Raw genomic sequence first — 370,497 nt, forward strand, 5'->3', positions numbered from 1 at the left:
GACGGCACCGGCACGCCGCTCAAGGATGCGCTGATCGAGATCTGGCAGGCGGACGCGGATGGGTTTTACAATTCGCCTGCCGAACTGCGCGGTGCCGCCGATCCGAACTTTTCCGGCTGGGGCCGTTGCCCGACCGACATGGAGACCGGTGTCTGCGCCTTCAAGACGGTCAAGCCAGGCCGGGTGCCTTTCCCAGATGGCCGCCCGATGGCGCCGCATATCACGCTGTGGATCGTCGCGCGCGGCATCAATCTCGGGCTGCATACGAGGCTCTATTTCTCCGACGAGGAAAAAGCCAATGCCGGGGATCCGATCCTGGCGCGCATCGAACACCGCGTCCGCCTGCCGACCCTGATCGCCGAACGGAAGGGCGATACCTACGTCTTCGATATCCATCTCCAGGGGGAGAAGGAAACAGTCTTCTTCGACAGCTAGGCGACCCGTGACATGACCGTATCGCCCTTCGACCATCCGCTGCTTTCCGCGCTTCTCGGCGACGAGGAGGCGGCCAGGCATTTTTCCGTCGAGGCGGAAATCGAGGCGATGCTGGCGTTCGAACGCGCGCTGGCGCAAGCCGAGGCCGAAAGCGGGATTATCACCCAGGACGCGGCGGCAGCGATCGTGGCGGCGCTGGCTTCGTTCCGGCCGGACACGGCCTTGCTGCGGTCTGCCGCCGCCAAGGATGGCGTCATTGTGCCGGAACTGGTGCGCCAGCTCAGGATGGCGGTTGGCGACCCGCATGCCGAGAAACTGCATTTCGGCGCCACAAGCCAGGATGTCATCGATACCGGCCTTGTGCTTCGGCTGAAGTCCGTGGTCGAGCATCTTGGCCTGCTCCTGACCGAGACGGTGTTGCGCCTCGCCTCACTCGAGGAGCGTTTCGGGGACAGGGCGCTGACGGGCATGACGCGCATGCAGAAGGCGATCCCGATCACCGTGGCCGACCGCATCGCGGCGTGGCGGGCGCCGCTTCAGCGGCACCAGGAAAGGCTGTCGGAACAGTCCAGGCGCCTGCTGGTCGTGCAATTCGGCGGAGCTGCCGGCACGCTGGAAAAGCTTGGCGACAAGGGGCCAGCGGTGCGCGCTGCGCTTGCCGAAAAACTTGATCTTGCCGATGCGCCGCAATGGCATAGCCAGCGCGACGCGCTCGCCGATTTTGCCGGCTGGCTGTCGCTGCTGACCGGCAGCCTCGGCAAGTTCGGCCAGGACATCGCGCTGATGGCGCAGGGTGGCACCGACATCGCGCTGTCGGGTGGGGGCGGCTCGTCGGCCATGCCGCACAAGCAGAACCCGGTTAAGGCCGAGGCGCTGGTGGCACTCGCCCGCTTCAACGCCACGCAGCTTTCCGGCATGCATCAGGTGCTGGTGCACGAGCAGGAGCGTTCGGGCGCGGCCTGGACGCTGGAATGGCTGCTGCTGCCGCAGATGGCGGTCGCAACCGCCGCATCGCTGCGGCTTGCCGCCGGCCTGGCCGGGCAGATCGAAAGTCTAGGCCACTGATGCGCACCCAGGTCGTCATCGTCGGCTCGGGACCCTCCGGTCTGCTGCTTGGGCAGCTTCTGGCCGGCATCGGCGTCGAGACGGTCATTCTGGAACGCTCGAGCCGGGCGCATGTGCTTGGCCGTGTGCGGGCAGGGGTGCTCGAACAGGGTACCGTCGAACTGCTCGGAGAGGCCGGAGCGGCGGCGCGGCTGCATGACGAAGGCCTGCCGCATTCCGGCATCTCGCTGGCGTTCGACGGGCGTCTGCACCGCATCGACCTCGCGGCGCTCACCGGCGGCCAGCATGTCACCGTCTACGGCCAGACCGAGGTGACGCACGATCTGATGGACAAGCGCGAAGAGGCAGGGCTCGTCACCGTCTATGAAGCCTTGAATGTCGCACTGCATGACTTTGACGGTGACGCGCCTTTCGTCACCTACGAGAAGGACGGCATCACTCACCGCATCGACTGCGATTTCATTGCCGGATGCGACGGCTATCACGGTGTCAGCCGCAAATCGGTGCCGGAGCGCGCTCTGAAAACCTTCGAGCGGCAGTATCCGTTTGGCTGGCTCGGCGTGCTGGCCGAAGTGCCGCCGGCCGATCAGGAACTGATCTATGCCAATCACGAGCGGGGTTTTGCGCTGTGCTCGATGCGCTCGACACACCGCAGCCGCTACTATGTACAGTGCCCGCAGGACGATCGTGTCGAGGACTGGTCCGATGATCGCTTCTGGGACGAGTTGCGCCGCCGCTTGCCGGAGCAGACGGCGGCGGGCGTCACGACAGGGCCATCCTTCGAGAAGTCGATCGCGCCGCTGCGCTCCTTCGTTGCCGAGCCAATGCGCTTTGGCTGGCTTTTCCTGGTCGGCGACGCCGCCCACATCGTGCCGCCGACTGGCGCCAAGGGCCTCAACCTCGCCGCCAGTGATGTGCGCTATCTCTTCAACGGGTTTCGGGAGTTCTATGAGGCCAAATCTCAAGCAGGTCTCGACGCCTATTCCGGCAAGGCACTGGCGCGGGTCTGGAAAGCGGTGCGCTTTTCCTGGTGGATGACGACCATGCTGCACCACTTTCCAGACACCGGCGAATTCGGCCAGCGCATCCAGGAGGCGGAACTCGACTATCTCGTGCATTCGCGCGCGGCATCGACCGCGCTCGCCGAGAACTATGTCGGCCTTCCATATTGAGGGCGGCTCGCCCTTGATGCCGGGCGGCATCGAACCGCCGGTATTCGCGTCGCATGATCCCGCGTGACGTTGCACGTCATCTATAGCCCCTGTCGCGAGCGCATGCTGGAAGCGCAGAAGAAGCACCTGCCGACGTTCCAGGCGGTTCCGATTGCCACCGTCCGAGCAGGTTGCGCTCGACGTTCTCAGATGCGCCAGCACAACCGCCCCGCCAATGTCTTCGTCGCCGGCTTCATCGGCTCGCCGAAGATGAACATGCTGCCGGTGCGGGTTCTCTCGGCCGGTGGAGAGGGCGTTGCCGTTGCCTTGCCGGGCGGGTCCAGCCTGGTCGTGCCGGTGAAGACTGGAACGCTCACTGCGAACGCCGAGCTGCTGCTTGGCATCCGGCCGGAACATATCCGCATCGCTGATGCCGGCCAGTTCAAGGGTGAGGCCGTGCTGGCCGAACGGCTCGGCGGCCTGACCATCCTGCACGCCGACATTGGCGAGAAGGCAAGGCTTGTCGTGCAGACCGAAGGCACCGACACCACCCCGCTGCACAGCCCCATCGCCATGCAGGTCGATCCGTCCCACTGCCATCTCTTCGCCGCTGATGGCAAGGCGCTGGCGCCACTCGGCAAAGCCCGTGCCGCCTGACATCGTCAGCGCATGAAAAATGGCCGGAGGTATCGCTGCCTCCGGCCATTGCTTTCGCGTGCCGATCACTCGGCGGGAACGATATCCGCCGGCAGGCCGTCATCGGCTGTTCCGGCCAATGCGCTCGCCAGCTTCGCCTGATCGAGTTCGCCTTCCCAGCGCGCCACGACCAGCGTGGCCACGGCGTTGCCGACGAAGTTTGTCAGCGCCCGGCACTCCGACATGAAACGGTCGACGCCGAGGATCAGCGCCATGCCGGCGACCGGCACCGAGGGCACGACAGAAAGCGTCGCGGCAAGGGTAATGAAGCCGGCCCCGGTGATGCCGGCGGCGCCCTTCGAGGACAGCATCGCCACCAGAAGCAGCAGGATCTGGTCGCCGAAGGACAGGTGGATGTTCGTTGCCTGCGCGATGAACAGCGCCGCCAGCGTCATGTAGATGTTGGTGCCGTCGAGGTTGAAGGAATAGCCGGTCGGGATGACCAGCCCAACCACCGAGCGCTTGGCGCCGGCCTTTTCCATCTTCTCCATCAGCGAGGGGAGGGCTGCTTCCGACGAGGACGTGCCCAGCACCAGCAGCAGCTCTTCCTTGATGTAGCGGATGAGCGACAGGATGGAGAAGCCGTTATAGCGGCAGACCGCGCCCAGCACGACGAACACGAAAAGGAATGACGTCGCGTAGAAGGTGCCGACCAGCATGGCGAGATTGATGACCGAGCCGATGCCGTATTTGCCGATGGTGAAGGCCATGGCGCCGAAAGCACCGATGGGGGCGGCCTTCATCAGCACGCTGACCAGCTTGAACATCGGCGCCATCAGCGCCTGCAGGAAATTGAGCACCGGCGCGCCCCTGTCGCCGACCAGGGCCAGCGCAATGCCGAACAGCACCGAGAAGAACAGCACCTGCAGGATGTCGCCATCGGCGAAGGCGCCGACGATCGTGCCCGGAATGATGTTCATCAGGAAGCCGGTGACCGACTGGTCATGCGCCTTGGCGGCATAGGTGTTCACGGTCGAGGCGTCGAGCGTCGCCGGGTCGATGTTGAAGCCGGCGCCCGGCTGCACGACATTGGCCACGACAAGGCCGATGATCAGCGCCAGCGTCGAGAAGGTGAGGAAGTAGAGCATCGCCTTGCCGGCGACGCGGCCGACCTTCTGCAGGTCGCTCATGCCGGCGATGCCGGTCGCAACCGTCAGGAAGATGACCGGGGCGATGATCATCTTGACCAGCTTGATGAAGGCGTCGCCGAGCGGCTTCATGCTCTCGCCGATCGACGGATAGTAGTGGCCGAGCAGGATGCCGACGGTGATCGCCACCAGCACCTGCACGTAGAGTTGGGCATAGAGGGGCTTGCGCTGCGCGGCAGGCGCGGCCGATTGGTCTGCGATGTGCATCGAACTCTCCCTGGCCGGATGGACGGCAAATGCACCGCCCTGCGTGACTTCTCCCATCGCGGCGTTCCGGTCGCCCGCCGCTAGCCAGGACTTTTGCAAGCGGCGTGCCAGATCGGGGAAAGACTGGAATCCCGGGATTCCGGGCGTTGTTCAGCGTCGTTCGGCTGGTACGTGTGCGGATTTCCGCACAGGGATCGTTTGCCTGGGCGGAATTTCGCATTAGAGTGCGGACAGGGCCGTGAGGAAAAGGAAAAGGAGCAGGCAGACGCCGCCAGCAGACACCAATAGTGGCTATCCAGGCCTTGCCGGCGACGCGGTGGCGCGGCTGCGCGATGGCCGCTGGCTTGCCGCCGTCATCGCCCTCGCGATCCTTGCCGGCGCGATCGCCGTTGCCGGACGCATCGCCGCCGGCCAGGCGGCCGACAATCTGCGGGACGGCGCGCTCGCCGCCCTGCCGCTGGCGGCGGGCACCCTGACCGGCGAGATCGAAAAGCAGCGCCTGGTGCCGCTCGTGCTGGCGCGCGACGACGCGGTGCGCGACGCCTTGCGCCGGGCCGGAAAAACGGCAGAGACCGCTCTCAACGAAAAGCTGAAAGCCATTGCCGGCGATGCCTCGGCGTCCGCCATCTACGTCATCGATACGGCGGGCATCGCGATCGCCGCCAGCAATGCCGGCGAGCCGACGAGCTTTGTCGGCATCGACTACAATTTTCGGCACTATTTCCAGGAGGCGATGGCGAAGGGCGCGGCCAGCCAGTACGGCCTCGGCACGATCAGCGGTCGGCCGGGGCTCTACCTTGCCAGCCGCGTCGACGATGGCGGCAAGCCGCTTGGCGTCGCGGTGCTGAAGGTCGAGCTGGACGGCGTTGAAGCCAATTGGCGCTCCAGCGGGTTCCTCGTTTTCGTCACCGACGAACGCGGCGTCGTGCTTGCCACCAGCCAGCCCGAATGGCGGTTTCATGCACTGGCGCCGCTGTCCGCCGAAGACGCCGCCGCCGCCCACGAGCAGCTGCAACTGGCCGATGCGGCCTTCGACCCGCTGCCGATACGGCGCGGCGCTGGTGACGGCCTCGCGACGATCGGCAGCCCTGGCAAACCGCGTCAATTCGTCGAGGTGGTGCAGGGTTTGGCCGGTGCGGTCCCTGGCTGGCGTCTCTGGCTGCTGACGCCGGCCGACGCCGCGCTCTCGGCCGCCGCCAACACGGCGCGCCTGACGACATTGCTGGGGCTGCTGCTGACCGGCTTGCTTGCCTACGTGCTCACCCGCCGCCGACGCACACGCCGGTTGCGGCAGGAAGCGCTGGCGCGGATGAATGCCGAGCTGGAAAGCCGGGTCTCCACGCGAACGGCCGAGCTGACGCGCTCCAACACCGCCCTTGCCGGCGAAATCGCCGAACGTGAGAGCGCCGAAGCCAAGGTGCGCCGGCTGCGTGACGATCTCGCCCAGGCCAACCGGCTTTCGATCCTCGGTCAGATCGCGGCCGGCGTGGCGCATGAGATCAACCAGCCGCTCGCCGCGATCCGCACCTATGCCGAGAATGCCGGCCGGTTCCTCGACAGCGGGAAAAGCGAGCCGGCGAGCGGCAATCTGACGTCGATCGTTTCGATGACCGAGCGCATCGGCGCGATCACCGGCACCTTGCGCACCTTTGCCCGCCGGCCGGGCACCGCTGCCTCGCCTTTGCCGGTGCGCGAGGCGATCGACGGGGCGCTGTCGCTGCTGTCCGGCCGCATCCGCGATTCCGGTGTCACCATCGTCAAGCCGCGTGGCAACGCGTCACCGATGGTGATGGCAAGCCGCATCCGGCTGGAGCAGATCCTGGTCAACCTGCTGCAGAACGCACTGGACGCGATGAAGGACCAGCCCGACCCCCGCATCGAGATCGAGCTCGCCGAGCAGGACGACAGGATTCTGATCTCGGTGCGCGACAACGGTCCAGGTCTCGGGCCGGAAGCGGCCGCCAATCTGTTCATGCCGTTTCAGACCACCAAGGAGAAGGGGCTTGGGCTCGGACTGGTGATCTCGCAGGAGATCGCCCAAGAACTGGGCGGCACGCTGCGGCTCGACCCCGGCTGCGCGGCGGGCGCGTCCTTCACCATCGATTTGAGGCGGATTGAATGACCGAGAGATCAGGGCTGGTGGCGCTCGTCGAAGACGATGCCGACCTGCTGCACGCCACCACGCAATTGCTCGAACTTGCCGGCTTCACGGTGGTTGCCCTTGATGCCGCCGAGGCGGCACTTGGTGTCGTCGACAGGGATTTCAACGGCGTGGTCGTCAGCGACATCCGCATGCCCGGCATGAACGGGTTGCAGCTGTTCGACCGCATCAAGGCGATAGACCCTGACATACCCGTGATCCTGGTCACCGGACATGGCGATGTCGATCTTGCGGTGGCCGCGCTCAAGGATGGCGTTTATGATTTCATCCCAAAACCCTATGCCGGTGACCGCCTCGTCGAGGCACTGAGACGGGCGAGCGAGAAGCGGCGGCTGGTGATGGAGAACCGGCGGCTGCGCGAGGCCGCGGCGCTCGCCGCCGACGGCCTGCCGCTGATCGGCGAAGCGCCCGCCATCCGGCGCCTTCGCGAGACATTGCGCCAGATCGCCGACATGGATGTCGACGTGCTGGTGGAAGGGGAGACCGGAACCGGCAAGGAGGTGGTGGCGGACCTCCTGCACAGATGGGGCCGGCGGCGCGCGAAGCCCTTCGTGGCGCTGAATTGCGGCGCCCTGCCGGAGACCGTCATCGAAAGCGAGTTGTTCGGCCATGAAGCCGGCGCGTTCACCGGCGCGCAGCGGCGGCGGATCGGCCGCGTCGAGCATTCCAGCGGCGGCACGCTGTTCCTCGACGAAATCGAATCCATGCCGCCGGCCCTGCAGGTCAAGCTGCTGCGGGTGCTGGAGACACGCAGCCTCACCCCACTCGGTTCGAACGAGACCCGGCGCCTCGATCTCAGGGTCGTCGCGGCGACCAAGGTCGATCTCGGCCGGCCCGACCAACGTGGCGATTTCCGCGAGGATCTTTATTTCCGCCTCAACGTGGTGACGCTGCGCATCCCGCCACTGCGCGAGCGGCGCGGCGACATACCGATGCTGTTCGGGCATTTCCTCGGCAAGGCGGCGGAACGCTTCGGCCGCCCGGTCGCAGCGATGAACGAGGCGGTAAGCGATCATCTCCAGTCGCATGACTGGCCGGGCAATGTGCGGGAGCTCGCGCATTTCGCCGACCGTGTCGCGCTTGGTCTCGGACCTGACGACGAGGCGAGGGCAGCACCCGCGCGGTTGCCGGAATCCTCGGCGGCCTTGCCCGAACGGGTCGGGCAATACGAGGCACAGCTCATCCGCGATGCTTTGCGCGACCATGGCGGTGACGTGCGCGGCGCCATCGACGCCCTCGGCGTGCCGCGCAAGACGTTCTACGACAAGCTCAAACGCTACGGCATCGCCGCTGCCGATTTTCGCAATGGCGGTGATCCGGACGCTCAATCTGTCCGAGAGCGGATATAGATATTGCGCGAGGGCATTGCGCTTCGTAACGCTTCATTCCTTGCCCAGCTGTGTATTCCGGAAAGAGCCATGAACACGACACTCGAAACAACGGCAAACCCGTTGCCGGAAGACCTCGCCTTTCTCGGCGAGCGCCTGACGGCGTTCAATGACGGCGATGTCGGCGCGTCGGAAAGGAAGGCGCTGGCCGTGTTCGTGCGCGACGAGCATGGCGCGGTCGTTGCCGGCATCTCCGGCTACACGGCCTGGGGCTGGCTCTACGTGCAATGGCTGTGGGTCGATGAAAGGCTGCGCGGCCAGCACATGGCCGGCAGGATGCTGGATGCTGCCGAGCAGGAAGCTGTGGCGCGCGGCTGCCGGAACGCCTGGATCGACACCTTCAGTCCCAACGCCTCCAGGGTCTACCAGCGCCAGGGCTATCAACCCTTCGGGACGCTGGCCGACTTTCCGATCGGCCGAAGCCGCATCTTCCTGCAGAAGAAACTTCAGCCTGCCTGATCAGCCGGCCAGACGCCCGCCGCGCATCGGCTGCGGGGCGCCGGTCGTGCTCGGGAAACTGATCGGCAGCCCGCGCAGCACGCGCACCGCCAGGAAGGCAAAACATTCGGCTTCCACCGCGTCGCCGCTCCAGCCGAGCTTCTCGGCCAGCACCACTTCGACACCGGCGCGGCTGGCGAGCATCGCCATCATCGTCGGGTTGTGACGGCCGCCGCCGCTGACCACCAATTTTTTCGGCCGGCTTGGCAAAAGGTCAAGCGCCTTGCCGACGGCGGCGGCGGTGAAGGCGGTGAGCAGCGCAGCGCCATCCTCGGCGCCCAGGCCGTCGGCCATCGCGGCGCCGAAGTCGAAACGGTCGAGCGATTTCGGATAGGGTTTGGTCAGATAGGGGTGCTGCAGCAGCTTGGCCAGCCTGGCCTCATCGACCGTTCCCGCGCGGCCAAGCGCGCCGTCGCGATCCATTTCGCCGAGCCCCTTCGACTTGATGAAATCGTTGAGCGGCGCGTTGGCGGGGCCGGTGTCGAAGGCAACGACATTGTCGGCGCCGTCCCACCAGGTGATGTTGGCAACGCCGCCGAGATTGAGCACCGCTACCTCGCCGATGGCGCCGGCGCTGCGCATCAGCGCGGTGTGATAGGCCGCGGCCAAAGGCGCGCCTTGCCCGCCGGCGCGCATGTCGGCCGAGCGAAAGTCGTAAGCGACCTTGGTACCCAGGATGGAATGCATCAGCTCGCCATCGCCGAGCTGCCGTGTCTGCCCGAGCCGCCCGACCTGCGGCGCGCGATGCAGCACCGTCTGGCCGTGAAAGCCGACGACGCCGATATCGGCCATCGTCATGCCATAGCCCTCCACCAATTCCTTCACAGCCGCCGACTGGGCACGCGTCAGCGCTTCCTCGGCCCTGCGGAAGATCGCCGGTTCGGGCCCGGTGAAATTCCAGGCCCGGGCCTCCTTCAGCGTGTCTTCCAGCAGGGAACGGATCGACGCGGGATAAGGCATCAGCCGGTAAGTGCCGAAATCGTCGATTCTTTCGCCGTCGGTCTTGATCAAAGCGACGTCGATGTTGCCGTCCAGCACGGTGCCGGTCATCAGGCCTACGGCCCAGATTGGTTCCATGATCGCTTCCTTAGTCGATGTTAATGAGATCGCCGACCGCTTGCCGAAGCTGGACGATTCCGCTGTCGAAATGACGTGTCGGATGGATCCGGTTGGTGAGCAAGGTCCAGGCCTTGCCCTTGTCGAAGTCGATCCACAGTCCGGTGCCGGTAAAGCCGGTGTGGCCGATCGTTCCCGGGCTGCACAATGCGCCACCCGACCAGCCCTCATAAGGAAATTCCCAGCCATGTGTGCGGGTGGCGGACACGGATGTTCGCATCAGCGCGATCGAGTGCTCGGATACGCCATCGCCATCCAGCAGCCCTTGCGCGAAATCGAGCACCGAATCTGCCGTGCCGAACAGGCCGGCATGCCCCGCGCCCTGCAGCGCCGAACAATTGTCGTCGTGCACCTCGCCTGAGAGCACGCGATGGCGCCAGGTGCAGTCTTCGGTCGCGGCGGCGGCGTCCGGCTCTGTTGACCAGGCAAAGCCCGGGCCGGGTTCCAGGTCACGGATCGTTTTGCCCGACAGCCGCTCCAGCGCGAAGCCGAGCACGATGAAATTGATATCGGAATAGACCGGGTCGTGAGCCTGCCATTCGCGCTGCAGGATGAAGGCGCGCAGCAGGTCGGGGTCGCGCCCATAAGTGTAGATCGGCTCGACGGCTGGAAAGGCCGTCTGGTGGCCGAGGCACTGCCGGAACGTCACCGTCCTCTCCCAGGCTCCCGCATCGTACTGGCGCAGATCAGGCAGGACGGAGATCAGCGGCGCATCGAGATCGATGACACCGCTCTCCGCCAGCGCCAGGATGCGCGGCGTCGTGAAGATGACCTTGGTCAGGGATGCGAGGTCGAACCATGTTTCGACGGTCATCGGCCGCTGCTTCGGCACGAGCTGCGCAGCGCCGATCGCCCTGGCGATGCGTTCGCCATTTCTGTCGACGATGCCAAGCACGCCGCCGGGAATGCGCTTGGTGACTACCGCGTCCGCTAGCGGTTGGAACGCGTGGTCGAAGAGATGGGCAAGGTTGGTCAACCCCGCCTCCTATTCGCAAGCTGGCGCTCCGTCCCACCCCCCTCTGTCCTGCCGGACATCTCCCCCGCAAGGGGGGAGATCAGATGTCGCCATCGCTTTCGCCAATCGCCTGCATTGTAAGGTGTGCGGGAGGCTAGAACTGCCAATCTCCCTCCTTGCGGGGGAGATGGCCGGCAGGCCAGAGGGGGGTGCTGTCCTGCAAACATGTCTAAGTTTCCACCCTCACCATATGATCTTCGCCCAACAGCTCCCACTTCGCCGGCGCCGGCTCAAACCCCTGCGGGCGCACCAGCGAGGGCACCTGGCGCGTGTCAATTTCAAAATGCTCGCGTCGTCGGTCGATGGTCGGAACGGCGGCGATCAGTTTCTTGGTATAGGAATGTTTCGGCTTCGACAGCACCGAGGTCGCGTCGCCGATCTCGACGATCTGGCCGGCATAGATGACGGCGATCCGGTGGGCGATCCGCTCGACCACCGCCATGTCGTGCGAGATGAACAGATAGGCGAGCCCAAACTCGCGCTGCAGGTCGACCAGCAGCTCCAGCACCTTGGCCTGCACCGAGACATCGAGCGCCGACACCGCTTCATCGAGAACCACGACGGACGGGTTGAGCATCAGCGCACGGGCGATGCACAGCCTCTGCCGCTGGCCCCCGGAAAATTCGTGGGGATAGCGTTGCAGGCTGTCTTTCGGCAGGCCTACGCGTTCGAGCAGGCTCGCCATCCTGGCGCGCGTCTTGGCATCCACGCGACCACCGGTGGCGATCACCGGTTCGGCCAGGATGCTTTCGATGGTCAGTCTCGGGTTGAGCGAGGCGTAGGGGTTCTGGAACACCATCTGCACCGGCTTGGCGCTGCGCTCGACCGAGGGCGTTCGCGTGCTGACCGAGAAGCTGCCACGTGTCGACCGCACCAGGCCCAGGACCGCCTTGGCTGTGGTGGATTTGCCCGAACCGCTTTCGCCGACGATGGCCAGCGTCTCACCCGGCATCAGGTCGAAGTCGACACCATCGACGGCGTGCACCGCGCCGGTGGCGCGGCTGAAGAAATTGCTCTTGAGCGGAAACCGCACCACCAGGCCGTCGACCTTCAAGGCCGGTTCCGTGCCTGCATCCTTGTCGCGCTGCCCGTCCGCGCGCGTCGCGCGGCCGTTGGCGAAATGCGGCACGGCGTGCAGCAAATGCTGCGTGTAGGGATGCCGCGGATTGTCGAGGATCTGGTTCAGCTCGCCCTGTTCGACGGCCTGTCCGTTCTGCATCACCATCATCTTGTCGGCGATGCCGGCGACCAGGCCGATATCATGGGTGATGAAGATCATCGACATGGCGCTTTCGCGCTTCAGTTCGGCCAGCAGCGCCATGATCTGCGCCTGCACGGTGACGTCGAGCGCGGTCGTCGGCTCATCCGCGATTAGCAGGCGTGGATTGCAGGCCAGCGCAATGGCGATCATCACCCTTTGCAGCATGCCGCCCGACAGCTGGTTGGGCGTGTATTTCAACCGCCGCGCCGCATCGGGAATGCGCACGCGGTCGAGCGCATCCCTGGCTGCCGCCGTGGCTTGCCGGCCGGTCAGGCCGCGATGCAGCCGGAACGATTCCTCGATCTGCGAACCGATCGTCAGCACCGGATTGAGCGAGGTCATCGGTTCCTGGAAGATCATGCCGATCTCGGCGCCGCGAATGCCGGTCAGTTGCGGTTCGGTCGCGCTCATCAGGTCGAAGATGGTGCCGTCGGCCCGCTTCAGTTGCATCGAGCCGCTGGTGATGCGGCCGCCGCCGAAATCGATGAGCCGGTTGATCGACAGCGCGGTGACGGATTTGCCGGAACCGCTTTCGCCGACAATGGCCAGTGTCTCGCCGTCGGCGAGGTCGAAACTGACGCCGCGCACCACCTCGTTGGCCTGCGGATTGCGGCCGAAGCCGACGCGAAGGTCGCGGATAGACAGAAGCGGGGTCATGCCGGCGCCCTTCGCATCTTCGGGTCGAATATATCGCGCAAGGCATCACCAAGCAGGTTGAAGCCGAGGATGCTGATCATGATCGTCAGGCCCGGGAAGATCATCAGCCAGGGCGCGGTTTCCATCAGGTTGCGGCTGTCGCTCAGCATCAAGCCGAGCGAGGCGGCGGGCGGCTGGGTGCCGAGACCCAGGAAGCTCAAGCTAGCCTCGGTGAGCAGCGCCCAAGCCAGCGCCAGCGTCACCTGCACGGTCAATGGGGCCACCAGATTGAGCAGCAGGTGGCGCGTGACGATATAGCTCGAACTGCTGCCGAAGGTGCGCGCGGCATCGACGAATTCGCGGGCCTTGAGCGAAAGGGCAGGGCCGCGCACGACGCGCGTGAAGATCGGCGTGTAGACGATGCCGATGGCGACGACGCTCGTCCATGTGCCGGGTCCTGCAACGGTGACGATGAGCAGCGCCAGCAGGATCGCTGGGAAGGCGAGCAGCACATCCATGATCCGCATCAGCACCCCGTCCCAGCGCCGGCCGAGCCAGGCGGCTGCCAGTCCGAGCACGGTTCCGGCAAGGGCCGCGAAGGCGACCGAGAAAAAGGCGACCGTGAAGGATTGTCCGATGCCAGCCATCAGGCGGCTGGCCACATCGCGCCCGAACAGGTCGGTGCCCATCCAGTAGGCGGCGCTGGGCGCGTGCAGCCGGTCGATGCGGTATTGCGTGATCGGATTGTGCGGCGTCAGCCCTAGCAGCCCGAGGATCGCGACCACGAGATAGCCGCCGACGATGATGCCGCCGATGCGGCCGCTGCCATGGGCAAAAATGGCGCGCATGATACGCATCATTGTTCGCCCAGCCGGATGCGCGGATCGAGCGCGACATAGGCGAGGTCGACCAGGAGATTGACGATCATGAAGTTGAGGGCGATGAACAGCACGCTTCCCTGCACCAGCGCGTAGTCGCGCTGCAGGATGGCATCGAGCACCATGCGTCCGAGACCGGGCAGGGCATAGATCTGCTCGACGATCACAGCGCCGCCCAGGAGATAGCCGAACTCAATGCCGCTCAGCGTCACGACCGGGATCAGCGCGTTGGGGAGCGCATGCCGCCAGATGACGCTGCGCGCCGGCGCGCCCTTGCTGCGCGCGGTGCGCACATAGTCGTCGCTCAACACGTCGAGCATCGCCGAGCGCGATATGCGCGTGACTGACGCCGCGAAAGCGAAGCCGAGCGTGATTGCCGGCAGGATCAGCTGGCTGAGATTGCGCAGCGGATCCTGCCGGAGCGGCGCGAATTCGCCCATCATCGGCAACACGCCGAAGCCGGCCGACAGCGTGTAGATGATCAAGAGGCCAAGCACGAAGCTCGGCGTCGACTGGCCGATCATGGCGACGATGCGCACCCCGAGATCGGAAGGCTTCTCATTGTGCGTGGCGGCGTAGATCCCGGCCGGCATGCCGACGGCTAGCGCGATGATCATCGACAGGAGGGCCAGCTCCAGCGTCAGCGGGAAACGCTCGAGGATGGCGTCGAGGACCGGCCTGCCATAGGTGACGGAGATGCCGAAATTGCCGTGCAGGATCCCGCCGATCCAGCGCCAGTACTGGACGAACCAGGGCTGGTCGATGCCGAAATAGGCGGCAAGCGAGTCCCGCTGCGCCGGCGTCAGCAGGCCGGCTTCGGTACCCAGCATCGCCGTGATCGAATCGCCCGGTACCATTCGGATCGCGACGAAGACCAGGATAGATACGCCAAGCAGGACGAGAGGAAACGCCGCCAGTCGTCGCATCAGATAGTTCACGCGAAGAAGTCCTCTCGTCTAGAGCATGATGCCGAAAAGTGTGAAGCGGTCTTCGGACGACATCATGCTCTATCTTTTGATCTAGAGGCGGATTCAGATTTCAGGTCGATTCGACCTGAAATCATCCGACTCTAGGGGCCTGCGGCGGCTACTGCTGGATGGTAACCTTGCTCAGGCTGAACAGCGTGCCCGTCGGCGTCGGCACGAACCCGGAGATGTTCTTTTGCTGGGCGGTGTAGCTATACGATGTATAGAGCCAGATCCATGGCGACACTTCGGCGAGGTGCTTTTCGAACTCGGCGAAGATCGCCTTGCGTTTCGCCGGATTGGTCTCGGCGCGGCCCTTTTGCATCAGGCTGTCGAGCGTGTCGTCGATGTAGTTCGCCACCTTCTGCAGATTGCCCGTCTTGGTCCAGTAGCGGTTGTACATTGTATAGGGGTCGGCACGGCCGCCATTGAGCGCGATCGCCATGTCGAAATCGCCCTTCAGCCAGGCGTCGACATAGACATTGAGCTCCATCATCTTGATGTCCAGCTTGACGCCGATTTCGGCCAGTTGCGACTGGATGACCTGGGCTTCCGCCGCGGCCGTCGGCGGCTCGCCGGTGGCACCGATCACGGTCGCCGAAAATCCGTTGGCAAGGCCGGCCTCGGCCATCAGCTTCTTGGCCCTTTCGACATCGCGCTTGTAGCAGAACAACTGGCTGGGATCGGTCGCCAGCGCCGGGATGGTCAGCGGTCCGGTGACCTTGCCCTCGCCGAGCGAAGCGGTGTCCAGCACCTCCTGCCGGTCGATGGCGCAGGAGATCGCCTGGCGCACCTTGAGCTCCGTCATCGGCTTGCGCGACGGGTTGAGCTGCAGAACGTGATAGGCCAGCACCGGCACGCGGTTGAGCTGCAGGCTGGGTTCCTTTGGCACCAGCGTGGCGACGAGCGGATCGTTGAGCAGCGCGAAGTCGACCTGCTTGGTGCGCATGGCGGCCAGTATCGCCGCCTCGTCGGGCAGCACGCTGATCTCGATACCGTCGACGCCGGTCGCGCCGCCAGCCCACTCCTTGTTGGCGCTCAGCACTTCCTTGGCGTTGGGATCCCATTTGTCGAGCTTGAAGGGACCCGAGCCGACCGCCTTGGTGCCGATCGAGCCGGCCTTGATTTCAGCCGCCGGAACGATGGCCGCGTTGACGTCGCTCATCGCCGTCAGGATCGGCACGTCGGGCTGCGACAAATGGAAGACGACGGTCGTCGCGTCAGGTGTATCAATGCTGGCGATCGACAGGAAATTCGCACGGGCGGCCGCACCCGTCTTCTCGTCGAGGATGCGCTCGAAGGAGGCCTTGACATCGGCGGAGGTGACCGCTGTGCCGTCCTGGAATTTCGCCTTGGGGTCGAGCTTGAAGGTCAGTTCCTTGCCATCCTTGGAGAATTCCCAGGACGTGGCGATGGCGGGGACGATTTGCAGGCTGGCGTCGACCCGCACCAGCGGCTCATAGATCAGTTCCAGGAGCCGCAGCGACGAAAAGGCCGTCTGCTTGTGCGGGTCAAGCCCGGTGGCGTCCTGCGACCACGCCATATGCAGCGTCGCCGCCTGCGCCGAAACCGTCGCGATGCCGAGCATCGCCGCCACGGCGAAGCCCGACAGCAATGTTCTTGTGAAGTGCCTTACCATTTTTTCGTCTCCCATTATGGTTTTGAACTCGATGCCTTGCAGTTTCCGCCGAGTGCTTCCAAGAGACACATGCTTTGGAGTATCGGCCCAGTCTATGCGGCTTCACGCCGTCTTGTCTCATGCGCCATCATGCCGTCATGTCGGTGATTGCTTTTCGCAGGAATCCCCCAGCCTTGCCGAGCGCCGCCCGCGCCTCCTCGACGCCCATGCCGGTGATCGTCACCAGGATGGCCAGCTTGACGTCGTTTCCGGTCTGGTCGAGAGCGTGCCGTGCCTGAGGCGCAGTGCAGCCGGTCGTCTGCATGACCATCCTGATTGCCCTGGCCACCAGCTTCTTGTTGGAAGGGTTGAGGTCGACCATCAGGTTCTGGAAACTCTTGCCGATGCGGATCATCGAGGCGGTGGTCAGCATGTTGAGCACCAGCTTCTGCGCGGTCCCCGATTTCAGCCGTGTCGAGCCGGTAAGCACTTCAGGACCGACGACCGGCGAGATGGCGATGTCGGCGATGCCGGCAATGGTCGATGCCGGATTGCACGAAAGGGCGACCGTGGTAGCGCCCATCTGCTTGGCATAGTTCAGCCCGCCGATGACGTAGGGTGTGCGCCCGCTGACCGCGATGCCGACCACCACGTCGTCCGGTGCGAGCTCGATCTCCCGCAGCGCCTGTGCGCCCATCTTCGGATCGTCCTCGGCGCCTTCGATCGACCGCACCAGCGCGTCGGAACCACCGGCGATGAGGCCGACAACCATGCCTTCCGGCACGCGGAAGGTCGGCGGGCATTCCGAAGCATCGAGAACCCCGAGCCGCCCGCTGGTGCCGGCACCGATGTAGATCAGCCGCGCGCCCTTCTGGAAGGCAAGCACGATGCGGTCGACCGCGGCCGCGATTTCCGGCAGCACCTTTTCGACAGCCGACGGGACAACCCTGTCCTCGTCATTGATCTTGCGCAGGACGTCCAGGGTAGGCAGCAGGTCGATGTCGACAGTCCTCGGGTTCCGGCCTTCGGAAACCAGCCGGTCCAGCTCGGACATCAACCCTTGTTCAGTCATCTCGGTGCTTTCAAATCGCCGCGCGGCCGGGCGTCGAATATGGATCTTCGGCCGGTGCCGGTGCACACGGATGAATCAATCCGCCAATCGCCATTCAGTCTCTGTTGTTAACTTTTTAGAATTCGATATTCGCACCGTCAACAGATTTTTGGAATATTTTATTCCTCACCCTACTAAGCCTACCGTGTGCAGAGTGACCGCTTGGCAAGAATGATCGCGCCGGATACGGCGTCGCCGTCAGCGGGCTTGAGGCGGCGCCGGACATCGGGAGAGAGCCAGGGTTCGAGCGGGCTGGCGAGGCCGCCCAGCAAGGTCACGCGCGGCGCGCCTTTCTCGAACAGCACCCGCACCAGCGTGTCGATCTGCTCGGCGGCCCCTTGCACGATGCGCCGTCCGACAGGATCGCCTTGGTCGGCGTGGCGCATCACCATCGGCGCCAGCGCCGCGTAATCGGTGGCGCTGGCGCGGTCCATCCAGGCGACGGCTTCCATCGGGTCACCCTCGAAGCGCTGCATCACTTCCGCCAGCAGCGCCGTCCGCTCGTGCCGGCCGTCATGCGCGCGCAACGCCAGTTGCACGGCCTTCAGCCCAAGGTCGGCACCGCTGCCCTCGTCGGAGATCGGAAATCCGTAGCCGCCGGCGCGCAGGTCGCGGCCTTCGACAAAGCCGAGGCCGATCGAACCGGTGCCGGCAATCACGATGGCGCCGTCGAGGCCGGAATGCGCGCCAAGGCAGGCGCCGACGCCGTCGCTGACGAAATCGATGCTGGCAAAGGGATGCGCGATCGCCCGCAACGCCTCCAGCGCACCCTTGCGGCCGATGCCGGCAAGGCCGATGCCGGCGCGGATCCGGGCGGTTTCGGCCGGGCCGAATCCTGTCTCCTCGATCGCCGCGCCGAACGCCTTTGCAACGGAGGCCCAGGCCGCGTCGATGCCGAGCCGCGTTGTCGCCGGGCCGGACAGACCCTGTCCCAGCACGATGCCCTCTCTATTCTCGATGCGGGCCCGGCAGCCGGTGCCGCCGCCGTCGACGCCGAGGAAATAAATCGCGCCGCTCATGCGCCCAGCCGCTCTATGTCGGCGCCGCACAGACGCAGCTTGCGGTCCAGTTGTTCATAGCCGCGGTCGAGATGATAGACGCGGTTGATCGTTGTCTCGCCCTCGGCGATCAGCGCCGCCAGCACCAGCGACACCGAAGCGCGCAGGTCGGTGGCCATCACCTGCGCGCCGTGCAGTTTCGCGCCGCCGCGCACCAGCGCCGTCGTGCCCTGCAGCTTGATGTTGGCGCCGAGCCGCATCAGTTCAGGAACATGCATGAAGCGGTTCTCGAAGATGGTTTCGCGCAGCAGCGACGCGCCGTCCGCGCAACACATCAGCGCCATGAACTGCGCCTGCAGGTCGGTTGGAAAACCCGGATAAGGTTCCGTCGTGAGGTCGGCGGCCCTGAGCGGCCGCTCGCGCGACACGATGAGCCCGCGATCGCCGGGCCAGACGCTCACGCCCGTGGCCTCCAGCAATTGCACGACAGAGGCCATGTGCTCCAGCCGGGCATGGGTGAGTTCCAACTGCCCGCCGGTGATCGCCGCGGCGATGGCATAGGTGCCGGCCTCGATGCGGTCCGGGATAATGTCATGCCTGGCGGCATGCCAGCCTTTGTCGCCCGCGATCAGGATGCGGTGCGTGCCGGCGCCTTCGATGCGCGCGCCCATGGCGTTGAGGCAGGCCGCGAGATCGGCCACCTCCGGTTCACGTGCCGCGTTAAGGATCTCGGTTTCGCCCTTGGCTGTGGTCGCGGCCATCATGGCGGTTTCCGTTGCCCCGACCGATGGCGAGCTCAAGACGATGCGCGTGCCGGTCAGCCCGTTCGGCGCTGAAGCGACGATCAAGCCGTTCTCGATGGCGATCCGGGCGCCGAGTGCCGCGAGCGCGGCGACATGCATGTCGACCGGCCGCGCGCCGATCGCGCAGCCGCCCGGCAGCGAAACCCGGGCATGGCCGAAACGGGCAAGCAGCGGCGCCAGCACCAGCACCGTCGCCCGCATCTTCCGCACCGTGTCGTAGGACGTCTCCTTGGAAACCGCGGCACTGGTGTCGATCGTCGCGGCATGCGGCGACCGCGTCACCTCGGCACCGTGAAGCCGCACCACGCGGAGCATGTTCTCGACGTCGGTCACTTCCGGCAGGTTGGTCAGTTCGAGCGGGTAGGGGCTGAGCAGGGCGGCCGCGATCTGCGGCAAAGCGGCATTCTTGGCGCCGGAGATCGTCACCGCGCCTTGTAGTCTTTGTCCGCCGATGATCCGCAGTCTGTCCATGGCTGATACCTTGTATGGCGAATCCGGGCGGCGGTCCGGCCCGCTCTCGGGAGCCGATCTCGAATCCCGAGCTTTCGCAGGTCCAGTCGAAGAATTAATTCTGCGTTCTTGGCTGTCAATCGGAATTGGAATAATTTATTCCTCTGACGTCAAGCACCGGAGCACTGAATCAAAGGGATGGAGCATGATGTGGTCCAAAAAACCGCTTCACACTTTTCGACATCATGCTCTAGAGGGTCCATGTCCGTTCTGAAGAAGATCAATGCGAAGCTCGACGGCATGGCGCCTGGCGATCGTGAGATCGGCCAGTACATCGTCGACAATCCCGACCAGATGCTGCGGCTGTCGACGGCCGCCCTCGCGGCCGAGATCGGCCGCAGCCAGTCAAGTGTGGTCAAGTTCAGCCAGAAGCTCGGCTATGCCAGCTACCAGGAGCTCAAGCTCGCCGTCAGCGAGGCCAAGGCGCGGGACTGGCAGGTGCCGGCCGGCGTCATCCACGGTTCCATCGAGGTCGGCGACGGTTTTCCTGTTATCCTGAAGAAGCTGATCGGCAGCAAGCTTCTGTCGATGCAGCAGACCGTCGCCGCCAACAGCGAGCGCATCATCTCCCGGACGCTGGAACTGCTGGATGGCGCGCGCCGCATCCACCTGGTCGGCGTCGGCGCCTCCTCGCTGGTGGCGCGCGATTTCTCCTACAAGCTGATGAAGCTCGGCCGCAATGTCGTGTACGACAGCGACAGCCACATCCAGATGGCCAATGTCTCGACGCTTGGGGAGGGCGACGTGCTGTTCGCGCTGTCCTATTCCGGCGCCAGCATCGAAACCTTGCGCATCGCCGAGCTTGCCCGCAAGCGCGGCACGATGGTGATCGCCGTCACCGGCCTCCAGGACAATCCGCTGAGCCGCGTCGCCGACATCCGCCTTTACACCATCGCCGATGAAGAGCGTGCGCGCTCTTCCTCCATCACCGCGCGCGACGCGCAGCTGACGCTGACGGACCTGCTGTTCATCCTGCTGCTGCAGAGGCAGCCGGACGCCAACGACTATGTCCACAACAGCGAAGCGGCGGTCTCGGTGCTGAAGGCCGAGCGATCGCCGTAAGGCCCTCAGACGCTTTCGAGATAGGTCTCGATCTCGAAGTCGCTGACATTGAGGGCGAACGTGTTCAACTCCTGACGTTTGCAGGCGATGAAGGAGTCGCGCAGGATCGCCGGGAAAATTTCCGCCACATGCGCCCCGCCTTCGAAGGCCGCGATCGCGGAGGCCCAGTCCGGCGGCAACTTCGCCGGTGGAAGGCCTTGGCCATCGCTTCCGGTCGGCTCGCCTGGCGACATCTGCCTTTCGATGCCGATCAGCGCCGCGCCCAGTATGGCGGCAAGGACGAGATAGGGATTGGCGTCCGCGCCCGACACGCGGTGCTCGATGCGCCGCGCTCCGGTCGGGCCGCCGGGAATGCGGATTGCGACCATGCGGTTCTCGTAGCCCCAGGCGACCGCGGTCGGCGCATAGGATCGCGGGCGCAGCCTGCGGTAGGAATTGAAGTGCGGCGCGAATACCAATGTGCTCTCGGCCATCGCCGCCAGCAGCCCGCCGACGGCGTGGCGCATGATGTCGGAGCCTTGGTCGGTGCCGTCGTCGAACACATTGCGCCCTTCGGCGTCGATCAGGCTGAAATGGACATGGAAGCCGTTGCCGGCCCGATCGCCATAGGGCTTGGCCATGAAGCAGGCGGCAAAACCGTGCTTGCGCGCAATGCCCTTCACCGTGCGCTTGAACAACACCGCGTCGTCGGCCGCCCGCAGGGCATCGGCGACATGGTTGAGGTTGATTTCGAACTGGCCGACGCCGTTTTCGGCGATCGCGGTGTCGACGGGAATGCCTTGCGCCCGGCAGGCTTCGTAGACGTCGTGGATGAAGGACTCGAAATCGTCGATCTCATCGATCGACAGCGCGGCGTCGGAATCGAGCCGGCGCCCGGTGACCGGCGAAACCGGCCCGACAGGCCGCTGCGACTGCGGATCGACGAGATAGAATTCGAGTTCCGTCGCCGCGACCGGGGTCAGGCCGAGCGCCTTGTAGCGGTCGAGGATGCGGGCCAGCGCCCGCCGGGGATCGCCGAGATAGGGCGCGCCACTTTCGTCGGCGAGCCAGAGCGGGACCAGCGCGGTCGGATGCGCCGTCCAGTCCACCGGCAGGATGCCGCGTCCCGTCCAGTGGCAAAGTCCGTCGGCATCGCCGGTCGAGAACACCAGCGTGTTGCCTTCGATGTCCTCGCCCCAGATGTCGAGGCCGATCAGCGAGTAGGGCATGCGCAGCTTGCCTTCCAGCGCCTTCCGGGCCTGCTCCACAGGGATGCGTTTCCCCCGCATGACGCCGTTGAGATCGCACACCGCCGCCCTCAGGCTCTGGATGTCGTTCCTGCTTTCAAGCCAGCTCAGGACGTCCGCAATTGCATCGCTCAATTTCCAACCTCTGGTTTTCGAAGGTGCCCAAGCCTGGCCGGCTGCGCTATCCCTGATAAAAATGCTAGTGAGTTTTCGGAAAGCGTATCCGGCTGAGGCCGGATGATTTTCCTTATTTTTTCAATTCACTAGCTGGGGATGTCGGGAGGCATTTCAAAACCAATTTCGCGATCTGCGATCGCAACATAGAGGCAAGAAGGCCGAAAGCCAAGGGACATTCGACGTGCTTGATCGGCCGCGGCAGCCACGCCTAGGCTTTGGATCGCCGGGTAATCCTAGCTTCCAGCGTCCGGAAATCTGGCCTGCTGGAGGATATGCGCGGCGCCCTCCTCGATGTCGCGAACGATGGCCGCACGGGCTCGCGGGCCATCCTGCGCCTCGATCGCGGCGACGACTTCCTCGTGATAGTCGATGTCGAGGATGGAGGAGAGATCGTCCTCGAACCCCATGGCGAGATTCCGGAGGAAGGGGCCAACCTGCATCCAGACGGTCTCGATCAGGAAGATCATCTGTTCGTTGCCGCAATGGCGATAGATCGAGAATTTGAAGGCGTAGTTCTTCCTGAGATAGTCGTCGATATCGCCTTCGCGCGCCGCCAGGGTCAATTCCATGCTGTGGCGCCGGATTGCCCGCAAATTGTTGCCGTTGATGCGTTTTGTCGCGAGTTCGGTCGCCGAGCCTTCGAGGATCGTGCGCACGACGGTCAATTGCGAGAACCGGTCGGCGGAGATCGCCGGCACCTCGACACTGCCGTTCGGCATCGGGCTCAGCGCCCGCAGCGCCTGCAGCCGCATGAAGGCGCTGCGCACCGGCATGTCGCTGGTGCCGAGTTCCTTGGCGAGCTTGCGCGAGGTGAGCTTCTGCCCGGGCGTGAACTGGCCCGACATCAGGGCCCGCACAAGCTCCAGATAGACCTTCTCATGCAACGGGACGGTGTCGACGGCGGTCAACCCGAATTGTGTTCTGTCGGCCATGGGCGGGGGGCGCTACTTCATTCGTTCTGAAATCTACCCCGACGACATCTGCCGTGGACAGTCCCGATCGGGCCGGGCACGGCGAAAGCGCCGAACCCAGCGGTTTGTCGCCACATGATAGACGCTTCAATCGCTGCGCGGCAAGCCAACTCGTTTCTCTGCCGGCACGGCCGTGCCCAACGTGCTCTACAACAAGATCCATGGCCCGGATGTGTTTCGCTATCTCGCCGAAGAATATCTGCCGGCGGCCTACCTGCTTGACCCGATCTATCATTTCCATCTGAGGAACGGGCGACCAGCCAGGTTCCGGAGCGCAAGGCGTCCTGAAAAGCAATCGGATCGCATGCGTTCGCCAGGGACCGGACAGCCTGCCGCGCATGGTCGGCCCCTTCATCACAAATCTTGACCTTTCGCGCTCTTGCACGTCCGGCCGCTCTCTGGCTTTTTGGGGCACCCATCCGAACGGACTGATTCGCGTCATGCCGCTCGATCGCAATGTCTTACAGGCAGTCTGCGGGTGGGTCGTGAAGCGCGCGCAATTGGCGAAGGAGAAGCAGCATGGCCGAGTTCAAGAAGCCGGAAATCTCCGAGATGAGGCCCAAGATCACCGTCATCGGCGTTGGCGGTGGCGGCGGCAATGCCATCAACAACATGATCGCCGAACAGCTTCAGGGAACCGAGTTCATCGCCGCCAACACCGATGCCCAGGCACTGACCATGTCGAAGGCGACGCGGCTGATCCAGCTTGGCGCGCATGTCACCGAAGGCTTGGGCGCCGGCTCGCTGCCCGAGATCGGCCGCGCCGCCGCCGAGGAATCGCTCGACGAGATCATGGACCATCTGGCCGGCACGCATATGTGTTTCGTCACCGCCGGCATGGGCGGCGGCACCGGCACCGGTGCTGCGCCGATCATCGCCCAGGCGGCGCGCAAGGCCGGCATCCTGACCGTGGGCGTCGTCACCAAGCCCTTTACCTTCGAGGGCAGGCGCCGCATGCAGATGGCCGAGGAGGGCATCGAGCGGCTGCGCGAAAGCGCCGACACGGTGATCGTGATCCCGAACCAGAACCTGTTCCGCATCGCCGATGCCAAGACCACCTTCGCCGATGCCTTCGTCATCGCCGACCGGGTGCTCTATTCCGGCGTCAGCTGCATCACCGATCTCATCGTCAAGGAAGGCCTGATCAATCTCGACTTCGCCGACGTCAAGTCGGTCATGCGCGGCATGGGCCGCGCCATGATGGGAACCGGCGAGGCATCCGGCGACAACCGGGCGATGAAGGCGGCCGAAGCCGCGATCGCCAATCCGCTGCTTGACGAGATGTCGATGAAGGGCGCGAAAGGCGTCCTGGTGTCGATATCGGGCGGCAGGGACATGACCCTGTTCGAGGTCGACGAGGCCGCCACCCGCATCCGCGAGGAGGTCTACGAAGACGCCGACATCATCGTCGGCGCGATCTTCGACAAGAGCATGGAAGGCCGCTTCAGGGTTTCGGTGGTGGCGACCGGCCTCGACCGTTCGCTCGGCGAGGGCGATGCCGACGCCGGCATCGCGCATAACCACTCCGTACCGCCTGCCGCGCGGATTTTGCAGTAGGATCTGTTTCCTTCGAATGACTGGCATCGGGGCGTCCGCTTGCGGAGCAACACGGTCAGGCGGCACTCGCTTGCACTCCGTACCGGAACGTTCCGCTAGCTAGGTGCCTGGCGGCGGGACGCAAATCATCGCATGCGGCACACCTGACCTTCGCAAAGCAGCTTGTCCGCCACAACCGGTACGGACGCGAACCTCTATCTCGGCGGTCATTGGGCGGTCTTCTATTCGACGAAATCGACGACGCGTGGCGATCCGGCGAAATAGTCCTTCATCTCGTCATAGTTTACGAGCGAATCGCGTTGCCCACCGACGCGCTGGCGTTTAAAGCGGCTTTCCGGCACATGAGGACGAAGCTCAAGAAAATCGAGTAAAGCGGGGAAATCGGTGGCGATCCGCTCATAGGTAATGTGGATCGACGGGAAGCCTCTCGCCAGTCTATCCAGGGCCGAGTTCTGCGCATCCCAAATGTGGAAATATGTCTCGGATTCCTTCGGGTCGCCCTTGACTTTCGTTACTTTGAACTTCCCGGCCTCTGAGGTCCACTTGCCGTTGGCTGAGGCGATCATTGAAATGTACTGATCGAGCATGTTTTCTCGAGACAATCGGATGATCTTGTAATTGAGATGGCTAAAACTGGTTATAACGTTGGGATGCCGCTCGATAGAGCCTAATGCTATTTTGAAACCGACTGCTGTTTCCGGCATGCTGTTTGTTAGCTGTTCCAGATATTCAGCCACTGTTTTGCAGCGGCTATTATAGAAAGCGATCGGCCGTCGCTTGACCATGTCTCTGAGCCGGCTCACCTTGGGTGCGAAAAGCTCGCCCTCGCACTTGGCGTCAGGGTGACTGTCTATTAGACCCTGCAAATAGCTTGAGCCTTGCCGGCCGATAAACAGAATAGCAAAACGGGTTTTTTCCATACCTGACGTGAATACAGAACAATTTTCCGTGATCAAGTGCGGCAAGCGAGATATCCCCTATTCCAAGGCGCTAAACGTGCTGAAGCAAAATTTCGAACGCTGGCGTCAGCACGATGATCTTCACAAGGCTCCAAGCCAGGATCATGCCGACACCGACAACCCGGCGATCCAAATCTGTGATGACGACACCGCTTTTGCGATTTCGCGCTACAATCCAGACGTAGGCGCAAAAAGCGGCAAGGCCGATCGCGCCCTCAGATATGATTTGAGATCAGCCGGGCGGAAGTGATAGTTCGCCTGCTTGGATCGCCAACCATAAACAGCACTCTGGGACGAAGGCTGCGACCGTCCCATATCGCGACAGCGCAGCGCGACCGGTTCCCGCACCCTCTCCTCGGATCGAATAAGATCGAATAAGATTGCGGGTGCGAACGAGAATGTCGTCAAAATCGAGAACAGCAACATTGCGCTTGAACTTCTCGAATGCGCCGACCAACTCGTCGTTCTGGTCGGAGAACTGGCAAGCAGGTGTCAGCAATCGACCCATTGAACCGGCGAAGAGCTTCGCGCAACGTTCGTAGTGCTCATTGCCGGCGGCAGAGAGCTGCGGGCATCGACGTTGCCTGCGGATCGGGACCAAAGGCCAATGCGGCCCTTGTAGCGGGAAATGAGGTGTCCGCCCGAAGGGCGAAGTGTGTCACTCCGCGGATGGACGAGCAGGCATCCGGGCCGTCTGGAGGCGGCGTCCCCTCAAAGCCTGTGTAACCGCTATGATCTACCGATCATCACCAAAACCTTATAAAATAAGTCGCTACGCAATCTCTGAAAGTACACCGACGGCCCAAGAGCAAACTTGAAGCGTGCCCAAATGCTATCCCGATGATGAAGGTATTTCGATATAGTACGACGTTTTTCTGGAACCAGGGCGTCACCTGCTTGCTCGAACAAGGACTGCGCTTGACCAAAGAAGTTCTGGTGCCGGCCTTTTAGCCGACCTACACGCAATTTCCATCTTGCTGATAAGTTCGGCTTCCCGCCAATCGCATTGGCCCCATGCTGGCGGTACCTAATAAACGCCCGATGGTCGAAAATGACGTTTCCGAAAGCAGCAATCACGAGATAAATCCAGGCATCGTGCAGCACAGCTCGATTAAATGACAGCTGGCAAAGACGTTCAAAAGCGCCCCTGTTAAACATGCATGTGGCGCCCGAAGCCCTCGATTCAACCAAAGCATTCTGGAAACTAAGTGGTCGACGAACCTTCGTGCCCCAACCCAGGTGATTCAAATTCCGGTCCACAAACTCAAGCTGTCCACAGTACAATGCAGGCGAGTCCTGCGGGAGAGTGCAGAGCAGCAAATATGCTTCATAGAGTTTCCTTGGCTGCCAAACGTCGTCGGCATCGCTAAATGCAAAGTAATCGGCGTCAAACCCCCAAAGGCGCAACATGGATAGAAAGCTACGGGTTACCCCTAAATTTTCACCCTCAATTACGTGAACGTTGAGATGATCCTTTTTGAACGAATTCAACAATTCAGGCGTTTTGTCGGTCGAGCCGTCATCTCGGATGTAAATTGAGACCGAAACTCTCTCCTGAGATAATATACTCAGGATTTGCTCTTCCAGAAACGTAGCTCCGTTGAACACGGACATCAGGACTGCGATCTTTGGGTAAGCTAGTGAGGTCATGGGTCTTGAACAAGCCAATTCAGACTAATATTGATTATATTCAAAACGACTACGCTGAAGGCCGTTTTTTAAGCCGTAGGGTCGTTTGAATCCGGCGCTGAAGAGTTTGCTAGCGGAGTAGACCTTGTTACCCAGATTGGTTTGTCGATCTCGGACAAGTCTAGTCAAATACGGCACCCAAATGGGCGCCCTAATCATCGGCTTCCGGCCGGTTAGCAGTCGAACGACGTCCTCGACGCTGCTACCTGCCTCATCGTCGCTGGACATGATGTAAGTACTTACACCGACGTCGTCCGATTTCAGCAGAAATAAGATCGCCGCAACCACATCGTCCATGTAAACGAGATGCGATGCCTCTCGCGCTCGGAGGCAGAGTTTCAACATACTCATGGTCAGCCAAGGCGCAAGATTCTGCTCGTCAAAGATATTGGTAGGCCTCAATATGGCACCATCAAGCGTCGAAGACAGGAGGATCCTTTCCGCCTTCAATTTTGTTTCCTCGTACCTGTTCATTGGACGGCAATCGTCGTCCTCATCGATGAATTGCTGAGTGGACCGACCGATTACGCCGACGCTGCTGACATGGATGAAACGGCGCACCCCCTGTTGTGTGGCAGCATCTACCAGATTTTGGGTTGCAAGCACATTCCCAGTTTCCATCAGATATGGATCGTTCTTTTCGCCAGCGCAGTGAATGATATGGGTTACCCCGAAGATGGCTCGCTGAACAAACGCAGCATCCGCCAGATCGCCGACTAAGGTCTCTGCTTCACCGCACGAAGAGCTCTGTCTCCTGGAGACCAACACTATTGGCCTTTGCCTACAGATAAGTGCTGAAGCCACACGTTTGCCCAGTGCTCCGCGCCCCCCAGTTATCAGAATTTTCATTCTCAAGACACCCCGATTAAGTCACTACGTCGTTGCGCAATGCGAATGTTGCCATCGCGGCGTAAAACACCGGCAGGTAGACAACGAGACCATCTTTTTCTTTTAGGCGGAAACCCAGCCAACTCTTGGAATGCCACGACTGGAGCGAGGCTACAGAGCAGAAAGAAACTCGGAGGAATCTACCGACTGTGGACAGGGTGCCCATTGCGAGTAGCGGTGGCAAAAGCAGCATGCCGAGCGCGAGCATGATGCCGGTCCAGATGTCACCAACAAGAATAATGATTAGAAAACAAATAAGCCACCCATCAAGGCTTCTTTCCTGCTTCATCGACTTTTTTGCATAGCGAATCGGACTTCTAACGCAAGTCACCGAGTGCCGCAACGGGCCGCCACGACCGAAGCGCAAAAGTATTAGATTTATCTAAATGACGTAACAAGTCCATCCCCCCTCAAAGCCGTCTGTTACATACTACTTGCAGGATAGCGCTGCAACTGGGCTTAATTGGCTAACGCCGCTTGTATATTCGGGATAGCCTCAACGGGGACAGCAAAACAAGTCCCGTAAATGACATCCGAAATTCGCGCCGCGCGTAGCCGACAGGGCTGTTGACGCCGGCGTTCGAAATTTTAGTTGCAGCGCTCTATGCGCTCGCCCGAAGCAGAAACACTCATGATGACAGAGCGGATGCAGGCGCCACCTACAAGCGCCCAGGCGACGAGGAAGATGAAGTACCAGGCCACTCGCATCCACAACGAGTCGAACAGCACAGCTGAGAATATCGCAACTGCAACAGCGGCATGGGGGAGCGCGGAACGCCATTTCACCTCAACGACCCATGCCGCGGCCCAGAACAACAAGGCTGTATCGATTATCACCCTGACCAGCCAAGCCACGGCAGCGCCAGTCGCGCTGAAGTAGTACGTTGCCAGCCACAGGACCAGGATAAAAGGAGCCGCCTCCGCGAGGTGAATAAAAGCCGTCACTCTGGCACGCCCTGCGCTTTGGACCAACGTGAACGGAATTTTGGCAAGGCAGTTGATGAACATGCCAATCGCGAAAATGCTCAGAAGCAAGGCCGATTGGTCTGCGAACGCAGCGTTGATCCACACCGTCAGGATTTCATGGGAGAAGATCGCAAGCGCTGCGCACACAGGGAGAAGCGCAAGGTAAAGAATGCTCACGCTGGCGCTGAAGAGCTTGTCAGACTGCGCCGAGTGCGCGCCAATCTGCCCAGCGAACGTCGGGAAAAGCACCGCCGAAAGGGCGCCTGGGACGATCCCCAACATCGTTGCTAGTTGATAAGGCGTCGCGTAGTAGGCGACGGCACTGGCGGAAACGAGTCCGCCAATGATGAAGCGGTCTGCATATCCCATCAGCGGGCTGACGATGTTGCTGACAGTAAGCCAGCCACCGTTGATAAACAGTGGGCGAAGAAGCGTTCTGTCGAACGCAAGGGTCCTGGTCTCGCCTGGTAAGGCCTGCACAGCAACAATGGCATGTGCCAACAGGGCGGCATACCTTCCTGCCGTCAACGCCCATGCGATATAATCGAGCCTGGGGCCGGCAATCCAAATGGCAGCCAGCGGTCCAACAAAGGTGAAGACGCCAAGAGGTATGCGGATCAGGTTAAGCATGCCGAAGCGGTGACGGGCCTCTATCAAACCCCGGAAGCCAGAGGTAAGCGTTATTGCCGGTAGGGCGCAGGCCATAGCCATTGTCGCTGCAACGACCTCATCGGCATCAGGCACGGTGGCAAGCAGATCGACAACGGGGCGAGCGAAGGCGGCGAGAACCATGCCCCCCAGGACACCGATGCCGGCCATGATCCAGAGGGCGGTCGATGTCGCTCGAGCAGTCGCCGCCGCGTCGCCGCGGCTCTCCGATATCGAGACCTGTAGTGTCAGGGTTCGACCGAGTCCTAGATCGAGCAGGCCAAGGTAGCTAACGACGGCCCATATGAGCGTCAAGATACCGAACTTCTCAATTCCGAGTTGCTGAATCAGCGCCGGAATCGTGAATACGGCAACGATGAGCGGGGCACCCATCCCGGCCAGATTGAACGCAGTGTTTCGTATGAGCACAATGACGCCTATCAAAGTGAGTGTTGCCGGAAGGCCTTGGCACACCAGCATCGATAAGCCAACGGTCTGCCCCCGATAAATACATTATTCTTCGCCTTTCTTGCTCGCCACGCACGGCGCCAACGAATTGATTTTCTGCAAAGTTGCCTTCCTTAAATAACCGGGTGGCGATACAGGCGGTGGGGTGGCGTCTGCAACCATAGACTTTACCGACTATCTCAGCTCGTATACTCCGCTCGGTCATGAGCTCTGAGATTGAGATTCGCCGTCCTACCCGGTTGTGGCTGGCCGGCATTTTCGTGGCTGCGATCTTCATGGGAAGCGTGGGGCTCCTGCATATCACCCTGCCGATCTGCGTGCTTTTGCTGCCGTTTTTCTTCCTGGATCGCCAGCAACTTAGCCTGCGTATTCCGGCGGCTGCTGTGCCGCTTCTTTGCATCGGCGCTATCATCGTGGTTCAGTTCGCCCTCAACTTCAGCAACCCGGCTTTCAACCCGAGATCGGATACAGCGTTGTGGCTTCCTTCGGTGTTTGCAGGGGTCACCATTATCGCCATGCGGAATGCTGGGATGCCCGACAGCCGAGCGCTGAACGCCCTGGTTCTTGGCGGGATCCTGACATCCGCAGTCATGGTACTGATGATATTATTTGCGCCCAAAGACATGTTCCTGCTGGAGCAGCAAAACATGCATGTGGTCGAGAAAAAGTACGAGGCCGAAAAGGCGCAGGAGCCGGTTCCTCCCGCCACCGACCCAACAACAACGCCTATGACGCAGCCCTCTTCACCAGCAGCATCTTCGCTCGCCTCGGCCCCAGCAACCGAGGAAGCCTTCGTGCCGAACGAGGCAGCGGGTCGAGACAGCGCATTCTATGATCTGAAAAACAGGGCCAAGAACGCCTTGGGGACATCGAATTACATCGCCGTCTTTTTGATATTCTTGTTTGCGGTGACGCTCTTTACGGGTCCGCTTTGGGTGGCTGTCGTTTTTGGCGTTCTGACGCTGGTCACGCTGTCTCGATTCGGGATTGCTTTCATGGTCCCTATCGTGGCGATCTACTTGCTGCGCCGGAAGACAGGGGCCGTCCGAACTGCGACGGTGGTGGCAATGCTGGTGAGTGTCGGTGGGGCGGTTGGTCTGTATTTTCTGGACGGCAGCAGTCTGCTGAACATATCGGGGGTGGCCTCGCTGGTGACGCGGTTCGCTTTATGGGAGTCAGGCTTTGGTGCTGCCGCCCTGCACCCGATCATCGGCGCTCCGCGCTCCGTCGTCCTCGTCCAACTGGGCTACAGCATCACGTGGAACCCGCACAATTCGGTGCTCTGGATCGTCACGCACTTCGGGCTGCTCGGGCTGGCAGCGTATTGCGCCTATGTCTGGATCGTCATGCGGGAGATTGCAAAGGCGGCTGCAACATCCCGGCTCTGGACAGGGGTTTTCGTTGGCGTTGCCATGATCCTCTCTTGGAGCTTGGTCGAGAACATCGTGTTGACGCCAGCCTTTGAAATACTGTTTGCCGCGCTCTACGCGCTTGCTCTGAACAGAAACAGAGAAGCCGCCGGCTAGGCAATTCGGGTATATCTGTAGACTTTAACGGCTCGCTTCGGCGGCGCCTTTTTCTTACCCACAACCCAAGAAACATCCCATGGACCGCAACCAGGCGGGCGCAACTCGGCAGTTGACGGTCCCAGCGGCGCCTAGCTAGGGCGGTGGCGTTTCACCTGGATGGCAGCGTGGGAATCGAGTTCCCGGTAGCGCGGAAGTGAGACCGCAACGCTTCCGTCATTCAGGGCGACTTCTCGCCGATCAGCTCAAATCGCTCGATCTCGCAGTGCCGGCCGACCACCGCCAGGATTTCCGTTGACGTTTCCGCCGCCTCGGGTTGCTTCCACTCGAGGTTGAAGGAGTACACGAAACGGCCGCGGCCGGAGTCATGCTCCATCGTGGAAAGACGTGCGTCGTAGCCAAGCGGCCGCACCATTTCCCGAAGGTCGGGCGGTGAGGATTTCGCCGAGGAGACCGACAGGATCGCATGATGGTCGCGCGGAATCTTGAGGTCGATCCATTTCAACGCCTGGAGCGTTACCATCGTCAGCAGCGTTGCGATCGCGCCAAGGCCGAACTGGCCGCCGCCAAACGCAAGCCCGATCACGGTCATGATCCACATGCTGGCGGCGGTGGTGACGCCGGTCACAAGATCGCCGCGCCGAAGGATGGCGCCGCCGCCAATGAAGCCGACACCGGTCAGCACGCCAAGCGGAAAACGCAGGACATCCATGCGGGCGAAGGAGTCCGCCCCTTTGCCCATCGTATCAAGCAGCATGTTGGCTTGGATCATGGCAACCGCGGCCGCAAGGCCGACCAGGATGGTCGTGCGAAGCCCGGCGGTGTGGCCGCGCGCTTCCCTGTTCAGGCCAATGAGGAAACCTGCCAGCAGCACAAACAGGAGGCGCGCGACGAGATCGGGCCAAGTCGGATGAACCGGCATATCGCAGCAAAGCGGCTCGAACATTGTTTTCGTGCTCCGCCCTTGTCCCCCAGGCCTTCAGCACCGCCCGGCGCTGGCGATTTCTTATGGCGCAATGCGTCGCACCCTCGAGTCGAGACGGGGCACGCCGGTCATCGGACGGCCAAAGCCAGCACCAATCCCAGCACAACGATGCCGATCAGGCCGGCGACGAAGATGATGCGGTGAGTGCGCGTGCGCAGGATGATTTCGCCCTGCCTTGCGTCCTGTCCGGAAAAGACGGGTCCTTCCCTGCCGCGATCCTTGCTCATGACGTGCTCCTTCCTTGCCGCGCGCGCCGCGACGCTGAAGTGTCGATGTTAAAAACCTTTTTTGACGCTCGAAGTTCCAGCCGAACTGCCGCCGTAGGTGCCACGTGGGCTTCATCACGTCGGCGGCCTGGCCCAGTGCGAGGTCGCCAAGCGGCTGGGGATCCTGCAGAATGCGATCGACGCCGCCGGTATGGTCATACCGCTCGAGATCACCGATTGCCCTGGCGCCCTGCACGGCGGGCCTCGCAGGATCCCGGCAAGTGCGTGAAAAACGAAGAGCGGTTCGGCGCGTCAAACGCTGAACCGCTCCAGCAGCCGGCCGTTCAGCCGAATTTCGGATCGAGGCTACCCGACTTGTAGCGCTTGGCCATGTCCGACAGCGGGATCGGCTTGATCTTGGGCGCATTGCCGGCGGTGCCGAACTGCTCGAAGCGCTCCTTGCAGAGCTTCCTCATCGCCGCCATGGCCGGCATCAGGTACTTGCGCGGGTCGAACTCGCTGGGGTTCTCGGTCAGCACCTTGCGGATCGCGCCGGTCAGCGCCATGCGGTTGTCGGTGTCGATGTTGATCTTGCGCACGCCGTGCTTGATGCCGCGCTGGATCTCTTCCACCGGCACGCCCCAGGTCGGCTTCATCTGGCCGCCATATTTGTTGATGATCTCCTGCAGGTCTTCCGGCACCGAGGACGAGCCGTGCATGACCAGATGCATGTTGGGCAGGCGGCGGTGGATTTCCTCGATGACGTTCATCGCCAGCACAGCACCGTCGGGCTTGCGCGAGAATTTGTAGGCGCCATGGCTGGTGCCCATGGCGACCGCCAGCGCATCGACATGGGTGTCGCGCACGAACTGTTCGGCCTGCACCGGATCGGTCAGCAACTGGTCGTGGCTGATCGCGCCCTCGACGCCATGGCCGTCCTCCTGCTCGCCGCCGCCGCTCTCCAGCGAACCGAGCACGCCGATTTCGCCTTCCACCGAAACGCCGCCCCAATGCGCCATGTCGACGACGCGGCGCGTGATGCCGGAATTGTAGGCGTAGTCGGCGGGCGACTTGCCGTCTTCCTTGAGCGAGCCGTCCATCATCACCGAGGTGAAGCCGTACTGGATCGCCGTGACGCAGGTGGCTTCGTTGTTGCCATGGTCGAGATGCATGCAGACCGGGATGTCGGGATGGATCTCGACCAGCGCGTCGATCAGCTTGGCCAGCACGACGTCATTGGCATAGGCGCGCGCGCCGCGGCTCGCCTGCAGGATGACGGGCGACTTGGTCTCTTCCGCCGCCTCCATTATGGCGAGGCCCTGCTCCATGTTGTTCATGTTGAAGGCCGGCACGCCATAGCCGTATTCGGCGGCGTGATCGAGCAATTGTCTCAGTGTGATGCGAGCCAACGAATAGTCTCCCGTATCTGTTTTCAAGCCTTTGGTTGCGGGCTGTCCGCGCATCGTCCAGCCCGCCGATGTTTCTGGCCGGATTTCCGCGCGACCGCAACCGCCCCGGACCATCCCAGCCGCAAATGTTGTTACAGCGCAGCGATAAAGGCCGGCTCCCTTTGACCGCCCCGCCTGACGGATGGAAGGCGGTGTCGGCGTGGGGTGAAAGAGGCTTCGGGCCGGGACGACCAGTGCTGAGTGTGCGCGGCAGTGCCGGCTTATTTCTGTCTGCCAAGCCTGGCCGCGAGGGAACGCCGCACGTCGGCTTCCGCCCCGTCCAGCAGGTCGATCAGAACTTTGCTGGTGGCTGCCGGATCACGCTTTTCGATGTTCTCCACAATCTGCCGGTGCAGGCTGAGCGAGTGGCGCTGGCCGGCCGGATTGTCGTCCGAAAGCCGGAAGCTGATCACCAGTGCGGTCTCGATCAAGGCGGCGAGCGAACCGATCAGCTCGTTGCCCGATATGTGCAGGATCGTCTGGTGGAATGCCAGATCCGGTACTGCGAAGCGTTCGCCGTCATCGCTAGCCTGTTCCATCTGTTCGAGGATTGCCCGCAATTCAGCGATCTGCTCCGGGCTGGCGCGCTCCGCCGCCAGGGCGCCGGGATGGGCGGCGCGGCCTTGCGTCAGACCAATTGCAAAGCGTCAGAACGGTTCAGCGTTGGTAATCGCTGACCCGCTCAACTCCTGCCGCGTCCGAGCATCGGATAGGGCGGTGGCGAGGCGAGGACATTGCCGATTGCGACGGCATCGGAAGTTTCTTGCCCCGTAGCCGGGCGAGGGGCGGCTCATGGCCTGAGCCGCCGCCGTCATGCCACGATCTTTTCCCGAGCGGCGAGGATCTGCACGCAGGCCTTCGCCGCTTCCTTTCCCTTGACGGTGAAGTGTTCGAAGAAGAAGCGGTGATGCTCGGCGCTGTCGTGGTAGTTGTGCGGCGTCAGCACCGCCGAAAGCACCGGCACGCCGGTGGACAACTGCACGTTCATCATGCCGTCGATGACGGCGCCGGCGACGAACTCATGCCGGTAGATACCACCATTGACGACGAATGCCGTGCCAAGGATCGCGGCATAGCGGCCGGTCGCCGCCAGGGTCTTGGCATGCAGCGGGATCTCATAGGCGCCGGGCACGTCGAAGACTTCGACGGCAAAGCGCCCATCGCCGAGCGCGGCAAGTTCCGCCTCGAAGGCGGTGACGCACTGGTCGACAATATCGGCGTGCCAGCGCGCCCTGACAACGGCGATGCGTGTTTCATAGTCTTTGTGGGAATGCTGATTCATGGGTCCATCCTTCCGCTTCGAACCAGAATCAGGACGCACGATACGAAAGCCGGCCGCCTGGGCGGTCCGTTTTCCGTTTCGTTCTCTTTCATCCGGACTGTGACCGTCGGCTCCGGAATCACACCGGATCTGCTGACCTTTCCAACTCTGTTGGAAAGCGCTCGCGGGCTTGGGTCTCGTGCATGGCCCCGAAAACCGACAACGGTTTTCGGAAAGGAACCATGCGAGGTGAGAGTCCTTACCGCCGGTGGGGACTTTCACCCCGCCCTGAGAACATTAACGTGCTTTGTATGAAAGGGCGGGGGTGCCGCTGTCAACCGTGCGAACGCCGGTGGCCCATCACGTCTATTTGGCCAGTCTGGCGCCATGCCGCCGCGGAAGCCGCAACCAGCATCAGCAGCGCCGCGACCATCGCGCAGACGGCAAAGCCGAAATTGGAATAGAGTGGACCGAAACCGGTGGTGCCGATAAAGACCGCCAGGTAGGTCACCGCGCTGTTCAGGCCCATGATCGTGCCGCGCCGCGAGGGATCGAGTGCCGACAGGCGGGTCACCAGGACGTTCAGTCCGAAGTGGTTGGCAAGTCCCCAGATCGCGACCATGGCCAGGGTCAGGCCGAAACTGTTGCTCGTTACGGCGATAACAACGTAGACGGCCGCGACGAGCAGATAGGCGAACGGCATGACGCGGCGGGCACCCAGGCGATCGATCACGCCGTCGAGGAGAGCGGCCGCGCCGAAGCCGATACCATAGGCGAGCGCGGCCCACCCATTGGCGCTCACCGGCTTGCCCAGCCCGCTGTGCAGGTGATCGCCGAGATAGCCGTAGACGCCGTAGAAGGCGGTCATGAAGGCCGCGCAGGCGATGAGCAGCGGCACGATGCCGGGAATGCTCAACGCCGCCAGCGGCGTTGGTGCCGGGCCAGCCTTCCTGGCGTCGCTCAGCGACGTCATCGCAAGGCTTGCCAGCGCGAGGATCGCGAGCAGCGCGACGGCGGCAAAAACGGCACGCCAATGCACGAGATCGGCAAGCACGGCCGACAAGGAGACCCCGGCCACCATGCTGAGCGTCCATCCGGTCAGCACGACACCGATGGTCCCGCTTTCGCGGCCAGGTGGCGCGATGGCCGCGGAGCTGGAATAAATGGCCGGCATGGCGACGCCGGCGGCGATGCCGGCGAGCAGTTGGGCCGCGACCAGCATCAGCACCGTCGGTGCCGCCGCGCTGGCCACAAGGGCTATCGCCAGCAGCAGCAATGCCCCCTGCAGCATCCGGCGGGCACCGAGCCGGTCGATATAGCGTGCCAGGAACAGGGCGCTTGCCGAGGTTCCGAGGCCAAACGCTGCCGCCGCCACCATGACAGCAGGGACGCTGGTTCCGAACGACACCGCGACAGCAGGGGCTATCGGCCCAAGAACCAGCGAGTTCGAGCCGATCACCGCGATGCACCCGGTCAACAGATAAGCGAGAGCCGGGATGGGCGGCCGGACGTTTGCGGTTAGAGCTGCTGCTTGATTGCTGTTCGACATATCACCATAATGGCCGTATTTCATTCAGCTGCAATCGGGAATTCTCTCCATGGATGAAGAAACAAATGGCATTCCGCAGAACAGGCCAACGGCCCGGGATATCGATGCAATCGACCGAAAAATATTAGGCGTGCTGGTCGACGATGCGACCGTCAGCTATGCCGAACTCGGCGATCGCGTCGGCCTTTCGCCTCCGGCTGCCCACGAGCGCGTCAAGCGGCTTCGGCGCAGCGGCGCCATCCGCAACACAGCCGCCATCATCGATCCCAATGCGGTAAGGAAGCCGCTGCTCGCTTTCGTCCATATCGACACCAGGGGTTGGGGCAAGACCCCCGAGCTGATGGCGGTCTCCGAATATCCCGAGGTCGAGGAGATCCACACGGTCGCCGGGGATACATGCGTGCTCCTCAAGGTCCGCACCGAGGACACGCGGGCGCTCGAAGGACTTCTGTCGCGCCTTTACGATACGCCGGGCGTCACCTCGACGCGCAGCTATGTGGTGCTGTCGACCTATCTCGAACGACGGGTACAGCCCGGCATCACGGCACAATGGCCAATGCCGCGGCACCTGGTCAGGCCACTTTACTAAGTTGCCGACCGATCATCCCGCTCGGGGAACATCGCCTTCAGGCCATCGCGCGAGGCCTGGGCGACGCCGCGTTCGGTGATCAGTCCGGTGACCAGCCGCGCCGGTGTCACGTCGAAGGCAGGGTTCGCCGCGGGCGTCGCCTCCGGGGAGACGCGCACCTGGGCGATTTCGCCGCCGGCGGTCTTGCCCCAGACCAGCGAAACCTCGTCGGCCGAGCGCTGCTCGATCGGGATCTCCTTGAGCCCGTCATGCACCGTCCAGTCGATGGTGGGCGACGGCAGCGCGACATAGAACGGCACGTCATTGTCGGCGGCGGCCAGTGCTTTCAGATAAGTGCCGATCTTGTTGCAGACATCGCCGTCGGCGGTGGTGCGGTCGGTGCCGACGATGACCATGTCGATCTCGCCACGCTGCATCAGGTGACCACCGGCATTGTCAACGATGAGCGTGTGCGGCACGCCGTGGCCTGCCATCTCCCAGGCGGTCAGCTGGGCGCCCTGGTTGCGCGGCCGCGTCTCGTCGACATAGACGTGGACGGGAATGCCCGCCTCGGTCGCCAGGTAGATCGGCGCGGTGGCAGTGCCATAGTCGACGGTCGCCAGCCAGCCGGCATTGCAGTGGGTCAGGATATTGACTGTCTCGCCGGGCTGCTTGCGCGCGGCGATCGCCTTGATGATGGCAAGTCCGTTTTCGCCGATGGCGCGGTTCAGCCCGACGTCCTCGTCGGCGATCTCGCTGGCGCGCCGATAGGCGGCCGCGGCACGTTGTTCTGTTGGCAGCGGGCGGAGGAAGCGCCGCATCTCGTCGAGCGCCCAGCGCAGATTGATCGCCGTCGGGCGCGTCTCGTGCAGCGTCTCCCACACGGCGTCGAGCGCCGCGTCGGATGGATCATCCGTCATCTGCATGGCAACGCCATAGGCGGCGGTGACGCCGATCAGCGGCGCGCCGCGCACCCACATGTCGCGGATGGCGGTGGCGATGCCGGAAACGGTACCGATCGTCTCGATGCGGAAATCATGCGGCAGCCAGCGCTGGTCGATGATATCGACCGAACGCCCGTCATCGCTCAGCCAGATTGTCCGGTAGTGGCGGTCGCCGACGTTCAAATTCCGCTCTCCTGTTCGATCAGCGCGGCCAAATGGTTGACCTCGTCGATGCTGTGGATCTGGCGCCGGTTGACGGCGATGTGACGGCCGAATTTCAGCGCCTTGGCTTCACAACTGGCGCGCAGGTCTTCATCGGCAATGGTTTCGAAATCGGCATTGTGGGCGAGGCCGAGGATGCGCCGGTGCACCTCGATGCCGGCAAAGCCGAGCAGGTCCGTCCAGATCTGGTGCAGCACATGGTCGAGCGCCTGCTCGGCGCCGAGCCTGTCGCCCTGATCCTCGAACAGGCTCTTCTGGTAGAGCATGCCGGTGCGCTCGGTGCGCCACAGATGCGAGAATTCGGCGCGGAACACCGCCCATGTCTCGACGATGACATCGAGCAGGTAGGCGCGCATGGCATCGCGCTTGCCCTGTTGCTCATGCCCACGCTGTGAGAAGAACGACATCCAGAAATTTGCGAGCAGCATGCCGACATCGAAGGCCATCGGGCCGTAGAAGGCGAACTCCGGATCGATCATCCGGGTTTCCGTGTCGGTGACCATGATCGAGCCGGAATGCAGGTCGCCATGCAGCAGCGTCTCGGCATTGGCGGCGAAAATATGCTTCAGCCGCTGCGCCTCGACCTTGAGGTCGCGGTCGGCGCGCAGTTCGGCAACCACGGCGTCGAGTTGCGGGCTGGTATGCCTGTTCATCTTCGCATCGAAATAGGGGTCCGAGAACACCAGGTTCTCGGTGATGTCACAAAGTTCGACATTGTCGGCGAACAGCGCCAGATCGGCCTTGCGATCCCTGGCTGTCATCGACAGATCGGAGCCGCGAAACAGCGTGCGGGCCATGAACACGCCGATGTCCCTGGCGATGTTCGGCAACTGCCGGCCTTCGATCAGTGCCCGCCGCAGAATGATGTGCGGCGACAGATATTCCATGATGATCAGCGCCTGGGCTTCATCGAAATGATGGATTGCCGGCACCGAGCCCGGCGCGCGCGCCTCCTGCCGGGTCAGCGCGTGATATTCGAAGAAGGAACGCTTCAGCGGCAGCGGCCAGCTGTCGCCGACCAGGCGGACATAAGGCAGGGCCTGCTTGACCACGGCGGTACCACTGGCGCCCTCGACGACGAAGACGAGGTTCAGATTGCCGTCGCCGACTTCGCGCACCTTCCATTGTGTCGCGTCCTTGCCGATTTTCGCGCACAGCGCCTCGTTCGTGCCGAGGCGCGTCGAAAGCATCTCCACAGACAATGCTTCGAACGGCAATTTTCCAGTCATTCTTCTCCCTCCCGCTTATTTGCTCCCATCATAGGGGAGCCTTGGCGGCGGGGCCAAGCTAGGAAGCTGTCTGGCAATTGTCAATCGTGTTGACAATTGCCGACATTGACCATAGCGTCACGGTCAGGGAGGAACGCATGATCGGCAATGCCGTGTTCCGCGTGGAGGGACTGAGGAAATCCTTTGGCCGCAACGAGGTGCTTGGCGGCATCTCGCTCGAGCTGCATTCCGGCGAGGTCACCGTGCTGATGGGCGCCAATGGCGCCGGCAAATCCACCCTCGTCAAGATCATCAGCGGCGTCTACGAGCGTGGCGGTGGCACCATGACGCTTGCCGGGCAGGATTTCGCGCCGAACACGCCGGCGGAAGCAATCCGCGCCGGCGTCGTTACCGTCCACCAGAACATCAATGACGGCGTGGTCGCCGACCTCGATGTCGCCACCAACCTGACCCTGGACAGGCTGAGCGGCAAAGGCGCGCCGACCCTGTTCAATCCCGCCCGCGTGCGCCGCGAGGCCAAGGCGGTCGCCGACCGCATGGGTTTGGCCATCGATCTCAAGGCCCGCGTCAATGATCTGTCGCTGGCCGATCGCCAGATGGTGGCGATTGCCCGCGCGCTTGCGCATCAGCCGAAAGTGCTGATCCTCGACGAACCGACCTCATCGCTCTCAAGTGCTGAAGCCGACCGGCTGTTCGCGCTGGTCGACCGGCTGCGCGAGCAGGGCGTGGCGATCCTCTATATCTCGCATCGCATGTCGGACATCAGGCGGCTCGCCGATCGCATCGTCTCGATGCGCGACGGCGTCATTTCAGGGGTCTTCGACACCAAACCGCTCGATTATGAAGGCGCGGTCAACGCCATGCTCGGCCGCAAGATCCATCTCGACCGGATCATTGCCAGGAGTTCCGCCAAGGCGGTGCTGACCGTCGCAGGCCTTCGCATCGGGCAGGGCGCCAGGCCGATTTCGCTGACGCTTGGCGATGGCGAGGTGGTCGCCATCACCGGCCTCGTCGGCGTCGGCAAGACAGCCCTCGCCGAAACGCTGTTCGGTGTGCGCCGGCCGCTCGCCGGCACCATGACGATGAACGGCAAGCCTTATGCGCCGCGCTCGGCGGGCGACGCGATCGCCGCCGGTGTGTTCCTCGTTGCCAAGGACCGCGCCACCAGCGGCATCATCGGCGGCTTCAACATCGAGCGTAATGTCAGCCTGCCCTTCCTCAGGCGCATGGCGACTTTCAGCGTGCTCAAGCGTCGCCTCGAACGCACCGTCGCGCGCCGGCAGATCGAGGAACTGGGCATTGTCTGCCGCTCCGAGAAGGACGAGATGTCGGCATTGTCCGGCGGCAACCAGCAGAAGGTGATGGTCGCCCGCTGGATGGCGCAGGATGCCGCGCTGTTCATCCTCGACGAACCCTTTCAGGGCGTCGATATCTCGGCCAGGCGCGATATCGCCGCCAAGCTGAGAGCAAGCGCCAATGGCCGCGCGACGCTTCTGTTCGTCACCGAACTCGACGAGGCGCTGGAGACGGCGGACCGCATCCTGGTGATGTCGGAACACACGATCGTCGGCCAACACCGCAACGTCGATGTCGACCTCGACCGCCTGTTGGCCGAGGTCGCCGGCGGACAGCTGCACAGTGCCGCCTGAGCGTAGCGTCGATGGAATTGGAATGGAGTGAGTATGGGGTCGGATCGGGTAAACAGGGCAGCGGCGCCGGGATGCGCCGAATGACGCTTCGTGACTATGCCATCCGCTATGGTTTCATCGTCCTGCTGGTCGGGCTCGTCGCCTATTTCGCGATTGCCGCCGACGGGTTCGTCTCGCCGCAAAGCGCCGTCTTCATCTTTCAGTCGGTCGCCATCACCGGTGTGTTGGCGCTCGGCGTCACCGCCACGCTGGTCGTCGGCGGTTTCGATCTCTCGATCGGCTCGGTCGCCACCTCGGCCATGATGGCGGCCGCCTATGTCATGGTCGTGCTGGAACAGAACGCGGTCGTGGCGGTCATCGCCTGCCTGCTGATCGGCGCCATCGTCGGGCTCATCAATGGCTGGCTTATCGTCTATATGCGCGTGCCCGATCTCCTGGCGACGCTCGGCATGATGTTCCTGTTGGTCGGCCTGCAGCGCATCCCGACCGAGGGCCGCTCGATCGCCACCGGCATGACCATGCCGGATGGTTCTGTCGCCAACGGCAAGTTCGGCGACGCCTTCCTGGCGCTTGGCCGCCACCGATTCGATTTCTTCATCCCGAACCTCATTCCGGTGTCGGTGGTCGTGCTGTTGGTCCTCGCGCTGCTGATCTGGTTCTTCCTCGAATACACCCGTTTCGGCCGCATGATGTACGCCGTCGGCTCCAATGAGCGCGCCGCCGAACTCGCCGGTGCGCCTGTCAAGGCATACAAGATCTGGGCCTACGTTATTTCGGGTGTTTTTGCCTCGATCGGCGGCATTTTGCTCGCCGCACGGCTTGGACGCGGTGACATCGCCTCGGGTAATAATCTTCTGCTCGATGCGGTGGCTGCGGCGCTGATCGGCTACGCGGTGCTTGGCGCCGCCAAGCCGAACGCCTTCGGCACCGCCATCGGCGCGCTGTTCGTCGGCATCCTGCTGCAAGGCCTGACCATGATGAACGCTCCCTACTATACGCAGGATTTCGTCAAGGGCGTGGTTCTGGTCGTCGCCCTTGTCTTCACCTTTGCGCTTTCGGGCAGGGGCGGGAGGTAGTTTCGGCCGGACGGTATTTTGGGTTCAACAAAAGTGGAGGAAACAAGGTGAACATCACAAGAAGACTTCTGGGGAAGGTGGCGCTCGGACTGGCCGGCGCAACCATGCTGATGCAGGTCCCGGCTTTTGCCGCGGATAAGCCGGCGCCGTTCGACAAGCCCGGCGTCAAGATCGCGCTGGTCCGCTATCTCTCGACCGGCGATTTCTTCCAGGCCTATCTCTCCGGCGTCGAGGCGCAATCCAAGGCGCTCGGCATCGACCTGCGCGTGCTCGACAGCCGCCAGGACGCCGCCCTCCAGTCGGACATGGTCGACCAGGCGATCGCGCTCGGCGTGCAGGGCATCATCATCCAGCACGGCCTGACGGAATCGATGAAGGACGCCGCCCAGCGCGCGGTCGACGCCGGCATCAAGGTGGTGGCCTTCGACGTCAATGTCGAAAACCCCAAGATCCCGCAGATCGAACAGTCGGACAAGGATCTTGCCCGCCTCGCGCTCGAACAGGCGGTCAAGGACAATGGCGAAAGCTGGAACGCCGGCTATGTCTATGTCGCCGGTATTGCGCCGCTCGACCGCCGCAACGAGACCTGGGTCGACGTGAAGAAGAAATATGCGGGGATCAAGGAAGTCGCCATGTTCGGCACGCTCGACAACCCGATCGCCAACTCCGTCGCCAACCAGGCGCGTTCGGTGCTGTCGGCTCACCCCGACATCAAGGTGATGTTCGCTCCGTACGACGAATTCGCCAAGGGCGTGAAGATCGCCGTCGACGAGGCGGGGCTGAACAAGGGCATCAAGATCTACTCGGCCGATATCTCGACCTCCGACATATCAGCGATGCGCGAGCCCGACAGCGCCTGGGCCGCCACCGCCGCCACCAACCCGGCCGTCGTCGGCCAGGTCTCCGTGCGCGCGCTGGCGCAGCTCCTCGCCGGCGAAGACCCCGGCCACAACGTCATCGTGCCGCCAACGCTGATCACCCAGAAGGAGCTGATCGACAAGGACATCAAGAACATGGAAGACCTGTCGGCCAAACTGCCGCAGTTTGCCCATGCCGACGTCGCCATGCCGGCCTGGATGCCGAACCCGAACGCGAAGTAAAGCTCGTCAACACACAAAGGAAAAGGGCGGCCCGTAAGCCGCCCTTTTTTATTGTCAATTGGAGGTGTTTACCGCAGCGCCGCCGCGATGTTGCCGCCGTCGACGGTCGTCACGTCGGCGGTCGTGCGTTCGGCCAGCACATGATGCAGGAAGGCCTGCGCCACGTCCTGCGCCGTCACTTCCTGCCCGAGCAGGTTGCCGGACATGTATTCCTTCTCCGACACGCCGCGCGCGCCCGAGCGGCTGGCGATCATGGCGTCGGTCAAAAGGCCGGAGCGGATGCGGTCGGCATTCACCGCGTTGGAACGGATGCCGTAAGCGCCGTAATCGAGCGCATACTGCCTGGACAAGAAGAGCGTCGCCGCCTTCGGCACGCCATAGGCGCCGAACTTCGGGCCTGGATTGACCGCCTGCTTGGAGGTGTTGAACAAAAGCGCTCCGCCCGTACCCTGTTCCAGCATGATGCGCACGGCGTTCTGCGCCACCGACTGATGGGCGAAGAAGTTGAGCTCGAAACTCTTGCGCAGCAGCGCATCGTCGAGTTCGCCGATGCGGCCTTCCCAGGCGGCGCCGGCATTGGACACCAGTATGTCGACGCCGCCGAAGACGGCAACCGCCTTGTCGAAGGCGGCACGCACCTGTGCCGGGTCGGTTATGTCGGCGCCGACACCGATCGAATTGTTGCCGGCTTTCTTGGCTGCATCGGCGGCCTTTTCGGCATCGAGATCGACGACCACGGCATGAGCGCCATTGTCGGCGAACAGTTTGGCTGTCGCTGCGCCGATCGCGCCGGCACCGCCGGTGATCAGCACCACCTGGCCGGTCAGCGGCTTTGGCTTGTTGGAAGCAAGCTTGGCCTGTTCGAGCGACCAGTATTCGAGCGGGAAAAGGTCGGCCTTGGAGAGGGGATGGAAATGCCCGACCGCTTCGGCGCCACGCACCGCCTCGATCCACATCTCGCCGACGTCGGAAGCGATCCTTGCATCCTTCAACGTGCGGCCATGGCCGAACATGCCGAGGCCCGGCACCAGCGTCAGGCGCGGCATGGGGTCGAGCATGGTCCGCTTGACGTCGTCGAGCGCGTCGTTTGTCTCGAAGTAGGCGCGATAGTCCTTGGCGAAGGCGTCGACATGGTTCTTGATCACGCCCTTGTAGTCGCTGATCTTTTCAGCGTCGGGCGCCGGCACCGCCATCGGCCCGGTCTTGATGCGGATCGACAGATCCGGGGTCGAAACACCGCGTCCGGCATAATCGGCGATCTTGGATGAGTTGATGAAATCGACGATCGCGTCCGAAGTGCGGAAATCGCTGATCATGCGGTCGAAGCGGCCTTCGCCGCGCGCCACCGCGACAGCGCCGCGCAGCATCGGCGCGATCGAGCCCGGCGTCGCGAGCCTTGCCGGCAGCGCTGCCTTCGCGGCCTTCGGCTTGGCGTGCTTGGCGACATAATCCTCGGCGACGTTCACGTAGTGGATCATCCGGTCGTAGGCCTGTTTGGCGTCGTCGCCGAAGGTGAAGATGCCATGCTTGTCGAGGATCAGGCCCTCGACATCGGGGTCGGCGTCAAACACGTCTGCCGCCGCCTTGGCGAGGTCGAAGCCCGGCATGATATAGGGCACGTAGCCCATCTTCTCCCCGAACACCGTCTTCACCAAGGGCTTGCTGTCTTCCTGGTCAACAATGGCCAGGATGGCGGTCGAATGGGTGTGGTCGACGAATTTGTGCGGCAGGAAGGCATGCAGCAGCGTCTCCACCGACGGGTTGGGCGAGGAGGGGTCAATGAGGTTTGCCCGCTGCAGGGCCACCATGTCCTCGTCGGAGAGCCTGTCCAGCGCGCGCGCCTTGAGCAGGGCGCCCATCTTGACCGCCGGCAGGCCTTGCGGCTCGATGACCGCCATGTCCCAGCCGCTGCCCTTGACACACAGCACGTCCCATTCATCGCCGACGAGGTCGGTCGCCTTGATCTTGCAGGAGGTGTTGCCGCCGCCATGCAGGACCAGCTGTGGCACGCCGCCGAGCAGCCGCGTCGTGTAGACGCGCAAGGCGAGGTCGCGGCCGACGCCCTTCTTCGCATAGTCGGCGACAAGTTTCTCGGCCGCGTCGTCGTTCCACAGGTTCTTCATGTTCGCTTCGTCCAGTTGCTGTCTTTGGATGGTGAAACAGGAATGCCGCGACGCCTTGATGACAGTGTGCCGGCGGCAAATGTGCCTTTTCTTCAGGGTGCTTTTTTGGGCGCCGCTCCGGCATGATCGAGCAGCCGCTGCGCCATATGCGCGCCGACCACCAGATGCGTGCAAAGTCCGCCGGCGATCGCCGCCAGCAGCGGTTCGAACTTGCTGTCCTCCTGCACCACCATCAGACGCCTGGCGATGGCGCGCAGCGATGCAAGCTCGGCGGAGATAACCCGGCGGTTATAGCTGCAGTCGAGCACCTTGCCCTCGGCATCGATGATCTGCCCGGCAATGACACCGGCGGCACCCCGGCTGCGCAACTCCGCCATTTCGCCCGATGTCAGCGCGCCGCATTTGACCAGGTGGCTGTCGGCATCGACCGCGCCGACCGAGTAGAGCGCCAGATCGCAGTCGCTGATATCGGACAGCTGCTCGCGGATCACCGGCTCGGCCCGCAGCGCCCGCGCCAGCTCTTCCGTCGACAGCACCAGCGGTGCGTAGAAATTGAGGCCCTTGGCGTTGAGCCGGCGCGCGATCTCCATCGTGCACTGGTCCGGCCGGTAGGAATAGGGTGCGCCGAGATTGCCGCAGAGCTGCACCACCGTCACATCCTGCAGGTCGGCATAGGACATGATGTCGGCGATCGTGTAGATCGTGCGGCCCCAGGCGACACCGATGCGGTCGCCCTTCTTGACCAGTTCGAGGAACACGCTCGCCGCCAGCACGGCGATGTCGGTGGAGGGGTCCGGGACATGGCTGTTTTCCGGCGCGATCCAGACCGCGTCGAGGCCCAGCGCGTCCTCGAGCCTGCGCGCCATCACGTCGTCGGTGAAAAGCTGGGTCGAGGTCGAGATGTTGACGATGCCGGTCTCGCGTGCCTTGCGCAGATACATCGCCACCGAGGCGCGGGAAATGTTAAGCTGGCTCGCCACCTGGTCCTGGCGTAGGCCGTGCGCATAGTACAGCCAGGCGGCCTTGTGGATGAGCTGTTCTGCCGGTCGGATCGCCATGCCGTCTCCTTGTCTGACATTAGTCACGGCTCTCGACAAAAGTCAAATTAGGATGTGCGGGCATCATCGCCTCTCGGCAGACGCTTAATCGGATCGCCGTTCTACAAAGCTGGTATAGCTTGGCATTTTCGATCATCCGGGGGGATAGCCTGACGAGAGGCCTGAGGTTAGAAAGCTTGAAAAAGGGACTTTGGGGAGGAACGGGATGGGAAATCCCTACGAACAGGATCTCGACCGGAATGCGGCCAACCATCAGCCGCTGACCCCGCTCACCTATCTCGAGCGGGCGGCAAAGACCTATCCTGATCACATCGCCATCATCCATGGCAAGCAGCGCATCACCTATCGCGATTTCTGGCGCCGCTCGCTAAAGCTTGCCTCGACGCTGCAAAAGCATGGCATCGGCAACGGCGACACGGTCAGCGTCATGCTGTCCAATACGCCGCCAATGCTGGAAGCGCATTTCGGCGTGCCGATGACCAGAGCGGTGCTGCACTCGCTCAACACCCGCCTCGATGCCGCGGTCATCGCCTTCCAGCTCGACCACGCCGAGACCAAGCTGCTCATCGTCGATCGCGAATTCTCCGGCGTCGTCCGGCAAGCGCTCGACCTGGCCAGGGTCAAGCCGCTGGTCATCGACTACGACGATCCCGACTACGCCGCTGATGCGCCCTACCCGAAAGGCGAGCGGATCGGCGCTTTGGACTATGAGGCGTTTGTCGCCGGTGGCGACGAGGATTTCGCCTGGTCGATGCCCGACGACGAATGGGACGCCATCTCGCTCAACTATACTTCGGGCACGACAGGCAATCCGAAGGGCGTCGTCTACCACCATCGCGGTGCGGCGCTGATGGCCTACACCAACACCATCCATGCCGGCATGGCCAAGCACGCCGTCTATCTGTGGACGCTGCCGATGTTCCATTGCAACGGCTGGTGCTTCCCCTGGACGCTCGCCGTCCAGGCCGGCACGCATGTCTGCCTGCGCTGGGTGCGGCCGAAGCCGATCTACGACGCCATTGCCGACCATGGCGTCACCCATTTGTGCGGCGCGCCGATCGTGATGTCGGTGCTGATCAATGCCAGGGATGAGGACAAGCGCGAGTTCCCACAGACGGTGACCTTCAACACGGCCGCCGCACCGCCGCCGGAAGCCGTGTTGTCCGGCATGGCCGATGCAGGATTCGCCGTCACGCATCTTTACGGCCTGACCGAGACCTATGGCCCGGCCGTGGTCAATGAATGGCACAGTGACTGGGACGCGCTCGACAAGGGGGCGAGGGCGGGCAAGAAGGCGAGACAGGGCGTGCGCTACGCAGCACTCGAGGGGCTGACCGTGATGGACCCCGAGACAATGAGGACGACGCCGGCCGACGGTGAAACCATCGGCGAGGTCATGTTTCGCGGCAACATCGTCATGAAGGGCTATCTGAAAAACCGCAAGGCGAGCGACGAAGCCTTCGCCGGCGGCTGGTTTCATTCCGGCGATCTCGGCGTCATGCATCCCGACGGCTACATCCAGCTCAAGGACCGCTCCAAGGACATCATCATCTCGGGTGGCGAGAACATCTCCTCGATCGAGGTCGAGGATGCGCTCTACAAACATCCATCGGTTGCCTCCTGCGGCGTGGTGGCGCGCCCTGACGACAAATGGGGCGAGGTGCCCGTGGCCTATATCGAACTGAAGCCCGGCAAGACCGCGACCGAGGCCGAGATCATCGAGCATTGCCGCACGCTGCTCGCCCGCTTCAAAGTGCCGAAAGCGGTTATTTTCGCCGAAATTCCCAAGACCTCGACCGGCAAGATCCAGAAATTCCGGCTGCGGGAAATGGCGAAGGTGGCGTGAGCGCACCGTCATTTTTGCTAGCGACGTCGCGGAAACCCTAGGATCCATGCCGCGACCTGGCGGCCGTGCTCCAACGGTCGTGAATGACTGCTGCGGGCAACAGTTCGCCTTTTGATGTAACATATTGATCCGCCTCATTCTTTGACTGACGTCACGGAATGGATCCTAGGGTCTGCGCTGCGTCGCTACGCTCCTTACTTCGCCCTAGGATGACGAATTCATGGGGGCTGATCGCCAATCGCGAGCGCCGGTTGTCGCACCCGCCCTCTGTCACCATCTGTCACCAATCGTACGCGTACGCCGATTTCGCGTTGACAGAAGGCCTCTTTCGATTTACGACTGATGAAAATTGAAATTCGTCACTAATAAATCGAAAGCGAAGATGTCCGAAGCTGCCAACATCGTGGCCGATGCCGCCAGACAGGAGAATGTCACCCGTATTCTCGATTGCGCCGAGCGCCTGTTCCGCCACTACGGCTATGGCAAGACCAATGTTGCCGACATCGCCCGCGAGCTCGGCATGTCGCCCGCCAACATCTATCGTTTCTTTGCCTCCAAGGTCGAGATCCACCAGGCCGTCTGCGGCCGCATGCTCGGTGCCAGCTACAAGATGGCGTACGAGATTTCACGCCTGCCGATCAGCGCCGAGGAGCGGCTGCGGCGCTACGTGCACGCGCAGTACAAGATGACGATGGAGGTGATGCTCGACGACCATAAGGTCCATGAGATGGTCATCGTCGCCCTCGAACGCGATTGGGGCGTCATCGACAAGCATATTGACAGCATCCACGACCTTTTCGCGGAAGTGATCCGCGAGGGCATCGAGGCCGGTGAGTTCGCCGAGCAGGATCCGGTGATCGCGTCACGCTGCTTCGGGGCCGCCACCGTCATCCTATGCCATCCGCAGATGGTGGCGCAGTGCCTCGCCAAGACCAACCGCGCGATGCCGGACGACCTTATCGATTACGCGATCAAGGCCCTGAAGAAATAGCCGCCGCCCGCCGGGCGCCGGTCGACAGTTCATCTCCAGTTCGGGAGTGCCAAGGTGTCTTTGTCCAATTCCATCCTCCGCAAATTGCCGGTCGCCGGCTTGATTGTCGCGGCGCTCGGGCTTGCCGGCTGCAGCCAGGAGAAAACCGAAGTCAAGGATATCATCCGCCCGGTCAAGGTCGTCGAGATCGCCCAGGCGCATGACATCCGCACGTTGTCTTATTCGGGGTCGGTGCGGGCTCGCACCGAAAGCGCCCTGGCTTTCCGCGTCAACGGCAAGATCACGGAGCGCCTTGTCGACATTGGGCAGCGTGTGGCGCCCGGCGACGTGCTCGCCCGCATCGATCCCTCCGATTACGACCTTTCGGTCAAGAGTGCGCAAGCCGCCCTCGATGCCGCCGAGCGGCAGGTCGAGACCGTCGAGCTTGCGCGCAAGCGGGCCGAACAGCTCTTTGCCAAGAATTTTGCCCCGAAATCGCAGCTTGAACAGGCGACGCTGACCTATGACCAGGCCGTCGCCACGCGCGACTCCGCCCGCTCGTCGCTTGACCAGGCCAAGAACCAGGTCGGCTATACCGATCTCAAGGCCGACAGGGACGGCATCGTCACTGCGGTCAACGCAGATGTCGGCCAGGTGGTCGGCTCCGGCACGCCGGTGGTCACGGTCGCGGTCGACGGCGAAAAGGAAGTGCTGATCGCGGTGCCGGAAATGGAAATCGCCGAGTTCAAGCCGGGCAAGATCGTCAGGGCCGGCTTCTGGTCCGACAGTGCACTGGCGCTCGACGGCAAAGTCCGCGAGGTTGCCGGCAGCGCCGATCCGCAGTCGCGCACCTTTGCCGTCCGCGTCAGCCTGCCTAACGACCCGCGCGTGCTGCTCGGCATGACCGCCAATATCGAGGCGTCGGCGGCCAACGAGAAGCAGCTCGTGTCGATCCCGCTGAGCGCGCTGGCGCAGAAGGATAGCCAGTCGATCGTCTGGACCGTCGACCGTGGCGCCGACACCGTCCATGCCCGTCCGGTCAAGGTCGCCGAGTTCGCCGCCGGCGGCGTGCGTGTCGCCGAAGGGTTGAAGCCTGGCGATATCGTGGTCGCCGCCGGCACGCAGTTCATGACCGAGAATCTGAAGGTGAAGCTCGCCGGCGCCATGGCGCAGCAATCCGCCTCCGCCGAGAGTGATGACGCCAGCCGGCTGCGCTGACGGCAGACAGATCGGCCGCGCGTTCCCGCGGCCGCAGGTTTCCGGGCGGCGCACGCCCCGAAGGTCGAGACGTCAAGGCCGATGTACCCCCCGCATCGATCCTCGCGTCCCACCGCGATGAGTGTCTCTCCGCTCGAAGAGTCGCGCCGCCCGGAAGCCATCGTTTCGCGCGCCGCGCTTCGTCGAAGCATCAGGCGCCGGCAAACAAGCAAAGTGGATCAGCACCGATGACGACCTCCACTGAAGAAAAGCGGCCATTCAACCTTTCGCGCTGGGCCATCGGCCATCCCTCCATCGCGCGGTTCCTGTTCGGCCTTATCATCATCGCCGGCGCGCTCGGCCTGATGCGCATGGGCCAGAAGGAGGACCCCGACTTCACCTTCCGGGTCATGGTCGTGCAGGCGATCTGGCCGGGCTCATCGATCCACGAGATGGAGGACCAGGTCGTCAACAAGATCGAGCGCAAGCTGCAGGAGACCCCGCATCTCGACTTCGTGCGCTCCTTCACCCGCGCCGGCAGCGCCATCATCACGGTGCAGATCAAGGGCGACACCAATGCCGCCGAGGTGACGGACGCCTTCTACCAGGTGCGCAAAAAGATCGGCGACATTGCAGGCGACCTGCCGCAGGGCCTGCTCGGCCCCTATTTCAACGACGAGTTCGGCGACACCTTCATCACGCTGCATTCGATCAGCGGCGACGGCTTCTCCTATCCCGAGCTCAAGAAATTCGCCATCCAGGCGCGCGACATGCTTCTGACGACGCCCGGCGTCGAGAAGGGGGTGATCATCGGCGATCAGCCGGAAAAACTCTATATCGACGTCTCATCCAAGGCGCTCGCCGAACGCGGCCTGACGCTGACTGACCTCCAGAACGCGATCAAGGGCCAGAACAATGTCGATCCGGCCGGCTCCGTGGACACCGGCGTCAATTCGGTACGCATCTCCGTCGAAGGCGACGTCACCAAGGCCGCCGACATCAGGGAATTGCGCCTGCGCGCCGGTGGTCAGGTCACCCGGCTCGGCGATATCGCCACTGTGACGTCAGGGCTCGAAGATCCCTTCCAGCGCAAATACCGCTTCAACGGCCACGACAGCGTGCAGCTTGGCGTGGTGATGGCGAAGGGCTTCAAGGTCACCGATGTCGGCAAGGATGTCGAGGCGACCTACAAGCGCTTCGAGGCGGCGCTGCCTTATGGCGTCTCTGTCGACCAGATTTCCGATCAGCCCGAGGTCGTCAGGGATGCCGTCAGCGAGTTCATGCACGCGCTCGGCGAAGCGCTGCTGATCGTGCTCGTCGTCTCGTTCCTGTCGATCGGCTGGCGCTCCGGTCTGGTCATCGCCATTGCCATTCCGCTGGTTCTGGCCGCCACCTTCGCCATCATGTACGAGCTTGGCATCGACCTGCAGCGCATTTCTCTGGGCGCGCTGATCATCGCGCTCGGCCTGCTCGTCGACGACGCCATGATCGTCGTCGAGATGATGGAACGCAAGCTGGAGGAGGGGCTGGTCAAGATCGAGGCGGCGAGCTTCGCCTATACCTCGACCGCCTTCCCGATGCTGACCGGTACGCTGATCACCACCGCCGGCTTCATCCCCGTCGGCTTCGCCGCCTCGACCGCAGGTGAGTATGTGCGTACCCTGTTCTATGTCGTCGGCATCGCGCTGATTGTGTCATGGTTCGTCGCGATCTATTTCACGCCATGGCTGGGCAACATGATCCTGAAGCAGCGCAAGCATGCCGGCAGCCATCATGATGTCTTCGACACGCGCTTCTATCGCCGGCTGCGCGCTACGGTCGGTTGGGCCGTGCGCCATCGCATCATCGTGCTGGTCATGACGCTGGTGACTTTCGGCACCAGTCTGTGGGCGTTCCAGTTCATCCCGCAGAATTTCTTCCCGCAATCTTCGCGGCCGGAGATTCTCGTCGATCTCTGGCTGCCGGAAGGCACCTCGATCAAGGAGGTCGAGGCGCAAGCCAAGGCGCTCGAAACCAAGATGATGGATGACAAGGACAAGCGCTTCATCGCGACCTATATCGGCGAGGGCGCGCCGCGCTTCTTCCTGCCGCTCGATCAGCAGCTGCGCAATCCCAACTTTGCCCAGATGCTGGTGATGGCCAATGACGAACCGGCGCGCGAGCGGCTGGTCATCAAGCTGCGCCGCGTGCTCGCGGAGGATTTCCCGTCGATCCGCGCCAAGGTCGACCGCCTGTTCCTCGGACCGCCGACCGGATGGCCGATGCAGATGCGCGTCATGGGTCCGGATCGCCAGGAGGTGCGCCGCATCGCCGACCAGGTGAAGGCGAAGTTCCGCGAGGATCCGCTGCTTGGCGCGGTCCATGACGATTGGCTCGAACCCGTTCCGGCGATGAAGCTGGTCATCGACCAGGATCGTGCCCGTGCGCTCGGCGTCACCTCGCAGCGCATCCGCCAGATGCTGCAGGCAACGATGTCCGGCGCGCCGCTCGACGACTTCCGCAACGGCGAGGAGACGGTCTCGATCGTCGCCCGCGAACCGGATGCCAGCCGCAGCCTGCTGTCCTCGGTCGATTCGGTCTATATCCCGACCGATTTCGGCGGCTTCGTACCGCTGTCGCAGGTGGCCAAGGTGGTGCCGGTGCTGGAGCAAGGCATCGAGTGGCGCCGCGACCGCCTGCCGACCATCAGCGTGCGTGCCACGCTGCCCGACGGCGTGCAGTCCAACGATGTCGTGGCCAAGATGTACAAGGACATGCAGGGCCTGCGCGACGGGCTGGCGCCTGGTTACAAGATCGAGATTCAGGGCGGCGCCGAGGATTCGGCCGAAAGCCAGGCTTCCATCGCCGCCAAGGCACCGGTCATGCTGGCCATCATCGTTGTTCTCCTGATGATCCAGCTGCAGAATTTCGGCAAGGCGATGCTGGTTCTGGCGACCGGTCCGCTCGGCATCATCGGCGCGGCCGCCGCGCTGTTGATCAGCGGCGCGCCGTTCGGCTTCGTCGCCATCCTCGGCGTCATCGCGCTGCTCGGCATCATCATGCGCAACTCGATCATCCTGGTCGACCAGATCGATCAGGATATCGCCACCGGCATGGACCGTTCCGAGGCCATCATCGGCTCGGCGGTTCGCCGCTTCCGGCCGATCGTGCTGACGGCGATGACGGCGGTGCTGGCGCTGATCCCGATCTCTCGCGCGGTGTTCTGGGGGCCGCTGGCCTACGCCATGATGGGCGGCATTCTCGTCGCCACCGTGCTCACCATCCTGGTGCTGCCAGCCGGCTACGCGCTGTTCTTCGGCCGCGAGCCGAAGAAGGCCAAGACCGATGAACAGGCGTCCGAATCCGAGTTGCCTGCCGAAAGGCCGCGACTGGCACTGGCCGCCGAATAAATCGCACCGGCCGGGCCGTGCGGTCCGGCTGGCACGTTCGCTTCCATCCATCCCGGCTTTCGCAGGGATGGATTGGAGATCGATGGGAGATGTGGGCCGGACACCGACAGGCGCCCGGTCAATTGCGCCGGTCAGATGACGAACACCCAGTTGGCGATGAGCATCACCGCCACGCCGGCGACCAGTGTCAGATAGGGCAGCATGCCCGCCTTTTTGACCGAGAGATCGGCTCCCGCCATGCCGAGGTCCGCCAGCATGTGATCGGGGAACTTGCCCTTGTCCTGGATGTAATGGCGGAAGCAGAACACCGGGATGATCAGCGCCGCGGTGATCAGCCCGGCCCATAGCGCCAGGGGATTCCAGACCTTGGCACCCGCGCCCATGAAGATCGCGTTGACGTAGGCGAAGATCGCCCCGATCCCCAGAAGCCAGGTCGGCGCCTTCCAGGGGCGCGCGATATGGCCGTTGTCGATGCGATGGATCCAGCCGGCGTTGAGGTTGAGGAAGTTGAAGATGATGTAGCCGCAATTCGACACGGCGAGGATGAAGAAGAAACTCGTCGCGTCGGCCGAGGCGATGGCCAGCACGATCAGGTTGAAGCAAAGGTCGGTCCACATGGCGCGAGTCGGCGCGCCGTGCTCGTTGACATGGCTGAGGTAGCGCGGCAGCCAACCGTCGACCGAGCCCTGGTAGAGCGTGCGCGAGGAGCCGGCCATCGCCGTCATGATGCACAGCACCAGCGCCAGGATCATCAGCATCACCAGCAGGCTATGGATAAGCTGACCGCCGCCGACCATGCCGGCCAGCGCATCCGCCACGCCGGAGCCGTCGACGATCGGCGTCGCCAGCATGCCGTTCAGGCCGAGCACGCCCTGGAAGGTGAAGGGCACCAGGATGAACAAAAGCATGCAGAGCAGGCCGGAATAGAAGATGGCCTTGAAGGTGTCGGTGCCGGGGTTCTTGAACTCCGAAGTATAGCAGACGGCGGTCTCGAAACCGTAGGTCGACCATGCGGCGATGAACATACCGCCAAGTGCCAGCGTCCAGCCGGCGATGTTCCAGGAGCCGGGCTCGGGCGCGTAGGCGGCCGCGAGCGGAACCAGCGGCGAGAAATTCGCCCAGTCGATCTGTCCCGTGAAGATCGGCACGACGCCGACGATCAGCATCGGGACGATGACGAGCAGCCCGATATACTTCTGCACGCTGGCCGTGCCGAGAATACCGCGATGCTGGATCGAGAAGATGATCAGCATCAGCACGGCGCCGATGAAGAAGGTGGCGTTGAAGGTGAAGGAAACCGGACCCAGCGTGTGGCTGAAAAGCGTCCAGTTGCGGATCGCCGGCGTTGCGGCTGCGGTGACCGCCGTGATGGCGTCGGCCGGAGCGGTTCCGGCGTGCGCGGCGATATAGGCCACGACTTCCGCCGATGTCTCGGTGAAGATCGGCACCGGCGCCAGCGCGTTGAGGATATAGGCGGCGGCGATCGAGCAGCCGAGCGACAGCACCGGCGACCAGGCGAACCAGTTGCACCACACCGAGAGCGGCGCGATGAACTTGGAGTAGCGCAGCCAGGCCGTCGCGCCGTAGATCGAGGCGCCGCCCGACTTGTTGGGGAACAGGCCGGCGATCTCGGCATAGGTGAAGGACTGGAGGAAACCCATGATCATGGACACCGTCCATATCAGGAAGGCCAGCTTTCCCGTCGTGCCGGCAATGCCGCCGATCGAGAATAGGACCAGTGCCGGAACGCCGCTCGCCACCCAGAAGGCGCCGCGCCAGTCGATATGCCTGAGCAGCTTGCTTTCGGCAGGCTGCTCCAGGGCAGTGCTTATCGTGCTCATGTCGGTGAATTCCCCTTTTGATGTTCCCCGCCGGCGATGCTTCGGCTTTGCGAAGCTTGCTCCCCGGCCAATGATCGGTACGATCCCGGTGTTTCCACTCAGTCGTATTTTTTTCTTAAGAGTGAAGATTGACCCGGCGCGCTTTCACGTCAAGCGATTTGTCACGTCGTGCACATCACGCTTGCGAGCGCAGCCCGCAATGCGGCTTGCGGGCATCACCGGCAAGCCAAATCCATGTGTCGGAGCGCAGCGATCAGGAGCGTGGTTTGGTCTTCTGCGGATCGTAATGGGCGAAGGCGACGACCCGCGCGGGTAGCCGCTTGGCATGGCCGTCGAGCTTGCCGATTTCGACCTCCGTGCCGACGGCCGCGTGTTTGACGTCGAGCCTCGCCAACGCGATGTTCTTGTTCAGCACCGGCGAGCGCATGCCTGAAGTTACGACGCCGATCTGGGCACGGCCGACATGGATGCAATCGCCGTGGCCGACAGCGACATTGCTGTCGATGTCGAGCCCCACCAGTTTGTTTTGCGGGTTCTCCTTGCGCCGGATCAGGGCCTCGCGGCCAATGAAATCGTCAGTCTTGGTCTTCAGCGGCACGGTGAAGCCGATGCCGGCCTCGAATGGATCGGTCTGGTCGGAGAATTCGTAATCGGCAAAGATGAGCCCGGCCTCGATACGCACCATGTCGAGCGCCTGCAGCCCCATCGGCTTCAGTCCGTGCGGTTGGCCGGCTTCCCAGATGGCACCAAATACTTTTTCGGCGTCGCGCGGATGGCACCAGATCTCGTAACCGAGTTCGCCAGTGTAGCCGGTGCGCGAGACGACGACCGGAATGCCATTGCCGCCGCCGATGCGTGCCACCGCGAACCGGAACCACTCCAGCTCCTCGATCGACGGCTGCAGCGGCGACGTCCATATCACTTGCTTGAGGATGTCGCGGCTCTTCGGGCCCTGTATGGCGACATTGTGCATCTGGTCGGTGGAGGAGCGCACCAGCACGTTGAGCCCAAGCTTTTTCGCCGTATCGCGCAGCCATTCGCCGGACAGATCGTCGCCGCCGACCCAGCGGAAATTATCCTTGCCGAGCCGCAGCAGCGTGCCGTCGTCGATCATGCCGCCATGCTCGTAGCACATGGCGGAGTAGACGACCTGGCCGACGCCAAGTTTCTTGACGTCTCGGGTCAGCGTGTACTGCAGCAAAGCTTCCGAGTCTGGTCCTGTGACCTCGAACTTGCGCAACGGCGACAGGTCCATGATCACGGCATCCTGACGGCAGGCCCAGTATTCGGCGATCGGTCCCTCCTTGGCGAAGGAATTGGCCAACCAGTAGCCCCGGTACTCGACGAAGTCGCGGGTGTGCTTGGCAAAGCTCGAATGAAAGGCTGTCTCGCGGGTCATTTTCGGTTCCGAATCGGGCGTCATGCGTCTGGCGATTGCTCGCGAGAATTTGTGCTGGCCGGAATAGGTCCGCACATGGATGTCGGTCAGATCCCAGCCATTGGCCGGCGTCGTGTCGTCTGGGCAGGCCGAGGACACGCAGACGATGTCGGTCAGCGCGCGCAGCAACACATAGTCGCCGGCGCGCGACCACGGCTCGTCCGAGACCATAACGCCATGCGCGTCGATGGCCGTGTTAAAGAAGAAGTTGATCGCCATCCAGCCGGCGCGGGGATTGACGCCCTTGTCGGAGAGCGCGCCGTTGAAATTCTCCGAGCAGTTGGTGTGGCCGGGATAGCCGATGTCATCGTAATATTTGGCAGCACAGGCGAGCGCGAACGCATCATGCCGGCCGCATGTGTCCTGGACAACCTCGACCAGCGGCTCCATGTCCTGGTCGTAGTATTTCGAATGCAGGCCAGGCATTGGATAGCTGGAGCCCATCAGCGTGCGTGTCGTCGTCACATCGAGCGGATGGTCGAGACCCTTGTCCAGCTTGCGCGCCGAGAAGCATTGAAAGTCTGTGCATTGGCGACCGTCGACATCGATGATCTGCAGATAATCGCCGGCCTTGACGAAATAGGATTCGGCTGTTGCCGAGTGGACGCGCAGGTCGAGCACCGGATCGGCGAGTGGGTCGGCAAGCTGGGATTTTGCTTTCAGGCGGACCGTGGCGCGCCGCACGATGACCGTAAGCGGCGTCGCCGTGTCATGGCCATCGACCAGCATCGGCCCGCCGGGGGCGGCGACCAGCAAAGCGCCGTCGCGGGCGACGGCAAATGCCTGTTCCGTGCCGGCAGGCGTCGAGCCGCCAAAAACGCGCACCGCCTTGGGTTGGTCGAGTTGCACTTGCCGGCGTTCCAGGCCGCGGCGAACTGAAGCAAGACTGTCGTCGCCTTCCGCCAGCAACGCCTTGATGCCGGCGGCGTTGCTGTTCGACTTCTCGCCGAGAATTCCGGGGTCGGTGACGCCGCTGTGGTCCCACGCCAGCAATTCGCAAGCCTGGCCGCCTTCGACATTGCGCACCGTGATCGTATCGCCGGCCTCGACGTCGATCAGCACCGCGCCATTGCCCTGGATCGTATAGCGCTCCATGCCTGGCGGCAGCGCGATCTGGCCGGGCCGCAGGATGAGGCTCGGCCTGGGCGGTCCGGCTGCGACGGCAGGGTAAGGCGACTGGCTCATTTCAGCCTTGCGAGAAGCAAGTTTGCCTGTGCGTGAAATTATTTTAGCAGGGAGAATAGCAGGGCGGTTGGGTTTGGCAAGGCGGAGGTGGCTTTTTAGGAGCGGTAGGTCAGGTCGAATTTCGCCGGCCAGCTCTATTCCTGGGCGTCGGCGCTGCCCCTCATCTGGCTGCCGCCATCTTCTCCCCGTAAACGGGGCGAAGGACGCTTTCATTGGCGGTTTCGCCCATCTCCAACGTTGCAAAAAACGGCGCCGGCGTGGGGTCAGCTTCTTTCTCCCCGGGGAGAAATGCCCGGCAGGGCAATGAGGGGCGGCGCCAAGATCTACAGCGGCGCCAAGATCTACAATTGTCGAGCTAAAATTCCTCCGAATGCCCAATCTCGATTCCATACTCGGCAACCGAGTCGAGCATCGTCTGCCACAGGCTCTCGGCAAATGTCGCGAACACCAGAACGTTGAACACCGCCTGGCCATCAGTCCGATCATTACCGCGCCACAGCGTGACGCTGGTGTGATCCATCGAGGTCGCGGCGGCCGCACCGATCGGGAACGCCTCGGCGTGCAGATCGATCGACGACAGCTTGGCCAGCATCATGCGCGCCTTGGCACCGGAAATGCTGATCAGCACCCGCGCGTGCGACTGGTCCGACAGCGAGGCGGCGCCGGAAAACACTGGCGCCAGCGCGTCCATCCCATGCTTGCCGCCCTTCGACAGGACAAAGATCTGGTCCGGTCCCGACCAGATCAGCGTGGCATCCGCCGTCTGTACCGCCTTGGGCGCTTCTGGAGCAGCGACACCGAAATGGCCGTTGGCGGCTGTCGCCATCTCGGCCGCCTTGCCGCGCCGCGTCATCACCTGGACGAGGTCGAAATTGCGGATCTCGGTCAGCGACACACCGGCATCATCGTGTGCGCCATACGGCCCAGCGACGAGCGCGCGTTCGAGAGGGCTGCGGATCTCCCAGGAAAACTCAGCCACGCTGGCGCCCTCCATCCGGATCGTAGAAGACGGGGTTGCAGAGTTCGACATCATAGTCCTCACCGCGCAGCGGATCATGCGCGTGCACGATCTCGCCGATGCGCTCACGGCCGCGCTCGACGAGTGCGAGCCCGATCCACTGGTCTGATGTCGGCGAGAAGCAGACCGAGGTGACATAGCCCTGGTCATTATCAGGCCCGGGCGTCTGCCCCTTCGGGATGATGTGCGCGCCGGAGCGCAGCCGGCTCGCCTTGTCGGTCGGCTTGACGCCGACCACGACCTGCCGGTCCGGCGCGACCAGCGCCTCGCGGCCGGCCATGACGCGGCCGATGAAATCCTTCTTGGTCGACATCATCTTGCCGAGGCCGAGGTCGGCGGCCGTCGTCGTGCCGCTAAGCTCGGGTCCGGCGACATGGCCTTTCTCGATCCGCATCACGCCGAGCGCTTCGGTGCCGTAAGGCGTCACGCCGAAAGGCTTGCCGGCCAGCATCAGATTGCGCGCCATGGCTTCGCCGTAGCGCGCCGGCACGGAAATCTCGAACGCCATCTCGCCGGAGAACGAGATGCGGAACAGCCGCGCCTTGATGCCGCCGCGCAACGCCACTTCGCGCGCGCCCATGAACGGGAAGCCCTCATTGGAGAGATCTTCGGCGGGATCGACGATCTCTTTCAGCAGGTCGCGGGTCTTGGGTCCGGCAATGGAAAATTGCGCCCACTGATCGGAGACCGAGGTCAACTGCACGTCGAGTTCCGGAAACAGCACCTGCCGGCAGAATTCCAGATGCTGCATCACCAGCCCGGCCTTGGCGGTGGTGGTGGTCAGGAAATAATGGTCCTCGGCCAGCCGCGAGGTCGTGCCGTCGTCATGGACCAGACCATCCTCGCGCAGCATTAGTCCGTAGCGTGCCTTGCCGACCGCGAGATTGGAGAAGGTATTGATATAGACTCGGTCGAGGAAGGCGCCGGCATCCGGGCCATGCACGTCGATCTTGCCGAGCGTCGAGACATCGCAGAAGCCGACGCCTGAGCGCACCGCCTTGACCTCTCGGGTCACCGATTCCAGCCAGTCTTTCTCGCCGGCGCGCGGATACCATTGTGCGCGCTTCCATAGGCCGGTGTCGACGAAGACCGCGCCCTGTTCGGCCGCCCAGTGATGCGACGGCGTCAGCCGCGTCGCATGGAAGGTCTCGTCGCGGTGATGGCCGGCAAAGGCTCCGATGGCGACCGGCACGTAAGGCGGCCGGTAGATCGTCGTGCCGGTTTCGGGAATGGAGCGGCCGCTCACCGCCGCCATGATGGCGAGGCCGGCGACATTCGAGGTCTTGCCCTGGTCGGTCGCCATGCCCAGCGTGGTGTAGCGTTTCAGGTGCTCGACCGATTCAAAGCCCTCGCGCTGCGCAAGCTCAATGTCGGAGGCGGTGACATCATGCTGCTGGTCGACGAAGGCCTTGCCCTTGCCGGCGACATGCCAGAGCGGGGTCAGCGAAAAAGCTTCGTCGTCGGCGACCGGCATCGGGCCGGAACCGCCGCCGCGTCCAGCATCGTGCGCCGCGGCAGTGCCCGCTGCAAACCCTTCGCGCAAGCAGGCGCCAAGGCCGAAGGAACCGGTGGCGGCGCCAGCGGCGACCACGCCGGGAGGAGCGCCGTCGGGCACGAAGGCGGCGATGTCTTCGCGCCATTTCGGCCAGCCTCGATGATAGGAGGTCAACCCGACTGCGGGGTTCCAGCCACCGGAAACGGCGAGACCGTCGGCCTCGACCTCGGCGCGCGCACCGCCGGTGAGGGAGACCGCGATTTTGCGGACGCCGTCCTTGCCGCCGTCGACACCGCTGACGGAGCCGTGCAGCACCGGGAATCCGCCCTTGGCTGCCAGCGAACGATGGGCCGGGGACACGTCAGGCCGTGCGTCGATCACCGCCGCGATTTGCAATCCCGCGCCGAGGGCGGTCTCGACCGTGCGCCAGCCGTCCTCATTGTTGGTGAACAGCGCGACCCGTTTTGCAGGCGTCGCCGCGAAGCGCGCAACATAGCTGCGCATCGCGGAGGCCATCATTACGCCTGGCGTGTCGTTGCCGGCAAAGACGATCGGCCGTTCGATGGCGCCGGCCGCGACCACACAGCGCTTGGCCACGATCCGCCACAGCCGCTGGCGCACCTGATGCTCGGGCGGTGAGGGGAGATGGTCGTTGACCCGTTCGATGGCGCCATAGGTGCCGCCGTCATAGACACCGAACAGCGTCGTGCGGGTCATGATGCGGACATCGGGCATCGTTGCGAGTTCAGCCAGCGTTCGCGACAGCCACTCTGCCGCCGGCAGTCCGTCGATCGTGCCCCCATCCGAGAGCAGGCGGCCGCCGAGCGCGAAATCCTCTTCGCACAGGATGACGCGCGCACCCGTGCGCCCAGCAGCAAGCGCCGCCGCGAGGCCCGTTGGACCGGAGCCGGCGATCACCACGTCGCAATGCGCCCAGGCTTTGTCGTAGTGGTCCGGATCGGCGATACCCGCGGCAAGGCCGAGGCCGGCGGCGCGGCGGATCGCCGGCTCGTAGACCGCCTCCCAGAACTTCGCCGGCCACATGAAGGTCTTATAGTAGAAGCCGGCGACGAAGATCGGCGCGAACAACTGGTTGACCGACATGACATCGAAACGCAGCGACGGCCAGCGGTTCTGGCTGGCGGCCTCGAGCCCTTCATAGAGTTCGGCGGTCGTGGCCTTGGTGTTCGGCTCGCGCCTTGCGCCGGTGCGCAATTCGACCAGCGCGTTGGGCTCTTCGGAACCCGCGGTCAGGATGCCGCGCGGGCGGTGGTATTTGAACGAGCGACCGACCAGCTTGACGCCGTTGGCTATCAACGCCGAGGCGAGAGTATCGCCCCGGTAGCCGGAGAAAGTCTTGCCGTCGAAGCGGAAGTTAAGCGCTGCCGAGCGGTCGATGAGACCGCCCGATGTGAGGCGATGGGATTGGCTGGAACTCACCATGCCCGGCCCTCACGCAAAAAGGTCGCGCCGCCCCTCATCCGCCTGCCGGCACCTTCTCCCCGTATAAGGACGGGGAGAAGGGAGACGGCCGCAACGCTGGCGCCCTTCTTGCAATGCAGGCTATTGGCGAAATCATCGAAGACAGCGCCCCTCTCCCCGTCCCTATACGGGGAGAGGATGCCGGCAGGCAGGTGAGGGGCAGCGCTGAGGTGGGAGAAAATATTCATTTCACAACCTGCCTCGCACCGGCACCAGCCGCCGGCTCAACCGAAGAAATCTCATGCGTCAGCGTGTTGCGGGTGACCTTCAGCCACGCCCGGCAGCCGCCACCGTGATACCAGTTCTCGCTCATCACGCCGGCGATGTTCTCGCGCAGATAGACGTAGTCGTAGACAGCGTCGTCGCCGGCGTCCGCCGCCGGACGTTGTGGCTTGGCGTCGCCCAGATAGGTGAACTCGCCGAGTTCGCGTTCGCCGCAGAAGGGACAGACAATGCGCATGGTTCCTGACCGTCCTCAGTGAAGGTTCGGTTGGGCGCCCTGGCCCTTTTCGTCGATCATGGCGCCGGTGCGGAACCGGTCGAGGCGGAAGCGCGCGGCTTCCTTGTGCGACTCGTCGCGGGCCAGAAGATGGGCGAAGACGAAGCCCGATCCCGGCGTTGCCTTGAAGCCGCCGTAGCACCAGCCGGCGTTGAGGTAGAGGCCATCCACCGGTGTCTTGTCGATGATCGGCGACCCGTCCATCGACATGTCCATGATGCCGCCCCACTGGCGCAGCAGGCGCACGCGGCCGATCATCGGGATCAGCGCCATGCCGCCTTCGCAGACATCCTCCATCACGGGCATGTTGCCGCGCTGGGCGTAGGAATTGTAGCCGTCGATATCGCCGCCGAAGACGAGGCCGCCCTTGTCCGACTGGCTGACATAGAAATGGCCGGCGCCGAAGGTCATGACATTGGGGATCAGCGGCTTGATCGCTTCGGAGACGAAGGCCTGCAGCACATGGCTTTCGATCGGCAGCCGCAGGCCAGCCATCGCCGCGACGCGCGACGAAGAACCGGCCACCGCCATGCCGACCTTGCCGGCGCCTATCCTGCCGCGCGAGGTCTCGACGCCCGTTACCTTGCCGTTGGCGTCGCGCACGAAACCAGTGACTTCGCAATTCTGGATGATATCGACGCCAAGTTCGCTCGCGGCGTGGGCATAGCCCCAGACCACGGCGTCATGCCGGGCCGTGCCGCCGCGCCGCTGCAGCAGCCCGCCCTGCACGGGAAAGCGCGCATTGTCGAAGTTCAGGAACGGCATCATCTTCTTGACCGCGGCGAGGTCGAGCAGTTCGGCATCGATGCCGTTGATGCGCATCGTGTTGCCGCGCCGCGCATAGGCGTCGCGCTGGGCGTCAGAATGGTAGAGGTTGATGACGCCGCGCTGGCTGACCATGGCGTTGTAGTTGAGGTCCTGCTCCATCCGCTCCCACAGCTTCATCGACAATTCATAGAAGCCGGTATTGCCGGGCAGGCCGTAGTTGGAGCGGATGATGGTGGTGTTGCGGCCGGCATTGCCGGAGCCGATCCAGCCCTTTTCGAGCACGGCGACATTCTTGATGCCGTACTCGCTGGCGAGGAACCAGGCGGTGGCCAAGCCATGGCCGCCGCCGCCGATGATCACCACGTCGTAGCGATCCTTCGGCGTGGCGTCGCGCCAGGTGCGCTGCCAGTTCTTGTGGCCCGAAAGGGCGGCCCGGGCGAGCGAGAAGATCGAGTATTTCATCAGGTCATTCCGAGGCCGCTCGCACCGCTGGACGGTTATATGTCCAGCGTGTGGTCGCGCTCCCATTGCGTGAAGTGCGAAGCATAGGAATTCCATTCCTGGTGCTTCAGCTTTAGATAAGCCGACGAGAATTCCTCACCCAGCGCCGCCTTGAGCGATTTGTCCTTGTCGAACTCGCGCAGGGCATCGAGCAGGTTGAGCGGCAGCTTCGGCGCGCCCTTCACGGTATGGCCGTTCTGGTACATGTCGTTGTCGTAACGCCTGCCCGGATCGGCCTTGGAGCGGATGCCGTCGAGGCCGGCGGCGATGATGACAGCCTGCAGAAGGTAAGGATTGGCGGCCCCATCCGGCAGGCGCAACTCGAAGCGGCCTGGGCCGGGCACACGCACCATGTGGGTGCGGTTGTTGCCGGTCCAGGTCACCGTGTTCGGCGCCCAGGTCGCGCCGGAAATAGTACGCGGCGCGTTGATGCGCTTGTAGGAATTCACCGTCGGGTTGGTGATCGCGGCGAGCGCCGAGGCATGCTTCATGATGCCGCCGAGAAAGTTCCTGCCCTTGGCCGACAGGCCGAGTTCCATCGAATTGTCGGCGAAGACATTGGTTTTGCCGGATTTGTCCCACACCGAGATGTGAGCGTGACAGCCATTGCCGGTCAGGCCCTGGAAGGGCTTGGGCATGAAAGTAGCGCGAAGGCCATGCTTTTCCGCGATCGACTTGACCATGAACTTGAAGAAGGAATGCTTGTCGGCGGTCGGCAGCGCATCGTCGAACGCCCAGTTCATCTCGAACTGGCCGTTGGCGTCCTCGTGGTCGTTCTGGTAGGCGCCCCAGCCGAGCGCCAGCATATGGTCGCAGATCTCGGCGATGACGTCGTAGCGGCGCATCACCGCCTGCTGGTCGTAGCAGGGCTTTGAGGCGGTATCGTATTCGTCGGAAATGGTTTTGCCATCGGGCGAGATCAGGAAGAACTCGGCCTCGACGCCGGTCTTCACATGCATGCCGTCGCTGGCGGCTTCGGCGATCAGCCGCTTCAGTGTGTTGCGCGGCGCCTGGTCGACATCCTTGTCGTCCATGATGCAGTTGGCGGCGACCCAAGCGACTTCAGGCTTCCACGGCAGCTGGATGACTGAGTCCGGGTCCGGCACCGCCAGCATGTCGGGATGCGCGGGGGTCAGATCAAGCCAGGTGGCAAATCCGGCAAAGCCGGCGCCATCCTTCTGCATATCGGCAATCGCCTGCGCCGGCACCAGCTTGGCACGTTGCCCGCTGAACAGGTCGGTATAGGAAATCATGAAGTATTTGACGCCGTTCTCCTTGGCGAATGCGGCGAGATCGTTCCCCATTATGTAGTTTCCTCGCTTATGTGGTCTGGGTAATCTTTGTCAGAAACCGTTCTTTCCCGGTATCCAGTTGGTGCCGGCCAGCGGGACGCCGGCCATGGCGGCCGCCTCGATCGTCAGTGCGACGAGGTCCTCGGGTTCGAGATTATGCAGGCTGTTCTTGCCGCACGCGCGGGCAATTGTCTGAGCCTCCAGTGTCATGACTTTCAGGTAATTGGCCAGCCGCCGTCCCGCCGCGACCGGGTCGACCCGCTTCATCAGTTCGGGATCCTGCGTGGTGATGCCGGCGGGGTCGCGGCCCTCGTGCCAGTCGTCATAGGCGCCGGCCGTGGTGCCGAGGTCGTTATACTCCGCCTCCCAGCGGGGGTCGTTGTCGCCAAGCGCGACCAGGGCTGCCGTTCCGATCGAGACCGCGTCGACGCCAAGTGCGAGCGCCTTGGCGACATCGGCGCCGTTGCGGATGCCGCCTGAGATGATCAGCTGCACCTTGCGGTGCATGCCGAGATCCTGCAGCGCCTGCACCGCCGGCCTGATGCAGGCGAGCGTCGGCTGGCCGACATTCTCGATGAACACTTCCTGCGTGGCCGCCGTGCCGCCCTGCATGCCGTCGACGACGACGACATCGGCGCCGGCCTTCACCGCGAGCGCTGTATCATAATAGGGGCGGGCGCCGCCGACCTTGACGTAGATCGGCTTTTCCCAATCGGTGATCTCGCGCAGTTCGAGGATCTTGATCTCGAGATCGTCCGGCCCGGTCCAGTCGGGGTGGCGCGAGGCCGAGCGCTGGTCGATGCCTTTCGGCAGCGTGCGCATCTCGGCGACACGGTCGGAAATCTTCTGGCCGAGCAGCATGCCGCCGCCGCCGGGCTTGGCGCCCTGGCCGACGACGACTTCGATGGCGTCGGCGCGGCGCAGGTCGCGCAGGTTCATGCCGTATCGCGACGGCAAATATTGATAGACCAGTTGCTCGGAATGGCCGCGCTCTTCCTCGGTCATGCCGCCATCGCCGGTCGTGGTCGAAGTGCCCGAAAGCGTCGCGCCGCGACCGAGTGCTTCCTTGGCGGGGCCCGAGAGCGAGCCAAAGCTCATGCCGGCGATGGTGATCGGGATCTTCAATTCGATCGGCTTCTTGGCGTAGCGCGAGCCGAGCACGACCGATGTGTCGCAGCGCTCGCGATAGCCTTCCAGCGGATAGCGCGAGATCGAGGCGCCGAGGAACAACAGGTCATCGAAATGCGGCAGCTTGCGCTTGGCGCCGGCGCCACGGATGTCGTAGATGCCGGTCGCCGCGGCGCGGCGGATTTCGGAAAGTGTGTAATCGTCGAAGGTCGCGGATTTGCGGGGCGTCGTCGGCGGGTTGCGATAGGTCATGCTGCCTCAATACGCGTCGGCGTTGTCGATGTTGAAATTGTAGAGGGTGCGCGCCGATCCATAGCGCTTGAACTCCGACGGCTTGACCCCGGTGACGCCGGCACGGTCGAGCAGGCCTTGCAGCAATTCCAGATGCTCGGGCCGCATCTCCTTGGCGATGCAGTCGGCGCCGAGGCTGTCGACCTTGCCGCGCACGAAGAGCCGCGCCTCATAAATGGAATCGCCCAGCGCGTCGCCTGCGTCGCCCAGCACCACCAGGTTCCCGGACTGCGCCATGAAGGCCGACATGTGGCCGATATTGCCGTGGACGACAATGTCGATGCCTTTCATCGAGATGCCGCAGCGCGACGACGCATTGCCCTCGATGACCAGCAGGCCGCCCTTGCCGGTGGCGCCGGCATACTGGCTGGCGTCGCCTTTCACTGTTATCGAGCCCGACATCATGTTCTCGCCGACACCGGGTCCCGCCGAGCCATGCACGGTGATGGTGCCGCCGGAATTCATCCCGCCGCAATAATAGCCGACGCTGCCGCGCACATCGATGCTGACAGGCTGGTCGACGCCGACGGCGACCGAATGGTTGCCCTTCGGGTTGAGCACTTCCCACGCCGTTTCGTTCGAGCCGGGGGCCAGACCGTGCAGCGCCTGGTTCAATTCGCGCAGCGACATGGCGTCGAGGTCGAAGACGCGCGCATGGGCTTGATCGCGCGTTGCCTTGGAGGTTGCCGTCATGAACTCAATGCTCCCAGAAATAGACGGTTGCGGGCTCCGGCTCCCAGACCCTCGCATTGTCTATGCCGGGCAGTTTGGTCAGCGCGCGATATTCCGAGCCGAAGGCGACGTACTGGTCGGTCTCGGCCATGACGGCGGGCTTGCAGGCGATCGGGTCGCGCACGACGCCAAAGCCGTTCTTGGTGCCGACGACGAAGGTGAAGAAGCCGTCGAGGTCCGACAGCGTGCCTTCCAGCGCCTCGCCGAGATTCTTGCCATGCGCCATCTGGGAGGAAAGGTAGGCGGCCGCGACCTCGGTGTCGTTTTCGGTCTCGAAGCTCATGCCTTCGCGGATCAACTCGCGGCGGACATTGTTGTGGTTGGACAGCGAACCATTGTGCACCAGGCACTGGTCGGCGCCGGTCGAGAACGGATGCGCGCCCATCGTCGTCACCGCCGATTCGGTCGCCATGCGGGTGTGGCCGATGCCATGCGTGCCGGTCATCTTGCGGACATCGAAGCGATCGACGACCGCTTCGGGCAGGCCGACCTCCTTGTAAATCTCGACCACATCACCGGCGCCCATGATGCGGATGTCAGGGCGCAGCGCCTGGATGGCCTCGCGGGCCTCGTCGATCTTGTCGGGACGGGTCCTGACGACGGCGTGGGTCGACTTCACCGCGATGCTCACCGGCACGCCGAGCGCCTTGGCAAGCTGGGTATCGAGGTCGCGAAAATCGCGGTCTGGTTTCGCCGATTGGATGGTGATCTTGGCTTCGTTGCCGGATGGGGCGCCATAGATGGCGATGCCCGCGCTGTCCGGGCCGCGATCGCTAAGCGATACCAGCATTTCCGACAGCATCGCCCCGAGCTTGGGCTCCAACGATTTGTCCTTCAGAAACAGCCCGACGATTCCACACATGTCAGCCTCCGACCTTTGTTCTCTGGAGATGTACCGAATGAGTTCCGGGAATTCAATGGGATGAAAAAAATATTCCTGTAGTTATATATCTGCCTGCGCACCGCCACCGGCTGTATTGCCCTGGTGACGTTCGCTGTGGACCCATTTGGCGGTACGGATGCGGGCGCTCTTATAGGCGTCGAGTATCGACAGCGCATAGATCAGGAGACCACCCGCATGGCGGCCGACGAAGCTGGCGTCCGGCGGCGCGATCTTCATCGTTACCCACGCCAGGATCACCATGAAGAAGATGAACTGCAGGCCGCGCACCGGCACACCGAGAATGACGTGTCCGCTTGCCGGCAGGATGATTGCCGCGCCGAGAACCAGATACGGGTTCGGTGGAGCGGGCGCGTTGGTTGTGCTGGTCATGCGGCCTGCCTTTCAGCATGGTTGATGGCGTCGCGAAGCGCCGAAATCGAAGTGAGCAACCTTTCGACCAGTGCCGGATCGAGTATTGCACCGCCGAAATCGGCCTGCCGGAACACGCCGTAGCGGGCGCGCTGCGCCTCGGCCAGGAGCCAGACGATCCGTATCCCCTTGGGTGTGATGAGCAGCTCCTTGGCGCGTCCGTCGGAAAAGGGGTCGAGATGGCTGGCAATCAGGCCCTGCGGAAAGCGTGCGCCCCTGCCGTCTGTCCGCAGCACTGCCTCTGCCGGAAATCCCGGGGCCTTCGGCAGCGTGTGTTCCAGGTGGTCGAAATTGGAGAACGTCGTCGGCGACCCCGGCCGCATCATCATGTCGAAAGTGGCGGCGATCGCGATCTTTTCGAGGATCGAGATCGATAACCAGCGTGCCGGCAGTTTTCGCGTAGCCAGCGTATCGACGATGGTCCGCACCTGGACGCGCCGGCCGTTCCATGAGCCTTCCCAGGTGACGATTCCGGCGGTGCCGTCCGAGACATTGGCTGCATCCGAAATGACGGAACGAAGGTTGGCTTGTTCGACCGCGAGTGCGGCCGAAGCCCTGTTGCGGCTGGCGCGCACCAACCACATCAGGTGAAGGGCGAAAGCCAGGGCAATCGCCCCGGCGAGCAGTGCTGACGTCACCTCGGACACCTTATCATGCCATGCCCGCCCGGGGTCCGGACGGGCCTTCTTCCATCAATACCCCTGCGGCTTCGGCCACGGCATGGAGAACTGATCGCCGCGACGGACGAACTTGTAGCGGTAGAAATGAAACCATACCGAGATCAGGAAGTAGAACGCGACCATGGCGATCAACTGCGAACCGAAGCCGAGGAAGATGGCGAAGTAGGTGACCACGCACAGGCAGAACAGCACGATGGCCGGCAGCGGATGGAAAGGATGCGTGTAGCCACGGCGGATGGTACCCAGCGGCCACTTCTTGCGGAACATCATGATGTTGATGCTCATGAACGTGTATTGCAGCACGCCAGACAGGATCGAGAAGGTGATCGCCTGATTGAGGTCGGCGATGAAAGCGAAGGCGAGCGCGATCGGCAGCAGGAACAGGATCGAGCGGTAGGGTGTGCGATATCTAGGATGCACGGCCGAGAACCAGCTCGGCAGGTAGCGGTCGCGGCCAAGCGAGAACCAGGCGCGCGCGGCGTCATTGATGCAGCCATTGGCGGACGCGATGGCGGCAAGCAGCGTCGCGACGAACAGGAGGTTTTCGAGCAGCGGACTGCCGGTCAGCTTGCCCGCGTCCCAAAGCGGATAGGGCGTGATACCGAGATATTCCCATGGCATTAGCGAGGCGCAGACATACCAGGTCATCGCGGCCGCGATCAGAAGCGTGATCATGCCCGCCATGGTGCCGTAGGGCAGCGAGCGTGCCGGCGAGCGCACTTCCTCGGCGGCCTGCGTGGTGCCCTCGATGCCGAGGTAATACCAGATGCCGAACTGGAAGGCTGCGATGACGCCGATCCAGCCGTAGGGCAGCGCATTGCCAGGAGTGACCAGTTCGTTGAGCTTCAGCACCGCGCCTTGCGTCCATGGGCTGACCGAGAAGAACAGGATGACGATCGAGACATAGGCGATCGCGGTGATGACGAAGTTGACGTTGAGCGTCATCAGAACGCCGCGATAGTTGAGCCACGCCAGCACCACGATGGTGGCGGCGATGAAGGAATTGTGGGTGAGCCCATCGATCCCCGCCTTGGCGACGATCGTGTCGCCGAGCAGGATGGCGTCGGACACTTCGAGCATCGTGTAGGCGAAAACCAGGAACAGCGCGACGTTGAAGGCCATCAGCGGCCCGACGATGTGTTTGGCCTGGGCGTATTGGCCGCCCGCGGCGGCGACGGTCGACGTGACCTCGGAATCGATCATGGCGACGGAAGTGTAGAGCAGGCCCACGACCCAGCACACGATAAGGGCCGCCAGCGTACCGCCCTTGTCGGCGGAGAAGTTCCAGCCCGTGAATTCGCCGACCAGGACGATGCCGACTCCGAGCGCCCAGACATGGGCCGGGCCGAGCACCCTGAGCAGCGAAACCCTGTCGCCGCCATTTACCGCTGTTCCTGCCGTTTCAACCGCGACCGTCATCGTTCAATCCCCACTCAGATCCGGTGTTTTTCGGAAACGGCCTCAAGCTCGCCTTCGCGCGATGAGGTCAGAACGTCCTCGCTATAGGTCGTGTCGACCTTGAACCAGTCGAAGAGCATCCACAGGGCGAGCACGATCGAGATGCCCCAGCATGCATAAGAGAGTGCTATCCACATGATGCTTCCCCGGTCTACTTGTCTTCGAATTTTTCGTTGATGACGTCGCGATATTCCCGGTCGGATGCGCGGAACAGGAACACGAAATAGCCGATCAGCACGATCGCCATGATGATGAGCGTTGGCCAGTCGATCACATAGTGGAATCGGTTCTGGATGACGTCATGCGCCGTTTCCGGCGTGTAGCCCAGCTTTTCCCAGATCGAGGCCATGGTTGGATTCTGGCCGAGGGCTTCCCACGTCTTGGCGTCGAGTGCGTCGATGGATTTGGCCGCGCCGGCGAGGCCGAGCTTCAGCGGCAGCCATAGCGCCACGAATATGGCCACCACCACGACGACGATATCGAAGATCTGCCCGGTCTTGCTCTGCTCCGGCGGCGTATAGCGGGACATGGCTCCTACCTCTCAGGACTTGCGGTTGCGGAACGCGTCCGCGTTCTTGATGTCGAGCCCGTAGATGAACTCCTTGTCTTCCTTGTAGTGCCTGACCATCGCCAGAATGGCGGCCGTGTTGAAGATCAGCACGGCGGCGGCGGCAACTGCCACGACGGCCTTGATGCCGCTATGTGGGATGTAGGGCCATGTCATGGAAAGGACGAACAAGATCGTCGCCCACAGGCAGATGATCAGGAGCGCGGATCCACGCAAATCGGAACGGTACAGCGCCTCGATGCGCTGCTGCAGGTCTGACATCGGTTTTCCCCTTTTTCCGGCGTCCGGTTCCGAAGTTGCCGCTCGCCGCTCTCTTTCAAGAGAGTGAAATTTTTTTCACAAAATCAGGCCGATTTCCGCAATTGTCAAGATGAATTTACGCAGAGTTAACCGTTTGGCCCGGGCAATGAATTTTGCCTGACAATGAAATTATTTGCTTCAGGGGATTGCGGGCCTCCCTCGTTTGCGGTCAATATTCGCGCAAGGCCCCGGCCGCTGTGCAAAGGGGCAGGGAACATCAACGACTATCGGACGGAGGACGATCGGATGACGGCATCCTGGAGATTTTCGACCCTGGCGGATCGCCATCGCGCGCTGGGTTCGAAGCTCGAAGACTGGAGCGGCATGGGCACCGCCTGGACCTACGAGAAGGACGCCGACGAGGAATACATCGCCATCCGCACCAAGGCCGGGCTGATGGATGTTTCCGGCCTGAAGAAAGTCCATATCACCGGGCCGCACGCCTCGCACCTCATCGATCTCGCCACCACGCGCGATGTCGAAAAAATCTATCCCGGCAAGTCTGCCTATGCCTGCATGTTGAACGAGGCGGGAAAGTTCACCGACGACTGCATCCTCTACCGCACCGGGCCGAATGCCTGGATGGTCGTGCACGGCTCTGGCACCGGCCATGAGGAGTTGCAGCGGGCCGCCATGGGGCGTGACGTGTCGCTGCGCTTCGACGACAATCTGCACGACCTGTCGCTGCAGGGGCCGACAGCGGTCGACTATCTGGCCAAGCATGTGCCCGGCATTCGCGACCTCAACTATTTTCACCACATGCAGACGCAGCTGTTCGGGTTCCCGGTCATGATTTCGCGCACCGGCTACACCGGCGAGCGCGGCTACGAGATATTCTGCCGTGGCCAGGATGCCGGCACGATCTGGGACAGGATTCTTGAAGATGGTAAGAGCGCCGGCATCATTCCATGCCGCTTCACCACGCTCGACATGCTGCGCGTCGAGAGCTACCTGCTGTTCTACCCCTACGACAATTCGCAGAAGTACCCGTTCGAGAATGAAGGCCCCGGCGACACGCTGTGGGAACTCGGTCTCGACTTCACCGTCAGCCCCGGCAAGACAGGTTTCCGTGGCGCCGAGGAACACTATCGCCTAAAAGGCAAGGAGCGCTTCAAGATCTACGGCGTGCTGCTCGATGGCAAGGAGCCCGCCGACGAAGGTGCGCCGGTCTATCGCGACGGCAAGAAGGTCGGCGTGGTGACCTGCGCCATGTATTCGCCGCTGGTCGAGAAATCGATGGGCATCGCCCGGCTCGACGTCGACTGCGCGGTGAAGGACACCAAGCTCGAAATCCGCAACAGGAGCGGTTCGATCAAGGCGACCGCGCAGCCCTTGCCGTTCGACGATCCCAAGAAGGCCAAGCGCACGGCGAAAGGCTGAGGCATAATCACCAGCGAGGGGTTCGAGGCACGAAGACTTAAATGGCAGCCAAAAGCATCATCAGCCGGCCGGTCTACGGAACGCTCTCTCCGCAGCCCGGCAAGCACCATCTTTTCATCGCCGATGCCGAGGGCGCGCTCGCTATATCCGAGATGGCCGCACGAGCTCCCGCTGGCTTTTTCGACGGTGCCGAGATCGTCTTCATCCCCGGTCCTGACGGCAGACACATCGCCGCCCTCGAAGTCTTGCAGCCTGCCCAGTTTCACCAGGCGCCGTCTTTCGCCAGCCTGCTGCCGAGGCTGAAGCAGACACTGAGCAATGCCCATATGGGCCTGCGCCTCTATCTCAGCGGCACCGAAGGGCTGATCGGCCAGGCCATGCAGGTGGCGCTCGAAGCCGGTATCGATCACACTTCCATGCAGACCGAACATCGCGGCTCGCTGGCGCGCCGCATGCAGTGCGTGCACTGCAAGGGCATCACCGAGAATGTGACGACGCAGCCGGCCACCTGCTCGCATTGCGGCCTGCTGCTTCTGGTGCGCGATCACTATTCCCGGCGCCTTGCCGCCTTCCAGGGCGTGTGCATCAATGCCGAGGATCGCGGCGAAATTCCTCCGATGGAGGAGGCCTTCCCATGAGCACCGGCACTACCAAGCTCGATGTGGTGGTCAGCGATGTCGTTCCGGTCAACGACCTCGTTACCCGCTTCCATTTCCGCCGGCGTGACGGCGAACTGTTGCCAACCTTCTCCGGCGGCGCCCATGTCGTGGTCGAAATGCGCGATGGTGAGCGTACCAGGCTCAATCCCTATTCGCTAATGGGCTCGCCGCTCGACACGCGCGAATACACGATCAGCGTGCGCCGCGACGATGTCGGCCGCGGCGGCTCGCTGTTCATGCACAGGAGCGTCAAGCCGGGCCTGGAGATGGTGATCAGCTATCCGGTCAATCTGTTCTCGCTCGACCTCAGGGCGAAGAAGCACCTGATGCTGGCCGGCGGCATCGGCATCACGCCCTTCATGGCGCAGACCGCGCAGCTGGCGGGGGAGGGCGGCAATTTCGAGCTGCACTACACCTGCCGCACCGCCTCGCTCGGCACCTACGCCGATGTGCTGAGGGAACGTTATGATCGCCGTGTGCGGCTCTACCATGACGACCGCGACGAGCGCATCGATCTCGACCGTCTGTTGTCGACGCAGCCGCTCGGCACGCATCTCTATGTCTGCGGTCCCGCCGGCATGATCAACTGGGTGCGCGACCGCGCGGCCGCCCTGGGCTGGCCTTCGGAGGCCGTGCATTTCGAGCATTTCGCGGCACCCCAGCCGGGTCTGCCCTTCGATGTGACGCTTGCCGTCAGCGGCGAGACGATCCGCGTCGGTTCGCAGCAGAGCCTGCTCGAGGCGATCGAGGCGGCCGGCGTCGATCCGCCCTATCTCTGCCGTGGCGGTGTCTGCGGCCAGTGCGAAACCAATGTCATTTCGTATGACGGCAAGTTTATCCACAACGACCATTGGCTGAGCGAGGAAGACCACCGCTCCGGCTGCAAGATCATGCCGTGCGTGTCGCGCTTCGAGGGCAAATCGCTGGTCTTGGAAAGATAGGAGGCGAGCTTGGGAATCACCTTTCGCAAGGAAACATTCCGCGACGATTTCACCTTCAGGAACAGCCCGGAACACATCAGGCGGTTCCCGTTTCCGTTCCACGAAGACGCCTACATGTACGCGGTCAACATCGAGCCGCATGTCGTCGGCCCGAAGGGCAGCGTGCTGGAGAACCTGATCGACGTCGACGAACATTACGTCGCCGAGATGCAAGACCGCGCATTGGTGCTGGCCGAGGACCCGCTGCGCTGCCAGTCGCTGCCGCACATGACGCTGGCTGGCTGGGATCTGCTGGAACTCCTGATGGAGCAGCAGGCGCTCGGCTATCCCGAGCATTTCACGCTGATGCGCGACGGTGACCGCTGGCGCTGGATCAACAGGCCGCTCGGCATCGACGACACCTTCACCTTCGGCGACACCTCGACGCTGCCTTACGGCCCAATGGAGTACATCACCCGGCAGAGCCAGGGCGATTTCTGCATCCTTGACCAGCGCGACGGCAATCTGTGGATGGATGCCGGCATGGTCACCACCCAGGCCGACTGGTCGCTCGATTTCGACATCGGCATGAACTTCTTCGAATGGCACGCGCCGGTGCCGCTGGCGCATGAGAAGGGGATTTTCACGCGCGCGCTGAAATTCCTCACCAACATCCAGCAGGGCAAGCCGGCGCGGCGCCTCAACTGGACGATGACCGTCAATCCGCGTCTCGACACCAGCCCGGAGAATTACCACAAATGGGGGCCGGACCGGGCGACGGTCACGCCCGAGAATGTCGGCGACAAGGTGCATCTGCGCGTCGAATTGCAGAGCTTCTGGCGGCTGCCGCGCTCCAACGGCATCGTCTTCCCGATCCGCTGCTACCTGATCAAGATGGATGAGCTGGTGGCGCAACCGAAATGGGCACGGCGCCTGCACCGCGTCATCCGCGACCTGCCCGAGGAACTCGCCATCTACAAGGGCCTGACGCGCTATCGACCGACCCTGGTCGAATGGCTGTCGAAGCTCGATGACGGCAGCCCGACGAGCCCGGGGTTTGGGCCGGACTGAGCAATGCTCGCGAAACTACCGATCTCCCCCCTTGTGGGGGAGATGCCCGGCAGGGCAGAGGGGGGCGTGAAGGAACGCAGGCCTTGCCCACTTGGCGAAAGGCAAACAACCTCCTCAGGTAGCAGCTACGATCGATTGATAAGTCGGCGGGACAGCGCCCCCTCTGCCCTGCCGGCCATCTCCCCCACGAGGGGGGAGATCAGCCAATCATCCCGCACTATTCTGCGGGTAACAAATAATCGACAGATAGCGCATCGGCAGCTGCGTCAGCTGCTCGGGCCCGTGCGGCGCGTCGGCGTCGAAGAACAGGCTATCGCCGGGCTTCATCGGATAAAGATTGCTGCCGTGCCGGTAAACGACCTCGCCTTCGAGCATGTAGAGGAATTCCATGCCTTCGTGCTGAAAGGTCGGGAACACGTCCGAATCTTCGGTCAGCGTGATCAGGTATGGTTCGACGACCACGCCGCTGGTGTTGGAGCCGATATGGCCGAGCAGATTGTACTGGTGGCCGGCGCGTGTGCCGCGCCGCTCGACATCCAGCCCTTCCCCGGCCTTGACGAAGACGGCGCTGCGCTCTTCCTCGAAGCGGCGGAAGAAGGCCGTGACGGGAACGCCCAGCGCTCGCGACAGCGCCTGCAAGGTGGTCAGCGACGGCGAGGTGATGCCGTTCTCGATCTTGGACAGCATGCCGAGCGAAATGTCTGTGGCGACAGCGAGGTCGGCCACAGTGATGCCGAGCTTCTTGCGGAATGCGCGTACCTCGCGGCCGATCGCGACCTCCAGCACTTTTTCGCGCTTGTCGCGAATGGCATGCGGATTCTGCGTCAGCGGCGCGCGAATGGCCTTTCCTTCCGCCAAGGCCTTCAGCTGCGGCTTCGGCTTGGCGGTCGTGGAACCAGGACCAATGTTGGAAGCGGAAATTTTCTTCGCCATGTCTCCCGACCCCCAGGATTTATTTCACTCAAGGTGAACATGTCAGGTGCCGATACAGGAGCGCAACCGCGACGGCAAGCCATCTTATGTCACATGCGCCGGTCCCATGATCGCGGCCGCCGCGGTTTTTTCCGCCAGGAATTCATTGCGCGCGAACGCCGTTCCCGCAGTTGGCTGTTGACAGCACCAAAGGGCCAATTACTGTCCTGTCAGTGAAATTTGTTTCGCTGGGGAAATCAAAAAAGGAGGCCCGGAATGAACACTCGCGTTGCCGTCATCGGAGCCGGACCGTCCGGTCTGGCACAGCTCAGGGCCTTCAAGTCGGCGGCCGACAAGGGCGCCGAGATTCCCGAAATCGTCTGCTTCGAAAAGCAGTCCGACTGGGGCGGCCTGTGGAACTACACCTGGCGCACCGGCCTCGACGAACATGGCGATCCGGTGCATGGCTCGATGTACCGCTACCTCTGGTCGAACGGGCCGAAGGAATGCCTGGAATTCGCCGACTACACTTTCGAGGAGCATTTCGGCCGGCCGATCGGCTCCTATCCGCCGCGCGCCGTGCTGTGGGACTACATAAAAGGCCGGGTCGAGAAGTCGGGCCTGCGCCAATGGGTGCGCTTCAACAGCCCGGTGCGCATGGTGACCTTTTCGGACGAGACGAAGAAATTCACCGTCACCGCGCATGACCGCACCAACGACGTCACCTATTCGGAAGAGTTCGACAATGTCGTCGTCGCCTCCGGGCATTTCTCGGTGCCCAACGTTCCATATTTCGAGGGTTTTTCGACCTTCAACGGCCGCATTCTCCACAGCCACGATTTCCGCGACGCCATGGAGTTCAAGGGCAAGGACATCCTGATCATCGGCCGCTCCTATTCGGCCGAGGACATCGGTTCGCAATGCTACAAATACGGCGCCAAGTCGATCACCTCCAGCTACCGCTCCAAGCCTATGGGCTTCAAATGGCCGGACAATTGGAAGGAAGTGCCGCTGCTGCAGAAGGTCGTCGGCAAGACGGCCCATTTCAAGGACGGCTCGACCAAGGATGTCGACGCCATCATCCTGTGCACCGGCTACCTGCATTCCTTCCCGTTCCTGACAGACGACCTCAAGCTCAAGACCGCCAACCGCATGTGGCCGCTGGATCTCTATGAGGGCGTCGTCTGGGAGAAGAATCCGAAGCTCTTCTATATCGGCATGCAGGATCAGTTCTACACCTTCAACATGTTCGATGCACAGGCCTGGTATGCACGCGATGTCATCATGGGCCGCATCAAGCTGCCCTCCGCCAAGGCGATGGCCGAGCATGGCGCCAAGTGGCGGGCACGTGAGGAGACGCTGGAAGACGCCGAGCAGATGATCTGGTTCCAGGGCGACTACACCAAGGAATTGATGGACCAGACCGATTATCCTGGCTTCGACGTCGAGGCGGTCAACCAGACCTTCATGGAGTGGGAGCATCATAAGGCGGAAGACATTATGAGCTTCCGCGACCACGCCTATCGCTCGCTGATGACCGGCACCATGGCGCCGCTGCATCATACGCCGTGGCTGCATGCGCTCGACGATTCGATGGAGAGCTATCTCGAGGTGAAGGGCGTGGCGGCGGAGTAGCCGCGGCGCATCTGCCTATCCCAGCCTTGCCCTGGCCTTCGCCGTCCAGGCGCTGAACAGCCGGTCGGCGACAATACCGATGAAGGCGATGGCCAGGCCAGCGACGATGCCGCGGCCGGAATCGGCCTTCGACAGCGCGATGAACACTTCCTGGCCAAGGTCGCGTGTGCCGACCATGGCGCAGATGATGATCATTGCCAGCGCCATCAGGATGGTCTGGTTGACGCCGAGCATGATCTCAGGGAGCGCCAGCGGCAATTGCACGCGAAAGAAGGTCTGGCGCGGCGTGCAGCCGGAAACCTTCGCCGCCTCGATCAGCGCCGGCGGCACCTGCCGGATGCCGTGATTGGTGTAGCGGATGGCCGGCACCACGGCAAAGGCGACCGTGGCGATCATCGCGGTGACGTCGCCGACCCGAAACAGCATCACCACCGGAATGATGAAGCAGAAGGACGGCAGCACCTGCAGCGTGTCGATGATGGGTGTGACGATCTTCTCGAAACGGTCGTTGCGCGATGCCATCAGCCCGATCGGGATGCCGATCAGGCAGGCGATGAAGGCCGAGATACCGCAGAGATAGACCGTCGCCATGGTCTTTTCCCAAAGTCCGGTGGCGGCGCAGAAGGCGGTGAGTGCCGCGACGAGCGCCGCCAGGCGCAAGCCTGAGAGCTGATAGCCGGCAAGGCCGAGCAGGAACACGGCACCCAGCCACGGAAAGCCTTCGCAGAAGGCGCGCACTGGGTTCAGCACGTTGAGGATGAGCGCGACGCGGAACGCCTCGATCGTGTCGAAGAAGTTGATCGTCACCCAGTTCACCGCCGCTTTCCACAGCGGCGCTGTTGTGAATGTGATCGCCTTCGGCACTGCCGCGAAGGCCGGCACCAACAGGCTGAGCAGGGTCGTCACGATGAGGATGGCGACGGCCAGCGTCAGATTGGGGTGGCGTCGCCAGAAGCTCGCACTCACGTCCGGATGGTCGTTGCCCCTTGCCTGCTTGTGGGCGATGGCCTGGCTCAGCCGGTCGAGCGCGATGGCGAGCGCGACAATGGCAAGACCCGCTTCCATCGCCTCGCCGACCTTCAGCGCGCGCAGCGCCAGAAGCACATCGTAACCCAGGCCACCGGCGCCGATCATCGACGCGATGATCACCATGTTGAGCGCCAGCATGATCACCTGGTTGACGCCGACCATCAGCGTCGGCCGCGCCGAGGGCAGCAGCACCCGCCACAGTTTCTGCCGCGCCGTGCAGCCGGCCATGTCGCTGAATTCGCCGATCTCAAGCGGCACGCGCGACAGTCCCAGCATCGTGGCACGCACCATCGGCGGCGTGGCGAAGATAGCGGTGGCGATCATCGCCGACACCGGGCTGTTGCCGAACAGAAGCAGCATCGGGATGAGATAGGCGAAGGTCGGGATCGTCTGCATCAGGTCGAGGGCAGGGGAGACCACCAGCCTTTCCGCCCACGGCTTGCGCCAGGCCCAGATGCCGGCGAACAGCCCGGTGACGATGCAGAACGGCACCGCGATGGAAATCAGCGCCAGCGTCAGCATGGCGCTGGTCCATTGGCCGAACAGCGCGATGTAGAGGAAGCAGCCACCGACCAGCAGGCTCAGTTTCCGGCCTCCCACGGCATGGCCGGCGAGGAAGGCGGCGGCGCACACGCCGACCCATGACAGGCGTGGCAGGACATAGGCGTCCGCGCCATGACCGATCTTGAAATTCTTGGCCAAGAGATCGAGCGCGAAATCGAGCGGCACGCCGAGCACCGCTGTGATCGAACGGGTCAGCCAGGAAAGGTTCGACTTGATCCAGCCCATCAGCGCGCTGACCCACTCGGGGATGGGGACGACGGCGCTGGCGGGATAGTTGACGGCCCAAGGAATGGTGTCTTGCAGCAGGAACATCATGAGCACGGCGGTGAGTGCGAGCGCCCAGATGACGAGCCACCGCTGAACCGGCTGTCTCACCTTGCTGGCGCTTGCCGTTACCGTCATGTGCCGGCTGCCGCGCGCCCGATGCCGGCCAACAGATCGATGACGGCTTGCGGCGTCACTTCGCCGATCGGCTTGCCGGTGCCGTTGACCACCGCGAACGGCTTGCCGGCTGAAACGATGTCGGCCGAGAAACTGGCGATCTTGGCATCCGGCGCGACCACGCCGCCATGCTCCGAGCCTTCGCAGGCGCGCATCAGGCTGCGTGCAGAGATCACCTTGGCGCGGTCGACGTCGCGGGTGAATTCGGCGACATAGTCGGTCGCCGGGTTGACCACGAGCTCTTCCGGCGTGCCGATCTGGATGACCTCGCCATCCTTCATGATGGCGATGCGGTCGGCGAGCCTTATCGCCTCGTCGAAATCATGGGTGATGAAGACGATGGTCTTGTGCAGCATGGTCTGCAGCCGCATCAACTCGTCCTGCATCTCGCGGCGGATCAGCGGATCGAGCGCGGAGAACGGCTCGTCGAGGAACCATATCTCGGGCTTGGTGGCAAGGCTGCGGGCGATGCCGACGCGCTGCTGCTGGCCGCCGGAGAGTTCACGGGGGTAGAAATGCTCGCGGCCACGCAGGCCGACAAGTTCGATGACTTCGCGGGCGCGCGCCTCGCGCGTCGTCCGATCCTGGCCCTGGATGCTGAGAGGAAAGGCGATGTTGTCCAGCACGTTGAGATGCGGCAGCAGGGCAAAATTCTGGAACACCATGCCCATGCGATGGCGCCGCAACTCGATGAGTGCGGCGTCGGAGATTTTCAGCAGGTCCTTGCCTTCGAACTCGACCTTGCCATGGCTCGGCTCGACCAGCCTGGACATGCAGCGCACCAGCGTCGACTTGCCGGAGCCGGACAGCCCCATGATGATGAAGATCTCGCCCTGGCGGATTTCGAGGTCCACGGCGCGCACCGCCCCGACCAGCCCGGCCGCGGCCACGTCCGCCATGCTGGCCTTGCCGTCGCGCTCGCGGATGAAATTGGCCGCGTTCGCCCCGAACAGCTTCCAGACATTGCGGCAGGCAAGTTTTACCGGGCGGTCATCCGTGCCCGGTTGCGGCGACCCCTGTTCAGTCCTGTCCGTCATCCAATGGTCCTTGGGGAACATCAACAACTGAGACCCGGCCGATCAACGGCCGGGTCTCACTTCCAGTCGGAACAGTCACTGCGCCCAGGCTTTCCAATCTGCCTCATGGGCGGCGATCCAGGCGGCGGCAACGTCCTCCGGCGTCTTGCCGTCGAGGTCGATCTCGCCGCTCATCTTGTTGAGCTCGTCGGTATCGATCGTGTAGGCCTTGGCCACCTTGTAGGCGACCGGCCACTTGTCTTTCATGCCGTTCCAGGAATATTTCCAGATTTCGCCATGCGGCTTGCCGCAATCGTATTTTGCATCGGGGTTCACGCCCCATTTCGGGTCGTTGTAGCATTCGGGCGTGTATTCGGGGAATTGCACCCACTCGCCCTTGTATTTGGCCGGCGCCCAGTGCGGCGAGTAGATCCACAGCATGATTGGCGCCTTGCGCTGATAGGCCGACTCGAGCTCGGCGAACATCGCGGCATCGGTGCCGGCATGGATCACGGTGAAGGGCAGCTTCAGCGCGGCAACGCGCTCGTCGTCAAAGCCTTCCCATGTGACCGGACCTCCGAGATAGCGTCCCTTCGGTGCCGTCTCGGCGGTCGAGAACGATGCCGCGCATGTGGCGTCGAGCAACGCATGCCAGTCCGGCAAGGTCGGGCACTTTTCCTTCATATATTCGGGGAACCACCACTCCTCCTTGGCCTTCGGCCCGAGCTTGCCGAGCCGCTCGGTCTGGCCGGTGGCGTCGGACGCCTTCATGGCCTCGCCGGCGGTCGTATCCCAGAATTCCAGGCCGACATCGAGGTCGCCATTGGTGAGGCCGGTGGTCAGGCTGGAGAGGTAGTCGGCGGTCGGATACTCGACCGTGTAACCGAGCTTTTCGAGGATGCCACCGAGGATCTTGGCGTTGAGATTGACGCTGGTCCAGTCGAACAGTGCGATCTTGATCGGGTCGTTGGATTCCGGTGCGGCGGCATTGGCGATCGGACTGATGACACTTGCCGCGGCAAGTGTCAGGGCTCCCATCGGGAATTTCGAAATCAAACCACGAAATGGCATTGCTTGTTCTCCTTCAAGCTGTGTCGGTTATGGTCGTTCCCTTCTTGCGTCTTTTCTTGATTGTTCTGAAAAAAGCCGGTCGTTGCGCAAGGCCTCTGCCGCCATGCCGCAGCCAAGGCCGGCGCAGGCGCGATGATGCTCGATTTTGGTGGTGACGGATACTGCCGAGGCGGCCAGTCTCATGGCCGATGCGTCGCTGCGGGAGCGATCATCCGCGGGTCGATTGCCAGTCCTGCGGCGCCCTGCGAGGTGCGAGCCATCACGGTCCCATGATCTCGGCTGTTGGCCCGGCGAGCCCCATCTCGCAAGGCCGTTTCATGGGATGAAATTATATATACCAACGTTCATGCGGCGCAACGACTAACGCTTCGCTCGCGGCGGAATTTCAGACTGCAGGCGAAGTTGTGCGGATTCGCTCAGAAATAACCGTTCGAGGCAGCGGTGGCTTCCTTCGGAACTTCGACGCCGTCGACCAGGATCTTGTCGACCAGTTCGTGGTGGAAGCAGACCAGCCCTTTGATACGCTCCGCCTCGTGCACCGGCTCCGGATAATACCAGACAAGGTTCTCGTGCCGCTTCTTGGCTGTCGTCACGTGGTAGTAATTGGAGATACCCTTGTAGGGGCAGCGCGAAATGTAGCGGCTGGGTGCGAACATATCGAGCCGCGTATCCGAGATCGGCAGATAGTGGCGCACGGGATGGCCGGTCTCGAACAAAAACACCCCACGGCGGGAATCGGCGACCAGCTCGCCATCGAGGATGACCTGCACCCGCCGCGACGAGGGCAGGCAGTCGACCCTGCGGAACGGGTCGCGGGCATGGACGAAAATCTCCTCGTCCTCCTCATACCAGTGCGTCATCTTGGGCCAATAGAAGGACATGTAGTCCGTCGGCAGCGGGGACCCCTTGACCGGATCGAGATAGCGCCAGGCGGCATCCTCGACCAGTGTGATGCCGGTGTTCAGGGAGTAGTGCGTGGCGACGCCCTTGAACGGGCTCTCGGTCGTCGTCGTGCTTGGCAGCAGGAACTCCTCGCGCACGTCGCTCATCGGGAAATAATAGACGGGCAGGTGGTCGGATTCGTAGAGCACCAGCGCCTTGGTCGTGTCGGCGACAATCATCGAACCCACTTGCACGCGCAGCCGCTTCTGCATCGGCATGGTGAAGGCGACGTAGCCCGGCTCGAACTCATACTGCATGATGTTGTCGAGCAGGGGGAAATGCGGCCCGCGGCCGCGCAAATGAGGCTTGCGAATGGTAGTCTCCCGTTTCTTTTCTTTTGTCATCGAGCGTTGGCCAAAAGTGAGATGAGCTTCGGATTGAGCTGTTGTATCGGAGAGGGTTTCCGGGCGGCGGGTTTCTCCTGCATCAAACTGCTGGAACGATGGCCCCCACCGCTCTTCGCAACCCTGCTGCCGGATAGCCTCACCGCCCGAAAAGCGGAGTTTCACAGCCGAGCCTCTAACCCAGGGACACACGATCGAGCAGCAGCCCGGCGGCGATCGGCGGCAGGCCGCTGACATTCTTGCGCACCGGCACCAGCAGATCCGGGAAATAGCTGAAGATGACCGGCGTCTCGTCGAGCAGCAGTTTCTGGATGTCGGACGCGGCCGCGCGCTGCGCGCCGATGTCGAGCGCTTTCAGATAGGACGTGACCATGCCGTCATAGGCGGGGTTCTTGAAATGCGCCGCATTCCATGGGCCGTCGCTGACCAGCGGGCTCTTCAGGAAGACATTCGGCACGCTGCGATGCGCGTAGTCGGTGATGCCGAGCGGGCTGTCCAGCCAGTCCGACTGGCCGAACACCGCCTTGCCGTAATATTTGTCCTGGTCCTCGATATTGAGCGCGATGCGCGCGCCGATCTCCTTGGCGAAGTTCTGGAACAGCTGCGCGTAGCCTGGAATGTCGGAATAGCGCAGCGTCGTCAGGGTGATGTCGAAGCCGCTGGCCAGCCCCGCCGCCTCGAGCAGTTGCTTGGCCTTAGCGATATCCTGCGTGCGTTGTGGCACCGACTTGTCGGTAGCGGGGAAGGCCGGCGCGAACGGGCTGTCATTGCCGGTCGCGGCCATGCCGCGGCAGAGGCCGTCGACCAGCTTGGAGCGATCAATGCACAGCGCCAGCGCCTGGCGCACACGCTTGTTGGTGAACGGCGCCATGTCGCAACGCATGTGGAGCTGGCGGTGCGCGGTCGAGGCGACGCGCAGCACCGTGATGTCGGGGCTGTTCAGCACCACCTGGCTGACATCGAGTGGGACGGCGTCGAGGATGTCGACCTCGCCGGCCTGCAGTGCCAGGATGCGTGGCTGCACGTCGCCGTAGAACTTGAACTCAAGGCGATCAGGCAGGGCCTTCTCGCCCCAATAGTCGGGGTTGCGCACGAAGGTCGCGCCGACCTTCGGCGTATAGCTTTCCAGCCGGAACGGTCCAGTGCCTTCAAAGGTCTTTTCGTAGTCGCCCTTGTAGCTCGCCGGCAGGATGACGGCGTTGTAGTTGTCGATCGACACCGAATAGGGAAAGCTGCCGTTGGGCGCGTCGAGATGGAAGGCGACGGTGTGGTCGTCGACCTTTTGTGTGCCGCCCTTCGACAGCAGGCCCTTGAACACCGACAGCGCGTTGGAAGCGCCATTCGGATCGGCCAGCCGGTCGAAGGTCGCGACGACGTCGTCGGCCTTGAAGTCCTCGCCATTGTGGAATTTCACGCCCTTGCGCAGCTTGAAGGTCCACACGCTACCATCCTCGTTCGGCGACCAGCTTTCCGCTAGCACCGGTTTCAGGGTGAGGTCGGGCTGGGTGACGCAGAGAAACTCGGCGGTCTGGAAAACCAACTGGTAGCTGCCGCTATCATAGTAGGTGACGGGATCGATGGCGCCGCCGGGCGTGGCGACGCCGGCGCGCACAGTGCCGCCCGGCTTCCCCTCGGCGCGGGCTTGCTGCGTGCCGAAACCGGCTGCGGCGACAAGGCTGCCCAGGAACGGCAGGGAAAGGCCAAGCACGCTGCCGTGGCGCAGGAAACCGCGCCGGTCGAGCCTGCCGGCCAGCAATTCGTCGACAGCGGAATTTTCGATTGCGGTGAGGCTTCTGCGAGCGGCGTCGATCATCCTGAAATGCCTTGGCATGGCTGCATTCCTCGCTTGCCCTTGGGGGGTTGGCCATTTAGGTCATTGTTGACCGCGACCGGAAAGCGATATTTTTTGATGGGGTCCATCGAAATTTTCGATGCAGGAGTGATTCATGGATACCGAGAACCTGCGCAGCTTCCTGGAGGTCGCCGAACATGGCAGCTTCACCGTCGCGGCCAACCGGCTCAACCTCGCCCAATCCACCGTTAGCGCGCGGATCAGGGGGCTGGAAGAGCAGTTGGGGCGCCGGCTTTTCGTCAGGGATCGCGATGGTGTGACACTCACGCCGGCCGGTCGGCAATTCCTGCCGCATGCCTCCTCCATCACCCGCACCTGGGAGCAGTCGAGGCAGGACATCGCCGTTCCCGATGGCTATGAGAGCCTGCTGCGGCTGACGGCTCCCGCCTATCTGTGGGAGCGCATCACCTCGCCATGGGTCGAGTGGATGCGCGCCGAGCGGCCAAATGTGGCGCTGCGGCTCGAAGGCAGTTTTCCGGATCTGGCGATCGACCAGTTGGCGGAAGGCTTGCTCGACATCTGTATCCTCTATCTGCCGCGCCCGCATCCCGGCATCGTCTACGAGACGCTCGCCGTCGATCAGGTCGTGCTCGTCCAGCACACGGGTCAGACGAAGCCATGGACCGAAAACTACATTCTGATGGACTGGGGGCTCGAATTCCGCATCGAGCATGACCGTGCCTTCGCCGGCATGGTCAAGCCGGCGATTTCGGCCGGGCTGGTCTTCATCGGGCTGCAGCATGTCCTGTCGCAGCAGGCGGCGGCCTATCTCCCGCTCAGCGCTGTCAGCGGCCATATCGAGCGCGGCGAGATGCGGCGCATCGACAACACGCCGGTGTTCCAGCGGCCGATCTATCTTGCCTATCCCTCGAACCCGGTTTCCTCGGATGTCCTGGATGTCGCGCTCACCGGGTTGCGCACGCTGGCCGGGGACTGGCACAGCGATCAGGGTTTTTCGGAAGGCGATCGTTCGCTGGGCATGGCCGAACGGATGTGACCGGCCGGCATGGCGAGCAGGAAATGCCGCTATGCCGCTTCGATGACGACACCCTTCTGCAACCTCGCCAGCTCCGGATAGGGGATATGGCAACGGATGGAATGTCCAGGTTGCGCCTCGGCGAGCGGCGGTTCCTGCTGTTCGCAGATCGGACCGATCTTGCGCGGGCAACGCGTGTGGAAGACGCAGCCGGAGGGCGGGTTGACGGCACTGGGAATCTCGCCGTCGAGCCGAATGCGCGCCGTCTCGGTCTGGTCGAGCTTTGGCACGGCCGAGAGCAGTGCTTCGGTATAGGGATGATGCGGGCCGGAGAACACGGCTTCCGATGGCCCGAGCTCCATGATGCGGCCGAGATAGAGCACGGCGATCTTGTCGGAGAGATAACGAACCACGCCAAGGTCGTGCGAGATGAAGATGTAGCTGACGTCTTCCTTCGATTGCAGATCGGCGAGCAGGTTGAGGATCGCCGCCTGCACGGAGACGTCGAGTGCCGATGTTGGCTCGTCGCAGACGACGATGCGCGGATCGCCGGCGAAGGCGCGGGCGATTGCGACGCGCTGCTTCAATCCGCCCGACAGCTGGCGCGGCTTGACGGCCAGATGTCGGTCGGTCAGCCGCACCGACCGGACCAGATCGTCGAGACGCGTCTCCAGCGGCTTGCCGGAGAGACCGGCCAGCCGCTTCAACGCCCGCCCAAGGATGTGGCGGATCGAATGCGAACGGTTGAGTGCTGAATCCGGATTCTGGAAGACGATCTGCATCGCCTTGACCTGGTCGTCGCCGCGGTTCTCCAGCTTCGGCGCCAGCGCCTTGCCCTCGAGTTCTATGAGGCCGCCATCATCGGGTGGTACCAGGCCGAGCAGCAGCCTGGCGAAGGTGGTCTTGCCTGAACCGGATTCGCCGACCAGCCCCAGTGTCTCGCCGGGCCTGAGATCAAGCGAGACGTCCTTGACGGCGCGCAAGGGATGGCCATGGCTGGCATAGGTCTTGTTCACTCCCGCCACCCGCAACACAGGTTGGGCCGCAGGCTTTGGCGCGGGCGCCACATCGCTGGGTGTGGCGCGCGGCAGGGCTTGCGCCTTGTCGTGATAGTGGCAGCGCGACAAGCGCTTGCCGCGCTCGTCACTCAGATCATAGAGGGGCGGCAATTCGGTGCGGCAGCGCTCGGTCGCCAACGCACAGCGGTCGGCGAAGGCACAGCCGGTGATGGTGGCGCCAATGCCGGGCAGGAAGCCGGGGATGGTGTCGAGCCGGCCCTGGTCCTTGCGCTGGCCACCGCGCGGCAGGCAGCGCAGCAGGGCTACGGTATAGGGATGGCGGGGATCGTTGAAGACGACCTCCGTCGGTCCTTCCTCGACCAGCATGCCGGCATAGAGGACGCCGACGCGGTCGCACATATTGGAGACGACGGCGAGATTGTGGCTGATGAACAGGATCGAGGCCGAGAGTTCCTGCCGCAGTTGCGCGATGAGGTCGAGCACCTCGGCCTCGACCGTGGCATCGAGCCCGGTGGTCGGCTCGTCGAGGATCAGCATGGAGGGATCGTTGGCCAGCGCCATGGCGATCGCCACGCGCTGCTGCATGCCGCCCGACAACTGGTGCGGATAGCGCTGCATGACGCTTGGCGGATCGGAGATGCGCACCCGGTTGAGCATGGCGATCGCCCGATCGGTGGCGGCCTGTCCGGTTATGCCGCCAAGCTCGAAAATCTCGGTCAGTTGCCGGCCGATACGGATCGACGGGTTCAATGCCTTGCCCGGATCCTGATAGACCATGGACACGCTTTCGGCGCGGGCCCGCCGCAGCGCCTCGGCATCGAGCTTCATCAGATCCTTGCCGTCGAGCGAGATCGCGCCGCCGGTGATCGAACCGTTCCTGGGCAGATAGCGGACCACGGTGAGCGCGACGGTGGATTTGCCGCAGCCGGATTCACCGACCAGCCCATAGGCCTCGCCCAGGCCGATGGTGAGGCTCAGATTGCGCAGCACCGCGCGGTTGCGGCTAGCGACACGGTAGGCGACCGAGAGATCCTCGAGTTCGAGCGCGTTTTTTGCTTTTGCGTCCTGTGCCTTGACGGGTTCAGTCATTGAAGGCTCCATGAACGCCGTCGGCGGCCAGATTGACGCCGATCACCAGCGAGGCGATGGCCAGCGCATCGAACAGCACCGTCCACCAGAAGCCGCCGCCGATCATGCCGTAGTTGCTTGAGATGGACAGCCCCCAGTCGGGTGAGGGCGGCTGGATGCCGAAGCCCATGAAGGAGAGCGTGGCGACCGCGAAGATGGCATAGCCCAGCCGAACCGTGGTCTCGACCAGGATCGGTGGGATGACGTTGGGCAGGATCTCGACGAACATCGTGTGGAAGGCGCTCTCGTGCCGGAGCTGTGCTGCGGCGACATAGTCGAGTTCGCGTTCGGCCAGCACCGCAGAGCGCACGGTGCGCGCGATGATCGGCGCGAAGCTCAGGCCGATGACGATGATGACGGTGGTCTTGGAGGTGCCCAGTGCCACGATGGCGAGCAGCGCAACGATAACCACGGGGATGGCCATGAAGGCTTCGAGGATGCGGCTGACGACATCGTCGACGATGCCGCGGAAGTAACCAGTGAGCAGGCCAAGCGCGGTGCCGGCGACAGTCGCCAGCAAGGTGGCGAGCGGTGCGACGGTCAGGATATCGCGCGAGCCGACAATGACGCGCGAGAAGACGTCGCGGCCGATCTGGTCGGTGCCGAACCAGTGCTCGGCCGAAGGCGGCGTCAGCGCGTTGATGATGTCGTCGGCAAGCGGATCATAGGGCGCGAAATGTTCGCCAAACAGCGCGCAGGCAACCCAGAACAGGACGATGGCCAGACCGGTCAGAAAGGTGCCGGAACGCATGAGCGAGGACAGGACCTCCGCCGCCGGGCTGCGCCGGCGCGTGTCGTCTTGTCGTACGGGAGAGGTGGTCTGGACGGCGCTCATTGGTCTGTCCCCAGCCGGATGCGTGGATTGAGCACGGAATAGAGGAAGTCGGCGATCAAGGTCGCCACGGCATAGACGATGCCAATGGTGAGGATGCCCGATTCCAGCATTGGAAAGTCCTTGCCGCGCGCGGCGGTGAAGATCAGCGAGCCGATGCCCTGGTAGCGGAACAGCGTCTCGATCACGACGAGACCGCCGATGAGATAGCCGGTCTGGGTGGCAATGACGGTGATGGTGGGCAAGAGCGCATTGCGCAGCACATGGCGCCAGATCACCGTGCGCCACGGCAGCCCTTTCAGCACGGCGGTCCGCGTGTAATCGGAATCGAGCGCCTCGATCATGCCCGAGCGCGCCATGCGCGCGATATAGCCGAACAGCACCAGGAACAGCGGCAGTGCGGGCAGGATGAGGTAATAGAGCTGGGTGAAGAAGCCGGCGTCCTTGGGCCATGCCGCCGAGATTGGCAGCCAGCGCAGCCACACACCGAAGATCAGGATCAGGATGATGCCGGTGACGAACTCCGGCAGCACGGTCACCGACAGGCCGCCAAGGCTGATGATGCGGTCGAGCGGCCGATTGAGGTTGAGCGCCGCAATGACGCCGCCCAGGATGCCGATCGGCACCACCAGCACGAAGGCGACCGCGGCCAGCTTCATCGAATTGCCGAGCGCGTTGATGACGAACGGCGCCACCGGCGAGCGAAAGATGTAGGAGGTGCCCATGTCGCCCCGGACGAAGTTCCAGATCCAGGTCGCGTATTGGGTGAGGAGCGGGCGATCGACGCCGAGGGAGTGGTTGAGCGCGTCCACGGCCCGCTGGTCGGCGAACGGGCCCAATATCGCGCGTCCGACATTGCCGGGCAGAACCTGGCCGCCCAGAAACACCATGATGCTGAGCAAAAACAATGTGATCAGCGACAGCGACACACGCCGGGCGAAGAAGGAGAGAATGGCATCGGCTCCTTATGAACGAGGTATCGGCCCGGCCATGCCCGGGAGGTTCAGTGAACTTACTGTGACAGGCGGATCGAAGGCTGTCACCGCCGGAATGACCCCGGCAAACAGCGACACCTCGACCAGCGTCGAATTGCAGGTCGGTGACTGAGCAAGGCGCGACGTCCCCCGGTCTGGTGTCAGCACGTTCGGGTTGCCATGCTTTTCCAGGCTGTGCGGCTGTCCTGGCTCGGCAGGGTCGAACCATGCGCCGGTCGGCAGCTGGACCACGCCAGGGATCAAGCCGTCCGTCAGCACGGCGCCCGCCAGGCACGACCCGCGATCGTTGGAAACAAGGACGACCGCCCCGTCCTGTATGCCGCGCGCCGCGGCATCGGCCGGATTGATCCACAGCGGTGCGCGATCCGACACCTTTCCCGCGCGGCTGACCGAGCCGTGATCGTACTGGCTGTGGAGCTTGTCCGCAGGCTGCGGCGACAGGAGATGCAGGGGGAACCGCTCCGCAAGGTCGCTGCCCAGCCATTCCCTGGGCTCTCGCCACACCGCGTGGCCGGGACAGTCGTCATAGCCGAAGCCATCGATCGTCGAGGAAAACAGCTCGATGCGGCCTGACGGGGTCGCAAGACGGTGGCGCTCGGGGTCCGAGCGGAACGAGCCCAGTAATGTCTGCGAGGTGACGCGACGGGTGAGATCGGCGTGACCCTCATGCCAGAAGCGTTCGAAAGGCGGCATGTCGACGCCGATGGAGCCCGCATTCTCCCTGGCCTGGTCATAGAGCAGGCGAAGCCATTCCTCTGTGTCCCGCCCCTCCGTGAAGGCCTCGCGCACGCCAAGCCGCGCTGCCAGCTCGGCAAAGATCCGGTAGTCGTCGCGCGCCTCCTGCACCGGATCGATGGCCTGTTTCATGGCGACGACGAGATTTTCACGGTTCGAGAAAGCGAGGTCATTCCTCTCCAGCGGCGTGGTGACCGGCAGCACGATGTCGGCATGGCGTGCTGTTGCCGTCCAGAACGGCTCGTGGACGATGATCGTCTCAGGCCGTTGCCATGCCTCGACGAGACGGTTCAGGTCCTGATGGTGGTGGAACGGGTTGCCGCCGGCCCAGTAGACGAGCGTGATGTCGGGATAGGACATCGCAGCGCCATTGAATTCGAACGATCCGCCTGGATTAAGCAGCATGTCGGCCATGCGGGCGACGGGAATGAAGTCAGGCACGCGGTTCTTGCCTTGTGGCACGGACGGCCACCGAAATCCCATCTCCGGTCTGCCGGCGCCATTTGTCGACGAATAACCGAAGCCAAATCCGCCGCCCGGCAACCCGACCTGGCCAAGCAGTGCGGCAAGCGTAATCGCGGCCCAGTAAGGTTGTTCGCCATGGTCGGCCCGCTGCAGCGACCAGCTAACCATCAACATCGTGCGCTTGGCGGCCATCTCCCTGGCCAGGGCGACGATCCGGTCCTCGGCCACGCCGCTCAGGGCGGCAGCCCATGCCGCGTCCTTCGGTTGCCCGTCGCTTTCCCCGAGGATGTAGGCGCGAACGATCTCGAAACCGGTGCAGTAGCGCGCCAGAAACCCCTCGTTATGAAGGCGTTCGCTGACGAGGACGTGGCACAAGGCCAGCATCAGCGCCGTGTCGCTGTTCGGCCGAAGCGGCAGCCATTCGGTGTCGACACCGCGCGGCGCGTCGTCGCGCACCGGCGAAACATTGACGAGGCGGGCGCCATTGCCGACGGCTTTGCGCAGGGCGGCCGCAGCCTCGTGGCGTGCCGAGCCGCCGCCCTGTATCTGCGTATTGCGCCAGGGCAAGCCGCCAAAGGCGATGATCAGCTCGCTATGCCGTTCGATCCCATCCCAGGTGGAATGATTGCCCGTCAGGCCATCGGTCCCGCCAAGCACATGCGGCAGGATGATCTCGGCCGCGCCATAGGAATAGCTCAGCACCGAACTGGTATAACCGCCGATCGTGTTAAGGAAGCGGTGCACCTGGCTCTGGGCGTGGTGGAATCTTCCCGCGCTCGCCCACCCATAGGATCCCGCATAGATTGCACTGTTTCCACGCTCGACGCGAACCCGGTCCAGTTCGGCGGCCACGATGTCCAGTGCCGTTTCCCACGACACTTCGACAAAGGGCTCGCTGCCCCGCCGGCCATTGGCGGTGGACCTGTTTCCCTCGAGCCAGCCGCGCCTCACGGCGGGACGTGCCACGCGCAGATCCCCCTGTACCGTGCCGAGCATGGACTTGCCGATCGGCGATGGATCGGGGTCGCCGCTCCATGGCTCGACGCCAACGAGCCTGCCGTTCTCGGCACGGATTTCGTAGGTCCCCCAATGCATGGTGGTGAGCAGCGTCTCGGACTCCATCGGGCCGGTCAATGATCAATCGTCCCGCAGGCGAGGGTTCCGCGTCAGGCCGGCGTGCAACGCCTTGCCTCGGCCTGGCCGCGAAAGCGCCAGCCCCCGATGGGGACTGGCAGTTGCGGGATGGGCTTGTCTCCTCGCGCTTAGGCCTTCGACGCCTTTTCGAGGAACAACTGCGACATGGCGGTCGGCTGCACGCCGGCCACACCCTTCGCCGTTGCCGTCAGGTAGTCGTAGAAATAGCCGAAGATGACAGGCGTTTCCTCGAGCAGCAGCTTCTGGATCTTGCCCGCCGTCGCCTTCTGCGCTTCGAGGTCGAGCGCGGCGATATAGCTGGTCGCCAGCGTGTCATAGTCCTTGTTCTTGAAATGCGCGGCGTTCCAGGTGCCGTCGCTCTTCAAGGGAGCCGCGAGATAGACGTTCGGCACGCCGCGATGGCCATAGTCGGTGATGCCCATCACCGAATCCAGCCAGTTCGATTTGCCGAACACCGCGTCTCCATAGTAGGCGCTCTGGTCGAGGATGTTGAGTTCGAGCTCGATGCCGATCTCCTTGACCCAGTTCTGGATGAGCTGGGCATATTCCGGGATTTCGAGGTAACGCTCGGTGGTCAGCGTTATCTTGAAGCCCTTGCCGGCACCGGCGGCTTCCATCAACTGCTTGGCCTGCGCGATGTCCTGCTCGCGCTGTGGCACGCTCGCATCGGTCGAAGGGTAGACCGCGGCGAACGGACTGTCATTGCCCGCCACGGCGCGCCCCTTCATCAGACCTGCGACCAGCTTTTTGCGGTCGATGCTGAGCGCGATGGCGCGGCGCACGCGCGCATCCTTTAGCGGGCCGTCGTCGCAGCGCAGATGCAGTTGCTGATGCGCTGAAGACTTCAGACTGATGATGTCGACACTCGGATCGTTGAGCAGGGCGACGCCAGCCAGCACCGGCATCTGGTTGATGATGTCGACCTGGCCGCCTTGCAGCGCCAGGATCATCGGCTGCACATCGGTGAAGAAGGTGAATTCCGTGCGATCCGGCAGCGCCTTCTCGCCCCAATAGTCGTCGTTGCGGACGAAGGACGCACCGACTTTCGGTGTGTACTTCTCAACCTTGAACGGCCCGGTGCCGTCGAAGCTCTTCTCATAATCGCCCTTGTAGCTCGCCGGGATGATGACGGCGTTGTAGTTGTCGGACGACAGCATGTAGGGGAAGTTGCCGTTGGGCGCGTCGAGGTGGAATTCCACCGTGTAATCGTCGACCTTCTTGCTGGCGCCCTTCGACAGGATGCCGGTGAACACCGACAGAGCGTTGGACGAATTGGCTGGATCGGCGAGGCGGTCGATGCTGGCCAGCACGTCCTCGGCCTTCATCTCGCCGCCTGAGTGGAACTTCACGCCCTTGCGCAGCTTGAAGGTCCACACCGAGCCGTTGTCGTTCGGCTTCCAGCTTTCGGCCAGTGCCGGCTTGAGCACGAGATCGGGACCGTCGACGCAGAGGAATTCAGCAACCTGCTGCATGACCAGCAGGCCGCCGGCATCCGCGATGGTGACAGGGTCGATGGCGGCTGCCGGCACGCTGCTGGCGACGCGGATTGTGGCGCCGGCTGCGCCAGCGGCGCGGGCGAGCGACGGCATGCCGCCCAGGCCGGCCGCCGTGGTTATGCCGCCAAGCAGCGGCAGCGACAGGCCGAGCAGGCTGCCATGCCGGATGAAGTCGCGGCGGCTGACACGGCCATCGACGAGGCCATCGATCAGATGGTTTTCGAGCGGCGTGCGGTTACGGCGGATGAGATCGAGAATGCGGTAATCCTTGTTCATGGGTTCTAAGCCCTTTCCCCAGTTGTTGTGGTTGGCGAAGCATTCCAGTTGACGAGTTCCGTGGAGTTCTCCTGTCCAGGCATTCATCACTATCGGTCGACGGACTGTAGCATGGGGTTCTGTCTGGTCCATCCGCCCCTTGGGTCGGAAAGGTCAGATTTTCTTGATGCATTTTCTGTCGGCCGGGCGACCGGATTGAAGCGTAGCCGCCTTTTTCTCGATATTCCTCCTTCCTTTCAGCGTCCTTCTAGTTCAGCGGCAATCTGCGGTAAGTGCCGGGCTTTTCCGGGTCATGATATTTATTGCATGGCCCGTTCTCGACGAAGTCGCGATGGCAGGCGGCAAGCTTCTCGCGCGACAGCGTGACGCCGAGGCCATGTCCTTCCGGCACCGCCACCACATTGTTTTTCGGCGCAAATGGCCCTTCCTCAATAATGTCCATCGGCTGCATGCGAAACAGCGACTGGTTGGGCTCCCGGATCCAGCCGAGCGCGGCGCACAGATGCAGATAACAGGCGTTGCCGATGCCCGTGTCGCCGCTGTAGCACCAGTAGTCGATACCGGCGTGCTCGCAGGCGCCGACGAAGCGCAGCATGCGGCCGATGCCACCATGCGCCGTCGGGTTGCCGACGAAGGCGTCCGGAACCTTGAGGTCCATGGCGCGCGCAACGTCGATGTTGTGGGTCGAGAACGGGATCGAGCAATGGCGGCGCAGTTCGCGCATTTCCTCGATCGTGGCCACCGGATCCTCCCAGTTGCGCACGCCGAGATCCTCCAGCGGCCGCGCCAGTCGCCGCGCGGTGCTGAGCGAATAGGCCTGATTGGAATCGATGCGGATCATCACGTCGTCGCCGAGCTTGCGGCGGATCAACTCGACCATCTTCAGTGAGATTTTCGGATCGTCGGTCGAGAATTTGCCCTCGAGGAAGGTCGTGCCATGCGTCTCGTGCAATTCGACGCAATAGTCAGCGACCTCTTCCGGCGTCGTCTCGCCTTTCTTATTCGGGCCGTCGCCGCGCAGCGAGAAATAGTCGGTGAACGGGATGTCCTTGCGCACCGCGCCGCCGAGCAGTTGATAGAGTGGCTGGTTCCATGCCTTGCCGCGCAGGTCCCACAACGCCATCTCGACGGCGCCGAAGGCCATGATGCGGGCGCGATCATTGATCGACTGAACGCCGGCCCAGAAGGGCAGGCAGACATGCTCCGCACCGGCGATGTCGAAGGCGTCGCGGCCGACGAGCCGTTGGGCAAGCACGTCATTGACGATGGCCGCCGCGGCCGGCGTCGGCGCCTCGCCGAGGCCGACAAGCGCGTCCTCCGTCTCGACCTCGACAATGGTCGGCGAGAAGCCGTCGAGTTCGCCGAAGACCCAGACGTAAGGGACTTCCAGCCGGTAGTTGATCGGCGTTGCCCTGATGCGCCTGATCTTCATCTCAGCGGCCGATCTCGAAGAAGGGCTTGCCGAGCAGGTCGGGAACGACGTCGATGCCGAGGCCTGGTCCGTCCGGAATGCCCATGCGGCTGCCTGTGACCGGCGGCATGTTCGATGCGGTGCGCACCGTCACCCATTCGTGGAAGGCGATGGCATGCAGCCGGCGCTCCTCCGGCGTCGACAGCGACAGGTGCGCCATCGCCGCTGTATCGATCTCGGCGCCGCCAGTGTCCTCGACCGTGATCGTGAAGCCGAGGTCGACGGCAATGTCGCGGATCAATCGGGTCTTGGTGATGCCGCCCAGCCGCGAAATCTTCAGCGTCAATCCGTCGGCCGCGCCCCGGCGATAGATTTCCAGCATCTCCTCCAGCGAGGTGACGGATTCGTCGAGCACCATCGGCTTGTCGAGCATGCGGCGCACCGACATGTTCTCGTCGATCGTCGTGCAGGGCTGCTCGAACGTGTAGTCGATTGCGCGCGTCGCGTCGGCGAACTGGCGCGCCTGATAGGGCGTCCAGCCGGCATTGGCGTCGCAGAAGATCACAGTGCCTTTCGGGACCGAAGCGGCGACGGCCGTGACGCGCTCGACATCTTCATGGACATTGCCGCCGACCTTGACCTGCAGCCGGTGGAAGCCGTCCTTGACGATCCGCTTGGCCAGCGCCGCCATTTGATCGACCGTGCCATGGGTGACGACCTTGTAGAGTTCGGCCGTGTCGCTTTCCTTGCCGCCGAGCAGCGTGACCAGCGGCACGTCGGCGGCGCGCGCGGCAAGATCCCAGCAGGCCATGTCGAGCGCCGACTTGATGTAGGGATGGCCCTTGAACACAGTGTCCATCAGCCGGCCGATGCTGGCCAGCCCACGCGGATCTTGCCCGATGAGATGTGGCACGATTTCCGGCACGCCCGCGCGTGTTCCCGCTGGAAACGCCGCCGAGTAGAAATTGCCGAGCGGCGCCATCTCGCCCCATCCGGTCAAACCGCTGTCCGAGGTGACGGCGACGATCACCGCGTCGAAAGCATCGGCGACGCGTCCCTTCGACATACGGTAGGGTCCGTCCACGAAGGGCTGCACGACATGATAGGCTTTGATGGTTTCGATCTGCACTTTGGTATCCGTTTTCAGCGATGATGAGAAGGATCAGGCGCCCTTCGACGGGCGCCGTTCGAGGCCGCGCGCATAGGTAAGAAGCTCTTCGAAATCGAGGTCGATGTGCTCGCGGGCGTGACGCTGGGCGGCGCGCATGTCATCGCCCTTGAGCAGCCGCACATAGGTCTCATGGACGTCCGCGGCCGGCACGGCTTCCTTGCGCGCCTGCTGGTGCAGGGCGAAATACATCTGCAACCGGCTGGTCAGCCGCTGCCATGTTTCCAGGAGCACCGAATTGTCGGCCCATTCGTGGATCAGGCCGTGCAGCTGCAGCGCGGTTTCGATCTGCCTTGTGGTGTCGCGGTCGCGCGTTGCCTGCTTGACCGCCTCGTGGCGCCGGTCGAGCTCATCGAAAAAGCGCTGGTCACGCAGCTTCCAGGTCCGCTCAATGGCGAACTCGTCCAGCACCTTGTTGAGAGAATAGGCATCGTCGATGTCCTTGGCGGTGACGTCGATGACGAAGGTTCCGGCGTAGGGAATGCTGGTCAGGATGCCTTCCTGCACCAGTTCGCGCATTGCCTCGCGTAACGGCGCACGGCTGACCCGCATCTGTTCGGAAATACGGAGCTCGTTGAGCTTCTGGCCTGGTTCGAGCTGGCCGGTCAGGATCGCACGCCGCAGCAGAGCCACGATTTCGGCCCGGCGCGTCGTGTCGGCAATTGGGCTGAACTCCGTCTTCACCATTCGGCCCACTCCAGCGAGAAAGAAGGCTAGACAATCAGATTGTCGACAATCTGACAAGGCGTCATTTTCGTTTTTACCCGACACTCCGGCCCGATGCGGTTCGGGGCAACTCAGGCCGCGCGGCCGTAGAAGCCGACCCGCTCCTCGGCACTGAACATCACCCCCGGCCTTTCATAGTAGGAGAACACCGCGATCATGCGTTCGCGTTCGCCTTCGACCGTGGTCACGCGGTGCGCGGTATTCTTGCCGCGAAAGACGTTGAGCGTACCCGGCTTCATGCGCAGGATCTTGGCTTCAGGATCGCGGCCTTCGAGCAGCTTGGCGACGCCTTCGTAGTTCGGGTCGTCATCCGATCTGAGATCGGTGCGGTATTCGAGGTCGCCGCCGCGTTGCGCCTGCTGCAGCAGAAGCGTTGTGGTGAACTCCGAGCGGTCGAAATGCCAGTTCAGCGCCTCGCCGGCGCGGTAGGCCATGACATTGGCGCGGGCCAGCGGATCCTGCATGACATGCAGCCTCTCCTTGCCCATCGTTGCGGCCAGGAACCGCACCAGCGGCTCATACTCATAGATCGTCATCACCGTGCTGCCGGGGATCTGGTCGGCGCAGACGGTGTGGCTGATGGTTTCGACCTTGCGCAGCGCGGGATGATCGGGCGCGAGTTCGGGGATATCGGGCTTGAAGTAGATGTTGTGCATGCGCTTGTGGACGTGGGATTGCGTGTCCATCACCGGCTTGATTTCCCGCACCGCCTGTTCGGCAACGCCGGGCCTCAAGAAACCTTCCAGGTTGAACATGCCATCGGCTTCAAGGGCGGCGATGGACTGTTCGACAAGACGGTTCCATTCGGGACTGCCTTCGTGGTCGAGCGGATAAAGGTCGAGATCGAGAATGTCTTTCATGGCGGATGCTCCATCGGTCGGGCACAGGAGACGGCAAAAAATTCTTTCCCTCAACGCCGAAAATTATTAGGAATGGCCAAGAAAAACTTACGGAGCCTGGCTTGGACCGCCTGCCGCCACTGAATGCGATCAGGACCTTCGAGGTCGCGGCCCGCGCCGGCAACTTCACTCTGGCGGCGAGTGAGCTTGGCGTGTCCTCGGCGGCGGTCAGCCAGCAGATACGCAACCTCGAAACCTGGTTCGGCAAGCAATTGTTCGTGCGCACGGGAAATCGCATCACGCTGACCGATGCCGGCCATGCCATCTATCCGCAGACCGCGCGTGCGCTGGGCGACATTGCCGCCATCGGCCAGCGCATGCTGGAAGGCGGCTTGAGGACACGGCTTGTGGTCAGCGTGCCGTACTCGCTGGCCGAGCTGTGGTTGGCGCCGAGACTGGCAGCACTTCTTGAAGCTTTCCCGCACATGGCGATCGACGTGCGGGCGGAAGACGATCCGGTCGACCTGACGCGCCAGGGTGTCGATCTGCGGATCTCCTATGGCGACTACCACTATCCCGGCCTGCGGATGGTCCGTCTTGTCCATGACGATGTGCTGCCGGTCTGCGCGCCAGGGTTCTGGCACCGGCATGGCAATGGCGACAGAGGTCTGTCGGATCTGCATGAGAGCCTGTTCATCCACACCAATTGGGGTCCGAACTATGCCTCGCACCCGACCTGGGCGGATTGGTTCGCGGCATGCGGCGGCAACCGCTCGCCAGACCCGTCGCATGGCCGTCGCGTCGGCCTGTCCAGCCTGGCGATCGCCTCGGCACGCTTGGGCCTCGGCATTGCCCTTGGCCAGCGGGTGATGGCGCAGGCCGATCTGAAGGCAGGGCGCCTGATCGCGCCGTCACCGGTCTCGGTGCGCCTCGGTCATCCCTATTGCGCCTTCATGCCGCCAGCCAAGGCCGACCGCGCCGATGTGGCCGCTCTTGTCGGCCTGCTCGTGAAAACGGCGCCCACGACCTGAGAAAAGGTCGAGGACGCCGCGCGGAAACCGGGCCTGCGGGGGAGTCAGGTAGCCGGTTTCTGTGGCAGTGGCGAGATCGGCATTCCGGGTCCGATCTTCTGCAGATTGCCCGTGATCACCTGGTCGCCTTCGGCGACGCCGCTCAAAATGGCGATCTGGTCGCCGCTGGTCGGTCCGAGCGAAACCAGCCGCTGGTCGACCGTGTTGCCCTTGCCGACGACATAGAGATATTTGCCGAGCTGGCTCGAGCCGAGCGCGACCTGAGGCACCATCAGCGCATCGGGCTGCTGTTTGACGTGCAGCCGCACGCGCACATATTGGCCCGGCAGCAAGGTGAACTTCGCATTGCCGATGGTGGCGCGGGCCGTAATCGTGCCGGTTGAGTGGTCGACGGTGTTGTCGATGAAGGTCAGCTGCCCTTTCTGGCTGGCTTCCGTGGCACCGGGCAGCAAAACTTCGACTTCGATCGGCCCCGATGCCCGGGCTTCCTCGATCTGCGCCAGGTCCGTCTCGCTCGGATTGAAGGTGACGTAGATCGGGTCGAGCTGCACCAACGTGTTCAGCACCGTGCCGGCGACGCTGACCAGCGTTCCGACCGAGGCCTGGTTGCGGCCCAGGCGGCCAGTGAACGGCGCATGGATTTCGGAGTAGCTCAAATTGAGCTCAGCCGTGCGCACGGCCGCCTGGTTGAGCGCCAGCGACGCCTGTGCCTCGCGCAAGGTGCTGGTGCGCTGGTCGAAGCTGTCCTTGGCCAGATAACCGCTCTTGGCCAGTTCGGAGCCGCGGCCGAGGTTGGACCGCGCATAGTCGAGCGTCGCCGTGTCGCGCTGCACCTGGGCTTTCGCCTGGTCGAGCGCGGCCTGGAAGTCGTCGGGCGAGATCTTGTAGAGCAGATCGCCCTGCCGCACATCGGCGCCGTCTTGCGCCGTCTGTTCTTGCAGATAGCCCGGCACTCTGGCCTGCAAGGTGATGCTGCGGATCGGCTCGATGCGGGCGGCGTAGTCGAGATAGATCGGGATCGTCTTCTTGACGACGCTCGCCACCGGCACGGGCATGACAAAGGCTGCCGGGGCCGGCGTCGCCGCTCCAGCCGTGCCGGCGCTCAGCCTGAGATTGCCCATGTCGAGCAGGTGGACGCTCGCCACCGAGATCGCGCCCAGCGCGACAGCCGTTCCCAACGCGATTTTCCATTTACGCATGATCAGTCTCCAATCTTATTCGGCCGCTTGCGCCAGGGGAGGGAAGGCGGGTTCGGCGGTTGGTTCAGTGTGCGCGGCAGCAGGCTCATCACCGCCACGGCGTTCGCGGAATTGTTCGATGACCGCGTAGAAGACCGGCACGAAAACCAGCGACAGGATGGTCGCGGCGACCATGCCGCCAAACACGGTGGTGCCGATCGATTGGCGGCTTGCCGCGCCCGCACCCGTGGCGAACATCAGCGGCAGCACGCCCAGGATGAAGGCGAAGGCGGTCATCAGGATCGGCCGCAACCTGAGCCGTGCGGCCTCCATCGACGCCTCGACGATGCTCAAACCTTCCTCACGCCGCCGTCTTGCGAATTCGACGATCAGGATCGCGTTCTTGGCCGCCAGGCCGATCAGCATGACGAAGCCGATCTGCGAGTAGACGTCGATCTGCATGCCGCGCGCCCAAAGTGCGGCGAACGCGCCGAACAGAGCGAGCGGCACCGCCAGCAGCACCATGAACGGCATCGCCCAGCTCTCATATTGAGCCGCCAGGATCAGGAAGACGAAGACGATGGCGAGCCCGAAGACGACGGACGCGATCGATCCCGCCTTGAGTTCCTGGAAGGTGATGCCGGTCCATTCGAAACCGAAATCCCTGGGCAGTGCGGTGGCCGCCGCCCGTTCCATGGCAGCGACAGCTTGACCCGACGAGAAGCCGGGCGCGGCGCCGCCATTGATCGTGGCCGAGGCGTTGTTGTTGTAGTGCGGCACGGTCTCCGGACCGACGAACGGCACCAGCTTGCCCAGCGTGCTGAGCGGCACCATACCGCCGGAAGCATTGCGCACATAGAGCCGCGAAATGTCCGCCGCACCCGCGCGAGCATCCTTGTCGGCCTGGATGGTCACCCGGAAGGTGCGGCCAAACAGGTTGAAGTCGTTCACGTAGAGGGAGCCGAGGTAGATCTGCAGCGTGTTGAAGACGTCGGGCAGGTTGAGGCCGAGCAGCTTCGCCTTGGCTCGATCGAGGTCGTAGTTGAACTGCGGCGTCGAGGTCGAGAACGGCGAGAACAGCTGCTGCGGATTGATCTCGGGCTGCTTGCGCGCCTCGGCGATCACGGCCTGCGTTGCGTCGTTGAGCGCATTGCTGCCGCGGCCGGTGAGGTCCTCCACGACGAACTCGAAACCGCCGGTCGTGCCGATACCCGGGATGGACGGCGGATCGAAGGAGAGCGCGAAGGCTTCCGGTATCTGCAGCAGCTTCATGCGCACGTCGGCGACGAGTTTCGAGGCGCTCTGGTCGGGGCCGCGCTCCTCCCATGGCTTCAGGATGGCGAATTCGACAGCCGAATTCGACTGCGCGGCACTGGTCAGGAAGTTCAGGCCGCTGATCGAGCCGACAATGTCGACGCCGGGCGTTGCTTGCAGGATGTCGCGTGCCTTCTGCGCCACCGCGTCGGTGCGTTCCAGCGAGGCGCCGTCCGGCAGTTGGATGACGACGAAGAAGTAGCCCTGGTCCTCGACCGGAAGGAAGGTCGAGGGCAGGCGCTGCAAGACGAAATAGGTGGCGACCAGCCCCGCCGCGAACAGGCCGAGCATGATCCAGCGCAAGCGGACGAGGAGGCGCACGCCATGGGCGTAGGCATGCGACAGCCTGTCGAAGCCGGTGTTGAACCAGCGGAACAGCACGAACTGCGTGCCATGGCGATGGCGCAGGAAAGCGGCACTGAGCGCCGGGCTCAGCGTCAGCGAATTGAAGGCGGAAATGCCGACCGAAATCGCCACCGTCAATGCGAACTGGTTGTAGAGCCGTCCCGAGACGCCGGGAATGAAGGCGACGGGTATGAACACCGCCATCAGCACGGCGGTGGTGGCGATGATCGGCCCGGTGACTTCGGCCATGGCGGCCTTGGTTGCCGCCAGTGGTCTCAGTCCGGCCTCGAGCTGTCGTTCGACATTCTCGACCACCACGATGGCGTCGTCGACGACAAGGCCGATCGCCAGCACCATGCCGAGCAGGGAAAGCATGTTGAGAGAGAAGCCCAGCATCTCCATGACGACGAGCGTCGCCACCAGCGACACCGGAATGGCGATGGTCGGGATGATGGTCGTGCGCCAGCTCTGCAGGAAGATGAACACCACGGCGACGACCAGCACCAGCGCTTCGCCGAGCGTGATCAGCACGTCATGCATCGACGCCGAGACGAAGCGCGTCGTGTCGTAGTGCATGGCGTAGGAGACGCCCTTCGGGAATCGGGTCGATAGCTCCTGCATCTTGTCCTTGACGCGCTGCTGAAGGTCGAGCGCGTTGGAACCGGGCATCTGGTAGACGGCGAGCACCACCGTCGGGTCCTTGCCGAAGAAGGCCGAGGACGAGTATTGCAGCGCGCCGAGTTCGATGCGTGCGACGTCGCGTAGCCTCACCAGCGAACCGCTGGTCGTATTGGCGCGCACCACGATGTCGCCGAATTCCTTCGGGTCGCTGAGGCGGCCGACGGCGTTGACCTGCATCTCGAAGGCGGTGCCGGCCGGGGCGGGTGACTGGCCGATCTTGCCGGCCGCCACCTGCACGTTCTGCTCGGAAATGGCGTTCTGCACGTCGACGGCGGTGATGCCGAGATTGGCGAGCTTGTCCGGATCGAGCCAGACGCGCATCGAATAGCGCCGCTCGCCGAAGATCTGCACGTCGCCGACGCCGGGCAAGCGCTTCAGCGGATCGACGACCTGCAGATAGGCAAGGTTCGAAAGCGCCACCGGATCGACGGAATTGTCGGGCGATGTGAGGTTGACGATCAGCACGAAGTTCGGGTTCTGCTTCTTGATCGTCACGCCGCCCTGGTTGACGATCGCCGGCAGCGACGAAGCCGCCTGCGAGACGCGGTTCTGGACGTCGACGGCGGCAGTGCTCAAGGAATAGCCGACATCGAAGGTGATGGTGATGGTCGAGGAGCCGTCGTTGGAGCTCGTCGACGACATGTAGGTCATGCCTTGCACGCCGTTGATCTGCTGCTCCAGCGGCGTCGTCACCGTATCGGCGACCACTTGCGCGCTGGCGCCAGGATAGTGGGCGCTGACCACGACCTGGGGCGGGGTGATGTCGGGAAACTGCGAGACCGGCAGCAGGAAATAACAAATCGTCCCGGCGAGCACCATGATGATGGCGATCGCGGAGGCGAAGATCGGACGGTGGATGAAGAAATTTACCACGACACACACACCTCGCCTGCTGCTCTTGCCCTGCCGAATGCACGGGCAACGGTGGACAGCCGCTGGCGGCGCCTGGTGTCATTCCGCGTGCGGAGCAGCGGTTCGTCGCGGTTCTGCGCATCGGCGAGCGACCGCAGCATCGTTTCGAGGGCGTGCGGGTCGACGCCATCGGCTTTCATGACCAGCCGGATCATCGGATCCCGGACGGCTTCATCTATGGTAAGATCGCGGCGCTGTGACATTGGCCGGCTCCTTGTCTGTCGATTCGCAGCCCATGCTCGCGAACCGTTTTTCATCTCTTCACCGGCCGAGGCCGCATGATTGGCAATCTTTTCGTCTCTCTCGATCTGGTACGACCAGGTCACGACCTTGTTATTGACGGCGGACGATATAGGTGTTACCAGTAAGTAACATGCTGGAAGTTACAGACCGGTAACACCCTAGTCAAGAGGTGGCCGAGGGTTTTTTGGAAACGAAAGGAGATCATGATGACAGACGGCGTCGTGGAGCGCTCTCGTCCCCGGGATCGGATCCTGGAGACGGCACGCGACATGTTCCACAAGCACGGCATCAAGGGCGTCGGCGTCGACGCCATCACCGAAGCCGCCGGCACGAACAAGATGACGCTCTATCGTCACTTCGAATCCAAGGACGATCTCATCGTCGAATGCCTGCGCGCCAATGCGGCCAAGGTCGGCGCGATGTGGGAAACATTCGAAGCGGAGCATCCGGGCGACAAACTCGCGCAGCTTCACGCCTGGGTTTCCAAGGCGGCCGCCATGCTCAATACCGACGGCCGTGGCTGCGACATGGCCAATGCCGCCGCTGAGCTGACCGAGCCAGACCATCCGGCAAGGCGCGTGATCAAGGAACTCAAGGAAGCCCAGCGCGAACGCCTGGTCGGACTCTGCCGCGATGCCGGCATCGGCCAGGCCGAGCTTCTCGCCGATACGCTGTCGCTGCTGTTCGAGGGCGCGCGTGTCAGCGTGCAGACCGTGGGCACCGAAGGCCCCAGCACGCAATTCGTGCGCATGGCGGAAGGCCTGATCGTTTCCTTCCGGGGCGCTGCGGCCGGCTGAAATTCGTCGCGGCTATCAGTCATTCCCCGCCGCACCAGCGGGCGGTGCGTGGCGCCTTTGTTGGCCGGCTGCTACCGCACTACCCGCCGGCTGAACGAAAAAAGCCCGCTGCCGGGAGGAGGTGGCAGCGGGCTCGATTTCGAATGTGGCGCGGGAGGAGGTGCGCCCCATTCAGCGTCGGCATCGCATCTGGGAGGAGTAGATGGCCGACAACCAGAAGCTACGAATTGCCCAATGATTCGGCAATCACGAATAGTGCATAGCAGCTGTGCAGATTTGCTGTGCCGCCCGTGGCATTCGGGTGCGACCTCACTGCACCGGCACGTTTTCCCTGAAAATCAGCCGCGGCTCGATAAATTTCCGGGTCAGATAGGGTGCCGATGACGCAATGGAGCCGAGCAGGCGGATGATCGACTGTTCCGCGATCAGCCTGGCATTCTGGTCGATGACGACATCGACAAGGTCGTCGACGAGGTAGCCGCGCGTCTCCTTGGTCAGGTCGTGGCAGATGAACACCGGCTTGCGATTGGGCCGCGCCTCCCGGATGGCTTTCGCAACACCGGAGCGTCCAGCCCCGACGCAATAGATGCCGAGCAGTTCCGGTTCGTTGCGCAGCGCCTTCATGGTCTCGGCGTAGCTGGCATCCGGCTCGTCATTGATCTCGACGGCGCTGCTGATGGTCAGGTTGGGAAACTCCTCGCCAAGCACCGAGCGGAAACCCATTTCGCGTTCTTCATGGCCACGATAGGAGCGTGAGCCGACGACCATCGCCAGCTGACCCTCGCGGCCGCCGAGGAAACGCCCCATCAACAGTGCCGCGGTTCGCCCCGCCACCCGGTTGTCGATGCCGACATAGGCCGAGCGGGGGGCGGCCGGAATGTCCGACACCAGCGTCACCAGGCGGATGCCGGCTTCGACGATGTCGCCCAGGATGTTGCGGGTTCGTGGATGGTCGATGGCGATGACACCGACGCCATTGGCCCTCAGCGACAGGTTTTCCACGGCTGTCTGCAATGCGTTCGGCGAGATGCCGGCGAGGTTGTGGATCCGGCAGGACGCGACCAGCGGCAGGCGCGACGCATAGTTCTCGATGTGCCTTGCCAGATCCTGCATGAAGGCGTTGCTGCCGATCGGCAGGAAGAATTCGAGGTTTGCGGGCTTGGAGGGAAGCGTCACCTGATCGGCGACCGGCAAATAGCCGAGTTGCTTGGCGGCCTCCATGACGCGCTGCCTGTTGGCGGCGCTCACGCCGGGCCGATTGTTAAGCACCCTGTCGACCGTCGCCGTCGAGAGCCCGCAGTTCCTGGCGATATCGGAGACGGTGGCCTTCATGCCGCAACCCTATGCGTCGACGCGTTGGCGCGCCAGACGGGTGATGTGAGAAGCGATGCGATCTGAGCAACGGATGATTGCCCATCATCATCCGCATTCGCATTCGACGGTTTTCGACAGGACGGCTTCCGCCGTCCTCAGTGCGCCGGTTTGCCGTCGGCGATGGCGTCCCGGATTTCCTTGTCCGACATGCCGGTGATGATCCGTTCGACTTCCGCGACACTGGTCTTCTTCGGATCGATGTCGTCCGCCACCACCTTGCCCCGGCGCATGACGACGATGCGGTCGACCACCTGGAAGACATGGTGGATGTTGTGCGCGATGAAGATGCAGGAATGACCAGAATCGCGTGCGCTGCGCACGAAGCTCAGCACGCCCTGCGTTTCGGCCACGCCAAGGTTGTTGGTCGGCTCGTCGAGGATGATGAGGTCGCTGTCGAAATGCATTGCGCGCGCGATCGCCACCGCTTGCCGCTCGCCGCCGGAGAGCGAGCCGATCGGCGTCGTCGGTGGAATGTTCTTCGAAATGCCGACCTGCTTGAGCAGGTCGCGGGCGACCGTGTTCATCGCCTCCTGGTCCATGCGGTTGAGGAAGCGCGGCGGCCTGATCGGTTCGCGTCCCAGGAACAGGTTGCGGGCGATCGACAGTTGCGTGACCAGTGCGGAGTCTTGGTAGATGGTCTCGATGCCGTTGGCGATCGCGTCGCTGGTGCTGCGCAGGTTCACCTTCTTGCCGCGGATGAAGATGTCGCCGCTGGTCAGCGGCACGGCGCCCGACAGAACCTTGATCAGCGTCGACTTGCCGGCGCCGTTGTCGCCGAGCAGACCGACGATTTCTCGTTCGTTGACATGAAAATTGGCATCCACCAGCGCCTGCACGCGGCCGTAGGACTTGCGGATGTTCTGCATGCGGATGAGCGGTTCAGCCATGGTTCAAGTCCCTGCCTGATGCCGGCGTTCCAGCCATGAGTGGAGTGCCATCATGCCAAGGATGATCGCGCCGATGAAGATGTTGTAGGCAAGGCCGGGTACACCGATCAGCACGATGCCGTTGCGCATCACGCGCAGGATCAGGATGCCGAGCACCGTGCCGATGATGGTGCCGCGCCCGCCGGTCAGCGCCGTGCCGCCGATGACCACCATGGCGATCACCTCGAGTTCGTAGCCGGTGCCGCTGTTGGGGTTGGCGGCGGATGTGCGCAGCGAGGAGATGACGCCGGCAAGCGAGGCCATGACCGACGACAGGATGAACAGGCCGACCTTGACGCGGTTGACATTGACGCCGCGAGCGCGCGCTGCGTTGGGATTGCCGCCCGCCGCCTGGATCCAGTTGCCGGTCCGGCTTTGCGTCAGCACATAGCCGAGCGCGATCGCCGCGGCGATGAACCAGAACAGTGACATGTAGATGCGGAACGGACCGATGAAGAAGTCGCCGACCAGCGCTTCCGCCAGCCAGCTGCCCTCGGCGCTCCAGGTCCGCTGCGGAAAGCCGTCGGTGATAAAAAGGGCGCTGCCGCGCACCACCAGAAGCATGCCGAGCGTCACCAGGAAGGACGGGATCTTGAGCTGCGTGACGAACCAGCCATTGACCAGCCCGATCAGGGCGGCGACCACCAGCGCGACGACGAAGCCCATCTCCAGCGAGGTCACGCCGCCATTGAACAGCGTCCACATCAGCACCGGCGAGAAGCCGAACAGCGATCCGACGGACAGGTCGAATTCGCCTGACGTCATCAGCAATGTCATCGCCAGCGCGATCAGGCCGAGTTCGACGGTGAAGGCCAGCGTGTTGGAGATGTTTTGCGGCGACAGGAAATCGGGGTTGATGCTCCAGAAAACGGCGATTTCGACGACCAGCAGGACGAAGGGTCCGAATTCCGGCCGCGCGATCAGGCGTTGGATGAGCGAATGATTTTCCACTGGGAACCCGCGACATGGTTGGAACGGGCCGCGACCCCCCACCGCATAGGCGGGCCAGTCGCGGCGCAAGAAGGCATCTGGCGCCATGCCGGAACGGCGCGGCGCCAGGATCGCGGTTATTTGCCGGACAGGATCTTGTCGTAGACCCCGGCGGTGTCTTTCTCATAGAGCGCGCCGGTGATGACGTTGAAGCCTGGAGGAATGCCGCTGGCGGCCATGTTGGCCAGCGACAGCGCGACATAGCTGGTCGCCTGCGGGTCTTGCCACTGGCCGGCATTGACGTAGCCGTTCAGCACTTCCTGGGTGGTGTCGAGAGAATTGCCCCAGCCCACGACCGGGATTTCGCCGGGCTTGATGCCGACCTGGTCGAAGACCCGCTTGATCGAGCCGGTGACGAGGTCGCCGAGGCCGATGATGGCCTTCACCTTGCCCTTATGGGCGGTGAGATAGTCGACCATGCGGTTGATCACTTCGGCCTGGTCGAGCGTCGCCTCGGTGACTTCATAGGTGACGCCGAGTGGGCCGAAGACGCTCTTGATACCTTCTTCCTCCTGGACGCCATAGGTGGCGCCGGGGATCTCGACCGGCATCCAGACGAAGTCGCCCTTCTTCACCAGCCCCTTGTCGACCAGATACTGCGCCCAATGCTTGCCGAAGGTGACGTTGTCGCCGCCGACATAGGCATTGAAATTGGCCTTGGGATCGGGCGTGTTGAAGTTGATGATCGGGATGTTGGCGGTACGGGCTTCCTTGACGATCTCAACCAGGCTGCCCGGATCTGGGCTGGTGGTGACGATGCCGTCGGCCTTGGCCGAGATCGCGGCGCGAACCGCTTCCTGCTGGGAGGCAACGTCGCCATTGTGGAACGAGGTGTTGACGGTGTTGCCGGTGTCCTTTGCCCATTGCTTGGCGCCGGCAAGGAAGTAGGTCCAGACCGGATCGGCCGGGCCGCCATGTGAAATCCAGTAGAACGTCTTGGCCTGGGCGGCTGCCGGTAGAACCGTCAGCGCGACCAGCAGGCCGTAGAGCACAAGTCTTAGTCTCGTCAGCATTTGATTTCCTCCCGGTTGAAGATGATCCGTCCCTTGTTCCGGCTTCAGCCGGATTGCGTCTTTTGCCAGCGCCGCTCGGATGCCCAAGAGCATTCCCTTTTTCGGCGGATGGCAAGCCTCCATCTGCAGATGTAGTTGGCGGCTGACCGGGCGCCATCAACGGCCCCATCAGATTGCATCAGTTGGGGTGATTTTTCCGGGCAGCGGGATGATTGGCGTCGAGGCTCAGCCGAGCAACCGTCCTGACCGTCCGGCAGGCCGGTTGCGCCACAGCTAGATGAGACCGGCCTTGGCGAGGTCGCGCATCAGATGGCTGGCGCCGTAGGTCCAGTGCGGGCAATCGGGCGACAGCCGCACCCGGTTGACCAGCGCGCCGAATTTTTCCGACGAGATGGTGACGATGTCGCCGACCTTGTGGGTAAAGCCCTTGCCCTTTTCGCCGCGATCCTTCGAGGGCACGAACATGGTGCCGAGATAAAGCGCCAGCCCATCCGGATATTGGTGATGCGGACCCATGGCAGCGGCGACCAGTTCTTCGGGCGAGCGGCTGATCTCGGCCATCGAGCTTGCGCCCTCCAGCGAGAACCCATCCTCGCCCTCGACCTTCAGGCGCACGACGGCGCGCTTCACGTCGTCGATCGAGAATGCGTCGTCGAACAGGCGGATGAAAGGACCGAGGGAAGCCGACGCATTGTTGTCCTTGGCCTTGCCGAGCAGCAGCGCCGAACGCCCCTCGACGTCACGCAGATTGACATCGTTGCCGATGGTGGCGCCGACGATCCTGCCGCTGCTGGCGGCGATCATGGCGATCTCCGGCTCCGGATTGTTCCAGGTCGACACCGGGTGAAGGCCCACATCGGCGCCGAAGCCGACCGAAGCCATCGGCTGGCACTTGGTGAAGATTTCCGCATCCGGGCCGATGCCCACTTCCAGATATTGCGACCAGGCGCCGCGCGAAATCAGCTTGGCCTTGATCTCCATCGCTTCGGGCGAACCGGGCTTGAGCTTCGAAAGGTCATGGCCGATCAGCCCGGCAATGTCGGCGCGGATGGCGTCGGCCTTTTCCGCCGAGCCGCGCGCCTGCTCCTCGATCACCCGTTCGAGCAGGCTGACGACAAAAGTCACGCCCGATGCCTTGATGGCCTGCAGGTCGACCGGGGACAGGAGGTATGGCTTTGCCGGATCACGCGTGGCCTCGAAACTGTTGGCCGCGATGTCGTCGAGGGAGCCGATCGGCTTGCCCTCGGCCGAGCGCACATGCCTTGCCGGATCGGCCATCTCGCAGACGTCGCGCACGGTCGGCGCCGCGCTCGACGTGATGTCGAAGACGATGCCGTCACGCACCGTGATCACCAGGGGATACAAGGCATCGCTGCTCCTGGCGCGGCCGACAAAAAGGCCCTCGGTCGGCAGATGCGTCGGGTTCGTCATGCGTGCGGTCCTCTGATCATCGAATGCGGGCTTGCCGGGTCGGCGCGGCACTTTCCCCGGATTCCGCCCAAAGGTCTATCCCATTCGACGGCGATTCAGACCGCCGTCTCGTCCATGAAATTCCGGCTTTCCGACAAGCGGGTCTGCGGCGGTCATTATCAAAACCCGACTGGTTCATTTCAAGAGTGTGAAACCTCCGGGTGTTTCATGTGGCCCGTTCAAACCTTGTCGAAACGGTTTCAGCAGATGCCAGTCACAACCCACCCGCGGGATTTCGCTTGACAGTTTCACGAATATGAAAAACTCTTCGGTAATTTCAAGATTTGGGTGAGCCGGTCGATGTCGACCCTAGTTGCGGCACAGGTGTCCGAGGCCCGGTCTTCGTCGGGCTTCCGGTTCGCCATGCTGCTGCCGGGCGCGCTGGTCACTTTCCTGCTGATCCTGTTTGCGCTTGGCCTCGTGCTTTTCCTTGCCTTCCGCGGCAATGACGGTTCGCTGCTGGGCAGCGGCTTCGGCCTGGCGAATTTCGCCACGGTGGTTTCGGATCCGCTCTACTGGACGGTGACGCTGCGCTCGTTGGTCATCGCCGGGCTGGTGACCCTGGCCACGGTCGTCACCGCCTATCCCGTCGCCTACTACCTTGCGTTCTACGCCGGGCGGCGGCGTGGCCTGCTCCTGTTCCTGGTGACACTGCCGTTCTGGACCAGCTACCTGCTGCGCGTCTTCGCCTGGAAGATCGTGCTCGCCTATAACGGCGTCCTGAACTCGGCGCTGATCGAAAGCGGTATCTGGTCACAGCCGACCTTGGCGTTTCTCAATACGCCAGCGGCTGTGGTCGTCACGCTGGCCCACGCTTATGCGCCGTTCGCCATCCTGCCGATCTATGTGGCGCTGGAGACCATTCCGAAATCGCTGATCGAGGCCGCTTCAGACCTTGGCGCGCGGCCGTTCACGTCCTTTCGCCGGGTCGTGCTGCCGAACTCGATGCCGGGCGTCCTGGCCGCGGCCCTGGTCGTCTTCGTGCCGACGGTCGGCGACTATGTCACCCCGGCGATGGTCGGCGGACCGGCCAGCACCATGATCGGCACACTGATCCAGTCGCAGTTCGGCAAGGCCAACGACTGGCCGTTCGGCGCGGCCCTTTCGGTCTGCGTCATGCTGGTCATCCTGGTCGTGGTGCTGGTCGCACGCGGCGCCGACCGCAGGTTTGGCAGCCGCACATGAGAGTGGAACGCCTCGGCACGCAACGAAATGGCCGCTGGCTAGGCCTCTATGTGCTCGCCTACCTCGTGTTTCTCTATCTCCCGGTTCTGCTGATTCCGCTGTTTTCCTTCAATGATTCCATCCAGGCGGCGTTTCCGCTGCAGGGCTTCACGCTGCAGTGGTACGCGACCCTCTATGGCAATTCCGCTCTGTCGGGCGCGCTCCTGAACAGTCTCGTCATCGGCGCCATCGCGGCCTCCGGCGCCACGCTGTGCGGCATTACCGTGTCCTATATGGACCTCTACGGCCGCTCGCCATTGGCCGCCACCATCAGCGCCATCGCACGGCTGCCGATCCTCATTCCAGGCGTCATCGTCGGCATATCGCTGTTGATCCTGATCAACCTCGTTGGCGTTGGACCGTCGCGTGTCGCCATCGTGCTCGGCCATATACTGGTGGCGCTGCCAACCACCGTGGTCGTCATGCGCAGCCGCTTCGCCGCCATCCCCAGGACGGTTCGCGAGGCGGCGCTCGACCTTGGCGCCTCCGACTGGACGACGTTCCGGCGCGTCATGCTGCCGCTCAGCCTGCCCGCCGTGCTGTCGGCCTTCATGCTCGCCTTCCTGATCTCCTTCGACGAATTCATCGTCGTCTTCTTCCTTGCCGGCACCGAGCCGACCCTGCCGCTCTACATCTGGAGCCAACTGCGCTTTCCCCGCTCGCTGCCCACCGTCATGGCGCTGGGGACGATGATCCTGGCCGTGTCCTTCATCATCGCCGGCACAGCCGAGATCCTGCGCCATCGCGGGCTTGGCGCGGTGCGCCGGATATCCGCCAATTCAGCCTGATCACAACAACGCCAACCACAACAAAGAAGAGGAGAACGAAAATGGCATTCCACCTGAAATCGATAGCCGGACACAAGGCCCGGGCCGGCCTTGCCGCACTGGCGCTCGCACTGTCGTCGACCGTGGCGTTGGCCGCCGAGAAGCTGCAATACTTCACCTGGTCAGGGTACGAGCTGCCCGATTTCAACAAGAGCTTCCTCGCCGCGCATCCCGATGGCTTCGAGGCCTCCATCTTCGGTGACGATGACGATGCCTTCACCAAGGTCAAGGCAGGCTTCCGCCCCGACATAGCGCATCCCTGCTACGACAAGGTGGCGCGCTGGAACAAGGAAGGCCTGCTGCAGCCGATCGACACCAAGCGCATCAAGAACTGGGATTCGGTCTTCCCCGTGTTCAAGAACCTGCCCGATTTGCAGGCGGGCGACGGCAAGGTCTGGATGGTGCCGTGGGACTGGGGCAACACCTCGATCCTCTACCGCACCGATCTGGTGAAGAACCCCGAAGCGAGCTGGAAACTTCTGTGGGACAAGCAGTATGCCGGCCGCATGGCGACCATCGACGCCGTCCACGACACGCCCATCGTCGCGGCACTGCTTGCCGGCGTGAACCCCTTCGACATGACTGCGGACCAAATGGACAAGGTCGCCGAGAAGCTGCGCGAACAGCGCCCGCTGCTGTCGAGCTACACCACCGATATGACTTCGGTCGAGCAGGCGCTGGCCAGTGGCCAGCTGGTCGCCGCCATGACCTGGAACGCATCGGCCACTTCGCTGAAGAAGCAGGGCGTGCCGGTCGAGTTCATGAGGCCGAAGGAAGGGATGCTGACCTGGGCCTGCGGTTTCGTCATGCTCAAGGACGCCAAGAACGTCGATCTCGCCTATGACTTCATCAACAGCCGGCTGGACGCCGAGTCGGGCAAATTCCTGATCCAGTCCTATGGCTATGGCAGCTCGCTCTCGACTGCCTTCGCCGGTGTGCCGAAGGACGAATTGGAAAAGCTCCAGCTGCCGTCCGACCCTGAAGTAATGCTGAAGAGCACGATCTTCACCGGCCCGATGAAGCAGAATGACGATGTCGCCAAGATGTTCGAGAAGGTGAAGGCCGGCGGGTGACGCTGGCCAGCCTTGTTGGAGGCGATTGGATTACTGAAGCTTGCGCCGCCCCTCATCCGCCTGCCCCTTCTCCCCGTAATAGAGACGGGGAGAAGGGGACTGGCCGCAACGTCGGCGACCCCCTCTCCCCGTTTTTTCACGGGGAGAGGGTAAGGGTGAGGGGCAGCGCAAACGTGCGAACGACAATGCTGCGTTGCTCGATAAGGATGCGGCAAACGAGGACCGATGCATGGACATGCTGGACGAACAGGCCGAGAAACCCAAGGACGATGCCGACGTTCGCGTCGGTCGGCGGGTGCGGGCCCTGCGGCTCGAGCGCCGCCTTTCGCTGGCGGAGCTTGCCGCCAGGGCGGGCGTGTCGATCGGCGCGCTCAGCCAGATCGAGCGCGGCATGTCTTCGCTGCGCGTCAAGGTGATCTGGCCGCTCGCCGCGGCTCTGGACATCGAGCCGTCGGCGCTGATCGCCGACGGCGACGATGCCGCCAACGATCTCTACTGCGTGCGTGCCAACTGCCGCCGCGCCATCCCGGTGAAGTCGGAGGGCATCGCCAAGGCGCTGCTGTCGCCGCCGGGCGCGACGCTGACCGGCATGCTGGTAACGGTGGAAGCCGGCGGCGGCACCGCGGAAGCCTATGCGCATGTAGGCCATGAGTTTGGCTACGTATTGGCCGGCGAGGTCGAACTGGTGGTGGATTCGACAAAATACGTGCTGAAGACCGGCGACAGTTTTGCCTTCAAGAGCACGCTGTTGCACGCTTTCCGCAATCCTGGCGGCGAGGAATGCCGGATCCTCTGGGTCAACACCACGAAACCGTCCGAGGTTCGCGATGGCGCCTGATCCGCTCGTCCGCCTGCAGGCGGTATCGAAGATTTTTCCCGGCGGTATCGTCGGGCTCGACGCCGTCGATCTCGACATCATCAGCGGCGAGTTCATCACCCTGCTCGGACCATCGGGCTGCGGCAAGACCACCAGCCTGCGCGTCATTGCGGGCTTCGAAAGCCCGTCGAGCGGCGCGGTGCTGCTCGACGGCCGCGACATCACCGAGCTTCGACCTTACGACCGGCCGGTCAATACCGTGTTCCAGGACTACGCGCTGTTCCCGCACATGAACGTCGCCGAAAATGTCGGCTTCGGTCTGTCGCTGCGCAAATTGTCCGGAGCCGAACAGGCAAAACGCGTCGGTGAAGCCCTCGACATGGTCGGCCTCGCCGACAAGCTTCGTGCCCGCGTTTCCGAACTCTCCGGCGGCCAACGCCAGCGCGTCGCGCTCGCCCGCGCCATCGTCTGCGAACCGCGCGTGCTCTTGCTCGACGAACCGCTGTCGGCGCTTGACGCGCATCTGCGCGAACAGATGCAGGTCGAGTTGAAGCGGCTGCAGTCGCGGCTTGGCACCACCTTCGTCATGGTCACCCATGACCAGACCGAAGCGCTGTCGATCTCCGACCGCATCGTCGTCATGAACAAGGGCCGCATCGAACAGATCGCGCCACCGGCGGTACTGTACGACCGGCCCGCCACGACGTTCGTGGCGAGCTTCATCGGCACCATGAATCTCCTGCAGTCGCATTTCGTCGGCCGCGAGGGCGATCGCCTGCGTTTCGCCGCCGGCGCCCTGGCGGTGGAGGCAACTTCTGAAACTGGGAAGTCACCCGGGCAAGGCGAAGTGCGGACCATCGGCGTGCGCCCGGAGGACTTGCTGGCAACGACCGAGGCCGCGCCGGGCACGGCGCCGGCGCGCGTCAACAGCGTCGTCTTTCATGGCCGCACGCTGCGGCTGCATGCCGAACTCGACCAAGGCGCACCTATTGTCATCGATGCGCCGCGCCAGGCTGAGGGTTTCCAGTTCAGCGTCGGCGACGTGGCGCATATCAGCCTGCGCCGTGGCGCCAACTGCCCTATGCTGCCCAGCTGACCTGCTCCATCGGCGGCTACGGCAGTCGGGCAACGGCCGCGAATACGCCGACTGGGGTCCATGACTTTCTCGAGGTCAAGGGCATCGGATGCGGGGTGGGCTTCGAAGCAATCCACGCTTGACTCAAAGAGATGTACCTGTTTTGTTCTAACGCCGGAGCAAAACGGGAGCGTTCCTTGGCGAGCGTACGCGTATGTACCAAGGCGAGTTCGATTTCGGAATTCCAGAGCCGCCATGGCGGCCTAAGCGGCCGGAGCGCGTCTTCTACGGCTTGTTTCTGCAGCAGAAGGACTATTCGCGGTTTGCGGATTGTCAAAGCCAGCTGTGCGGCCAATGTGAGATAACCGCCTCACGTCTGCTGTATCACCGGTTTCACGTCAGCCTGCAACATGTCGGTGATTACAAAAGGCTGCCAGAGAAAATCATCTTCGCAGCGGCCCGATCGGGGCGACGCATCGCGATGTCTGAGTTTGATGTCACCTTTCGCCAATTCAGGAGCTTTCCCGGTCGCCCGGCGACGAGGAGCCGCCCGGCCAAGCATCCTTTCGTGCTTCTCGCCGATGACGGACCGGTTTGCGAATTGAGCAGGAAGCTCGGTGCTGAAATGTCGCGCGAAGGACTCAAAGCTTCAGACGGTTTCGTTCCACATTTGACGCTGGCCTATGACCAGAAACTTATTCCGCAACAGCCTATCGGCCCAATCAGCTTTGTCGCCCGGGAGTTCGTTCTTGTGCACAGCTTGCGCGGACTGAAGAAGTACGTTTTCCCGGACTGTTGGCCGCTCAGTGCGATGTGATGCGCCGATCGCTCGCCCTCAAACCGTCGTCACAGAGCCCCGCTATGTCTATCGTCCTGACAAAGCTTGTCAGCTGTCGTGCGGGCAAAGCTGGCGGACTGGCGAGCGCTTCCCTACTTCGAGTGCGTCGGAACAGGAGGAAGACAAATGACCGTCGCGGAAATTGCCAAGGATTTCACCGAACTGCTCAGGCGGGGCGACAACGAAAGTGCCGCTCAGAAGTACAATGCCGACGAAATCGTGAGCTATGAAGCCATGGAGGGCCCTCTGGCCGTCTGCAACGGCAAGGAAGCCGTGAAACAGAAGGGCCAGTGGTGGCAAGAGAACAACGAAGTGCACGGCGGCTCCGTCGAAGGCCCGTATGTCAACGGCGACCAGTTCGCGGTGCGCTTCACGTTTGACATAACGCCCAAGGCTACGGGCGAGCGCGTCACCATGGATGAGGTTGGCCTGTACACAGTCAAGAACGGCAAGATTACCGAAGAGCGCTTCTACTATTGAGGCAATGCCGCCGGCTTTCCGGAGTCTGCTTTCTTCGCTGCAGGCGAAAAACGAGCATGGCGGCCGGGGCAATGCCCTGGCCGTTCATGCGAGGTTCAAATCATCTTCACATGGGATGCGGGGCGCTGGCAAAGCGGGAAGGGCGGTTTTAGGGTGCGGGACGGATTCGACAATCAGCCAGGGAAGCGCGCTTTTGACGATCACCATGTATGGCATCACCAACTGTGACACGATCAAGAAGGCGCGCGTCTGGCTGGAGAGCCATGACGTGCCTTATCGTTTCCATGATTATCGGGCCGACGGGATCGAAGCGGGCAGGCTGAATGGCTGGGTCGGCAAGGTCGGCTGGGAAAAGCTCCTCAACAAGGGCAGCACCACGTTCCGCGAACTGCCGGAGACAGACAAGCAATCGCTCGACGAAAAGCAGGCCAAGGCGCTGATGCTGGCCAGACCGACGATGATCAAGCGCCCGGTGCTGGAAATTGGTGACAGTGTTCTCGTGGGGTTCAAGCCGGATGTCTATGAGCAGGCGGTTGGTGCAAAGTAGATAGGCGGCGATCCTTCGCGCCCCCCTCTGTCCTGCCGGACATCTCCCCCACAAGGAGGGAGATTGGCAGCTCCGCTGTCCGACCTTCGTCTTCAACGTTGAAAATTGGCGAAAGCCGTCGCGACATCGATCTCCCCCCTTGTGGGGGAGATGTCCGGCAGGACAGAGGGGGCGCTGTCCCGCCAGCTTTCGAAAAAAACCGCTTCAATCCCCGCGCAAGTACCCCGCCAGCGCCACTGCATTGTTGTGCGCCTCGTCATGCGCTCCGTAGAGCAACGTCACCCGGCCTTTATCAAGCAGAGTGCGCAGCACCGTCACCGCATCGTCATTGCTATCCAGCTCGGCTCGATACCGCCGCTGAAACTCTTCCCAACGCGCCGGCTCATGGCCGAACCATGTGCGCAACTCGTCGCTCGGTGCGATGTCCTTCAGCCATAGCGTCAGCGCGGCGTCCTGCTTGCTGACACCACGCGGCCAGATGCGGTCGACCAGGACGCGTTGGCCATCGCCGGGTTCCGGCGTTTCATAGACGCGCTTTAGCTTGATATCGAAGGCCATCACCCCTCTGCGGCTCGCTCAGGCCCACTCACCTTTGCGCATCACCGGCACGCGGCTGCCATCCTTGTTGACGCCGTCGATGTCGATCTTGTCCGAACCGATCATCCAGTCGATGTGGATGAAGCTCTTGTTGCCGCCGCGCGCCGCGATCTCGTCCTGGCTGAGCGAGGCGCCATTGACGAAGCATTTCGAATAGCACTGACCGAGCGCGATGTGGCAGGCGGCGTTCTCGTCGAACAGCGTGTTGAAGAACAGCAGGCCGCTGGCCGAGATTGGGGAGGAATGCGGCACCAGTGCCACTTCGCCGAGGCGGCGTGCGCCTTCGTCGGTGTCGAGCACTTTCTTCAAGACATCCTCGCCCTTCGACGCCTTGGCCTCGACGATCCTGCCTTCTTTGAAACGCACCGAGATCTCGTCGATCAGCGTGCCCTGGTAGGACAGCGGCTTCGTGGAGGAAACATGGCCTTCGACGCACCTTGCATGCGGCGTGGTGAAGACTTCCTCGGTCGGGATGTTGGGGTTGCAGGTGATGCCGTTCTTGGCCGTCGAGGCGCCGCCTATCCATTCATGGCCGTCCGCCAGCCCGACCGTCAGGTCGGTGCCCGGGCCGGTGAAATGCAGGGCGTGGAAGTTGTGGCCGTTGAGCCATTCTGTGCGGCCGCGCAGCGCTGCGTTGTGCGCCTTCCAGTTGCCGATCGGATCCTCGACATCGACGCGCGAGGCGGCGAAGATGGCGTCGGCAAGCTTCGCCACGGCGACGTCGTCGGCGTCATCCGGGAAGACTTGCCTGGCCCAGGCCAGATCGGGATAAGCGATAATGTTCCAGTTGATATCGAAGCCGGTGATCTTTTCCAGCGCCGGCTGGTAGGCCACCGAATTGGCCTTGTTGGCGCGCGCCACCTTGGCCGGGTCCTGCGCCGACAACAGCGAGGGATCCTCGCCGCGCACGGCAAGCCGGGCCGCATTGTTGGAGAAGGCCTCCGCCATGCCCTCATACAGCCAGCCGGCGGCGCGGTCGAAGCCGGCGTCGGCGCCGAAGCGGTAGCGCGCCAGCGTTATCTCGTCATCGTTGAAGATCGGCGTCACCAATCCGGCGCCGGCCTTGTAGGCATGCTCGACGATGCGCCTGGTCAGCGGCAGCGCCGCGATCGACGAGGTCAGCACCAGATCCTGTCCGGGCTGCAATTGCAGGCCTACCTTGATGGCGACTTCCGCCAGCCTGTCGAGCTTTACCGGATCGATCGTTGCGGAAACGCCGCGCGAGTGTGTGGTCATGATCCTGCCTGTCGTAGTGGGATGTCTCGTTCAACATAGACCGGTGCCACGCCGCTTTCCACCGCGTTCGTGCCAGCAGGTCCTGCAGTCGCCGATCCGAACTGCGCCATCGTCGCCTCGATCTCTTCCTTGATCCAGACCTTGAAGTCCCGGACCTTGCGGCTTTCGGTCTTGGCTGACGAGGTGACCAGCCAATAGCCGAGCCCGCTCTGGGCGCGGACCCCGAACGGCGCCACCAGCCGCCCGTCGGCCAGTGCATCGGCCGTCAGCAACTGCCAGCCCAGCATCACGCCGTGGCCGGCGATCGCCGATTCCAGACACAGCATCGGATCGGTGAAGCGCGCGCCTTTCTGGAAGGTGACGGGCGGAACGCCGGCGGCGGCGAACCAGCTTTCCCAGTTGATCATCGCCCGTTCGTCGGTGATGGCGCAGGTCAGCGCCAAATCTTCGATCGATTGCAATTTGGCAGCGATCGATGGCGCGCAGACCGGGAAGACCTCCTGCGCCAAAAGCAGTTCCGTTCGCCCGCCCGGCCATTTGCCGTCGCCAAGTCGGATGGCAACGTCGATGTCCGAGTGATCGAGATCGGTGAGCCGCACCGAGGCGTCGATGCGCAGCAGCACGTCGGGATGCCGGGCGAAGTGGCGCGACAGCCGCGGCAGCAGCCATTTCGAGGCGAAGGCCGGTGCCACCGAAACCACCAGCGTGCATTGGGTCGCTTCGTCCGCCATCGCCACCGCGTAGGCAAGCTCGCGAAACGCCGCGCCGAGGCGGGTGGCGAACATGGCGCCGAATTCGGTCAGGACCAGACCGCTCGCCGTACGCTCGAACAGCGCCTGGCCGAGTTGCTTTTCGGTGCGGCTTATCTGCTGGCTGACGGCACTGCCGGAAACGTTGAGCTCGCCGGCGGCCGCCGCCAGCGATCCGAGACGGGCGACGGTTTCGACGGCGCGAAGGCCATTGAGATGGACGCGGTTGAGCATGGCCATTTGAGTTTTTCTAAACCGATCCGACCGGAATCTCAATTGAAAGAGAGACCGAAACGACAGACCTTGTTGAGGGGAGACAGACCCGCGGAGCCGGAAATGCTGAGGATGCTGTCGTCGCTGAAGGTGATGTTCGCCGCGAATGCGTCGCATGAGCCACTCTGCGACGGCGATACGCAGAGGTGGGTGACCGATCCGCTGTCGCATCCGGTGCTGAACGCCATGTCGCAGCGTGAACTCGCTGACGTGCCGTTCAGGGTGACGGCGCGGCGGACCGTGCATGAGACCGCTTCATTTCACGTCGATTTCGGTGGACGCTGCTGAGCGGATGCCACGCGTTCGGGATCAAGCAAAAGTCGAGCGCAGCATGGCGCGCTGAGGCCCCGCTGGCCCAATGAAAGGCGGATTGTTTCGGCGGTCGCTGCATTTATTGTGCGCTGCAATGAAATCGGCCAACTCCACAGCGCTGCGCTTCGCCTTCGCCGGCATGATTGCCATGGCCGTCGCCATGGGCATCGGCCGTTTCGTTTACACGCCGATCCTGCCCGGCATGATGGAAGAACTGCATCTGTCGCCGGCCAATGCCGGGTGGATCGCTTCCGCCAATTACCTCGGCTACCTTGTCGGCGCGCTTGCCGCGGCTGGCGGCTGGGCGCATGGGCGCGAGCGTTTGCTGATGCTGACAGGTCTTGGCGCCAGCACCGTGCTTGCCGCGTTGATGGGGCTGACCGACACAATGGTCGCCTTTCTCGTCATCCGTTTTCTGGCGGGTCTCGCCAGCGCCTTTGTCATGGTGTTCATGGCCAGCATCGTTTTCAGCCATATTGCCGCCGCCAGTCGTGGCGACCTGCAGGCCTGGCATTTTGGCGGCGTCGGCCTTGGTATCGCGATATCGGCGGCGATGATGGCGGTGCTGGTCACTGGGCATGCCGGCTGGGCGGCCGGCTGGCTATGGTCGGCGGCCATTTCGGCATGCGGTTTCGTGGTCGTCGCGCTCCTGGCAAACGAGGGCCCGCTCGCCAATGGCGAAACGAGCCGCGAGCCGGCACTGCCGAAAGACCGGTCGCTGATGAAGGTCATCGTCGCCTACGGCCTGTTTGGGTTTGGCTATGTGGTGACCGCGACATTCCTGGTCGCCATCGTCCGGCAAGGTGGCGGCAGCCGCGTTTTCGAGGCCATGGTATGGATGGTCGCCGGCCTCGCCGGCTTTCCCTCGACCTGGCTCTGGCAGAAGATCGCCACGCGGATCGGGCTCTATGGCGCCTATGCGCTGGCGTGCTTCATCGAGGTGATTGGCGTCACCGCCAGCGTGGCGCTTGGCGGATATTCGGGGCCACTGCTTGGCGGCCTGCTGCTCGGCGGCACCTTCATTACCATCACCGCGCTCGGCCTGCAGGCAGCGCGGCAGCAGGCGCCAAGGGCGCCCCGGCGCATCTTTGCCTTGATGACGGCGTCGTTCGGCCTTGGCCAGATCATCGGCCCCATCGCCGCCGGGTTTCTGGCCCAGATGTCAGGCGATTTCTTTCTCGCTTCGATCGTCGCCGCGGCCATGCTGATCGTTTCCGGCGTCATCACCTGGTCGGCCGCGCCAAAATCGGGTAGTGTCTCAGTTTGAATTTCCAAGCAGGTACTCAAACTCCCATTCGCCTAAGCGGGAAAGCTGGAAGGCGATATCGTTCCACGTCTCGCCCTCAACCGCACAACGTTCGCTCAGGAAACTCTCCAGCTCTACATGATCGAACCTAGGCATGAAGATTACGCCGCCGCCTGAAAAGACCTTTTCTGTCTGGGACCGCAGAAACCTATTTGTCGAGCAAACCGTTGCCGTGAACGCGTCTGACCCTTCCTTGCCTGCTTCGCCAGCGTAGAAGTCTATTTCAACCAAGAAGTCAGCGGGATCGTCTGGAAGCCAAGTGGCCGGGTCTTCCCCCAATATGGCGGAGTTTGTAAAACGGTAGCCTCTGTACTCGGCCTTCATGAGACAGGCACCTTGAGTTTCTTGTACGGTCCGCGCTTGCCCGGTTTCGGCGCGACGGCGTCCATCATTCCGCAGAGATCGTCCATCGACCACAACGTTGCCGACACGCCAGCGGCCATTGCCGGCGACATTTTCAGCGTCTTGTGAACGCGGATGAAGTTGTACCACGTGTACAGCGCGACCATATGGACGTGGTTATCGAACTTCTTCGAAAACGCGTTGGTCAAGCGAGTGAAGCGGCGCATCTGCATCCGCATGGTGAGGTTCTGGCGCTCGACGTGCGACGTGCTGACGTGCGCCAGGTCGGGCTGGCCTTCGATGCGGGTCTTCTTCGCGCCAGTGCATACGGCGGGGCTGTAGCGGCGTTCCTGTGGCACCGCCTTGCCTTCCGGCTCGCCATACAATTCAGCTACCGTTGACTGGCGGCAAGGACAACAAAAACCCTACTTAGACCAACGCTTCGCAGCCGCCTTCTTGGCGATCTCTGCGCGCCGCTCTGGCGTCATGTTCTCAGCGCGCTTCTTTCCGCCCCTCGCGCCGAGCGCCTTGGCGGCAGGGTCTTTGCCGTCTTCAACGATTTCGTCGGCTTCCTCGCCTGTTGCAATGCGCATGACGCGGACGGCGTTGCCGATCACGTCGGCGGGCCGCTTCTGGCCTTTAGGTCCGGTTGGCATTCTCTAGTTCTCCGCGTGGCTAAAGACGACAGCGCCGTTGTCCTTGCGAACTTCAACGCATACGACGCCATCGTCACCCCTTCGGGTCTGGAACATGGCGATTGCATGATCTTTGGCCGTCTTCTCAGCGTCAAAGGTCACCTTGTCGATGACGCCCCGTCTTCCATACCAGATGACAGTGTAGGCCACTGAAGCTCCCATGCTTTCCGCTAAGCATATGGGGCTTACCGCTTTAATGCCAAACCTAAAAGCGGTATCGCGGGATTTCAAACTGAGACACTACCCAAAATCGCCATGATTTGTGGTCTTGCTCTGTGCCGGGTATCGGGCAGGCATTTTCTTTCCCCCTAATGTGTGACTTTATGCCCGCCGTCATCAGCTGATTTGCGCATCGATCGAGGAATTCGCCCCAGTGTTCGTATCCTTCTTCCCGCAGCCGAAGCTCTTCTTTTCTTCGGCTGCCGTCTGGAGCCTTGCGGCGATCCTGTTCTGGTTTTTTGGTGGTGAGCAACTGGGAGCTGTGTTTGGCCTGCCGCCAGCCGCTGCGGGGACACCACCAATCATCGGCATCGCCGTTCTGGTGTCGAAGCCGTTCCTCTGGTTCTATATTTATTTCGTGGCATGCGTGGCCATCTTCTACGCGTTCTGGACCTGGTACTCGCCGCATCCATGGCAGAATTGGTCGATCCTGATGACCGCGGTCATCCTGTTCTTCATCTATTTCAATGTGCAGGTCAGCGTCGCCGTCAACGCCTGGTACGGCCCTTTCTTCGACTATGTGCAAGGGCTGATGTCGGGGACGGGAAAGTCGACCAATGGCGAGTTCTACACCGGACTGGCCGACTTTTCGTGGCTTGCGCTGGTGGGCATGAACGTGCAGGTCGTCAATGCCTTCATCGTCAGCCACTGGATCTTCCGCTGGCGCACGGCGATGAACAACTATTTCATCGAGAACTGGACCAGACTGCGCCATATCGAGGGCGCCTCGCAGCGCATCCAGGAAGACACGATGCGGTTCTCGCAGATCATGGAAGATCTCGGTTCCAGCTTCGTCCAGTCGATCATGACCTTGATCGCCTTCCTGCCGGTTATGATCCAGTTGCAGGCCCACATCAGCGAATTGCCGATCGTCGGCGCGATCCCGCAGCCGCTGGTCGTCGCGGCCCTTGCCTGGTGTCTGTTCGGAACGATCTCGGTGATGATTGCCGGCCTGAAGCTTCCGGGGCTGCAGTTCCGCAACCAGCGTGTCGAGGCTGCTTACCGCAAGGAGCTTGTTTACGGCGAGGATCACGCCGATCGTGCGCAACCCGCCACCACGGCCGAGCTGTTCGCCAATGTCCGACACAACTATTTCAGGCTCTATTTCCATTACATCTATTTCAACGTCGTCCGGTACACCTACTTGCAGGCCGACAACATTTTCTCTCTGCTGATCCTGGGTCCGTCGCTGGTCGCGCACAAGATAACGTTCGGCGCGCTGAACCAGATCTCGAATGCGTTCGGCAAGGTGACGGGCTCGCTGCAGTTCCTGCTCACCTCCTGGTCGACCATCGTCGAGCTGCAGTCGGTCCACAAGCGCCTGCGCGCCTTCGAGGCGACGCTGGAAGGCGCGCCGCTGCCAGACATCGACCAGCGCTATCTCGCAAGACAGGGCGCCGAGGACCCGGCTTGAAAAAGCTTGGATATTGATGCGAAGCGTTGGCGGTTCAGCCGCCAACCGAGGCCTTTTTTCGGCCTCCGCCCTGCCGCTCGACATAGTCGCGGAAGCTGATGCACTCGACATCGGACTTGACGCAGACCTCGCCTGCAAAGCGCTCCAGCGCATTCCAATAGGCGCCGTCATTCATCAGCGTGAAGTGGAAGCCGAGCTCAAACGGAATGCGCTTGCCCTGGTATTGCGCGTCGAAGGCCGCACGGAAAGCGTCATAGGTCCGGTTGGCGAACTCGTTCGCCTGGCTTGGCCGTTCGAAGCCGCCCGAGTGGCGGACATAGAGGTTGTAGTCCATGGCGATCACTGGCCGCGATTTCGGCCCTTCCGGGATCTGCGGCAGTGAAAAGCGGGTGATGCCGCCGACGGTCGGTGGCCGGGCAGGGCCCTGTGAGACGCCGCTGGCATCGAACTGGTAGCCGGCGGCGGGCAACGCTTCGTAAAGCGCCTTGCTGGTCGACAGATAGGGGGCACGGAAGCCAACCACCGCATGCCGCGCGAAGTTTTGCCAGCCTCCCGGTTCGGGCGTGATGCCGTTGATCGTGTAGGCGTTCTCGAGAATATGCTCGAACGAGGCGAACTCTTTCAGCCAGTCGGCTTTGCTCCAGTCCTTGCCATCGAAATGGCCACAGGCGTGGCTGGCGATGTCATGGCCCTCACGGGCGGCAAGGCCGATCTGTTCGAGCCGCTCGGCCACTTCCTGCCTGGAGGCGGCAAAGCCGATGTTGGATTTGCCGGCCGACTTGCCTGGTGCGGTGTATTCCTTGCGCGTCTCTGGCGACAGCAGGAAGACGCACGACAGAAAATAGGTGAAGTGCGCGCCTGTGCGTTGCGCCAGCGCCCGGCTGCGCTTCCACTGCGAGATGTCGCGGGCGCTGTCGAAGGAGATGATGACGACTTGCTTCGGTTTTGCCGGCATCGGTGGCGCGGGAGGATCGGCCAGAGCCCCGCCGACAGTGGCGAGCGAGAACGCGACAACGCGACACAAACAAGACATAGGCAAATTTACAGGCTCCGGTCGGTCAGAAAGCCGGCTATCGCCCAAATGTGGCGCGGGTGCGATTGGCCTTTTCGTCCGTTTGCCCTGGCAATAGGCGATTTTCCGGTCGAACCCCTTCCATGCCGACAAAATTTCGCTAAAACGCGGGCTCATGAACCGCCCCGGCCCGGGGCAGGAATGGTTTGATTGATGTCCGACGACAGTTTTATCCGTGAAGTCAACGACGAGATCCGTCGCGAACAGGCACAGGCGCTGTGGGACCGTTTCGGCCCGGCCTTGCTTGCCGTTGCGGTGCTCGTGGTGCTCGGCACCGCCGCCTTCGTCGGCTATCGCTATTGGGACGAGACACGCGCCAACCGATCCGGCGACGCCTTCTCGCAGGCCTTGAAGCTTGCGAACGACGGCAAGAACGACGAGGCACTGGCTGCGCTCGATCAGTTGGAGAAAGATGGCTACGGCGCCTATCCGCTGCTTGCCCGCATGCGCGCCGCGACCGTCAAGGCGAACAAGGGCCACGTCGATGCCGCCGTCAAGGATTTCGACGAGGTCGCGGCCGACACCGCCATCCCCCAGGGCATTCGCGACATGGCGCGGCTGAGGGCAGCACTTCTGCTTGTCGATCACGGCTCTTTCGCCGATGTCTCCAGCCGCGTCGAGGCGCTGACATCGGACACCAACACGCTGCGTCATACCGCGCGCGAGGCGCTCGGCCTTGCCGCCTGGAAGGAAGGCAAGACCCAGGATGCGTTGAAGCTATTCGACCAGATCGCCGCCGATGACGGCGCCCCGCGCAACACGCGCGAACGGGCGACCTTGATGTCCGAGCTGATCCGCGGCTCGGGCAACGCGTCGTGATTTCGGATGACGTTCAAGGTAGCCATCATCGGCCGGCCTAACGTCGGCAAATCGACTCTTTTCAATCGGCTGGTCGGAAAGAAGCTGGCGCTTGTCGACGACACGCCGGGCGTGACACGCGATCGCCGTGTCCATGCCGCCAAGCTTTATGACCTGCATTTCGACGTCATCGACACCGCCGGTTTCGAGGACGCCGGCGCCTCGACCTTGCCCGGACGCATGCGCGCGCAGACCGAGATCGCCATCCGCGAGGCCGACCTGATCTTCTTCACCATCGACGCCAAATCCGGCCTGCTGCCGGACGACAGGACCTTTGCCGAGATCGTGCGCAAATCCGGCAAGCCGGTCGTGCTGGTTGCCAACAAGGCCGAGGCGAAAGGCGCGCAGGGCGGCATGCTGGAAGCCTGGGAACTCGGCCTCGGCGAGCCGATCCCGGTCTCGGCCGAACACGGCCAGGGCATGCCCGATCTCCGTGACGCGGTGATCGCCGCGCTCGGCGAGGAGCGCGCCTTCGGCGAGGACGATGAGGATGACGAAGAGGTCGCCGCCAGCGAAGTGCTGATCGGCGAGGACATCGCCGATCCAGACGCCGAGGATGCGCCTGCCTATGACGACACCAAGCCGATGCGCATCGCCGTCGTCGGGCGTCCGAACGCCGGCAAGTCGACGCTGATCAACGCGCTGATCGGCGAGGAGCGGCTGCTGACCGGGCCGGAAGCCGGCATCACCCGCGATTCCATCTCCGTCGATTGGGACTGGCGCGGGCGGCGGATAAAACTGTTCGATACGGCAGGCATGCGCCGCAAGGCCAGGATTCACGAAAAGCTGGAAGTGATGTCGGTGCAGGATGGCTTGCGCGCCATCCGTTTCGCCGAGATCGTCATCATCGTACTGGACGCCACCATCCCTTTCGAGAAACAGGATCTGCAGATCGCCGACCTGATCATCCGCGAGGGCCGGGCGCCGGTGATCGCCTTCAACAAATGGGACTTGATCGACAAGCCCCAGGAACTGCTGGCGGAACTGCGCGAGAAGACCGAGCGGCTGCTGCCGCAGGTGCGCGGCATTCAGGCTGTGCCGGTTTCGGCCGAGACTGGACGCGGCCTCGACAAGCTGATGGATGCGGTGCTGAAGACGCACAAGGTGTGGAACAGCCGCGTCTCGACTGGCAAGCTCAACCGCTGGCTGGAAGCCATCCTGGCGCATCACCCGCCGCCCGCCGTTGCCGGGCGCCGGCTGAAGGTCAAATATGTCACCCAGGCCAAGACACGGCCGCCGGGCTTCGTGGTCCAGTGTTCGCGGCCGGATGCGATGCCGCAATCCTACGTGCGCTATCTCTCCAACAGCCTGCGCGAAGCTTTCGATATGCCCGGCGTGCCGATCCGCATGGCGCTGCGCACCTCGGACAATCCGTTCGCCGGCCGGGCCAAGAAGCGCGGCTGAACCTCGGCGCCGATCAGGCCACGGCCCGCAGGCCGGCATCGCTGGCCCTCGTGCTTTCCGGCAATGCCTGTCGCGCCGCTTCCATCAATATGTCCGCGAGCCGAGCCGCCACCGGCTCGATTTCGGCGTCCCGGCGATGCAGAAACAACGTCATTTTCGGCAGCGCCGGCAGGCCCGCGATTTCCGGCATCATCGCCTTGATGCTGGCCGGCAAGCCGATGTCGGTGACGGATCGTCAGTCCCAGCCCTGCGGCCACTGCCGCCAGATGCCGCCAAGGCTCGGGCTTGAGAAGGCCATGCGCCAGGGCAGCCCGGCGCGGCCGAGCGTTTCGGTCGCCACCGTCCGCAGAAGGCAGGGCGCCTCAAAAGCGACCAGCGGCAGGGGCTCGCCGTCTCGCAGGCCGTTCTCGATGCGTCTTGCCGGGGCCGATTCAGCGCATTTGAACATCGGCGACGTGCTGGCTGTAAGGCAGTGTGTCGCCGTTGTGCCAGGCGAGTGCGATGTCGAGGCTGCCTGACATCACCCTCTCGGCAAGTTCATGGCTGCGCGCGATCCTGGCTTCGATCTTGACCTTGGGGTGGGCTCGGGCAAAGCGGCCGAGCACGTCGGGCAGCACCGCTTCGCCGAAATCCTCCTGCAGGCCTATATCAGGCCAAAGCGGCAACGGGTGCTGCTGAGAGGGGGCGCGCCCGTTTGGACATAGGAAACCGTCGCTTCGCCCAATCGATACAGGGTCTCTCGACAGTTCGATGGAGAAGCACCGAGAACAAGAAGCTAATCATCGCCGCGGCAATCGTGGCCACGAGAGGGCCGTACTCTTTGTCGACTTCGAAATTGTCGGCCAGGTTACGAATGACGATCTGATGAATCATATAAAAGGCGAAACTGACCTCTCCGCAGAAAACGAGAGGGCGGCAAGAGAGGACACGCGCCACCATGCCGGATTGGTGGCCAAAAATATAGATCGCAATCGCGAACAACGGATACATCCCATATGCTCGATAGGCGTCGTGGGCCATGTCGGACGAATGGTCGGCGAAGAATTGTACGATAATGGCATGCACGCGCATGTAGCCCACAAGGCAAACGATCGCGCCGATCTGACAGAACGCCACCCACGCATCAGGGATGCGCCTGCGCTTGAACAGCTGGTAGGCTGCCATCCCTGAAAGGAACTCCACCATTCGCAAGGGCGGAAAGAATTGCGCGAACGATTCGTCCGTTATGTAGAGGTCCAGCCACCATTGTTCGGAAGGAAGAGGAAACACCGGCCGCGGCAAAACAACGGTAAATGCAAGCAGACCGAGGGCCGCAAGTGTCCAGCCGCTAATCAACAGCATCATAAAGCGCGGCCTCAAGCTCAGGATGAATGGCAGCGCAAGATAGAAAAATAGCTCGACTGATATCGACCATGAGACACCGTTATACGCATAGGCAGTCCCGTAGGTCGGGACCCAGGCATTCTGGAGGGTGGTCACCAAATATGCGGTAACGAGGCTCATGCGATTCCAAAGCGACGCTGCGGCGAGGAAGGCACATAGAATGTGAAGCGGCCAAAGTCGAAAAAACCTTTGGAAGATAAAGTTTCTGACGTCACGCGGGGTCTGGAATTCGCCGTCGAAACTGTACGACAAGACGAATCCCGACAGGACGAAGAAAAACGAAACGCCGAGATTGAGATTCGTGCTCAAGATCGACTGAGGCGAATCAATTCCGAATGTCGTCAGATGGTGGAAGAATATCGATAGAGCCGCGAAGGCTCGCAAAGCCGTCAAACTGTGAAGCTGCGGACGCTTGATCGCTCCCGCCAGTTCGAGACCGTTCGCAACGATAGTTCCCACGGATCGCTCCCCGCCAACTCTGCTTTGCAGAGCAGCTATCCCAAACCGGCTCCATCTGGCGGTTGGTAGTATGGATATCTGGTTAAGGCAGGCTCTGTCATAACGCTTGTCGTCGACACCCGCCGCAAAACCGCCCGACTTCGAAACCACGACCTTGAGCCGACTGAGAAAACCCGATCAATCCCGTTAACGTCCCATCAAGGTTAATGCATCATTTTGCTCTCCAGTGGGGTCAGTAGCGTTCCTGGAGAGAGTTCCGTGCATCGACGTATGTTGAAGCGGCTTGTTGCCGCCGCCGGTGAGAAACGCAGCTTCGTATCCCCGCTCATCATCGGTCTCGGCATCTGGATAGGCTTCCCGACCGTCGCCGCCTACCAGGATATGACGAGCCTGGTGTCCGGCCTTGAGGCACCGACCGCGCGCTGGAATTCCTATGTCGAAAAATCCGTTGCCGGCTCGGTTCATGCCGCCGAGATGCCGTTCGTCGATTCTGATAAAACCGCGTCGCTCTCCGGTTCCGGCGTGCGCCTTCCCGGCGTCGGCTCCGTCTCGTTCCGGGGCAAGGGCGGCAAGGTCAGCGCGACGCCAGACGAGGACCGCGTCGTGCGAGCCGACAAGAAGGGCCGCATCGTCCAGGTGTCTCCCGTTGCACCGCCGAAGAACTTCAACGCCGGGTCGATCTTCCAGCGGACCTCCTCCCTGATGCGGCCGACCATGGACAGCGGCCTGAAGATGGCGTTCGCCAAGCCGCAGATCAAAGGCAAGGAAATCCAGATCGCCTCGGAATTCCATGCGCGTGAGGACAAGAAGCCGGATCCGGGCGTGCCGGCCATGCTTGCCGCCCTGGTCAACAACTCCCATCCGGATGTGCTGGCGACCGCCTATGCGCAATCCGCGCCGGACTACGCCAAGGCCTCGCCCTTCGAAGCCCTGCTTCAGGACGAACAGCCCAACAGCGGCCGCTTCATTCCGCCGATGGCCAAGGGTGACCATTGGTGGATCCAGAACCCGCTTCCAGCCAGCGTCTTCTCCAAGCCCGAGCAGAAATGCCTGGCCAATGGCATCTATTTCGAGGCGCGCGGCGAATCCGTGCGCGGTCAGGCCGCTGTCGCCCAGGTCATCCTCAACCGCGTCCGCAACCCCGCCTATCCCAATTCGATCTGCGGCGTCGTCTACCAGAACGACAGCTGGTTCAACCGTTGCCAGTTTTCCTTCGCCTGCGACGGCAGGAAGAAGCGCATCGACAATCCTGTCGCCTACAAGACCGCGCAGGACATCGCCATGGCCGTCACCGCCGGCAAGATCTTCATCCCGGAGGTCGGATCATCGACGCATTACTACGCCCAGTACGTCCATCCGGGCTGGGCGCACACGATGCAGAAGATGACCAAGATCGGCCTGCATATCTTCTATCGCACCTATGGCGGCGGCTGGAGCTGAGGCCCCGGCAGTCGCCGATCTTTTCATGCGCTTGTGCAGCTGATTGGGGAGCCGTTGCAGGGGGGATTCGTGCAACGCATCCCCATTCTCGTGGCGGGCACGATGTCGCACCTCTCTAATAGATTGATTTTGTTGCCTAAAATACATGACAATGAACTTCCGCCCGTGGCTTGACGGGCGCAAACCCTCTAACTATGTTGCCGGCGACTTAGAAGCGGACGGACGGTGACGGTCTGACCGGGCAGGGGGGGTACGATGGCCGATAAAAGCGGGCCAGACGGATCCGGAGAAACCGGCCGCGGCAAGCAGCATGAAGCCGGCATCCGCGATGACGATCTTGAGCGACGTCGGCGTGAACTTGAAGCATCGCTTGCGACAAGGCTGCCGAACCGGCGCGAGGGGAAAGACGACGCGAAAGCGGGCAGTGCGGCCGGTTATGGCCAGGCGGTCAAACTCTCCAGTGAATTTATCGCTGGCGTGGTGGTGGGCGCCGGCATCGGCTGGATCATCGACCGTATGGCGGGGACATCGCCGTGGGGTCTGATCGTTTTCCTGCTGCTGGGTTTTGGCGCCGGCGTGCTCAATGTCATGCGTTCAGCGGGCGTTGTGGCGGAATTCGGACAGGGCGACAAATCGCGCTCTGACCGGGACGACAGCAAATAGCCGCTCTCGCGGCAATGGTAATTTGGCCGCACGCGGCATTGACGGGGTTAGAACGTGGCAGCTGACAAGGTCGATCCGATCCACCAGTTCCATATCATCAAGCTGATTCCGATTAATATCGGCGGCTACGACCTGTCCTTCACCAATTCGGCGCTGTTCATGGTCGCGACCGTGTTCGTGGCGGCGGCGTTCTTGTTCCTGACGACGTCGAGCAGGAGCCTGGTCCCCGGCCGACTGCAGTCGGTCTCCGAAATGGCCTATGAATTCGTCGGCAACATGTTGCGCGATGCCGCCGGCACGCAGGGCATGAAGTTCTTCCCGTTCGTATTCTCGCTGTTCATGTTCGTGCTGGTCGCCAATCTGCTCGGCCTGTTCCCCTATTTCTTCACCGTTACCAGCCATATCATCGTGACCTTCGGCCTGGCCATCCTGGTGATTGGCACCGTCATCGTCTACGGCTTCATGAAGCATGGCCTTGGCTTCCTGAAGCTGTTCGTGCCGAAGGGCGTGCCCCTCGTGATGATGGTGCTTGTTGTTCCGATCGAGGTGATTTCCTTCGTATCGCGCCCGGTCAGCCTCTCGGTTCGTCTGTTCGCGAACATGCTGGCCGGTCACATCACGCTGAAAGTGTTTTCGGGATTTGTCGTCAGCCTGAGCGCGCTGGGTGCGCTCGGCGTTGCGGGTTCGATCTTGCCGCTGGCCATGGCGGTGGCGTTGACGGCGCTGGAACTGCTCGTGGCGCTCTTGCAGGCCTATGTCTTTGCGGTGCTGACCTGCATGTATCTGAACGACGCCCTGCATCCTTCGCACTAATTCGAGTTTCCGGCATGGCTGCCGGATGGAATCGCAACGGAATTTAGATCCAAAGGAGTTGAACAAATGGACGTGGAAGCAGCAAAGTACATCGGCGCCGGCATCGCTTGCTTGGGCATGGGTGGCGCGGGTATTGGCCTGGGCAACATCTTCGGCAGCTATCTCTCGGGCGCGCTGCGCAATCCGTCGGCAGCCGATGGCCAGTTCGGCCGTCTGATCTTCGGTTTTGCCGTGACCGAAGCTCTGGGCATTTTCTCCCTTCTCATCGCGCTTCTGGCCCTGTTCAAGTAAGCCTTGCGCCCATCTGGCCCGACGCCACGGCGTTCGGGGCTTGAATTTCGGGGATAGTCCATGTTCGTGACATCTGCCTTTGCGCAAGAGTCCGCGCCTGCCACCACGGAAGGCGACACGCATTCCGGTACCGGCGTGCCTGCGGAAGCACACGGCGCGTTCCCGCCATTCGATCCTGCGACGTTCCCGTCGCAGCTTCTGTGGCTGGCGATCACGTTCGGGCTGTTCTACCTCTTCCTGAAGAGGGTGGTGATGCCGCGTGTTGGCGGCATCATCGACGTCCGCAACGACCGCATCAGTCAGGATCTCGACCATGCGGCCAGGTTGAAGGGCGAGGCCGACGCTGCCGTCGCTGCTTACGAGCAGGAACTGGCGGAAGCCAAGAAGAACGCCAACTCGATCGGTCAGCAGGCCAATGATGCGGCCAAGGCGGAAGCCGAGACCGCTCGCAAGAAGATCGAGGCCGCCCTCGATGAGAAGCTTGGCGAGGCCGAGGCGCGTATTTCTTCCATCAAGGCCAACGCCATGAAGGAAGTCGGCACCATTGCCGAGGACACCGCTTCGGCAATTGTCGAGGCACTTGTCGGCGGCAAGGCCAGCAAGGCCGAGATCGCGGCCGCGGTCAAATCCGTGGCCCGGTGAGGAGCGCATCATGGACGCTACATCTCTCGCAACGCTTTGGGCCACGATCGCCCTCGTCATTTTCGTGGCCATTGCCATCTACATCAAGGTGCCCGGGCTGATCGCCAAGGCACTTGATGCGCGCGCCGCCAGGATCAGCAGCGAGCTCGACGAGGCACGCAAGCTGCGTGACGAGGCCCAGCAATTGCTCGGCCAGTACCAGAAGAAGCGCAAGGAAGCCGAGCAGGAGGCTGCCGCCATCGTCGCGGCCGCCAAGCGCGAAGCCGAACTGCTCGCCGCCGAGGCGCACAAGAAGACCGAGGACTATGTCGCCCGGCGCACTGCGCTGGCCGAACAGAAGATCGGTCAGGCCGAGCGTGAGGCGATCGGCGAAGTGCGTGCCAGCGCCGTCGACATCGCCGTCGAGGCCGCCCGTGCGCTGCTCGCCGCCAAGGTCGACATCAAGGCCGGGGCCGACCTGTTCAAGGCCTCGCTCGCGGATGTGAAGGCCAAGCTGAACTGAGCGGTTCTTGAACCGCAGACATGAAGCCGCCCGGGCAACCTGGCGGCTTTTTTGTTGTGCGCGGATAATCTCCCCCGTTCCGACCGCGAGATCGACTGCGAGGAGGCAATGGAGTCGCCGCCTTCGAAGGTTTCGGCGAGCGTCCTACTGTGGTTGGCTAATATCGCGCGGCGGGTGCCCGGTGACTCGGCTGAACACCCGCGAGAAGGCGGCCGCGCTGTCGTAGCCGACCTGTGCTGCGACGGTCTTGACAGGTTTGCCCTTACCAAGAAGCTGGCGCGCGATCGTGATGCGCCAGACCGTCAGGTATTCAATCGGTGGCCGACCGATCAGCTTCCGAAAATGCTCGGCGAAACGCGTGCGTGACATGCCTGCGACTTCGGCGAGCTCCTCGAGCTTCCAGTGCTTCTTCGGCGCTTCGTGTATGGCCGTCAGCGCTTTGACGAGACGTGGGTCGGCGAGCCCGGCGAGAACGCCGGTTGAGACAACGCCGCATTCGATGACGTGTCGCACGATCAGGATCAGGAGATACTCGAAGAGCCGGTCGAGCGCCGTCTGGCGGCCACCGCCTTCCGCGAACGCTTCGCCGACCAGCAGGTCACAAACCGGCCGCAGCGCCGGATGCTCTGCGAGCGGCAGGACCACGCAGTCTGGCAGGCCAAGTGCAATGGGATTGCCCTCCGCACCCCCGAGTTCGACGGTTGCGCAGACGAGGTCGGCCCCGCGCATGGAATCAACCGCGAAGTCATGGGTCCGCCCACGCGGAAAAAACAGCAGGGTTGGCTCAAGGAATTCGAGATCGGCCTCTCCGCTTCGGCTGACCCTGAGCTCGCCAGCCTTGAGCATGTGCAGATGACCCACACCAGTGAATTGCAGCGCTTGGCAGAGCGTCCCGGTGAAGAACGTCTGAGCGGTTGGCGTGACATGGGTAAAGAGGGCGGCCAACGGGTCCATTGGAACGATCAGCAAAGTTATTGGCACCGAAGAGTACCTGGAGTGCTGCATATAGGAGTGGCGTGCAATCAACACAAGGAACTCTGACATGCCCCGTATCGCTCCTATCGACACTGCCCATGCCGACGCTGCCGTCCAGACCACGCTGGCGGGAGTCAAAGCCAAAATCGGCATGGTGCCGAATCTTTTTTCCACCTTCGCCCAATCGCCCGCCGTGCTGAACGGCTACCTCGCTTTGTCCGATGCCCTTGGCAAGGGTGTGCTCACGGCGAAGCAACGCGAGATCATTTCGCTCGCTGTCGGGCAGGCGAATGAATGCTCTTATTGTCTCTCAGCCCATACGCTGATGGGCAAGGGCGCAGGCTTGTCCCCGGAAGGTATTCGCAAAGCCCGCGAGGGCAGCGCTGAAACCGCGCTGGACACGGCCGTTGTCTCATTGGCGCGTCGTCTCATCGACGTGCGGGGGCAGGTCCTGGATGGGGATCTTGTCGCAGCGCGTTCGGCCGGTCTCGGCGATGCGCACATCGTCGAGATCGTCGCAAATGTCGCCATCAATGTGTTGACCAACTACACCAACAACGTCGCGTTGACGGAGATCGATTTCCCCAAGGTCGACGTCGAACTGCGCTCTGCCGCCTGACCCGATGGGCGCGGCGCACAACCGGTCCGGCGCCGCGCCCGTTTGCCCCAAAACCTTCAAACGCAATCGGAGAGTGTCATGAATTTTCGTTTCGTCACAAAGACCGTCCATGCCTTCCTCGACTATCCCGTTGCGCTGAGCCTGGCGGCCACGCCGTTCCTGCTCGGACTTGGCCGCGGCAATCAGCCGGCGCTCTGGGTGTCGGTCGCAGCCGGCGTGGCCGCGTTCATCCTGACCCTGTTCACCGATCACAGGACCGGTGTGTTCCGTGTGCTGCCATATTGGCTGCATTTGGCGGTTGACCGTCTCGTCGGAATTGTCTTCGTCGCAGTGCCCTTCGCGCTCGGCCTCCAGGGTCTGGACGCCTTCTACTACTGGGCAAACGGCGCTGCGGTTCTCCTGGTCACCCTCCTATTCAACGCTCCCAAGGGTGAGAATCGCGCGATGGGGACGGTGCACACCTGAAAGCTGGTGGGAAATCACTGGACAGCGGCCGAGTTGTCTTGGGCCGTTGCTGCTGTGACAAGGTCGGCGCTAAGCCTAAGCCTTGGCGGTACATCCTATGAAATCGCGACCCCTGCCGGTCAGCGCCGGTCGATCCCGTTATTGGCTAAGCGAAACCAGAAGCAGCCATTCGGCTGTGCGTTATGCGGGAAGTGACCGATAGCGGACTAAGTGTTTAATCCAACCCAGCGAGGACCTCTTCTTCAATGACCTCGGCACCGCCCAGCCTGAATGGCGCGAACGATACGCGGTGAAGTCGCGCGACCGGGCCATGCGCCTCGATCGCCGTGCGATGCCGGGCCGTGGCGTAGCCCATATGGACCTCGAACCCGTATCGTTCGTGGTGGTGGCCGCAGCCGCACATCATGCGGTCGCGCATCACCTTGGCAACGATGGAAGCGGCCGCGATCGACTGCGAGCGCTGATCGCCCTTGATCAGCGCGCGCCCGTCGCACGGCAGTCCCGGCGGCACGTCGCGTCCGTCGGCGAGCGCGAGCTTGGGTTTTACCGGCAGGCCGACCAGGGCACGGCGCATCGCTTCCAGGCTCGCCTTGAGGATGTTGCTGTTGTCGATGCCTTCAGCGCTGATCGACGCCATCGAAACCCCAAGCGCCGAACCGATGATACGCAGGAAAAGCGCTTCGCGCTGCAAATGGCTCAGCCGTTTGGAATCATCTAGCCCTTCGGGGATATTGACGGGATCGAGCACCACCGCGGCGGCGACGACCGGCCCGGCCAGCGGGCCACGGCCGGCCTCATCCATCCCCGCGACCGGCCACAGGCCGTCGGCCATCGCCTTCGTCTCGAAGGAGAAATCGGGCTTCTCGACGATTTCGAAGAGAAGCGGAGAATCGGAACGCGCGCGAGCCATGTTGCGGCGAGGTTCGCATCGGCTCCGATTCTCCGCAAGTCCCTCCGGGTCGGGTGGGGCGCCGGACCGGGAGGGCACCGTCTGCAGGCCGGGGCAGGCCGGACGGGATTTTTTGCTTGGCAGCAATGAAACTGCCGCAGCGCTTTGGGATCTTCAGAGCAGCATCAACTGCTCCTGGTCCTTTCCGGCAGCGACGAATTGGTCGGTCCGCAGGGTGCGCCGTTCGGCGTTGAGTCCGAGTCGTTTGGCGGTGATCTCGAAGCGGCGGCCGATCTGCCAGGCATAGGGTCCGGCGCCCTTCATGCGCTTGCCCCATTCCGAATCATAGTCCTTGCCGTCACGCATCGAGCGGATCAGCGACATCACGTGGCGATAGCGGTCGGGATAGTGGCGCAGCAGCCAGTCCTTGAAGATCGGGCTGACTTCCAGCGGCAGGCGCAGCACGACATAGCCCGCCTCGCGCGCGCCGGCGGCACGCGCCGAATCGAGGATCCGTTCCATTTCCTGGTCGGTAAGACCGGGGATGATCGGCGCCACCATCACCGAAGTTGGAATGCCGGCATCCGAAAGCTGCCTGATCGCTTCTAGCCGCTTGGACGGCGTTGACGCCCGCGGCTCCATGGTCCTGGCCAGCATGCGATCCATTGTCGTCACCGACAGCGCCACCTTGGCGAGCCCACGTTCGGCCATGCGCGACAAGATATCGATGTCGCGCGTCACCAGAGCGGACTTGGTGACGATGCCGACCGGATGGCCGCGCGCTTCCAGCACTTCGAGGATCTCGCGCATGATCCGGTACTGCTTCTCGATCGGCTGGTAGGGGTCGGTGTTGGTGCCGATGGCGATGGTGCGCGGCTGGTAGCCATCCTTAGACAGTTCCTTGTCGAGCAAGCGTGCCGCATCCGGCTTGGCGAACAGCTTGGATTCGAAATCCAGGCCAGGCGACAGGCCCATGAACGCGTGTGTCGGTCGCGCGAAGCAATAGACGCAGCCATGCTCGCAGCCGCGATAAGGGTTGATTGACCGGTCGAAGGAGATATCGGGCGATTCATTGCGGGTGATGATGGTGCGCGGTTTTTCCACCTGCACCTCGGTCTTGAACGGGGGCAGTTCCTCCAGGGAACTCCAGCCATCATCGAAAACATGCCGGCTGACAGGTTCGAACCGGCCGGACGGATTGATGCCCGCCGACCGGCCGCGGTTGCGGTCCGGACGGATGCGCATGCCGCTCTGCTCGATCATCGCATTGGCCATCTCGGCTCTTCCTGCCCCAAAGGCGGCAATGTCGGCACGCATGATCGGTTCCATCTTTGCCCGCTCCCAAGGAGTGTCCATGTTGTGTCGAATCGCTCTGCTCATGAAATTATTCCTATTTCGCCTATGAGAACAAAGCAAGAACTTTCTATGTTGCGTTGCAAAACTGGCGCTGTGCGCGGGTTTCCGCTATTCGGCTGACATGCTCAGTGTTCTCATCGAAACCCGCAATGACGAGGAGGCTCTTGCCCGCACGCTCGGCTCGTTGATTGGCGGGGCGGTCGAGGGCGTGGTGCGCGAGGTCGTCGTCTGCGACACAGGTTCCACCGACCAGACGCATTATGTCGCCGAGCACGCCGGTTGCCAGTATGTGGCGAGCGGCGGCATCGCCGCCGGCATCCGGCAGGCCAAGGGTGATTGGCTGTTGCTGCTGGAACCGGGCTCACGGCTGGTGGAGGGCTGGATCGAGGCGGTCGTCGTCCACACGGCCAGGCAAACCATGGCGGCGCGCTTCTCACGCGCGCGGGGCAGCCGCGCGCCGTTCCTGGCCCGCGTCTTTTCGGGAAACCGGGCGCTCGCCGAAGGGCTGGTGATCAGCAAGCGTCAGGCCGCGTCCCTGTCGAAGAACGCCGGCAGCGCCGCGGCTCTTGCGCGCGGCCTGGCGACAAAGAAACTCGACGCCGAGATCTGGGTCGCCCCGGCCAAGCAGGAACACCGCTCTTCGAAGTGATATTTTGCAACGGCTGTTTCGCATTGCAGAAAATGTGACGCGGGTTAGCGGAGGCGCCGCTGCCGTTCCGTTTTTGGAAATGGCGCTTGGAAAGCCATTCAGCCTTTGGTTTTCATGGAGCGGCTTTTCCGCGCCGCAGATGCTCGTCCAGGCGCGGCATGATCTCGACGAAGTTGCAGGGCATGTGCCGATAGTCGAGTTGCGCCTTGAGGATGCCGTCCCAGGCGTCCTTGCAGGCGCCGGGCGAGCCCGGCAGCACGAAGACGAAGGTGGCGTTGACGACGCCGCCGGTCGCCCGGCTCTGGATCGTCGAGGTGCCGATCTTGTCGTAGGAGATGCGGTGGAACACTTCCGAAAAGCCGTCCATACGCTTTTCGAAGATCGGCTCCAGCGCCTCCGGCGTCACGTCTCGGCCGGTGAAGCCGGTGCCGCCGGTGGTGATGACGACGTCGATCCCCGTGTCCTTCGACCAGCCAAGCACCTTGTCACGGATTTTGTCACGGTCGTCGGTAACGATATCGCGGGCGGCCAGGATGTGGCCGGCCTCGGTGATGCGGTCTGCCAGCGTCTGGCCGGATTTGTCGTCGGCGAGGCCGCGCGTGTCCGAAACGGTCAGCACCGCGATGCGCACGGGAATGAAAGAACGGCCCTCGTCAGTCGTGGCCATCTCACTCAGCCTCCGATGTCATGCTGCGCGTTGCCGCGACGAACCAGTCGGGCTGGCGGCTTCGGATCTCGGCGGCCGCGCGCTTGGCGACATTGCCGGTCTCGAACAGGCCGAAACATGTCGCGCCCGATCCGGACATGCGCGAAAATCCTGATCCGGCCTTGTTCAGCCATGAAAGCGCCCTGCCTATGGCGGGCTGCATGGCAACGGCCGCCGGCTCGAGATCGTTGCGGGTGACCTCCAGCCAATTGCGCAGGCTGTGAAAATCGATGCTGCGCGGCAACGGCGGCAATGGCTCGTTGTCGCGATGGGAAAGCGCCGCGAAGACGTCCGCCGTCGGGAGCGGCACTCCAGGATTGACCAGCACCAGTCCCAGCGCTGAAAAGTCCGGCACCATCGACAGTTCGTCACCAATGCCGCGCGCCACCAGCGGCTTTGCCGCCAGGCACATCGGTATGTCGGCGCCAAGCGAGAGGCCGATCCGCGCCAGTTCGGCGCCATCGATGTCCAGGCTCCATGTCCGTGCCAGCCCGCGCAGGGCCGCCGCCGCGTCGCTCGATCCGCCGCCGACGCCGGAGGCGACCGGCAGGTTTTTCTCGAGCCTGATGACGACGGGCGGGGTTCTTTCGGATGCAGCCGATTTCCGCAAGGCATCGCGCGCCTTGAGTACGAGGTTGCTGTCGTCCAGGGGAACTGCCGGCGCATAACGGCCGGACACGATGAAATCGTCGCTGTCGGCGAGCGCGATCTCGACCCGGTCGCCAAAACGCGTGAACACTGCCAGGCTTTCTATCAGGTGATAACCGTCGGGGCGCCTGCCGGTGATATGCAGCGCCAGATTGATTTTGGCATGCGCATGCCAGGTGCGCGAACCGATGTCGGTGTCCACGGCGTCAGTCGTATGGGGGATGATGTTCAGTCCTTGGCCAGCCGGTATTCGCCGGTCTTCGGATCCTTGACCAGCGTTCCCATCGCGCCGTTGGCCGCCTGCTTTTCGGTGCGCCGCACCTTGGCCGTCACGCGTTCGGCTTCCCTGACGAAAGTGCGGTAGCCGAAATAGGCGGCGACGCCAACGACGGTGAAGAAAATGATCTGCGGCATGTCAAAACTCCTCCCACGCTGGGCCGGCGAATGCGACCGGTCGGGTCGGTTATGCATGTTGTCCAAAAGTGTGTTCGGTTTCGGGAAGACAACAATGCATTAGACTTCAAGCCTTCATGCTAGACGGTTTTACCGGCTTTTCAAAGCCCGAAGCGAGCCCACAATGCGCGCTCTTCCGCCGCATCGATGACGCCGCTGGCGGCCGCGGCGGCGATGTCAGGCGCCGAAAAGCCCTTGCTTGAGCCGAACAGGCCGAAGCGGCCGAGGAAACCATGCGGCGCCGACACCAGTCTGAGTTGCGTCTTCGTCCCGAACCGGGTCTTCAGCACCGTGCGCATGTCGCCGAGCGCGTCGACGAGGCCAAGCTCAAGACCCCTTTTGCCGGTCCAGAACAGGCCGGTGAACAGGTCCGGATCGTCCTTCAGCCTGGTACCGCGCCGCTCCTTGACGAGATCGATGAACGTGCCGTGCACCTCGAGTTGCAGTGCCTTCAGCCGCTCGACGTCTTCCTTCTTCTCGGGCTTGAACGGATCGAGCACCGCCTTGTTCTGGCCGGCGGTGTAGACACGGCGCTCGACGCCGATCTTCTTCATCAGCTCCGGAAAGCCGAACGAGGCCGAGACGACCCCGATGGAGCCGACGATGGAGGACGGATCGGCGAAGATCTCGTCGCCGGCGACCGCGATCATATAGCCGCCCGAGGCCGCGACGTCCTCGACGAAGACCAGCACCTTCTTGTTCTTTTCGTTCGCCAGGTCGCGAATGCGCTTGAAGATCAGCCGCGACTGCACTGGCGAGCCGCCGGGCGAATTGATCGAGATGGCGACTGCCGGCGCGTCGAACGAAAAGGCCTTCTCGATGAGCCCAGCGGTGGAGGCCAGCGACAGGCTCGGCCGGAACGGACCGCCACCGGCCATGATGGTGCCATGCAGCCGGATGACCGGAATGGTGACGACGGTGGAGCGCCAGGATTTCGGCAGCAGTCGGTTGAAAAGACGTTTCACGAGAGGACGGTCTCCGGTCGATGGTTGCAGGCATGTAGGGATTTCCCGGCCAACGGCAATGTGGCGGCCAGGAATAGCTCAATCTCCAAACAGCGAGGCGAGACCATTGGTGATCATTTCGCTGCGCTCGTCAGGGCCGTTGCCCGACTGCGCGTGAAGCATCAGCGGCGGGCGGATGGCGAGTTTTCCGCGCGCGCCAAGCGATGCGCGCACGACGATGCGGATCGCAGTCGCGTCGGGGCGAGGGTGCACGGCCAGCATCTCGGCGTCGCCGAAACGGCCGGCGATCGCATCGAGAATGGCGCCGAGCTGTTCGGGTCGCGCGATGACGGCAAGCCCGCCGCGCGGCCTGACCACCGCCGCCGCGCTGCGGATCCAGCTTTCGAACAAGCCGTCTTCCATGACATGGGCTTCCTTCCGCAGGCGCTCTGGCGTGGCGCGGTCCCGTGCGGCGTTGAAGGGCGGGTTCATTATGACGAAGTCGAAATCATTGTCGGCGAGGCCGGCGGCGGCCCGGGCGCGGCCCGACACCGTGACATCGGCGACAAGCACGGCTGCGCGATCGCTGAGATGCGCATTGCCGGGATGGGCAAGCGTGGCTGAGGCGAATGCCGCCATTTCCGGCGCACGTTCGACAAGCACGGCCGCCGCCGCACCCGGGCAGCGCGACAGCACCGCGAGGCCGGCGGCTCCGGCGCCGGCGCCGAAATCGGCGAGGCGTCCGCCAAAGGCGGACGGCACGGAGGCCGCCAGCATCATCGCATCCATGCCGGCGCGGTGGCCGCCATGCTTGGGCTGCACGAGCCAGAACCGGCCGCGATGGAAGGCGTCGACCGTATGGGCCGGTGTGTCCGGGGCGAGGGCGGCTGGCGCGGCCGACATCTATTTTCCGCGAATCTCGTTGGCGATGCCGGCGTCCCTCAGGATGCGCCGCGCGGCGTCGGCCTGCTCGGCGTCGACCATGACGCGCCGCGGCAGGATGCCCAGAGAACCGTCCAGCACGCTCATGTTCTGGTCGGCGACGAAGCAGCCGATGCCGGCATCGCGCATCAGCGATTCGACAAAGGAGATGATGACGGCGTCGTTGGTGCGGATGAGCTCTATCATCGGGTGAAACTCTCAGTTTGCGGCGCTGATGTAAACGGGGACGTGGATTCCCGGCATTTCCAGCACCCTGACTTACCTCTGAGCGACGGCATGGTCGCGGCCCCACCCTATCGACCGCTTGCTGTCCAACCTCGCATCCTCGGCAGAGCCTCGCGCCCTGCGGTACCGGTTGACACGCTGTCATCGCCGCCGCGCCAATTCGCCACTTGCCGTGGCCATGTCCGCCGCCCTAGAGTCATACTGGGACCAAGGGTGCCGTCGCACGCGTTATACCAAGGCGGGAGAGTTGTCGTGGGTGTCGTTCTCAACATGGAAAATGGGAAGCGGGAACCCGCCTCCATCAAGGATCTGATCGATCTAACGGCGGGCGATATGGGGCGCGTCAACGAATTGATCCTGTCCAAGGCCGGCTCCGACGTCGAGATGATCCCGGAGGTCGCCAACCACCTGATCTCGTCCGGCGGCAAGCGGCTGCGGCCGATGCTGACGCTGGCCGCCGCGCAGATGTTCGGCTATGCCGGCGAAGGCCACGTCAAGCTCGCCACCTCGGTCGAGTTCATGCACACGGCCACGCTTCTGCACGACGACGTCGTCGACGAGAGCGGCATGCGGCGCGGCAAGAAGACCGCCCGCATGATCTGGGGTAACCAGGCGAGCGTTCTGGTCGGCGACTTCCTGCTCGGCCAGGCCTTCCGCATGATGGTCGATGTCGGCTCGCTCGAAGCGCTCGACATCCTGTCGAGCGCCGCCTCGATCATAGCCGAGGGCGAGGTCATGCAGTTGGCGGCGGCCAAGAATCTAGAGACGACCGAGGACGAGCACTTCGCCGTGATCAAGGCCAAGACCGCCGCGCTGTTTTCGGCCGCTGCCGAGGTTGGACCGGTCATTGCCCTGGCGACCCGCAATGATCGCGCCGCACTTCGCTCCTACGGCATGAATCTCGGGCTCGCCTTCCAGCTCATCGACGACGCGCTGGACTATGGCGGCACCAGCAAGGACCTGGGCAAGAATGTCGGCGACGATTTCCGCGAGGGCAAGGTGACCTTGCCGGTCATTCTCGCCTACCGGCGCGGCACCAAGGCCGAGCGCACCTTCTGGAAACGCGCCATCGAGGACAATGTCGTCGATGACGCCGGCCTGGAAAAGGCGATCGGCCTGATGACCCGACACGGCGCCATCGCCGATACGATCGGGCGCGCCCGCCATTTCGGCGAGATCGCCCGCGACGCGCTGGCGCCGCTGGAAGAGACGCCGCAGAAATCGGCGCTGATCGACGTCATCGATTTCTGCATCAGCCGGGTGAACTGAGCGGCGTTTCTCCGGAGTTCCCCGGCATTGTGTTGGGAAAATGTCGGCAACAACGGTCTCGCCGTCTCGACAAGCTGCCATGTCGCAAATTATCTATAAAACATGGCAAAGGGCACGGACGACACCATAGCGGTGCGCATCAGCAAGGCGCTCGCGGACCGCATCATCTCGGGCGCGATCGAGCCTGGTGCCCGGCTGCGCCAGGATCATGTCGCCGAGGAATTCCACACCAGCCATGTTCCGGTACGCGAGGCCTTTCGCCGCCTGGAGGCGCAGGGGCTCGCCGTCAGCGAGCCGCGCCGCGGGGTGCGCGTCGCCGCCTTTGATCTCGGCGAGGTCAAGGAGGTCGCTGAAATGCGGGCAGCACTCGAAGTGCTGGCGCTGCGCCATGCCGCGCCGCATCTGACGTCGGCCATTCTCGATCTCGCCGAGGAAGCCACCAAGGCCGGTGACAAATCCCGCGACGTCAGGTCATGGGAGGAAGCCAACCGCGCCTTTCATCGGCTGATCCTGGCGCCATGCGCCATGCCGCGGCTGCTCGCCACCATCGACGACCTGCACGCCGCGAGCGCCCGCTTCCTGTTCGCGGCATGGCGATCGGAGTGGGAGACGCGCACCGACCAGGACCACCGGGCAATACTGACCGCCTTGCGGCAGGGAAACACCGAATCGGCCGCTGCGACGCTGGGGCGGCATGTCCAATGGATTGGCCGCAAGCCGGTCAGGACGGCCTCGGGAGCGACGCGCGAAGCTTTCGCGATCGTGGGTTGATGCATGTCGCCCGCAAGGGGCCTCGGTTTTTGGCCGAGCGACATCCATAAAACAAGGACCTGAAGCGCGTCGTGACGTGCTTCAGACAGTCTTTGCCGTGGAGAGGCTTGCTATCTCCGGAGAAATGTGGATTCGACAATAGATCAAAAGTCGAAATTATCTATAATTTCCATCGGTCGAAGGAATCCCCATGACAGACATCGCATTCACGTCCCGTAAGCCATTCTTCAGCCCACTCCGGCTCCAGGACCGCTCCCTTGGCTGGCAGGCCGGCGCCGTGGTGCTCGGCACGCTGTTCCTGGCGCTGTCCTCCTACATCGAGGTGCCGATGGTGCCTGTCCCCGTGACCATGCAGACCTTCGCCGTGACGCTCATCGGCGCGCTCTATGGCTGGCGGCTTGGCGCGCTCACCATAGCGGCATGGCTGGTCGAAGGCGCGGCCGGCTTTCCCGTCCTGGCCGGAGGCGCTGCCGGTTTGCAGCATTTCGTCGGGCCGACCGGCGGCTATCTCTTCGCGTTCCCGGTCACCGGCGCGCTGGTCGGCTGGCTGGCCGAGCGTGGCTGGAACGGCAATAGGGTGGTGCTTGCCTTCGCCGCCATGCTGCTCGGCAACCTTGTCTGCCTTGCGCTCGGCACGGCCTGGCTTGCCGTCATGATCGGTGCCGGGAAGGCCATCACTTTCGGCTTCCTGCCGTTCATCGTCGGCGGGTTGTTGAAGTCGGCGCTCGGTGCGGCGACGCTCATGGCGCTTCGCGGCGGCAAGGCGAAGCCGGTCAATCCGTGAAGATCGGGCCATGAAGATCGGGCCATGACGATCAGGCCATGACAATCAGGCTGCGCGCCCATCACCTCCTTTGCCTGCTCACCTATGTAGGCAAGGGATACAGCCCCGCCTTCACCGCCAATTACGACGGGATCGCGGAGCGCCTGAGCTGGGGCGAGGACATCCTCCTCGTTTCCGGTCCAGACGATATCTGCGCTCCATTGCTTGACGAGCCTGAACCGCACTGCCTGGGCGACAGCGCGGCCGCACGCGACCAGCTGGCCGCGCAGGACGTGGAGGAACTGCTGGCCCGGTCAATCCATGCCGGCATCCGCCTCGATCTCGATGCCACCATGCTGATACGGATGCGGCAGGCATTTTCGACCGGTCTCGTGCGCACGGCGTGCGGCGGCTGCGAATGGAGCGGGCTGTGCGGCACCATCGCCGCCGGCGGTTATCCCGATACGCGGCTGCAGCGGCCCGTTGACGCGCAAGATTGTCCCTTCTAGCCATGGTTTGTTAATCGGGTGACCCGATTGTGAATTTCATGTGGATTGAAGCGCGACCCCAAAAAGGCCATGCTTTGCCTGGAAAGATCGAGTCTACGTCGATCCCGCTGACGCGGAGATGGCGCCTGGCTGAAAGGGATATGATGCAGCAAGGACGTGCGCGCTGGCTGACAAGGCTGGCAATTGTGACCGGCATGGCGATTTCGGCTTTGCCGGCCTATGCCAAGCAATCCACTGAACCGGTCAAGATCTCGTCGTTCTCCGGCGCCTATCTGGCTGCCAGGATCGCCGAAGGCGACAACGACCTCGATAGCGCCATCGCCTACTACAAGCAGGCTCTGGCCTTTAACCCGGGCGACACCGGCCTGCAGCAAAGCCTGATGCTGTCGCTGGTCGCGCAAGGACGCTTCGACGAATCCCTGGTCTATGCCGACAAGCTCAAGGAAGTGCCCGATGTCGAGCGCTTCTCGCGCCTGGCGCTGGCCGTCGATTCCTTCCACAAGAAGGATTTCACCAAAGCGCAGTACTGGCTCAAGCTATCGCTGGAATCCGATCTGGACCGGCTGATTTCAGGCGTTATGTCCGGTTGGGCGCAGCAAGGCGCCGGTGAGACCGCCGACGCGATGGCATCGATCGACAAGCTGCAGGGACCGGACTGGTTCGGCCTGTTCAAGTCCTTCCACCGCGCACTGATCGCCGACGCCTCCAACATGCCCGAAAAGGCCGAGGCGATCTATACCGCGACGTTGCAGGATACCGCCGCCGGCGGTGCGGCTCCCGAAACCTGGATGCGCAATGCGCAGGCCTATGCCTCGTTCCTGGCCCGCAAGGGCGACAAGGCCAAGGCGATCTCGGTGCTCAACCAGGCCGAGGCGTTTTCGCCGGGCAAGCTGGAAATCGTCGCCTTGCGTGACAGGATTGCCAAGGGCGACAAGATTGCGCCCTTCGTTTCCGGCCCGTCCGACGGTGCCTCCGAGATCCTGCTCGATCTCGCCACCGCGCTCAATCGTGGCGGCGGCGAGCCGTTCGTTCGTCTCTACCTGCAATATGCTCTCGCCTTGAAGCCCGACAGCGATGCGGCGCTTGTGCAGCTTGCCGCGGTCGCCGAGCAATTGAAGGACGGCGAGGGCGCCATCGCGCTTTATCGGCGGATCCCCGATTCTTCGCCGCTGAAGGAGCTTTCGGACCTGCAACTCGGCCTCAACCTTGCCGATCTCGGCCGCCATGACGAGGCGATCACGCATCTCAAGGCATTCGTCGATGCCCATCCCACCGACATGCGCGCCTATCTGGCGCTTGGCGGGGTCTATTCCTCGAAGGATGATTTCCGCTCGGCCGCCAATCTCTACGACAAGGCTGTCGAGGTGCTGAAGACGCCGACGGCGGCCAACTGGAACATCTTCTACCAGCGCGGCATCGCCTATGAGCGCCTGAAGGAATGGCCGAAGGCCGAGCCAAATTTCCGCAAGGCGCTGGAGTTGCAGCCGGATCAGCCGCAGGTGCTCAACTATCTCGGCTATTCCTGGGTCGACATGAATACGAACCTGAAGGAAGGCCTGGCGATGATCCAGAAGGCCGTCGATCTCAGGCCGAGCGACGGTTATATCGTGGATTCGCTGGGCTGGGCCTATTTCCGGCTCGGCAGGTTCGATGACGCGGTGCGCGAGATGGAGCGCGCCGTATCGCTGAAGCCGGAAGATCCGGTGCTGAATGACCATCTCGGTGACGCTTACTGGCGCGTCGGCCGCAAGCTGGAAGCCACCTTCCAGTGGAACCAGGCCCGAGCCCTGAAGCCCGATCCCGATGTGCTGGCCGCCCTGCAGCAGAAGTTGATGAAGGGCTTGCCGCCGATCGAGTCCAACACGGCGCAGGAAACCCCGAAGGTCAAGCCTGAGCCGGTGCCCGCCCCGAAGGGCTGAGATCGTCTTTTTGAATGCGGACGGGGCTCTTTTCAGGGCCCCGTTTTCGTTTGGAAAGGTGTTGATACGCTGCTGTCTCAGAACAGCTTGCGATAGACGATAAAGCCGGAGCGTTCGCCGACCTTGTCATAGAGCTTCATTGCCGTGTGGTTGGTTTCGTGCGTCAGCCAGTATACCCGGCCCGAACCGGCGGCTTGGGCGCGCTCATAGACGCCTTCGATCAGGGCGCGGCCGATGCCCTTTCCACGCCAGGTCTCCGAGGTGAAAAGGTCTTGCAGATAACAGTTCGGCGCGATCGCCGTCGTGCTGCGGTGGAAAAGATAGTGCACGAGGCCGAGAAGTCGTCCGTCGCCTTCGGCAACCAGGGCATGGACCGGCTCATAGGCATCGAAGAAGCGCGACCATGTCATCGACGTGATCTCGCTTGCCAGCGCCGTCTCGCCCGAACGGCCATAAAAGGCGTTGTAGCCATCCCACAGCGGCAGCCATCGGTCGAAATCCCGCCGTGTGACAGGGCGGACGATGACGGGACTGGGCATGGCTGAACCTGTGTCGCTGTTGTGAGGGATCGAACAGACCTCAGGCTCTCCGAGCCGGCAATGGGCCAGCCCCTGCAAAACCTTCAACATCATGCGGTACACCCATAGCAGCCTGCGTCCGACACGCCTTGCTTGACGCTTCGCCGCCATGCCTCTAGGACGGGCCGGCAAGAGCATGATCCCAAAAAGCGGGTACCGGTTTTTGGAAAAGATCATGCTCGAACAAATAGATAGAGCCCCGTCCCGATGGAACAGGCTCTAGCCGTTGCTGTCGAGGCCACCGTGACGATTGAAATCCCCGCCCACATGCACCCCAGCCGTTCGTTCCAGGGGCTGATCCTGACCCTGCACAACTACTGGGCCGCTTATGGTTGCGTCATCCTCCAGCCTTACGACATGGAAGTGGGCGCCGGCACGTTTCATCCGGCAACGACGCTGCGCGCGCTTGGCCCCCGGCGCTGGAACGCGGCCTATGTCCAGCCCTCGCGCCGTCCCAAGGATGGCCGCTATGGCGAGAACCCGAACCGGCTGCAGCATTATTATCAGTATCAGGTGATCCTGAAGCCGAACCCGCCGAACCTGCAGGAACTCTATCTCGGCTCGCTGGCGGCGATCGGCGTTGACCCGCTGCTGCACGACATCCGCTTCGTCGAGGACGACTGGGAAAGCCCGACACTGGGCGCCTGGGGGCTCGGCTGGGAATGCTGGTGCGACGGCATGGAAGTGTCGCAGTTCACCTATTTCCAGCAGGTCTGCGGCATCGAATGTGCGCCGGTGGCGGGCGAACTGACCTACGGGCTCGAGCGCCTGGCCATGTATGTGCAGGGTGTAGACAATGTCTACGATCTCAACTTCAACGGCCGTGAAGGCGCCGACAAGGTGACCTATGGCGACGTCTTCCTGCAAGCCGAGCAGGAATATTCCCGCCACAATTTCGAATACGCCAATACGGCGATGCTGCTCAGGCATTTCGAGGATGCCGAGGACGAGTGCAAGGCGCTGCTCGATGCCGGCGCCCCGGCCTCGAACGACAATCTGCCGATGCACAGGATGGTCTTCCCCGCCTACGACCAGTGCATCAAGGCCAGCCACGTCTTCAACCTGCTCGATGCGCGTGGCGTGATCTCGGTCACCGAGCGGCAGAGCTACATCCTGCGGGTGCGCAACCTGGCGAAGGCCTGCGGCGAGGCATTTTTGAGGACGCAGGCAGGTGGGTTGGCGGCTTAGCCAACTGCTTTCGGGAATACGGCGGAGATCCTGATCGGCGCCGCGTTCTGACCGCTTGCGCTGTCGATCGTCCGCAATGCTTGCCGCACGCCCGGCATCGAGAAAGCGCCATGGACCTGCGCGCCGAAACAGGCGCTGAGCGCGAGGATCTGCAGAAGTCTGGATGCCGTTTTCATGGTCGTTCAGCCAATAGTTTCCTGCCTGAGCGTGGGTCGCTTCAGCGCTGCGTTCGGTTCATGGAAATCTTTGATCCAAGGACGGGTCGAACCACCTTGCTCCGACAGTGCGGTCAAAATTTCTGGAGAGGGTGACAGCGGGCAGCCGAGTTGCTATGCGCTCTTTACCTCCCCCTGGATGGGGGAGGTCGCCGCGAAGCGGCGGGTGGGGGTGACAGCGCGACTTCCCATGCCAAAACTCGATCGGTTCAAGCTGCTCAACGGCTTCGTGCGGCAATGACCGACGAGGAACGCATCCTGTGGCGAAATCTATGGCGCATTCCAGTCGAAGGCACCCATTTCCGAAGACAGGCGTCGGTCGGTATCTACTTCCCCGATTTCATCTCACACCAGCTGAAGCTGATCGTCGAAGTGGACGGCGCCCACCACAGCTTCGATGATCAGCAGCGCCATGACGAGCATCGAACAAAATGGTTCGAGAGTCAGGGTTATCGCGTCATCCGCTTCTGGAACCACGAAATCAAAAACGAACTGGATTCCGTGCTCGATACGATTTATGCGGCGGTGGAAGAACGAAAATCACACCTTGGCCCGCGAGACGCCGAAGGCGCTTGAGGCTGAGACGCCGCCACCCCACCCCGGCGCTAACGCGCCGACCCTCTCCATCAAGGGGAGGGTGAGGAGCCACCCCGATGCCCGACCTGCTTCTAGAACTTCGTTCCGAGGAAATTCCTGCCCAGCCGCGCGCCCGCAGCGCCGAAGGCGCGAGGATGCGCAAACAGGAAGACGGCATGCGGGTGGAGAGACTGTGATGCCGGATCTTTTGCTCGAACTTCGTTCCGAGGAAATCCCGGCCCGCATGCAGCGCAAGGCGGCGGGCGACCTGAGGAAAATGCTGACCGACGGTCTGGTCGAGGCGGGCCTGATCTATGAGGCGGCGCGCGAGTATTGGACCCCGCGGCGGCTGACCCTCGACATCCGTGGCCTCACCGCGCGCTCGAAAGATATTCAAGAGGAGATCAAGGGGCCGTCGACCACGGCGCCTGAACAGGCGGTGCAGGGATTCCTGCGCAAGGCCGGGCTGGCTTCGATCGCCGACGCGGATGTCCATTCCGACCCGAAGAAGGGCGATTTCTATGTCGCCCACATTTCGAAGCCCGGCAGGGCGGCCGAAGAGATCATCGCCGAACTGGTGCCGGGCATTATCCGCGGTTTCCCCTGGCCGAAATCAATGCGGTGGGGCCCGGCCTCGGCCAAGCCCGGCTCGCTGCGTTGGGTGCGACCGCTGCAATCCATCCTGTGCACCTTCGGCCCGGAGACCGAGGAACCGGTCGTGGTCGATTTCGAAATCGACGGCATCCGCTCCGGCAATGTCACCTACGGCCATCGCTTCCTCGCGCCGGGCCAAATCACCGTGCGTCGCTTCGATGACTATGTGAGCAAGCTGGAAGCCGCGAAGGTCGTTCTCGATGCCGACTGGCGCAAGGAGATCATCCTCGCCGACGCCCGCAATCTCGCCTTCGCCAACGGGCTCGACCTTGTCGAGGACGAAGGCTTGCTTGAAGAGGTGTCCGGGCTGGTCGAATGGCCCGTCGTGCTGATGGGCGAGTTCGAGGAGGCTTTCCTGGCCATTCCGGCCGAGGTGATCCGGCTGACTATCCGCGCCAACCAGAAATGCTTTGTGACGCGGCCGCAAGGCGCCGGCGATGCGCTATTCAACCGCTTCATCCTCACCGCCAACATCGAGGCCAAGGACGGTGGCAAGGAGATTGCCCACGGCAACGGCAAGGTGGTGCGCGCCCGTCTCTCGGACGCGCTCTATTTCTGGACGACCGACCAGGGCGATCTGCCTGATCTCGGCGAGCTCGACGCATCGGCGAAGAAGTTCGGCCTCGACCTGAAAAAGCCGCTCGACCAGCGCATGGCCCGGCTCGACCATCTCGGCGTCACCTTCCACGCCAAGCTCGGCACGCAGGGCGAACGGGTGGGACGCATCATGCGGCTGGCGGAAGAACTGGCGCCGATGGTGGCGAAGTCGATCCCCCCCCTTGAGGGGGAGATGGCCGGCAGGCCAGAGGGGGTCGCTTCGCATGAAGCGCCAGCGTCCTCTGTCGGCGATAAGGCGTCGCTCCCCGTCGGACCGACCTCCTCTGTCGCCTTCGGCGACATCTCGCCCTCGAGGGGGGAGATGTCCGCGCTCGCACGCCGCGCTGCCGTCCTGGCCAAAGCCGATCTCACCACCGAAGTGGTTGGCGAATTCCCCGAACTGCAGGGCGCCATGGGCCGCAAATACGCGCTGCTACAAGGCGAGCATCCATCCGTGGCTGCTGCCATCGAGGAACATTACAAGCCGCAAGGTCCGTCTGATTATGTGCCGAGCGATCCGGTGTCGGTGGCTGTCGCGCTGGCCGACAAGCTGGATACGTTGGTCGGCTTCTGGGCCATCGATGAAAAGCCGACGGGGTCGAAGGACCCCTATGCCTTGCGTCGCGCTGCACTGGGCGTGGTCAGGATTTTGGTCGAAAACCGAATTCAATTGCGGCTGGCTTCCCTTTTCGCGAGCGCTGGCGCACGTTATTCAGGAAGTGGGGCAGATCAGATAAGCGACCTCCTCGCCTTCTTCCACGATCGCCTGAAGGTTTATCTTCGCGACCAGGGCGCCCGCCACGACCTCATCGACGCGGTGATCACCCCGCAGTCCGACGACCTCCTGCAGATCGTCCGCCGCGTCGAAGCGTTGGGTTCGTTCCTCGACAGCGAGGACGGCAGGAATCTGCTCGCCGGCACCAAGCGTGCGGCCAACATCCTGGCCGCCGAGGAGAAGAAGAAAACGCTCGTAGCCGAAACCGTTGAGCCGGCCCTGTTCAGGGAAGAGGCCGAGAAATCGCTGTTTGCGGCGGTGAATCAAGCTGAGAGGCAAGCCGGCGAAGCGATTCAAAATGAAGATTTTTCGGCTGCCATGCTGGCGCTTAGCGCGTTACGCGAACCCGTTGATTCATTCTTCGAGCATGTTCTCGTGAATGATGAGGATCAGGCGGTGCGCGCCAACCGCCTGGCGCTGCTCGCTCGCATCCGCGAGGCCACCGGCAAAGTCGCGGATTTCTCGAAAATCGCTGGTTAAGAGCCCGGAAAATATCTTCCGGCCGGCCGTTCGAGCCGGCTTACAGTCATATGACGATGATCTCTCCGTGGCAAAAGGGACATGTTCCCAACCCAACGGAGGCTTCCATGAATTCCGATCACGACATCGAAGTGACAGAAGAAACCTCGGCTCCCGCCGAGGCGCTTGAATCCGCTTCCGAAACCGATCGCGCCGCCGCCGCTGCGATCGAAGCCGCCGATCATTCTGACGAGGACGGCGACGAGGAAGATGGCGACGACGAAGAGTCTGACGACGCCGAAGCCGCCACACCGTCGGGTGACGACGAAGAAGAGGACGAGGACGAAGACGACACCGAGGGCGCGGTGAAGGCCGAAGGCGGCGACGACGAGAGCGAAGAAGAATCCGAAGACCGCGAGTCGGAAGACGACGACAAGGAAGAAGCCGCCTGAGATTCCAGTACGGCCTGTCGGGAAGAAAGGGCGGCGCATCGGCGTCGTCCTTTTGTCTCCCAAACGCCGGTTTGATCAGTTTTCCAGGATGCTGACGCGCACGCTGTTTTCGTAGACGTCGACCTGGACCAGCGGTTCGCCATCGACGATGGCGCGCTTGGTCGAGGAACTCATCGCGCCGGGACGCTCCAGCATGCGCTGCAGATCCGCGCGTTGATCGTTGGTCCTGAACCAGGCGTCACTCTCATCGCCGCTGTCGCGACGATGGAATTTGTGCCAGTTGGCGCGGTCCTGCCGCACCATCTGCGCCGCCTCATCCAATGCATAGCCGTCGCTTGCCTGATGATCGCGATCGGAGATGCGCGCCACATAGGATCCGAGCATCTCATCCGCATGGGCCGCGCCGGCGCTCAGCAGTGACGCGAACAAAAGCCCTGCCGCGGTGATGGTTCTGGACTTTCTCATGATCAACCCCCTTTGAAACGAAGAAATCCCGCCCGCCAGACCCGCCTGGCCAAAGCGCAATCGGCAGCGGGCGCCGAAGCGTCACCAAGCTGTCAACGTCTCGGCACGTCCGCTGGCCGGTGGCGGCTACTTGACCTTGCCGACCCTCGAGGCGGGTGGCGTCGGTGCGGCCGCCGGTGCGATTGGCTTCTTCTGCGTGCCCGATGCCGGAGCGGCCGAGGCGGTTGCCTTGGCAGGCGTGGGCGCAGGAGTGGCCGCAGCCGGTGCTTTGCCCTGTGCGGGCGTCGAGAACGCACTGCCGACGACCCCGCCACGAATGATCATCGGACTCTGCATGAAACCGCGCGGCGCTTCGGGCTCGTTGGGAATCGCGGCCACCTTCTCATAGGTGACGTCGGGCTCGCCGAGCGCAACGACGGACACCACATCGCTCGCCTTGGTGTCGGTCGCCTTCAGGTTAAGGATGGACGGCGTCGAAGTCGGCGCGCCGGGAAAAACCAGTGAGGAGGCCTGAGCCTCGCAGCTCAACGCCGCCAGGGTGATCCCCAGCAGGATACGCATAGACACGATGGATCGCTCCCTTTGCCCCAGTAGCCGCGATGATAGCGCGCCGGGATTGATGCCGGCTTTCGTGGAAACATAGCATTTTAGGAATTGATAATTCGCCAAGACCCATTCTTGCCTGACAGCCGGCTTGCCCAACACCCGCCATCGTACTACGCACCCTCCAACTGTGAGGTGACGAGAGTGGCTGAAATACTTGCCGCCGGCGAAGCGTTGGAGCGGGCGCTGGCTTTGCTTCAGGGCGGCGATGTCGTCGCCATCCCGACCGAAACCGTCTACGGGCTCGCCGGCGACGCCACCAATGGCATCGGCGTGGCGCGCATCTTCGAGGCCAAGGGGCGGCCGCGTTTCAATCCGCTGATCGCCCATGTCGCCGACATGGCGATGGCCGAGCGCATCGCCGTATTCGATCCGCTGTCCAGGAAATTGGCGCTTGCCTTCTGGCCGGGCCCGCTGACCCTGGTGCTGCCGCAGCGGCCTGGCAATGGCATTCATCCGCTGGTCACGGCCGGGCTCGATACGATCGCCTTGCGCATGCCGAGGGGCTTTGGCGGCGATCTCATCGCAAAACTCGGCCGGCCGCTCGCCGCACCCAGCGCCAATTCATCCGGCAAGATCAGCGCCACGACTGCGCAAGCAGTGGCGGCGGACCTCGGCGCACGCATCAAGCTGGTGGTCGATGGCGGCGCGACGCCAGTGGGGTTGGAATCGACCATCGTCAAGCCCGAAGACGGGAGATTGCGACTACTTCGTCCCGGCGGCATTGCCGCCGGGGAGATCGAGACGGAGATCGGCATGGAGCTGTTGCGTGGTGGTGCGGCCGGCGTCGAGGCACCGGGCATGCTTGCCTCGCACTATGCGCCGGGTGCGGCTGTTAGGCTCAATGCCGGCAAAGTTGGCAAGGACGAAGCGTTGCTTGCCTTCGGTCGCCAACGGGCAGAAGGCTGGCACCATGCCGCCGCATTCCGAAACCTCTCCGAAACGGCTGACCTGCGCGAAGCAGCGAGCAATCTTTTCGCCTACATGCAGGACCTCGACCGCAGCGGCGCATGCATCATCGCGGTCGAGAAGGTGCCCTTCGATGGGCTCGGTGAAGCCATCAACGACCGGCTGTCTCGTGCCGCCGCCCCTCGTGACAACACAGAGCCCACACCATAATTTTCCCACATGACCGAAACCGCAAAGACACTTGATCCCGCTCTCATCGATCGCTTCGCGGCGATCGTCGGTGCCAAATATGCGCTGCGCGACCAGCAGGACATCGCGCCTTATCTCATCGAGCGGCGCGGGCTCTGGCATGGCGCGACGGCGCTTGTGCTGCGGCCGGGCAGCGTCGACGAGGTCAGCCGGATCATGCGGCTGGCGACCGAGACAGGAACGCCCATCGTGCCGCAAAGCGGCAACACCGGGCTGGTCGGCGCCCAGGTGCCGGACAGCTCCGGCCGCGAGGTCATCCTGTCGCTATCGCGGTTGAACCGCATCCGCGAGATCGATGTCCTGTCCAACACCGTGACGGTCGAGGCCGGTGTCATCCTGCAGACATTGCAGGAGGCGGCGGATGCCGCCGACAGGCTGTTTCCGCTGTCGCTAGCCGCGCAGGGCTCCTGCCAGATCGGCGGCAACCTCTCTTCCAATGCCGGCGGTACCGGCGTGCTTGCCTATGGCAATGCGCGCGAACTCTGCCTCGGCGTCGAGGTGGTGCTGCCGACCGGCGAGGTGTTCGACGATTTGCGCAAGCTCAAGAAGGACAACACCGGCTACGACCTGAAGAACCTGTTCGTCGGCGCCGAAGGCACGCTCGGTGTCATCACCGCCGCCGTGCTTAAACTGTTTCCCAAGCCGAAGGGACGCGAGGTCGCGTTCGTCGGCCTGTCGTCGCCGCAAGCAGCGCTTTCCCTGTTCAGCCTGGCCATGGACCGCGCCGGGGCCGCGCTCACCGCTTTCGAACTGATCGGCAAGCGGCCATACGACTTCACGCTGGCGCATGCACAGGGTGTGACGCGGCCGCTGATGGAGGATTGGCCCTGGTATGTGCTGATGCAGATTTCATCGGGCCGTTCGTCGGAAGATTCGCGGGCGCTGATCGAGGATGTGCTCTCGGCGGGCCTCGATCAGGACTTCGTCGGTGATGCCGTCATCGCGGCGAGCCTTGGGCAAGGCGACGCCTTCTGGAATTTCCGCGAGCTGCTGCCTGAAGCGCAGAAGCCGGAAGGCGCCTCGATCAAGCACGACATCTCCGTGCCGATCGCATCCATCCCGCGCTTCATCGAGGAGGCCGCCGGCGCGGTGGCGTCGGTGAGTGCCGGTGCCCGCGTCGTCTGCTTCGGCCATATGGGCGACGGCAATCTCCACTATAACATCTCGCGGCCCATCGATGGCGACGACGAGGCGTTTCTCGCCCTCTACCATCCCATGAACAAGACAGTGCATGACGTCGTGCGCAGCCTGCACGGTTCGATCTCGGCCGAGCACGGCATCGGCCAGTTGAAGCGCGACGAACTGATCGCCACCGCGCCGCCGGTGGCGATCGATCTGATGCGCCGGGTAAAGGCGGCCTTCGATCCGGCCGGTATCATGAATCCCGGTAAGGTTATCTGATCCTTTCAACATCTTGTGGTCGGTGGTATTCCGATAACCATCCCTGAGATCAGCAAAATTTAACCGACTTTCTTAAGCGCGGCGGTAAGGAGCCCACGCTACTGTTTCCCCATAACGAGGCCGGGAAAACTGGCCCGGAGAGAACCGGACACCGGCTCTCAGGAGACAGACAGGAAGGCACTCTATGAACACTGGACTGAAGCCAGTCTGGGCGGGACGCAACATGCGCCTCGACCCATTCCGACTGCCGCAGGTGGTCAGCTACGCGACGCGCGATGACTATGGCGACGTGACGTTCACCATCGACCATCGTGGCGCCGTGATCCGCCGCATGCTCGAGATGAGCGGCGTGCCGGCGATCATCGCTCTGCCTGCCAACGCGTTCCGCGGCGTGGCCGCCCGCGCGATGGAGGATCCGGATGGCAATGTCACGGTGACCCTGGAACTCCTGCACAACGATCCGATGTTGTCGGTGCCGCTGCTGGTGGCCGACGACCTCGACGATGTCGCGGCCGACTGGCGCGCCTGGGCCGATGCCTACCGCCTGCCGATGCTCTTGATCGAATCGGACGGCGTGGCCCGCACCCTGGAAGAATCGCTCGGCGCCGCCATCAAGACGCTGCCGCCGCAGGATCGCCGCAAGGGTCGCGTTTCCAACACGCGCCGCCCGCGCTTCCTCGCCCGCCGCAGGGCGGGCGACCTTGGCCTCAGGCTGGTCATCGATGGCCAGGAGATCATTTCTCGGGAGTGACTTCGCTTCGCACAGTTGGCGAAACCATCAATGACAGCCTCCTTCTCCCCGTCACTATACGGGGAGAAGTGCCCGGCAGGGCGATGAGGGGCAGCGCTGACCTGGCGTTTGTCCAACTCAGAACCTGATCCGACGGACGCCTTATATCGCTGTTACAAATTCATTTTGCCTCCAAGGTTGGCGCTGCCCTCATCCGGCTGCCGCCACCTTCCCCCGTATAGTGACGGAAGAAGGCCGCTAGACCAGCGGCTTGAGCGTCACCCACAGCGCGCCGCCGATCAGGCCGAGGAAGATCAGCCACCCGACCTGGTTGTTCGACCGGAACAGCCGCAGGCACTGGTCCGGATCGTTGATGTCCAGAACCGCGATCTGCCGGGCCATATGGGCGCCGGCGGCGATCAACCCGGCCAGCGCCACGACCGGTGCCTGCGCCGACGCGAAGGCGATGGCGAAGCAGATCAGCGTGCCGCCGTAGAGTCCCGCCAGCCACGCCTTGGTGTTGTCGCCGAACAGCCGTGCCGTCGAACGCACGCCGACAATGGCGTCGTCTTCCTTGTCCTGGTGCGCATAGATCGTGTCGTAGCCGATCACCCACAGGATCGAGCCGATATAGAGCATGATGGCGGGTCCATCGAGATCGCCAAACTCGACCGCCCATCCCATCAGCGCGCCCCAGGAAAAGGCAAGGCCGAGAAACAATTGCGGCCAGTTGGTTATCCGCTTCATGAATGGATAGACGGCGACGATGGCCAACGAACAGACGCCGAGCAGGATGGCGAAGCTGTTGAACTGGACGAGCACGGCAAGGCCGACCAGGGCCTGCAGCACGAGAAACAGCCAGGCCCGCCGGCGGGTGGTCTGGCCCGATGGTAACGGGCGCGAACGGGTGCGTTCGACCTGGTTGTCGATACCCTCGTCGACGATGTCGTTATAGGTGCAGCCGGCGCCGCGCATCGCGATGGCGCCGACCAGGAACAGCACGAGATACAATGGCGCGGGCAGCAGCGAGAGCAGCGGGTCGCCAGGCCGCGGATAGGCGCTGGCCGCCAGCGCCGCCGACCACCAGCACGGCCATAAGAGCAGCTGCCAGCCGATCGGCCTGTCCCATCGCGCAAGCTGCGCATAGGGCCAAACTTGGCGCGGCAGCACCCGGTAGACCCAATGGCCGTTCGGTGCATCGGCGACACGGCCCTGGGCCGCTTTCGACTGGATAGGTTCCATGTCCATGGAGTGGCAGCAGCCGCGGAAACCGTCAAGCGGCAACCTGACCGCGGCACGGCGCCGGGCGCTGTCGCTGCGCTGGGTCGGCGACGATGCCCATTATGTCGAGCGGCCGGGCCGCATGTCGCCGCCCTATTATGGCCACGGCATGCAGCCAGGCCAAAAACTGCGCGAGGACTGGTTTCCGGTCGTCTTTCCCGGCTGAAGCGAGCGCCAGAAGATCGGCGGCGTTGCCCGCCACCGGTTGTCGGCGGGGGTAACGTTCCCGTGCGCAAATCCCGGCAAAGCGCCCGGATGCCTTGACCCGTCGTCCAGAGAGCAATAGCGGGTTCTCTTGGAACAGTCGGTATCAAGAGGTGGCCATGAACGTTCTTCTTCTCGGCTCCGGCGGCCGCGAACATGCGCTCGCCTGGAAGATTGCCGCGTCGCCTCTGCTGGCCAAGCTCTATGCGGCCCCCGGCAATCCGGGCATCGGCAGTGAGGCCGAACTGGTGAAGCTGGACATTGCGGACCACGCCGCCATTGCCGCTTTCTGCAAGGACAAGAACATCGACCTTGTCGTGGTCGGGCCGGAAGGGCCGCTTGTCGCCGGCATCGCGGACGATCTGCGCGCCGAAAATATCCGCGTCTTCGGGCCTTCGAAGGCCGCCGCACGGCTGGAAGGCTCGAAGGGTTTTACCAAGGATCTCTGCGCCCGATATAACATCCCGACCGCCTCCTATGGCCGTTTCAGCGATCTCGCCTCCGCCAAGGCCTATGTCGAAAAGACTGGCGCGCCGATCGTCATCAAGGCCGACGGGCTGGCCGCCGGCAAGGGGGTCACTGTCGCCATGACGCTGGACGAGGCGCGGGCGGCCCTCGATGCCTGTTTCGAGGGCTCCTTCGGCGCAGCCGGCGCCGAGGTGGTGATCGAGGAATTCATGACCGGCGAGGAAGCGAGCTTCTTCTGCCTTTGCGACGGCACCACCGCGTTGCCCTTCGGCACCGCGCAGGATCACAAGCGCGTCGGCGATGGCGACGTCGGACCCAACACCGGCGGCATGGGCGCCTATTCGCCGGCCCTGGTGATGACGCCGGAGATGGTGGAGCGCACCATGCGCGAAATCATCGAACCGACCATGCGCGGCATGGCGGAACTCGGCGCGCCCTTCACCGGCATTCTCTTCGCCGGCCTGATGATCACGGATAACGGGCCGAAGCTGATCGAATACAACACCCGCTTCGGCGATCCGGAATGCCAGGTGCTGATGATGCGGCTGAAGGACGATCTGCTGGTGCTGCTCAACGCCGCGACCGACGGCCAGCTTGCGCATATGTCGGTGCGCTGGCGCGACGAGGCGGCGCTCACCGTGGTGATGGCGGCGAGAGGCTATCCCGGCACGCCGGAAAAAGGCTCCGTCATCCGCGGTGTCGAGGACGCCGCGGGCGAAGGTGTCCAGATATTCCATGCCGGTACGGCCATCAACGGCGGTGCGCTGGTTGCCAATGGCGGCCGCGTCCTCAATGTCGCGGCGACCGGCGCCACGGTCGGTGAGGCGCAGACGCGAGCCTATGCCGCGCTCGACCGGATCGACTGGCCGGACGGATTCTGCCGCCGCGACATCGGCTGGCAGGCGGTGGCGCGCGAGCGGGCGGGTTGACGTCCAGATGACAGCTTACTGCTGGCCGTGAGTGAGCTCGGTCGAAGCGGTGCTGACCGGGTCGGCGGCGGCAAACGCGGCGTCTAATTGCGCGGGTGAGCGCTGTCCGATCCGCTTCCAGGTGACATATTCGACGATGCCGAAGCCTGGCCGTCGCGGCACCGTCTTCACGACAGGCAGGCGGAACCCGTCGCGGAATTTTGACCAGCGCGAGCCGAGCACCGCGACCATTTCCTCCAATGTCGGCGGCGTCGCCACATCGGCATAAATGATGGTGGCCTTGCCGGCCAACGCCGCTTCCCTCGAGAGCGGCACCGGTACGCTGGCAAGATAGTCGGACGGCACGTCGATCAGCCCGCCGAAGGGCCACTGCTGGCGCAATGTGACGGCATCCGTCGGCACGACGTTGACGTCGATGTCGTCGGGCGTGCCGGCAACTCTGTAGGGGCAACGGAAGCGGCCGCAATTGGCCTGCGCCGAGAACTGCCAGAGCGCGTAGCCCCGCCAGTTGCCCATCGGAAAATGCACGTCGATGTCAGGCTTGTAGCGCGCGTACCAGAGCGGCAGCCGCGACAGGAGCCGGTATTTGTAGCGGTTGTCGGCGATGAACTGGGCGGTCTTGCCGTTGGTGTAGAGCACCGGGAATCGTCCAACGCGCCGATGCACCTGGCGCACGAATTCCTCGGCATCGTCGAGCGACATCCATTGCGAGGGATCGTTGCCTTCGAGGTCGAGAGCCATGAGATCGTCGGGCGCAGGATCGGCGAAATCGAGGAAATTGTTGGCCTGCTCGACCGGATTGCCGGGGCGGGCGAGGTGATAGGCACCCCATTTCAGTCCGAGCGCCTTGGCGACGACCCTGCGCGTCTGGAACAGTTCGCGTGTCACCGCGTGGCGTTTCCACAACGCTTTGCACAGCTTCACCTCGGTATCGCCGCCGGAGCAGAAATAGGGCGGCGGCATGCCGTCGGAAGCCTTGTTGATGAAGGCGACGATGCGCTTGTCGGTGGCAAGTTGTGCCCAGTCGATGGAATTGTATTCGTAGGCGTCGACGACCAGCGCGCGGTCGGCATTCTTCCACGGCTCGGAGAAGTCCGAGGCCTTGGCCGCCATCGACAGCGCCACGGTCGCCGCGAAAGCCAGAGGCATCAGTGCGTGTCGCCAGAAAATATACAGAGGTTTTAGAGAAGCGGCATGCCCAGGGAAAAAGGGTTTGACGAGCGTTGGCACAGCGCTCTTTGAATGGCGATGGAAACGCCTTGGCAATTTCAAAACAGGGAATCCCCGTTGATCAAAGGCAAATCCTGAACCGTCATGGTTAAGGAATGCTTCTCGATGCTGGGAACACCCCGTACCAGATTAGAACACACCGCCAATACCAATTCCGCCACTGATGTCGGGAGGGGGGGCGGCGGGACGCGACGATGGCGAACGCGAGGGCGTGGAGGTCTTTCGGCTCGCCGCTCCCTTTTTGCGCAGCGGAGCGGCGTCCGACGCGACCTTCGCCGGCTTGACCTTCACGATGACCGGATCTTTGCAGACACGGCCGGAGTGCAAGAAGAGATCGCCCAGAAGTTCAACCGTTGGCTCGGTCGCCGACGCGGCCCGCTTGGTGTTCCTGTAGTAATTGTTGAGAGCTTGGACCGACTGCTTGCCCCAGTCCCCATCGACTGTCATGCGATAGCAGCCCAAGCGGCGCAATTCCGTCTGGATGTTGCGTGCGAGGTCGGTCGCTTTCGCAGGGCCCGGCTCACCTGCCGATGTGCCGACGATCAACGTTTCAAGACCGGAAACCACGCTTTGCCGGGCTCCTTCAAGGCTGGCAAGCTGCGTACCTGCCGGTTCCGGCGAAGCGCCGGGCGGGACTGAAATTTCGGCCGATCGCAATGTTTGTCCCACGATAAGCACGGCGGTCTGTAGGTCGTTGGAAGCAAGCTCGACCTGCAGTTTTTTCTTGGCGGCCGGATCCGAGAGAATGCGAGACAGGCTGGCGCTCAACTGAGCCGGGTCGAGCTCTTGTTGCTCGGTGAAATAGAACTGCTCACGAAGGTTCGACTGGTCCCATGGAACCTGACGACCTGCGGTGAGTGCCTCGGTCTCGTTGCGAACGCGGATCATCATATCCGAGATGCTGAGCCCGGGAATCTCCACGTTCCTCAACAGGGCTGTGGTAAAGGGGCTGTTGTCCCCCGAGCCATCGGCCGTGATGTTGCCTGGCTGGGTCGCGAAGGCAACAAACGTGTTTTCGCCCACTTCGACCTGGGCAAGGCCATCCATGATGCTGGCGCCTTTGCCGACCGGGTTGTTCCGGCAAGCGTCAAGAAAAATAAATGTCTGCCTCTCCCGGTTGGAAAATTTTGCGATCACGTCGTTTAGCCTGATCGCGCCCGCGGTCAGTTTTTCCAGGGTTACGGGATCGGGTGTATCGACAGGCAGGAGATAGTTCTCTCCCTGCAACTGAACGCCGTGACCGGCGTAGAAGATCACCACAGCGCTGGCGGTTGCGAGTTTGCTGTCGGCCCTGTCAAAGAGCTTGGCAAACCCGTCCGACGAAAGATCGAGCCCCGTCAGCACGTCGAAATTCAGCCTTTTCAGACTTTCGGAGAGTTGTGTGGCGTCGTTTACCGCATTGGTCAAATGTTGAAGGCGGGTGCTTCGGTAATGCGAATTGCCAATGACGATGGCAAGCCGCTTGCTTGGCTTTGACGCAAGCACTTCCTCGACCGCGGCTTGGGCACCCATCGAGCCGAAAAACACGACCAGCAGAACCGCAGCAAAGTGCCGGAAGAAACTGTAGGTCATGTCACGGGCTCGTTTCAGCTGCGACAACGTTCGCGCCGTCGAAGTGTCCGTCCGGCTGATGCGCCGTCCCCTCGGACGGCGGAAACCCATATCTCCGAAGACCACTGAATTTTACACCACAAACCGCCTCAAAGAAAGGGCGAGGGTCTCGCGACCGCGTTTGATCGGCCGAGCGGGGCGGCGCGAACCATCGTCTTACACGTGCTTCAAAAGGCTCGCTTGGCAAGCACCCCAGCCGCCCGGCATGCGGAAGCCGATTCGATGCGAAACCATATCTTCCCAGGGCATAACCTGTCATAATCGTCATAGTGCGATCGCAGTATGCTGAGCGCGCACGCTGAAGCCGGATGGATATTTTGAATATCGTCGGCGAATTGCATCCCTGATTATTATTGTCTTACTTGTAATAAAGAGGGGAAATGACAATGATAGCAAGGAAATGGTATTTTGACCCGGTCAACGCGATTGCGCTCTCGATCGGTGCTATGTTCGTCCTCCTGCCTTCGAAGGCAGCCGCCTGCATTTTCGTTGGTGAGGGAACTGTTCTGTCAGGGCAGTGCTATCTCAACGGCATAGCCAACGGCGCGGTTGTCGACACGTCCCTCGATGCGCTTCTGGGTGTTGTCGATGACGCAATCGAGTCAGATGTCGGCCTTGCGAACGGGCCCCCGCAAGCTCTGTCGACGCCGTTCGGCGTCTTCGCTTCCGGCCAGTTGGCGCACACGGAGCACGACGGCTTCACGATTTCACGGGGACCGATCGTGACCACCGGACCGGACTTCGACGTTGACGAATTTTCCGCTGCGGTCAGCGTGGACTTCAACGCTGCAAAGCATTTCGGTTTCGACAATGAGCACGGACTAAACTTGGGTCTGTTTGGCGGTTATGCATCGGCCAAGGTAGACGCCAATGCGCTCGGTTTCTTTCCTCCTAACGGCGAAGCCACCAACAGAAGCGGTATGTTCGGCGGTTATGGACTCTATCGTCGCGGCACCAGCTATATGCTTGTGGCTGCATCGGCGTTCCTCGGCAACACCGATGTCGAAAGCACAGGCCTCGGCTCCGGCGCGTATGACACACAAGGCTACGCCGTAACGGGGTCGATCGGCCACATCTTCAACTTGACCGATCGGGTGCGCTTCGATCTGCGTGGTGGATTGCTTGGTGTTAGTTTCACCGGCGACGAATACACGGACAGTTCTGGCGTTTCGTACGGAAAAAGCCGCCTGTCATTTGGCGCAATCAAGTTCGAACCTGGAGTTTATGCCGATTATCAACTCGGGAACGGTATGGTGATCAGCCCTTACGTGCGAGCCGATCTGCAGCAGCGCTTCGGCTATTCAAACACCGCGAGCGTATCCGGTATCGAGAGTAATTTCGAAGATGCGGACTTCTCGGCGGCGGTGTCGGCAGGCTTCAATCTGAAAATGTCCCAATCGACCACCGTCAGCAGTGAGATTCGGGGCAAGTGGTCCCAAGACAGTTCGACCGTCAGTGGCAAGCTGGGCGTAAAGATCGCCTTCTGAACATAGACGACTGGATGGTCATTTCCGTGGCCGGCAACGCAAGATGCTTGGCGGACGATTATCTGGCTAGCGCCGGATGCCCGGCGGAAATTCAATCGGTCGGGCGCGGGCTCCTGCTGCAGCGTGCGTTCGGCGGCGCGCTTGTGGTGGTGGGCCAACGAGCGTTGCGGCGAGCACAATATGCCGCGATCCGACCCGTAGGCCGCACCATGTTCCCGCCTGCCCTCATGGTACCAGACCCGGTGCGCGATAGGGCAGGCCGCATTCGATGCAGCGGTAAGCGTCGGGTCTGGCGAGCATGAGATGTTCCGGTCGGCTGGTTCTGGTCTCGCCGGTCGACTTGATCCGGCTTCGACGGAATTTAGGCCAGCGCGATTGCAAAATCCGCGTGACAAAGTTTGACGTTTACGTAAAAAGAAGATGGGAGACCGCCCAAAGGCGGATGGTTTTGCGGCGGTACTGGCTCTAGGGTCGGCGAGGCCGATGCATCAGGAGGATCGAGCGGCATGTATCGGGCACCGGTCGAGGACATCGCGTTCACGCTGAAGCACGTGGCCGGCATGAAGCCAGCGCTCGATGCCGGCACGTTCGGCGATCTCGGCGAGGATCTGGTCGATGCCGTTCTTGGCGAGGCCGGCCGTTTCGCCACCGAGGAGGTGGCACCCCTCTACAAGATCGGCGACGAACAAGGTGCCGTGCTGAAGGACGCTGCCGTCACGATGCCGCCGGGCTGGAAGGAACTCTATCGCCGTTGGATCGACGGCGGCTGGAACGCGCTGTCCGGACCTGAGGAATATGGCGGACAGGCGCTGCCGACCATGCTCGGTGTCGCCGCGCTCGAAATGTGGAATTCCGCCGCCATGGCCTTTGGCATCGGCCCGACGCTGACCATGGGCGCCGTCGAAGCGCTGGACAAGCATGCCTCCGAAGAGCTCAAGGCGAAATATCTCGCAAAGCTCGTCTCCGGCGAATGGATGGGCACGATGAACCTGACCGAGCCGCAGGCCGGCTCGGACCTCAACGCGCTCCGCGCTCGCGCCGAGCCCGCCGGCGACGGCACCTACCGCATCTTCGGCCAGAAGATCTTCATCACCTATGGCGAGCACGACTTCACCGACAACATCATCCATCTGGTGCTGGCGCGGTTGCCGGATGCTCCCGCCGGCACGCGCGGCATCTCGCTGTTCCTGGTGCCGAAATTCCTGATCGAAGAGGATGGCTCGCTCGGTGCCCGCAACGACGTCTTCTGTTCCGGCCTCGAGCACAAGCTCGGCATCCATGCTTCGCCGACCTGCACCATGATCTATGGCGATGGTTTCCAGGGCGCCAAACCTGGCGCCATCGGCTGGCTGATCGGCGAGGAGAATAAGGGCCTGGCCTGCATGTTCACCATGATGAACAATGCGCGTCTGGCCGTCGGCATGCAGGGCGTAGCCGTCGCGGAAGCCGCCACGCAGAAGGCGATCGCCTATGCCAATGAGCGCCGCCAGGGCAAGGCATCAGATTATGCCGGGTCCGGCAAGGCGCCGATCGTCCATCACCCCGACGTGCAGCGCAACCTCTTGACGATGCGGGCGCTGACCCAGGTCGCGCGCGCCATCAGCTATTCCTGCGCGCACGCCATCGACCGCGCCCGCGTCGCCGAGGGCGAGGCTGCCGCCAACTGGCGCGACCGCGCCAATCTACTGACGCCCCTTGCGAAAGCCTTTTCGACCGATGTCGGCGTCGAGGTCGCCTCGCTTGGTGTCCAGGTGCATGGCGGCATGGGCTTCATCGAGGAGACGGGCGCGGCAGCGCTCTATCGCGATGCGCGCATCGCGCCGATCTACGAAGGCACCAACGGCATCCAGGCAATCGACCTCGTGTCGCGAAAACTGCCGCTCGGCGGGGGCGAACATGTGCATTTCTACATCGGCGAGCTGAAAGCAGTCGCCGATGCGGTCCGCACCTCCAACATCGAGGGCTTTGGCCGCACCGCGGACAATCTCGACCGGGCGCTTGCCGATCTCGACGAGGCGACGCGCTTCCTGCAGGAACTGTTGGCCAACGGCTCAACTGACGCGGCGCTTGCCGGCGCCACGCCCTATCTCAGGCTGATCTCATTCGCCGCCGGCGGCGCCTATCTGGCGCAAGGCGGGCTTGCCGACCGTGGCCGCATCGCCCTTTGCCGCTTCTTTGCCGAAAACCTGCTTGGCGAAACGCGCGCCTTGAAGGAGCGCGTCATCAATGGTGCCGAAAGCCTGGCCGCTGCCGGCAAGTCGCTGATATCGACCTGAAACATTCCAACGCTCGAAGGGACTATCGTGACAGACCATATCCTCGTTGAGCGCCAGGGCGCCGTCCAGATCATCCGCATGAACCGCCCGGACAAGAAGAACGCGCTGACGCGCGCCATGTATGCGAAAATGTCGGCGGCTCTTGCCGAAGGCGACGTCGATCCGGCGATCCGCGTCCATGTCTTTCTCGGTGTGCCCGGCGCTTTCTCTTCCGGCAACGACCTTGCCGATTTCATGATTGTCGCCACAGGCGGCGACGGCGGCACGGAAGTCTGGGATTTCCTGATGGCGCTGGCCAGGGTCGAGAAGCCCATCGTTTCCGGTGTCGACGGCATCGCGGTTGGCATCGGCACCACGATCAACCTGCATTGCGACCTGACCTTCGCCACGTCGCGCACCCTGTTCAGGACGCCCTTCGTCGATCTCGGCCTAGTGCCCGAGGCTGGGTCCAGCCTGTTGGCGCCGCGCATCCTGGGGCAGCAAGGCGCTTTCGCCCTGCTCGGCCTCGGCGAGGGTTTTTCGGCCGAGCGGGCGAAGGCTGCCGGGTTGATCTACGATGTGGTCGAGGAGAGCGCCCTGGAGGCCTCGGCCCTGGCTGCCGCTCGCCAGATCGCCGCCAAGCCGCCGCAGGCGCTGAAGATCGCGCGTGACCTGATGCGCGGCTCGCGCGACGACCTCGTCGCCCGCATCGGCGTGGAAAGCGCGCATTTTCGCGAGCGGCTGAAGTCCGATGAGGCGCGCGAGGCGCTCACCGCGTTCATGACCAGAAAGAAGGGTTGAGAGCCCTTTTCAGGGATAAAGCCGCGTCTTATCCCAACCACCCTTGGCGTTGCGCGAAAAGACCATCCGGTCATGCAGCCTGAACGGCTTGTCCTGCCAGAACTCGATGGTCTTCGGCACGATGCGGAAGCCCGACCAGTGCTTCGGGCGGGGGATCTCGCCGATGGCGTAACGGGCCGTGTATTCGGCGACGGCTTTCTCCAAGGCGAAGCGGCTTTCCAGCGGCCGCGACTGTTTCGAGGCCCAGGCGCCGATGCGGCTGCCGCGCGGCCGCGTCGCGTAATAGGCGTCGGCCTCGGCATCGGTGACGATCTCCACCGGACCGCGCACGCGCACCTGGCGGCGCAGCGATTTCCAATGGAAACACATCGCCGCCTTCATGCTGCCCAGAATTTCCTGGCCCTTGGCGCTTTCGAAATTCGTGTAGAACACAAAGCCGCTTTCATCGAACCCCTTGAGCAGCACCATCCGCACATCCGGCATGCCCTCGGTATCGACGGTTGCCAGCGCTACGCCGTTGGCATCGTTGACTTCGCTTTTCGTGGCGTCCTCCAGCCATGCGGCAAAGAGGCGAAACGGCTCGGCCGCATCGGTAAAGTCACTGGTTGTTAACTCTGTGTCACTCATAGTTTTTCTCAAATTGTCACTAAGCCGGGGAGGTTGCCGATTGTCGCGTATCGCGCAAGCTTTTGACAGCAGGCAATGGGGCGTTATCGCTTCGGCCAGCGCGAAAGCCGCGATCGTCTCAATCGCCCTGCCGCTTGCCGGCTGTGGCGCGGGTGGCTTCAGCCTGGAGAAAGCCGAGGTCGACCGCTCGATCCTGACCAGCGGCACATCGACTTTGGCCAAGCCGGCCGATTCGGATCGCGACTCCGACCAGACGACGATCGGCAATGCGGTGTCTTCCGCCGACATCGTACAGCTCGGCGGCCAGGCCGTGCCATGGGCGAATGCCGGCACCGGGTCGCGCGGCTCCATCATTGAGCTGGCGGAATTGAAGGACAGGGGCCAGACCTGCCGTCGCTTCAAGGCTTCGCGCGAAAGCTTTGATGGCGTTGCCATGTTCGAGGGCGAACTCTGCCTCGCCGGCGCCGGCGGCTGGCGCATGCAGGGCTTCAAGGCGCTCTGATTTTCCGCCTTTGGTGTGACAGTCCGCTACTGGAATTTCTTCCTATGCAAGCGCATATAGGGGGCAAGTATGGACTCACTCCTTCCCCAGGGCAGAAAGCATGCGCGACCCGTATGAGGTGCTGGGCGTTGCAAAGAACGCATCGGCCAAGGACATAAAATCGGCGTACCGGAAACTCGCCAAGAAACATCATCCGGACCAGAATCCGAATGATCCCAAGGCAAAGGACCGTTTTGCCGCGGCCAATCAGGCCTATGAGATCGTCGGCGACGAGAAGACACGCGCCGCTTTCGATCGCGGCGAGATCGATGCCGACGGCAAGCCGCGCTTCCAGGGCTTTGAAGGCGCCGCAGGTGGCGGCGACCCCTTTGCCGGGTTCCGTCGCCAGCAGCAGGGGCCCGGCGGTTCGCGATTCGAGTTCCGCTCCGGGCGGCCAGGCGGTGATCCGTTCGACGGCAACAGCGACATCTTCAGCCAGATTTTCGGCGACGCCTTTTCGGGCGCGCGCGGCGCCGGCATGGGCGACCGCCGCCAGCCGGCCACCGCTGCCGATCTGAACGTCACGCTCGACATCACCATCGAGGAAGCGGCGAACGCCGAAAAGGTGACGGCGATGTTCCCGGATGGCCGCAAGGTGGCGGTCAAACTGCCGGTCTTCGTCGAGGATGGCCAGACCATCCGGTTGAAGGGGCAAGGCGAGCAGGGGCCGGGCCAGCCCGGCGACGCGCTGGTCAAGATCCATATCCGCCGGCATCCGCGTTACCGTATCGAGGGCCGCGACCTGCATGCCGATCTGCCGGTGTCGCTGGCGGATGCGGTGCTGGGCGCCAAGGTGCCGGTCGAGACGCCAACAGGCAGGCTCGCGGTCAACGTTCCCGCCTGGTCGAGTTCGGACAAGGTGCTGCGCCTCAAGGGCAGGGGCCTGCCGGAAAAAGCCGGCGGTCACGGCGATCTCTACGCCCATGTGCGCATCATGCTGCCGGAGGGTGGTGACAGCGCTCTGGAAGCGATGCTGCGTGGCCAAAAAGGCTGATCGCGACTTTTGTCCCCCGAACTGTCCTGTTTGAGCGCTTGAAGGGGCCCTGTGCCTGTGCGATAGGGCTCTCCACAAAGCAGATACTCTTGCGGAGAGCACGCACATGGCGGGTGGACAGGGCCTGATGGCCGGCAAGCGCGGCCTGATTCTGGGCGTCGCGAACAACAGGTCGATCGCTTTCGGCATCGCCAAGGCATGCGCCGACCATGGCGCCGAGATCGCGCTGACCTATCAGGGCGAGGCGTTCAAAAAGCGTGTCGAACCGTTGGCGGCGGAACTGGGCGCCTATGTCGCCGGCCATTGCGATGTCACCGATCCGGCGAGCCTCGACGAGGTCTTCGCCAATGTCGCCAAGCATTGGGGCAAGCTCGACTTCCTCGTCCATGCGATCGCATTTTCCGACAAGGACGAACTGACCGGCCGCTATGTCGAGACGACGCGCGACAACTTCCTGCGCACCATGGACATTTCGGTGTTTTCCTTCACCACCATCGCCAAGCGCGCCGAGGCGCTGATGACCGAGGGCGGTTCACTGCTGACGCTCACCTATTATGGCGCCGAGAAGGTGATGCCGCACTACAATGTCATGGGTGTTGCCAAGGCCGCGCTCGAGGCCAGCGTGCGTTACCTTGCCGTCGATCTCGGCGCCAAGAAGATCCGCGTCAACGCAATCTCGGCCGGCCCGATCAAGACGCTGGCCGCATCCGGCATCGGCGACTTCCGCTACATCCTGAAGTGGAACGAATACAATTCACCACTGAAGCAGACGGTCACGCAGGAAGAGGTCGGCGATTCCGGCGTCTATTTCCTGTCCGACCTGTCGCGTGGCGTGACCGGCGAAGTGCATCACGTCGATTCCGGCTATCACGTGGTCGGCATGAAGGCGGTCGACGCGCCTGATATTTCGACGGTCAAGGAATAGCTTTCCCGCCAATCCTCCGCCTAGGCCCAGGCCTCACCTCCGGAAGACCTGATGTACCCGCTGGTTTACATCGTGCGCCACGGCCAGACCGCGTGGAATGCCGAGGCCCGGCTTCAGGGTCAGGCCGACACCGATCTCAATGAGCTCGGCCGCCAACAGGCCACCGGAAACGGGAATCGGTTGGCCGGCCTCGTCCACAAGCCGGAGGATTTCGATTTCATCGCCAGCCCGATGAGGCGGACGCGCGAAACGATGGAGCGCATCCGCGTCGCGATGAAGCTCGATCCGCTCGCCTATCGAACCGATCCCGATCTCGTTGAAGTCAATTTCGGCGATTGGCAGGGGTTCACCTTTGCCGAGCTCGAGACACGCTATCCCCGTGCGAAGAAGACTCGCGCTTTGGATAAATGGAACTTCCAGCCGCCCGGCGAAGGTGCCGAGAGCTACCAGATGCTGCTTGAACGGGTGAAGCCCCGATTCGACGCGCTCGACCACAACACGATCTGCGTGACGCATGGCGGCGTCATGCGGACCTTGTTTCGCTTCGTGCTTGAGATGCCCGAGGACGAGGCCGCGAACCTGGAGATACCGCACGATCGCGTGCTCCGGCTGCAGGGTGAATGCCTGGAGTGGCTGTAGCTGTCCTGGCTATGATGGTTATTCATCCGAGGTTGAGCGCGGTCGCCCGGATGAACGTATCATTCGAGGTAGGTCACCACACCCGTTTCAAGATCGTAGATCGCCGCGACGATCTTCAGCTTCCCGGTCCCGGTGAGACCGGCCAAGAGCTTGCTTGAAACGGCAAGGCGCCTCGCGGTCCGCCTTGCGCTCTCCTTAGCCGTGTTGTCGACAAAATCGCCCGCCTCGCTCCGCACCGCGATTGCCGCCGGCAAGATCGGCTCGATCATCGGACCGATCGCGCCCGGATAAGTGGCGTTCTTGGTGACCACGTCGCAAGCCGCCTTGACCGCACCGCAGCTTGTGTGCGCGAGGACGACGATCAACGGCGAACCGAGTACCTCCGCGCCATATTCGACCGTGCCGAGCGTCGCGGTGTCGACGAGGTTGCCAGCATTCCGGGCGACGAACAGTTCTCCAACGCCGTGGCCGCCGAAAATCAGCTCCGGCGGAACGCGACTGTCGGCGCAACTGATGACCGTGGCCCAAGGCGCCTGGTGTGTAGCGACAGCATTCCGCTGCGCGGCAAGGTCAATCGAACAGAGTTCCGGATGGCTGACATAGCGTTCGTTGCCGGACTTCAACGCGGCCAACGCTTCATCGGGAGGCAGAGGCGTCGCAGTGCCCTCGGCCGCGCGCGCCGGCCAGACCGCTCCGCCAAAACCGGTCGCGACGAGCCCCGCGCCGACCTTGAGGAAATCCCTCCGGCGGATCCCTTCGCCCTCGCAGTCGCTGCACATTGTCCTGCTCCCGCCGCCGATCCAGCCGATGGCTGGATCCGTGAGCTGAGACTGCTACCAACGAGTTGCATTAGCAAGTGCTAACTCTCGTCCGGTCCATCCGGGAGCTCGATTCCGAGCCTGTCGAAATGGATCTGGCCGTGCGAAGCCGGAGGCTCCTATTCGGTGTCCGGCAATTCCATGTCGGTGACGACGTTTTCGCCATTGGTCACGTCATAGGCAATGACGACGTCCATGCCCGGCTTCAGCGAGTCGAGATCGGTCTCGGCGTTCAGCTTGTAGGATTTGCCGTCATCCAGCGTCAGGGTCAGCGCGTCCTTGTCGATCTTCTTGATCAGGCCTTCGGTCTGCCCGGCGAAAGCGGCGGTGGAAAGCAGCAGTATGGCGGCAACAGCGCCAATCAGGGTACGCATCATCGTCCTCTTTGGTCATTGCGCCGGCACGGTGGCGGCGGATCCTCAACGGCGAATGGAGCAGAGCAGAAACCAACCGAATGTGTCAAAACTAAATCCGCCAGATCACAGTTTGACCCCTGTGGAAAACGCCAATAGAAGGCAGACTTCAGTCGGCTTCGATGCCGGGCAGGGCACTTTTCCATGTCTCACAATACGTTCGGCCATCTTTTCCGCGTCACCACCTGGGGCGAAAGCCATGGCGCAGCGCTCGGCTGCGTGGTGGATGGCTGTCCGCCGGGTATCCGCTTCACGCGCCACGAAATCCAGGCCGAACTCGACAAGCGCCGGCCCGGCCAGTCGCGTTTCGTCACCCAGCGCCGTGAGCCCGACGAAGTGAAGGTGCTGTCCGGTTTCGTGCTCGACGAGGACGGCGAGACGATGATCACCACCGGCACGCCGGTTTCGATGCTGATCGAAAATGTCGACCAGCGCTCGAAGGACTATGGCGAGATTGCCCGCCAATACCGGCCGGGCCATGCCGACTACACCTATGACGTCAAATACGGCATACGCGACTATCGCGGCGGCGGCCGTTCCTCGGCCCGCGAGACCGCGGCGCGCGTGGCGGCCGGCGCGCTCGCGCGTAAGGTGGTGCCGGGCATGGTGGTGCGCGGCGCGCTGGTGTCGATGGGCGAAAAGTCGATCGATCGCGCCAACTGGAACTGGAATTTTATTGGCGACCCGGAAAATCCGTTCTTCACCCCCGATCCAGCCTCTATTCCCATTTTCACGCAGTATCTCGACGGCATCCGCAAATCGGGTTCCTCGGTCGGCGCGGTGATCGAGATCGTCGCCGATGGCGTCCCCCCAGGGCTCGGCGCGCCGATCTACGCCAAGCTCGACCAGGACATTGCCTCCGGGCTGATGTCGATCAACGCCGTCAAGGGCGTCGAGATCGGCAACGGCTTCGAGGCCGCGCGCATCACCGGTGAACAGAATGCCGACGAGATGCGCATGGGCAACGATGGCAAGCCGGTCTTCCTGTCCAACAATGCCGGTGGTATCCTCGGCGGCATCTCTACCGGCCAGGCGATCGTCGCCCGCTTTGCCGTCAAGCCGACCTCGTCGATCCTAACGCCGCGAAAGTCTATCGACAAAGACGGCAACGACGTCGAGGTGATGACCAAGGGCCGGCACGATCCCTGCGTCGGTATTCGCGCCGTGCCGATCGGCGAGGCCATGGTTGCCTGCGCCATAGCCGATCATTATCTGCGCCATCGAGGACAGACAGGGCAGGGAATAGACAGTAGCAGTAGGCAGTAGGCAGCCTGCCTGCCCAACATATTTTCCTTTTCCCTACTGCCTTACTGCCCTATTCCCTACTGCCCTGCGAACGAAGCGAGCGCTCCATGCCTTACGACCAGAAGAAGATCGTCGAAGCCATCCGTGCCTTTGAACGCGGCGAGATCGTCGTCGTCATGGACGATGACGGGCGCGAGAACGAGGGCGACCTGATTGTTGCCGCCGTCCACTGCACGCCCGAGAAAATGGCCTTCATCGTGCGCAACACGTCGGGCATTGTCTGCACGCCGATGCCGCGCGAGGAAGCCAAGCGGCTTAACCTTGCGCCGATGGTGGCCGACAATGATTCAGCCCACACCACCGCCTTCACCGTCAGCGTCGATTTCAAGCACGGCACGACAACAGGCATTTCGGCCGACGACCGCACGCTGACCGTGCGCAACCTCGCCAACGGCAATGTCGGCGCCTCCGACTTCGTCCGTCCCGGCCACATCTTCCCGCTGATCGCGCGCGAAGGCGGCGTGCTGATGCGTTCGGGCCATACCGAGGCGGCGGTCGATCTGTGCAAACTCGCCGGCCTGCCGCCGATCGGTGTCATTTCGGAACTGGTCAATGACGACGGCACCGTCAAGCGCGGCCCACAGGTCGCGGCCTTCGCCGAGGAGCATGGCCTCCAGCAGGTTTCGGTCGCCGATCTCATCGCCTACCGGCAACGCAAGGAAACGCTGGTCGAACGCGTGGCTTGCTCGGAGATCGACACGCTCGGCGGCAAGGCGCAGGTCTTCACCTATACGTTGCCCTGGGACACGATGCATCATGTCGCGGTGGTCTTCGGCGATATCCGCGACGGCGAGGACGTTCCGGTCAGGCTGCATTCCGAAGACGTGGTGACCGACGTCTTCGGCACCAGCCATCGGCTCGACGGCATCATGAAGGCGATGGGCGAGCGTAAGCGCGGTGTCATCGTCTATCTGCGCGAAGGCTCGGTCGGTGTCGCCCATCAGGAGCGCAAGCGCCCTGCATCAGGTGACCGCGAGGATCACGAAGAGGCGCGCCGGCGCGAAAACGAATGGCGCGAAATCGGCCTCGGTGCGCAGATCCTGAAGGATCTCGGCATTTCCTCGATCAACCTGATCGCCTCGCGCGAGCGCCATTATGTTGGTTTGGAGGGTTTTGGCATCCATATCGCCAAGACCGAGATTTTGTAGTCCACCGAGGGATCGACGCGGCGGAAAGGTCCTGCTGGCAGGTCGCCTGCGTTGGCGATTGACTGAAGCGTCCGCTTGCCTCGTCATCCTATGGCGAAGCAAGGAGCGAAGCGACGCGGCTCAGACCATAGGATCCATGCCGCGACTTCGACGCGTTGCCACGGTCCAGAATTCTGCTCCGCTGTGATCTTCGATCAAGATTACGGCATGGATCCTCGGGTCTGCGCTCCGCTTCGCGTCGCTCCGCCCGTGGATGACGACGTCGCGGAAGCCTCGGCCAATTCCGAACGTTTGCGAACGAGCGGCTGCTCGCTTCTTCTCGTCGCCCCCCGGTTGACAATCTTCGGGGTGAGCGCATCCTCCCAGCCCTCTCTGAGGGGAGATTCGGGGCATGTGGGATTTCGATATCGGCAGGTCGGTGTCCATCATGATGCGGACCTGGCCTTTCATTGTTTTTCGCATGATCGTCTATTTCGGCATCACTCTGGCCTATATCCTGGCGACTGGCACGGGCGCCTCCGTCGGCTATGGCGTCGGCCATATCTCCACCGATCCCGACGGGCCGTTGTCCTTTGCCCTATGGGGCGGCGTCGTCGGCTTTGGCGCCGTCTCGATCGCCGTCTACTGGATCCGCGAATACATTCTCTACGTCGTCAAGGCCGGCCATATCGCCGTCATGGTCCATCTGATCGACGGCCGTGACGTTCCCGACGGTAAGAACCAGATCGTGTACGCAAAGGAGGTCGTGACCGAGCGTTTCGCCGAGGCTAACGTCCTTTTCGTCGTCGACCAGCTGGTCAAGGGCGCTATCCGCGCCATTACCGGCCTGCTTGGCGGCGTAGCCGCTTTCCTGCCCATTCCAGGCCTGAGCGGCCTTGTGTCTTTCATCAACACGGTAATCCGCCTGTCGCTCACCTATGTCGACGAGATCATCCTCGGCTACAATATCCGCATCAACTCGTCCTCGCCGTTCGAAACCGCACGCCAAGGCGTGGTGCTCTACGCCCAGAACGGCAAGATCATGGTCAAGAACGCCGTCTGGCTGGCGATCATCATGTGGGGCGTGTCGTTTGTCATCTTCCTGCTGATGCTGGCCCCGGCCGGCGCCATTCTTTTCCTCATGCCCGGGCAGCTTGCCGGCTGGGCCTTCGTGCTCGCCATCGTCTTTGCCTGGGCCTTCAAGGCAACCTTCATCGAGCCCTTCGCCATCGCCTGCCTGATGCAGGTCTATTTCAAGACCATTGCCGGCCAGCTGCCTGATCCAGCCTGGGACGCTCGGCTGGCCGAGGCATCGTCGAAGTTCAGGAACCTCAAGGACAAGGCGCTCTCCTCCTTCGGTGGTTCGCGCTGGGACACGGCCGGCGCGACACGCTGATCGGCCGGGCTGGCGGGCGTGCCGGCGACGGTATAGAGGCGCGACACCGCTGATTTGAGCGGCGCCTCGCCCTGGCCGCAAAACGTCTCGCTCATGATCAATTCGGGCAGCGGCAATCGCCGGCCCCAGCCATGTGTCTCGAGGTCCGGCTTGGGCGCGAACTCGGAAACACGGCCGACGCAGAGGTAGGCGACCGGCGTCACGTGCTCGGGAATGGCCAACAGCCGCTTCAGCGCCTCAGGCTCGATGATGCTGACCCAGCCGACGCCGATGCCTTCGGCCCGTGCCGCCAGCCAGAAATTCTGCACGGCGCAGACCGTGCTGTAGAGATCCATCTCCGGATTGTGCCAGCGCCCCAGCGGCGAACCTTTCGAGCGCTGGCGGTCGCAGGTGATGCAGATGTTGAGCGCGCTTTCGCAGATGCCTTCCAGCTTGAGCTTGCGGTAGAGCGCTTGTCGCTCTTCCTCGATTGCTGGCAGTTCCTGTTCACGCGCGGCCAGGAACAGGTCACGTACCTTCTCCCGGCGCCCGGCACCGCGAATGACGATGAAGTTCCACGGCTGCATGAACCCGACCGATGGCGCGTGATGGGCTGCAAGCAGCAGCCGAGCCAGCACCTCGTCGTCGATGGTCTCGGGAGTAAAATGGCTGCGAACATCGCGCCTGGTGAACATGGCTCGGTAGACGGCGTCGCGCGCCATCTGGTCAAATCCATCGCCCACAGGAGCGGTCATGGCTTCCAGCATCGCTTGTCCCCTTGCGACTTCAAATCAATGCCGCCCGCCTGACCATGCGGGTGACGATGCCTGCCAGGCCGGTCTTCTGGCTCGGGATCAACCCGCGTCCGGTGCCTTCCCGTCATCGACAGTGGCATTTACCGGCGCGGTCCCCCTTACAGCGTTGGGCACGCCACGGAATTCAACCGTGTTCCCGATTCTCCCGCCAGAGCATTTGCAGCCAAGTGGATTTCACTTGGCGTCGCATAATGCGACTGAGAACAAACAGGCCGGCGGGCACCAGGCAGTGGTGGCGACCTTACGCCGAAGCCCCGGCCGCGCCAATCCCCGCAGCGACGCGAATGGACGCAGACGTGATTTTCCCCAGCGATCAAGCCGCAACGCATAGCCATTGCCGTGTCGGGGCACTAGATAGGGACGATGGCCACCCGTCTCTACACGCACCCTATCTTCCTTGAACACATCACGCCGCCCGGCCACCCCGAACGGCCGGACCGCTTGCGCGCTATCGAGCGCGTGCTCGACGGCGAAGCCTTTGCCGCGCTTGATCGCGTCAAGGCGCCGGAAGGAGATGAAGCCACTATTCTCTACGCGCATCCGGCCGATTTCGTCGCGCGTGTGCGCGCCGCCATCCCCGAAGAGGGCATCGCCCGCGTCGATGCCGACACCACCGCCAGCCCGAAGAGCTGGCAGGCGGTGATCACCGCGATCGGTGCCGCCAACGCGGCCGTCGACGACGTCTTCACTGGCCGGGCCGACAATGCCTTCGTCGCCGCGCGGCCGCCCGGCCACCATGCCGAGAAAACCACCGCCATGGGCTTTTGCTTCTTCAATACGGCGGCGATCGCGGCGCGCTATGCGCAGAAGAAGCATGGCGCCGAGCGCGTCGCCGTCGTCGACTGGGACGTGCATCACGGCAACGGCACGCAGGATATTTTCTGGGACGATCCGTCGGTGCTCTATTGCTCGACGCATCAGATGCCGCTCTATCCCGGCACCGGTGCGAAGAACGAAACCGGGGCCGGCAACATCGTCAACGCGCCTCTGGCGCCGCAGACCGGCAGCGAGGTGTTTCGCGATGCCTTCCTGTCGCGGATACTGCCGGCGCTCGACAAATTCGCACCCGATCTGATCATCATTTCGGCCGGCTTCGACGCGCACCACCGCGATCCGCTGGCCGAGATCAATCTGACCGAGGATGATTTCGACTGGGCGACGGGCCAACTGATGCAACGCGCCGCGCGTCACGGCGACAACCGGCTCGTCAGCCTGCTTGAGGGCGGCTACGATCTGCAGGGATTGGCATTTTCGGTCGCGGCCCATGTCGCGCGGCTGATGAAAGGATGAATGATGGCTGGTGAGACCAACGAAGACGTCAAGGCGATGAGCTTCGAACAGGCACTCGATGCGCTGGAGAAGATCGTCGATGACCTGGAGCGTGGCGACGTGCCGCTCGATCAGTCAATCCGGATCTATGAACGCGGTGAGGCCCTGAAGGCGCATTGCGACCGGTTGCTGAAGGCTGCGGAGGACAAGGTCGAGAAGATCAGGCTGTCGCGCGATGGAAAGCCGGTCGGAACGGAGCCGCTCGACGCGGACTGAGGCACGGTCGCGATGACGGTCTTGCCTCGCCGGTTTTTGGACACGATCATGATTGAGGATCAAGCTCGTCCCGATTGGAACGGCTCCAGGACAAGAGGAGAAACGGAAGCGATGTGCAGAAACATCAAGACCCTGTTCAATTTTGACCCGCCGGCAACCAACGATGAAGTTCGCGACGCGGCACTTCAGTTTGTCCGCAAGCTGAGCGGGACGACGCGGCCTTCGAAGCAGAACCAGCATGCGTTCGACCATGCGGTGGAGGCCATCGCGGCATCGGCGCGGGAACTGCTCGATTCTCTCGAAACAAACCAGCATCCGCGCAACCGCGAAGAGGTGGCGGCCAAACTTCGGGCAAAGGCGGCGCTCCGTTTTGCCTGATGCGGCCAAGGCGGTCTGGACCGCTGACAAGGAGAGTTCATGAGCTTCTTCCCGGGGAAGGACCCTGAAGCCGGCGATGCCTTTGCCAGCGATCAGATCGAACTGATGGTCATCCCGAACGTCAAGGACATTGGCGGCTTCGAGGTGCGCCGAGCCTTGCCAACCGCCAAGAGGCGTCTGGTCGGCCCATTCATCTTCTTCGACCGCATGGGGCCGGCGATCCTGCGCGCGGGCCAGGCGCTCGATGTCCGTCCCCATCCCCATATCGGCCTGTCGACGGTCACCTATCTGTTTGACGGCAAGATCCGGCATCGCGATTCGCTGGGCACCGAAATGGTCATCCAGCCCGGCGACGTGAACCTGATGACCGCCGGCCGCGGCATCGTGCATTCCGAGCGCACGCCAGAGGAATTGCGCGGCGCGCCAATGTCGATTTCGGGCCTGCAGACATGGCTTGCCTTGCCAGACGACAAGGAGGAAGTGGCGCCGGTGTTCGAGAACACGGCTGTCTTGCGCCTTCCCGAGATCGATGCCGAAGGCGTCAGCGGCCGCGTTGTCATCGGTGATTTCCAGGGACTGCGCTCCCCTGTTAGGGCCGATTCCGAAACGCTCTACGCCGACCTGCGCCTGGCGCGGGGCGCCAGCGTGAAAATCCCGCCCGACGCGGAAGAACGCGCCATCTATACGCTGGAAGGCGAGGTTTCGATTTCGGGCGATGTGTTTCCGGCGGAGCGGCTGCTGGTGTTCCGGCCTGGTGACGAGATCATCGTATCGTCGCAAACCGGTGCGCATTTCATGCTTTTCGGCGGCGCCTCGCTTGGCTCGAAGCGCTACATCTGGTGGAATTTCGTCTCCTCGTCCAAGGAGCGCATCGAACAGGCCAAGCAGGAATGGAAGACAGGCCGCTTCGATATCGTTCCAGGAGATGACAAGGAATTCATCCCGCTGCCTGAAGGCTAGATCTCAGCCCGATCCGCGTCACCGACACGCATTTACTTTCGCCGGCTGGCAGCCTATCCCGCCGATGAACAGAAAGCCTGAGCACCCGTGAACGCAACGCCGCATACGCCGCTTCTTGACAAGGTCCGCATCCCGGCGGATTTGCGCGCGCTGGACGAGAGCGATCTGCCGCAACTGGCGTCCGAGCTTCGCGCCGAACTCGTCGATGCCGTATCCCACACCGGCGGCCATCTCGGCGCCGGCCTTGGGGTGGTCGAACTGACCGTGGCGTTGCATTATGTCTTCAACACGCCGGATGACCGGCTGATCTGGGATGTCGGCCACCAGGCCTACCCGCACAAGATCCTGACCGGCCGCCGCGACCGCATCCGCACCCTGCGCCAGGAAGGCGGCCTGTCCGGCTTCACCCGACGCGCCGAAAGCGAATACGATCCCTTCGGCGCGGCCCATTCCTCGACATCGATCTCGGCCGGCCTCGGCATGGCCGCCGCCCGCGACCTCGCCGGTGGCCGCAACAACGTCATCGCCGTCATCGGCGACGGCGCCATGTCGGCCGGCATGGCCTATGAGGCGATGAACAATGCCGGCGCGCTCGATGCCCGCCTTATCGTCATCCTCAACGACAACGACATGTCGATCGCGCCGCCGACCGGCGCCATGAGTGCCTATCTGGCGCGGCTCGCCTCGGGCAAGGCCTATGTCGGCCTGCGCGATTTCGGCAAGAAGCTGACCTCTTATCTGGGCAAGCGCGTCGATCGCGCCATCACCAGGGCGGTCGAGCATGCGCGCGGCTATGTCACCGGCGGCACGCTGTTCGAGGAACTCGGCTTCTATCACATCGGCCCGATCGACGGTCACAATCTCGAGCATCTGATCCCGGTGCTGAAGAACGTCCGCGACAATGGCGAAGGCCCGGTGCTGATCCATGTCGTGACCCAGAAGGGCAAGGGCTACGCACCCGCGGAAGCCGCCGCCGATAAGTATCATGGCGTCAACAAGTTCGACGTCATCACCGGCGCGCAGACCAAGGCGCCTGCCAACGCGCCGGCCTACACCAAAGTGTTCGCCGAAAGCCTGATCCAGGAAGCGCGCGAGGATGACCGCGTCGTCGCCGTCACCGCAGCTATGCCGACCGGCACCGGCCTTGACCTGTTCGGCGAAGTGTTCCCGTCCAGGACGTTCGATGTCGGCATCGCAGAGCAGCATGCAGTGACCTTCGCGGCCGGTCTCGCAACCGAAGGCTACAAACCGTTCGCGGCCATCTATTCGACCTTCCTGCAGCGCGCCTATGATCAGGTGGTCCACGACGTCGCGATCCAGAAACTACCGGTGCGTTTCCCGATCGACCGCGCCGGCTTCGTCGGCGCCGATGGCGCCACCCATTGCGGCGCTTTCGACATCACCTTCCTGGCAAGCCTGCCGGGCTTTGTCGTGATGGCGGCCGCCGACGAAGCGGAGTTGCGCCACATGGTGCGAACCGCTTCCAGCTACGATGATGGCCCGATCGCCTTCCGCTATCCGCGCGGCAACGGTGTCGGCGTCGACATGCCGGAACGCGGCTCGGTTCTCGAACTTGGCAAAGGCCGCATCGTCAGGGAAGGCACCAAGGTGGCGCTGCTGTCGTTCGGCACGCGCTTGCAGGATTGCCTTGCCGCTGCCGAGGAACTCGGCGCGGCCGGGCTTTCCACCACCGTTGCTGATGCCCGCTTCGCCAAGCCGCTCGATGAGGATCTGATCCGGCGGCTAGCCCGCTCGCATGAGGTTCTGGTGACGGTGGAGGAGGGCGCCATCGGCGGTTTCGCCAGCCATGTGCTGCAGTTCCTCGCCCATGAAGGGCTGTTGGAAAGCGGCCTGAAGGTGCGCCCGCTGGTGCTGCCCGACGCGTTCACCGACCATGCCAAACCGGAAAAGATGTATGCCGATGCCGGCCTCGACACCGCCGGCATCGTGCGCACCGTATTCATGGCGCTCGGGCATACGGTGCGCGCCCAGCGCGCCTGAATCAAAACCTGAAGCACTTGAATCGGTTTGCCGGCTTGATTTCGTAACGCCTTGTTAACGCTGCCGTTTGGCGTTTTGTTTACCGTGTCACTTGGCCGTTTTTCAACGGCGCCCTGCTAGATCGACGTCAGGCAGGGAGATAGTTGGAATGAAGACGCTTCTGTGTGGCACGGCCCTTCTGGGCATCGTGGTCGCGCCGGCCGTCGCCGAGACGCGCTATGACCGTAATCTGGAAAAAGCGGCGCTGGGCATTGTCGCCGGCAAGATGGGCGATATCCGCGGCGGCTTCTCCTACAAGCAGGTGCCGCAGCTTGTGGTGCTGCCGGAGCCTGCAATCGCCGTTGCGACCGGGCATGCTCGTGAGCAGGCTTCGGGGAAACAGGACGACGGCTTGTCTCCAGCCGTCGAGCGCCAGGTTTCGCGCACCATTTTCTAGAGCAATTCCAGGAAAAGTGTGAAGCGGTTTTCCATCCGGAATTGCGTGAAGACAAAGCCTAGAACCACATATCGCGAACACAACGGCTGTCACGCGGCAGGTCTTCGTAAGTGTCGAGGCCATCGAAATGGTCGATCGGCAACTCGGCGACAGTTTCCGGCGGCGCCAGCCGGACGTTGACGGCAATGCGTGTTCGGCCCGAGGCATCGGCGCGCAAGCCGCGCCACGCAAGCACACAGGCGCAGGTCGGGCAGAACAGGATTTCAAGCGACGGCGTGTCTTTTCCCGCCCGCGTATAGCTGGCCATCGGTCCCGCAACGCGAATGCGTTCGTCGACATAGTCATAGGCCCAAAGCGTGCCATAGCGGCGGCAAAGCGTGCAGTTGCAGGCTGTCACCGGGCCGGGATCGCCTTCCAGCGTCCAGCGGGTTGCGCCACAGTGGCAGGTTCCGATCAGCATTTTTCCTCCCGCCGTTCGGCATCACCATCGACCGTCATTTTGCCGGACCTCACGCGGTGCACGCAAGTCGCGAGGCTCGATTCGGTCGCCGCTCTTTCGTTGTCGTGCCCAATGTCCTTGCCTTCGCGACCGGCTTTCGTCAGAGAAGGCCGATGAATTCGCCTTTGCCAGCCAGCACACGCCAGCGGCTCGACGACCTGCTCGTCCAGCGCGGCCTGTTTGCCAGCCGCTCTCGCGCCCGCGACGCGGTCGAGCGGGGCACGGTGACGGTTGACGGCGCCATTGCCCGCAAGCCTGGCCAGGCCGTTCAGCCGCAATGCGTCATATCGGTCGATGATCCGGCCCAGGGCTATGTCTCACGGGCGGCGCTTAAGTTGATCGCCGGGCTCGACCATTTTGACCTCGACCCGGCCAGCCGGGAGGCGCTCGACATTGGCGCCGCGACCGGCGGTTTCACCCAGGTGCTGCTCGAACTCGGCGCGTCCCATGTCACGGCAATCGATGTCGGTCACGGCCAGATGCATCCCGACATCGCCGGGGATCCGCGCGTGACGGTGATCGAGGGGCTGAACGCCCGCGACCTGACGGTCGCGGATCTTGCTGGCCGTGTTCCGGATTTCATTGTTTCAGACGTTAGTTTCATCTCGCTGAAACTGGCGCTGCCGCCGGCGCTTGCCATTGCGAAGTCCGGTGCCGCCGCGATCCTTCTGGTCAAGCCGCAATTCGAGGCGGGTCGCGAGGCGATCGGCAAGGGCGGCCTGTTGAAAGACCCCTTCGATGCCGCCCGTGTCGCCGGCCTGTTACAGGATTGGCTCGACTCCATTCCAGGTTGGCACTCGCTCGGCCTGCATCCATCGCCGATCGAAGGTGGCGACGGCAATCGCGAATTCCTGCTCGGTGGGATCAAGGATCGATGAGCGCGCGCTTCACAATCAGGAAACTGGGCGCCCAGGGCGACGGCATCGCCGAGACCGAAAGCGGCGATCTCTTCATCCCGTTCACGCTGCCCGGCGAGGTCGTCACCGCCGCGCGTGAAAGAGACCGCGCCTCGCTGATGGCGGTGCTGGAAGCCTCGCCGTTGCGCATCGACCCCGCCTGCCGCCATTTCACCGAATGCGGCGGCTGCGCCCTCCAGCATTTCGAGGCCGAGGCCTATCGCCAGTGGAAACGCGAGAAGGTAGTGCACGCCCTGAAAGGCAAGGGCATCGAGTGCGGCATAGGCGAACTGGTCGCCTGCGCGCCGCACACGCGCCGCCGCGTTGTGCTTGCCGCCCGGCGCGCCGAAACAGGCATGCTGCTCGGCTTCAATCGTCACCTGTCGCCGGAAATCATCCCCATATCGGAATGCCCGATCTCGCTGCCCGGGATCGTCGCGGCGCTCGGACAGTTGAGGGCGCTGGCGGAATTGATATGCGCCACCACGAAATCGTTCCGGATGGCGGTTACCGTGACGGCTTCGGGCCTCGATGTCGCGGCACACGAATCCGGCAAGCTCGGCGAACACCAGCGCCGTATCGCCTCCAATTTTGTCATCGCACAAGGCTTCGCCAGATTGTCCGTCGATGACGAGATCATCATCGAACCAAGGAAGCCTGTCGTCATGTTCGGCGGTGTCGCCGTCGCCCTGCCGCCAGGCGCCTTCTTGCAGGCGACCGAGGCTGCCGAACGGACCATGGCCGAGATCGTCGGCGGACATCTGAAGCGTGCCAAGAAGGTCGCCGATCTCTTCGCCGGTTGCGGCAGCTTTGCCTTGCGGTTGGCGGCGAAGTCGGAGGTGCACGCGGTGGAAGGCGATGCGGCCGCACTCTCGGCGCTCGACCGGGCATCACGCTTCGCGACCGGCATCAAGCGGGTGACGGGCGAACGCCGCGATCTCTTCCGGCGCCCGCTGACGTTCAAGGAGTTGAACGCCTTCGACGGTCTTGTCTTCGACCCGCCCCGGGCCGGTGCCGAGGATCAGTCGAAGCAGATCGCCCGCTCGGATGTTCCGTTCGTTGCCGCGGTTTCCTGCAATCCGGTGACGCTGGCTCGCGACCTGCGCATCCTTATCGACGGCGGCTACACGCCGACAAGCGTGACGCCGATCGACCAGTTCCTATGGTCGCCGCATGTCGAGGCCGTCGCCTTGCTGGAAAAGCCCAGGAAGCGCCGGTAGGCGGGCCTCGGTTCGGCTGCCGCGCGGACAGAACGCGATCACTTTTCCTTGAAGTCGCCGGTTGGGCTGCGCTCGATCCCAACCTGCCGGGATCGCGCCGCAAAGCCGCCTCTTTGCCCCCATTTAGTCCAGATTCGCTGGAGGAGGGGAAGGGCCTCGACAGCTTCGGTTGCTCTTACCCATGGTGGCCTGAAATGCGGATGCTCCAGAAATTCCTCAGTTCATTCGTCCTCGTGCTTGTCGTCGCCGCCTCGGCGACGGGCGCGCTCGCGCAACAGCAAAAACGCCTCGCTTTCGTCATCGGCAATGCCGCCTATTCGTCCGGCGCACTGGTGACATCCGCCAACAACGCCGGACTGATCGCGCAGACCTTGCAGGCTGCCGGTTTCGACGTGGTCGGCGCGCGTGATGTGGATCAGGAATCGCTGCGCGGCGCACTGCGCGACTTCCTTGGCAAGGTCTCCGCCGCCGGACCCGACGCGGTCGTCTTCGTCTACCTCGCTGGCCAAGGTGTGCAGTTCGAAGGCGAGAACTACTTCTTGCCGGTCGATGCCCAGATCGCCAATCCAGCCGACGTCCCACTCCAGGCGATGCGGCTCTCCGACGTCACCAAGTCGCTGGCTGGACTGCCGACGAAGGTCAACATCGTTGTGCTCGACGCGGCGCGGCCGAATGCATTCCCGCAGATGAACCAGCCGCTGGCCGGCGGTCTCGCGCTGGTCGATCCCGACCCGAACATGCTTATCGCCTTCAACGCCGCGCCGGGAACCGTCGCGCCAGAAGGCAAGGGCCCGTACGGCGCCTATGCCCAGGCGCTGGCCGAGATGATGCGCGAGGGCGGCCTACCGCTCAGCGACGTGTTCGACCGCACGCGCCTGCGCGTCAACGAAGTAACGCAAGGGGCCGAAGTGCCGTGGAACGCCTCGAAGATCAGCGCGCCCTTCGTCTTCTTCGATCGTGCCCCGGATGCGCCCGCGCCGAAGGTTTCCGAGGCCGAATCCCAGGCCAACCGGACCAGGCAAATCCGCGACTTCGATGCCCACGACGCCTACGTGGCCGCGCTCGATCGCGACACCCTGCGCGGTTATGAGGATTTCGTCGGCGCCTATCCACACGATCCGATGGCCAAGCGCGTGCGCGCCATCATCGCGGCGCGGCGCGAGGCGATTACTTGGCGCGAAACCTGGCTACGGGACACGCCGGAAGCCTACTGGTCCTATCTCCGGCGCTACCCGCATGGCCCGCATGCCTGGGACGCCCGCCGCCGGCTCGAGCATTTCGAGGCGGCCCTGGAGCCGCCGGAGGATTTCACCGTCTACGCCTATGACGTGCCGCCGCCGCCGGAGGAGGAAATCGTCTACGTCGACCGTCCCATACTCTATTTCGACGACCCCGATTTCGATTTCGATCCGCCGCCGCCGGTCGCCGTGATCTTCCTGCCCCCGCCACCGCCGGATTTCGTCGTGCTGCCGCCGCCGCCGCCGCCCATCGGCATCTTCGTCCTGCCGACGCCGGTCTTCGTGCCCGTGCCGGCCTGGGTGAACCCACCGAGGGACATCTACCCGCCGCCGAACGACGTCATTTTCAACAACATCCACAACACCTCGATCATCAACAACACGACGATCAACGAGAACAACAATCAGGGCCGCGGCCTCACCACCGGCCAGAAGCTGACCGCCGGCGCCGTGGGCTTGGGTGCGGCCGCGCTGGCGACCAAGGTCGCGCTGCCGGCTGTCCTGCAGAAGAAGGAAGCCACGCTCGCCAAGCAGAACCCCGGCGGCCTGCCAGTGAAGCCAGGGCGGGGTAGCCGGCAGCCGGGCGGTTCCACGCCGCTGTCGAAGACATTGCCTGCCGACAGGCTGACAGGTCATGCCTTGCCCGGCGCCGACGGCAAGACGCTCCCGCTCGTCAATGGCAAGCCGGTGCTGAATGGACAGAATCTGCCCAACCCGAACCTGCCAAACAACAAATCCAGGAAGCTCTTGAACAAGCAGGCCACGGCAGGTGGAAACGCCGTGACCGGCAACGCTGTGGTGAATGGACAGAACCTGCCCAACAACCCGAACCTGCCCAACAGCAAGTCCAGGAAGCTCTTGAACAAGCAGGGCACGGCGGGTGGAAACGCCGTAGCCGGCAACCCTGCGGTTGATGGGCAAAACCGGGCCAATGGGCAGGGCCAAAACAGTACTGGCCAGAACGAAACAGGCAAGAATGGCAAGTTCCGCAGGGCCCCGGGTGCCAATGGCACGCCTGTGGCGAATGGGACGAACAACCCCTCGGCGCTCAAGGGCCAGAATTCAGGCCAGACCTCGCCCAACGGCAAGTTCAGGAAGCTTCACAATCAGGGCGGTGGCCAGACGAATGGCCAAGCCAATGGGCAAGGCAATGGGGCTCAGGGCAATGGCAGCGGTCCCAAATTCCACAGGCCGCCCGCCAACGGAAGCGGTGGTGGCAACGTCCAGCAGAAATTCAAGGTCAATGGCAATCCGCAGCTGAAAGTGCAGGGTCAACCCAGGGCGCAGAGGCCGGAGTTCCACGCCCAGCCGAAGCAGCAGATGCAAGAGATGCGCCGGCAGCCGCAAGCGCAGCCAAGACCGCCGAAGCAGCAGATGCAAGAGGTGCACCGGCAGCCGCAGGCGCAGCCAAGGCCGCAGCAGCCGCCAGCTGTCAAGAAGCCGTCTTGCGGGCACCCTAATGAGCCTGCTTGCAAGCAATAGTGCATATCGTCCAGAGGGGCCCGGCTTGGGTCGCGACAGGCATAAGACAAGGCTCGAAACGCCTCGCTGGTCGCGTTGTGTGAGATGACACGGGCTGTGCCGGGCTGGCAGCAAACATGGCCAGGCCGCGGCGGCAACACGCGAACAGATCACATCTGCGTGGTTGCCCGCTGCCAAGATTGCGCAATGCCCCGGCTCGCTGTTACCCAATCAGTGCAGGGGGTAAAAAAGGAGTGAGCATAATGAGGATTGCAAGCGTTCTGACGTCTGTCGCCCTGGCAGGGTTCATTGCGACGGGAGCCGCCGCGGCGGCGACGAAAGCGGCGACCACGACGGCGCCGGCCACCACTACGACGGCGCCCATGAAGAAGGCTGCGCCTGCCATGACGCCGCAGCAAACGGCGATTTCGAAGCAATGTTCCGCGCTTGCGGATACCAAGAAGCTGCACGGCAAGGCGCGCGCGAAGTTCCGGGCCGACTGCAAGAAGAACGGCGGCAAAGCCAGCTGATCTTCGGCTGTCCGCGGCGTGTTATGCTGCCAGCTGCCCTGCTTGGAGAGGCTGGCAGCAATTCTGGAGGTGAAGCGGTTCTCTGTCCTGGACCACTTCAAACCTGAACCACTTCAAAAGCCGCAGAAGAGGCGATAGTACCGGAACAACCCCGGGCCTCAAACCCGGGTGCCGCCCACCGTCATCTGGTTCATGCGCAGATGCGGCTGACCGACGCCGACCGGCACCCCCTGGCCAGCCTTGCCGCACATGCCGATGCCATTGTCGAGCTTCATGTCGTTGCCGACCATCGAAACGCGATGCATGGCATCGGGCCCGTTGCCGATCAGCATCGCGCCCTTGATCGGCTGCGTCACCTTGCCGTTCTCGATCATGTAGGCCTCGGTGCAGCCGAACACGAACTTGCCCGATGTGATGTCGACCTGACCGCCGCCGAAGGAGACGGCGTAGATGCCGTTCTTGACCGAAGCGATGATCTCGTCCGGCTCCATGTCGCCTGCCGTCATGTAGGTGTTGGTCATGCGCGGCATCGGCTGATGCGCATAGCCTTCGCGCCGGCCGTTGCCGGTGGCCTTCATGCCCATCAGCCGTGCGTTCTGCCGGTCCTGCATGTAGCCGACCAGCTTGCCGTCCTCGATCAGCACGTTGCGGGCCGACGGCGTGCCTTCGTCGTCGACGGTGAGCGAACCGCGCCGCTCGGGGATGGTGCCGTCGTCGACGACGGTGACGCCTTTGGCGGCGACCTGCTGTCCCATCAGGTCGGCGAAGGCCGAGGTTTTCTTGCGATTGAAATCGCCTTCCAGCCCGTGCCCGACAGCCTCATGCAGCATGACGCCCGGCCAGCCGCTGGACAGCACGATGTCGAACGTGCCGGCCGGGGCAGGAACCGCCGCGAGATTGACCAGAGCCTGCCGGAGCGCCTCCCTGGCGGCATGCTTCCAACTGTCCTCGATCAGGAAATCGCCAAAGGCCTTGCGCCCACCCATGCCGTAGGAGCCGCTTTCCTGGCGGTCGCCATCTCCGACCACGACGGAGACGTTGATACGGACCAGAGGCCTGATATCGCGAACCATCTGGCCGTCGGCGCGCACGATCTCGACATGCTGCCAGGACGCGGCGAGCGAGGCGGTCACCTGGCGCACGCGCGGATCCTCCGCGCGCAGCCAGGCATCGATTTCCTGCAGCAGCTTCGCCTTGGCCTCGAAGGAGGGCGAGGGGATCGGGTTCTCGTCGCCATAGAGATGGCGGTTGGTGCGGGCGGGCGCGGCGGCAAGTGTCCCGGAATAGCCACCCTTGACGGTCGAGACGGCATTGGCCGCGCGCAGCAGCGAGGCCTCGGACAGGTCGCTCGAATGGGCATAGCCGCTGGCTTCGCCGGCGACGGCGCGAAGACCAAACCCCTGATCCGTATTGAAGTTGGCGGTCTTGAGCCGGCCATTGTCGAACATCAGCGCTTCGCTTTCGCTGTATTCGAGGAAAAGCTCGCCGTCGTCGGCGCCATTGATGGTGTCGGCGACGATCTGCTTGATGCGATCATCTGAAATGTCGAATTGGCCGATCAGGCTGTTCATGGCGTCCATCCGTGGAAAGAATTGTTTCCACGATGTAGGCGCGAAGATGCGCCTGCACAATCTGCAATGAAGATCGGGCTCGACGAATGGCAGCGGCCAGCCGACACAAGTCCGGCTTCGGTGCGGCAAAATCGCGTCAGGACCGGGCTTTGCGCCAGGGGCGGAATCAGGGCAGCGCCGCGAAGCCTTCGGCAAAACCCTTCAGGTCGACGGGAATGCCGATGCCTTCTTCCGGCGTCTGGAAGACGATGAACGTTGCCGACGTGCCGGTCTTCAGCGTGTCGAGCAGCGGCTTTTCGAGGATGACCTCGGCATAGCATCCATCCTGGAAACAGCGCACGAAATAGGCGCGGCCAATGTCCTTGCCGTCGACATTGAGGCCGAGCCCGTTGGGCAACAGCACGCCGAGCGGCGCCAGCACGCGCAGAATCTCGGCCTTGTTGTCGGCGGTGCGCAGCACGACGACCGACAGCCCCATCTCCGGACGGTCCTCGGCAACGACGTTCTGCATCATCACGCATTGTTCCGAGGTGGCGCCGGCGGGCGTGTCGCAGATGATCGACCAGGCGCCATGCGTCGAGCGCACCGTGCCGCTCGGCTGGGCGGCATTGGCCTGACCGGCCACGAACAGACCGGCCGCGGACAGGGCGGCAACAAGCATGGCCTTGACCAAAGGGCTCGAAAGCCCCGGTCTCGTATGCCCCAGTCTTGTGTGCCCCAGTCTTGTGTGCCCCAGTCTTGGGTGCCCAAGTCTTGAAAGCCAAGAGTTCATGACGGCTCCATTGCGAATCACGGCACTTTAAGCCGCGCCAATGCCAAGTAAAGGACGAGACCGCGGCCGAACTGTCCTGATACAGGCAATAGAGCGCTTTTTCCTGCCAAATTCGCCTGAATTACGACGCTTCGCGCGCCCGGCCGGCATGAGGCAGCGGCCTGCCGGACATACGCGATTCGCCGCCATTGCCGCCGCCCCGGAAGAGCCGTGCCGGCTTGCGCGCAAAAATGCCGCACAGTTTCCTCCGCTCCTTTCTTGCGGAGGGAAAAAGAGTATGGTTTGAACCACCTTGAGACTGTCCGGGATTCCCGTCCCGGCATTGTTCGTTATTCTTGCGGGCACAGCCGTGAGAGACTGGGAGACGAAGAGGGCGATGAGAAAATTCCTAGCAAGCACCGGTGCTGCTGCCACGTTCCTCGCCTGCGGATCCGCTCATGCGGACCAGCCCAAGGCGTGGGAGACGGGCTTCCAAGCGCCTGCGACCGACATGATGCGGCAGATCGAGTGGTTTGGAAACTACACGATGTGGTTCATCATCCCGATCACCGTCCTGGTGCTGTTCCTCCTTATCTATTGCATCGTGAAATTCCGCGCGAGCGTGAACCCGATTCCGTCCAAGACCAGCCATAACACGCTGATCGAGGTCATCTGGACCGTCGGCCCCGTCGTGGTCCTGCTTTGTCTCGCCATTCCCTCGTTTCAGCTTCTGACCGCGCAGTATACGCCGCCGGAGGAGGCCAAGCTGACCGTGAAGGCGACCGGCAACCAGTGGAACTGGGACTACGAATATCAGACCGACAACACGCTCGCCTTCAATTCGGCCATCCTCCAGGACGGCGACCGCGCCAAAGCCGGCAAGGAAGACCGCACGGTCTATCCGCGTCTGCTCGCCGTCGATAATGAACTGGTGGTGCCGGTCAACACGATGACCCGCGTGCTCGTCACCGCGACCGACGTGATCCATTCCTTTGCCATGCCTTCCTTCGGCATCAAGATCGACGCCATTCCCGGTCGCACCAACGAGACCTGGTTCAAGGCGGAGAAGGAAGGCCTCTATTATGGCCAGTGCTCGCAGCTCTGCGGCAAGGATCACGCCTTCATGCCGATCGCCATTCGCGTCGTCTCGGACGCGCAGTTCAAGACCTGGCTGGCTGCGGCCAAGACCGATCTGCCCGGCGCCAACAAGACGCTGATGGCCGAGGTCGATGGCCACAACAAGGTAGCGGCCGCCGGCAATTGATGCCGCGGCCAGGAAAGATCAGGGAACGGAGCGGAACATGGCAGACGCTGCAGCTCACGACGGGCACGACCACAAGCCTTATCACGGTTGGGTGCGCTGGGTTTATTCGACCAACCACAAGGACATCGGTACGCTCTACCTGATCTTCGCGATCATAGCCGGCATCATCGGTGGCGCACTGTCGGTTGCCATCCGCATGGAACTGCAGGAGCCGGGCATCCAGATCTTCAGCGGTCTTGCGCAGATGGTCTACGGCATGAACGGTGATGCGGCGATCGATGGCGGCAAGAGCATGTACAACGCCTTTGCCACCGCGCATGCGCTGATCATGATCTTCTTCATGGTCATGCCGGCGCTGATCGGCGGTTTCGCCAACTGGATGGTGCCGATCATGATCGGTGCTCCCGACATGGCGTTCCCGCGCATGAACAACATCTCTTTCTGGCTGCTGCCGCCTGCCTTCATCCTGCTGCTCACCTCGATGTTCATGCCGAGCGCGCCGGGCGCCTACGGCGTCGGCGGCGGCTGGACGCTCTATCCGCCGCTTTCGACCTCGGGCCAGCCTGGACCGGCGATGGATCTGGCGATCCTGTCGATCCACATCGCCGGCGCGTCCTCGATTCTCGGTGCCATCAACTTCATCACCACCATCTTCAATATGCGCGCTCCCGGCATGACGCTGCACAAGATGCCGCTGTTTGCATGGTCGGTGCTGGTCACTGCCTTCCTGCTCCTGCTGTCCCTGCCGGTTCTGGCCGGCGGCATCACCATGCTGCTCACCGACCGCAATTTCGGCACCACCTTCTTCGCTCCCGATGGTGGCGGCGATCCGATCCTGTTCCAGCACCTGTTCTGGTTCTTCGGCCATCCGGAAGTGTACATCCTGATCCTGCCGGGCTTCGGCATCATCAGCCATATCGTGTCGACCTTCTCGAGAAAGCCGGTGTTCGGTTATCTCGGCATGGCTTACGCCATGGTCGCGATCGGCGCCGTCGGCTTCATCGTCTGGGCGCACCACATGTACACGACCGGTCTGTCGCTCGACACGCAGCGCTACTTCGTCTTCGCCACCATGGTCATCGCGGTGCCGACGGGCGTGAAGATCTTCTCCTGGATCGCGACGATGTGGGGTGGGTCGATCTCGTTCAAGCCGCCGATGCTGTGGGCGCTGGGCTTCATCTTCCTGTTCACCATCGGTGGCGTCACCGGCGTGCAGCTGGCCAATGCCGGCCTCGACCGCTCGCTGCATGACACCTATTTCGTCATCGCCCACTTCCACTATGTGCTGTCGCTGGGCGCGGTGTTCGCCATCTTCGCCGGCTGGTATTACTGGTTCCCGAAGATGACCGGCTATATGTACTCGCCTGTCATCGCCAACACCCATTTCTGGGTGATGTTCGTGGGCGTGAACCTGGTCTTCTTCCCGCAACACTTCCTTGGCCTGGCCGGCATGCCGCGCCGCACCATCGACTATCCGGACGCGTTTGCGGGCTGGAACATGGTGTCGTCCTACGGTTCGTACATTTCGGCCGTCGGTGTCGCGATCTTCCTCTATGGCGTGTTCGAAGCCTTCCAGAAGAAGCGGATCGCCGGTGCCAACCCATGGGGTGAGGGTGCCACCACGCTCGAATGGCAGCTGCCTTCGCCGCCGCCGTTCCACCAGTGGGAGCAGCTGCCGAAGATCAAGTAAAGCGGCAGCCCCGGAATCGAAACCGCCGGTTCGCCGGCGGTTTTGGCCAAACGGATGGAATTGAGTACCCATGGCCCTAGTCGACGAAACCAGCATTGACGAAGCAGGCTTCCGCATGTCGGAAGCCACGGCGGGCGATTTCTTCGCCCTGCTGAAGCCGCGCGTCATGTCGCTGGTGGTGTTCACCGCCTTTGTCGGGTTGGTCGCGGCGCCCGTGACCATCAACCCGCTGCTTGCGGTGATCGCCATCCTGTCGATCGCCATCGGCGCAGGCGCGTCCGGCGCGCTCAACATGTGGTACGACGCCGACATCGACGCGGTGATGACCAGGACGGCCAGCCGTCCGGTGCCGTCCGGCCGCATCCAGCCGCATGAGGCGCTGAGCTTCGGCCTGGTGCTGTCGGTGCTCTCTGTGATGACGCTCGGCGTGCTGGTCAACTGGCTGTCGGCGGCGCTGCTGGCCTTCACCATCTTCTTCTATGCCGTCGTCTACACAATGTGGCTGAAGCGCTGGACGCCGCAGAATATCGTCATCGGCGGCGCGGCCGGTGCGATCCCGCCGGTCATCGGCTGGGCCGCCGTGACCGGGTCGGTCAGCCTCGAAAGCATCATCCTGTTCCTGATCATCTTCCTGTGGACGCCGCCGCATTTCTGGGCGCTCGCGCTGTTCAAGTCCGAGGACTATGGGCGCGCCGGCATCCCGATGATGCCGAACGTCGCCGGTCATGCGTCGACCCGTCGTCAGATTTTCGCCTACGCAGTGGTGCTGGCCCCGGTCGGCGTGCTGCCCTGGCTGCTCGGCTATACAACACCGATCTATGGCGTGGCCGCGCTGCTGCTGGGCGCAGGCTTTGTCTGGTATGCCTGGAAAGTGCTTGGCATGCCCGACAGCGATCGCGCGATGAAGCCGGCCAAGGCGTTGTTCGCCTACTCGCTGCTCTATCTCTTCGCCATTTTCGCCGTCTATCTCGCCGACAGCGTCATCGGGCGTGTACTCGCGGCTGGTGGAGCATGAGCATGGCCGAAGACAAGCTCGAAACGGTCACCTTGACCGAGAGTCAGAAAAAGGCTCAGCGCAGCCGTTCCATCGCCATCGGCGTGGCGCTCGCGGCGCTGGTCGTCATTTTCTACATCGCGACGATCGTGAAGTTCGGCCACAATTTGTCGGGCACGATGTGATGAGCATCGAGTTGCCCAAAAAAACCGCCGGGAAAAACAGCAACCGCATTGTCGCGGCTGTCTGCCTCGCCTTCTTCACCGGCATGATCGGCATGGCCTATGCGGCCGTGCCCCTCTACAAGATGTTCTGCCAGGCGACCGGTTATGGCGGCACGACGCAACGGGTCGAGAAACAGTATGCCGGCCGTGTACTCGACCGCGAGATCACAGTCCGCTTCGACGCCAATATTGCCGGCGTGCCTTGGGAGTTCCAGCCGGTCCAGCGCTCAATGACGATGAAGATCGGCGAGACGGTCCAGGCGCATTATCAAGCGACCAACAAGTTCGATCGCCCCGTCACCGGCCGCGCCACCTTCAACGTGCAGCCGGAACTGGCGGGCCCCTATTTCAACAAGGTCGAGTGCTTCTGCTTCACCGATACGTCACTGAAGCCAGGCGAGACGCTTGACATGCCGGTCGTGTTCTACGTGGACCCTGATATCGTGAATGTGCCGGAACTGAAGGACATTAAGACGATCACTCTGTCCTACACGATGTTCCCGGTCGAGAAGAACAAGCCGGTCGCCTCCTCGGAGCCGGTCAAGGGAAATAGCAAGACAATTTCAAATACCGAAGGAAATCTCGGGGGTTGATATGGCAGACGCGCACGCAAAACCAAACCACGACTACCATCTCGTCGACCCGAGCCCGTGGCCTTTCCTGGGATCTGTTGGGGCGCTGGTCACCGCTTTCGGCGGTGTCTGCCTCATGGAGTACCTGAAGGGCGGCTCCTTCCCGATCTTCGGCGCCAACATCGCCAATCCCTGGCTGTTCTTCATCGGCATCGTGATAGTGCTCTACACCATGTTCGCCTGGTGGTCGGACACGATCAAGGAAGCGCATGAGGGACATCACACGCGGGTCGTGTCGCTGCACCTGCGCTATGGCATGATCATGTTCATCGCCTCGGAGGTGATGTTCTTCGTCGCCTGGTTCTGGGCCTATTTCGATGCCAGCCTTTTTGCCGGTGAGGCGCAGAACTACGCGCGCCACACCTTCACCGGTGGCGTCTGGCCGCCGAAGGGCATGGAAGTTCTCGATCCCTTCCATCTGCCGCTCTACAACACCGTCATCCTGCTCCTGTCGGGCACAACGGTCACCTGGGCGCACCATTCGCTGCTTCACGGCGACCGCAAGGGGTTGATCAACGGTCTGGTGCTGACCGTCGGCCTCGGCATGCTCTTCACCATGGTGCAGGCCTACGAGTACATGCACGCTCCGTTCGGCTTCAAGGATTCCATCTACGGCGCCACCTTCTTCATGGCGACCGGCTTCCATGGGTTCCATGTCATCATCGGCACCATTTTCCTGCTGGTCTGCCTGATCCGGGCAATGAGGGGCGACTTCACCCCCAAGCAGCATTTCGGCTTCGAAGCGGCCGCCTGGTACTGGCACTTCGTCGACGTGGTCTGGCTGTTCCTGTTCGCCTCGATCTACGTCTGGGGATCGGTCGGCGCGGTGATCGAAGGCCACTGATCTAGGCCTGAGGATTTAGATTTCGGGAAGGCGGCCGCGGCGACGTGGCCGCCTTCTCCTTTTCGGCGCAATGTTTCGGCTGGTGGGAGTGGCTGCTTCAATTGGTCGACTGGACCGACGGCTGCATTGCCGTTAGGGATTCCGACATGGACGAAATCTGGGCGATGGTGGCCGATGGGACACCAATCGAGATCGAGAAGTAACCATGGGTGACGATAAGGCGATCTGGCCTCCGATCGATCCGATTTCGGCCGGCCTGCACGGCCGCTGTCCCCGCTGCGGCGAAGGGCGGCTGTTTTCGGGCTTTCTCACCGTCGTCAAACGGTGCGCCAATTGCGGCCTCGACTATTCCTATGCTGACGCCGGCGACGGGCCTGCGGTCTTCGTCATCCTGATCATCGGCTTCATCATCGTCGGCCTGGCGCTTTGGGTGGAAGTGACGCTGAGCCCGCCGCTCTGGCTACATCTGCTTGTCTGGATCCCACTAGCCCTGGTGCTGTGCCTGACAGCGCTCCGATTGATCAAGGGCGTCCTGCTCACTCTGCAATATGCCAACAAGGCGGCCGAAGGCCGGCTGGACCGCGGCGAATGAGCGAGGCATCCGTCAAAGTCGGTGGCCGTTCGCGGCCGCGATCGGTATTGCTGCTAGGTCTTGGCCTGGTGCTGCTCTTGATTCTGCTGGCGCTCGGCACCTGGCAGGTGCAGCGCCTGCACTGGAAGGAAGGCCTTCTGCAGACCATCGACCAGCGGACCCACTCGGCGCCGCTGCCGCTGGCCGAGGTCGAGAAGGAATTCGCCTCGACCGGCGACGTCGACTACACGCCGGTGACGGTTTCCGGCACTTTCCTGCATTCCGGCGAACGGCATTTCTACACGACCTGGGAAGGCGAGGCCGGCTTCAACGTCTACACCCCGCTCGCCCTCGACGATGGCCGCTTCGTCCTGGTCAATCGCGGCTTCGTACCCTACGACATCAAGGACGCCGCCAAGCGCGCCCAGGGACAGGTGACGGGCAGGGTCACCATCACCGGGCTCGCCCGCAATCCGCTGCCGGGAAAGCCCTCGATGATGCTTCCCGACAATGACGTGGCGAAGAACATTTTTTACTGGAAGGATCGGAACGTGATGGCGGCGACCGCCGGCCTGCTGGCCGGGTTCAAGCTGGTGCCGATCTTCATCGATGCCGACAAGACGCCGAATCCCGGCGGCCTGCCGATCGGCGGCGTTACCATCATCGATCTGCCGAACAGCCATCTGCAATATGCTGTCACCTGGTATGGGCTTGCTGCCGCGCTCGCCGTCGTGCTCGTCCTGCGGCTTCGCCGACCCGCGAAAGAGGACTGAACGCGAGCGACGCCCCTTTCTGCCGATGCTCTTGACAGGGCAGGGGTAGGCACCTCATTTCGGCGCTGACGAACCGGTCAGGATTTTATGCTTCAGACAATCGCCAAACCTCCTCTGACGATCCGGCTCTGCCAGCCGCGCGGTTTCTGCGCCGGCGTCGACCGCGCCATCCAGATTGTCGTGCTGGCGCTGAAGAAATATGGCGCGCCGGTCTATGTCCGCCACGAGATCGTGCACAACCGCTATGTCGTCGAGGGGCTGCAGAGCCTTGGCGCCGTCTTCATCGAGGAGCTTTCCGAGATCCCGGCCGAACACCGGCAGTCGCCGGTCGTCTTCTCCGCGCATGGCGTGCCGAAATCGGTGCCGGCGGATGCCCAGGCGCGCAATCTGTTCTATCTCGACGCCACCTGTCCGCTGGTCTCGAAAGTGCACAAGCAGGCGATGCGCCATCAGCGGCTTGGCCGCCACGTGCTGTTGATCGGCCATGCCGGACATCCCGAGGTGATCGGCACCATGGGACAGTTGCCGGAGGGCGCGGTAACGCTGATCGAGACCGAGGCCGATGCCGCCGGGCTTGAGCCCGCCGATCCGCACGCGCTCGGCTTCGTCACCCAGACCACCCTGTCGGTCGAGGACACCGCCGGCATCATCCGCGCCCTGCAGGACCGTTTTCCAGACCTGCAGGCGCCGGCGGCGGAATCGATCTGCTATGCCACCACCAACCGCCAGGAGGCGGTGAAGGAAACAGCGGCCGGCGCCGATCTCTATCTGATCGTCGGCGCCCCCAATTCCTCCAATTCGCGTCGCCTTGTCGAAGTGGCGGAGCGTGCCGGCGCTTCGATGTCGCTTCTCGTGCAGCGCGCCGCCGAAATTCCGTGGAATGACATCGGCAACATTTCGACGCTCGGCCTGTCGGCAGGGGCATCGGCGCCGGAGATCATCGTCGACGAGATCATCGACGCGTTCCGCCAGCGTTTCGATGTCACGATCGACTTGGCCATCACGGCCACAGAAACAGAGGATTTTCCGGTCATGCGGGTATTGCGCGATGTCGAACTGACGCCGGCCGACATGGCCTTCGTCAACGGGGCCGCGTAAGGCACATGGCGGTCTATACCGACGTTGCGGAGGGCGAACTCGGCGCTTTCCTGAAGCGCTACCCGGTCGGCGATCTCCTGTCCTACAAGGGCATCGCCGAAGGTACGGAAAACTCCAACTTCCTGCTGCACACCTCCAGCGGTTCCTACATCCTGACGCTCTACGAGAAACGCGTCGAGAAGGCGGATCTGCCGTTCTTCCTTGGGCTGATGGGTCACCTCGCCAACAAGGGGGTGTCCTGTCCGCTGCCGGTGACCGCGCATGACGGCAGCGTCATCGGCACGCTGGCCGGCCGTCCGGCCGTCATCATCACGTTCCTGGAAGGGCTTTCGCTGCGCCGGCCGATGGCAACGCACTGCGCCGAAGTCGGCAAGGCGCTGGCCGCCCTGCACCTTGCCGGTGCTGATTTTCCGATGACCCGCCCCAACGCTCTCGCCATAGACGGCTGGCGCAAGCTGTGGGACGCGTCCCGCGACCGGGCCGACGAAGTCGAGCCGGGACTGGCGGCCGAGGTCGATGCCGACTTCGCCGATTTCGAGCGCAACTGGCCGAGAGACCTCCCTAAAGGCATCATCCATGCCGATCTTTTCCCCGATAATGTCTTTTTCCTGGGCGAAAAGCTCTCCGGCCTCATCGACTTCTATTTCGCCTGCGACGACCTTTACGCCTATGACGTCGCCACCTGCCTCAACGCCTGGTGCTTCGAGAAGGACTTTTCCTTCAATCTCACCAAGGGCAAGGCACTGCTCGAGAGCTACCAGAGCGTGCGGCCCCTGAGCGCCGAGGAGAAGGCGGCGCTGCCGATGCTGGCACGCGGTTCGGCGCTGCGCTTCATGCTGACCCGCCTCTATGACTGGCTGACCGTTCCAGACGGCGGGCTGGTGATGAAGCGCGATCCGACGGAATATATCCGCAGGATGCGGTTCCATCGGGCGATCAAATCTCCTTCGGAATATGGATTGGCATGAGCAAACAGGTTGAGATCTTCACCGACGGCGCCTGCTCGGGCAATCCTGGCCCCGGCGGCTGGGGCGCCATCCTGCGCTTCAACGGCACCACCAAGGAGCTCTCCGGCGGCGAGGCCGAGACGACCAACAACCGCATGGAATTGCTGGCGGCCATCTCTGCCCTGAACGCGCTCAAGGAGCCTTGCACCGTCGAGCTTCATACCGACAGCAAATATGTCATGGACGGCATTTCCAAGTGGATCCATGGCTGGAAGAAGAACGGCTGGAGGACCGCCGACAAGAAACCGGTCAAGAACGGTGAGCTGTGGCAGGCGCTGGACGAAGCCAACAGACGCCACAAGGTCACCTGGAACTGGGTCAGGGGCCATGCCGGCCACGCCGAGAACGAGCGCGCCGACGAATTGGCAAGGGAAGGCATGGCGCCGTTCAAGAAGGGCTCCTTCAAGCCAGCGGTTTCAGCGCCAAAGCCGGATGTCCAGGCAAAACAGCCGCCGACGACGAAGGCACGTCGCTCGACGCAGAGTTACTGAGTTCCAGCCTTGGGGCTTCCGATCGACGGGAAGCCCTCTGCCACGCCGACCCTTGCTGCTTGCGCTGAGCGGCAAGCAGATAAGCCGCGACAGGGATCAGCCGCCTGGCGGCGGCAACCACTTCGCCTTCGATATCGCCACGCCTCGCGTTCTCCACGGGTGGTGGCCGATCGACAGGTTGGAGCAGTTCTAAGTCCTCAGCGGATCAGCAGCGCGGTGCCCCAAAGTCCAAGAGCGAACACCGTGTGCGAGACCAGGTTGAGCGCCCGGATCTGCATCGGGTTGGGCCGCTTCGATGCTGCCCATCCGGCGCCCATGCCGGGCGCCAGCAGGAACCAGCCGGCGCCGACGGTGACGACGCCAAGAATGAAGGCTGGCAGAAAAGTCGGCGCGGTAAGCCAGCCTGCTCCAGCCACGACGACCAGGATGATGCCGTAGACAATGCCGACGAAGTAGTGAAAGGCCCAGCCCAGTGCCACTTCATGTGCATAGGGCGCCGCATCGCCGATATCGTCGTGAAAGACCTTGTCGCCGAGGTGCCGGACCCAGCGGCCGACCGGTCCCCAGTTCGGCCGTGGCTGGCCGAACGCCTTGTGGAGGAAGAGCGCCCAGAGATCCATCAGCACGGTGGCGCCGATGCCGATCGCGACAGCGCGCCAGAAGATGTCAAACATCGTTGGGATCCCTGAAAACCGGCAGTTCTGGAGCGCAAGCGGTTGTCGGGCGAGGAGCGGCCATTGCGGCCTCGCCCGATGCGACCCTTGAAGCTCAGAGCTGTCCGAGAATATGAGCCGCTCCGGATTCGTCGACGCCCGGCTTGGTCTCGACATTGAGCGCGGTGACCTTGCCGTCGTCGATGATCATCGAAAACCGCTTCGAGCGCAGCCCCATGCCGCCGGCCGAAAGGTCGTTGTCGAGGCCGACCGCCTTGGCGAAATCGCCATTGCCGTCGGCGAGGAACAGGATCTTGCCTTCACCGCCGGTGAAGCGCGCCCAGGCGCCCATGACATGGACGTCGTTGACCGAAACGACGGCGATCGTGTCGACGCCACGCGCCAGGATGGCGTCATGGTTTTCGAGATAGCCGGGCAAATGGTTGTTGCTGCAGGTCGGCGTGAAGGCTCCGGGAACGCCGAACAAGACCACCTTTTTTCCCGGAAAAATCTCGGCCGAGGTGATCGCCCTGGCGCCGTCGGCGGTCATCGTCTTGAAGGTCGCTTCGGGCAGCTTGTCGCCGACGGAAATGGTCATGAGTTCCTCGCTTGGGGATGGGAAGGGATGCGTGCTTGCGTAGCGAACTCAGCGGCTTCCTGCAACCGCAGCATCAAGGGAAAGGTAGCAGTCCTTCGACGGCCCCCGCGGAACTCGTCAGCGTATAGTGCAGGCCGCCATCCGTCGGCGTCGTCGACGGGCGGTCGAGGATCGGAACGGTGAAGATCAGCTTGCCGTCCTTTTCCCGGCGGGAAGGAGCGCCGAACATGTAATTCCGCTCGCCGGCGACGAAGAAATCCGCCGCCGCGGGGTCACCGGGAAAGCTCGCCTCGACAACCAGCGTCTCGTGATCGCCCGGCAGCACATTGATGCCGAACTCAGGCTTTGCCGGCGCCGGCAAAGCCGCGAAACTCGCCTTCACCAATGCCGCGTCGTCCGCATTGTCCGGATCGGAAGCCGGGTCGACGGTCAGCTTTGTCTGCACCGGGATACAGATCGTTTCACAAATGCCGAGAAAGATGTCGGCGTCGATGACGGCCGGTTGGCTCGGCGTCGCCAGCGTGAATGTGACAGGCAGTGAGACCGGATAGTTGTAGCCGGCCCATTTGCCATAACCGTCGTCGTGGCGTTGGGGTGCCGGAAACGCAAGTGTGGCATCGGCAATGTTGGTGCTGGCCGAGATATCGAGCTGCGGTGGCACGCCGGCGTCGCCCGGGTCGCGCCAGTATGTCTTCCAGCCGGGCTTGAGCGCTATGTCGAGAACGCCCTGGATACGGCCGGCATCGTCCGGCTTGCCGCTCGTCACCAGCCGCACCTTGCCGCCTTCGCTGTTGTACCAGCCGGACGAGGAGGCGGAGGCGGGGACTACGGTCGCCGAACCGATGGCGGCGCCGAGCAGCAGGATTTTCAAGCTTTGCATGGCAATGATTTGATCGTCCGTTCGTGGCCGCGCAATGATTTCATGGCCCTGCCGATATCATATTTGCGTGACCTTCGCGGGCAAGCAACTGCTGGCTTGGCAACATGAGCTTTGGTCGAATCCGGCGCTGCGCATCTTTTCGGCGCCCGGGAAACACGTTACCCTCCTTGTCATGGATTTGTTACGCCACAAGAAGACAACCGCTGGCCGCGGTTTTCTCGATGATCAATTCCTGATTGCCATGCCCGGCATGAAGGACGATCGTTTCACGCGCTCTGTCATCTACATCTGCGCGCACAGCGATGAAGGCGCGATGGGCCTGATCATCAACCAGACCCAGCAGATGCTGTTCCCGGACCTTCTGGTGCAACTCGGCATCATGAACGAGCAGGAGGCGATCCGCCTGCCGGCGCAAGCGCGCGATTTCGTCGTCCGCAATGGCGGCCCTGTCGATCGCAGCCGGGGCTTCGTGCTGCATTCCGGCGACTATCGCGTGGAATCGTCGCTGACCGTTTCCGACGACATCTGCCTGACCGCGACGGTCGACATATTGCGCGCCATCTCGTCCGGCCGCGGGCCCCGTCACGCGCTGATGGCGCTGGGTTATTCGGGCTGGGGCGCCGGCCAGCTGGAAACCGAGATCGCCGAGAATGGCTGGCTGACCTGCCCGGCCAGTCCCGAGCTGCTGTTCGACGCCGACATCGAGCGCAAATACGATCGGATACTCGCCTCGATCGGCATCGATCTCGCCCATCTCAGCCTCGCTGCCGGACACGCCTGAGCTTCTTCTCACGCCTGCGTCAACGGATACTGCTCTTTCAGCGTCCTCAGCACCTGGTCGCCGGGCATCGGCGCGCCGAACATGAAGCTCTGCACATATTCGCAGCCCATCTGGCGCAGTTCCAGCACATCGCGCTCGTCGGCGATACCCTCGGCAACCACCGAAAGACCGAGCTCATGCGCCATGTTGACCATGGACTTGAGCAGCACGGCGCGCTTGGGCGTGTTGTCGTCGACAAAACTCTTGTCGATCTTGATCGTATCGAAAGGGAAACGCGTGAGGTAGGCGAGCGAGGAATAGCCGGTGCCGAAATCGTCCAGCGACAGGCCGATGCCGAGCTGCTTCAGCTTGGTCAGCACGTGGGCGGTCTGCTCGGGATTGTCCATTACCAGGGATTCGGTGAGCTCGAGCCGGAAGCAGCGCGGCTTCAGATTGGCCCGCGCGATGACGGAGCGGACATCGCTGACCAGGTCGCGGCGGATGAGCTGGCGGCTGGACAGGTTGACCGAAACCGACAGCGGCGCATCGCCGATCTGCTTTTGCCATCCGGCGAGATCCTCGGCGGCCTGCTGCATGGCGAACAGCCCAAGCTGCACGATTAGCCCGCAGCTTTCGGCGACCGGAATGAAATCGGCAGGCGGGATCATGCCGCGACGCGGATGGTCCCAGCGCAGCAACGCTTCGAAGCCGGCAACGCTGCCGTCTTCTAGGCGCACGATCGGCTGGTAGGCAAGCGTGAATTCGCGCCGTTCGATGGCGCGCCGCAAATCGGATTCAAACTGCAGCCGGTCGGTGCCGACGGTTCGGAAAGCCGGGCGGAACGGCTCGATCCTGTCGCCGCCGAAGCGCTTGGCCTGGTGCATGGCAAGCTCGGCGTCCTTGACCATGTCCTCGGCCGAGCTCTGGGCCGATGTCCAGGTGATCAGGCCGATCGAGGCGGTCAGCACGATCTCGCGCTTGGCAAAGGTGATCGGGTTGTTGATCGCATGCTTGATGGCATCCGCCACGCCGGCGATGCGGGCAGGGTCCTGCTCGGACAGCAGCATCAGCGCGAACTGGTCGCCGGCAAAGCGCGACAGCGAATCCTTCGGTTTCAGGAGCCGGTGCAGGCGCCGCGCTATGGTGAGCAGGATGGTGTCGCCGGCCGAGATGCCGAGCCCGTCATTGACCTGCTTGAAGCGGTCGATGTCGATGACGAACACGGTCGGACGCACCTTCTCTTCGGTGCGAGCGATCGAGATGATCGCCTCCAGCCGGTTCATGAACAATTCGCGGTTGGGCAGGCCGGTTAGATTGTCGTGCACGGCGTCGTGCAGCAGCCGCTCCTCGGACTTCTTCTGCTCGGTGACGTCGACCATGGTGCCGACGCAGCGGATGACCTCGCCGTCCGACCCGATCACCGGGCGGGCGCGCAAGGCAAACCAGTGATAGTGCCCGTCGGCGCCGCGCAGGCGGAAATTCTGTGCCACCCGGCCACGGCGGTGCTCCAGCACCACGTCGAGCGTCGTGCGGAACGTGTCGCGGTCATCGGCATGCAGCACCGGCAGCCAGTTGCGCGCCGCACCACCCAGGCTGTTGGGCGCCAGCCCGAGCTGGATGCTGACATCAGGCTTGGTGACGACGCGGTCGCGCAGCACGTCCCAATCCCACACTGTGTCGCCTGATCCCGCGACCGCCAGCGCCTGGCGTTCAAGATCGGAGAACAGGCCCTGGTGCAGGGCGCCGCCGGCAAAGGCGTGCTGCATGACGGTGAAGCCAATCAACAGGATGATGAGGATCAAGCCACCGCCGAGCGCCGGCTGGGCGATGTCGTTGTCCAGCATACCGGTGATCGCCATCCACGATCCACATAGCCACAACAGCACCATGACCCAACTGGGCACCAGCATGATGGCGCGGTCATAGCCGCGTATGCCGAGGAAGATGATCAGGCCCAGCCCTGTCAGCGCGGTGGCCGCGAAGGACAATCTGGCGATGCCGGCGGCGACCGCCGGGTCGACAATGGCGACGCCGGCGATCAGCAGCAGCCCCAGTATCCAGACCAGCGCGCCATAGCTGAAGTGGCCGTGCCATCGGTTGAGGTTGAGATAGGCGAACAGGAACACCACGAAGGTGCCCGCCAGCGCCACCTCCGTTCCCGCTCGCCACATCTGCTCATTGCCGGGCGAGATTTCGATGATCTTGTTGAGGAAACCGAAATCGACGCAGATATAGGCAAGCACCGCCCAGGCGAGCGCCGCCGTCGCTGGGAACATCGAGGTGCCCTTGACCACGAACAGGATGGTCAGGAACAGCGCCAGAAGGCCGGCAATGCCGATGACAATGCCGCGAAACAGCGTGTAGGAATTGACTGAGTCCTTGTAGGACTCCGGGTCCCACAGATAGACTTGGGGCAGCTTCGGCGAGGCGAGTTCGGCGATAAAGGTGATCACCGTTCCGGGATTCAGCGTTACCCGGAACACGTCGGCGTCGGGGCTGGTCTGGCGGTCTAGCGCGAAGCCTTCGCTGGGCGTGATGGCGGCGATGCGTGTCGAGCCGAGATCAGGCCAGAAGATGCCGGAATTCACCAGCCGGAAATGCGGCGCGACGATCAGCCGGTCAAGCTGCTGGTCGGTGGTGTTGGCGAGCGCGAAGACCGCCCAGTCGCCGGTCGAACGGGCATCGTTGGCCTCGACCTCGATGCGCCGCACGATGCCGTCCGGCCCGGGCGCGGTCGACACCTGGAAGTTCTCACCCTGGTTGCGGTAGATCTCGACAGCGCCTGAGAGGTCGAGCGCGACATCGTCGCGGGCAATCTTGATCGGTTCGACGGCAAAGGCCGACGAAGCCGCGCACAGCGTCAGGATTGCCGCGAGGACAAAGGCGAAGAGCGGCCCGTTTCGCAGGAAATTCGTCAAAAATCAGTCCTTCGTTCCAGCGCCCGGCGGATCGTCAGCGATCCGGGCGTAGAGGTAGTGGTCCTGCCAGGTGCCGTTGATCCTGAGATAGGATCGCAGAAGTCCTTCGCGCCGGAATCCGGCTTTTTCAAGCACGCGGATCGACCTGATATTGTCGGGAATACAGGCGGCTTCGATCCGGTGCAACCTCAGCGTATCGAAGGAGAAGCGGGCCACCACCTTGACCGCGTCGGTCATCAGGCCGCGGCCGCCGAAACGCTCGCCGATCCAGTAGCCGACATGGCCGCTTTGCGAGACACCGTGGCGTATGTTGCCGAGCGTGATGCCGCCCGCCAGCTTGCCGCTCGATTTCTCGAAGATGAAGAAGGCGATCGCGGTGCCCTGCGCATAGTCTTCGCGGTAGCGGCTGATGCGCAGGCGCCACGCCGTGCGGTCGAGCTCGTCAGGCGTCCAGCGTGGCTCCCACGGCTCCAGGAAGGTACGGCTTTCGCCGCGCAGCATCGACCATTCACGGTAGTCATTGGTGAATGGCACGCGCAATGTGACGAGATTGCCCTTTAGTGCCGGCAGGTCACGGCGAAAGAAAGGGAGCGCGAACACGGCGCTTGTGCGGACTTAGACGGCGAGCCTGCGGGCCGTGGTCTGCGTACCTGGAAGCGAATCGAGGATCGCCTCGTATGGTGCCAGCGTACCCACGGGCCCGACAGCGGTAAGCGTCGGCTTGGTCGAGAACATGCGCGCCGACAGGTCGGTCAACCTTTCGACCGTCAGTGCCGACAGCCGCTCCATCAGTTCTTCCTTGGCGATCGGGCGGCCGAACAAAAGCAGTTGGCGCGCGATCTGCGAGGCGCGGCTGGCCGGGCTTTCGGCGGACATGATCAGTCCGGCGCGATATTGCGCGCGCGCCCGGTCGAGTTCTTCCTGCAGGATGCTTTCGCCGGCCTTCTGCAGTTCGTCGATGATGACAGGCACCAGTTCGGCGATGTCGCTCTGGCCTGTCGCGGCATGGACGCCGAAAATGCCTGTGTCGGAAAAGCCCCAGTGGAAGGCATAGACGGAGTAACACAGGCCGCGCTTCTCGCGAACCTCCTGGAACAGGCGCGATGACATGCCGCCGCCGAGGATCATCGACAGCACCTGCGAGGCGTAGAAGTCGCGCACATGATAGGCGCGGCCCTCGAAGCCCAGCACGATCTGTGCGTCCATCAGGTCGCGGTCCTCGCGGAAGTCGCCGCCGACATACTGCGCGTATTGCGGGATGGTGCTGTCGGCCTTGCTGCGGAAGCCGCCGAGCTGCTTTTCGACCTCGCGCACGAATTTGTCATGCTTGATGTCGCCGGCAGCCACGATCACCATCCGCTCGGCGCCATATTGGCGCTCGATGAAATCGTGCAACTGCTTGGAGGTGAAGGATTTCACCGTTTCCGGCGTGCCCAGGATTGAGCGGCCGATGGTCTGGTGGCGAAAGGCTGTCTCAGTGAAACGGTCGAAGACGATATCGTCGGGCGTATCGTGTGCGGCGCCGATCTCCTGCAGGATGACATGCTGCTCGCGTTCGAGCTCCTGCGGGTCGAATTCGGATTCCTGCAGGATGTCGGCAAGGATGTCGACGGCCAGCGGCACATCGCCGGACAGCACCCTTGCGTAGTAGGAGGTGGTCTCGACGCTGGTGGCGGCGTTGATCTCGCCGCCGACGTCCTCGATTTCCGAGGCGATTTCGAAGGCGCTTCGCCGCTTCGTGCCCTTGAACGCCATGTGCTCGAGCAGATGGGCCATGCCATGCTCTTCGTCACGCTCATTGCGGGCGCCGGACTTGACCCAGGCACCAAGGGCAACCGATTCGATACTTGGAAGGGTTTCGGTGGCGACTGTCAGGCCGTTCGACAGACGGCTTACCTCAACACCCATATGGCTCTTACTCCCTAACGCGCCGCTCGCGCACGGCGGCCGACGTAATCTTCCACCATTTTCAAGTCGGATGGAAGTACCGTGTATTTTTCCTCAAATGTCATCAATCCGCCAAGCCAAGCGGGCAGGGCGGGCGAGACCCCGCTGGCGGCCTCGACGGCGGCAGGGAACTTTGCCGGGTGAGCGGTGCCCAGCACCACCATTGGCGTGGCACCTGCAGCCTTGCCCGACGCCACATGCACCGCTGCCGCCGTGTGCGGATCAAGCAGATAGTCGCTGCCCGCCAGCGTCGAGCGGATAGTGGCGGCGACCTCGTCCATTTCAGCGCGGCCGGCGTCGAATTCGGACCGCATCCTGGCGATTTCCGCCGCTTCGATGGTGAAGGCGCCCGATTGCTTGAGGCCTGCCATATAGCGCCGCACGGTCGCCGCGTCGCGGTTGGAGGCCTCGAACAACAGGCGTTCGAAATTCGACGATACCTGGATGTCCATCGACGGCGAGGTGGTGGCGAAGACGCCTTTGGTGCGGTATTCGCCGGTCGCGAAGGTGCGGGCGAGTATGTCGTTGTCGTTGGTGGCGATGACCAGCCGTTCGATCGGCAGGCCCATCTTCTTGGCGGCGTAGCCGGCGAAGATGTCGCCGAAATTGCCGGTCGGCACCGTGAACGATATCGGCCTATCCGGTGCGCCGAGAGACAGCGCCGAGGAGAAATAATAGACGATCTGGGCCATGATGCGCGCCCAGTTGATCGAATTGACCCCCGAAAGCGCCACCCGATCCCGGAAGGGGTGATCGTTGAACATGTCCTTGAGCAGGCCCTGGCAATCGTCGAAATTGCCCTCGATTGCCAGCGCGTGGACGTTTTCAGCCTTGGACGTCGTCATCTGCCGCTGCTGCACGGGCGAAACCCGGCCATGCGGGAAAAGGATGAAGATGTCAGTGCGGCTGCGTCCGGCAAAGGCGTCGATTGCCGCGCCGCCGGTATCGCCCGAAGTGGCGCCGACGATGGTGGCATGCCGGCCGCGTTCGGCAAGCACGTGGTCCATCAGCCGGGCGAGCAGCTGCATCGCCACGTCCTTGAACGCCAGCGTCGGTCCATGGAAGAGTTCGAGGACAAACGTGTTGGGCCCGGTCTGGACCAACGGACAGACAGCCTCGTGGCGGAAGGTGGCGTAGGCTTCGCGGACCAGGCGTTCGAAGACCGGCGCCGGGATGTCGCCGCCAAGGAAGGGCGACAGCACGCGGATGGCGAGGTCTGGATAGGCAAGGCCGCGCATGGCGCGGATCTCGGATGGCGAAAACTGGGGCCACTCGCGCGGTACGTAAAGCCCGCCATCGCGCGCCAGTCCCGCCAGCACCGCGTCAGAAAATCCAAGCGCGGGCGCTTCCCCGCGGGTACTCACATATTGCATGTCACAGATCCGTTGCCGCTTGGCTTTTCCGTTCACCACAAGGTGGTTAATTTCTGTGCTGGCTCAGTCGCATTTTTGCCGCGCGGTTGATATACGTCACCAGCTTTGCGAGAGGGAAGAGCAGTTTCATGGCGTTTCATACATTCGGCGGTCGCTTTGTGGCGGGTCTTGCGTTCACCGGCTTTATGCTCGCCGCCGCCGGTTGCCAATCAAGCGACAACGGCATCCTGAACCTTGGCTTCGGCAAGAAGGATCCGACAGCGCCACCGCCGCCGCAGGATCCCAAAATCCTGACCAGCCAATTGAACGCCTATTGCCCGAAGGTCACGCTGCGTGACGGAACGGCCTTCTTCAACACCTACGTCAAGGATGTGCAGAAGCCCAAGCCGAGGCTCAAGAAGACCGGTGATGCCGCGCAGGATGCCGCGGCCCAAGCCGCGGCTGACGCAGCAGCCGCCACACCGCCCGACGATTCGGCGAGGATCATTTACCAGGCGTCGATCAGCGACGTGACCCGCGATTGCAGCCGTGCCGACGGGCAACTGACTATGAAGATCGCGGTCGCCGGCAAGGTGGTTCCAGGACCGAAATTCGCGCCCGGCACCATCACCATGCCGATCCGCACCGCCGTGATGCACGGCACCGACGTGCTTTATTCGCAGATTCATCAGTATCAGGTCCAGGTGACCGATCCCTCGGTCGCCACCCAGTTCGTCTTTACCGATTCCAATATCGTGGTGCCCGCACCGACGGCGCCGGACTATCAGGCCTATGCCGGCTACGACGAAACCGCGCCGAAGGCGACGACGGACAAGCCGAAGAAGACCCACAGGAAGAAGGCCGCGGCGATAAACTAGACGTTGCTCAAGCGTCGGCCGACCATTCCGACAGCGCCGCGATCACGCTTTTCAGTTCCGCCCAGCGGCGGATGACCGTCTCGGCGCCGGCCTCCGTCAGCGCGTCGGCATGGCCGGGATAGGTGTGGCTGGCGCCGGTGAAGCCGATCACCCGCATGCCGGCCGTCCTGGCACCGGTGACGCCGTGCACGGAGTCCTCGATGACGAAGGTGTTGGCCGGCTTGGCGTTGAGTTTTTCAGCGGCGAACAGGAACACGTCCGGAGCCGGCTTGGTTTTGCCGGTGGGCGTTTCCAGCGCCGAGAAGATACGGCCGGCGAAAAACGGCAGCAGATGCACTTTCTCCAGCATGAAATCGATCCGCTCCGAGCGGGAGTTGGAGCAGATGCAGCGTTGCGCCGTGACGGAGGCGACCGCTTCGCGCACGCCTTCAATGGCACGCACGTCGCTGCGCAGTTTCCTGTCGACCAGGTCCTCTGCACGATCGATCAGCGACACCTGGAACGGGATCTTGGACTTCTCCTCTATCCGGATAAGGATGTCCTTGAACGTCAGGCCCGCATAGGTCTCGGCAATCTCTTCCGCCGAGATTTCGTATCCGGCCAGGGTTATCAACTCAGCCTCGACCCGTGCGGCGATGATTTCGGAATCGACGAGAACGCCGTCGCAATCGAAGATGACAAGGTCTGGCTGGGGCATGGTGATCCGGAACAAGGAGGAGGAGGAATGGCCGCTCAGGGCTCAAGCGGCGCGGCATACACCAATGGGCCGGCCTTCGCAAACCTGACCGGCCATCCGGCGGGCCTTCACCGAATATTTACGCTGATCGGTAACCATAACGGGGAGTAAACAGTAACACGTGCCTTGGGTGTAAGAATGTCTGCCGTGCGTCTTCTCGACGAGCTTTCCCATGCTCCCCAGCAGTCCGAATGGCTGGACACGATCCTCAAGGGCGACTGCGTCGCAGCCCTCGACCGGCTGCCCGAAAAATCCGTTGACGTCATCTTCGCCGATCCGCCCTACAATCTGCAGCTCGACGGCGACCTGCACCGGCCCGACCAATCCAAAGTCGATGCGGTCGACGACGCCTGGGACCAGTTCGAGAGCTTCGAGGCCTACGACGCCTTCACCCGCGCCTGGCTGCTGGCGGCGCGCCGCGTGCTAAAGCCGAACGGCACCATCTGGGTCATCGGCTCCTATCACAACATCTTCCGCGTCGGCGCCAAGATGCAGGATCTGGGCTTCTGGATCCTCAACGACGTGGTCTGGCGCAAGACCAACCCGATGCCGAATTTCCGTGGCCGCCGCTTCCAGAACGCGCATGAGACCATGATCTGGGCCTCGCGCGACCAGAAGGGCAAGGGCTATACCTTCAACTACGAGGCGCTGAAGGCGTCCAACGACGATGTCCAGATGCGCTCCGACTGGTTGTTCCCGATCTGCACCGGCGCCGAGCGCTTGAAGAACGACAATGGCGACAAGCTGCACCCGACGCAGAAGCCGGAGGCCCTGCTCGCCCGCATCATGATGGCCTCGACCAAGCCCGGTGACATCGTGCTCGATCCCTTCTTCGGCTCCGGCACGACAGGTGCCGTGGCCAAGCGCCTCGGCCGTCATTTCGTCGGCATCGAGCGCGAACAGGCCTATATCGACGCCGCCAATGAACGCATCGACGCGGTGCGACCGCTGGAAGGAGCCGATCTCACGCTTCTCACCGGCAAGCGCGCCGAGCCGCGCGTGGCCTTCGTCAGCCTGATCGACACCGGGCTGATGACGCCAGGCGTAACACTCTACGACGCCAAGAAGCGCTGGGCGGCCAAGGTGCGCGCCGACGGCACGGTGGCGATCGGCGACAGCGCCGGCTCGATCCACAAGATCGGCGCCGAGGTGCAGGGCCTGGACGCCTGCAACGGCTGGACCTTCTGGCACTACGAGCGCAGCGGCGGTCTCACCCCGATCGACGAACTGCGCCGCATCGCCCGTCTTGGCATGGAGCGGGCAGGGGGCTGACCCCCGCCGCGCTTCCGCGATGATTCAAAATCGGAACGGATCGCTGGAAGCGATTCAGATCACGCCTTTATTCCGTGGCGTTCAAGATCTGCTTGAAGCGTCTTGGCATCGGTGAACAGCACGGCTTGCCAGCCGGCCGCCCTGGCGCCGTCGACATTCTTCTGGCTGTCGTCGATGAACAGCGTCGCGGACGGTTCGAGGCCGAACGCAGCAACGTGATGGTCGTAAATATCACGATCCGGCTTGATCTTGCCGATCTCGCCGGAGATCGTCACACCACGTGGACGATCGAGGAAATCGAAGCGTTTGCGGGCTTCGGCCAAGGTGTCGGCGGCGAAGTTGGTCAGCATGGTCACGTCATGGCCGCTCTCGATCAGGCCGAGCATGATGGCGACGCTGTCGTCATAGGCATGCGGCACCATGTCGTGCCAATGCCTTCGGAAATTGCGGATGTTTTCCGCGTGATCGGGATGCTCGGCGATCAGCAGCGCCTCGGCCTCTTCCCAGGTCCGGCCGCGATCCTGCTCGACGTTCCAGTCATGCGTGCAGACATTGTCGAAGAACCATTTCCGCTCCGTCTCGTCGGGGATCAGCCGGCTGAACGGAATGCTGGGATCGTAGTGGAGCAACACTTTGCCGATGTCGAAAACGATGTGGCGGACTTCAGTCATGGGGCCTCGTTGCACTCAATGGTGACGGCTTTTTCGTCGCGCCGGGTATCGCAGCCTCGATTGCCTTTTTCATGACAGTCGGCAGGGCCTCGCCGGAAATCTCTCGGCCAGGCGACCAGAAATGCCCTTCCGGGGCATCACCTTTGATGTGGGCATGAAAGACGTCGAGTTCGAGAGCGAAATGGGTGAAGACATGTGTAATTGTTCCGGCCCGCCGCCATTCGCCGGGAAAGGGCGCCGCCGCCGGCGTGGTGGCTCCATCCACCCGTGCCGTCCAGGCGCTGGTCGGCACCTCGGTCATGCCGCCGAGCAAACCTTTCTCCGGCCGTTTGCGCAGGAGAATGGCGCCGTCCTCGCGCACGGCGACGAAAGCGGCGCCGCGCCGCAACGGCTTGTCTGCCTTCGGCAGGCGAACCGGGAAATGTTCAGGGTCGCCCGACAGGATCGCGGTGCAATCCTCGCGCAGTGGGCACAGCATGCAGCGCGGCCGGCGCGGCGTGCAGATCGTGGCGCCGAGATCCATCATCGCCTGGGCGAAGTCGCCCGGCCTTGCTGGCGGCGCCATTCGCTCGACATGGGCGCGTATCTCGGCCTTGGCCTCGCTGAGCGGCATTGTGATCGAAAACAGCCGGGAGATGACACGCTCGATATTGCCGTCCACGACAGCCGCAGGGCGGTCGAAGGCGATTGCCGTGATGGCCGCCGAGGTGTAGGCGCCGATGCCGGGCAGGTCTCTCAAAGCGGCCTCGGTGTCGGGGAACCGGCCGCCACGAGCCGCCACCAGATCGGCGCAGGCCTTGAGGTTGCGCGCGCGGGAGTAGTAGCCGAGCCCCGCCCAGGCCTTCATCACGTCCTCGATCGGTGCCTCGGCCAGCGCCTCGACGTCAGGCCATTTCTCGACAAAGGCGCGGAAAAAGGATTTCACCGCCTCGACGGTGGTCTGCTGCAGCATGACTTCGGACAGCCAGATGCGGTAGGGGTCGGGCCGCACGCCTCGGGCATGGTCGCGCGGCGAAACCCGCCAAGGCAGTTCGCGATGATGCACGTCGTACCAGGCGAGCAGGCGCGACGCGGTATCGCCTGGCGTTGCCCCATCGGTCTGGGCCTTGCGGGTCTGATCTGCTGGTGCCATTGATCTTGTGTTGGCCTGGCCGATATCGGGTGAGGTCGTGGCTGGAGAACGCACATGGCAGGGAAAAGGCCCTTCGGCAATCCCGTTCCGGTGAGCGATCTTGCCACCGAGATCCTCGATCCGGTGCTGCGCAAGCGGGCAGGCATCTCGATTGGTCTCGTCCAGTCCTGGGAAGAGATCGCCGGCCCGCGCCTTGCCAGCCGCTCGCGGCCCGAGAAAATCCAGTGGCCGCGCCGCCTGCATGAAGATGATCCGTTCGAGCCGGCCGTGCTGGTCATCGCCTGCGAGGGCATGGCGGCGCTCCACCTGCAGCATGAGACGGGTGAGATCATCAACAGGGTCAACGCTTTTCTCGGCTTCAATGCCATTGGCCGCATCAGGATCGTACAGAAGCCTGTAATATCAGGCAAAGTCCGGTCAAAACCTGCCCTCAGGCCGCTGACCGAGGCCGAAAAAATGAAACTGTCCGATACTGTCGGGCTGATTGAAGATGACGGGCTGCGCGCCTCCCTGGAAAGGCTGGGTGCGACAATTCTTGGCGGGAGGAAAGTCTAGTTCCCACTGGAAAGAGTCACAGGTTTGTCGTTAATCTCGCGCATTCGTGATCACCCTTGTCAGGTTTCGCGATTGGATTGGGGACAGGGATGCCTTAATTCGCGCCAACTCTCGCTTTTTCGTGCTTTTGCATTGCAAAATCCAACCCTTGTCAGGTGATTCGTATGAGCCGTTCCTCGTTTGGCCCAAGCTTGTCTCGCAGAAACGTCCTGTCTTCGCTGGCCGCCATTCCGGCGGTCGCCCTGCTCGCCGCCTGCAGCGACTCCGGCGAACAAGCCAAGGCCGCGGATGTAAAGCCCGCCGATCCGGCCACTCCCGCGAAGCCTGCCACGCCGGCGGCGGTTCAGGTGCCGGAAGCACAGGGCACCGTCGACATGGCCGAATTGCTGAAGCCGGGCGCACTGCCCGACAAGCAGCTTGGCAAGGACGATGCGAAGGTCACCATCGTCGAATACGCTTCGATGACCTGCCCGCATTGCGCGCATTTCGCCGAAACGACCTTCCCGGAGCTGAAGACGAAGTATATCGACACCGGCAAGGCCCGCTATATCCTGCGCGAATTCCCCTTCGATCCGAGCGCGGAAGCCGGTTTCATGCTGGCGCGCTGCGCCAAGGACAACTATTTCCCGATGGTCGACGTGCTGTTCAAGCAGCAGGCCAACTGGGTTGGCGTGTCGAACACAAAGGATGCGCTGCTGCAAATCTCGAAGCTTGCCGGTTTTACACAGGAGTCCTTCGAGGCCTGCTTGACGGACCAGAAACTTCTGGACGATGTGAGATCGGTCCAGAAGCGTGGCGCCAATGAATTCAAGGTCGACTCGACACCGACCTTCTTCATCAACGGTAAGACCTACAAGGGGGCGATGTCGATTGAGGAAATGTCGGCCATCATCGACCCTCTGCTCTGACATCGGCTCAGCGCTGAGGCGGCGGCGTTTCGGCGCGGCCCGCCTTTATGAGGCGCGTGAATGAAGTTTTCGCGCCTTCGCCTGCTCGGTTTCAAGTCCTTCGTCGAACCCGGCGAGTTCGTGATCGAACGCGGCCTGACGGGTATTGTCGGGCCGAACGGTTGCGGCAAGTCGAACCTCGTCGAGGCGTTGCGCTGGGTGATGGGCGAAAGCTCCTACAAGAACATGCGCGCGTCCGGCATGGACGACGTGATCTTTTCCGGTTCGGGCACGCGGCCCGCACGCAACACCGCCGAAGTCACGCTGTTCCTCGACAACAGCGATCGCTCGGCGCCGGCCGCCTTCAACGATGCCGACGAGTTGCAGGTGTCACGCCGCATCGAACGCGAGGCAGGCTCCCTTTACCGGATCAACGGCAAGGAAGCGCGCGCCAAGGACGTGCAGCTTCTGTTTGCCGACCAGTCGACCGGCGCGCGCTCGCCGTCAATGGTCGGGCAGGGCCGTATCGGCGAATTGATCCAGGCCAAGCCGCAGGCGCGTCGCGCACTTCTCGAAGAGGCCGCCGGCATTTCCGGCCTGCATACCCGCCGTCACGAGGCGGAATTGCGGCTGAAGGCTGCGGAACAGAATCTCGAACGCCTGGACGATGTCGTCGGCGAACTGGAAAGCCAGATCGAGAGCCTGAAACGCCAGGCGCGCCAGGCTTCCCGCTTCAAGAACCTGTCGGCCGATATCCGCAAGGCCGAAGCGACGCTGCTGCATCTGCGCTGGACATTGGCCAAGACCCAGGAAGGCGAGGCGCGCTCGGCGCTGGCGAACGCCACGGCACTTGTCGGCGACCGCGCCGCCGCGCAGATGAACGCCGCCAAGGAACAAGGCATCAGCGCACATCGTCTGCCTGAGCTGCGCGACGCGGAGGCCGCCGCTGCCGCCGCCTTCCAGCGCTTGTCGATCGCCAGGTCGCAGATCGAGGAGGAAGCCGGCCGCATCCGCGCCCGCCAGACGGAGATCGAGCGCCGGTTGCAGCAGCTCGATGGCGACATCGCCCGCGAGGAGCGGATGGTGCGCGACAATGCCGATGTTCTCGAACGCCTGCGCACCGAAGAAGCCACGCTGAATTCCGAAAACGCCGGCGCCGCCGAGCGCGAGGCCACCACCCGCGCGGCATTCGAACAGGCGGCATCGACGCTTGCACGAAGCGAAGCCACGCTTGCCGCGCTGACCGCTGAACGGGCCGAGGCCGCCGCTTCGCGCCATCAGATCGAACGGACGCTGCGCGAAACCGCCGAGCGTCGCGACCGCTTTGCCCGCCAACTCGCCGAGGTGGACCGCGAATTGTCGGACATCCTCTCGAAGATAGCCGGCCTGCCGGATCCTGCCGAGAAGCGGATACTGGTCGAACAGGCCGTCGCGCTGCTTGAAGAATCCGAGGCCGCGGTGGCGCAGGCCGAGCAGTCGGTCATCGATGCCCGTGCCGCCGAAAGTGCCGCTCGCCCACCGTTGCAGGACGCAAGGGCGGAACTGGCGCGGATCGAGACCGAAGCCCGGACGCTGGCCAAGATTCTGAACGCGGCCAGCGGCGATCTCTTTCCTTCGGTGCTGGAGCAGATCAGCGTCGAGCGCGGCTTCGAGACGGCGCTGGGTGCGGCCCTTGGCGAAGACCTGGACGTGCCGCTCGACCGCAGCGCGCCGGCGCATTGGGGCGAAAGTCAGATCCAGCCTGGCGACGCTGCCCTGCCGGAAGGGACCAGAAGCCTCGCCAGCGTGGTTCGCGCCCCGGCGCAGCTTGCCCGCCGCCTGGCGCAGATCGGCATCGTCGAGGCCGCCGATGGCCGCCGGCTGCAGGCGCTGCTCGCGCCCGGCCAGAGACTGGTCAGCCGCGAAGGTGCGCTCTGGCGCTGGGACGGCCTCACCGCCAGCGCCGATGCGCCGACGGCCGCGGCGCAAAGGCTGGCGCAGAAGAACCGGCTTGCCGAACTCGATGCCGAGGCGGTGCAGGCGACGCTCACCCTGCGTCAGGCCGAGGAGGCGCTGGCGCAGGCTGAACAGGCGCTTCGCCAGGCAAGCGAGGCCGAGCGCAACATGCGTCAGGCCGGGCGCGACGCCCAGCACCGACTGGACGCCGCCCGCAATGCGCTGGTCCAAGCCGAGAAAGCCGGCGGCGAACTATCGAGCCGTCGCGCCGCTCTGGACGAGGCGCGTGCCCGCATCGTCGACAGCCATGAGGAGACCTCGGCGGCGTTCGTCGAGGCCGAAATGCTGCTGCAGGACGCGCCCGATCTTGGCGACCTGCAATTGCAGCTCGAACAGTCCTCGGCCAATGTCTCCCGCGACCGTGCCACGCTTGCCGACGCGCGCGCCGTCCATGAAGGCTTGCGGCGCGAAGCCGAGGCACGCACGCGCCGGCTCGATGCCATCGGCGCCGAACGCAGCAACTGGTTGGTGCGCGCCGAGAACGCCTCGACGCAGATCGCCTCACTCGGCGAACGCAAGGCCGAGGCCGAGGCCGAGCGCGAGCGATTGGCCGATGCACCAGACGAGATCGACGCCAAGCGGCGCGCCTTGCTGTCGCAGCTCACCGAGGCCGAGACCTTGCGCAAGGCTGCTGCCGACCGGCTGCAGGAAGCCGAGAACAGACAGGCCGAACTGGACAAGGCGGCCACATCAGCCATCCAGTCGCTGGCCGAGGCACGCGAGACCCGTGCCCGCGCCGAGGAGCGGCTGACGGCGGCCGACGAGCGCCGACTGGAGGTCGAGGCGCGCATCCAGGAAACGCTGAACACGCCGCCGCATCTCGTCATTCGCCATACCGGGCTGGAAGTCGACGATCCGATGCCTGAAATGGCCGACATTGAACGCCAGCTCGATCGGTTGAAGATCGAGCGCGAACGGCTCGGCGCCGTCAATTTGCGCGCCGAGGAAGAGCAGAAGGAGCTTTCCGACCGGCTGGAGACCATAGTTTCGGAGCGCGAGGACATCATCGAGGCGATCCGCAAGCTCAGACAAGCGATCCAGAGCCTCAACCGCGAGGGCCGCGAGCGGCTTCTCGCCGCTTTCGATGTGGTCAACAGCCACTTCCAGCGGCTGTTCTCGCATTTGTTCGGCGGCGGCACGGCGGAATTGCAGCTGATCGAATCCGAGGATCCGCTAGAGGCGGGGCTGGAAATCCTTGCCCGCCCGCCCGGCAAGAAGCCGCAGACCATGACGCTGCTGTCGGGCGGCGAGCAGGCGCTGACGGCGATGTCGCTGATTTTCGCCGTGTTCCTGACCAACCCGGCGCCGATCTGCGTGCTCGATGAAGTCGACGCGCCGCTCGACGACCACAATGTCGAACGCTTCTGCAATCTCATGGATGAGATGGCCAAGACCACCGAGACTCGCTTCGTCATCATCACCCACAATCCGATCACCATGGCACGCATGGACCGGCTGTTTGGTGTGACCATGGCCGAGCAGGGTGTCAGCCAGCTCGTTTCGGTGGACCTGCAGGCCGCTGAAGCCATGCGCGAGGCGAACTGAGCCGCCGGCCATAGGTCTTGCGCGACGTGCCGGCTGGCCGGTCGGGGGCGCGGCTTGGTTCAGACATAGGTCTTCGGCTCGACAAGATTCTTCATCTGGCGAAGGTAGAAACAATAGAAGCCGAATGCCGCGGCGAACCACATGAAGGCCTCGCCCATGGCCAGCCGATTGTTCGAATTGCTGAGGATGGTGATGGCGAAGAAGACCAGCGTCGAGATGTAGCACGACCATGCGGCAGGAGCGATGAGCTTGGCCCGCATGGCCAGCAGGACCTGCCTGGACGACCACATGTAGAGAAAGGCATAGAACGCCAGCCCGACCAACCCATAGCGCACCGCTATCTCCAGATAGCCGTTGTGGAAGACGTTGAAGATGTCGGGATGATAGGTCCTGTTTTGCCATTCGGTGAGCCAGCTGGAACTGGCTCCGAAGATCGGGTGGCGTTTCAAGATCTCGATCGCGTCGGCCCACAGCATCAGCCGTTCCTTGGCCGCGGCCGGCACCGTATCGCTCGCGATGGCGTGGTCGAAGGCCGATAGCATGCCATGGCTCAAAACATCAGATACCAGGGTCCTGATGAAGACCATGGTATCGCCGGCGGTGGACCAGAAGATGTCGTATGTGGCGACAACGCCGGCGGCCACGATCGCCAGCACTCCGCCCGCTATCATCAGCTCGCGGCGATGGCCTCGTGCCAGGGTCATAAGCGCCAGCAGGAGCAGGACGGGCGCGAGCGCAAGCCAGACGCCCTTCGACCGCAACGCAATGATGTTGGCCAGGGCAAATACCAGGACAGCCGCCGACAGCGCCCAGTGCAGGCTCCTGGCAGTGGTGGTCAGATCCGTTCTTTGCGCCGTGTATGCCATGAACTGCAGCGTGCAGAGGAAGAGGAAACCGGCCGCCACAGACGCGTGAATGGAATTGTTGAAAAGCCGCGGTTCCGGTCTGATGCCGTGAAGGATCTCCGAATAGCCGGTACCCGCCGCCAGGGAGACGAGACTGAGGATCATGAACCAGAGGACGAGCCGCGCTGGCTGCCTGACGAACAGCAAGAGAGAGAAGCCGGTCGTCGCATAAAACGCCGGAAACAGGTAGATGCCTTCGGCGCTGCCCAACTGGCCGGTGCCGAAATAGACGATCGCCATCCGGATGAAGACATAGGCCGACCAGCCCAGGCATAGACAGCCGACCCATCCGATCAGCGGTTTGCCGTAGGTCCACAGGTCCATCCTGAGCCAACGGGCGGCTGCAACAGCGACGAGCGCCAGCCCTGCATAGCGATAGGTATCGGCCTCGCGCCAGGCCGAGGAGACCAAGGCGAGAATGGCGAGTGCCGCAAGTACCAGAATGAGGTTGTTGCGCGGCCAGTCGTCCCTGGCGTAGTCCGGGATCTCGCGCGCCAGGGGCGGTCGCAGCAGCGTGTGATGCAGGCGGCACAGCTGGTCCTTGGCCCGGAACACCGCGGCGCCCCAGCGGTGCGGCCAGGGAAACCGCGCGAATTTGTAGCTGCCGGAAGGGCCGGCTATGCCTGAGATAGCGCTGCTGGCGCCGAAGCCAAGCACGTTTTGGCGGACCGAATAGACTTTCAGGCCAGTATCCCAAAACCGTTCGAGTGCGACGTCCCACGGCACTTTCATCACCGCTAGCGCCGACAACAGGCCCTGGGCACCCTCCCGGGTCACCAGATAGGCGGCGGCCGAACCTTGCGGGCCATGCAGTGCCCGGCCGATCTCATCGCCTTCCGTCGTCACTACGGCGCGCATGAACAGGCTCATACGATGGTTAGTCAGCTTGATGACGTCGAAATCCGGCACCGCGGCGATGACGGCCTCGATGCGTCGTCTGGTGTCTTCGCCGAAGAGCACGTCGTCCTCGATGATCAGGCCGTAGGCACTGCCGCTTGCCAGGAGCGCTTCCAGCGCATGGATATGGCTGCGGTAACAGCCATACTCGCCGGGCAGGATGTCACGTCCGCTCAGTTTGCGCGCGGTTGGAAGATCGATCTCCGTCCAATCCTTTTCAGCCAAGACGCGGCCATCGACGGCGGCAATGCGCTGCAAGGTCAGGCCGGACGTTTCGGCGCTGGCGAGCAATTCGCGCCAGCGGCCGGTCTCGCGACCGAGGTTGATGGCGAAGATAGGAAGGTTCATTAAAATTTCGGCCGATCTTGTATGGAAAGAGGGAGATGTTCAAGGCGATACTGCTCAGACCATGTGCAAAGTAGCGCCCGATTTGCCGCGATTGCGTTGGTTCTACTGGATTTATGGCGTCGTGGAATTGTTAGCCAATCAGCTCAAGGGAAGATCGTGAAGATGCTCTGGGGTCCCCCTGCGTCCGGAACGGATCTTGATCGTCTGGCTGGGGCGCCAGGATTCGAACCTGGGAATGTCGGTACCAAAAACCGATGCCTTACCACTTGGCGACGCCCCAATAGCCATCAGAGTCGCTTGTGCGGCGCGTTATTAGCAGAGCAGCCGAAAAGCACAATGCTTATGAGCAATCGCGGGAACACTCAATCGACCAGCAGCGCGGTTGGCGCTAGGTGATCCACAAAACGGACTATTCGGACCACACGGCCAACTCATTGCCGGCCGGATCGACGAAATGAAAACGTCGGCCACCCGGAAACGGGAAGATCGGCTTGACGATCGTGCCGCCAGCGCTTTCGACAGCGCCGAGGGTTTCCTCCAGATTCTCGCTGTAGAGCACGGGCAGCGGCTTTGCCGATGCTTCCGCGGCATCGGCCTGAAAACCGCCGTCGAGGCCTTCGGCAAAGGCTGAGTAGGTCGGCCCGTAGTCGGTGAACGACCAGGCAAAGGCGGCACTGTAGAAAGCCTTCACCCGGTCCAGCGTGCCGCCGGTCGCCGGCATTTCCAGATAGTCGAGTTTTCCATTCTGTTTCATGAGGTACCTCTCGTTCCCTTTATGTTCTAGACGTCGAACCGTAAGGTGGCAAGTCTTTTTGCCGCATGCCTCGGAAGGGCTTTTCTTAATCGATTGTAGCGGCCAGCCGGCTTTTCCGGCGCTTGCCTTTCGCACTGCAGCATCATATCGCTCCAAAGTCGGACACGGGCGGAACTTTCCGTTTCGCCAATCTTTCCAATCTCCTGCAACCGGAGAGCAAAGCATGACCAAATGGGTTTTCACCTTTGGCGATGGTGCGGCGGAAGGCCGTGCCGGCGACAAGAATCTGCTGGGCGGCAAGGGCGCCAATCTGGCCGAGATGTGCAGCCTGGGCCTGCCGGTGCCGCCGGGCTTCACCATTACCACCGAGGTCTGCAACGCTTATTATGCGAACGGCCGCATCTATCCCGCGGGACTGGAAGCCAATGTCGCGGTCGCGCTCGATCATATCGGCCGGCTGACCGGCCGCCGCTTCGGCGATCCGTCAAAGCTGTTGCTGGTGTCGGTGCGCTCCGGGGCCCGCGCCTCGATGCCAGGCATGATGGACACCGTTCTCAATCTCGGCCTGAACGACGAGACGGTCGAGGCGCTGGCCACCGATTCCGGCGATGCGCGCTTCGCCTATGACAGCTACCGCCGCTTCATCCAGATGTATTCCGATGTCGTCATGGGCCTCGATCACGAGGTGTTCGAGGAGATACTGGAAGACCAGAAGGCTAGCCTCGGCCACGAGCTCGACACCGAACTGACGGCCATCGAATGGCAAGGCGTGATCGCGCTCTACAAGGCCAAGGTCGAGGAAGAACTCGGCAGGCCGTTCCCGCAGGACCCGCACGAACAGCTCTGGGGCGCCATTGGTGCTGTGTTTTCAAGCTGGATGAACAACCGCGCCATCACCTACCGGCGCCTGCACGACATCCCCGAAAGCTGGGGTACGGCGGTCAACGTCCAGGCCATGGTGTTCGGCAATATGGGCGAAACCTCCGCCACCGGTGTCGCCTTCACCCGCAATCCCTCGACCGGCGAGAAGCAGCTCTATGGCGAGTTCCTGGTGAACGCGCAGGGCGAGGATGTCGTCGCCGGCATCCGCACGCCGCAGAATATCACCGAGGCGGCCCGCATTGCCGCAGGCTCCGACAAGCCGTCGCTGCAGAAGCTGATGCCGGACGCCTTCCAGTCCTTCGTCACCATCTCCGACAGTCTGGAAAGGCACTACCGCGACATGCAGGACCTCGAATTCACCATCGAGCGCGGCAAGTTGTGGATGCTGCAGACCCGCTCCGGCAAGCGTACCGCCAAGGCCGCGCTCCGGATCGCTGTCGAGATGGCGAGGGACGGTCTGATCACGAAGGAGGAGGCCGTCGCGCGCATCGATCCTGCCTCGCTCGACCAGTTGCTGCACCCCACCATTGACCCGAAGGCCGCGCGCGATGTGATCGGCGTTGGCCTGCCGGCGTCGCCCGGAGCCGCCACCGGCGAGATCGTCTTTTCCTCCGGCGATGCCGAGGACCTCAAGACACAAGGGCGCAAGGCGATCCTGGTGCGCATCGAGACCAGTCCCGAAGATATCCACGGCATGCATGCCGCCGAGGGCATCCTGACCACGCGTGGCGGCATGACCAGCCATGCGGCGGTCGTGGCGCGCGGCATGGGCAAGCCCTGCGTCTCCGGAGCCGGCTCGCTCCGCGTCGACTACAAGGCCGGCACGCTGCTCTCGATGGGGCAGACCTTCCGCAAGGGCGATGTCATCACCATCGACGGCGGCAACGGCCAGGTGCTCAAGGGCGCCGTGGCGATGCTGCAGCCGGAATTGTCCGGTGATTTCGCCGCCATCATGGAATGGGCGGACGCGGCACGGCGCATGAAGGTGCGCACCAACGCCGAAACGCCGCTCGATGCCCGCATGGCCCGCTCCTTCGGCGCCGAGGGCATCGGGCTTTGCCGCACCGAACACATGTTCTTCGACGGCGCCCGCATCGTCGCCATGCGCGAGATGATCCTCGCCGACACCGAGAAGGACCGGCGCGCGGCCCTTGCCAAGCTTCTGCCCATGCAGCGCTCGGATTTCCTGGAGTTGTTCGAGATCATGGCCGGCCTGCCGGTGACGATCCGCTTGCTTGACCCGCCGCTGCACGAATTCCTGCCCAAGACCGAGGCCGAAATCGCCGAGGTCGCGTCCGTCATGAACGTATCGCCAGACAAGCTCCGGCAGCGCACCGAGGCCCTGCACGAATTCAACCCGATGCTCGGCCATCGCGGCTGCCGGCTGGCCGTCTCCTATCCCGAGATCGCCGAGATGCAGGCGCGCGCCATTTTCGAGGCGGCCGTCGAGGCCGGCAAGAAGGCCGGCGCGCTGGTGGTGCCTGAGATCATGGTGCCGCTGGTCGGCCTTGTGAAGGAACTCGATTACGTGAAGGCGCGCATCGATGCGGTCGCCAAAAGCGTCATGGACGAGAGCGGCGTCAAGATCGATTATCTCACGGGCACGATGATCGAACTGCCGCGCGCCGCGATCCGTGCCCATGTCATCGCCGAATCGGCCGAGTTCTTCTCCTTCGGCACCAACGACCTCACCCAGACCACCTTCGGCATCTCGCGCGACGATGCGGCTTCATTCCTGGAGACCTACCGCCAGAAGGGCATTATCGAGCAGGATCCGTTCGTCTCGCTCGATATCGACGGCGTCGGCGAACTGGTGCGCATGGCCGCGCAAAAGGGCAGGGCGACCCGGCCTCAGATCAAGCTCGGCATCTGCGGCGAACATGGCGGCGATCCAGCGTCGATCCGTTTCTGCGAGGAGGTTGGGCTCGACTACGTGTCGTGCTCGCCCTATCGCGTGCCGATCGCCAGGCTGGCGGCCGCGCAGGCTGCGGTGCAGGTGGCGAAGAAGGGGCGTGGCTAAGCCGGTCAGGCTCTATCAAAGCTTACGGTTTTGTATTAAAACTCACGCGAACGTGCTGACGGCATCGCGTAATCTCGACATTGTTCCTGCCCAATTTGCAGGCGGCCCGCCAATTGTCTTCGGAATCAGATGTTGCAGATCTCGCCCGTGCCGTTCCGCTCGATCCTGATCATTCAAACGAAGTTCATAGGTGACATCGTTCTTGCCTCGGCGCTGGCAAGGAACCTGCAACTCGAATTCCCGGATGCAAGGATCGTCTTCCTCTGTGAAGCGCAATTCGAGAACTTCGTGGTTGCGCATGGCATCGCCTCCGAGGTGGTCGCATTCAGGCGGTCCCGCATGCGCGGCACCACTCTGGAGCGCGTAAAGGAGCTTTACGCCACGGTGCGGGCGCTGCGTGGCTTCCGCTTCGACCTGACGATCGACCTGACCGATTCAAAAACCTCACGCATCATCAGTGGGCTCGTCACCGCAAAGACGCGCGTCGGCTATAATCCATCCGAAAGGCCGCTGCGGCTGCTGGAGAGGCAGCCTGCCAATGTGCTTGCCAAACCGTACGGGTTTGGCGGCCAGCATTTTGTCTATCGCTATCTTTCGCCGCTTGAAGCACTTGGGGTCGATCTGCGCGTGACCGTGCCAAGCATCCAGCCGCTGCCGTTCGAGACCGTGAAAGCCCTGACGCTTCTGGGCAAGCATCATCTTCACCCGAACGCCTTTGTCGCCGTCCATGCCGGCGCCAGTTTCAAGGGCCGGCAATGGCAGCCGGAACGGTTTGCCGAGGCGATCGACGAAATTGCAACCGACACCGGATTGGGCGTCGTCCTGGTGGGAGGGCCGGATGAACGCGAGACCGCCGCGCAGGTCCTGGCCAAGACAGCGACGCCGGTCGTCGATCTTGTCGGCACATTGTCGCTCGAGAGCCTGATGGCGGTCCTGAAACAGGCCCGGCTGTTTCTCGGCAATGAGAGCGGCCCGATGCATATGGCTGCTGCCGCGGGCACGCCGGTTGTCGGGCTGTTCGGCCTGACGCATCCTTCGCGCTGGGGACCTGTCGGTGTGCCCAGCATAGCGCTTCGGCCGCCGATGCCATGCGACTGCGTGGCCAAGGACTTGTGCCGCCGGACCGACCCCAGCAAAGCGTGTTGTGTCTGGCGCCTGGAGGTCAAGCCTGTCGTCGAAGCGGCCCGCGAGGTTCTCGCGCGCACCGAGATGAAGCGCGAAGGCGCTGTCTGAGCGGCTGTTTTCGGTGGGTTCGTTCACCAGGCTGGCGGTCAAATTGCCGCGCCAGGCATTTTTCTGCTACCCATCGTCCCGATTTCCGCCTTCATGCGGGTCTTGGGATACCGGCTTGAAATCGCCAGTCAGGAATTCGGTGTGATGCGTCAGCTGCAAGGACATCTCTGCACGATCGCCATGTCGTTGGCGGTCATATCCAGCGGCCATGCAACGCCGCTGGTCGAGCCCACGCTGCACATCAAGCCCGCGGTTAGCGGAGCGGGCCACGTCGCGCTCACGCTCGATGCCTGCGGCGGACAGACCGACACGCGGATTCTCTCGGCGCTGGTGGAAAACAAGATACCAGCCACCATTTTTGTCACCGGTATCTGGCTGAAGCGCAACGCTGCGGCCGTCGCCATCATGCGGGCACATCCGGACCTTTTCGAATTGGAAAATCACGGCGGGCGCCATATTCCGGCGGTCGACACGCCGCAGAAAATCTATGGCATACGCAGCGCCGGCAGCCCTGACGCGGTGCTCGCCGAGGTCGAATCGGGTGCCGCTGCTCTTGTCAGGACGGGTGAGCCGGCGCCGAAATGGTTCCGTGGCGCAACCGCCGAATACAGCCCCTCGGCCATCGCGATGATCCGCAAGCTCGGCTTCAAGATTGCCGGCTTCTCGATCAATGGCGATGGCGGCTCGCTGCTCGGCGCCAAGGAAGCCGCCAAGCGCATCGCCGCGGCCAAGGACGGCGACGTCATCATCGCCCACATCAACCAGCCGACCCACGCCGCCGGCGAGGGCGTGGTGCAGGGCCTCCTGGCCCTCAAGGACAGGGGCATGATCTTCGTGCGCCTCGACGATGCCGATGGCACAGGCGATCACGGCACCACCGACTGATTGCGCGTTGATATTAAGGTGATGCCGGCCTGCAAATGGCTGATGCGAAGTACTCAGCCCGGCTTGGCTTCGATGCTGACCTTGCTGGCGTAGAACGCGCCGTGGTCGCGGATATCGGTCATTTCGTCGAAAGGTTTCCGATAGGCCCACATCGCGTCCTTGCCCGCCTCGCCAGCCGGCAGCACGCTCCAATAGCTGGCATCGCCCTTGTAGGGGCAATGGGTCGAGTGTTCCGTGCCGCCCAATTTGTCGAAATCGATGTCGGCGAACGGAATGTAGAAGGCGGCCGGATAAGGCGCCTCGGTCAGCACCTTGGCCTTCGATGATGAAGCGATAACCGTATCGCCGACGCGCACCGTGACAGTGCCGACATAGGACTCGATGGTGATGATCTTGTCGGGATTGCGCTGGAAGCCGGGTGCCGGGTTGGCGATCTTGTCCATGCTGGTTCCTCCTTGCCTGGCCTTAAGGTGTGGCGGACACAGCTGTTGCGCAAGGCCCCTTGGCATCGAACATGGCAGCCGCCAGCAGCCTAGGCGCGGCACACCAGCGCTGTCCGCTAAGGCTCAGGCGGCGGTTTTGAAGGCATCCAGCAGGCCGGCATAGGCGGCCGCGATGCCCGCCACTGGATTGCTGCTTCTCGAAACGGTCTCGACTTTCAGCGAGCCGCCGCCGGTCGGCAAGGTGAGCAGCAGGAACTGGCGATTGCCGCCGTCGCCGACGGATGCCGCCGCCACGTGCTGGCCTTCCCCTTCGTTCTGGACGCACATCTTGAACAGCAGCGTGCCGCCGACCGCTTCGAGCGCGCCGCCGACAACTTCAACAAATTCTTCTTCGGAAACAGTCTTTTCGTCTGGCACCAAATCGGCCAGGCTTTCCGCAAGTGTGCTCTCCAGGGCCTTGTCGTCAAGCTGCGCGTCCATGCGAACCTCTTTCAGCCGCCAATCGCACCCCTTTGCCCGTTAACGAAACTTAACGCGGACGATGGCCGGATTGTGGCGGATTTACTCGTGATTTCGTCCAATACGACGCCGTTTCCAACACGACGATTTTGACCCTCCTGCCATCTCGTCGGCATGAGCATTCAGGAGCCGAAGGCCCAAAACCCGTCAAAATTCAACCGGTTGCCGATTTTGCACGGGCTCAGAAAGTCGTCCGCCATGCAAGCGAGTGACTGGACAATCCTCCGGTTCGCTTCACAATGAACCAAAGCTACAATGCAAAAAACCTAGGGGAGGAACGAGATGCTGGGGCTGATGCAGGAATGGCCACTGCTGTGCCACAAGCTGATCGATAATGCTGAACGGCAGCATGGCGTGCGCGAGATCGTGTCGCGTTCGATCGAGGGGCCGATCGTGCGCACCACCTATGCCGACATCCATCGTCGTTCTCTTAAGGTGGCCCAGCGGCTGGAACGCGACGGTTATCGGTTGGGCGACCGCATCGCCACGCTGGCCTGGAACACCGCTCGCCATATCGAGGCCTGGTACGGCATCATGGGCATCGGCGCGATCTATCACACGCTCAATCCGCGCCTGTTTCCCGAGCAGATCGTCTGGATCATGAACCATGCCGAGGACAAGGCTGTCTTCGTCGACCTCACCTTCATACCGTTGCTCGAGAAGATCGTCGGCGCCATCAAATCGCTGAAAAAGGTGATCGTGCTCACCGATAATGCGCACCTGCCGAAAACCGCGTTGCCCAATGTCGTCGCTTACGAGGAGTGGCTCAACGAGGTCGATGGCGATTTCGCCTGGAAAACCTTCGACGAAGGTACTGCCGCGGGCATGTGCTACACATCTGGCACGACAGGCGATCCCAAGGGCGTTGTCTATAGTCACCGTTCGAACGTGCTGCACGCCATGATCGCGGCCATGCCCGATGCGATGGGCCTGTCGGCACGCGATACGATTCTGCCGGTGGTGCCGATGTTCCACGCCAATGCCTGGGGTCTCGGCCAGAGCGGGCCGATGATCGGCGCCAAGCTGGTCATGCCTGGCTGCAAGATGGACGGCGCCTCGATCTACGAATTGCTCGACACCGAGAAAGTGACCTTCAGCGCTGCCGTGCCGACGGTCTGGATGATGCTGCTGCAATATCTGGAAGAAACCGGCAGGAAGCTGCCTCATCTGAACAAGGTCGTCATCGGCGGCTCGTCCTGCCCGCGCGCGATCATGACGAAATTCCAGGACAATTTCGGTGTCCAGGTCATCCATGCCTGGGGCATGACCGAGATGTCGCCGCTCGGCACGCTGTGCACCTTGAAGCCCGAATATGTCGGCCTTGAGGGAGAAGCGCGGCTCGACATCCAGGGCAAGCAGGGCTATCCGCCCTTTGGCGTCGAAATGAAGGTGACCGACGACGAGAACAACCCGCTACCCTGGGATGGCAAGACCTTTGGTCGGTTGAAGGTGCGCGGTCCGGCTGTTGCCCGCGCCTATTATGGCGGCGCGGGCACGGAGCAATTCGACGAGGACGGCTGGTTCGATACGGGAGATGTCGCTCATATCGATGCCGGCGGCTATATGCAGATCACCGATCGCGCCAAGGACGTCATCAAGTCCGGCGGCGAATGGATCTCGACCATCGAACTCGAGAATCTGGCCGTCGGCCATCCGGACGTGGCGGAAGCGGCGGCCATCGGTGTTCATCATTCGAAATGGGGCGAGCGGCCCCTGCTGGTCGTCGTCGCCAAGCCGGGCAAGGAACCGACCAAGGCTGACATTCTCGGCTTCATGGATGGCAAGCTGGCCAAATGGTGGATGCCCGATGATGTCGCTTTCGTCGGCGAAATACCGCATACCGCCACCGGCAAGATCCAGAAGATCACCTTGCGCCAGCAGTTCAGGGATTACCGCTTGCCGACGGATTGAGGGGATGTTGCGTGTTTCGGCTTCAAGCCGTCGCAAAAAGGCACCAAACCTCCGTCCGGGTAGGGACAGCGCAGAGAACAATGGTTAGCATTCTGGAACGGCAAACGTCGAAGGCTGCCGGCTGGTCGCGGCGCACGGGCGCATTTTCAGCGGTGCTTTTGCTGACCGACTTCGTCGGCCATCGCTTCGGTCTCGTCGAGACGCCCGTATTCCTGTGGGTGCTGGGCATTGTCGCGCTGCTGGCGGCGCTGGCGCTGCTTTTTGCCGGGCTGGCCTTTTCCAGGCTATGGAATTTCGGCGACCGTGGCGGCCGCGATCTGACCGTTGGCGCCTTGCTGGCCCTGCTGGTGCTTACCCCGTATGGCGTCGCTGCCTACTGGGCGACGATCTATCCGCCGCTGAGGGACATCTCGACCGATTTCGACGATCCGCCCGCGCTCGATGTCACTGACCGCACGAAGGACATGAATGTGCTGTCTCCGTCCACGCCGGGCGAGCAGACGTTGCAGACCGACAGCTATCCACTGGTCAGCGCACGCAGCTATGACCTTCCGTTCGAGACCGTCGTCAATGCCGTCGAAACCGTGCTCGACCGGCGCGGCTGGGACCTTTCGCAACCCTATCCCGACCTCGCTGGGCAGAGAGAAGTGACCATTACCGCCGTCGCCTCGAGCTTCGCGCTCGGCCTCCCGGCTGATGTGGCGATCCGCGTGACCGATAACGGCGATATGATCATCGTCGACATGCGGTCGGCTTCGCGCTACGGCCGCCATGACCTTGGCGACAATGCCGCGCGCATCACCGAGTTCCTGGCGGAACTGGACCAGGAAGTCGCCGGACAGGTCGGGGCGGCGCCAGCCGAATAGTCATTTCCCAGCTGAACTGGCCAGCGAGAAACCGGTGAGGAGAGGCCGGGCCAGGTGCACCTATCGAGCTGGCGTGAAAATGCCGTCGATGGCGGGGGCGGCGTCTGTCGAGATCATGCCGCGCGCCACCAGATCCTCGAGATGGGCAAGCACGGACAGGCCGGCCGCACCGTGCAGCCGGGGATCGGTGTCCCGGTAGATCGCCTTGACCATGTCGGGAACCGTCCGGTCGCCGGCCCTGACCCGCTCCAGTATGGCCCGCTCGCGCATCTTGCGATGCGTCTTCAGTCCGCGCATGAAACTGCGCGGCGCCGTCACCGGCCCGCCATGGCCGGGCAGCAGCAGGTGGTCGTCGCGCCTGATTAGCTTGTCCAGCGATGCCATGTAGTCTGCCATTGCCCCGTCCGGTGGCGCGACGATGGACGTCGCCCATCCCATGACATGATCGGCCGAAAACAGGATTCCGGTTCCTTCCAGCGAGAACGCCGCGTGATTGGCGGTGTGGCCGGGGGTGAGAACCGTCCGGATCGCCCAGCCGTCGCCGGCGACGATCGCATCGTCCGGCAGCGGGATGTCGGGAAGGAAGGCCATGTCGGCGCTGGCATCGAGCGCATTGGTCTCGCCAATGTGCAACGGCCTTGCTGGCCGGTGCGGTCCCTCAGCGAGCACCGTGGCGCCGGTGCGCTCTTTCAGCCGGGCCGCCAGCGGAGAATGGTCGCGATGCGTGTGGCTGACGAAGATATGGCTGACCGGCCTGCCGGCGATCACGTCGAGCAGGGTCTGAAGATGCGCATCGTCATCGGGACCCGGATCGATCACCCCCAGCGTCTCGCGCCCCACGATATAGCTGTTGGTGCCATAAAAGGTGAAGGGGCTCGGGTTTCGGGCCGTGACGCGCTGCACGTCAGGCGCCACGTTCGCGCCCTGGCCGTAGTTGGGATCGAAGCTGGTATCGAATTTGAGGGCCATGTCGCCACATTGTTCCTGGAATGGCAAAAGCGATTGCCGCATAGCACGCAAGCCAATATAGGAAAACGCAAGAGCGCGATTGTTGGATCGCGGCAAATCGGATTGGGGAAATGACCATGGCAACTGCAACGACGATGCGCCCGCTTGTTTCTCTGGCCTTGCCGCAGGAAGGCGCGGCGCGGCTGGCAACGCAGTTTTTCCTGGCGATCGCCGGAACGCTGCTGCTGACCCTGTCGGCCAAGACCAAGGTCATGCTGGGGCCTGTCGATATGTCGATGCAGACACTCGCCGTCTTCCTGATCGCCGCCGCCTTCGGCATGCGCCTAGGCGTCGCCACTCTCCTGCTCTACATGGCGGAAGGCGCGATGGGCTTCCCGGTCTTCCAGAGCACGCCGGAGAAAGGCATCGGCATTGCCTACATGCTCGGCTCCACCGGCGGCTATCTCGCTGGCTTCGTGGTCATGGCGGCGATTGTCGGCTGGGCCGCCGATCGCGGCTGGGACCGTCACCCGATCAAACTTTTCAACGCGATGCTGGTTGCCGAGGTGGTGATGATGGCGATGGGCTTTGCCTGGCTGGCGCTGCTCATCGGTCCGGAAAAATCCTGGCAGTTCGGCGTCGTGCCGTTCATCGTCGGCGACCTGATCAAGGTTGCGCTTGCGGCAAGCCTGGTGCCGGCCGCCTGGTCGCTGCTCAAGCGCTCCTGAGTTTAGCAAGAAGCTTGGGGTTGCATAGACGTAAGGGGGTCAAGTCCCGAGGACGGGCGGTTCGGAAGAAGGTTCTGGTCACAGGGTTGCGGGCTTCATAGGCTATCACGTCGCCAGGCTGCTCCTGGAACTCGGCGACGAGGCTGTCGGCCGACAGCATCAACCTTGCTACGATCCGGTTTCTTCACCGCGTATGGCCCTTGGGGCGTCCCGACATGGTGCCGTTCCAGTTCACGAGGAGCATCCAGGAGTGGCACCAGGCGTATTTTGGTAACGACTCTACGATATATGCGAGCACTGGCAGCTGCTTTTCAGGGTTCGTATGGCTACCGTCGCTGCCGGGGGATCTTGGCATGTCAAGGAGGGCTTCTTGAAAGGAATTATCCTTGCGGGAGGCAGTGGAACACGCCTTTATCCGCTGACGTTAGCTGTCTCGAAACAAATCCTTCCAGTATACGACAAGCCGATGATCTATTATCCGCTGAGCGTGCTGATGCTCGCGGAAATTCGTGAAATTCTGGTCATCTCGACGCCGCGGGATTTGCCCGTTTTCCGAGATTTACTCGGTGACGGATCGGAGTTTGGCCTGGATATCTCCTATGCTGAGCAGCCGCATCCCAATGGACTAGCGGAAGCGTTCATCATTGGCCGCGAGTTCATCGGCAAGGACAGTGTGTCGATGATCCTGGGCGACAACATCTATTTTGGCGACGGGCTGTCGCAGCTTTGCCGCGCCGCCGCTTCTCGCGACACGGGCGCTTCGGTGTTCGCCTACCGTGTGGATGATCCTGAACGGTATGGTGTCGTCTCCTTCGACAAGGCCACCGGAACGGCGCGCACGATCGAGGAAAAGCCGCAAAAGCCGAAATCCAACTGGGCCGTCACCGGGCTTTATTTTTACGACAACACTGTCGTCGACATCGCTTCGGCCATTCGGCCTTCGGCCCGCGGCGAGCTTGAGATCACGGCGGTCAACAACGCCTATCTCGATCGCGGCTTGCTGCATGTGCATCGACTGGGGCGCGGCTATGCCTGGCTCGACACCGGGACCCATGACAGTCTGAACGACGCTTCTTCCTTCGTACGCACGATCGAGCATCGCCAAGGCATCAAGGTCGCATGCCCGGAGGAGATCGCCTTCGAGCAGGGCTGGCTGACGGCCGAGCAGGTGCTGCAACGCGCCACCCGGTTGGGAAAGAATGAATATGCCGCCTATCTGCGCCGGCGTGTCGTCGAACTGTCGGAGGGCTGAGCGTTGCAGATCAGCTCCCTCGGCATCGAAGGCGTGCTGGAGATCATTCCAAAGCAGCATGGCGATGCGCGCGGTTTCTTTATGGAAACCTATAATGCCGACCGATTTGCGCAGGCTGGACTAAAACTGCATTTCGTGCAGGACAACCATTCCTACTCCGCCGCGGCGGGCGTCTTGCGCGGGCTCCATTATCAGCTCGCGCCCCGGACCCAGGATAAGTTGCTGCGTGTCATACGCGGTCGGATTCTGGACATTTGTGTCGACATTCGCCGAAGTTCGAAGACCTTTGGCGAATGGATCTCCCTGGAAGTGTCGGCCGAAAGGGGCAACCAGATCCTGGTGCCCAAGGGCTTCGCGCATGGCTTTGTGACGCTCGTGCCCGACACCGAGGTTCTGTATAAGGTGACCGACACCTACTCGCCGGAGCATGACCGGTCGATCCGTTTCGACGATCCCGCCATCGGCATCGAATGGCCCTCGTTACCTGGCGGTTTCCAGCTGTCGGACAAGGACCTCAAGGCGCCGCCGCTGGCCGCGGCGGAGGTGTTTGATTGATGAGCGTTGCCAAAGAGAATGCAGCCAGGAAGAGTGTGGCCCAAAGAGGGTGCTGCATGGGGATAGTTGTATGAACTTTCTGGTGACAGGCGGCGCCGGTTTCATCGGCTCGGCGGTATGCCGGCATCTGTGCGCCAATCCGGTCTACCGGGTGACCAATCTCGACAAGCTGACCTACGCCGGCAATCTGACCTCGCTGCGGCCGATCGAGAATGCCCATAATTACAGCTTCGCTCATGCCGATATCTGCGACGAGAGGGCGGTGCTCGACATAATGCGCCGTGATGACGTCGATATCGTCATGAACCTGGCGGCCGAAAGCCATGTCGACCGCTCGATCGACGGGCCTGGCGCCTTCATCGAGACCAATATCGTCGGTACCTACAAGATGCTCAATGCCGCGCTCGAATACTGGCGCGGCCTTTCCGACGACAGGAAAAGCCGCTTCCGCTTCCATCATGTCTCGACCGACGAGGTGTTCGGCGACCTGCCTTTCGATGGCGGCATGTTCGTCGAGGAGACACCTTATGCGCCGTCCTCGCCCTATTCCGCCTCGAAGGCGGCCTCCGACCATCTGGTGCGGGCATGGCACGAGACCTACGGCCTGCCAGTCGTGCTCTCCAACTGTTCTAACAATTACGGCCCCTACCATTTTCCCGAGAAGCTTATTCCGCTCGTCATCCTCAATGCCCTCGACGAGAAGCCGCTGCCGGTCTATGGCGCCGGTGCCAATGTGCGCGACTGGCTGTTCGTCGAGGATCACGCGCGGGCCCTGGAACTCATCGCTACGAAAGGGCTTGCCGGCGAGAGCTACAATGTCGGCGGCAATTCGGAACGCACGAACCTCTCCGTCGTCCAGACGATCTGCGATCTGCTCGACATCAGGCGTCCCAGGGCCGAGGGCCGGCGCTATCGCGAACTGATCTCCTTCGTCACCGACCGTCCTGGCCATGACCGCCGCTACGCCATCGATGCCTCCAAGATCGGCCGCGAGCTCGGCTGGGCGCCCAGGGAAAACTTCGACAGCGGCCTGGCTCGAACCGTGGACTGGTTCCTCGACAATAGATGGTGGTGGGGACCGATCCGCGAGCAACGCTATGCCGGCGAAAGATTGGGCGAAGCCCGCAAGGTGGGCACGTGAGGCTCGTTGTCACCGGACGCGACGGCCAGGTCGCGGCAAGCCTTCTGGAGGCCGGCCATGGAAATGCCGGCGTGGAGATCGTCGCCATCGGCCGTCCCGAACTCGACCTGACAAGACCCCAGACCGTCATCGACGCCATAGCGGTTGCGAAGCCGGATATCGTGGTGTCGGCCGCTGCGTACACGGCCGTGGATCAGGCCGAGGACGAGCCAGATCTGGCCTTTGCGGTCAACGCGACCGGTGCCGGTAAGGTGGCTGGAGCGGCAGCGCGGCTCGGCGTTCCCGTCATCCATCTTTCGACCGATTATGTCTTCGACGGCAGTGCTCCCGACGCCTATGTCGAGGCCGACGCGACGGCGCCGCTCGGTGTCTATGGTGCTTCCAAGCTCGCCGGCGAGCAGGCGGTGGCCGCCGCCGGTCCGCGCCATATGATCCTGCGCACCGCCTGGGTCTACAGCCCGTTCGGCAGGAATTTCGTGAAAACCATGCTGCGGCTGGCCGCCGACCGCGACGAGATTTCCGTGGTGGCCGATCAATGGGGAAATCCCACCTGCGCCCTCGATATCGCCGACGCGATCCTGCATGCGGCGGCCACGCTGCGGCGCGACAAGAGCTTCACCGCGTTCGGCATCTATCATCTGGCCGGCTCGGGCGAGATCAGCTGGAGCGGTTTTGCCCGTCATATCCTGGACACAAGCCGAAAGCTTGGTGGACCCTATGCACGGGTGCGCGACATTGCCGCCAAGGACTATCCGACCAAGGCACGCCGCCCCGCCAATTCACGGCTGTCCAGCGCGAAGTTCGCTTCCACCTTCGGGTGGAACGCACCTGACTGGCGACAGTCGACGGAAGCCGTGGTCGGTCAGCTCCTAAGCGGGAAGGCCCGGCCGGATGACCGGGCGTCTTTGAGTACCGCCCACATCCGCTGAGCCCACAATTCGAAGCCGAGCTTTATCGTGACACTCAGCGTCGACGGCTGTCGAGTTGGTGATAGAGATCGGCATACGCCCTTCCCATCCTGTCCGCCGTAAAAAGGCTGATATAGCGATCTCGGGCGGCTCGCCCCCATTTCGCTGCTTCAGCCGGCGAATCGACGAACCGCTCCATCGCTTCGCCAGTCGTTCTGGATCGGAAGGCGGAACGACCAGCCCGGTCTCGCCAGCCTTGTTCACATAACTTGTTCCCGTCCCGACTTCGCACGAAATCATCGGCTTGCCGCACATGGCTGCCTCGGCCAGCGATAGGCCGTAGGCTTCCGACCTCTGGTTTGAAGGAAAAATGAATCCAAGGCAGTTGTGGAGGAGCGCCATTCCTGCTGGTGGTCAGCCAGCGACACATTCGCGTTCTCGTGATGCAGGAAAAACTACATCCGTCCGTAAGCGTCGTCGAACCTGACGATATCGTCCTCGCCGAGATAGTCGCCGCTTTGCACCTCAATGATCACCAGGTCAATTCTGCCCGGATTTTCCAGCCGATGTTTGTGGCCGGAGGGAATGTAGGTCGACTCGTTGGTGGCCAGGAACAATTCCTGATCGCCGTTGACTATTTTCGCGGAGCCGCTGACCACCACCCAGTGCTCCGAGCGATGATAGTGCATCTGCAGGCTCAGACGCCGGCCAGGCTTCACCTCGATCCGCTTGATCTTGAAGCGCTCGCCTTCCTCCAGAACCGTATAGGTACCCCACGGGCGGTGAACCGTGCTGTGAAGCAAATGCGCTTGGTGACCAGAAGCCTTGAGGCCCTCGAACAGCTTCTTGACGTCCTGGACGCGGTCGCGGGACGCCACAAGCAGCGCGTCAGGGGAATCCACGATCACCAGATCGCTGACGCCGACCGTGCCGATGACGCGCTTGTCCGAACTCACATAGCTGCCGGTCGTGTCGACCATGTGGACGTCGCCGCGTATCCTGTTCCCGCTTTCGTCGGGAGCGATCAAATCGGCCATTGCGTTCCAGGATCCGATGTCGTTCCAATCCATGTCGCAGGGAATCACGGCAAGATTGCTCGTTTTCTCCATGACCGCGCGATCGATCGAGATCCGCGGGGCGGAGCCAAAATACTCCGGCGCGAGTTCGATTTTGGCAAAGCCTTCGCCTTCGCTGAAGCGGCCGTTCTCATAACTGTCGGAAACAGCCTGGATCACGGCGGGGCAATGCGAAGCCATTTCGTCGAGCATGGTCTGCGCGCTGAAGCAGAAGATGCCGCCATTCCAGAAGAAGCGTTTGGATGCGACATAGGCCTTGGCCGTCTCGAGATCCGGTTTTTCAACGAAACGGACGACTTTCTCGCCATCCGCCTCGATGTAGCCGAATGCCGTGTCCGGTCTGGTCGGGCTGATGCCCAATGTCGCGATCCGCCCGAGTTTTGCATGTTCGATGGCCCGGCCCATGACGCTCAGAAAGGCAGGCAGGTTGCCGATCATGTGATCCGCTGGGAAGACGCATAGAATCGCATCGGGACCGTGCGTTGCCTTGGCATGGATGACAGCGGCCGCCACGGCGGCGGCCGTATCCCGGCCTTCGGGCTCAAGCAGAAACGTGCGTGGCAGTATCACCGCATCCAGTTCGTCGAAACCGTCCTTCGTCAGAAAGAGGTGTTCCCCGGACGTGACCACAACGAGTTCCACGACACCTTTCATCGAAGCGGCTCGCAACACGGTGTGCTGAATAAGAGAATGCCCGTCTGCCACTTTGAGGAAAGGCTTGGGGTGCGATTGCCTCGATGCGGGCCATAGCCGCGATCCGGCTCCACCACTGATGATGACGGGAACCACTTTCATGACACGGCCTCTGTTTCGTTTGTCGATGTGATTGCCCGCGCCCTCTCAAGCGTCAGCGCCACGATCGCTGTTGCCCTTTCATGATTTGCAGCCTCCGAGTAGCAGCGGAGCTCCGGCGCGTTGCCGGACGGCCGCAGATGGATGATCTCGCCGGTCTGCATTCGTGCTCTGAGGCCGTCAGTCTCGTCGACCTCGGCAACAGTCCCGAAGGGCGCGAGAAATCGCTGTAGTTGATCCCGATCGGCGAGCTGAAGCATCAAGCCGCGCGAACTGTCCACCGGGAAGTTCTCGAGGCGTTCGCTGGCGCATGCCGGAAGCTTCCAGAACTCGCGCTGATGCGACAGCGTATTTCCTGTCGATGCGACCAGGCCAAGGACGGCGAGGATAGGGAGCAACGAATCGCGTGTCGGCAACGCCGTCAAAGTTTTTCCATGCAGGATACAATCCGACCCCAGGAGAACGCCGCCATTGGCCTCGAAGCCGATGACGATACGGCCGGCACGGTATGACGCTTCCATGGCTTCGATGACGAAGGGGGATCCGACCCTGGTTCTCACGACCTCGAAACCGAAGGCGTTCGAAATGCCCGAATTGGAGGTCACCGGCGTCACGACAATGTCTGCCCGCAAGAACAAAGCAGTGGCGAGGCCGATCAGGTCGCCGCGAAAGAGATCGCCGTTCTCGTCGGTGATGAGCGGACGATCGGCATCGGCATCCGTCGAAACGATGGCGTCGAGTTTGAATTCTCGAGCCCAGCCTTTGAATTTTGCCAGTGTGGCGGCGCTCACGGCTTCGGTGTCGACAGGAACGAACGTATCGGATTTCCCGACGGGCGTCACACTGGCGCCCAGGGATTGGAGAATCTCGACCAGCAGATCCGCCGCGACCGAACTGTGCTGATAAACACCAACCCTCATGCCTGAAAGGGAGCCAGCCTCCAATATGTCTTCGGCGCGCCTGCGATAGGCGGCGATCGCCTGATCGTGGTGTGCCGGAAAAGCCGTTCCCATTGGAGGCGGCGGGCAATAGGAATCCGACCGTTCAGCAGCATAATGTGCCATGGCGGCCTCGTCGGCCTTGCTGATCTCGCCATGCGGACTGTAGAATTTGATGCCGTTGCGATCCGCTGGAATGTGCGAACCCGTCACCATCAACGCCGCCAGCCCATGTTGCCGGCCACACAGTGCCAAAGCTGGTGTTGGAATGGCGCCGCAATCGATGGGTTGCAGTCCGCTTGCCGCCAGGGCCGCCATGCAGTTGGTGGCGATAGTGGGGCTGCTGTCGCGCAGGTCGCGACCTACCAGCACCCTGGCCTTCGGCTGTATTCCGCCGGCGGTCAGGCGCCATGCGAAAGCCTCGGTATAAAGTCCGCTCGGTTTGCCGACCAGTTCCGAAGCCAAGCCTCGAAGGCCACTCGATCCAAATTTCATCACTTCGCTTTGGCTGGTGAGAGGGAAGGCTGTCATATTGCAGTAGGCTCCTCTGTCAACCACAAAGCGCGTAGTGGTTTCTGGGCACCTTTAAAATAGTGCATCGGCAACGGTTCGAATATTGGCTGGAGGCTGCATTAAGCCGAACGAATGTGCATAAACAAGCCACAATTGCCTATGGCGATGGTGGCCTTCAGTCTTGCGGCCAGTCTGCAGAATTACCTTGGATCGCCCGTCAAATGTTTATAAGCGAGAACTACTTTTGCGAATGCTGTTGAACGACGTCTTGATCGGCGAACCGGGTCCAATCGAATGACCTATAAAAAAATCTCTGGCGATGACCTCAAGTCCACGCTATGCGATGGGGCGGCGGGGGCCGAAGACTTGGCTAAGAACAGGTGGCTGATGACGGATGGTATTCGATCTGGCTCCGCTTTGGTGTCAAAGTCTTCGCGCAGGTTATTCCGAAAGCGGCTGGGCATGAGACTTAACCCATTGCAGATAGTGAGTGTTTGAAAATCTGGTCGGCGCCGACGCATCGTGGCAGGCCAGGGTCTCGTGGCTTGGCCGCCTGCTCAAGGGTGAGGTTGCCGGCTCTATTCCGCTTTCGTCCTGGGGCGCATCTGAACATCCAACAGTTCACGGCGCGCTTGGTCGAGAAGCGAGCCCGTGCTACGTCGGCCGAATTGACCGGCTTCGTCCGCGGTGTTGTCGGACGGAGCTTTGTCAGGGAGCATGATCGGTCGTTCATGAAGACAGCCAAGAAAATCTTCGATCTTGCCGGTGCGGCGTTGCTGCTGGTGGCCACATCTCCTGTTCTATTGCTTGCTGTCGTTGCCGTTCGGGCATCGTCACCGGGGCCGGTGATTTTTTCCCAAACGCGGATAGGCCGCGACGGTGCGCCTTTTCGCTGTCACAAGTTGAGGACGATGTATCTCGGCACGCTGTCCTTGCCTTCGCATGAGGCGCCTGTGAGCGCCGTAACATCGGTCGGAAAGGTCCTTCGGAAGTTCAAGCTCGATGAGTTGCCGCAGTTCTGGAACGTTCTGAAGGGCGAGATGAGCCTGGTCGGGCCGCGTCCCTGCCTGCCGACCCAAACGGAATTGATCGAGTGCCGCCGGCGCTTGGGCGTTCTTGCGGCACGTCCAGGCATAACCGGTCTGGCACAGATCAGGGGCATCGACATGTCCACCCCGCAGCTCCTTGCCGAAACCGACGCAACCTATCTCCGGACGGCGTCGCTCTGGCTCGATCTGCGAATCCTGCTTGGAACGCTCTATCGCGGTTGAACAGACCACGATCCCAAAAAGTGGACGCCGGTTTTTGGAAAAGATCGTAGTCAGGCAAAAAGACCACGCTCCCAAAAGCGGGCGCCGGTTTGGATCAGGGATTAAAGAAGTCGGGATTTTTCCAACCGCGCTATTGCTGCCAACCGCTCTAGCGTGTGGGTTTCCGGCAGCCAGCCTTCTGATACGAGCAGGGAAGGGTCGCATATCTGGGTCGCGGTCATGCTATCCCATAACGGGCGCTTGCGTGCGAGGATCGCGGCTGCCCGGAGCGGTCCGGCCGGCACGGCCATCAGGCGCGTCGGCCTTCCGAAGCCGCTGCGAAAGGCGCCGACGATGGCCGCGACCGAAACAGGCGGCACATCGCTGGCGACATAGAGCGGGCGAAGCGGCTCCGGACGGTTCAGCAGATGCCATACGGCTCCCGCCGCCGACAGCGATGACAGCAGTGAGCGTTTCCCGGTCAGCGCGCCTGTCGGCAGCGGCAGGGCCGTATCGGCCAGGCGCATCAGCGTCGCCAGATTTCCTCTCATGCCGGCTCCGTAGACCGGAGGCAGCCGCAACACGGCGGCATCGGAACGGCCGTGCGAGGCATAGGCGTCCAGAACGTTGATCTCCGCTTCGCGCTTCGAGCGCCCGTAGGCGCATTGCGGATCGGGCATCGTGTCCTCGTTGATCGTTGCGCCGACGCGTGCGCCAATCACGGCCCGGATCGAGGAGAGAAGGATGAAGCGTCCGCTTGCCTGCGTGGCGGCGGCATGCGCCAACCGGCCGCTCAATTCCGCATTGGCTGCCTTGAAATCGGCTTCGGTGGTATTGCCGTCATCATTGTTCAGGCCCGCGCAGTGGACGACATCCGTAACATCCCGGGTCAACGCCAGGAAGGCCGCGGCCGGCGCATCGAAACCCGGCATCAGCATCGCGTCGGACCCTGGATCAAGTCCCTGCGGGTGGCGCGAGGCGAGGCGAAGCTCGACGCCGGCCTCACGAAGCTGATGGACCACCTGGCGGCCGATGAAGCCTGTCGCGCCCGTGACCAGGACTTTCATCGACTTGCCCGGAACGGCCATTGGGCGGCGGATGGAGGCGCCTGCTTTTCCATCGCTGGCGGAGGGATTTGGTTTTCAGTCAGGGGCGGGCGTGTCTGCTCTTCCGCCAATGGGGCCTGGCGTCCGCAAGCAAGGTAGGTTCCCGACAACAGGAAGACCATCAGCGCCATCATCGCTCGGTCGACATTGAAGCGTCTTTTCTTCAAGGCGATCAACAGGACGGACCATAGGCCGCCGCCATTGAACACAAAGCTCACTACCAATCCCAGAACCGGTGGAAAAAAGAAACAGAGGCTGGAAAAGTAAATATTGATCCGCGAAGGCGTGAGGTGCTGTCTCACAGACGAAAGCCGGTTCAAGTCTTGGGCTCGCTATTCTCGAGTAGATTCATGCGGTACATCCCGTTTAGTGAATCGAGCGTACTCCTCGAAATTGCCCGTGCATCGTGACGCATCTTGCCCGCTTGCGGAGGTTGTATAGCGGCTGAACCGTCTTTTCGATAGGGCGTTGCGGCTGGTTGTCATCGAAAATCGGCGGCCTTCGCTCCTCGATCGGGAAAGGCCTTCCAGGACCGTCGTTGCCACGCTCTCCCAAGTAATATTTTTCCTGCATTTCCCCGGATGGAGGCATTGCGAACGGAAATTTCCGGGTTCCGGCGAAAGCGTGGAAAATTCATTCTCGAACTGACCGTTGCCGGGCTCGTCTTGCATTGTTCTGCCGCGCGCCGATCTGCTAGAACGCCCGCACGAAACACTTTGTCCAGAAGCGAAGCTTGAACCGGGCGCAAAAAGGCTCGATGGTTCGGCGCAAGGTCTTCTGTCGCAAGGCATGAGAGAACGCTCACAGTCTATGACCATAGCGCTTACGCATCTGCAGCGGCTTGAAGCCGAGTCCATCCATATATTCCGCGAAGTTGCGGCCGCCTTCGCCAAGCCGGTCATGCTTTATTCGGTCGGCAAGGATTCATCCGTGCTGATGCATCTGGCGATGAAGGCGTTTTATCCCGCCAAGCCACCATTCCCCTTTCTTCACGTCGATACCACCTGGAAATTCCGCGAAATGATCGCCTTTCGCGATCAGATGGCGCAGAAGCTGGGCTTCGACCTGCTGGTCCATGTCAACGAAGACGGCGTGCGCGACAACATAAATCCGTTCGATCATGGTTCGAACACCCATACCCATGTCATGAAGACGGTGGCGCTGCGCCAGGCGCTCGACAAATACGGTTTCGATGCCGCCTTCGGCGGTGCCCGCCGCGACGAGGAAAAGTCGCGCGCCAAGGAGCGCATCTTCTCGTTCCGCAATGCCCAGCATGTCTGGGATCCGAAGAACCAGCGGCCCGAAATGTGGAAGATATTCAACACCCGCATCGCCTCGGGTGAATCGATCCGCGTCTTTCCGCTGTCGAACTGGACCGAGCTCGATATCTGGCAGTACATCCTGCAGGAGAACATCCCGATCGTGCCGCTCTATTTCGCCAAGCAACGGCCGGTGGTGGAACGCGACGGCATGCTGATCCTCAAGGACGACGAGCGCATGAAACTGCGTCCCGGCGAGGTCGTGGAGGACCGGCTCGTGCGTTTCCGCACTTTGGGCTGCTATCCGTTGACCGGCGCCATCGAATCCGATGCCGACACGCTCGAAGCCATCGTTGGCGAGATGCTGACCGCACGCACTTCCGAACGCCAGGGTCGCCTGATCGACCGTGATGAGGCGGGTTCCATGGAAAAGAAGAAGCGCGAGGGGTATTTCTGACCATGCGCCACATCATGGCCAAGAGCCTCGCCCCCACCGACAGCGTTCGCGATTACCTGGCGGCGCAAGAAAAGAAGTCGCTGCTGCGCTTCCTCACCTGCGGTTCGGTCGATGACGGCAAGTCGACGCTGATCGGTCGCCTTTTGTCTGATACCAAGCAGATTTTCGAGGATCAGCTCGCCGCGCTCGAGCGCGATTCGCGCAAGCATGGCACCACCGGCGACGACATCGACTTCGCGCTGCTGGTCGATGGTCTCGAGGCTGAACGCGAGCAAGGCATCACCATCGACGTCGCCTATCGTTTCTTTGCCACGCCCAGGCGCAAGTTCATCGTCGCAGACACGCCCGGCCACGAACAATATACGCGCAACATGGCGACAGGCGCTTCGACCGCCGACCTGGCGATCGTGCTGATCGATGCGCGACAAGGGGTGTTGCGCCAGACCAGGCGCCATTCGATCATCGCCTCGTTGCTCGGCATCCGCCACATCGTGCTTGCCGTCAACAAGATCGATCTCGTCGATTTCGACCAGTTGGTCTTCGACCGGATCGTCGAAGACTACCGGCAGTTCTCACGCGATCTCGGCTTCCAGACCATCGTGCCGATCCCGATGTCGGCTCGCTACGGGGACAATGTCAGCAGCCGCTCTGAAAACATGAAATGGTATTCCGGCCCGACGCTGATCGAGCACCTCGAGACCGTCTCGGTCGAGGAGGCGACCGTCGAGTTGCCGTTCCGTTTCCCGGTCCAGTACGTCAATCGCCCGAATCTCGACTTCCGTGGCTTTGCCGGCACGATTGCTTCAGGTTCGGTCTCGCAGGGCGATGAGATCGTCGTCGCTAAATCCGGCAAATCCTCGCATGTCAAGCGCATCGTCGCTCATGGCGGCGATCTCAAACACGCAGTCGCCGGTCAAGCCATCACGCTTGTTCTTGACGACGAGGTCGAGGTTTCCAGAGGCAACATGCTGGTTTCGCCGGCAGCCCGGCCACAGGTCGCCGATCAGTTCGCCGCCAACATCGTCTGGTTTGACGAGCATGCGCTGTTGCCGGGCCGCTCCTACATCCTGCGCACCGAAACCGACCAGACCAGCGCCACTGTCACCGACCTGAAATACCGCATCAACGTCAACGACTTCGCCCATGAGGCGGCCAAGTCGCTTGAGATGAATGAAGTCGGCATCTGCAACATCTCGGCGCGGGCGCCGATCGCCTTCGATCCTTTCGCCGAGAACCGCACCACCGGCGCCTTCATCCTGATCGATCGCATCAGCAACGCCACCGTCGGTGCCGGCATGATCGTGCACTCGCTGCGCCGTGCTGAAAACATCCACTGGCAATCGCTCGATGTCGGCAAGCGTGTGCGTGCCGACATGAAGAACCAGCGGCCTGCTGTGTTCTGGTTCACCGGGCTTTCGGGCTCCGGCAAGTCGACCATCGCCAACCTGTTCGAGAAGAAGCTGTTCGCCACCGGCCGGCACACCTATATCCTGGATGGCGACAATGTCCGTCACGGTCTCAACCGCGATCTCGGCTTTACCGATGCCGACCGCGTCGAGAACATCCGCCGCGTCGCCGAAGTGGCCAGGCTGATGGCTGATGCCGGATTGATCGTCATTGTCTCCTTCATTTCGCCGTTCAGCGCCGAGCGGCGAATGGCGCGCGAGCTGATGGCCGATGGCGAGTTCATCGAAGTGTTTGTCGACACACCCTTCGAGGAATGCGCCAGGCGGGATCCAAAGGGCCTCTACGCCCGTGCGCTGAATGGCGAGATCAAGAATTTCACCGGTGTCGATTCGCCATACGAGGCGCCGGAAAAACCGGAAATCCATCTGAAGACGCTCGGCAAATCGGCGGAAGAGATGGTAGATGCCCTGGAACACTGGCTGAATGAGCGTGACATTGCCGAAGATCAATACGACAACGGCGGCGGCATCTGACGACAGGTCGATGCTCGAAATCTTCGAGCATCTGGCGCTGGCGGCTGGACGCGAGGTCATGCGTGTGTTTCACGCCGGTTGCGCGGTGGACCGGAAATCGGACTCCTCGCCGGTGACCGAGGCCGATCGCGAAAGCGAGAAGATCATTCTCGCCGGCCTGCGCGCCGCATTCCCCGACATTCCGTGCGTGGCTGAAGAGGAAGCGGCCGCCGGCGTCATGCCTGCCGATCTTGGCAAGGCCTTCTTCCTCATCGATCCGCTCGACGGCACCAAGGAATTCGTCAATCGCCGCACCGACTTCACCGTCAACATCGCGCTTGTCCGTCGTGGCGTGCCGGAAGTCGGCGTCGTCTTCGCCCCCTGCAGCGGCCGTTTCTTTTCCGGCCGGCCGGGCAGGGCGGAAGCTCTCGAAATCGATGGCGACTTCCAGATCGTCGCTCGCCGGCCGATTTCGGTGAGAACGGCCGCGACGCCGCTGGCGGTGGTGGCCAGCCGCTCCCACAACACGCCGGAAACCGAAGCCTATATTCGCGACCTCGGTGCCGCCGAGATCGTTTCGGTCGGATCTTCCTTGAAATTCTGCCTTCTCGCCAGTGCCGAGGCGGATGTCTATCCGCGTTTCGGCCGCACCATGGAATGGGACACCGCTGCAGGCGACGCCGTGCTTCGCGCGGCGGGCGGCACGACGTGCACACTGGACGGCAAGCCTCTGGCCTATGGCAAACGCGATCAGGTCGACGACGAGGATTTCGCCAATCCGCATTTCATCGCCAGCGGCAGGGCAGGGACCAGCCCCGCCTGTGACTAACGGTTACTCGGCCGCGGCCTGCGCCGAGTTCGAACCGATATAGTTGCGGATCGTCTCTATGATTCGGTCCTGGTCGGCTTCGCTCAAATAGGGGTGCATCGGCAGGCACAGGATACGCTTCGGCAATTCCTCCGAAACGGCAAGACCCGTCGGCGTGCGCGGATAGTCGCGATAGGCGACCTGCTCATGCAGCGGCTTGACGTAGTAGATGACCGACGGGATGCCCTTTTCGCTCAGATGCGCCTTCAGCCCGTCGCGCTTCGGGGTTTCGATGGCGTACTGCGCCCACGCCGAGCGGCTGCCGTCGAGATTGCGGGCGGCGGTGACAATGTCGCCGAGGCCTTCGGCATAGCGATTTGCCACAATTTGGCGCGCGACCATTTCATCTTCCAGAATGGCCAGCTTCTCGATAAGGATCGCCGCCTGCAGCGTGTCGAGGCGAGAATTGATACCGACACGGACGTTGTCATATTGCGTCTCGCCCTTGCCGTGGAAGGCAAAGGAACGCAGCTTGTCGGCCAGTGCGTCGTCGTTGGTGAACATCGCGCCGCCGTCGCCATAGCAGCCAAGCGGCTTGGCTGGATAGAAGCTGGTCGAGCCGACATGTCCGAAGGCACCGCACATCTTGCCGTCAAGCGACCCGCCCATCGACTGGGCGGCGTCCTCGATCACCATCAAGCCTTCGCGGTTGGCGATGGCCATTATGGCTTCGTAGTCGGCGGCTAGGCCGAACAGGTCAACCGGGATGATCGCCTTCGGTTTCAGCCGGCCTTCCTTCTTGATCATCGCGATCGCGGCTTCGAGGCTGGCGATGTCGATGTTGTAGGTCTTGGCGTCAACGTCGACGAACACAGGCTCCGCCTTGGCCAGCGCCACCACTTCAGCCGTGGCGGCGAAAGTGAAGCTCGGCACGAATACGGCATCGCCCGGACCGATGCCAGCGGCAAACAGCGGCAGCAGCAGCGCGTCGGTGCCGTTGGCGCAGGCCACGACATGCTTGGTGCCAACATAGGCGGCAAGCTTCTTCTCGAATTCCGCGACCTGGGGGCCGAGAATGTAGCGGCCGTCCTCGACGACATGGTCGATCGCGGCTTTCAGCCGGTCGCGGATTCGTTCGCGTTGCGCGCCAAGATCGATGAACTGCATGTCGGCCTCAAAGCTGCCAATAAACCGGCCTGCTGGTAACAGACTTGGCGCGGCTGAAAAAGCCGGCCGAGGGCAGGGCGAATTGCGCCAGTGTCGCAGCTCGTTACCGCCTTTTGCCGGCGCATAGCGCCCAAAAGCCGGAAATCCGGCCTTCAGGGCGCATTTGGGGCGTTCTCTGTCGCGCTTTTCCAGCCCATGGAAACATAAAGTGATCGGCTGGGGCGCGTATCAGCCGATCTCGTGCCGCCAGGGTGGATTGGCGCCGGCGCGCGACACCGTCACCGCCGCCGCCTTGGCGCCGAGCGACAGTGCCTTGCGGATGGTCTCCTGTGTAAGCTCGCCTATGGCCGCCTTCGTCAGCAGGCCTTGTTCATGCAGGGAGGCAAGGATGCCTGCGTTGAACGTGTCGCCGGCGCCGACCGTATCGACCACCGTGACCTTCTCCGGCATCACGGTGACGGCATGATCCTTGGTGTAGCCGACGGCGCCTTCGCTGCCATGCGTGACGACGATGAGCTTCGGTCCGCGATCGAGCCAGTTGCGCACGACGTCTTCACGCGAACCGGCTTCGCCGAACCAATGGAGGTCTTCGTCCGAGAGCTTTACGATGTCGGCCATCGCCATCATGGCGCGGATACGTCTGAGGTGCTTGGCCTTGTCCGGGATGAAATTAGGCCGGATGTTGGGATCGAGCATCATGACGCGATGGCCATGCTCGCGCTTCATGAATTCCTCATAGGCGGATCCAGCAGGCTCCGAGATCAGGCTGATGGCGCCGAACAGCATCGCCTCGATCTCGGACCCGAGCTGCGGCAGGTCGTCGATGGTCAGCATGCGCCCGGCGGTGTTCTCGTCATAGAAGGTGTAGGTCGCCTGGCCATTGTTCAGTTTTACGAAGGCCAGCGTCGTCGGTCTCGGCGACGTGTGGGCATAGGTGGAACTGACCTTGCTCGCTCCCAGCGCGTCCCGGAATTGGCCGCCGAAAAGATCCGATGACAGGCCAGAGAAGAAGCCGGCCGGCGCACCGAGCCGGCCAAGCGCGATCGCAGTGTTGAACACCGCACCGCCGACATAGGGAGCAAAGGCCGGCTCCCCTTCCGTCGTGGTGCGCGGCAGCATGTCGATCAGGGCTTCGCCGCAGCAGAGGATCATGGCTTCTTGGTCTCCGGCGGATAGATCACGCCCTTACGGATGATGATGTTGGCGTAAAGTCGCGGCTCGCTTGTCGCGACGATAGCGTGCGCCGATTTGACCCGTGCATAGAAGTCGGCGCCGGCCAGCGCAACCACCTTGCGGCCCGGCACGCGTTTGGCACAGATCGCCTCCATCTCATGATGGACGGGGTCGGCGAGTGACGGATCGCCCTTCACCGAGGCGCGAAACAACGCCTCCGGGACGACGTCGTCGACCGGCAGGATGCTCAGGATCGCGTCGAGCATCGGAATGAGGGGATGACCGTCGGCCCGGACGAGGCGTCTTGCCTGCTCCTCGGCCGGATAGTTTCCATCGACCAGGGCGATCTCGTCGCCATGCCCCATGGCGCGCAGGGTCGCCAGGAGTTCCGGACCGAGTAGCGCCGGTATTCCGATCAGCATTCAGGCGCTCCTGGAAATCGTGGTCGAACCGACGAGGAAACGCTCCGAAAGCGGCAGGCTGGCACCACCAAGGGCCCGAGCGTGGATGCCGACTGTTCCCTCGCGGACGGCTGGAAGCCTCAATCCTTCGCCGTCAACAGTGCCGATGGCTTCGATGACGGCATCGACCAGCCGCCGCCGTACGGTGAGCGGCATCCAGCCGTCGATCACCGCCGCCTCGAAATCGATGACGGAAGAGGCCGCCACGATGGCGTAGGCCAGCGCCCGCGAGGCGCTGGCGATCCAATCGTCGAGCTCGACGCCGATCTCGCCCCAGTCTTCCGGAGACGTCCACAGATGTGAAGCTTCGACACCGCGGGCGTTGAGCGCCTTTTCCAGCATGGTGATCGATGCGATGTCGATCAACTGGGTTGGCTTGCCCTCGGGGCCTGGCACCGGCATGGAGCCCAGCGCGCCGGCATTGCCGGTAGGGCCACCATAGAGGCGTCCATTCAGCACGATGCCGCCGCCGGCAAAGGCGCCGATATAGAAATAGACGAAGTCGCGGGCGGCTCCTGCCTGGCCGAAGACGAGTTCGGCGCCACAAGCCGAGGTGGCGTCGTTTTGAAGGTAGACGGGAAATTCGCACTGCAACTGGATCTCGGCCCTGATGTCGCGGTGGCGCCATTCATCCATCACGTCCCGGGGCGCGTTGGCCCTATCGGCCCAGTTCCACAATTCGAACGGCATGGCGATGCCGAGCCCGGCAATGCGCTTGTTCTGAGCCGGGCTGAGTTCTGCGCGCATCTTTTCCATGCCCGAGGTGACGAATTCCACTGTCTCGCGCGGCGCCGGGTAGCGGTAGGAGTGCTGCAACATCGAACGGACATTGCCGAGGAAATCAATCAGCACGAGTTCGGCGCTGCGCCGGCCGATCTTCAGGCCTATGAAATACGCACCTTCCGGATTGAGCGCCATCGGAATGGACGGTTGGCCGATCTTGCCGCGCAACGGCGCCTGACGCACGAGAAGATTGTCGTCTTCAAGTTCCCGCATGATGACTGAAACGGTCTGAGCCGAAAGTCCGGTCATACGGGCGATGTCGGATTTGGCGAGGCTGCCATGCTGGCGCACCAGCGAAAGCACGAGCCGCTCATTGTGGTCCCGCATCCCGCTCTGATTGGTGCCTCGGTGAAGCCGACTCTCGGCTGCCTCGGGCGAACCGTGCCTCGCACTGCCGGTCTCCACCCTGGTCCTCCCGTTAATTCCCCTCGGGGCTTTGGGCCAGAATGAGCGGTCAAGGCAAGTGTGTCAATAATAAATAAGAGTGATTTAATTATTGACAGCCAGCGCGGTCTGGTGTCTGCTAAAGCCGGCATCCACGCTGGGATGGTTTGTTTGGATGCTTGTATGGATGCCGGTTGGCCGGCACCCGAAATGGTTCCACTGGGAGGACAATCGTGACCGACAAAAGAGTATTGAAAGCAACAGTTTTTGCCGCCGCCGCGCTCGGCGTGATGGCGTTTGCACCGGCCGCGTTCGCTGCCAATGTCAGCGCTTGCCTGATCACCAAGACCGACACCAATCCCTTCTTTGTCAAGATGAAGGAAGGCGCCACGGCGAAGGCCAAGGAAATCGGCGTCGATCTCAAAGCCTATGCCGGCAAGGCCGAAGGCGACAATGAAGGCCAGGTCGCGGCGATCGAATCCTGCATCGCCGATGGCGCCAAGGGTATTCTGATCACCGCCACCGACACGGCCGCTATCGTGCCGGCGGTCAAGAAGGCGCGAGACGCCGGACTTCTCGTGATCGCGCTGGACACGCAGCTTGAGCCCGCCGATGCCGCGGATGCGACGTTTGCAACCGACAATTTCAAAGCCGGCGAACTCATCGGCTCATGGGCAAAAGCGACTTTGGGCGATAAGGCCAAGGATGCCCATATCGCCTATATGGACCTGATTGCCAGCCAGCCATCGGTCGACGTGCAGCGTGACCAGGGCTTCATGAAGGGCTTCGGTATCGACGTCAACGATCCCAAGAAGATCGGTGACGAAAAGGATCCGCGCAATGTCTGCCACGATCTATCTGGCGGCAATGAGGATGGCGGCCATACCGCCATGGAGAACTGCCTGCAGAAAGACCCGAACATCAACGTCGTCTATACCATCAATGAACCCGCCGCCGCGGGCGCCTACCAGGCGTTGAAGGCGGTTGGCAAGGAGAAGGACGTGTTGATCGTTTCGATCGACGGCGGCTGCCCGGGCGTCAAGAATGTGGCGGAAGGTATTATCGGCGCCACCTCCCAGCAATATCCCTTGCTGATGGCCTCGCTTGGCATCGAGGCGATCAAGGCTTTCGCCGACACCGGCAAGAAGCCTGAACCGTCGCCCGGCTTGAACTTCTACAATACCGGTGTGACGCTGATCACCGACAAGCCCGCTGCCGGCGTCGATTCCATCGACACCAAGGCAGGTCTCGCCAAGTGCTGGGGTTGATTTGATCGCCTGATCGGCTCATTTTCGAAAAGACCATAAGAAAAAATAGTGTGGGGCGGCTCCTGCCGCTCCACACATAAGGCGGGGAGGCCGAGTTGAGCATCGAGACAACCAAAGTCAGCGGACCACAGGAGTTCGAAAAGGCGTTGGCCGCAAGCGACGGCAGCGTCGCTTCCTTCGACACGCATTCGCGCACCCCGCTGGAAAGCATCCAGCACAGGCTCCACAAAAGCCCGGCAATGGTGCCCCTGATCATCCTCGTGCTTTCGGTGATCCTGTTCGGCGTCGTTGTCGGTGGCCGCTTCTTCTCCCCCTTCACGCTGACGCTGATCCTGCAGCAGGTGGCGATAACCGGTATGGTCGGCATCGCCCAGACGTTGGTGGTGCTGACCGCCGGCATCGACCTGTCGGTTGGTGCCATCATGGTCCTGAGTTCTGTCGTCATGGGCCAGTTTGCCATGCACTACGGTGTCCCGGCACCCGTGGCCGTCGCCGTCGGGCTGCTTGTCGGCGCGCTTTGCGGCCTGGTCAATGGCGTCCTCATTGCCAGGGTGAAACTGCCGCCCTTCATCGTGACGCTCGGCACCTGGTCGATCTACGCTGCCATCAACTTCATCTATTCGGGCAACGAGACCATCCGCAGCCAGGACCTCGAGGCAACGGCGCCATTGCTGCAATTCTTCGGCAACTCGTTCAAGGTCGGCGGCGCCGTCTTCACCTACGGCGTGCTTCTGATGCTGATCATGGCGGCGATCGCCTGGTACGTGCTCAACCAGACTGCCTGGGGCCGGCATGTCTACGCGGTGGGTGACGACCCGGAGGCAGCCGAACTGTCGGGTGTCCGTGTCGACCGGATGCTGCTCGTGGTCTACACGCTGACGGGCATCATTTGCGCCATTGCCGGCTGGGCGCTGATCGGGCGCATCGGCTCGGTCTCGCCTCAGGCCGGCCAGTTCGAGAACATCAATTCGATCACGGCGGTGGTGATCGGCGGTACCTCGCTGTTTGGCGGACGCGGCTCCATCCTCGGCACCATCTTCGGTGCTCTGATCGTCGGCGTGTTCGCACTGGGATTGCGGTTGTGGGGAACGGATCCCCAATGGACGCAATTGTCGGTCGGCGCCCTTATCATCGTCGCGGTCGGCATCGACCAATGGATCAGGAAGATCTCGGCATGACCCAGGCTCAGGAACCCATCCTCACCGCGCGCGGCCTGACCAAGCGTTACGGTCGCGTCACTGCCCTCGACAGCGCCGACTTCGATCTCTACCCCGGAGAAATCCTCGCCGTGATCGGCGACAACGGCGCCGGGAAGTCGTCTCTCATCAAGGCCATTTCCGGTGCGGTGACGCCGGATGAGGGAGAGATCCGGCTCGAGGGCAAACCGATTGCCTTCAAGTCGCCGATGGAAGCCCGCGAAGCGGGTATCGAAACCGTCTACCAGAACCTGGCTCTGTCGCCGGCACTGTCCATTGCCGACAACATGTTTCTTGGCCGCGAAATCCGCAAGCCGGGTTTCCTTGGCCGATGGCTTCGCATGCTCGACCGTCCGGTGATGGAAAAGCGCGCGCGCGACAAACTGACCGAACTCGGTCTGATGACGATCCAGAACATCAGCCAGGCGGTGGAGACGCTGTCTGGTGGCCAACGTCAGGGCGTTGCCGTGGCACGCGCCGCCGCCTTCGGCTCGAAAATGGTCATCATGGACGAGCCGACCGCGGCGCTCGGTGTCAAGGAGAGCCGCCGCGTGCTCGAACTGATCCTCGACGTCAAGAAACGCGGCCTTCCGATCGTGCTCATTTCACACAATATGCCGCATGTCTTCGAGGTCGCCGACCGTATCCACATCCATCGGCTGGGCCGTCGCCTGGCCGTCATCGACCCCAAACAATACACGATGTCCGATGCGGTAGCCTTCATGACCGGGGCCAAGGCACCGCCGGAGGTCCTGGCGGCCTGATCTTGCCAATTGCCGCAGGGGCATTCAACCCGGCAATGTTTAAATCGATTGAAGACATGCTGCAATGCACTAAGATAGGCTGGGAGAAACTGTGAAAGCCGGTATGATCAGGCCAACTGAACGAGAGGCGATATGACATCCGCCATGACGATCGAAGCCCCCGCTCTCGACAATCCCGATCCCAGAACGCTCGCCGAAGAAGTCTTGATGTCCCTCAAATACAGGGTCGGCAAGGACACCACAGTCGCGACCCAGTACGACTGGCTGACCGCCTCGATCAAGGTCGTGCGCGACCGCATCGTCGACCACTGGATGCAGGCGACGAAAGAGGCCTACGACCAGCGGGAAAAGCGCGTCTACTACCTATCGCTGGAGTTCCTCATCGGCCGCCTGATGCGCGACGCCTTTTCCAATCTCGGCCTGATGGAGAACATGCGCGAGGCACTGACCTCGCTCGGCGTCGACCTCGACGTCATTGCGGCGTTGGAGCCGGATGCGGCGCTCGGCAATGGCGGCCTTGGTCGGCTCGCCGCCTGCTTCATGGAAAGCATGGCGACCGTCGACATTCCCGCGCATGGCTACGGCATTCGCTACGCCAACGGCATGTTCCGCCAGGAGATTCACGATGGCTGGCAAGTCGAGCTGCCCGAGACCTGGCTCGACCACGGCAACCCCTGGGAATTCGAGCGGCGCGAGCGCTCTTTCGAGGTCGGCTTCGGCGGTTCGGTGGAATCCATCACCACCAAGGACGGCCGGCTCGAACGCCATGTCTGGAAGCCGACCGAGCACGTGCTCGCCGTCGCCTACGACACGCCCGTGGTCGGCTGGCGGGGAAACCGCGTCAACACGCTGCGGCTGTGGTCGGGCATGCCGGTCGATCCGATCCTGCTCGACAAGTTCAATGCCGGCGATCACATCGGCGCGCTTGCCGAAAGCAATAAGGCCGACGCTTTGTCGCGCGTGCTCTATCCCGCCGATTCCCACATGGCCGGTCAGGAGCTCAGGCTGCGGCAGGAGTATTTCTTCTCGACCGCCTCGCTGCAGGACATCGTGCAGCGGCACCTCAGCCAGTATGGCGACCTGAAATCACTGCCCGACAAGGCGGCGATCCACCTCAACGACACCCACCCGGCGATCGCGGTGCCTGAGCTGATGCGGCTCCTGATGGATGTTCACGGCATGGACTTCGACCTTGCCTGGGACATCACCAAGCGCACCTTCGGCTACACCAACCACACGCTGCTGCCGGAGGCGCTGGAGAGCTGGCCGGTGCCGCTGTTCGAGCGGCTTTTGCCGCGCCACATGCAGATCGTTTATGCCATCAACGCCGAGGTGTTGCTCGAAGCCCGCGCGACCAACCAATTTTCGGGCGAGCAGATCAGCCGCATCTCGCTGATCCAGGAGAATGGCGACCGCCGCGTGCGCATGGGCAACCTGGCCTTTGTCGGCTCGCACTCGATCAACGGCGTCTCGGCGCTGCATACCGAGTTGATGAAGGAAACGGTCTTCGCCGATCTCCACAGGCTCTACCCTGATCGCATCAACAACAAGACCAACGGCATCACGCCGCGGCGCTGGTTGATCCAGTGCAATCCCGGGCTGACATCGCTCGCCCGCGAGACGATCGGTGACCGTTTTCTCGACGACATAGACGCCATCAAAGGGCTCGAGGCCTTTGCTGACGACAGCGCGTTTCGCGACAAATTCGCCGCCGTCAAGCGGCAGAACAAGGTGCGGCTGGCCAATCTCGTCGCCGACCGGCTCGGCATCAAGGTCGATCCCTCGGCACTGTTCGACATCCAGGTCAAGCGCATCCACGAATACAAGCGCCAGCTTCTGAACATCCTCGAGGCGATCGCGCTCTTCGACCAGATCCGCTCGCATCCCGAGCGCGACTGGATGCCGCGCGTGAAATTCTTCGGCGGCAAGGCCGCGCCCAGCTATCACAACGCCAAGCTGATCATCAAACTCGCCAACGACGTCGCCAGGGTCATCAATCGCGATCCGGCCGTTCGTGGTTTGCTGAAGGTGGTGTTCGTGCCGAACTACAATGTCAGCCTGGCCGAGATCATGATGCCGGCGGCCGACCTGTCCGAGCAGATTTCGACCGCGGGCATGGAAGCGTCGGGCACTGGCAACATGAAGTTCGCGCTCAACGGCGCGCTGACCATCGGTACGCTCGATGGCGCCAATGTCGAGATCAAGGAGTGCGTCGGCGACGACAACATCTTCATCTTCGGCCTCACCACGGCAGAGGTCGCCGAGCGGCGTAACAATGGCTACGACCCTCGCGGCATCATCGAGGCTTCCTCCGAACTGGCGCAGGCGGTCGCGGCCGTCTCGTCGGGTGTCTTCTCGCCCGATGATCCCACTCGCTACCGCGATCTCATCAACGGTCTCTACGACAGCGACTGGTTCATGGTCGCCGCGGATTTCGACGCCTATGCCGCTTGCCAGCGCGACGTCGATGCGGTCTGGCGCAACAGCCCCGATTGGAACGCCCGGGCAATCCGTAACGTCGCGCGCGTGGGCTGGTTCTCATCCGATCGCACCATCCGTCAATACGCGAAAGAAATCTGGAACGTGCCTGTCTGATGTGATTGCATGAGACCGCGAACAATGTGGTCCCGGGATGTGAGTTGAGTGCCAGACTCACGTCACCGAAAGACAAAAACATGGTGCCCTGGGAGGGACACTGCCTGATGAGGAAGCCGAGCGCGACCGCGGCGACAAGCGGGCCGGACGGACTGGCGCCAGCCAGCGATGTTGCGGCGATTGTCGCCGGCACGCACGGAGATCCGTTTGCGGTCCTTGGTGTCCATGAGATCGGCAAGGGCCTGTTTGCCCGCTGCTTCGTCCCGCATGCAGAACTCGTCACCGCCTACACGCTGACCGGCATCAAGGCAGGCGAATTGTCCAGGCGAGACGATGCCGGCTTCTTCGAGGGCAAGCTGTCGATCAAGAAGCGACAGCCGCTGCGCTATCACGCCAGGAACGCCGGCGGCGACTGGTGGCTGGCCGATCCCTATTCGTTCGGCCCGGTGCTGGGGCCGATGGACGACTATTATATCGCCGAGGGGTCGCATCTCAGGCTGTTCGACAAGCTTGGCGCGCATATCATCGAGCATGAGGGCGCCACCGGGGTGCACTTCGCCGTCTGGGCTCCAAACGCCCGGCGCGTGTCGGTGGTCGGCGATTTCAACGACTGGGACGGCCGCCGGCATTCGATGCGCGACCGTCGTGACACCGGCATCTGGGAGGTGTTCATTCCCGATATCGGCGCCGGCCGACCCTACAAATACGAGATCATCGGCCCCGATGGTATCAGGCTGCCGCTCAAGGCCGACCCGTTTGCCTTCAAGTCCGAACTGCGCCCGGCGACGGCGTCGGTGACCGCGGTGCCGCCGTCGCATTCATGGGGTGACGAGGCGCATCGCACGTTCTGGCGCAATGCCGATCCCCGACGCGAGGCCATCTCGATCTATGAGGTCCATGCCGGCTCCTGGCAGCTTCGCGACGACGGGACGTTCCTGTCATGGGATGAATTGGCCGACCGGCTGATCCCCTATGTGGTCGAGACCGGCTTCACCCATATCGAGTTCATGCCGATCTCCGAACATCCCTATGATCCCTCCTGGGGCTATCAGACGACTGGCCTCTATGCGCCGTCGGCGCGTTTTGGCGATCCGGACGGCTTTGCCCGCTTCGTCGATGGCGCCCACCGCGCCGGCGTCGGCGTGATCCTCGACTGGGTGCCGGCGCATTTCCCCGTCGACGAGCACGGCCTGGTCCATTTCGACGGCACCGCCCTCTATGAGCATGCCGATCCGCGCAAGGGCTTTCATCCCGACTGGAACACCGCGATCTACAATTTCGGCCGCCGCGAGGTGATGTCGTTCCTGGTCAACAACGCGCTGTTCTGGGCCGAAAAATACCATGTCGACGGCCTGCGCGTCGATGCGGTCGCCTCGATGCTCTACCTCGACTATTCGCGCAAGCAGGGCGAATGGATCCCCAACGAGAAGGGCGGCCGCGAGAACCTGGAGGCGGTCAGCTTCCTGCAGAAGATGAACAAGGAGCTCTACGGCCACCATCCCGGCGTCATGACCATCGCCGAGGAATCGACCTCATGGCCGAAGGTCTCGGCGCCGGTCCATGAAGGCGGGCTGGGCTTCGGCTTCAAGTGGAACATGGGCTTCATGCACGACACGCTGGAGTATTTTTCCAAGGAGCCGATTTTCCGCAAGCACCACCACAACGACCTGACCTTCGGCCTGGTCTATGCCTTCTCGGAAAACTTCGTGCTGCCGCTCTCGCATGACGAGGTCGTGCATGGCAAAGGCACGCTCTTGGGCAAGATGGCCGGTGACGACTGGCAGAAATTCGCGACCTTGCGCGCCTACTATGGTTTCATGTGGGGCTATCCCGGCAAGAAGCTCTTGTTCATGGGTCAGGAATTCGCGCAGCGCCGTGAATGGAGCGAGGCGCGCGCGCTCGACTGGAACCTGCTGGATTTCCGCCCGCATCGCGGCGTCTGGCAGACCGTGCGCGATCTCAACTATCTCTACCGTTCACGGCCGGCACTGCATGGCCGGGACTGCGAGCCGGAGGGCTTTTCCTGGCTGATCGTCGACGACAGCCAGAATTCGGTTTTTGCCTGGGCACGCAACGCGCCTGACGGCAACCCGGTGGCTGTCATCTCCAACTTCACGCCGGTGCCGCGTGACAATTATCGCGTGCCGCTGCCGAAGGCCGGCAAGTGGCGCGAGATCATCAACACCGACGCTTCCGAATATGGCGGCTCCGGCATGGGCAATGGCGGCATGGTCGAGGCAAGGGCGGAGGGCAAGAGCATCTCGGCAACGATGCTTTTGCCGCCGCTTTCGACGATCATGCTCGAATATGTTCCAGACTGAGTAAACGGGGAGGGTGAAACATGGCAGAAACGAAACGGACCCAGCCGCTGGCTCGCGACGCGATGGCCTACGTGTTGGCTGGCGGGCGCGGCAGCCGTCTCAAGGAACTGACCGACCGGCGCGCCAAGCCGGCGGTCTATTTCGGCGGCAAGACGCGCATCATCGATTTCGCGCTCTCCAACGCGCTCAACTCCGGCATTCGCCGGCTGGGTGTGGCCACGCAGTACAAGGCGCATTCGCTGATCCGCCATCTGCAGCGGGGCTGGAACTTCCTGCGGCCCGAACGAAACGAGAGTTTCGACATCCTGCCGGCGAGCCAGCGCGTGTCGGAAACGCAATGGTATGAGGGCACGGCTGACGCCGTCTACCAGAACATCGACATCATCGAGGCCTACGGGCCGGAATACATGGTCATTCTCGCCGGCGACCACATCTACAAGATGGACTATGAGATGATGCTGCGCCAGCACGTCGACGCCAATGCCGACGTCACCGTCGGCTGCCTCGAAGTGCCGCGTATGGAAGCGACCGGTTTCGGGGTCATGCATGTCGACGCCAAGGACACGATCATCTCCTTCATCGAGAAGCCGGCCGATCCGCCGGGCATTCCCGACAAGCCGGACTATGCGCTGGCCTCGATGGGCATCTACGTGTTCAAGACCAAGTTCCTGATGGAACAGCTGCGCCGCGACGCCGCCGAGCCCGGCTCCAGCCGCGACTTCGGCAAGGACATCATTCCCTATATCGTTGAGCACGGTAAGGCGATCGCGCACCGCTTCACCAAGTCCTGCGTGCGGTCGACCGCCGAGAACGAAGCCTATTGGCGCGATGTGGGAACGGTCGACGCCTATTGGGAAGCCAATATCGATCTGACCGACGTGACGCCGGAACTCGACCTCTACGATCGCGACTGGCCGATCTGGACCTATGCCGAGTTGAAGCCGCCAGCAAAATTCGTCCATGACGAGGATGGCAGGCGCGGTTCGGCCGTGTCGTCGCTGGTCTCGGGCGATTGCATCGTCTCCGGCGCGTCGCTGAAGAAAAGCCTGATCTTCACCGGCGCGCGCATCAACTCCTATTCGACGTTGGAAGAGGTCGTCATGCTGCCCGACGTTCATGTCGGCCGGAACGCAAAGTTGAAGCGCGTCGTCATCGACCACGGTGTAAGGATACCGGAGGGGCTGGTGGTCGGCGAGGATCCCGTGCTCGACGCCAAGCGCTTCCGCGTCTCGGAAAAGGGTATCTGCCTGATCACGCAGGACATGATCAACAAACTGGGGCTCTAGAGCAATTCCAGGAAAAGTGTGAAACGGTTTTCCGCCCGGAATTGCTTGGAAACCCGGAATTTGCTTGGAAACGAAGAGTTGGACAGGATCGGAAAGACGCATGCAGGTTCTGTCGGTCACGCCCGAGATCTTTCCGCTGATCAAGACCGGCGGGCTTGCCGACGTGACCGGCGCGCTGCCCCTGGCGCTGGCGGCCAAGGGCGTGACCATGCGCACGCTCATTCCAGGCTTTCCCGTGGTGATGGAAGCCTTCAAGAAACGTAAGGCCGTTTACCAGTATCCGCTGCTGCAGGGCGGCAAGGCTTCGGTCCATGCCGTCCAACTCGCGGGGCTCGATCTTTTCGTGCTCGACGCGCCGCACCTGTTCGACCGTCCCGGCGGTCCTTACGGCAACGCCTCGGGTGCGGACTGGCCGGACAATTGGCGGCGCTTCGCGGCGCTGAGCCAGGCCGGCGCCGATATCGCTGGCGGCGCCATCTCCGGCTACCTGCCCGACATCGTCCATGCCCATGACTGGCAGTCGGCGATGACGCTTGCCTATATGCGCTACGGCAAGGCGGTCGGCACGCCGTCGATGATGACCGTGCACAATCTCGCCTTCCAGGGGCAGTTCGGCGCCGGCATTTTCGGGGAACTTGGCCTGCCGGCAGCGGCGATGGCGCTTGACGGCGTCGAATATTATGGCGGCGTCGGCTTCCTCAAGGCCGGCCTGCAGGCCGCTTGGGCGATCACCACGGTGAGCCCGACCTATGCGCAGGAGATCCGCTCGCCGGAGTTCGGCATGGGCCTTGATGGCCTGATCAACATGCGCTCCAGCGATCTCTACGGCATCGTCAACGGCATCGACACCGCGATCTGGAACCCGGAAACCGACAAGCATCTGGTATCGGATTATACGGCTGGAACGCTCGAGGCGCGGGCGCCCAACAGGGCGGCCGTCGAGGAGCGGTTTGGCCTTGATCGCGATGACAGCCCGATCGTCTGCGTCGTCAGCCGCCTGACCTGGCAGAAGGGCATGGACATATTGGCGACGGTGGTCGACGGTATCGTCGCGACCGGCGCGCGGTTGGCCGTACTGGGCTCCGGCGATGCCGGCCTTGAAGGTGCGCTGCTCGCCGCCGCGGCGCGCCACCGCGGCCGCATCGGCGTGGTCGTCGGCTATGACGAGGGGCTGTCGCACATCATGCAGGGCGGCTGCGATGCCATCATCATTCCATCACGCTTCGAGCCCTGCGGACTGACGCAGCTCTACGGTCTGCGCTATGGCTGTGTGCCCGTGGTCGCCCGCACCGGCGGCCTCGCCGACACCATCATCGATGCCAATGAGGCAGCGATGGCGGCCGGCGTGGCGACCGGGTTCCAGTTTGCTCCCAACAATGGCGGCGCTATGCTGCACGCCATCCGCCGCCTGGCGGACGCCCACGCCAATCCCGCGGCGTTCGAAACCATCCAGCGCCAGGGCATGAAGAGCGATGTGTCGTGGGATCGAAGCGCGGAAAAATATGTCGAACTCTATCGCCTGTTGCTTTCGAAAAGGGTTGCCTGAAGCATGATACGGACCGTCCCCACCAAACCCTATTCCGATCAGAAGCCCGGCACGTCGGGCCTGCGCAAGAAGGTGCCTGTGTTCCAGCAGGAGCACTATGCCGAGAATTTCATCCAGTCGATCTTCGACGCGCTAGACGGCTTCAAGGGCAAGACCCTGGTGATCGGCGGCGATGGCCGCTACTACAACCGCGAGGTCATCCAGAAGGCCATAGCCATGGCCGCCGCCAACGGCTTCGGCAAGGTGATGGTCGGGCAGGGCGGCATATTGTCGACGCCGGCCGCCTCGCATGTCATCCGCAAATACAAGACCTTCGGCGGCATTATCCTGTCGGCCAGCCACAATCCCGGCGGCCCGCATGAGGATTTCGGCATCAAGTACAATGCCGGCAATGGCGGCCCGGCCCCGGAAAAGCTGACCGACGCCATCTTCGAAAAGACCAAGGCGATTTCGAGCTTCAAGATCGCCGACATCGATCCGATCGACATCGATACGATCGGCACGGTCAAGGCCGCCGGCATGACGGTCGAGATCATCGATCCCGTCGCCGACTATGCCGAGTTGATGGAAAGCCTGTTCGACTTCGACGCGCTGCGCAAACTGTTCAAGTCGGGCTTCCGCATGCGCTTCGACGCCATGCATGCGGTGACCGGCCCCTATGCCAAGGAGATCCTCGAACACAGGCTCGGCGCGCCCAACGGCACCTGCCGCAACTTCAAGCCGCTTCCGGATTTCGGCGGCCACCACCCGGACCCGAACCTCGTCCATGCCAAGCATCTCTATGATGAGATGATGGGACCGGACGCGCCCGATTTCGGCGCCGCTTCCGATGGCGACGGCGACCGTAACCTGATCATCGGTAAGGGCATTTTCGTCACCCCGTCCGATTCGGTGGCGATGCTGGCCGCCAACGCCCGCCTGGCGCCGGGCTATAAGGACGGGCTGAAGGGCATCGCCCGTTCGATGCCGACCAGTGGCGCGGCCGATCGCGTCGCCCACAAGCTCGGCATCGGCATCTATGAGACGCCGACCGGTTGGAAGTTCTTTGGCAATCTGCTCGATGCCGGCATGGCGACGATCTGCGGCGAGGAGAGTGCCGGGACCGGCTCCAACCATGTCCGTGAAAAGGACGGCCTATGGGCGGTGCTTCTGTGGCTCAACATCCTTGCCGCGCGCGGCGAGGGCTGCAAGCAGATCGTCACCGAGCACTGGGCGACCTATGGGCGCAACTACTATTCGCGCCACGATTATGAGGAGGTCGAGAGCGACCGGGCCAACGCGCTGGTCGACGAACTGCGCGCCAAGCTCGCTTCGCTGCCCGGCACCAGCGTGCGTGGCCTGAAGATCGCCAATGCCGACGACTTCGCCTATCACGACCCGGTCGATGGCTCGACCAGCGAGCACCAGGGCATCAGGGTGCTGTTCGAAGGCGGCTCCCGCGTCGTCTTCCGGCTTTCCGGAACCGGTACCTCGGGCGCGACGATCCGGGTTTATATCGAGCGCTACGAGCCGGACAGGGCCAGGCACGATCTCGACACGCAAGAAGCGCTCGCCGACCTCATCGCCGCGGCCGACGACATCGCCGGGATCAAGAGCCACACCGGCCGCAACAAGCCGAGCGTGATTACTTGAGGGTGGCGGCGGCGCTCATAGCTCTCGCAAGGCGCCAGGTGAGACAATGACGGGCGTAGGGCGCTATACCCCCCTCTGGCCTGCCGGCCATCTCCCCCTCAAGGGGGGAGATTGGCAGTTTCAGCGTCTCGTTCCTCATGCTGCGTTGGCCGTTGCTGAAATCAGTACGGCAGTGCGATCTCCCCCCTTGAGGGGGAGATGCCCGGCAGGGCAGAGGGGGGTGTCTCGCGCTAACCTGAGCTATATTTTCCAGTGACCCAACTTGGCGCCAGCGTCACCCGCGACGGCATCCGCTTCGCCGCATGGTCCTCATCGGCCCGCCGCCTCTGGGTTTCGATCTTTGACGACCGGGGAAACCGTGAACTCGACCGGCTGGAACTGAAGCCGGAAGACGAGGGGGCCCATGCGCTCTTTGTCTCTGGCGTTGCCGCGGGCACGCGCTACGGCTTCCGTGCCGATGGCGACTATGCGCCAGAGCGGGGGCTTTGGTTCGACCCTGACAAGCTGCTGACCGATCCCTACGCTCTCGAAATCGACCGGCCTTATGCCTATCACTGGCGGCTTGCCGCGCGGCGCAATGAGGGCGCCGACACCGCGCCGCTGATGCCCAAGACCGTGGCGAAGGCCTTGCCCACGGCTATGCCCATCCTGCCGCCGCTGTTTCGTCCGGGTGGCCTGATCTACGAAGTGCCGGTGCGCGCCTTCACCAAGCTGCACCCTGAGGTGCCGGAGGCGCAGCGCGGCACCGTCGCGGCGCTCGCCCACCCGGCTGTCATCGAACATCTGCAAAGGCTTGGCGTCTCAGCCGTCGAACTGATGCCGGTGACGGCGTCGATCGATGAGCGGCATCTGCCGCCGCTGGGCCTCAGCAACGCCTGGGGCTACAACCCCGTGACCTTCATGGCGCTTGACCCGCGCCTGGCGCCCGGCGGCCTTGCGGAATTGCGCGGCACCGTCGCGGCGCTGCGTCAGGCCGGCATCGGCACCATTCTCGATCTTGTCTTCAACCATACGGGTGAAAGCGACCGGCTGGGTCCGACGCTGTCGCTGCGCGGGCTCGACAATCAGGCCTACTACCGGCATCAGCCGGATGGCAGGCTGGTCAACGACACCGGCACCGGCAACACGGTCGCGTGCGATCGTCCGGTGGTGCGGGAAATGGTGCTCGACACGCTCCGCCATTTCGTCCGCCAGGCCGGCGTCGATGGTTTTCGCTTCGACCTGGCGCCGGTGCTGGGGCGCGTCGACGGCGCGTTCGATCCCGCATCGCCGTTGCTCGGGGCGATCGCCGGAGATCCCGTCCTGGCCGATCGCGTGCTGGTCGCCGAACCCTGGGACATCGGTCCCGACGGCTACCAGCTCGGCAATTTTCCGGCGCGCTATCTGGAATGGAACGATCGTTATCGCGACGATGTCAGGCACTTTTGGCGTGGCGATGCCGGTGCGGTTGGACCGCTGGCGACGCGGCTTGCCGGCTCGTCCGATATTTTTGGCAGGACCGGCCAGCCAACCGGCCGCGCGGTCAATTTCATCGCCGCCCATGACGGCATGACACTGGCCGACATCGTCGCCTATGAGCGAAAGCACAACGCAGCCAATGGCGAGCAGAACCGCGACGGCCACAACGACAACCTGTCCTGGAACAATGGCGCCGAGGGCGAGACCGACAATGCGGCGATCACCAGGGCGCGCTTCGACGACAAGTGCGCGCTGCTTGCCACGCTTTTTGCCTCGCGCGGCACCATCATGCTCACCGCCGGCGACGAATTCGGCCGCACCCAGAAGGGCAACAACAATGCCTACGCGCAGGACAACGCCATCACCTGGCTCGACTGGGCAGGCCACGACCAGGCGTTGGAACAATACATCTCGGCGCTCGCAGCGCTGCGCCGAACTGTCCCGGCGTTGTCGGACACGCATTTCCTGACAGGAGAGCCGGCCGGTGCTCCAGGCGTTCCCGACGTCGCCTGGCTGACCGAAACCGGCGTGGCGCTTGCCGAGGCGGATTGGAGCGATCCCGCCCGGCATCGCCTCGTCATGCTGCTGGGCGATCCCGAGGGCGGCCGCTTTGCCGTCATGATCAACGGCGACCGTCGCCAATGCGTCTTCACCTTGCCTGCGCGCGACGGGTTCCAATGGCTGCCGGCGATGGAAACGCAGACGATCGACCTCGCGCGGCCGCTGCCGGGCCGCGGCGTCGGTTTCATGATTGAGCGTCGGACCGTAATGGGCCGCGCCGGGAAGGGTTCGTGATGGCCGACAACAATGCCGGGCAGGGGGCCGAATGGTGGCGGGGCTGCGTCATCTATCAGGTTTATCCGCGCTCCTTCCAGGACACGACCGGTGACGGCAGCGGCGATCTCAGGGGCATCACGGCGAGGCTTGCCCATATCGCCTCGCTCGGTGTCGATGCCGTCTGGCTATCACCCTTCTTCAAGTCGCCGATGGCCGACATGGGCTATGACGTATCGGACTATCGCGACGTCGATCCGATGTTCGGCACGCTGGACGATTTCGATGCGCTGGTTGCCGAGGCGCACCGGTTGGGCCTGAAGATCATCATCGATCAGGTGCTGTCGCACTCATCCGACAGGCACGAATGGTTTGTCGAAAGCCGAGCCAGCCGCGACAATCCCAAGGCAGACTGGTACGTCTGGGCCGATACGAAACCCGATGGCAACGCGCCCAACAACTGGCTGTCCGTCTTCGGCGGGCCGGCCTGGGAGTGGGATTCGACCCGCCGGCAATATTACATGCACAATTTCCTCGCCTCGCAGCCCGACCTGAATTTCCACAATCCGGATGTCCAGGATGCGCTGCTGGACACGGTGCGCTTCTGGCTGGAGCGTGGCGTCGACGGCTTCCGGCTGGATACGGTCAACTACTATGTCCATGACCGCTGGCTGCGCAGCAACCCGCCTCTGGCGTCGAGCGTCGCCGGCACCAATGGCGAGACCAACACCTATCTCTATCAGGAGCATCTGTTCGACAAGTCGCAGCCGGAAAACCTTGCCTTCCTGAGGCGCTTCAGGGCGCTGCTCGACGAGTATCAGGACCGCGCCGCTGTCGGTGAAATCGGCGATGAAGGACGCTCGCTGCAGACGCTGGCCGCCTACACGTCCGGCGGCGGCAAGCTGCAGATGTGCTACACTTTCGACCTGCTCGGTCCGCAGTTTTCGGCCGCGCATGTGCGCGGCAGTGTCGAGGCTTTTGAAAGCGCGGTGGCCGATGGCTGGGTCTGCTGGGCGTTCTCGAACCATGATGTGGTGCGCCATGTCAGCCGCTGGACGCGACCGGACGGCGATTCCGACACGGTGGCCAGGTTCTCGATCCTGTTGCTGTGCAGCCTGCGCGGTTCGATCTGCCTCTACCAGGGAGAGGAACTCGGGCTCGATGAGGCGGAGCTTGCCTATGAGGATCTGCGCGATCCCGTTGGCATCCGCTTCTGGCCCGGTGCGAAGGGCAGGGATGGTTGTCGCACGCCGATGGTCTGGGAGGCTGGCGCCGACAATGCTGGTTTCTCCACTGGCAAGCCCTGGTTGCCGGTGCCGGCAAGCCATCGCGCCCGTGCGGTCGATGTGCAGAACGGCGAGGAGCAATCGGTGCTGTCCGCCTACCGGTCAGCGCTCGCCTTGCGCAAGCGGCATCCGGCGCTGGTCGGCGGTTCGATCCGCTTTCTTGACGCCGAGGGCGACGTGCTCGCCTTCATCCGCGAAGGCGGCGAGGAGAGATTGCTCTGTGTCTTCAATTTCGCCGGGGAGCCGGCGAATTGGCCGGTGCCGTCGGATATTGGAACTGTTGCGGCTGTCTTGGGCGGCACCACTAACGTTGACGACAACGCGCTCGCGCTGCCGGCGCTCGGTTGCTTCCTCGGTCGGCTCGACTGATTGCGGTTCGACCGCCCTTCAAGCGACCTGCTTGGCTGCGAAAGCTCTATTGAACGAGCACCGCCCGCCCGCAGGTCGCTCCGGTGACGCGCACGTCGGCCTGGCCGACACCGACACCCAGTGCCGAAAGCACATTGTAGAGCAGGTCGTCGACCGGCGCCGTTACGGTGTTGAGCAGGCCCACCACCGCAGGTTTGACCGTTCCGATCAGTGCGGTCGCATCGATCCCGAGACCAAGCAGATTGGCGGAAAGCGACAGGTTGTTGACCAGTGAGGTGGTGAGCGACTGCGAGATGTTGCGCGTCGAAACGGTCTTGATCGTCTTGTTGGCGATGTCGGTCGCGTTGAAGGTCAGGGTCTGCGGGCTGTTGTTGGTGATCGCGGTCGCGGCCGACCCCATCACCTGGATCAGCGGGATCAACAGCAGCTTCACATCGGCGATGTCCGCATCCGTGAAGGTCTGCGGATGGCTGAAGTCGGCAAAACCAGAGGGGTTGTTGCTGTTGGCCAGGTTCAACTGGGCAATGCCAGGGTGTGCGGCGATGGAGACGTTGATGCTGGAAGGCCCTGTCGGACAGGTGATATCGGTCAGCTTGGCTTCGGCATAGGCGACTTCCACATTGAGCGGCAGATTGACGGCGACCAGGTTGATGCCGCCGGCGAGGCCGGGCGTGCCGATACCGACGGAGGCCGTGAGTTTGATGCGCGTCTGGGCGGTCCGCACGATAGTGCCGATGCCGCCGACCGCGAGCCAGGGCGAGGATTGCGCCGGCTCTCCAATGGCAATGCTGAGCTTGGTGGAGAGCAGCCCCGGTATGGTGGCGCCGAGATCGACCGCGGCCTGGTTGGTGCCGTTCGCGAGTACGGCCGCGGCGGTCAGCATTCCCATGGCGCTTGCGTCGATCCCAAGGCCGGACGGCTGTTGCCCGAGGCCGAGGCTGCCGACGGAACCAAGGTCGACAAGGCTGCTGAGCGGGATCTTGACGGTACCGGTCGATTTGGAGGCGATGATCTGCAACGCGACCTTGGCGGTATTGCCGAGGCCAGGAACATTGGCCATGGCGGTGGCGATCTGGCCGACGGTCGCTTTCGAGGCCAGGACGTCGGAGTAGGTGCCGGCCGTGATGTTCAGTTGTGTGGCGAGCGCACTGACGAAGGAAAGCACGCTGACATCGGCCGAAATCAGCCCATTATAGTCCATGACGCTGAGCGAGATGTTGCCGCCGAGAAGTCCGCTCAAAAGAGCGTTGAGGATGCCGCCGTTGACGCTGAGCAGTCGGGATCCGACCGAGAATGTCGCCTGCGGCGTCATGCTGGCGGTGGCTTGGGTGCCGATGACCGGAGTGGGCAAAAGCGAGCTGGCGAAGTAGCGGGCGGGGATTTTCGTCAACGTGACGCGCACTGCATTATAGGGTGTCACGCCGGCCTGGAAGCGCTGGCCGACATTGGCGGTTGACGAGGCATATCGGCCTTGCGTGACCGTCACCACTGTCTTATCGACAGCCGGGGGAATGGTCTGGCCCGAAGCTTGAACGACGATACCTGGCATGCCGTTGTCGGTGAGCGTGGTGACGACCGCCGTGTTGACATTGTTGATGTTCGAGGCGGCGGTGATCGCCGCCAGGTCGACCATCGCCTGGGCTTGCCGGCGCTCGGTGTAGATTGAGGCCTCATCGATGGCCACCGCGGCCAGCGCCAGCGCGACCGGTGCGCTCAATGCCGTCATGACGGCGAAGTTCGCCTTCTTGTCGGCAAGCATATGCTGGGAAAGCCGCACCACCTTCGTGCGCCGACGCAACGGCATTCAGATACCCCCAACTCTGATCGTTGACTGGCGCGTGATCGTGGTCCCCGGCATGGCTATGCCCGGGAAGAGATTCCAGATCGGCAGGTTGCGTGCATCGTACTGGATGGACACCACGAACTGGCTCCCGTCGGCGGTGCTGTCATTGGCCTGGTAGGTCAGCTTGCTGGCATCGACGAAGGGATAGCCGCCGGCGTTGTTTGTCAGGAAGCTGGCCACGAGCGTCTGCCGCTCGGTCTGGTTCAACCCGGCGATGGCCGTCCGGGCGGCGTCGGCCGCGATCTGCTGGATTGAGTTGGCGGCCCCGAAATAGATGCCGTATGCAACCATCCCGAGCAGGAGAAGGATAAAGAGCGGTGATAGCACAGCGAACTCGACTGCCGAGGTCCCCGAAGCATCTGTTCGGAACTCGCGCCATCTGACCCTGGAAATAAGCTTCTCAACCATGGTGCCGAGCATGCCAAATTTCGCATGCAGAAAGCGAAAACTCAGGGTACAACCGGCGGCTGCGCACGATTGAAAAAGCCATTTCTAATTTAGAGGTTGCTTCTGTGATTGCGGGGATTGACTTAGGGTCAATCAGTACTCGGTTGAAAAGAGCTTACCTCCTGTCTAGTCTCCTGCCACCAGCTGCCGGAGGGAACCGGCGGCACGCTCAAAGGAGCCAGGCATCGGTTCCGGGGCGTCAACACACGAAAAGGCGCGCGACGGCAGCGCCGATTGGGAGAACTTCATGCTGAAAAACATGCTGAAGGCGACAGTTTTCGCCACGACCATGGCAGTGACCGCCGGCACGTTCTACACGCCGGCATTCGCCGAAATTGTCTACAACCGAGGCACCGCTGCCGAATCCGAATCCGTCGACCCGCACAAGACCTCGACGGTCTACGAAGCCAATGTCTTGCGCGACCTGTTCCAGGGCCTCGTCATGCAGGATGAGAAGGCCAATGTCATCCCAGGCGCCGCCGAGAGCTGGACGGTATCGGATGACGGCACCGTCTACACCTTCAAGCTGCGCAAGGACGGCATGTGGTCGGATGGCAGCCCGGTGACTGCCGAGGACTTCGTCTATGCCTTCCGCAGGCTGGAGGATCCGGCCACCGGCGCCGAATATGCTTCCATGCTCTATCCCATCAAGAATGCCGAGGAGGTCAACACCAAGAAGGGCAAGCCTGAGGATATGGGCGCCAAGGCGATTGACGCAAATACGCTGGAAGTGACGCTGAAGGCGCCGACGCCCTACTTCCTGGAGATGCTGACCCACCAGGCGACCTATCCGGTCAGCAAGGCCTCCATCGAAAAGCTCGGCGCCGACTGGATCAAGCCGGGCAAGCTGGTGTCGAACGGCGCCTACACGCTGGCGGAATGGGTCCCTAACGACCACATGAAGCTGGTCAAGAATCCGAAATTCTGGGACGCGGGCAGCGTCAAGATCGACGTCGTCAACTACATTCCGACCGAAGACCGTTCTTCGGCGATGAAGCGCTTCGAGGCTGGCGAACTCGACAGCTACGACGATCTGCCGACCGAACAGCTCGCCGACCTGAAAACCAAGTTCGGCGACCAGATCCATGTCGGGCCGTATCTCGGCACCTACTATTATGCGATCAAGACCGACAAGGCGCCGTGGAACAACCCCGAGCTGCGCAACGCCATCTCGATGGCGATCGACCGTGACTTCATCGCCGAAAAGGTCTGGCAGAATTCGATGCTGCCCGGCTATTCGATGGTGCCTCCCGGCATTGAGGGCTACACGCCGGCAATGGCCAAATATGCCGACATGCCGCAGATCGATCGTGAGGACGCGGCCAAGAAAATCCTCGAGAAGCTCGGCTATACGCCCGAACATCCGCTGAAGATGGAGATCCGCTACAACACCTCGGAGAACCACAAGAACACTGCCGTCGCCATTCAGGAGCAGTTGAAGCCCCTCGGCGTCGACGTCACCTTGCTCAACACCGACACCAAGACCCACTATTCCTTCCTGGAGCAGAAGGGCGACTATGACGTGGCGCGCGCCGCCTGGATCGCCGACTACAAGGATCCGGAAACCTTCCTCGGCATCTCGCGCAAGGCGAGCGGCAACAACTATTCGAGCTACAACAGCCCGCAATACGAGGCTGCCATGGACAAGGCAGCCGCTGCCGGCGGCAAGCCTGAAGAACGCATGAAGGATCTCGCTGAAGCCGAGCGCATCCTCGTCGACGACGTCGGCCAGATTCCGCTGCTCTACTATAGCTACCACGACATCGTTTCCACGAAGCTGCACGGCTTTGTCGACAATGTGATGGACGTTCACCCGTCCCGCTTCATCAGCAAGGACTGACCTCCCAGGCCAAACCCGCCGCGCCCTTGAGTGGCGCGGCGGTGCTGGTTTGCCATCGCATCGGCCCGGGAACCGGAATCGCTTTTCGGAAAGTTCGGTGCGTAGATTTGAAAGCCGGAGTACAATCGTCCCGTTGGACGGATGTGTTCCGGATCAAGCGGGGCACCGATGCTGCGATATGTATTCCGGCGGCTCTTGACCGCCATTCCGACGCTGTTCGTTATCGTGACGATGGCGTTCTTTCTGATGCGGGTTGCGCCGGGCGGGCCATTCAACCAGGAGCGGGGACTGAGCCCCGAGATCAGGGCTAACCTTGAAGCCCAGTATGGTCTCAACGACCCGCTCTGGCTGCAATATGCGCATTATCTCGGCAATCTGCTGCGCGGTAATTTCGGCCCGAGCTACAACATGCCGGACTTCACCGTCACCGAATTGTTTGCCAAGGGCCTGCCCATTTCCGTCCAGCTCGGTGCCTCGGCGCTGATCCTGGCGCTGCTGCTCGGCAGCCTGCTCGGCACCATTGCCGCGCTCAACCAGAACAAGCTTGGCGACTATGCGGTGATTGCGTTGGCGACAGCCGGCAGCACCATTCCGACCTTCGTCATCGCGCCGGTGATCCAGCTCCTGTTCGGGCTGACCTGGAAGCTGTTGCCGATCGGCGGTTGGGGCGATGGCGCCTTCATCAACAAGGTCGGCCCGGTGCTGACGCTTGCCTTGCCGCAGATTGCCATCGTTGCCCGCCTCATGCGGGGTTCGATGATTGAATCGCTGCGGTCCCACCATATCCGAACCGCCCGCGCGCTCGGCCTTTCCGACTGGTCGGTGGTGGTCAAGCACGCGCTGCGCGGTGCCATCCTGCCGATCGTCTCCTTCACCGGGCCGGCGGCGGCAGCGCTGCTGACCGGCTCGGTCATTGTCGAGACCATCTTCTCCATTCCCGGCGTCGGCCGTTATTTCGTCGATGCCGCGCTCAACCGCGACTACACGCTGGTGATGGGGACGGTGGTGGTGATCGCCATCTTCACCATCGTCTTCAACCTGATCGTCGATGTCATGTACGCGGTCGTCGACCCAAGGGTGCGCTATGACTGACATCGCAGCCACAGCTCCCGTCGTGGTCGGCCGCTCGCTCTGGGGCGATGCCTGGGCGCGCCTGAAGGCCAATCGCGCCGCCATGTTCAGCCTCTACTACCTCGTTTTTATCGCCGCCATCAGCGTGTTCGGCCCCTGGTTCGTGCCGCACCAGTATACGACCATCTATGCCGACTATGTGCGCACGCCGCCGAGTCTTACGGCCTACCCGAAGGCCGATATGATCGAGACGGCCCTCAACGACGCGATCAAGCGCATGCGGGTCGACATCAAGGAATGGAAGCAGGATGGGGAGCGCGTCACGGTCACCGTCACCTCCACCAAACCCATCGATGATCGCAACATCCGCTACCTCGACCGCTCCGATGCCTTCGACGACACCAAGATCGAGAGCAAGTCGCCCGACGGCCTCGAAGTGGTGATGAGCACGTCGGTGAAGCAGCAATATTTTCTGTTCGGCACCGACAATACCGGCCGCGATCTTCTCTCGCGCACACTGATGGCCGGCCGCATATCGCTGGCCATCGGCCTGCTTGCTGGTGTCGTGGCGGTGGTGATCGGGGTGGTCTACGGCGCCACGGCCGGCTTTGCAGGGGGCAAGGTCGACGAGGTCATGATGCGCATCGTCGACGTGCTCTATTCCTTGCCGTTCATTTTCTTCGTCATCATGCTGGTGGTGTTCTTCGGCCGCAATTTCGTGCTGATGTTCCTGGCGGTCGGTGCGGTGCTGTGGCTCGATATGGCACGCATCGTGCGTGGCCAGGCATTGTCGATCCGACGTCAGGAATATGTCCAGGCGGCGGAGGCGATGGGCGTCGGCCACCGCGGCATCCTGCTACGCCATGTCATCCCCAATCTGCTTGGTCCGGTGGTGATCTACATGACGCTGCTGGTGCCACAGGTCATTATCCTGGAAAGCTTCCTGTCATTCCTCGGCCTTGGCATCCAGGAGCCGATGACCAGCTGGGGCGTGCTGATCTCGGTCGGTGCCAAGAACATCGGCACCGCCAACTGGCTGCTCCTGTTCCCCGCCTTCTTCCTCGTCTCGACGCTGTTCGCCCTGAATTTCGTCGGCGACGGTCTGCGCGATGCGCTCGACCCAAGGGATCGATAAAGATGGGGATCGCTGAGATGACCGCTCCTGAAACGATCCTCAGCGTCAAGGACCTGCGCGTCCGCTTTCGCACGCTGGATGGCGCCGTCGAGGCGGTGAAGGGCATCAACATTCATGTCAACGCGGGTGAGACCGTTGCCGTGGTCGGCGAATCCGGCTCCGGGAAAAGTCAGACCATGATGGCGGCGATGAGCTTGCTGGCCTCCAATGGCGAGGCGTCAGGCAGTGTCGACTATCGCGGCCGCAACCTGCTGACACTGAGCAAATCCGAGCTGAATAAGGTCAGGGGCCGCAAGATCAGCATGATCTTCCAGGAGCCGATGACCTCGCTCGATCCGCTCTATTCGATCGGCAACCAGTTGATCGAGCCGATCCGGCGGCATCGGGGCCTGAATGCCGCCGAGGCGCATGAGGAGGCGCTGAAGCTGCTGCGGCTGGTGCATATTCCGGATCCCGAGCGGCGGATGAAATCCTATCCGCACGAAATGTCCGGTGGTCAGCGCCAGCGCGTGATGATCGCCATGGCGCTCGCCAACGACCCCGACATATTGATCGCCGACGAGCCGACGACGGCCCTCGACGTGACCATCCAGGCACAGATACTGATGCTTCTGGCCGAGTTGCAGCGCAAGCTTGGCATGGCGATCGTCTTCATCACCCATGACCTTGGCATCGTCCGGCGCTTCGCCGACCGGGTCTATGTCATGCGCCAGGGCGAGGTTGTCGAGGAAGGCGAGGCGGAGGCGATCTTCGTCAACCCGCAGCATGCCTATACCAAGATGCTGCTGGCGGCCGAACCGACAGGCACCAAGGCGCCTCCGCCCGCCAATGCGCCGGTGGTCCTTGAAGGCAGGAATGTCGAAGTCACATTCAAGATCGGCGGCGGGTTTCTGGCTGGTGAACCGCTGATGCTGCGTGCGGTCGATCACATTTCGATCCGGCTGCAGCGCAACCAGACCATCGGCATCGTCGGAGAATCCGGCTCGGGCAAGTCGACGCTCGGCCGCGCCTTGCTGCGGCTGCTGCCGAGCAATGGTTTGATCCGTTTTGGCGATCGCGACATTTCCACCGCCGACCGGCAGGCAATGCGGCCGCTGCGGCGTCAGATGCAACTCGTCTTCCAGGATCCATTCGGCTCGCTATCGCCGCGCATGACGGTCGGCCAGGTCGTTACCGAAGGGCTTCTGGTGCATGAGCCGAACCTTTCGGGCAAACAGCGCGACCAGCGCGCGGTCGAGGCCTTGCGCGAGGTCGGCCTCGATCCGAACGCCCGCAACCGCTACCCGCATGAATTCTCTGGCGGGCAGCGGCAGCGCATCGCCATTGCCCGCGCCATGATCCTGAAGCCCAAAATGGTCGTACTGGATGAACCGACCTCGGCGCTCGATCGCTCGGTGCAGAAACAGATCGTCGAACTATTGCGCAAGCTGCAGGCGGACCATGAACTATCCTACCTGTTCATCAGCCACGATCTCGCCGTGGTGCGCGCCATGGCCGACTACATCATCGTCATGAAGCAAGGCAAGATCGTCGAAGAAGGGCCGACCGAGGCGATCTTCGGCAATCCGCAAGCGCCCTACACGCAGACGCTGATGAACGCCGCGATTGATGTCACACGGTTCCGGTTGAGTGCGTGAAACGTCGCGTCAGGTGAAGGCAATCATCACGGCTGTGCGCTCAGCCAACTGACCTATGGCACCTGCGCGCCCGCGCAGCGACAATGGCATCATGTTGCTGCTTCAGCCGTTCGATCCTGGCCGTCTCGCGGTTAGCGATCGCAGTCTTCACGCGCGAGCCACCCAAAAGCCAGCGTGGGACACTGCTGTTGGCGACCTTGCCGCGCGTGATCGCGGTTTGCGAGATCGCGCTGGCGGTGCTTCCCAGCGCGCTGTTGAGTTCGGTGCAGCTCATGCTGTCGTATTTCGCTGGGTTGCCGGTCCCGCCGATCGACGAGCAGCCAGTAGCAAGAAGCACCGCAACCAAAACAGTCGGTGCCGATGCTGCCGTTGAAGCCAAGTTCATGTCCGCATCCGGCTCGCCGTCTTACCGGCCCCTCATATCCATCGAACTACCTAGGGCCGATGCCCATTTCGTCAAAGCTCTGCGCCCCGCCGGGCATGGTTGCCGTCCGCTCCGGCCGTGATATGTGAACCCGTCGACCCACGGTGGCTATCGGGCCGATGCATCAATTTTTTTGGAGATTCTCATGCCGCCTCGGCGACGAAGCCGTCCAACGGCGCGCAACCACCGAGCACGGCCTGGGCGATGTCGGTCTCGGTTTCATCGACATGCGCCGTCACCAAAACAATCCCCTCGGCTGCGCTCCGATCATCCGGTTTTTTGGCAGTCGGGACGAATGCTCCTAGCAGCGCGCCAGCGCCACCGCCGCAGAGCACGCCTATTATTGCCGTTGCAGATAGTCCGGCCGGAAGCGAACTGACGCCGTAGACGGCGACAGCACTCAGGCAAGCCAGCACCCCGGCGACAGCGCCAAGGATGGCGGCCGGCGTCCTTAGGATGCCGATCTCGTCGTGGTAGGGGCCGATAATGGCAACGCGTACGCAAGGAATGCCCGCCGCCACAAGATCGCCGGCGACCCGTGCCGCTTCGGCATGGGAATCAAAAAGCCTGCTGATTGTCCGCATGGTTTCAGGGCGTTCCCTTGTCGGCCAGCGTGTCGGTAACGAAAGAAGCCGCGATCAGATCGTCGCCATCGATCCGGCCGTGACCGTCCTCGATCACGGCTGCGACCTTCTGGAAGGTCCTCATTTCACCCTCGGTAATCCGGGCCTCCCGCATCCTGTTTCTGAGCCCGGCCACGCGCATTCCCAAGGCATGGGATCTTGCAGTCTCACGGTTCGACATGTTCATCCAATTCCGCTCTTCTGATCGTGTGATCGTGTCCGCGCCCACCAACGAACTGGGACGGAGTGCAAATGTTCCCGGGGCCGGGCTTCGGTCGGTTGGGAGCAGGACCTAAGTCTGACCGCAAAACCCTATGGCCCCGTCAGGCGCACCGCCCGGAACAGCCACCGGTTGCCCTCGTTGTCCGCTGCAGAATCGTCGGAGGAAGCTGACCAGAAAAGTGTTGGCGCGTTGGTTGCTCGCACCGGTCTTCGCAATGGCCATCACCGCCATGGTGATTGGCATAGTCCTCGGCTGACCGTCCAGGCACAGCTCCGCACCCGAGGGCGACGAAAGCTGACGAAATGCGACAGAAGTGCTGCCATTGCCGCTTGCAGGAATGAAGTGTGGCGGCTATAAGCCCGCGGTCTGGTCACGGAGTGTAGCGCAGTCTGGTAGCGCACCTCGTTCGGGACGAGGGGGTCGCAGGTTCAAATCCTGCCACTCCGACCAGAAAAAACAATATGTTAGCGCATCCCGACTGTGGCGCCCACCTTATTTCCCTGGCGAAAACAAGGGCTAAGAGGTCTTGCTTCGCCGCCCACCCAAAGTCGCCTCGGCTTTTGCGAGAAGGACAAAGGCGGCGTAGCACCGCTCAATACGGGCTCGCCACATCTCCCATTTCGACATAGACAGCCTTCAACTGCGAATAAAGCGCCAGTGCCGCCAGCGAGTTCTCGCGGCCGATGCCGGACTGCTTGAAGCCGCCGAAAGGAATTTCCACCGGCGTCAGATTGTAGGCATTGATCCAGCAGGTGCCGGCCTGAAGCTCGGCGATGACGCGATGGGCGCGCGGCAGGTCGCGCGTGAACACGCCCGCGGCGAGGCCGAATTCGGTGTCGTTGGCACGGTCGATCACCTCGTCCTCGCCATCGAATTTCAGCACGCTCATCACAGGCCCGAAGATTTCCTCGCGCGCGATGCGCATCGTGTCGGTGACACCCGTAAATACCGTCGGCTCGACAAAGAAGCCGCCCTGGAAACCTTGCAAGGAAGGCACGTTGCCGCCGCAGGCGAGTGTTGCGCCGTCCTGCTTGCCGGCCTCGATATAGCCAACCACCTTCTCATGCTGCGCCCTGGATACCAGCGGACCCATCTGGGTCTCGGGGTCGAGCGGATCGCCGATACGAATCTTCTTCGTCCGCTCGACCAATCGTTCGACGAAGCGGTCATGAATGCCGCTTTGCACGAAGACTCGCGTGCCGTTGGAGCAGATCTGGCCGGTCGAATAGAAATTGCCGAGCATGGCGCCGCCGATGGCGTTCTCGATGTCGGCGTCGTCGAAGACGATCAGCGGCGACTTCCCCCCAAGCTCCATCGTCGCGTGCTTCATCTTCGAACCGGCTGATGACAACACCTTTCGGCCGGTCGGCACCGAGCCCGTCACCGAGACCTTGGCGACGACATCGTGGCCGACGAGCCCGGCGCCGACGTCGCCATAGCCCTGCACCACATTGAACAGCCCATCGGGCAGGCCGGCCTCGCTGTAGATCTCGGCCAGCGCCAACGCCGAAAGAGGGGTGTTCTCCGACGGCTTGAACACCATGGCGTTGCCCATGGCCAGCGCCGGCGCCGATTTCCAGCCGGCGATCTGGATCGGGTAATTCCAGGCGCCGATGCCGACGCAGACGCCGAGCGCCTCGCGCCGCGTATAGGCAAAGGGACCGCCAAGATCGACGGCCTCACCATTATAGGCGGCGACCGCGCCGCCGAAATATTCAAGGCAGTCCGCCGCCGAAGGCGCGTCCGCCACCAGCGTCTCCTGGATCGCCTTGCCGGTGTCGAGTGTCTCGATGCGAGCAAGATCGGCGTTGCGGGCGCGAAGAATGTCGGCGGCGCGGCGCAGGATGCGGCCGCGCTCGACCGGCTTCAGCCGCGCCCAGGCCGGCTGTGCGGCCCGTGCGGCCTCGATCGCGAGTTCCAGCACGTTCGGCGTCGCCGAACGCAGCATCGCGATGGTCTCGCCCGTTGCCGGATAGATGACCGGCAACGGCGCGCCCTGCTCGTCGTCGATATAGCGTCCGTTGACATAGTGCGATGCCGTGGGCTGGGCGCGCATGGGAGTCTCCACATTGTCTTCGCCGCAGCGCCGCGCGTCCTCCTGGACGCGCAAAGGACGCTGCAGCACCTTATTTCTGCGCATGAACTTTCCAGAAATCGAATCCGATTTCGGGATCATGCGCCGGAGGAATGCCCCGGGATCATGCTCTATCTGTCGGACACCTGCCAGCGCGGATTGATCCATGGCTCCTGGTTGGAGGGCGCCAGCGGCGTGCGGCCGAGAATGTGGTCGGAGGCCTTCTCGCCGGTCATGATCGACGGCGCGTTGAGGTTGCCGTTGGTGACACGCGGGAAGATCGAGGAATCGGCGACGCGCAAGCCCTCGACACCGATGACCCGGCATTCCGGATCGACGACACTCATTGCGTCGTCGGCTCGCCCCATCTTGCAGGTGCCGCAGGGGTGGTAGGCGCTCTCGGCATGGTCGCGGATGAACACGTCGAGATCGTCGTCCGACTGCACATGGCTGCCCGGCGAGATTTCTTCGCCGCGATAGGCGTCGAACGCCTTCTGGCCGAAAATCTGTCGCGTCAGCCGGATGCAGTGGCGGAACTCGGCCCAGTCGTCCGGATGCGACATGTAGTTGAAGTGGATCACCGGCTTCGATTTTGGATCCGGCGAGCGCAGCGTCACCGAGCCGCGTGATTTCGACCGCATCGGTCCGACATGGGCCTGGAAGCCATGCGACTTCGCCGCCGCCTTGCCGTCATAACGAACCGCCGCCGGGATGAAGTGGTACTGGATATCGGGGTAGTCGACGCCGGCGCGCGAGCGCACGAATGCCGCCGCCTCGAAATGGTTGGTGGCCCCGAGGCCTGATTTGAAGAACAGCCACTGCGCCCCGATCATCGCCTTGGAGAACGGGTTGAGCACCGAATTCAGCGTGATCGGCTTGGTCGATTCCTGCTGGATGTACAGCTCCAGATGATCCTGCAGGTTGCGGCCGACGCCGGGCCGGTCGGCCACGACGGCAATGCCGTTTTCGCGTAAATGGTCGGCCGGGCCGATGCCGGACAGCATCAGGATCTTGGGCGAGTTGATCGACGAGGCGGCGACGATCACCTCACGTCGCGCCTTAACGACCTGAATCTGCTTGTGAGCCTCGATCTCGACGCCGATGGCGCGTTGATTCTCGATGATCACCCGCCGGGCAAAACCTTTGACCAGACTCACGTTTTTACGCCTGAGCGCCGGCTTCAGATAGGCTGATGCCGCCGACCAGCGCCGACCGCCCAGAATGGTCTGCTCCATCGCGCCGAAGCCTTCCTGCTTGGCACCATTGTAGTCGTCGGTCAGTTCGAACCCGGCCTGACGGCCCGCCTCGACGAAGGCACCATAGAGCGGATTGCGCCGCGAGCCGCGCTGCACATGCAGCGGCCCACCATGTCCGCGCCAGCCGTCCTCGCCTCCGTCGGAATCTTCCATGCGCTTGAAATAGGGAAGCACGTCGGCAAAGCCCCAGCCGGCCGCCCCCTGTTCGGCCCAATGATCGAAGTCGCGGGCATGGCCGCGCACATAGACCATCCCGTTAATAGAGGACGAACCGCCGATCACCTTGCCGCGCGGCGTCGCCAGCACACGGCCTCCGAGATGGGATTCAGGTTCGCTGGCGAAGCCCCAGTCATAGAGGCTCATGTTGAGCGGGATCGACAGCGCCGACGGCATCTGGATCAGCGGCCCGATATCGCTGCCGCCGAATTCGATGACGATGACCGAATGCTTGCCGTCTTCCGACAGGCGATAGGCCATGGCCGAGCCGGCGGAGCCGGAGCCGATGATGACGAAATCCGCTTCAAGCATGGTTCATGTCAGCCCATTATTCATATGCGTGATGAAATCGGCGAGCGAGACGTTGCCGCCGGTTGCGACCACAAGAACGGTCTTGCCCTTTACATCCACCTTGCCGCCGAGCAGTGCGGCCAGCGATGCCGCGCCTGACGGCTCCAGCACCAGCTTCATCCGCTCGAAGGCGATCCGCATTGCCTGCCGCACCGATTGATCGTCCACCGTGATGCCCCGCACGCCCGCGGTCTTGACCGCCGCGAAGGGCGCGTCGCCTGGGCGTCGCGACATAAGCCCGTCGCAGATCGATTTCGGGCCGATCGGCATCGTCTCGATGCTGCCATGCGCCAGGGAGGCACCCATGCCGTTGAAACCTTCCGGCTCGACGCCGATGATCTCGGTAGCCGGCGACAAATAGTGGAAGGCAAGCGAAACGCCGCCGATCAGCCCGCCACCGCCGACCGAGCAGAACAACAGATCGGCGCTGGCATCCTTGGCGGCAAGCTGGTCGAGCGCCTCGAGGCCAGCGCCCGCTTGGCCGGCGACGATCTCGGGATCGTCGAACGGATGCAGGAGAGCCACGCCTTCGGTCTCGGCGATTTCGCGCGCCTTGGCGGCGGCGACCTCCTCACGGGCGCGCTCGCCATGATCGGTGAGCACGACTCGCGCGCCGTAACCCGCCGTGGCGTCACGCTTGGCGGCCGGCGCGTCGATCGGCATGACGATGGTGACGGGAATGCCGAGCGCCTGGCCAGCGGCGGCCAGCCCCTGCGCGAAATTGCCGGAAGAATAGGCGACGACGCCCCTTTTCGCTTCGTCGGCCGAAAGCCGCTTCAGCCGCCAATAGGCGCCGCGTATCTTGAAGGATCCGGCCCATTGCAGCGATTCCGGTTTGACGAAGACACGGGCCGCACCTGTCTCGCGCGCCAGTGCCACCGATTCCAGCAGCGGCGTGATCTGCGTCGCCCGGGACGTGACGGCATAGGCCTGCTTGAGATGGTCGAGGGTAGGGACAAGGATCTGGGTCATCATTCGCCTCGCGGGAACCGCTTCTGCTCTTCGAGCACGTTGAGATCCATGTGGTTGCGCATGTAACGTTCCGACGCCTTTTGCAGCGGCTGGAATTCCCAGGGGTAGTGCATGCCGTTGCGCAGCGCCGGATAGACCACCCAGCGCCGCGCCTGGCTGGCGCGCACGGCGGCATCGAACGCCGCCATGTCCCAGCGCGCGCGGACTTTTTCCATGAACGTCGCCACCAGCCCGGCATGCGCCGGATCGGCGGCGAGATTAGCCAATTCATGGGGGTCGGATTCGATATCATAGAGTTGAGGCGGATCGATCTCGCAATGGACGAACTTGTAACGGCCATCGCGGATCGCCACCAACGGCGCGTTGGAGCCTTCGGCGGCGTATTCCATCAGCACTGGTGCGGTGCGCTGCTTGCCATCCAGCAGCGGCAGCAGCGACTGGCCATCGGTCCATGGCGCGATTGCGCTCATGTCGATGCCAGCGAGGTCGCAGAGCGTCGGCGTCACATCGAGATTGGAGACCGGCGTGTCGATCCGGCCGGCCGGCACGCCCTTGCCAGCGATCATCAGCGGCACCCGCGCCGAGCCCTCGAAGAAGCACATCTTGAACCAAAGCCCGCGCTCCCCAAGCATATCGCCGTGGTCCGAGCAGAACAGGATGATTGTGTCGTCGAGCATGCGCGTGCGCTCCAGCACCGACAGCAACTCGCCGACCTTGTCGTCGAGATAGGAGATGTTGGCGAAATAGCCGCGACGGGAGCGGCGGATCTGCTCGGCAGTGATGTCGAAACTGTCGTAGTCGCAGGCCTTGTACAGCCGCTTCGAATGCGGGTCCTGGCTGTCATAGGGAATGAAGGCCACTTCGGGCTCGAGCGCCGCGCAATCCTCGTAAAGATCCCAATATTGCCGCCGCGCTACATAGGGATCGTGCGGATGCGTGAAGGAAACCGTCAGGCACCAGGGCCGGTGCGCGGCGCCGTCGGAGACGCGGGCGAAATCATAGAGCTTCTGCACAGCGTGGAAAGCGACCTCGTCGTCATACTCCATCTGGTTCGAGATCTCGGCGACGCCGGCACCGGTCACCGAGCCCAGATTGTGGTACCACCAATCGATGCGCTCGCCGGGCTTGCGATAGTCCGGCGTCCAGCCGAAGTCAGCCGGATAGATATCGGTCGTCAGCCGCTCCTCGAAGCCGTGCAATTGGTCGGGCCCGACAAAATGCATCTTGCCCGACAGCACCGTGTGATAGCCGTCGGAACGCAGATGATGCGCGAAGGTCGGGATGGACGAGGCGAATTCGGCAGCATTGTCATAGACCTCGGTGCGCGACGGCAACTGGCCGCTCATGAACGAGGCCCGGCCCGGCGCACAGAGCGGCGAGGCCGTGTAGTTATTCGCAAAGCGCGCCGAGCGTGCGGCCAACGCCTTCAGATGCGGTGCATGCAGGAAGGCCGCCGGTCCATCGGGGAATAGCGTTCCGTTGAGTTGATCGACCATGACGATCAGGAAATTGGGTCGTTTCGCTGTCACTGTTTTTGCCGCTCGCCGAGTTTGGTTTCGAGATAATCCTCGACGAGCGCGATCGCGGTTCCGGCGTCGGGCACGCCGTCCTTCAGCGCACGCCTGATGTACAGCCCGTCGATCATCGCCGCTGTCGCTTCGGCGGCACGGTCGGCCTCGGCCCTGGGCAGGATGCCGGTTAGCCCGCTCATGAGGTTCGAATGCAGCCGTCGCGCATAGACCCTGAGCAACCGCCGCAGCGAGGACGATTTCTGTGCCTCGACGTAGAAGGCGAGCCATGCGGCGATGGTTTCCGGCTGGAATTGGATGTCGGAGAAGTTGACGGCGACCACGGCCGAGACGCGTTCGCGCGGGGACGCTGCGGATTGCAGCGCGCGGCGCATATCGATGGTCAGTTCGGCCAGGATGTGCCGCATCGTCGCGAACAGCAGCTCGTCCTTGGCGCCGAAATAGTGATGGGCAAGGGCCGAGGACACGCCAGCGCGCCCGGCAATCTCGGACATGGTCACATCAAGCGAGCCGCGCTCGCCGATCGCCGAGATCGTCGCATCGATGAGCGCCTTGCGGCGCAGTGGCTCCATCCCGACTTTCGGCATCTCGCTAGGTTCCTCTAAAGCAGGATTATTTTTTATTGACGGATCAATCAACAAAAAAATCGTCGCAGGCTCGACCTGCACCAAGCGATTGTCTGGTTCCGGCCCTTCACGGCGAACGCAGGAATGTTTACATTTGAACAATAAAGGCGAAGTGCGCCATAGGCCCACATGCTAGGCTGGCGCCAAGGATGGAGACCGCCATGACCGCATGCATCGTCGGCTGGGCGCATTCGCGTTTCGGCAAGCTCGAGGGCGAAACGCTCGAAAACCTCATCGTCAAGGTCGCGACGGACGCGCTCGACCATGCCGGAATCGGCCCGGACGATGTCGACGAGATCGTGCTTGGCCATTTCAACGCCGGCTTTTCGGCGCAGGATTTCACCGCAAGCCTGGTGCTGCAGGCCGATGACCGGCTGCGCTTCAAGCCGGCGACGCGCGTCGAGAATGCCTGTGCGACGGGATCGGCGGCGGTCCGGCAAGGTATTCGTGCCATCGATGCCAACGCGGCCCGCATCGTGCTGGTAGTCGGCGCCGAGCAGATGACGACGACGCCCGGGCCGGAAATCGGCAAGAACCTGCTGAAGGCCTCCTATCTACCCGAGGACGGCGACACGCCGGCAGGGTTCGCCGGCGTCTTCGGCAAGATCGCGCAGGCGTATTTCCAGCGCTATGGCGACCAGTCGGACGCGCTCGCCATGATTGCCGCCAAGAACCACAAGAATGGCGTCGACAACCCCTATGCCCAGATGCGCAAGGATTTCGGCTATGATTTCTGCCGGCAGGAAAGCGAGAAAAACCCCTTCGTCGCCGGCCCGCTGAAGCGCACGGACTGCTCGCTGGTTTCCGACGGCGCCGCCGCCCTTGTCCTGGCCGACACGGCAACGGCTTTGAAGATGCGCCGTGCGGTTGCCTTCCGCGCCAACGAACATGTGCAGGATTTCCTGCCGATGTCGAAGCGCGACATCCTGGCCTTCGAAGGCTGTGAACAGGCCTGGACCCGTGCGCTGAAGAACGCCGGCGTTACGCTTGACGATCTGTCCTTTGTCGAGACGCATGACTGTTTCACGATCGCCGAACTAATCGAATATGAGGCGATGGGTCTGGCGAAACCCGGTGAGGGCGCCAAACTGGCGCTTGACGGCACGACGGCAAAGGACGGCCGCTTGCCGGTCAATCCCTCCGGCGGACTGAAGGCCAAGGGTCATCCGATCGGCGCAACCGGTGTGTCCATGCATGTCTTGACCGCCATGCAGCTTGTCGGCGAAGCCGGCGGCATCCAGGTGCCGGGCGCAAAGCTTGGCGGCATCTTCAACATGGGTGGCGCGGCGGTGGCCAACTACGTTTCCATTCTCGACCGGATCAGGTAAACCGCCCCTGCATTCGCGGGAGGTGACATTGGCAAATCCGGTTGTGATCGAGGTTCTGCGCGGTTCGATCGTCGAGAGCGCCCATCGCGGTGCCGTTGCGGTCTTCGATGCCGACGGCAAGTCGGTCTGGGAAATCGGCGACACCTCAAGGCCGGTGTTTCCACGCTCGGCGGTCAAAGCCATCCAGGCCTTGCCGCTGGTCGAAACCGGTGCTGCCGACGCTTTTGGCTTCGGCAACCGCGAACTGGCGCTGGCCTGCGCCTCGCATTCGGGCGAGCCGGCGCATGTCGAACTGGCGCGAGCCATGCTGGCCAAGGCCGGACTGGACAAGTCAGCGCTCGAATGCGGCGCGCATTGGCCGTCGAATCATGACGCGGAGATCGCGCTCGCCCGCGCCGGCGATTTGCCGAATGCGCTGCACAACAACTGTTCGGGCAAGCATTCCGGCTTCCTCTGCGCCTGCGTCCATTCCGGCATCGCCCACCGCGGCTACGTCAAGGCGGGGCACGCCTTGCAGGAGATGGTGCGCGACGCGATGCAATCGGTCACCGGGGCAGTGCACGGCCCGGATGAGCGGGCGACCGACGGCTGCTCGATCCCGACCTATGCCGTACCGCTTAGGAGTTTCGCGCTCGGCTTTGCCCGCATGGCCACCACAAATGGTTTTGGTCCCGAGCGGGCCAAGGCGGCAAAGCGGCTGCTGGGCGCCTGCATGGCGGAGCCCTTCTTCGTTGCAGGCACTGGCCGCGCGGATCTGGCGCTCATGGAAGCCGCACCTGGCCGGATTTTTGCGAAAGGCGGCGCCGAAGGCGTCCACTGCAGCGCGCTACCTGAACTTGGCCTCGGCATAGCGATCAAATGCGATGATGGTGCCGGCCGCGCCGGCGAAGCCATGGCTGCCGCCGTCCTTGCCCGATTGTTGCATACGGACGAGGCCTTGGCGGCAAAGCTAGACGGAATGGCAAACGCGCCTATCGAAAGTCGGGTCGGGGCCAAGGTCGGGGCACTGCGGCCGACACAAGCCTTGAATTGAAAGCAGCGATCAACTGACCCGGTTGCGCTCGACTGTCAGATGCGCGAAGCCGCTGTTGCTCAACTGGGTGAGGTCGGCCGTCACCGGTTCCGCCCAGCGCTGCCCGACGACGGCGCCGTTCAACGTGCCGTCAATGACGTTGTCGGAGATGACGGCCGTGCCCGCACCTTCGGCCACGCTTACGGCAATGCCGGTGCCTGTCTTGCGGATGATGTTGCCGGTGGCCACGACATTGCGCAGGTATGGGCCCCAGCCGATCGACATGCCATAGAGCGGTGCGTTCTCGATGACGTTGTTGGAAGCGACAGTGTCGGCCTCGACGGCTATACCGACGCCGAAGCCGGGCGGATCGGCCGGGTAGGGGCCGGTGGTCGACAAATTGCGCACGACGTTGCCCGAGCAGATGCCCATGCGGCCGCCTTCGTTGAAGTTGACGATCGAGATGCCGTTGGCTGCGCCGTCGACGATATTGTTGCTGATGACGGCGCCCTCGAATGAGAATTCGGAATAGACCGCTGTCTCGCCCGAGCGCGAGCAGGTGTTGTCCGATATCTGCAGGTTGCTCGAGCTGTTGGCCCTGATAGCCGAAAAGGCGCAATCCGAAACCACATTGCCCGAGATGACGACATTGCCGGCGCGAAAGGCGTTGATGCCGTTTCCGTTCTGGCCGGTCCCGCCGCTGCGAGCGCCAATGCGTTCGACGCGGTTGCCGGTGACCATGGTGCCGTCTTCCGCCGCCTGCCAGCGGTGCACGAGGATGCCGCCATTGCCGCAGTCCGAAACGGTGTTGCCGGTAATCGCTAGGCCGCTGGCCTCGACCGAATAGATGCCGGCATCGGCGGCGCCCGATACGTCCGACCGTTCGATGCGGCCCGCTGCGTGTTCCAGCGCCAGTCCACTCTTGCCGCTCCCGGTTATCTGGCAATTGTCGACGACGAGATGGCCGACCCGGCGCAGATCGAGCAGCCCTTGCGCGTAGTCGCCCATCGACCGGTTCGCGCCGTCGAAAACCAGCCCGCTCAGTTCGATATGGTCGGCCTGCTCGGCCATGAAGAGGTGGCCGTCGCCGCCATAGACGATCCGCGTGGCACCCGGCACGCCGGAAAGACGCACGCGGCCGGGCAGCGAGAGGTTGGAAACAACATAGGCGCCGGGCGGCAGGAACACCGGCATATCGCGGCTGTTCGCGTCACGCAGTAGCTTGGCAAAGGCCTTGCTCTGATCATCGAAGGTGCCGGTTTGTACGCCCAGTTCGGTGGCATTGATAGAACCGCGCATCGAGGCCTTTTCGATACCGGTAAGGCTCGCGGCTGCGGCCTTGCCGAGCGAGAGGCCGATGACGGCAAAGCCGGCGGTCTGCGTCAGCAGCGTTCGTCTGTTCAACATCGGCACAGAATCCCAGTGTTCAATCCTGACACCGCAGGAATCGTGCCAGACGCCCAGGTGCCTGTTCTCAGCAGCAATGGCTTGTCGCGCAGGCATTCGGCGCCTAAGTTCAGCAAATGAGCAGAGCTTTTACCCGCGAAGAAGACAGCGAGAATGCCATTGCTGGTGTCGGTGAGCGACCGATCAGCCCGCACCGCAATCTGGTGACCGAGCGTGGCCTTGCGCTGATCGAGGACAATCTGGCCGACTTGCGCGATGTGCTGGCGAAGGCCGAGAGGCGGGGCGACCGCGAGCGCATCGCGGTGGTGTCACGCGACCTGCGCTATTGGACCGCGCGGCGGGAGAGCGCCGAGCTTTCCACACCGGAGCCCGGCAGCGACGTCGTTCGCTTCGGCATGGGTGTCACGCTGGAAGGCGATGACGGCAAGAAGGTGCACTGGAAGATCGTCGGCGAAGACGAAGCGGATCCGTCGAAGGGCAGCATTTCGCATGTTTCGCCGATGGCGATCGCCCTGTTCGGCAAGAAGGTTGGCGACGTGGCTGCTGTAAACGGCAAGGAATGGGAAATCGTCAAGCTCTCGGACAGCTAACCTTCGAGCTTGACGACATGGTCGCGGAAGAACGCCGCGGCGCCGGCCTCGTCGATCTCACCCGCGGCAACCATCAACACCATCTGGATGATGTCCTCCTGGTCCGCTTCGACGCTTAATCCGTTGAAATAGAGAAACAAGTCAGCTGCGGCAAAAGCCGTGCGCTTATTGCCATCAACGAACGGATGGTTCTTCGCAACGCCGAAAAGATAGACTGCCGCAAGTTCACAAAGATCGGGCTCGCCATAGGCCTCTTTCTGCTGAGGTCTGGCGAGGGCTGATTCCAGCATACCTTCGTCGCGAATGCCCGATGCACCGCCATGAAGGCGCAACTGCTCGGCATGCATTGCCTCCACGAACTCTCGCGAATGATGTTCAGTCATTTGGCGAGAGCGCGATAGGCAACTTCGTACTTCTTCATTCGTTCGCGCGCGATCTTCATCTTACGCTCGAACTCCTCGGCAGAGTCTTCCAAGCGACGTAAACGAAGCTCCTGCCCTTCTTGGACGATGACCACGTTGTCGCCTGTCTTCAAATTCAACCGATCGAGTAGTTCTTTCGGCAGGATCAGGCCATCGGAATTGCCAATTTTGCGAATAGTGGTGTTCATGACGAAATATCCCGTTGCAACCGGGATTATAACGCGGCCTATTGGGTGTTGCAACAAAAATTATAACTACTCTAGCCTTCGGGCAACAACCTGTCCATCAACCGATCCGCCGCCTCCGGAATAACAGTTCCCGGCGGGAAGATTTCCGCGGCACCAGCTTGCAGCACCGCGTCATAATCCTGCGGCGGGATGACGCCGCCGGCCACGATCAGCATGTCGCCGTGGCCGAGCTTTTTCAACGCGTCGCGCAATTCGGGGATCAGCGTCAGGTGCCCTGCCGCCAGCGACGAGGCGCCGATGATATGGACATCATGCTCGACCGCCAGCCTGGCGATCTCCTCCGGTGTCTGGAACATCGCGCCGACGGTGACGTCGAAGCCGAGGTCGGCGAAGGCGGTGGCGATCACCTTCTGCCCACGGTCGTGGCCATCCTGTCCCATTTTGGCAACGAGAATGCGCGGCTTGCCGCCGGTCTTTTTCTCGAAGGCACAAAGCTTGTCCTGCAGCCCATCGACCACGAGATTGTCGCCAAGCGCCTTGCGATAGACGCCGGAAATGGTCTGCACGGTGGCGACGTGCCGGCCAAAGGCTCTTTCCAGGGCGTACGAGATTTCGCCGACCGTGGCATTGGCGCGCGCGGCACGGATGGCGAATTCCAAGAGGTTCTCATTGCCTTGCGCGGCACGGGTCAGCGCATCGAGCGCGCTTTCCACGGCGGCGACATCGCGCGTGCCCTTCAGATGCTGCAGCTTAGACAATTGCCGGGCTCTCACCTCGGCGTTGTCGATCTTCAGCACATCGACCTCGATGTCGGTCTCCGGGCGATGCGCGTTGACCCCGACCAGCATCTGCTCCCCGGAATCGATGCGCGCCTGCGTGCGCGCGGCCGCTTCCTCGATGCGCAGCTTGGGAATACCCTGTTCGGTCGCGGCGGCCATGCCGCCAAGCGCCTCGACCTCCTCGATATGGGTCATCGCGCGCGCCGCCAGGTCATGGGTGAGCCGTTCGAGGTAGGCCGATCCGCCCCACGGATCGATGATGCGCGTGGTTCCGGATTCCTTCTGCAGGATGAGCTGCGTGTTGCGGGCGATGCGGGCCGAATGGTCGGTCGGCAGCGCCATCGCCTCGTCGAAGGAGTTGGTGTGCAGCGACTGCGTATGGCCCTGCGTCGCCGCCATCGCCTCGATCATGGTCCGGATGATGTTGTTGTAGGGATCCTGTGCCGTCAGCGACCAGCCGGACGTCTGGCAATGGGTGCGCAGCGACAGCGAACGCTCGTCCTTCGGCGCGAAATTCTTCTCCATCAAGGTCGCCCACAGCAGGCGCGCGGCCCTGAGCTTGGCCACTTCCATGAAGAAATTCATGCCGATCGCCCAGAAGAAGGACAGGCGTGGCGCGAAGCGGTCGATATCGAGGCCTGCCGCCACGCCGGCGTGAGCATATTCGATACCATCGGCGATCGTATAGGCAAGCTCCAGGTCGGCGGTCGCGCCGGCCTCTTGCATGTGGTAGCCTGAGATCGATATCGAATTGAACTTCGGCATGTTCTTTGAAGTGTAGGAGAAGATGTCCGAAACGATCCGCATCGACGGTTTCGGCGGATAGATGTAGGTGTTGCGGACCATGAACTCCTTCAAAATGTCGTTCTGAATGGTCCCGGCCAGATCCTTCTGCGCAACGCCCTGTTCTTCCGCCGCGACGATATAAAGCGCCATGATCGGCAGTACCGCGCCGTTCATCGTCATCGACACGGTCATGTCGCCGAGCGGAATGCCGTCGAACAATTGCCGCATGTCGAGGATGGAATCGATGGCGACGCCCGCCATGCCGACGTCGCTTGCGACGCGCGGATGGTCGCTGTCATAGCCCCGATGCGTGGCGAGATCGAAGGCAACCGACAGGCCCTTCTGGCCGGCGGCAAGATTGCGCCGGTAAAAGGCGTTGGACTCCTCCGCCGTCGAAAAGCCGGCATATTGCCGGATCGTCCAGGGCTGCTGGACATACATGGTCGGGTAGGGCCCGCGCACGAAGGGCAGCAGGCCCGGATAGGTATCGAGATGCGGCAGGCCCTTGAGGTCGCCCTGGCTGTACAGATGCTTGACGACAAGACCTTCGGGCGTCATCCGCTGGCCCTTGACCTCTTCCGATGCGCGGCGCGGCGGCGCCCAGCCGATCTGACTGAAATCCGGAATCAAGATGCGGCCCCGATGGATTGGTCGATGCGGACCGGAAACAGCGGTTCGCAAAGCACGACGCCTTCAGTGAAGGCAGGGCGCCGTTCGGCGTCGAGCGTCTCGACTGGACGCTCGCTTTTCAGCGGATAGAGCGTGGTGCCGATGATCGCCCGCTCGCCCACCTTGAAGGCGGCTGCGCGCCGAGCGGCCGCCGTGCGGACGCGTTGCTGGATATGTCCTTGCTGAAGGCTGGACAGCACCCCCCCCTCGGCCTCGATCGCCTGCAATTCCACCCATGCCGCAGCGCAAAGATCTGATGTCAGCGCTTCCACCGCGCCGGAACCATAGGCGGGATCGGCGACATGATCGACATGGCTTTCATTGGCCATGATTAGTTGCGCGTTGCGCGCGACACGGCGGGCAAAAGGCGCCGGCAGACCGTGCGCGATGGTATGCGGCAGGTTGGAGATCGAATCGGCTCCCCCCGCCGCCGCCGCGAAGCAGCCGATCGTCGTGCGCAGGATGTTGGTCTCCGGGTCCAACGCCGTCATCATGCGGAATGATGTCTCGGCATGGATATTGGCCGTGGAATTGGGAATCGAGCAGGCTTCCTGCACCCGTGCCCAAAGCCTGCGCAAGGCCCGCACCTTGGCCATCGACAGGAACTGGTCCTGGTCGACACTCAGCGCGAAGCCGATATGAGGTGCCGCATAGATGAGCGGCTGCCGGGCTTTTTCGAACATCCTCAGATACGAGACCGCCGAAGCCAGCATGATGCCGAGTTCCTGCGCTTCCGTGGCACCGGCATTGTGGAAGACGCGCCCGTCCGCTTCCAGAAGCACACCGGGAACGTCCATCGAGAAGAAATGCGCCAGCGATTGCGGCATCGATTCCTGCAATGCCTCGATCGACATGCGCAACCTGCCGGTCCCGGCAAGAATCGCGGCCGGATCGATGCCGAAGGAGAGGTTGAGCGTCGCCGGATCGGAGCGGCGCTTGCTCAGGAACGCCACCAGCCAGTCGGCCATGGGGCGGCTCCAGGGATGGGTGTCGATGCGGATCTGGACCTGGTTGAGAGGCACGCTCTCCAGCACCGTTTCAAGCGCCTGCGCAGTCCTGGGCAGGCCGTAGCCGAATGCGTTCGGAGCACCTTCGAAGACGAGCGACAGTCCGGTCGCGCCCTGCGCGATATCATCCAGGACCTGGGCCTTGGCACGATCGACATCTGGGTCGTCGACGCGCTGGCTAACGATCCAGGGCGATCGGGGATTCGCGCGTACGATCGGTTCAGCTCCGGTCGCACGCTCGTGGAGCGGCTCGATGCGGATGTTGTCGTCGGTGTGCGAAACCAGCTTTTCCTCGAAGGACGCCCCGGCCAACGCCTTTTCCGCCAAGGCCAGCCATCGCTGGCGTTCGGCATCCGCCGGTTCAACATCCCTGGTCAAGGCTCCAGCGCCCATCCATCTTCCTCTTTTATGTGGCCGCACCAGCCGGAGCAGTTCAGTCTACGGTCACCGGTCGGTTATCGCAATGCACGATCAAGGTCTGAATTCGATCCATCGGATATAGGTCGACTTGTGTGGACGAACCATGAACGATTGCCAAACACCAGCAAAATCCGCAAGCACGAAAAAACCGATCGCGACGATTGGCATTGTCGCTCCGCAACGGCCTCACTATACCTTCGGGCAAAGGCTGGCTTTAGACACATCAGTTTGCGGAGACCCGGTATATGGCTGACGACACCAGTATTTTCATCGGCGCCAGCCGCAAGCCCGACGACAGCTATCAGCGTGCCGAAAACCTGCTGCTGCAATACGGGAATCGTCACGGCCTGGTGACCGGTGCCACCGGCACCGGCAAGACCGTCACCTTGCAGATCCTGGCCGAAGGATTTTCGAATGCCGGCGTGCCGGTGTTTTGCGCCGACATCAAGGGCGACCTGTCCGGCATCGCCATGATGGGCACGGCACAGGATTTCCTGGTCAAGCGCGCCGCGCAGGTCAAGCTCGATCCATACAATTTCCAGGAGTTCCCCGTGATCTTCTGGGACCTGTTCGGTGAGCAGGGTCACCCCATCCGCGCGACCATTTCGGAAATGGGGCCGCTGCTCCTGTCGCGGCTGATGAACCTGAGCGATGCACAGGAAGGCATCATGAACATTGCCTTCCGCATTGCCGATGAAGACGGCCTGCTGCTGCTCGACCTCAAGGACCTGCAGGCGCTGCTGGCCAACATCGCGGAGCGCGCCGACGAGATCAGCGCCCGCTACGGCAATGTCACCAAGCCGTCGGTCGGGGCCATTCAGCGCACGCTCCTGGTGCTGGAACAGCAGGGCGCGGCGAACTTCTTCGGCGAGCCGGCGTTGCGGATTTCCGACATCATGCGCACCACGCGTGACGGCCGTGGCGCTATAAGCGTGCTGGCCGCCGACAAGCTGATGATGAACCCGCGCCTCTACGCGACCTTCCTGCTCTGGCTGATGTCGGAGCTGTTCGAGGAATTGCCGGAAGTCGGCGACCCCGACAAGCCGAAGCTGGTCTTCTTCTTCGACGAGGCGCATCTGCTGTTCGACGAGGCGCCAAAGGTGCTGATCGACCGCGTGGAACAGGTGGTGCGTTTGATCCGTTCCAAGGGCGTCGGTGTCTATTTCGTCACGCAGAACCCTCTGGATATCCCTGAGAAGGTGCTGGCCCAGCTCGGCAACCGTGTCCAGCACGCACTGCGCGCCTATACGCCGCGCGAGCAGCAGGCGGTGAGGACGGCCGCCGAAACGTTCCGTCCCAATCCCGATTTCGACTGCGCCACCGCCATCACCCAGCTCGCCACCGGCGAAGCGCTGGTCTCGACGCTGGAGGCCAAGGGCGTTCCATCCATGGTGCAGCGCACGCTGATCCGTCCGCCGTCCTCGCGCCTTGGCCCGATCACGCCGGACGAGCGCCGCCAGCTGATCGCGGAGAGCCCGGTCGCCGGCCAGTACGACCAGGTCGTCGACCGCGAGTCGGCCTTCGAAATCCTGCAGAAGAAAGCCAGGGAGGCGCAGGATGCCGAACAGCAGGCGGGCAGCGGTGGCTCGCGCTGGACCATTCCAGGGTTTGGCGATGATGATGCCGCGCCGTGGTCCGGCGGCAGGCGGGCGCCGGCGCCGCGCCCCTCCAATCGTCAGACGGTGGCGGAGGCCGCGATCAAGTCGGTGGTGCGCTCGGTCGGCTCGTCGGTTGGACGCGCCATCGTACGCGGGATTCTGGGCAGTCTTTCAAGAGGCCGCTGAGCCCCGCACCAGTCAGCAAAGCTGGCTTATAGCGCCGCGAGTTCGTTCGGACGCGCGGCGCCATGCATTTCGGTGGGCGCGACCGAATTAGAAAATCGCGTCGGTTACCGCTTTCACCGGTCCAAGAAGCACCGACCCCGCCGGCACGCCGGCGTCGATCGGGATGGCCTTGCGGTTCCCAGTCGCCACCATCGGCTGGCGGGCGTCGCTGGTCACGATGACCGGGGTCTTCTGGGGCACGCGGTCGTAGAGGTCGATGATGTCCTGGTTCATCAGGCGCACACAGCCCGACGACACCGATTTGCCGATCGAGCGCCATTCCGGCGAGCCGTGCAGGCGATAGAGCGTGTCCACATTGCCCTGGAAGAGATAGAGCGCACGCGCACCGAGCGGGTTCTTCAGACCGCCGGGCATGCCGCCATTGTCGGCGCTGTACTGCTTCAATTCCGGCTGCCGGGCGATCATTTCATCCGGCGGCGTCCATTTCGGCCATTTCTGCTTCCACTGGACGACGGCGTCGCCCGACCATTCAAAGCCGGCGCGGCCGAGACCGACGCCGTAGCGGATGGCTTGCCCGCCCGGACGGACCAGATAGAGGAAATGGCCCGTCGTATCGACGACGATGGTTCCCGGCTTCTGGCCGGTCGGGTCAGGCACGATCTGGCGCAGGAACTGCGGATCGATCTTGTCGACGGGGATGGCCGGAAGATCGAAGCCGCCATCGCTGACGGCCGCGTACATCGACGCATAGTCGGCCAGAGGCGGCTCGACATAGGCTGGCGGGGGAGGCTGAACCGGCCCAGGTCCGGTGGTGGCGCATGCGGAAACCGCGATCGAGGCTGCGCCCAGCGCTGCGGCGTTGAGGAAGCCGCGACGGCTCAGGCGATAGGATTCGATTTCGGTTATGGACATGGCTGCCTTCTTTAAGACTCAAATTCCAACAAAGCGTGAATTCGCTTGCCGCTACGCGGGTGCCTGACAACACCTGAGGCGATAGGCGGTTCCGATTCTGGCCCGAACGTGGACAAACAAAGGCGAAGCTGTGACTGCGCTGCCACTGTGGCGCCAGGGTCACAGGCAGTTGGCTTAAGCTGTGACAAGGGCTTCAAGGGACGGCAGTATCAAGGTCGGCGGAAAGTCCCGGTATTCTTCGGGCTGATTGGAACGGTTGATCCAAACCGTGCGGAAACCGAATTTGGTGGCGCCCGCGATATCCCAGCGATTGGAGGATTGGAAGGAAACCGCGCCGGGGTAGAGCCGCCAGCCGGTGGCGACCATGTCATAGACCGCCGGATCGGTCTTGAAGCGCCGCACCGCATCGACGGAATAGATCTCGTCCAGAACCTGATCTAGCGCGGCGGACTTGACCGCCGCTTCCAGCATTTCGGGCGAGCCGTTGGAGAGGATCGCCAGCCTGGCACCCGAAGCCTTGAGCGCTTTCAGCACAGCCGGCACTTCCGGGTAGCAGTCCAGCCGCCAATAGGCTTCCAGCAACCTGACCTTGAGGCTTGGATCGGCCGAAGGGACCTTGCGCAACGCGAAGTCGAGCGACTGCTCGGTCAACTGCCAGAAATCGGCATAGGCGCCCATCAGTGTGCGCACCCAGGAGTATTCGAGCTGCTTGGCGCGCCAGATTTCGGACAGGAGTTGACCGGCCGGGCCGATTTGATCGGCATGGCGGCGCACGGCGGCATGCACGTCGAACAGCGTGCCATAGGCGTCGAAAACATAGGCGGCATATTGCATATCAACAGTTTTGAGACGCGGCGCGGCAAGGCGCAAGCCTTGATTGCATCGCGCCGTCGCTGGCCTCAACAAAACTCCTTGATGCTGGTTGACGGCGCCGGCCAAAGCATCTTCCAATGGCTGTCACACGAGATTGATCCGAACGGGACAACGCGATGACACTGGCGGCAGCAGCGCAATCCGCGACATGGACTTTCGTTGATGGCGACTGGCACGAAGGCAATGTCGCCATTCTTGGCCCGCGCAGCCATGCCATGTGGCTGGGCACCAGTGTGTTCGACGGGGCTCGCTGGTTCGAAGATGTGGCGCCCGACCTCGACCTCCACGCCAGGAGGGTGAACGCCTCGGCGATCGCTCTCGGCCTCAAGCCGAATATGACGCCCGAACAGATCGTCGGGCTGACCTGGGACGGATTGAAGAAGTTCGATGGCAAGACGGCGGTCTATATCAGGCCGATGTATTGGGCCGAGCATGGCGGCTACATGGGCGTGCCGGCCGATCCCGCATCGACCCGCTTCTGCCTTTGCCTCTACGAATCGCCGATGATCGCGCCGACCGGCTTTTCCGTGACGGTGTCGCCGTTCCGGCGTCCGACCATCGAAACGATGCCGACCAACGCCAAGGCTGGTTGCCTCTATCCCAACAATGGCCGTGCCATCCTCGAAGCCAAGATGCGCGGCTTCGACAATGCGCTGGTGCTGGACATGCTGGGCAACGTCGCCGAGACCGGCAGCTCCAACATCTTCCTGGTCAAGGATGGCCACGTGCTGACGCCGGCGCCGAACGGCACCTTCCTCTCCGGCATCACGCGCTCGCGGACGATGACGTTGCTCGGCGACTATGGCTTCAGGACCACCGAAAAGACGCTGGCGGTGCGCGATTTCCTCGAAGCCGACGAGATCTTTTCGACCGGCAACCATTCCAAAGTGGTGCCGGTCACGCGCATCGAGGATCGCAACCTGCAACCCGGGCCGGTAGCCAAGAAAGCGCGCGAACTCTATTGGGATTGGGCGCATTCAACGCCGGCCAGCTGATCCCGTCCGGCGTTTTGTCGCAACGCGGTTTCGTTTCTGGAAACCGTGTGACAGTTCGCCGGAACCCGCCTAGAAAGAGCGTCCGACGCTTCATTTCGGAGTTGTCCGAGCCCGATCCAGACCTATCTTGATCCGGTATCCATACCGGATTTTCATCGAGGGAGTACCGTCCATGGCTTTTGAATTGCCCGCTCTGCCTTACGACTACGAGGCCCTGCAGCCCTACATGTCGAAAGAGACGTTGGAATATCACCACGACAAGCACCACAAGGCCTATGTCGACAACGGCAACAAACTGGCCGCGGAAGCCGGCATGGGCGACCTGTCGGTCGAAGAGGTGGTGAAGCAATCGTTCGGTAAGAACGCCGGCCTCTTCAACAATGCCGCGCAGCACTACAACCATATCCATTTCTGGAAGTGGATGAAGAAAGGCGGCGGCGGCAACAAGCTGCCTGGGGCTCTGCAGAAGGCGGTCGACAGCGACCTCGGCGGCTACGACAAGTTCAAGGCCGACTTCATCGCGGCCGGCACGACGCAGTTCGGTTCGGGCTGGGCCTGGGTTTCGGTCAAGGACGGCAAGCTGGCGATCTCGAAGACGCCGAACGGCGAGAACCCGCTCGTTCATGGCGCCTCGCCGATCCTCGGCGTCGATGTCTGGGAACACTCCTACTACATCGACTATCGCAACGCGCGGCCGAAATATCTTGAGGCCTTCGTCGATAGCCTGATCAACTGGGATCACGTTCTCGATCTCTACGAAAAGGCCCGCGGATGACGCCGAAAATCGGACACGATTTTCGGAAAGGATCATGCGCAGCATCCTTGGCGCGCCAAGGGCGCGCGGTGGTGTAACAGCCTGATCGATCTTCGGAAAAGCCCCGGCAGCCCGGGGCTTTTCTTTTTCTGCCTCGAGATCCGCGCCAGCAAGGGTCTGGAAAAGTCATCAGGAGGCAAAGGGAATATTCCGTTCGCCACATCCGTTTACGTCGTGTCCCCAAATGCCTTCATCACGGAGCCAATTGAATGAGAAAGCTTATCGTCGCCATTTCCATGCTCGCAGTTGCCGGCTCGGCCGCATTTGCGGACCCGATCCTCGATCGGCAAGCTCTGATGAAGGAACGCGGAAAGATCGTCGGCGGCCTGTCGAAAGTGGTCAAGGGTGAGGAGCCTTTTGATGCCGCTGCCGTACTGGCGCAACTGCAGGCCCTGCAGGCGAATGCGGAAAAGTTCGATGTCGGTGCCCTGTTTCCGGCGGGCAGCGACGCGGGCGATACCACGGCGGCGCCGAAAATCTGGGAAGACATGGCAGGCTTCAAGGCCGCGGAAGACAAATATCTCGCCGACGTCAAGGCGGCAACCGCCGCCACGCCCGCCGATATCGATATATTGAAGACGAAATTCGGTGCCATCGCGTCCAATTGCGGCGCCTGCCACCAGAGCTATCGGGTGAAAAAAGGCTGATAGCGGGCAATGCCCTTCGTCAAAAAACTCGTCGGCGTGCTCATTGCCCTGGGCGGCGTCGGCGCGGTTGCCGGATGGGTCCTCTCGGCGCCCGTGACCTTGGACACGCAGACCCTGGCCAAGCTCGGGCCTGGCGATGCGGCCAGAGGCAAGCGCATCTTCTATGCCGGCGGCTGCACCTCCTGCCATGCAAAGCCGGGTTCACGGGGCGATGCGCGGCTTCAGCTCGTGGGCGGTCTTGAACTGAAGACGGCGTTCGGCATTTTCGTGCCCCCCAACATCTCGCAAGATTCCAAGGACGGTATCGGTGCCTGGTCGTTCGAGGATTTCGCCAATGCGATGCTCAAAGGGGTGTCGCCGTCTGGCGAGCATTTTTATCCGGCCTTTCCCTATGCGTCCTACGCACGCATGAAGTCATCGGACATTGCCGATCTCTATGCTTTCCTGAAGACACTGCCTGCGGTCGCCGGCAAGGCGCCGGGCAATTCGCTCGCTTTCCCCTTCAACATCCGTCGCGGCATCGGCCTGTGGAAACGGCTCTATCTCAGTGACCAGCCGGTCGTTGCCTTGCCCGATGGTGCGCCTGACCCGGTGGTGGCCGGCCGCTACCTGGTCGAAGGGCCGGGCCATTGCGGTGAATGCCACACGCCGCGCGACTTCGCGGGCGGCATTAGGAAAAGTGAATGGCTGGCCGGTGCCGTGGCCGCCGAAGGCAGCGGCGTCGTCCCGAACATCACATCGGGCGAGGGCGGTATCGACAAGTGGTCGGAGGCCGACATTGCCAACTACCTCGAAACCGGTTTCACGCCCAGTTTTGATTCCGTAGGCGGCGCGATGGTCGATGTACAACACAACATGGCCGAGCTGACAGCGGGGGATCGTGCGGCGATCGCGGCCTACCTCAAGGCGATACCGCCGCATCCAAATGGCTACCCGGCGCGCAAGAAAGCCACGAACTAAAGCGGTTCATCGTTTCAAGGAACGCCGACCCGCTCGATCTCTCTTTTGACGCAATTCCGGACAGAAAACCGCTTCACACCTTTCCTGGGATTGCTTTAGCTAGTTGTCGGATGACGGATGGCGGTCGCCCAGGAAATCGAAGCCCGCCTCGAAGAAATGGTTGTAGTTGCAGGTCAGTTCTTCGCCGGCCGCGATGTCGCGCAGGGCAAAACTCTCCTCGGGCGAGGAGACGTCGCAGTTCGGCTCGTCGGCATGGTTCATGTAGCGAGCATCGTCCGCTTCGAAGACAATGTAGTTTGGATCGCGCCGGTCTGGATAGGCGTAGCGGTCGAGATAGCTCTTCACCGGACCGCTTTCGCCTTCATAGGTCTCGACCGCAATGATCCGGTCGAACCTTGGATCCAGCTTCCAGATCAACGTGCCGCGGGCAATAGGGTTCTTGGCAAAAACGCCGATGCCCTGGATTGGCGATTTGTCGAGATACACGTCGACGAGCAGCATAATGGACCCTTGTGCGAGGCGGGCGTCTTGGCCCGGAGAAAACGTGCCTTTGGGTAGCGCGAGGCCGCCGCGATTGCGAGCGGAAATGAGCAATGCGGAATTCAAAAAGCCATGATCGCCATCGTTGCGCGTGCGATCGTCAGCAGCGTGGCTGGACTCGGAATAAGACAAAGCCGAGCAAAAGGACGATGTAAGCTGTCAATGCGGACGGATGGGTCATCGAAGCGTTTGCTCGGCAAGCTGCGCCTTCCCGGTCACCTTCAGCGTGAAGGAATAGGTATAGGCGATCTCCTCCAGGCGGGAAAAGCGGCCCGACGCACCGGCATGGCCGGAATCCATATTGATCTTGAACAGCACCGGATTGTCGCCGCTCTTGCGGTCGCGCAGCCGCGCCACCCATTTGGCCGGCTCCCAATAGGTAACGCGGGGATCGGTGAGGCCGGCGAGCGCCAGGATCGGCGGATAGTCGAGCGCGGCGACATTGTCGTAAGGCGAGTAGGCGGCGATCGTCCGGTAGTCGTCGGCTGACGCGATCGGATTGCCCCATTCCGGCCATTCCGGCGGCGTCAGCGGTAGCGTCGCGTCCAGCATGGTGGTGAGAACGTCGACGAAGGGAACTTCGGCGACGATGCCGCCAAAGCAGTCCGGCGCCATGTTGGCGATGGCGCCCATCAGCATGCCGCCGGCCGAGCCGCCTTGCGCGACGATGCGGTCGTGCGCCGTATAGCGCTCGGCAACGAGGTGGCGCGCACAGGCGATGAAATCGGTGAAGGTGTTCATCTTGTGCGCCCGCTTGCCGTCATCGTACCAGCTGTAACCCTTGTCCTTGCCGCCGCGGACATGGGCAATGGCAAAGACCAGGCCGCGGTCGACCAGCGAGAACCAGTTGGTGTTGAAGGCTGCCGGCACGGTGACGCCGTAGGAGCCGTAACCATAGAGCAGGCAAGGTGCCGATCCATCCAGCGGTGTGTCGCGGTGATGCAGAAGCGAGATCGGCACCAGTTCGCCGTCGGCGGCGGGTGCCATCAGTCGTCTGGTGACGTAATGGTCCGGGTCGTGCCCGGACGGCACGTCCTGCGTCTTGAGCAGCACACGCTCGCGGGTGCGCATGTTGTAGTCGAACACCTGCGACGGCGTCGTCATCGACGAATAGGAAAAGCGCATGATTTCGGTGTCGTATTCATAGGAACCCGAAAGACCGAGCGAAAACGCCTCCTCGTCGAAGGAAATCAGGTGCTCCTCGCCGCTCGCGCGATCGCGCACGACGATGCGCGGCAGGCCCTCCTTGCGCTCGAGCCGGACCATATGATCCGTGAAGCCGATCACCGACAGGATCAGCCGGCCCGGCTCATGCGGCACCAACTCCTGCCAGTTGGCGCGCACCGGATCGTTTGCCGGCGCCGTCATGATCTTGAAGTCCTTCGCGCCATCGGCATTGGTCAGGATGAAGAAGATGTCGCCGCCTTCTTCCAACTCGTACTGAAGACCGGTCTCGCGCGCCGAAACCAGCTTGGGTTCGGCAAACGGATCGCTGGCGCTCAACAGGCGATATTCCGAGGTCTCGTGATCGTTGATACCGATCATGATCCATTGGTTGTTACGGGTGCCGTCGACATTCATAAAGAAGCCGGGATCGCTTTCCTCATAGATCAGGCGGTCGTTTTCAGGGGCCTGCCCCAATGCATGGAACAGCACCTTCGACGGCCGGTGGTTGGAGTCGAGACGCGTGTAGAAGAAACCGTCATTGCCCGCGTCCCACACACCCGAACCGCCGGTGGCGGCAATCTGGTCCGCCAGGTCCTTGCCATCGGCAAGATCGCGCACGCGCAGTGTGTAGAATTCAGAGCCCTTGTCGTCGAACGCCCACAAGAGCTTGCGGTGATCGGCCGAATGGTCGACGCCGCCAAGCCGGAAATAGGCCTTGCCCTCGGCTTCTGCGTCACCGTCAAGCAGGATCTGTTCTGCGCCGCCGTCGCGCGGCATGCGGAAATAGCGCGGCTGCTCGCCGCCGAGCTTGAAGGAAGAACCATAGGCATAAGGTCCGTCCTTCATCGGCACGGAGGAATCGTCTTCCTTGATGCGGCCTTTCATCTCCTTAAAAAGCTGCTTTTGCAGGTCGACCGTGTCTGCCATCAGCTTCGACTGGTAGGCGTTCTCGGCTTCGAGTTCGACACGGATCGCGCCATCGAGCAAGGAAGGATCCCTGAACATCTCCTGCCAGTTGTCGGCCCTCAGCCAGGCATATTCATCGGTTCGCGTGATGCCGTGATGCGTGTCGAAAACCGGCCTTTTCTCGGGTGTTGGCGGGGTGACGATCGGAAATCGGGGGAGCTTGGTCATTGCGTCTCGCTCTGGAAGTATTCTTGAAACCTGTTCGATATCGCCAACCAACCGGCATTGGGCAGCAGGCGGTTCGTTATCGCTGGCGTGAGGTCTGGCACGATCCGGCCAGGAAAGGCAACTTCGTCACCATCCGGCCCTATGGCAAGTGCCCCGTGTTGATCGACCGGCATCGGTTGGCCCTGAGGCAGGCGGCGGACAGACATCGTAAGTTTGCTTCCGCAAGAAAAATCGATGGCAACCTGCGGTTTCGTGAAAAGATATGAACAACCAAGTTTGTCGGCGCGATGGCCAAGCAAACCGGAGCATTGAATGCCCGATCTGTGAGTTATCGCGAATGTAACGGTGCACTGACGCCACGTCAGCCCTTGCCGATCTGGCGGGCGAAATATCGAAAAATTACGCGATGCACGAAAGATTGAAGCTGATCCGGGAATAGTTGATCAACATCCCTGAATATAATGCAAAGAGCGAATTGACTTACTTGGTCCATGGTCGCATTGATATGCTCGCGACACGAATCGCAGAAGCTCTACCTGCACAAAATTCGCGCGATGCCCTACCTGTAAAAAAGGGCGTAGACCGACGTAACTCTTGTTGGGGCCTGAAGACCATGGATATTGTCGAAACACCTTCCAGAAACAATGATGCGCTGATCGAGCTGACCGCCGATGTGGTGGCCGCCTATGTCAGCAACAATCCCGTGCCGGTCGGCGAACTGCCGAACCTTATATCGGATGTGCATGCCGCTCTCGGGCGTGTGGGTGGAACCGCCGAACAGCCTCCTGCCGACAAGCAGAAGCCGGCCGTAAACCCGAAGCGCTCGGTTCACGACGACTACATCGTCTGTCTTGAAGACGGTAAGAAGTTCAAGTCGCTGAAGCGTCACCTGATGACCCATTATGATCTGACGCCGGACCAGTACCGCGAAAAGTGGAACCTTGACCCGAGCTACCCGATGGTTGCCCCGAATTACGCGGCGGCCCGCTCGCAGCTCGCCAAGAAGATGGGCCTTGGCCGCAAGCGCAAGGCGCGGTAACCCGCTCCTCGCAGACTGACATCAACGGCGCCTTCGGGCGCCGTTTGACTTTGCGGGACGGCCGCATGGTACAGGATCAAGCTTGTCAGGCTGTCCGTTCGAGTGCCATCTCGGCATCGCGCTTGATGCGCTTGACCATAGAGCGAAGACCATTGGCGCGCTGGGGCGACAGGTGCTCGTCCAGCCCAAGCGCCTTCAGCGTCGCTTCCGCATCGGTTTTCTGGATTTCGCTGGCGGACCTTCCGGAAAACAGCGCCAGCATGATCGCGACCAGCCCGCGCACGATATGGGCGTCCGAATCGCCCGTGAAGGTGATGACTGGATCACTGCCCGGTCCCCGCTCGGTGGTCAGCCAGACCTGACTGACGCAACCTGGCACCTTGTTGGCGGCATTGCGCTCCTCGTCGGGAAATGGAGGCAGCGCTTCGCCGAGCTCGATCACGTAACGATAGCGGTCCTCCCACTCGTCAAGGAAGGAAAAGTCGTCTCGGATCGTCTGGATCGTGGTCGTCATCACCCGGATATAGTCACGCGGCGGCGTCGCGTCACGGAAAAAACAGGGACACCGCGGGCGTCGAGAGGGCAGACGGTCCGCGATGCGCCGTCGAGGCGGCTTAATTCCTTACTGGCAGGTTGACGGTCTCCGGCAGGACGATTTCGTCCGCCACGCTGCCGGTCGTCGTCGAGGTATCGGGACCGGCGGGCTTGTCGTCCAGCATGGCGGCGGCGATCTTGGCGGTCTCCTTGGCGCGTGCCGTGATGGTGTGCATGGCCGACTTGCCGGTTTCGCAGACATCGGGCTTGCGCTCGCAGATGCCGGCGATGTCGCCCACCGCGTCACGTGCCGCAAACAAGGCCTGGATCGGCCCGACGCTTTCCTGCCCCGGCTCGTCGGAACCGACGCTCAGCGGCAGCGCCAGCAGCACCAATGAAAACCAGAAAGCCATTCTTATCAGAAAGAACATGCCTTGCCTCTTGTCGTGACCGGATCATGCGTCACATGGCATGACCTCTTTTATGGGCAGGATCTTGGCATACGGCCACAAAGGACGGCTTGCAGGTTAGACGAAAATTTTCCTCAAATTTTAGGCAAATTCGAAACGAGGCGTTTTGCCGTGGATTTGTTTCACATCGGGTCGATTTTCGTAACCCTCCGATAACCATTTATCTGATTGTTTCCATTGCGGTTTTGTTGAATTCAGGCAGTTCTCTTCCCGCCGATGGTCCGCTGCCGCCAGGCGTTCCCGGATAACTCTCCATTTACTATGGCGGCATTTGCCCGGGTTTTCGACCGTCGCCACCCCGATATTTGCCGCGGGCCGAGCCTTGGTCGCTCCTGCCTTATCCATTCCTTAAACGCTGGATGCGAGTTTCAGAGCCAACCAAGATAATCTGCAAAAGCAGAGCTGTTCACGACGAGTGCGAGTGCGTTGAGTTGATGCCGATCAAGGCCAGATACGCTGAATTGCCCGGCGCGATTGCCGCCGGTTGCGACCGTATGGTCCATCCCTCCCTTCTCGGACAAAGCGACCGCGAGCGCCAGCGCCGGTTCATTGGCGTCATGCTGACCGCGCCGTTCTTCGCCGCCGGTGCCGCGGTCACGCTGGTTACATCAGGCATGGGCGCCGCCGTGACCATCGCCGCCATCTTCGCGGCCTTCGGTCTGTGCTGGTTCGTCGCCTTGCTGGTGGCGGCGACCGGAAGGATGGTCGCGGCAGCACGGATCGCGCTGGTGATGGCGTCTGTTGCACTTGGCGGTCTCATCGCCGCCGCCGGCGGTTTGAGCTCACCTGTCGCCATGCTTGCCGTGGCGCTGCCATTCGAGGCCTGGTGGATCGGCGCCACGCGGCGTGCGGCACTTTTTGGGGCTGTGGCGGCCATCGCAGCCATTGCCCTTCAGCCTCTGGCCGCGGCCTTCTTGCCATTCGCGGGCGCGCAGATCGCCGCCTGGCATTGGCTGGTCCCGCTGGCCTGGGCGCTGACGCTTGTCCCGCGCATGTCGGCTTTTCCTGATAGCGTCGGTGCGGCCGATGCGGTGGATAGCGGCGATCGGCTGGAAGACATTATCGATGCGGTGGTCCTGAGCGTCGCCCGCCACGGCGAGGTCCTGGATGCGTCCGCCAAGGCGCGCACCCTTTTGAAACTGCCGCCTGAACTGCTTTCGGGAACCGGCTTCTTCGACCGCGTCCATCTGTCGGATCGGGTCTCCTATCTCAGCGCCCTGGCCGACATGCGTGATGGCGCCCTGTCGCGCCGCGTCGAACTGCGCGTCAGGCTGCCCCAGAACGGCAACGGCCAAAATGACAACCGCCTGACGGCCGACAACTATCGGCCGTTCTTGCTCGAGCTGGTGCGCGGCGAGGAACAGAGCGACGTCTTCACGCTTGTCCTGCGCGAGAACGACGAGACCGCCCGGCTGCGCGAAGACCTCGCGAAAGCCAATGAGGCGGCGGCCGCCGCCGAGGTGGCCAAGGGGCGGTTCCTGGCGGTGGTCAGCCACGAACTGCGCACGCCGCTGAATGCCATCATCGGCTTCTCCGACATGCTGCTGCATGAGATGTTCGGCGCCTTCAAGGATCCGCGCCAGAAGGAATATGTCGGCCTTGTGCGGGATTCGGGCCAGCATCTGCTGGCCGTCGTGACCTCCATTCTCGACGTATCGAGGATCGAATCGGGGGCCTACGCGACGGAGCCGGAGCCCTTCCGGTTCATAGAGGCCGTCGAAATGTGCCAGTCCATGATGCGGCTGCAGGCGCAAGCCAAGAACATCGACCTGCAGACGCAGATCGCACCCGACGCGGGCGACATCAATGCCGATCGCCGCGCCGTGCAGCAGATCCTTATCAACCTTGTCTCCAATGCGATCAAGTTCACGCCCGATGGCGGCGATGTCGTCGTCGGCGCCAAGCGGATCGGCTCGCGTCTGCATTTCTGGGTCAGGGACACCGGCATCGGCATTGCGGAGGAGGATTTCGCCAGTCTCGGCAAGCCCTTCATGCAGATCCAGAACGACTATACGCGCCGGTTCGAGGGGACCGGCCTTGGCCTGTCGCTGGTGAAGGGGCTGGTGGCGCTGCACGAAGGCACGATGTCGATCGAAAGCATGCCGGGCGAGGGCACCACGGTGACCATCAGCCTGCCGGTCAATGGGCCGAAGGGGCGCCCGGTGAACCAGGCAGGGGTGCTGACAATGCCGGTGACGAGGGCGAAAGGGGACCGAAATGGCTCGCTCCGCAAAACAGGCTAAAGCGGTCAAACGCCGCAGCAACGCCTTTCAGGACGGCGCCATTGCTATTGGCGGGATGATTTCGCGCAATCCTGTCCTGGTGGGCGGATCGACGGCATTCCTGGTGACGCTGTTTTATGTCTCGGCGAACGCGCTGTGGTATCAGCCTTTCCCGCATGCCGGGGCATTCTTCGCCACCCGCAACTTCCAGGGTTTTCCGCATACCGCCGACGAGCCGGAGACCACGATCAATATCGTTCGGCCAAATTCGGCGCCCGCACCGATGAAGGGCGATCCGGTGGTCGAGCAGGTGCAAGGCATATTGAAGGACCTCGACTTTTATCCCGGCACGGTCGACGGGATTTCCGGCCCCAATACGCGCAAGGCCATACAGGCCTATCAGCAGAAGGTCGGTCTCAACGCTTCCGGCGAGATCGACGCGTTGCTGCTGGATCAACTGGGCGCAACGCCGAACACCGCTGCCGTGCCCAAACCGCAGCCGCGTCCCGACATGCCACCGGCCGCCGTTCCGGTATCGTTGCAGACGGGCGGCGAACAGACCAACGCCGCATTGCAGGGGCCTGATCCCCGCATCGTCAAGATCCAGGCGGGTCTGAAAGCCTTCGGCAATGACGACATGCAGCTCGACGGCAAGGTCGGCGCCCGCACCAAGGCGGCGATCAAGGAGTTCCAGTCGCTGTTCGGGCTGCCGCAGACCGGCGAGCCCGACGAGATGGTCTACGTCAAGATGCGCGAGATCGGCCTCACCAATTGAGCTCCGACCAACAAGGCCCGAAACGACCGCTCGCCCAGCGAGGGAAATATCGATAGATAGCTCCGCACGTTTTGCGGAGTTTTCATGCGCGTCACATCGGATCTGTGGGTCTCGGCCCTGTTACGCCGGGTTTTCGGCGCCGGCGGATTTGCCGCTGTGGTCAATCGTGGCGCGACCGAGGCCGGCGCTGTTTTCGTGCTGGCGCGGGGTCGGCTGGGTGAAATGGCCCTTTACGGGCCGGCGCCGCAGACAAGTTATGATTCGGCCAAGCCGGACGACCGCTTCTTCAGCCTTCTTGCCGCGGGTGATGACCCAGCCGTGCTCGATGCCCGTCTTGAAAGGGAAAAGAAATTCGATCCCGACATCTGGGTGCTCGAGATCGAGGCGGGGACTGTTCCTGTCGAGGAGCTTATTTCCGTGAAGACGCCCTGAGGCCGGGAGCCTCGGCTTCGTCGCTGTTCGAGGCCTTGCGGCGGTCGCTGTTTGCCGGCGCGCCTTCGCGCACCATCTTGGACACCGCTTCGGCTTTCCATGCCCGCACCCTGTCCAGGGCCACGTCGCGATGCAGCAGACGGTAGCGGTCGAGATAGGTGCGGATGGCCTGCGGATGCGGGAACAGGCTGGGATAGACGGCGACCGTGATCAGAAATGCCCGGTCTTCGCTCAGATCGAGCGAGCGCAGCGCCTCAAGCAGCGGGGCATAGTTCTGGTTGGCGGTCAGCGATCGCGCGGTCGAGAAATCCATATCGAGGGCATCGGCGAGCGCGGTCTGGAAGAACGCGGCGTTTCCCGTCAGCGCGGTTTCGCGCAGTTTGACATAGCTATCCGAGCCGGGAAACGCATCGACCTTCGCCGCCAATGCTTCGTCGCCGGTGCGCATCATGGAGCGCAGCCTGCGCCGCGCATTCTCGGCTGCGGTGCCGGGGGACTGTTTCGCGTGGTGTTCGGCCGCTTCCGCATTTACGGTTGCGACGGTTGGTGGCGTGGCGATTTGCTCCTCCGGATCCCGCACCCGCACCAATGTCGGCCTTTCGAGCGCCCTGATCAGATCGGCGATGGTCGGGTTCAGGTCCCTGCGGCGCGCGATGGCCCGGGCATGCGGCAGCCCATGCCGGCCGATCAGCGCGATCAGGTCGATATCGCTGACGGCACGCGAGCGGATGAGCAACGGCGCGGCGATGTCGACCGGCTCCTCGCACAGGCGACGCACCAGCGCGGCCGGCGCATATTCGCATTCGGAGAGGGCGGCTGCCACATAGCGTCGCGATTCGACCGACACCTCGTCGAACAAAGGCAGCGTCAAATCCTCGAGCTGGCCGATCTCGCGGCGCGACGGACGGGTAAGCGAGCAGAACGCCGACACCGCGGCGCGGAACAGCCTCTCGGCCTTTCCCGATTCCGTTCGTATCGCGATTTGCCTGAAGTCCGAAGATGACACGAAGGATACGCCTGATAACAGATACACAGTCTTGATCATGCTCAACCGGGACCGCGTCGGTTTAGCGATTGCCTCGGTCAGAACTTTCTGGCCTGGGAACAAAGATCAAGTTAGCGGCGATCCGTTAGCGCTCCGTTAACCCTCTGCCGGCCTTAATGATATTTGGAGGCGTTGCGTTGTGCTCCGGGGAAACCGAGAGGAATGCGCGAACCATGGGCATGGTACTGTCTTTCGTGCCGCGTGCGGCACCAACCAATCGAGCCAAGCAAACCACCGAAATACCGGCGGCGGTGATCATCTTTCCCGGCATCCGTTATGAACGGTCCAATGCCGGGGAAGCGCGGCCAGCCGGGCCCGACAAGCCGGGGGCGCCAAGGACGCCGGTGCCGCATCACTGAGCTTTGCGAAAGCCGCGGCCTTGCCTGTCACGCTGGCCACGATCGTGGCCTAGAAATCCTGCAGCTCGCAGGAACTCTGATCGAGAAAGCGTGACACGATCGGCATCCAGCTGGCGTCCGGCACGAAGCTGCGGATGACGAAGATGCCTTCGTCTATGGGCGCTTCGACGAAGATCGCACCCTGCAGATTTTCGGGCAGGTCCCTGCGCACGTCGATCATCTGCGCCGGCGTCAGCACGACGGCATCCAGCTTGCCGCCCGTCGCCGTATGGTCGTTGAAGGAATAGACATTGTGGCCATTGCGGTCATAGACCGACACCGACCAAAAGGGCACGTTTCCCGGCGCCTTGATCCGGACCATGCCTTCCTCGAGGTCGAAACGGCAGGCCGCGGCATAAAACAGCGGATCGACCGATTTCACCACCGGCGCGCCGCCCGCCTCCGCATCGAGCCGGTTCATCCTGTAGAGGTCCGAGGCCATCGACAGTCGCGACCAGGCGTCGCGTTCGGAAAACTCGGGCACCAGAAGCAGCACGACGATGTGCACGATGCCGGCGCCGACGAGGCCGAGCAGGACGGCATGGAAAAGACGGCGTAGTGCGGCCCGGAAATTACGCATCGCAGCCGGCCTTCACGATCCTGGGCAGCGAAACGTCCGACAAGCCGGTGCTGCTGGCGATCGGTGTGTCGTAGAAGGTCAGGACGAAATACATCCTTCCGGAACCGTTGGTCAAAAGCCAGTTGCCGGGCATCGGGTGATGGCCGACCGAAATGATCACCGAATTGTCGGGCTTGCGCAGCACCTCATAGGACTGAAGCGCGGCAAGTCTCGGTTTGCCGGTCTCGACGACGCCGAGCGATTGATCGGCGGCATAGAGTGTCCAGAACCGGGCGGTCGGAAATCCGCCCTCGATCTTGTAGGCGCATTCCCGCTTGAGCTGGTTGCCGGCGGCATCATCCTCCGCGACGAAGGACAGGCCCTCGGCGCGGCCGAGCGCAAGCACGCCCTCGCGCGCCACGCGCGCCTTGGAGTAGGGATCGGCGGCCGGGGTGCCGATGTCGGGGAAGGCGGTCCATTGGCCGATCCTGATCGCGCCGACGCCGTCCTGGACCTTCAGCGCATACCAGACGCTGGCGCCCCCGCCGCCAATGGCTATGGCAAGCGAAAGCAGCATCAGGAAGGCGTTCTTGAGCATGAAAAGCCGGGTGCATGAAGGATTGCCGTTCGGGGATATCGCGACGCGGGGCCTCGTGGCAAGCGGGCGTGATGGATTTGCCAGTTCGCCGCGCCGGCGCTCGAGCCGATGTCACAGCGCCGAAAGTGTTTCGGGCGCGGGGGGTGCGTCGAGTTTGGGTGCCGCCTGGAACAGCTGCGTCATGTCCCTCAGCGTCTGCGTGGTCCTGCTGGACAGCACTGGCGGCCTCTCGGCGTCGGCGTCGGCCGCAGCCTGGTCCTCGCTCTTCTTCTGCGCTTCTGCCGCCTTGGCCGCGGTCTCCTCGTCGACGAATGGTTTGTCGATGCCGGGTATCGGCTTCAGGTCGATGTTCTGGTGCGCGTAGACCATCAGGCGCTGCCACACCATTGCCGGCAGCGAGCCGCCGGTCATGTTCTTGGTCGGGGTGAAATCGTCGTTGCCCAGCCACACCGCCGCCGTGTAATTGCCGGTGAAGCCGACAAACCAGGCGTCGCGATAGGATTGCGTGGTGCCGGTCTTGCCGGCGACGACGATGTTGGGAATTTGCGCGCGCCGCGCCGTGCCCATCACCGGCACGGCCGCCAGCATGGTATTCATGGATTTCAGCGCCTGCTCCGAGAGCACCCGGTGCGGCGGTGGCGCGTCCTTGGTCCAGTCATACACCACTTCGCCGGTGCGGGTGACGAGCTGGGTGATGCCGTGCCGGGAACCGACGAAGCCGTTCTGGGCGAACACGCTGTAGCCTGTCGCCTGGTCCATCACGGTCATGCCCGAGGTGCCGAGCACCATCGTCTTGTGCCCCTCGAGAGGGGACTCTACCCCCATGGCCTCGGCCATCGCCTTGATCGGAGCGATGCCGAGATGGTCCTTGGCCAGCCGCACCGGCACCGTGTTGATCGACTTGGCCATCGCCATCAGCAGCGTGATGTTGCCCGCCGACTCGCCGCTGTAATTGTGCGGCGACCAGTTGCCCCAGCTGATCGGGCCACCTGAGATGACGGAGTTGGGCGTGAAGCCATGCTCCATCGCCGTGGCGTAGACATAGGGCTTGAACGACGAGCCGGTCTGGCGCAGCGCCTTGGTGGCCCGGTTGAACTGGCTGGCGCCGTAGTCGCGGCCACCCACTATGGCGCGGACCGCGCCATTGGTCTCGATGACCACCACGGCGCCCTCGGTGACGTTATACTCCTTGCCGAACTGGCGTAGGTGGAACTCGACCGACTCTTCCGCCGCCTTCTGGATGTTGGCATCGAAGGTGGTGTGCGCCACCAGCGAGTGCTGGCCGGGCTTGGCGATCTTCTTGACCTCGTCAAAGGCCCAGTCGAGGAAATAGTCGGGGCTCTTCTGTTCGCCGCGGTCGACGACGTCGGCCGGATGCAGTCTTGCCTGCAGCACCTGGCCCTCGGTCATGAAGCCGGAATCGACGAGGTTGGACAGAACCACATTGGCGCGGGCGCGCGCTGCCGGCAGGTTGATGTGCGGCGCGTATTTGGTCGGCGCCTTGAACAGGCCGGCCAGCATCGCCGCCTCGGCGAGGTTCAGGTCCTTGACGCTCTTGCCGAAATAGAAGTCCGCCGCCGCCTCGATGCCGAATGTGCCGCCGCCCATATAGGCGCGGTCGAGGTAGAGCTGCAGGATTTCCTTCTTCGACAGATTGGCCTCGAGCCACAGCGACAGGAAGGCTTCCTTGATCTTGCGCTCGAACGTGCGCTCATTGGTCAGGAACAGGTTCTTGGCCAATTGCTGGGTAATGCTGGAACCGCCCTGGACGACAGAGTTCGCCCGCACGTTCTCGAAGATCGCGCGCGACAGGCCGAGCACGTCGATGCCGTAATGGTCGAAGAATCGACGATCCTCGGTGGCAAGCACCGCCTTGATGACATGATCGGGCATCTCGTCGACCGGTACGGAATCGCGCTGGATGATGCCGCGCTGGCCGATCTCGTTGCCGTAACGGTCGAGAAAGGTGACGGCGAAGTCGCCCTGGGCGCGCCAGTCGCCGGCCGTATCCTGGAAAGCCGGAATGGCCAGCGCCAGCATCACCACCATGCCGCCGGCGCCAAGCGTGAAGCCCTCGCTCAAAAGTTCGATGATGCCGCGGCGCCAGCCCTTCAGCCGGAAGCGCCGCGAGAAGATCGTCGCTGCTTCCCAGAACTGGCGCGCCTTGAAGCCGATCTCATAGAGCGAGGAATCGAGCCATGCGTCCAGCGCCAGAAGGCGGGAGGCGATCGGACCTCTTCTCTTGCGCGGTTCAGGACGGACCATTCAAAAACCCGGCTCGGCTGTGACGCGACCTGAAAACCGCAAGCGGGCAATTTCAGGGCGGCGCCCTGTCCTGACTATTCGTCCATTTTGCGCACGCTCACAAGGGCGGCGAGGACACAGCTGCAAGGTTTATCGATGGAAAGGGCAGGGCAGCTGCCAAGCGGAGCGCCCGCCCGCCAGATTCTCGATCCGGCGGGCGGGCGTGGTTCTGCCGTTGCCGGGCTGTCAGGCCGCTTCGCGCTTCAGCGCCTGTGCCATGCAATGGATGCCGCCGCCGGTCTTGGAGATTTCGCTCATGTCGACGGCCGCGACCTCGAAGCCACGCGCCTTGAGCTGGGCGATCAACGTCTTGCTGGAGGTCGGCGCGATCACCCGGTCCTTGCCGAGTGACATGAAGTTGCAGCCGAGCGCCATCGTGTCCTGGAAGGGAACGTCGATGATCTCGTGGCCCTTGCCCTTCAGCCAGTCGACAATGCCGGGCTCGGTGCAGGCCAGGCACACCGCGGTGAGCTTCTCGGCGATCGGCACCACCATCAGGTCGATATGGACGTAGTATTCGTCGATGAAGGCGATGCGCGTCTCCCAGCCTTCCTTCTGGAACCAGGCCTGCACCTGGCGCGCGCCTTCTTCTTGCGTGCGGGCGCCGCCGCAGCCGATCAGCACCACGCCGTCCTCGATGACGTTGAAGTCGCCGCCCTCGAAGGTGCCGGCGGTGACCATGTCGTAGATCGGGATGCCGAGCTTTTCATAGGTGCGGATGGCGGCGTAGTTCTCGCCGCGCCGCCACCAATTGGCCATGGCGGTGATGATCGCGCCATAGGGCGTCATGACGCTGGAATCGCGGGAATAGACCTGCATCGGCAGCTCCGGCGTCGGCTCGTGCCAGTGGACGTTGACGCCGAAATGCTCATAGGCGGCAACCAGATCCTTGTGCTGGGCCTGCGCGATCTGGACGTTGCAGGGCGCTTCGCGCAGATGCTTTCTGGACAGCGAACTGGTCGATAGATGACGCAGGAAATTGGGCGAGCCGAGCAGCACGTCGGTCAGCACATCGGTTTCGTTGGCGAAGCCCCAGACGGTCAGCGGCTTGGTGCCGCCGGCGGGATTGCGGCGCTGCAGCGAAAACGGTTCGGCGACGATGCGGTCATGAACGGTCATGGGGTTCTCCTCGTGCTTGTTCTCAAGTGGATCGGGTCATGCATTGCTTGGGATCCACCAGTCGCGACCGCGCGCCGTGGTGACATATTCCGGCCAGCGGAAATTGATCGGCGGTTCGTAGTCGCAGAGCGGCGCGATCCAGTTCGCGCCACCAACACCGCCGCCGGTGCGGGTGGTAAATTCGTTCATCGCCTTGTCGCGGGCGGCTTTGTCCTCGAGCAGGCGGAGCGCCGCCAGCGCGATTGTCTTGGCGGCGCAGGTGACCATTGGATCAATGGTCGCGGAGATGCCGCCCAGCGCATTCATCACCCATGCAGGATAGGGGTGGCCATCTGCCGAACGCAGGGCCGGTCGGGCGACGTAGAACCGCGCTGTCGGCGCGTGCCAGCTCATGTCCGTGTAATCGTCGGAGGTCGAATTGACCTGCGATGGCGGCAGGTCGCGGCGCAGGATTGCCTCGGCTTGCCTGGGGTCGACCAAGCGCTCCAGCTCATCGATGAACGGATTCTCGGTCGCGGTGCCGCCGGCATTGACCTGGATCTCGCGCGCGATCGCCTTGGCGGCCTCATCCCAGCGTGGCGGACCGACCGTCGACAACGCATCATAGGCGATCTCGGCCATGGCGTGATTAGCCAGCCCGGGGCGCGACTTCGACACCCAATGCCGCTCGTAGCGGCAGCCGCTGATCGCGGCCGCAGCCTGCGCATTGCGGTCGAGCACGGCGGTGACCTGTTCGGCCATGCCGATGGTCGGCACGCGGATCATGTACTGGATCTCGGCCAGCCCCGCCGGCAGATTGTCGGCGGTGGCCTGGCCCGCGGTCAGGATCGCCTCGCTGATCGACCAGCCGCCCTGGTGCGGCAGCATGGAATCGCGCAGTGCCTTGGAGGCCATGTACATCGTCATCAACGCGTCGTTGGCGCCGGGGGCGCGGACCGCCGAATGCGCCTGCGGAATCGGTGCGCCGTCGCTCGCGGCGCGTGCCCAGTTCTGAGGCTCGTCGCAGATGAAACGGTAGATCATGGCGTAGGCCGCGCCGCAATGCGTGTCCCAGCGGGCCGTGTTGCAGAGCGGCAGCATGTAGAAGGGATGGAAGGATATCATGCCGGCAAGGCCATCATAGTAGCCCCTGGCTGCGTGGATCGGCTTCGACCCTCGCACTTTCTCGGCCGGCTCGCCGGTGAAGCGCAGCGTGCCTGGAATGCCGTGTCGCTGCATGGCGGCCTTGGTGGCAAGCAGGCCACCGAGGCTTGCCATGCCGAGCCCTGAATGCGGGTCGGTGTGCCCGCCGGCCTCGACGCCAAGGCCGGGCCGGGGCTGCTTGACCGTCATCGCATCCTGGCAGTTGCCGGGCACGGCGTCATATTCGGCATACATGCCGATCGTCGGTCCGGCGCCGTTCGTCCAATGGGCGCAGAACGCGGTCGGCATGCCGCCCGAGCCTTCCTCGACGGAAAAGCCTTCATGCTTCAGCCGCGCCACATACCAGGCGGCCGACTGGTATTCGCGCCAGGCGGTTTCGCCGAAATCGAAGATCGTGCGCGTCCAGGCCGACAGCAGCGGCTGGATGCTGTCGATGCAAGCGAGCGCGGTTTCTTGTGCTGACGTCATCACGGATTTCTCCATGGGCCCAAGAAAGCAGTGAAGCGGCTTATCAAAAAGTGATATGTTTTCCCGGCTCGTGCAAATTCGGTTCACCTGAGGTCCCTTTGCGAATACCTTCGACGCAGGCGCTACGCGCCTTGGACAGCTTCGCCCGTCACGGCAGCATGTGGCGCGCCGCCGACGAACTCTGTTTGACCCGCAGCGCCGTCTCGCATCAGCTTCGGCTGCTGGAACGCGACCTCGGCTTCGATCTGCTGCAGCGCATCGGCAAGGGCGTGGCGTTGACGCCGCGCGGCCAGCGCTACGCCGCCGACGTGCGCAAGGCGCTGACAGTGCTCGGCGACGCGGGCACGCAAAACAGCGGCGCAGGCGTCGGCGGCTCCTTCGCCATCTCCTGCCCGCCGGGCTTCGCCTCGATGTTCCTGTGCTCCCATATCGGCGAGTTCCAGCAGATGTATCCCGATGTTGCGCTCTCGGTGCTGACGCCGCGGCGGCTCGACGACGTCAGCAATGCGGAAGCGGACGCCTTCATCGCCTTCGGCGTCGGCAACTGGCCGAACCGATCGGTGGAGCTGCTGTGCGAAGTCTTCTTCACGCCGCTCTGCAGCCCGACGCTGCTCAACAAGGTCGGCGGCTTTTCCAAACCCGCCGACGTGCTGCGCGCCAACCTGCTCCATCTCGGCGACACCGAGGACTGGGCGCGCTGGTTGGCGTTGTCCAAGGTGGAAAACCCCGACACCGAAGGCGGCATCTTCTTTTCCGATATGAACCTCGTGTTCTCGGCGGCGGTCGCCGGCCAGGGCATTGCCATGGGTGACGAACTGACCGGCCGCCGGGCACTGAGCGAAGGCCGGCTGGTCAAGCCGTTCGAGGCGTCGGTCCCCTCGCCGCGGTCCTACTATCTTGTCTTCGAGCACGCCAAGGCCGGCCATCCGGTGCTCAATGCCTTCAGCGACTGGCTCAGGGCGAAGCTGTCGGAAAACAGACTGGCGAAATATTGACGCGGGGCGTTGAAACCGCCGACCGCCACCTGCCCATCTACCAGACGTGAATCAAATTTGCCGATCAGGCGAAAACTATTCGGTTGCGGTGAGCCGCGCGCCTGCCTACGATTTCATCCGGGATTGAGGAAGAGGCAGGATGCAGCAACCCGGCCGGGCGGCGGAAATCAAGGCGAACGGGATCGGCAAGAGCTTCGGCTCGTTCCGGGCGCTGGACAATTTGACGCTCGATATCGGTCGCGGCGAGTTCCTGACGTTGCTCGGCCCCTCCGGCTCGGGCAAGACCACCTTTCTGATGATCCTGGCCGGCTTCGTGCAGCCGACCGAGGGCAGGCTTTTCAGCGACGGCACCGACATCACCGATCGTCCGGCCGAACAGCGCGCCGCCGGCATGGTGTTCCAGGGCTACGCGCTGTTCCCGCACATGAGCGTGGAGCAGAACATCGCTTTCCCTCTCAAGGTTCGCAAGAAATCAGCCGCCGAGATCAAGAAGCGCGTCGGGGAGATGATCGAGCGCGTCGGTCTGGTCGGTCACGAGAAGAAATTGCCCGCGCAGCTCTCCGGCGGCCAGCAGCAGCGCGTGGCGCTTGCCCGCGCACTGGTGTTCGAGCCGGGCGTGCTCCTGCTCGACGAGCCGTTTTCCGCCCTGGACAAGAGCTTGCGCGGCCAGATGCAGGCCGAGATGAAGCGCCTGCATCAGGAAACCGGCACCACGTTCGTTTTCGTCACCCACGACCAGAGCGAGGCGCTGGCGCTGTCGTCGCGCGTCGCCATCTTCAACCACGGTAAATTGCTGCAGGTCGGCGCGCCGGACGAGGTCTATGACCGGCCGGCCAACCGCTTCGTCGCCGAATTCCTGGGCGAGATCAATATGTTGCCGCTGAAAGGCGTGCGCAGAGCCGACAATGGCGCCACCGGCCTGTGCGAGGACCGCGCCGTCAGCCTGCGCGGCAACCCCGGTTCCGTCGGTGGGAACGCCATACTGGCGATCCGGCCTGAATACATGTCCATCGCCGGCGAGGCTTCGGCCGGTGAGAACGGCGTCGCCGCGACAGCAACCAACTCGACCTATCTCGGCGCCGCGACGCGGCTCGATCTGACGACAAGGCAAGGCGCCAAGGTCACGGTGTCGGTACCCAATGAAGTCGCCGCCGCCGCGCTCAGCAAAGGCAATTCCGTGTGGCTGACCTGGCCGGCGGAAAAGGGTTTCCTCCTTCCGGACGGAGGGCAATGACGATCGGTGTGGCGAGACATTCGCACACCACTTTCCGGTACTATCAACGACAATAAGGGGAACTGACATGACCAACGACACCAAGAAACAAGCCATCGCGAGCCTGTCCGCCAGGGCAGGTCGCGGTGAGATCTCGCGCCGACAGTTCACGCAGCTTGCAGCACTCGTTCTGGCCGGCACGCCGATGCTCTTGCGCTCGACCGGTGCCTTCGCCGCCGCGAAGGAACTAGTGCTGGTGAACTGGGGCGGCGACGCCATCACCGCCTATGACGCCGCCTATGGCCAGGCCTTTACCAAGGAAACCGGCATCGTCGTCAAGATGGACGGCTCGGGCCCGACCGAGGGCGCTATCGCGGCGCAGTTCAAGAGCGGCGCGCCGACCTGGGATCTCGTCGATGTCGATCCGTTCTCGGCCATCACGCTCGGCGGCCAGGGCATGCTCGAGCCGATCGACTACACCGTCGTCGACAAGAAGAAGATGCGGCCGGGTTTCGGCTGGGACTATGCCGCCTCGACCTACTTCTTCTCCTACATCATCGCCTATGATTCCGAGAAATACGGCAAGGACGCGCCGACCGGCATGGCCGATTTCTTCGACGTGAAGAAGTTCCCCGGCAAGCGCTCGCTCTACAAATGGGGTGTTTCGAGCTGGGAGGCTGCCCTTCTCGCCGACGGCATCGCGCCGGCCTCGCTCTATCCGCTCGACCTCAAGCGCGCGCATGACAAGATCGCCGCTTTCAAGGAAAACGTCGTCGCCTATTGGGGCGGTGGCGCCGAGAGCCAGAGCGTGCTGCTCAACGGCGAGGCCTCGATGGCTATCGTTTGGTCGACACGCGCCTCGCTGATCGAGCAGGACTCCGGCGGCAAGATCAAGTTCATCTGGGACCAGGGCTTGATCTCGCCCGGCGCGCTTGCCGTCCTCAAGGGCAATCCGGGCGGCAAGGATGCGGCCATGAAGTTCATCGCCAGCGCCCAGGATCCGCAAAAGCAGCTGATCATGTTCGACAAGCTGGGCCAGGGTCCGGCTAATCCGGCCACCGACGCGCTGATCCCCGCCGACAAGAAGCGCATCAACCCTGTCGACCCGGAAAACATGAAGAAGCAGATTCCGCTCGACATGGACTGGTACGCCAAGAATTACGGGGCGGCCCTCGACGAATACACCAAGATCATCTCCGCCTGATCCAGGGCAAGGATGCGGTCCTATCTTTCCGACAGGACGAGCGCGGCGCTGTTGATGGCGCCGCTGCTCCTGTTCCTTGTGCTGGCCTATGCCTGGCCTTTCCTCGGCGTCGTCAAATGGAGCTTCACGCTGCCGACGCCGGGGCTTGGGCAATATGACGCGCTGCTCACCGACGATCTGGTGCAATCGGTGTTCGTCAGGACGCTGCGCATCGCGGCAATCGTCACGGTCGCCTCGGTGGCCGCCGCCTATGCCATCACCCTTATCTGGGTGCGCGGCACGCCGGCGCAGCGCCTTATCGCCGAGTTCTGCATTCTCGTTCCCTTCTGGATTTCCGTGCTGACCCGCGCCTTCGGCTGGGTGGCGCTGCTCTCCAATCGCGGGCTGATCAACACCTGGCTGCAGGCGATCGGCTTCATCTCCGAACCGCTGACCCTGGTGCGCAATGAATTCGGCGTCATCGTCGGCATGACGCATTTCCTCATCCCCTTCGCCGTCTTTCCACTGGCATCGGCCATGCGCAGCCTCGACGACCGCGTCCTTCTGGCGGCGCGCGGTCTCGGCTCCAGCCGCATGCGCACCTTCTGGTCGGTCTTCGTGCCGATGACCCGCTCCGGAATCATCGGCTCGGCCCTCATCGTTTTCGTCTTTTCGCTGGGCTTCTTCGTCACGCCGGCGATCCTCGGCGGCGGCCGCAGCGTCATGGTGGCCGAACTCATCTATCTCAGGATTTTCCAGAGCCCGGATTGGGGGCTGGGCGCTGCGATCAGTGTCGTGCTGGTGCTGTTCGTCGGCGCGCTGATGGCGCTGCTGTTCCGCTATATCAGGCCGAAACAATTGGTGTAGCCGAGATGCCGACCTATCGTCCCGGACCCGTCTCGCTCGTCATCGCCGCCTTCGTGGCGCTGTTTCTGCTGATGCCGCTGCTGGCTGTCATCCCGGTGTCGCTGACGCCAAGCCGCATGCTGGCGATGCCGACGGGTGAACTGTCGCTGCGTCACTACCGCTCGCTGATCGAGGATCCGCGCTGGATCGACTCGATCCTGCTCTCTATCCGGATCGGCGTGGTCAGCAGCGCTTTCTCCACCGTGTTGGCGCTATGCTTCAGTCTCGGCGTCTGGATGTTCCAGCCGCGCTTCACGGCAGCGCTCGTCGGCTTCGTGCTGCTGCCCATGGTGGTGCCGCCAGTGGTCTCGGCGATCACGCTCTACTTCCTGTTGACCTCGATCTCCGGTTTCAGCTCGTTCTTCGGCTATGATACCTGGCTTGGCGTCGCCATGGCGCACTCGGTGATGACGGTGCCTTTCGCCACCGTGCTGATGCTGGTGTCGCTCAGTCAACTGGACAGGCGCATCGACTTAGCCGCTCGGGGCCTCGGTGCCACCGTGTGGGAGCGCGCCACCCGCGTCATCATGCCCAACATCAAGTTCGGCATCATCACCGCGGCGTTGCTGTCCTTCGTGCTCTCCTGGGAAGAGATCGGCGTCACCTTGTTCATCACTTCGGTCAACGCCATAACGCTGCCCAGGCTGATGTGGATGGGCCTGCGCGACAATATCGACCCGGCGATCGCTGCATTGTCCGTGATCCTGATCATCATCACCGTGCTGGTGCTTGCGGTGCGCAGCTTCATCGTCAGGCTACGCACGCGCTGACGGGTGTGCCGGCGAAGTCGTATTTTCGAGATCATCGGCATTCATGATCACGGTGACGAATCGCCATCGCCTTCGCGTGGCGAACCGCTATATCTGGCAAGGCATGCAGACATGGACAGGCTTCGGAAAAGCATTGTCGATGGCGCAACGATTTGAGGAAAAGGACGATGACCGCGCCCGGCGATTTGCAGCAGGCCCTGTTTCTGAGACTGAAAAGCGATGCATCGCTGTCGGCGTTGCTGGGCGGTGCCGGTCTGCTCGAACGGGCGGCCGACAACGCCGCTTTCCCGTATGTGACCTGTGGCCAGACCAGTGCCTTCGACTGGGATACGGGCGTCGAAAACAACGACGATCAGTTGATCACGCTGCATGTCTGGTCGAAAGCTCATGGCGATGCCGAAACGCTTGCCATCATGGACGCCATCAAGGCACGCCTTGCCGACGCGGTGCTGGTGATAGGCCCTCGCGGCCAGACACGGCTGTCGCTTGAGTTCACCGAAGCCCGCTATGACGAGGAGCTCCTTGTGCATCACGGGCTGCTGCGGTTTCGGGCGCTGACGCAGGAAAATGCCTGAGGCGCTTTCAATATGACTGAAACGGAGTCTAGACTGGCGTTTCCGTGATTTTGTCGGGTTGGGGCGTCCAAATCGCGATCGGTCGTCGCGCGTTTCAGGGGTGTAGCGGACATGGTTTTTGTATCGATCACCGTTCATTTCACGTTCAGCACCGAAGCGTTACAACGCCGGTCATGAAAACGCTCCGCTCCCATTTCCGAACCGCGACCCTGGCGCTTTGTGCCGCCGGGATGTTTGCGTCGCAGGCGATGGCGGTGCCGGCCATCGCGCCCGACCAGGCCACCCCGATCGTCCTGGCAGCGTCGGATTGCTACGCGATCGGCCTGCAGGTGGCCTCGCAGAATGGCGGAACGCTGGCCAAGGCCTCGCAGTCGACACGTGGTGGCCAACCGGTCTGCGTCATCGTCGTGCTGGTGCCTGGCAAGGACGGACAGCGACCGCGCCGTTCCGAGATTGTCGTTCCGCAGAACTGACCCCGCCGTTTCCCAGGCCGCGGGAATCGGCCTATATCTGAGCCGAATACTTCAACAGGTATCGATCTCCGCATGCGCGTACTGGTCGTCGAGGATGACAAGGATCTCAACCGGCAGATAGCGGACGCGCTGGTCGACGCCGGCTATGTCGTCGACCGTGCCTTCGACGGCGAGGAAGGTCATTTCCTCGGCGATACCGAACCTTACGACGCCGTCGTACTCGATATCGGCCTGCCGCAGATGGACGGCATCAGCGTCGTCGAGCGCTGGCGTCGCGGCGGCCGCAAGATGCCGGTGCTGATCCTGACCGCGCGCGACCGTTGGAGCGACAAGGTCTCCGGCATCGACGCCGGCGCCGACGACTATGTCACCAAGCCGTTCCATATCGAGGAGGTGCTGGCGAGGGTCAGGGCCTTGATCCGCCGCGCCGCGGGCCACGCCTCGTCCGAACTGACATGCGGGCCGCTGCGCCTCGACACCAAGGCCTCGAAGGCCGATGTCGACGGGGTGCCGCTGAAGCTGACCTCGCATGAATTCCGCCTGCTTGCCTATCTGATGCACCATATGGGCGAAGTCGTATCGCGGACCGAACTGGTCGAACATCTCTATGATCAGGATTTCGACCGCGATTCCAACACCATCGAAGTCTTTGTCGGGCGGTTGCGCAAGAAGATGGGCATCGACATGATCGAAACCGTACGCGGTATGGGCTACCGCATGCGTGAGCCGGAGGCGTAACTCGGAACCGCTCAAACCAACCGCAAGGACGCCGCTTTCGCTGCGTTTGTGGCCGCGTTCGCTGACGTTCCGCGTGATCGCCTTTTCCACCGTGTGGGCGATCCTGACCCTTGTCGTCATCTTCACCCTGATCACCACGCTCCATCGCCAGGCCAGCGAACGCGGTTTTGACAGCCTGCTTTCGGCGCATCTGTTCAACCTGATCGGCTCCGTCGGTGTTTCCGACACCGGCGCTCTCACCGGCGCTCCCGACCTCGGCGACCTCAGGTTCTCGGAGCCGAATTCGGGCTGGTACTGGTCGGTCGAGCCCGCTTCGGAAGGCGTGCATGGCGACCTTCATTCGTCCTCGATGACCACATCGATCCCGTCGCCGAGCGTTGCTGAAGTGCCGTTCAACGCCAGCTTCCAGCGCAGCTATGCGGCCGAAGGCATCGACGGCGAGCAACTGGTGGTGTTCGAGAGCGAGTTCGTCCTCGATGCGAAGAACCGCGCCGCGCGCTTCCGCGTCATGGGCAACAAGACCGAACTGGAGCAGGAGATAAGCACCTTCCAGCGCCGCTTGCTGACCTATCTCAGCCTGTTCGGCATCGGCATGATCGCCATCAACGCAATCGCCATCCTGCTCGGCCTGCAACCGCTACGCAGAGTCCGCAACGCCCTTGCCATGGTGCGCGAGGGCACCGCGCAGAGGCTTGACGGCCGCTTCCCGGCCGAGATCGAACCATTAGCCAACGAAACCAATGCCTTGATCGAAAACAACAAACGCATTGTCGAGCGTTCGCGAACCCAGGTCGGCAATCTCGCCCACTCGCTGAAGACGCCGCTCGCGGTGCTGCTCAACGAAGGCCGCGCGCTTGGCGGCGCCAAGGGACAATTGATCACCGAGCAGGCCGCTTCCATGCAGATGCAGGTCGACCATTACCTGCAGCGCGCCCGCGTCGCGGCGCAACGCGACAGCGTCGTCTATCGCACGCCGGTGGCGCCGCTGGTGCAGCGCATAGTGCGGGTTCTGCAGAAGCTCAACCCGCGGACCAGCCTGTCGCTGTCGCTGCCGGCCACCGAGATCGTCTTTGCCGGCGAGCGCGAGGACCTCGAGGAACTGCTCGGCAATCTTCTCGAAAATGCGATGAAATGGGCGAAGAATGCCGTCGCGGTCTCGGTCGTGCCCTTGGTCAGCAAGGATGAGAGCCTGTTCGAGATCAGCATCGAGGATGACGGGCCGGGCATCCCCGAGGACAAGGCGCGCGAAGCCCTGAAGCGGGGACGCCGCCTCGATGAGACAAAGCCCGGGACAGGTCTGGGCCTCGCCATTGTCGCCGACCTTGTGAACGAGTATGGCGGCGTCCTGGCGCTGGAACGGTCCGGCATGGGCGGATTGAAGGCGGCGGTGCGATTGCGGAGCCTTCAGTGATGCTTTCCATGGCCAATCGACACCGATGGGCGGCGCATGGTATGGCGGCGTATCGATTGATCCCGGAGTGGCCGGCAGTGGCCAAATTTCCGACAAATATCAACGCTATGGCCACGCCCACTTCTCCGATGACGCGGCCCCCGGCGCATCCATGGCAGGCTCCAACTCAAGAGAACCGGTTGTTGGCATGAAGATTCGCGTCGCGCTTGTTTCCGCACTGCTGGCCGTATCCGGCTGCACCACCTTGAGCAGCAAGGGTCCTACTGTCGCGCCGACGCCAGCCTCGACGCCTCCGTCGGCCGGCAAGGTCACCAAGTCGATCATTTCGGCGATGGGCGGCGGCCTCGTCGGCGGGTCGATCGGCAATAGCCTCAGCGACGCGGAGAAGCGCAGCGCGCTGGAGGCAGAATACAAGGCGCTCGAATACACGACGAGCGGTCAGAAGGTGACGTGGAAGGGTGATCAGGCTTCGCATTATGGGGAGGTGGTTCCAGCCCAACCCTATCGGGTCGGCTCGCAGGACTGCCGCCAGTACACGCAGACCGTCTTCACCGGCGGAGCGGGCGTCACGGCCCACGGAACAGCATGCCGCAATGCCGACGGCAGCTGGACACCGCTGACCTGATATCCCGACCGGCCCCGGTGGGAAGCCGGCCGGTTGATGTCGATCAAGGACATTCGGCGCGCTTGCCGTCAAAGCGTCGCAGGATGTCTGTGTTGGCAGGGCACGGCTCTGCCGTTATTGGAAGAACCATGCTGTTCTGGGTCATAGCTGCAATACTGACGCTGGGTGCGAGCCTGGCGGTGCTGCTGCCGCTGGCCGGCGGGTCCAGGGGCGCGTCGTCGAGCGGCGACCACGATCTGGAAGTCTATCGCGATCAATTGTCCGAGCTTGACCGCGACGCCGCGCGTGGCTTGATCCAGCCGGCGGAAGCGGCCGAAGCGCGCGCCGAGATCGCGCGCCGCATCCTTCGCCTCGACAGTGCGGATCGAGCCGGCAAGACATCAGACAGGCAGACGTCCGTCACGGCAAGGCTGATCGCGACCATGGCCGTGCTGGCGGTGCCGCTGGTCAGCTGGGGTCTTTACAGCCAGATCGGTTCGCCCGACCTGCCATCGCAGCCGCTCGGCGAGCGGCTGACCAAGAATCCGGCCGACAGTTCGGTCGACGAATTGGTGGCACGGGCCGAAGCCCACCTTGCCGCCAATCCTTCCGATGGCAGGGGATGGGAGGTTCTGGCCCCGGTCTATCTGCGCATGCAGCGCTTTTCCGACGCGGTGGCCGCCTACCGCAACGCCATCCGCCTCGACGGCGACAGCGCCGTCCGCCAGGCCGGCCTTGGCGAGGCAGTCGCCGGTGCAGCCGGTGGCGTTGTTTCCGCCGATGCCCAGGATGCCTTCGAGGCGGCGCTGAAGCTCGATCCGGCCAATGCGAAGGCCCGCTTCTATCTCGCCATGGCTTTGGCGCAGGAGGGGCGCAACAAGGAGGCGATCACGGCTTGGCAGGCGATGCTGGGCACGTTGCCACCGGATTCGCCATGGCGCGGCGCGGTCGAACAGGCACTGGCCAAATCCGGCACGCCTGAAGTTGCTTCCAGCGCCGCCGCGAAAGGCCCTGATGCCGCGGAGATCGACGCCGCGTCCTCCATGTCGCCGCAGGATCGGGAAGCGATGATCAACACGATGGTCGCAAGCCTCGACGAGAAATTGCGTCAAAATCCGCGTGACGCGGAAGGATGGATGCGGCTCGCTCGTTCCTACGTTGTGCTGGGCAAGGCCGATCAGGCGCGCGATGCTCTGGGGCGCGCCATCGCCGTCTTTGGCGCCGGCAGTGACGAGGCCAAGAAATTCACCGCCTTTGCCGCGTCGCTCGGCCTGACGGCGACGGAGTAGAACGTGTCATGACACGCAAGCAGAAACGATTGTCGGTCATCTTGGGAGGATTGGCTTTCCTGGCCGCCGCCACGGGACTGACCTTCTACGCGCTTGGCCAGAAGGCCTCCTATTTCTACATGCCGGCCGATCTCACCACCGCCAGCGTCCAGCCCGGCCAGCGCATCAGGCTGGGGGGGCTGGTCGAAAAAGGCACGATCCAGCGCGGGCAGGGCGCGACCGTCGCCTTTTCAGTCACCGACACGCATAGATCGGTCAAGGTCACCTATACCGGCATCCTGCCTGACCTCTTCCGTGAAGAGCAGGGCGTCATCACCGAGGGCACCTTCGGTCCGGATGGCGTATTCGTTGCCGATGGCGTTCTGGCCAAGCATGATGAGCGTTACATGCCCAAGGAAGTTGCCGACGGCCTCAAGGCCAAAGGTGTGTGGCAGGAGAGCAAGAGTGAGTAGCTCCGGCAGCAGAGCAAGAGTGAACTGCGCGCATGGTTGAAACCGGACATTTCGCCCTGGTCCTGGCGTTTGCGCTTTCCTTGGTGCAGACGATCGTGCCGCTCTTTGGCGCGCGCCTGAACAACCAGCGCCTGATGGCCGTCGGCGGCCCCGTCGCGGTGACCGGCTTTGCGCTGACGGCGCTGTCCTTCGCAGCATTTGCGAGTGCCTACGCGAACTCCGATTTCTCGGTGGCGAACGTCTGGGAAAACTCGCATTCGCTGCAGCCGCTGATCTACAAGATCACCGGAACCTGGGGCAATCACGAAGGCTCGATGCTGCTCTGGGTGCTGATCCTGACCTTCTTCGGCGCGCTTGTCGCAGCTTTCGGCTCGAATCTGCCAGCCACGCTGCGCGCCAACGTGCTTGCCGTTCAGGGCGCGATCGGTGCCGCCTTCTTCCTCTTCATCCTGGTCACGTCCAATCCTTTCATCCGGCTGAATCCAGCGCCGATCGAGGGTCGCGACCTCAACCCGGTCCTGCAGGATCTCGGCCTCGCCATCCATCCGCCGCTGCTCTATCTCGGCTATGTCGGTTTCTCGATCTGCTTTTCCTTCTCGGTCGCTGCCCTCATCGAGGGCCGCATCGACGCCTCCTGGGCGCGTTGGGTGCGGCCGTGGACGCTGGTCGCCTGGATGTTCCTGACCGGCGGCATCGCCATGGGATCATACTGGGCCTATTACGAACTCGGCTGGGGCGGCTTCTGGTTCTGGGATCCGGTCGAGAACGCCTCTTTCATGCCGTGGCTAGCGGGCACCGCGCTTTTGCATTCGGCCATCGTCATGGAAAAGCGCTCGGCCTTGAAGATCTGGACGCTGCTGCTCGCCATCCTCACCTTCTCGCTGTCGCTGCTCGGCACGTTCCTGGTGCGTTCGGGCGTGCTCACTTCAGTGCATGCCTTTGCCACCGATCCGACGCGTGGCGTCTTCATCCTGTGTATCCTGACGCTGTTCATCGGCGGCTCGCTGGCGCTGTTTGCGCTGCGTGCCTCGAGGTTGACGGCCGGCGGCCTGTTCCACCCGATCTCGCGCGAAGGCGCGCTCGTGCTCAACAATCTATTCCTGACCACGGCGACCGCCACCGTGCTGGTCGGCACGCTCTATCCGCTGGCATTGGAGGCACTCACAGGCGACAAGATCTCGGTCGGCGCGCCGTTCTTCGATCTGACTTTCGGCCCATTGATGCTGCCGCTTCTGGTCCTCGTGCCGCTCGGGCCGCTGCTGGCCTGGAAGCGCGGCGACATCATCGCCGCGTCGCAGCGCCTGATGGCCGCCTTCGCCCTGGCGCTGGCGGCGATGCTGGTCACCGGTCTGTTCATCGACGGGGCGTCGGTATTCGCCGCACTCGGCATCGGTCTTGCCGTCTGGCTGGTCGCCGGCGCGCTCACCGACCTTGCCGTCAAGTCGGGCGTTGGATCGGTTGCCCCGGCCGTTATGGTCAGGCGCCTCGCCGGCCTGCCGCGCTCGGTGTTCGGCACGGCATTGGCCCATCTCGGCCTCGGCCTGACTTTGCTCGGCATCGTCGCCACGCTCTCCTTCGGTACCGAGAAGATCCTGACGATGCGTGCCGGCGAGACCGTGGAATTGTCAGGCCATACGCTGCGTTTCGTCGGGCTTTATCCGGCGCAGGGGCCAAACTACAGCGAGGATCGCGGCCGTTTCGAACTGATCGGCATCAGTGGCAGCGCTGTCGGCGAAATCAGTTCCGCCAAGCGTTTCTACCCGGTCCGGCAGACGACGACGACCGAGTCCGGCATCAAGACGCTCGGTCTTTCCCAGCTCTACATCTCGCTCGGCGACGAAGGCAAGGACGGTTCGGTCGTGGTGCGCCTGTGGTGGAAACCGCTGGTGACGCTGATCTGGGGCGGCGGCCTGATGATGATGGCGGGTGCGGGCATGTCGCTGATGGACAGACGCCTGCGCGTCGGCGCGCCCTCGCGGCGTCGCAAGCAGGCGGTGGCGCCGGCGGGCCTGCCATGAAGCCCAGGCTTTCCCTGACCTCGATTGTCCTGCTGCTGGCACTGCTCTTCGCCGGTGCCGCGCACGCGGTGAAGCCCGACGAGATGCTGGCCGATCCGGCGCTCGAGACGAGGGCCCGGGCTCTGTCGGAAGGCCTGCGCTGCATGGTCTGCCAGAACCAGTCGATCGATGAGTCCGATGCAGACCTTGCCCGCGACCTGCGCATCCTGGTGCGCCAGCGCCTCGTCGCCGGCGATAGCGACCAGCAGGTGATGGACTATGTGGTTTCGCGCTACGGCGAGTTCGTGCTGTTGAAGCCTCGCTTCGACCTGCGCAACGCGCTGCTTTGGGGCACGCCTGTTCTTTTGCTCCTGGTGGGCGGCATGTTTATCGCGCTGAACGCCCGCTCGCGTCGGAAGCTGGCGACAAAATCCCTCTCGGCCGACGAACAGGCAGCGCTGGACGCGATCCTGCGCCGCGACTGACAGGCAAGGTCGTCTGGCCGCCAGGCAGCCCGCCAACATTACCAAAGTTTCATGCGTCGGAAATGGCGTTGTAATGTGCGCCGCTCTAATTCTCCTTCTTGAGGATGCCGATCAAGGCGCGTCCCTTTGAAAGAGGATGAAAGACCCATGAATATTGCCCCCAATTCATATTCCCGCACCCGCAAGCGTCTTCTGGCTGCCGTCGCGTCCGTTGCGGTTGCCGGCGCGATCGGCGTTGGCGCGCTGACCAGCGGAACGAGCCCTGTTCTGGCCGACGCGGTGCGCGTCGAGGCCCCGCAGGTTCCGAGCTTCGCCGATGTCGTGGAGCGCGTTTCGCCCGCCGTGGTCAGCGTCAAGGTCAAGGCGAAGGTGCAGTCGACTGCGGACGACGGCTCCGACGGTCAGGACGGTTTCGACAATCTTCCCAACAATCCGCAACTGCGCCGCTTCTTCAAGGAGTTCCGCGGCTTTGGCGACCAGGGTGGTCAGAACGACGAAGGGCACCGCCGCTTCGGGCACCGCAACAATGACCAACCGCGTCCGGTGGCTCAGGGTTCCGGCTTCTTCATCTCCGAGGACGGCTATCTCGTCACCAACAACCACGTCGTCGAAGAGGGCACCGCTTTCACCGTGGTGACCAATGACGGCAAGGAACTCGACGCCAAGCTGATCGGCACCGATCCGCGCACCGATCTCGCAGTGCTCAAGGTCGAAGGCGGCGGCAAGTTCACCTATGTCGACTTCGCCGACGATGCCAAGGTTCGCGTCGGCGACTGGGTCGTGGCCGTCGGCAATCCGTTCGGTCTCGGTGGCACCGTCACCGCCGGCATCGTGTCGGCGCGCGGCCGTGACATCGGCGCCGGCCCCTACGACGATTTCCTCCAGATCGATGCCTCGGTCAACCGCGGCAATTCGGGTGGTCCGACCTTCAATCTCAACGGCCAGGTGGTCGGCATCAACACGGCTATCTTCTCGCCCTCCGGCGGCAGCGTCGGCATCGCCTTCGACATTCCCGCCTCGACCGCCAAGCAGGTCGTCGACGATCTGATGAAGAGCGGCGCCGTGCAACGCGGCTGGCTTGGTGTCGAGATCCAGCCGGTCACGTCGGACATCGCCGAATCGCTCGGCCTGAAATCCAACAATGGCGCCTTGGTGTCCAGCGCCCAGGACAATGGCCCCGGCAAGAAGGCCGGCATTGCCGCTGGTGACGTCATCACCCAGGTCGACGGCAAGGACGTTGCGTCGCCGAAGGAACTGGCCCGCCTGATCGGTGCCTATTCGCCGGGCAAGTCTGTCGATGTCACCGTGTGGCGCGACGGCAAGAGCCAGACGGTCAAGGTCGATCTCGGCAAGCTGCCGGCCACCGACAAGCAAGCTTCGAACGACCAGCAGCAGCAGCCCGCCGCTCCGGCAAAGCCCGACACGCTGGCCGATCTCGGCCTGACCGTCACCAAGTCGGAAAACGGCAAGGGTTTGGTGGTGACCGACGTCGATCCCAACAGCGATGCCGCTGATCGCGGCATCCAGCCGGGCGACGTCATCACCGCGGTCAACTCGACCGAAGTGAACGGTACCGAGGACGTCAGCAAGGCGATGACCGAAGCGGTGAAGTCTGGACGCAAGGCGGTGCTGATGCAGATCACCCGTGACGACAACAACCGCTTCGTCGCGCTGCCGGTCGCCAAGGGCTGAAAACGACTTTTCCAATGCGGCGGTTTCAACACCCCCGAGCCACCGCGTGGGAAAGCATGGAGCCGGGTACGTTAGTCAGTCATCGTGCTCTCCTCCAGCGGCAGCGGGCTCCCCATCGCCCGCTGCCGCGGCCATTGTCAGCTTTTCAGAAGCATGCCGCCGCGCCCGATCCGCAAGCGCGTGACTTTGGAGCAAGACGTCCGGGATTTGGCATATCGGGGACTTGGCATGTCCGGCGTAACGACGCCGGAGAACAAGGATTTCATTGCGCGCCCCTGGGTCATCTTGATCTCGATGCGCTTAGGCAAAGGCTGAATGCACATGCCGGCTACTCAACCTTCCAGCGAAATCGCGTATAACGATCCTATGAAGATTCTCGTCATAGAAGACGATCGGGAGGCTGCGGATTATCTGCAGAAAGCCTTTACCGAAGCCGGTCATACCGCGCATGTCGCCGGTGACGGCGAGACCGGCTTCGCGCTTGCCGACGCCGGCGATTATGACGTGATGGTCATCGACCGGATGATGCCGCGTCGTGACGGCCTTTCGGTTATCGCCGGGCTGCGCTCAAGGGGCAACACCACGCCGGTGCTGATCCTGTCGGCGCTGGGAGAGGTCGATGACAGGGTCACCGGCTTGCGCGCCGGCGGCGACGATTATCTGACCAAGCCCTACGCGTTCTCCGAACTTTTGGCCCGCGTCGAGGTGCTGAACCGCCGCGCCAGCGCCAAGGAGGCCGAAACCGTCTACCGGGTGGGCGACCTTGAACTCGACCGGCTGTCGCATTCGGTCCGCCGGGCGGCGCGCGAGATCGCGCTGCAGCCGCGCGAATTCCGCCTGCTCGAATATCTGATGCGCCATGCCGGCCAGGTGGTGACGCGCACTATGCTGCTCGAAAATGTCTGGGATTACCATTTCGATCCGCAAACCAATGTCATCGACGTTCATGTGTCGCGGCTGCGGGGCAAGATTGAAAAAGGCTTCGACAAGCCCATCCTGCATACGGTTCGCGGCGCAGGTTACATGCTGAAGGGCGGCTAGGCGGCAGCATGGCCCTTTCCGTGCCCGCCATCATGAAGACGACGGCTGCGCGGCTTTCGGCTCTGTACCTTCTGCTGTTCGCGCTCTGCGCCGTGCTGCTTGTCTTCTACATGACCTCACTGTCGGCACGCATGCTGACGACGCAGACGCAGGAGACCATCAACGACGAAGTGCTTGGTCTTGCCCGCGCGTATCAGCGCGGTGGTCTACCGGTACTGGTGCGTGTGGTCGAGGCACGCTCCCGACAGCCCGGCGCCAACCTCTATCTGATTGCCGACGCCAATGGCCAGATACTGACCGGCAATGTGCAGAGCCTGGAACCGGGGGTGATCGACACCGAAGGCTGGACAACCCAGCCCTTCTCCTACAAGCGCTTCGGCGAAGGCGAGCTCGACCGCCTGCGCAGCGGAACGTCCGATCAGACGACGTCTCCTTCAACCGGCGAGAACGCGGCGCCGCAGACCGAAGGCGAGAAAGGTCATAACGCCATCGCGCTGGTGCTGCGGCTGCCCAATCAGATGATCATGCTGGTTGGCCGCGATCTTGGCGAACCGGAGCGCTTTCGCGCCGTCATCCGCCGCGCGCTGACGTTGGCGCTTGGCATGATGGGCCTGGGCGGCATCTTGATCTGGTTCTTTGTCGGCCGCACCGCGCTGAAGCGCATCGACGGTGTTTCGGAGGCCAGCCGCCGCATCATGGGCGGTGATCTCTCCGGCCGGCTGCCGGTGACCGGGGCCGGCGACGAGTTCGACAGGCTTTCGGAAAACCTCAACGCCATGCTGGCCAGGATCGCCACGCTCAACGAGGGCCTGAAGCAGGTATCCGATAATATCGCGCATGATTTGAAGACGCCGCTGACCCGGCTGCGCAACAGGGCCGAAGCAACACTTTCCAGCAAGAACAAGCCTGCCGATTATCGCCAGGCGCTGGAAGGCACCATCACCGAGTCCGACCAACTCATAAAGACCTTCAATGCCATCCTGATGATCTCCAGGCTTGAGGCGGGATATTCCTCGGAGCACACCAACCGCGTCGATCTGGCGGCGGCGGTGCGCGATGTCGTCGAACTCTACGAACCGGTGGCGGAGGAGGCTGGCGTTTCCCTCGAAGCCGAGGTGAACGGCGCCTTTGTCGTCAACGGCAATCGCGAACTGATCGGCCAGGCGCTGTCCAACATCGTCGACAACGCGATCAAATATTCGACCGGTTCGACGTCCAAGCCGGCGGTTCGCGTGACGCTCGGTCGCACGCATGGCGAAATCAGGCTTTCCGTTACCGACAACGGGCAGGGCATTCCGGATGACGCCGATCGGGCCCGGGCGACCGAGCGGTTCGTTCGGCTGGAGAAGAGCCGCTCGCAGCCCGGCTCAGGCCTTGGACTGAGCCTCGCCAAGGCGGTCATGACGTTCCACTATGGAAGGCTTGATCTCTTGCCTGGCAATCCGGGACTATCCGTGGTCATGAGTTTCCCCGCACGGGAGGATCACTGATGGCTGCGACCGCGAAACGGACGGTCATGGACTGGCTGCTGAAGCCGGCGGTTGCGCTTGCCCCTCTCGACGAGGGCCGGGCTCGACAGGAACTGGCCGAAATTGCCGCCGTGGCACGCGAAGAAGGGCTGGCGCGGCTGGCCGCGTTCCTGGGCGGCATCGGGGAGGGCCAGGCTTTCCTGGCCGCTGTCTTCGACCTCTCGCCATTCCTGCGCGATACGGCGCGACGCCGGCCGCAGATCCTGGACGGTCTGTTCGACCAGCCGATCGAGGCTCGCCTGAAAGCGATCACCACGGCGATCGACCAGGCGCCGCTGGCCGAGGCGGTTTCCGAATCCAGCCTGATGATGGCGCTGCGCCAATGCAAGGCTGAGGCGCATTTCCTGATCGCGCTCGCCGATCTCTCAGGTGACGCCGAAACGTCGCTGACGGTGCGGCGGCTGAGCGACCTTGCCGAAGCTTGCACCCGTGCGGCGGTGGACTTCCTGCTGCGGGACGCGCATGCCCAGGGCAAGCTCAAGCTGCCGGACCTCGGCAACCCGTCGCGGCAGTCCGGCTGGATCCTGCTCGGCATGGGCAAGCTCGGCGCGCATGAGCTGAATTTCTCCTCCGATATCGATCTCGTCGTTTTCTTCGATCCTGAAGCGGCCGCCATGGTCGATCCGCTCGACGCCACGGAGCTGTTTTCGCGCCTGACGCGACGGCTGGTGCGCATTCTGCAGGACCGCACAGAGCACGGCTATGTTTTCCGCACCGATCTCAGGTTGCGTCCGGATCCAGGTTCGACGCCGCTCGCGATTCCGGTCGAGGCGGCACTGCGCTACTACGAAGCGCGCGGCCAGAACTGGGAGCGTGCGGCGATGATCAAGGCCCGTCCGGTGGCCGGCGATCTGGCCGCGGGCGCTGCCTTTCTCAAGGAGTTGCAGCCCTACATCTGGCGCAAATACATGGACTATGCCGCGATTGCCGACGTCCATTCGATCAAGCGCCAGATCCACGCCCACAAGGGCCACGGCGAGATCGCCGTGAAGGGTCACAACGTCAAGCTCGGCCGCGGTGGCATCCGCGAGATCGAGTTCTTCGTCCAGACCCAGCAGCTCATCGCCGGCGGCCGGTTCCAGGAACTGCGTGGCCGTGAGACCGTGCCGATGCTCGGCCAGCTTGCCGCGCGCAGCTGGATCACCGCCGATGCGCGTGACGCGCTTGCCCGCCAATACTGGTTCCTGCGCCGCGTCGAGCACGCCGTCCAGATGGTGGCGGACGAGCAGACGCACACGCTGCCCGAAGACGAGGAAGGGCTGGAGCGGATAGCCCGCATGCTGGGCTTTGCCGATGCGGCCGGGTTTGCCGGCGCGTTCCGAGCCTCGCTGCAGCAGGTCGAACGCCACTATGCGGCGCTGTTCGAGACCGCGCCGGAGCTTTCGGCGGGCATCGGCAATCTGGTCTTCACCGGCGATGTCGACGATCCCGACACGCTGCGGACCTTGCACGGCCTCGGCTTCCAGCGGCCGAGCGACATCTGCCGTGTCATCCGCGGCTGGCATTTCGGGCGCTATCGCGTCACCCAGTCGGCCGAGGCGCGTGAGCGGCTGACGGAACTGACGCCGGCCTTGCTCAAGGCCTTCGGCCAGACGCGCCGGGCGGACGAGGCATTGGTCCGCTTCGACGAGTTCCTTGCCGGCCTGCCAGCCGGCATCCAGCTGTTCTCTCTGCTGCAGTCCAATCCGGCCTTGCTCAAGCTGATGGCGACGATCATGGGCGCCGCGCCCCGGCTGGCGGCGATCATCACGCGCCGCCCCCACGTCTTCGACGGCCTGCTCGACCCCGCCCTCCTGACCGAGCTCCCCGATCGTGCCTATCTTTCGGCGCGGCTGTCCGCCTTCCTCGAAGGCGACAGGGCCTATGAGGAGGTGCTCGACCGGCTGCGCATCTTTGCCTCGGAGCAAAAGTTCCTGATCGGTGTGCGGCTGCTTGCCGGCTCGATCGATCCGGCCCGGGCCGGCCGCGCCTTTTCCGATCTCGCCGACCTCACCATCAAGGCAGCCCTGCGGGCGGTCATCGCCGAATTCGCGGTGCACCACGGCACGATCGCCGGCGGCGTGGTTGCGCTGCTCGGCATGGGCAAGCTCGGCAGCCGCGAATTGACCGCGGGGTCGGATGTCGACCTCATCCTGCTTTACGACCACGATGCAGATGCTGACGAATCGGACGGGGAAAGGCCGCTGGCCCCCTCGCACTACTACACCCGAATGACGCAGAGGCTCATTTCCGCCGTCTCAGCGCCGACGGCGGAAGGGGTGCTCTACGAACTCGACCTGCGGCTGCGGCCGTCGGGCAACAAGGGGCCGGTGGCTACCCATATCGATGCCTTCAAGAAATACCAGCGCCAGGAAGCCTGGACCTGGGAGCACATGGCGCTATCGCGGGCGCGCGCCATTGCCGGCGATGCCGGCCTGTGCGCCGAGCTCGAAGCGGAAGTTGCCGCGGTGCTTGGCCAGCCGCGCGACGCGGCAAAGGTGAAGGCAGAGGCCTGGGATATGCGGGCCATGATCGAGACGGAGAAGCCGCCGCGCGACCTCTGGGACATCAAGCTGATCCCCGGAGGACTGATCGATCTCGAATTCATCGCCCAGGTGGCTGTCATCACCGGGCAGGTCGAGGCCGGGCCGCGTGCGACCGGCACAGCCGAGATACTGGCCCGGTTGGCACCTCGCTTCGCCGACGCCGGGGTCAGGCAAGAACTCGGCGATGCGTACAGCCTCTACCTGGCGCTGACCCAGATGACCCGGCTGTGCCTCACCGGAGCCTTCGAGCGCGACGACGTTCCGCCGGGGCTTTCCGATCTGCTTCTGGCGGTCACCGACCTGCCGGATTTCGGTGTGCTGGAAGCACACCTCAAAGAGACGTCGCAAAAGGTCAGGAAGGACTTTGACCTTTTGCTTCGTGCCGGACGACCGTGACGAGCGGTTTTCCGGGCCGCATCGGGGGTGACGATGCAACAGGAGAAGATCATGAAAAAGTCAACCAAGCTTGCCCTTGCCTTCGTAGCTCTGGCCGGAGCCGTCGGCACCACGGCCTATGCGGAAAACAATGCCAGCGCAAAGATGCGCGAGGGCATGATGGCGCGCCTCGACAAGGCAATGAATGATTCAGGTGGCGCCATCACCTTCGACCAGTTTTCCAACGTGATGGACGCGCGACTGAAGAAGCTCGTTGCCGATAATGGCGGCAAGCTGACCGTCGCCCAGCTCGCGGACGCGCTGGAGAAGGCGCGTTTCGAGCGGATGGCCAGGCGCATCATCGCCCGCTACGACACCAAGGGCGATGGTGCTCTGACCGCCGATGACATCGCCGGTCGCCAGAAGAAGGTGTTCGCCCTGCTCGACAAGAACAATGACGGCAAGATCGATAAGAGCGAACTGCCGAAGGGCGGCCGCTTCGGCCGTCACCACCAATGGGATGACCAAGGCAACGACGGCATGCAGTGAAACTGTCTGGCGCAGGCTCCGGTAGTATCATTCGGAGCCTGTCGTTCAGGCCGCTGCCTTGACCGTTGACGGTGCCTTCTTCACCGGGATGCGCACCGAAACGATCGTGCCGACACCTTCGGTCGAACGGATTTTCAGCGCGCCGCCCTGGAGTTCGGCCAGCGAGCGCGAGATGGCGAGGCCGAGCCCCGATCCGGCATGGTTCTTGGAGAACTGGTTCTGCACCTGTTCGAAGGGTCGTCCAAGCTTGCCGAGCGCCTCCTTCGGGATGCCGCAGCCATTATCCTCGATGGTCAGCACCAGCGCGCCCGATGTGTTGCGGGCCCTGACCGATATGTGGCCGCCTTGGCCGGTGAATTTCACCGCATTGGACAAGAGGTTGATGACGATCTGCTTGACCGCGCGGCGATCGGCGAACAAAGTCAACGCGTCGGCGATGCGTGTCTCCACGGTGATCGCCTTTTGTGCCGCCTGCAGCGAGACGACACGCACCGTCTCGCTGATCAACGGCCCGAGGTCGATCTGTTCCTGGTCCAGCGAGAACTGGCCGGCCTCGATCTTCGACATGTCGAGAATGTCGTTGATGACGCCGAGCAGATATTTGCCGCTGCTGTTGATGTCGGTGGCGTACTCCTCATAGCGCTCCGAGCCCAGCGGGCCGAACAGGCCCCGTTCCATCAGTTCGGAGAAGCCGATGATGGCGTTCAGAGGCGTGCGCAATTCGTGCGACATGTTGGCCAGGAATTCGGATTTGGCCCGGTTCGCCGCTTCGGCGCGCTCGGTTTCCTTCATGTATTTGCGGTTGAGGTCGACCAGTTCGCGCGACCGTTCCTCTTCGGCCCGACGGGCGAGGCTCAGATCATGGATCGTCGCCATCAGCCGGCGCTCGCTGTCGACCAGCTTCTCCTGATGCAGCTTGATCTGGGTGATGTCGGACCCGACCGAGACGGTGCCGCCATCGCGGGTCCTGAGCTCGTTGACCTGCAGCCAGCGGCCATCGGACAGCTGCCGCTCGAAAGTCGCGCCGCCTTGCGGGCCATTGGTGTTGGCAAGCCGACGCTCGGAAGCAAAGGCCAGCATCCGCTCTTCCAGGGACACGCGCGTCACCCCTGGCATCACGTCGCGATCCGAGAGCCCGTTGTCCTGCTGGTATTTGGAGTTGCACATGATCAGGCGCTGAGCCGAATCCCACAGCACGAAGGATTCATTGATGTTCTCGATGGCGGTCCTGAGGCGAAGGTCGGCCGCTTCCGAGCGCAGCGCCAGATGGCGCTGCTCGGTGACGTCGACGGCGATGCCGATCAGCTGGATCTCCGGAGCTTCGGGGTCCATGACTTGCGCCCGGGCGCGCATCCACACCCATTGGCCATCGGCGTGGCGCATCCGGAACACCTGGTCGATGTGATCGATTTCACGGGCGACAATCTTGTTGGCGAGCTCGAACAGGTCACCATCCTCGGGGTGGATGATCTCGTCGACCTCGCCGAAGGACAGCATCGTCTCGCAGGGCTCGTAGCCTAGCATATCGTACATCGAGCGCGACCAGTACATCTTGCCGCGCACCATGTCCCAGTCCCACAGGCCGCAGCGGCCGCGAACCAGCGCCATGTCGATGCGCTGATGCGCTTCGAGATAAATACGGTCGGCTGCCTGCGCGCGCGCAGCCTGTCCGAAATAGGCATAGAGGATGACGATCAGCACGCCTGCCGTCAGCACGAACAGGGTGACGTTCAGCGAGACGGTCTTGCGCCATGTGTCGAAAACCGCTTCCTGCGGCACGAGAGCCGCAGCAGCGCCCTTCCTGTCCTTGGCGAGGCTGACCGCAGCATACCAGTCCTGCCCGCCGATGTTGACCTCCATGACGCCGGCACGGTCGCCGAACATGAACAGAGGCTGCCCGCCCTGGACGAGGCCGTCGAGTGAATGGCCTTGCCAAGGTATCGAGCGCGGCGTCACCGCGGTGATCTTGAAGGCGCTGTCGGTGATGACGAGCACATGGCTGCGGCCCATCGCGCCCTGACGGCTGGTGGTCTCCAGCAGGTCCTGGATGGCGCCAGGTACGGTATCCGAGGTGGTGGCGAGGGAACTGGCGAGTTGTGCCGCCGCCAGCGTGAGGACCGCCTTGGCGTCACGCTCGACATCGTCTCGCTCGTTCATCAGCGACAGGACACGTAGCGCCGCGATGACGACCAGGAAGATGATGATGAGGGCCGGTATCGAGCGGCGCAGCAACGGCTCGGCGGCCAGAAGCCGCTTGTAGGTCGGTTCGGCGATGAGCCGCGTATTCCCGGCAAGGCCGTCGCTTCGCGTTACGCGCCGTGCAAAAGCCATCCCTCCGGGCGCGCCCCACGCGTCCGCCTTCGCCATAAATGGCACTCCCCGATTTCAGTATGCCCGCATTTCTATGTGCTGGTGATCCGGCAAACACCGCACTTCCGAATCGCCATTAAAGAATCAAAGGTGATTCGCCTTGTCCAGTGGCCCGGCGAAAAAAGATTAAAATTTGATTGAAATATTGGGGTTTTGGACGTACGGCGCCTCCGCCTTCTCCCATGGGAGAAGGCTGGGAAGTGGCTACGCCAGCGTGCGCTCGACGATATCCCTCAGATCGGCTGACAGGTTTTCGGCTCCCGCGATCGCAAGCAGTGCCTCTCTCGCCTTGACCTGCCGGCCCGGCTCGAGTGAACGCCACGATCTCAGTGCCGTCGCCAGCCTTGCCGCCACTTGCGGGTTGCGCTTTTCGACCTCGAGCACCGTTTGTACGAAGAACCGGTAGCCTTCGCCGTCAGGGCGGTGGAAGCCGGTCTGGTTGGCGCCGGAGAATGTACCGATCAACGAGCGGACCCGGTTCGGATTGCTCATCGAGAAGGCCGGATGAGCGGTCAGGACGCGAACCGTGTCCACCGCCTGGGGCCCCGGCACGCCGGCCTGGATCTGGAACCATTTGTCCATGACCAGCGGGTCGGATGCATACGTCTTTTCGAAAGTCGCCAGCGCCTTGTTTGCCTCCGGCGAACCGTGGTGGCGATGCGCAAGGACCGTCAATGCGGCCGCGCGGTCGGTCATGTTGGTCGCGGACTGGAAATGCACGACGGCAAGGGCCGCGCCGCCTGGCAGCAGCGAGAGATAGTCCAAAAGGACGTTGCGCAGGGCGCGTCGCCCGGCACTTGTCGCGTCAGGACTGAACGCGGCCTTGTCCGCAAGGCGGTCATACAGCGGGGCGAAGAGTTCCCGATTGGCTGTGGCGATGGCGAGCGCAAGGGCCTGTCGAGCCGCGTGGATGGCGTCTGGATCAATGTTCTTGCCGATGTCGCGGGCAATGTCGGCATCGGCGGGCAGCGCCAGAGCCAAGGCCCGGTAGGCGGGCTCCAGCGTCTCGTCGCTGGCGATGCTGCCGGCAAGTTCGGTCAGCCGTGGTGCGAACTCGGGCTGCTTGCCGCCGAGGGTTTCGCGGAAGGCAACGATCAGCGCGTCGGTGAGCAGCGTGTTGAACGCCTGCCAGCGCGAGAAGGCGTCACTATCATGGCGGGCGAGGAAGAACTGGTCATCGGCCTTCTGCTCGACCGCGAGCGTCACCGGCGCCGAAAAGCCGCGGTTGAGCGACACCGCCGGGCGTTCGGCAACGCCTGAGAAGCGCACCAGATGTCGGCGCTTGCGGACATGGATGACGCCGTCCTCAACGCTGGCGCCCTCGACGCCGCTATACGTGACAGGCTCGCCGCCGGCGCCAATCAGGCCGAAGGCGAGAGGGATATGCATCAGCCGCTTGCGGCTTTCCGAAGGTGTTGGCGGCACCGACTGCTCGATCTCGAGCGTGAATTCCTGCGCCGACGGATTGTGCGTCGAACTGACCGTAAGGTTGGGCGTGCCCGCCTGATGGTACCAGAGCGCGAACTGCGACAGGTCGCGGCCCGACGCCTCTTCGAACACCTTGATGAAATCCTCGATTGTCGCGGCTTCGCCGTCATGCCGTTCGAAATAGAGGTCCATGCCGGCGCGAAAGGCCTCGGCACCGAGAATGGTGCGGATCATGCGCACCACTTCGGAGCCCTTTTCGTAGACGGTCGCCGTGTAGAAATTGTTGATCTCGCGGTAGCGGCGCGGCCGCACCGGATGCGCCAGCGGGCCCTGATCCTCGGGAAACTGGTGCGCACGCAGCGTGCGCACTTCGGCGATGCGCTTGACCGCGCGCGAGCGCTGGTCGGCGGAGAACTCGTGGTCGCGGAAGACCGTCAGCCCTTCCTTCAGGCAAAGCTGGAACCAGTCGCGGCAAGTGATTCTGTTGCCTGTCCAATTGTGGAAATACTCATGCGCGATGATCGCCTCGATATTGGCGAAATCGGCATCCGTCGCGGTCTCCTGGTCGGCCAGCACATATTTGTCGTTGAAGATGTTGAGGCCCTTGTTCTCCATCGCACCCATGTTGAAGTCGGACACGGCGACGATGTTGAAGACGTCAAGATCGTATTCCCGCCCAAACGCCTCCTCGTCCCATTGCATCGACCGCTTCAGCGCGTCCATCGCATAGCTGGCAAGCTTCTCCTTGCCGGGCTCGACATAGATGCCGAGTTCGACTTTGCGGCCCGACATCGTGACGAAACTGTCGGCGACCTTGCCGAGATTACCGGCCACCAGTGCGAACAGGTAGGACGGCTTGGGGAAGGGGTCGTGCCAGACGGCATAGTGCCGGCCGTCGCCGAGGTCGCCCTTGTCGACCGGGTTGCCGTTGCACAGAAGTAGCGGCGCCTCGTCGCGCAGCGCTTCGATCCGCACGGTGTAGACGGACAGGATATCGGGGCGATCGAGGAAATAGGTGATGCGGCGAAAGCCCTCAGCCTCGCATTGCGTGCAATAGACGTTGTTCGAGCGGTAGAGACCCATCAGGGCTTCATTGCCGGCCGGCGCCACTTCTGTTGCGATCAGCAACCGGAAGCGGCCCGCTGCCGGTGGCTTGAGAATGGTCAACTGGTCGGGGCCGATCAACAGATCCGCCGGCTTCGCTTTCTTGCCGTCGATCTCGATGCGTTTGAGCCTCAGCCCGTCGCCGTCGAGCACCAGCGGCGCCGACGCGGCAACGCCCGCCCGACGCTCGATCGTCAATATTGCGGTGACGATCGTGGCCTGGGGCGAAAGACGGAATTCAAGGTTCGTTTCCGGAATGAGGTAGTCGCTGGGGCGATAGTCTTCCAGTTTGAAGACCTGGCCTGTGTCAGTGCGCATTCCCTGGCTTTTCCTGTCTTTCCGGGGACCAGACATGGTCTGACTGGTCCAAAAAATTCGAAGCCCGCGCTCTTTACACGAAACAGTCCTTCGACAAAACTGTGAGAAGGCCGATTTCCAGGCGCTCCTTCCCAACCATCACGAGGCAGTCATGACCGTCGGGCCGAAAATCGGGACGGGCGGACAACGCGGGGACGGATCTGAGCAATGATCAAGGACGCATCGATAGCGTGACATCAGGAGTGAGGGCGCAAGCAGAGACCACCGGCGGCCACGGCACATCGAGGGGCATCGCGCTGAAGATCGTCTCCGTGGCGGTTTTCGTCGGCATGCAAACCTGCATCAAGGCCGTCGGCGACGTGCCCGCGGGCCAGATCGTCTTCTTCCGCTCCTTCTTCGCCATCTTCCCGATCATTGCTTTTCTGGCATTCAAGAGACAGCTGTCCACGGCATTCGTCACCAAACGACCTTTCAACCATGTCACGCGCGGCATCGTTGGCGTCGGCGCCATGGGACTTGGCTTCTTCGCGCTGACCAGGCTGCCGCTGCCGGAGGCGATCACCTTGAACTATGCGCAGCCGCTGCTGGTCGTGGTGTTCTCCTCGATCTTCCTCGGCGAGACGATCCGCGTCTATCGCTGGAGCGCCGTTGCCGTTGGTCTTATTGGCGTGCTCATCATTTCGTGGCCGGAACTGACCCTGCTCAACTCGGGCGAGGGGCTCGACGATCAGGAGGTCCTGGGCGTGGTGGCCGTGCTGGTGGCCGCGGCCATCTCGGCTGTCGCCATGCTGCTCGTGCGCAATCTCGTGCAGACCGAGAAGACGGCGACCATTGTGCTATGGTTCTCCTCGACGGCGAGCGTGCTCTCGCTGCTGACGCTGCCTTTCGGCTGGCAATCGCTGACGCAAATGCAAGCCGCGCTCCTCGTGCTGGCCGGGTTTTGCGGCGGCCTCGGTCAGATCCTGATGACGGCGGCTTACCGGCATGCCGAAGCGTCGGTCGTGGCGCCCTTCGAATACACCTCGATGATCCTCGGCGTCGTCGTCGGTTATTTCGTTTTCGGCGATGTGACCTCGCTCAGCACCCTGGTCGGTGGTGTGATCGTGGTGGCCGCCGGTATCTTCATCATCTGGCGTGAGCGTCAACTCGGCCTGGAACGCACGAGGACGCGAAAGGCGGCCTTGCCGCAAGGCTGATCACGACCGTTCGGCCCGTTCCTTCGTCAGCCGCACCAGCACCGCTCGTGTCTGTTCGTCCGCCGGGAAAAAGGATTCGATCGCCAGCTCCGACAAGGTCACGTCGAGCGGTGTGCCGAACACCGTTATGGTGCTGATGAACGACAGCACCTGATCGCCATGGGCAAGTCTGAGCGGATGCGCGATGGCATTCGGCTCGACGGGCGCCGGCCGGCTGCCCATGAGGCCGGAAGGGTAGCCACGCAATTCGCGCTCCAACTCGATCAGAACCGGGTCGTCGGTGGCATCGTTCTGGTGCTTCAGGCGCTGGAGCAGATGCGTGCGCCATTCCTGGAGGTTGACGATGCGCGGCGCGATGCCGCCAGGGTGAAGGCTGAGGCGAAGCACGTTGACAGGTGGTGCCAGCAAGGAAGCCTCGCTGACATCGGCGAGCAAGGGCGCAATCGCGGCATTCGCCGAAACCAGGTTCCAGTGCCGGTCGACAGCGAGCGCCGGAAAAGGCTCGTGCCCCTTGAGCACGATCTCGACCGCCGCCATCGCCGGTGCCAGCGTCGCGTCGCTGAGCGGCCGTTCGCTGAAGCTGGGCGCGAAGCCCGCCGCCAGCAGCAATTGGTTGCGTTGCCGAAGTGGAATCGAGAGCTGCTCGGCAAGATGCAGCACCATGTCGCGCGAGGGCGCGGCGCGTCCGCTCTCGACGAAGCTCAGATGCCGCTGCGAAATCTCGGCCTCCGTGGCGAGGTCGAGTTGGCTCATGCGGCGGCGCGTACGCCATTCCCGGATCAGACTGCCGGCGGAGGGCTGGGCTGTTGTCATGGAGGGATGGTTAGGCCGAGGCCAGGCGCATTTCAATTACCTGAGAGGTTATCGCTGGAGCAACTCCAGGAAAAGTGCGTTGCGGTTTTCCGTCCGGAATTGCGTAAGGACAAAGAGTCTAGGACAGCGCCCGCAGCTTCGCCTTCACTTCGAGAAAATCCCGCCAGGCCAGCTTCTTGTGGGCCGGTGTTCGCAGGAGATAGGCCGGGTGCAGTGTCGGCATGGCCGGAATGGCGGTGCCGGAGGCCGTTGTGTGGACGCGCCAATTGCCGCGCAGCCTGAGGATGCCTTCGGAGGTGTTGAGCAAGGTCTTGGCCGACGGGCCGCCGAGATTGACCAACACCTTGGGATTGACCAGCTCGATCTGCCGCTCGATGAAGGGCCGGCAGATCTCGGTCTCATGCGGCGTCGGCGTGCGGTTGCCCGGCGGCCGCCACGGAATGACGTTGGCAATGTAGACGGATGTGCGGTCGAGCCCGATCGCGGCCAGCATGCGGTCGAGCAACTGGCCGGAACGGCCGACGAAGGGTAGCCCCTCGATGTCCTCGTCACGGCCCGGCGCTTCGCCCACCAGCATGACCGCGGCCTCCGGATTGCCGTCGGCGAACACCAGGTTCTTGGCGGTGGCCTTGAGATTGCAGCCGTCGAACGCCGCCATGTGCTGGCGCAGCTCTTCGAGGGTGGAAGCGCGCGCCGCGATTTGCCGGGCGAGGGCGGCCTGCGCCTCGTCGGGCACGGCGGCGGCCACGGTACGCGCCGGCGCATCCGGCACCTTGCTTGCATCCAACCCGGGCGATGCCGTTTGCTGACCTGCAGCTCTGCTTTGGTCGCCGCGGGGGGCCAATGAGGGCCGCTCCTGGGGTCCGTTTTCGTGGGCGGGCGCGACCGGTGCAGGCGCGCGCTCGGATTGCTTCGGACGAGAAGCTTCGGCGAACCGGTTGATGGGTGAGTCCTCCAACGCCTCGTCGACGCCCGTGCTGGCATAGAAGGCGAGCAGCTCGGCGATTTCGGCTGGGGTGTTGGGGGCGGTGGCAGTCATGGCGCCACCATCGTCCGCGCGACCACGATTTGCAAGTTGTTCAGACCGCGCTATCCCGTCGGTATGCGTGGGTCCTGCACCAGATAGAAGGTCCATCGCGGCGTGTAATCGGTCATCAGGAATTCGAAGCTGGCGGTCTTCAGCGGGTCGACCTTGCCATTCCTGAATAGCAGCCGGTCATAGGGTTCGAAGTCGCGGTCGAAATCGGCGAAATTGCTGGACCAGATGTTCTCGGGCGTCTTGTTGCGCTGGTCGAACGAAAGTCCGTCTCCAAACACGCTTGGCTGATCCAGTATTTCCTGAAGCTCGAACTGGAACTCGATCCAGGCCTGGCCGCTGTTGTTGAGCACGTCGATGCGCATATACATGATACCGTTGGCGAACTCACCCGCTTTGCCGAATGGCTGGATCGGCTTTGTCGTGCGGATGGTTAGCGTCACCGGTGTCGCTGAATTCAGCTCTTCGGTGATGACCAGCGGATCGTCCCTCGTTCCGATGCCTGAGGCTCCAGTGATGCGGAAGCCGCCAAGCTCGTCGGAGAAGGAGTAGGCGCCTGTTGCCCAGACCTTCACCTCGTTCGGGGCGGCGTGACCTGGTGCCAACGTCAGAAGAGCAAGAAGAATCGCCCGGCTGGCCCGGCCGGGCGTCGATGGAAAGCGCGTCGAAGAAAAGCCGGCTGGCCCGGGAATGCGCATGGCGGGAAGTATGGCCGATAAGCAAGTCGTCGAACAATAAAAAACGCTGGGTTGGCGGGCCGCGCTGTGCAGAAACGGCTACGATGCCGCAAGATGCGCGACTTTTTGGCCAAATCCGCATTGTCACGCATGCGCCGGTTTCCTGTCGTCAATTGATGCGCTATGCAGCGCAGGAGCCAGCAAGATGCGCGACCAGCGGCAAGCCAGTGCGGAGGGGTTGATGAGCGATATCGAACGCGAAAGCATGGAATTCGACGTGGTCATCGTCGGTGCCGGACCGGCCGGCCTTGCCGCGGCCATCCGACTCAAGCAGGTCAATCCCGAGCTTTCCGTCGTCGTGCTGGAAAAGGGCGGCGAGGTCGGCGCCCATATCCTCTCCGGCGCCGTCGTCGATCCGATCGGCATCGACCGGCTGCTGCCCGGCTGGCGCGAAGAGGAAGGCCACCCTTTCAAGACGCCCGTCACCGCGGATCATTTCCTCGTGCTCGGCCCGGCCGGCTCGTTCCGTCTGCCCAATTTCCTAATGCCGCCGCTGATGAACAACCACGGCAATTACATTGTCTCGCTCGGTAATGTCTGCCGCTGGCTGGCGACCAAGGCCGAGGCGCTTGGCGTCGAGATCTATCCGGGCTTTGCCGCCGCTGGGCTGCTCTACAATGAAGAAGGCGCCGTCACCGGCGTCGTCACCGGCGACATGGGCGTCGAGAAGGACGGCACGCATGGCCCAGGCTTCGCGCCGGGTATGGCACTGATGGGCAAATATGTGCTGATCGGCGAAGGCGCGCGGGGCTCGCTCGCCAAGCAGCTGATCGCCAGATACAAACTTTCCGACGGCCGCGAACCCGGCAAGTATGGCATCGGCCTCAAGGAACTCTGGCAGGTCAAGCCGGAGAACCACCGGCCGGGCCTGGTGCAGCATTCCTTCGGCTGGCCGCTTGACATGAAGACTGGCGGCGGCTCGTTCCTCTACCATCTGGAGGACAACCAGGTGGCGGTCGGCTTCGTCGTCCACCTCAACTACAAAAACCCATATCTGTCGCCCTTCGAGGAATTTCAGCGCTTCAAGACCCATCCGGCGGTCGCGGGTACGTTCGAAGGCGCAAAGCGTCTAGGCTACGGCGCGCGCGCTATCACCGAGGGCGGCTGGCAATCGGTGCCGAAACTGTCCTTCCCAGGCGGCGTGCTGATGGGTTGTGCGGCAGGCTTCGTCAACGTGCCGCGCATCAAGGGCTCCCACAATGCGGTGCTGTCGGGAATGCTGGCGGCCGAGCATGTCGCCGAGGCGATCGGCGCCGGCCGTGCCAATGACGAGCTTTCCTCCTACGAGGCGGCGTGGCGCGCGACCGACATCGGCAAGGACCTGAAGAAGGTGCGCAACGTCAAGCCGCTCTGGTCGCGCTTCGGCACCATCGTCGGCGTCAGCCTCGGCGGCCTCGACATGTGGCTGAACAGCTTGTTCGGTTTCTCGCCCTTCGGCACGCTGAAGCATGGCAAGGCCGACTATGCTACACTCGAGCCCGCCGCCCAGCACAAGAAGATCGCCTATCCGAAGCCGGATGGCGTGCTGACATTCGACCGCCTGTCCTCGGTGTTCCTGTCCAACACCAATCACGAGGAAAACGAGCCGGTGCACCTCATCGTCGGCGACATGGCGCTGCAGCAGCGCTCCGAGCACGATGTCTTCGCCGGGCCTTCCACACGCTATTGCCCGGCCGGTGTCTACGAATGGGTCGACAAGGACGGCAACGCAGCCGCCGATCCCTCGGCCAAGGACGTGCGCTTCGTGATCAACGCGCAGAACTGCGTCCACTGCAAGACTTGCGATATCAAGGACCCGAACCAGAACATCAACTGGGTGCCGCCGCAGGGCGGAGAAGGCCCGGTCTACCAGAATATGTGAGTGGCGGCCGATCTGCTGCCGCCATCGCGAGACTGGCGGCTTCGCGCAAGCCCGTTGAAGCGCCTCGCCGAGTGTGGTCTGCTTGGCTACCCACAAAGGAGGCGGACATGCGCCTGACCAGCCTGACAATGCTTGCCGCGGCCTGTGCGCTGTCCTGCGTGTCAGCCGCATCGGCGGCCACTAAGCTCATCGTCCGCGTCCGTACCTATGATGTTGCCGGAGAGACCGGGGCCGAGCTTGTCGAGGCGATGGACCGGCAGGGACCCAAGCACGGCTATATGACACGTGCCATCGCCGAAACCGGCTACACCGTCCACTGGGAACTCGATATCAGCCGCCAGGATGGGATTTGTCATTTGCGGCAGGCCAACGGCACCCTTGATCTGACCTACACTTTCCCGCGGTTCTCGCCGGCAAGCCCAGGCCTGCGCAAGCGTTGGGACCGGTTCATGGCTGGCGTCCGCAAGCACGAGCACACGCACGGCAGCATCGCCAAGGCGATGATGCGCGCGACCGAGACCGCGCTTGCCGGCCTGGAACGCCCGGACAACTGGTTCTGCACGGGCACACACTTTGAGGCGAGACGGCGCATCAACGCCATCTATGCCGAATACGAAGCCAAGCAGAACGCTTTCGACGCGCGCGAGCACCGCAACGGCGGCCATGTCGAGCACCTTGTCGACGCTTTGGTGGGGAAGCCCTGAAGGCCGATCCAGTCGTCATCCTGGAGAGGACGAAGGCGCGCTCAGCCGCGCGGCGTGGGAATCGGATTGTTCGAGGCCAACGCGCTCTCATGTTCGTCATGAGGCTGCTTGTCGTCGGGCCGCAGCGTGAACTGGACCAGGACCGGCAGATGGTCGGAGCCGGTATCCTCCATTCGCGTCGACGACAGGATCGTCAATGCGCCCTTGCTGAACACCTGGTCGATAGGCAGGCCCGCATAGCGGCGCAGGACGTCGGGCAGCGTCCGGTGGATCCAGGTCGGGCCGGCCGAAGGCATAAGTGTCAGCCCGCCGAGAGCCGCGACCCGCCGCACAGCCGCGCTCCACGGCACGGCGTTGCAATCGCCGGCCAGGATCGCGGTCTCGCCGAGCGCGGCCAGTGGTTCCGCCAGTTCGCCGATCTGCCAGTATTGCTCCTTCGGCCAGGGCCAGCTCAAATGGATCGCGGCGACGTCGACACCGATCCCGCCGAAATCGATGGTGGCGGTCGCCATCGCGCCCCGCGGCTCGCAACGCGGCGCGGTGCCGGCGACGAATGGCCGGCGCGACAGCAGCGCTACGCCGAACATGCCGTTGGGATAGTCGCAAAGAATGCGGTAGGGGTAGGCGCTGGCGATATAGCTGAACTCGGTCGCCCACATCGCCGAGACTTCGTCGAGGGTGATCACGTCCGGATTGGTGCGGCCGATCAGGGAAAGCACTTTCTTCGGTGTCGGGTTGTTGAAGCGCAGATTCATCTGCAACAGGCTGTAAGTCATTTGATCCGCCGGTTTGGCGACGGCCTGCTGCGGCCAGAATCTGGGCAGCGCACTTGCCGTCGTCGCGAGGCTGGCGACGGCAAAGAGTAGGGCCGCCGCGGCCTGCAGCCGAAACGAACTGGCCAGCAGCGGCAGGGCAAGCAACGCGACAAGCATGCCGAGGTGCATGCGGAAATGCGAGAAGGAATCGAAAGCGGGGTGCAGCGAGCCGAAGAAACCGGCCAACAGGGCCGCCGACAAGGCCATCATCGCCAGGAATGCCAACCCAGCAGTCATGTTCGAGCGCGCGCCTGTTGTCATTGGGGTCATATCTGCCGAATGCCGCCTGACGATCGTTCGATCTGCTTATGGGCCAAATCGCGGCCCGGGCAAGACGACGAATTGCCTCGCCGCGGCTTCACGGTCGCCTACTGGAATGCCGTCTCGGAAAAGCTCCGGAGCTTGCGTGAATGCAATCGCTCCATCGGCATCTCGGCCAGCTTCTCCATCGCCCTGATGCCGATTGTCAGGTGTTGCGCCACTTGGCGCTTATAGAACTCGGTCGCCATGCCGGGCAGCTTCAACTCGCCATGCAGCGGCTTGTCGGAAACGCACAGCAGCGTGCCGTAAGGGACGCGGAAGCGGAAACCATTGGCGGCGATCGTCGCCGATTCCATGTCGAGCGCGATGGCGCGCGACTGCGACAGGCGCTGCACCGGTCCGCGCTGGTCGCGCAGTTCCCAGTTGCGATTGTCGATGGTGGCGACCGTGCCGGTGCGCATGATGCGCTTCAAATCGTAGCCGGCCAAGCCGGTGACCTCGGCAACCGCTTCCTGGAGCGCGACCTGGATTTCGGCCAGTGGCGGGATCGGCACCCACACCGGAAGATCGTCGTCGAGCACATGGTCCTCGCGCACATAGGCGTGCGCCAGCACGTAGTCGCCCAGCGCCTGGGTGTTGCGCAGCCCGGCACAGTGGCCAAGCATCACCCAGGCATGCGGCCTCAGCACCGCGATGTGGTCGGTGATCGTCTTGGCGTTGGAAGGCCCAACCCCGATATTGACCATGGTGATGCCGCCATGGTTCGGCTTCTTCAGGTGGTAGGCAGGCATCTGCGGCAGGCGGGCGGGTGGGGTGCCCTCGCTTGCCGCGCCGGCGCCGGCCCGGGTCACGACATTGCCCGGCTCGACGAATTCCACATAGCCGCCGCCGCCATTCTCCATCAGGTCGCGCGCGCGGGCGACGAACTCGTCGATGTAGAACTGATAATTGGTGAACAGCACGAAATTCTGGAAATGCTGCGGGCTGGTGGCCGTATAGTGCGTCATGCGGTGCAACGAATAATCGATGCGCTGCGCGGTGAATGGCGCCAGTGGCCGAGGCTCGCCGAAGGCGACCTCGAACGTGCCGTTGGCGATCTGATCGTCGGTGCCGTCGAGGTCCGGCACGTCGAACAGGTCGCGGATCGGCCGCTTGATGCGTTCGGCCGCCGCGCCGTCGACATAGGCGCCCTCCAGGAAGGCGAAATGCAGCGGGATCGGCGTGGTCGATTCCGAGACCGTCACCGCCACACCGTGATTGCGCATGATCAGGCGAAGCTGCTCGACGAGGTAATTCTCGAACAGCCGCGGCTGGGTAATCGTGGTGGCGAAATGACCGGGCGTCGGCATATGGCCGTAGGCCTGGCGTGAGTCGACCTGGGTGAACGAACTCGTGGTGACGCCGATCTCGGGATAGAAGGCGCGGTAGCGCTTGCTGCTGTCGCCGCCGGCGGCAAGCGCGGCGAAGGAATCGCGCAGGAATTTGGTGTTGCGGTCGTAGAGCATCTGCAGTGCTGCGACCGCTTTTTCGGCGCTGTGAAAGCTTTGCCGGCCAAAAGGCTCCGGCATGACGACAGATTCGATGGCTTGGGGGTAGATTCGCTTTTCCATGGCTCAATATAGAGACTTGGACGAGCGGTTGGGAGGGGGCTTGCCGCCGAAGCCGCTCAAAGCTGCATTTTTCTTCATCCCCGCTGCAGGCTGACCAGCAGAACCAACCCCACGCCGGACTTCTTCAGCGCCGGCGCCTCGATCGTCGACCCGGTATCGGCGCGCATCATCGGCACGGCCAGGACCGGGGCGGCCAGAAGTATCAGGATGAGCGCCGCCCGCGGCAGAAGCCGAAGGGTCTTGAGGGCGTTGGCGGTGATACGGTCCATGATGTCCGAGCTTTTCTTTTCGAGGTCCGGATACTCTGGTTTCAATGGCGAAGGTTGGTCGGGCAGGCGAGGCGGCAGAGTCTGGTGGCTTCGTCCCAGGAGCGCGCCGGACGGCCCACTTCGGCGACGAGGATGGCGAAGAACATTCCAAACAGGCTCATCAGCAGGCAGACGATGGTGAAGCGGCGGGCGAGCATGGGGTGGTGTCTCCTTCAATGCGCGGGAGAATGCCCTGATGCCTCTGAACCGGCTCTGATGCCGGCGTTCATCTGCGGTTCAAATTGATTGACGGGATCTCGTCTGGCCGCCGCCTTCGGACGGCGGCAGGCCGCGCATAGAGCGCCGGCGCCAGCGCATCGATCAAACGAAAGCGGGGCCTGCCAGGCCCCGCTTTGAGGTCACAAGGAAATGGTCGATCAGAGCTTGTGCCAGGTCTGGCTCTTGCAGATCAGTCCGCCGAGCACGCAACCGCTCATCTTGAGCGAGGTGCCCGACAATGTCGCCTTGCCCGAATAGGTCTTGTCGTTTGCCGGATCGGTGATGCTGCCGGCATATTTGTTGTCGCCGGCCGCATTGAGCGAGCCGATGGTCTTGCCGGCATATTTGCCGGACTTGAGCGTGATGGAGAATGAGCCGCCGCCTGAAATGGCCGCGGTGTCGCCGGCTTGCGTCTTCCAGTTGCCCTCGATCGGATCGGCCCACGCCGTCCCCGCCATGATCAATGTGGCTGCAAGGACCAGGCTCATTTTTCGAAACATGTTCTTCTCCCTATGGATAGCCGGCCGCATGCTCCGCCTCGCCGGTCTGCCGCTTACGCAAACGTAAGCTAATCCAGCTCCCGCCAAAACAAAAGCGGTGCCGCAACGGAAGACTTTGGGATTCTGAAAACGCCTGAATTCGGCTCGTCGGAGAGGAAATGAAAAACGGTCGGCGCTTCGTGTTTGTTTCCCGTGGTTAGCGGAGTGTTGATTCCGCTCCCGCAAATTTTCGTCAAATTTGGCGCAAACCGGCTGAATTGCTGGCTTCGTATCCTTAACGAATTTTCGCGTTTACCTATTGTTTTAGCTTTGTTTTCCTCAAATTAAGCACGCCATTTAACGACGGATTCAAGCCTGCGCGGCATTCTCGAAAGCATCGAAAGAGCAGCCCGGACAAGACAAACGGAGGCAGCTCTCGGGAGCCAGACAGGGGACTAAAATGGCACGTTTTGAAATGCTGGAAACAGGCTTCGGCGCCATGGGGGCAACTGCCCAGGCCGACATTCTTTTCGAACTGGGCATGATGTATGCGACCGGCCGCGATTGCGAGACCGATGTCGTTGCCGCCCACAAATGGTTCAACATCGCCGCCATCAAGGGTTCGGCCCGCGCCGCGGAACTGCGCTCGGAACTGTCTGCGGCCATGTCGAAGGTCGAGATCGCCAGGGCGCTGCGCGAAGCCCGCGAATGGATGACCATGCACTGAGTTTCCGCCAGACGGGGAGATATTGGCCAAGGCCGCGCAAGATGGCCGGGCCGCAACAGGGAAAGGCTGCGCAGACAGTCGAACGACAAGAACAAGAATGCGGCAGGCGCGACAGGCCCAGCCGCGCGACGGACCATGATCGCCAAAAGCGGACTCCGGCTTTCGGACAAGATCAGGGCCGATAGAAGACAGGGACGGCCAAGGTGGGGTTCACGGCGCGGGGGGTTGGGGAAGCAGCCGACAGGCAAAAAAGCCACGACCAGCCGGAACAAGGCTGGCGTGGCTTTTTTGCGTGGACGAGGCCATGCAGGCCCAATCGAGTGACGTCAATGCGCCTAGACAGGTTCGATGAAGGATGAAATTGTCCGGCCTCTCTGGAAGAAGCGTGGCCGGGGCGGCCGCGCGCGAGTGGAGGAGTTCTATTGTCATGAAAAGAATGAGTATTTTGGGCGCGGCCATTTTCGGGCTGATGATGAGTGCGCCGGTTGCGCTCGCCGACGACATCACTTTCGCCGTGGTCGGTCCGATGACCGGACAGCTCGCCACCATCGGCGATCAGTTCAAGCAGGGCGCGCAGGCCGCCGCCGATGCCATCAATGCCGCAGGCGGCGTCAACGGTTCGATGATCAAGCTCGACATCGAGGACGACCAGTGTGATCCGAAACAGGCCGTGTCGGTCGCCAACCGCATCGTCGCCAACGGCGTCAAATTCATCGACGGCCACGCCTGCTCGGGTTCGAGCATTCCGGCGTCCGCTGTCTATGCCGAAGCGGGCTCGCTGATGATGAGCCCGGCGTCCTCGAACCCGGTGCTCACGGACGACGCCGCTAAAAAGGGTTGGTCGACAATCATGCGCCTGTACACACGTGACGACGCGCAGGGCGCCTTCATCGGCCCGTGGATCGCCAAGAAATATGCCGGCAAGAACGTCGTCATCCTGCATGACAAGAGCGCTTACGGCCAGGGCGTGGCGGATGCCGTCAAGTCAACCATGAATGCCGGTGGCCTCAAGGAAGTGTACTACGACGCCATCAATCCCGGCGAGAAGGACTATTCGGCCCTCGTCACCAAGCTGAAGGACCTCAAGGCCGATGTCGTCTATTTCGGCGGCTATCACCCCGAAGCCGGCCTGATCCTGCGTCAGTCGGCTGAGCAGAACCTGAAGTTCCAGCTGATCATGCCCGATTCCATCGCTTCGCCGGAGTTCTGGCAGGTTGCCGGCCCGGCCGGCGAAGGAACCATGTTCGTGTTCCCGTCGGATCCGCAGGCAAAGCCGGAAGCCAAGGCCGCTGTCGAGAAGATCAAGGCCGGCGGCTTTGTGCCGGAAGGCTTCACGCTGTTCTCCTACGCCGTGGTTCAGGCTTTCGCCGAAGGCATCAAGCGCGCCGGCAGCGACGATCCGGGCAAGGTTGCCGAAGCGTTGAAGAATGGTCAGCCAATCAGCACCGTTGTCGGTGAAGTCACCTTCGACGAGAAGGGCGACCTTAAGAATGCCAGCTACGACATCAATCAGTGGCATAACGGCAAGTACGCGCCGATCGCGCAGTAATCTCGAGTAATGAATCCAACGAAATGGCCGGGTCGTCCCGGCCATTTCTTTTGTGCCGGCAATGCGCTCTACGCGTTCTGATCCTCGACGAAGCGGACAAGTACTGTCCCGTCGGTGACCTGTGCACCTTCCGTGGCGATCTCGGCGATCACTCCGTCATGCGGCGCGGCGATGCTGTGCTCCATCTTCATGGCCTCGAGGATCAGCAGCGGTTGCCCCTTGATCACGGTATCGCCCTTTGCCGCGCGCACCAGCTTGACCAGACCCGGCATCGGCGCGCGCAGGCTGCCCGAGGCGGCTGCCGCGTCATCGCTTTTGGCCAAGGGGTCCGGCACCGCGAAGGCATAGCCGACAGCGCCTTCGAATACGGTGACGTGGCCAGGCCAGCGGGCGAGGCGAGGAAGGGCGCGCAGGTCGTGCGAATTGGCGCTGTCATAGGGTGCATCGAGCGCCACCTGGAAGCGCCCGTCCGCCCGCACCGAAACCTTGGCCAGAATATCGTCCTCGCCGAATTTCAGCCGCGTGCGCCGCGCCACGCCGTGGAAATGTGCGTAGCCGGAAAGCGACGACCAAGGGTCGTTCGATGGCGGCAATGCCTCGGCACCGGAGGCGGCGAGGGCGGCTGCCGAGATGGTTGCGCCGGTTGGCGGCGCGATCCCGGTCAGTGCATCCTGATGCCTGCCGATCAGGCCGGTATCGACGTCGCCCGCACAAAAATCCGGATCGGCGGCAAGGGCGGCAAGAAAGGCGGTGTTCACGGTGGAACCGGCAATTTCGGTGTGCGACAGCGCCGCGCCGAGGGCTTTCAGCGCCTCTTGCCTGTTTTTTGCGTGGACGATCAGCTTCGCGATCATTGGATCGTAATAGGGTGAGATCGCATCGCCGGCCCGTACGCCGGTCTCGATGCGTATCATGGCACCGTCGGGCGCCGTCTCGGGAAATTTCAGATGATGCAGCGTGCCCGTCGCGGGCAGGAACCCTCGTGCCGCATCCTCCGCATAGATGCGCGCTTCGAAGGCATGGCCGGCAAGCGCAATCTCGCTCTGTGTCTTCGGCAGTCTTTCGCCGCTGGCGATCCGCAACTGCCACTCGACCAGATCGGTGCCCGTCACCATCTCGGTGACCGGGTGCTCGACCTGCAGGCGCGTGTTCATTTCCATGAACCAGAAGCGATCGGCTTTCAGTCCTTGCGAGGCGTCGACAATGAACTCGATGGTGCCGGCGCCGGAATAATTGATCGCCTTGGCGGCTTTCACCGCCGCTTCCGTCATCGCCTTGCGCAAAGCCGGCGTCATGCCAGGGGCAGGCGCTTCCTCGATCACCTTCTGGTGCCGGCGCTGCGCCGAGCAGTCACGTTCGTAGAGATGCACGGCATTGCCGAAGTTGTCGCCGAAAACCTGCACTTCGATGTGCCGCGGCTTGTCGACATACTTCTCGACCAGCACGCGGTCGTCGCCGAAAGCGGCCTTTGCCTCGCGCCGGGCGCTGGACAGCGCCTCGGAGAAATCATCGGGATGCTCGACGCGCCGCATGCCCTTGCCGCCGCCGCCCGCGCGCGCCTTGATCAGCACGGGATAGCCGATCTCGCGTGCCTTGGAGGCGAGCAGCACGATTTCCTGCGCCTCGCCATGATAGCCCGGCACGACCGGAACGCCGGCTTTCTCCATCAGCCGCTTGGCGGCGTCCTTCAGCCCCATGGCGCGGATCGAGGCCGCCGACGGACCGATGAAGGTGAGGCCTGCCGCAACCACCTGGTCGACGAAATCAGGGTTTTCCGACAGGAAGCCGTAGCCGGGATGGATCGCCTGCGCGCCCGTCGCCAGGGTGGCCGCGACAATCCTGTCGCCGCGCAGGTAGCTCTCGCCGACGGGCGAGGGGCCGATATGAACCGCCTCATCCGCCATCTCGACATGCAGGGCCTTGGCGTCGGCATCCGAATAGATAGCGACGGTGTGCACGCCCAGCTTCCGGGCCGTGCGAATGACACGGCAAGCGATCTCGCCCCGATTGGCGATCAGGATTTTGCTGAACATGGAGCCTCCCGGATTTGCGTCGGGCGGCGCCATGCTGGTGGGCGCGCGCCTATTTCGAGGCGGCGATCTCGCAGGCGCCGCCATTCGTTACTTTGTAGTGCGCGCGCGTGGCCACGCAGGATTTCATGGCAAGCTCTTCCGCCACCTTTTGCGATGGCGCATTCAGGCGCGCGCCGCACAGGATGTACAGTGAAACCACCCTTGAATATGGCGTGGTGGCGTAGGCGGAATGGCCACTGGCCGCCACATAGGCTTTGTAGGCCTTTGTGCATGGCGACTTCGGATCTCCCGACAAAGTCGGCGGGAAGTGCTTGTCTCCCACGCGTCCCGCTAGCGATCCGGCCGTGCTCGCGCCAGATGCTGCGAATAGAAGCAATGCCGAAAGTATTGAGGTGGAAACCCTCCGAAAATATTTCAGTTTCATTTTTTCCCCATCCCCGCTGCAAAGTGCAGGATGAGCAATAGCGAACTTTTTCCGATGCCACCAGCTCTGCAGGGGTGGCTCGCAATGTCGTGAGTGGACGAAAAGTCTGGCTTGTAAAGTTCAATTGTCACCCAATGCAGCAAGGGCCCGCCGGTATATTTCCGCCATTGGTTCGTCGAAGCAGCAGAAAATAACGATTTCGGGAACCGCGCTCCGTTCGATGAAGTCACTGACCGCATCGACGGCGATTCCGGCCGCAGCCTCTTTCGGATAGCGGTAGACACCCGTCGAGATTGCTGGAAATGCTACTGAGCGGCAGTCATTGGCGACGGCTATTTCGAGCGAATGCCGGTAGCAGGAGGTCAGCAGTTCGGCTTCGCCCTTGCCGCCGCCTTGCCAGACTGGCCCGACCGTGTGGATGATATGCCGAGCCGGCAGTTTATAGCCCTTGGTGATCTTGGCCTCGCCAACGTTGCAGCCGTTCAGCATCCGGCACTCGAATTCGAGCTCGCGGCCCGCCGCGCGGTGAATGGCGCCATCGACCCCACCGCCACCGAGAAGCGAGGTGTTGGCGGCATTGACGATGGCGTCGACATCCAGCTTCGTGATGTCGCCGGTGCGGATGCGGATCCTGTCCAGCGCCTGCCTCATCTCACATCCTGAACACGCCGAAGCGCGTCTCCTCGATTTCGGCGTTGAGTGCCGCGGAAAGGCTCAGTGCCAGCACTTCGCGCGTCTTCGCCGGGTCGATGATGCCGTCGTCCCAGAGGCGGGCGGACGAGTAGAGCGGATGGCCCTCATGTTCGTATTTCATCAGGATCGGCTTCTTGAACTTAGCCTCATCCTCCGCGCTCCACGCGCCGCCCTTGCGCTCGATGCCTTCGCGCTTGACCATGGCGAGCACGGTTGCCGCCTGTTCGCCGCCCATCACCGAGATGCGCGCGTTAGGCCACATCCACAGGAAACGCGGCGAGTAGGCGCGGCCGCACATGCCGTAATTGCCGGCGCCGAACGAACCGCCGATGATGACGGTCACCTTCGGCACGCTGGCGGTGGCAACGGCCATGACCAGCTTGGCGCCGTCCTTGGCGATGCCGCCAGCCTCGTATTTCTTGCCGACCATGAAGCCGGTGATGTTCTGCAGGAAGACCAGCGGAATCCTGCGCTGGCAGCACAGTTCGATGAAATGCGCGCCCTTCAGCGCGCTTTCGGAAAACAGCACGCCGTTGTTGGCGATGATCCCGACCGGCATGCCATGGAGATGGGCGAAGCCGGTGATCAGTGTCGTGCCGTAGTTCTGCTTGAACTCATCGAACTCGGAGCCGTCGACAAGGCGGGCAATGACCTCGCGCACATCATAAGGCTGGCGCAGGTCGGTCGGCACCACGCCATAGAGCTCGTCCGTCGGATGAAGTGGCGGAATCGGTTTGTGTAAGTTCAGGCTTACGGCCTTGTTCCGATTCAGGTTCTTGACGATGCGACGGCAGATGGCGAGGGCATGTTCGTCGTCCATCGCATAATGGTCTGCGACGCCGGAAAGCCGTGTGTGCACGTCCGCGCCGCCCAGATCCTCGGCGCTGACATCCTCGCCGGTGGCCGCCTTCACCAACGGAGGGCCGCCAAGGAAGATGGTCGCCTGGTTGCGCACCATGATCGTCTCGTCCGACATCGCCGGCACATAGGCGCCCCCGGCCGTGCAGGAACCCATGACGCAGGCGATCTGAGGGATGCCGGCCGCCGACATATTGGCCTGGTTGTAGAAGATGCGGCCGAAATGCTCGCGGTCGGGAAACACCTCGTCCTGGTTGGGCAGATTGGCGCCGCCGCTGTCGACCAGATAGATGCAGGGCAAATTGTTCTGCAGCGCGATCTCCTGCGCGCGCAGATGCTTTTTTACCGTCAGCGGATAATAGGTGCCGCCCTTCACCGTGGCATCGTTGACGACGACCATCACCTCGGTGCCTTCGACACGGCCGATGCCGGCGATGATGCCGGCCGAGGAGATGTCCTCGCCATACATCGACCACGCGGCGAACTGTCCGATCTCGAGGAAGGGCGACCCGGTATCGAGCAATTGTGCGAGGCGTTCGCGAGGCAACAGCTTGCCACGGAAGATGTGCCGCTCGCGCGCCTCGTCCGAGCCGCCGCGCTCGACGGCGGCGGCTTTTTCGGCGACGTCGGCGACCAGTTCGCGCATGCGTTCGGCATTGGCGCGAAAAGTTTCGGAAGAGGGTGAAATCTGGGTTTGAAGGACGGCCATATCACACCCCTTCCGCCATGATCTCGCGGCCGATCAGCCAGCGGCGAATTTCGCTGGTGCCGGCACCGATCTCGTAGAGCTTGGCGTCGCGCAGCAGGCGGCCGGTCGGATAGTCGTTGATATAGCCATTGCCGCCGAGCAGCTGGATGGCATCGAGCGCCATCTGCGTTGCCCTCTCGGCGGCGAACAGCACGCAGCCAGCGGCATCCTTGCGGGTTGTCTGGCCGCGGTCGCAGGCCGCGGCCACGGCATAGACATAGGCGCGCGCGGCGTTCATAACCGTGTACATGTCGGCAAGCTTGCCTTGCACCAACTGGAACTCGCCGATCGGCTGGCCGAACTGCTTGCGCTCATGCACGTAGGGGATAGCCACGTCCAGGCACGCGGCCATCAGGCCGATCGGGCCGCCGGCGAGCACCGTGCGCTCGTAGTCGAGGCCCGACATCAGCACTTCGACGCCGCGCCCTTCCTCGTGCAGGACATTGTCGAAGGGAACCTCGACATTCTCGAACACGAGCTCTCCGGTGTTGGAGCCGCGCATGCCGAGCTTGTCGAGCTTTTGCGCCACGGAGAATCCGGCCATCGCCTTTTCGACGATAAAGGCGGTGATGCCGCGCGATTGCCGTTCGGGATCGGTCTTGGCATAGACGACCAGCGTTTCAGCGTCCGGGCCGTTGGTGATCCACATCTTGGTGCCGTTGAGCACATAGCGGTCATTGCGCTTCTCGGCGCGCAGCTTGAGCGAGACAACGTCGGAGCCGGCGCCGGATTCCGACATGGCCAGCGCGCCGACACGCTCGCCCGAGCACAGCGGCGGCAGGAATTTCTCCTTTTGCGCCGGCGTTGCCCAGCGGTTGATCTGGTTGACGCAGAGATTGGAGTGAGCGCCATAGGACAGGCCGACCGATGCCGAGGCCCGCGAAATCTCCTCGACCGCGATCACATGGGCGAGATAGCCCATGCCGCTGCCGCCAAAATCGGGGTCGGCGGTGATGCCGAGCAGGCCGAGTGAGCCGAGTTCGCGCCATAGATGCGCCGGGAATTCATTCGACCGGTCGATGTCGGCGGCAACAGGCGCGATCCTGTCCTGGGCAAAGCGCCGCACCATGTCGCGCAGCGCTTCGATCTCCTCGTCATGCCCGAAGCTGAGCGTGTTCGTATACATGCCGTTCCTCCGCACCGCCGATCCTGGCGCCGACCAGGCGCATTGTCATTGAAAGATATGTCGCCGTCACTTCAGTGATCGATAGCCGCTCGCCCGGGCGAAACCAGACGATGACGCCGGTCATCATCTGGATCAGCGCCATGGCCGTCAGCCCGGTGTCCTCGACATTGAAGGTGCCCGCCTCGGCGCCGTCGCGCAGGATGGCGCGCAGCTCCTTTTCGTAGGCTGTGCGCAGGCGCAGGATCTGCGTCAGCCTGTCGGGCGACAAGCTGCGCAACTCCATGTTCGACACATGCGTGGCGTGCCGGCGCTCGATGTGGAAAGTGATGTGATTGCGCACATAGGCAGCAAGCTGCGCGATCGGATCGGCATGGTCCGGCCTGGCGTTTTCCCAAGCCTGGCTAAGCCCTTCCATATGCTCGCGCATCAGCGTGAACAGCAGGTCTTCCTTGGTCGGGAAATAGCGGTAGAGCGCGGCGGCCTGCACGCCGACCTCGGCGGCCAGCCGGCGCATCGACATCGCCTCATAGCCGTAGCGTGCGATCAGGTTGACCGCCGCCTCGCGGACTGCCGCCTCGGTTCGTTCGCCGTCCGATCCTGTGGTGCGCGCCATGGTTGCCTCGTCAGGGCGGCAATAATAAAACGAACGTTCAATTAATTCAAGGATAACTTAAGACTGCCTATGCGACAATCCTGAAGTCTCCAGGCGCGGTCCATCTCTCGAGTTCCTCCACATCTACCCTTGAGACCGCTGAGCCTGCCGGGCCTTGCCAAAGCCGTTCGACCATGGCTGAAATCGCCGCGTCAGCCCCGGAAAGCCACGCCGTCACCGAGCCGTCTCTTTCGTTGCGAACCCAGCCCAACAGCCCAAGTCCAGTCGCTTCACCTCGCGCCCAGATCCTGTAGCCGACACCTTGCACCTTGCCGTACACGCGCGCCTGCACTGCTCTTGTCCGGTCATCCATTGCTCACTCCCTTGCCTAGAGTCTGGCGCAGGATCGAACGAAGGCAACTGCTGACGGGATTATGGCCATCAAATTGATGAGCCATGGGACGCGGGCGGGCCGCCCGGCCGGCCATCAGGGAAGCCGCGGAGTTTGTCGCATATACCAGCACATCTGCCCGGCAGCGATGGCTTCCGGGCGCTTGGAAACGCGCTAGTTTCCGTGCGCCGCCGCCAGCGCGCCGGGCAGTTCCTCGGCGAAAATGTCCAGTTCGTGGTCGAGGCCGACACTGACGCGGATGCAGCGGTCGAGCCTTGGCGCCATCGGCTTGCGGATAAACACGTCGCGCGACAGCAGCCCCTGCAGCAATTTCAGCGCGAAGGCACCGTCATGGCCGCAGTCGATGGTGACGAAATTGGTGGCCGAGGCAAGCGGCTTCAAGCCGTTCTGCTCGGCGATGGCCGCGATGCGGCGGCGCCCGGCAGCCACCCGCGCCACTACCGTCTCGAGATAGGCCTGATCGGCAAGCGCCTCGACACCGGCGATCTGCGCCATGCGGCTGACGCCGTAGTGGTTGCGGATCTTCTCGAAGTCGCGGATGACCTCGGCTTCCGCCACGGCGTAGCCGCAGCGTATGCCGGCAAGCCCATATGCCTTTGAAAAGGTACGCATGCGGATGACGTTCGGGCGCGAGACATCGATCGGCGGCAAAGCCGAGGCCGGCCCCAATTCGCCATAGGCCTCGTCGAGCACCAGCATCGTGGTTTCCGGCAGCGCCTCGATGAAGCGGATGATCTCATCGGCTTCCCACCAACTGCCCATCGGATTGTCGGGATTGGACAGATAGACCAGCGGCGCCTTCTGCTTGACGACCGCCGGCAGCAGGCCATCCAGGCTTTCCCTGTCGTCCTCATAAGGGACCGTGACCAGCCGCCCGCCGACGCCGGCAACATGGAAGTTGAAGGTTGGATAGGCGCCGAGCGAGGTGACCACGGCATCGCCTGGCGCCACATACATGCGCGCCACCAGGCTGAGCAGCCCGTCTATGCCTTCACCGACAACGACATTCTCGACTGCCACGTCGTGATGCGCCGCGGCCGCTACCTTGAGATCGTAATTGTCGGGGTCACAATACATCCACTGATCACGCGCGACCCTCTCCATGCGAGCGATCACACGCTGCGAAGGGCCAAAACTGCTCTCATTGGCGCCGATACGGGCGCGGAAAGCCCGCCCGCGCTCACGCTCCTGTGCTTCCGGGCCGACGAACGGCACGGTCGAGGGAAGCGCGGCAATGACCGGCGAGAGGGGAGGGCGCAAGTGCATGACGGAAGCTCGCGTGGAAAGGGAGCTTCTTGCTAGCGTGAGTGAAAGGTGGGTGCAAGTTGCATAAGAAGCGGAAATGGACATAGTTGACAGGGCTACGCCGCCTGTCGATGTGCTCGGCGAATGCCGCCTAGGCGTGTCTCGATGAACGGAACCCAAGACGTGGCTGCCCAGCCTACCTGACGATACCGTTTTTCGCCATGGGCGATGTCTCGTCCGCGACACAAACTGCATGCTCCGACTGGATTCCTCCTGCCGCTTTTGCTAGCGAAATACAATGAGCAATCGATTGCCGCCCGCTTGGGCAAAGCACCTCAAAACCCAGTCTACATCGCGCAAGGTCGTATCGCCGAAAACTGCACCACCGCAAAGGCAGCCAAAAGCCGGTTCAGCTCGCGGCCATTCCGACGATATGGCACTGCGGCAGGCGCTAGAACTCCAGAAAGCTGAACGATTGGCTGAGGCAGAGGAACTCTGCCAGCACGTGTTGGCGCGCACGCCGAACCATCCGTTGGCTCTCTATATCCTGGGAACGCTCGGCCTCGGCTACGACGACGAGAAAGCTTTGCGATATTTCGCCAGGGCGGTCGGCGAAGAGCCTGGAAACCCTTACTACCACCTTAGCCTCGGCGAGATTTATTTGAAGCTCAGCGAATTTACGCCGGCGATTAAGCACATTCAGCAGGCCTTGGCATTGAAGCCGGATCTGGTGGAAGCGCTTTGTGCCTTGGGTAATGCTTACAATGCGTTTGACAAAGGAGAAATGGCGCTGCCGCTCTTCGAGAAGGCGCTCAAGATCAATCGTGATCATCCTCTCGCCCGGATGGGGCTGCCCCACGCGCTCGCAAGTCTCGGTCGTATGGACGAAGCCGCGGTTCATCTGAAAGAGGCAGTAGAAAGGCGCATTGCCGTGCCAAACGCGTACAACGCACTTGTACACACGCGCAAATTCACCGAAGAGCCGCCGGAACTCACGGCAATCCTGACGGAACTTCGAGACCCGGCCCATGGAGCGCAAGGAGCGGCAGCGCTCCATCACGCGGCTGGAAAGTTGCTCAACGACCTCCGTCACTACAATGAGGCGATGGACCACTTCAAGAAAGGAAATCAAGCCGGAGGCCAAAAATTCGATCTGGAAAACTACCGCCGGTGGGTGGATGCCATGATCGAAACTTTCACTCCGGAAATGGTGGCCTCAATGGCGGCTCATGGCAGCCCGTCGGAGGTGCCTGTATTCGTTGTCGGCATGCCTCGCTCGGGAACGACACTGACCGAACAGATCTGTGCCAGCCATCCCAATGTTCATGGCGCCGGCGAACTCAGCAAGCTCAGACGGATGGCCAATGGGATCGGCCTCAAGGGCAGCTCCGAGACAGACCCCGGCAAATCGGTCACGACGATTACTCCCGAACTGACCAAGATGCTGGCAGCAGAACATCTTGCCTACCTACGTCGGCGAGCGCCTGACGCGCTTCGAATCGTAGACAAGATGCCCCACAATTTCGAGCTGATCGGCCTGGTCGGCATTCTTTTTACCAATGCACGCATCATTCATTGTCGTCGCGATGCCATCGACAATTGTGTCTCCTGCTTTGTTCTGCAATTCAGTACAGCGCACAGCTACAGCGCCGACCTTCAGACGCTAGGTCTTTACTACCGCGAGTATGATCGTCTGATGCGGCATTGGACAAAAGTTCTTCCGGGTCGCATCTTTGAAAATCGCTATGAGACGTTGATTGAAAACCAAGAGGAGCAGTCGCGTCGTCTCATAGATTATCTTGGCTTGCCATGGGACAACGCCTGCCTGCGCTTCTTTGATAGGGACAGCTCGGTAAATACCTACAGCCGCTGGCAGGTTCGCCAGCCGATCTACAAGTCCTCCGTCAAGCGATGGAAGAATTACGAAAGCGAGATTCAGCCGTTGATCGACGCTTTGGGAGATTTGGCTGAGGTTTAACAAACATTTGCATCGCTTCATCATCCTAGGGTCTAGACCCAAACAAGGTTCATCTGATTCAATGGCTTGATCGAAAGTTGGGGGATCAAGGCGGTGGATGCGAGCTTGTTTTGGTCAACGATGAGCAGTGGGCGAAGATTGTCTCGCATTTGCCGACAAACGTCATGACGATCGGCTGCCGCTGGCAGGATTCCCCGAAGGACTGGTCCGCACAAGACGGTCTACAACCGCTTTGCGCGGTGGAGAGAGGGAGTTTGGCAAAAGATATTCGAAAGCGTCGCCACGCCTGACGATCCGCCTGAACAGGCGGCCTTGGATTCCAGCCGTGTAAAGGTTCACCGCTGCGCTCACGGCGGAAAAGGGAGCCGATTTTCAGGCGATAGGCCTCACGAAAGGCGGCCAAACAGCAAGATTCACGCGATAATCGACGAATCCTGCCGACCTTGGGCGCTCATCCTCACGCCCGGCAACACTGCTGATTGCATGATGGCTTACAAGAACCGCAACGCCGTCGAGCGCTGTTTCTGCAGGCTCAAGACTGGCGTCGCATCGCCACGCGATACGACAAGCTCGCGCAAAACTTCTTTTCGGGCCTTTGCTCCGTCGCTACCCTGCCGAGTCCGGACCCCAAGCGAAGCGGAGCGCAGACCCTGGATCCTGTGACTTTGCCGAACGGCCCAGTGGTCCAGAACCGGGTACCCTGCGTCGAGTTCCTTCTCGCCCCTTCGCAGCAGCTGCGCCGCCGCTGCGGAGGGCGGGCAGGCCAGAGGGGCTGTCCCTCGGGCGCCGCGCAATATCCCGTGCCGCGGCTGCACTCGCGGGCCAAGGCATGAACTGCCGGGCCTGCGCGGTTCGCGTCGCTACCGCTCCGCGCTAGGATGACGAAGCCCTGGACTGTCGCTCGCGCGACCTCGATCCAGATAATCGCGTCGCCTAATATGAAAAAACCCGGCGGTTGCCCGCCGGGTTCGATTTCAGTCAGACGCTGCTGATTAGAACGAGCGCTGGAAGCGGAGCATGCCGCCGACGCTGTTCTTTTTGTCGGCGCCGGTCCAGTTGACGTTGGTGAAGCTGGCCGGATCGTCGAAGCGACCATAGTGGTCGTAGTCAACTTCGGCCGTGACCGTGAAGCCTTTAACGATGTCGTAGGTAACGTTCGCCGCAACGCCGTAGTTCTTGTCGTCGTCACCCGACACCTGGAGGTTGAACGCGGTCTTCTCGTTGAACTTGTACGTGCCGCCGGCCCACCAGGCCCAGTTGCCGCCCCATTGCTTGTAGAAGCCGCGGCCACGCGCCGAAATCACGTTGGCCGGGTCATTGAGGTTGTTGTCCGAGCCGTAGCCGAACATGGCGAACAGCGAGATCGCGTCATTGACGTTCACGTCCAGGCGGACCTTGCCGGCGGCTTCTTCGTAGTTGCTGTCATAAGCAACGACGCCGCTGATCGCACCCCAGCCTTGCGTCCACTTCACACCGCCGACGACATGCGGAACATAGCTGTCGATGGTGCCGACAGTGCCGGAGCCTTCTTCGAGCGAGACCACGGCCGAGAAGCCGTTGCCGGCGTCGAAGTAATACTGGACGACATTGGTGTCGAAGTCGCCATAGGGGACGATCGTGTCGTTGATGACGTTGCCGGCATAGCCGATGAACGTATCGAAGGCCGATTCGTCCTTACCGACACGGAGACCGCCGAGCTGGATCCAGGCGAAGTTCAGCGAAATGCCGCTGTTGCCGGCCGGATTGTCGTTAACCACGGCGGGAGCCAAAGTAGTAGCCGGAGTGAAGGAGGCGCCGCGGTTGTGGTTGCCGAAGTTGAAGCGGGTCTCGGTGTAGGTCTTCAACGTGCCGAGCTCGGTTTCCTGGCCGGTCCAGGTCTTCAGCGTGAAGCGCGTATGCTTGAACCAGGTGTTGTGGATGTCGCCATCCTGGTGGTCGACTGACCTCGCGCCGTCGAACGAGCCGACGTCGCCAAGGCCGATATCGTAACGGACGTAGCCGCCGATGCGCAGGCAGGTTTCGGTGCCGGGGATGTAGAAGTAGCCAGCGCCGTAGACGTCGCAGATCTTGACGTATTCAGCGGGTTCCGGCTCGGCGACGACGACGGCGTCGGCGGCGCGCGCACCGGAAACTGCGATCAGGGCCGCAGCGGAGCCAAGAAGAAGGCTCTTGATGTTCATTTTCTGACCTCCAGTCAAAAGTTAAAAAACGGGTCTGGGTATTCTTTGCTGAAGGACAGCGTTCCCTGCCCCATCCCCACTACCGAAAAAGATGCGCACCGCGCCGCTCCTTCGAACACGACATTACCCATGAGGCGGCGGCGTTCAACAACGATCGTACCGGCGAAAGGGCTGTTCGGCTGCTATCCCCTAGCGTTGTTGCACAAATGACACGATTTGGCCTCACTCAGAAAGCTCTCGTTAACCATCAGGCCCGCCGCAACCGGCGATTTCCCGCCAAATCCGGCGATCGGCCGACGGAATCATGGCGGTGTCCCGAGTCGCCAGCCAGGGAATTGCCGCAGAACCGCCGCATCGCGCAGAATCGCGGTCCGGCGCGTTGTTATTTTTCCACATAATGGCGCGGGCTTGTTGATTGTGCCGGCGCTTTTCTTTATCCAGCGGCGCAACGGAGAGGTGGCCGAGTGGTCGAAGGCGCTCCCCTGCTAAGGGAGTAGAGGTCAAAAGCTTCTCGTGGGTTCGAATCCCATCCTCTCCGCCATCCTGCTTCGCAGCACTCGTGCAGCCTCCGCGATGTTCCTGCAATAACAAAGGGATATGCAGAAACGAAGCCGTTCCAACAGCTTCGCCCGACGCCTTTCGGGCCGCTGTTTCGTTCGATTCTGACTGGAGGTCAGAAAATGAACATCAAGAGCCTTCTTCTTGGCTCCGCTGCGGCCCTGATCGCAGTTTCCGGTGCGCGCGCCGCCGACGCCGTCGTCGTCGCCGAGCCGGAACCCGCTGAATACGTCAAGATCTGCGACGTCTACGGCGCTGGCTACTTCTACATCCCCGGCACCGAAACCTGCCTGCGTATCAGCGGCTACGTCCGTTACGATATGAGCGGCGGCGATGTCGGCTCGTTCGACGGCGCTCGGCAAAATGACGTGCGGAGCGGCAAGGACCAGGGCACCTGGGCCAAGAATGCCCGCTTTACGCTGAGGACCTACACCGGCCAGGAAACCGAACTCGGCACCCTGAAGACCTACACCGAGACCCGCTTCAACTTCGGCAATGGCCAAGGCGACTTCACCAATGGTAGCGGCACCGGCGTCGACCCCGCCCACAATAAGGGCGCATCGCTGAACTTTGCCTGGATCCAACTTGGTGGCCTCCGCGTCGGTAAGGACGAGTCGGCCTTCAATACGTTCATCGGCTACGCCGGCGACGTCATCAACGACACGCTCGTTCCCTATGGCGACTTCGACACCAATGTCGTCCAGTATTACTTCGACGCAGGCAACGGCTTCTCGGCCGTGGTCTCTCTCGAAGAAGGTGCTGGTGACGGCTCAGGCTTGGAAGCTGTCGGCACGATCGACAGTTACGTTCCGCATGTCGTCGGCGGCGTGAAGTGGACGCAGGGCTGGGGCGGCATCAGCGGCGTCGCTTCTTACGACAGCAACTACGACGAGTTCGCCGGCAAGGTTCGCTTGGACGTAAACGTGTCCAGCGCACTGTCGCTGTTTGTCATCGGCGGCTACGGTACCGACAGCCACCTGACCGACTCGGGTTATGATCGCGGCTTCTACAAGCAGTGGGGCGGCCACTGGGCGTTCTGGGCTGGCGGCACCTACAAGGTCAACGAGAAGACTGCGCTCAACCTCCAGGTGTCGGGTGATCAGTTTAAGAACTACGGCGTTGCGGCTAACGTTGCCTATGAGGTTGTTCCCGGCCTGAAGGTCACTGGCGAAGTTGACTACCTCCATGACGGCAGGTTCGGTCAGCCGGACAACTCCAACTGGACCGGCGCCACCAAGAAGAACAGCGTCGGCGGCATCCTCCGCTTCCAGCGCTCCTTCTAAGGGCTGGTTCCTTACAGGTGAAATCCAGCCCGGGCGCACAAACGCCCGGGCTGTTTTTGTTTCGTGACTGGGTCAACGCAAACGCAAGGAACAGGGGGAATCGATAGCTGAACTAATCCGCGGGACGATTTCGTGGGATCCGCAGATGGGCGGATGAGATCACGACCGCGTGATTTAATCTCTTGAAAGGACGCTTCCAAGCGGATAGGGCTGATCTATCCACTCGGGGGTGTGGACAATAATGACCAACGAAGCGATTCAAGAGGGTGTGCCCTCTGACTATTTTACGGCGTTCTCTTCTTCGAAGATCAAATACACCTACAACGAGATCAGAGAAGTAAAGTCGTATCGGGTCGGAGAGCTTTTTTCGGCGTATCGAGACATATTGTGGGATGATGGGCGGCATAAATATAATGTCAGCTCTTTCATCGGCGAAATAGATGAGCTCCTCCTTGGGGAGCGTTTCAGCGCCTTTGACCAGAGTACCCTGGATAACCTTATCGGCACCTTGCGCCAGCGCGGCAACAGCAACGCAACCATCAATCGAAAGATGGCTGCCCTTAGCAAACTGCTGCGCAAGGCCTACAAGATGGGAGACATCCACAGCCTGCCCGAGTTCCGCCGCCAGAAGGAGCGGGCGGGACGGATTCGCTTCCTTGAAAGAGACGAAGAGGCGAGGCTGTTTGCTGCCACCAGGAGCCGCAGCGAAGACGCTTACCGGCTTTCCGTTTTCCTGGTCGACAGCGGATGCCGTCTTGGCGAGGCGCTCGGGCTGATCTGGAACGACATCCAGGAACATCGGGTCAGTTTCTGGATCACCAAGTCCGGCCGTAGCCGCACCATTCCGATGACCGAGCGGGTCAAGGAAGTCATCAAGCTGCCCCCGACCGAGGGGCGCCGGCCCAAAGGCCCGTTCACCAAATTGAGCCAGGCCCAGTACCGTGCAATCTGGAACGAGGCGAAAGCCGAAGTGGGCCTTGGTGCTGACGACCAGGTCGTGCCGCATATCTTGCGCCACACTTGCGCCTCGCGTCTTGTCCAGGGCGGCATAGACATCAGGCGCGTCCAGATGTGGCTCGGCCACCAGACGCTGTCGATGACCATGCGCTACGCGCACCTGGCCACCAATGATCTCGATGGTTGCGTCACCGTGCTCGAAACGCCTCGGAGCAGCGGTGCCGATAGCGATTTGGTCGTCCCGGCAGCTCCCGCCAAGACACCTGACAAGGCACCTAGAGCATCGGGCGATTAACATGCAACGTAGCCTGCCTGTTTGAGATAGTTCCAGCATTCGGTTGGATCGAACATG

General features: G+C 62.8%; 335 protein-coding genes, 3 tRNA genes, 8 pseudogenes and 2 riboswitches. Of the genes and pseudogenes, 173 read left to right on the forward strand and 173 right to left on the reverse strand.

Going from position 1 to position 370,497, the window contains the following annotated elements; translation table 11 throughout:
• The 4 genes from pcaG to FJ548_RS01735 all read left to right on the forward strand — a co-directional run.
• A partial coding sequence (gene pcaG, locus FJ548_RS01720) for a protocatechuate 3,4-dioxygenase subunit alpha (protein ID WP_140776490.1) occupies positions 1 to 435 on the forward strand: 435 nt, incomplete at its 5' end.
• 12 nt (positions 436 to 447) lie between these two features.
• Positions 448 to 1,500, forward strand: coding sequence for a 3-carboxy-cis,cis-muconate cycloisomerase (locus FJ548_RS01725; protein ID WP_140776492.1), 1,053 nt, complete (start codon positions 448 to 450; stop codon positions 1,498 to 1,500).
• Positions 1,500 to 2,672 carry a 4-hydroxybenzoate 3-monooxygenase gene (gene pobA / locus FJ548_RS01730; protein WP_140776494.1) on the forward strand — a complete coding sequence of 391 codons (1,173 nt, stop codon included), beginning with the start codon at positions 1,500 to 1,502 and terminating at the stop codon, positions 2,670 to 2,672. The genes FJ548_RS01725 and pobA overlap by 1 nt, the downstream gene beginning before the upstream one ends.
• 189 nt (positions 2,673 to 2,861) lie before the next feature.
• A complete protein-coding gene (locus tag FJ548_RS01735; protein WP_246678536.1) occupies positions 2,862 to 3,308 on the forward strand; it encodes a TOBE domain-containing protein in 447 nt (148 codons plus the stop codon).
• A 65-nt stretch (positions 3,309 to 3,373) separates the two neighbouring features.
• Here FJ548_RS01735 and FJ548_RS01740 read toward each other — a convergent pair whose 3' ends face one another.
• Positions 3,374 to 4,702, reverse strand: a complete 1,329-nt coding sequence (locus tag FJ548_RS01740; RefSeq protein WP_140776496.1) for a dicarboxylate/amino acid:cation symporter — start codon at positions 4,700 to 4,702, stop codon at positions 3,374 to 3,376.
• A gap of 316 nt (positions 4,703 to 5,018) precedes the next feature.
• On the opposite strand from FJ548_RS01740, the gene FJ548_RS01745 reads away from it, so the two are divergent.
• The 3 genes from FJ548_RS01745 to FJ548_RS01755 all read left to right on the forward strand — a co-directional run bounded on the left by FJ548_RS01745 (position 5,019) and on the right by FJ548_RS01755 (position 8,710).
• On the forward strand, positions 5,019 to 6,824 hold the full coding sequence (locus tag FJ548_RS01745) for a sensor histidine kinase (RefSeq protein ID WP_140776815.1): 1,806 nt from the start codon (positions 5,019 to 5,021) through the stop codon (positions 6,822 to 6,824).
• Positions 6,821 to 8,212, forward strand: coding sequence for a sigma-54 dependent transcriptional regulator (locus tag FJ548_RS01750; RefSeq protein WP_140696529.1), 1,392 nt, complete (start codon positions 6,821 to 6,823; stop codon positions 8,210 to 8,212). Before FJ548_RS01745 ends, FJ548_RS01750 begins: the two co-directional genes overlap by 4 nt.
• A 69-nt stretch (positions 8,213 to 8,281) precedes the next feature.
• Complete coding sequence (locus tag FJ548_RS01755) at positions 8,282 to 8,710, forward strand: GNAT family N-acetyltransferase (RefSeq protein WP_140776498.1); 429 nt, start codon at positions 8,282 to 8,284, stop codon at positions 8,708 to 8,710.
• On the opposite strand, the gene FJ548_RS01760 is transcribed toward FJ548_RS01755, so the two are convergent.
• The 9 genes from FJ548_RS01760 to murA form a co-directional block, all read right to left on the reverse strand.
• The gene (locus FJ548_RS01760) at positions 8,711 to 9,826 is read right to left on the reverse strand and encodes an anhydro-N-acetylmuramic acid kinase (RefSeq protein ID WP_140776500.1); all 1,116 of its coding nucleotides are present in this window, start codon (positions 9,824 to 9,826) and stop codon (positions 8,711 to 8,713) included.
• 10 nt (positions 9,827 to 9,836) lie between these two features.
• Positions 9,837 to 10,841 carry a serine hydrolase domain-containing protein gene (locus tag FJ548_RS01765; RefSeq protein ID WP_140776502.1) on the reverse strand — a complete coding sequence of 335 codons (1,005 nt, stop codon included), beginning with the start codon at positions 10,839 to 10,841 and terminating at the stop codon, positions 9,837 to 9,839.
• A gap of 208 nt (positions 10,842 to 11,049) precedes the next feature.
• Complete coding sequence (locus FJ548_RS01775) at positions 11,050 to 12,798, reverse strand: ABC transporter ATP-binding protein (protein ID WP_140776504.1); 1,749 nt, start codon at positions 12,796 to 12,798, stop codon at positions 11,050 to 11,052.
• Positions 12,795 to 13,634 (reverse strand): ABC transporter permease, encoded by an 840-nt coding sequence (locus tag FJ548_RS01780; protein WP_140776817.1) that lies wholly within the window; start codon positions 13,632 to 13,634, stop codon positions 12,795 to 12,797. The genes FJ548_RS01775 and FJ548_RS01780 overlap by 4 nt, the downstream gene beginning before the upstream one ends.
• Entirely contained in the window at positions 13,634 to 14,593 is a 960-nt protein-coding gene (locus FJ548_RS01785; protein WP_140776506.1) for an ABC transporter permease, read from the reverse strand. Before FJ548_RS01785 ends, FJ548_RS01780 begins: the two co-directional genes overlap by 1 nt.
• 148 nt (positions 14,594 to 14,741) lie before the next feature.
• Complete coding sequence (locus tag FJ548_RS01790; RefSeq protein ID WP_140776508.1) at positions 14,742 to 16,259, reverse strand: ABC transporter substrate-binding protein; 1,518 nt, start codon at positions 16,257 to 16,259, stop codon at positions 14,742 to 14,744.
• A 127-nt stretch (positions 16,260 to 16,386) separates the two neighbouring features.
• Positions 16,387 to 17,310: an N-acetylmuramic acid 6-phosphate etherase gene (murQ, locus tag FJ548_RS01795; RefSeq protein ID WP_140776510.1), complete on the reverse strand. Its 924-nt coding sequence runs from the start codon at positions 17,308 to 17,310 to the stop codon at positions 16,387 to 16,389.
• A 179-nt stretch (positions 17,311 to 17,489) separates the two neighbouring features.
• On the reverse strand, positions 17,490 to 18,368 hold the full coding sequence (locus FJ548_RS01800) for an N-acetylglucosamine kinase (RefSeq protein WP_140776512.1): 879 nt from the start codon (positions 18,366 to 18,368) through the stop codon (positions 17,490 to 17,492).
• Positions 18,365 to 19,621: a UDP-N-acetylglucosamine 1-carboxyvinyltransferase gene (gene murA / locus FJ548_RS01805; protein ID WP_140776514.1), complete on the reverse strand. Its 1,257-nt coding sequence runs from the start codon at positions 19,619 to 19,621 to the stop codon at positions 18,365 to 18,367. Before murA ends, FJ548_RS01800 begins: the two co-directional genes overlap by 4 nt.
• Before the next feature lie 240 nt (positions 19,622 to 19,861).
• Here murA and FJ548_RS01810 point away from each other — a divergent pair, with 240 nt between their 5' ends.
• Entirely contained in the window at positions 19,862 to 20,722 is an 861-nt protein-coding gene (locus tag FJ548_RS01810; protein WP_140696554.1) for a MurR/RpiR family transcriptional regulator, read from the forward strand.
• Positions 20,723 to 20,727: 5 nt separating this feature from the next.
• On the opposite strand, the gene FJ548_RS01815 is transcribed toward FJ548_RS01810, so the two are convergent.
• Positions 20,728 to 22,083 (reverse strand): glutamine synthetase family protein, encoded by a 1,356-nt coding sequence (locus FJ548_RS01815; protein ID WP_140776516.1) that lies wholly within the window; start codon positions 22,081 to 22,083, stop codon positions 20,728 to 20,730.
• 275 nt (positions 22,084 to 22,358) lie between these two features.
• Entirely contained in the window at positions 22,359 to 23,057 is a 699-nt protein-coding gene (locus FJ548_RS01820) for a GntR family transcriptional regulator (protein ID WP_140776518.1), read from the reverse strand.
• Positions 23,058 to 23,615: 558 nt separating this feature from the next.
• On the opposite strand from FJ548_RS01820, the gene ftsZ reads away from it, so the two are divergent.
• On the forward strand, positions 23,616 to 24,653 hold the full coding sequence (gene ftsZ, locus FJ548_RS01825; protein WP_140743517.1) for a cell division protein FtsZ: 1,038 nt from the start codon (positions 23,616 to 23,618) through the stop codon (positions 24,651 to 24,653).
• A gap of 221 nt (positions 24,654 to 24,874) precedes the next feature.
• Here the strand turns inward: ftsZ and FJ548_RS01830 are convergent, their stop codons facing one another.
• On the reverse strand, positions 24,875 to 25,618 hold the full coding sequence (locus tag FJ548_RS01830) for a hypothetical protein (protein WP_140776520.1): 744 nt from the start codon (positions 25,616 to 25,618) through the stop codon (positions 24,875 to 24,877).
• Between the two features lie 31 nt (positions 25,619 to 25,649).
• On the opposite strand from FJ548_RS01830, the gene FJ548_RS01835 reads away from it, so the two are divergent.
• Positions 25,650 to 25,862, forward strand: a complete 213-nt coding sequence (locus FJ548_RS01835) for a hypothetical protein (protein WP_140776522.1) — start codon at positions 25,650 to 25,652, stop codon at positions 25,860 to 25,862.
• Between the two features lie 479 nt (positions 25,863 to 26,341).
• Here FJ548_RS01835 and FJ548_RS01840 read toward each other — a convergent pair whose 3' ends face one another.
• From FJ548_RS01840 to FJ548_RS01855, 4 genes are all read right to left on the reverse strand, one after another.
• Positions 26,342 to 27,262, reverse strand: coding sequence for a glycosyltransferase family 2 protein (locus FJ548_RS01840; protein ID WP_140776524.1), 921 nt, complete (start codon positions 27,260 to 27,262; stop codon positions 26,342 to 26,344).
• Positions 27,263 to 27,286: 24 nt separating this feature from the next.
• Positions 27,287 to 28,150 carry an NAD(P)-dependent oxidoreductase gene (locus FJ548_RS01845; RefSeq protein ID WP_140776526.1) on the reverse strand — a complete coding sequence of 288 codons (864 nt, stop codon included), beginning with the start codon at positions 28,148 to 28,150 and terminating at the stop codon, positions 27,287 to 27,289.
• 16 nt (positions 28,151 to 28,166) lie between these two features.
• The gene (locus FJ548_RS01850; protein WP_140776528.1) at positions 28,167 to 28,478 is read right to left on the reverse strand and encodes a hypothetical protein; all 312 of its coding nucleotides are present in this window, start codon (positions 28,476 to 28,478) and stop codon (positions 28,167 to 28,169) included.
• A 299-nt stretch (positions 28,479 to 28,777) separates the two neighbouring features.
• Positions 28,778 to 30,247 carry a flippase gene (locus FJ548_RS01855; protein ID WP_181168685.1) on the reverse strand — a complete coding sequence of 490 codons (1,470 nt, stop codon included), beginning with the start codon at positions 30,245 to 30,247 and terminating at the stop codon, positions 28,778 to 28,780.
• Between the two features lie 227 nt (positions 30,248 to 30,474).
• Here FJ548_RS01855 and FJ548_RS01860 point away from each other — a divergent pair, with 227 nt between their 5' ends.
• A complete protein-coding gene (locus tag FJ548_RS01860; protein ID WP_140776532.1) occupies positions 30,475 to 31,797 on the forward strand; it encodes an O-antigen ligase family protein in 1,323 nt (440 codons plus the stop codon).
• A 220-nt stretch (positions 31,798 to 32,017) separates the two neighbouring features.
• Here the strand turns inward: FJ548_RS01860 and FJ548_RS01865 are convergent, their stop codons facing one another.
• The 6 genes from FJ548_RS01865 to FJ548_RS01890 all read right to left on the reverse strand — a co-directional run bounded on the left by FJ548_RS01865 (position 32,018) and on the right by FJ548_RS01890 (position 37,246).
• On the reverse strand, positions 32,018 to 32,743 hold the full coding sequence (locus tag FJ548_RS01865; protein WP_140776533.1) for an MgtC/SapB family protein: 726 nt from the start codon (positions 32,741 to 32,743) through the stop codon (positions 32,018 to 32,020).
• Between the two features lie 107 nt (positions 32,744 to 32,850).
• Positions 32,851 to 33,009 carry a peptide ABC transporter permease gene (locus tag FJ548_RS01870; protein WP_140607354.1) on the reverse strand — a complete coding sequence of 53 codons (159 nt, stop codon included), beginning with the start codon at positions 33,007 to 33,009 and terminating at the stop codon, positions 32,851 to 32,853.
• Between the two features lie 323 nt (positions 33,010 to 33,332).
• On the reverse strand, positions 33,333 to 34,397 hold the full coding sequence (gene fba, locus FJ548_RS01875; RefSeq protein WP_140776535.1) for a class II fructose-bisphosphate aldolase: 1,065 nt from the start codon (positions 34,395 to 34,397) through the stop codon (positions 33,333 to 33,335).
• Between the two features lie 260 nt (positions 34,398 to 34,657).
• On the reverse strand, positions 34,658 to 35,074 hold the full coding sequence (locus FJ548_RS01880) for an FCD domain-containing protein (protein WP_140760589.1): 417 nt from the start codon (positions 35,072 to 35,074) through the stop codon (positions 34,658 to 34,660).
• 173 nt (positions 35,075 to 35,247) lie between these two features.
• Complete coding sequence (locus FJ548_RS01885) at positions 35,248 to 35,718, reverse strand: 6,7-dimethyl-8-ribityllumazine synthase (protein WP_140760591.1); 471 nt, start codon at positions 35,716 to 35,718, stop codon at positions 35,248 to 35,250.
• Between the two features lie 76 nt (positions 35,719 to 35,794).
• Positions 35,795 to 35,997: riboswitch (FMN riboswitch) on the reverse strand.
• Positions 35,998 to 36,031: 34 nt separating this feature from the next.
• Positions 36,032 to 37,246 (reverse strand): MFS transporter, encoded by a 1,215-nt coding sequence (locus FJ548_RS01890; protein ID WP_140776819.1) that lies wholly within the window; start codon positions 37,244 to 37,246, stop codon positions 36,032 to 36,034.
• Between the two features lie 49 nt (positions 37,247 to 37,295).
• Between FJ548_RS01890 and FJ548_RS01895 the strand changes: the two genes are divergently transcribed.
• A complete protein-coding gene (locus FJ548_RS01895; protein WP_140776537.1) occupies positions 37,296 to 37,835 on the forward strand; it encodes an Lrp/AsnC family transcriptional regulator in 540 nt (179 codons plus the stop codon).
• On the opposite strand, the gene mtnA is transcribed toward FJ548_RS01895, so the two are convergent.
• Positions 37,832 to 38,941 carry an S-methyl-5-thioribose-1-phosphate isomerase gene (gene mtnA / locus FJ548_RS01900; protein WP_140607348.1) on the reverse strand — a complete coding sequence of 370 codons (1,110 nt, stop codon included), beginning with the start codon at positions 38,939 to 38,941 and terminating at the stop codon, positions 37,832 to 37,834. The two genes, FJ548_RS01895 and mtnA, sit on opposite strands and share 4 nt — an antisense overlap.
• Positions 38,938 to 40,209, reverse strand: a complete 1,272-nt coding sequence (mtnK, locus tag FJ548_RS01905) for an S-methyl-5-thioribose kinase (RefSeq protein ID WP_140760596.1) — start codon at positions 40,207 to 40,209, stop codon at positions 38,938 to 38,940. The genes mtnA and mtnK overlap by 4 nt, the downstream gene beginning before the upstream one ends.
• A 137-nt stretch (positions 40,210 to 40,346) precedes the next feature.
• Between mtnK and FJ548_RS01910 the strand changes: the two genes are divergently transcribed.
• The 3 genes from FJ548_RS01910 to FJ548_RS01920 all read left to right on the forward strand — a co-directional run bounded on the left by FJ548_RS01910 (position 40,347) and on the right by FJ548_RS01920 (position 44,034).
• Positions 40,347 to 41,858: a sugar ABC transporter ATP-binding protein gene (locus tag FJ548_RS01910; protein WP_140776539.1), complete on the forward strand. Its 1,512-nt coding sequence runs from the start codon at positions 40,347 to 40,349 to the stop codon at positions 41,856 to 41,858.
• 80 nt (positions 41,859 to 41,938) lie between these two features.
• Positions 41,939 to 42,934, forward strand: a complete 996-nt coding sequence (locus FJ548_RS01915) for an ABC transporter permease (RefSeq protein ID WP_140776541.1) — start codon at positions 41,939 to 41,941, stop codon at positions 42,932 to 42,934.
• 47 nt (positions 42,935 to 42,981) lie between these two features.
• Positions 42,982 to 44,034, forward strand: a complete 1,053-nt coding sequence (locus FJ548_RS01920) for a substrate-binding domain-containing protein (RefSeq protein ID WP_096455692.1) — start codon at positions 42,982 to 42,984, stop codon at positions 44,032 to 44,034.
• A gap of 68 nt (positions 44,035 to 44,102) precedes the next feature.
• Here FJ548_RS01920 and FJ548_RS01925 read toward each other — a convergent pair whose 3' ends face one another.
• The gene (locus FJ548_RS01925) at positions 44,103 to 46,157 is read right to left on the reverse strand and encodes a bifunctional aldolase/short-chain dehydrogenase (protein ID WP_140607344.1); all 2,055 of its coding nucleotides are present in this window, start codon (positions 46,155 to 46,157) and stop codon (positions 44,103 to 44,105) included.
• Between the two features lie 92 nt (positions 46,158 to 46,249).
• Positions 46,250 to 47,215 carry a sugar-binding transcriptional regulator gene (locus tag FJ548_RS01930; RefSeq protein WP_140607343.1) on the reverse strand — a complete coding sequence of 322 codons (966 nt, stop codon included), beginning with the start codon at positions 47,213 to 47,215 and terminating at the stop codon, positions 46,250 to 46,252.
• Positions 47,216 to 47,420: 205 nt separating this feature from the next.
• Between FJ548_RS01930 and FJ548_RS01935 the strand changes: the two genes are divergently transcribed.
• The 4 genes from FJ548_RS01935 to FJ548_RS01950 all read left to right on the forward strand — a co-directional run bounded on the left by FJ548_RS01935 (position 47,421) and on the right by FJ548_RS01950 (position 54,617).
• Positions 47,421 to 49,061, forward strand: coding sequence for an acyl-CoA synthetase (locus tag FJ548_RS01935; protein WP_140607342.1), 1,641 nt, complete (start codon positions 47,421 to 47,423; stop codon positions 49,059 to 49,061).
• A 382-nt stretch (positions 49,062 to 49,443) separates the two neighbouring features.
• Positions 49,444 to 50,052, forward strand: coding sequence for a TetR family transcriptional regulator (locus FJ548_RS01940; protein ID WP_140607341.1), 609 nt, complete (start codon positions 49,444 to 49,446; stop codon positions 50,050 to 50,052).
• 54 nt (positions 50,053 to 50,106) lie between these two features.
• On the forward strand, positions 50,107 to 51,249 hold the full coding sequence (locus FJ548_RS01945; RefSeq protein ID WP_140607340.1) for an efflux RND transporter periplasmic adaptor subunit: 1,143 nt from the start codon (positions 50,107 to 50,109) through the stop codon (positions 51,247 to 51,249).
• Positions 51,250 to 51,476: 227 nt separating this feature from the next.
• On the forward strand, positions 51,477 to 54,617 hold the full coding sequence (locus tag FJ548_RS01950; protein WP_140776543.1) for an efflux RND transporter permease subunit: 3,141 nt from the start codon (positions 51,477 to 51,479) through the stop codon (positions 54,615 to 54,617).
• A gap of 131 nt (positions 54,618 to 54,748) precedes the next feature.
• Here FJ548_RS01950 and FJ548_RS01955 read toward each other — a convergent pair whose 3' ends face one another.
• From FJ548_RS01955 to FJ548_RS02035, 16 genes are all read right to left on the reverse strand, one after another.
• On the reverse strand, positions 54,749 to 56,458 hold the full coding sequence (locus FJ548_RS01955) for an APC family permease (protein ID WP_140776545.1): 1,710 nt from the start codon (positions 56,456 to 56,458) through the stop codon (positions 54,749 to 54,751).
• 253 nt (positions 56,459 to 56,711) lie between these two features.
• Positions 56,712 to 59,081: an aminomethyltransferase family protein gene (locus tag FJ548_RS01960; protein ID WP_140776547.1), complete on the reverse strand. Its 2,370-nt coding sequence runs from the start codon at positions 59,079 to 59,081 to the stop codon at positions 56,712 to 56,714.
• A gap of 355 nt (positions 59,082 to 59,436) precedes the next feature.
• Positions 59,437 to 60,060, reverse strand: a complete 624-nt coding sequence (locus FJ548_RS01965; protein ID WP_140776549.1) for a sarcosine oxidase subunit gamma — start codon at positions 60,058 to 60,060, stop codon at positions 59,437 to 59,439.
• Positions 60,053 to 63,034, reverse strand: coding sequence for a sarcosine oxidase subunit alpha (locus tag FJ548_RS01970; RefSeq protein ID WP_140776821.1), 2,982 nt, complete (start codon positions 63,032 to 63,034; stop codon positions 60,053 to 60,055). The genes FJ548_RS01965 and FJ548_RS01970 overlap by 8 nt, the downstream gene beginning before the upstream one ends.
• Before the next feature lie 226 nt (positions 63,035 to 63,260).
• Positions 63,261 to 63,536, reverse strand: coding sequence for a sarcosine oxidase subunit delta (locus tag FJ548_RS01980; protein ID WP_140776553.1), 276 nt, complete (start codon positions 63,534 to 63,536; stop codon positions 63,261 to 63,263).
• Positions 63,537 to 63,551: 15 nt separating this feature from the next.
• A complete protein-coding gene (locus FJ548_RS01985) occupies positions 63,552 to 64,805 on the reverse strand; it encodes a sarcosine oxidase subunit beta family protein (RefSeq protein ID WP_140776555.1) in 1,254 nt (417 codons plus the stop codon).
• A gap of 35 nt (positions 64,806 to 64,840) precedes the next feature.
• The gene (gene glnT / locus FJ548_RS01990; protein WP_140776557.1) at positions 64,841 to 66,148 is read right to left on the reverse strand and encodes a type III glutamate--ammonia ligase; all 1,308 of its coding nucleotides are present in this window, start codon (positions 66,146 to 66,148) and stop codon (positions 64,841 to 64,843) included.
• Between the two features lie 39 nt (positions 66,149 to 66,187).
• Complete coding sequence (locus FJ548_RS01995) at positions 66,188 to 67,516, reverse strand: FMN-binding glutamate synthase family protein (protein WP_140776559.1); 1,329 nt, start codon at positions 67,514 to 67,516, stop codon at positions 66,188 to 66,190.
• 6 nt (positions 67,517 to 67,522) lie between these two features.
• The gene (locus tag FJ548_RS02000; protein ID WP_140607330.1) at positions 67,523 to 68,248 is read right to left on the reverse strand and encodes a GXGXG domain-containing protein; all 726 of its coding nucleotides are present in this window, start codon (positions 68,246 to 68,248) and stop codon (positions 67,523 to 67,525) included.
• A gap of 4 nt (positions 68,249 to 68,252) precedes the next feature.
• The gene (locus tag FJ548_RS02005) at positions 68,253 to 69,149 is read right to left on the reverse strand and encodes a glutamine amidotransferase family protein (protein ID WP_140607329.1); all 897 of its coding nucleotides are present in this window, start codon (positions 69,147 to 69,149) and stop codon (positions 68,253 to 68,255) included.
• Positions 69,150 to 69,230: 81 nt separating this feature from the next.
• Complete coding sequence (locus FJ548_RS02010; RefSeq protein WP_140607328.1) at positions 69,231 to 69,560, reverse strand: hypothetical protein; 330 nt, start codon at positions 69,558 to 69,560, stop codon at positions 69,231 to 69,233.
• Positions 69,557 to 70,246, reverse strand: a complete 690-nt coding sequence (locus FJ548_RS02015) for a hypothetical protein (RefSeq protein WP_181165505.1) — start codon at positions 70,244 to 70,246, stop codon at positions 69,557 to 69,559. The genes FJ548_RS02010 and FJ548_RS02015 overlap by 4 nt, the downstream gene beginning before the upstream one ends.
• Before the next feature lie 45 nt (positions 70,247 to 70,291).
• On the reverse strand, positions 70,292 to 71,698 hold the full coding sequence (locus FJ548_RS02020) for an amino acid permease (RefSeq protein WP_140607327.1): 1,407 nt from the start codon (positions 71,696 to 71,698) through the stop codon (positions 70,292 to 70,294).
• Between the two features lie 14 nt (positions 71,699 to 71,712).
• The gene (locus FJ548_RS02025; RefSeq protein ID WP_140607326.1) at positions 71,713 to 71,874 is read right to left on the reverse strand and encodes a hypothetical protein; all 162 of its coding nucleotides are present in this window, start codon (positions 71,872 to 71,874) and stop codon (positions 71,713 to 71,715) included.
• 14 nt (positions 71,875 to 71,888) lie between these two features.
• A complete protein-coding gene (locus FJ548_RS02030; protein WP_140607325.1) occupies positions 71,889 to 72,266 on the reverse strand; it encodes a hypothetical protein in 378 nt (125 codons plus the stop codon).
• A gap of 12 nt (positions 72,267 to 72,278) precedes the next feature.
• Positions 72,279 to 72,566, reverse strand: a complete 288-nt coding sequence (locus FJ548_RS02035; RefSeq protein ID WP_140607324.1) for a hypothetical protein — start codon at positions 72,564 to 72,566, stop codon at positions 72,279 to 72,281.
• Between the two features lie 285 nt (positions 72,567 to 72,851).
• On the opposite strand from FJ548_RS02035, the gene FJ548_RS02040 reads away from it, so the two are divergent.
• Genes FJ548_RS02040 through FJ548_RS02055 form a run of 4 tightly spaced genes read left to right on the forward strand, consistent with a single transcriptional unit; the run spans position 72,852 to position 76,635 of the window.
• Complete coding sequence (locus FJ548_RS02040; protein WP_140760624.1) at positions 72,852 to 73,985, forward strand: aminomethyltransferase family protein; 1,134 nt, start codon at positions 72,852 to 72,854, stop codon at positions 73,983 to 73,985.
• A 41-nt stretch (positions 73,986 to 74,026) separates the two neighbouring features.
• On the forward strand, positions 74,027 to 74,623 hold the full coding sequence (locus tag FJ548_RS02045; RefSeq protein ID WP_140776561.1) for a dimethylamine monooxygenase subunit DmmA family protein: 597 nt from the start codon (positions 74,027 to 74,029) through the stop codon (positions 74,621 to 74,623).
• Positions 74,620 to 75,585, forward strand: a complete 966-nt coding sequence (locus FJ548_RS02050) for a PDR/VanB family oxidoreductase (RefSeq protein WP_140776563.1) — start codon at positions 74,620 to 74,622, stop codon at positions 75,583 to 75,585. The genes FJ548_RS02045 and FJ548_RS02050 overlap by 4 nt, the downstream gene beginning before the upstream one ends.
• A 9-nt stretch (positions 75,586 to 75,594) precedes the next feature.
• Complete coding sequence (locus FJ548_RS02055) at positions 75,595 to 76,635, forward strand: DUF3445 domain-containing protein (RefSeq protein ID WP_140776565.1); 1,041 nt, start codon at positions 75,595 to 75,597, stop codon at positions 76,633 to 76,635.
• Positions 76,636 to 76,842: 207 nt separating this feature from the next.
• Here FJ548_RS02055 and FJ548_RS02060 read toward each other — a convergent pair whose 3' ends face one another.
• The gene (locus FJ548_RS02060) at positions 76,843 to 77,568 is read right to left on the reverse strand and encodes an XRE family transcriptional regulator (RefSeq protein WP_140697127.1); all 726 of its coding nucleotides are present in this window, start codon (positions 77,566 to 77,568) and stop codon (positions 76,843 to 76,845) included.
• Positions 77,569 to 77,823: 255 nt separating this feature from the next.
• Between FJ548_RS02060 and FJ548_RS02065 the strand changes: the two genes are divergently transcribed.
• The gene (locus tag FJ548_RS02065) at positions 77,824 to 79,182 is read left to right on the forward strand and encodes an NAD(P)/FAD-dependent oxidoreductase (protein ID WP_140776567.1); all 1,359 of its coding nucleotides are present in this window, start codon (positions 77,824 to 77,826) and stop codon (positions 79,180 to 79,182) included.
• 15 nt (positions 79,183 to 79,197) lie between these two features.
• On the opposite strand, the gene FJ548_RS02070 is transcribed toward FJ548_RS02065, so the two are convergent.
• The 5 genes from FJ548_RS02070 to FJ548_RS02090 all read right to left on the reverse strand — a co-directional run bounded on the left by FJ548_RS02070 (position 79,198) and on the right by FJ548_RS02090 (position 86,420).
• A complete protein-coding gene (locus FJ548_RS02070; RefSeq protein ID WP_140776569.1) occupies positions 79,198 to 81,177 on the reverse strand; it encodes an ABC transporter permease subunit in 1,980 nt (659 codons plus the stop codon).
• Positions 81,174 to 82,253 carry a glycine betaine/L-proline ABC transporter ATP-binding protein gene (locus tag FJ548_RS02075; protein ID WP_140776571.1) on the reverse strand — a complete coding sequence of 360 codons (1,080 nt, stop codon included), beginning with the start codon at positions 82,251 to 82,253 and terminating at the stop codon, positions 81,174 to 81,176. The genes FJ548_RS02070 and FJ548_RS02075 overlap by 4 nt, the downstream gene beginning before the upstream one ends.
• Before the next feature lie 75 nt (positions 82,254 to 82,328).
• Positions 82,329 to 83,303 (reverse strand): ABC transporter substrate-binding protein, encoded by a 975-nt coding sequence (locus FJ548_RS02080; RefSeq protein WP_140697114.1) that lies wholly within the window; start codon positions 83,301 to 83,303, stop codon positions 82,329 to 82,331.
• A gap of 416 nt (positions 83,304 to 83,719) precedes the next feature.
• Positions 83,720 to 84,589 carry a DUF427 domain-containing protein gene (locus tag FJ548_RS02085; protein ID WP_140776573.1) on the reverse strand — a complete coding sequence of 290 codons (870 nt, stop codon included), beginning with the start codon at positions 84,587 to 84,589 and terminating at the stop codon, positions 83,720 to 83,722.
• A gap of 175 nt (positions 84,590 to 84,764) precedes the next feature.
• Positions 84,765 to 86,420, reverse strand: coding sequence for an ABC transporter substrate-binding protein (locus FJ548_RS02090; protein WP_140776575.1), 1,656 nt, complete (start codon positions 86,418 to 86,420; stop codon positions 84,765 to 84,767).
• A 115-nt stretch (positions 86,421 to 86,535) separates the two neighbouring features.
• Here FJ548_RS02090 and FJ548_RS02095 point away from each other — a divergent pair, with 115 nt between their 5' ends.
• A complete protein-coding gene (locus FJ548_RS02095; RefSeq protein WP_140697107.1) occupies positions 86,536 to 87,438 on the forward strand; it encodes a LysR family transcriptional regulator in 903 nt (300 codons plus the stop codon).
• Positions 87,439 to 87,467: 29 nt separating this feature from the next.
• Here the strand turns inward: FJ548_RS02095 and FJ548_RS02100 are convergent, their stop codons facing one another.
• The 9 genes from FJ548_RS02100 to FJ548_RS02140 all read right to left on the reverse strand — a co-directional run bounded on the left by FJ548_RS02100 (position 87,468) and on the right by FJ548_RS02140 (position 99,683).
• Positions 87,468 to 89,525, reverse strand: coding sequence for an ABC transporter ATP-binding protein (locus tag FJ548_RS02100; RefSeq protein WP_140776577.1), 2,058 nt, complete (start codon positions 89,523 to 89,525; stop codon positions 87,468 to 87,470).
• Positions 89,518 to 90,399 (reverse strand): ABC transporter permease, encoded by an 882-nt coding sequence (locus FJ548_RS02105; protein WP_140776579.1) that lies wholly within the window; start codon positions 90,397 to 90,399, stop codon positions 89,518 to 89,520. The genes FJ548_RS02100 and FJ548_RS02105 overlap by 8 nt, the downstream gene beginning before the upstream one ends.
• On the reverse strand, positions 90,396 to 91,349 hold the full coding sequence (locus FJ548_RS02110) for an ABC transporter permease (RefSeq protein WP_140697101.1): 954 nt from the start codon (positions 91,347 to 91,349) through the stop codon (positions 90,396 to 90,398). The genes FJ548_RS02105 and FJ548_RS02110 overlap by 4 nt, the downstream gene beginning before the upstream one ends.
• Positions 91,350 to 91,361: 12 nt before the next feature.
• Entirely contained in the window at positions 91,362 to 93,713 is a 2,352-nt protein-coding gene (locus FJ548_RS02115; RefSeq protein ID WP_140776823.1) for a molybdopterin guanine dinucleotide-containing S/N-oxide reductase, read from the reverse strand.
• A 140-nt stretch (positions 93,714 to 93,853) separates the two neighbouring features.
• On the reverse strand, positions 93,854 to 95,518 hold the full coding sequence (locus tag FJ548_RS02120; RefSeq protein ID WP_140776581.1) for an ABC transporter substrate-binding protein: 1,665 nt from the start codon (positions 95,516 to 95,518) through the stop codon (positions 93,854 to 93,856).
• Between the two features lie 247 nt (positions 95,519 to 95,765).
• The gene (locus FJ548_RS02125; protein WP_140776583.1) at positions 95,766 to 96,950 is read right to left on the reverse strand and encodes a mandelate racemase/muconate lactonizing enzyme family protein; all 1,185 of its coding nucleotides are present in this window, start codon (positions 96,948 to 96,950) and stop codon (positions 95,766 to 95,768) included.
• 1 nt (position 96,951) lies between these two features.
• Positions 96,952 to 98,058: a mandelate racemase/muconate lactonizing enzyme family protein gene (locus FJ548_RS02130; protein WP_140776585.1), complete on the reverse strand. Its 1,107-nt coding sequence runs from the start codon at positions 98,056 to 98,058 to the stop codon at positions 96,952 to 96,954.
• Between the two features lie 33 nt (positions 98,059 to 98,091).
• Positions 98,092 to 98,784: a GntR family transcriptional regulator gene (locus FJ548_RS02135; protein WP_140776587.1), complete on the reverse strand. Its 693-nt coding sequence runs from the start codon at positions 98,782 to 98,784 to the stop codon at positions 98,092 to 98,094.
• A 110-nt stretch (positions 98,785 to 98,894) separates the two neighbouring features.
• Positions 98,895 to 99,683: a 2OG-Fe(II) oxygenase gene (locus FJ548_RS02140; protein ID WP_140776589.1), complete on the reverse strand. Its 789-nt coding sequence runs from the start codon at positions 99,681 to 99,683 to the stop codon at positions 98,895 to 98,897.
• A 101-nt stretch (positions 99,684 to 99,784) separates the two neighbouring features.
• Between FJ548_RS02140 and FJ548_RS02145 the strand changes: the two genes are divergently transcribed.
• Positions 99,785 to 100,693 carry a LysR substrate-binding domain-containing protein gene (locus FJ548_RS02145; protein ID WP_140776591.1) on the forward strand — a complete coding sequence of 303 codons (909 nt, stop codon included), beginning with the start codon at positions 99,785 to 99,787 and terminating at the stop codon, positions 100,691 to 100,693.
• A 44-nt stretch (positions 100,694 to 100,737) separates the two neighbouring features.
• On the opposite strand, the gene FJ548_RS02150 is transcribed toward FJ548_RS02145, so the two are convergent.
• Genes FJ548_RS02150 through FJ548_RS02160 form a run of 3 tightly spaced genes read right to left on the reverse strand, consistent with a single transcriptional unit; the run spans position 100,738 to position 105,326 of the window.
• A complete protein-coding gene (locus FJ548_RS02150; protein WP_140776593.1) occupies positions 100,738 to 101,892 on the reverse strand; it encodes an efflux RND transporter periplasmic adaptor subunit in 1,155 nt (384 codons plus the stop codon).
• A gap of 15 nt (positions 101,893 to 101,907) precedes the next feature.
• Positions 101,908 to 105,084, reverse strand: coding sequence for a multidrug efflux RND transporter permease subunit (locus FJ548_RS02155; protein ID WP_140776595.1), 3,177 nt, complete (start codon positions 105,082 to 105,084; stop codon positions 101,908 to 101,910).
• Positions 105,078 to 105,326, reverse strand: a complete 249-nt coding sequence (locus tag FJ548_RS02160; protein WP_140607300.1) for a hypothetical protein — start codon at positions 105,324 to 105,326, stop codon at positions 105,078 to 105,080. The genes FJ548_RS02155 and FJ548_RS02160 overlap by 7 nt, the downstream gene beginning before the upstream one ends.
• Positions 105,327 to 105,572: 246 nt before the next feature.
• On the opposite strand from FJ548_RS02160, the gene FJ548_RS02165 reads away from it, so the two are divergent.
• Positions 105,573 to 106,163 carry a TetR/AcrR family transcriptional regulator gene (locus tag FJ548_RS02165; protein WP_140607299.1) on the forward strand — a complete coding sequence of 197 codons (591 nt, stop codon included), beginning with the start codon at positions 105,573 to 105,575 and terminating at the stop codon, positions 106,161 to 106,163.
• A gap of 309 nt (positions 106,164 to 106,472) precedes the next feature.
• On the opposite strand, the gene FJ548_RS02170 is transcribed toward FJ548_RS02165, so the two are convergent.
• From FJ548_RS02170 to FJ548_RS02190, 5 genes are all read right to left on the reverse strand, one after another.
• Positions 106,473 to 107,495, reverse strand: a complete 1,023-nt coding sequence (locus tag FJ548_RS02170; RefSeq protein WP_140776597.1) for a LacI family DNA-binding transcriptional regulator — start codon at positions 107,493 to 107,495, stop codon at positions 106,473 to 106,475.
• 137 nt (positions 107,496 to 107,632) lie between these two features.
• Positions 107,633 to 108,424, reverse strand: coding sequence for an ATP-binding cassette domain-containing protein (locus tag FJ548_RS02175; protein WP_140607297.1), 792 nt, complete (start codon positions 108,422 to 108,424; stop codon positions 107,633 to 107,635).
• A 3-nt stretch (positions 108,425 to 108,427) separates the two neighbouring features.
• Positions 108,428 to 109,414: an ABC transporter permease gene (locus tag FJ548_RS02180; RefSeq protein WP_140760685.1), complete on the reverse strand. Its 987-nt coding sequence runs from the start codon at positions 109,412 to 109,414 to the stop codon at positions 108,428 to 108,430.
• Positions 109,415 to 109,530: 116 nt separating this feature from the next.
• Complete coding sequence (locus tag FJ548_RS02185; RefSeq protein ID WP_140607295.1) at positions 109,531 to 110,466, reverse strand: substrate-binding domain-containing protein; 936 nt, start codon at positions 110,464 to 110,466, stop codon at positions 109,531 to 109,533.
• 273 nt (positions 110,467 to 110,739) lie between these two features.
• Positions 110,740 to 111,897: a fumarylacetoacetate hydrolase family protein gene (locus FJ548_RS02190; RefSeq protein WP_140697082.1), complete on the reverse strand. Its 1,158-nt coding sequence runs from the start codon at positions 111,895 to 111,897 to the stop codon at positions 110,740 to 110,742.
• A gap of 339 nt (positions 111,898 to 112,236) precedes the next feature.
• Between FJ548_RS02190 and FJ548_RS02195 the strand changes: the two genes are divergently transcribed.
• The 8 genes from FJ548_RS02195 to FJ548_RS02230 all read left to right on the forward strand — a co-directional run bounded on the left by FJ548_RS02195 (position 112,237) and on the right by FJ548_RS02230 (position 118,817).
• Positions 112,237 to 113,121, forward strand: a complete 885-nt coding sequence (locus FJ548_RS02195) for an ABC transporter permease (protein ID WP_140697079.1) — start codon at positions 112,237 to 112,239, stop codon at positions 113,119 to 113,121.
• Positions 113,118 to 113,948, forward strand: coding sequence for an ABC transporter permease (locus FJ548_RS02200; protein ID WP_140697076.1), 831 nt, complete (start codon positions 113,118 to 113,120; stop codon positions 113,946 to 113,948). The genes FJ548_RS02195 and FJ548_RS02200 overlap by 4 nt, the downstream gene beginning before the upstream one ends.
• 41 nt (positions 113,949 to 113,989) lie before the next feature.
• Positions 113,990 to 115,060 (forward strand): ABC transporter substrate-binding protein, encoded by a 1,071-nt coding sequence (locus FJ548_RS02205; RefSeq protein WP_140697073.1) that lies wholly within the window; start codon positions 113,990 to 113,992, stop codon positions 115,058 to 115,060.
• Between the two features lie 229 nt (positions 115,061 to 115,289).
• On the forward strand, positions 115,290 to 115,898 hold the full coding sequence (locus FJ548_RS02210) for a cupin domain-containing protein (RefSeq protein ID WP_140697070.1): 609 nt from the start codon (positions 115,290 to 115,292) through the stop codon (positions 115,896 to 115,898).
• Complete coding sequence (locus FJ548_RS02215; protein ID WP_140776599.1) at positions 115,888 to 116,973, forward strand: ABC transporter ATP-binding protein; 1,086 nt, start codon at positions 115,888 to 115,890, stop codon at positions 116,971 to 116,973. The genes FJ548_RS02210 and FJ548_RS02215 overlap by 11 nt, the downstream gene beginning before the upstream one ends.
• A 193-nt stretch (positions 116,974 to 117,166) precedes the next feature.
• Positions 117,167 to 117,769: a 2'-5' RNA ligase family protein gene (locus FJ548_RS02220; protein ID WP_140697064.1), complete on the forward strand. Its 603-nt coding sequence runs from the start codon at positions 117,167 to 117,169 to the stop codon at positions 117,767 to 117,769.
• 147 nt (positions 117,770 to 117,916) lie between these two features.
• A complete protein-coding gene (locus tag FJ548_RS02225; RefSeq protein ID WP_140776601.1) occupies positions 117,917 to 118,270 on the forward strand; it encodes a nuclear transport factor 2 family protein in 354 nt (117 codons plus the stop codon).
• Between the two features lie 193 nt (positions 118,271 to 118,463).
• A complete protein-coding gene (locus FJ548_RS02230) occupies positions 118,464 to 118,817 on the forward strand; it encodes an ArsC family reductase (protein WP_140776825.1) in 354 nt (117 codons plus the stop codon).
• Between the two features lie 204 nt (positions 118,818 to 119,021).
• On the opposite strand, the gene FJ548_RS02240 is transcribed toward FJ548_RS02230, so the two are convergent.
• From FJ548_RS02240 to FJ548_RS02250, 3 genes are read right to left on the reverse strand one after another with little or no spacing between them, the layout of a single operon-like run.
• Positions 119,022 to 119,375 carry a DUF488 domain-containing protein gene (locus tag FJ548_RS02240; RefSeq protein ID WP_140776605.1) on the reverse strand — a complete coding sequence of 118 codons (354 nt, stop codon included), beginning with the start codon at positions 119,373 to 119,375 and terminating at the stop codon, positions 119,022 to 119,024.
• 18 nt (positions 119,376 to 119,393) lie between these two features.
• Positions 119,394 to 120,650 (reverse strand): aminopeptidase, encoded by a 1,257-nt coding sequence (locus FJ548_RS02245; protein WP_140776607.1) that lies wholly within the window; start codon positions 120,648 to 120,650, stop codon positions 119,394 to 119,396.
• Positions 120,647 to 121,639: a LysR substrate-binding domain-containing protein gene (locus tag FJ548_RS02250; protein ID WP_140776609.1), complete on the reverse strand. Its 993-nt coding sequence runs from the start codon at positions 121,637 to 121,639 to the stop codon at positions 120,647 to 120,649. The genes FJ548_RS02245 and FJ548_RS02250 overlap by 4 nt, the downstream gene beginning before the upstream one ends.
• A 96-nt stretch (positions 121,640 to 121,735) precedes the next feature.
• Here FJ548_RS02250 and FJ548_RS02255 point away from each other — a divergent pair, with 96 nt between their 5' ends.
• The gene (locus FJ548_RS02255; protein WP_140776611.1) at positions 121,736 to 121,960 is read left to right on the forward strand and encodes a propionyl-CoA synthetase; all 225 of its coding nucleotides are present in this window, start codon (positions 121,736 to 121,738) and stop codon (positions 121,958 to 121,960) included.
• A 118-nt stretch (positions 121,961 to 122,078) separates the two neighbouring features.
• A complete protein-coding gene (locus tag FJ548_RS02260; RefSeq protein WP_140776613.1) occupies positions 122,079 to 123,251 on the forward strand; it encodes a YbfB/YjiJ family MFS transporter in 1,173 nt (390 codons plus the stop codon).
• Here FJ548_RS02260 and FJ548_RS02265 read toward each other — a convergent pair.
• The 4 genes and pseudogenes from FJ548_RS02265 to FJ548_RS02280 form a co-directional block, all read right to left on the reverse strand.
• Positions 123,243 to 123,614: an Imm8 family immunity protein gene (locus tag FJ548_RS02265; RefSeq protein ID WP_140760722.1), complete on the reverse strand. Its 372-nt coding sequence runs from the start codon at positions 123,612 to 123,614 to the stop codon at positions 123,243 to 123,245. The genes FJ548_RS02260 and FJ548_RS02265 overlap by 9 nt on opposite strands.
• Positions 123,611 to 123,994: pseudogene (locus tag FJ548_RS02270) on the reverse strand (IS1 family transposase); the annotation flags it as partial. The pseudogene FJ548_RS02270 and the gene FJ548_RS02265, both read right to left, overlap by 4 nt.
• 63 nt (positions 123,995 to 124,057) lie before the next feature.
• Positions 124,058 to 124,288: an RNA-binding protein gene (locus tag FJ548_RS02275; protein WP_140611008.1), complete on the reverse strand. Its 231-nt coding sequence runs from the start codon at positions 124,286 to 124,288 to the stop codon at positions 124,058 to 124,060.
• Between the two features lie 3 nt (positions 124,289 to 124,291).
• A complete protein-coding gene (locus tag FJ548_RS02280) occupies positions 124,292 to 124,477 on the reverse strand; it encodes a hypothetical protein (RefSeq protein WP_140611010.1) in 186 nt (61 codons plus the stop codon).
• Positions 124,478 to 124,700: 223 nt separating this feature from the next.
• Between FJ548_RS02280 and sbmA the strand changes: the two genes are divergently transcribed.
• Complete coding sequence (gene sbmA, locus FJ548_RS02285) at positions 124,701 to 125,960, forward strand: peptide antibiotic transporter SbmA (protein WP_140611012.1); 1,260 nt, start codon at positions 124,701 to 124,703, stop codon at positions 125,958 to 125,960.
• 34 nt (positions 125,961 to 125,994) lie between these two features.
• Here sbmA and FJ548_RS02290 read toward each other — a convergent pair whose 3' ends face one another.
• Positions 125,995 to 126,993: a polysaccharide deacetylase gene (locus FJ548_RS02290; protein ID WP_140776617.1), complete on the reverse strand. Its 999-nt coding sequence runs from the start codon at positions 126,991 to 126,993 to the stop codon at positions 125,995 to 125,997.
• Positions 126,994 to 127,185: 192 nt separating this feature from the next.
• Between FJ548_RS02290 and FJ548_RS02295 the strand changes: the two genes are divergently transcribed.
• Complete coding sequence (locus FJ548_RS02295) at positions 127,186 to 127,851, forward strand: tetratricopeptide repeat protein (RefSeq protein ID WP_140611016.1); 666 nt, start codon at positions 127,186 to 127,188, stop codon at positions 127,849 to 127,851.
• A gap of 6 nt (positions 127,852 to 127,857) precedes the next feature.
• Entirely contained in the window at positions 127,858 to 129,294 is a 1,437-nt protein-coding gene (gene der / locus FJ548_RS02300) for a ribosome biogenesis GTPase Der (RefSeq protein WP_140611018.1), read from the forward strand.
• A 13-nt stretch (positions 129,295 to 129,307) separates the two neighbouring features.
• Here der and FJ548_RS30245 read toward each other — a convergent pair whose 3' ends face one another.
• From FJ548_RS30245 to FJ548_RS02310, 4 genes are read right to left on the reverse strand one after another with little or no spacing between them, the layout of a single operon-like run.
• Positions 129,308 to 129,508 carry a hypothetical protein gene (locus FJ548_RS30245; RefSeq protein ID WP_246678538.1) on the reverse strand — a complete coding sequence of 67 codons (201 nt, stop codon included), beginning with the start codon at positions 129,506 to 129,508 and terminating at the stop codon, positions 129,308 to 129,310.
• A gap of 21 nt (positions 129,509 to 129,529) precedes the next feature.
• Positions 129,530 to 129,742, reverse strand: a complete 213-nt coding sequence (locus FJ548_RS30250; RefSeq protein WP_246678539.1) for a hypothetical protein — start codon at positions 129,740 to 129,742, stop codon at positions 129,530 to 129,532.
• Positions 129,726 to 129,959 carry a LysR substrate-binding domain-containing protein gene (locus FJ548_RS30255; protein WP_246678540.1) on the reverse strand — a complete coding sequence of 78 codons (234 nt, stop codon included), beginning with the start codon at positions 129,957 to 129,959 and terminating at the stop codon, positions 129,726 to 129,728. The genes FJ548_RS30250 and FJ548_RS30255 overlap by 17 nt, the downstream gene beginning before the upstream one ends.
• The gene (locus FJ548_RS02310) at positions 129,943 to 131,136 is read right to left on the reverse strand and encodes an acyltransferase (protein ID WP_181168687.1); all 1,194 of its coding nucleotides are present in this window, start codon (positions 131,134 to 131,136) and stop codon (positions 129,943 to 129,945) included. The genes FJ548_RS30255 and FJ548_RS02310 overlap by 17 nt, the downstream gene beginning before the upstream one ends.
• Before the next feature lie 258 nt (positions 131,137 to 131,394).
• Here FJ548_RS02310 and FJ548_RS02315 point away from each other — a divergent pair, with 258 nt between their 5' ends.
• From FJ548_RS02315 to FJ548_RS02340, 6 genes are all read left to right on the forward strand, one after another.
• Positions 131,395 to 132,576, forward strand: a complete 1,182-nt coding sequence (locus FJ548_RS02315) for a cell wall hydrolase (protein WP_140611022.1) — start codon at positions 131,395 to 131,397, stop codon at positions 132,574 to 132,576.
• Positions 132,577 to 132,831: 255 nt separating this feature from the next.
• On the forward strand, positions 132,832 to 133,239 hold the full coding sequence (locus FJ548_RS02320; RefSeq protein WP_140611024.1) for an AtpZ/AtpI family protein: 408 nt from the start codon (positions 132,832 to 132,834) through the stop codon (positions 133,237 to 133,239).
• Between the two features lie 54 nt (positions 133,240 to 133,293).
• Positions 133,294 to 134,052, forward strand: a complete 759-nt coding sequence (locus FJ548_RS02325; RefSeq protein WP_140611026.1) for a F0F1 ATP synthase subunit A — start codon at positions 133,294 to 133,296, stop codon at positions 134,050 to 134,052.
• A gap of 66 nt (positions 134,053 to 134,118) precedes the next feature.
• Positions 134,119 to 134,343 carry a F0F1 ATP synthase subunit C gene (locus FJ548_RS02330; RefSeq protein ID WP_140611028.1) on the forward strand — a complete coding sequence of 75 codons (225 nt, stop codon included), beginning with the start codon at positions 134,119 to 134,121 and terminating at the stop codon, positions 134,341 to 134,343.
• Positions 134,344 to 134,403: 60 nt separating this feature from the next.
• Entirely contained in the window at positions 134,404 to 134,985 is a 582-nt protein-coding gene (locus tag FJ548_RS02335; protein ID WP_140742604.1) for a F0F1 ATP synthase subunit B, read from the forward strand.
• A gap of 10 nt (positions 134,986 to 134,995) precedes the next feature.
• Positions 134,996 to 135,487 (forward strand): F0F1 ATP synthase subunit B, encoded by a 492-nt coding sequence (locus tag FJ548_RS02340; RefSeq protein ID WP_140776622.1) that lies wholly within the window; start codon positions 134,996 to 134,998, stop codon positions 135,485 to 135,487.
• 144 nt (positions 135,488 to 135,631) lie between these two features.
• Here the strand turns inward: FJ548_RS02340 and FJ548_RS02345 are convergent, their stop codons facing one another.
• The gene (locus FJ548_RS02345; RefSeq protein ID WP_246673469.1) at positions 135,632 to 136,531 is read right to left on the reverse strand and encodes an AraC family transcriptional regulator; all 900 of its coding nucleotides are present in this window, start codon (positions 136,529 to 136,531) and stop codon (positions 135,632 to 135,634) included.
• Here FJ548_RS02345 and FJ548_RS02350 point away from each other — a divergent pair.
• Positions 136,530 to 137,081: a carboxymuconolactone decarboxylase family protein gene (locus FJ548_RS02350; RefSeq protein ID WP_140697711.1), complete on the forward strand. Its 552-nt coding sequence runs from the start codon at positions 136,530 to 136,532 to the stop codon at positions 137,079 to 137,081. The genes FJ548_RS02345 and FJ548_RS02350 overlap by 2 nt on opposite strands.
• A gap of 78 nt (positions 137,082 to 137,159) precedes the next feature.
• The gene (locus FJ548_RS02355) at positions 137,160 to 137,546 is read left to right on the forward strand and encodes a hypothetical protein (protein WP_140697709.1); all 387 of its coding nucleotides are present in this window, start codon (positions 137,160 to 137,162) and stop codon (positions 137,544 to 137,546) included.
• Positions 137,547 to 137,760: 214 nt separating this feature from the next.
• Here the strand turns inward: FJ548_RS02355 and FJ548_RS02360 are convergent, their stop codons facing one another.
• The gene (locus FJ548_RS02360; protein WP_140697706.1) at positions 137,761 to 138,456 is read right to left on the reverse strand and encodes a ribonuclease HII; all 696 of its coding nucleotides are present in this window, start codon (positions 138,454 to 138,456) and stop codon (positions 137,761 to 137,763) included.
• A 153-nt stretch (positions 138,457 to 138,609) separates the two neighbouring features.
• On the reverse strand, positions 138,610 to 139,764 hold the full coding sequence (locus tag FJ548_RS02365; RefSeq protein ID WP_140697703.1) for a PA0069 family radical SAM protein: 1,155 nt from the start codon (positions 139,762 to 139,764) through the stop codon (positions 138,610 to 138,612).
• A 148-nt stretch (positions 139,765 to 139,912) separates the two neighbouring features.
• Between FJ548_RS02365 and FJ548_RS02370 the strand changes: the two genes are divergently transcribed.
• Positions 139,913 to 140,440, forward strand: a complete 528-nt coding sequence (locus FJ548_RS02370) for a glycosyltransferase (RefSeq protein WP_140697700.1) — start codon at positions 139,913 to 139,915, stop codon at positions 140,438 to 140,440.
• Positions 140,441 to 140,552: 112 nt separating this feature from the next.
• Here the strand turns inward: FJ548_RS02370 and moaB are convergent, their stop codons facing one another.
• From moaB to FJ548_RS02400, 6 genes are all read right to left on the reverse strand, one after another.
• A complete protein-coding gene (gene moaB / locus FJ548_RS02375) occupies positions 140,553 to 141,107 on the reverse strand; it encodes a molybdenum cofactor biosynthesis protein B (protein WP_140611040.1) in 555 nt (184 codons plus the stop codon).
• Position 141,108: 1 nt separating this feature from the next.
• Complete coding sequence (locus FJ548_RS02380; protein ID WP_140697697.1) at positions 141,109 to 141,996, reverse strand: 4-(cytidine 5'-diphospho)-2-C-methyl-D-erythritol kinase; 888 nt, start codon at positions 141,994 to 141,996, stop codon at positions 141,109 to 141,111.
• Between the two features lie 26 nt (positions 141,997 to 142,022).
• On the reverse strand, positions 142,023 to 142,208 hold the full coding sequence (locus FJ548_RS02385) for a membrane protein (protein WP_013896713.1): 186 nt from the start codon (positions 142,206 to 142,208) through the stop codon (positions 142,023 to 142,025).
• Positions 142,209 to 142,348: 140 nt separating this feature from the next.
• A complete protein-coding gene (locus FJ548_RS02390; RefSeq protein WP_140611044.1) occupies positions 142,349 to 143,212 on the reverse strand; it encodes a S49 family peptidase in 864 nt (287 codons plus the stop codon).
• A gap of 78 nt (positions 143,213 to 143,290) precedes the next feature.
• Complete coding sequence (locus FJ548_RS02395; RefSeq protein ID WP_140697692.1) at positions 143,291 to 144,094, reverse strand: methyltransferase; 804 nt, start codon at positions 144,092 to 144,094, stop codon at positions 143,291 to 143,293.
• A complete protein-coding gene (locus FJ548_RS02400; RefSeq protein WP_140611048.1) occupies positions 144,095 to 144,319 on the reverse strand; it encodes a DUF2007 domain-containing protein in 225 nt (74 codons plus the stop codon).
• A 291-nt stretch (positions 144,320 to 144,610) separates the two neighbouring features.
• On the opposite strand from FJ548_RS02400, the gene FJ548_RS02405 reads away from it, so the two are divergent.
• The 5 genes from FJ548_RS02405 (at position 144,611) to FJ548_RS02425 (ending at position 149,589) form a co-directional block, all read left to right on the forward strand.
• On the forward strand, positions 144,611 to 145,627 hold the full coding sequence (locus FJ548_RS02405) for a polyprenyl synthetase family protein (protein ID WP_140697689.1): 1,017 nt from the start codon (positions 144,611 to 144,613) through the stop codon (positions 145,625 to 145,627).
• 102 nt (positions 145,628 to 145,729) lie between these two features.
• Positions 145,730 to 146,398, forward strand: coding sequence for a GntR family transcriptional regulator (locus tag FJ548_RS02410; RefSeq protein WP_140611052.1), 669 nt, complete (start codon positions 145,730 to 145,732; stop codon positions 146,396 to 146,398).
• Positions 146,399 to 146,588: 190 nt separating this feature from the next.
• On the forward strand, positions 146,589 to 147,182 hold the full coding sequence (locus tag FJ548_RS02415) for a biotin transporter BioY (RefSeq protein WP_140697685.1): 594 nt from the start codon (positions 146,589 to 146,591) through the stop codon (positions 147,180 to 147,182).
• A 38-nt stretch (positions 147,183 to 147,220) separates the two neighbouring features.
• Complete coding sequence (locus FJ548_RS02420; protein WP_140776624.1) at positions 147,221 to 147,670, forward strand: DUF1284 domain-containing protein; 450 nt, start codon at positions 147,221 to 147,223, stop codon at positions 147,668 to 147,670.
• Positions 147,671 to 147,813: 143 nt separating this feature from the next.
• Positions 147,814 to 149,589 (forward strand): tetratricopeptide repeat protein, encoded by a 1,776-nt coding sequence (locus FJ548_RS02425; RefSeq protein WP_140697734.1) that lies wholly within the window; start codon positions 147,814 to 147,816, stop codon positions 149,587 to 149,589.
• Between the two features lie 77 nt (positions 149,590 to 149,666).
• Here FJ548_RS02425 and FJ548_RS02430 read toward each other — a convergent pair whose 3' ends face one another.
• The gene (locus tag FJ548_RS02430; RefSeq protein ID WP_140776626.1) at positions 149,667 to 150,128 is read right to left on the reverse strand and encodes a GNAT family N-acetyltransferase; all 462 of its coding nucleotides are present in this window, start codon (positions 150,126 to 150,128) and stop codon (positions 149,667 to 149,669) included.
• Between the two features lie 246 nt (positions 150,129 to 150,374).
• Between FJ548_RS02430 and FJ548_RS02435 the strand changes: the two genes are divergently transcribed.
• On the forward strand, positions 150,375 to 151,355 hold the full coding sequence (locus tag FJ548_RS02435; RefSeq protein ID WP_181168688.1) for a glycine--tRNA ligase subunit alpha: 981 nt from the start codon (positions 150,375 to 150,377) through the stop codon (positions 151,353 to 151,355).
• On the opposite strand, the gene FJ548_RS02440 is transcribed toward FJ548_RS02435, so the two are convergent.
• A complete protein-coding gene (locus FJ548_RS02440) occupies positions 151,352 to 151,531 on the reverse strand; it encodes a hypothetical protein (protein WP_140611060.1) in 180 nt (59 codons plus the stop codon). The two genes, FJ548_RS02435 and FJ548_RS02440, sit on opposite strands and share 4 nt — an antisense overlap.
• Positions 151,532 to 151,807: 276 nt before the next feature.
• On the opposite strand from FJ548_RS02440, the gene FJ548_RS02445 reads away from it, so the two are divergent.
• The 3 genes from FJ548_RS02445 (at position 151,808) to FJ548_RS02455 (ending at position 155,083) form a co-directional block, all read left to right on the forward strand.
• The gene (locus tag FJ548_RS02445; RefSeq protein WP_140611062.1) at positions 151,808 to 152,146 is read left to right on the forward strand and encodes a DUF559 domain-containing protein; all 339 of its coding nucleotides are present in this window, start codon (positions 151,808 to 151,810) and stop codon (positions 152,144 to 152,146) included.
• 196 nt (positions 152,147 to 152,342) lie between these two features.
• On the forward strand, positions 152,343 to 154,652 hold the full coding sequence (glyS, locus tag FJ548_RS02450) for a glycine--tRNA ligase subunit beta (protein ID WP_140776628.1): 2,310 nt from the start codon (positions 152,343 to 152,345) through the stop codon (positions 154,650 to 154,652).
• Between the two features lie 107 nt (positions 154,653 to 154,759).
• The gene (locus FJ548_RS02455; RefSeq protein ID WP_140776631.1) at positions 154,760 to 155,083 is read left to right on the forward strand and encodes an ATPase; all 324 of its coding nucleotides are present in this window, start codon (positions 154,760 to 154,762) and stop codon (positions 155,081 to 155,083) included.
• Between the two features lie 75 nt (positions 155,084 to 155,158).
• On the opposite strand, the gene FJ548_RS02460 is transcribed toward FJ548_RS02455, so the two are convergent.
• A complete protein-coding gene (locus tag FJ548_RS02460; protein WP_140611068.1) occupies positions 155,159 to 155,548 on the reverse strand; it encodes a hypothetical protein in 390 nt (129 codons plus the stop codon).
• Between the two features lie 126 nt (positions 155,549 to 155,674).
• The gene (locus tag FJ548_RS02465) at positions 155,675 to 156,109 is read right to left on the reverse strand and encodes a hypothetical protein (RefSeq protein WP_348640863.1); all 435 of its coding nucleotides are present in this window, start codon (positions 156,107 to 156,109) and stop codon (positions 155,675 to 155,677) included.
• 186 nt (positions 156,110 to 156,295) lie between these two features.
• Here FJ548_RS02465 and FJ548_RS02470 point away from each other — a divergent pair, with 186 nt between their 5' ends.
• From FJ548_RS02470 to FJ548_RS02480, 3 genes are all read left to right on the forward strand, one after another.
• Entirely contained in the window at positions 156,296 to 157,270 is a 975-nt protein-coding gene (locus tag FJ548_RS02470) for an L-threonylcarbamoyladenylate synthase (protein ID WP_181168689.1), read from the forward strand.
• 9 nt (positions 157,271 to 157,279) lie between these two features.
• Positions 157,280 to 158,710 (forward strand): FAD-binding oxidoreductase, encoded by a 1,431-nt coding sequence (locus tag FJ548_RS02475; protein WP_140776636.1) that lies wholly within the window; start codon positions 157,280 to 157,282, stop codon positions 158,708 to 158,710.
• A 184-nt stretch (positions 158,711 to 158,894) separates the two neighbouring features.
• Positions 158,895 to 159,461 carry a DUF6101 family protein gene (locus FJ548_RS02480; RefSeq protein ID WP_140611076.1) on the forward strand — a complete coding sequence of 189 codons (567 nt, stop codon included), beginning with the start codon at positions 158,895 to 158,897 and terminating at the stop codon, positions 159,459 to 159,461.
• Between the two features lie 237 nt (positions 159,462 to 159,698).
• On the opposite strand, the gene ubiA is transcribed toward FJ548_RS02480, so the two are convergent.
• Entirely contained in the window at positions 159,699 to 160,682 is a 984-nt protein-coding gene (ubiA, locus tag FJ548_RS02485; RefSeq protein ID WP_181168700.1) for a 4-hydroxybenzoate octaprenyltransferase, read from the reverse strand.
• 37 nt (positions 160,683 to 160,719) lie between these two features.
• On the opposite strand from ubiA, the pseudogene FJ548_RS02490 reads away from it, so the two are divergent.
• Positions 160,720 to 160,887 (forward strand): annotated as a pseudogene (locus FJ548_RS02490) (phytanoyl-CoA dioxygenase); the annotation flags it as partial.
• A 157-nt stretch (positions 160,888 to 161,044) separates the two neighbouring features.
• The gene (gene purD, locus FJ548_RS02495) at positions 161,045 to 162,322 is read left to right on the forward strand and encodes a phosphoribosylamine--glycine ligase (protein ID WP_140776640.1); all 1,278 of its coding nucleotides are present in this window, start codon (positions 161,045 to 161,047) and stop codon (positions 162,320 to 162,322) included.
• A 15-nt stretch (positions 162,323 to 162,337) separates the two neighbouring features.
• On the opposite strand, the gene FJ548_RS02500 is transcribed toward purD, so the two are convergent.
• Both FJ548_RS02500 and FJ548_RS02505 read right to left on the reverse strand, forming a co-directional pair.
• Positions 162,338 to 163,471 carry a glycoside hydrolase family 25 protein gene (locus FJ548_RS02500; protein WP_181168690.1) on the reverse strand — a complete coding sequence of 378 codons (1,134 nt, stop codon included), beginning with the start codon at positions 163,469 to 163,471 and terminating at the stop codon, positions 162,338 to 162,340.
• A gap of 210 nt (positions 163,472 to 163,681) precedes the next feature.
• On the reverse strand, positions 163,682 to 165,124 hold the full coding sequence (locus tag FJ548_RS02505; protein ID WP_140776644.1) for a caspase family protein: 1,443 nt from the start codon (positions 165,122 to 165,124) through the stop codon (positions 163,682 to 163,684).
• A 425-nt stretch (positions 165,125 to 165,549) separates the two neighbouring features.
• On the opposite strand from FJ548_RS02505, the gene FJ548_RS02510 reads away from it, so the two are divergent.
• Positions 165,550 to 166,650 carry an autotransporter domain-containing protein gene (locus FJ548_RS02510; protein WP_246678541.1) on the forward strand — a complete coding sequence of 367 codons (1,101 nt, stop codon included), beginning with the start codon at positions 165,550 to 165,552 and terminating at the stop codon, positions 166,648 to 166,650.
• Positions 166,651 to 166,748: 98 nt separating this feature from the next.
• On the opposite strand, the pseudogene FJ548_RS30260 reads toward FJ548_RS02510, so the two are convergent.
• Positions 166,749 to 166,950: pseudogene (locus tag FJ548_RS30260) on the reverse strand (hypothetical protein); the annotation flags it as partial.
• A 206-nt stretch (positions 166,951 to 167,156) separates the two neighbouring features.
• Between FJ548_RS30260 and FJ548_RS02520 the strand changes: the two are divergent.
• Both FJ548_RS02520 and FJ548_RS02525 read left to right on the forward strand, forming a co-directional pair.
• Complete coding sequence (locus tag FJ548_RS02520; protein WP_140776648.1) at positions 167,157 to 168,926, forward strand: acyl-CoA dehydrogenase; 1,770 nt, start codon at positions 167,157 to 167,159, stop codon at positions 168,924 to 168,926.
• A 27-nt stretch (positions 168,927 to 168,953) separates the two neighbouring features.
• Positions 168,954 to 169,706 (forward strand): crotonase/enoyl-CoA hydratase family protein, encoded by a 753-nt coding sequence (locus tag FJ548_RS02525; RefSeq protein WP_140611090.1) that lies wholly within the window; start codon positions 168,954 to 168,956, stop codon positions 169,704 to 169,706.
• A 9-nt stretch (positions 169,707 to 169,715) separates the two neighbouring features.
• On the opposite strand, the gene pdxH is transcribed toward FJ548_RS02525, so the two are convergent.
• Positions 169,716 to 170,333 carry a pyridoxamine 5'-phosphate oxidase gene (gene pdxH / locus FJ548_RS02530; RefSeq protein WP_140611092.1) on the reverse strand — a complete coding sequence of 206 codons (618 nt, stop codon included), beginning with the start codon at positions 170,331 to 170,333 and terminating at the stop codon, positions 169,716 to 169,718.
• A gap of 40 nt (positions 170,334 to 170,373) precedes the next feature.
• On the opposite strand from pdxH, the gene FJ548_RS02535 reads away from it, so the two are divergent.
• From FJ548_RS02535 to FJ548_RS02550, 4 genes are all read left to right on the forward strand, one after another.
• A complete protein-coding gene (locus FJ548_RS02535; RefSeq protein WP_140611094.1) occupies positions 170,374 to 170,835 on the forward strand; it encodes an RT0821/Lpp0805 family surface protein in 462 nt (153 codons plus the stop codon).
• 100 nt (positions 170,836 to 170,935) lie between these two features.
• Positions 170,936 to 171,868, forward strand: a complete 933-nt coding sequence (locus FJ548_RS02540; RefSeq protein ID WP_140611096.1) for a DnaJ C-terminal domain-containing protein — start codon at positions 170,936 to 170,938, stop codon at positions 171,866 to 171,868.
• Positions 171,869 to 171,974: 106 nt separating this feature from the next.
• Positions 171,975 to 172,793 carry an enoyl-ACP reductase FabI gene (fabI, locus tag FJ548_RS02545; RefSeq protein WP_140611098.1) on the forward strand — a complete coding sequence of 273 codons (819 nt, stop codon included), beginning with the start codon at positions 171,975 to 171,977 and terminating at the stop codon, positions 172,791 to 172,793.
• Positions 172,794 to 172,844: 51 nt separating this feature from the next.
• Positions 172,845 to 173,432, forward strand: coding sequence for a histidine phosphatase family protein (locus FJ548_RS02550; protein WP_140611100.1), 588 nt, complete (start codon positions 172,845 to 172,847; stop codon positions 173,430 to 173,432).
• A 59-nt stretch (positions 173,433 to 173,491) separates the two neighbouring features.
• Here the strand turns inward: FJ548_RS02550 and FJ548_RS02555 are convergent, their stop codons facing one another.
• Positions 173,492 to 174,211, reverse strand: coding sequence for a carbonic anhydrase (locus FJ548_RS02555; RefSeq protein WP_140611102.1), 720 nt, complete (start codon positions 174,209 to 174,211; stop codon positions 173,492 to 173,494).
• 158 nt (positions 174,212 to 174,369) lie between these two features.
• Positions 174,370 to 174,624: a DUF1344 domain-containing protein gene (locus tag FJ548_RS02560; protein ID WP_140611134.1), complete on the reverse strand. Its 255-nt coding sequence runs from the start codon at positions 174,622 to 174,624 to the stop codon at positions 174,370 to 174,372.
• Between the two features lie 183 nt (positions 174,625 to 174,807).
• Between FJ548_RS02560 and aroC the strand changes: the two genes are divergently transcribed.
• The 3 genes from aroC to FJ548_RS02575 all read left to right on the forward strand — a co-directional run bounded on the left by aroC (position 174,808) and on the right by FJ548_RS02575 (position 178,491).
• The gene (gene aroC / locus FJ548_RS02565) at positions 174,808 to 175,929 is read left to right on the forward strand and encodes a chorismate synthase (protein ID WP_140776650.1); all 1,122 of its coding nucleotides are present in this window, start codon (positions 174,808 to 174,810) and stop codon (positions 175,927 to 175,929) included.
• 86 nt (positions 175,930 to 176,015) lie between these two features.
• Complete coding sequence (gene ribB, locus FJ548_RS02570; RefSeq protein WP_140611106.1) at positions 176,016 to 177,116, forward strand: 3,4-dihydroxy-2-butanone-4-phosphate synthase; 1,101 nt, start codon at positions 176,016 to 176,018, stop codon at positions 177,114 to 177,116.
• Positions 177,117 to 177,507: 391 nt separating this feature from the next.
• On the forward strand, positions 177,508 to 178,491 hold the full coding sequence (locus FJ548_RS02575; RefSeq protein WP_246671559.1) for a hypothetical protein: 984 nt from the start codon (positions 177,508 to 177,510) through the stop codon (positions 178,489 to 178,491).
• A 164-nt stretch (positions 178,492 to 178,655) separates the two neighbouring features.
• Here FJ548_RS02575 and bluB read toward each other — a convergent pair.
• Positions 178,656 to 179,237: pseudogene (bluB, locus tag FJ548_RS30265) on the reverse strand (5,6-dimethylbenzimidazole synthase); the annotation flags it as partial.
• 48 nt (positions 179,238 to 179,285) lie between these two features.
• Positions 179,286 to 179,468, reverse strand: a riboswitch (cobalamin riboswitch).
• A 180-nt stretch (positions 179,469 to 179,648) separates the two neighbouring features.
• Here bluB and FJ548_RS02585 point away from each other — a divergent pair.
• The 6 genes from FJ548_RS02585 to FJ548_RS02610 all read left to right on the forward strand — a co-directional run bounded on the left by FJ548_RS02585 (position 179,649) and on the right by FJ548_RS02610 (position 184,605).
• Positions 179,649 to 180,575 (forward strand): histone deacetylase family protein, encoded by a 927-nt coding sequence (locus FJ548_RS02585; RefSeq protein ID WP_140611110.1) that lies wholly within the window; start codon positions 179,649 to 179,651, stop codon positions 180,573 to 180,575.
• Positions 180,576 to 180,578: 3 nt separating this feature from the next.
• Positions 180,579 to 180,830, forward strand: coding sequence for an exodeoxyribonuclease VII small subunit (locus tag FJ548_RS02590; RefSeq protein WP_013532792.1), 252 nt, complete (start codon positions 180,579 to 180,581; stop codon positions 180,828 to 180,830).
• Between the two features lie 111 nt (positions 180,831 to 180,941).
• Positions 180,942 to 181,208, forward strand: a complete 267-nt coding sequence (locus tag FJ548_RS02595; RefSeq protein WP_140611136.1) for a DUF2277 domain-containing protein — start codon at positions 180,942 to 180,944, stop codon at positions 181,206 to 181,208.
• Between the two features lie 39 nt (positions 181,209 to 181,247).
• Positions 181,248 to 182,168: a pirin family protein gene (locus tag FJ548_RS02600; protein ID WP_140611112.1), complete on the forward strand. Its 921-nt coding sequence runs from the start codon at positions 181,248 to 181,250 to the stop codon at positions 182,166 to 182,168.
• 87 nt (positions 182,169 to 182,255) lie between these two features.
• Complete coding sequence (gene dxs / locus FJ548_RS02605; RefSeq protein WP_140611114.1) at positions 182,256 to 184,169, forward strand: 1-deoxy-D-xylulose-5-phosphate synthase; 1,914 nt, start codon at positions 182,256 to 182,258, stop codon at positions 184,167 to 184,169.
• A 148-nt stretch (positions 184,170 to 184,317) separates the two neighbouring features.
• Positions 184,318 to 184,605 (forward strand): hypothetical protein, encoded by a 288-nt coding sequence (locus FJ548_RS02610; RefSeq protein ID WP_140611116.1) that lies wholly within the window; start codon positions 184,318 to 184,320, stop codon positions 184,603 to 184,605.
• 58 nt (positions 184,606 to 184,663) lie between these two features.
• Here the strand turns inward: FJ548_RS02610 and FJ548_RS02615 are convergent, their stop codons facing one another.
• Positions 184,664 to 185,065, reverse strand: a complete 402-nt coding sequence (locus tag FJ548_RS02615) for a GFA family protein (RefSeq protein ID WP_140611118.1) — start codon at positions 185,063 to 185,065, stop codon at positions 184,664 to 184,666.
• Positions 185,066 to 185,217: 152 nt separating this feature from the next.
• Between FJ548_RS02615 and FJ548_RS02620 the strand changes: the two genes are divergently transcribed.
• The 4 genes from FJ548_RS02620 (at position 185,218) to FJ548_RS30270 (ending at position 190,449) form a co-directional block, all read left to right on the forward strand.
• Positions 185,218 to 185,982 carry a TlyA family RNA methyltransferase gene (locus FJ548_RS02620; protein WP_140776652.1) on the forward strand — a complete coding sequence of 255 codons (765 nt, stop codon included), beginning with the start codon at positions 185,218 to 185,220 and terminating at the stop codon, positions 185,980 to 185,982.
• Entirely contained in the window at positions 185,979 to 187,220 is a 1,242-nt protein-coding gene (locus FJ548_RS02625; protein ID WP_140776654.1) for a class I SAM-dependent RNA methyltransferase, read from the forward strand. The genes FJ548_RS02620 and FJ548_RS02625 overlap by 4 nt, the downstream gene beginning before the upstream one ends.
• A 200-nt stretch (positions 187,221 to 187,420) precedes the next feature.
• Positions 187,421 to 189,940 carry a caspase domain-containing protein gene (locus FJ548_RS02630; protein WP_348640856.1) on the forward strand — a complete coding sequence of 840 codons (2,520 nt, stop codon included), beginning with the start codon at positions 187,421 to 187,423 and terminating at the stop codon, positions 189,938 to 189,940.
• A 362-nt stretch (positions 189,941 to 190,302) separates the two neighbouring features.
• Complete coding sequence (locus FJ548_RS30270) at positions 190,303 to 190,449, forward strand: hypothetical protein (RefSeq protein WP_246678542.1); 147 nt, start codon at positions 190,303 to 190,305, stop codon at positions 190,447 to 190,449.
• A 158-nt stretch (positions 190,450 to 190,607) separates the two neighbouring features.
• Here the strand turns inward: FJ548_RS30270 and tldD are convergent, their stop codons facing one another.
• Entirely contained in the window at positions 190,608 to 192,020 is a 1,413-nt protein-coding gene (tldD, locus tag FJ548_RS02640; protein ID WP_140776660.1) for a metalloprotease TldD, read from the reverse strand.
• Between the two features lie 166 nt (positions 192,021 to 192,186).
• Positions 192,187 to 192,681, reverse strand: a complete 495-nt coding sequence (locus tag FJ548_RS02645; RefSeq protein ID WP_246678543.1) for an invasion associated locus B family protein — start codon at positions 192,679 to 192,681, stop codon at positions 192,187 to 192,189.
• Between the two features lie 487 nt (positions 192,682 to 193,168).
• On the opposite strand from FJ548_RS02645, the gene coxB reads away from it, so the two are divergent.
• The 12 genes and pseudogenes from coxB to rnhA all read left to right on the forward strand — a co-directional run bounded on the left by coxB (position 193,169) and on the right by rnhA (position 202,359).
• Entirely contained in the window at positions 193,169 to 194,035 is an 867-nt protein-coding gene (gene coxB / locus FJ548_RS02650) for a cytochrome c oxidase subunit II (protein ID WP_140693385.1), read from the forward strand.
• Between the two features lie 37 nt (positions 194,036 to 194,072).
• On the forward strand, positions 194,073 to 195,725 hold the full coding sequence (gene ctaD / locus FJ548_RS02655; RefSeq protein ID WP_140761418.1) for a cytochrome c oxidase subunit I: 1,653 nt from the start codon (positions 194,073 to 194,075) through the stop codon (positions 195,723 to 195,725).
• Between the two features lie 70 nt (positions 195,726 to 195,795).
• Entirely contained in the window at positions 195,796 to 196,740 is a 945-nt protein-coding gene (locus FJ548_RS02660; RefSeq protein ID WP_140776664.1) for a heme o synthase, read from the forward strand.
• Positions 196,741 to 196,742: 2 nt separating this feature from the next.
• Entirely contained in the window at positions 196,743 to 196,904 is a 162-nt protein-coding gene (locus tag FJ548_RS02665) for a hypothetical protein (protein ID WP_140776666.1), read from the forward strand.
• A complete protein-coding gene (locus tag FJ548_RS02670; protein WP_140761408.1) occupies positions 196,904 to 197,536 on the forward strand; it encodes a cytochrome c oxidase assembly protein in 633 nt (210 codons plus the stop codon). The genes FJ548_RS02665 and FJ548_RS02670 overlap by 1 nt, the downstream gene beginning before the upstream one ends.
• A 1-nt stretch (position 197,537) precedes the next feature.
• Complete coding sequence (locus tag FJ548_RS02675; RefSeq protein WP_140776668.1) at positions 197,538 to 198,419, forward strand: cytochrome c oxidase subunit 3; 882 nt, start codon at positions 197,538 to 197,540, stop codon at positions 198,417 to 198,419.
• A 74-nt stretch (positions 198,420 to 198,493) separates the two neighbouring features.
• Positions 198,494 to 198,622, forward strand: a pseudogene (locus FJ548_RS02680) (L,D-transpeptidase family protein); the annotation flags it as partial.
• 2 nt (positions 198,623 to 198,624) lie between these two features.
• Positions 198,625 to 199,011: a DUF983 domain-containing protein gene (locus FJ548_RS02685; RefSeq protein ID WP_140776670.1), complete on the forward strand. Its 387-nt coding sequence runs from the start codon at positions 198,625 to 198,627 to the stop codon at positions 199,009 to 199,011.
• On the forward strand, positions 199,008 to 199,763 hold the full coding sequence (locus FJ548_RS02690) for an SURF1 family protein (protein ID WP_181168691.1): 756 nt from the start codon (positions 199,008 to 199,010) through the stop codon (positions 199,761 to 199,763). Before FJ548_RS02685 ends, FJ548_RS02690 begins: the two co-directional genes overlap by 4 nt.
• Positions 199,764 to 199,850: 87 nt before the next feature.
• Entirely contained in the window at positions 199,851 to 200,861 is a 1,011-nt protein-coding gene (gene ispH / locus FJ548_RS02695; protein WP_140693393.1) for a 4-hydroxy-3-methylbut-2-enyl diphosphate reductase, read from the forward strand.
• 5 nt (positions 200,862 to 200,866) lie between these two features.
• Positions 200,867 to 201,829: a homoserine kinase gene (locus FJ548_RS02700; protein WP_140776672.1), complete on the forward strand. Its 963-nt coding sequence runs from the start codon at positions 200,867 to 200,869 to the stop codon at positions 201,827 to 201,829.
• Positions 201,826 to 202,359, forward strand: a complete 534-nt coding sequence (gene rnhA / locus FJ548_RS02705) for a ribonuclease HI (RefSeq protein WP_140693398.1) — start codon at positions 201,826 to 201,828, stop codon at positions 202,357 to 202,359. Before FJ548_RS02700 ends, rnhA begins: the two co-directional genes overlap by 4 nt.
• A 197-nt stretch (positions 202,360 to 202,556) precedes the next feature.
• Here the strand turns inward: rnhA and FJ548_RS02710 are convergent, their stop codons facing one another.
• The 3 genes from FJ548_RS02710 to FJ548_RS02720 all read right to left on the reverse strand — a co-directional run bounded on the left by FJ548_RS02710 (position 202,557) and on the right by FJ548_RS02720 (position 204,490).
• Entirely contained in the window at positions 202,557 to 203,033 is a 477-nt protein-coding gene (locus tag FJ548_RS02710; RefSeq protein ID WP_140693400.1) for a DUF2938 domain-containing protein, read from the reverse strand.
• Between the two features lie 94 nt (positions 203,034 to 203,127).
• Positions 203,128 to 203,610 carry a peroxiredoxin gene (locus tag FJ548_RS02715; RefSeq protein ID WP_140693402.1) on the reverse strand — a complete coding sequence of 161 codons (483 nt, stop codon included), beginning with the start codon at positions 203,608 to 203,610 and terminating at the stop codon, positions 203,128 to 203,130.
• Positions 203,611 to 203,683: 73 nt separating this feature from the next.
• Positions 203,684 to 204,490 carry a protein-disulfide reductase DsbD domain-containing protein gene (locus FJ548_RS02720; RefSeq protein ID WP_140776674.1) on the reverse strand — a complete coding sequence of 269 codons (807 nt, stop codon included), beginning with the start codon at positions 204,488 to 204,490 and terminating at the stop codon, positions 203,684 to 203,686.
• 172 nt (positions 204,491 to 204,662) lie between these two features.
• Here FJ548_RS02720 and FJ548_RS02725 point away from each other — a divergent pair, with 172 nt between their 5' ends.
• Entirely contained in the window at positions 204,663 to 205,271 is a 609-nt protein-coding gene (locus FJ548_RS02725; protein WP_140610068.1) for a YqgE/AlgH family protein, read from the forward strand.
• An 8-nt stretch (positions 205,272 to 205,279) separates the two neighbouring features.
• Here the strand turns inward: FJ548_RS02725 and FJ548_RS02730 are convergent, their stop codons facing one another.
• Genes FJ548_RS02730 through thrC form a run of 4 tightly spaced genes read right to left on the reverse strand, consistent with a single transcriptional unit; the run spans position 205,280 to position 211,488 of the window.
• Entirely contained in the window at positions 205,280 to 208,168 is a 2,889-nt protein-coding gene (locus tag FJ548_RS02730; RefSeq protein WP_140776675.1) for an EAL domain-containing protein, read from the reverse strand.
• 3 nt (positions 208,169 to 208,171) lie between these two features.
• Positions 208,172 to 208,768 (reverse strand): GNAT family protein, encoded by a 597-nt coding sequence (locus FJ548_RS02735; protein ID WP_140610066.1) that lies wholly within the window; start codon positions 208,766 to 208,768, stop codon positions 208,172 to 208,174.
• A 15-nt stretch (positions 208,769 to 208,783) separates the two neighbouring features.
• Positions 208,784 to 210,076: a pitrilysin family protein gene (locus FJ548_RS02740; RefSeq protein WP_140610065.1), complete on the reverse strand. Its 1,293-nt coding sequence runs from the start codon at positions 210,074 to 210,076 to the stop codon at positions 208,784 to 208,786.
• Positions 210,077 to 210,090: 14 nt separating this feature from the next.
• Complete coding sequence (gene thrC, locus FJ548_RS02745) at positions 210,091 to 211,488, reverse strand: threonine synthase (RefSeq protein WP_140610064.1); 1,398 nt, start codon at positions 211,486 to 211,488, stop codon at positions 210,091 to 210,093.
• 128 nt (positions 211,489 to 211,616) lie between these two features.
• Between thrC and FJ548_RS02750 the strand changes: the two genes are divergently transcribed.
• Positions 211,617 to 212,345, forward strand: a complete 729-nt coding sequence (locus FJ548_RS02750) for a hypothetical protein (RefSeq protein WP_140610063.1) — start codon at positions 211,617 to 211,619, stop codon at positions 212,343 to 212,345.
• A gap of 7 nt (positions 212,346 to 212,352) precedes the next feature.
• On the opposite strand, the gene FJ548_RS02755 is transcribed toward FJ548_RS02750, so the two are convergent.
• A complete protein-coding gene (locus FJ548_RS02755; RefSeq protein WP_140610062.1) occupies positions 212,353 to 213,042 on the reverse strand; it encodes an HAD family phosphatase in 690 nt (229 codons plus the stop codon).
• A 177-nt stretch (positions 213,043 to 213,219) separates the two neighbouring features.
• Here FJ548_RS02755 and FJ548_RS02760 point away from each other — a divergent pair, with 177 nt between their 5' ends.
• Positions 213,220 to 214,353 (forward strand): site-specific DNA-methyltransferase, encoded by a 1,134-nt coding sequence (locus FJ548_RS02760; protein ID WP_140776677.1) that lies wholly within the window; start codon positions 213,220 to 213,222, stop codon positions 214,351 to 214,353.
• A gap of 59 nt (positions 214,354 to 214,412) precedes the next feature.
• Here the strand turns inward: FJ548_RS02760 and FJ548_RS02765 are convergent, their stop codons facing one another.
• Positions 214,413 to 215,024 (reverse strand): HAD family phosphatase, encoded by a 612-nt coding sequence (locus FJ548_RS02765; protein ID WP_140610060.1) that lies wholly within the window; start codon positions 215,022 to 215,024, stop codon positions 214,413 to 214,415.
• Positions 215,017 to 216,156, reverse strand: a complete 1,140-nt coding sequence (mutY, locus tag FJ548_RS02770; protein ID WP_140776679.1) for an A/G-specific adenine glycosylase — start codon at positions 216,154 to 216,156, stop codon at positions 215,017 to 215,019. The genes FJ548_RS02765 and mutY overlap by 8 nt, the downstream gene beginning before the upstream one ends.
• A 54-nt stretch (positions 216,157 to 216,210) precedes the next feature.
• Here mutY and FJ548_RS02775 point away from each other — a divergent pair, with 54 nt between their 5' ends.
• From FJ548_RS02775 to smc, 3 genes are all read left to right on the forward strand, one after another.
• Positions 216,211 to 216,711, forward strand: a complete 501-nt coding sequence (locus tag FJ548_RS02775) for a DUF721 domain-containing protein (RefSeq protein WP_140610058.1) — start codon at positions 216,211 to 216,213, stop codon at positions 216,709 to 216,711.
• A 164-nt stretch (positions 216,712 to 216,875) separates the two neighbouring features.
• A complete protein-coding gene (locus FJ548_RS02780) occupies positions 216,876 to 217,619 on the forward strand; it encodes a DsbA family protein (protein WP_140693427.1) in 744 nt (247 codons plus the stop codon).
• A 60-nt stretch (positions 217,620 to 217,679) separates the two neighbouring features.
• The gene (gene smc, locus FJ548_RS02785; RefSeq protein WP_140776681.1) at positions 217,680 to 221,138 is read left to right on the forward strand and encodes a chromosome segregation protein SMC; all 3,459 of its coding nucleotides are present in this window, start codon (positions 217,680 to 217,682) and stop codon (positions 221,136 to 221,138) included.
• A gap of 59 nt (positions 221,139 to 221,197) precedes the next feature.
• Here smc and FJ548_RS02790 read toward each other — a convergent pair whose 3' ends face one another.
• From FJ548_RS02790 to FJ548_RS02800, 3 genes are all read right to left on the reverse strand, one after another.
• A complete protein-coding gene (locus FJ548_RS02790; protein ID WP_140776683.1) occupies positions 221,198 to 223,288 on the reverse strand; it encodes an O-antigen ligase family protein in 2,091 nt (696 codons plus the stop codon).
• A gap of 205 nt (positions 223,289 to 223,493) precedes the next feature.
• Positions 223,494 to 223,568, reverse strand: a tRNA-Gln gene (locus tag FJ548_RS02795).
• Positions 223,569 to 223,697: 129 nt separating this feature from the next.
• Positions 223,698 to 224,042 carry a VOC family protein gene (locus FJ548_RS02800; RefSeq protein ID WP_140776685.1) on the reverse strand — a complete coding sequence of 115 codons (345 nt, stop codon included), beginning with the start codon at positions 224,040 to 224,042 and terminating at the stop codon, positions 223,698 to 223,700.
• A 223-nt stretch (positions 224,043 to 224,265) separates the two neighbouring features.
• On the opposite strand from FJ548_RS02800, the gene ppdK reads away from it, so the two are divergent.
• The 3 genes from ppdK (at position 224,266) to FJ548_RS02815 (ending at position 229,062) form a co-directional block, all read left to right on the forward strand.
• On the forward strand, positions 224,266 to 226,944 hold the full coding sequence (gene ppdK / locus FJ548_RS02805) for a pyruvate, phosphate dikinase (RefSeq protein ID WP_140776687.1): 2,679 nt from the start codon (positions 224,266 to 224,268) through the stop codon (positions 226,942 to 226,944).
• A gap of 129 nt (positions 226,945 to 227,073) precedes the next feature.
• Complete coding sequence (locus FJ548_RS02810) at positions 227,074 to 228,177, forward strand: glycosyltransferase family 9 protein (RefSeq protein ID WP_140610052.1); 1,104 nt, start codon at positions 227,074 to 227,076, stop codon at positions 228,175 to 228,177.
• A 180-nt stretch (positions 228,178 to 228,357) separates the two neighbouring features.
• Entirely contained in the window at positions 228,358 to 229,062 is a 705-nt protein-coding gene (locus tag FJ548_RS02815) for a polysaccharide deacetylase family protein (RefSeq protein ID WP_226890677.1), read from the forward strand.
• A 53-nt stretch (positions 229,063 to 229,115) separates the two neighbouring features.
• Here FJ548_RS02815 and FJ548_RS02820 read toward each other — a convergent pair whose 3' ends face one another.
• Complete coding sequence (locus FJ548_RS02820) at positions 229,116 to 229,505, reverse strand: DUF427 domain-containing protein (RefSeq protein ID WP_140776689.1); 390 nt, start codon at positions 229,503 to 229,505, stop codon at positions 229,116 to 229,118.
• A gap of 123 nt (positions 229,506 to 229,628) precedes the next feature.
• Positions 229,629 to 229,985: a hypothetical protein gene (locus FJ548_RS02825; RefSeq protein ID WP_140610049.1), complete on the reverse strand. Its 357-nt coding sequence runs from the start codon at positions 229,983 to 229,985 to the stop codon at positions 229,629 to 229,631.
• A 321-nt stretch (positions 229,986 to 230,306) separates the two neighbouring features.
• Between FJ548_RS02825 and FJ548_RS02830 the strand changes: the two genes are divergently transcribed.
• Together FJ548_RS02830 and FJ548_RS02835 are read left to right on the forward strand one after the other, a co-directional pair.
• The gene (locus tag FJ548_RS02830) at positions 230,307 to 231,935 is read left to right on the forward strand and encodes a fatty-acid--CoA ligase (RefSeq protein WP_140610048.1); all 1,629 of its coding nucleotides are present in this window, start codon (positions 230,307 to 230,309) and stop codon (positions 231,933 to 231,935) included.
• A gap of 80 nt (positions 231,936 to 232,015) precedes the next feature.
• A complete protein-coding gene (locus tag FJ548_RS02835; RefSeq protein WP_140610047.1) occupies positions 232,016 to 232,801 on the forward strand; it encodes a DUF1499 domain-containing protein in 786 nt (261 codons plus the stop codon).
• 60 nt (positions 232,802 to 232,861) lie between these two features.
• On the opposite strand, the gene FJ548_RS02840 is transcribed toward FJ548_RS02835, so the two are convergent.
• The gene (locus FJ548_RS02840) at positions 232,862 to 233,770 is read right to left on the reverse strand and encodes an MBL fold metallo-hydrolase (RefSeq protein WP_140610046.1); all 909 of its coding nucleotides are present in this window, start codon (positions 233,768 to 233,770) and stop codon (positions 232,862 to 232,864) included.
• 116 nt (positions 233,771 to 233,886) lie between these two features.
• Here FJ548_RS02840 and FJ548_RS02845 point away from each other — a divergent pair, with 116 nt between their 5' ends.
• From FJ548_RS02845 to rfbD, 5 genes are all read left to right on the forward strand, one after another.
• Positions 233,887 to 234,477, forward strand: a complete 591-nt coding sequence (locus tag FJ548_RS02845; protein ID WP_140610045.1) for a biotin transporter BioY — start codon at positions 233,887 to 233,889, stop codon at positions 234,475 to 234,477.
• A gap of 370 nt (positions 234,478 to 234,847) precedes the next feature.
• Positions 234,848 to 235,729 (forward strand): glucose-1-phosphate thymidylyltransferase RfbA, encoded by an 882-nt coding sequence (gene rfbA, locus FJ548_RS02850; protein ID WP_140610091.1) that lies wholly within the window; start codon positions 234,848 to 234,850, stop codon positions 235,727 to 235,729.
• 3 nt (positions 235,730 to 235,732) lie between these two features.
• Positions 235,733 to 236,284: a dTDP-4-dehydrorhamnose 3,5-epimerase gene (gene rfbC / locus FJ548_RS02855; RefSeq protein ID WP_140776690.1), complete on the forward strand. Its 552-nt coding sequence runs from the start codon at positions 235,733 to 235,735 to the stop codon at positions 236,282 to 236,284.
• Positions 236,285 to 236,354: 70 nt separating this feature from the next.
• Positions 236,355 to 237,425 (forward strand): dTDP-glucose 4,6-dehydratase, encoded by a 1,071-nt coding sequence (gene rfbB / locus FJ548_RS02860; RefSeq protein WP_140776692.1) that lies wholly within the window; start codon positions 236,355 to 236,357, stop codon positions 237,423 to 237,425.
• The gene (rfbD, locus tag FJ548_RS02865; protein ID WP_140776694.1) at positions 237,422 to 238,354 is read left to right on the forward strand and encodes a dTDP-4-dehydrorhamnose reductase; all 933 of its coding nucleotides are present in this window, start codon (positions 237,422 to 237,424) and stop codon (positions 238,352 to 238,354) included. Before rfbB ends, rfbD begins: the two co-directional genes overlap by 4 nt.
• Positions 238,355 to 238,388: 34 nt before the next feature.
• On the opposite strand, the pseudogene FJ548_RS02870 reads toward rfbD, so the two are convergent.
• The 3 genes and pseudogenes from FJ548_RS02870 to FJ548_RS02880 form a co-directional block, all read right to left on the reverse strand.
• A pseudogene (locus tag FJ548_RS02870) lies at positions 238,389 to 238,711 on the reverse strand (glycosyltransferase); the annotation flags it as partial.
• A gap of 77 nt (positions 238,712 to 238,788) precedes the next feature.
• Positions 238,789 to 240,204 carry a mannose-1-phosphate guanylyltransferase/mannose-6-phosphate isomerase gene (locus FJ548_RS02875; protein WP_140776696.1) on the reverse strand — a complete coding sequence of 472 codons (1,416 nt, stop codon included), beginning with the start codon at positions 240,202 to 240,204 and terminating at the stop codon, positions 238,789 to 238,791.
• Positions 240,201 to 241,670, reverse strand: coding sequence for a phosphomannomutase (locus FJ548_RS02880; RefSeq protein WP_140776698.1), 1,470 nt, complete (start codon positions 241,668 to 241,670; stop codon positions 240,201 to 240,203). Before FJ548_RS02880 ends, FJ548_RS02875 begins: the two co-directional genes overlap by 4 nt.
• Before the next feature lie 713 nt (positions 241,671 to 242,383).
• Between FJ548_RS02880 and FJ548_RS02890 the strand changes: the two genes are divergently transcribed.
• Positions 242,384 to 242,923 carry a sugar transferase gene (locus FJ548_RS02890; RefSeq protein WP_140776702.1) on the forward strand — a complete coding sequence of 180 codons (540 nt, stop codon included), beginning with the start codon at positions 242,384 to 242,386 and terminating at the stop codon, positions 242,921 to 242,923.
• A gap of 101 nt (positions 242,924 to 243,024) precedes the next feature.
• Here FJ548_RS02890 and FJ548_RS02895 read toward each other — a convergent pair whose 3' ends face one another.
• On the reverse strand, positions 243,025 to 243,969 hold the full coding sequence (locus FJ548_RS02895) for an NAD-dependent epimerase/dehydratase family protein (RefSeq protein ID WP_140776704.1): 945 nt from the start codon (positions 243,967 to 243,969) through the stop codon (positions 243,025 to 243,027).
• A 161-nt stretch (positions 243,970 to 244,130) separates the two neighbouring features.
• Positions 244,131 to 244,328, reverse strand: a pseudogene (locus FJ548_RS02900) (O-antigen ligase family protein); the annotation flags it as partial.
• 490 nt (positions 244,329 to 244,818) lie between these two features.
• Between FJ548_RS02900 and cysD the strand changes: the two are divergent.
• From cysD to cysQ, 3 genes are read left to right on the forward strand one after another with little or no spacing between them, the layout of a single operon-like run.
• Positions 244,819 to 245,724, forward strand: a complete 906-nt coding sequence (gene cysD, locus FJ548_RS02905; protein ID WP_150829016.1) for a sulfate adenylyltransferase subunit CysD — start codon at positions 244,819 to 244,821, stop codon at positions 245,722 to 245,724.
• 2 nt (positions 245,725 to 245,726) lie between these two features.
• Positions 245,727 to 247,664: a sulfate adenylyltransferase subunit CysN gene (cysN, locus tag FJ548_RS02910; protein ID WP_181168692.1), complete on the forward strand. Its 1,938-nt coding sequence runs from the start codon at positions 245,727 to 245,729 to the stop codon at positions 247,662 to 247,664.
• 10 nt (positions 247,665 to 247,674) lie between these two features.
• On the forward strand, positions 247,675 to 248,472 hold the full coding sequence (gene cysQ / locus FJ548_RS02915) for a 3'(2'),5'-bisphosphate nucleotidase CysQ (RefSeq protein ID WP_181168702.1): 798 nt from the start codon (positions 247,675 to 247,677) through the stop codon (positions 248,470 to 248,472).
• Between the two features lie 3 nt (positions 248,473 to 248,475).
• On the opposite strand, the gene FJ548_RS02920 is transcribed toward cysQ, so the two are convergent.
• The 4 genes from FJ548_RS02920 to FJ548_RS02935 form a co-directional block, all read right to left on the reverse strand.
• Positions 248,476 to 249,618, reverse strand: a complete 1,143-nt coding sequence (locus tag FJ548_RS02920; protein ID WP_140776708.1) for a DegT/DnrJ/EryC1/StrS aminotransferase family protein — start codon at positions 249,616 to 249,618, stop codon at positions 248,476 to 248,478.
• 228 nt (positions 249,619 to 249,846) lie between these two features.
• The gene (locus FJ548_RS02925) at positions 249,847 to 250,770 is read right to left on the reverse strand and encodes a carbohydrate kinase (RefSeq protein ID WP_140761332.1); all 924 of its coding nucleotides are present in this window, start codon (positions 250,768 to 250,770) and stop codon (positions 249,847 to 249,849) included.
• Positions 250,767 to 251,213 (reverse strand): RbsD/FucU domain-containing protein, encoded by a 447-nt coding sequence (locus FJ548_RS02930; RefSeq protein ID WP_140610032.1) that lies wholly within the window; start codon positions 251,211 to 251,213, stop codon positions 250,767 to 250,769. The genes FJ548_RS02925 and FJ548_RS02930 overlap by 4 nt, the downstream gene beginning before the upstream one ends.
• Positions 251,214 to 252,440, reverse strand: coding sequence for an ROK family transcriptional regulator (locus tag FJ548_RS02935; protein WP_140610031.1), 1,227 nt, complete (start codon positions 252,438 to 252,440; stop codon positions 251,214 to 251,216). It lies immediately after the preceding gene.
• Positions 252,441 to 252,709: 269 nt separating this feature from the next.
• Between FJ548_RS02935 and FJ548_RS02940 the strand changes: the two genes are divergently transcribed.
• The 10 genes from FJ548_RS02940 (at position 252,710) to FJ548_RS02990 (ending at position 268,914) form a co-directional block, all read left to right on the forward strand.
• Positions 252,710 to 253,687, forward strand: coding sequence for a sugar ABC transporter substrate-binding protein (locus FJ548_RS02940; RefSeq protein ID WP_181165605.1), 978 nt, complete (start codon positions 252,710 to 252,712; stop codon positions 253,685 to 253,687).
• A gap of 95 nt (positions 253,688 to 253,782) precedes the next feature.
• On the forward strand, positions 253,783 to 254,865 hold the full coding sequence (locus tag FJ548_RS02945) for an ABC transporter permease (protein ID WP_140610030.1): 1,083 nt from the start codon (positions 253,783 to 253,785) through the stop codon (positions 254,863 to 254,865).
• Positions 254,841 to 255,647 (forward strand): ATP-binding cassette domain-containing protein, encoded by an 807-nt coding sequence (locus FJ548_RS02950; protein WP_181168693.1) that lies wholly within the window; start codon positions 254,841 to 254,843, stop codon positions 255,645 to 255,647. Before FJ548_RS02945 ends, FJ548_RS02950 begins: the two co-directional genes overlap by 25 nt.
• Before the next feature lie 132 nt (positions 255,648 to 255,779).
• Positions 255,780 to 258,242, forward strand: coding sequence for a glycogen/starch/alpha-glucan phosphorylase (locus FJ548_RS02955; protein ID WP_140776710.1), 2,463 nt, complete (start codon positions 255,780 to 255,782; stop codon positions 258,240 to 258,242).
• Positions 258,243 to 258,349: 107 nt separating this feature from the next.
• Positions 258,350 to 260,563 (forward strand): 1,4-alpha-glucan branching protein GlgB, encoded by a 2,214-nt coding sequence (glgB, locus tag FJ548_RS02960; RefSeq protein ID WP_140776712.1) that lies wholly within the window; start codon positions 258,350 to 258,352, stop codon positions 260,561 to 260,563.
• 20 nt (positions 260,564 to 260,583) lie between these two features.
• A complete protein-coding gene (gene glgC, locus FJ548_RS02965) occupies positions 260,584 to 261,849 on the forward strand; it encodes a glucose-1-phosphate adenylyltransferase (RefSeq protein WP_140776714.1) in 1,266 nt (421 codons plus the stop codon).
• Between the two features lie 100 nt (positions 261,850 to 261,949).
• Positions 261,950 to 263,395 carry a glycogen synthase GlgA gene (gene glgA / locus FJ548_RS02970; protein ID WP_140776716.1) on the forward strand — a complete coding sequence of 482 codons (1,446 nt, stop codon included), beginning with the start codon at positions 261,950 to 261,952 and terminating at the stop codon, positions 263,393 to 263,395.
• A 3-nt stretch (positions 263,396 to 263,398) separates the two neighbouring features.
• Positions 263,399 to 265,027 carry an alpha-D-glucose phosphate-specific phosphoglucomutase gene (locus FJ548_RS02975; RefSeq protein ID WP_140776718.1) on the forward strand — a complete coding sequence of 543 codons (1,629 nt, stop codon included), beginning with the start codon at positions 263,399 to 263,401 and terminating at the stop codon, positions 265,025 to 265,027.
• Positions 265,028 to 265,279: 252 nt separating this feature from the next.
• Complete coding sequence (glgX, locus tag FJ548_RS02985; RefSeq protein WP_140776720.1) at positions 265,280 to 267,280, forward strand: glycogen debranching protein GlgX; 2,001 nt, start codon at positions 265,280 to 265,282, stop codon at positions 267,278 to 267,280.
• On the forward strand, positions 267,280 to 268,914 hold the full coding sequence (locus tag FJ548_RS02990; RefSeq protein WP_140776722.1) for an alpha-glucosidase family protein: 1,635 nt from the start codon (positions 267,280 to 267,282) through the stop codon (positions 268,912 to 268,914). The genes glgX and FJ548_RS02990 overlap by 1 nt, the downstream gene beginning before the upstream one ends.
• Positions 268,915 to 268,960: 46 nt before the next feature.
• Here FJ548_RS02990 and FJ548_RS02995 read toward each other — a convergent pair whose 3' ends face one another.
• Entirely contained in the window at positions 268,961 to 270,718 is a 1,758-nt protein-coding gene (locus tag FJ548_RS02995) for a TadG family pilus assembly protein (RefSeq protein WP_140776724.1), read from the reverse strand.
• Positions 270,719 to 271,165 (reverse strand): TadE/TadG family type IV pilus assembly protein, encoded by a 447-nt coding sequence (locus FJ548_RS03000; RefSeq protein WP_140776833.1) that lies wholly within the window; start codon positions 271,163 to 271,165, stop codon positions 270,719 to 270,721.
• Positions 271,166 to 271,451: 286 nt separating this feature from the next.
• Here FJ548_RS03000 and FJ548_RS03005 point away from each other — a divergent pair, with 286 nt between their 5' ends.
• From FJ548_RS03005 to FJ548_RS03020, 4 genes are all read left to right on the forward strand, one after another.
• Positions 271,452 to 273,044, forward strand: coding sequence for a peptide ABC transporter substrate-binding protein (locus tag FJ548_RS03005; RefSeq protein WP_140610020.1), 1,593 nt, complete (start codon positions 271,452 to 271,454; stop codon positions 273,042 to 273,044).
• A gap of 168 nt (positions 273,045 to 273,212) precedes the next feature.
• Complete coding sequence (locus tag FJ548_RS03010; RefSeq protein ID WP_140693499.1) at positions 273,213 to 274,136, forward strand: ABC transporter permease subunit; 924 nt, start codon at positions 273,213 to 273,215, stop codon at positions 274,134 to 274,136.
• Positions 274,129 to 275,250, forward strand: coding sequence for an ABC transporter permease subunit (locus tag FJ548_RS03015; RefSeq protein WP_140693501.1), 1,122 nt, complete (start codon positions 274,129 to 274,131; stop codon positions 275,248 to 275,250). The genes FJ548_RS03010 and FJ548_RS03015 overlap by 8 nt, the downstream gene beginning before the upstream one ends.
• Before the next feature lie 17 nt (positions 275,251 to 275,267).
• The gene (locus tag FJ548_RS03020; RefSeq protein ID WP_140776726.1) at positions 275,268 to 276,887 is read left to right on the forward strand and encodes an ABC transporter ATP-binding protein; all 1,620 of its coding nucleotides are present in this window, start codon (positions 275,268 to 275,270) and stop codon (positions 276,885 to 276,887) included.
• A 40-nt stretch (positions 276,888 to 276,927) separates the two neighbouring features.
• Here FJ548_RS03020 and FJ548_RS30275 read toward each other — a convergent pair whose 3' ends face one another.
• The 3 genes from FJ548_RS30275 to FJ548_RS03035 all read right to left on the reverse strand — a co-directional run bounded on the left by FJ548_RS30275 (position 276,928) and on the right by FJ548_RS03035 (position 278,115).
• Positions 276,928 to 277,197 (reverse strand): hypothetical protein, encoded by a 270-nt coding sequence (locus tag FJ548_RS30275; protein WP_246678547.1) that lies wholly within the window; start codon positions 277,195 to 277,197, stop codon positions 276,928 to 276,930.
• Positions 277,198 to 277,454: 257 nt separating this feature from the next.
• Entirely contained in the window at positions 277,455 to 277,895 is a 441-nt protein-coding gene (locus FJ548_RS03030; RefSeq protein ID WP_140776730.1) for a hypothetical protein, read from the reverse strand.
• 4 nt (positions 277,896 to 277,899) lie between these two features.
• Positions 277,900 to 278,115 (reverse strand): hypothetical protein, encoded by a 216-nt coding sequence (locus FJ548_RS03035; RefSeq protein WP_140693668.1) that lies wholly within the window; start codon positions 278,113 to 278,115, stop codon positions 277,900 to 277,902.
• A gap of 415 nt (positions 278,116 to 278,530) precedes the next feature.
• Here FJ548_RS03035 and FJ548_RS03040 point away from each other — a divergent pair.
• Positions 278,531 to 278,607, forward strand: a tRNA-Pro gene (locus tag FJ548_RS03040).
• A gap of 142 nt (positions 278,608 to 278,749) precedes the next feature.
• On the opposite strand, the gene betB is transcribed toward FJ548_RS03040, so the two are convergent.
• From betB to betI, 5 genes are all read right to left on the reverse strand, one after another.
• The gene (gene betB, locus FJ548_RS03045) at positions 278,750 to 280,213 is read right to left on the reverse strand and encodes a betaine-aldehyde dehydrogenase (protein WP_140776835.1); all 1,464 of its coding nucleotides are present in this window, start codon (positions 280,211 to 280,213) and stop codon (positions 278,750 to 278,752) included.
• A 149-nt stretch (positions 280,214 to 280,362) separates the two neighbouring features.
• The gene (betA, locus tag FJ548_RS03050; protein ID WP_140776732.1) at positions 280,363 to 282,015 is read right to left on the reverse strand and encodes a choline dehydrogenase; all 1,653 of its coding nucleotides are present in this window, start codon (positions 282,013 to 282,015) and stop codon (positions 280,363 to 280,365) included.
• Between the two features lie 3 nt (positions 282,016 to 282,018).
• Positions 282,019 to 283,026 (reverse strand): threonine/serine dehydratase, encoded by a 1,008-nt coding sequence (locus tag FJ548_RS03055; protein WP_140776837.1) that lies wholly within the window; start codon positions 283,024 to 283,026, stop codon positions 282,019 to 282,021.
• A complete protein-coding gene (gene betC / locus FJ548_RS03060) occupies positions 283,026 to 284,555 on the reverse strand; it encodes a choline-sulfatase (RefSeq protein ID WP_140761285.1) in 1,530 nt (509 codons plus the stop codon). Before betC ends, FJ548_RS03055 begins: the two co-directional genes overlap by 1 nt.
• Positions 284,552 to 285,142 carry a transcriptional regulator BetI gene (betI, locus tag FJ548_RS03065; protein WP_140776734.1) on the reverse strand — a complete coding sequence of 197 codons (591 nt, stop codon included), beginning with the start codon at positions 285,140 to 285,142 and terminating at the stop codon, positions 284,552 to 284,554. Before betI ends, betC begins: the two co-directional genes overlap by 4 nt.
• 200 nt (positions 285,143 to 285,342) lie before the next feature.
• Here betI and FJ548_RS03070 point away from each other — a divergent pair, with 200 nt between their 5' ends.
• Together FJ548_RS03070 and FJ548_RS03075 are read left to right on the forward strand one after the other, a co-directional pair.
• A complete protein-coding gene (locus FJ548_RS03070; protein ID WP_140761282.1) occupies positions 285,343 to 286,509 on the forward strand; it encodes an acetyl-CoA acetyltransferase in 1,167 nt (388 codons plus the stop codon).
• 28 nt (positions 286,510 to 286,537) lie between these two features.
• A complete protein-coding gene (locus FJ548_RS03075) occupies positions 286,538 to 287,542 on the forward strand; it encodes an asparaginase (protein WP_140761279.1) in 1,005 nt (334 codons plus the stop codon).
• Positions 287,543 to 287,551: 9 nt separating this feature from the next.
• On the opposite strand, the gene FJ548_RS03080 is transcribed toward FJ548_RS03075, so the two are convergent.
• Positions 287,552 to 288,928 (reverse strand): TIGR03808 family TAT-translocated repetitive protein, encoded by a 1,377-nt coding sequence (locus tag FJ548_RS03080; protein ID WP_140776736.1) that lies wholly within the window; start codon positions 288,926 to 288,928, stop codon positions 287,552 to 287,554.
• Positions 288,929 to 289,044: 116 nt separating this feature from the next.
• On the opposite strand from FJ548_RS03080, the gene greA reads away from it, so the two are divergent.
• On the forward strand, positions 289,045 to 289,518 hold the full coding sequence (greA, locus tag FJ548_RS03085) for a transcription elongation factor GreA (protein ID WP_140613459.1): 474 nt from the start codon (positions 289,045 to 289,047) through the stop codon (positions 289,516 to 289,518).
• Here the strand turns inward: greA and FJ548_RS03090 are convergent.
• The 4 genes from FJ548_RS03090 to FJ548_RS03105 form a co-directional block, all read right to left on the reverse strand.
• Complete coding sequence (locus tag FJ548_RS03090; RefSeq protein ID WP_140776738.1) at positions 289,515 to 289,901, reverse strand: type II toxin-antitoxin system death-on-curing family toxin; 387 nt, start codon at positions 289,899 to 289,901, stop codon at positions 289,515 to 289,517. The genes greA and FJ548_RS03090 overlap by 4 nt on opposite strands.
• Complete coding sequence (locus FJ548_RS03095; RefSeq protein WP_140613461.1) at positions 289,898 to 290,128, reverse strand: AbrB/MazE/SpoVT family DNA-binding domain-containing protein; 231 nt, start codon at positions 290,126 to 290,128, stop codon at positions 289,898 to 289,900. The genes FJ548_RS03090 and FJ548_RS03095 overlap by 4 nt, the downstream gene beginning before the upstream one ends.
• A 71-nt stretch (positions 290,129 to 290,199) precedes the next feature.
• Complete coding sequence (gene scpA, locus FJ548_RS03100; protein WP_140776740.1) at positions 290,200 to 292,323, reverse strand: methylmalonyl-CoA mutase; 2,124 nt, start codon at positions 292,321 to 292,323, stop codon at positions 290,200 to 290,202.
• Complete coding sequence (locus FJ548_RS03105; protein ID WP_140776742.1) at positions 292,320 to 293,762, reverse strand: methylmalonyl-CoA mutase subunit beta; 1,443 nt, start codon at positions 293,760 to 293,762, stop codon at positions 292,320 to 292,322. The genes scpA and FJ548_RS03105 overlap by 4 nt, the downstream gene beginning before the upstream one ends.
• Before the next feature lie 272 nt (positions 293,763 to 294,034).
• On the opposite strand from FJ548_RS03105, the gene FJ548_RS03110 reads away from it, so the two are divergent.
• A complete protein-coding gene (locus tag FJ548_RS03110; protein ID WP_140776744.1) occupies positions 294,035 to 295,573 on the forward strand; it encodes a helicase HerA-like C-terminal domain-containing protein in 1,539 nt (512 codons plus the stop codon).
• Between the two features lie 87 nt (positions 295,574 to 295,660).
• On the opposite strand, the gene FJ548_RS03115 is transcribed toward FJ548_RS03110, so the two are convergent.
• Both FJ548_RS03115 and FJ548_RS03120 read right to left on the reverse strand, forming a co-directional pair.
• A complete protein-coding gene (locus FJ548_RS03115; RefSeq protein ID WP_140693542.1) occupies positions 295,661 to 296,485 on the reverse strand; it encodes a L,D-transpeptidase in 825 nt (274 codons plus the stop codon).
• 174 nt (positions 296,486 to 296,659) lie between these two features.
• Positions 296,660 to 297,319, reverse strand: a complete 660-nt coding sequence (locus FJ548_RS03120; RefSeq protein ID WP_140776745.1) for a haloacid dehalogenase type II — start codon at positions 297,317 to 297,319, stop codon at positions 296,660 to 296,662.
• A gap of 155 nt (positions 297,320 to 297,474) precedes the next feature.
• On the opposite strand from FJ548_RS03120, the gene FJ548_RS03125 reads away from it, so the two are divergent.
• The 4 genes from FJ548_RS03125 to FJ548_RS03140 all read left to right on the forward strand — a co-directional run bounded on the left by FJ548_RS03125 (position 297,475) and on the right by FJ548_RS03140 (position 300,774).
• Entirely contained in the window at positions 297,475 to 298,353 is an 879-nt protein-coding gene (locus tag FJ548_RS03125; RefSeq protein ID WP_140776747.1) for a branched-chain amino acid aminotransferase, read from the forward strand.
• Positions 298,354 to 298,525: 172 nt separating this feature from the next.
• Positions 298,526 to 299,128: a superoxide dismutase gene (locus tag FJ548_RS03130; RefSeq protein ID WP_140776749.1), complete on the forward strand. Its 603-nt coding sequence runs from the start codon at positions 298,526 to 298,528 to the stop codon at positions 299,126 to 299,128.
• Between the two features lie 248 nt (positions 299,129 to 299,376).
• Positions 299,377 to 299,814: a cytochrome c gene (locus tag FJ548_RS03135; RefSeq protein WP_140611250.1), complete on the forward strand. Its 438-nt coding sequence runs from the start codon at positions 299,377 to 299,379 to the stop codon at positions 299,812 to 299,814.
• Positions 299,815 to 299,823: 9 nt separating this feature from the next.
• Positions 299,824 to 300,774, forward strand: a complete 951-nt coding sequence (locus FJ548_RS03140) for a cytochrome c (RefSeq protein ID WP_140776751.1) — start codon at positions 299,824 to 299,826, stop codon at positions 300,772 to 300,774.
• A 99-nt stretch (positions 300,775 to 300,873) separates the two neighbouring features.
• Here the strand turns inward: FJ548_RS03140 and FJ548_RS03145 are convergent, their stop codons facing one another.
• Together FJ548_RS03145 and FJ548_RS03150 are read right to left on the reverse strand one after the other, a co-directional pair.
• Entirely contained in the window at positions 300,874 to 301,275 is a 402-nt protein-coding gene (locus FJ548_RS03145; RefSeq protein WP_140611246.1) for an SET domain-containing protein-lysine N-methyltransferase, read from the reverse strand.
• Between the two features lie 216 nt (positions 301,276 to 301,491).
• Positions 301,492 to 303,615, reverse strand: a complete 2,124-nt coding sequence (locus FJ548_RS03150; RefSeq protein ID WP_140776753.1) for a S9 family peptidase — start codon at positions 303,613 to 303,615, stop codon at positions 301,492 to 301,494.
• Here FJ548_RS03150 and FJ548_RS03155 point away from each other — a divergent pair.
• On the forward strand, positions 303,615 to 303,881 hold the full coding sequence (locus FJ548_RS03155; RefSeq protein ID WP_140776755.1) for a hypothetical protein: 267 nt from the start codon (positions 303,615 to 303,617) through the stop codon (positions 303,879 to 303,881). The genes FJ548_RS03150 and FJ548_RS03155 overlap by 1 nt on opposite strands.
• A 347-nt stretch (positions 303,882 to 304,228) precedes the next feature.
• On the forward strand, positions 304,229 to 304,654 hold the full coding sequence (locus FJ548_RS03160; RefSeq protein ID WP_010915014.1) for a MucR family transcriptional regulator: 426 nt from the start codon (positions 304,229 to 304,231) through the stop codon (positions 304,652 to 304,654).
• An 85-nt stretch (positions 304,655 to 304,739) separates the two neighbouring features.
• On the opposite strand, the gene FJ548_RS03165 is transcribed toward FJ548_RS03160, so the two are convergent.
• Together FJ548_RS03165 and FJ548_RS03170 are read right to left on the reverse strand one after the other, a co-directional pair.
• Positions 304,740 to 305,168 (reverse strand): SufE family protein, encoded by a 429-nt coding sequence (locus tag FJ548_RS03165; protein ID WP_140611242.1) that lies wholly within the window; start codon positions 305,166 to 305,168, stop codon positions 304,740 to 304,742.
• Between the two features lie 100 nt (positions 305,169 to 305,268).
• Positions 305,269 to 305,619, reverse strand: a complete 351-nt coding sequence (locus FJ548_RS03170; protein WP_140611240.1) for a DUF5330 domain-containing protein — start codon at positions 305,617 to 305,619, stop codon at positions 305,269 to 305,271.
• Positions 305,620 to 306,152: 533 nt separating this feature from the next.
• Here FJ548_RS03170 and FJ548_RS03175 point away from each other — a divergent pair.
• The 3 genes from FJ548_RS03175 to FJ548_RS03185 all read left to right on the forward strand — a co-directional run bounded on the left by FJ548_RS03175 (position 306,153) and on the right by FJ548_RS03185 (position 309,087).
• Positions 306,153 to 307,901 (forward strand): HAMP domain-containing sensor histidine kinase, encoded by a 1,749-nt coding sequence (locus tag FJ548_RS03175; protein ID WP_140776839.1) that lies wholly within the window; start codon positions 306,153 to 306,155, stop codon positions 307,899 to 307,901.
• Positions 307,876 to 308,655, forward strand: coding sequence for a peptidoglycan-binding protein (locus FJ548_RS03180; RefSeq protein ID WP_140776757.1), 780 nt, complete (start codon positions 307,876 to 307,878; stop codon positions 308,653 to 308,655). The genes FJ548_RS03175 and FJ548_RS03180 overlap by 26 nt, the downstream gene beginning before the upstream one ends.
• 84 nt (positions 308,656 to 308,739) lie before the next feature.
• Complete coding sequence (locus tag FJ548_RS03185) at positions 308,740 to 309,087, forward strand: DUF1491 family protein (RefSeq protein WP_140776759.1); 348 nt, start codon at positions 308,740 to 308,742, stop codon at positions 309,085 to 309,087.
• Here the strand turns inward: FJ548_RS03185 and FJ548_RS03190 are convergent.
• Positions 309,065 to 310,093 (reverse strand): hypothetical protein, encoded by a 1,029-nt coding sequence (locus FJ548_RS03190; RefSeq protein ID WP_140776761.1) that lies wholly within the window; start codon positions 310,091 to 310,093, stop codon positions 309,065 to 309,067. The genes FJ548_RS03185 and FJ548_RS03190 overlap by 23 nt on opposite strands.
• A 212-nt stretch (positions 310,094 to 310,305) precedes the next feature.
• Here FJ548_RS03190 and FJ548_RS03195 point away from each other — a divergent pair, with 212 nt between their 5' ends.
• Positions 310,306 to 310,491, forward strand: a complete 186-nt coding sequence (locus tag FJ548_RS03195; RefSeq protein ID WP_140776763.1) for a hypothetical protein — start codon at positions 310,306 to 310,308, stop codon at positions 310,489 to 310,491.
• Positions 310,492 to 310,540: 49 nt separating this feature from the next.
• On the opposite strand, the gene FJ548_RS03200 is transcribed toward FJ548_RS03195, so the two are convergent.
• The 5 genes from FJ548_RS03200 to FJ548_RS03220 form a co-directional block, all read right to left on the reverse strand.
• Entirely contained in the window at positions 310,541 to 311,110 is a 570-nt protein-coding gene (locus FJ548_RS03200) for a DUF1254 domain-containing protein (protein ID WP_140776765.1), read from the reverse strand.
• Entirely contained in the window at positions 311,103 to 311,687 is a 585-nt protein-coding gene (locus FJ548_RS03205; protein WP_140611225.1) for a DUF1214 domain-containing protein, read from the reverse strand. Before FJ548_RS03205 ends, FJ548_RS03200 begins: the two co-directional genes overlap by 8 nt.
• Before the next feature lie 111 nt (positions 311,688 to 311,798).
• Positions 311,799 to 313,952: a penicillin-binding protein 1A gene (locus FJ548_RS03210; RefSeq protein ID WP_140776767.1), complete on the reverse strand. Its 2,154-nt coding sequence runs from the start codon at positions 313,950 to 313,952 to the stop codon at positions 311,799 to 311,801.
• Positions 313,953 to 314,177: 225 nt separating this feature from the next.
• Positions 314,178 to 315,110, reverse strand: a complete 933-nt coding sequence (locus FJ548_RS03215) for a dimethylarginine dimethylaminohydrolase family protein (protein ID WP_140776769.1) — start codon at positions 315,108 to 315,110, stop codon at positions 314,178 to 314,180.
• A 36-nt stretch (positions 315,111 to 315,146) separates the two neighbouring features.
• Entirely contained in the window at positions 315,147 to 316,721 is a 1,575-nt protein-coding gene (locus FJ548_RS03220) for an amidohydrolase (RefSeq protein ID WP_246678544.1), read from the reverse strand.
• Positions 316,722 to 316,819: 98 nt separating this feature from the next.
• Between FJ548_RS03220 and FJ548_RS03225 the strand changes: the two genes are divergently transcribed.
• The 19 genes from FJ548_RS03225 (at position 316,820) to FJ548_RS03315 (ending at position 337,523) form a co-directional block, all read left to right on the forward strand.
• Positions 316,820 to 317,716, forward strand: a complete 897-nt coding sequence (locus FJ548_RS03225; protein ID WP_140611217.1) for a LysR substrate-binding domain-containing protein — start codon at positions 316,820 to 316,822, stop codon at positions 317,714 to 317,716.
• A gap of 139 nt (positions 317,717 to 317,855) precedes the next feature.
• Positions 317,856 to 318,950, forward strand: a complete 1,095-nt coding sequence (locus FJ548_RS03230) for an ABC transporter ATP-binding protein (RefSeq protein ID WP_140693576.1) — start codon at positions 317,856 to 317,858, stop codon at positions 318,948 to 318,950.
• Between the two features lie 67 nt (positions 318,951 to 319,017).
• Positions 319,018 to 320,133: an ABC transporter substrate-binding protein gene (locus FJ548_RS03235; protein WP_140776773.1), complete on the forward strand. Its 1,116-nt coding sequence runs from the start codon at positions 319,018 to 319,020 to the stop codon at positions 320,131 to 320,133.
• Positions 320,134 to 320,145: 12 nt separating this feature from the next.
• The gene (locus FJ548_RS03240; protein ID WP_140776775.1) at positions 320,146 to 320,979 is read left to right on the forward strand and encodes an ABC transporter permease; all 834 of its coding nucleotides are present in this window, start codon (positions 320,146 to 320,148) and stop codon (positions 320,977 to 320,979) included.
• A gap of 5 nt (positions 320,980 to 320,984) precedes the next feature.
• Entirely contained in the window at positions 320,985 to 321,788 is an 804-nt protein-coding gene (locus FJ548_RS03245; RefSeq protein WP_140611209.1) for an ABC transporter permease, read from the forward strand.
• A 167-nt stretch (positions 321,789 to 321,955) separates the two neighbouring features.
• Positions 321,956 to 322,363, forward strand: coding sequence for a DUF3168 domain-containing protein (locus tag FJ548_RS03250; protein WP_140693582.1), 408 nt, complete (start codon positions 321,956 to 321,958; stop codon positions 322,361 to 322,363).
• A gap of 173 nt (positions 322,364 to 322,536) precedes the next feature.
• Positions 322,537 to 322,836 (forward strand): hypothetical protein, encoded by a 300-nt coding sequence (locus tag FJ548_RS03255; protein WP_140693585.1) that lies wholly within the window; start codon positions 322,537 to 322,539, stop codon positions 322,834 to 322,836.
• A gap of 72 nt (positions 322,837 to 322,908) precedes the next feature.
• Entirely contained in the window at positions 322,909 to 323,574 is a 666-nt protein-coding gene (locus FJ548_RS03260) for a response regulator transcription factor (RefSeq protein ID WP_056563567.1), read from the forward strand.
• Complete coding sequence (locus FJ548_RS03265) at positions 323,558 to 324,985, forward strand: ATP-binding protein (RefSeq protein WP_140776777.1); 1,428 nt, start codon at positions 323,558 to 323,560, stop codon at positions 324,983 to 324,985. The genes FJ548_RS03260 and FJ548_RS03265 overlap by 17 nt, the downstream gene beginning before the upstream one ends.
• 187 nt (positions 324,986 to 325,172) lie before the next feature.
• Complete coding sequence (locus FJ548_RS03270) at positions 325,173 to 325,610, forward strand: hypothetical protein (protein WP_140693591.1); 438 nt, start codon at positions 325,173 to 325,175, stop codon at positions 325,608 to 325,610.
• A 128-nt stretch (positions 325,611 to 325,738) separates the two neighbouring features.
• A complete protein-coding gene (gene ccmI / locus FJ548_RS03275; RefSeq protein WP_140693594.1) occupies positions 325,739 to 326,878 on the forward strand; it encodes a c-type cytochrome biogenesis protein CcmI in 1,140 nt (379 codons plus the stop codon).
• Positions 326,879 to 326,886: 8 nt separating this feature from the next.
• Positions 326,887 to 327,330 carry a cytochrome c maturation protein CcmE gene (gene ccmE, locus FJ548_RS03280; RefSeq protein ID WP_140776779.1) on the forward strand — a complete coding sequence of 148 codons (444 nt, stop codon included), beginning with the start codon at positions 326,887 to 326,889 and terminating at the stop codon, positions 327,328 to 327,330.
• 32 nt (positions 327,331 to 327,362) lie between these two features.
• Positions 327,363 to 329,348 carry a heme lyase CcmF/NrfE family subunit gene (locus FJ548_RS03285; RefSeq protein ID WP_140776781.1) on the forward strand — a complete coding sequence of 662 codons (1,986 nt, stop codon included), beginning with the start codon at positions 327,363 to 327,365 and terminating at the stop codon, positions 329,346 to 329,348.
• Entirely contained in the window at positions 329,345 to 329,812 is a 468-nt protein-coding gene (locus FJ548_RS03290; protein WP_140611192.1) for a cytochrome c-type biogenesis protein, read from the forward strand. Before FJ548_RS03285 ends, FJ548_RS03290 begins: the two co-directional genes overlap by 4 nt.
• A 147-nt stretch (positions 329,813 to 329,959) precedes the next feature.
• Positions 329,960 to 331,504 (forward strand): Do family serine endopeptidase, encoded by a 1,545-nt coding sequence (locus FJ548_RS03295; RefSeq protein ID WP_140776783.1) that lies wholly within the window; start codon positions 329,960 to 329,962, stop codon positions 331,502 to 331,504.
• A 366-nt stretch (positions 331,505 to 331,870) separates the two neighbouring features.
• A complete protein-coding gene (locus tag FJ548_RS03300; RefSeq protein WP_181168697.1) occupies positions 331,871 to 332,545 on the forward strand; it encodes a response regulator transcription factor in 675 nt (224 codons plus the stop codon).
• An 8-nt stretch (positions 332,546 to 332,553) separates the two neighbouring features.
• The gene (locus FJ548_RS03305) at positions 332,554 to 334,035 is read left to right on the forward strand and encodes a HAMP domain-containing sensor histidine kinase (RefSeq protein WP_140776787.1); all 1,482 of its coding nucleotides are present in this window, start codon (positions 332,554 to 332,556) and stop codon (positions 334,033 to 334,035) included.
• Positions 334,035 to 336,995 carry a bifunctional [glutamine synthetase] adenylyltransferase/[glutamine synthetase]-adenylyl-L-tyrosine phosphorylase gene (locus tag FJ548_RS03310; RefSeq protein ID WP_140776789.1) on the forward strand — a complete coding sequence of 987 codons (2,961 nt, stop codon included), beginning with the start codon at positions 334,035 to 334,037 and terminating at the stop codon, positions 336,993 to 336,995. Before FJ548_RS03305 ends, FJ548_RS03310 begins: the two co-directional genes overlap by 1 nt.
• Before the next feature lie 51 nt (positions 336,996 to 337,046).
• Positions 337,047 to 337,523 carry a hypothetical protein gene (locus FJ548_RS03315; RefSeq protein ID WP_140776791.1) on the forward strand — a complete coding sequence of 159 codons (477 nt, stop codon included), beginning with the start codon at positions 337,047 to 337,049 and terminating at the stop codon, positions 337,521 to 337,523.
• A 45-nt stretch (positions 337,524 to 337,568) separates the two neighbouring features.
• On the opposite strand, the gene FJ548_RS03320 is transcribed toward FJ548_RS03315, so the two are convergent.
• Positions 337,569 to 339,890 (reverse strand): PAS domain-containing sensor histidine kinase, encoded by a 2,322-nt coding sequence (locus tag FJ548_RS03320; RefSeq protein WP_140776793.1) that lies wholly within the window; start codon positions 339,888 to 339,890, stop codon positions 337,569 to 337,571.
• Between the two features lie 207 nt (positions 339,891 to 340,097).
• The gene (pepN, locus tag FJ548_RS03325) at positions 340,098 to 342,743 is read right to left on the reverse strand and encodes an aminopeptidase N (RefSeq protein WP_140776795.1); all 2,646 of its coding nucleotides are present in this window, start codon (positions 342,741 to 342,743) and stop codon (positions 340,098 to 340,100) included.
• 230 nt (positions 342,744 to 342,973) lie between these two features.
• Between pepN and FJ548_RS03330 the strand changes: the two genes are divergently transcribed.
• Positions 342,974 to 343,939, forward strand: coding sequence for a DMT family transporter (locus FJ548_RS03330; protein ID WP_140611176.1), 966 nt, complete (start codon positions 342,974 to 342,976; stop codon positions 343,937 to 343,939).
• Here FJ548_RS03330 and FJ548_RS03335 read toward each other — a convergent pair whose 3' ends face one another.
• The 3 genes from FJ548_RS03335 to FJ548_RS03345 form a co-directional block, all read right to left on the reverse strand.
• On the reverse strand, positions 343,940 to 344,752 hold the full coding sequence (locus tag FJ548_RS03335; RefSeq protein WP_140611174.1) for a helix-turn-helix transcriptional regulator: 813 nt from the start codon (positions 344,750 to 344,752) through the stop codon (positions 343,940 to 343,942).
• A 118-nt stretch (positions 344,753 to 344,870) separates the two neighbouring features.
• Positions 344,871 to 345,791, reverse strand: coding sequence for a uracil-DNA glycosylase (locus tag FJ548_RS03340; protein WP_140776797.1), 921 nt, complete (start codon positions 345,789 to 345,791; stop codon positions 344,871 to 344,873).
• A gap of 50 nt (positions 345,792 to 345,841) precedes the next feature.
• Positions 345,842 to 346,486, reverse strand: coding sequence for a hypothetical protein (locus FJ548_RS03345; RefSeq protein ID WP_140776799.1), 645 nt, complete (start codon positions 346,484 to 346,486; stop codon positions 345,842 to 345,844).
• Between the two features lie 220 nt (positions 346,487 to 346,706).
• Here FJ548_RS03345 and FJ548_RS03350 point away from each other — a divergent pair, with 220 nt between their 5' ends.
• Both FJ548_RS03350 and FJ548_RS03355 read left to right on the forward strand, forming a co-directional pair.
• Positions 346,707 to 348,386: an electron transfer flavoprotein-ubiquinone oxidoreductase gene (locus FJ548_RS03350; RefSeq protein ID WP_140693617.1), complete on the forward strand. Its 1,680-nt coding sequence runs from the start codon at positions 346,707 to 346,709 to the stop codon at positions 348,384 to 348,386.
• A gap of 107 nt (positions 348,387 to 348,493) precedes the next feature.
• Entirely contained in the window at positions 348,494 to 349,090 is a 597-nt protein-coding gene (locus FJ548_RS03355; protein ID WP_140611165.1) for a DUF922 domain-containing protein, read from the forward strand.
• 41 nt (positions 349,091 to 349,131) lie between these two features.
• On the opposite strand, the gene FJ548_RS03360 is transcribed toward FJ548_RS03355, so the two are convergent.
• The 5 genes from FJ548_RS03360 to FJ548_RS03375 form a co-directional block, all read right to left on the reverse strand.
• On the reverse strand, positions 349,132 to 350,142 hold the full coding sequence (locus FJ548_RS03360) for an endonuclease/exonuclease/phosphatase family protein (protein WP_181168698.1): 1,011 nt from the start codon (positions 350,140 to 350,142) through the stop codon (positions 349,132 to 349,134).
• Positions 350,143 to 350,273: 131 nt separating this feature from the next.
• Positions 350,274 to 351,734: an AMP nucleosidase gene (locus FJ548_RS03365; RefSeq protein WP_246678545.1), complete on the reverse strand. Its 1,461-nt coding sequence runs from the start codon at positions 351,732 to 351,734 to the stop codon at positions 350,274 to 350,276.
• 116 nt (positions 351,735 to 351,850) lie between these two features.
• Entirely contained in the window at positions 351,851 to 352,045 is a 195-nt protein-coding gene (locus tag FJ548_RS03370; protein ID WP_140611161.1) for a hypothetical protein, read from the reverse strand.
• 41 nt (positions 352,046 to 352,086) lie between these two features.
• On the reverse strand, positions 352,087 to 352,242 hold the full coding sequence (locus FJ548_RS29745; RefSeq protein ID WP_181165678.1) for a hypothetical protein: 156 nt from the start codon (positions 352,240 to 352,242) through the stop codon (positions 352,087 to 352,089).
• 219 nt (positions 352,243 to 352,461) lie between these two features.
• The gene (locus FJ548_RS03375; RefSeq protein WP_140611159.1) at positions 352,462 to 352,803 is read right to left on the reverse strand and encodes a DUF2147 domain-containing protein; all 342 of its coding nucleotides are present in this window, start codon (positions 352,801 to 352,803) and stop codon (positions 352,462 to 352,464) included.
• A gap of 439 nt (positions 352,804 to 353,242) precedes the next feature.
• On the opposite strand from FJ548_RS03375, the gene FJ548_RS03380 reads away from it, so the two are divergent.
• Together FJ548_RS03380 and FJ548_RS03385 are read left to right on the forward strand one after the other, a co-directional pair.
• Entirely contained in the window at positions 353,243 to 353,509 is a 267-nt protein-coding gene (locus tag FJ548_RS03380; RefSeq protein ID WP_140611157.1) for a sel1 repeat family protein, read from the forward strand.
• Between the two features lie 427 nt (positions 353,510 to 353,936).
• Positions 353,937 to 355,058, forward strand: coding sequence for a branched-chain amino acid ABC transporter substrate-binding protein (locus FJ548_RS03385; protein ID WP_140699771.1), 1,122 nt, complete (start codon positions 353,937 to 353,939; stop codon positions 355,056 to 355,058).
• A gap of 68 nt (positions 355,059 to 355,126) precedes the next feature.
• On the opposite strand, the gene FJ548_RS03390 is transcribed toward FJ548_RS03385, so the two are convergent.
• The 8 genes from FJ548_RS03390 to FJ548_RS03425 all read right to left on the reverse strand — a co-directional run bounded on the left by FJ548_RS03390 (position 355,127) and on the right by FJ548_RS03425 (position 363,210).
• A complete protein-coding gene (locus FJ548_RS03390) occupies positions 355,127 to 357,091 on the reverse strand; it encodes an acetyl/propionyl/methylcrotonyl-CoA carboxylase subunit alpha (protein ID WP_140776803.1) in 1,965 nt (654 codons plus the stop codon).
• A 49-nt stretch (positions 357,092 to 357,140) separates the two neighbouring features.
• On the reverse strand, positions 357,141 to 357,515 hold the full coding sequence (locus FJ548_RS03395; RefSeq protein ID WP_181165677.1) for a hypothetical protein: 375 nt from the start codon (positions 357,513 to 357,515) through the stop codon (positions 357,141 to 357,143).
• Between the two features lie 120 nt (positions 357,516 to 357,635).
• A complete protein-coding gene (locus FJ548_RS03400) occupies positions 357,636 to 358,166 on the reverse strand; it encodes an O-acetyl-ADP-ribose deacetylase (RefSeq protein ID WP_140761153.1) in 531 nt (176 codons plus the stop codon).
• Between the two features lies 1 nt (position 358,167).
• Positions 358,168 to 359,775, reverse strand: coding sequence for a carboxyl transferase domain-containing protein (locus tag FJ548_RS03405; RefSeq protein ID WP_140776805.1), 1,608 nt, complete (start codon positions 359,773 to 359,775; stop codon positions 358,168 to 358,170).
• A gap of 1 nt (position 359,776) precedes the next feature.
• Positions 359,777 to 360,940: an isovaleryl-CoA dehydrogenase gene (locus FJ548_RS03410; RefSeq protein WP_140611146.1), complete on the reverse strand. Its 1,164-nt coding sequence runs from the start codon at positions 360,938 to 360,940 to the stop codon at positions 359,777 to 359,779.
• A complete protein-coding gene (locus FJ548_RS03415) occupies positions 360,909 to 361,553 on the reverse strand; it encodes a TetR/AcrR family transcriptional regulator (protein ID WP_140611144.1) in 645 nt (214 codons plus the stop codon). The genes FJ548_RS03410 and FJ548_RS03415 overlap by 32 nt, the downstream gene beginning before the upstream one ends.
• 67 nt (positions 361,554 to 361,620) lie before the next feature.
• Positions 361,621 to 361,905: an acylphosphatase gene (locus FJ548_RS03420; RefSeq protein WP_140611142.1), complete on the reverse strand. Its 285-nt coding sequence runs from the start codon at positions 361,903 to 361,905 to the stop codon at positions 361,621 to 361,623.
• A 192-nt stretch (positions 361,906 to 362,097) separates the two neighbouring features.
• The gene (locus FJ548_RS03425; RefSeq protein ID WP_140776807.1) at positions 362,098 to 363,210 is read right to left on the reverse strand and encodes a pyridoxal phosphate-dependent aminotransferase; all 1,113 of its coding nucleotides are present in this window, start codon (positions 363,208 to 363,210) and stop codon (positions 362,098 to 362,100) included.
• A gap of 277 nt (positions 363,211 to 363,487) precedes the next feature.
• Here FJ548_RS03425 and FJ548_RS03430 point away from each other — a divergent pair, with 277 nt between their 5' ends.
• Positions 363,488 to 365,167, forward strand: a complete 1,680-nt coding sequence (locus tag FJ548_RS03430) for a sulfotransferase (protein ID WP_140611138.1) — start codon at positions 363,488 to 363,490, stop codon at positions 365,165 to 365,167.
• Positions 365,168 to 365,244: 77 nt separating this feature from the next.
• Positions 365,245 to 365,763: pseudogene (locus FJ548_RS03435) on the forward strand (transposase); the annotation flags it as partial.
• 396 nt (positions 365,764 to 366,159) lie between these two features.
• On the opposite strand, the gene FJ548_RS03440 reads toward FJ548_RS03435, so the two are convergent.
• A complete protein-coding gene (locus FJ548_RS03440; RefSeq protein ID WP_140699745.1) occupies positions 366,160 to 367,347 on the reverse strand; it encodes a porin in 1,188 nt (395 codons plus the stop codon).
• Positions 367,348 to 367,797: 450 nt separating this feature from the next.
• Here FJ548_RS03440 and FJ548_RS03445 point away from each other — a divergent pair.
• The 3 genes from FJ548_RS03445 to FJ548_RS03455 all read left to right on the forward strand — a co-directional run bounded on the left by FJ548_RS03445 (position 367,798) and on the right by FJ548_RS03455 (position 370,440).
• Positions 367,798 to 367,888: transfer RNA gene (locus tag FJ548_RS03445), tRNA-Ser, on the forward strand.
• Positions 367,889 to 368,027: 139 nt separating this feature from the next.
• On the forward strand, positions 368,028 to 369,188 hold the full coding sequence (locus tag FJ548_RS03450; RefSeq protein ID WP_140776809.1) for a porin: 1,161 nt from the start codon (positions 368,028 to 368,030) through the stop codon (positions 369,186 to 369,188).
• Positions 369,189 to 369,429: 241 nt separating this feature from the next.
• The gene (locus tag FJ548_RS03455; protein ID WP_246678546.1) at positions 369,430 to 370,440 is read left to right on the forward strand and encodes a site-specific integrase; all 1,011 of its coding nucleotides are present in this window, start codon (positions 369,430 to 369,432) and stop codon (positions 370,438 to 370,440) included.
• Positions 370,441 to 370,497 lie beyond the last annotated feature (57 nt).

It is taken from the genome of Mesorhizobium sp. B2-4-17, from assembly GCF_006441275.1.
Taxonomy (GTDB): domain Bacteria; phylum Pseudomonadota; class Alphaproteobacteria; order Rhizobiales; family Rhizobiaceae; genus Mesorhizobium.

Coding starts and splice junctions, on each gene's coding strand:
- FJ548_RS01725 (WP_140776492.1), top strand. CDS start 448: ATGACCGTATCGCCCTTCGACCATCCGCTGCTTTCCGCGCTTCTCGGC.
- pobA (WP_140776494.1), top strand. CDS start 1,500: ATGCGCACCCAGGTCGTCATCGTCGGCTCGGGACCCTCCGGTCTGCTG.
- FJ548_RS01735 (WP_246678536.1), top strand. CDS start 2,862: ATGCGCCAGCACAACCGCCCCGCCAATGTCTTCGTCGCCGGCTTCATC.
- FJ548_RS01740 (WP_140776496.1), bottom strand. CDS start 4,702: ATGCACATCGCAGACCAATCGGCCGCGCCTGCCGCGCAGCGCAAGCCC.
- FJ548_RS01750 (WP_140696529.1), top strand. CDS start 6,821: ATGACCGAGAGATCAGGGCTGGTGGCGCTCGTCGAAGACGATGCCGAC.
- FJ548_RS01755 (WP_140776498.1), top strand. CDS start 8,282: ATGAACACGACACTCGAAACAACGGCAAACCCGTTGCCGGAAGACCTC.
- FJ548_RS01760 (WP_140776500.1), bottom strand. CDS start 9,826: ATGGAACCAATCTGGGCCGTAGGCCTGATGACCGGCACCGTGCTGGAC.
- FJ548_RS01775 (WP_140776504.1), bottom strand. CDS start 12,798: ATGACCCCGCTTCTGTCTATCCGCGACCTTCGCGTCGGCTTCGGCCGC.
- FJ548_RS01780 (WP_140776817.1), bottom strand. CDS start 13,634: ATGCGTATCATGCGCGCCATTTTTGCCCATGGCAGCGGCCGCATCGGC.
- FJ548_RS01790 (WP_140776508.1), bottom strand. CDS start 16,259: ATGGTAAGGCACTTCACAAGAACATTGCTGTCGGGCTTCGCCGTGGCG.
- murQ (WP_140776510.1), bottom strand. CDS start 17,310: ATGACTGAACAAGGGTTGATGTCCGAGCTGGACCGGCTGGTTTCCGAA.
- FJ548_RS01800 (WP_140776512.1), bottom strand. CDS start 18,368: ATGAGCGGCGCGATTTATTTCCTCGGCGTCGACGGCGGCGGCACCGGC.
- murA (WP_140776514.1), bottom strand. CDS start 19,621: ATGGACAGACTGCGGATCATCGGCGGACAAAGACTACAAGGCGCGGTG.
- FJ548_RS01810 (WP_140696554.1), top strand. CDS start 19,862: ATGTCCGTTCTGAAGAAGATCAATGCGAAGCTCGACGGCATGGCGCCT.
- FJ548_RS01820 (WP_140776518.1), bottom strand. CDS start 23,057: ATGGCCGACAGAACACAATTCGGGTTGACCGCCGTCGACACCGTCCCG.
- ftsZ (WP_140743517.1), top strand. CDS start 23,616: ATGGCCGAGTTCAAGAAGCCGGAAATCTCCGAGATGAGGCCCAAGATC.
- FJ548_RS01840 (WP_140776524.1), bottom strand. CDS start 27,262: ATGACCTCACTAGCTTACCCAAAGATCGCAGTCCTGATGTCCGTGTTC.
- FJ548_RS01845 (WP_140776526.1), bottom strand. CDS start 28,150: ATGAAAATTCTGATAACTGGGGGGCGCGGAGCACTGGGCAAACGTGTG.
- FJ548_RS01850 (WP_140776528.1), bottom strand. CDS start 28,478: ATGAAGCAGGAAAGAAGCCTTGATGGGTGGCTTATTTGTTTTCTAATC.
- FJ548_RS01860 (WP_140776532.1), top strand. CDS start 30,475: ATGAGCTCTGAGATTGAGATTCGCCGTCCTACCCGGTTGTGGCTGGCC.
- FJ548_RS01865 (WP_140776533.1), bottom strand. CDS start 32,743: ATGTTCGAGCCGCTTTGCTGCGATATGCCGGTTCATCCGACTTGGCCC.
- FJ548_RS01870 (WP_140607354.1), bottom strand. CDS start 33,009: ATGAGCAAGGATCGCGGCAGGGAAGGACCCGTCTTTTCCGGACAGGAC.
- FJ548_RS01885 (WP_140760591.1), bottom strand. CDS start 35,718: ATGAATCAGCATTCCCACAAAGACTATGAAACACGCATCGCCGTTGTC.
- FJ548_RS01890 (WP_140776819.1), bottom strand. CDS start 37,246: ATGTCGAACAGCAATCAAGCAGCAGCTCTAACCGCAAACGTCCGGCCG.
- FJ548_RS01895 (WP_140776537.1), top strand. CDS start 37,296: ATGGATGAAGAAACAAATGGCATTCCGCAGAACAGGCCAACGGCCCGG.
- mtnK (WP_140760596.1), bottom strand. CDS start 40,209: ATGACTGGAAAATTGCCGTTCGAAGCATTGTCTGTGGAGATGCTTTCG.
- FJ548_RS01910 (WP_140776539.1), top strand. CDS start 40,347: ATGATCGGCAATGCCGTGTTCCGCGTGGAGGGACTGAGGAAATCCTTT.
- FJ548_RS01915 (WP_140776541.1), top strand. CDS start 41,939: ATGACGCTTCGTGACTATGCCATCCGCTATGGTTTCATCGTCCTGCTG.
- FJ548_RS01925 (WP_140607344.1), bottom strand. CDS start 46,157: ATGAAGAACCTGTGGAACGACGACGCGGCCGAGAAACTTGTCGCCGAC.
- FJ548_RS01930 (WP_140607343.1), bottom strand. CDS start 47,215: ATGGCGATCCGACCGGCAGAACAGCTCATCCACAAGGCCGCCTGGCTG.
- FJ548_RS01935 (WP_140607342.1), top strand. CDS start 47,421: ATGGGAAATCCCTACGAACAGGATCTCGACCGGAATGCGGCCAACCAT.
- FJ548_RS01940 (WP_140607341.1), top strand. CDS start 49,444: ATGTCCGAAGCTGCCAACATCGTGGCCGATGCCGCCAGACAGGAGAAT.
- FJ548_RS01950 (WP_140776543.1), top strand. CDS start 51,477: ATGACGACCTCCACTGAAGAAAAGCGGCCATTCAACCTTTCGCGCTGG.
- FJ548_RS01955 (WP_140776545.1), bottom strand. CDS start 56,458: ATGAGCACGATAAGCACTGCCCTGGAGCAGCCTGCCGAAAGCAAGCTG.
- FJ548_RS01960 (WP_140776547.1), bottom strand. CDS start 59,081: ATGAGCCAGTCGCCTTACCCTGCCGTCGCAGCCGGACCGCCCAGGCCG.
- FJ548_RS01980 (WP_140776553.1), bottom strand. CDS start 63,536: ATGCGCATTGTCTGTCCCTTCTGCGGCGAACGCGAACTCGGCGAGTTC.
- FJ548_RS01985 (WP_140776555.1), bottom strand. CDS start 64,805: ATGAAATACTCGATCTTCTCGCTCGCCCGGGCCGCCCTTTCGGGCCAC.
- glnT (WP_140776557.1), bottom strand. CDS start 66,148: ATGGGGAACGATCTCGCCGCATTCGCCAAGGAGAACGGCGTCAAATAC.
- FJ548_RS01995 (WP_140776559.1), bottom strand. CDS start 67,516: ATGACCTATCGCAACCCGCCGACGACGCCCCGCAAATCCGCGACCTTC.
- FJ548_RS02000 (WP_140607330.1), bottom strand. CDS start 68,248: ATGACGGCAACCTCCAAGGCAACGCGCGATCAAGCCCATGCGCGCGTC.
- FJ548_RS02005 (WP_140607329.1), bottom strand. CDS start 69,149: ATGTGTGGAATCGTCGGGCTGTTTCTGAAGGACAAATCGTTGGAGCCC.
- FJ548_RS02010 (WP_140607328.1), bottom strand. CDS start 69,560: ATGACCAGCACAACCAACGCGCCCGCTCCACCGAACCCGTATCTGGTT.
- FJ548_RS02020 (WP_140607327.1), bottom strand. CDS start 71,698: ATGACGGTCGCGGTTGAAACGGCAGGAACAGCGGTAAATGGCGGCGAC.
- FJ548_RS02025 (WP_140607326.1), bottom strand. CDS start 71,874: ATGTGGATAGCACTCTCTTATGCATGCTGGGGCATCTCGATCGTGCTC.
- FJ548_RS02030 (WP_140607325.1), bottom strand. CDS start 72,266: ATGTCCCGCTATACGCCGCCGGAGCAGAGCAAGACCGGGCAGATCTTC.
- FJ548_RS02035 (WP_140607324.1), bottom strand. CDS start 72,566: ATGTCAGACCTGCAGCAGCGCATCGAGGCGCTGTACCGTTCCGATTTG.
- FJ548_RS02040 (WP_140760624.1), top strand. CDS start 72,852: ATGACGGCATCCTGGAGATTTTCGACCCTGGCGGATCGCCATCGCGCG.
- FJ548_RS02045 (WP_140776561.1), top strand. CDS start 74,027: ATGGCAGCCAAAAGCATCATCAGCCGGCCGGTCTACGGAACGCTCTCT.
- FJ548_RS02050 (WP_140776563.1), top strand. CDS start 74,620: ATGAGCACCGGCACTACCAAGCTCGATGTGGTGGTCAGCGATGTCGTT.
- FJ548_RS02060 (WP_140697127.1), bottom strand. CDS start 77,568: ATGGCGAAGAAAATTTCCGCTTCCAACATTGGTCCTGGTTCCACGACC.
- FJ548_RS02065 (WP_140776567.1), top strand. CDS start 77,824: ATGAACACTCGCGTTGCCGTCATCGGAGCCGGACCGTCCGGTCTGGCA.
- FJ548_RS02070 (WP_140776569.1), bottom strand. CDS start 81,177: ATGACGGTAACGGCAAGCGCCAGCAAGGTGAGACAGCCGGTTCAGCGG.
- FJ548_RS02075 (WP_140776571.1), bottom strand. CDS start 82,253: ATGACGGACAGGACTGAACAGGGGTCGCCGCAACCGGGCACGGATGAC.
- FJ548_RS02080 (WP_140697114.1), bottom strand. CDS start 83,303: ATGCCATTTCGTGGTTTGATTTCGAAATTCCCGATGGGAGCCCTGACA.
- FJ548_RS02085 (WP_140776573.1), bottom strand. CDS start 84,589: ATGACAAAAGAAAAGAAACGGGAGACTACCATTCGCAAGCCTCATTTG.
- FJ548_RS02090 (WP_140776575.1), bottom strand. CDS start 86,420: ATGCCAAGGCATTTCAGGATGATCGACGCCGCTCGCAGAAGCCTCACC.
- FJ548_RS02095 (WP_140697107.1), top strand. CDS start 86,536: ATGGATACCGAGAACCTGCGCAGCTTCCTGGAGGTCGCCGAACATGGC.
- FJ548_RS02100 (WP_140776577.1), bottom strand. CDS start 89,525: ATGACTGAACCCGTCAAGGCACAGGACGCAAAAGCAAAAAACGCGCTC.
- FJ548_RS02105 (WP_140776579.1), bottom strand. CDS start 90,399: ATGAGCGCCGTCCAGACCACCTCTCCCGTACGACAAGACGACACGCGC.
- FJ548_RS02115 (WP_140776823.1), bottom strand. CDS start 93,713: ATGGAGTCCGAGACGCTGCTCACCACCATGCATTGGGGGACCTACGAA.
- FJ548_RS02120 (WP_140776581.1), bottom strand. CDS start 95,518: ATGAACAAGGATTACCGCATTCTCGATCTCATCCGCCGTAACCGCACG.
- FJ548_RS02125 (WP_140776583.1), bottom strand. CDS start 96,950: ATGAAGATCAGGCGCATCAGGGCAACGCCGATCAACTACCGGCTGGAA.
- FJ548_RS02135 (WP_140776587.1), bottom strand. CDS start 98,784: ATGGTGAAGACGGAGTTCAGCCCAATTGCCGACACGACGCGCCGGGCC.
- FJ548_RS02140 (WP_140776589.1), bottom strand. CDS start 99,683: ATGAAAGACATTCTCGATCTCGACCTTTATCCGCTCGACCACGAAGGC.
- FJ548_RS02150 (WP_140776593.1), bottom strand. CDS start 101,892: ATGCGTAAATGGAAAATCGCGTTGGGAACGGCTGTCGCGCTGGGCGCG.
- FJ548_RS02160 (WP_140607300.1), bottom strand. CDS start 105,326: ATGTCACAGCGCCGCGATCTTACCATAGATGAAGCCGTCCGGGATCCG.
- FJ548_RS02165 (WP_140607299.1), top strand. CDS start 105,573: ATGACAGACGGCGTCGTGGAGCGCTCTCGTCCCCGGGATCGGATCCTG.
- FJ548_RS02170 (WP_140776597.1), bottom strand. CDS start 107,495: ATGAAGGCCACCGTCTCCGATATCGCCAGGAACTGCGGGCTCTCGACG.
- FJ548_RS02175 (WP_140607297.1), bottom strand. CDS start 108,424: ATGGCTGAACCGCTCATCCGCATGCAGAACATCCGCAAGTCCTACGGC.
- FJ548_RS02185 (WP_140607295.1), bottom strand. CDS start 110,466: ATGCTGACGAGACTAAGACTTGTGCTCTACGGCCTGCTGGTCGCGCTG.
- FJ548_RS02190 (WP_140697082.1), bottom strand. CDS start 111,897: ATGACGAACCCGACGCATCTGCCGACCGAGGGCCTTTTTGTCGGCCGC.
- FJ548_RS02195 (WP_140697079.1), top strand. CDS start 112,237: ATGTCGACCCTAGTTGCGGCACAGGTGTCCGAGGCCCGGTCTTCGTCG.
- FJ548_RS02200 (WP_140697076.1), top strand. CDS start 113,118: ATGAGAGTGGAACGCCTCGGCACGCAACGAAATGGCCGCTGGCTAGGC.
- FJ548_RS02205 (WP_140697073.1), top strand. CDS start 113,990: ATGGCATTCCACCTGAAATCGATAGCCGGACACAAGGCCCGGGCCGGC.
- FJ548_RS02210 (WP_140697070.1), top strand. CDS start 115,290: ATGGACATGCTGGACGAACAGGCCGAGAAACCCAAGGACGATGCCGAC.
- FJ548_RS02215 (WP_140776599.1), top strand. CDS start 115,888: ATGGCGCCTGATCCGCTCGTCCGCCTGCAGGCGGTATCGAAGATTTTT.
- FJ548_RS02220 (WP_140697064.1), top strand. CDS start 117,167: ATGTACCAAGGCGAGTTCGATTTCGGAATTCCAGAGCCGCCATGGCGG.
- FJ548_RS02225 (WP_140776601.1), top strand. CDS start 117,917: ATGACCGTCGCGGAAATTGCCAAGGATTTCACCGAACTGCTCAGGCGG.
- FJ548_RS02240 (WP_140776605.1), bottom strand. CDS start 119,375: ATGGCCTTCGATATCAAGCTAAAGCGCGTCTATGAAACGCCGGAACCC.
- FJ548_RS02245 (WP_140776607.1), bottom strand. CDS start 120,650: ATGACCACACACTCGCGCGGCGTTTCCGCAACGATCGATCCGGTAAAG.
- FJ548_RS02250 (WP_140776609.1), bottom strand. CDS start 121,639: ATGGCCATGCTCAACCGCGTCCATCTCAATGGCCTTCGCGCCGTCGAA.
- FJ548_RS02255 (WP_140776611.1), top strand. CDS start 121,736: ATGCTGAGGATGCTGTCGTCGCTGAAGGTGATGTTCGCCGCGAATGCG.
- FJ548_RS02260 (WP_140776613.1), top strand. CDS start 122,079: ATGAAATCGGCCAACTCCACAGCGCTGCGCTTCGCCTTCGCCGGCATG.
- FJ548_RS02265 (WP_140760722.1), bottom strand. CDS start 123,614: ATGAAGGCCGAGTACAGAGGCTACCGTTTTACAAACTCCGCCATATTG.
- FJ548_RS02275 (WP_140611008.1), bottom strand. CDS start 124,288: ATGCCAACCGGACCTAAAGGCCAGAAGCGGCCCGCCGACGTGATCGGC.
- FJ548_RS02290 (WP_140776617.1), bottom strand. CDS start 126,993: ATGTCTTGTTTGTGTCGCGTTGTCGCGTTCTCGCTCGCCACTGTCGGC.
- FJ548_RS02295 (WP_140611016.1), top strand. CDS start 127,186: ATGTCCGACGACAGTTTTATCCGTGAAGTCAACGACGAGATCCGTCGC.
- der (WP_140611018.1), top strand. CDS start 127,858: ATGACGTTCAAGGTAGCCATCATCGGCCGGCCTAACGTCGGCAAATCG.
- FJ548_RS30250 (WP_246678539.1), bottom strand. CDS start 129,742: ATGTTCAAATGCGCTGAATCGGCCCCGGCAAGACGCATCGAGAACGGC.
- FJ548_RS02320 (WP_140611024.1), top strand. CDS start 132,832: ATGGCCGATAAAAGCGGGCCAGACGGATCCGGAGAAACCGGCCGCGGC.
- FJ548_RS02330 (WP_140611028.1), top strand. CDS start 134,119: ATGGACGTGGAAGCAGCAAAGTACATCGGCGCCGGCATCGCTTGCTTG.
- FJ548_RS02335 (WP_140742604.1), top strand. CDS start 134,404: ATGTTCGTGACATCTGCCTTTGCGCAAGAGTCCGCGCCTGCCACCACG.
- FJ548_RS02340 (WP_140776622.1), top strand. CDS start 134,996: ATGGACGCTACATCTCTCGCAACGCTTTGGGCCACGATCGCCCTCGTC.
- FJ548_RS02350 (WP_140697711.1), top strand. CDS start 136,530: ATGCCCCGTATCGCTCCTATCGACACTGCCCATGCCGACGCTGCCGTC.
- FJ548_RS02345 (WP_246673469.1), bottom strand. CDS start 136,531: ATGTCAGAGTTCCTTGTGTTGATTGCACGCCACTCCTATATGCAGCAC.
- FJ548_RS02355 (WP_140697709.1), top strand. CDS start 137,160: ATGAATTTTCGTTTCGTCACAAAGACCGTCCATGCCTTCCTCGACTAT.
- FJ548_RS02360 (WP_140697706.1), bottom strand. CDS start 138,456: ATGGCTCGCGCGCGTTCCGATTCTCCGCTTCTCTTCGAAATCGTCGAG.
- FJ548_RS02365 (WP_140697703.1), bottom strand. CDS start 139,764: ATGGAACCGATCATGCGTGCCGACATTGCCGCCTTTGGGGCAGGAAGA.
- FJ548_RS02370 (WP_140697700.1), top strand. CDS start 139,913: ATGCTCAGTGTTCTCATCGAAACCCGCAATGACGAGGAGGCTCTTGCC.
- moaB (WP_140611040.1), bottom strand. CDS start 141,107: ATGGCCACGACTGACGAGGGCCGTTCTTTCATTCCCGTGCGCATCGCG.
- FJ548_RS02385 (WP_013896713.1), bottom strand. CDS start 142,208: ATGCCGCAGATCATTTTCTTCACCGTCGTTGGCGTCGCCGCCTATTTC.
- FJ548_RS02395 (WP_140697692.1), bottom strand. CDS start 144,094: ATGTCGGCCGCGCCAGCCGCCCTCGCCCCGGACACACCGGCCCATACG.
- FJ548_RS02400 (WP_140611048.1), bottom strand. CDS start 144,319: ATGATAGAGCTCATCCGCACCAACGACGCCGTCATCATCTCCTTTGTC.
- FJ548_RS02410 (WP_140611052.1), top strand. CDS start 145,730: ATGGCAAAGGGCACGGACGACACCATAGCGGTGCGCATCAGCAAGGCG.
- FJ548_RS02415 (WP_140697685.1), top strand. CDS start 146,589: ATGACAGACATCGCATTCACGTCCCGTAAGCCATTCTTCAGCCCACTC.
- FJ548_RS02420 (WP_140776624.1), top strand. CDS start 147,221: ATGACAATCAGGCTGCGCGCCCATCACCTCCTTTGCCTGCTCACCTAT.
- FJ548_RS02425 (WP_140697734.1), top strand. CDS start 147,814: ATGCAGCAAGGACGTGCGCGCTGGCTGACAAGGCTGGCAATTGTGACC.
- FJ548_RS02430 (WP_140776626.1), bottom strand. CDS start 150,128: ATGCCCAGTCCCGTCATCGTCCGCCCTGTCACACGGCGGGATTTCGAC.
- FJ548_RS02435 (WP_181168688.1), top strand. CDS start 150,375: ATGGAACAGGCTCTAGCCGTTGCTGTCGAGGCCACCGTGACGATTGAA.
- FJ548_RS02440 (WP_140611060.1), bottom strand. CDS start 151,531: ATGAAAACGGCATCCAGACTTCTGCAGATCCTCGCGCTCAGCGCCTGT.
- FJ548_RS02445 (WP_140611062.1), top strand. CDS start 151,808: ATGACCGACGAGGAACGCATCCTGTGGCGAAATCTATGGCGCATTCCA.
- glyS (WP_140776628.1), top strand. CDS start 152,343: ATGCCGGATCTTTTGCTCGAACTTCGTTCCGAGGAAATCCCGGCCCGC.
- FJ548_RS02455 (WP_140776631.1), top strand. CDS start 154,760: ATGAATTCCGATCACGACATCGAAGTGACAGAAGAAACCTCGGCTCCC.
- FJ548_RS02460 (WP_140611068.1), bottom strand. CDS start 155,548: ATGAGAAAGTCCAGAACCATCACCGCGGCAGGGCTTTTGTTCGCGTCA.
- FJ548_RS02465 (WP_348640863.1), bottom strand. CDS start 156,109: ATGCGTATCCTGCTGGGGATCACCCTGGCGGCGTTGAGCTGCGAGGCT.
- FJ548_RS02475 (WP_140776636.1), top strand. CDS start 157,280: ATGACCGAAACCGCAAAGACACTTGATCCCGCTCTCATCGATCGCTTC.
- FJ548_RS02480 (WP_140611076.1), top strand. CDS start 158,895: ATGAACACTGGACTGAAGCCAGTCTGGGCGGGACGCAACATGCGCCTC.
- ubiA (WP_181168700.1), bottom strand. CDS start 160,682: ATGGAACCTATCCAGTCGAAAGCGGCCCAGGGCCGTGTCGCCGATGCA.
- purD (WP_140776640.1), top strand. CDS start 161,045: ATGAACGTTCTTCTTCTCGGCTCCGGCGGCCGCGAACATGCGCTCGCC.
- FJ548_RS02500 (WP_181168690.1), bottom strand. CDS start 163,471: ATGCCTCTGGCTTTCGCGGCGACCGTGGCGCTGTCGATGGCGGCCAAG.
- FJ548_RS02505 (WP_140776644.1), bottom strand. CDS start 165,124: ATGACCTACAGTTTCTTCCGGCACTTTGCTGCGGTTCTGCTGGTCGTG.
- FJ548_RS02510 (WP_246678541.1), top strand. CDS start 165,550: ATGATAGCAAGGAAATGGTATTTTGACCCGGTCAACGCGATTGCGCTC.
- FJ548_RS02520 (WP_140776648.1), top strand. CDS start 167,157: ATGTATCGGGCACCGGTCGAGGACATCGCGTTCACGCTGAAGCACGTG.
- pdxH (WP_140611092.1), bottom strand. CDS start 170,333: ATGAGTGACACAGAGTTAACAACCAGTGACTTTACCGATGCGGCCGAG.
- FJ548_RS02540 (WP_140611096.1), top strand. CDS start 170,936: ATGCGCGACCCGTATGAGGTGCTGGGCGTTGCAAAGAACGCATCGGCC.
- fabI (WP_140611098.1), top strand. CDS start 171,975: ATGGCGGGTGGACAGGGCCTGATGGCCGGCAAGCGCGGCCTGATTCTG.
- FJ548_RS02550 (WP_140611100.1), top strand. CDS start 172,845: ATGTACCCGCTGGTTTACATCGTGCGCCACGGCCAGACCGCGTGGAAT.
- FJ548_RS02555 (WP_140611102.1), bottom strand. CDS start 174,211: ATGTGCAGCGACTGCGAGGGCGAAGGGATCCGCCGGAGGGATTTCCTC.
- FJ548_RS02560 (WP_140611134.1), bottom strand. CDS start 174,624: ATGCGTACCCTGATTGGCGCTGTTGCCGCCATACTGCTGCTTTCCACC.
- aroC (WP_140776650.1), top strand. CDS start 174,808: ATGTCTCACAATACGTTCGGCCATCTTTTCCGCGTCACCACCTGGGGC.
- ribB (WP_140611106.1), top strand. CDS start 176,016: ATGCCTTACGACCAGAAGAAGATCGTCGAAGCCATCCGTGCCTTTGAA.
- FJ548_RS02575 (WP_246671559.1), top strand. CDS start 177,508: ATGTGGGATTTCGATATCGGCAGGTCGGTGTCCATCATGATGCGGACC.
- FJ548_RS02585 (WP_140611110.1), top strand. CDS start 179,649: ATGGCCACCCGTCTCTACACGCACCCTATCTTCCTTGAACACATCACG.
- FJ548_RS02590 (WP_013532792.1), top strand. CDS start 180,579: ATGGCTGGTGAGACCAACGAAGACGTCAAGGCGATGAGCTTCGAACAG.
- FJ548_RS02595 (WP_140611136.1), top strand. CDS start 180,942: ATGTGCAGAAACATCAAGACCCTGTTCAATTTTGACCCGCCGGCAACC.
- FJ548_RS02600 (WP_140611112.1), top strand. CDS start 181,248: ATGAGCTTCTTCCCGGGGAAGGACCCTGAAGCCGGCGATGCCTTTGCC.
- FJ548_RS02610 (WP_140611116.1), top strand. CDS start 184,318: ATGAAGACGCTTCTGTGTGGCACGGCCCTTCTGGGCATCGTGGTCGCG.
- FJ548_RS02615 (WP_140611118.1), bottom strand. CDS start 185,065: ATGCTGATCGGAACCTGCCACTGTGGCGCAACCCGCTGGACGCTGGAA.
- FJ548_RS02620 (WP_140776652.1), top strand. CDS start 185,218: ATGAATTCGCCTTTGCCAGCCAGCACACGCCAGCGGCTCGACGACCTG.
- FJ548_RS02625 (WP_140776654.1), top strand. CDS start 185,979: ATGAGCGCGCGCTTCACAATCAGGAAACTGGGCGCCCAGGGCGACGGC.
- FJ548_RS02630 (WP_348640856.1), top strand. CDS start 187,421: ATGCTCCAGAAATTCCTCAGTTCATTCGTCCTCGTGCTTGTCGTCGCC.
- FJ548_RS30270 (WP_246678542.1), top strand. CDS start 190,303: ATGAAGAAGGCTGCGCCTGCCATGACGCCGCAGCAAACGGCGATTTCG.
- tldD (WP_140776660.1), bottom strand. CDS start 192,020: ATGAACAGCCTGATCGGCCAATTCGACATTTCAGATGATCGCATCAAG.
- FJ548_RS02645 (WP_246678543.1), bottom strand. CDS start 192,681: ATGCTTGTTGCCGCCCTGTCCGCGGCCGGTCTGTTCGTGGCCGGTCAG.
- coxB (WP_140693385.1), top strand. CDS start 193,169: ATGAGAAAATTCCTAGCAAGCACCGGTGCTGCTGCCACGTTCCTCGCC.
- ctaD (WP_140761418.1), top strand. CDS start 194,073: ATGGCAGACGCTGCAGCTCACGACGGGCACGACCACAAGCCTTATCAC.
- FJ548_RS02660 (WP_140776664.1), top strand. CDS start 195,796: ATGGCCCTAGTCGACGAAACCAGCATTGACGAAGCAGGCTTCCGCATG.
- FJ548_RS02665 (WP_140776666.1), top strand. CDS start 196,743: ATGGCCGAAGACAAGCTCGAAACGGTCACCTTGACCGAGAGTCAGAAA.
- FJ548_RS02670 (WP_140761408.1), top strand. CDS start 196,904: ATGAGCATCGAGTTGCCCAAAAAAACCGCCGGGAAAAACAGCAACCGC.
- FJ548_RS02675 (WP_140776668.1), top strand. CDS start 197,538: ATGGCAGACGCGCACGCAAAACCAAACCACGACTACCATCTCGTCGAC.
- FJ548_RS02685 (WP_140776670.1), top strand. CDS start 198,625: ATGGGTGACGATAAGGCGATCTGGCCTCCGATCGATCCGATTTCGGCC.
- FJ548_RS02690 (WP_181168691.1), top strand. CDS start 199,008: ATGAGCGAGGCATCCGTCAAAGTCGGTGGCCGTTCGCGGCCGCGATCG.
- ispH (WP_140693393.1), top strand. CDS start 199,851: ATGCTTCAGACAATCGCCAAACCTCCTCTGACGATCCGGCTCTGCCAG.
- FJ548_RS02700 (WP_140776672.1), top strand. CDS start 200,867: ATGGCGGTCTATACCGACGTTGCGGAGGGCGAACTCGGCGCTTTCCTG.
- rnhA (WP_140693398.1), top strand. CDS start 201,826: ATGAGCAAACAGGTTGAGATCTTCACCGACGGCGCCTGCTCGGGCAAT.
- FJ548_RS02710 (WP_140693400.1), bottom strand. CDS start 203,033: ATGTTTGACATCTTCTGGCGCGCTGTCGCGATCGGCATCGGCGCCACC.
- FJ548_RS02715 (WP_140693402.1), bottom strand. CDS start 203,610: ATGACCATTTCCGTCGGCGACAAGCTGCCCGAAGCGACCTTCAAGACG.
- FJ548_RS02720 (WP_140776674.1), bottom strand. CDS start 204,490: ATGCAAAGCTTGAAAATCCTGCTGCTCGGCGCCGCCATCGGTTCGGCG.
- FJ548_RS02725 (WP_140610068.1), top strand. CDS start 204,663: ATGGATTTGTTACGCCACAAGAAGACAACCGCTGGCCGCGGTTTTCTC.
- FJ548_RS02740 (WP_140610065.1), bottom strand. CDS start 210,076: ATGGGTGTTGAGGTAAGCCGTCTGTCGAACGGCCTGACAGTCGCCACC.
- thrC (WP_140610064.1), bottom strand. CDS start 211,488: ATGCAATATGTGAGTACCCGCGGGGAAGCGCCCGCGCTTGGATTTTCT.
- FJ548_RS02750 (WP_140610063.1), top strand. CDS start 211,617: ATGGCGTTTCATACATTCGGCGGTCGCTTTGTGGCGGGTCTTGCGTTC.
- FJ548_RS02755 (WP_140610062.1), bottom strand. CDS start 213,042: ATGCCCCAGCCAGACCTTGTCATCTTCGATTGCGACGGCGTTCTCGTC.
- FJ548_RS02760 (WP_140776677.1), top strand. CDS start 213,220: ATGTCTGCCGTGCGTCTTCTCGACGAGCTTTCCCATGCTCCCCAGCAG.
- FJ548_RS02765 (WP_140610060.1), bottom strand. CDS start 215,024: ATGACTGAAGTCCGCCACATCGTTTTCGACATCGGCAAAGTGTTGCTC.
- mutY (WP_140776679.1), bottom strand. CDS start 216,156: ATGGCACCAGCAGATCAGACCCGCAAGGCCCAGACCGATGGGGCAACG.
- FJ548_RS02775 (WP_140610058.1), top strand. CDS start 216,211: ATGGCAGGGAAAAGGCCCTTCGGCAATCCCGTTCCGGTGAGCGATCTT.
- FJ548_RS02780 (WP_140693427.1), top strand. CDS start 216,876: ATGAGCCGTTCCTCGTTTGGCCCAAGCTTGTCTCGCAGAAACGTCCTG.
- smc (WP_140776681.1), top strand. CDS start 217,680: ATGAAGTTTTCGCGCCTTCGCCTGCTCGGTTTCAAGTCCTTCGTCGAA.
- FJ548_RS02790 (WP_140776683.1), bottom strand. CDS start 223,288: ATGAACCTTCCTATCTTCGCCATCAACCTCGGTCGCGAGACCGGCCGC.
- FJ548_RS02800 (WP_140776685.1), bottom strand. CDS start 224,042: ATGAAACAGAATGGAAAACTCGACTATCTGGAAATGCCGGCGACCGGC.
- ppdK (WP_140776687.1), top strand. CDS start 224,266: ATGACCAAATGGGTTTTCACCTTTGGCGATGGTGCGGCGGAAGGCCGT.
- FJ548_RS02810 (WP_140610052.1), top strand. CDS start 227,074: ATGTTGCAGATCTCGCCCGTGCCGTTCCGCTCGATCCTGATCATTCAA.
- FJ548_RS02815 (WP_226890677.1), top strand. CDS start 228,358: ATGTCGTTGGCGGTCATATCCAGCGGCCATGCAACGCCGCTGGTCGAG.
- FJ548_RS02820 (WP_140776689.1), bottom strand. CDS start 229,505: ATGGACAAGATCGCCAACCCGGCACCCGGCTTCCAGCGCAATCCCGAC.
- FJ548_RS02825 (WP_140610049.1), bottom strand. CDS start 229,985: ATGGACGCGCAGCTTGACGACAAGGCCCTGGAGAGCACACTTGCGGAA.
- FJ548_RS02830 (WP_140610048.1), top strand. CDS start 230,307: ATGCTGGGGCTGATGCAGGAATGGCCACTGCTGTGCCACAAGCTGATC.
- FJ548_RS02835 (WP_140610047.1), top strand. CDS start 232,016: ATGGTTAGCATTCTGGAACGGCAAACGTCGAAGGCTGCCGGCTGGTCG.
- FJ548_RS02840 (WP_140610046.1), bottom strand. CDS start 233,770: ATGGCCCTCAAATTCGATACCAGCTTCGATCCCAACTACGGCCAGGGC.
- FJ548_RS02845 (WP_140610045.1), top strand. CDS start 233,887: ATGGCAACTGCAACGACGATGCGCCCGCTTGTTTCTCTGGCCTTGCCG.
- rfbB (WP_140776692.1), top strand. CDS start 236,355: ATGAACTTTCTGGTGACAGGCGGCGCCGGTTTCATCGGCTCGGCGGTA.
- FJ548_RS02875 (WP_140776696.1), bottom strand. CDS start 240,204: ATGAAAGTGGTTCCCGTCATCATCAGTGGTGGAGCCGGATCGCGGCTA.
- FJ548_RS02880 (WP_140776698.1), bottom strand. CDS start 241,670: ATGACAGCCTTCCCTCTCACCAGCCAAAGCGAAGTGATGAAATTTGGA.
- FJ548_RS02890 (WP_140776702.1), top strand. CDS start 242,384: ATGAAGACAGCCAAGAAAATCTTCGATCTTGCCGGTGCGGCGTTGCTG.
- FJ548_RS02895 (WP_140776704.1), bottom strand. CDS start 243,969: ATGAAAGTCCTGGTCACGGGCGCGACAGGCTTCATCGGCCGCCAGGTG.
- cysD (WP_150829016.1), top strand. CDS start 244,819: ATGACCATAGCGCTTACGCATCTGCAGCGGCTTGAAGCCGAGTCCATC.
- cysN (WP_181168692.1), top strand. CDS start 245,727: ATGCGCCACATCATGGCCAAGAGCCTCGCCCCCACCGACAGCGTTCGC.
- cysQ (WP_181168702.1), top strand. CDS start 247,675: ATGCTCGAAATCTTCGAGCATCTGGCGCTGGCGGCTGGACGCGAGGTC.
- FJ548_RS02920 (WP_140776708.1), bottom strand. CDS start 249,618: ATGCAGTTCATCGATCTTGGCGCGCAACGCGAACGAATCCGCGACCGG.
- FJ548_RS02925 (WP_140761332.1), bottom strand. CDS start 250,770: ATGATCCTCTGCTGCGGCGAAGCCCTGATCGACATGCTGCCGCGCACC.
- FJ548_RS02930 (WP_140610032.1), bottom strand. CDS start 251,213: ATGCTGATCGGAATACCGGCGCTACTCGGTCCGGAACTCCTGGCGACC.
- FJ548_RS02940 (WP_181165605.1), top strand. CDS start 252,710: ATGGCGTTTGCACCGGCCGCGTTCGCTGCCAATGTCAGCGCTTGCCTG.
- FJ548_RS02950 (WP_181168693.1), top strand. CDS start 254,841: ATGGATCAGGAAGATCTCGGCATGACCCAGGCTCAGGAACCCATCCTC.
- FJ548_RS02955 (WP_140776710.1), top strand. CDS start 255,780: ATGACATCCGCCATGACGATCGAAGCCCCCGCTCTCGACAATCCCGAT.
- glgB (WP_140776712.1), top strand. CDS start 258,350: ATGAGGAAGCCGAGCGCGACCGCGGCGACAAGCGGGCCGGACGGACTG.
- glgC (WP_140776714.1), top strand. CDS start 260,584: ATGGCAGAAACGAAACGGACCCAGCCGCTGGCTCGCGACGCGATGGCC.
- glgA (WP_140776716.1), top strand. CDS start 261,950: ATGCAGGTTCTGTCGGTCACGCCCGAGATCTTTCCGCTGATCAAGACC.
- FJ548_RS02975 (WP_140776718.1), top strand. CDS start 263,399: ATGATACGGACCGTCCCCACCAAACCCTATTCCGATCAGAAGCCCGGC.
- FJ548_RS02990 (WP_140776722.1), top strand. CDS start 267,280: ATGGCCGACAACAATGCCGGGCAGGGGGCCGAATGGTGGCGGGGCTGC.
- FJ548_RS02995 (WP_140776724.1), bottom strand. CDS start 270,718: ATGCCGTTGCGTCGGCGCACGAAGGTGGTGCGGCTTTCCCAGCATATG.
- FJ548_RS03000 (WP_140776833.1), bottom strand. CDS start 271,165: ATGGTTGAGAAGCTTATTTCCAGGGTCAGATGGCGCGAGTTCCGAACA.
- FJ548_RS03005 (WP_140610020.1), top strand. CDS start 271,452: ATGCTGAAAAACATGCTGAAGGCGACAGTTTTCGCCACGACCATGGCA.
- FJ548_RS03010 (WP_140693499.1), top strand. CDS start 273,213: ATGCTGCGATATGTATTCCGGCGGCTCTTGACCGCCATTCCGACGCTG.
- FJ548_RS03015 (WP_140693501.1), top strand. CDS start 274,129: ATGACTGACATCGCAGCCACAGCTCCCGTCGTGGTCGGCCGCTCGCTC.
- FJ548_RS03020 (WP_140776726.1), top strand. CDS start 275,268: ATGACCGCTCCTGAAACGATCCTCAGCGTCAAGGACCTGCGCGTCCGC.
- FJ548_RS03030 (WP_140776730.1), bottom strand. CDS start 277,895: ATGCGGACAATCAGCAGGCTTTTTGATTCCCATGCCGAAGCGGCACGG.
- FJ548_RS03035 (WP_140693668.1), bottom strand. CDS start 278,115: ATGTCGAACCGTGAGACTGCAAGATCCCATGCCTTGGGAATGCGCGTG.
- betB (WP_140776835.1), bottom strand. CDS start 280,213: ATGCGCGCCCAGCCCACGGCATCGCACTATGTCAACGGACGCTATATC.
- betA (WP_140776732.1), bottom strand. CDS start 282,015: ATGCTTGAAGCGGATTTCGTCATCATCGGCTCCGGCTCCGCCGGCTCG.
- FJ548_RS03055 (WP_140776837.1), bottom strand. CDS start 283,026: ATGACCCAGATCCTTGTCCCTACCCTCGACCATCTCAAGCAGGCCTAT.
- betI (WP_140776734.1), bottom strand. CDS start 285,142: ATGCCGAAAGTCGGGATGGAGCCACTGCGCCGCAAGGCGCTCATCGAT.
- FJ548_RS03070 (WP_140761282.1), top strand. CDS start 285,343: ATGACCGCATGCATCGTCGGCTGGGCGCATTCGCGTTTCGGCAAGCTC.
- FJ548_RS03080 (WP_140776736.1), bottom strand. CDS start 288,928: ATGTTGAACAGACGAACGCTGCTGACGCAGACCGCCGGCTTTGCCGTC.
- greA (WP_140613459.1), top strand. CDS start 289,045: ATGAGCAGAGCTTTTACCCGCGAAGAAGACAGCGAGAATGCCATTGCT.
- FJ548_RS03090 (WP_140776738.1), bottom strand. CDS start 289,901: ATGACTGAACATCATTCGCGAGAGTTCGTGGAGGCAATGCATGCCGAG.
- FJ548_RS03095 (WP_140613461.1), bottom strand. CDS start 290,128: ATGAACACCACTATTCGCAAAATTGGCAATTCCGATGGCCTGATCCTG.
- FJ548_RS03105 (WP_140776742.1), bottom strand. CDS start 293,762: ATGGGCGCTGGAGCCTTGACCAGGGATGTTGAACCGGCGGATGCCGAA.
- FJ548_RS03110 (WP_140776744.1), top strand. CDS start 294,035: ATGGCTGACGACACCAGTATTTTCATCGGCGCCAGCCGCAAGCCCGAC.
- FJ548_RS03115 (WP_140693542.1), bottom strand. CDS start 296,485: ATGTCCATAACCGAAATCGAATCCTATCGCCTGAGCCGTCGCGGCTTC.
- FJ548_RS03120 (WP_140776745.1), bottom strand. CDS start 297,319: ATGCAATATGCCGCCTATGTTTTCGACGCCTATGGCACGCTGTTCGAC.
- FJ548_RS03125 (WP_140776747.1), top strand. CDS start 297,475: ATGACACTGGCGGCAGCAGCGCAATCCGCGACATGGACTTTCGTTGAT.
- FJ548_RS03130 (WP_140776749.1), top strand. CDS start 298,526: ATGGCTTTTGAATTGCCCGCTCTGCCTTACGACTACGAGGCCCTGCAG.
- FJ548_RS03135 (WP_140611250.1), top strand. CDS start 299,377: ATGAGAAAGCTTATCGTCGCCATTTCCATGCTCGCAGTTGCCGGCTCG.
- FJ548_RS03140 (WP_140776751.1), top strand. CDS start 299,824: ATGCCCTTCGTCAAAAAACTCGTCGGCGTGCTCATTGCCCTGGGCGGC.
- FJ548_RS03145 (WP_140611246.1), bottom strand. CDS start 301,275: ATGCTGCTCGTCGACGTGTATCTCGACAAATCGCCAATCCAGGGCATC.
- FJ548_RS03150 (WP_140776753.1), bottom strand. CDS start 303,615: ATGACCAAGCTCCCCCGATTTCCGATCGTCACCCCGCCAACACCCGAG.
- FJ548_RS03160 (WP_010915014.1), top strand. CDS start 304,229: ATGGATATTGTCGAAACACCTTCCAGAAACAATGATGCGCTGATCGAG.
- FJ548_RS03165 (WP_140611242.1), bottom strand. CDS start 305,168: ATGACGACCACGATCCAGACGATCCGAGACGACTTTTCCTTCCTTGAC.
- FJ548_RS03170 (WP_140611240.1), bottom strand. CDS start 305,619: ATGTTCTTTCTGATAAGAATGGCTTTCTGGTTTTCATTGGTGCTGCTG.
- FJ548_RS03175 (WP_140776839.1), top strand. CDS start 306,153: ATGGTCCATCCCTCCCTTCTCGGACAAAGCGACCGCGAGCGCCAGCGC.
- FJ548_RS03180 (WP_140776757.1), top strand. CDS start 307,876: ATGGCTCGCTCCGCAAAACAGGCTAAAGCGGTCAAACGCCGCAGCAAC.
- FJ548_RS03185 (WP_140776759.1), top strand. CDS start 308,740: ATGCGCGTCACATCGGATCTGTGGGTCTCGGCCCTGTTACGCCGGGTT.
- FJ548_RS03195 (WP_140776763.1), top strand. CDS start 310,306: ATGGGCATGGTACTGTCTTTCGTGCCGCGTGCGGCACCAACCAATCGA.
- FJ548_RS03200 (WP_140776765.1), bottom strand. CDS start 311,110: ATGCGTAATTTCCGGGCCGCACTACGCCGTCTTTTCCATGCCGTCCTG.
- FJ548_RS03205 (WP_140611225.1), bottom strand. CDS start 311,687: ATGCTCAAGAACGCCTTCCTGATGCTGCTTTCGCTTGCCATAGCCATT.
- FJ548_RS03210 (WP_140776767.1), bottom strand. CDS start 313,952: ATGGTCCGTCCTGAACCGCGCAAGAGAAGAGGTCCGATCGCCTCCCGC.
- FJ548_RS03215 (WP_140776769.1), bottom strand. CDS start 315,110: ATGACCGTTCATGACCGCATCGTCGCCGAACCGTTTTCGCTGCAGCGC.
- FJ548_RS03220 (WP_246678544.1), bottom strand. CDS start 316,721: ATGACGTCAGCACAAGAAACCGCGCTCGCTTGCATCGACAGCATCCAG.
- FJ548_RS03230 (WP_140693576.1), top strand. CDS start 317,856: ATGCAGCAACCCGGCCGGGCGGCGGAAATCAAGGCGAACGGGATCGGC.
- FJ548_RS03235 (WP_140776773.1), top strand. CDS start 319,018: ATGACCAACGACACCAAGAAACAAGCCATCGCGAGCCTGTCCGCCAGG.
- FJ548_RS03240 (WP_140776775.1), top strand. CDS start 320,146: ATGCGGTCCTATCTTTCCGACAGGACGAGCGCGGCGCTGTTGATGGCG.
- FJ548_RS03245 (WP_140611209.1), top strand. CDS start 320,985: ATGCCGACCTATCGTCCCGGACCCGTCTCGCTCGTCATCGCCGCCTTC.
- FJ548_RS03250 (WP_140693582.1), top strand. CDS start 321,956: ATGACCGCGCCCGGCGATTTGCAGCAGGCCCTGTTTCTGAGACTGAAA.
- FJ548_RS03255 (WP_140693585.1), top strand. CDS start 322,537: ATGAAAACGCTCCGCTCCCATTTCCGAACCGCGACCCTGGCGCTTTGT.
- FJ548_RS03260 (WP_056563567.1), top strand. CDS start 322,909: ATGCGCGTACTGGTCGTCGAGGATGACAAGGATCTCAACCGGCAGATA.
- FJ548_RS03270 (WP_140693591.1), top strand. CDS start 325,173: ATGAAGATTCGCGTCGCGCTTGTTTCCGCACTGCTGGCCGTATCCGGC.
- ccmI (WP_140693594.1), top strand. CDS start 325,739: ATGCTGTTCTGGGTCATAGCTGCAATACTGACGCTGGGTGCGAGCCTG.
- ccmE (WP_140776779.1), top strand. CDS start 326,887: ATGACACGCAAGCAGAAACGATTGTCGGTCATCTTGGGAGGATTGGCT.
- FJ548_RS03285 (WP_140776781.1), top strand. CDS start 327,363: ATGGTTGAAACCGGACATTTCGCCCTGGTCCTGGCGTTTGCGCTTTCC.
- FJ548_RS03290 (WP_140611192.1), top strand. CDS start 329,345: ATGAAGCCCAGGCTTTCCCTGACCTCGATTGTCCTGCTGCTGGCACTG.
- FJ548_RS03295 (WP_140776783.1), top strand. CDS start 329,960: ATGAATATTGCCCCCAATTCATATTCCCGCACCCGCAAGCGTCTTCTG.
- FJ548_RS03300 (WP_181168697.1), top strand. CDS start 331,871: ATGAAGATTCTCGTCATAGAAGACGATCGGGAGGCTGCGGATTATCTG.
- FJ548_RS03305 (WP_140776787.1), top strand. CDS start 332,554: ATGGCCCTTTCCGTGCCCGCCATCATGAAGACGACGGCTGCGCGGCTT.
- FJ548_RS03310 (WP_140776789.1), top strand. CDS start 334,035: ATGGCTGCGACCGCGAAACGGACGGTCATGGACTGGCTGCTGAAGCCG.
- FJ548_RS03315 (WP_140776791.1), top strand. CDS start 337,047: ATGAAAAAGTCAACCAAGCTTGCCCTTGCCTTCGTAGCTCTGGCCGGA.
- FJ548_RS03320 (WP_140776793.1), bottom strand. CDS start 339,890: ATGGCGAAGGCGGACGCGTGGGGCGCGCCCGGAGGGATGGCTTTTGCA.
- pepN (WP_140776795.1), bottom strand. CDS start 342,743: ATGCGCACTGACACAGGCCAGGTCTTCAAACTGGAAGACTATCGCCCC.
- FJ548_RS03335 (WP_140611174.1), bottom strand. CDS start 344,752: ATGACAACAGCCCAGCCCTCCGCCGGCAGTCTGATCCGGGAATGGCGT.
- FJ548_RS03340 (WP_140776797.1), bottom strand. CDS start 345,791: ATGACTGCCACCGCCCCCAACACCCCAGCCGAAATCGCCGAGCTGCTC.
- FJ548_RS03345 (WP_140776799.1), bottom strand. CDS start 346,486: ATGCGCATTCCCGGGCCAGCCGGCTTTTCTTCGACGCGCTTTCCATCG.
- FJ548_RS03350 (WP_140693617.1), top strand. CDS start 346,707: ATGAGCGATATCGAACGCGAAAGCATGGAATTCGACGTGGTCATCGTC.
- FJ548_RS03355 (WP_140611165.1), top strand. CDS start 348,494: ATGCGCCTGACCAGCCTGACAATGCTTGCCGCGGCCTGTGCGCTGTCC.
- FJ548_RS03360 (WP_181168698.1), bottom strand. CDS start 350,142: ATGACTGCTGGGTTGGCATTCCTGGCGATGATGGCCTTGTCGGCGGCC.
- FJ548_RS03365 (WP_246678545.1), bottom strand. CDS start 351,734: ATGCCGGAGCCTTTTGGCCGGCAAAGCTTTCACAGCGCCGAAAAAGCG.
- FJ548_RS03370 (WP_140611161.1), bottom strand. CDS start 352,045: ATGGACCGTATCACCGCCAACGCCCTCAAGACCCTTCGGCTTCTGCCG.
- FJ548_RS29745 (WP_181165678.1), bottom strand. CDS start 352,242: ATGCTCGCCCGCCGCTTCACCATCGTCTGCCTGCTGATGAGCCTGTTT.
- FJ548_RS03375 (WP_140611159.1), bottom strand. CDS start 352,803: ATGTTTCGAAAAATGAGCCTGGTCCTTGCAGCCACATTGATCATGGCG.
- FJ548_RS03380 (WP_140611157.1), top strand. CDS start 353,243: ATGGCACGTTTTGAAATGCTGGAAACAGGCTTCGGCGCCATGGGGGCA.
- FJ548_RS03385 (WP_140699771.1), top strand. CDS start 353,937: ATGAAAAGAATGAGTATTTTGGGCGCGGCCATTTTCGGGCTGATGATG.
- FJ548_RS03390 (WP_140776803.1), bottom strand. CDS start 357,091: ATGTTCAGCAAAATCCTGATCGCCAATCGGGGCGAGATCGCTTGCCGT.
- FJ548_RS03395 (WP_181165677.1), bottom strand. CDS start 357,515: ATGAAACTGAAATATTTTCGGAGGGTTTCCACCTCAATACTTTCGGCA.
- FJ548_RS03400 (WP_140761153.1), bottom strand. CDS start 358,166: ATGAGGCAGGCGCTGGACAGGATCCGCATCCGCACCGGCGACATCACG.
- FJ548_RS03405 (WP_140776805.1), bottom strand. CDS start 359,775: ATGGCCGTCCTTCAAACCCAGATTTCACCCTCTTCCGAAACTTTTCGC.
- FJ548_RS03410 (WP_140611146.1), bottom strand. CDS start 360,940: ATGTATACGAACACGCTCAGCTTCGGGCATGACGAGGAGATCGAAGCG.
- FJ548_RS03415 (WP_140611144.1), bottom strand. CDS start 361,553: ATGGCGCGCACCACAGGATCGGACGGCGAACGAACCGAGGCGGCAGTC.
- FJ548_RS03420 (WP_140611142.1), bottom strand. CDS start 361,905: ATGGATGACCGGACAAGAGCAGTGCAGGCGCGCGTGTACGGCAAGGTG.
- FJ548_RS03425 (WP_140776807.1), bottom strand. CDS start 363,210: ATGCACTTGCGCCCTCCCCTCTCGCCGGTCATTGCCGCGCTTCCCTCG.
- FJ548_RS03430 (WP_140611138.1), top strand. CDS start 363,488: ATGAGCAATCGATTGCCGCCCGCTTGGGCAAAGCACCTCAAAACCCAG.
- FJ548_RS03440 (WP_140699745.1), bottom strand. CDS start 367,347: ATGAACATCAAGAGCCTTCTTCTTGGCTCCGCTGCGGCCCTGATCGCA.
- FJ548_RS03450 (WP_140776809.1), top strand. CDS start 368,028: ATGAACATCAAGAGCCTTCTTCTTGGCTCCGCTGCGGCCCTGATCGCA.
- FJ548_RS03455 (WP_246678546.1), top strand. CDS start 369,430: ATGACCAACGAAGCGATTCAAGAGGGTGTGCCCTCTGACTATTTTACG.